Genomic DNA, 395810 nt, shown 5'->3' with positions numbered 1-395810 from the left:
GAGCTCTTTGAAGGGTCGTTCGAGACCAGGACGTTGATAGGTCAGGTGTGGAAGTGCAGTAATGCATTAAGCTAACTGATACTAATTGCCCGTACGGCTTGTCCCTATAACCTTAGCAGGTTATGGTGAATAAGAAGTACGTTGGAACGTTCGTTGATACAACTTCATTACCTAAAATATTTACTACATAAACGGTATAAATCGTTTATAATACTTCCTCCAGATTCTTGGCGGCGCTGAAGTTAAGCGACGCTAGTACAAGTCAATGCCTGATGACCATAGCAAGTTGGTACCACCCCTTCCCATCCCGAACAGGACCGTGAAACAACTCTGCGCCGATGATAGTGCTGCAACCAGTGTGAAAGTAGGTTATCGTCAGGCTAGTTATAAAGAGAAAAGCCCACCAGTGATCTGGTGGGCTTTTTTCGTTTGGAAGCCCACCCGTTCGGGAGAGCATTGCTCTCCCTCACCTTGGTGGGGTTTTTCGCATTTCCGGGTATTTTTTTTGTGACAAAAGAGGCATATAAGATACAAGCTAGATTTTGATCTGGGGAAACGAAAGGTGTACCATGTGTGCTTTCGTGCTTGCTTCATACCTCAATGAAAAATAAGACAGCTCCAACAATGCTGTACCGTGCTCTGGCGTCCGCCGGCATCGTGGTAAGCCTCTTCGCGCTTGCGCCTGCGCGCGCCGATGAGATGGCCGACGTTAGCAAGTTGGCCAAGGCCGGCAAGTTTGTCGAGGCATTGAACAAGACCAACGAATACCTGGGTAAGCACCCATCCGATCCGCAAATGCGTTTCATGAAGGGTGTGCTGCTGACTGAGCAAAACAAGTCGGATGAGGCGATCGCGGTGTTCACCAAACTCACCGAAGATTACAAAGACCTGCCGGAACCGTATAACAACCTGGCCGTGCTGTACGCGGCCAACGGCCAGTATGACAAGGCGCGCGTGTCGCTGGAAAAAGCGATCCGCACCAATCCGAGCTATATGACGGCGTATGAAAACCTGGGCGACGTCTACGGCAAGATGGCCAGCCAAGCCTACGACAAGGCGTTGGCGCTGGGGTCGAACAATGCGCCGCCGGCCAAGTCCAAGTTGACGCTGCTGCGGAACTTCTCCAGCAGCACCGGCGCCAAGTTCGGCGCGCCGGAGATCGCCGTGACAACGCCGGCATCCGCGCCTCAGCAAGTGGCTCCGGTGGCCGCTCCGCGCGCCACGGCCAATGCTGCGCCGCCGCTGATCTCGCAAATTCCTGCCGATACCGGCAAGCCGACGAGCTTGCAGCGCATACCTGCCTTGTCGGTCACGCCGCCGGCACCGACGCCGACGCCAGCGCCAGCAGTCAAAGTGGCTGCCGCGCCAGCGCCGGTTGCAGCCAAGCCGGTCGCGCCAGCACCTGTGCCGACGCCGGTTCCAGTCAAGCCTGCCACACCAGCGCCTGCACCGGTGTTAGCCAAGGTTGAACCGCCGAAGCCGGCGCCTGCCTCTGTGCCCGCGCCAGTCAAAGCAGCGCCGGTGGTGCTCGCCCAGGCTGAGCCGGCCAAGCCTGCCAAAGCGGAGCCGCCGAAACCGACCAAGGTGGAGCCGCCAAAACCTGCCAAGCCGGAACCGGAAAAGGCCGCCAAGCCGGATACTTCCGAGCGCGACGCGGTGCTGGCTCAGGTCCATGGCTGGGCCAAGGCCTGGACCACCCAGAATGTCGATTCCTACCTCGGCTACTACAGCCAGGAGTTTGAGCCGCCTAAAGGTTTGTCGCGCAAGGCCTGGGCCGAAGAGCGCCGTGCCCGCATCGAAGGCAAGGGCCGCATCCACGTCGAAGTGGGCGGACCGGAAGTGGTTGTGAACGGCAATACGGCTAAGGTGACCTTCCGCCAGACCTATGAATCGGACCGCCTCACCGCCAGAAGCCGGAAGACGCTCTTGCTGGTCAAAAATGGTGGAAAATGGCAGATTAAGCAGGAAGCCTCGGGTAGCTGATGTCACACTTTAGATTTTCGCAACGCTGGCGCGCCAGTGGGTTGCTTTGCGTCCTCCTCCTCAGCGTGTTGGGAGGGACGGCTAGTTACGCCGCAAAAAAGCCGGCGCGGGCGCCGGTCGTCCGTAAAGCCAATCCCGAAGAGCTACTGTCCGATATCTACAAAGAGCTGTCCCAGCACAACCTGCGTGTCGCCCAGCAAAAGGCCGACGCGCTGGTGGTCGCCTATCCGAATTTCCGCCTGGGCCACCTGGTCCGCGGCGACATCCTGCTGATGCATACCCGCGAAGTGGGCGTGCTGGGCGCGGCCGTGCCGGCGGGCGAAGCGTCCAAGCTGGCCGACCTGCGGCGCGAAGCGGCCGTGCGCATGCAGGCCGAGCCAGGGCGGCCGTCGTCGGCGCTGCTGCCGCGCGCGCTGATGCAGATGCGCAAGGACCAACGGCACGCGCTGATCGTCGACGCCAAGCATTCGCGCCTTTACCTGTACGAGAACCGCAACGACCAGATCCGCCTGTTGTCCGACTTCTACGTCAGCCAGGGCAAGCTGGGCATCAACAAGCTGAAGGAAGGCGATATGCGCACGCCGGTCGGCGTGTACTACATCATCGGCCACTTGCCGGGCGTGAAGCTGCCCGACATGTACGGCAAGGGCGCGTTGCCGCTCGACTATCCGAACGACTGGGACAAGGCGCAGGGCCGTAGCGGCTCGGGCATCTGGGTGCACGGCACGCCGCCGGAAACGTTCAGCCGTCCACCGCTGTCGACCGATGGCTGCGTGGTGGTCAGCAACGACGACCTGAACACGCTGACCCGCACGGTGGAAATCGGCAAGACGCCGATCCTGATCGGTGACCAGGTCGAGTTCGTCAGCAAGGAGCAGATGGAGCGTGACCTGCGGGTGGCCAGTTCGCTGGTGGAAGCCTGGCGGCGCGATGTCGAGAACCGCGACGACGCCGGCCTGCGCGCGCTGTATTCGCCGCGCTTCAAGTCGGCGGCGGACGAGGATGTGAATGCGTGGCTGGACAAGAACCGTTTCCTGCCTGGCGCCAAGAAGATCAGCGTGACCGTGAGCGAGCCGAGCTATTTCCGCCAGCCTAGCCAGGAAGAAGTCATCGTCAGCAATTTCACGCAGCAGATCGTGGTCGGCAAATACCGCCACGCGGTGCGCAAGAAACAGTACTGGGCCAAGGAAGGCAAGAGCTGGAAGATCGTCGCCGAATCGAACGTCTAAAAAACAATGGGGTCAAGTCTGACATTCGGACACGAGCTCTACCGTAGCAATCGCTACGGTAGAGCTCGTGTCCGAATGTCAGACTTGACCCCAGCTTGTTTTTCGATCAGAAGTGGTAAGCCGCTTTGATTTCGACGAAGTTCACGCCGGTGTTAGGCTTCTTGTAGCCGCCGTTCGAGAAGTGCTGGATCTTGCCGCCGATTTCCCAGTTGTTGTCGAACACGTAGCCGATGCCGATGTGGTCGCCGAACTGGAAGTGCGTCGATAAACGGTAGGTATCGTTATCGTACAGCTTGGACAGGCGGTGCACGCCGATGCCGCCTTCGTAGTAGATGCCCTTCTTGTTGTCATTCTCGAAGCGGAACACCGGCGTGAAGCCTACATCCCACAGGTGGGCGGTGTTGCCCGAAATATTCTGGTACTGGCTTTCCTTCCACAGGCCGGCGCTGGCTTCCCAGTAGCCGCTCAGGTGGGTGCCGTTCGATTGGAACCAGCGTGCGCTCCAGTCCTTGGCGGCGCTGAAGCGCACCATTTGTACCTTGGCGGCGTTGCCGTAGTCGATGGCCACGGAGTCGACCAGTTTGTCATCGGCGAACGCGCCCTGTGCGGCGATCAGTGCTACTGCTGCTGCAATCATTTGTTTCGCGAACATAGTATCCTTGCAATGTAAGTGCCATATCTCATATTTATACGGCTGGCTTGATTGTACCGGGGTTCGTGGAATAATTCCGGCGTGGCTATTTTTTTGATCATCTCAGGAGTTGGAATTGTCTACGCGAATTGCCTTTCTCGGTATCGGCTTGATGGGAGACCCGATGGTGCGGCGCCTGCTGGCGGCCGGCCATGCGGTGACGGTCTGGAACCGCACCTTCGCCAAGGCCGCGGCGCTGGCCGATGCCGGCGCGCACGCTGTCGCGGATCTGGCCGACGCGGTGCGCGACGCGGACCTCGTCATCTCCATGCTGGAGGCCGGCCCCATCGTCGGCGCCGTGATGCAGCAAGCCTTGCCGGCGCTGGCTCCACGCGTGCTGTGGGTGGACATGAGCTCGACCCGTCAATCGGAAGCGCAGGAGTTCCACGCGCTGCTGCTTGAGCAGGGCCGGCGCTTTGTCGATGCGCCGGTGTCCGGCGGTGTGGGCGGCGCGGCGGCCGGTACGCTGGCCATCATGGCCGGCGGCAGCGCGCAGGATTTCGCCGAACTGGAGACTGTGCTGGCGGCCATGGGCCGGCCGACGCTGGTGGGCCCGGCCGGCAGCGGCCAGGTGGCCAAGCTGTGCAATCAGCTGATCGTCGGCGCCACCATCAACATCGTGGCCGAGGCCTTGCTGCTGGCACAGGCGGCCGGCGCCGACCCGGCGGCGATGCGGGCGGCGATACGCGGCGGCTTCGCCGAGAGCAAGATCCTCGAGGTGCACGGCCAGCGCATGCTGGAGCGGAATTTTGTCGCCGGCGGCCAGGTGAAGACCCAGCTGAAAGACCAGCGCAACATCCTGGCGGCGGCACAGGCTGCGGGCATCACCTTGCCGGTGACGCAGCTGGTGACCGAGCGCTATCAGGCGCTGGTGGAGACGGTCCCGCAGGCCGACCATTCGGCCGCGCTGCTGGGACTGGAAGCCTTGAATCCCGGACAGCGCGTCGGCACCGCCCCGGACCGGCTGGCTTAAGCGAGCGGCAGGCTCTGCTCGGCCAGGCGCACCCAGAAGCTGGCGCCGATCGGCAGCAGGTGGTCGTTGAAGTCGTAGCTGCCGTTGTGCAGCACGCACGGGCCGAGGCCGTGGCCGCCGTCGCGGTGCTCGCCCTCGCCGTTGCCGATGAAGACGTAGCAGCCCGGCTTGGCCTGCAGGAAGAACGCGAAGTCTTCCGCGCCCATGGTCGGCTCGACCTGGTCATCGACCTGGTCCGCGCCCACCACCGACTTCATCACCTCCACCGCGAATTTGGTCTCGGCCGGATGGTTGACCAGCGGCGGATAATTGCGGCGAAACTTGAAGTCCACCTCGGCGCCGAAGGCGGCCGCCGTGTGCTGGGCGATCTCGCCCATGCGTTGCTCGATCATGTCCAGCACCGGCTGGGTGAAGGTGCGCACCGTGCCGACCAGCTCGGCTTCGTCGGGGATCACATTGGTGGCGCTGCCGGCGTGGATCTGTGTGATCGACAGCACGGCCGTATCCAGCGGACTCTTCTGGCGGCTGATGATGGTCTGCCAGCTCTGCGCGATCTGCACCGCCACCATCACCGGATCGATGCCCTTGTGCGGCTGGGCCGCGTGCGCGCCCTTGCCTTTGACGGTGACGTAGAACTCGTTACTGGAGGCCATCATCGGCCCCTCGACCACGCTCATCGTGCCGACCGGCGCGCCCGGCCAGTTGTGCATGCCGTAGATCGCGTCCATCGGGCATTGCTCGAACAGGCCGTCCTCGATCATGCGGCGCGCGCCGGCGCCGCCTTCCTCGGCCGGCTGGAAAATGAGGTAAACCGTTCCGTCGAAATTGCGGTGCTCGGCCAGGTGCTTGGCCGCGCCCAGCAGCATGGCGGTGTGGCCGTCGTGGCCGCAGGCGTGCATCTTGCCGGGGTGGCGCGAGGCGTGGGCGAAGGTGTTTACTTCCTGCATCGGCAGCGCGTCCATGTCGGCGCGCAGGCCGATGGCGCGCTTGGAGCTGCCGTGCTTGATGATGCCGACCACGCCGGTCAGGCCCAGGCCGCGGATCACGGGGATGCCCCATTCGCTCAGCTTGTCTGCGACGACTTCGGAGGTGCGTTTTTCTTCGTAGCACAGCTCGGGATGGGCGTGCAGGTCACGCCGGATTTGCTGTATTTCAGATTGAAATGCAATGATGGGATCAACTAGTTTCATCTGCTTCTCCAATATCGGGTTCGCTTGCCTTTTGGGCATCGAGAACAGCCATTGTAGCCCTTGTGGCGCAAACAAATCCAGAGTGGGGAGAATCGTTTACGATATGCCTTTGCCCCCACGTTTTTTGGATTTTCACATGACAACGACACAAGTCCGCGCGACCTGCCCGCACGACTGCCCCGACACCTGCGCGCTGCTGGTCACGGTGGAGGACGGCGTGGCCACCGCCGTCAAGGGCGACCCCGACCATCCGACCACGGCCGGCGTGCTGTGCACCAAGGTGGCCCGCTACACCGAGCGCACCTACCATGAGGACCGCCTGCTGCATCCGCTGCGCCGCGTCGGCAAAAAAGGCGAGGGCAAGTTCGAGCGCATCAGCTGGGACGAGGCGCTGGACACCATCGCCACCCGGCTCCAGGCGATCGCCGCGCGCGCACCGGAAGCGATCCTGCCGTACAGCTACTGCGGCACCATGGGGCTGGTGCAGGGCGAGTCGATGTCCTCCCGCTTCTTCAACCAAATCGGCGCGTCGCTGCTGGACCGCACCATTTGCGCGACGGCCGGCGCCACCGGCTACAAATACACCATCGGCGCCTCGATCGGGATTGACCTGGAGCAGTTCCAGAACGCCAAGCTGATCCTGATCTGGGGCGGCAATCCGATCGCCTCCAACCTGCACTTCTGGACCCGCGCGCAGGAAGCCAAGCGCAACGGCGCCAAGCTGATCGCCATCGATCCCTACCGCTCGCTGACGGCGGAGAAGTGCCACCAGCACATCGCGCTGCTGCCCGGCACCGACGCCGCGCTGGCGCTGGGCCTGATGCACGTGCTGATCGCCGAAGACCTGCTCGACCATGACTACATCGCGCAGCACACGCTCGGTTTCGAGCAACTGAAGCAGCGCGCGGCCGAATGGACGCCGGAGCGCACCGCCGAAACCTGCGGCATCAGCGTGGCCGAAGTGGTCGACCTGGCGCGGCTGTACGGCGGCATGGCGCGCGCCGGCGAGCCGGTGGCGATCCGCGCCAACTACGGCGTGCAGCGCGTGCGCGGCGGCGGCATGTCGGTGCGCAGCATCGCCTGCCTGCCGGCGCTGGTGGGCGCGTGGCGCCATGCGGCCGGCGGCATCCAGTTGTCGTCCAGCGGTTCCTTCCCGACCAACAAGGCGGCGCTGCAGCGGCCGGACCTGCTCAAGAGCCAGCCGCGCACCATCAACATGACCACCATCGGCGACGACCTGCTGCGCGCGACGTCGCCGCAGTTCGGGCCGGAAGTGGAGGCTGTGATCGTCTACAACGCCAACCCGCTGGCGATCGCGCCGGATTCGGGCAAGGTGATGGCCGGCTTCGCGCGCGAGGATTTGTTCACCGTGGTGCTGGAACACTTCCAGACCGACACCGTGGACTATGCCGACATCGTGCTACCGGCCACCACGCAGCTGGAACATGTCGACACCCACACCGCTTACGGCCACCTGTACATGATGGCCAACAACGCCGCCATCGCGCCGATGGGCGAGGCCAAGGCCAACACCGAAATCTTCCGCCTGCTGGCGGCGCGCATGGGCTTTGACGATCCCTGCTTCCAGGACAGCGACGACCAGCTGGCGGCCATGGCCTTCAATGCGCAGGACGTGCGCGCCGTCAACTTCGATTGGGAAGCGCTGAAGCAAAAGGGCTGGCAGAAACTCAACGTGCCCGACGCGCCGTTCGCGCACGGCGGCTTCCCCACGCCGTCCGGCAAGTGCGAGTTCTATTCCGCCGCGATGGCGGCCGACGGCCTCGATCCGCTGCCCGCCTACCTGCCGCCGTATGAATCGGTGGCCAGCAATCCCGAGCTGGCCAAGCGCTATCCGCTGGCGATGATTTCTCCGCCGGCGCGCAACTTCCTCAACTCCACCTTCGTCAACGTCAAGAGCCTGCGTTCGGCGGAGGGCGAGCCGCACCTGGACATCCACCCGGCCGACAGCGCGGCGCGCGGCATCGCCGACGGCGACATGGTGCGCATCTTCAATGACCGCGGCAGCTTCATCGCCAAGGCGCGCGTCACGGACAAGGCGCGCGCGGGCCTCGTTGTAGGCTTGTCAGTATGGTGGAAAAAACTAGGCCGGGATGGCAAGAACGCCAATGAGGTTACCAGCCAACAGTTGACTGATATGGGCCGCGCGCCAACTTTTTACGATACACTGGTACAAGTCGAAAGAGTCGCTGCTTGAAGGTAATGTATGCGCAACCTAGTCCGCCGAATTGTCCGCGCCAGATACTGGGTGGCGGCGGGCTGCGCAGCAATCTTGCTCGCTGGTTGCGCCCAATTCAAGTATTACATGCAAGCCGCCCAAGGCCAGTATGCGCTGTGGTCGGACGCCCGTCCGATTGAGGACTGGCTGGGCGATCCAGCCACCGACCCCCAACTCAAGGCCCGCCTGGAAAAAGCGTTGTTAATACGCCGCTTCGCCGTCAAGGAACTGGGCCTGCCCGACAACGCCAGCTACAAGAACTACGCCGCGCTGACGCGCCCCTTCGTGCTGTGGAACGTGGTGGCGACGCCGGAGCTGTCGCTGCGGCCGATCCAATGGTGCTTCCCGATCGCCGGCTGCGTCAGCTATCGCGGCTACTACAGCAAGGAAGACGCGATGGCCTACGCCGACGAGCTACGCAAGGAGAACGACGACGTCCAGGTCGGCGGCGTGCCGGCGTATTCCACGCTGGGCTGGTTCAGCGATCCGCTGCTGTCGACCTTCATCAACTATTCCGACGCCGAACTGGCGCGCATGGTATTCCACGAGCTGGCGCACCAGGTGGTCTACGTCCAGGGCGATTCGCAGTTCAACGAAGGCTTCGCGACGGCGGTGGAGGAGGCCGGCGTGGCGCGCTGGCTGGAGCTGTACGGCACCGATCCGATGCGCGAGGCCTACACCCGCTACAACGCGCGCCGCCAGGATTTCCTCGAACTGCTGGTGCGCCACCGCACGATGCTGGCCGACACCTACGCCGGCAAAACCAGCACCCGCCACAAGCGGGCCGAGAAGGCGCGCATCTTCGCCCACCTGAAAACCGAGTACCAAAAGCTGAAGGACAGCTGGGGCGGCTACGCCGGCTACGACCGCTGGTTTGCCGAGCCGCTGACCAACGCCCACCTCAGCGCTGTGGGAACTTACCACGATTATCTGCCCGCCTTCCGTTCCTTGTTAAAGCAAGAACGAACGTTCGTGCGATTTTATGGTGCAGTGCAAAAATTAGCTTCTCTTGATCTAGTTCAACGCCAGCAGCAGCTGCAGCAACTGGGCCGCCCGGTAATGCTCAACGCGGAGACCGCCAAGGAGCCGGCCATCGCGCTGGAAGGCACGCATTGATGTTGCGATGCAGCATAAAAAGCCGTTAGAAGCCGCGTTCAAATATGGTTAAATGCGCTTGCGTCTGAGCTTGCTGCCCGATAGCATCGTCATAAGTAGGCTCCGGAAGTTCGCATAGACGAATCCCCCGACCCTGAACCGGCACTGTGCGCCGGACCTTACAACGATAATCGAGACACGAGGCACAGGATGGAAAAAATCTGGTTGAAGTCGTACCCGCCCGGCATGCTGACGGAGATCGACACGAGCCAATACCGCTCGCTGGTGCAATTGATGGAAGAATCCTTCCACAAGTTCGCAGACCGCAACGCCTACGTCTGCATGGACAAATTCCTCACCTATGCCGAAGTGGACGCGTATTCCAAGCGCCTGGGCGCCTGGCTGCAAAGCCGCGGCATGAAGAAGGGCGCGCGGGTCGCCGTCATGATGCCCAACGTGCTGCAGTATCCGATCGCCATCGCCGCCATCCTGCGCGCCGGCTACACCGTGGTCAACATCAACCCGCTGTACACGCCGCGTGAACTGGAGCACCAGCTCAACGACTCGGGCACCGAAGCCATCCTGATCCTGGAAAATTTTGCGACCACGCTGGAGCAGGTGCTGGGCCGCACGCAGGTCAAGCACATCGTGGTGGCCAGCATGGGCGAGCTGCTCGGCGGCCTCAAGGGCGCGCTGGTCAACTTCGTGGTGCGCAGCATCAAGAAGATGGTGCCGGCGTTCTCGCTGCCGAACGCGGTGCGCTTCAAGGACGCGCTGTCGCAAGGCGGCCGCATGAAGCTGACGCCGGTGTCGCTGGAGCCCACCGATCCGGCCTTCCTGCAGTACACGGGCGGCACCACCGGCGTCTCCAAAGGCGCCACGCTGACGCACCGCAACCTGGTGGCCAACCTGCTGCAGAACGAGGCCTGGTCCAAGCCGGCGCTGGGCAATGTGACCGAGCAGATCACCATCGTTTGCGCGCTGCCGCTGTACCACATCTTCGCGCTGACCTGCTGCGCGATGTGGGGCACGCGCGTTGGCGCGCTCAATATCCTGATCCCGAATCCGCGCGATATCGGCGGCTTCATCAAGGAGCTGAGCAAGTACAAGTTCAACATGCTGCCGGCGGTGAACACGCTGTACAACGCGCTGTTGAACCATCCGGCGTTCGGCAGCCTGGACTTCTCGGCGCTGAAGATATGCAACGGCGGCGGCATGGCGGTACAGCAGGCCGTCAACGATAAATGGCTGAAGGTGACGGGCGTGTCCATCATCGAAGGCTATGGCTTGTCCGAGACGTCGCCGGTGGCTACCTGCAACCGCGCCGACAGCTCGGCCTTCACCGGCACCATCGGTTTGCCGGTGCCGTCGACCGACATCGCTATCCTCGATGACGACGGCAAGGAAGTGGCGCTGGGCCAGCCGGGCGAGATCGCGATCCGCGGTCCGCAAGTGATGGCCGGCTACTGGAACCGTCCGGACGAAACCGCCAAGGTCATGACGGCCGACGGTTATTTCAAATCCGGCGACGTCGGCGTGATGGACGCGAACGGCTTCGTGAAGATCGTCGACCGCAAGAAGGACATGATTTTGGTGTCCGGCTTCAACGTGTATCCGAACGAGCTAGAGGGCGTGATCGCGGCCCACCCGGGCGTACTGGAGTGCGCCTGCATCGGCGTGCCGGACGAACATTCGGGCGAGGCGGTCAAGATCTTCGTGGTGCGCCGCGATCCGAACCTGACGGTCGAGCAGTTGATGGCTTATTGCAAAGAACAATTTACCGGCTATAAAAAGCCAAAATATATCGAGTTCCGCGAGGAGCTGCCCAAAACCAACGTCGGGAAAATCCTGCGGCGCATGCTGCGCGATGAACCACCCGGCCAGAACAAGAAAGCTGCATAAGACATGGAAAAAATTTGGCTGAAGTCCTACCCCGAAGGCGTGCCCGCTGAAATCGACAGCACGCAGTACCGCTCGGTCACGCACCTGCTGGAAGAATCGTTCCGCAAGTTCGCCGACCGCAACGCCTACGTCTGCATGGACAAGTTCCTCACCTACGGCGAGCTCGACAAGCTGTCGCTGCAAATGGGCGCCTGGCTGCAAAGCAAGGGCCTGAAGCCGGGCGCGCGCGTGGCGATCATGCTGCCGAACGTGCTGCAATATCCGGTGGCGATGGCGGCCATCCTGCGCGCCGGCTACACGGTGGTCAACGTCAACCCGCTGTACACGCCGCGCGAGTTGCAGCACCAGCTGGTGGACTCCGGTTCGGAAGCGATCATCGTGCTGGAAAACTTCGCCACCACGGTGGAGCAGGTGCTGGCGCACACCCAGGTCAAGCACGTGATCGTCGCCACCATGGGCGACATGCTGGGCACGCTGAAGGGGACGCTGGTCAACTTCGTGGTCCGCAATGTCAAGAAGATGGTGCCGTCGTTCTCGCTGCCGAACGCGGTGTCGTTCAAGCAGGTGCTGGCCGAGGGTTCGCGCCTGACGCTCAATCCGGTCAAGCAGGGCCATGACGACATCGCCTTCCTGCAATACACCGGTGGCACCACCGGCGTGTCCAAGGGCGCCGTGCTGCTGCACCGTAACATCATCGCCAACGTGCTGCAGAACGAAGCCTGGCTGCAATTCAAGCCGCAGGCCGAGCAGCTGGTGTTTGTGTGCGCGCTGCCGCTGTACCACATCTACTCGCTGACCATCAGTTCCTTCATGGGCATGCGCATGGGGGGCATGAATCTGCTGGTGCCCAATCCGCGCGACATTCCCGGCTTCGTCAAGGAGCTGGCCAAGTACCGCGTGGCGGTGTTCCCCGCGGTGAACACGCTGTACAACGCGCTGCTCAACAATGCCGAGTTCGCCAAGCTGGACTTCTCGTCCTACTCGGTCTGCAACGGCGGCGGCATGGCCGTGCAGCAGGCCGTGGCCGACCGCTGGCTCAAGCTGACCGGCACGCCGATCATCGAAGGCTACGGCATGTCGGAAACCTCGCCGGTGGCCACCGCCAACCGGGTCGACATCAAGGAGTTCACCGGCACCATCGGCCTGCCGATTCCGTCGACCGAAGTGTGCATCCTGGACGACGACGGCAACGTGCTGCCGCTGGGCGCGACCGGCGAGATCGCCATCCGCGGCCCGCAGGTGATGGCCGGCTACTGGAACCGTCCGGACGAAACCGCCAAGTCGATGACGGCCGATGGCTTCTTCAAGACCGGCGACGTCGGCATCATGAACGAGCAGGGCTTCACCCGCATCGTCGACCGCAAGAAGGACATGATCATCGTGTCCGGCTTCAACGTGTATCCGAACGAAGTGGAAGGCGTGGTGGCCTCGCATCCGGGCGTGCTGGAAGTGGCGTGCATCGGCGTGCCGGACAAGAATTCCGGCGAAGCCGTCAAGCTGTTCGTGGTGCGCAAGGACCCGAACCTGACCGCCGAGCAGCTGCTGGACTTCTGCAAGCACGAGCTGACCGCGTACAAAAAGCCGAAGTACATCGAGTTCCGTGATGAGCTGCCGAAGACCAACGTCGGCAAGATCCTGCGCCGCCAGCTGCGCGACGAAAAAGTCGCAGCGTAACAAAAACAACCCGGGGGTCAAGTCTGACATTCGGACACGCGCTCTGCCGTAGCAGCGGGTACGGCAGAGCTCGTGTCCGAATGTCAGACTTGACCCCCGGCTGTTTGTTTATCCTAGTGGTGGTGTTCGAAACGCGGCCCTTTCTTGATGCAAGCGAGCCGTTTGTCCCTCATGGCGGCGGCCAGCCGCTGCCGCACCTCATGATCGTGATCGACATATCCTTCGACGTTGGCCTTGCGGGCGCAATCGGCCCAGTGCTGGTCGTCGACATCCTGCAGCCTTTCAAACTCGGCCAGTGACAGCACGACCACGGGATCGCGGTCGCCCTGCTCAACGACTATCGTCTGCGTCAGGGCCTGATGCAAATAGCTATCCAGCTCTTGCGCAATTTCACTCTCTGTTACTTTCAACATGTAGCGCCTCCATACGGTGATGGTCTAGCCAGTATAGGCGGTGCCGGCCCCGTTTCAAGCGCTAACCAGTCCGGGCCGGCCGTCGCGCACCAGGAAGCTGGCGATGGTCTTGATCGGGCTGGCTGGATTCTGGACATCGTCCAGGGCCAGGAACAGCGTCGTGGTGTCGGACGGCGTGATGTTGAGCAGCATGAAGCCGCGTTTGTCGCTGCGCCCGTACTTGATGCTGTGGTTGATGGCGACATACTGCTCGGTGCGCGCCTGCGGGCGCGACGGCGACGTCACCGAGGTGCCGACAAATTCCGTGGCGATGACGGGATTGGCGGCCGAACGCGGGCGCGCGGGATTGCGGTTGAGCTCGGCTGCGAAAAAGCTGTGGACGTCGCCGCCCAGTATCAGCGGGTTGCCGGCCTTGCTGGCGTGCAGCGCGTCGAACAGGCGCTGACGCGCGGCCGGGTAGCCGTCCCAACCGTCGGTCCAGAAGCGGCCGTCGGATTCATTGATGATAGGCACTTGGCTGTTCTGCGCCATCAGCGTTTGCTGGGCCAGGATGTTCCAGCGCGCCGTCGACGAGGCCAGGCCCAGCTCCAGCCAGCGCTGCTGTTCCGCGCCCAGCATGGTGCGGCCGGGATCGGCCAGCGCCGGGCAGTCGCGTTTGAGCACCGAGCTGGAGCCGCCGCGTCCGGCCGGCGTGCAGGCATGATGGGATCGGTACTGGCGGTCGTCCAGCACATGGAAGCGCGCCAGCCGGCCCCAGTCGTAGCGCTGGTACATGCGCAGCCTGGCGAAATCGGCTGGCGGCACGCGCAGCGGCATGTGTTCGTAGAAGGCTTGATAGGCCGCAGCGCGGCGGTCGAGGAAGTGCGGGTCGAGCCGCTCGTCGCGGTCGCCGCCGTAGTCGTTGGCCACTTCGTGATCGTCCCAGGTCACGATCCATGGCGCGGCAAGGTGGGCGGCCTGCAAATCGCGGTCGGTCTTGTACTGGGCGTAGCGGGCGCGGTAATCGGCCAGCGTGAAGCTCTCAGCGGTCCGTAGCGCCGTTTGCGGATGACGGAGCTGGTACGGCCCCCACTCGTAGATGTAATCGCCCAAGAAGGCCACCAGATCAGGCGCGGCGGCCGCGATGTGGCGGTGCGCGCCGTAGCTGCCGAACTCCCAGTGCTGGCATGAGGCGACCGCCAGCTTCAATTGGTCCGGCATGACGTTGGCGGCGGGCGCGGTGCGCGTGCGGCCGACGGGGCTGACGGCGTCGTCCAGCATGAAGCGGTACCAGTACCAGCGCGCCGGCGCCAGGCCGGCGACGTCGACATGCACGCTGTGCGCCAGCTCCGGCGCGGCGCTGGCCGCGCCCTTGGCGACGATGCGGCTGAAGCGCTCGTCCTCCGACACTTCCCAGCGCACGCTGAAGGCCAGCTGCGGCGTGGCGGCGGCATTGAGCGGATCGTGCAGGATGCGGGTCCAGATGATGACGGCGTCCGGCAGCGGCGAACCGGAGGCGACCCCGAGGCTGAACGGATAGGCGGTGCTGGCGCTGGCAGGCGCGGCGTGAATGGCGCCGGCGCCGCAGGAGGCGGCCAGCGCGGCCAGTGACGCAAGGCGGCTGGCGGTTTGGAGAAAGGCGCGGCGAGGCTGCTGCATGCCGCGCCGGATCAGGAACGGATCAGCGTTTCGATCGGCGGCACCTTGCGCGGCTTGCGCTCCGAATCGGTGGCGACGTAGGTCAGCGTGGCCTCGGTGACCTTGACGGTGCAGGCCTGCAGGCGATTGCGCTCGGCATACACCTCGACGTTGACGGTAATGGACGTATTGCCAACTTTGACAATATCAGCATAAAACGACAGCAGGTCGCCCACGAACACGGGGTTCTTGAACACGAAGGAGTTCACCGAGATGGTCGCCACGCGGCCGTTGGCGCGGCGGGTGGCCGGCAGCGAGCCGGCGATGTCGACCTGCGCCATGATCCAGCCGCCGAACACGTCGCCGTAGACGTTGGCGTCGGACGGCGCCGGCATCATGCGCAGTTCCGGCATCTTCCCGGCGGGCAGGCCGCGGTTGACGGTTTCGGCTTTGATGGTGGGGGGATTTTCGGGGGTGGTCATCGTGAATTCTCTTGAAGGGCTACAATTACCGGGATTGAACCATAAAAAGCCGACATCCGCCATGCGCCGCTACGCCAACACCCCGCCAGCCCCCGACACCAAAGCCACGCCAGCCGCCCCCCAGCGCAGCGACATGGCCACACTGAAAACACTCTTCCCTTACCTGTGGGTCTACAAATGGCGCGTACTGCTGGCGCTGGGTTGCCTGATCGGCGCCAAGCTGGCCAACGTCGGCGTGCCGGTCGTGATGAAGCGCCTGATCGACAGCCTGAGCATCTCGCCGTCGCATCCGCAGGCGCTGCTGGTGCTGCCGCTTGGCGCGCTGGTGGCCTACGGCGTGCTGCGCGTGTCGACCACCTTGTTCACCGAGCTGCGCGAGTTCCTGTTCGCGCGCGTGACGCAGCGCGCCGTGCGCACCATTGCGCTACAGGTGTTCCGGCATCTGCACGCGCTGTCGCTGCGCTTCCACCTGAACCGCCAGACCGGCGGCATGACGCGCGATATCGAACGCGGCACGCGCGCCGTCGGTTCGCTGATCTCCTACACGCTGTTCAATATCCTGCCGACGCTGGTGGAGATCACGCTGGTGCTGGGCTACCTCGTCACGCACTACGACATCTGGTTCTCGGTGATCACCTTCGTCGCGCTGGTGACGTACATCTCCTTCACCATCTTCGTCACCGACTGGCGCACGCACTTTCGCCGCACCATGAACGAACTGGATTCGAAGGCCAACACCAAGGCCATCGATTCGCTGATCAACTACGAGACCGTCAAATACTTCGGCAACGAGGACTATGAAGCGAAGCGCTACGACGAAGGCTTGCAACGCTACGAATCGGCCGCCGTCAAATCGCAGACCTCCCTGTCGCTGTTGAACACTGGGCAGTCGCTGATCATCGCCACCGCCGTCACGCTGATCCTGTGGCGCGCCACGCAAGGCGTCATCGACGGCAAGATGACGCTGGGCGACCTGGTGCTGGTGAACTCCTTCATGATCCAGCTGTACATACCGCTCAACTTCCTCGGCGTGATCTACCGCGAGATCAAGCAAAGCCTGGCCGACATGGAGAAGCTGTTCTCCCTGCTGGACCAGAATCGCGAAGTGGCCGATGCGCCGGATGCGCAGCCGCTGGTCACGCATGGCGCCCAGGTGCGCTTCAACCATGTGGACTTCAGCTACGAGTCCAAGCGCCAGATCCTGTTCGATGTGGACTTCACCATCGCGCCGGGCACCACGACGGCGGTGGTGGGCCACAGCGGCTCGGGCAAGTCGACCTTGTCGCGCCTGCTGTTCCGCTTCTACGAAGTCAACGCCGGCGGCATTACCATCGACGGCCAGGACCTGCGCGCGATCACGCAGGACACGCTGCGCCATGCGATCGGCATCGTGCCGCAGGATACGGTGCTGTTCAACGACACCATCGAATACAACATCGCCTATGGCCAGCCCGGCGCGACCAAGGAGCAGATCGTGGCGGCGGCGCGCGCGGCCTCGATTCATGACTTCATCGAGAGCCTGCCGGACGGCTACGCGACCATGGTCGGCGAGCGCGGTCTCAAACTCTCCGGCGGCGAGAAGCAGCGCGTGGCGATCGCCCGCACGCTGCTAAAGAATCCCGCCATCCTGATCTTCGACGAAGCCACGTCCGCTCTGGACTCCAAGGCCGAGCAGGCGATCCAGGCGCAGCTGAAGGAAATCGCCAAGAGCCGCACGACGATGGTGATCGCGCACCGCCTGTCCACGGTGGCGGACGCGCAGCAGATCCTGGTGCTGGACCACGGCCGCATCGTCGAACGCGGCACGCACCAGTCGCTGCTGGCGGCGGACGGCTTGTACGCGCAGATGTGGCAACGGCAGCAGGCCAGGGCCGATGAAGAATTGGCGTCGTCCCCCGACGACGTCGTGGATGCCGTCTAACTAAGGAAGCGACTATGAAGTCTCGTTTTGCGCTGGGTGCGGTAACTGTCTTGATGGCTTGTGTTCAAAATGCGTATGCCGACCCTACGGAACCGCAGTTCCGCGCCCTGTACAAGGAGCTGGTCGAAACCAATACCACGCTGTCGGCGGGCAGCTGCACGCTGGCTGCGGAGCGCATCGCCGCGCGACTGAAGACGGCGGGCTTTGCCGACTCGCAGCTGCACCTGTTCGCCGATCCTGCGCATCCGAAGGAGGGCGGGCTGGTGGCCGTCCTGCCGGGCAGCGATCCGAAGGCCAAAGCCATCCTGCTGCTGGCGCACATCGACGTGGTCGAAGCCAAGCGTGAAGACTGGGTGCGCGATCCGTTCACGCTGATCGAGGAAGACGGCAAGTTCTACGCGCGCGGCGCGCTGGACGACAAGGCGCAGGCGGCCATCTGGGCCGACACGCTGGTGCGCTTCAAGAACGAAGGCTACGTGCCGCGCCACACGCTGAAGATGGCGCTGACCTGCGGCGAGGAGACCGGCGGCGCTTTCAACGGCGCCGAGTGGCTGACCAAGAACCGCCGCGAATTGATCGACGCCGGCTTCGCCATCAACGAAGGCGCCGGCGGCGAGCTTGATGCGGCGGGCAAGCGCGTGTCGATGACGGTGCAGGCGGGCGAGAAGGTATCGCAGAACTATCGCCTGGAAGTGACCAATCGCGGCGGCCACAGTTCGCGTCCGCAAAAGGACAATGCGATCTACCACTTGGCCGGCGCGCTGAAGAAGATCGAAGGCTACACCTTCCCGATCCAGCTGGCCGATGGCAGCCGTGGCTACCTGACCGGCATGTCGAAGATTCAGGCGGCCGAAGGCCACAAGGACGTGGCGGCGGCAATGCTGGCGGTGGTGAAGAATCCGAAGGACACCAAGGCGGTGGCGCTGGTCTCCGGCCGCGACACCAGCTGGGGCGCGATGCTGCACACGACCTGCGTGGCGACCATGCTTGACGCGGGCCACGCCACCAACGCGCTGCCGCAGCGCGCACGCGCCAACATCAACTGCCGCATCTTCCCCGGCGTGACGCAGGAGACGGTGCGCGAGGCGCTGGTCAAGGCCATCAACGATCCGGCGGTGAAGGTGGATACGCTGGAAATCCGTGGCGAGAATTCGGCGCCGCCGGAACTGACGCGCGCCATCATGGAGCCGGTTGAAAAACTGACCGCGAAGATGTGGCCCGGCGTGCCGGTGCTGCCCATCCTGCAATCGGGCGCCACCGACGGCCAGTTCCTGAACGCGGCCGGCATTCCGACCTACGGCATCAGCGGCATCTTCCTGACGCCGGACCTGGGCAACATCCACGGCCTGAACGAATACATCGGCGTGCAGTCGCTGATGGAGGGCCGTAGCTTCCTGTACGACCTGGTGAAGGTCTACGCCGGCCAGAACTAAGCCAGCGCGCGGTACTGGAAGTCTCGCATGTGTACAGCGCCTTCGCCGGCGCTGTACACCGCCGGCTGCAGGCTGAGGAAGCCGCCGAAGACGTTGTGGTGCATGCCCGAGGTCTCCATCTGCCACGGGTGCTGTATCCATTTGCCGTCGTCCAGCGCGTAGAAGAACGTTACGATATGCCGGTCGTTCCTGACGCGGATGTGCACAGTGGAGGCCTTCACGGCTTCGCGCATCCAGCTCTGTTCGCGGGCGTACTGGTAGGTCAGCATGTGCGTCGCGCTGAAGCCGACGCCGACGAACATATGCTCGTTGTAGTGCAGTAGCAGGCCGCCATGGCCCGCGCCGCCGATTTCCAGCGTGACGGTGGCTTCGTAAACGTGGTCGCCGACGATGCAGGCCAGCGGCGAGCAGTCGGCCGGCGATGTGCCTTTGCCGGCGATGCTGACCGCCCCCTGTTCAAAACGCACGCGTTTCATTTCGTCCTGCCCCGGGTTGAAGAAGCACCATTGCACGCCGAATTTGTTCTTTGTGAAGTCGTCCGATTTGGCGAAGCCTGGCTGAACGGCGGTGCCTTTCTTCGGCATCGGCAGCGGCGACGACAGGTCGCCGCCCTTGGGCTTGAACCAGCCGTCCGCTGTCCATTCTATCGGTTCGAGCAGCGTCTGGCGGCCGAGGGTGCGGTAGCCGTTTTCGTAGCCGTGGTAGACCATCCACCAGTCGCCGGCCGGTCCTTCGACCAGCGTGGCGTGGCCGCGCGACCACCATCTCTCGTCGGCGCTCCTGGTGCGCACCAGCGGATTCTGGGGGCAGTTCTCCCACGGTCCGTGGATGGAGCGCGAACGGGCGGCGATCACCATGTGGCTGGTCGGCGGGCCGGAGGTGCCGCCGACCGCCAGCACCAGGTAGTACCAGCCATTGCGGCGCAACAGCTTCGGTCCTTCGGGGGCGAACATCTCCACCACCCAGTCGGACGGATAGCGCCACGGTTCATAGACCTTTTCGAGCGTGCCGACGGTGGCCAGGCCGTCGTCGGTCAGGCCGATGCGGCGCACGCCGTTGACGAACAGGTAGCGCTTGCCGTCCTCGCCGACCGCGTGGCCGGGATCGATGGCCTCGATGTGCAGGTCGATCGGGTCGCTCCACGGACCCCTGATGTTGTCGGCCCAGATGACGAAGATCGTGCCTTTGCCGTCCGGCGTAGCGGGGATGTAGATGAAGTAGCGGCCGTTGTGCTTGACGAGGTCCATGGCCCAGACGCTGCCGATCGGCTTGGTCAGCGCGGGGCCGATCGGCGCCCAGTTCACCAGGTCGCGCGAGTGCCAGAGGATGACGCCGGGGTAGGACAGGAAGGACGAAAACGTCATGTAGTAATCGTCGCCGTCCTTGAGGATGGTGGGATCGGGATGGTCGCCGGACAGGATGGGATTGAGGTAGGTGCCGTTGCCCAGGTCCGCCCTGCGCTGGCCTTCGATGCCGCGTCCCCATTTCGGCTCCGCCGCGTGGGTCAGTTGCGGAGCGATTGCTGCGCCGGCCAATATCGTTTTGAGCGCCGCGCGCCGGGATGAGGTCATGCCGTCTCCATCTGTGCAAAATGTGCGTAGATGGTGCATGAGCGCACCGGCCGGCGCAATTGCAAATCTCACCAAGTCAGGTAATGATTCCGCACAAGTGGGCAAGGCGGATTATGATGTGTCATCGTGAGATTCCGAGGAGAGACCTGTGAAAGATGGTTTGATGCTGTTGATAGTCGGCTTGTTTTGCGCAGGCGGCGCGGCGCTGTTCTACAGATTCTTCGGCAACGAAGCGTTCAGCGTCATCATGTTGGTGACGCTGGTGTCTGTCCTTGCGGACAACGCGCGTTTGCGGCGCAGATTGCGTGAGATGGGAGCAAAGCCCGAGGGTAAGCGCACCTGGTTGTGACGAAAAAAAGGCCACCGCGAGGTGGCCTTCTTGCTGGTGCGCGTGCTTGTTACGCGGCTTTGACTAACTCGACTTCGCCGGGAGCGGCCAGTTCGCCTTCCCACTTGGCGACCACCGCGGTGGCCACGCCGTTGCCGATGACGTTGGTCGCGGAGCGCGCCATGTCGAGGAAGTGGTCGATGCCCAGCAACAGCAGCATGCCCGCTTCCGGAATGTTGAACTGACCCAGCGTCGCGGCGATCACCACCAGCGAGGCGCGCGGCACGCCGGCCATGCCCTTGGAGGTCAGCATCAGCACCATCATCATGGACATCTGCTGGCCCAGCGACATCTCGATGCCGTAGGCCTGTGCGATGAACACGGTGGCGAAGGTGCAGTACATCATCGAGCCGTCCAGGTTGAACGAGTAGCCGATCGGCAGCACGAAGGCGGCCAGGCGGTTGCGTACACCAAAGCGCTCCAGGCCTTCCAGCGTTTTAGGATAGGCCGCCTCGCTCGACGCGGTCGAGAAAGCCAGCAGCGCAGGGCTGCGCAGCTCTTTCATCAGGCCGAAGATGCGGCCTTTCAGGAACAGGAAGCCGATGAAGATCAGCAGCGCCCACAGCAGCGCGATGCCGAAGTAGAACTCCGCCATGAACACGCCGTAGGTCGACAGCACGCCCAGGCCGCTCTTGGCGATCACGCCCGACACGGCCGCGAACACGGCGAACGGTGCGAACTGCATCACGTAGCCGGTGACCTTCAGCATCACGTGGGCCACGCCGTCCAGCGCGGCGACCATGACGTTGGCTTTCTCACCAACTGCCGCAGCGGCCGAACCGAAGAACAGCGAGAAGATCACGATTTGCAGGATCTCGTTCTTGCTCATGCCTTCGACGATGGAGGCCGGCACCAGGTGGACGACGAATTCCTTCAGCGTCAGGCCGCTCACGACCAGGTCGGACTTGGCGGTGGTGGCGGCCATTTGGCCCAGCAGCGCATCGCCAGGGCGGAACAGGTTGACCAGGATCAGGCCCAGGCTCAGCGACATCACCGAGGCGATGAAGAACCAGCCCAGCGTTTTAATGCCGATGCGGCCCACTTCGGAGGCGTCGCCCATCTTGGCGATGCCGCATACCAGCGTCGAGAACACCAGCGGAGCGATGATCATCTTGATCAGACGCAGGAACAGCGTAGTGATCAGCGACATGTAGTCGGCGAATTCGGTCGGCTTGGCCAGGTTGGTATTGGCCAGGTAACCGGCGAAGATACCCAGCGCCAGTCCGACGAGGATGTAGGTGGTCAATCGGCTTTGTTTATGCATGTTATGAGCTTCCTGTGGTAGTGTCTCTCTGGGCCTGCGCAGAGGGCGGGGTGTCCGCCGCTGCTGTGGTTCTGCATTGGCTGCAACCGGTATTTTATGGTCCGGCTGATGAAACTATGGGCAAGTTCCGCAGTATCCTTGTGGGCAGAGGCGCTGTCAAGCGCATGGTGGGCCGCACCCACGCGGGTTCGGACCGGGTTTTTATTTCAGCGTACATATGATCGAAATCAACAACGTCAGTAAATGGTATGGCCAATTCCAGGTGCTCGGTGAGTGCAGCACCCGGGTGGAAAAGGGCGATGTGATGGTCATTTGCGGGCCTTCCGGCTCCGGCAAGTCGACGCTGATCAAGACCGTCAACGGGCTGGAACCGTTCCAGCAGGGGCAAATTACCGTCGATGGCGTCGCCGTCGGCGACAAAAACACCGATTTGCCGGCCTTGCGGGCCCGTATCGGCATGGTTTTCCAGAATTTCGAGCTGTTTCCCCATTTATCGGTGCGCGACAACCTGAACCTGGCCCAGGTCAAGGTGCTGGGCCGCAGCGTGGAGGAAGCCACCGCGCGCGGCCTGAAGTACCTGGACCGGGTCGGCCTGCTGGCGCAGCAGGACAAGTTCCCCAGCCAGCTGTCCGGCGGCCAGCAGCAGCGGGTGGCCATCGCCCGCGCGCTGTCGATGGACCCGATCGCCATGCTGTTCGACGAGCCCACCTCCGCGCTGGACCCGGAAATGATCAACGAGGTGCTGGACGTGATGGTCGGCCTGGCGCAGGAAGGCATGACCATGATGGTGGTCACCCACGAAATGGGCTTCGCCCGCAAAGTGGCCAACCGCGTGGTGTTCATGGACAAAGGCCGCATCCTGGAAGATTGCAGCAAGGATGAATTCTTCGGCGCGCCCCGCTCGGAACGGGCGCGCGATTTTCTCGCCCGTATCATCCACTAAGATTCACTAATGAACATTCGCAAGCCCCTCGCAAGCGCCATGCTGGCGCTGGGATTGCTGGGCGCCGCCCACGCAGCCGATAAAATCGCCGTCGACCTGGTGCTGACCAAGGCCACGCTGATCGATGTGGCGGGCGGCAAGGCCGTCAAGGGCAAGTCGGTGCTGCTGAAGGGCGACACCATCGTCGCCGTGGTCGACGACCGGCAGTTGTCCGGCTATGCGGCCAAGCGGACCATCCGCCTGCCGGGCAAGTACCTGATGCCGGGCCTGTGGGACACGCACGTGCACTTCGGCGGCGGCCCTGCCCTGATCGAAGAGAACAAGCATCTGCTGGCGCTGTACCTTGCCAACGGCATCACCGCCGTGCGCGATTGCTCCGGCGACCTGCCGGACACCGTGCTGGCCTGGCGCGACCAGGTCAAGGCCGGCCAGCTGGAAGGGCCGACCATCTTCACCTCCGGCGCCAAGCTGGAAGGCTACAAGCCGCTGTGGAAGGGCACCATCGAAGTCGGCACGCCGGAAGAGGTGAGCAAGGCGCTGGACGGCCTGCAGGCGCAGAAGGTGGACTTCGTGAAGATCACCGAGAACACGCTGAAGCCGGAGATCTACCTGGAAGCGCTGCGCCAGGCGAAAGAGCGCGGCATGCGCACGTCCGGCCACGTTCCGGTTCAACTGACGCTGGCGCAGATGTTCGACGCCGGCCTGGGGACGGTGGAGCATCAATCCTACCTGCTGCGCTCCTCGACGCCGAAGGAGCAGGAGTTGACCGCGCAAGTGGCGGCCGGCACGCTGACCGGCAAGGAGGCCATGAAGCAGAGCCTTTCGACCTACGACGAGCCGACCGCGCGCGCCTCGACAGGATGCTGGCCGAGACCAAGGCCTGGGTGTCGGCTCAATAAGGCCCGGTAGGCACAAGCTCCGCGTCTACGAAGGCGCGGAGTACCCCCTCAAGCTGGCCTGCACAAAATCGATGAACAGCCTTACCCGCGACGGGATCAGGCGCGATTCGATGATCGCATACACGGGTATCGGCGCGAAATCCCATTGCGGCAGCACGCGCTGCAACTGGCCGCGTTCCAGCTCCTCCAGCGCTTCGGGACCGGCGGAAATCGCTATGCCCATGCCCAGTGCCGCCATCTTTTTGCACATGCTGACGTTGTTGGCGGTGTAGCGCCCGCTGACGTCGACGGTGACTGTTTTTTTGCGCGAGGACAGCGTCCATTGCGCCTTGCCTCCGCCAGGAAACTGGATCATGCACTGGTGGTTCACCAGGTCGTCGGGATGCTTCAGCGGCGGCGCGCCACGCAGATATGCCGGCGACGCATACAGATAGCGCGGCAGCAGGCCAACCTGCCTGGCGATCAGCGTCGACGGCGTTGGCGGCGGTGTGCCCATGCGGATCGCGCAATCGAAGCCGTCGGTCACGAGATCGACACGGCGCGGCGTCAGGTCCATTTCAAAATCGATCTGCGGATATTGTTCACCGAAAGCCTTCAGCGACGGCGCCAGGTAGGAGATCGCCAGGTCCACCGGCATCGATACCCGCAGCGTGCCGCTGGGGCGCTCGGCCAGTTCCTGCAGCGATTCGTGCGCGATGCGCGCCTCGGCGACGATGCTTTCGCAGCGGCGGAAGTAGGCCTGGCCGGCCTCGGTCAGCTCGACCTTGCGGGTGGAACGGTGGAACAGGCGCACGCCGATTTCTTTTTCCAGCGCCGAGATGCGGCGCGACAGGGTGGAGTTGGGCATGCCCAGCGTCTCGGCTGCGCGCCGGAATCCCCTGGCGTTGGCGACCGCCACGAACAGTTCCATGCTCGATAAGAGTGACATTTCGATTGCTCCATCAGTGGATCAGTGATTTAATTTTAAGCTATTTATCCCAAGAGGGAATCAATGGATGATGGCTGCACATTCACTCACTTAGCGAGGTTCTCCATGAACACCTTATCGACAGCAGTGCAAATCGGCCGTTACACCCTGCGCAACCGCATGATCATGGCGCCCATGACCCGCTCGCGCGCCAACGATGCGGACGGCGTGCAGTCCGAACTGGCCGTTACTTATTACCGCCAGCGCGCCTCGGCGGGCCTGATCGTCACCGAAGGCGTCTTCCCCAGTGCGATGGGCAAGGGTTATGTGCGCACGCCGGGCATCTACAGCGACGAGCAGGTGGCCGCGTGGAAGAAGGTGACCGAGGCGGTGCATGCCGAAGGTGGCCGCATCTTCATGCAGCTGATGCACACTGGCCGCATCTCGCATCCGAGCATGCTGCCTGGCGGCGCATTGCCGGTGGCGCCTTCCGCCATCAAGCCTGCGGGGCAGTCCTTTACCGTCAATGGCATGGTGGATTTCGTCACGCCGCGCGCGCTGGAGACTTCGGACGTGGCGGGTGTCGTGGACGAATACCGCCTGGCGACGCGGCGCGCGCTGGAGGCGGGCTTCGATGGCGTTGAACTGCATGCGGCGTCGGGCTACCTGCCGGAGCAGTTCCTGACGTCGGGCAGCAATCAGCGCAGCGACCAGTATGGCGGCTCGCTTCCCAATCGCGCGCGCTTCATCCTGGAGGTGCTCGGCGCGATGATCGCGGAAGCGGGCAGCGACCGTGTCGGCATCAAGATCTCGCCGGAGATGGGCTTCAACGACATCAAGGATGACGAACCGGTGGAAACCTACACCTACCTGGTGCGCCAGCTCGCGCCGTTGAACCTGGCCTATCTGCACGTGGCCAAGTTCAAGGCGGAATACGATTATCACGGCGCGTTGCGTCCCCTGTTCAAAGGCGCCTACATCCTGGGCGGCGGCCAGACCCGCGAATCCGGCGAACAGCGCATCGCGGCCGGCGAGGCGGATGCCGTGGCCTATGGCAGCGCCTTCCTCGCCAACCCTGACCTGCAGCGCCGCTTCGCGTTGAATGCGCCGCTTAACGCGCCCAATCCTGCGTTGTTTTATGCGCCGGGGGCGCAGGGCTATATCGACTATCCGGTGCTGGCCGACGCCGCGTCCAACCGCGCGCTGCGTATCCACGCCTATGGCGGCGCGGAGGTGATGCAATGGGATGAGGTACCGATGCCGCAGCCAGGCCCGGACGAGGTGCTGGTGCGGGTGACCGCCGCCGGCGTCAATGGGCTCGATTGGAAAATCCGCGATGGCCTGGTCAAGGATGTTTTCCAGCTGCCGCTGCCCGCCACGCTGGGCCTTGAATTGGCCGGCGAGGTGGCTGCGGTTGGGAATGAGGTGGAAGGTTTCGCTGTGGGAGACCGTGTTTTTGGCGCGTTGGGCGGCTTGGGCGCCTACGCCGGTTACGTCGCGGTCCCCGCATCCAAGCTGGCGCCGATACCGGCCGCGCTTGAAAGTGCGACTGCTGCGGCCATCCCGGTGGCATCGATGACGGCATGGCAGGCGCTGTTTGAAACGGGCCAGCTGCAACGTGGCGAGACGGTGCTGATCCACGGCGCCGCCGGTGGCGTCGGCAGCTACGCCGTGCAGTTTGCCAAGCAGGCCGGCGCCCGCGTGCTGGCCACCGCACAAGGCCGCAATGCCGATCTGCTGCGCAGCCTTGGTGCCGATGAAGTCATCGACTACAAAACCACGCGCTTTGAGGACGTGGCGAAGAATGTCGACCTGGTGTTCGATCTGGTGGGCGGCGAAACACTGGACCGCTCCTGGCAAGTGCTGTCGCCGCAAGGCCGCATCGTCAGCATCGCCGCGCCGGACATCGTCATGCGGGCGCCGGATGGTCGCCGCGGCAGCTGGCATACGATGCGCCCCGACGGCAAACTGCTGGCGCGGATCGCGGCGCAGGCGGCTAGCGGCGAGTTGACCGTGGTGGTGTCGGATATCGTCAACGCTGAACAAGCGCCAGCCGCGATCGAACGCAACAAAACCGGCCACGGCGCAGGGAAGACGGTGATACGCTTTTAAGGAACCCGGGCGCGCTATGCGTAGTGCGTCCACATGCGCAGGATGCGAACAATATGCTGATCCGGGAAAACTTCATAGACAAGGCGGTGATGTATGTTGATCCTGCGCGAGTAGGCCCCCGCCAAGTCGCCGACAAGTTTCTCAAAAGGAGGCGGACGCGCGAAAGGATCGTTGGCCAGCAAGTCAAGCAGTGGCTGCACTTGTTTCTTCATGCCGGCGGCAGCTACCTTTTTAGCATCTTTCTGCGCTTGGTGGGAGTACACCAGCTGCCAGTTCACCAAATCAATTCCTTGTCGCTGTCACCCAGCGGCTCCGCGCGAGCGGCACGGATGGACTCGCGCATTCCCGGCATCGATAGCAAATACAGCGTTTCCTGTATTGCGCGCCAGTCATCGGCGGAGACGAGTACTGCATCGTTGCGCTTGCCCGTGATCGTGATCGGCACATGGCTAGTGGCCGTTTCGTCGATCAGGTTATAGAGCCGCGCGCGCGCGTCGCTGGCTGAAATAGAATCCATGACTGCTCCTTGTGGGATCATCAAAACGTACGCCTTAACGTACGCACTGTCAAGCGAGCGGCGCAAGGAGGTAAAATGGCGGTATTCGCCATTGATAGCCTGAAAGCCCGCCGCCATGTCCGACTTCGAACACACCCCAGACAGCATCACCATCACCCGTCCCGACGACTGGCATTTGCACCTGCGCGACGGCGCCACCCTGGCCAGCGTGCTGCCGCATAGCGCGCGCCAGTTTGGCCGCGCCATCGTGATGCCCAACTTGAAACCGCCGGTGACCACCACCGCCGCCGCCGAGGCTTATCGCAACCGCATCATGGCGGCTCTGCCGGCAGGCATGAAGTTTGAGCCGCTAATGACGCTCTACCTGACCAACAACACGCCGCCGGACGAGATCCTGCGCGCACAGGAAAGCGGCATCGTCCACGCGGTCAAGCTGTACCCGGCCGGCGCCACCACCAACTCGGACGCCGGTGTGACCGATCTGTCCAACTGCTACAAGACGCTGGAGATGATGCAGGAAGTGGGCATGCCCTTCCTGGTCCACGGCGAAGTCACCGACCAGGACATCGACCTGTTCGACCGCGAAGCCGTCTTCATCGAGCGCGTGATGCGCCCGCTGCGCCGCGACTTCCCGGCGCTGAACATCGTCTTCGAACACATCACCACCAAGCACGCCGCGCAGTACGTGGCGGAAGCGGAAGGCCCGATCGCCGCGACCATCACCGCGCATCACCTGCTGTACAACCGCAACGACATCTTCAAGGGCGGCATCCGTCCGCACTACTACTGCCTGCCGGTGCTCAAGCGCGAAGAACACCGCCTGGCGCTGGTCACCGCCGCCACCAGCGGCGACGAGCGCTTCTTCCTCGGCACCGACTCCGCGCCGCACGCGCAGGGCGCCAAGGAAGCCGCCTGCGGTTGCGCCGGTTGCTACACCGCGCTGCACGCGATGGAGCTGTATGCCGAGGCCTTCGAACGCGCCGGAGCGCTGGACAAGCTGGAAGCCTTCGCCAGTTTCAATGGCCCGGCTTTCTACAACCTGCCGCGCAACACCGACACCATCACGCTCAAGCGCGAGCAGTGGACGTTGCCGGAAACCCTGCCGCTGGCGGATCAGCAAGTAGTGCCGCTCAACGCCGGTGAAACCATCAACTGGAAAATGGTATAAGCGGTGCTGCAAGCGATAGACTGGTCGCGTCCCTGGTACGACTCGGTCCGCACAGCGGCCGGCCAGCTGTCAGAGGACGTGCCCTTCATGGACACGTTCAACGCGCAAGCCGCAGCACTGGGCTTGCGCAATCATCTGGACCTGCCGATCTCCTTCGTTCCGCAGGAGTCGCTGCCTGACGGCACAGCCTACGAAGCCTTCATCGGCGCCACCGGCGGCGTGCCAACGCGCGACAACCTGCACGACTTCTTCAACGGCCTTGTATGGCTTAGCTTCCCGCGTATCAAAGTGCAGCTGAACGCCTTGCAGGCGGCGCAGATCGCGCTGGACGGCGTTGGCAAATCGCGCGGCCCCGCGCGTGACGGCGCCACCATCTTCGACGAAAACGCCGCCTTGCTGGTGGTGCGCGACGGCGCCGCCGGCCAAGCGCTGACTGCCGCGCTACGCGACCATCGATGGCGCGCGGCCTTCATCGAGCAGCGCGCCAGCTTCGGCCCGGACGCGCAGGTATGGCTGTTTGGCCACGCGCTGATGGAGAAGCTGGTCGCGCCACGCAAGGCGATCACCGCGCACACCCGCGTGGTGGTGGCGGGCGATGACTTCTTTGCCATGGACCACGACGCCCGCCGTCATTGGATCGACGCCACCGTGGCGCGCGACCTTGCCGGGCATGGCCTCAGCACCGCAGACTTCACGCCGATGCAGGCGCTGGGCGTGCCGGGCTGGTGGCCGGACCAGGACGACGCTTTCTACAACGACGCAACGGTGTTCCGCCCCAAACGCGCACCAGCGGTAAAATAGATTTTTTAACCGACTTCGCCGCCGACGCGGCAGAAAGAGCACGCCATGACGCAGGTAATTCGCTGGGGGATACTCGGCACCGGCAAGATCGCCAAGGCTTTCGCCATCGCCTTGCAGGACACGCCCGGCGCCAAGCTGGCCGCCGTTGCTTCGCGCAGTGTAGATAGCGCTACCACGTTCGGTGTCGAATATGGCGCGGAGCGCTTCCACGGCAGCTATCAGGCGCTGGCGGACGATCCCGAGGTCGACGTCATCTACATCGGCACGCCGCACCCCATGCACCACGAGAACGCGCTGATGTGCCTTAACGGCGGCAAGGGCGTGCTGGTGGAGAAGTCGTTCACCATGAATCGTCGCCAGGCCGAGGACATCATTAACCTGGCGCGCCAGAAAAAGCTGTTCGTCATGGAGGCGATGTGGACCCGCTTCATGCCGGCGGTGGTGGAGGCCAAGCGCATCGTCGACAGCGGCGAGATCGGCGTGCCGGCCAACGTCAGCGCGGACTTCGGTTTTACCGCGGACGTGGGGCCGGAGCACCGGCTATTCGCGCCGGAGTTGGGCGGAGGCGCGCTGCTGGACCTGGGCATCTATCCCTTGTCGATGGCGTCGTTCTTCCTTGGTCCGGTGACGGGCGTGAAGGCGCAGGCGGAGATGGGCGCCACCGGTGTCGACATGCAGACCGCGTTCACGCTGATGCACAAGGATGGTGGCGTTTCGTCATGTGCGTGCAGCCTGCGTTCGCGCACGCCGACCGAGCTGACGATCTCCGGCACCAAGGGCTTTGTGCGCCTGCACGACCGCTTCCACAACACCGAGACCATCAGCGTCACGCTGGTGGACGGCGCCTCGCGCAGCGAGCGCACCATCAACCTGCCGCGCAGCGGCAATGGTTACACGCACGAGGCGCAGGAAGTGGGGCGCTGCATCCGTGCGGGGCTGATCGAAAGTCCGGTGATGCCGCACGAGGAAACGCTGTCCATCATGGGCACGCTGGACGACATCCGCGCGCAGATCGGCCTGAAATACACCTTCGACATTTAGGGCCTTCAAGCGCGGGCGGCGGGAACTGGTTAGAATCGACAGATGTTGTTTCCACAATCAGGGTCCCTATCATGTCCGTCGCCACCCGCGCTCCATCTCTTAAAACCGTCCTGCTGGCCAGCGGTGTCGTCCTGACGCTGGCGATGGGCGTGCGTCACGGCTTCGGCTTCTGGATGCAGCCCATCTCGCAAGCCAACGGCTGGACGCGTGAAACCTATTCGCTGGCGCTGGCCTTGCAGAACCTGTTGTGGGGTGCGTTCGGCCCGTTCGCCGGCATGGCGGCGGATCGCTTCGGCACCATGCGCGTGGTGCTGGTGGGCGCGGTCAGCTACATGGCGGGGCTGGTGTGGATGGCTCTGGTGAAGGATCCCACCTTGTTCGTGATTGGCTCGGGCGTGTTCATCGGATTGGGGCTGGCGTGTACCGCGTTCGGCGCGGTCAGCGGCATCATTGGGCGCGTGGCGCCGGTGGAAAAGCGTTCCTGGGCGTTTGGCATTTCCGGCGCGGCCAGTTCCTTCGGCCAGTTCTTGATGATGCCGGTGGAGCAGCAGCTGATTTCCGCCGTGGGTTGGCAGAACGCCTTCTACCTGCTGGCTGGGTTGGTGGTGGCGCTGATGATACCGATGGCCTTCTATCTGCGCGAGCCTGCGGTGGCGCATGGCGGCGGTCCGCAGCAAAGCGTGCGCGAGGCGATGAGCGAGGCGGTGGGCAACCGCTCCTTCCTGTTGCTGGTGGCGGGCTATTTTGTGTGCGGCTTCCAGCTGGTGTTCATCGGCGTACATATGCCGGCGTATTTGAAGGACAAGGGCATCGTCAGCCCGGGCGTGGCGGTGATGGCGCTGGCGTTGATAGGCTTGTTCAATATCTTTGGCTCGTACTACGCGGGCAAGCTGGGTGGACGCTTCCCCAAGCGCTACCTGCTGTCGTCGATCTACTTCACGCGCGCCGTCGTCATCGGCCTGTTCCTGCTGGCGCCGTTGACGCCTTATTCGGTGTACGTGTTTGCGGCGGCGATAGGATTCATCTGGCTATCGACGGTGCCGCTGACGAACGGTATCATCGCCGGCATCTTCGGCGTCAAGCACATGTCGATGCTGGCGGGCGTGGTGTTCTTCTCGCACCAGGTGGGCAGCTTCATCGGCGTGTGGCTGGCCGGCTACCTGTTCGCCAAGCTGGGCAGCTACGACATCGTCTGGGGCATCGCGATTGGGCTGAGCATCATGGCCGGCCTGGTCAACTTGCCGATCAACGAGCGAGCGATTGAACGCGGCGTCCTGAAGGCGGCCTAGCGATGAAAACCTGGCTGCTGCGCGCGGCCGGCGTCGTAGTACTGGCGCTGGTGTTCATGGCCTACCTGACGCCAGACTTCCTGCGGGACCTCGCCAACCGCTTTTACCTGTGCTTTTAACATTGGGGTCAAGTCTGACATTCGGACACGGCCTCTGCCGTAACGATCGCTACGGTAGAGGCCGTGTCCGAATGTCAGACTTGACCCCAGCTAGACTTTGAGGAACTCTTCGCGGCCGCCTAGCCAGCGGGCCAGGTGGGCTTCGACGGTGGCGGCTTTTTCGGGGGTGTTGGCGTGTAGCAGGTCGTGGGCGACGTCGCGCGCTTGATCGACCAGCCAGCCGTCCGTCTCCAGGTCGGCGAAGCGCAGCATCGCCTGGCCGGACTGGCGGGCGCCGAGGAATTCGCCGGGGCCCCGGATCTCCAGGTCGCGGCGGGCGATCTCGAAACCGTCGGTTGTTTCACGCATTGTCATCAGGCGCTGCTTGGCGATGCCTCCCAATGGGCTTTGGTACAGCAGCAGGCACACCGACGCCGCCGAGCCCCGTCCCACTCGCCCACGCAACTGGTGCAGCTGCGACAGGCCGAAACGCTCCGCATGCTCGATCACCATTAAGGATGCATTCGGCACGTCCACGCCCACTTCGATCACCGTGGTGGCGACCAGCACCTGCATCTCGTTGGCCGTGAAGGCGTCCATGACGGACTGCTTCTCGGCCTGTTTGAGGCGGCCGTGTACCAGACCGACGTTCAGGTCCGGCAGCGCTTCGGCCAGCAGCGCGTGCGTGTCCGTCGCGGTTTGCAGTTGCAGCGCTTCCGATTCTTCGATCAGCGGACACACCCAGTAGATCTGCCGTCCTTCCAGCGCCGCCGCATGCACACGTTCGATCACTTCATCGCGCCGGTTCTGGTCGATGGCGCGCGTGACGATCGGGCTGCGGCCCGGCGGCAGTTCGTCGATCACCGATACTTCCAGGTCGGCGTAGTAGGTCATCGCCAGCGTGCGCGGGATCGGCGTGGCCGACATCATCAGTTGGTGCGGCACCGCGCCTTCCACACCCTTGTTGCGCAAGGTCAGGCGCTGACCCACGCCGAAGCGGTGCTGCTCGTCGACGATCACCAGTCCCAGGTTGGAGAAGTTCACCGCCTCCTGGATCAGCGCGTGCGTGCCGATCACCAGCTGCGCCTCGCCGGATTCGATTAGCGCATAGGCGGCCAGTTTCTCCTTTTTCTTCAAGCTTCCCGTCAGCCACGCGACCTTGACGCCCAATGGCTCCATCCAAGCGGCGATCTTGCGGAAGTGCTGGTCGGCGAGAATTTCGGTCGGCGCCATCAGCGCGGCCTGGTAGCCGCTGTCGATCGCCTGCGCGGCGGCCAGCGCCGACACCACCGTCTTGCCGCTGCCGACGTCACCCTGCAACAGCCGCTGCATCGGGTACGGATGGCGTAAATCGGCGCGGATTTCGTTCAGCACGCGCTGCTGCGCGCCGGTCAGCTTGAACGGCAGAGCGGCCTGGAAGCTGTCGGATAGCGCACCAATCACCGTCAGTGCCGCCGCGCCCTTGGAGCGGCGCGCACGCTGCGCGCGCTTCAGAGACAGCTGCTGCGCCAGCAGTTCGTCGAACTTCATGCGCGTCCACGCCGGATGCGAGCGGTCGAGCAGCGCGTGTTCGTCCACCTGCTGCGGAGGGTAGTGCAGCAGCTTCACCGCCGGCTCGAAGTCGGACAGCTGCATCTGCGCGCGCAGCTGCTCCGGCAGCGTATCGGTCCAGTCGACCCGCTTCATCGCGTCGCCGATGGCGCGCCGCAGGATCGGCTGCGACAGTCCTTCGCCCGACGGATACACCGGCGTCAGGGAAGTTGGCAGTGGCGCGCCTTCGTTGACCACCTTGTAGGCCGGGTGCACCATCTCGGCGCCGAAGAAGCCGTGCTTCAGCTCCCCGCGCGCGCGCACCCGCGTGCCCTCGGCCAGCTGCTTGACCTGGCTGCCGTAGAAGTTCATGAAGCGCAGCTGCAAATCGCCCGTCTCGTCGGCGATATGCACCAGCAGCTGCTTGCGCGGCTTGTAGGTGATTTCACTCTTGACCACCAGCCCCTCGACCTGCGAGGTCTCGCCGCCATGCAAACGGGCTTCTTCGATGGTGATGACCTGGGTCTCGTCCTCGTAGCGCATGGGCAGGTGCAGCACCAGGTCCATATCGGTGTGCAGGCCAAGTTTGGCCAGCTTGGCTTCCGGGCTGACTGTCTTCTTGACGGTTTTGGAGGTTGAAACAGGCATATTGGAGCGTTTTTCGGGCACTAGCGTAAAATAGAGGGTTGGCCGCAGCAAAGCAACGCCGGTATTGTACGACTTGCACCGCCTTCGGGCCTATCCGAATTTTCTTCAACAGTTTCCAGAAGTCCGCAAATGTACTCGCTTTCCGATTTCGATTTTAACTTGCCGCAAGAGCGTATTGCGCAATTCCCGCTGCCAGACCGCAGCGCTTCCCGCCTGTTGCACCTGGACGGTGGGCAGATCATCGACCGCCAGTTCGCCGATATCGTCGGCCAGCTGCAGGCGGGCGACCTGCTGGTGATGAACGATACCCGCGTGTTGAAGGCGCGCTTCTTCGGCGTCAAGGAGAGCGGCGGCAAGATCGAGGCGCTGGTCGAGCGCGTGCTGGACAGCCGCACCGTGCTGGCCCAGGTACGCGCCTCCAAGTCGCCCGGCCCCGGGGTCAAGATCCGCCTGGCCGACGCCTTCGACGTCACTGTCGGCGAGCGCGCCGGCGAGTTCTACACCCTGCATTTCGACGCCGACGTGTTCGACCTGATCGAAGCGCACGGCCGCCTGCCGCTGCCGCCGTACATCGAGCACGACGCCGACTCGTTCGACGAAACCCGCTACCAGACCGTGTTTAACAAGGTGCCGGGCGCGGTGGCCGCGCCGACCGCCGGCCTGCACTTCGACGAGAAGCTGCTGGCCGAGCTGAAGGCCAAGGGCATCAACTTCGCCTACGTCACGCTGCACGTGGGCGCCGGCACCTTCCAGCCGGTGCGCGCCGAGGTGCTGGCCGAGCACAAGATGCACACCGAGTGGTACACCATGCCGCAGGAAACCGTGGACGCCGTGCGCGCCACCCGCGCCGCCGGCCGGGATGTGGTGGCGGTCGGCACCACCAGCCTGCGCGCGCTGGAATCGGCCTCGCAGAGCGGCCAGCTGGAAGCGGGCAGCGCCGATACCGCGCTGTTCATCACGCCCGGCTACCAGTTCAAGACGGTCACCCGTCTGATCACCAACTTCCACCTGCCGAAGTCGACCCTGCTGATGCTGGTGTCGGCCTTCGCCGGTTTTGAACAGATCCGCCAGGCCTACGCCCACGCGATCGCCAACGAATACCGTTTCTTCAGCTATGGCGACGCCATGCTGTTGACGACGCAAGCACGAGCAAAATAAGGAACAATATGTTGGAATTTACGCTACACAAGACCGATAGCAGCGGCCTGACCAAGGCCCGCCGCGGCGAAGTCAAACTGAACCACGGTGTGGTCCAGACCCCGATCTTCATGCCGGTCGGCACTTACGGCTCGGTCAAGGCGATGTCGCCGCTGGAGTTGAAGGAAATCGACGCGCAGATCATCCTGGGCAACACCTTCCACCTGTGGCTGCGCCCAGGCAATGACGTCATGGCCAAGTTCGGCGGCCTGCACGACTTCATGGGCTGGGACAAGCCGATCCTGACCGATTCCGGCGGGTTCCAGGTGTTTTCGCTGGGCGCGATGCGCAAGATCACCGAAGAGGGCGTGCACTTCAACTCGCCGATCAACGGCGACAAGCTGTTCCTGTCGCCGGAAGTGTCGATGCAGATCCAGCGCGTGCTGAACTCCGACATCGTCATGCAGTTCGACGAATGCACGCCTTATGAAATCGACAACCGCCCGGCGACTCTGGAAGAGGCGGCAAAATCCATGCGCATGTCCTTGCGTTGGGCGCAGCGTTCGATGGATGAGTTCAACCGTGGCGAGAACCCGAACGCGCTGTTCGGCATCGTCCAGGGCGGCATGTTCGAGAACCTGCGCGACGAATCGCTGGCCCAGCTGGAAGAGATCGACTTCCCGGGCCTGGCCATCGGCGGCCTGTCGGTCGGCGAGCCGAAGGAAGACATGATGCGCATCCTGGCCCACGTCGGCCCGAAAATGCCGGCCAACAAGCCGCATTACCTGATGGGCGTCGGCACGCCGGAAGACCTGGTCAATGGCGTGTCCAACGGCGTCGATATGTTCGACTGCGTGATGCCGACCCGTAACGCCCGCAACGGCTGGATCTTCACCCGCTACGGCGACGTGAAAATCAAGAACGCCCGTTACAAGGAAGACAAGGAACCGCTGGACAGCACCTGCTCCTGCTATGCTTGCCGCAACTTCTCGCGCGCCTACCTGCATCACCTGAACCGCACCCAGGAAATCCTCGGCGCCCGCCTGAACACCATCCACAACCTGCACTACTACCTGGACATCATGCGCCAGATGCGCGAGGCCCTGGATGAGGACCGTTTCCATGCCTGGACCCTGCAATTCCACGCCGATCGCGGCCGCGGTATCTGAATTTAACTAAAAGTGTTGTAAGTCTTGTAAAAAGATTTATGCCACCCACATAGCCGGAAGACCTAGCGCCTTCCGGCCAGTGCTAGAATACAGCGCTATTTTTTCAAACTATTATCGGAGTCACCTGTGTTCATTTCCAACGCTTATGCCCAATCGGCTTCCCCACTCGACGCACTCGGCCTGGGCGGTAATCTCACCAGCTTCCTGCCGCTGATCCTGATGTTTGTCGCGATGTACTTCCTGATGATCCGTCCTCAGCAGAAGCGCGCGAAAGAGCAGAAGGCCATGATGGAAGCGCTGGCCAAGGGCGACGAAGTCGTGACCGCCGGCGGCGTGCTGGGCAAGGTCTCCAAGGTGACCGACCTGTACGTGACCATCGAAATCTCCAGCGGCGCCGAAATGACGCTGCAAAAGAATTCCATCACCATGCTGCTGCCCAAGGGCACGCTGAAGGCGCTGTAATCAGCCTCGGCCTTGGCCTCGGCCCGCGTAACGCGGGCCTTATTGCATCCGACGCCTAACACTGAACGTTGAACAATATGAATCGCTATCCTCTCTGGAAATACATACTGATCGTAGTCGCCATTCTGCTGGGCGCGCTGTACACCGCGCCCAACTACTATGGCGAATCGCCTGCGGTCCAGGTCACGAGCGGCAAATCGACCGTCAAGATGTCGTCCGACATGGGCGCCAAGGTGGAAGAGGTGCTCAAGGGCGCCGGCATCGCCTACAACGGCATCGCCTTCGACGGCACCGGCACCTACGCTTCCGTGCGCGCCCGCTTCGCCGATCCGGACACCCAGTTCCGTGCCAAGTCGGTGCTGGAAAAGGGCCTGAACGCCGATCCGGCCGATCCGACCTACCTGGTCGCGCTGAACCTGCAAAAAGACACGCCGAAATGGATGCAAGCCCTGCATGCGCTGCCGATGTACCTCGGCCTCGACTTGCGTGGTGGCGTGCACTTCCTGATGCAGGTCGATACCAAGGCCGTGCTGGCCAAGCGCGTGCAAGGCATCCAGGCCCTGGCCCGTACCTCGCTGCGCGACAAGAACGTGCGTCACGCCGGCATCGACCGCGTGGGCGACACCATCGAAATCAAATTCCGCGACGACGCCACCCGCCAGAAGGCCAAGGACGTGCTGCAAGGCCAGATGACCGACCTGCTGCTGGTCGATTCCGGCGAAGGCGATGCGCTGAAGACCACCGTCACCTTGAAGCCGGTCGCGCTCAAGCAAACCATCGACGACGGCGTCAAGCAGAACATCTCGACGCTGTCCAAGCGCGTGAATGAACTGGGCGTGGCCGAACCTATCATCCAGCAGCAAGGCCCTGACCGTATCGTGGTCCAGCTGCCTGGCGTGCAGGACGTGGCGCGCGCGCGCGCCGTGATCGGCCGCACCGCGACGCTGGAAGTGCGCATGACCGATAACTCGGTCACGCCGGGCACCGAGCTGACTTCGGCGATTCCGTTCAACTCCGAGCTGTTCACCGTCGGCCGCAACGTGCCGGTTGTGCTGAGCAAGGATGTCGTCATCACCGGCGACTCCATCTCCAGCGCCACCGCCACGTATGACCAGAACCAGCAGCCTGCCGTCAGCATCACGCTGAACGGTGACGGCGGCCGCAAGATGCGCGACCTGACCCGCGACAACGTCGGCAAGCGCATGGCCATCGTGCTGTTCGAGAAGGGCAAGCCGGAAGTGCTGTCGGTCGCCACCATCCAGAGTGAGTTTGGCAGCAGCTTCCAGATCACCGGCATGGGCAACGCGGAGAACTCCGCCGAGCTGGCGCTGTTGCTGCGCTCCGGCGCGCTGTCCGCACCAATGGACGTGATCGAAGAACGCACCATCGGCCCGCAACTGGGCGCCGAGAACATCAACAAGGGTCTGCATTCGACGATGTACGGCTTCGCCGCCATCGCCATCTTCATGATGGTCTACTACATGATGTTCGGTTTCTTCAGCGTGCTGGCCCTGGCCTGCAACCTGTTGCTGCTGCTGGCGTTGCTGTCGCTGATGCAGGCGACCCTGACCCTGCCTGGTATCGCCGCTATCGCGCTGGCGCTGGGTATGGCGATTGACGCCAACGTGCTGATTAACGAGCGTATCCGCGAAGAGCTGCGTTCCGGCGCCACGCCGCAGGCGGCGATCGCCGCCGGCTTCGACCGCGCGTGGGCCACCATCATCGACTCCAACGTGACCACGCTGATCGTCGGTATCGCACTGTGGGTGTTCGGTTCCGGTCCGATCCGCGGCTTCGCCGTGGTGCACTGCCTGGGTATCTTGACCTCGATGTTCTCCGCCGTGTTCATCTCGCGCGGTGTGGTCAACCTCTGGTACGGCCGCAAGAAGAAGCTGCAATCGCTCGCCATCGGTACCGTTTGGGTACCGGGTCTGAAATAACTCAGGGGTTCACATGGAATTTTTCCGCATCAAAAAAGACATACCGTTCATGCGCCACGCGCTGGTGTTCAACGCCATTTCGGCGTTGACCTTCGTCGCGGCCGTGTTCTTCCTGATCACCCGACCGCTGAACTTCTCGGTGGAGTTCACCGGCGGTACCGTGATGGAACTGAAGTACCAGCAGCCTGCAAAGCTGGAGCAGATCCGTCACTCGCTGGAGAAGATCGGCTACGAGCAGCCGGAAGTGACCGGCTTCGGCACCGCGCATGACGTCATGTTGCGCCTGCCGGTGGTGAAGAACGTCAGCTCGAAGGATGCGTCGCAGCTGGTGTTCACCACGTTGTGCGCGGCCGAGCAGGGTTCGCCCAAGCAGGTCGACGCCGTCAGCGCCAAGGGCGAGCACGTGGTCAAATCCGCTTGCATGGACGCGGCTGGCAACGAGGCGGTATCGCTGCAAAAAGTCGAATTCGTCGGCCCGCAGGTGGGCGACGAGCTGGCGCAGAACGGCTTGAACGCGCTGGTGATGGTGATCATCGGCGTGATGATCTACCTGGCCGTGCGCTTCGAATGGAAGTTCGCCGTCGCGGCGATCGTCGCCAACTTGCACGACGTGGTCATCATTCTCGGCTTCTTCGCCTTCTTCCACTGGGAGTTCTCGCTGACGGTGCTGGCGGCGGTGCTGGCGGTGCTGGGTTACTCGGTCAACGAGTCGGTGGTTATCTTCGACCGTATCCGCGAAAACTTCCGCAAGCAGCGCAAGTCGTCGGTGCATGAAGTGATCGACAACGCGATCACCTCGACCATCTCGCGTACCATCATCACCCACGGCTGCACGCAGATGATGGTGTTGTCGATGCTGTTCCTGGGCGGTCCTACGCTGCACTACTTCGCCGTCGCGCTGACCATCGGTATCTGCTTCGGTATTTACTCGTCGGTGTTCGTGGCCGCCGCTGTGGCCATGTGGCTGGGCGTGAAGCGTGAAGACCTGATCAAGCCGATCAAGGAAAAAGACGAAACCGATGGCGCTGTAGTGTAAGCGTCGCCAGCTTCTCAAAAATCCCTCTCCAGCCTGGACGCGCTCAAGATAGCGTTCAGTGCAAGGGAGGGATTTTTTTATTGTTCTTCACGGATTTGCGGGAAGCAAACTCGGATCTGGAGGTTTGGGTATTCCTTTCGGCAGTAAAGTCTAATTCGATCAAAATCGCGCCGATTCAGTCTAGTGGCGTCCAAAATCTCCGGGGGGGCGAGTTTTCTAGACTGAAATCGCCGGAATGCCAAATTCACTAGACCGGAATCGTCTTCGCAAAGCAACCCCAAGACCGAATTAGACTCTCCCTCATGACGGCTTAGACCGACCTGGATGTATCAACGTCGCGTACTGCACGTCTTTGTAGTTGCTCGGCAAAGCGCGCCCTGTAACTGTCGGCACGGATCCAGTAGTCGTCGCCGGGAAAGCGCAGCCAAACAAAGCGCCACGCGTTGCGCCCCTTTGCATGGCGATTGGCGAACAGCGAGGGAGTGATGGACTGGCCATCGTCGGACAGGATGCGATCTCCGACTACCTTGGCGAATTCGATGGTGTCGTGGTAGCTGGTTCGCAAACTGGTTCTGTCGGGCAGGAAGATATTCTTCCATTGAAAGCCGCGCATTGCTTGACCGTTCTTGCGCAGCGCGAGCCGCTCCGTTTCAATCGCCAACCATCGCTGGACCAGTTCCGTGACAAAGGCATCAGGTTTGACGCCAGGCCGGGTAGCCATCAAATGGTATTCCAGATTCTGAAAATCCAGCAGCGGCAGGTATATTTGGTGTTTCGCTTCGTATGCCATGATGGAGTCCTTTCGAACGGGGTCTATAAGTTGGACCACGGAACGGAACTATGGTTCGCTTTAGACTTTGGCTTGCTAAAACGCGACCAAATTAGATTTGGCTGCCGGACTTCCTCGACCGTTTTGGATATCGCTTGGGAATTTCAGTCTAGATTAGCTGTATTCGGCTCCAACCAGACTGAATTAGACTAAGTTGTGATTTGGAATACCGAAGCCTGAAGGGGGAGGCTCGGTAATCCGTGGAGAACCGTACTTATTTTGGCTTGATCATGTCGTACAGCGCTTGCGCGGCGGGTGACAGATGGCCGGCCTTGCGGGTGATGAGCACAAGCTGGCGCGAGATGGTCGGCTCCTTCAGCTTGATGGCGCGCAGGCGCGGATAGCTGCCCTTGATGATCGCCAGGTTGGGCACGATGGCGGCGGCGATGCCCGAAGCCACCAGGCCCACCGCCGTCGCGCTGCGTTGCACGTCGTACTGGAAGTGCAGGTTCAGCTCCGCGCTCTTGCTACCCAGGTAGCTGTCGAGCAGCGCGCGGTTGCCGTTGACGTCGCCCGAGAAGATCAGCGGGTAGGGCTGGATCTGCGACCATGTCAGCGAACGCCGTTTGGCCAGCGGGTGATCGTCGCGGCACACCAGCACGAAGTGATCCTCCATCAGCGGCACCGACACCAGGTCGGGATGCATGCCGCCACCCAGGCCGATGCCGAACTCCGCTTCCCTGCGCTGCACCGCCTCCGCCACGCGCGACGAAGCGTGGTCGAGGATCTTGATGCGGTTCTCGGGAAAGCGCGCGGAGTATTCCTGGATGATCTGCGGCAGATACTGTATGCCCACCGTCGGCACGCAGGCGATCGCCACATCGCCGCGCTGCGCCTTGCCGGTATCGCGGATCTCGTTCAGCGTGGACGACAGCTCTTGCAGCAAGCGCCGCGCCTGCGGCAGGAAGTCCTTGCCGATGCTGGTCAGCGCGATCGAACGCGTGGTGCGCTCGACCAGCTTCACGCCCAGGAAGTCCTCCAGGTTGCGCAGCCGTTGCGTGACGGCGGTCTGTGTGACGTGCAGCGTCTCCGCCGCTTTCTGGAATCCGCCAAAGTCCGCAATCGCGACAAAAGCCTGCACGCCGAGTATGTCTATTTTCATCAGAAAAATGAATGAATGGTCTAAATAAATTCATTGTACTAATATTTTAGGGAGGCGGAAAATCCGCCTCATTGAAACCGAAGGAGATGGTCATGCCGCTATCAACAATTTTCCTGGTGTTCTCCAAGCTGGCGCTGATGGGCTTTGGCGGCGTGATGCCGTTTGCCTATCGCGCCCTGGTCGAGCAGCACAAGTGGCTCACGGCCGAGGAGTTCGCGAAGTATCTCGCCACCAGCCAGATGCTGCCCGGCCCAACGATCTGCAACGTCGCGCTGATGGTGGGCAACCGCTACGCCGGCACGGGCGGCGCGCTGGCGGCGCTGGCCGGCATGGTCGCCGGCCCGTTCCTGGTGGTCATCGCCTTGGGCATGGTGTACCAACGCTTCGGCGAGATCGAGATGTTCCGCCACGCGATACGCGGCATGGCGGCGGTGGCGGCGGGGCTGATCCTCGCCACAGCCGTCAAGATGGCGAAGTCCATGTTCGCCAAGGCCGACTGGCGCGAACACCGCACGCAGTTGCAGGCGGCCTTGCTGGTGTTGGCCTTTATCGGACTGGGTCTGCTGCAATGGCAGCTGGCGCTGGTGTTCTGCTTGCTGGCGCCGTTGGGCACCGGTGCGACTTACCTGGTGGGAGAGAAAAAATGAACGAGCAATCTCCGGTAGTCGAACTATCGCTGCACATCGCGGTGATGTCTTTGATGGCGGTGGGCGGCGGCGTGGTGCTGCTGGGGCCGCAGGTCGGGCACTACGTGGTCGAAGGCAAGCAGTGGCTGAACAACGAGCAGTTCTCGGCCGCGTATGCGATAGCGCAGGCGGCGCCCGGTCCCAACCTGCTGTTTGTTTCGCTGGTGGGCTGGCTGATCGGCGGCTGGGCGGGCGCCATCTTCACCACGCTGGCGGTGCTGGGGCCGTCGACGCTGCTGACACTGGGCGCGATGCGCTTGCAGGCATGCCATGCCGGCGGTCGATTGACGCAGGCGCTGGGCGATGCCTTCGCGCCGATATCGATAGGCTTCCTGGCCGCCACCGCATGGCTGTTCACCCGCATCTCCAACGTCAGCTGGCATGCCGATGTGCTGACGGTGCTGGCCGCGTTGATACTGCTGCGGACCAAGATCAATCCGGTGCTGCTGATCGCGGCCGGCGCGCTGGCCGGCACGCTGGGGCTTATCTGAGGGATTGCTGCGTTGAGCGCGACCGCAGCGACGCCGACGGGCAGTGGCCGAACAGCTTGCGGTAGTCGCTGGAAAACTGGCTGAAGTTACTCAGGCCCCAGGAGCCGGCCACGTCGCCGATGGCGCCGCCGTCCTGCAGCTGCCGCCGCACGCCGTTCAGGCGCACCATGCGCAGGTACAGCATGGGGCTCATGCCCAGCACGTCCTCGAAGCAGTATTGCAGCGTGCGGCGGCTCACGTGCACCCGTTCGCACAGCTCCGGCACGGTAATCGATTCGCTGCGGTGCGCCATGATGTACTCGCGCGCCAGCGAGACCACGTGGCGGCGCCGTTGCAGGCTGGCCGCCAGCGCCGGTTCTACGCAGCTGTGGTCCAGCATGTCGAGCAGGGTGGACAACACCAGCTCCTGCCACTGCGCCGCGCCTTCGGCCGCGCTGTCGCCCTCGGCCGGCAGCAGCTGCGACAGGATGCGCAGGCATTTGGCCTGGGCCTGCGCATCGACCTGCAACAGTTCGGCCGACTGCACCCGCTGCCAGTCGATCTGGCAGCCGTAGCGCCGCGCCGTCTCGACCAGCAATTCGCGGCTGGCGACGATGCCGAAGATGCTGTAGGCGCTTGGCGTTACCAGTTCGAACTCAACGTTGCCGGGCTGCACCATAATCCGGTTTGCCTCGGTCTGGCGGCCGTTGATGCGGGTGCTGGCGCCGTGGTCGGGCAGGCCGAACCAGATGGCGTCCGGCCACACGCGGCAGGACTGGCGCACCGACTGGCTCAGGCTTTCGCGGAATACTTGCAGCTGCGGCAGGCGCAGTTCGGTCAGCGCGCCGTGGAACAGGCCGGCGCTGATCTGGTCGTAGCTTTGTTGCCAGTTGGTGAGCTTGCTGGCCAGTTCGTCGGCGTCGTGCGCCATCACAGTGCGCAAATCTGGCGCACTGTGTAACAACTCTGTCGCAGTCTGGTGCATATTATTTTTCTCCCACTGTTGTTATTTCTTCCCGTCGACGCCAGCCCCTCGCAAGTTTGCCGATTTTCGATAACGCTGGCATTTGGCTCGCTCCTATACTCGATTCTGCTGCAACTTCCATACCAGACGCGCTTTACCTTAGGGAGAATCACATGAATGCAAAACAGGCAGCCGGGCAACCGGCGCTGCAACAGTCGCTAGGCACCTTCCAGTTGTGGGGCATCGCGGTAGGCCTGGTGATCTCGGGCGAGTACTTCGGCTGGAGCTATGGCTGGGCCTCGGCGGGGACGCTGGGCTTCACCATCACGGCGCTGTTCATCGCGGCGATGTACACCACCTTCATCTTCAGCTTCACCGAGCTGACCACCTCGATCCCGCATGCGGGCGGCCCGTTCGCCTACAGCAAGCGCGCCTTCGGTCCGACCGGCGGCTACCTGGCCGGCGCGGCCACCCTGATCGAGTTCGTGTTCGCACCGCCGGCGATTGCGCTGGCGATCGGCGCGTATCTGAATGTGCAGTTCCCCACCGTCGATCCGAAGACGGCGGCGGTCGGCGCCTATGTCGTGTTCATGACTTTGAACATTGTCGGGGTGCAGGTGGCGGCGACTTTCGAGTTGCTGATGACGCTGCTGGCCATCTTTGAATTGCTGGTGTTTATGGGCGTGGTGTCGCCGGGCTTCTCGGTGGCGAACTTCGTCAAGGGCGGCTGGTCGGGGCAGGACAGCTTCAGTATCGCGTCGGTCCCCGGCATGTTCGCGGCGATTCCGTTTGCGATCTGGTTCTTCCTGGCGATTGAGGGCGTGGCCATGGCGGCCGAGGAAGCCAAGGACCCGAAACGCTCGATCCCCATCGCCTACATCGCCGGCATCATTACGCTGGTGCTGCTGGCGATCGGCGTGATGGTGTTCGCCGGCGGCGCGGGTGACTGGACCAAGCTGGCCAACATCAACGATCCGCTGCCGCAGGCGATGAAGATCATCGTTGGCGAGCACAGCAACTGGCTGCACATGCTGGTGTGGCTGGGCCTGTTCGGATTGATCGCTTCCTTCCACGGCATCATCCTCGGCTATTCGCGCCAGATCTTTGCCTTGGCCCGCGAGGCTTACGTGCCGCATTACTTCGCCAAGATCCACCCACGCTTCAAGACGCCGCACCGCGCCATCCTTGCGGGCGGCGTGATCGGCATCGCTGCCATCTATAGCGACGAGCTGATCAAGATCGGCGGCCAGACCCTGACCGCCAACATCGTCACCATGTCGGTCTTCGGCGCCATCACCATGTACATCCTCAGCATGCTCAGCCTGTTCAAGCTGCGCCGCATGGAGCCGAACATGGTCCGTCCTTTCCGTGCACCGTTCTATCCGCTGTTCCCGTCGATTGCGCTGATCGGTGCGCTGATCTGCCTGGTGACGATGATCTATTACAACCTGCTGATCTTTGGCGTGTTCGTCGGCTTCATGGCGGTCGGTTATGCCTTCTTCCTGGCCACCAAGGGCAATCGTCAACAGCACGCGGCGTTCGACGCTGTCTAACTCACATCAACGGAGCACTACTCATGTCCAAAACTCTTTTCTCCCTGCTGGCCGCGGCCGGATGTCTGGCCTGCGCGGCAGGCAGCGCGCTGGCTGCTGACGCCGCACCAGCTGCGCCCGCGCCCGACTGGACCAACACCGGCAACGTGACGCTGGTGTCCGACTATATTTTCCGCGGCATCTCGCAGACGCAGGCCAAGCCGACGGCGCAAGCCACGCTGGACTTCACCCATGTCAGCGGCTTCTACCTCGGCCTGTTCGGCTCCGGCGTTTCGCACGCGGCCTATAACAACGGCAGCGGTTCGGAGATCGATGTCTACGGCGGCTACCGTTATCCGCTCAGCGCGGACAGCAATATCGACGCCGGCCTGGTGACCTACTGGTATCCCGGTGCGCACTATGCGGCGGGCGGCAAGGACATCAAGTACCATACGCAGGAGGCCAAGCTGGGTGTGAACGTTGGCGCTTTCAATGCCTACGCCTGGGTGGCGTTGAGCGAGTACTGGTTCGGTTTCGCGGTGCAGCCGGACAGCGGCAAGCTGGCCAACACGCGCGGCACCGCCTACGCCGAGGTGAACTGGAATCCCGAACTGATGCCGGGCCTGGTGCTGAACCTGCACGCGGGCCGCCAGCAAGTGCGCAATATGAGCGATTTCAATTTCTTCGACGTCAAGGCGGGTGTGACCAAGACGATCGACGTTTGGGCGTTCACGGCGGCGGGCACCTACAACAGCGGCGACGCCAGCAAGAACGGCACGCCCTTGTGGACCTTCTTCAACGCCGACGGCAGCGGCAAGAACGTGGCACAAAAGCGCCTGGTCGTAACGGCTTCGCGTAACTTCTAGACCACCGGCAGTATCGGGAGACGGCAATGAGCAGCTTTGCACATACGGTAGGCAGCAGGACATATCAGTTCCGCGACCTGAAGGACTTGATGGCGAAGGCGACGCCGGCGCGATCCGGCGACTACCTGGCGGGGCTGGCGGCGGCCAGCGCCGAGGAGCGGGTGGCGGCGCAGATGGCGCTGGCCGAACTGCCGCTGTCGCTGTTCCTGAACCAGATGGTGGTGCCGTATGAGCAGGACGAGGTGACGCGGCTGATCATCGACGATCACGACCGCGTCGCTTTCGCCCGCATCGCCCACCTGACCGTGGGCGACTTCCGCAACTGGCTGCTGGGCGACGCCGCCGATGAAGCTGTGCTGGCCGCCGTCGCACCCGGCATCACGCCGGAGATGGCGGCGGCCGTCTCCAAGATCATGCGCATCCAGGACCTGATCCTGGTGGCGAAGAAATGCCGCGTCGTCACCCGCTTCCGCAACACCATCGGCCTGGCGGGTTGCATGTCGACACGCTTGCAACCGAACCATCCGACCGACGACGCCACCGGCATCGCCGCCAGCGTGCTGGACGGCCTGCTGTACGGCAGCGGCGACGCGGTGATCGGCATCAACCCGGCCACCGACAACGTGCCGCAGGTGATCAAGATCGTCACCATGCTCGACGAGATCATCGACCGCTATGGCATCCCCACGCAGTCGTGCGTGCTGACCCACGTGACCAACACCATCGCAGCCATCGAGCGCGGCGCGCCGATCGATCTGGTGTTCCAGTCGATCGCCGGCACCGAGGCGGCCAACGCCAGCTTCGGCATCAACCTGGCCCTGCTGGCGGAGGCGCAACAGGCGGCGCTGTCGCTGCAGCGCGGCACGGTGGGCAACAACGTGATGTATTTCGAGACGGGGCAGGGTAGCGCGCTGTCGGCCAACGCCCATCACGGCGTCGACCAGCAGACCTGCGAGACGCGCGCCTACGCGGTGGCGCGCAAGTTCCAGCCGCTGCTGGTCAATTCGGTGGTCGGCTTCATCGGTCCCGAGTACCTGTACGACGGCAAGCAGATCGTGCGCGCGGGGCTGGAGGACCACTTCTGCGCCAAGCTGCTGGGCCTGCCGATGGGCTGCGACGTCTGCTACACCAACCACGCCGAGGCCGACCAGAACGACATGGACATCCTGCTGACCCTGCTGGGCACGGCCGGCTGCACCTTCGTCATGGGCATCCCCGGCTCGGACGACATCATGCTCAACTACCAGACCACGTCCTTCCACGATGCGCTGTATGCGCGCCGTGTGCTGGGCCTGAAGCCGGCGCCGGAATTCGAGTCCTGGCTGAAGGAGATGGAAATCTTCACCCGCGACGATTACGTTACACTGGGCACAGCGCTGCCGGCTTCCTTCCAGCGAGCGCTGGCCAGCCTGAACTGATGGGAACCAGAATGAACGACGACGAGCACCTGCTGCCGGCCAGCCCCGTTGGCGACGATGGCGTGGTGACCAGCAATCCGTGGGGCTCGCTGCGGCGCTTCACGGCGGCCCGCATCGCGCTGGGACGCAGCGGCGTCAGCCAGCCGACCGCGCCGCAACTGGAGTTCCAGCTCGCGCATGCGCGCGCGCGGGACGCGGTGCATCTGGCTTTGGAGCACGCTGCGTTGGGCAATGCCTTGCAAGTTGCCAGCGGCTTGCCTTGCCTGTCGCTGCACAGCGCGGCCGCCAGCCGCGACATCTATCTGCAGCGCCCCGACCTGGGCCGGCGTCTGGACGAAGCCTCGCGCCAGGCGCTGCTCGAACGTCCACGTGATGCGGCCGGCTACGACCTGGCCTTCGTCATCGCCGACGGCTTGTCGGCGCTGGCCATCGAGCAGAACGCCTTGCCCTTCCTGAACGTGCTGATGGCGCGCCTGGCCGCCGAATCGTGGTCGCTGGCGCCGCTGTCCATCGTCCGGCAGGGGCGGGTGGCGGTGGGCGACGAGGTGGGCGAGTTGCTGGGCGCGCGCGCGGTGGTGGTGCTGGTCGGCGAACGCCCCGGCCTCAGCTCGCCCGACAGCATGGGCCTGTACCTGACCTGGGCGCCGCGCACCGGCCTGACCGACGCCGCCCGCAATTGCATCTCAAATGTGCGTCCGGCTGGTTTGACCTACAATGATGCAGCCTTCAAGCTTCACTACCTGCTGTCCGAATCGCGCCAACGACAGTTGTCCGGCGTCGCGCTGAAGGACGAGACAGCCACCGACAATACCCTGCTGGACGCGCCGCAGCGCAACTTCCTGCTCGACCTCGATTAGTCGGCAGGCGGACGTCCCGCCGACCGACTTGCGAGAGAGCGACAATGAGCCGTACCGGCCGACTTTTCCTGTTGATGGACGCGATGCGCGGCTACCGCCGTCCCGTCACCGCCGCCCGCTTGGCCGAGCAGCTGGGCGTATCCGAGCGCACCATCTACCGCGACATCCAGACGCTGTCGGGCCTGGGCGCGCCGCTGGAAGGCGAGGCCGGGGTCGGCTACATGCTCAAGGCCGGTTTCTTCCTGCCGCCGCTGATGTTCGGCGCCGACGAGTTGGAGGCGCTGGTGCTGGGCGCGCGCTGGGTGCGCAGGCAGGGTGACGAGGCGCTGGCCGCCGCCGCCAGCAATGCGCTGGCCAAGATCGCCGCCGCCTCGCCCAAGGACCTGCGCGACGACATGGCCGAGACCAGCCTGTGGGTGCCGCTGTACCAGGACCAGGACACCGCCAGCGACGTCCACGTGCGCCCGGTGCGCGAGGCGATCCGCTACCAGCACCGCTTGCGCATGGCCTACCAGGACGAGCACGGCAAGCCGTCGGAGCGGGTGGTGTGGCCGTTCGCGCTGGCTTTCATGGAGGGTAAGCGCTTGCTTGCCGCGTGGTGCGAGCTGCGCATGGCGTTCCGCCATTTCCGCATCGACCGCATCGAGCAGGTGGAGTCGCTGGGCGTGCGCTATCCGGCCCGCCGCAGCGACTTGCTCAAGACATGGCGCCAGCAACACAACCTGCGCGAAGACTCCTGACAAAAACTGTCGCGGACCGGTCGTACGATGAAGTCCTCAACTCATTCATCGGAGACTGCCATGCGCTTATACCACCACCCCGCTTCGTCGAACTCGCGCCGCGTCATGCTGGCGGCCCTGCACATGGGTACGCCGCTGGAGGTGACTGAAGTGAACTTGATGAGCCCGGAAGACCGGCGCCGCCTGGAGACACTCAATCCCAATTCGATGGTGCCGGTGCTGCAGGATAGCGACTTCATCCTGTGGGAATCCTGCGCCATCATGCAATACCTGGCCGACCGCACGCACGGCCAGACGCTCTACCCGGACAATGTCGTGGTGCGGGCCGACATCAACCGCTGGTTGTTGTGGGCGTGCCAGCATTTCTCGCCGGCGCTGGCCATCATCGTCTGGGAAAACATCTGGAAGGGCATCACCGGCAACGGCCTTCCCGACCAGGCGGAGCTGGACCGGGGCGCGCGGTTGGTGGCGAGATTTGGCGCCGTGCTGGAGCAGCATCTGGCGGGGCGCGACTGGGTGGTGGGCGAGAAGCTGAGCCTGGCGGATTTCGCGCTGGCCGCGCCGTTGATGTATGCCGAGCAAGCCAAGTTGCCGGTCACTCAATATCCGAAGATGATGGCGTGGTTGGGCCGCATTCAGCAGCTGGACGCGTGGAGGCAAACGGAACCGGTGTGGTGACAGAAACTTGTGTCCATATGTGAACTGGCGCACAGAGCGGGCGGGGCGGAGAGCGTATTCTGGACTTGTCTCCTCTGGAGGAGATCCCTAGTTTTGGACTTTGCCCGCTCCCCAGCGGGCTTTTTTTTATGCTGCGAACCCCGAACCGAGGCGGGGTCTGACCCCGGACGGGGTCAGACCCCTGCGGCCGCAGTGCGGGTTAAAGCATCAATACGGCGTACAGCGACTGCACTTCCAGCGCCGATTCGCTCATGATGGCGTGCAGCGTGCCTTCGCCGACCACGAAGTCGATGGTGCGCGCGCCTTGCAGCGTGGTCGCGCCCGGCCGCTGGTACAGCGGCGAATGCACCGGCGACAAATCATTGGCCAGCAGCAGCGTATCGCCCAGGGTTTCCGGCGGCAGCGCGCGCAGGCCCACCCACATCGATTCGATCGCCCGGTAGACGCCGTCCGGCACGTCCAGCTTGGTCATCACGCCGCGGCCTATTTCCACTTCGCCGTGCTCGACCCAGTCTTCCGGCTCGCCGTCCATCACCTCCGGGAAATCGCCGGCGCAGGACAGCATGTAGAAACCCGCCACCTCGTGCATGATGCCGGCAAACAGCGCCGTGTCCGGATCGACGTGCGTGACGCGGCGCGCGATCACCTGCGACAGGGCCGCCACGTGGGCCGTGTGCTCCCACAATTGATTGATCTTGGCCAGCAGGGCGGGATCGGTGACCTGGCTGCCGATCTGGCGCACGATCAGCGCCGCCACCAGCGATTGCAGGGTGCGCACGCCGAGCCGCTGCACGGCCGCGCGCACGCTGGAGATTTCAGTGCCGGAACGGTTGTAGGCCACCGAGTTGGCGATGGCGACGCTGCGCGCCGCCAGCAACGGGTCCGCCTGGATGAGCTTGGCTGCCGCCTCGACGTGGCAATCGGGATCGCTCAGCGCCTGCTGCAGGCGCAGCGAGGCGTTGACGTTGGCCGGGAACGACAGCTCCCCCCGGCTCGCCTGAGCGGCAATAGTCTTGAAGGCGTCGAGTCTGTCCATCAAAAAAATTATACTCTCGAAAATTGCCGCATAGCACTTTTCGTGAAAATACTTTTCGTCTGCCTGGACGGGGCTTAGTGGTATGACGGTTAGCAAGTTGAGCCGGGGATGCTCTTGCCGGTTGAGAGATTGAGACCGAAGCGGCATGTGTAGGGGGCAGATGGCGTGTCCTTGTCGTAAGTACACTCCACGTCGCCCTTTTCCCTGATCCGTAAGTGGGACGACGCGCCGCAAGTCTCTTTTAAGTCGGGGCCGATGGATTCGAACATTTCTTTCGCCATGAGTCCCTCGACCATGAATGCCATCTTGCGATCAGTTCGCGTGGGCGGTTGTTTTTCATCCAGGTCGTTCGAGTAGGTCAGGTAGGACATCTTGTACGATGTGTATGTGCCGTCCCACGGCTTCTGGGTGCCTGCATATGCCAGCAAAGATAAGATGGATGTCACTGCAAGAAGTGCAAGGTGCTTTTTCATGCGTCCTCCTCTGCAAATTAGCCAAATTGGACGTGGAAGTGATTGTCATGTTTCCTTAGCGGCGACACGGCAGATATCCTGCTGTCGTTGAAAAATATCTTCAACTTGCCACATGCATAGGCGTGAAAAATGTTTATCAGCGTTTCGGTCGCGTCGAGGTCATATGCATCGTCGTGATAGGTCACTGGAGCGTGGTGCCCGTCTTTTCTCATAGGACGAATATCCACTTCTAGTCCTTTTAAATGCGATGCATGATCGAATTTCACGCCATTGGCGATGCTGATGTTGCCCACCCCGAATTTGCGGTCGTCGATTGTTGCCCACTCCCGCTCGACGGCAAGGATCAGGGTCATCATTCGAGGATGTGCAAATTGAGCGGCACCCCCACCCGGTGTGCCGTAGACGTAATACCCGGCTTCCTCGGGGGCTTGAGGAAGAATGAAGTAGGCGCGTGCATCCTTGGGTTGGACTTCGAGCATGATAACCCCCTTACGCGATCCGGTTGGTCGAGAGGTCCCATCCGCCAGAGGTGTTGCCGCCGGCACCGCCGCCGATTTTCTGTTGGCTATATTTCCACTTTACCTTTGAGAATTTCAAACCGATGGCGTCGTGTAATACATCGCCTTCATGTACCACTTGGCTGATATTGCCGATCAGAACGTTTTCAAGCTCGACTTCGTAGTACTTCACGCGCTCGCCCTGCCCATCTGCCCGCATGAATTCGAGCCGTGCTTTCGGGATCGTCTTACCTGCGGAACAGGTTTGCATCAAAAGCGGTGAGGACAGGTCCACAAGCTTGGTGATAGCGATGCTTTGATGTTCGCATCTTTCTGCCGTGTGGCCGCCAGCGGTTGACGCCGTAGCGCTTTTGGGTTGTTTTACGCCCCATTGGGCAGATGTAAGTTCGATCCAGCCAGGGTGCGCAGAGTCGGCCGATTCGCCTTTGATGCCGTCGATTTGCAGATATACGTCGATTGCCATGATAGCTCCAGAATTGATTTATGGAATACCAGAGGGCATTGTTGCGCGTCCTGTTGGGGGCGGCCTTGGGGCCGGTCAAACGGCGCGTCTTTGTGTGCAGTTCGTAGATTTAAAGGTAAAGTCCAGTACCCATACGCTTGATATGGATACTGGGGCCTTATGGTAATGGCGCGATTTAACTTCGCGGAATTTCCGTCGGACAGGTTTCTATTGCTCGCTGAAAATAGCGTCGCAGCCGTCCTGGGTGGCGTCGGTGTCTTGCAGTTCGTCGGTCAGGCCCAGGTCGAACAGTTCTTCGATGGCGTTCATGAAGCTGTTGTGCTTGGTCGCGCCGATCAGGCGGTAGATTTCGCCGTCTTCGTTGCGCACGCCGATGATCAGCTTTTCCTGGCGCACTTCGTCAGGGGTGGACTGGTTCAGCAGCAGGTTGCCGATGATGTGTTTGTCGAACTTGGCAGGCTTTTTGCCTTCGAGCAGTGTCGTTTTCAAATGATTTCCTTGGTTGAGTCGCAGGTGGACGGGCATTCGGTATGGCCGGCCATGATGACAGTTTTAAGATCGCTCAGGGTTTTTTCAAGGGCGGCGAAATCGTCTTCGCTGTAGTGCGCGAACACTTTTCCGCTCTCCTTGATGACTTTCGGGAAGACCTTGCAGAACACCTGCTCGCCCTCCGCCGTCAGCCGGATAAAGAAGGAACGCTTGTCGCAGTCGTTGCGCTGACGCTCCACCAACCCTTTTTGTTCCAAGCGCTCGATCACGCCGGTCAGCGTACCCTTGGTGATCAGCGTCTTGTCGCCCAATTCTTTATAGGACATGCCGGGCGTATTGCCCAGCGTGGCGATGATATCGAACTGGGCGTGCGTCAAGCCGCTCTGGCGCACGTACTGGCCAGAGAGCCGTTCATAGCTCTGTAAGCAATCGGCCAGCAGCCGGATGCTTTTCAAAAATCGTTCACCCATAGACCATGATTATAGCCGGTTCACACCGGCAATCTTGGCCGGTACTATAATGGCGGACGCACATTCATAATAAAAAAACCATGCCTCAACACTTGCGCGGCATTGCCGCTTTGCTCATCGTGACCCTGGTGTGGGGCACGACTTTCCCCGCGATGAAGGACATGACCGGCTACCTGTCGGCCAGCTGGATCGTGCTGTGCCGCTTCGCGCTGGCCGGCCTGCTGTTGGCGCCGTTTATGTGGCGCGCCAAATGGAACGATATCCGCTGGGGCATCATCGCCGGTGGGGTGTTGTTCCTGTGCTATGTGTTCCAGATCGAGGGGCTGGCGCTGACCAGCTCCAACCGCAACGCCTTCGTCACCGGCCTGAACGTGCTGGTGCCGCCGCTGCTGGGCGTGCTGCTGGGCGCGCGCCTGGAGCGCCGCATCGTCGTCGCGCTGGTGCTGGCGCTGGCCGGCTTGTTCGCCTTGTGCTGGGAGGGCAGCTTTACCTGGGGCCGCGGCGATACGCTGGCGCTGCAGTGCGCGCTGTTCTTCGGCATCTACGTCAAGTTGATGGAAACCACCACCCGCAAGGTCGAGAAGCTGATGGTGCTGACCGCCTCGCAGATCCTGACGGTGGCCGTGTGCGCCGCCGCCTGGCTGCTGATCCGCGAAGTGCCGCTGGGCTTTGCCGAGCGCAGCCAGGATCTGCCGGACTACGTCAGCTACATCTGGAAGGGCTTGCAGATGTACGGCCTGAACCTGGTCTACCTGGGCGTGGTCGCCACGGCGGCCATTATTTCGCTGCAAACCTGGGGCCAGAGCCACAGCAGTGCCAACGAGGCGGCCGTGATCTACGCCTTCGAGCCGGGTTGCGCGGCGATCTTCGCGTATTTCTGGCTGGGAGAGACGCTGGCCTGGAATGGCTTGCTGGGCGCTGCGCTGCTGATATCCGGCATGATCGTCAGCCAGTGGAGCACCGAGCGGCCCGCCGCCGCGCTGGCTCCGGAGTAGGTGTCTTATGTCTTTCGATAATCTGTCCCGCGTTACGCAACAGCGGCCGCTGCGCATGTTGCTGGTGAACGCGGGCGAGGCCGACGCGCTCACCTGGGCCGGCCTGGTGCAGCCGCTGCGCCTGGCCGCCACCGCGCTCGGCCGCGACGTGCTGCATCTGGAAACCATGACGCCGGCACAGGTGGTGCTGGCGCAACCGGGCTGGCCGCCTCACAATCCACACCTTGCTTTGTTGGTGGCGGACGAGGGCCAGTCGCCGATGGCGCCCGAGTTGAGCCGCGCCGTCATCGAACGCTGCCGCTCGGCCGAGTACTGGGGCGGTGTCGGCGCCGGCGTGCTGTGGCTGGCCAGCGCCGGGCTGATGGCGGGCGTGCGCATCGCGCTGCCGTGGGCGCTGTATGCCGACACCGAGGGCATTTCCGAACGCGCCATCCTGACGCCTCACCTGTTCGAGCTGGACGGCCGCCACCTGAGCTGCTGCGGCGGCGCCGCCAGCATCGACTTCTCGCTGACCCTGATCGAGCATTTGTTCGGCGCCACGGTGCAGGCCGGCATCAAGGAAAGCCTGTGCATCGAGCGCGTGCGCGGCCACGAGGAGCGCCAGCGGGTCGCCCTGCAGGCGCGCTTCGGCGCCTTGCAGCCGCGCTTGTCCGAGGCGGTGACGCTGATGGAAACCAATATCGAGGAACCGCTGTCCACCGACGACATCGCCAACCTGGTCGGCCTGTCGCGCCGCCAGCTGGAGCGCTTGTTCAAGCAATACCTGGGCAGCCTGCCGTCGCGCTACTACCTGGAGCTGCGCCTGCAACGCGCCCGCCAGCTACTGTTGGAAACCAATCATTCCATCGTGCAGGTCGGGCTGATGTGCGGCTTCTCGTCCGGTTCGCACTTCTCGACCGCCTTCGGCGCCCTGTTCGGCAACACCCCGCGCGAGGAGCGCCAGCGCAAGCTCCTGCCATAGAGGCTGGTTCAAAATGGCCATGGCGTTGTTGCAGCGCCTCGCCGTGCAGGTGCACTGTCTTCGGCGCTGCGCCTAGCCATGCCCATTTTGAACCAGCCTCTTGACGACTGGTTGTTCTGACAAGCTTACTTTGCGGCCAAAAGTGAAAATCCTTGTCGCCATTAGAAAAGAGTTTTAGCATGCCGCTTTTTATAATGGGTCCACGCGGTGCTGTGCCGCGCCTTACCCAACAACGATAGGGAATGCCATGAACGCCAAGCTCGATACGACCGTAACTACCCGTCCTGTAACTCGTCAGACCTTTGATGAAGTTCTGGTGCCAACCTATGCACCAGCAGCGATGGTACCGGTCCGAGGCGCTGGTCTGGACCTGTGGGACCAGAATGGCAAGCACTATCTGGACTTCACCTCCGGCATCGCCGTCGCTTCGCTGGGCCATTGCAACCCGATCCTGGTCGAGGCGCTGACCCGCCAGGCCAACACCCTGTGGCACCTGGGCAATGGCTACACCAACGAGCCAGTGCTGCGCCTGGCCACCGCGCTGACCGAAGCGACCTTCGCCGACCGCGCCTTCTTCTGCAACTCCGGCGCCGAAGCCAACGAAGCGGCGCTGAAGCTGGCCCGCAAGTACGCCCACACCAAGTTCGGCCCGCACAAGTCGCGCATCGTGTCGTGCTACCAGTCGTTCCACGGCCGCACGCTGTTCACCGTGTCCGTCGGCGGCCAGTCCAAGTACACCGAAGGCTTCGAGCCGCTGCCGCCAGCGATCGACCACGTGACCTATAACGACATCGAGTCCGCACGCGCCGCCATCGGCGACGACGTCTGCGCAGTGATCGTCGAGCCGCTGCAAGGCGAAGGCGGCGTGGTTCCAGGCGACAAGGCCTTCCTGCAAGAGCTGCGCGACCTGTGCGACAAGACCGGCGCGCTGCTGATCTTCGACGAAGTCCAGTGCGGCATGGGCCGTACCGGCGACCTGTTCCACTACATGAGCTACGGCATCACCCCGGACATCCTGACCTCGGCCAAGGCGCTGGGCAACGGCTATCCGATCGGCGCCATGCTGACCACCGACGAACTGGCCAAGACGCTGGGCGTGGGCACCCACGGCACCACCTACGGCGGCAACCCGCTGGCCGCGACCGTGGCGCTGACCGTGCTGGACACGATCAACCAGCCGGCCTTCCTGGCCCGCGTCAAGGAAGCCAGCGCCAAGCTGCGCGCGACGATGGAAAAACTGGTGGCCGACTACTCGCAGGTGTTCACGCTGGTGCGTGGCGCCGGCCTGCTGCAAGGCCTGGTGGTGACCGACGCCTGGAAAGGCCGTTCGAAGGACATTCAGCGCGCGGCGGAAGCCAACGGCCTGATGGTGCTGATCGCCGGCATGGACGTGCTGCGCCTGGCGCCAGCGCTGATCGTCACCGACGCGCAGATCGCCGAAGCCGACCGCATCCTGCGCCTGTCGCTGGACGGCATGATCAAGGCCGCTTAATAGCACCTACGGCGGCGGACCTGGTTCCGCCGCCTTTCATTTCAGCCCGGTGCTTTGTGCTCCGGGCTTGTGCGTTAATCTGAGGAGTTCCCATGTATGTAGTCCGTCCGGTAGAACTTGCGGATATTGCTGCCCTCGAAGCGCTGGCCGCAGTGACCATGCCGGGTGTGCACACCTTGCCGAAAACGCGCGAGAAGATCGCCGACATGATCGAGCGTTCGATCGCCTCGTTTGCCGCGCACGTCGACATCCCCAGCGAAGAATCCTACCTGCTGGTGCTTGAATCGCCGCAGGACCAGACCATCGTCGGCACCGCCGCGATCTTCGCCGCCGCCGGTTCCAACGGCACCTATTTCTCCTTCCGCAACGACGTGATCCAGCAGGTCTCGCGCGACCTGAACATCAGCCACAGCGTGCACGCGCTGACGCTGTGCTCCGAGCTGACCGGCTATTCGCAGTTGTCGAGCTTTTACGTCGGCGAGCGCGAACACGGCACGCCGGAAGCGGCCCTGCTGTCGCGCGCGCGCCTGATGTTCGCCGTGCTGGCGCCGCACCGCTTCGCCGACCGCTTCTTCGTGCCGCTGGCCGGCGTGACCGACGCCGACGGCGGTTCGCCGTTCTGGGATGCGCTGGGCCGAAAATTCTTCAAGATGGACTTTCTCGACGCCGAGCGCGTGATCGGCGGCGCGCGTAACCGCACGCTGATCGTCGAGCTGATGCCGCACTATCCGGTCTACGTGCCGCTGCTGCCGGGCGACGCGCAGGCGGCCATGGGACAGATCCATCCGTCGGGCGAGCTGGCGTTCAACCTGTTGACGGCCGAAGGCTTCGAGGCCGACGACTACATCGACATCTTCGACGGCGGCCCGATCCTGCAGGCGCACAAGAATTCGCTGCGCACCTTCAACGGCGCGCTGCAACGCCGCGTAACCACCGCCGCCGATTCGCCGGACCGCGGCCGCGAACCGCAGCTGCGCTACGCCGTGTCGTCCGGCTCCGAACACAACTTCCGCGCCGTGATCACGCATTGCGCCGCGCTGGAATCGCAAGTCAATGTGGCGCTGCCGGCCGACGTGCTGGAAGCGCTCCAGATCGCCGAAGGCGATACCGTCATCTGCGTCAGAATTTAAGAGTGGATCAATTATGCTAGTAGTACGCGCAATCACAGCCAACGACCTCGACGCCCTGTACGTGATGGCCACGCAGGTCGGCAGCGGCATGACCACCCTCAAGCCGGACATGAAGATGATGGGCGACCGCCTGGCGATCGCCGTCGCCTCGTTCGCTGAAACCATCCCGCCCGAAAAGCGCGACTACATGTTCGTCATGGAGGACACCGACAACGGCCGTATCGCCGGCGTGTGCGCGATCAAGGGCGCGGTCGGCCTGACGGAGCCGTTCTACAACTACCGCATCGGCACGTTGGTGCACTCCAGCCGCGAGCTGGACGTGTTCACCCGCATGGACACGCTGTACCTGTCGAACGACCTGACCGGCAGCACCGAACTGTGCTCGCTGTTCCTGGCGCCGGACTACCGCACCGGCAACAACGGCAAGCTGCTGTCGAAGAGCCGCTTCCTGTTCATCGCCCAGTTCCCGCACCTGTTCACCGAAAAGCTGATCGCCGAAATGCGCGGCTACCAGGAGGAGAGCGGCCGTTCGCCGTTCTACGAAGGCCTGGGCCGCCACTTCTTCAAGATGGACTTCGACCACGTCGACGACCTGACCGCCGTCGGCAAGAAGTCCTTCATCGCCGAGCTGATGCCGCGCCAGCCGCTGTACGTGGCCTACCTGCCGGAAGACGCGCAGGAAGTGATCGGCAAGGTCCACATGTCGACCGCGCCGGCGCGCCGCCTGCTGGAGCAGGAAGGCCTGTATTTCGAGGGCTACGTCGACATCTTCGACGCCGGCCCGGTGCTGCAGGCACGCGTGTCGGAACTGCGCGCCATGCGCGAAAGCACGCTGGCCGAAATCGGCCCGACGACGGATTGGGATTCGGCCTGCGCGCCGGAATCCATCGCCGCCGAACCGATGCTGGTCTCGAACACCACGCTCAAGGATTTCCGCATGATCCTGTCGCAATCGGTGCCGGTCAACGGCGCCATCGCGCTGCCGGAAGCCGAACAACAACTCCTGCACTGCCATACCGGCGATACGGTGCGCACGCTGACCCTTAATTTGAGGAAGAATCCACATGTCTAACGCTTTGAGTAAAGTCTTGAGTAACTTCATCAACGGCGAGTGGCTCGCCGGTAGCGGCGCCGAACTGGTCACCATCGATCCATCGAACGGCAAGCAGACCTGGGCCAGCAACGAATCGACCGCGCAGGACGTGGGCCACGCCGCCGCCGCCGCGCGCGACGCGTTTGAAGCCTGGGCCTTGACGCCGCTGGCCGAGCGCATCGCCGTCTGCACCCGTTTCCGCGATCTGCTGAAACAGGACGCGGAAGAGCTGGCGCTGCTGATCGCCGAGGAAGTGGGCAAGCCGATGTGGGAAGCCCGCACCGAAGTGACCACCATGGCCAACAAGATCGACATCTCGGTGCAGGCCTACGGCGCCCGCACCGGCGAAACCCAGAACAAGGTCGCCGACGGCGAGGCCGTGCTGCGTCATCGTCCGCACGGCGTGTTTGGCGTGTTCGGTCCGTACAACTTCCCGGGCCACCTGCCGAACGGCCATATCGTGCCGGCGCTGATCGCCGGTAACACCGTGGTCTTCAAGCCTAGCGAATACGCGCCGCGCACCGCCGTCAAGACGGTGCAGCTGTGGGAGAAGGCCGGCGTGCCGAAAGGCGTGATCAACCTGGTCAACGGCGGCCGCGATGCGGGCGTCGCACTGGGCCAGAACGAGCTGCTGGACGGCGTGCTGTTCACCGGCAGCTGCCAGACCGGCACCGCGCTGCACAAGCAGTTCGGCGGCCAGCCAGGCAAGATGCTGGCGCTGGAAATGGGCGGTAACAATCCGCTGGTGGTGTGGGGCGAGGATAAGACCATGGACATCGACGCCGCCGTGTTCATGGCGATTTCGTCGGCCTTCATCTCGGCCGGCCAACGCTGCACCTGCGCGCGCCGCCTGATCGTCAAGCAGGGCGCCGAGGGCGATGCGATCATCGCGCGCCTGGTGGACGTGGCCAGCCGCCTGACCATCGGCGCCTCCGCCGCGGAACCGGCGCCGTTCATGGGCCCTGTTGTTTCGGCAGCCATCGCCAAGCGCCTGGTGCAGGCGCAGGCCGACATGGTCGCCAAGGGCGGCCGCAGCCTGCTGACGATGCGCCAGCTGGAAGAGAACACCGGCTTCGTCTCCGCCGGCATCGTCGATGTCACCGACGCCAAAGGCATTCCTGACGAAGAGTGGTTCGGCCCTCTGCTGCAGGTGATCCGCGTGGCGGACTTCGACAGTGCGATCAAAGCCGCCAACGCCACCGAATTCGGCCTGGCCTCGGCGCTGATCTCGAACGACGAGAACCTGTGGAAGATCTTCCAGGTGCGCGCACGCGCCGGCATCGTCAACTGGAACCGTCCGACCACCGGCGCCGCCAGCAGCGCGCCGTTCGGCGGCGTGGGCAAATCGGGCAACCATCGTCCGAGCGCCTACTCCGCGGCCGATTACTGCGCCTATCCGGTCGCTTCGATCGAAAACAATGTACTTGAAATGCCTGCGAAACTGTCGCCGGGCATGCACTTCTAAGGAACTGACATGCACGCACGCGAATTCAACTTCGACGGCCTGGTAGGCCCATCGCACAACTACGCCGGTCTGTCGTTCGGCAATGTGGCCTCGTTCAGCAACGTCAAGAGCGCTTCGAATCCGAAGCTGGCGGCGCTGCAAGGCCTGGCCAAGATGCGCGCATTGGCCGCGCGTGGTTTCGGCCAGGCGCTGCTGCCGCCGCAGGACCGTCCGAATTTCCGTCTGTTGCGCAGCATCGGTTTCACCGGCAGCGATGCCGAGGTGCTGGCCAAGGCCGCCAAGGAGTCGCCGGTGATCCTGGCGTGCGCCTGGTCGGCCTCGCCGATGTGGACCGCCAACGCGGCCACCGTCAGCCCGTCGGCCGACAGCGCCGATGGCCGCACGCACTTCACCGCCGCCAATCTGAATAACAAGCTGCACCGCGCTTTCGAGCACGCGCAGTCGGCGCGCTCGCTGCGCGCTATCTTCAAGGACGAGAAGCACTTCGCCGTGCATGACGCGCTGCCAGGCACGCCGGCATTCGGCGACGAGGGCGCGGCCAACCACACGCGTTTGTGCAAGGACCACGGCAGCGCCGCCGTCGAGATGTTCGTTTACGGCCGCACCGAGTTCGATGCGTCGGCGACCGCGCCGAAAAAATACCCGGCCCGCCAGACGCTGGAAGCATCGCAGGCGGTGGCCCGTCTGCACGGCCTGTCGGCCGAGCGCACCGTCTACATCCAGCAGAATCCGGACGTGATCGACCAGGGCGTGTTCCACAACGACGTGATCGCGGTCGGTAACGGCAATGTGCTGTTCTATCACGAGCAGGCCTTCGCCGACGAAGCGGGCGCGCTGGAACAGCTGCGCCGCGCGATGGGCGGCGTGGGCGCGGACCTGAACGCAATCCGCGTCGACACCGCCAAGGTGTCGGTGGCCGACGCGGTGCACAGCTATTTGTTCAACAGCCAGCTGCTGAGCAAGGACAACGGCAAGATGGCGCTGGTGATTCCGCAGGAGTGCGAGGAAAACGCCGCAGTTGCGGCCTATCTGCAAGGCCTGGTCGCCAGCGGCAACGCGGTCGACGAACTGATTCACTTCGACCTGCGCCAGTCGATGCGCAATGGCGGCGGTCCCGCGTGCCTGCGCCTGCGCGTGGCGCTGACCGATGCCGAAGCGGCGGCCATGCATCAAGGCGTGGTGATGACCGAGGCGCTGTACCACACGCTGGTGGCGTGGGTGGAGAAACACTACCGCGACCGGCTGGAGCCGTCCGACCTGGCCGATCCGGCGCTGGCGATCGAAGTGCACGCCGCGCTGGAAGACTTGAGCCGGATTTTGGGCTTGCCTGGACTGTATGATTTGTAAAACACCATCTCGCCCTCATATGGGGATTTGGTGTCTAATAGCGCTCAACCACTGCCGCGCAGCCACAAGCCGGCGCGGCGCCTGCAACATAAAATACACATAACGTATTGGAGAAGCAACGATGAAACAAATGCCACAAGACCTGCGCGCACAGACGCTGGATTTGGTCAATTCGAGCAAGCCGGCCAGCGACAGCAGCCAGGTCGCCTCCCTGATCAGCGCCTGGCTTGGATCCCTGGACGAAGAAGACCTGGCGGGCACCGCCCCGGGTAGCCTGGCCCCGGTATTGTGGGACGGTTTCACGCAAGCCTCCAAGCGCACCGGCTCCGGCGCGCAGATCGCCAAGCTGCGCTACGCGGATGGCCGCGGCGGCATGGCCACCGCGCTGCTGGTCCTGAACGATGACATGCCTTACCTGGTCGATTCGATCGTCATGGCGATGCGCAAATTGCGCGTGGGCGTCAGCGGCGTATTGAACTCGGTGCTGCCGGTTGCGCGCAATGCGGATGGTGTGGTGACCGCCGTCGGCCAGAGTGGCGACAAGCTCGAATCGTATGTACTGTGCCTGCTGTCCGAAGATCTGCCAGAGGCGGAAATCGGCATGCTGGTCGAGCGCCTGGAAATGGTGTCGCGCGACGCCGCCGTGGTGCGCCGCGACAAAGCCGCGATGCAGGAGCACTTCAGCGAAATCGGCGCCGAAGCCGCCTTGAATAGCAAAAACGGCGACGAAGGCAAGGAAGTCGCCGCCTTCCTGGAATGGGCCAAGACCGAGGGCTTCGAGCCGTTTGGCTACGCCTACTACCAGGTCAAGCCGGGTGTGCGCGAGCTGGAACGCGACATCCCTAGCCGCATCGGCGTGCTGCAGGATACTTCGCATCCGGTCTACGGCACCTGCCTGGCCAATATCCCCGGCGATTTCGACACGCTGTCGAAACGCGCGCACACGCTGTCTATCGTCAAAGCCGACGTTGAGGGCACACTGCACCGCGACCAGCAACTGGACTTCATCGGCATCCGCCACACCGACGCGCAAGGCGCGATCCTGGGCGAGTACTGCTTCGTGGGCCTGTTCACCCGCGCCGCCACCGCGACGCCGCTGAACCGCCTGCCGTTCGCGCGTGGCCGCGTGGCCAAGGTGCTGGGCATCGCCGGCGTGCGCCAGGAAGGTTTCCGCGCCGAGAAATTCATCGAGATCCTGGAGTCGCTGCCGCGCACCGAAGCGCTGGAAGCGGAGCCTGAATGGCTGGCCGAAGTATGCGGCGCCGTCGTTTCGCTGTACAAGCAGCCGCGCACCAAGGTGTTCGCCCGCCGCGACGTGTACGCGCGCCACCTGAACGTGCTGGTCTACCTGCCGCGCGAGCGTTACAGCGCCAGCGTCGCTTCGTCGCTGGCCAAGGCGCTGCAAGCCAGCTCCGGCGCGCAGCATGTCAGCTCGCAGACGCTGGTGGCCGACGGCCCGCTGGCCCGCGTGTACCTGATCGCCCACGCCGCGCGCTATCCGCTGGACCTGGAAACCGATATCCAGCAGCCGCTGTTGTCGGTGCTGGACGGCTGGCACAACCAGTTCTCCGCGCTGGCCGACGCCGTGCCTGACGTGCCGCTGCGCGCCAGCCTGCGCAAGATGTGCGCCACGCTGCCGATCGACTACGTCGCCACCACCGCGCCGGAAGCGGCTTTCCACGACCTGGGCACCATCCTGCGCAACACCGATCCATCGCGCGTGGACGTGCGTGTGGAAACCGTCGCCGATGCCACCACCATCCGTTTGTATTCCGTCGACCGCGTGCCGTCGCTGTCGACCATCCTGCCAGCGCTGCATAACGCCGGCGTGGCGATCGACCGTGAACAGGCGCACTCGCTGCGCGTGGACGGCCAGCGTCACTTCGTCACCAGCCTGTCGGTGGATGCCGCCAGCGCCGCCAGCCTGGCCAAGGCCGACATCGTGCCGGTCGCGCAGGACCTGTTCGCTGCACTGTTCAACAACGAAGCCGAAGACGGCCGCCTGAATGGCCTGGTCATCGAAGGCGGCTTGAGCGTGCGCCAGGTACAACTGGTGCGTGCCTACATGAGCTACTGGCGCCAGACCGGCAGCCGTTTCTCGGTGCGCTACATCGCCGAGACGCTGCGCAAGCAGCCGGTGGTGGTCAAGCAGCTGGTGGACGCCTTCCTGCAGCGCTTCAATCCTGCGCTGGACGCCGCCACCCGCGCCGCCGCACTCGATGCGTTGGCCGGCATCAAGAGCCGCCTGCCGGCGATCAACCACGCCGACAGCGAAGAAGTGCTGGGCGCGATGACCGACCTGATGGTCGCAACGCTGCGCACCAACTACTTCCAGAACAACCAGAAGGGCGACAAGATCATCTTCAAGTTCGACACCAGCAGCCTGTCGCTGGTGCCGGAACCGCGTCCGTTCCGCGAGATCTTCGTGTTCTCGCGCCGCTTCGAAGGCGTGCACCTGCGCGGCGGCCCGGTCGCCCGCGGCGGCCTGCGCTGGTCGGACCGCATGGAAGACTACCGCACCGAAGTGCTCGGCCTGGTGAAGGCACAGATGGTGAAGAACGCCGTCATCGTGCCGGCCGGCGCCAAGGGCGGCTTCGTCTGCAAGCAGATGCCGAAGGACGCCGTGCGTGAAACCATCGCGGCCGAAGGCGAAGCAGTGTATCGCCTGTTCATCGCCAGCCTGCTGGAAGTGACCGACAACCGCGTGCTGGGCAAGATCGTATCGCCAGCCGACACCATCTGCTACGACGAGAACGACCCGTACCTGGTGGTGGCAGCCGACAAGGGCACCGCGACCTTCTCCGACATCGCCAACGGCATCGCCGTGCAGCGCGGTTTCTGGCTGGGCGACGCGTTCGCGTCGGGCGGCTCGAACGGCTACGATCACAAGAAGATGGGCATCACCGCCAAGGGCGCGTTTGAAGCCGTCAAGCGCCACTTCTATGAAATGGACCACGACATCCACGCCACGCCAGTGACCATGGTCGGCGTGGGCGACATGTCGGGCGACGTGTTCGGCAACGGCGCGCTGCTGTCGCGCAAACTGAAAATCGTGGCGGCCTTCGATCACCGCCATATCTTCCTCGATCCGAATCCGGACATGGAAAAATCCTTCGTCGAACGCGAGCGCATGTTCGCGCTGCCGCGTTCCTCGTGGGACGACTACAACAAGGAACTGATTTCGGCCGGCGGCGGCGTGTACCCGCGCAGCGCCCGCAGCATCGAGCTGTCGCCGCAGATCCGCGCCGCGCTGGACATCGAAGAAACCTCGCTGCCGCCGGAAGAGCTGATGCACCGCATCCTGCTGGCCCCTGTTGACCTGTTCTACAACGGCGGTATCGGCACCTACATCAAGGCCTCGACCGAATCGCACGCACAGGTCAAGGACCGCGCCAACGACAATATCCGCGTCGACGGCAACCAGCTGCGCTGCAAGGTCGTCTCCGAAGGCGGCAACCTGGGCGCGACCCAGGCCGGCCGTATCGAGTTCGCGCTGGCGGGCGGCCGCATCTTCACCGATGCGATCGACAACTCGGCTGGCGTGGATTGCTCCGACCATGAAGTGAACGCGAAGATGTGGCTGGACGTGGAAATGAACGCCGGCCAGCTGAGCGAAGCGGACCGCAACCGCGTGCTGAACGAAATGACCGCCGATATCGAACGCCTGGTCCTGCGCGACAACACGCTGCAAACGCAGCTGCTGGTGCGCGAAGCACAGGCACAGACCGACGCCGCCGTGCAAGACGGTTACGCCGCGCTGATCGCGTCGTTGGAAGAAGAGGGCGCCCTGTCGCGTGAGCTGGAGCAGCTGCCATCGGTGGCTGAACTGGCGCGCCGCAAGGCCGACGGCCGTTGCCTGACCACGCCGGAACTGGCGGTGGTGGTCGCCAACGTCAAGAACCGCTACAAGCGCATCCTGTCGGCGCTGCCGCTGACGGACCTGAGCTGGGCCGAGTCGGTGCTGAAGCCGTACTTCCCGGATCTGCTGGTGGCAACCCGTCCTGCGCTGGCGCACCCGCTGGCCAACGCCATCCTGGCGACCGTGCTGGCCAACGAATCGGTCAACCGTTGCGGCCCGCTGATGCTGCGCCAACTGGCCGGCGAGCATGGCGTGGATGAATCGGATGTGATCCTGGCGTGGGGCCAGGCATGGTCCGCGCTGAACCTGGCGCCGATCTTCACGACGCTCGATGCCGATGCGCTGAAGGTGCCGCGCGCCGTGTCGATCAAGGTCGATGCGCGTACCCGCGTGCTGCAGAAGTCCGTCATCGAAGGCGTGCTGACGGTGCCTGCCGACCAGCTGCAGGCACAGGGAGGTGTCGCCGAGCTGGCCAAGCTGTTCGCCAAGCCGGAAACGCTGGCGCAACTGACGCCAGCCGATGGCCAGTCGGATGCGGACATCACCTCCGGCCTGCGCGCCGAATTCGTGCTGGCCTGGAAGGCGGTCGAGGCGATCGATGCGGTGGCGGCGTTTGTGTTCGCGGCGCTGTCGGTATCGCGTCCCGAAGGCATGGACCTGCCGGCGTTCCTGCAAGTTGGCCTGGCGTTGCGCGCGCAGGTCGGCATCGATACGCTGGAGCGCGGCCTGAAGCTGCCGGCCACCAGCCGTTCGCAAGAGCAGCTGCGCAGCTACGCCCAGAACGCGCTGCGCCGCACGCAGCAACGCTTGCTGTCGCAGGTGCTGCAGCATGCGACCGGCGACCATACGGCGGCGGAAGCGGTGGAAGTCGTGGCGAACACGCTGGGCTTGTCCGGCTACGCTGCGGCGGTCGATCTGGAACAAGCGATGCTGGACGTTTGGGCTTTGTCCGAAGCGACCAACACCGGTAACACGATGCTGGCGGTGTAAGTAGATGAGCGATTTGCCCAAGGTTTTGCCGGAAGCTGTACGCGCGCTCGCTGAAGCGGATTTCAGCGCCGTCGCGCAGCGGTTTTCGGCGGCCGGGTTTGCGGTGACGCAGCCGGCCGACGGTATCCTGACCATCAAGGCCAGGGGCGAACGTCCGAGTGTGCTGATTTCGGTCGGCGTGCATGGTGACGAGACGGGACCGATCGAAGTGGTGGCGTATCTGCTGGACGCCTTGTCGCAGCAGGCGTCCGCGTTGGCGGTCAACCTGATGCTTTGCGTTGGCAATATCGGCGCGATCAGGGCCGGCAAGCGCTTCATCGACGCCGACTTGAACCGCATGTTCCGCAAGGAGCGCGGGTCGCTGGAAGGCACGTCCGAAGCGGCGCGCGCCGATGTGATGATCGCCGCGACCACGGCTTTCTTCGACGGCGCGGGGCCGTTGCGCTGGCATCTGGATCTGCATACGGCGATACGGCCGTCGGTGTATCCAACCTTCGCCATCGTGCCGGAGCTGATCGCCGACCAGCCGCGCCGCGAGTTGATCGAGTGGCTAGGCCTGGCCGGCATCGGCGCCGTCATCATGAACCCGGCTTCGGTCGGGACGTACAGCTATTATTCGGCCGAGTATCACGCGGCGGCCGGCACCACGGTGGAGCTGGGGCGCATCGGCACGCTGGGGCAGAACGATTTGTCGCAGTTCGCCGATGCCTCGCTGGCGCTGGACGACCTGCTGCGCGGCGCGGCCAAGCGTGAGGCCAGGCAGCAGCCGCACGTGTTCAACACGGCGCGCCAGATCATCAAGTTGAGCGACCAGTTCCAGATGGCGTTCGGCAAGGAGACGCATAATTTCACGGCGCTCAAGCAGGGCGAGGAAATCGCCCGCGATGGCGACACCGTCTACACCGTCCAGCATCCCGAGGAGCTGGTGGTGTTCCCCAATCCCGACGTCCGCATCGGCCTGCGCGCCGGCTTGATGGTGGTGCGCGTCGCCTGATCTTTACGTCGCTTTACACTCGGCGGTATCATGGTTACATGGATTAGTTCGTTAATAGGTACACAGTGACCTAACAACGGAGTAATCATCATGACGACAGCCATCAGCGGCGTTTCAAGCGCCAGCACCCAAGCCACCTCCTTCGATCCTGCGAAGGGGGCGGCGCGCTTGGCGGCCAAGGTCTTCACCGACCTGGACGCCGACAAGGACGGCAAGGTCAATAAGGACGAGTTCGTATCGGGCCTGGAAAAGAAGGGCGTGTCGGCCGATGACGCCACCAAGCAGTTCGATGCGATCGACACGCAGAAGAACGGTTCGATCACGAAATCCGACCTGGAAACCGCGATCAAGAGCGGCAGCTTTGCGCCGCCGCGCCCCAGCGGCGCTCAGGGCGGCAAGCCTGCTGAAGGCGCGCACGGTGGGGGCGGCGTCGGCAGCGCCAGCAGCTCGACCAAGACCTACGAAGCGGCGGACACCAACCAGGACGGCACGGTCTCCGAGCAGGAGCAACTGGTGTACAGCGTTTCCCATCCCGACAAAACGACCGACGCCAGCAAGATCGGCAACAACGTCGACCAGTTGGCCTGAGCGTCCCAATAGCGTAGATTGCGCTACACTCGCAGTTCTCTATTTCATGTCGGGAGTTCGCGATGTCGCTATCGATGCATCAGGTTTCGGTGCCCGTGTTTGTGCGTGGCTTGAAGGTGTTGTCGGATTTGCTGGGGAAGGCCGAGGCTTATGTCGAGCAGCATGGCTCGGTGCCGGATGCGATGATTTCCGCGCGGCTGGCGGACGATATGCTGCCGCTGTCGGCACAGGTGCAGCGCGCCAGCGATACGTCGAAATTGTCGGTGGAGCGCTTGAGCGGTGTGGCCGCGCCCAAGATTGAAGACAACGAAACCTCGTTCGCTCAATTACAACAGCGAATTACCGATACCATCACTTACTTGAACAGCGTCGCCGAAAGCGATTTCGCCGGCAGCGAGGCGCGCGCGATCAAACTTAATTTTGGTGCGTTCCAGCCGGAGTTCAAAGGGGACGACTATCTGCTGACGTTCGCATTGCCGAACTTCTTCTTCCACATCGCCACCGCCCACGACATCCTGCGCAACCAGGGCGTCCCGGTCGGCAAGCGCGATTACCTCGGACCGTTCGCTTAGCCGCGCATCAGCCAGGCCGTCAGCGTGCCCGCCAGACCAAGTAAAACAACGGCGGCGCCCGCGACGGCAGGATGGAAACGCCGGGATACGGTGGGGATCTTTTGAATTGGCATGATGGGCTCCTTCTTGGCTGGATGTAACACTTGGGCCTAGAGTAGCTTGACAACAATTTCCAATCTATACATCCCGCTGTATCAAAAGTAAGCAACTGTAACGGAGCCCTTACCCCGCTTGGGGTCTGAGTTGTTTTTCTAACACAAAATTACTGTAATGCGACAGGCCGGAAGGCCCTATAATCGCTTAGTTTTTTTGCCCGTACATATCTCCCACAAGGATTGCCTGTGAACCAAACGCTGGTCCAGAAACTGACCCGTACCAAGCCGGTCGACAACACAGTAGAAACTGCTCATACCAATAGCAACGGCCTGCACCGCTCCATAGGCTTGTTTCCCCTGACAATGATAGGTGTCGGCGCCACGATCGGCACCGGTATCTTCTTCACCATGGTGGAGGCGGTGCCGAAAGCCGGGCCTTCCGTGATCCTGTCCTTCCTGTTCGCCGCCATCACCGCCGGCCTGACCGCGCTGTGCTACGCCGAACTGTCGTTCCGCATTCCGGCGTCGGGTTCGTCGTATTCGTTTGCCTATGCCACGGTCGGCGAGTTCCTGGCCTTCATCATGGCGGCCTGCCTGTTGCTCGAATATGGATTGGCGGCCAGCGCGACGGCGATCGGCTGGTCCGATTACCTGAACAACTTCCTCAACAATGCCTTCGGCTGGCATATCCCCGAGGTGCTGCGCTCGCCGATGATCGTCTCCGGGCCCAAGGGCATGGAGCTCCATCTCGGCCACATCAACCTGCCGCCGGTGATGCTGGTCTGCCTGTGCTGCCTGTTGCTGATACGCGGCACCAAGGAATCGGCCACCACCAACGCCATCATGGTGATGATCAAGCTGGCGATCCTGGTCTTCTTCGTGGTGATCGCGTTTGCCGGCTTTGATATAAACAATTTTCATCCATTCTTCAGCCCGGACAACGGCGTGCACATCACCGGCATGACCGGCGTGACGGCCGCGGCGGCGACCGTGTTCTTCTCCTTCATCGGACTGGACACCGTGGCCACCGCCGGCGAGGAAGTGCGCGACCCCAAGCGCAACGTGCCGATCGGCATCCTGTCGGCGCTGGGCATCGTGACCCTGTTCTACCTGCTGGTGGCCGTGGCCGCGATGGGCGCGCAGCCCGCCTACAAGTTCGCCGGGCAAGAAGCCGGCCTGGCCGTGATCCTGCAAAACGTGACGGGCAAAACCTGGCCGGCGCTGGTGCTGGCGGCCGGCGCCGTGATCTCGGTGTTCAGCGTGACGCTGGTGACGATCTACGGCCAGACCCGCATCCTGTATGCGATCTCGAAGGATGGACTGATCTCGCCATCGTTCCGCAAGGTCAATCCGCGCACGGCCTCGCCGGTGCATAACACGCTGATCGTCTGCATGGTGGTTGGCCTGGTGGCCGGTTTCGTCGACGCGACCTTCCTGTGGGATATGGTCAGCATGGGCACGCTGACGGCCTTCATCGTGGTGTCGCTGGCGGTGCCGGTGATGCGCAAGAAGGAAAACGGCAAGGGCACCAAGGGCTTCCGCGTACCGTTCGGTCCTTACGTGGTGCCGGGCCTGAGCATCGTGGCCTGCCTGTACCTGATGTTCGGCCTGTCGATGACGACCTACACCATCTTCATCATCTGGATGAGCGCGGCGGTGTTGACTTACTTCCTGTACGGCATGCGCAATTCGCGACTGAATCACGCCAAGTAAAACGGCGAACGTAAAAAAGCCCCGGCCGCTTGCGCGTTACCGGGGCTTTTTTACGTCCGCTACTTACGCTTCTTCTTTGCCTGGCTTGGCGCCCAGGTAGAGACGCAGTACGAGGCCGGACAGGGCGATGGCGGCGGGCAGGTTTTCGATGATGGTCAGCATGGTGATCTCCAGGAAGTTAAATTCGGTTCAATTAGCCGCGCGACGCCATGTAGCGCAGTTCGGCAGACAGATTAGGGGAATGACGTTCACAGTCGTTGGCCAGGCGGTTCATCCAGGACGCGGAGGCTTCCATCTGGCGTTGCGAAACAACTTCCTCTGCCGCGACGGCTGGACGTGGCTTGACGGCGAACAGTGCGGCAATCAGCTGGCGCGCTGCGGCGGCAACATTGCTGGCATAGCGAGTCGTGGTCAGGTCGATGTAAATCAGGTTGTTCGTTGCGCTCATCAGAAGCTCCTTAAATGTTCGTTTGTTGCAGTGCAGTATGCGCGTCTTTCAGTAATAAATAAAATTTTGATTTATGATACTAGCCATAAGCAAACCGTATAACTGTCGATTTCCCCTATGACGGAAGCGTTCTGGATAGTAACTTTTTTCGCTTTGGATTTTTTACGGGCCGACCGCCATCGGGTATGATTACTGTCCAACTGGCAATAATTTGACGGAGCTCCGATGTCCCTGCGCACGAAATTCATGCTCGCTTTGCTATTGACCGGGCTGGCGGCGGTAGCGATGGTGGGCGGCCTGGCCTATGTGGGCATGAGCAAGAAGGTGGACGTGATCCGCCGCCAGCACGCCGCCGACAGTTTTTACGAGGGCATGAGCGGCTACCTGCAGAAGTACGGCAGCTGGCAAGCCGCCAACAAGGCCGAGCCCTTCGATGATTTCATGCGTAGCTACCACGAGGCGCAGGGCACGCGGCCACCGCCGCCGCCGGAGCAGGAGCAGGAGGGAGGGGAGCGTCCGGGGCCGCCGCAGGGTGAAGGACCGCCGCAGGGCGAGGGACCGCCGGGACCCGGCGAGCGTCGGCCGCCGCGCCGTGGCGGTGGCGAGCCGCCGTTTCACTTCATCGTGGCGGATCAGGATTTCCATGTGTTGTTGGGGGCCGGGGTGTACCGGCCCAACGAATTGCTGCCCGAATCGGCCCGCAAGGACGCCCGCGCCGTCAAGGTGGGCGAACGGGTGGTGGCCTATATTTCGCCGGAGGGCATCTTCACACCCAGCAAACAGGAACAGCAATACATGGACGCGATGCGCGAAGCGCTGCTGGCCGGCGTGACCGGCGCGACGGCGTTGGCGCTGGTGCTGGGCGTTTTGCTGAGCCGGGGCCTGAGCCGCAAGCTCAGTCACCTGACCGGCGCGGTGCGCGCCATGCACAGCGGCTCGCTGCTGCAACGGGTGCCGGTGGAGGGCCGGGATGAAGTGGCCACGCTGGCCAGCGCCTTCAACGACATGAGCGAGCAATTGGCGCGCTCGCACGAGGAACTGAAGGAGACGCACCAGACCATCCTGGCGCAGGCCGAGCAGATGCGCGAACTGAGCGTGCGCGACGCGTTGACCAAGCTGCACAACCGCCGCCATTTCGACGAGCAGGCGACCACGCTGTTCAGCCACGCGGTGCGCCACAAGCGGCCATTGAGCGTGGTGATAGGGGATATTGATTTCTTCAAGCGGATCAACGACCAGTTTTCGCACGCCACCGGCGACGCGGTGCTGCGCCAGGTGGGCGAGATCCTGCGCAGCCATATGCGCTTGAGCGACCTGGTGGCGCGCTACGGCGGCGAGGAATTCGTGATCGCCTTCCCGGAGACCGAGCTGCCGCAGGCGGCGGCCTTGTGCGACAAGCTGCGCAACATGATCGAGGGCTTCCCGTGGCACGAGGTGCACCCGGATCTGAAGGTCACGATGAGCATGGGCGTGTACGCCGACCTGGCCGCCGGCACCGCCGAGGCGATGCTGCAAAAGGCCGATGCGCTGCTGTACCGCGCCAAGCAGACGGGCCGCAACCGCGTCTGCTTCGCTTAGAGGTTGTTTCAAAAAGACCGCAGCTTCGTTGCGGCTCCTCGCCGTGCAGGTGCACTGTCTTCGTCGCCGCGCCTCGCTGCGCTCATTTTGAAACAACCTCTTAGTCTTAGCCGCGCCGGCCCAGCCAGCGTCCGCCGAACATGGTGCAGATCAGCGAGGCGACGATCAGCGCGATGCCGGCCCACTGCCAGCCGGTGATGACGTCGCCCAGCGCGATCATGCCGGCGCTGATGCCGACCACCGGCACGCCAAGGCTGAACGGCGCCACGCGGTTGACCGGGTGGCGTTTCAACAGGCGCGTCCACATGGCGTAGCCGAGGATGGTCGCCATCCAGCCCAGGTAGGCGGTGGAGATCCAGGTGGACAGCGGCGCGCTGGTCCAGCTCCAGCGCGTGGCCGGATCGTCGAAGGCCAGCGACAGGCCGATGAACGGCAAGATCGGCACCAGGCTGCACCAGACCATGAAACCCACCACATCGAATTGCGGCGTGGCCTGCTGCGCGCGGCGCACGACGATGTTCGAGGCCGCCCACATCGCGGCGGCGGCCAGGCAAAGCACGAAGCCGCCGGCGGTGGTGGCGCCCGCGTGGCCGGGCTGCACGTAGTTCATGCCGAAGCAGACCAGGCCCACGGCGGCCAGCAGCAGGCCCGCCTGCAAGGCGCGGCTGGCGCGTTCGTGCAGCAGCGCAAAGCCGAAGAAGGCGGTGAAGAACACCTGCGTCTGCAGGATCACGGAAGCGAGCGAGGCGGACATGCCGACCTTCAGCGACAGGAACAGCAAGCCGAATTGGCCGACGCCCTGGCACAGGCCATAGGCCACGATCCATTTCACCGGCAGCTTGGGCGGGCGCACGAACAGGATCAGCGGCAGCACGGCGAAGATGTAGCGGGCGGCGCCCATCTGAAACGGCGTCAGGTCGCGCAGGCCGACCTTCATCGCGACGAAGTTGGTGCCCCAGATCAGGACGACGAACAGGGCGGAGATCAGGTCACGGGTGCTGAAGGATGCAGGGGCGGTGGCGGCGGTCATGTTGCCATCTTAGCAGGCCTGCGCCGGCGGCGCAGGCGCAGGCCCAAGCCCAGGCCCGGGCCCAAGTCAGGCGACGTCGCGGACGATGGCTTCGCTGTGGACGATGATCTTGACCGCGTCCGCCTGCAGCAGGCGGATGCGACGCTGCACCAGCGGCCAGCCGGACCACGACACGCTGGCGCCGTCCGTGGCGATGGCGGCGGTCGTCGGCGCGGTCGCCGGCTGCGCCGCGGTACCGGACTGCGGCGCCAGCGCCTGCGCCAGCGTGCGCACGACCTGCTCGTGGCTCTCGCGCAGCATGGCGTTGACCGGCGCCGTCGGCAGCTCCTTCACGTGGCGGCGCAGGATGGCGCGCAGTGCGGCCACGTGCGCCACCAGCAGGTAGTTCTGCACGATGAACAAGTTGATGTCCTCCACCGCGCGCTGCTTGCGGGCCGGCTCGTCGAGCATGCGCACCAGCGCGGAGCTGAGCGCGGCCAGGCTGTCCATCAGGCGCTTGCGCTCGATGCGGTAGGCGAAATCGTCCTTGCCCTTGCCTTGCAGCAGATCGAAGCTGGACTGCATGTAGCGCAGGTTCACGTCCAGCACTTCGCGGATCAGTCGCGGCAGGGATTGATATTCCCAGCTGGCCAGCACGAAGCTGAACGCCGTCGCCACCGCCGCGCCGATGAAGGTGTCGATCAGGCGCTCGACGATCAGGTCGTGGTTGCCCGGCGCGATCAGGTGCATCTGCAGCAGGATCATGATGCTGACCGCGATCGCCGCGTAGCGGTAGCGCACGTAGATGAAGGTCGGCGTGGCCACCGTCGATAAAATCAGGAAGCCCAGTATCGCCGCCGGATAGTTCAGGTACTTGATGATCAGCGCCGTGATCACGCAGCCGATGATGGTGCCGACGATGCGGTCGCTGCGGCGCTGCTTGGTCATGCTGAAGCTGGGCTTGAGGATGATGACGATGGTCAGCACGATCCAGTAGCTGTGCGCCGCATACGGCAGCCACGAGGCCACCGCCAGGCCGACCGAGATCGCCATCGCCACCCGCAGCGAGAAGCGGAAGATCGGCGAATCGAAGCGCAGGTGCGACAGGATCATGCGCAGCTCGTACTTTTGCTGCGACAGGAAGGGACCCATGTCGGCGTCGACCCAGAACGGCGTGGTGTCGTAAGCCTTCTGGCTGGCCTGGTGCAGCTCGACTATCATCTTGATGATGGCGCGCACCTTGTTGCGCTGCGCGCGCAGCACGGCCAGCGCTTCCTGCGCCGGCTTGCCGTCGTCCACGCGCCGCTGCAAGGCCGCCAGCTCCGCCTCGATGGCGGCCAGTTCCGGCTCGTAGCTGATCTCCGGGTAGGAGGCCATCTTGCGGGTGACGTCGTAGGCCACCGATTCGATATCGCGCGCCGCCTTGTAAGCCAGGTCGTGCAGCGATTTGAGCACCGGCGAATCGGCCAGGTGCGCGCGCAGCTGCGCGTAGTCGGTGTGGGTCGACAGCACCAGCTCATACAGGTCCAGCATGCAGACGTGGGTCTGCACGACGATGGCGTCCTTGCTGTTCTGGTGGCTGCGCAGTATCAGGTCGCGCGAGGCTTGCTGGCGGTCGGCCAGCAGGCTTTGATGGCGTACCAGCTTGTTGAATTGTTCGGTGAGGTTGTAGCGGGTGTCGTAGAAGTCGGCCTTGATGTCGATGTAGGCGGCCAGTTCGAACAATGCCTCGGCCAGCACCTGCTGCTTGATGCGGTGGCGCAGTATCCACGAGATACCCATCGCGTAGGCCAGGTAGGCCACCGCGCCCAGGGTGAACAGGCCGGTGTGGATGAAGGACTGGCGCACCGTCATCTCGTGTTCCATTGACATGGTCATGATGAACAGCGTGGCCAGTTGCAGCGGCATCGACTTCTTGCCGTAGACGACCATCATGCAGGCCAGGAAGCTGACCGCCACCAGCATGACCATCAGCAGCCAGTGCACCGGCGCGCATAGGCTGATCAGCAGCGTGACGGCGCTGCACAGCAGCACCGAGGCGCTCATCTCATTGAACTTGTGGCGCAGGGGACTGGGCATGTCCATCAGCGCGGTGCAGAGCGCGCCGATGCAGACCGTCATGGCGGTGGCCATGCCGGCGAATTGCAGCGTAATCACGGTGACGCCGACCAGGCCCGCGGCAAAGCGCAGGCCCAGGTAAAAGTAATGGCTGTAGAAAAAGGTGCGCAGGTTGAGTGCGTAATGCATGGCTATGGCCTTGTGGGCAGCTTGCATGCGCGCCGCGGGATCGCCGCTGCGCGCATGGGGTAACGCTCGTTGATACTTTGCGGGGACTTAGAGGACGGACAGCACCGGGTAACGGCGCCATTCCGGCTCCGCATGGCGTTTGCCGTGTTCGAAGATGAAGCCGAGGACCTTGTCCTGGCTGGTCAGCAGCGCCGGATAGTCGGCCTTCCACTGCTCGAATTTCGCTTTCAGTTCAGGTTCGGTCTCTAGCATTTCCAGCGCCAGGTCTTCGAACACGTAGTCGGAGTAGGCTTCCTTTTTCTCCAGCACGCTGTTGAAGAAACCCCAGCGGAAGAAGGAGTCGTGGCCTTGCGGTTCCAGCGTCTCGACGGCGTAGCGGGCGTTGGCCTGCTTGAGCGGAATGAAGTAGTCGCCCGGCTGCACGGTGAAGCTGCCGGTGCGCGCTTCGGTTTCCACCACGTCGTGGTACATATGGCCTTCGTAGGCGTTCGGGCGCGAGGTGACGGCGGCGATGTGGTAGTACTGCGCCTCGATGGTGGAGGACTCGTCGAAGCGCGCCATCTCCACGCCGTTCCATTGCAGGCGCTCGATCACTTCGCGCCAGGCTTGCGGGACCACATAGCCTTTCGGCGCGCGCACGGTGGCCGACGGCACGAAGCTGTTGTAGTAGGCGATGTCCTTTTCCCAAGGCTGGCTGCGGTCGTAGGACAGGCGGGTGTAGTCGCCCAGCAGGCTGGGGCTGCGCTTGGCCGCGTAGCCCTTGAAACGGAAGGTCGATGGATTCGCTTCATCCATCTTCCAGCTGACGGTCCATTGCTTGGCGCTGGCGGCTTGCTCGCGCGCGTCGGCGCGCAGCTTGCGGATCTGCTCACCATGCGAGACGGTGAAGGCCATCGTCACGTCCAGCAGCGCGCGCATCGCATCGTAGCGGTCCTTGAAGGGCTTGAGCATGTGCGTCTCCGGCATGAAGCCGATCACGTGGTGCAGCGCCGCGTAGCCGGTCGAGAAGCGCGGCACGTCCGGGAACTCGGCGATGCCGTCGTCCGGCGTGTCCTGCACCGGATTGACGTAGGGGCAGGTCGGCCAGCCTTTCGCTTCCATCTGCGCGTAGATGTGCGGCAGCATGGTCTCGCGCAGGAAGGGGCCGAGGCCGTAGCCCAGCTTGTCCGCCTGGGTGTGGATCAAGGTCATCGTGTACGGATAGTCGGCGCCGTTGGAGGTGTGGGTGTCGACCATCACGTCCGGGTCCCAGCCGGTGACGAGCTGGTTGAACAGCTGCGCGTTGAGGGTGTCGCACTTGATGAAGTCGCGGTTCAGGTCCAGGTGGCGGCTGTTGCCGCGGAAGCCGAACTGCTCCGGGCCGTCCTGGTTGACGCGCGAGGTGTCGGCGCGGTTGAGCGCGCCGTCGACGTTGTACAGCGGGACGAACAGCAGCACGGTCTTGCCCAGCGCGGCCAGGCGGGCCGGGTCGAAGCACAGGTCGCGCACGATGGCCATGCAGGCGTCCACGCCTTCGGGCTCGCCGGGGTGGATGCCGTTGTTGTTGAAGAAGACGGTGCGGCCTTCGGCCTTGATCTGGTTGCGGTCGAACACGCCGTCCGCGCTGACTACGCCCGCATGCACCGGGATGCCGCCGTCGGAGGTGCCGATCTGTTCAAAACGCAGTACTTGCGGGAAGCGTTGCGCCAGCTCCTGGTAGAAGGCGATGCATTCGCTCCACAGGGTGGTCTGGTTCTGATTGCCTTTTTCGTAAGGCGTAGGCATTTCTGGGTGCATGGCAGTCTGGATCTCAGAGGGAGTTGAGGGGAGGGCGCATCGCGCTGGATAAGCACTGCGACACGCTGCCGAGGGCGGAATTGTATCATTCGTGCCCGATTTTTGAGCGGCGCTGGATTAGCCGGGCGCAGGATTTGCGTTGCTTCAAGAAAACTTTATGGCGGAGGTGCTCTACTGGAGAACACGGACAAGGCCAGGAGGGTGCGATGGGCAACAGGTACGGATTGCGCGCGGTGATCGTGATGGCACTGCTGGCGCTGGGCTGCAGAGTGGGATTGGCGCAGATCGGGCCGCGCTATGTGATCGAGCTGGAAAGCGCCGCCGCGCCCTTGCCGCCCTTGGCGGCGGGCCGGGTGCGGCTGGCCGGCAAGGGCTTGGCGCTGATCCATTTCCAGGGGCTGAGCATCCTGACGGCCGGCGCCGACGCGGACGCCTACAGCGCCGAGGCGGTGCGGCAGTGGCCGGCGGCCGACCTGCTGCTGGTCACGCCCGCCGGCAGCGGCCGCTATGGCGGGGTGGCGCCGCTGGCGTCGCTGGGCAAATTGCCGGTGATCGTGGCGGCGCCGGTGGCCGCGGCGCCGGTGTCCGCCGCGACGCTATTGCCGGCCAGGCAGGCCGACGCGCCGCAGTTCTATCCGATGCAGACCTGGGATACGCTGCATCTGCGCAAGGGCAAGACACGGCTGCGGGTGACGGCGCTGCCCGGCCAGCCCGGCACGGCGAACGTGGCGGGGTTCATGCTGGAGGTGGGCAATAGCTGGGTCTCTTACCGGTTGTACGTCAGTTGCGAACATCTGGCGGCGGACGAGGCGGGCGTGCTGGCGCAGCGCCTGCCCGGCGCCGATCTGGCGCTGCTGCCGGATCATCTCGCGCCGCTGCTGCTGGCGCTGCAACGCGCGGCGCGGCCGGCCTCGGTCGCCGCGGCCAAGCCGGCCGTGCTGACTGAGGCCGGCCAGGCGTTCCGGGCGCTTAAACGTTGATCATGCGTTGATCACGCCTTGGCGTTGGTGTCGACCCAGGCGGCGAAGGTGGCCATGAACTTTTGCAGGAATTCCCTGGTGCTGTCGTTGTTCAACTTGCCGTTGTCGTCGAGCAGCTTGGCGGCGCCGCCGATGTAGGCTTCCGGCTGCTGCAGCAGCGGCATGTCGAGGAACACCGTCGATTGGCGCAGGTGGTGGTTGGCGCCGAAGCCGCCGGTCGCGCCGGGCGACACGCTGACGATGGCGGCCGGCTTGCCGCTCCAGATGCTGCTGCCGTAAGGGCGCGAACCGACGTCGATGGCGTTCTTCAGCGGCGCCGGCACCGAGCGGTTGTATTCCGGCGTGACGAACAGCACCGCCTGCGCCGCCTGCAGGCGCTGGCGGAACTGGGTCCAGGCCTGCGGCGCGGTGGCGCCGTTTTCCTCCAGGTCCTGGTTGTACAGCGCCAGTTCGCCGATCTCGACGATCTCCAATTGCAACGACGGCGGCGCCAGCGCGATCAGCTCGTGGGCGAACTTGCGGTTGAGCGAATCCTTGCGCAGACTGCCGATCACTACGGCGACTTTTTTCGCGGTCATGACATCTCCTGAAGACGGTTGGGGGGAGGGAACCGGAATGCAGTCTACTACTCTTTATGACCTCACGTCGCCAGATCCAGCCGAGACTTATTCAAGGGACGGATCGCCGCCAATTTGCTCGAATCCTGACGTACCAGCCACAGATCGACTGCTTCCTGCATGCGCAACCAGCTTTCCGGCGATGTGTTGAGTAGAGTCGCTATCCGCACCGCCATTTCGGGAGACATTGCGCGCCGCTCATGAACGAGCTCGGAAACGCTCAGGCGGCTGACGCCTATAAGTTCAGCCAATTCCGTTTGCGTCATTTTTAGCGCCGGCAGTATATCTTCGCGCAATACTGCGCCTGGATGCGTGGGGCGTCGATTGGGGTTGCGCAATGATTTCATCAATGATAATCCTCCAAATCCACTTCGACCACATTCTCCCCGTCGAATTTGAATGTGATGCGCCAGTTGCCTGAGACGGATACGGCATCGCAATCTTTGCGCCCACCCTTGAGTTGATGAAATTTTGACCCAGGAATATTCATATCTTCGGGCTTGATGCAGCTATCCAACCGGTCAAGAAAACGTTCGATTCTGGAGGCGAATTCCGCGGGTATGCCACGATGGTCACCATCGGCGAAAAATTTCCGCAATCCTTTATGACGTATTGAAATGATCAATTGGTGCCATCCTTGGGATTGCAGTGTAATCCTATGCATAGCAAAGTCAAGCGCCGCTATTGCCTGTCATGGACATGTCACTCAAGGTTAGCGATCCATGAAAAAACCACGCCGCGTTGCCGGGGCGTGGTTTGCGGGGGGAAGGCCGGAACGCTTATTCCGCCTTCATTTCCTTCAGCAGGTTGTCGGCGTGGTCGACGTGTTTCATGTTCCACAGGATGTAGCGCAGGTCGACCTGGATGTCACGGGTGTTGGCCTGGTTGAAGTCCCAGTCCGAGATGATGGAGTCGAGCGTGCCGTCGAAGGCCAGGCCGATCCATTCACCCTTGGCGTTCAGCGCGGCCGAGCCGGAGTTGCCGCCGGTGATGTCCAGCGTGGCCAGGTAGGCCACCGGCACCGACTTCAGTTTCGGATCGGCGTACTTGCCGAAGTCCTTGGCCTTGATCGCGGCCAGCTGGGCTTTCGGTGCGTTGAATTCGCCGACGCCGGTGGCCTTGGCGGCCACGCCTTCGACGGTGGTGAAGGCCTTCCAGGTGGTGCCGTCGGCGCCGTGGTCGCGGCCGGCGATTTGGCCGAAGGTCACGCGCAGGGTGCTGTTGGCGTCGGGGTAGACCGCCTGGCCTTTGCTGTGCATGAAGGCGATCTTGGCCTTCATGTAATTGGCGTAGGCTTGCTGCAGTTTGCCGCCCAGTTCTTCCTCTTGCGCTTCTTCCTTCATGTCCGGCTCGTACATGGCGACGGCTGCCTTGATGAAGGCGTCGTTGCTGGCCTTGAACTCTTCCGGCGTCTTGCCGACCCAGCTGGTGCGCTCGGCGGCGTCGCCCAGCTTGCTGCCGGCGTACAGCGTGTCCAGCGCGGCTTGCAGGTCGGCCTTGCTCATGCCGTCCTTGATGCCGATGACGGCGTCGAAGTCGGCGTTGCGCTGGGCTGCCGGCAGGGCGGCGTATTTCGACAGGCTGTTGATGACCAGCGCCTTGTCGACTTTCTCATCGTAGTTGCGCACCAGCGCGGCCACCGACGACTTGATGCGTGGCACGTCGCGCACCTGGTAGCCGGCCTTGCGTTCGGCGTCCGGCTTGGTGTTCTCGTTGGCCAGGCGGTACAGCATGCGCGCGGTGTTCAGCAGGCGCGGCTTGGACGAGGACAGGAAGTAGTCGCGCTTGGTTTCGGCGTCGCGCTGGGCGATCAGCTTTTCCACCAGCTCGATGTCGCCGGCGTACTCGGCCTTGCGGGCCGGGGTGGCGTTGATCCAGGTCTTTAGCGCTTCGTGCTCGGCGGTTTTACGCTGGAGCATGTCGCTGCCGGCGTAGGAGTCCAGCATGCCTTGGCGGTTCTTGTAGTAGTTGTTGATGCTGGCGACCTGCGACGCGTATTTCAGCGCGGTGTCCTTGTTGTCCTTGGTGGCGTCGGCGATGATGGCCAGGTTTTCCGCCGAGGTCTTGACGAAGGCCGGGTAGCTCCAGTCGAAGGTGTAGGCCACTTCCGACGGCAGGCGGTGGCGGTTGGTGCGGCCCGGGTAGCCCAGCACCATGATGAAGTCGCCTTCCTTGACGCCTTGCTTGGCCAGCTTCAGGTAGTGCTGCGGAAGGTAGGGGACGTTGTCCTTGCTGAAGTCGGCGGCCTTGCCGTCCTTGCTGACGTAGGCGCGGTAGAAGCCGTAGTCGCCGGTGTGGCGCGGCCACATCCAGTTGTCGGTGTCGCCGCCGAACTTGCCGACGCCGGCCGGCGGCGCGTGGACCAGGCGCACGTCGCGGATTTCCAGTTGCTTGATCAGGTAGTACTCCAGGCCGCCGTAATAGGACGACACGGTGCAGCGGTGGCCTTCGTCTTTTTCGCACTCGGCCTGGATGGCTTTCTGGTTCTTCTCGATGGCGTCGCTGCGTTTCTTGCCGCTCAGTTTGGCGACATCGGCGGTGACGACTTGCTTGCTGACGTCGGTGACGGCCTTGGTCACGAAGATGCGGCTGCCTGGGGAGGCCGGCAGTTCTTCGCCGAAGTCATGGGCCAGGAAGCCGTTGGCCAGCAGATCGCGTTCCGGGGTGGAGTTGTGCGCCACGCTGCCGTAGACGCAGTGATGGTTGGTGGCGACCAGGCCTTGCGGCGAGACGAATGAGGCCGAGCAACCGCCCAGGCTGACGATGGCGCCCATCGGGAACTCGGTCAGTTTGGTCAGGTTGGCGGGGGCCAGTTTCAGGCCGGCGGCTTTCAGTTGCTTGGCTACTTGTGGCAGCTGTTGCGGCATCCACATGCCTTCGTCGGCGTGGGCTGCGGTGCTCAGGATGGCGAGCGCGATCAGGGATTTGTGCATTTTTGTCGTTGTTGAAGTGGTGGTAAAAGGAACAACGACGCGAGTATAACGAAAAACCGGGGTCAGGTCTGACATTCGGACACGGGCTCTGCCGTAGCGGCTGCTACAGAAGAGTTCGTGTCCGAATGTCAGACTTGACCCCGGCGTTTTTGCAACTTAACTTGCTTAGTCGGCTTTGATGGCTTCGATCTGGATCGCCAGTTTGACTTCCGGCGCGAAGGCCGGGGTGCCGTAGTTCAGGCCGAAATCGGTGCGCTTGAACTCGGCCACGGCGTTGGCGCCGCAGACTTCTCGCTTGTAGCGCGGGTGCATGATGCAGTTGAACTTGTCCACCTTCAAGGCCACCGGCTTGGTCACGCCCAGCAAGGTCAGCTCGCCTTCGACGCCGACCAGCTTGTCACCCTCGAACTTGAACGATGTGCTCTTGTAGGTGATGATCGGGAATTTCTCGACGTTGAACATGTCGGCCGTCTTGGCGTGGCTGTTCATTTTCTCCATGCCGAAGTCGATCGAGTCGGACGCGATGGCAATGTCCAGCGCGCCGGTCTTGGCGGCGCGGTCCATCGTCACGGTGCCGCTGGTCTTGTCGAACTTGCCGCGCCAGACTGACAGGCCCATGTGGTCGGCCTCGAAGCTCGGGTAGGTGTGCGTCGGGTCGATGTTGTAGGTGGCGGCGATGGCGGACGTGGCCGAGGCGGCCAGCAGCGTGGCGATCAGGATTTGCAGTTTCATCTAACGGTCTCCGGTGTGAGGTTATTGGGCTACGACGTGGAATTTGATGGTCACTTCATCGGCCACCATGCCGGTGTCTTTCCATTCGCCTTCGCCGATGTTGTAGGCCAGGCGCTTGATCGGCAGCGCGCCTTCAAACACTTGCTTGCCGCCGTCGGCCTTGACCGTCAGCGGGAAGCTGATGTCGGCGGTCTTGCCCTTGATGGTCAGCTTGCCGGTGACGGTCAGCTTGCCGGCGCCGGCGCTCTTGATCGCCGTCGAGACGAAGGTGGCTTTCGGGAACTGGGCCGAATTGAACCATTCCTTCTTCGCTACTTCCTTGTTCATGTCGGCGTCGCCGACGTCCAGGCTGGCCGTCTCGACTTCGACGGTGGCCTTGGAGGCGTCCGGCTTGGCCGCGTCGTAGTCGATGGCGACGGTGTATTTCTTGAACTTCGATTCGACCGGCACGTTCATCTGCTTGAACACGGCCGACACGGTCGACTTGGCGGGATCGGTCTTCAGGGCGGCGGCGCTGGCGGCCAGGGCAACACCCATCAAGGTGACGAGGGCGAGTTTTTTCATGGTTTTCATTGTTGGGCTCCGGTAGAAGGGGATTACGGCAGCATGCGTTTCAGCGTGGCGTCGCGGTCGACAAAGTGATGCTTGAGTGCGGCGAGGGCGTGGGCCACTACGGCGGCGGCCATCGTCATGGTCAGAACATAATGAACGGTTTTTAAGATCGGCTTAAGTTCGGCGTTCGGCTCGATCAGGGCCGGCAGCTGGAACAGGCCCAGGTACACCACCGGCACGCCGGCCGCATAGGTGTACAGGTAGCCGGAAACCGGCACCGCGAAGATGAAGAAGTACAGCAGGTAGTGCATGCCGTCGGCCACCTTGTGCTGCCAGGCCGGAATGCTGGCCAGCGGCGGCGGCGGACGGTTGGCCTTGCGCCACAGCAGGCGGATGGCGGCCACGCCCAGCACCGTCACGCCCAGCCATTTGTGCCAGGAATAGTATTTGAGCTTGGTGGGCGTGATGCCGTGGATGTCCACCATGGTCAAGCCGAGGAAGAAGGCGGCGATGATCAGCAGGGCGGTCAGCCAGTGCAGCAACATGGCCGTTTTGGTGTAGCGTTGCATTCATTTCTCCCAGGTAATTGGTACGTGTTAGGACTAAATATACCAAAGAATTCGAAAGCCTGCATGAAACATGAAAGTTCCATGATCACTTGATCACTCTCCTTTTTGCAAGCGGATGTTGACTATAGCGACGGCCGCGTCGCTACAACGCTGACTCTCGGGCCAGACCAAGGCGTGAGTAACAATGTTGTGGAAGCCAACTTCTCAGGCAATCCTGGTTACGCTGCGGAGTGGGTTGGTGCCAGGGCCGGCTGCACAGCGTTTCGGTAACATGGAACCTTACTGATGTCCGTCATCAATAATGCAAAGAATTTAGTTGGTTCCATATACGCGCCGATGTCTGAGTGTAATCATGCGAAGAATGCTGCGATCAGCCAGCTTGGTTCCGATTGGAGAGCGATGGTTGGATGGCAAGCGCAGCACACGGACTTTGCGGGAGAAATGCATTATTGCTTCACTTGCCAAGCCGGAGCGACGGTAGAAGTTCCCAGTGGAGTAACTTACCGAGCGCAGCGGAGGATGCTATGAAGAAATTGATCTATCAAATATTAACTATCGTAACCTGGTGCTGGGGGAATGGCGCCTACGGCGAAGAGGTATGGTATCCCGGTGGCCAGAAAATAGTCCTGACGACAGCAGAAAAGCTTCACCGTAGCATGAGTAATGCTGTAGTTGTTGCTGAAGGGAGCTTTTTTGATACGCAACCGGATCGCCCTTTGAAAGTTTTGGATGAAACAACGGGTATGTGTGAGTTGGAATTTCATATTTCGCGTAGGCTCGACTCAAAGGGCGTTACGATCGCCCCCATAGTTCGGATGAAACTCGTTGTGTATCGCGCTCTGCCGGGATCGTCTTCAACTGTGGACGATGTAACGCTTGCCAAAAGCCGCAATGCAGAGCGCGCCATTAACGGCAATATTATCGTATTTGATGAGTATCTGAAGACGCTAGCTAGCATACGTAGCTCACTGCTTAAGAGCACTAATTATCGAAAAGAATTCCTCCTCGTGCCGATCACTGTCGGCGGGTTGGATAGTTCTTATCGTGTAGCAGACGTTGTCGTGCAACTTCGAAAAAAATACCTTATTTTCTTCATGCGCAATATTTTGAAAACTGACGAAACACTGCTGTTTTCGACCGACTTGGATATTTACGACGCTGATGAGCCTGAAGTCACCGCAGTGCTGAAATCCATTAAGAACTGATCACGTTACTAAGGCTACCTTGTCATGAGCGATCAAAGATCAGTTGCCGAGTCCGGCCGGCCACGCGTTCCTTCATCCCGATATAGTTGGCGGTAAAGACGTCAACTCAGTCGCGACAGAACTCAAAGAAAAAGTCAATGCGGTTGGTCTGCGCCGGCTGCATATTATGAAATTTTCCTCGCGATAGGAATAAACCGTGGTAATTCATGAATGGAAAAGTGCCGAAGAGAGTAGTACGGCGAGGGCTTTTTTATCAGTCACGGAAGCGTTAATGCAGGAAGTACGAGTTTCACGCGGCATTAATCCATCCGGCGTTTATTGGAAATGAGTTCCGAGTGCAATAATGGGAGCTGTGTGCCGATCTCGTTAGCCCCCGGAACTTGCGTCGCGGGGGCTCGGTGTCAGCTTAGATCGCCTTGGCCAGCTGGGTGGCGATGCCGATGTAGTTCGCCGGGGTCATGGCCAGCAGCAGGTCCTTGGCTTCCTGCGGAATCGCCAGGCCGGTGATGAAGTCGCGCAGCGCGTCTTTCGAGATGCCTTTGCCGCGGGTCAGCTCTTTCAGCTGCTCATACGGATTCTCGATGCCGTAGCGGCGCATCACGGTCTGCACCGGCTCGGCCAGCACTTCCCAGTTGGCGTCGAGGTCGGCGGCCAGGCGGGCGTGGTTCACTTCCAGCTTGTTCAGGCCGCGCAGGCAGCTGTCGTAGGCCAGCAGGGTGTAGCCCAGGCCGACGCCGATGTTGCGCAGCACGGTCGAGTCGGTCAGGTCGCGCTGCATGCGCGAGACTGGCAGTTTTTCGGACAGGTGCTTCAGCACGGCGTTGGCCAGGCCCAGGTTGCCTTCCGAGTTTTCGAAGTCGATCGGGTTGACCTTGTGCGGCATGGTCGAGGAACCGATTTCGCCGGCCTTGGTCTTCTGCTTGAAGTAGCCCAGCGAGACGTAGCTCCAGATGTCGCGGTTCAGGTCCAGCAGGATGGTGTTGACGCGGGCGAAGGCGTCGAACAGTTCGGCCATGTAGTCGTGCGGCTCGATCTGGATGGTGTATGGGTTGAACACCAGGCCCAGGCGCTGCTCGATGACGTCCTTGGAGAACGCCGCCCAGTCGAACGACGGGTAGGCCGACAGGTGGGCGTTGTAGTTGCCGACCGCGCCGTTCATCTTGCCCAGGATTTCGACCTGCTCGATGCGCTTGATGGCGCGCTGCAGGCGGGCGACGACGTTGGCCATCTCCTTGCCCAGCGTGGTCGGGCTGGCGGTCTGGCCGTGGGTGCGCGAGAGCATCGGCACGTCGGCGTTGACGATGGCGATTTCCTTCAGGCGGGCGATGAGCTTGGTCAGCGACGGCAGCATGACGCTGTCGCGGGCCGCTTTCAGCATCATGCCGTGCGAGGTGTTGTTGATGTCTTCCGAGGTGCAGGCGAAGTGGATGAACTCCGATGCGGCCACCAGTTCCGGCACATCCTTGACCTGCTCCTTGAGCCAGTACTCCACGGCCTTGACGTCGTGGTTGGTGACGGCTTCGATTTCCTTGATGCGGGCGGCGTCTTTTTCGCTGAAGTCGCTGGCGATCTTGTCCAGCAGGGCGGAGCCAGCGGCCGAGAACGGCTTGATTTCAGCGAAACCAGCCAGCGACAGCGCTTGCAGCCAGGAGATTTCTACTTTGACGCGGTGGTGCATGAAGCCCGATTCGGACAGGATGGGACGCAGCAGGTCGGTTTTACCGGCGTAGCGGCCGTCCAGCGGCGACAGCGCCGACAGCGTGGAGTAAGGAGTAGTGGTCATGATGGGAAGGAGGCAGGGTTAAAATTGCGCAAAGGGTGATTTTACCATTGGCCGGGCTTCCACCCTCCGATGTTATACTGGGGCCTGCTCTTTCACTCTAAGCCTCTATGAAACTCATCGGTTCCCTCGCCAGTCCTTATGTACGCAAAGTTCGTGTTGTCCTGGCGGAAAAGAAGCTTGATTACCAGTTTGAACTGGAAAATGTGTGGGCCCCGGATACCACCATCGACAAGCTGAACCCGCTGGGCAAGGTGCCGAGCCTGGTCATGGAAGACGGCAACGTCATGATCGACTCGCGCGTGATGGTCGAATATCTCGATACGCTGACTCCGGTTTGCAAGCTGCTGCCGCCCAACGGCCGCGATCGCGCCGACATCAAGTGCTGGGAAGCGCTGGCCGACGGCATGCTGGACGCCGCCATCATCGTGCGCCTGGAGCGCACCCAGCGCCCGGCCGCGCTGCAAAGCGAGGACTGGATGGCGCGCCAGATGCGCAAGGTGCAGCTGGGCCTGGCCTCGCTGTCGGACAAGCTGGGCGAATCGGCCTATTGCGCCGGCATCCATTACTCGCTGGCCGACGTGGCGGTGGGCTGCACGCTGGGCTGGCTGTCGTTCCGCTTCCCGGAAATCACCTGGCGCGACGACTACCCCAACCTGGCGCGCCTGTACGACAAGCTGTCCGAGCGCCAGTCGTTCAAAGACACCGTGCCGCAGTAAGCCATGGCCAAGACCACGCCGCCCGACGCGGACAGCTCCGCCCAGCAGCGGCGCCTGCAAATGGCCGACATCGCGCGCTTGGCCGGCGTATCGACCTCGACGGTGTCGCGGGCGCTGGCCGGCAGCAAGCTGGTCAGCGAGGAGACGCGGGTGCGCATCATGGAGCTGGCCCGCTCGCTCAAGTACACCATCAACATCGGCGCGCAGAATCTGCGCATGAAGCAGAACCGCACCGTCGGCGTGGTGATCCCCTACGACTCGGCCACGCGCCAGCATTTGTCCGATCCCTTCTTCCTGTCGATGCTGGGCAGCCTGGCCGACGCGCTGACCGAGCTGGGCTTCGACATGCTGGTCTCGCGGGTGGACGCCGAGGAGCTGGACGCGGCCGCCGCGCCGTTCGACACCGGCCGCGTGATCGGCATCATCCTGATCGGCCAGTGGCGCCACCATGAACAACTGAACCAGCTGGCCGCGCGCCATGTGCCGATCGTGGTGTGGGGCGCGCAATTGCCGCAGCAGCTGTACTGCACCGTCGGCGGCGACAATGTCAGCGGCGGCGAGCTGGCCGGCGCGCACCTGATCGCGCAGGGCCGCCGGCACATCGCCTTCTTCGGCGATATCAACCTGCCGGAAGTGGGCCAGCGCTATGAAGGCCTGTGCCGCGCTCTGCGGCGGGCCGGCATGCCAGTCGATCCGGCCTTGCAGGTGTCGGTGTCCTTCCTGCCGGAGGGCGGCCGGGACGCGGTGCAGGAACTGCTGCACCGCGGCGTGCCGTTCGACGCCGTGTTCGCCGGCAGCGACCTGATGGCCATGACCTCGATTAACACGCTGCGCCAGCAAGGCTACGATGTGCCGGGGCAGGTCGCCGTGGTCGGCTACGACGATATCGAGCTGGCCGGCTACTTCCATCCGCCGCTGACCACCGTGCAGCAACCTATCCGCGAGGCCGGCCGGGCACTGGTGTCCCAGCTGCTGGAGCTGGTCGACGGCCGTCCGGCGCCCTCGCTGCAAATTCCTACCCAATTGATCGTCCGCAACAGTTCTGTCTGATTTATGCAACCGATTGCATAAGCTTCATAGTAGGGCCATGAAATATATTTTTGCAGCGTTATGCAATCGATTGCATTAAATCGAAATCCGATGAATAATGGCGTATCTGCTCAATTAAAGGGCAGCTTAAAACGACAATATCTGGAGACGACAATGGAACAACGCACATTCAAACTGGGCGGCATCGCTGCCGCTGTTGCAACGGCTGTCCTGCATATGGGCAGCGCTTCGGCGCAGGAAGCCGCACCGGCCGCCCCCGCCGCCGATGGCCTGAACATGGAGCGCGTGGTCGTCACCGGCACCTCCGGCGGCTCCACCAAAATGAAATCGAGTGTGTCGATCAGTACCCTGGAAGGCGAGACCATCAAGAACGGCGCGCCGCTGAGCGCCGCCGAGGTGCTGCGCTCGGTGCCGGGCGTGCGTTCGGAATCGTCGGGCGGCGAGGGCAACGCCAACATCACCGTGCGCGGCGTGCCGATCTCGGCCGGTGGCGCGCGTTACGTGCAGATCCAGGAAGACGGCCTGCCGGTGCTGCAATCGGGCGACTTCAACTTCATCACGCCGGACAGCTTCGTCAAGATCGACGGCACGCTGGACCACCTGGAAGTGGTGCGCGGCGGTTCGGCCTCCACACTGGCGACCAACGCGCCGGGCGGCATCATCAACTTCATCACCAAGACCGGCGAGGAAAAGGGCGGCCATATCGGCATCAGCCACGGCCTGGGCTACGACGAGACCCGCCTGGACTTCGACTACGGCGCGCCGCTGTCGGACAAGACGCGTTTCTTCATCGGCGGTAACTACCGCAGCGGCGAAGGCGTGCGCAACACCGGCCTGAGCACCGAGGACGGCGGCCAGATTCGCGGCAATATCACGCACGACCTGGACAACGGCTTTATCCGCCTGTCGTTCAAGCATGTCGACGACAAGTCGCCGACCGTGCTGCCGGTGCCGGTGCAGGTGGTGAACCAGCAGATCCAGGAAATTCCCGGCATCGACCCGCGCAAGGTGACGTTCTACTCGCCGTACTGGGTGCGCGATGTCACGCTGGGCAAGAACAACACGCCGGTGTCGACCAACGTCAACGACGGCCTGAAAGTGAAGAGCGACACGGTCGGCCTGGAAGGTTCGTTCGACCTGGGCGACGGCTGGAACCTGAGCGACAAGTTCCGCACCGCCAGCAACAGCGGGCGCTTCACCGGCGTCTTCGCCGGCAACAACGGCAAGGTCGGCAGCTATGTGGTCGCGACGGGGCCGAACAAGGGCCAGGCCTACAACGGCCGCGCCTTCTCCGCCGTGGTGTTCAACACCTCGATCGACGACGCCGGCAATACGCTCAACGACACCAAGCTGGCCAAGACCTTCAAGCTGGCCGACGGCTCCAAGCTGACCACCACCGCCGGCCTGTACCTGTCGACGCAGAAGCTGGCGCTGACCTGGAACTTCAACGAATACCTGATGCAGGCCAGCGGCGACAAGCCTGCGCTGCTGCAAACGGCCAGCGCCACGCCTGGCCTGGTCGGTCCGGCCTTCGGCGGCTGCTGCTCGCGCGCGGTCGACATGGAATACAAACTGACGTCGCCTTACCTGAACGTTGGCTACGAAACCGGTCCGCTGAACATCGACGCCAGCGTGCGCCAGGACCGCCAGCGCGCCAGCGGCACGGCGAATATCGCCACCATGAGCGGCGGCGCCCTGCGCTACGATCCGGCCACGCAGCAGCTGGTGGACTACAAGATCAACCACAACTCGTACTCGGTCGGCGGTAACTACCGCATCACCAACAGCCTGGCGGCATTCGCCCGCGTCAGCGACGGCGTGGCCTTCAACGCGGACCGCATCCTGTTCGGCACTCCGCTGGACGGCAGCGCGCCGATCAACATCAACACCGTCAAGCAGATCGAGGGCGGCGTGAAGTGGCGCAGCGGCGGCATCAGCACCTTCGTGACGCTGTTCCAGGCCAAGACCGACGAGAGCAACTACGAGGCGACCACGCAGCGCAGCACCTCCAACAAGTACGACGCCAAGGGTGTGGAGTTGGAAGGCGCGTATGCGCTGAACGATTTCCGCGTCACCGGCGGCATGACCTATACCGACGCCAAGATCACCGGCACCGCGCCCGGCGACGTGGCGGTGATCGGCAACACGCCGCGCCGCCAGGCCAAGGTGGTGTACCAGATCGCCCCGACCTACACCTTCGGCCAGGCCACCGTCGGCGCCAGCGTGATCGGCACCGGCAAGTCCTGGGGCGACGATGCGCACACCATCGTGCTGCCGGCTTACCAAGTGGTGAACGCCTTCGTTAATTATCACGTGACGGAGAAGGCTACCTTGTCGCTGAGCGTGAACAACCTGCTCAACAAGATCGGCTACACCGAAGTCGAAGGCGACGGCCATGCCGCCCGTTCCATCTCCGGCCGTGCCGCGAAAGTCAGTCTGTCCTATGCCTTCTAAAGTAATGTCGGACCGCCTGCTGGCGGTCCTTTCCGATGACCTGCGTCCGCTGGCCGCGCAGCGGCTGGCGGCGGCGGAGCCGGTGCTGCGCCGGCTGCTGGCCGGCCTGTATGGCGAACGCGCCGATTTCGATGCGTGGCTGGGCGAGTTGATGGAATCGCTGGGCGTGCTGTATGCGGCGCGGCCGGCGGAACTGCGGGCGCTTGACGCGCAGCGCGCCGCGCAGCCGGAATGGTTCCTCAGCCAGCGCATGCTGGGCTACTGCGCCTATGTGCAGAAATTCGGCGGCGATTTGAACGGCGTGGCGGCGCGCATTCCGTATCTGCGGGAACTGGGTGTCAGCTATCTGCACCTGCTGCCGTTCCTGCGTCCGCGCGCGGGCGAGAACGACGGCGGCTTCGCCGTCTCCAGTTTCGACGAGGTCGATCCCGCGCTGGGCAGCAATGCCGACCTGGATGCGTTGACCGCGCAGTTGCGCGCCGCCGGCATCAGCCTGTGCTCGGACTTCATCCTGAATCACGTGGCCGACGATCACGCCTGGGCGCGCGCCGCCAAGGCCGGCGACGCCGATGCGCGGGCGATGTTCCATGTGTTCCCCGACCGCGCCATGCCGGACCGCCACGAGCGCACGCTGGGCCAGGTGTTCCCTCAGGTCGCACCGGGCAATTTCAGTTTCATCGAGGAGCTCGATGGCTGGGCATGGACCACGTTCTACCCGTATCAGTGGGACCTGAACTACGCCAACCCTGCGGTGTTCGCGGCGATGGCCGCCGCCCTGCTGCGGCTGGCCAATCGCGGCGTTGAAGTGTTCCGTCTCGATTCGACCGCTTTCCTGTGGAAGCGCGAGGGCACCAACAGCATGAACCAGCCGGAGGCGCACCAGTTGCTGCAAGCGTTGCGGGCGATCGTCGATATCGTCGCGCCGGGCGTGCTGCTGAAGGCCGAAGCCATCGTGCCGACGCGCGAGCTGCCGGCCTACCTGGGCAGCGCGGAAGCGCCCGAATGCCACATCGCCTATCACAGCAGCCTGATGGCGGCCGGCTGGGTGGCGCTGGCGGAGCAGGGCACCGGCGTGCTGCGCGAAGTGATACGCAACACGCCCGCGCTGCCGGCCGCCGCGACGTGGCTCAGCTACGTGCGCTGCCATGACGATATCGGCTGGAACGTGCTGCGCGCGGAGGCCTCGGCCGACGGTTCCGACAGCGCGGTGCGGCTCGCGCGCGCGGCACGCTTCTTCAGCGGCGCGGAGGGGAGCTACGCCATCGGCGCCGCCTTCCAGAGCACCGATCCGAACGCGGCGCATGGCAGCAACGGCATGGCCGCGTCGCTGACCGGCTTGCAGGCGGCCCGCACCGACGAGGAACGCGCGCTGGCGCTGCGCCGCATGCTGCTGCTGCACGGTCTTGCCCTGAGCTTCGGCGCGCTGCCGGTGCTGTACATGGGCGACGAGCTGGCGATGGAGAACGACTACAGCTATCAGGATCGTCCGCAGCACGCGATGGACAGCCGCTGGCTGCAACGGCCGGTGTTCGACCAGCAGCGGTGGAAGCATCGCTACGATGTTTCCACCGTGCCGGGAACGATGCACCAGGCGCTGGCCAAGCTGGTGCGCATACGCGGCCGGCATGATGCGCTGGCGGCCAATGCGTCCCGCACGTTGCTGGTCGATGCGCCGGACGGCATGCTGGCGCTGGCGCGCGGCGAGCGCTTCCTGACGCTGATGAATTTCTCCGGCCAGCCGCAAAGCTATGCGCTGCAAGGCGCGTGGCGCGATTGCGTGGCGGAGCAGGCGACAGGTGGCATGCTGGTGCTGGAGCCATATGCAATGTACTGGCTGGAACGCGAATAATATAGAATCGCCCAAGCAGGGCGTGGAGACAAGCATGACCCAAGAAACCATAGCCGTATTCGGCGAAGCGCTGGTCGACGATTTCATCACCGAGCAGGTTGTCGGCGGTGCGCCGTTCAACGTCGCGCGCAATCTGGCGGCGTTCGGCGTAGCGACGCTGATGGTCACCCGCATCGGCACCGACAAGAACGGCGCGCTGGTGCGCAACGAGTTCGAGCGCTTCAACATGAGCGAGGCGGGCTTGCAGATCGATCCGCAGGAGGCCACAGGCCGCGTGGTGGTCGAGCGCAATGCGGACGGCCACCGCTTCATCATCCTGCCGGACCAGGCTTACGATTATGTGCATGCCGAGCCGGCGTTGTCGGCGTTGGCGCAGGCCGCGCCGGGCACGATCTACTTTGGCACGCTGGCGCAGCGGCACAAGCGTTCGCGCGCCGCGCTGCGGGCGATGCTCGAGGTCTCAGGCGCGCAACGCTACCTGGACCTGAACGTGCGCGACGGCCAGGTGACGGAGCGTTGCGCCTTCGAGTCGCTGCACCTGGCGGACATCGTCAAGGTCAACGAGGATGAGCTGAAGGACTTATTCAGCTGGTACACCCACACCAAACCGGGCACCAAGGCGATCGACAGCGCCGAAATGGTGGATGCCTGCCAGGCGCTGATGCGCATCTTCTCGCTGAAGGGATTGATCGTCACGCTGGGCGAGCGCGGCGCGCTGTACTTCGGCGCCGACGGCGGCGTCATCGCCAACCAGGATTGCCATGCGCCGGTGCGCATCGTCGACACGGTGGGGGCGGGCGACGCCTTCTCCGCCGTGTTCCTGTTCGGGCAAGCGCAGGGATGGCCGATCAGCCTCACGCTGGCGCGCGCCAACGCCTTTGCCGGCGCCATTTGCGGCATCTCCGGCGCGGTGCCGGCCGATATCGCGTTCTACCAGCCGTGGATCGAAGCGTGGCGCGGCGACGCGGTCACGCCCGGAGCGGTCGCATGAAGCCGCGGCTGTCGTTCTGGCAGATCGTGAACATGAACATCGGCTTCTTCGGCATCCAGTTCAGTTTCGGCCTGCAGCAGAGCAGCATGAGCCCGATCTACAAATACCTGGGCGCGGACGAAGCGAGCCTGCCCTACCTTTGGCTGGCCGGGCCGATGACCGGCCTGCTGGTGCAGCCGCTGATCGGCGCCATGAGCGACCGCACGGTCACGCGCTGGGGACGACGCACGCCATACTTCCTGATCGGCGCCATCCTGTGCAGCCTTGGCCTGCTGGCGATGCCGTTCAGCCCCACGCTGTGGATGGCGGCCAGCCTGCTGTGGATACTGGACGCGGCCAACAACGTAACGATGGAGCCGTACCGCGCCTTCGTCAGCGACAAACTCGATCAGCAGCAGCATTCGGTCGGCTTCCTGACGCAGAGCGCCTTTACCGGACTGGGACAAACGCTGGCCTACCTGACGCCGTCGCTGCTGGTCTGGTTTGGCATGAACAAGGACGCCGTCAATGGCAGCCATATTCCGCACATCGTCATCGTCGCTTTTTTGATCGGCGCGGTGTTTTCGATTTCGTCGGTGCTGTGGACCCTGAAGACCACGCCCGAATATCCGTTGACCAGCGAGGAGCTGGCGCAGATCCGCGCGCGGCCGGCCGGCTGGCGGCACACGCTGGGCGACGTCGCCAGCGCGATCCGCGAGATGCCGCCGACGATGAAGCAGCTGGCCTGGGTCAAGCTGTTCCAGTGGTATGCGATGTTCTGCTATTGGCAGTACATCATGCTGTCGCTGTCGACCACCATCTACGGCACCACCGACCAGGCATCGCAGGGCTTCCGCGACGCCGGCCTGTTGTCCGGGCAGGTGGGGGCGTTCTATAACTTCATCGCGTTCGTGGGGGCGCTGGCGCTGGTGCCGTTCACGCGCCGCCATGGGCCCAAGGTCACGCACAGCATCTGCCTGGCGCTGGCCGGCGTCGGCATGCTGTCGATACCGTTGATTCATACGCCGGCGCTGCTGTTCGTGCCGATGGTGGGCATCGGGCTGGCGTGGGCCAGCATCATGGGCAATCCGTATGTGATGCTGGCGGGCTGCATACCGCCGGAGCGCACCGGCGTCTACATGGGCATCTTCAATATGTTCATCGTGATCCCGATGATCATCCAGATCTTCACGCTGCCGCTGTACTACCGCAGCCTGTTGGGCGGGAACCCCGAGAACGTGATCCGGCTGGCCGGTGGCCTGATGCTGTGCGGCGCGCTGGCCGTGCTGGCGGTGAAAATAAAAAAGCCGCAGGCGAACCCACGGCTAGCTGAGGAGGTGAGGACGGCTTAGCCTTCGCTCATCTGGCTTTGCAGGTAGTTCTGGATGCCGACCTTGGCGATCAGGTCCAGCTGCGTTTCCAGCCAGTCGATGTGTTCTTCGGTGTCTTCCAAAATCATCAGCAGCAGGTCGCGCGACACGTAGTCGGCGGCCTTCTCTGCGGCGGCGATGCCTTCCTTGACGGTGATCTGCGCGCCTTTTTCCAGCTTCAGGTCGCAGCCGATCATCTCTTCGGTGTTCTCGCCGATCATGACCTTGTGCATGGCTTGCAGGTTGGGCAGGCCGTCGAGCATCAGGATGCGGTCGATCAGTTTGTCGGCGTGCTTCATTTCGCCGATCGATTCCTCGTATTCCTTCTTCGCGATCTTCTCGAATCCCCAGTGACGGTACATGCGCGAGTGCAGGAAGTACTGGTTGATGGCGGTGAGTTCGTTGGTCAGCTGAGCGTTGAGCAGGCGAATAACTTCTGGGTCACCCTTCATGGGATGCTTTCTACAATGGTGGTGGAATACTGACATTTTGCCACGAACGCCGTGCTTGCGTGGCGCTATACGTGCAAAGTGTACCAATATGGGCGGAGTGAGATTGTTGGCGCAAATGAAAACAATTAACATTCCCGTATCGCCGCTATGAAAGGATGTCTCCATGATGCTGCATATCCCCGCCGTGCTGAGCAAGCCGCAGGTGCAGGAGTTCCGCCAGCGCCTGGCGCAGGCCGACTGGATCGACGGCCGCGGCACGGCCGGACCGCAGAGCGCGCAGGTCAAGCGCAACCGCCAGCTGCCGGAGCTGTCGCCGCTGGCGCAGGAACTGGGCGGCTTCATCACGCAGGCGCTGGCAGCCAATCCGCTGTTCTTCGCGGCGGTGCTGCCGCTGCGCATATTGCCGCCCTACTTCAACAGCTACGCCAGCGGCGAGCATTACGGCATGCATGTCGATGGCGCCATCCGCATGCGGCCCGGCACGGCCAATGCGATGCGGGCCGACGTCTCGTCGACCCTGTTCCTGAGCGAACCGGAGGAGTACGACGGCGGCGAGCTGATCGTCAGCGACGCCTACGGCACGCACGAGGTCAAGCTGGCGGCGGGGGACTTGATCGTTTATCCGTCGAGCAGCGTGCACCGGGTGGCGCCGGTCACGCGCGGCGAGCGGGTCAGCTCGTTCATGTGGTCCCAGAGCATGGTGCGCGACGATGCCCGGCGCGGCATGTTGTTCGAGCTGGACCAGAACATCCAGAAGCTGCGCGCCGCGCACGGCGACAACGAGATCACGGTGGACCTGACCGGCCATTATCACAACCTGCTGCGCATGTGGGCCGATGTGTGATGCAACCCACGGAGGGCTGACACCGGCAGGGGTAGTATCGATGCTTTACCCTACCGGAGCGCACCGCCATGGACACGAACAATGAAAACCATCACCAGGACTTGATCGGCGAGGACGCCGTCAAGAAAATCCATGACTTTGTCGATGGCACGCCGGGCTGCTTCTTCTGCACCAGCGACGTGGCCGGCGGCCCCGGCGACGCGCGGCCGATGACCGCCTTGCAGGTCGATGCACAGGGCAATCTGTGGTTCGTCAGCGCCAGCGACAGCCTGAAGAACCTGGAACTGGCGGCCGAGCCCTCGGCCACGCTGTACTTCCAGGCCTCGGGCCGGGCGGAGTTCATGCACCTTGAAGGCATCGCCACGGTGCTGCGCGACCCGGTCAAGCTGAAGGAGTTGTGGAGTTTTACGATGAAGACCTGGTTCGCCGGCGGCGAGGACGATCCGCGCGTGACGCTGATCAAGTTCGCGCCGACCTATGGCTACTATTGGGATACCAAACACGGCAGGGCGGTGGCCAGCGTCAGGATGCTGATCGGCGCCGTGATCGGCAAGGCCCTGGTCGACACGGTCGAGGGCAGGCTGGACGTTTGAAGGATCAGCCCAGCTGGAAGTTGATCGGCACCAGCGCGTACACGGGGACGGGCTTGCCGTCTTCCATGTTGGGCTTGTACAGGGCGCGCAGCACGGCCTGGCGGCCGGCTTCGTCGAGGTTGCTGGAGCCTGACGATTTGTGGATCACCACTTGCTCGGCCTGGCCTTTTTCGCTGATCAGCACGCGCAGGATGACGATGCCGCTCTCGCCCATGCGGCGCGAGATGTTGGGATAGACCGCCTGCGGCGCGCGGATGTATTCGACGCCGGACACGGTTTTCGGCGCGGCCGGCGTGGCCACATGGGCCGGCGCCGGTGGCGCGGGCGGCGCGGCGACGGCGACCGGCTCGCTGGTGCGTGGTTGCGGCGGCGCAACAGTAATGGTCGGCTCGGTCTGCACCACGTTCACCAGCGGCACCGGCGGGATGAAGGCCGGCGCCTGGCGCACCACCGGCACGGTCTTGGGCGGCGGCGCTGCCGGCTTGAGCGGCTCCGGCGCGGCGATGAAGGTGACGTTGACCACCTGCGGCAAGATGGCGTGCGGGACGTGGCTCAACATTCCCGACTGGAACATATAAAACCCGAAGACGTGCAGCATGACGATGGCGGCCAGCGGCGCGAACTTGCGGCCGCGGGTCTGCCATTGCGTTTTCAGCTGCGCGGCCAGGCCGCGCTGGTCCGCCGCCGGCGTGTTCGCCGTGCGGCCATAGGTCATGGTGTTCATCGGAGTGGTCTTTGTAGCTGAGCTTAGTTGCTGAAGACAGGGCGCTTCAGTACGGTTTCCTGGATCTCGGCGGTGGCGGCCAAGTGCTCGCTCAGGATTTCCTCGGCGCAGGAAAAGCACTGGCCGCAGCAAGTCGACACGCCCAGGTCGCGGCGCAGTTCTTCCATCGACGTCAATCCCAATTCCACGGCTTGACGGATTTCACGATCAGATATGTTGTTGCAGACACATACAATCATCGATACACCTTCTGGCTAGGCTTTACAAAAAGAATGAACTGACATGATTGCCTGTTGCTCACTTAATGCGAATCATTATCATTAATCGTATACTGCCTCAACTTTGGGCCAGATGCAAGCGCAAATAGAAGTAATTCGCATTACCGTTTATAATGCTAGTATCTTATTTCCGGCAAGAACGCGATCTTGCAGTTCGCCGGCAAGCCGCAGCGGCACTGGCCGGGCGGCGATTTGAACGGACTTCGCTATGACGCAAGCAGCTCCCTTGATCACCCTCGATGCCCTGACGGTCGGCGCCAGCGCCACCGTGGTGCACATCGCCCCCGGCGATCCCGCCGACGACGGCGCCACGCTGGCGCGCCGGCTGATGGAGCTGGGCTTTGTGCCGGGCGAAAAAATCCGTATGCTCAAGCGCGGCATGCCGGGTGGCGAGCCGCTGGCGATCAAGGTCGGCAACTCGACGTTCGCGTTGCGCCGCTTCGAAGCGGCGCTGATCTCGATCCAACCGGAATAAACCATGGGTGCAGCAGATATCGCGGCGCCGGTGGCGCCGGTCCTGACGACGACACCGATGGTGGCGTTGCTGGGCAATCCGAATTGCGGCAAGACCGCGCTGTTCAACCGCCTGACCGGCGCGCGCCAGAAGGTGGCGAACTACGCCGGCGTGACCATCGAGCGCAAGGAAGGCGCGTTCCAGTCCCCTGCCGGCAACGGCTTCCGCGTGCTGGACCTGCCGGGCGCCTATAGTTTGTCGGCCCATACGCCGGACGAGGCGATCACGCGCGACGTGGTGGCCGGCCTGCGCGCGGGCGAGCAGTCGCCGGACGTGGTGGTGTGCGTGGTCAACGCCACCAACCTGCGCCTGAACCTGCGGCTGGTGCTGGAGATCAAGCGACTCGGCCTGCCGATGATCCTGGCGCTGAACATGGTGGACGTGGCCAAGAAACGCGGCATCGAGATCGACGCCGACCGCCTGGCGCAGGAGCTGGGCATGCCGGTGGTGGAGACCGTGGCGGTGCAGGCCGGCGGCGAGAAGTCGCTGCTGCGCGCGCTGGACGCGATGCTGCCGCTGCGCGCGGTCAAGCCGCAGCCGCTGTCGGCGATCGACGCGGTCGGCGTGGAAGAGACGCAGCGCGAAGTGCGCCGCATCCTGGCGCTGGTCAGCAGCGACGCCCACGACACCGGCAACCTGACCGAGAAGATCGACAACGTGGTGCTGCATCCGGTGCTCGGCCCGGTGATCCTGGCGGTGCTGATGTTCCTGGTGTTCCAGGCGGTGTTCAGCTGGGCCAATGTGCCGATGGATATGATCAAGGCCGGCGTCGACGGCGTCGGGACCATGCTGAAGGGCGCGATGGCCGATGGCCTGCTGCGTAGCCTGCTGGTCGAGGGCATCCTGGGTGGGGCCGGCAGCGTGCTGGTGTTCCTGCCGCAGATTCTGATTTTGTTCTTCTTCATCCTGATCCTGGAGGACTGCGGCTACCTGCCGCGCGCGGCCTTCCTGCTGGACCGGCTGATGGGCGGCGTCGGCTTGTCGGGACGCGCCTTCATTCCGCTGCTGTCCAGTTTTGCCTGCGCGATTCCGGGCGTGATGGCGGCGCGCACCATCCAGAACCCGCGCGACCGGCTGGTGACGATCATGATCGCGCCGCTGATGACGTGTTCGGCGCGCTTGCCGGTGTATGCGCTGATCATCGCGGCCTTCATTCCGGATCGCGAGCTGTATGGCTTCATGAGTCTTCAGGGGCTGGTGCTGTTTGTGCTGTACTTCGCCGGCATCGCCTCGGCGATGGCGGTGGCCTATGTCATGAAGCGCGCGATGGGCTCTAACCACAAGCATCCGCTGATGCTGGAGCTGCCGGCCTATCACTGGCCGCATCTGCAGAACCTGGCGCTGGGCCTGTGGGAACGCTGCAAGATCTTCCTGTCGCGCGTGGGTACCATCATCCTGACCTTGATGGTGCTGCTGTGGTTCCTGAGCTCCTTCCCCGGCGCGCCTGAAGGGGCGGCGCATCCGGCCATCTACTACAGCATGGCCGGCATCCTGGGGCGCGGGCTGGAATATGTGTTCGCGCCGATCGGTTTCAACTGGCAGATCTGCATCGCGCTGGTGCCCGGCCTGGCCGCGCGCGAGGTGGCGGTGGGGGCGCTGGGCACGGTGTATGCGCTGTCGCAGAGCGGCGAGGAACTGGCGCAGTCGCTGACGCCCATCATCGCCAGTTCGTGGACTCTGCCGACCGCCTTGTCGCTGCTGGCGTGGTACGTGTTCGCGCCGCAGTGCATGTCGACCCTGAGCGTGGTGCGGCGCGAGACCAACAGCATCCGCTATCCGCTGATGATGGCCGGCTATATGTTCGCGCTGGCGTACACGGCGTCGTTCCTGACTTACCGTATTTCCCTGTTCTTCATCGGAGGCTGAGCATGTGGCAGCAAGTGATCGTGGCGTTGATCGTGGTGGCGGCGTTGGCGCATTTCTGCACCAAGTACCTGCCGGCGGCCTTGCGCAGGCAGATCGTCTACGTGCTGTCGCGGCGCGGCTACGACCAGAATAAACTGGCTAAACTGTTTAACACGAAATCGAGCTGCGGCGATGGCTGCTCCAGCTGCGGTTCCTGCGACACCACGCCGTCGGCGTCGTCCGACGCGCCCACCTCCGCGCCGCTCAAGCGCGTCATCATGCTGCGCGTGCAGCGCTGATCCGGCAACGCTTTTCCATCAAAGCGGATTGAACGACTCCGCCTGCGCCATCGGCCAGTACAGGCCGAACACCGGCGGCAGGCGTGACAGCTGGCTGGGGTCGAGCAGCTCGCCCGGCTCCAGGTAGGGCAGCAGCGCCGACACCAGCTTGACCTGGTTGGTCGAGATGCGCCGCACCAGGTGGTGCGCCTTCAGTTGCGACGGGTGCGTCAGGCCGGCGGCGGCGATCAGCTGGGCCAGCGCCTTCAGGGTGTTCTCGTGGAAGTTGGCGACGCGCCGGGTCTTGTCCGGCACCACCAGCGCGCGCTGGCGGGTCCGGTCCTGGGTGGCGACGCCGGTCGGGCAGCGGTCGGTGTGGCAGCTCTGCGACTGGATGCAGCCCAGCGCGAACATGAAGCCGCGCGCCGAGTTGCACCAGTCCGCGCCCAGCGCCAGGATGCGGGCGATGTCGAAGGCGGTGATGATCTTGCCCGAGGCGCCGATCTTGATCTTGTCGCGCAGGTTGGCGCCCACCAGCGTGTTGTGCACCAGCAGCAGCGCCTCCTGCAGCGGCGTGCCGACGTGGTCGGTGAACTCGACCGGCGCGGCGCCGGTGCCGCCCTCGCCGCCGTCGACCACGATGAAGTCGGGCGTGATGCCGGTGGCCAGCATGGCCTTGACGATGCCGAAGAATTCCCACGGGTGGCCGATGGCCAGCTTGAAGCCGGTCGGCTTGCCGCCGGACAGCGTGCGCAGGCGGTCGATGAAGGCCAGCATCTCCAGCGGCGTGTTGAAGGCCGAGTGTTTCGATGGCGAGATGCAGTCCTGGCCCATGGGCACGCCGCGGGTGGTGGCGATTTCGATGGTGACCTTGGCGCCGGGCAGCACGCCGCCGTGGCCCGGCTTGGCGCCCTGCGACATCTTCAGCTCGATCATCTTCACTTGCGGCGTGGTGGCGTTGGCGATGAAGTTCTCCTCGGAAAACGTGCCGTCGGCGTTGCGGCAGCCGAAGTAGCCGGAGCCGATTTCCCACACCAGGTCGCCGCCGTGCTGGCGGTGGTAGGGGCTGATGCTGCCTTCGCCGGTGTCGTGCATGAAACCGCCGGCCTTGGCGCCGCCGTTCAATGCCAGGATGGCGTTGGCCGACAGCGCGCCAAAGCTCATCGCCGAGATGTTGAACACGCTGGCCGAATACGGTTGCGCGCGCGGGCAGTCCGGGTGCTTGCCGATCTCGATGCGGAAGTCGTGGTGCTGCTCGGGCGCGGGGCTGATCGAGTGGTTGATCCATTCGTAGCCGGGGGCGTAGACGTCGAGCTGGGTGCCGAAGGGGCGCTTGTCGGTGTCCATCTTGGCGCGCTGGTAGACGATGCTGCGCTGGTTGCGCGAGAACGGCTCGGCCACGGTGTCGTCCTCCAGGAAGTACTGGCGGATCTCGGGCCGGATCGATTCGAAGAAGAAGCGGAAGTGCGCCAGGATCGGGTAGTTGCGGCGCAGCGCGCGCTTGGTTTGCAGCAGGTCGGTGACGCCGACCACGACCAGCGCGGCGGCGGCCAGCGGGATCCACCACGGCGCGGCCAGCGCCAGCGACGCGGCCAGGGTGACGATGGCGGCGTTGAAGACGAGGTAACGCGGGGAAAACAGGTTCATGGGTGCTCCGGTGGGCGGCTGATGGGGGCAGTGTACTGCTGTTTCTTGTGGGAATCCATCAGTCTCTGGCGGGGCCGGGGCGCAAGTCGGGCAACAATGCTAAGCTAGCGGGATCGCGGCGCACGGCCGTTTTTTTTTGGGGAAGTCCACCATGATCGTCGTCCACCATCTGAACAATTCGCGCTCGCAGCGCGTGCTCTGGCTGCTCGAGGAGCTGGGGCTGGAGTACCAGATCGTGCGCTACCAGCGCGACCAGAAGACCATGCTGGCGCCGCCGGAGCTGCTGGCGATCCACCCGCTGGGCAAGTCGCCGGTGATATCCGACGGCGACATCGTGGTGGCGGAGTCGGGCGCGATCGTCGAGTACCTGGTCGACACTTACGGCAACGGCCGGCTGGTGCCGCCGGCCGGCACGGCGGAGCGCCGCCGCTGGACCTATTTCCTGCACTATGCGGAAGGCTCGGCGATGACGCCGCTGCTGATGAAGCTGATCTTCGACCGGGTCGAGACCAGTCCGGCGCCGTTCTTCGTCAAGCCGATCGCGCGCGGCATCGCGCAGAAGGTCAAGGCCAGCTACATCCAGCCGCAGATCGAGAAGCACCTGGACTATCTGGAGGCGGAGCTGAACCAGACGCCGTGGTTCGCCGGCGCCGAGTTCAGCGCGGCCGATATCCAGATGAGTTTTCCGCTGGAGGCGGCCGCCGCGCGCGGCGGGCTGGACGAGCGCCGTCCGAACCTGATGGCCTTCCTCAAACGCATCCACAGCCGCCCGGCCTTCCAGCGCGCGCTGGAGCGCGGCGGCCCATACGAGTTGTTGAAATAAGCTGGTCGGGTAAAATGATGGATTGAACAAGCCCGGAAGATGTTGAACATGGCTAGACTCCTCGCCATCGACGGCCTCAATATTGTGCGCCGCGTCTACGAAGCCAGCCCCGAACCCGATGGTCCCGAGAAGGCCGAGATCGCGCTGCGCCACGCGCTGTCCTCGTTCCGCAAGCTGCTGCACGAGCACGAGCCGACCCACGTGCTGCCGGCCTTCGACTTCGGCGGCAACACCTGGCGCCACGACCTGTATGCCGGCTACCGCGAGGCGCGCGCGCCGATGCCGTCGGCGCTGCGCGAGGCGCTGCCGGGCTTTTACGACAAGCTGCGCGGCGTCGGCCTGCATGTGGTGTCGCTGCCGGAGGTGGAGGCGGACGACGTGATCGGCACCGTGGTGCTGCGCTGGCTGGCCGACGGCCGCGGCGAGGCCACCGTGGCCAGCACCGACAAGGATTTGCACGGCCTGATCGCGCAGGGCGCCCGCGTGTGGGACCACTTCAAGGGCGAATGGCACGACCACGCCTGGGTCGAGCGGAAATGGGGCGTGCCGCCGGCGCAGCTGCCGGACCTGCTGGCGCTGATGGGCGACGCCACCGATTCCATCCCCGGCGTGTCCAAGGTCGGCGTCAAGAAGGCGGCCAAACTGTTGCGTACTTACGGCACTCTGGACGGGATCATGGCCGGGGCCGGCATTCTGAAGGATACGCTGGGCGAAACTCTACGAAAAGAACGCGAAATGCTGTATCTTTCGAGACAATTGGTGCAATTAAAAACGGACGTGCGGGTCGGCGTGACCTGGAATATGCTGGCCTGGGATAAGACCTGAGCGCACGCCCACTAAGACAAGGTTTGCAAGATGTTAAAAGCGGTCATTATCGACACCAGCGCCGTCGCGCGCGGCCTGCTCAACACGGTCCTGCTCGATGGCGGCTATGACGTGGTGGGCCAGACCCACACCTGCGCCAGCGGCCTGGCGCTGCTGATCAAGCACAATCCCCACATCGTCTGCATCGCCCGCGAGCAGATCGAGAACGGCGAGGACGTTGTGCGCGAGATCAAGACCGGCTGGCCGAAGGCGCTGATCTTCATGGTCTCGAGCGAATTCGACGCCGCCACCATCCAGGCCGCGCACGCGATGGGCGTGAACGGTTTTATCGTCAAGCCGTTCAAGGCCGATACCGTGCTCAATACGATACGCAATACCGTGATCGCCATGGTCAAGCGCCAGCGCGCGGCGCTGGCCAGGGATGCCGGCGGGGCGGACGCGCCGCCGTCCGACAGCGAGGGCGGCGAGGCCGCCGCCGGCTAGTCTCCGGCGGCGAAGGTCGAGCTGGCGATGATGCCGCCGCCGAGGCAGACGTCGCCGTCGTACAGCACGGCCGACTGGCCCGGCGTGACCGCCCACTGGGCATCCATGAACTTCAACGCGAAATCGGAAGCGCCTTCCGGGGCGAGCTCGCACGCGACGTCGGCCTGGCGGTAGCGGGTCTTGGCCGACAGCGCGCCCGCCGTCGGCGCCTCGCCGGCGACCCAGCTGGCCTGGTCGGCGCGCAGGGTGGCCGACAGCAGCCATGGATGGTCGTGGCCCTGGACGATGTACAGCGTGTTCTCGGTCACGTCCTTGCGCGCCACGTACCAGGCGTCGCTGCTGCCGTCCGGGTTCTTGTAGGCCTTCATGCCGCCGACGCCGATGCCCTTGCGCTGGCCCAGCGTGTAGAAGCTCAGGCCCACGTGCTCGCCCACCACCTTGCCATCCGGCGTCTTCATCGGGCCCGGTTTATATGACAGGTAGCGGTTGAGGAATTCGCGGAACGGCCGCTCGCCGATGAAGCAGATGCCGGTCGAATCCTTTTTGGCGGCGTTGGGCAGGGCCAGCTTCTCGGCGATCTTGCGCACTTCGGTTTTCGGGATCTCGCCCAGCGGGAACAGGGTCTTGGACAACTGCGCCTGGTTCAGGCGGTGCAGGAAGTAGCTCTGGTCCTTGGTGTGGTCGACCGCCTTGAGCAGCTCGTGGCGCTCGCCGTTCTGGCGCACACGCGCGTAGTGGCCGGTGGCGATCAGGTCGGCGCCCAGGTGCATGGCGTGATCGAGGAAGGCCTTGAACTTGATCTCGGCGTTGCACAGCACGTCCGGGTTGGGGGTGCGGCCGGCCTGGTATTCGCGCAGGAAGTCGGCGAACACGCGGTCCTTGTATTCGCTGGCGAAGTTGACCGCCTCGATGTCGACGCCGATGACGTCGGCCACGCTGGCGGCGTCGATCCAGTCCTGGCGCGTGGAGCAGTACTCGGAATCGTCGTCGTCTTCCCAGTTCTTCATGAACAGGCCGACCACGTCGTAGCCTTGTTCCTTGAGCATCCACGCCGCGACCGAGGAATCGACCCCGCCGGACATCCCGATCACGACTTTTTTCTTGCTCATCTTACTTTCCTGCCTTATCCATTCGCGGTGCTCACCGCTTCCTTGTACACCGAGGTGTGGGTTTGTATCAGTTCCAGCGGGGCGCGGCGCCCGGCCAGGTATTCGTCCACGCATTGCAGCACGGTGGGGCTGCGGTGACGGTCGGCGCAGGCGGCCAGTTCGTCGCGCGTCAGCCACATGGTGCGCAAAATGCCTTCGTCCAGCGGACGGTCATGCCTGGCGCCCGGCACGCCGCAGAAGGTGAAGCGCAGATACGTCACTTCCTCGCCGGTGCGGTTGGAGGTGTAGCGCGACATGTACATGCCCACCAGCGCGGTCGGCGTGAAGTCGTGCGCGGTTTCCTCCAGCGTTTCGCGGATCACGGCCTGCTCCAGCGATTCGTGCGGGTCGAGGTGACCGGCCGGCTGGTTGATGCGGATGCCATCGCTGGTCTCTTCTTCGATCAGCAAGAATTTGCCATCTTTTTCGACGATGGCGGCAACAGTAACAGAGGGTTTCCAGATACGCGGCATGAGTCATCCTTGAAAGAGCCGACATTTTAGCCTGTTCCGGGCATTTGGTTTGAACCCGCCGTCGCCGAAAGATGGGTTCGTATTGAAAAATCGCAAGGTTTGTTGTGTTAATCCGTGTTTGACTGGGCGTTTTGCGCCAAATTCAGTGTTTTAGCGGCAATTCATGATAAATAGTAATAAATGATGTGATAAAACCGCTATTTATTGATCATTAGTTATTAAGTATGCTGGGGCCATCGAGGGGCGATGCTGTCCCGGCAATCCGTGTTAGATTCTAGTCAGTTTATCAATCCTTTGGAGGCACCATGAGAGTAGGCATACCGGCCGAGACGCGGCCGGGCGAAACCCGGGTAGCGGCAACGCCCGAGACAGTCAAGAAACTCGCAGCCAAGCATCAAGTGATCGTGCAAGCCGGCGCCGGGCTATCGGCATCGGTCACCGACGAGGCCTACGCGGCCGCAGGTGCGCAGATAGTCAGCGCGGCGGAAGCCTTTGCTGCGGACGTGGTTTTGAAAGTGCGTGCCCCGAATGCGGAGGAGCGTGGGTTGCTCGCCGCCGGCACGGTGGTGATCGGCATGTTGAATCCCTTCGACGCCGACAACAACGCGGCGATGGCGGCGGCCGGCTTGCAGGCCTTCGCGCTGGAGGCGGTGCCGCGCATCACGCGCGCGCAGTCGATGGACGTGCTGTCGTCGCAGGCCAACATCGCCGGCTACAAGGCGGTGATGGTGGCGGCCAACACCTACCAGCGCTTCATGCCGATGCTGATGACCGCGGCCGGCACCGTCAAGGCGGCGCGGGTGCTGATCATGGGCGTGGGCGTGGCCGGTCTGCAGGCGATCGCCACGGCCAAGCGCCTGGGCGCGGTGATCGAGGCGTCCGACGTGCGGCCGCCGGTCAAGGAGCAGGTCGAGTCGCTGGGCGCGAAGTTCATCGACGTGCCGTTCCTGACCGACGAGGAGAAGGAAATCGCCAAGGGTGTGGGCGGCTATGCGCGCTCGATGCCGGCCGACTGGATGCGCCGTCAGGCGGAGCTGGTGCATGAACGCGCCAAGCTGGCCGACATCATCATCACCACCGCGCTGATTCCGGGCCGCGCGGCGCCGGTGCTGATTTCCGAGGAAACCGTGAAGGCGATGAAACCGGGTTCGGTGATCGTCGACCTGGCGGTGTCGCAGGGCGGCAACTGCCCGCTGTCGGAGCTCAATAAAACCGTGGTCAAGCACGGCGTGCACATCGTCGGCGAGCCGGACCTGGCGACGCTGGTGGCGGCCGATGCGTCGGCGCTGTACGCGCGCAACGTGCTGGACTTCCTCAAGCTGATCATCGACAAGGAAGACAAGTTGGTGATCGACCGCGAAGATGAAATCATCAAGGCCACGCTGCTGTGCACCGGCGGCGAGCTGCTTAGAAAATAATAGGGGAATCAATCATGGAAGTGAGCCACACCATCATCAATCTGATCATCTTCGTGCTAGCGATCTATGTCGGCTACCACGTGGTCTGGACCGTGACGCCGGCGCTGCATACGCCGCTGATGGCGGTCACCAACGCCGTCTCGGCGATCATCATCGTCGGCGCCATGCTGGCGGCCTCGCTGACCGAGGGCCTGATCGGCCAGGTCGCCGGCACCGTCGCGGTGGCGCTGGCCGCCGTCAATGTGTTCGGCGGCTTTTTGGTCACGCAGCGCATGCTGGAGATGTTCAAGAAAAAAGAGCCCAAGGCGAAGCCTGTCGCGGCGGCCATCAAGGAGGAGCACGCATGAATTTCATCTCCATGAACCTGGTGACGATGATGTACCTGATCGCGTCGGTGTGCTTTATCCAGGCGTTGAAGGGCTTGTCGTCGCCATCGACGGCGCGTACCGGTAATGCGTTCGGCATGTCGGGCATGGCGATTGCCGCCGTGACCACCATCGCGCTGATCCTGAAGCTGAAGGCGGAAGCCACGGCGGCAGCGGTGGCGGGCGCCTCGGGCGGCATGGGCCTGGGCCTGGTGGCGCTGGGCGTGATCGTCGGCGGCGGCATCGGCGCGGTGCTGGCCAAGAAGGTCGAGATGACCAAGATGCCGGAACTGGTGGCGGCGATGCACTCGCTGATCGGTTTGGCCGCCGTGTGTATCGCGGTGGCCGCGGTGTCGGAGCCGCACGCCTTCGGCATCGCCGCCGTCGGCGAGGCGCTGCCGTTCGGTAACCGCATCGAGCTGTTCATCGGTACCTTTGTGGGCGCGATCACGTTCTCCGGTTCGGTGATCGCGTTCGGCAAGCTGTCGGGCAAATACAAGTTCCGCTTGTTCCAGGGCGCGCCGGTCAGCTTCGCCGGCCAGCACATGCTGAACCTGATCCTGGCCATCGTCATGGTGGGCCTGGGTCTGGCGTTCTGCTTCGCCGGCGGCACCGAGCCGGCCTGGCTGCCGTTCCTGGTCATGACCGCGATCGCGTTCGTGCTGGGCGTGTTGATCATCATCCCGATCGGCGGCGCCGACATGCCGGTGGTGGTGTCGATGCTGAACTCGTACTCGGGTTGGGCGGCGGCGGGCATCGGCTTCTCGCTGAATAACTCGATGCTGATCATCGCCGGTTCGCTGGTCGGATCAAGCGGCGCGATCCTGTCCTACATCATGTGCAAGGCGATGAACCGTTCGTTCTTCAACGTGATCCTGGGCGGCTTCGGCGGCGCGCCGGTGGAGGCGGGTGCGGCTGGTTCGAAGGAGCAGCGTCCGGTCAAATCCGGTTCGGCCGACGATGCGGCCTTCATCATGGCCAATGCGGAAAGCGTGATCATCGTGCCGGGCTACGGCCTGGCCGTGGCGCGCGCGCAGCACTCGCTGAAGGAACTGGTCGAGAAGCTGACCCACAAGGGCGTGACCGTGAAGTACGCGATCCACCCGGTGGCGGGCCGCATGCCGGGCCACATGAACGTGCTGCTGGCGGAGGCCGAGGTGCCATACGACCAGGTGTTCGAGATGGAAGACATCAACGGCGAATTCGGCCAGACCGACGTGGTGCTGATCCTGGGCGCCAACGACGTGGTCAACCCGGCCGCCAAGGATCCGAAATCGCCGATCGCCGGCATGCCGATCCTGGAGGCGTACAAGGCCAAGAGCATCATCGTCAACAAGCGTTCGATGGCTTCCGGCTATGCGGGCCTGGACAATGAACTGTTCTACCAGGCCAATACGATGATGGTGTTCGGCGATGCGAAGAAGGTCATCGAGGATATGGTCAAGGCTGTGGAGTAAGGTTGGTTCATAATTTGTGAATGGTCCGTTGGTATTTGGCCGATTGATGGTGGGGTTGATGAAGCATACGATGGCTACATCAACCCACCTCAAGGAGTCTCACCATGAACCGCTTACAAAACAAAGTCGCCATCGTCACTGGCGCATCGTCGGGCATCGGCCGCGCCACCGCCAAGCTGTTTGCCGCTGAAGGCGCGCGCGTTGTCGTTGCCGCGCGCCGTCAGGCCGAGCTGGAGTCGCTGGTGGCGGAGATCGTCGCCGGCGGCGGCCAGGCCATCGCGCTGGCCGGCGATGTCACTTCCGAAGCGTTCAATGCGCAACTGGTGACCGCCGCAGTTGAAGCGTTTGGCCGTCTGGACATCGCTTACAACAACGCCGGCACGCTGGGCGAAATGGGCGCCACCACCGGCGTCTCGGAGCAGGGCTGGAGCGAGACCATCGCCGCCAACCTGACCAGCGCCTTCCTCGGCGCCAAGCATCAAATTCCTGAAATGATCAAGCATGGCGGCGGTTCGGTGATCTTCACTTCAACCTTCGTCGGCTACAGCTTTGCCTTCCCGGGCGTGGCGGCTTATGCGGCCAGCAAGGCGGGGCTGATCGGCCTGACGCAGGCGCTGGCTTCGGAGTACGGCCCGCAAGGCGTGCGGGTGAATTCGGTGCTGCCGGGCGCGGTCGATACGGCGATGTATCGCGATATGAACAACACGCCGGAATCGGCTGCCTTCGTCACCAACCTGCATGCGCTGAAACGCGTGGCGCAGCCGGAGGAGCTGGCGCGCTCGGTGCTGTACCTGGCTTCGGACGACTCGTCCTTCGTCACCGGCACCGCTTCGCTGGTCGATGGCGGCGCTTCGATCACGCGCACTTAATAGGCTACGTCTTCCAGGCGGTAGCGGAATTTGCGCCGCTCTGGAAGATCCCAGCCCGGTTCGCGGTCGGTGTTTCGGGCCGGAGCCGAGGGCGGTGACGCCACCGCTGGTGCTGGTGCGGAGACCGGCGCCGGCGTCAGTTCGGTCACCGGCATCGGCAGCGGAGCGGCGGCGGTCGGCGGCGGCTTCTGCGCACTCTCTTTTTCCTGCTTCGCCAGTTCTTTGCGCAGCAGGTTCGCCATCTTGTAATGCTTGTCGCCAGGACGGCGCACCGACAAGTCAAACCACGCGTTGCGCGCGGTGCGTGCGAACGAGCGGGCAAACTCGTTGGGGGAGACGGACTGCCCTTTGTGCATGATCTTGTCTCCTTCAACGCAAGCGTAGTTGTGCTCACCGTAGCTCCATGAGCGCAGGACCGTGCCTTCCGGCAGAAACAGCGATTTCCATTGATAGCCGCGCATGTTGGCCGGGTCGCCACCGGGCGGTAGCGAGGTCTTCGCGTCAAGCCAGAATTCGAGCGCCTTGTTGATCGCCTCCGAAAGGTCTTGTACGCCGCCCTCCCGGCGTAGTTGCTCGACCAGCCGGAGCAGGGTATGGGGTGGGAGCTGCACGCTCATTGTGGTAAACATTCGCCTTCCTCCTCTCTTTTCTTCGCTTTTACTCACGTTAGATCGCAAACTTCGCGAGAAGTTCAAAAAACGATGAGTGGTGAAGAAAAGCGAAGAAAAGCGAAGCCGAAAGCGACGGTTTACCACAAGGAGATGGAAAGGGCACCCCCTGTGTGTATTCTCAGGTCAACTTCGCTCAAGTCAGCGGCGGCCGTACATCATCAGCTCGGCCAGCACGCCGCGCGCGGGGGCGACCATGTCGATGGCGGCCAGCGACAGGCCCAGCAGCGCCTGCGCCGGCGAGTCGTTGGCGAAGATGCGGGCCATGGTGTCGGTCAGGCGCACGGTGGTGTCGCGGTCCCGGCGGCGCAGTTCGGTGAATTGCGCCAGCATCGCCGGATTCGCGCCTTGCGCCAGCAGGCGCGCCAGTACGGCGACGTCGCGCAGGCCGAGGTTCAGGCCTTGTCCCGCCACCGGGTGCAGCGTCTGCGCGGCGTTGCCGATGGCGACCGTGCGCGCGCTGCTGCGCGGATCGGCGTTCAAGCCCAATGGGAAGGCCAGCCGCGGCGAGGCGTGCGTGAAGCTGCCGACCCGCTCTCCAAACGCGGCGCCCAGTTCGGCCAGGAAGGCCGCGTCGTCCAGGGCTTGCAGGCGCGCCGCAGTATCGGGGCGCACGCACCAGACCAGCGAATAGTCCTCGCCTTGCGGCAGCAGTGCCAGCGGGCCTTGTTCGGTAAAGCGTTCGTAGGCGCGGTGCGCGATCGGGCGGCTGCTGCGTACCTGCGCGATGATCGCGGTTTGCTGGTAGTCGCGGTGCCGGGCCTTGCTTTCCTGGTCGCTGAACAAGCCGCCTTCGGCCTGCACCACGATGGCGGCCGTGGCGGAGGCCGCGCCGGCGATCGTCAGCGCGACGGCGTCGGCGCCTTCGTCGATGGCTTCAACGCGGGCCGGGCGCAGCGTGGCGATGCCGGCGCGCGCGCAGACCGCGCCCAGCGCCGTCACCAGATCGCCGTAGCGCAGGACGTAGCCGAGCGCCGGAAGTTGGTGCTCGTCGCGGTCGATCAGGCTGCGGCCGAACTGGCCGCGGCGCGACACGTGGATCTGGTGGATCGCGGTGGCGGCCACCGGCCATGCGCCGATTTCTTCCAGTATCTGCCGGCTGCCCCACGACAGCGCGATCGAGCGCGGGTCCTTGCTAGCTTGCTCCAGCGTCTTGGTGTCGATCAGCGCGATGCGCTGCGCCGGCGTGCCGCGTTTGGCCAGCAGCGCGGCGAGCGCCATGCCGGCCGGTCCCGCGCCGCAGATGGCGACATCAAAAGTTGTATCTGTCATTGCTGTTGCATCAGTTGTTCGATCTCCGCGACCGTCTTCGGCGCGGCGGCGCTCAGCATAGTGTGGCCGTTTGGCGTGACCAGCACATCGTCCTCGATGCGGATGCCGATGTTCCAGTATTCCTCCGGCACGCCTTCGGCCGGGCGCACGTAGATGCCCGGCTCCACCGTCAGCACCATGTCCGCCCGCAGCGGGCGCGATGGCTTGCCTTCGGCCGCCGTGTCGCGGTACTGGCCGACGTCGTGCACGTCCATGCCCAGCCAGTGGCCGGTGCCGTGCATGTAGAACTGCAGATAGCTCTTGTTGGCGACGATGTCGGCGATGCCGCCGTGCGCATCCTGGTTCAGCAGACCCAGGTCCAGCATGCCCTGCGCCAGCACCTGCACCGCCGCCTCGTGCACGCCGGCATACGGCAGGCCGGGGATGATCGCTTGCAATGCCGCCGATTGCGCCGCCAGCACCAGTTCATACAGGCGCTTTTGCGGCGCGCTGAAACGGCCGTTGACCGGATAGGTGCGGGTGATGTCGGAGGCGTAGCCATCGAGCTCGCAGCCGGCGTCGATCAGTATCAGGTCGCCGTCGCGGCTCTGGGCGTTGTTGGCGCTGTAGTGCAGCACGCAGGCGTTGGCGCCCGCCGCGACGATGGAGTTGTAGGCCGGCGCCTGCGCGCCGTTGCGGCGGAACTCGTACAGCAGCTCCGCTTCGATTTCGTATTCGTACATGCCGGGCCGCGACGCGCGCATCGCCCGCGCGTGCGCCTGCGACGAGATGGTGGCGGCGCGCAGCATGGTGGCCTGTTCGTCGGCATCCTTGAACAGGCGCATTTCGTCGAGCAGCGGCAGCAGGTCGACCGCGCTGGCCGGCGGGGTGACGCCGGTGCGCGCCATGCGCCGCACGTTGGCCAGCCACAGCTTGACCTGCGCATCGACGGCGCTGCCGAGCGCGTAGTACAGCGCCGGCGCGTCGGCCAGCAGCTTGCTGATTTCGCCGTCGAGGTCTTCGATGGCGTGGGCGGCGTCGAAGCCGAAGGCCGCGCGCGCGCCTTCCGGGCCGTGGCGGAAGCCATCCCAGATTTCGCGTTCGAGGTTCTTCTGCCGGCAGAACAGGATGGAGCACGCCGGCTCGCTGCCGCGCGCGGCCACCAGCACCAGCACGCTCTCGGGCTCGGCGAAGCCGGTCAGGTAGTAGAAGTAGCTGTCGTGGCGGTACAGGTATTCGCTGTCGCTGTTGCGCGTGACTTCGGGCGCGGTCGGCAGCACCGCCACTGCGCCGGGAGGCATGTGCGCCAGCAGGCGCGCGCGGCGGGCGGCGTAGCTGTGCATCACTGCACGCCCTTGGCGGCCGGCACGCGCGTGGACAGCGGCGCGTTGAGCTGCTCGAGCTGCTGCACCGTGCCCAGGTTGTGCCACTCGCCTTCGTAGACTTCGGCGCCGACCTGTTTTTTGTCGGCGTAGGCGCGGATCAGCGGTCCCAGCTTGGCGTATTCGCCGGGCGCGATGCCGTCGAACATTTCAGGGCGGTAGACGCCGACGTTGCCGAAGGTCCATTTCGGCGAGCCTTCGTTGATCAGCGTGTACATCGTCAGGCCGAAGTCGCCCTCCGGATGGAAGTCCGGATTGGGCACCAGGTAGAGCCAGCAGATGTCGCGCTGGTCGGCCGGGTAGGGATGGCCCCACATGTCCTTGTCATGCAACACGTCCTTGACCTGGGCGAAGTCGAAGTAGGGCATGTAGATGTCGCCCGACACCGCCACGAAGGGCTCCTCGCCCAGCAGGTGGCGCGCGGTGGCGATGCCGCCGGCGGTCTCCAGCGCGGTGGCCTCGTGCGAGTACAGCAGCCGGGCGCCGAACTGGCTGCCGTCGCCCAGCGCCGCCTCGATCTGCGCGCCCAGGTGGGCGGTGTTGATGACGATCTCGGTGATGCCGGCCCGCACCAGGTTGAGGATGTGCCAGACGATCAGCGGCCGGCCGCGCACCTTGAGCAGCGGCTTGGGCGTGGTGTCGGTCAGCGGGCGCATCCGCTCGCCGCGTCCGGCGGCGAAGATCATGGCTTTCATGCGCGCCGCCTCAGAAGGTGTAGCCGACTTGCGGCTGCTTGTCTTCCAGCTGGTCGAGCAGACGCACCAGCGGCCGCAGCTCCTTGTAGCGGTTGGCGGTCTTGCGCACGTAGTCCATCACGGTCGGCAGGTCGTGCAGGTACTGGGCCTTGCCGTCGCGGTAGTTCAGGCGGCAGAACAGGCCGAGGATCTTCAGGTGGCGCTGCAGGCCGGCGTATTCGAAGTCCTGGTAGAAGGCGTCGATGTCCTGGCTGACCGGCAGGCCGAGCGACTTGGCGTGCTGCCAGTAGCGGATCGCCCAGTCCAGCACCAGTTCCTCGTCCCACTGCACGTAGGCGTCGCGCAGCAGCGAGGCCAGGTCGTAGGTCATCGGGCCGTACAGCGCGTCCTGGAAGTCCAGCACGCCCGGATTGCCGGCGTCCATCCACATCAGGTTGCGCGAGTGGAAGTCGCGGTGCACATACACCCGCTGCTGGGCGGTGACGTTGGCCAGGATGGCGTCGAACACCGCCTGCAGCTCGGCCGCCTGCTGGTCGCTCAGGGTGGCCTTCAGGTGCTGGCCGATGTACCACTCGGGGAACAGCATCATTTCGCGCAGCATGAAGGCGCGGTCGTACTCGGGCAGCACGCCGGGCTCGCTGGTGAGCTGGAACTTGACCAGCGCCTCGAGCGCCTCGGCGTACATGGTCGAGGCGTTGTCGTGGTCCAGCACCTGCAGGTAGGTGGTCACGCCCAGGTCGGACATCAACAGGAAGCCGCGCTCGTAGTCGGTGGCGACGATGCGCGGCACCGTGACGCCCGCGTGCGTGAGCATTTCGTCAAGCTTGACGAAGGCCAGCACATTCTCGCGCTCGGGCGGCGCGTCCATCACCACCAGGGTGGCGCCCAGCGCTCCTTGTTGATCGGGCAAGACATCGACGCGGAAATAGCGGCGGAAGCTGGCGTCGGCCGAGGCCGGACGCGCGCTGGCGACGTCGACCACGTTCAAGGTGGCCAGCCAGGCGGTCAGCTGCTGCAGGCGCAGGTCGGGCACGGCGCCGGAAGATGTATCGGAAGTTAAATTCTGTAATAAAGACATTAAGCGAGCCCTGGAAACCGGTGTTGGGTGAAGATTCCCATATAATAAGGGATTCAAATCAAAAAATCGCCTGCTATGGTGTTTCCTCCCTTCTTTTCATGAGTCGCATGCGCTGGCTACCGGCCCCCCCCACCTCCTCGCAACGCTGGGCTTACGCCCTGACTGCCCTCGTCACCGCCACGGCGGTGCCCAGCTACGCCCAGAGCGTGCCGCCGAAGGCGCGCGCGCCCCGCGTGGAGGACAAGAACGCGGTGACCACCATCCAGGCCGAGGACATCAGCGGCCGCCCGGAGCGGGAAATCACGCTTGAGCGGGACGCCGAGCTGGTCAAGGACAAGACCCGCGTCAAGGCCGATACCGCCTGCTACCGCCAGGTCGAGGACGAGGTCGAGGCCCAGGGCCATGTCAAGATCTGGCGCTTCGGCGACTATTTCACCGGCGACGAGCTCAAGCTGAACATGGACAGCGGCAAGGGCTATATGCTCAACCCCACCTACCAGCTGGAGGCCAACCACGCCCAGGGCAAGGCCGAGCGCATCAACTTCATCAATGAAGACGAGGCGGTGGTGGTCAACGGCACCTACAGCACCTGCCAGGGGCCGAACCCGGACTGGTATCTGCGTTCGAACACCCTGAACCTGGACTCGGGCCGCGACGTCGGCACCGCCGGCAAGACCATCGTCTACTTCAAGGACGTGCCGATCCTGGGCACGCCGGCGATGTCGTTCTCGCTGTCGGGCGCGCGCCGCTCGGGCTGGCTGTCGCCGATGCCGGGCTTCGGCTCCAAGGGCGCCGCCGAGCTGACCGTGCCGTATTATTTCAACATCGCGCCCAACCGCGACTTGACGGTGTACCCGAAGATCATCCCGCGCCGCGGCTTCCAGCTGGGCGCCAACGGCCGCTACCTGGGCGAAACCAGCGGCGGCCTGTACCAGGGCGAGACCTATGTCGAGTACCTGCCGCACGACAAGCAGTACCTGCCGGCCACGCCGGGCGGCTCGACCGACCGCTGGAGCATCCGCTCGAGCCACGCCCAGGACCTGTCGAAGGACTGGTCCTACGGCTGGAGCTTGCGCGCCGCCTCGGACAACAATTATCCGAATGATTTCTCCAAGACCGTGTCGAGCTCGACCGAGCGCCAGCTGCTGCGCGAGCTGCGCACCGACTACCATGGCGAGTTCTGGGCCCTGACCGCGCGGGTGCAGAAATACCAGGTGCTGCAAGACCCGGAATCGACGGTCGATCCGTCGCTGTTCGTGTCGCGCCCCTACGATCGGCTGCCGGCGATCAACCTGCACGCCGCCCAGTACGACGTGGCCGGCGGCTTCGACTGGGCCGTCGACAGCGAGCTGACCCGCTTCTACCACCCGACCCTGATCAACGGCACCCGCCTGGTGGCGATCCCGCAGGTCAGCTACCCGATCGTCGGCCCCAGCTACTTCGTCACGCCCAAGGTCATGCTCAACCTGGCCAGCTACCAGCTCGACTCCTTCGGCACGCAGGGCTCGGAAAACCTGTCGCGCGTGGTGCCGACGTTCTCGCTCGACTCCGGCCTGGTGTTCGAGCGCGACATCAAGCTCGGCGCGCGCGACATGACGCAGACGCTGGAGCCGCGGCTGTTCTACGTCAACACGCCGTACCGCGACCAGAGCAAGTTCCCGACCTTCGACACCGACGCCGCGACCTTCAACTTCAGCCAGATCTTCAGCGAAAACCGCTTCGTCGGCTCGGACCGCATCGGCGACGCCAACCAGCTGACGGCGGCGCTGGTGTCGCGCTTCCTCGACTCGGCCGGCGCCGAGACGCTGCGCCTGGCGTTCGGCCAGCGCTTCTACTTCCGCGACCAGCGCGTGCAGCTGGCCTCGACCACCCCGGTGGTCGATTCGCGCTCGGACATGCTGCTCGCCGCCACCGGCCGCATTTCCGACACCTGGGGCTTCGACAGCGCCGTGCAGTACAGCCCCAGCGAGAGCCGGGTGGTGTCGGGCAGCTACACGGTGCAGTGGACGCCGGGCCAGAAGAAGGTGCTCAACGCCGGCTACCGCTACCTGCGCGGCAACTTCAAGAACGTCGAGCTGTCGAGCCAGTGGCCGATCTTCCAGCGCTGGTACGGCGTGGGCCGGGTCAGCTACTCGATGCAGGACAAGAAGATCCTCGAGAGCCTGGTCGGGCTGGAATACAACGGCGACTGCTGGGTGTTCCGCATGGGCGCGCAGCGCTTCGTGACCACCTCGACCAAGGCGTCGACGCCGATCTTCTTCCAGCTGGAGTTGAACGGCCTGTCGCACCTGGGCGTGGGCAACCCGCTCGAGGCGATGAAGAACAGCATTCCCGGTTATCAGCGTTTGAACGAAGGCTACGGCCGCTAAGGCCAGCCACCCCGGCGTCCGCCGCTGTTTCCAGGCGGCGGGCGCTTTTTGATCCTTTTACACCTGACTCATGAGCGTTCTTAAGATGAAGTTCGAAATGAAAATCCTCGCAGTCCTGTTGTGCACGGCCGCCCTGGGCGGTTGCAGCCTGTTCTCGAAGAAGCCGGCCCCGGCCGTCGCCCCGGTGGCCAGCGCCGCCCCGGCCGCCGCGCCGGCGCTCAACACCACGCCGGCCGCCGCCGCCAGCGCCAAGGCCGACGGCAAGGGCTTCCTGCCGCCGGGCGAGTCGGGCAATGTGGCGATCGACTCGATCGTGGTGGTGGTCAACGACGACGTCATCACCCAGCACGAGCTGGCCAACCGCATCAAGAGCGTGACCGCCCGCATGAAGGCGCAGAACGCGCAGATGCCGGACCCGGCCGACCTGCGCCGCCAGCTGCTCGAGCGCATGATCGTCGAACGCGCCCAGCTGCAGATGGCCAAGGAAATGGGCGTGCGGGTCGACGACCAGCAGCTCGACCGCGCCATCGGCCGCATCGCCGAGGCGCAGAAGCTGAGCGTGCAGGACTTGCGCAACCAGATGGAAAAGGATGGCACGCCGTACGCCGCCTTCCGCGAGGATATCCGCGAGGAAATCATCATGCAGCGCCTGCGCGAGCACGAGGTGGACGCCAAGATCCAGATCTCGGACGCCGAGGTCGACAGCTTCCTGGCCGCCGAGAAGGCCGCCGCCGCCGAGCAGTTCGAGATCAACATCTCGCAGATCATGGTGCGCATCCCCGACAACGCCACCGCCGAGGTGATCGCCCAGCGCCGCGCGCGCGCCGAGGAAGTGATGCGCCAGTTGCGCACCGGCGCCGACTTCGCCAAGATGGCCGCCACCTATTCCGACGCCAGCGACGCCCTGCAGGGCGGCGTGGTCGGCTGGCGCCAGCCCGAGCGCCTGCCGCCGGTGTTCGCCGAGGCGCTGACCAAGCTCAAACCGGGCCAGGTCACGCCCATCATCAAGAGCGTGGGCGCGTTCCACATCCTCAAGGCGGTCGACCGCCGCAGCCTGGCCGAGGCGCAAGCCGTGGCCGCGGTGCAGCAGTCGCACGTGCGCCACATCCTGATCAAGGTGACGCCGACCATGAGCGCGGCCGACGCCAAGCGCAAGCTGGCCGAACTGAAGGAACGCCTGGACAACCACGCCGCCAAGTTCGAGGACCTGGCGCGGCTGGTGTCGAACGACGGCTCGGCCGCCAAGGGCGGCGACCTGGGCTGGCTGTACCCGGGCGACATCGTGCCCGAGTTCGAGACGGCGATGAACAACCTGAAGATCGGCGAAGTGAGCCAGCCGGTGGAGACCAGCTTCGGCATCCACCTGATCGAAGTGTTGGAGCGCAAGAGCGACGACGTCTCGAAGGAGCGCGAGCGCAACACCGCGCGCCAAGCCATCCGCGAGCGCAAGGTCGAGGAAGCGGCGGAGAGCTGGCAGCGCGAAGTGCGCGACCGCGCCTACGTCGAGTACCGCACCGAAGACGGCGCCGCCGCCAAGTAAGTTCAACCGCAAGCAACCAGGGGAGCACGCGTGAGCGCCACTTTGCAAACCGGGCGCAGCGCGCTGCGCCCCGCGATCGCCGTCACCGTCGGCGAGCCGGCCGGCATCGGCCCGGAGATTTCCATCCGCGCCGCCTGGGCGCGCCGCCACGACGTCAATTGCGTGCTGCTGGGCGACGCCGCCTTCCTGGCCATGACGGCCGGCCAGATCGATCCCGAGATTCATTTGTCGGCGCTGTCGCTGCAGGCGGTGCGCAACGGCGGCCTGCCGCAGTTCGGTCCGGGCCGCATCAGCGTGATCGACGTGCCGCTGGCCGCGCACGTCGTGCCGGGCAAGCTGGACAAGGAAAACGGCCGCAGCGTGCTGGCCACGCTGGACGCCGCCATCGAAGGCGTGCGGGCCGGCTGGTTCCAGGCGGTGGTCACCGCGCCGCTGCAAAAGAGCACCATCAATGACGCCGGCGTGCCGTTCTCCGGCCACACCGAATACTTCGCCGACCAGAGCGGCGCCGCGCAGGTGGTGATGATGCTCGCCGGCCAGCCGCCGGCGCCGGCCGGGCGGCCGCTGCCGCCGCCGCTGCGGGTCGCGCTGGCCACCACCCATTTGCCGTTGAAGGACGTGGCCGCCGCGCTGACGCGGGACGGCCTGGCGCGCGTGCTCGACATCCTCGACCATGACTTGAAAGCCAAGTTCGGCATCGCCGCCCCGCGCATCCTGGTGTGCGGCCTGAACCCGCACGCGGGCGAGGGCGGCTACCTGGGGCGCGAAGAGATCGACGTCGTCGCGCCGGCCATCGCGGCGGCGCAGGCGCGCGGCATCGCCGCTACCGGCCCGTATCCGGCCGACACGCTGTTCCAGCCCAAATACCTGCAGCACGCCGACTGCGTGCTGGCCATGTACCACGACCAGGGCTTGCCGGTGCTCAAATACGCCACCTTCGGCCAGGGCGTCAACATCACGCTGGGCCTGCCGCTGATCCGCACCTCGGTCGACCACGGCACCGCGCTCGACCTGGCGGCGCGCGGCCTGGGCCTGGCCGACTGCGGCAGCATGGACGCCGCGCTCGACACCGCGCTGGCCATGGTCAACAGCCAGGCCGCCTCCTCCTCACCTCTCAAACAAGAACAACCATGAAACACGTCGCCCGCAAACGCTTCGGCCAAAATTTTTTACATGATAAATACGTCCTGTCCAGCATCACCGAGGCGATCGCCCCGGCGCCGGACGACGCGATGGTCGAGATCGGGCCCGGGCTGGGCGCGATGACCGAGCAGCTGATGCGCACCCTGAAGCAGATGCACGTGGTCGAGCTCGACCGCGACCTGGTGGCGCGGCTGGAAAAGACCTACAACCCGGCCAAGCTGACCATCCACGCCGGCGACGCGCTCAAGTTCGACTATGGCAGCATTCCGGTGCCGGCCGGGCAGAAGTTGCGCATCGTCGGCAACCTGCCGTACAACATTTCCAGCCCGCTGCTGTTCCACCTGGCGACGTTCGCGCCGCAGGTGCAGGACCAGCATTTCATGCTGCAAAAGGAAGTGGTGGAGCGCATGGTGGCCGCGCCGGGCAGCAAGACCTACGGCCGGCTGTCGGTGATGCTGCAGTGGCGCTACGACATGACGCTGCTGTTCGTGGTGCCGCCGGAGGCCTTCGATCCGCCGCCGAAGGTGGAGTCGGCCATCGTGCGCATGATACCGGTGGCGCAGCCGCTGGCGTGCGACGGCCCGACCTTGGAGGCGGTGGTGTTGAAGGCGTTCTCGCAGCGCCGCAAGGTGATCCGCAACTGCCTGGCCGGCATGTTCACCGAAGCGCAGATCGTCGAAGCGGGCATCGACCCGACCCTGCGTCCGGAAACCGTGGGCCTGGCGCAGTACGTGGCGCTGGCCAACCTGCTCAAGTAAGCAAGGCGGGGGTCAAGTCTGACATTCGGACACGGCCTCTGCCGTAGGCGCCGCCTACGGCAGAGCTCGTGTCCGAATGTCAGACTTGACCCCCGTGGGTTAGCGCAACAGGCGCTGCTCGGCGCGGTTGACGGCGTCGGCGGCGCCGCGCAGCACCACCACATCGCCCGCTTCCAGCACCAGCTCGGGCGTCACCTCCAGCCGGCCCTTGCCGCGCCGGATGCTGCTCACGACGGCGCCCGCACCGGCCACGTCGATCTCGCCCAAGGACTTGCCCACGCTGACCGCGCTGCCGCTCAGCGTGACCGAATGCAGCCGCTCCAGGTCGGCCTCCTCGCCGGCGTCGCTGGCGCCGTGGAAGTAGCCGCGCAGCGAGGCGTAGCGTTCCTCGCGCGCCGTCTGCACCCGGTGCACCACCCGCCGCAAGGGCACGCCCAGCATCACCAGCGCGTGCGAGGCCAGCATCAGGCTGCCCTCCATCAGCTCCGGCACCACTTCCGCCGCGCCGGCCGCTTTCAACCGGTCGAGGTCGGTGTCGTCGTGGGCGCGCACGATCACCGGCAAGGCCGGCGCCAGCTCGTGCACCAGGTGCAGCACCTTCAGCGCCGACGCCGTGCTGGCGTAGGTGATCACCACCGCGCTGGCGCGGTAGATGCCGGCCGCCACCAGGCTCTCGCGCCGCGCCGCGTCGCCGTAGGACACGTGGCGGCCGGCGCTCTGCGCCTCCTGCACCCGCTCCGGGTCCAGGTCCAGCGCGTGGTAGTCGATATGCTCTTCGCCCAGCAGGGTCGCCAGGCTCTGGCCGCTGCGGCCGAAGCCGCACACGATCACGTGCTTGTTGGTCGACATGGTGCGGCTGGCGATCTTGGTCAGCGCCAGCGACTGCATCATCCACTCGTTGCTCGACACCTTCATGACGATCTGGTCCGACTTGGAGATGATGAACGGCGCCACCAGCATCGACAGCACCATCGACGCCAGCACCACCTGGATGATGAACGGGTCCATCAGGTGGCTGCCGCCCGCCAGGTTCAGCAGCACGAAGCCGAACTCGCCCGCCTGCGCCAGCGCCAGGCCGGTGCGCATCGACACGCCGTCGGTGGCGCCGAACAGCTTGGCCAGGCCGGCGATCAGCGCGAACTTCAGCAGCACCGGCCCGGCCAGCAACACCAGCACCAGCCACCAGTGGGCCAGCACCATCTGCACATTGAGCAGCATGCCGATGGTGATGAAGAACAGTCCCAGCAGCACGTCGCGGAAGGGCTTGATGTCCTCTTCCACCTGGTGCTTGTATTCGGTTTCGGATATCAGCATGCCGGCCACGAAGGCGCCCAGCGCGAGCGACAGGCCGGCGCGCTCGGTGATCCAGGCCGCGCCCAGGGTGATCAACAGCAGGTTGAGCATGAACAGCTCCTGCGAGCGCCGCTTGACCACGATGGTGAACCAGCCGCGCACCAGCTTCTGGCCGAAGAACAGCAGCAGCGCCAGCACGATCACGGCCTTGACGCCGGCCCAGGCCAGGGTCTCGACCAGCGCGTCCGGCCGCTGGCCCAGCGAGGGAATCAGGATCAGCAGCGGCACCACGGCCAGGTCCTGGAACAGCAGGATGCCGATGATCTTGCGGCCGTGCACACTCTCCAGCTCCAGCCGCTCGGTCAGCATTTTCGACACGATGGCGGTCGACGACATGGCCAGCGCGCCGCCCAGCGCGAACGAGGCTTGCCAGCCGATATGGATGCTCGAAGGCAGTTGCGTGGCGATGGCCCAGCCGAACAGCATGGTGGCGACGATGGTCAGCACCACCTGCGCCATGCCCAGTCCGAATACGATGCGGCGCATGGCCATCAATTTGGGCAGGGAGAACTCCAGCCCGATGGAGAACATCAGGAACACCACGCCGAATTCGGCCAGCGAGTGGAAAGCTTCGCTCGACTCGGCCAGGCCCAGCGCGTGGGGACCGATCAGGATGCCGACCGCCAGGTAGCCCAGCATGGGCGGCAAATGCATCATGCGGAAAGCGACGACGCCGAGCACCGCGCTCCCCAATAACAACAATGTTAATTCCAAGGGTGAAAACGTCATATCAACATAGCCAGTAAATATAATTTCGTTGTTTGTGGGCCGGCGGGGGCGTTATGTTGTGACTGGCAAGTTTTTTGCTTTCTCAATTCGGCTATACTTGGGCATGAGTGTAACCCATGAAAAAACAATGCTGAAAGCTTTTGACGCAAATATGGCCGCGCATGCGTTGCGGCTGGCCCGCGACACCCTGCGGAATGAAGCGGAGGCGATCGCCGCCCTGAACGCCCGCTTGGCCACCGACGACAGCGTGGTGCAGGCCATCGAATTGCTGCTGAACTGCAAGGGCCGCGTGGTCGTGTCCGGCATCGGCAAGTCCGGCCATATCGGCCGCAAGATCGCCGCCACCCTGGCCTCGACCGGCACCCCGGCGCTGTTCGTGCACCCGGCCGAAGCGGCCCACGGCGACCTCGGCATGGTGACCGCCGACGATGCCTTCATCGCCATTTCCTACTCCGGCGAAAGCGCCGAGCTGATGACCATCCTGCCGGTGGTCAAGCGCATGGGCAGCAAGGTCATCGCCATGACCGGCAAGCCCGGCTCCAGCCTGGCCGGGATCGCCGACGTCCACCTGAACGTGGCCGTGGACAAGGAGGCCTGCCCGATGAACCTGGCGCCGACCACCTCGACCACCGTCACGCTGGCGCTGGGCGACGCCATCGCGGTCGCGCTGCTGGACCTGCGCGGCTTCAAGGAAGAGGACTTTGCCCGCTCCCATCCGGGCGGCGCGCTGGGCCGCCGCTTGCTGACCCACGTGCGCGACGTCATGCGCAGCGGCGACGCCGTGCCGAAAGTCACCGCCGACGTCAAGCTGACCGACGCGCTGTTGGAAATCACGCAGAAGGGCATGGGCATGACCGCCGTGGTCGACGCCGACGACAAGCCGATCGGCGTGTTCACCGACGGCGACCTGCGCCGCATGATCGAGAAGGTCCAGGACTTCACCAAGGTCGTGATCCGCGACGTGATGCACGCCAACCCGCGCAGCATCTCGCCGGAAAAACTGGCGGTCGACGCCGTGGCCGTGATGGAACAGTTCCGCATCAACCAGATGCTGGTGACCGACGCCGACGGCAAGCTGGTCGGCGCGCTGCACATCCACGACCTGACCCGCGCCAAGGTGATCTGATGACGGATTTGACTTATGTGGAACGCGCCGCGCGCGTCAAGCTGATGATCTTCGACGTCGACGGCGTGCTGACCGACGGCAGCCTGCACTACGGCGCCGACGGCGAGGCGCTGAAGACCTTCAACGTGCATGACGGCCTGGGCATCAAGCTGCTGCAGGAATCCGGCGTGCAGACCGCCATCATCAGCGCGCGCACCTCGCCGCAGGTGATCAGGCGCGCGGCCGACCTCGGCATCGGCTTCCTGCACCAGGGGGGGCACGACAAGCTGACGCCGTTCAAGGCGCTGCTGGAAAAGACCGGCCTTACCGCCGAGCAGGTCGGCTTTATCGGCGACGACGTGGTCGACCTGCCGATCCTGACGCGCGTCGGTTTCGCCGTCGCCGTGCCGAACGGCCGCGCCGAAGTGCTGGAGCGCGCCCACCACACCACGGTGGCCGCCGGCGGCCGCGGCGCGGTGCGCGAAGTGTGCGAGCTGCTGCTGCACGCGCAGGGCAGCTACGAGCGCGTGATGGCGCAGTTCCTGGTTTGACGAGGATAGTCCATGCGTAAAAAAACAGCCCATCGCTGGCAGCTCACCGTCATCATGATGGTCGGCGCGTTTGTCGCCGTCGGCAGCTTCTGGCTGGTGCAGGTGGTCAACCAGGCCGGCCAGGATGCGCAGGTGGACCAGCACCGCAACGAGCCGGACTACATCATCGACCGCTTCAGCATGGTGCGCATGAACAAGGCCGGCCAGCCGGCCTACATCATCTCCGGCGAAAAACTGACCCACCGGCCGGTCGACGATGCCTCCGACATCGACAAGCCGACTGTGCACAGCCTGTCCGGCGACCAGCCGCCGATGAATATCAATGCCGACACCGCCCATGTCGACCAGGGCAATACGCGCGTCAAGCTCAATGGTAATGTGAGCGTGGTGCGCCCGGCCGGGCCGCAAGCGCAGGCGATGCGCATGACCACGCCGGCGCTGACCGTCTACCCGGACGAGGAACGGATGGAAACCGCCAGCCCGGTGGCGCTGGAAATGGGCAACGCCACCGCCAACGGCATCGGCATGAAGGCCAATAACGCCACCCGCGCAGTGCAGCTGGGCGGACGCGGACAACTGACGATGCCGCCGCGCGCCGGCCATTGAGGAAACAATGATGATGAATGGAATGACGATGAAGAAACTGATACTCTCGGCGGCGATGTTGTTGCTGGCGGCCGCTGGGGCCCACGCGGAAAAAGCCGATGCCAACAAGCCGACCAAGATCGACTACGACGACCTGCAAATCGACGACGTCAAGCAGATCAAGACGCTGATCGGCAATGTCGTGCTGACGCGCGGCACCTTGCTGATGAAGTCGCCCAAGGCGGTGGTGACCACCGATCCGGAAGGCTATAACTTCGTCGTGCTGACCAGCACGCCGGGTACGCTGTCGACCTTCCGCCAGAAGCGCGACGGCGCCGGCGACCAGTGGATCGAGGGCGAAGCCGAACGCATCGAATACAGCGACAAGACCGACCTGGTCAAGCTGTTCTCGAAAGCCAGGGTGCGCCAGCTGGAAGGCCCGCGCATGACCAGCGAAGTCAACAGCGAGTTCATCTCCTACGACAGCCGCACCGAACATTTCGACGTCAAGAACAACGTCTCCGGCGTCAGCAAGCCGGGCGCCGGCCGCGGCACCATGGTGATCCAGCCGACCATCCGTCCGGCCGCGCCGGCGGCCTCTGCACCGGCCGCGTCGACGCCGCCGGCCACGGAGAAGTAAGCATGGAACCATCCTGCGGTAGCACCCTGATCGTGCGCGGCCTGCAAAAGACCTACGGCAAGCGCCAGGTCGTGCATGACGTGTCCCTGCAAGTCGAATGCGGCGAAGTGGTGGGCCTGCTCGGCCCCAACGGCGCCGGCAAGACCACCTCGTTCTACATGATCGTCGGCCTGGTGCCGTCGGACGCCGGCAGCATCGATATCAGCGGCACCGATATCTCCTCGCTGCCTATCCACCGCCGCGCCTCGCTCGGCTTGTCCTACCTGCCGCAGGAAGCGTCGGTGTTCCGCAAGCTGACGGTGGAAGAAAATATCCGCGCCGTCCTCGAAATCCAGAAGGTGGACGGCAAGCCTTTATCCAAGGCTGCCATTGATGAACGGCTCAATACCCTGCTGGCCGATTTGCAAATCGAAAAGCTGCGCGAAAACCAGGCGCTGTCGCTCTCGGGCGGCGAGCGCCGCCGCGTGGAGATCGCGCGCGCACTGGCGACCAACCCGCGCTTCGTGCTGCTCGACGAACCATTCGCCGGGGTCGACCCGATCGCCGTGATTGAGATCCAGCGCATCGTGCGCTTTCTCAAGGAACGCGGCATCGGCGTCCTCATTACCGATCACAATGTGCGCGAAACGCTGGGCATCTGCGACCGCGCATATATCATCAACCAGGGCACGGTATTGGCTTCAGGCCGGCCAGACGACATCATCGCCAACGAATCGGTGCGTCGCGTGTATCTGGGTGAACACTTCCGTATGTAAAACCCATGAAACAGTCTTTGCAACTGCGCACGTCGCAGCACCTCGCGCTGACACCTCAGTTGCAGCAGTCGATCCGGCTGCTGCAACTGTCGACGCTGGAGCTGCACCAGGAACTGGAACAGCTGCTGACCGATAATCCGCTGCTGGAGCGCCTCGACGACCCGCTGGACCGCTCGCTGCGGCTGCTGTCGGACGGCGCCATCAGCCAGCAAGCCCCGGTCGGCGACGCGCCGCCCGAAGGCCCGCCCAACGCCCAGGAGGCGCCGGCCGCCGACGCCGACAACTACGACGGCCCGGCCGCCGACACCGAAAGCACCAGCAGCGACGCCGACGTCGACTGGAGCGACGCCGGCCGCAGCAAGGCGCCCGACGACGAGGACTCGCGTCCGCAACTGGAGGCCAGCCACTGCACCCTGCGCGAACATCTGATGGAGCAGATGCGGGTGACGGTGCTGGAGATGCGCGACCGCGCGCTGGTCGAGCTGATCATCGACGCGCTGGACGAAAACGGCTACCTCGAGGAATCGCTGGAAGAGATCCTGGCCCGCCTGCCGGAAGAGCTGGAACTGGAGCTCGACGAATTGCAGACCGCCCTGTCGATGCTGCAAAGCTTCGACCCGATGGGCGTGGGCGCGCGCAACGCGTCCGAATGCCTGGCGTTGCAGATCAAGCGCCTGCCGGCCATCCCGATGGTCACGCGGCGCATGGCGCTGACGATTGTTGAAAATCATTTGACCTGGTTTGCCCAGCGCGATTTCAACAAACTGAAGAAGGCGCTGCTGTGCGACGACGAAGATTTGCGCGAAGCACAAACCGTCATCCGCCAGTGCAATCCGCATCCGGGGTCGGCGTTCGCGTCGGACGTGTCGGACTACGTGGTGCCGGACGTGATCGTCAAAAAAGCGCGCAACGGCTGGCAAGTGAGCCTGAACAACGACGTCATGCCGCGCCTGCGCGTGAACGCCATGTACGCCAACCTGCTCAAGCAGGGAAAAGGCGAGGGCGCGATGGGCGCGCAGCTGCAGGAAGCGAAGTGGCTGATCAAGAATATGCGCCAGCGTTTCGACACGATTTTGCGCGTCGCACAAGCGATAGTAGAACGACAAAAGAACTTTTTCTCCCATGGCGCCGTTGCCATGCGCCCCCTTGTGCTTCGCGAAATTGCTGATACACTGGGTCTACACGAGAGCACTATTTCTCGTGTAACAACTCAAAAATATATGCTGACCCCGCATGGCATGTTTGAGTTGAAATATTTCTTTGGTAGCCATGTCGCCACCGAAGCGGGGGGGGAAGCAAGTTCGACGGCGATACGCGCACTCATCGTGCAATTGACAGGAGCAGAAGACCCTAAAAATCCTTTATCCGACAGTAAGATTGCGGACATGCTGGGAGAACAAGGCATGGTGATTGCGCGACGCACTGTTGCCAAATATCGCGAAGCGTTGAAGATCCCGCCAGTCAGTCTCCGTAAATCTTTGTAGTTATTTGGTTCCTGCGCGCCCGGCGGTAATGGGCTCCGCACTAACCGTAAGAAGCGACATTATCTTTAGGAGTGTGTATGAATCTCACCATCAGTGGACATCATCTCGAAGTGACCTCGGCCATCCGTGAATACGTGCAGAACAAGCTGGAACGCGTCACCCGCCACTTTGATCAAGTGATTGATATTGCTGTCATCCTGACTGTAGATAACCTCAAAGAGAAAGAGAAACGCCAGAAGGCTGAAATCAACCTGCGCATGTCGGGCAAGACCGTCTACGTGGAAAGCCTGTCGCAGGACCTGTACGCCGCCATCGATACCTTGATCGACAAGCTGGATCGGCAGGTCATGAAGTACAAAGCCAAGGTCCAAGAGCACGGCCACGATGCGATCAAGCATCTCCCGGATAGCTACGAACCCGCTGCCGCCGCCCTATAACAACGGCCCCGGCACCATCCAACTAAGGGCGCAGAGGCGCCCTTTTTTGCGCCCGCAGTAAAATAGGGTTTTCACCACGACCCTAGAGACTCCATGAGCGTATACGTCCACACCAGCGTCAGCAACGGAACCGGCTTCATCACCCTGGACCGCCCCAAGGCCTTGAACTCTTTATCGCTGGCGATGGTGCGCGATATCACGCAGGCGCTGCTGGCCTGGCGCGACGACAGCGGCGTGGCCGCCGTCGTCATCCGCAGCAGCAGCGAAAAGGCCTTCTGCGCCGGCGGCGACATCCGCTTCTTCTACGACGCCGGCCGCGCCACGCCGCAGGGCGGCAGCGCGCTGGTGGAGGATTTCTTCACCGAGGAATACGCGCTCAATCACCTGATCCATTTTTATCCCAAGCCCTACGTCGCGCTGATGGACGGCGTGGTCATGGGCGGCGGCATGGGCGTGGCGCAGGGCGGTCCGGACTGCCGCGTGCGCATCGTCACCGAGCGCACCAGGATGGCCATGCCGGAAGTGAACATCGGCCTGTTCCCGGACGTGGGCGGCAGCTATTTCCTGGCGCGCGCGCCGGGCCAGCTGGGCTGCTACCTGGGCGTCACCGGCGTCACCATCGGCGCGGCCGATGCGCTGCACGCGGGGCTGGCCGATCACTTTGTGCCGGGCAGCGAGATGGCGGCGCTGGCGGCGCTGCTTGAGTCGACTCCGGGGGCTGGCGTGGCCGCGGCCATCGCGGCCTTCGCGGCGCCATTCAAGGCCGCTGCCGGCGACAGCAAGCTGGCGGCCGAGCGCGCCGCCATCGACCGCCACTTCGGCGCCGGCTCGGTGTCCGCCATCGTCGCCTCGCTGAAAACCGACGACAGCGCCTTCGCGCAAAAGACGCTGCAAGTGATGGCCACCCGTTCGCCGCTGATGATGTGCGTGACGCACGAGCTGGTCCGGCGCGGCGCCGCGTTGGACGTGGCCGATTGCCTGCGCATGGAGCGCACGCTGGTGCGCCACAATTTCGAGGACGGCGAAGTGATCGAAGGCGTGCGCGCGCTGGTCATCGACAAGGACAACGCGCCGCGATGGAAACCGGCCACGCTGGACGAGGTTGACGAGGCCATGGTGCGGCGCTTCTTCCAGCCGGTGTGGCCGGACTACGCCCACCCGCTGCGCCAGCTGGATTAAGTGCCGGTGGCCGTGCGTCGCCGATTAGGATGTGTTGATAGTAACGGCAGTGATTGTCAGTTTTAGTCCGAATGTCTTCATCAGTTCCAAAGTGGACTTGAGAGACGGCTCACCTGCTGATTGCGTGAGCCCTTGTGCTTTGGCGACGACATCCAGTGCCGCAGCGATATGTGCGGCATCGCCGGTTTCGAAAGCGTCGGCCATGAAAACCTCGACGGCCTCGCGGCTGTTGAGCGCTTCCGCCGGATCGTAAGGGAAAAATTTCTCAGCCATGATCTAGCCTCCATTGACGAGCAAGTCGTTTCGCGGCCCGGATATCTCGTCCCTGCGAGCTTTTGTCTCCACCGCATAGCAAGACTATGATCGCATATCCGTGATGCAGGTAGTACACGCGATAGCCGGGCCCCAAATGAAGACGCAGCTCGTTCACTCCATCACCGATCGGCCGTGTGTCGCCCGTTATCCCGCGTGCCAGGCGCAGCAGCCTCGCGGCCAGCAATGCACCAGCCTGTCGATCGCGTAAATTCGACACCCATTGACGAAACGTTGCCGATTGGATGATCTCTATCATTCAGCGATCGTAGTGGAGACACTACGAACTGCATTGATCGAGATCGCTGTTGCCTACTGCTCGCGGTGGCGCAGGATGACGCGTTCGGTTTTCTGGAAGTAGGCCGCCAGCTGCTCGGCCATGTAGACCGAGCGGTGCTGGCCGCCGGTGCAGCCCACCGCGACCGTCAGGTAGCTGCGGTTGTCGGTCTTGAAGGACGGCAGCCATTTCTCGATGAAGACGCGGATGTCGTTCATCAGGTCCAGTGCGCTCGGCTGGGCGTTGAGGAAATCGATCACCGGCGCGTCGCGGCCGGTCAGCGGGCGCAGCGTCAGGTCGTAGTAGGGATTCGGCAGCGCGCGCACGTCGAACACGAAGTCCGCGTCCAGCGGCACGCCCAGCTTGAAGGCGAACGATTCAAAGAACAGGATCAGCGGCGCCCGCTCGATCGCCACCAAGTCCTTGACCCAGGCGCGCAGCTTGTTGGCGCTCAGTTCCGAGGTGTCGATCACATGGCCCAGCTGCTCGATGGCCGACAGCCGTTCGCGCTCTTCCGAAATGCATTCGATCAGCGTGCGGCGCGCCGCCGGGTTCTGGCCCGGCCGCAGTTCGTGCGACAGCGGATGGCTGCGCCGCGTTTCCGAGAAGCGCGCCACCAGCGAGTGCGTGTTGGCGGTCAGGAACATGACCTTGACGTCGTGGCCCAGCTCGCGCAGCCGTTCAACGGCGGCCGGCAGCGTGGCCAGCGATTCGGCGCTGCGGGCGTCGACCGCCACGGCCAGCGACTCCAGGCCGTCGGCGACCAGCGTGTCCACCAGGCTGGAGAGCAGGGCTGGCGGCAGATTGTCGACGCAATAGTGTCCCGTGTCTTCCAGGACGTTCAGGGCCACGGACTTGCCGGAGCCGGAAATACCGGTAATGAGTACGATGCGCATAGGCCCCGATGATACCGCAGGCCGGACTTACTTGCCCATAGTGACCATGTTTAGATGTCGCAATGATGTGGAAAAGCTATGAGGCGCCGGCTTAGTCGCCACTCATGGCCTGTCTCTGCCTTTCCATGAATTCCTGCAGCGTATCGATGCCGCGCAGTTGCAGGATGGTGTTGCGCACGGCGGCCTCCAGCAGCACCGCGATGTTGCGGCCGGCCGCCACCGGGATCACCACCTTGCGGATCGGCAGGCCCAGCACGTCCTCGGTCGGGAACTGGAACGGCAGGCGCTCCACTTCCTCGTCGGCCGCGCCGCGCCGCACCAGGTGCACGATCAGCTTCAGCCGCATCTTGCGGCGCACCGCGGTCTCGCCGAAGATGGCCTTGATGTCCAGCAGCCCCAGCCCGCGCACTTCCAGCAGATTCTGCAGCAGCGCCGGGCAGCGCCCTTCGATCATATTGGGCGCGATGCGCGAGAACTCCACCGCGTCGTCGGCCACCAGGCCGTGCGAACGCGAAATCAGTTCCAGGCCCAGCTCGCTCTTGCCCAGGCCGGAATCGCCGGTGATCAGCACGCCCACGCCCAGCACGTCCATGAACACGCCGTGCATGATGATGCGCTGCGCCAGCTTCTTCGACAGGTAGACGCGCAGGAAGTCGATCACCTGCGCGGCCGGCAGCGGCGTGGAGAACAGCGGGATGTTTTTCTCGTCGCAGATGGCGAGGATGTCGGGCGGCGTTTCCAGCCCCTGGGCGATGATCAGCGCCGGCGGCCCGCCGGCGATCAGCTCGCCGATGACGTGGGCGCGCGTCAGCGATTTCAAACGCTGGTAGTAGTTGATTTCCTGGTGCCCGAAGACCTGGATGCGGCCCGGGTGGATGGTGTTCAGGTGGCCGACCTGGTCGGCGGCCGAGGCGACGTCGCCGGAGATCAGGCGTTCGCCGCCGGGGAAGCCGGCGAACCAGCCTAGCTGCAAACTTTCGCGATTGTCGTCGTAGAGGCGTTGTATCGTCAGCGGAGTTTGCAGCATGGGTCGTCTTTACATGAGGATGAACTGAAGCCTAGTTTAACCTATTGTATGACAACCAAGACAATCTCACCCCGCGGCCTGCAGGCTCGGCATCCAGTTGATGATGCGCGAGTGCACCGATTTCGGGTCCGCATCCGTGCTCAGCGCGGTGCGGAAGGCGTCGTCGGAGAACATCTCGGCGATCTCGGACAGGATCTCCAGATGCTGCTGGGTGACGTGGTCCGGGATCAGCAGGAAGAACAGCAGATTGACCGGCTTGCCGTCGGGCGACTCGAACGGGATCGGCTCGGCCAGGCGCACGAAGGCCGCCAGCGGCGACTTCAGGCTTTTCATGCCCTTGATGCGGCCATGCGGGACGGCGACGCCATGCCCCAGTCCGGTCGAACCCAGGCGCTCGCGCGCGAACAGATTGTCCGACACGGTGGAGCGGGCGATGCCGCAGTTGTTCTCGAAGATCAGGCCGGCTTGCTCGAAAGCGCGCTTCTTGCTGGACACTTCCAGATCCAGCAGCACGTTTTCCAGTGAAAGTATTTTGCTCAGGTTATTCATAACGCGACATAGAATGTTGCAACGCACAAAAGGTGGCATGCGAGCAGAATTATAGGCTTGTTTCTGCGCCATGTAACAGGAAATCGCGCGCGCCCGTTGTAACGCTTGTGTCGGCCAGCCGGCGCGCGGGCTGGATAGTTATGCTTCAAAGAAAGGAATCGCTATTTCTGAATAGAAATCACGGAAAACGCCGGTTTTTCGCCAGGGGCTGGGACGAATTTCCGATTATTTGCGCGTTTTCAGGCCGGTGGGGCCGCATGGCGCGCGGCGGTCAATCACCGCGCGCCATGTGCACATCATACGCCTGATTTTTCCTGTTTGATTGGAAAAAGCGCCAGATTTATTGACGTGCGCCACGAAGATTGGATGGTTTCTGTGCTGTGCTGAAGTTGCTGCGCCAGGGGTTGATGTCCAGCCCGCCGCGCCGCGTGTAGCGGGCGTACACCGACAATTGCTGAGGCTGGCATTGGCGCAGGATGTCGGTGAAGATGCGCTCCACGCACTGTTCGTGGAACTCGTTGTGCTCGCGGAAGCCGATCAGGTAGCGCAGCAGGCTTTCCTGGTCGATTTGCGGACCGGAATAATGGATCTGCACGCTGGCCCAGTCCGGCTGCCCGGTGACCAGGCAGTTCGACTTGAGCAGGTGCGAGATCAGTTTTTCCTCCACCGGCTCCTCGTCCAGCGCCGCCTTGAGCAGCTCCGGCGCCGGGTGGTAGTGGTCGACCTCGATGTCGAGGCGGTCCAGCAGCAGGCCGTCGAGCTCGCCCATCTCCACCATGCCGAATTCCTCCGGCTGGGTCAGCGAGATGTGCACGTTGGCGCCGAAGCCGTTCGACAAGTCCTGTTGCAGCAGGTTCTTCAGCGCGACCACGCTGTCGAGGCGGGTCTGGTTGAACGAGTTCAGGTAGAGCTTGAAGGACTTCGACTCGATGATGTTGGGCGAGTCGGCCGGCACGGTGATGCGGGCGATCGCCACCTGCGGCTTGCCGCGCGCGTTGAGCCACGAGATTTCGTAGGCGTTCCAGATGTCGACGCCGAAGAAGGGCAGGGTGCCGGTCAGGCCGAGTTCGTCGCGCTTGCCCTGGCGCGCGATCGGGAACAGCAGCTCCGGCGCGTAGTCGGTGCGGTAGGCGGAGGTTTTTCCCAGTGGGGACAAGTCGACGGTGTTGGTCATGGTGTTCTGTGATTCGGGTAAAGGTGGATGGTAGCGCAGTTTCACCCCTCAAGCGTGGTGGGGTCAGACCCCGTGCGGGGTCTGACCCCTAAGCGGCGGCGCGTGCTCTGCCGCTTAAGGTTGCGGGGTTAGCCCAGGAACAGCTTGTACACCGGGTTGGCGCTCTCATCCCAGTAGCGGTAGCCCAGCGTGGTCAGGAATTGCGCGAACTGGTCCATTTCCCCGGCCGGCACCTGCAGGCCGATCAGGATGCGGCCGACGTCGCCGCCCTGGCTGCGGTAATGGCACAGCGAAATATTCCAGTTCGGCGCCATCGAGTTCAGGAAGCGCATCAGCGCGCCCGGACGCTCGGGGAACTCGAAACGGTACAGCAACTCGTCCTTGGCCAGCGCGCTCTTGCCGCCCACCAGATGGCGGATGTGGGCCTTGGCCAGCTCGTCGTGGGTCAGGTCCAGCGTCTTGAACTCGTTCTGCTCGAAGATGCGCGCCAGCGTGCCCGATTCGCTGCGGTCGGCGATCTGCACGCCGCAGAACACATGGGCCTCGTCCTTGTCGCTGATGCGGTAGTTGAACTCGGTCACATTGCGCGGGCCGACCAGCTCGCAGAAGCGCTTGAAGCTGCCGCGCTGTTCCGGCAAGGTGACGGCGAACACCGCCTCGCGCGCCTCGCCCAGCTCGGCGCGTTCGGCGACGAAGCGCAGGCGGTCGAAGTTCATGTTGGCGCCGCTGGCGATGGTGATCAGCGTTTCGTTCCTGATCGGGTCCTTGCTCAGCGCGGCGCGCTCGACATAGGCCTTGGCGCCGGCGATGGCCAGCGCGCCGGACGGTTCCAGGATCGAACGGGTATCGCTGAACACATCCTTGATGGCCGCGCTGATGGCGTCGGTGTCGACCAGGATGATGTCGTCCACGTACTGCTGCACCAGGCGGAAGGTTTCCTCGCCGGCCAGGCGCACCGCCGTGCCGTCGGCGAACAGGCCGACATCGGACAGCGTGACGCGCTCGCCGGCCTTGACGCTGCGCGCCATGGCGTCGGAATCGAGGCTTTGCACGCCGATGATCTTGATGTCCGGGCGGATCTGCTTGACGTAGGCGGCGATGCCGGAGATCAGGCCGCCGCCGCCGATCGGCACGAAGATCGCGTGGATGGGCCCGGAATGCTGGCGCAGGATTTCCATGCCGATGGTGCCCTGGCCGGCGATGACGTCGGGATCGTCGAACGGGTGGACGAAGGTCAGCTTCTGTTCCTGTTCCAGCAGCAGCGCGTGGTTGTAGGCGTCGGTATAGGATTCGCCGTGCAGCACCACCTCGACATCGGCGCCGCCACGCGCCTTGACCGCCTCCACCTTCACCTGCGGGGTGGTGGTCGGCATCACGATGACCGCGCGGCAGCCCATGCGCGCCGCCGACAGCGCCACGCCCTGGGCGTGGTTGCCGGCCGAAGCGCAGATCACGCCGCGCTTGCGCTGGGCGTCGCTGAGGTGGGCCATCTTGTTGTAGGCGCCACGAATCTTGAAGCTGAACACGCTCTGCATGTCCTCGCGCTTGAAATAAATTCGGTTCTCGAAGCGCTGCGACAGCGTCGGCGCGAGTTCCAGCGGGGTTTCAGTAGCGACGTCGTAGACGCGCGCGGTCAGGATTTTCTTCAGATAGTCGATAGTCATGGTTTGCAAACATAGTGATTCCGGGGCTCTGGGGGTCAAGTCTGACATTCGGACACGAGCTCTACCGTAGCGCACGCTACGGTAGAGCTCGTGTCCGAATGTCAGACTTGACCCCCAGGGTGCTTTGCTCATTCAGTGCTAACTATCCGGCGTGTGACCGGGTGGAGCAGGGGCGCGGGCCGCGCGCGGATGGGTGCGCTGCCCTACGGTTCAATCATGCGGTGTGCGACTCATTATAATGGACACCTTTCCTTCCGCTCAAAGAAACCGATGATCGACTCTGCAATCGCCTGGCTGCTGCACGTACTGGCGGCGCCGGAAGTGGGCCTGACTTCGGTCTTTATCATCAGCTTGATCTCCGCCACGCTCCTGCCGCTGGGCTCGGAACCGGCGGTGTTTGCCGTCATCAAGGCCAATCCGGCACTGTTCTGGAGCGTCATCGCCGTCGCCACCGTCGGCAATACGCTGGGCGGCGCCATCGATTACTGGATGGGCTACCAGGCCAAGCAGACTTTTTCCAAGGAACGCAAAAGCCGCTGGTTCCACTGGCTGGAACGCTACGGCGCCAAGACCATGCTGCTGGCCTGGCTGCCCGGCATCGGCGATCCGCTGTGCACCCTGGGCGGCTGGCTCAGGCTGCCTTTCTGGCCCAGCATCGCCTATATGGCGATCGGAAAATTGCTGCGTTACCTGACCATGACCGCTCTGCTGTTGTACGTGCCGGACGGGGTTTGGCATAGGATAGGCCAATTGCTCGGCTAATTTTGCGCCAGCTATCATATTGCCATATGCTCTTGAGCATGAATTTCATTCAGTTTTATAGCGGGTATTTATCTGTTATTGCCAACAAAAGCAGGAATTTGCAAATTTTTGGCGGGTTGTTGCAACCACGATAGCCCCTCGGCCGCCAAGGGGTGTTACGGCGTGGTGCGCCGCAATACGCTAGAATGACCCTCCCGGGTTCAGTCTACAAGTCCAATCTCACAATGAATGCCCCTGCACAAATCCAAGCTTTGCTGGCGGAAACGCCCCACGGTCCCGAGGCCACGCGCCTTCGTGAAATTCCTTATAACTACACGTCGTTTTCCGATCGCGAGATCGTCATCCGGCTGCTGGGCGAGGAGTCGTGGAGCTTGCTGGATGCCTTGCGCGGCGCCCGCCAGACCGGCCGCTCGGCGCGCATGCTGTATGAAGTCCTGGGCGATATCTGGGCCGTCCGCCGCAATCCCTACCTGCAGGACGACATGCTGGACAATCCGAAACGGCGCCAGGAACTGATAGCCGCGCTGCATCACCGCGTGGCCGAGGTGGACAAGCGCCGCCTGACGGTCGACGACGCCGGCGACGAAGGCGCGCGCGAACGCAGCGCCAACGTCGCCAAGCTGTTGCGCGCGGCCGGCAAGGCGGTGGCCGACTTCGGCGAGGAATTCAAGCAAGTCTACGATCTGCGCAAACGCACCAACAAGGTGCTGGGCCGCTACACCGACAAGCACAACATCTGCTTCGACGGCATGAAGCGCATCTCGCACGTGACCGACGCCACCGACTGGCGCGTCGAGTATCCGTTCGTTGTGCTGACCCCGGACACCGAGGAAGAGATGGCCGGCCTGGTCAAGGGCTGTATCGAGCTGGGGCTGACCATCATCCCGCGCGGCGGCGGCACCGGCTACACCGGCGGCGCGATCCCGCTGACGCCGATGTCGGCCGTCATCAACACCGAGAAGCTGCTCAACATGGGTGCGGTGGAAATGACGGTGCTGCCCGGCCTGGACCGCGAATACGCGACCATCTACACCGGCGCCGGCGTCATCACGCACAAGGTGTCCGAAGCGGCCGAGAAGGCCGGCTTCGTGTTCGCGGTCGATCCGACCTCGGCCCACGCCTCCTGCATCGGCGGCAATATCGCGATGAACGCGGGCGGCAAGAAGGCCGTGCTGTGGGGCACGGCGCTGGACAACCTGGCCTCGTGGCGCATGGTCGACCCGAACGGCGACTGGCTGGAAGTCACCCGCTTCGACCACAACCTGTCGAAGATCCACGATACGCCGCTGGCCCGCTTCAAGCTGGAGTGGACCCATCCGACCGCGCGCGGCGAGTCGAAAGGCGAGCCGTTCAAGACCGAGCTGCTGGAAATCGAAGGCCGCAAGTTCCGCAAGGAGGGCCTGGGCAAGGACGTCACCGACAAATTCCTGGCCGGCCTGCCGGGCATCCAGAAAGAGGGTTGCGACGGCCTGATTACGTCGAGCCGCTGGATTCTGCACAAGATGCCGAAGTTCGCCCGCACCGTCTGCCTGGAGTTCTTCGGCCAGGCCCGCGACGCGATCCCGTCCATCGTCGAAATCAAGGATTATCTGGACGGCCTGCCGGCCAAGGGCGAGCAGTTCAGCACCTTGCGCCTGGCCGGCTTGGAGCACCTGGACGAGCGCTACCTGCGCGCGGTCGGCTACGCCACCAAGTCCAAGCGCGGCGTGCTGCCGAAGATGGCGCTGTTCGGCGACATCGTCGGCGACGATGAAAACGCCGTCGCCCTGGCCGCCTCGGAAGTGGTGCGCATCGCCAACACCCGCGTGGGCGAGGGCTTTGTCGCCGTCAGCCCGGAAGCGCGCAAGAAATTCTGGCTGGACCGCGCCCGCACCGCCGCCATCGCCAAGCACACCAACGCCTTCAAGATCAACGAAGACGTGGTCATTCCGCTCAACCGCATGGGCGAGTACACCGACGGCATCGAGCGCATCAACATCGAACTGTCGATCAAGAACAAGCTGCAACTGGCCGATGAACTGCAGCAGTTCTTCGCCGCCGGCAATCTGCCGATCGGCAAGAGCGATGACGCCGACGACGCCGTTGGCGACGCGGAAATGCTGGGCGACCGCGAGCAGCAGGCGCAAGCGCTGCTGACCCAGGTGGCGGCACGCTGGACCTTCCTGCTGGCCGAGCTGGACAAGCCGCTGACCGCCGTCACCGCGCAGCTGGCCGAACTGGGTCTGGAACGCTTGCTGCCGGTGTTCGAGGAACGCCTGAAGACCCAGCCGGACGCGACCTTGTTCGACGTGGTGCAGGACCGCACCATCCGCGTTACGTGGAAGCAGGAAATCCGCGCCCAGCTGCGCCAGATCTTCAACGGCGCCGCCTACAAGCTGATCCTCGACGAAGCGACCGCGATCCACCAGCGCGTGCTGCGCGGCCGCGTGTTCGTGGCGCTGCACATGCATGCCGGCGACGGCAATGTGCACACCAACCTGCCGGTCAACTCGGATCATTACGAGATGCTGCAATTGGCGCACCAGGCCGTCGCGCGCATCATGAAGCTGGCCCGTTCGCTCAATGGCGTGATCTCGGGCGAGCACGGCATCGGCATCACCAAGCTGGAGTTCCTGACCGAAGAAGAAATCGGCCCGTTCCGCGACTACAAGCTGCGGGTCGACCCGGAAGGCCGCTTCAACAAGGGCAAGCTGCTGAACCTGGCCGGCATGGACGCCGATTTGTCCAACGCCTACACGCCGTCGTTCGGCCTGATGGGCCATGAATCGCTGATCATGCAGCAAAGCGATATCGGCGAGATCGCCAACAGCGTCAAGGACTGCCTGCGTTGCGGCAAGTGCAAGCCTGTCTGCTCTACGCATGTCCCGCGCGCCAACCTGCTGTACTCGCCGCGCGACAAGATCCTCGCGACCTCGTCGCTGATCGAAGCCTTCCTGTACGAAGAGCAGACCCGCCGCGGCATCTCGATCAAGCACTGGGAAGAATTCGAGGACGTGGCCGACCACTGCACGATCTGCCATAAATGCGTGACGCCATGTCCGGTCAACATCGATTTCGGCGACGTGTCGATGAACATGCGCAACCTGCTGCGCAAGATGGACAAGAAGAGCTTCAATCCCGGCAAGTCGGCGGCGATGTTCTTCCTCAACGCCACCGATCCGGCCACCATCAACGCCACCCGCGCGGCGATGGTCGGCATCGGCTACAAGGCCCAGCGCCTGGGCAACGACTTGCTGAAGAAATTCGCCAAGAAGCAGACCAAGGCGCCGCCGCCAAGCATGGGCAAGCCGAAGGTGCGCGAGCAGGTGATCCACTTCATCAACAAGAAGATGCCGGGCGGCCTGCCGAAGAAAACCGCGCGCGCCTTGCTGGACATCGAGGACGACAAGGTCATCCCTATCATCCGCAATCCCAAGGCCACCAATGCCGATACGGAAGCGGTGTTCTACTTCCCGGGCTGTGGCTCGGAGCGCCTGTTCTCGCAGGTGGGCCTGGCCACGCAGGCGATGCTGTGGGAGGTGGGCGTGCAGACCGTGCTGCCGCCGGGCTATCTGTGCTGCGGTTATCCGCAGCGCGGCTCGGGCGAGTATGACAAGGCCGAGAAGATGATGACCGACAACCGCGTGCTGTTCCACCGCATGGCGAACACGCTCAACTACCTGGACATCAAGACCGTGCTGGTCTCGTGCGGCACCTGCTACGACCAGCTGGCGACCTACGAGTTCGACAAGATCTTCCCAGGCTGCCGCATCATGGACATCCATGAATACCTGATGGAAAAGCAGGTCCGGCTGGAAGGCGTGACCGGCACGCGCTATATGTACCACGAGCCTTGCCACACGCCGATGAAGATGCAGGAAGCGACCAAGACCGTCAACACGCTGATCCAGACGCACGACAACGTCAAGATCGAAAAGAACGACCGCTGCTGCGGTGATTCGGGCACGTTGATGATCGCGCGTCCCGACATCTCGACGCAAGTGCGCTTCCGCAAGGAAGAGGAAGTCATCAAGGGCGCGGACAAGCTGCGCGCCGACGGCTTCGACGGCGAGGTGAAGATCCTGACCAGCTGCCCGGCCTGCCTGGGCGGCGTCTCGCGCTACGGCGAGGACGCGGGCACGACGGCCGACTACATCGTGGTCGAGATCGCCAAGCACCTGCTGGGCGAGAACTGGATGGCCGACTACGTCAAGCGCGCCAACGACGGCGGCATCGAACGGGTGCTGGTGTAATGGCCTGCGACCTGTGCGCCTTGCTGGCGGCGCCCGCCGCCGGCGTGGTGGTCTGGAGCGACCGCCAGCTGTCGGTGGTCGCCGTGGACGAGGCCGAGTATCCGGGCTTCACGCGCGTGGTGTGGAACGCCCACGTCAAGGAAATGACGGACCTGTCGCCGGCTGAACGCAGCCGCGTGATGGACGTGGTGTGGGCGGTCGAGTCCGCACAACGCGCGGTGATGGCGCCGGAAAAAATCAACCTGGCCAGCTTTGGCAATATGACGCCGCATGTGCACTGGCATGTGATACCGCGCTATGTGGACGATGCCCACTTCCCGAATCCGACCTGGGCGGTTGCGCAGCGCGCGTCGGCGCCGGAAGTGCTGGCCGCGCGCCGCGCGCTGCTGCCGGCCCTGCACGCCGCGATCATCGAACGTTTGAAAGACTCCATATGAGCAAGCAACCCACCGGCCTGACCGTCCACAACAAATCCAAGGTGCTGGACGTCGAATTTGACGACGGCGCGTCGTTCTCGATTCCGTTCGAGCTGCTGCGCGTGTATTCGCCGTCGGCCGAGGTCAAGGGGCATGGGGAAGGGCAGGAGGTGCTCCAGGTGGGCAAGCGCGAAGTGGGTATCGCGGCGATGGACCCGGTGGGCAACTACGCGGTGCAGCCGACCTTCAGCGACGGCCACAACACGGGCCTGTACACCTGGGATTACCTGTACAAGCTGGGCAACGAAAAAGACGCCTTGTGGGCCAACTACATGGACCGCCTGCACGCGTCGGGCTTCGAAGGCGACAGCGGCCGTGAAACTGGCGTCACGCTGACCGGCCCGGACTCGAAAAGCCACAGCGGCTGCGGCCACAAGCACTAAACACCTCGGCGCGTGACGTGCTCACGCTGCACATAGGCGAAGCTACCCGCACATTCCTTCATTTCATCAAGCTGTCACAGCGCCGTGGGATAGTTGGCGGTTTCGCTTGATGGGAGTTGGCATGAGGGATGTTTGCAGAGGATTGATGCTGGCGCTGGCCTTGGTCGCCGCGCCTTTAAGCGCCCAGGAATATTTCGGCGACGCCCGGCCCGATGCGCCTGAGTTGGCGGCGCGTGGTCCATTGCCGGTCGGCGTGCGCACGCTGTCGGCCGAGCACGCGGACCAGCTCGACATCCTGCGCTACAGCGACGCCACGCCCAACCCGCGCTACAGCCGCAAGCTGACGCTGGAAGTCTGGTATCCGGCTCGGCTCCAGCCCGGTCAAAAGGAACATACGGTTTATACAGATGTACTCGGCTCCGGCGCCAACGATCCGGCCCGTCCCAATACCCCGTTCACCTTCAACGGCCGCGCCGCGCGCGATGCTGCGCCGCAGGCCCCGGCCGCCACCGCGCCGGCCGGCGGCTATCCGCTGGTGATCGTCTCGCACGGCTATCCCGGCTCGCGCCTGCAGATGAGCTACCTGACCGAGAACCTGGCCTCCAAGGGCTATATCGTGGTGGCGATCGACCATCCCGAATCGACCCGCGCCGACAAGGCCGGCTTCGCCAGCACCTTGCTTAACCGCGCGCAGGACGATCTGTTCGTGCTGCAAACCGTGGCCGCGTGGGGCAAGCCGGGCAGCGGGCATTTCCTGTCCAGCCTGGTCGACGCCGACAACGCCGCGCTGGTGGGCTACTCGATGGGCGGCTACGGCGCGCTCAACACCGTCGGCGCCGGCGTCAGCCCGGTGGCGGCGGCCTACGTCCCCGGCGGCAAGCTGGCCGTCAACCAGCAGGGCAACGCGCTATACGAGGCGCGGCGCGATCCGCGCATCAAGGCGGTGGTGGCGTTCGCGCCGTGGGGCGGCGCGCACCGGGTGTGGGAGCCGGCCGGGCTGGCCGGCGTGCGCACGCCGACCTTGTTCGTCAGCGGCGACCAGGACGACGTGGCCGGCTACCAGGACGGCGTGCTGCGCCTGTTCCAGGGCGCCATCCACGCCGAGCGCTATCTGCTGACCTACGTCGGCGGCCGCCACAATTCCGCGCCGAATCCGCCGTCGCCGGCCATGTTGAGCAACTTCGACGACTTCATGTCCTACTCCGAGCCGGTCTGGGACAGCCGCCGCATCAACAACATCAACCAGCATTTCGTCACGGCCTTCCTCGGCATCCACCTCAAGCAGCAGCTCCTGCAGCCGTATCTGGAGCTGCCGCCGCTGGGCGCGGACGGCACCATCACGCCCGATCCGGCCCCGTGGAAGGGTTTTCGCCCGCGCACCGCGCTGGGACTGGAGTGGCGCCACCTGAATGCGCAGTAGGGTCTTGTATAATGCAGGCAAACTAACAGGCCCGCCCAACATGACCAATACCACTCACTTCGGTTACAAAACCGTCGCGGAAGACGACAAAGTCCGCGAAGTCGCCAAGGTTTTCCATTCTGTCGCCGCCAAGTACGACATCATGAACGACGTCATGTCGGCCGGCCTGCACCGCCTGTGGAAGACCTTCACCATCGCCAACGCGGCCGTGCGCCCCGGCTTCAAGTGCCTGGACATCGCCGGCGGCACCGGCGACCTGGCCAAGGTCTTCGCCAAGCAGGCCGGCCCGACCGGCGAGGTCTGGCTCACCGACATCAACGAGTCGATGCTGCGCGTCGGCCGCGACCGCCTCTTGAATCGCGGCCTGTTGACCCCCACATTGCTCTGTGACGCAGAAAAACTGCCGTTCCCGGACAATTACTTCGACCGCGTCAGCGTCGCCTTCGGCCTGCGCAACATGACTCACAAGGACCAGGCGCTGGCGGAAATGCGCCGCGTGCTCAAGCCGGGCGGCAAGCTGCTGGTGCTGGAATTCTCGAAAGTGGCCGAGCCGCTGCAGAAGCCTTACGATTTCTACTCGTTCAAGATCCTGCCGTGGATGGGCCAGAAGATCGCCAACGACGCCGAAAGCTACCGCTACCTGGCCGAGTCGATCCGCATGCATCCGGACCAGGAAACGCTGAAGACCATGATGGAAGAGGCGGGCCTGGAACGCGTAACGTATTACAACCTGACGGCAGGTGTGGCCGCTTTACACACCGGTATCAAACTGTAGTCATAGGAGTAGCATGAACATCAAGAAAATCCTGATCGGCGCCGTATTGGCCGCTTCCGCACTGTCGATGCTGGGCGAGGCGCTGGCCCGTCCGATGGGCGGCGGCCGTTCGATCGGACGTCAATCGCAAAGCGTCAACCGCATGCCGCCGGCCGCTGCGCCGGCGCCGACCGCGCCGCGCCAGGCCGCGCCTGCGCCGACCGCGCCGCCTGCCGCGATCCCGCCGAAGCCGGCCAGCCCATGGAAGGGCATCCTGGGCGGCGCGCTGCTGGGCCTGGGCATCGGCGCACTGTTCTCGCACTTCGGCCTGGGTGGCGCCATGGGCGGCATGTTCGGCTCGCTGATCATGCTGGCCCTGCTGGCCGGCGTGGTGTTCTTCGTCATACGCCTGATCCGCGGCCGTTCGCAGCCTGCGCCGGCCGCGTTCGGTGGCAACAACGGTGGCAACAATGTGTACGCGATGCCGCCGTCCAGCGGCACGCCGGAGATCGGCTCGCGCCTGCAGCCTGAGCCAATGCAGCAGGCCGCCGCGCCGGTCGCCCACACGCCGTGGGGTGTGCCGGCCGACTTCGACGCGCCATCCTTCCTGCGCGTGGCCAAGAGCAATTTCATCCGCCTGCAAGCGGCCTGGGACAAGGGCGATTCGGCCGATATCCGTGAATTCACCACCCCCGAGGTGTTTGCCGAGCTGAAGATGCAGATCAGCGAGCGCGGCGCGCAAAAGGACTACACCGACGTCGTCACCATCGACGCCGAACTGCTGGGCATCGAAACCAGCGACAGCGATTACCTCGCCAGCGTCAAGTTCACCGGCACCATCAAGCCCGCGCCGGATGCGCTGGCCGAGCCGTTCAACGAGGTGTGGAACCTGTCCAAGCCTGTTTCCGGCGCGTCTGGCTGGCTGCTGGCTGGTATTCAACAGCTCGCGTAATTGCCGACAATTCCCGGCAAGCTGGTAAGATCAAGACCGCCCGAATTTCCGGGCGGTTTTTGTTTTCACGGTAAACGAATGACACCACCGAATTTCTCCGCCGCGGCGCCGGCCAGCGCCGCCATCAATCACTTGCTGGCGCAGGAGCCGTGGGCGCGCAAGGAGTTGCAGCGCCACGCCGGCAAGATCGCCGCCATCGACACCGGCGCCGTCGTGCTGCGCCTGCGCGTGACGGCCGACGGCATGCTGGAAGCGGCGCCGCCGGAAGAGCCGGCCCGCGTCACCATCCGCGTCAAACTGTCCGACCTGCCGCTGATCGCGCAGAACCGCGAGCGCGCGTTCTCCTACGTGCAGATCGAGGGCGACGCCGAGTTCGCCAACGCCATTTCCAACCTCAGCAAGTCGCTGCGCTGGGAAGCCGAGCACGACCTGGAAAAAGTGGTGGGCCCGATCGCCGCCGTGCGCATGGTCTCCGGCGCCCGCTCGGTATTTGAAGCGATCAAGAACGGCCACCAGAAGCTGGCCGAGAACGTCGCCGAATTCCTGCTCGATGAAAAACCTGTGCTGATCCGCCCGCAAACGGTGGAAGCCTTCTCGGCCGACGTGGTGCGCCTGCGCGACGACGTTGAGCGCGCCGCCAAGCGCCTGGCCAAACTGGAACAGAAATTGGACCTCAAATGATGTTGAAATTTTTACGCCTGCTGAAGATCCTGCGGGTATCGGTGCAATACGGCCTCGACGAAATCGCCATCTCCGGCCTGAAAAAACCCCGCATCGCCAAGCTGATCGACACCGTGTTCTTCTGGCGCGACCTGTCGGCGCCGCGCGGCGTGCGGCTGCGCATGGCGCTGGAAGACCTGGGCCCGATCTTCGTCAAGTTCGGCCAGGTGCTGTCGACCCGGCGCGACCTGATCCCGGCCGACCTGGTCGAGGAATTGTCGCACCTGCAGGACCGCGTGCCGCCCTTCGACTCCGACCTGGCCATCGCGCAGATCCGCAAGTCGCTGGGCGCCCATCCCGACCAGCTGTTCGCCAGCTTCGAGCGCACGCCGGTGGCGTCGGCCTCGATCGCGCAGGTGCACTTCGCCACGCTCAAGGACGGCAAGCAGGTGGCGGTCAAGGTGCTGCGTCCGGGCATGAAGAAGTCCATCGACGAGGACGTCGCGCTGATGCACATCGCCGCCGAATGGATAGGCCGCATCTGGGCCGACAGCAAGCGCCTGAAGCCTAAGGAAGTGGTCGCCGAGTTCGACAAATACCTGCACGACGAGCTGGACCTGATGCGCGAGGCGGCCAACGCCAGCCAGCTGCGCCGCAACTTCGCCGATTCCAAGCTGCTGCTGGTGCCGGAGATGCACTGGGACTACTGCTCCAACAGCGTGATCGTGATGGAGCGCATGCACGGCATCCCGGTGTCGCAGATCGACCGCCTGGAGGCGGCCGGCGTCGACCTGAAAAAACTGTCCAGCGACGGCGTCGAGATCTTCTTCACGCAAGTGTTCCGCGACGGTTTCTTCCACGCCGACATGCATCCGGGGAATATCCTGGTGTCGATCGACCCGGCCACCTTCGGCCGCTACATCGCGCTCGACTTCGGCATCGTCGGCACCTTGAACGACTTCGACAAGGACTACCTGTCGCAGAACTTCCTGGCCTTCTTCCGGCGCGACTACAAGCGCGTGGCCGAGGCCCACATCGAGTCCGGCTGGGCGCCCAAGGAAACCCGGGTCGACGAGCTGGAGTCCGCCGTGCGCGCCTGCTGCGAGCCTATCTTCGACCGGCCGCTGAAGGACATCTCCTTCGGCCAGATCCTGCTGCGCCTGTTCCAGACCTCGCGCCGCTTCAACGTCGAAGTGCAGCCGCAGCTGGTGCTGCTGCAAAAGACGCTGCTCAATATCGAAGGCCTGGGCCGCCAGCTCGACCCCGACCTGGACTTGTGGAAGACCGCCAAGCCCTACCTGGAAAACTGGATGGCCGAGCAGGTCGGCTGGCAGGGCATGTGGCAGCGCCTGAAGGCGGAAGCGCCGCGCTACACCCACATCCTGCCGCAACTACCGCGCCTGCTGCACCGCGCGCTGGAGCAGGGCGGCGAGAAGCCGGCCGATAACACCGAGCTGATCAAAGTGCTGATCCACGAACAGCAGCGCACCAACCGTCTGCTGAGTCTGGTGATCTACTTCGCCGGCGCTTTCGGCATCGGCGTCGCCGGCTACCAGCTGTACCTGCGCTGGCATCACTTCCTCTGACCATGGTGGACTTCGCACAACGCGACCCGAGCTCGCCGGCGTTCTGGGACGAGCGCTTCGAGCGCCGGTTCACGCCCTGGGACCGGGGCGGCGTGCCGCAGGCGCTGCGCGACTTCGCCGCCGCCAGCGCGCCGCTGACGACCTTGATACCTGGCTGCGGCTCGGCCTACGAGCTGGCCTTCCTGGCCGACGCGGGCTGGGACGCGGTGGCCATCGATTTCTCGCCGGCCGCGGTGGCGGCTGGCAAGGCGGCGGTCGGGCCGCACGCGGCGCGCGTGGTCGAGGCGGATTTCTTCGCCTGGCAGCCACAGCGGCCCTTGCAACTGATCTACGAGCGCGCCTTCCTGTGCGCCCTGCCGCGCGCGATGCGGCCGCGGGTGGCGGCGCGCTGGGCGGCCCTGCTGGCGCCGGGCGCGCTGCTGGCCGGCTACTTCTTCCTCGACGACGCCCCCAAGGGCCCGCCGTTCGGCATCACGCGCGCCGAGCTGGAAGCCTTGCTGGAGGCCGATTTCGAGTGCGTCGCCGACGACGCCGTCAGCGATTCCATCCCCGTGTTCGAGGGCAAGGAACGCTGGATGGCTTGGCGCCGCCGCCCCTGACCAGAGGAAACAGGCAGGCGGCCGGCAAAAAGCTTTATAATTCAGGGTTTTGATGATTTTTGCGGAGTAATAGATGCCGATCTACGCTTACCGCTGCGAGGCTTGTGGTTTTGCCAAGGATGTCTTGCAGAAGATTTCCGACCCGCAGCTGACTGTTTGCCTGTCGTGTGGCAAAGAAACGTTTAAGAAGCAATTGACCGCTGCCGGCTTCCAATTGAAGGGTTCCGGCTGGTATGTGACCGATTTCCGTGGCGGCACGCCGCCGGCGACCGGCACCGCGACCGGACCGGCTGCGCCTGCTCCGAGCGAGACGCCGGCGGCCGCGCCTGCCGCGCCCGCCTCCGGCACGAAGTCGGACTGAGCACGGACCGCAGCACACCACAGCACACCATAGCACCACCCACTCTAAGAGTAATCGATGCGTAAATATTTCATTACCGGCTTGCTGATCCTGGTGCCCCTGGCGATTACCGCCTGGGTGCTCAACCTGGTCATCAGCACCATGGACCAGTCCCTGCTGTTTGTGCCGGAACGCTGGCAGCCGCGTACCCTGATCGGCTTCGACATTCCCGGCCTGGGCACGGTGCTGACGATCGTCATCGTGTTCCTGACCGGCCTGCTGACCAACAACCTGGTCGGCAACTACGTGGTCAAGCTGTGGGAAAAACTGCTGACCCGCATTCCGGTCGTCAGTTCGCTGTATTCGAGCGTCAAGCAGGTGTCCGACACGCTGTTCTCGTCGTCCGGCAATGCCTTCCGCAAGGCGGTGCTGATCCCGTATCCGCACCAGAACTCGTGGACCATCGCCTTCCTGACCGGCACGCCCGGCGGCGACGTCAAGAACCATCTGGTGGGCGACTACGTCGGCGTCTACATCCCGACCACGCCGAACCCGACGTCGGGCTTTTTCCTGATGATGGCGCGCAAGGACGTGGTCGAGCTCGACATGTCCGTCGACGCGGCGCTGAAGTACATCGTTTCGATGGGCGTGGTGTCGCCGGAAGACGCGCCCAAGGCCATCGAAATCGCCAAATAAATAACTGAGTAACTTAACCTGAACCGAGAAATAAACATGTCCTCAATGCGTACTCACTACTGCGGCCTCACCACTGAAGCGCTGCTTGGCCAAACTGTCAGCCTGTGCGGCTGGGTACATCGTCGCCGCGACCACGGTGGCGTGATCTTCATCGACCTGCGCGACCGCGAAGGCCTGGTGCAGATCGTGTGCAATCCGGAGCAGGCCGAAGTATTCAAGGCCGCCGAAGCCGTGCGTAACGAGTTCTGCCTGCGCGTGACCGGTGTGGTCAAGGACCGCCTGGCCGGCACCGTCAACGCCAACCTGGCGTCGGGCAAGATCGAAGTGGTCTGCTCGCAACTGGAAGTGCTGAACGCCTCCGTGGCCGTTCCATTCCAGCTGGACGACGACAACCTGTCCGAAACCACCCGCCTGACCCACCGCGTGCTGGACCTGCGTCGTCCACAGATGCAGAACAACCTGCGCCTGCGCTACAAGGTCACGATGGAAGTGCGCAAGTACCTCGACGAGCTGGGCTTCATCGACATCGAAACCCCGATGCTGACCAAGTCGACCCCGGAAGGCGCGCGCGACTACCTGGTGCCGTCGCGCGTCAACGCCGGCAACTTCTTCGCGCTGCCGCAATCGCCGCAGCTGTTCAAGCAGCTGCTGATGGTCGCCAACTTCGACCGTTACTACCAGATCACCAAGTGCTTCCGCGACGAAGACTTGCGCGCCGACCGCCAGCCTGAATTCACCCAGATCGACTGCGAGACCTCGTTCCTGACCGAACAGGAAATCCGCGATCTGTTCGAAGACATGATCCGCAAGGTGTTCCGCAACACCATGAACGTCGAACTGCCTAACCCGTTCCCGGTCATGGACTTCGCCGAAGCGATGGGCAAATACGGTTCGGACAAGCCGGACATGCGCGTCAAGCTGTCGTTCACCGACCTGACCGACGTCATGAAGGACGTCGACTTCAAGGTCTTCTCCGGCGCCGCCAACATGCCTAACGGCCGTGTGGTGGGCCTGCGCGTACCGAAGGGCGGCGACATGCCACGTTCGGAAATCGACGCCTACACCCAGTTCGTCGCCATCTACGGCGCGCGCGGCCTGGCTTACATCAAGGTCAACGAGAAGGCCAAGGGCCGCGACGGTCTGCAATCGCCTATCGTCAAGAACCTGCACGACGCCGCCCTGGCCCAGATCCTGGAACTGACCGGCGCCGAAGACGGCGACCTGATCTTCTTCGGCGCCGACAAAGCCAAGGTGGTCAACGATGCGATCGGCGCGCTGCGCGTCAAGATCGGCCATTCGGAATTCGGCAAGAAGGCCGGCCTGTTCGACGACGTCTGGGCGCCGCTGTGGGTGATCGACTTCCCGATGTTCGAATACGACGAAGAAGCCGACCGCTGGACCGCGACCCACCATCCATTCACGGCGCCGAAAGACGGCCATGAAGACTGGCTGGAAACCAATCCGGGCGCCTGCATCGCCAAGGCCTACGACATGGTCCTGAACGGCTGGGAACTGGGCGGCGGTTCGATCCGTATCCACCGCGAGGAAGTACAGTCGAAAGTGTTCCGCGCCCTGAAGATCGACGCCGACGAAGCCCGCCTGAAGTTCGGCTTCCTGCTCGACGCGCTGCAATACGGCGCGCCGCCGCATGGTGGCCTGGCATTCGGCCTGGACCGTATCGTGACCCTGATGACCAAGTCCGATTCGATCCGCGACGTGATCGCCTTCCCGAAAACCCAGCGCGCCCAGTGCCTGCTGACCCAGGCGCCGTCGGAAGTGGACGAGAAGCAGTTGAAAGAACTGCATATCCGTCTGCGCGCGGCTGAGCCAAAAGTAGCCAGCTAATTTGCAATGGAAAGGGCGCTTCGGCGCCTTTTCTTTTAACTGAACTATGAAGCCTTACAAGATTCCCGAGTCGGTGCTGGTGGTGATCCACACGGCCGACCTGCAAGTGCTGCTGATCGAACGCGCCGACCGCCCGGGTTACTGGCAATCGGTGACCGGTTCGCTGGACGCGCTCGACGAGCCCTTGCTGGACACCGCGCGCCGCGAACTGTTCGAGGAAACCGGCATCGTCGCCGACGGCGAGGCCATCGTGCTGCGCGACTGGCGGCTGTCCAACATCTACACGATCTATCCGGTGTGGCGCCACCGCTACGCGCCCGGCGTGACGGAAAATACCGAGCACGTCTTCAGCGTCGAAGTCCCGCGCGACATCGCCATCAAGCTGGCCCCGCGCGAGCACCTGAACCACGTCTGGCTGCCCTACCTGGAAGCGGCCGACAAATGCTTCTCCTCCTCCAACGCCGAAGCCGTGCTTCAACTCCCGCAACAGATCCGCTAGCTCGGCAGGCGCTTCACGCCGCTTGAGTTGCGCGAAATTGAGCGTATTATTTCTCGCTATCGTCTGGATTTTTTGAGGAGCTGGAATGACTACTTTGACGATCCCTGATGAACGTATCAAAGGTGTCTCATTCGACGCAGACTTGCTCACGGTTGAACTGATGGATGGCCGTCGCATCAGTACGCCACTCGCCTGGTATCCCCGATTCGCCGGTGCGACGATTCCTGAACTTCAGGGATGGGAAATTATCGGTGACGGCGACGGTCTGCATTGGGAGCAGTTTGATGAAGACTTAAGCGTTGAGGGAATGTTGCGAGGTTTTCCCGCTGCTGGCTTTCGAACCGGCGTTAAACGCTGAAGCACTAGCAGGCGGTATGTGCGGCGGCGTACGCCCAGATCCCGGACTCAGGGTTAGAATAGAAGGATGAAAATCCGAGTCGCGACCTACAACATCCACAAGGGCGTATCCGCCATCCGCAGCGAGCCGCGGGTGCTGGCGCTCAAGCAGGCGATCGGTCTGTTCGACGCCGACGTGGTATTTTTGCAAGAGGTGCAGGGCAAGCATGACTTGAACGCCGCCAAGTACGGCGCCGAACACTTCGGCCACAAGCACTGGCCCGCCGCGGCGCAGCACGAGTATTTCGCCGGCGAGTCGCGCCACGCCCACGCCGCCTACGGCATGAACGCGATCTACGACCACGGCCACCACGGCAACGCGCTGCTGAGCGCCTTCCCGATCGCCAACCAGGCCAACCACGACGTCTCCGACCACGCCTACGAACAGCGCGGCATCCTGCACTGCGTGCTGAACACGCCGCACGGCACGGTGCATTGCTATGTGGTGCACCTGGGCCTGTTCGAGGCGGGCCGCCGCCGCCAGACCCAGGCGCTGATCTCGGCCGTGCGCGCCTCCGCGCCGGACGGCGAGCCGGTCATCATCGCCGGCGATTTCAACGACTGGCGCAACACCCTCGGCGGCGAACTGCGCAACGCGCTCGGCGTGGTCGAGGCCTTCGACCAGATCGGCTCCAACTCCGCGCTCGACGAGATCGTGCGCACGCTGAGCCGCAAAGCCAGCATCAATCTGGGCGTCAACCCGGCCCGCACCTTTCCGGCCGCGCTGCCGTTCTTCCGGCTCGACCGCATCTACGTGCGCGGCTTCAAGGTGGAGGCGGCCGAGGTGATGCACGGCAGCCTGTGGGCCAAGCTGTCCGACCACGCGCCCATCGTCGCCAACCTGACGCTGGCCTGAGCTATTTGCGGCCCAGCGTCGCGCTGTCGAGCTTGACGGCTATGTCTTGCAGGCTGGCGTTCAGCATGGCGATGTTGGTCTTGTTGGCCACCAGCTCCTTGAGCCGCGCCTCGAACGCGTCGAGATGGCGGGTGCAGGGGCTGAACTTGGAGAAGGCGTAGTAGTTCTTGTCTTCCGCCAGGAAGGGGCGCATCGCCACGATCTGCGCGCTGCGGCCGTGACGGGCCAGCCAGGCCTCACCGGTGAACAGGCCGCTGACGAAATAGTCGATGCGGCCCAGGCCCAGCTTGCGGAAATTGCTGTCCGCCGTGCCCGATTCCTCCAGCCGCAGATGGGCGGCCGCATACTGCGAGAATTCCTGGCCGAAGGTATTGCCCAGCGCGATGCCGCCCTTGTGGCTGGCCAGGTCTTGCCAGGTGTTGAAGATGAAGCTGCGCTGGCGCGGCACAAACACCGCCACCGGATTGGGAAACGCCGGCGTGCGCACAAAGTCCAGCTAGCGCTCGCGCTCCGGCTGGATTTTCAGCGTCGCCACCAGGTCGATCTTGCCGACCGAGGCGTTGGCCAGCACCCGCTTCCACGGGCCGACATAGCGCACTTCATAGGGGATCTTCAGGTCGGCCAGGATGCGGGTGGCGAGCTCGATGCTGGGGCCGCGCAACTCCTTGCCGTCGTACCAGTGCAGCGGTGGATAGTCGGGATCGGCGGACACCACCACCTTGGGGCAGTCGCCCTCAAGCTCGGCCGCCATGGCCTGGGCCCAGCACATTGCCAGCAACGTCAGTAGACTACGGGTCAGCATGCATCGTGCTCCACGAGGGTTGCAATTAATTATAGACTTGTTTCCTGCGACGCGCCCTTTTTCGGAACTCAAGGGTAGAATCCAGCTATGCGCACTGTAAATTTTATCGCCGATAACGAAGTCACCTTGCTCCACACGGGCACCGATTTCTTTCCGGCGCTGATAGCCGCGATCGAGGCCGCCCGCTACGAGGTGTATTTCGAGACCTACATCTTTGCCGGCGACGACACCGGCAACGCGGTGCTGGCCGCGCTGAGCGGCGCCGCCCGGCGCGGCGTGCAGGTGCGCATGATCACCGACTGGTGGGGCACCGGCCGCCGCCAGGTCAACGCCATGCATGCGCGGCTGGTCGAGGCCGGCGTCGAGCACCGCATCTTCAATCCCTGGTTCAAGCGCGGCGTCACCCGCACCCACCGCAAGATCTGCGTGGTCGACCGCGAGCTCGCCTTCGTCGGCGGCATCAATATCAACGACGATATGTTCTGCGACTACAACCACGCGATCAGCCTGTCGGCGCCGCGCTGGGATTTCGCGGTGCAGGTGCGCGGACCGCTGGTGGCGGCCATCCAGCTGGAGGCGCTGACGCAGTGGCGCCGGCTGGGCAAGCTGGGCATCATCAAGCGGATCGGCCTGTTCCGCGACATGCGCAAGGTCAACAAGATCGCCCGCGAGAACATGGTGCAGGCCGGCTTCGTGGTGCGCGACAACTTCCGCAACCGCAGGACGATACAGCGCGCCTACATGCAGGCGCTGGGGCGCGCGCGCAAGAGCGTGCTGCTGGCCAATCCGTATTTCGCGCCGGGCGCCAGGTTTCGCCACGCGCTGGCGGCCGCCGCCCAGCGCGGCGTTGAGGTGACGCTGCTGATCGGCGTCGGCGAGATCTGGCTGCAGGACGCGGTCGCGCATTCCTTCTACCCGAAGCTGCTTGCGGCCGGCGTCAAAGTGGTGGAATATCACAAGACCCAGTTGCACGCCAAGGTGGCGGTGATCGACGACGACTGGGCCACCGTGGGATCGAGCAATGTGGACGGCTTGAGCCTGTTTTTAAACCAAGAAGCGAATGTGGTGATCAAGGATGCGGTCTTCGCGCAAAACCTGCGTCAGCACATCGAAGCGGCCATCGCCGACGGCGTGGTGGTCAACAACGCCGACTTCGAGCACGTCGGCCGCTTCCGCCGCGTCGGCTACGAGATCGCGTTTTTCGCGTACAAGCTGGCGATGCGGATTTTCGCAGTGGGGAAATACGCTTGAGCGATAGTGTCAGACTGGATAAATGGCTGTGGGCCGCGCGCTTCTTCAAAACCCGCTCGCTGGCCACCGAGGCGGTGGACAGCGGCAAGGTCAAGCTCGACGGCGACAAGGTCAAGCCGGCGCGCGCGGTGCGGGTCGGCGACACGCTGGACATCGACAACGGCTCCGACCGCTGGGAGGTCGACGTGATGAATTTGTCCGACGTGCGGGCTGCCGCGCCCATCGCCCGCAACCTGTACGAGGAAACCGACGCCAGCGTCGCGCGCCGCGCCACCGTGGCCGAGCAGCGCAAGATGTTCCGCGAACCAAGCGCGGATTTCAAAGGCCGGCCGACCAAGCGCGACCGCCGTCAACTGGGTAAGGCCGGCGGTTACGACTAGCCGTTGTCCGCTGGCGCCGGCCGCGCTTGCAGGCGCGCCAGACACAGCACGCACAGCAGCGCGAACACGGCGCCGCTGAGCAGGGTCAGCCGGTAGTCATGGCCGGACAGGTCGAGCACCGGTCCCTGCACGCCGCTGACCAGGATATTGCCCAGCACGACCATCAAGTCCTTGCTCGAGTTGTACTGCACGAACTGGGCCTTGGGAAACAGCGCCATCGGCATCGACGCCGCCGCCGTGAACCAGGCGCCGGACACCACCACATGCGCCAGGTAGAACCACGGGAAGGCGGCCGCGTTGCCCAGGCTCAGGTAGCCGAGCGCGGCGGCGCAGCAGTACAGCGCCATGACGCGGCTCGATACCCGCAGCGCGCCGTAGTGGTCGACCAGCCAGCCGATGCCGAAGGCGGACGCGATGGAGACCGCATAGCCATAGGCCGTCAGCGTGCCCAGCGTCGCCTTCGGAATGCCGGACAGGTGGGCGTAGTACTGGTAGAAGGTGTTGAACGGACTGAAGGTGACGCTGGCCAGCATGAAGGCCGCCACCGCCCACAGGAAGGGGCGATGCGCGAAGCAGGCCAGCACGTGGGCGCGCGGCACGGCCAGCGCGCGCCAGCCTGCGGGGCGCTCGCCGTCGGGGAGCGCCCCGCAGGCCGGCTCGTCGACCATCAGACACACCAGCAGCAACGCCAGGCCGAACACCAGGCCGATGGCGACCAGGATCTCGCCCAGGTACTGGTCGGTCAGCGCGAACACCCAGGTGTTGAAGGCGATGCCGACGCCCAGCCCGACGATGCGGAAGGCGGCGTAGAAGCGTCCGAGCAGCCCCTGCGGCACGACGTCGTTGACCAGGCCGGTGAACAGCGACACGGCGCTGATGCCGGCGCATTCGAAGATGGTCCAGAACAGGCTGAAGGCGGCCAGGTTGCACAGCCGACGCCCCGGCGACAGCGCGCCGAGCGCGGCGTCGGCCAGCGCGCCCAGCGCCGGCGAGCAGGCCAGGCCCAGCATGGCGGCGCAGCCCACCGGCGCCACCACCAGCAAGAACGGCCGGCGCCGGCCCCAGCGGCTGCGCAGGCGGTCCGAATGGTAGCCGAGCAGGGGCACCAGCAGCACGCTCAGCAGGGCGGGCACGGTCGACATCAGCAGCGAGGTGGTGGTGTCGGAGGCGCCGTTGCGGCGCAGTAGCTCCAGTCCGCTCGGTAGCGCGGCCCGTTCGCGGATCGAGATCGCCAAGTCGCCCACCAGCAGCCAGAACAGCACCGCCAGCAGGCCGGCCGAGGCGTAACCCCAGGCGGCGCGTTTGCCGCCGACGCGCGGACTGGCCACGGCGCCGTCGACGTCCATCAGTCCGGCCGGCGCAGCGGACCGGTGGAGCTGCGCAGCACCAGGTCCATCGGGAAACCGATGCGTTTGGCCTGCTTCTCGCCGCCATCGATCAGCGCCAGCAGTTCGCCGACGGCGCGCGTCGCCATGTCGGCGTTAGGCTGGCGCATGGTGGTCAATGGCGGATGGACGAAGCTGGAGGTCGAGATATCGTCGAAGCCAATCACCGAGATATCGTCCGGTACCTTCAGACCTCGGCTGTGGATGGCGTCGATCGCGCCGAATCCGGTCTCGTCGTTCGCGGCGAAGATCGCCGTCGGCGGCACCTCCAGCGACAACAGTTGTTCAGCGGCGGCATAACCGCCCGTCTGCGAGAAGTTGCCGTCCACCGCCAGCGCCGGATCGGGCGTCAGGCCGGCCGCCAGCAGCGCGTCGTTGTAGCCCTTGAGGCGCTCGGCGCCCTGGCCGGTGCCGGCCGTGCCGCCAATGAAGGCGATGCGGCGGTGGCCCAGCGACAGCAGGTGCTCGACCGCGGTGCGGGCGCCGATGCGGTTTTCCACCACCACCACCGGCAAGTTCATCGGGCGCGCCTCGAAGCCGACGAACACGCACGGCAGGCTCTGGCGTTCGACCACGTCGAGGTAGCCGTCGGCCGCGTTCGGCAACAGCAGCACCAGGCCGGCGCACAGCTGGCCCAGCATGGCGCAGGTTTCCGTGCGGCTGGGCAGGTCGAAGCGTTCGGCGTTGAACAGCAGGATGTCGTAGCCCTGGCGCCGCGCCTCGTCGCTGATGGCCTTGGTGATCTCGTGCAGCACCAGCGAGCCGTAGTGGTTGACGAACACGCCGATCAATTTGCTTTTGTCGCCGCGCATGCGGCGCGCCAGCATGTCGGGCGTGTAGTTCAGCTGCGCGGCCGCCGCCAGCACGCGCGTGCGCGCCGCCTCGGACACGTAGCCATTGCCCCGGATTGCGCGCGAGGCGGTGATCGGCGAGACCCCGGCGATTTTCGCGACTTCACTGAGTTTGCTTGCTTTTGTCATGTGGTCACGATACCACATTCGGTACGCGATCAGCGTATTTGAGAAATTTAAGTTGTACGATGAGTTCGATGAATGGTAACGTGACCACATGCGATATGCCAAAAAATCAGGCAGCAGCGCGGCGCGCTTTTCGGGAGACACCGGCGTGGCGTGAAAAAAACTACACAGTGAACTTTTAGATTGTTGCAAACAACAACGGGGGAAATAATGCGTAAAAAACTACTCGCTTCTCTGCTGCCGCTGGCGCTGGCCGCGGCCTACGGGGCGGACGCCGCCGCGCAGAATGTGGCCGCACCGGCCGCACCTGCCGCGCCGGAGGGCGCCGCCGAGCCGGTCACGGTGGTGGTCACCGGCTTCCGCTCCAGCCTGCAAAAAGCCTTGAACCTGAAACAGCAGGCCATCGGCGTGCGCGATTCCATCGTGGCCGAGGACATCGGCAAATTCCCCGAGGCGAACATCGCCGAATCGCTGCAGCGGGTGCCCGGCATCATCCTCAACCGCGACGAAAGCTCGGGCGAAGGCCAGCGCATCTCGATCCGCGGCCTGCCGACCGAATACTCAGTGACCACGCTGAACGGCGCGCCGGTCAACACCACCTCCACCAGCACCATCGGCAGCGCGGCGCGCGGCTTCAACTACGACGTGTTCGCGTCGGAACTGTTTGGCCGGGTCGATTTCTACAAGTCGCCGCTGGCCGAGCTCAGCGAAGGTGGCCTGGGCGGCGTGGTCGACCTGCAAACCCCGCGTCCGTTCGACAATCCCAAGCGCACCATCCGCTATGCGCTGACCGAGTCGTACAACACCATGTCCAAGCACGCCGACCCGATGGGCTTCGCGCTGTTTTCCAACACCTGGGGCCACTGGGGCTTCCTGGCCGGGGTGTCGCATTCGTCCAGCACCAACAACCGCTCCGGCTTCGAGGCGACCGGCGGCTACAACAGTTCGGCGCGCGGCAGCCAGAGTCCGGTCAAGGGCAACTTCGCGCTGCAGCTCGACTACGACGACCCGCGCGCCAACCTCGGCGGCTACAGCCGCGGCCAGATCGACAATGCGCTGCTGCCGCGCATCTACCGCTTCTACGGCTCGGCCAACGAGCGCACCCGCGACGGCCTGGTGTCGTCGCTGCAATACAAGACCGCCGACCTGAACCTGAGCCTGGACGTGCTGGGCTCCAGGCTGACCAACAGCCGCGACGAGATGTACATGGGCCTGCTGATCCGCAACAGCAAGACCACCAACCGCGCCGCGCCGGCCGGCCAGAACGGCCACAGCGGCCTGGTGCCGCTGAACGTGCACATCGATCCGGACTCCAATCTGTTGACCGGCACCTTCGGCAACACCTCGTACAGCAGCGGCGTCACCTACAGCGAGGACGAAACCAAGTTCGGCTATGCGGCGCTGAACGGGCGCTGGGCCGCCAGCGACAAGCTGGTGCTGACCGGCCAGCTGAGCGGCAACAACAGCAACGCCGTCAGCTACCAGGACACCTTGTCGGGCCAGATCTTCGGCGTCGACTCCACCATCGACTATGGCAGCGACCACGTCTATCCATCGCTGTCGTCCACCGCCAGTTATACCGACGTCAACAACTACCAGGGCTTCGGCGTCGGCACCACCTGGACCCGGGAAACCGACAAGGGCAAGCAGGGCCGGCTGGTGGCGGACTGGGACTACGACCTGCCCGGCGACTGGACCGGCCACCTGAAGACCGGCCTGGTGTATGTGGAAACCACCAAGGGCATCGCCAAGCGCAACGGCACGGCGGCCGCCACCGCCAAGCTCAACGGACTGGGCAACGCCGGCATGCGCGGCCTGATGACCACCACCCTGCCGGTCGACAACCTCGACATGGGCGCCGGCTGGCCGCACGCCTGGGGCACGTTCACCCGCGCGTCGACCTTCTCGGCCTTCGATCCGCTGGCCTACAACTCGGAGGCGACCTTCACGCCGGCGCAGAGCTTTGGCGCGACGGAAAAAGTGTCGACCGGTTTCCTCCAGTCCGATTTCAAGGGCATGGTCGGCAGCCATGAACTGCGCTTCAACGCCGGCGTGCGCTACTCGCGCACCGAAACCGGCATCGACAACTTCAAGCAGCAGGGCGCCAGCCTGGTCTATGCTCCCAACCATGAGCAGGGCACCTACAGCAATGTGCTGCCGGCCTTCAGCGCGGCGCTGGACCTGACGGACAGCCTGATGTGGCGCGCCTCGTGGGGCAAGACCGTGAGCCGGGCGTCGCTGTCGATCATCGCGGCGCAGACCGTCATCCCGAATCCGTTCGACAACTCGGCCACCGCCGGCAACGCCAGCCTGAAACCGCAGCAGTCGAAGAACCTGGACACCAGCCTGGAGTGGTACTTCCAGCCGGGCAGCCTGCTGTCGGCCGCCGTGTTCAGGAAGAAGCTGACCGATGCCACCGTGGCCAACACCAGCAACACCACCTTCGGCGCGCTGGGCTTGCCGGACACGGCGCTGGGCGCGATCTTCCAGGACGCCAACGGCCGCGTCGACCCGAGCCTGCCGATGACCTTGCGCAGCTACACCAACGCCGGCGAGCAGACGCTGAAGGGCTACGAGCTGTCCTACCAGCAGGCGTTCACCTTCCTGCCGGAACCGTTCAAGGGCCTGGGCGCGCTGGCCAGCTACACCCACATCGATCCGTTCAACAGCGCCAAGTGGGTCACCAACGCCGGCCAGGAGATCGCGGTCAACTCGGTGCCCAAGTACGCCTACAGCACCACCGCCTACTATGAACGGGGACCGTTGGCGCTGCGCATGTCCTACAACTACAAGGGCCGCTCGCTGCATCCGGACAATCCGCGCAACCTCGGTGACGACCTGATCCGTTGGCACGCGGGACGCGGCTACCTGGACGCCAACGTCAGCTACAAGCTCAGCGAGCAACTGGAACTGCGCCTGGACGCCATGAACCTGTCCAACACGCTGGCCTACGACTACTTCGAGGACGCCAGCGGCCAGTACGGCAGCGGCAAGAAGACGCGCATGGACTACGCCAAGTACGACGGCCGCACCGTCAAGGTTGGACTGCGTGGCAAGTTCTAAGCGCCTGTCGCTATTGCTGCTGGCCTGCGTGGCCGGCGCGGCGCGGGCCGCCGCCGGTCCCGCGCGCGTGGTCGACGTCGCGCCGGGCTGGGCCAACAATTCGGTCAACGCCGTGGTGTTCCGCAAGAACTCGCTGGTGTCGGATGGCGATACCCAGTACATCGCCTTCTACGACAAGGATGCGGCCGTGGTGCTGGGCAAGCGCAAGCTGGGGACCAGGCGCTGGACCCTGCGTCGCACGCCGTATCGCGGCAACGCGGCCGACGCGCACAACAGCATCAGCATCATGGTTGACGGCGCCCACTATCTGCACCTGGCGTGGGACGTGCACAACCAGCGCCTGCGTTACGCGCGCAGCACCCGGCCCGGCGGGCTGGAGCTGACTGCGGAAATGCCGATGCTGGGGCGCGACGAGGACTCGGCCAGTTATCCCGAATTCTTCCGCTGTCCGGACGGCGGCCTGCTGTTCCTGTACCGCGACGGCGGCTCCGGCCACGGCAACCTGGTGATGAACCGCTACGACGTGGCAAGCGCCGGCTGGACCCGGCTGCACAGCAAGCTGATCGGCGGGGAAGGGCAGCGCAGCGCCTACTGGCAAGCGTTCGTCGACAGCGCCGGCACCATCCACCTGTCGTGGGTGTGGCGCGAATCGCCGGACGTGGCCAGCAACCACGACATGGCCTACGCCCGCTCGCGCGACGGCGGCCTGACGTGGGAACGCAGCAACGGCGAACGCTACACGCTGCCGATCACGGCCGACAGCGCGGAGTACGCGGCGCGCATTCCGCAGAACAGCGAGTTGATCAACCAGACTTCGATGGCGGCCGGCGCCGACGGCCAGCCGGTGATCGCCAGCTACTGGCGCGCGGCCGGCTCGGCTGTGCCGCAGTATCACCTGCTGTACCGCGACGGCGGCGCATGGCGCCAGCTGGACCTGGATTTCCGCCGCACGCCGTTCTCGCTGAGCGGCCTGGGTACGAAGGCGATACCGGTGTCGCGGCCGCAGATCATGGTCGACGGCGATCGCAACAGTCGCCGCGCCTTGCTGGTGTTCCGCGACGCCGAGCGCGGCAGCAAGGTCTCGGTGGCCAGCATCGCCGATCTGCGCCGGCCGCGTTGGACCGTGCGCGACCTGGGCGCGGCGCCGGTCGGCGCGTGGGAGCCATCATTCGATACCGAACTGTGGCGGCGTCGCGGCGAGCTGCACCTGTTCGTGCAGGACGTGCCGCAGCTGGACGGCGAGGGCGCGTCCGCCGGCGCGTCGTCGCCGGTGCAAGTGTGGCAGTGGAAGCCTTGATGTGTTTGACAGTGCACTCCAGACCGGGTCCTCTTCATGGTTCCCGGGTGTTTATGCCGAAGGCGGCCCGCCTGCGCCTTCGGCCTTTTTTTCAACGGTCCCATGAACTTTAAAAAATACGCGCAAGGATGTTTGCTGCTGCTGGCCTTTGCGGTGGGCGGCTGCGCCACCCGGCCAGCCGACAACGCGGCCATCGGCGGCAACCGGGCGGAAGTGATCGCCATCATCGACCAGGTCAACGGCCACTGGCAGCGCACCACGCCGGCGCAGCAATGGGCGTTCTGGCATGTGGCGGCCTATCAGACCGGGAATATGGCGGCCTACCAGGTCACCCACAATGAGGACTACCGCCGCTATGCCGAGACCTGGGCCGCGCACAACCAGTGGATGGGCGCACGCTCGACCGACAAGAGCCGCTGGCAGCTGAGCTACGGCGAGACCGACGAGCACGTGCTGTTCGGCGACTGGCAGATCTGCTTCCAGACCTATGCCGACCTGTACCAGTTGGCGCCGGACCCGCGCAAGATCGCCCGCGCCCGCGAGGTGATGGAATACGAGATGAGCACGCCGCGCGACGATTACTGGTGGTGGTCCGACGGCCTGTATATGGTGATGCCGGTGATGACCAAGCTGTACAAGGCCACCGGCGACCGCCGCTACCTGGACAAGCTGCACCAGTATTTCGAGTACGCCAACCGCATCATGTACGACCCGATCGAAAAGCTGTACTACCGCGATGCCAAGTACGTCTATCCCGCGCACGCCAGCGTCAACGGCAAGAAGGACTTCTGGTCGCGCGGCGACGGCTGGGTGTTCGCCGCGCTGGCGCGCGTGCTGGACGAGCTGCCGGCCGACGATCCGCACCGCGCGCAATACGTGGCCCGCTTCCAGGACATGGCGCAGGCCCTCAAGCGGGTCCAGCAACCGGAAGGCTACTGGACCCGCAGCCTGCTCGATCCGCAGCACGCGCCGGGGCCGGAGACCAGCGGCACCGCCTTCTTCACCTACGGCTACCTGTGGGGCATCAACCACGGCGTGCTGGCGCGCGACGAATTCCTGCCGGTGGTGCGCAAGAGCTGGCACTACCTGAGCAAGGTGGCCCTGCAGGCGGACGGCCGGGTCGGCTATGTCCAGCCCATCGGCGACCGCGCGATACCGGGGCAGGTGGTGGACCAGGATTCCACCGCCGATTTCGGCGTCGGCGCTTTCCTGCTGGCGTCGGCGGAACTGGTACGCTTACTCGATCAACAATAAGGGGACAAGATGGAACGTCGTAACTTTATGCACGCGGTGCTGGCCGGCTCGGCCGCCACCGGTTTGATGGGCGGCAGCGCCGTCGCCGCCGCCAGCAACGCGCCTGCCGCCGGCGGCGAGCGCGCCTACATGGCCGGCCTGCTGCAAAAGATGGCCGAGCCGGTGCTGTCGAATATGGCGCAAGGCAAGCTGAAGAAGAATTTCCCGCTCGAGCTCAGCCCCACCTGGGACGGCCGCGACCAGGGCGTGACCTATCTGGAATGCTTCGGCCGCCTGATCTCCGGCGCCGCGCCGTGGCTGGCGCTGCCGGAAGACGGCAGCGCAGAAGGCAAGACCCGCAAGCGCTTGCAGCAGCTGGCGCTGCAAAGCTACGCCAACTCGGTCGATCCGAAGAACCCGGACTACCTGCTGTGGAAGGGCCCGGAGCAGGCGCTGGTCGATTCGGCCTATTTCACCAACGCGCTGATGCGGGCGCCGAAAGCCTTGTGGGAACCGCTCGACAGCGTGACCAGGCAGCGCATCGTCGCCGAGATCAAGAGCTTGCGCCGGGTCGATCCTCCGTACACCAACTGGCTGTTATTCGCCGCCATGAACGAAGCGTGGCTGATGTCGATCGGCGAGCAATACGACCAGATGCGCATCAGCCTGGCGGTGCGCAAGATCAACGAGTGGTACGCCGGCGACGGCTGGATCAAGGATGGCGACGCCTTCCACTTCGACTACTACAACTCCTACGTGATCTACCCGATGCTGGTGGAAATCCTGGAAGTGCTGGCGCGGTCCAAGACGCCTTTCTGGGGCGGCAATTCGGAAGAGCTGCTGGCGCAGGCCGTCAAGCGCATGCAGCGCTACAGCGAGCACCTGGAGCGTTTCATTTCGCCGACCGGCACTTATCCACCCATCGGCCGCTCGCTGACCTACCGCACCGCCGTATTCCAGCCGCTGGGCCTGCTGGCCTGGCGCAAGCAGCTGCCGGCCAGCCTGCAGGCCGGGCAGGTGAGGGCGGCGCTGCACGCGGCGCACCAGGCCGTGTGGTCCGAGCCCAGCAACTTCACCCACGACGGCTTCCTCACCATCGGCTTCGTCGGCCACCATCCGGAGCTGGGCGACTGGTATTCCAACAACGGCAGCATGTACATCGCGTCCGAAGGCTTCCTGTCGCTGGGCCTGCCGCAGGACGATCCCTACTGGACCGCGCCGGCCCAGGACTGGACCCAGAAGCTGGCCTATTCGGGCCGCCAGTTCCCCAAGGACTACCCAGTGAAATATTGAGCTGCGGCCACCGTCGTCCAGCCACCTCCCACCCCTGCCATACCGCCACGCTGTTGCCGAAAGTTGTTCCTTTCGGCAATAGCGCCGTTGCGTCGCGATAATAGAACGCCACCTCTAACGGTACTGTTTGACTTTTACCCCTCGCTGGATAATAGTACGAGCGTTCGCAATTCTTTTCACACGGAGTAAATTCAAGTGGAGCAGAATACTCTTTTCTCCACATGAATGTTACCTTGGGATGCAATCTTATTAATACCTCAACTAAATTTATGCGCAAAGGCGAACTGACACGCGCGGCAATCCTGGATGTGGCGCTGGATTTGGCCAGCCGGGATGGTCTCGAAGGCCTGACCATCGGCTTGCTCGCGGATAAGATGAACATGAGCAAGTCCGGCGTGTTCGCCCACTTCGGCTCGCGTGAAGATTTGCAGTTGGAAGTACTGAAGCTGTACCACCATCGTTTCGAGCAGGAAGTGTTTTTCCCCAGCGTCAAGGAGCCGCGCGGCATTCAGCGGCTCAAGTCGATGTTTGCGCGCTGGGTCAAGCGGGTCAGCGTGGAAGTGGCTTCGGGCTGCATCTACATCAGCGGCGCGGTGGAGTATGACGACCGCCCAGGTCCGATCCGCGAAGAGTTGATGGCCATGGTCGGCGCCTGGCAGGGCGCGCTGCTGCGCTGCGTGAAGCAGTGCGTCGAATGCGGCGACCTCAAGGCAGACACCGACCCGCAGCAGCTGGTGTACGAAATGTACGGCCTGATCCTGGCACTGCACCACGATGCGCGCTTCCTGCGCATTCCGGGCAGCCTGGGCCGGGCCGCCACCGGCTTCGAACGCTTGATCGAAACCTACCGTAATCCGCAAACGCCGTCCGCGGTGGTGGCACAGCAATAAAACACTCATTCACATCGTAGTCATTACAAAAGTCATCAGGAGAAAATCATGGGTCAATACGTCGCGCCAATCCGGGATATGCAATTCGTTCTGCACGAATTCCTGAAAGTGGAAGAAGAACTGAAGTCGCTGCCGGATTACGCCGAAGTCGACGCCGACATCATCAACCAGGTGTTGGAAGAAGGCGGCAAATTCACCGCCGAAGTGCTGTTCCCGCTGAACCACTCGGGCGACCGCGAAGGCTGCAAGCACGACGCAGCGACCCACACCGTGACCACGCCTAAAGGCTTCAAGGAAGCGTACAAGCAGTACGTTGAAGCGGGTTGGGGCGCGCTGGCCTGCGATCCACAATACGGCGGCCAGGGCCTGCCGGTGGTGCTGAACAACTCGTTCTACGAAATGCTGAACTCGGCCAACCAGGCCTGGACCATGTACCCGGGCCTGTCGCACGGCGCCTACGAGTGCCTGAAGGAACACGGCACCGACCACCAGAAGGAAGTCTACCTGCCTAAGCTGGTCTCCGGCGAATGGACCGGCACCATGTGCCTGACCGAACCGCACTGCGGCACCGACCTGGGCATGCTGCGCTCGAAAGCGCTGCCACAGGAAGACGGCTCGTGGCTGATCACCGGCAACAAGATCTTCATCTCGGCCGGCGAGCACGACATGGCGGAAAACATCCTGCACCTGGTGCTGGCCCGCGTGCCGGACGCACCGGAAGGCTCGAAAGGCATTTCGCTGTTCCTGGTGCCTAAGTTCCTGCCGAAAGCGGACGGCACGATCGGCGAACGCAACCCGATCACCTGCGGCGCCATCGAAGAGAAGATGGGCATCCACGGCAACTCGACCTGCCAGATGAACCTGGACGGCGCCCGTGGCTGGATCATCGGCCAGCCGAACAAGGGCCTGAACGCCATGTTCGTGTTCATGAACGCGGCCCGCCTGGGCGTGGGCATGCAGTCGCTGGGCCTGACCGAGATCGCCTACCAGAACGCGCTGATCTACGCCAAGGACCGCATCCAGATGCGTTCGCTGTCGGGCGTGAAGAATCCTGACCAGCCAGCCGACCCGATCATCGTCCACCCTGACGTGCGTCGCATGCTGTTGACCGGCAAGGCCTTCGCCGAAGGCGCGCGCGCCTTCACCTCCTACGTCGCGCTGCAGATCGACCGCGAACTGCACCACCCTGACGAAGAAGTGCGCAAGGAAGCCGCCGACGAAGTCGCGCTGCTGACCCCGATCATCAAGGCCTTCATCACCGACAACGCCTGGATCGCCACTTCGGAAGCGATGCAAGTGTTCGGCGGCCACGGCTACATCTCCGAATGGGGCATGGAGCAGTACGTGCGTGACGCCCGTATCAACCTGATCTACGAAGGCACCAACACCATCCAGTCGCTGGACCTGCTGGGCCGTAAGATCCTGGGCGACAACGGCGCCAAGCTGCGCAAGTTCGGCGAGAAGATCAAAGCTTTCGTGGAAGACAACGGCACCGACGAAGCGATGAGCGAATTCGTCACCCCGCTGGGCGACCTGGGCGACAAGGTCACCAAGCTGACCATGGAAATCGGCATGAAAGCCTTCCAGAACCCGGACGAAGTCGGCGCGGCATGCGTACCTTACCTGCGCGTGGTCGGCCACATGGTGTACAGCTACTTCTTCGCACAGATGGCGAAAATCGCCCTGGCCAAAGAAGACAGCGGCGACAATTTCTACAAAGCCAAGCTGGCCACGGCGCGCTTCTACTTCGCCCGCCTGCAGCCAGAAACTGCAACCTTGATTCGCCAGGCACGTTCGGGCTCCGCCAACCTGATGGCGCTCGACGCCGACCTGTTCTAAGAACTTAAAGGAAACGACATGACCAATTTCATCGTTAAAAAAGTAGCCGTGCTGGGCGCCGGCGTGATGGGCGCGCAAATCGCCGCCCATTGCGTCAACGCCAAAGTGCCAGTCGTACTGTTCGACTTGCCGGCAAAAGAAGGTCCGAAGAACGGCATCGTGCTGCGCGCCATCGAGAACCTGAAGAAACTGTCGCCTGCGCCACTGGGCAACAAGGACCACGCCGCGCTGATCGAAGTAGCGAACTACGAGGACGACCTGGCCAAGCTGGCCGAGTGCGACCTGATCATCGAAGCCATCGCCGAGCGCATGGACTGGAAGCACGACCTGTACAAGAAGGTCGCTCCGCACATCGCCGCTAACGCGATCTTCGCCTCGAACACCTCGGGCCTGTCGATCACCAAGCTGTCCGAAGGCTTCGACGCCGACCTGAAATCGCGCTACTGCGGCGTGCACTTCTTCAACCCGCCGCGCTATATGCACCTGGTCGAGATCATCCCGACCGAGTTCACCAAGCCGGAAATTTCCGACCAGCTGGAAGGCTTCCTGACCACCACCCTGGGCAAGGGCGTGGTTCGCGCCAAAGATACGCCTAACTTCATCGCCAACCGCGTCGGCGTGTTCGGCATCCTGGCGATCGTGCACGAAGCTGAAAAATTCGGCCTGTCGTGCGACGTGGTCGACGACCTGACCGGTTCCAAGCTGGGCCGCGCCAAGTCGGGCACCTTCCGCACCGCGGACGTGGTCGGCCTGGACACCATGGGCCATGTAATCAAGACCATGCAGGACTACCTGCCGAACGATCCGTTCGCCGCCGTCTACAAGACCCCGGCCGTGCTGGCTGGCCTGGTGGAAAAAGGCGCGCTGGGCCAGAAATCCGGCGCCGGCTTCTACAAAAAAGTTGGCAAGGAAATCCAGCGACTGGACTTCGCCACCGGTGAATACGTCGCCGGCGGCGGCAAGGCCGCCGACATCGTTGCCCGTATCCTGAAGGAAAAAGATCCGGTCAAGAAGATGAAGGCCCTGCGCGAATCGACCAACCCACAAGGCCAGTTCCTGTGGGCGATCTTCCGCGACGCTTTCCACTACATCGCGATCCACCTGGACACCGTGGCCGACAACGCGCGCGACATCGACTTCGCCATGCGCTGGGGCTTCGGCTGGAACGTCGGCCCGTTCGAAACGTGGCAGGCGGCAGGCTGGTCGCAAGTGGCCACCTGGGTCAAGGAAGACATCGACGCCGGCCACGCACTGTGCAACGCACCGCTGCCAGCCTGGGTGTTCGAAGGTCCGGTCGCTGAAAAAGGCGGCGTCCACACCGCTGAAGGTTCGTGGTCCGCCGTGTCGAAATCGTTCGTGCCGCGCTCGTCGCTGGCCGTCTACGACTGCCAGGCATTCCGCGCACCGGTACTGGGTTCGGGCGCCATCGACGGCCGCACCGCCGGCACCACCGTGCATGAAGACGACGACGTGCGCCTGTGGCACTCGGGCGACGACGTGCTGGTGATCTCGCTGAAGACCAAGATGCACGTGATCAGCCCGGGCGTGATCGCCGGCTTCCGCAAGGCACTGGCCGAAGCCGAGAAGAACTTCAAGGGTCTGGTGATCTGGAGCGCGGACGCGGCCGACGGCGGCGCGTTCTCGGCCGGCGCCGACCTGCAATCGGCACTGCCTGCGTTCATGCAGGGCGGCGCCAAGGCAGTCGACCCGATCATCCGCGAACTGCAAGACACTTTCATGGCGATGAAATATTCGAACGTGCCGGTGGTGGCTGCTGTTGCTGGCCTGGCGCTGGGCGGCGGTTGCGAAATGGCGCTGCACGCGTCGAAGCGCGTGGCCTCGATCGAATCCTACATCGGCCTGGTGGAAGTGGGCGTCGGCCTGATCCCTGCGGGCGGCGGCTTGAAAGAAGCGGCTGTGCGCGCGTTCAAGGAAGCCAAGGGCACCGACATTCTGCAATTCCTGAAGACCGGTTTCACCAATGCCGCTACCGCCAACGTGTCGAAGTCGGCACTGGAAGCGCAGGCCATGGGCTACCTGAAAGAAGACGACGTGATCGTGTTCAACCCTTACGAGCTGCTGCACGTGGCCAAGGTGGAAGCGCGCGCCATGTTCGACAAGGGCTATCGTCCGCCGTTGAAGACCCCTGTGCAGGTGACCGGCCGCTACGGCTGGGGCACCATCAAGGCCCAGCTGGTCAACATGCGCGACGGCGGCTTCATCTCCGCCCACGACTTCAAGCTGGGCGAGATGATCGCCGAGATCGTGTCGGGCGGCGATATCGACCAGGGTTCGTTCGTGAGCGAGCAGTGGTTCCTGGACATGGAGCGTAAAGCCTTCCTGGAACTGCTGAACCATCCGAAGACCCAGGAACGCATCATGGGCATGATGCAGACCGGTAAGCCAGTCCGCAATTAATCGGTATGTCGATCCTGAAACTGGTATTCAAAGTTCTACTGCGCGTGAGGCCTAGCATGGTGTACGACCGTATCAAGCAACAAATGATGGACACCTTGCCCTTCGTGCGTTTGCTGGGGATCAGGATCGACGAGATCGGCAGCGGCACTTCGAAAGTGTCGATGCCGGAGGACCCGAAGCTCAATAACCACCTGGGCACGCAGCACGCCGGGGCCTTGTTCACGCTGGCCGAAACGGCTTCCGGCGCGGCCATGGCTGGCGGCTTCGCGGAGCTGATCCTGGGCTTGCGCCCGGTCGCCAAGGAATCGCGCATCCAGTACCAGAAAGTAGCCAAGGGCGCCACGCGCGCCGAAGGCCGCGTCCCTGGCGACCTGGCCGCGCTGAAGGCCGAGCTGAAAGAGCAGGGCAAGGTGGCGTTCCCGGTGGAAGTCGACATCTTCGACGCCGCCGGCACGCTGGCCGCACAGGTTCAAGTGGATTGGTATTTATCCGAGAAGCGGGCGTAACGTATTTATTACGATCCCGCTAAGTCTTCGATCAAAAATTTTCGAAAGAACAAAATGAGCAAACAAATTCAAGACGCATACATCGTCTCTGCCACCCGCACCCCGATCGGCAAGGCGCCGCGCGGCATGTTCAACAAGACCCGCCCGGACGACCTGCTGGTGCGCGTGCTGCAATCGGCCCTGGCGCAAGTGCCTGGCCTGGACCCATCGCTGATCACCGACGCCATCATCGGCTGCTCGTTCCCGGAAGCGGAACAGGGCTTCAACATCGCCCGTCAAGCGGTGCTGCTGGCCGGCCTGCCTAAGACCATCGGCGGCGTCACCGTCAACCGCTACTGCGCATCGGGCATCACCGCGCTGGCCATGGCCGCCGACCGCATCCGCGTCGGCGAAGTCGATGCGATGATCGCCGGCGGCGTCGAGTCGATGTCGATGGTACCGATGATGGGCCACCACCCATCGATGAACCTGAACATGTTCACCGACGAGAACGTCGGCATGGCATACGGCATGGGCCTGACCGCTGAAAAAGTGGCGACCCAATGGAAAATCTCGCGCGAAGCGCAGGACGCGTTCGCCGTTGAATCGCACCGCCGCGCCATCGCCGCGCAGCAGGCCGGTTTCTTCAAGGACGAGACCACCCCGGTCGAGATCATCACCCGCACGCCTGACCTGGCCACCGGCGAGATCAAGATCAAGACCCGCACCGTCGACACCGACGAAGGCGCACGCGCCGATTCGACCGTTGAATCGCTGGGCAAGCTGAAGCCAGTGTTCGCCGCCAAGGGTTCGGTCACCGCCGCCAACTCGTCGCAGATGTCCGACGGCGCCGGCGCGCTGCTGGTCGTGTCGGAGAAATTCCTGCGCGAGCACAACCTGACCCCGCTGGCCAAGTTCTCGTCGTTCGCCGTCAAGGGCGTGCCACCGGAAATCATGGGCATCGGTCCCAAGTTCGCGATTCCAGATGCGTGCAAAGCTGCCGGCATCACCCAGGATCAGCTGGACTGGATCGAACTGAACGAAGCGTTTGCGGCACAGGCACTGGCCGTCATCGGCGACCTGGGCCTGGACCCAGCCAAGGTCAACCCAATGGGTGGCGCGATCGCCCTGGGCCACCCGCTGGGCGCAACCGGCGCGATCCGCGCTGCGACCGTGGTGCACGCACTGCGTCGCAACAACCTGAAATACGGCATGGTCACCATGTGCGTAGGCGCAGGCATGGGCGCGGCAGGTATCATTGAGCGTGTATAAAGCGCGCGTGTAAACTAAGCACGGAATCATAAAGAAGGGCGCTGCGGTTCAACCACGGCGCCCTTTAATCATTTGGAGATCACATGGATATTTTGAGCAGCAAGACCAACGGCGTGCTGACGCTGGAATTCAACCGCCCTGAGCGCAAGAACGCGATCACCTCGGCGATGTACCAGAGCATGGCCGACGCCATCAACGAAGCGGAGCAGGACGCCGCCGTGCGCGCCATCCTGATCGTCGGCAAGCCGGAGATCTTCACCGCCGGCAACGACCTGGAGGACTTCATGAAGTCCGCGCGTCCGGCCGATGGTTCCGGCATCGAAGAGCGTTCGGTCTACAAGTTCATGATGGCGCTGAGCGGCTCGACCAAGCCGGTGGTGGCGGCGGTGGCCGGCGCGGCGGTCGGCATCGGCACCACGTTGCTGATGCACTGCGACCTGGTCTACGCGGCCGACAACGCCAAGTTCTCGATGCCGTTCGTGCAGCTGGGCCTGTGCCCTGAGTTCGCCTCCAGCATCCTGCTGACGCAGATCGCCGGCTACCCGCGCGCGGCCGAAAAGCTGATGCTGGGCGAAGCCTTCCTGGCGCAGGAAGCGCTGGAGATGGGCCTGGTCTCGAAGATCGTCCCGGCCGCCGAACTGCGCGCCTTCGCCGAAGGCCAGGCCGCCAAGCTGGTGGCCCTGCCAGCGAGTTCGATCCGCGCCACCAAGCAGCTGATGAAGGCCGCCCGCAAAGGCCCGGTGACGGAAGCCATCGCCGCCGAAAACAAATTCTTCGGCGCCATGCTGGCCGCCCCGGAAGCCAAGGAAGCGTTCACCGCCTTCTTCGAGAAGCGCAAGCCGGACTTCACCAAGTTCTCGTAGAAGACTGCCCTTAGCTTCGGATCTCAGATAAACAGGGTCTTAGCAGTAATCGCCCATATTGTTACGATATTCACGCGGTCAGCTAGGCGTAGGCCGATGTGGGCGAACTTTGCAAAGTTACCACGAACAATTTTGCGAATTCAAGTGCCGTTGTCGTTTGATTGGTTTGAGCGCCATGCACAAAACTACCCATCGCATCTCCGCGAATTGCAATGTCGTTCCCGAAGTTCGCCTGGGCCTGATTGGCGCAGGCGATGACCGTCGCATGATTCAAATGGATTGTTTTGGCGTGGTCGCGATGCGCGGAAACGCTTTCACTCATGCTCGGAATCCAAAGGAATTGTTGAGGGAGATATTCGACACGTACCGAGCTGATGACTGCGGACTGCGCTAAATCCAGGCACGTTATGATCGACTGGAGCCCGATCGGTGTATTGACCAAGGTGATTAAGTTGCCCGCATGTAGGTCTTCCTGCAAGAGTGGTGCCCCGGGATGGGCGAGGCGCACTGGGTTGAACTTGTCGTGCGTCCAGTTGCGCGATGCGCTTGGCGCGCGCAGCTTGACCGGGTTGCCGAGTCCGTCGAGCAGGTGGGAAATGTTTCGTACTTGGACGGAGCCGGCGATCGCTTCATGGAAGGAGCCGGCCACGACGAGTGCGATGCCGGTGCGCGACGAGCTGAGCTCGTTGGCTATTGCATCCCTGACCAACGGCGGAATAGTCAATTCAGGGAAAATGAGGACGTCAGCACCGACACTGGCCGCGCGCCTGACATGTGCTACTGCGTCGGCGGCTATGAGTGCTTCATTATGAAGTCCCTGGGCTGCCCAGTACTGGTTTTCGCCGACGACGGAGAACGTCGAGGCAAACTCTGGCGGGACCGCGAACTCCGCGACGTAGATATTCATACGGCCACGCGCCTGGATCTCCTGGCAAGCGTAGCGAAAAGTGCTTTCCGCGGAGACGATTTCAATTTTCCTTGCGCGCTGGCTCGGGTCGGGCGTGTCGGGCATGACGAACCAACGAGGCGTGAAACGGTGTTGCGATAGCCCCTGTTGGGCAATTCGGCCTTGCTTATCCCGATCACCTCGTCTGCGGACCAGATACGCATTCACCCAAAACGCCGGGAAGTCCAAGAGCCTAGCTACGTCAGGCCGGATCTTGCATGGGATGACGTCGCCGAGGTAGACCGTATTGCTGTAGGTGTGTGGTGCGCCGATCACAGGGCTGGCAAGGCGCTGGTCGAGCCAACTTAGGAGTCCAAGCGGCGACTTACGGACAAGCTCTAGAAGACCGGGGCCTCCACCGTCGAATTCGGTGCCGATCAGCTTGGCATCGTACTGAACTGAGCTTTCGCTCACGCCACGTTCGCAAAGCAATTTTGCGTAGTAGCTAGTGTCGCGCCAGGCGATGGCAAGGCCGGCATAACACAGTGCTTCGGCATGCAGATCCGCCCTGACCAAGGGTTCCACAATGCTCCACAACGCTTCCAGTTGATTGTCCGGCGGCATCATTTTTGTCCCCGAGTGTTGTTCTGCGATAATGTTTAGAAGACTTTAGCACAGTTACGAATAGTTTGTTGTACTTTCTAAGTGCTATGCTATGATGTAAATGGAGTCCTCCCTTTTTTATCCTCTGTTAACTGCTCGAAGGAGCGCCCGTGAATGCAATGAACTCTACTTTTGGAAAGCTAGATGCGATGGACTATGACGAGCTTTTTCGTCATGTCACCGCAGACATAGATTGCAAAGGAAATTGCTTTTCCTCAGAACTCGTGGAAGTCCTCGATACGCTATTTTCAGTCAAACTCGTTAGGCTGCTACGCGCGCCAGCTACGCCAGTGGACGCGTTTTATGATTTGGATGACCTGATTGCACGGATCGCGCGTGATTCCTATGAGAGCCAACTGAATGCTTTTCCGGAGCACTACGCTTCCCGCTGGAAGGCGCTACGGTATGCTATTACTCTCTGCCTGCGCATTCATGAAGCCGATAGTGAACAGGTCAAGGATGATCCATACACGCCATTGATGGTATCGACCCAGGCCGATCCTTGGGAGCTGGTGGCCGAGCAAGTATTGCTAGAGAATCAGCAAGTGACCTGGGGTAGCGTGAGAGATCTGTTAAAAACTCATGAGGTTGGACCTCAAAGTGGAGGGGGAGTTTCTCAACTGCTGGCGTCAATGCGAGCCCACGGCTGGATTGATTCTGTACCTCTAAGAGGTAACAAATCCGTCTTGATACCGGGGAAGAACATCTCCAAATCGCGTGCATGGCTGTCGCGACAAGACGCTGCGTATGAAAGTAGTGCATCGATATCGGCCGTTCGCCGCGATCCGCAACCGACGGACAAATCCTGGCGATATTTGCATAAATTCGCAGAATTCGCGCGCAAAGGCACATCCTTCAATCAAGCAGCGCTATTGGATTTCATGCATGTGGCGCATGAGCATCATCGCGAAATGCGGCTGGCGCTTGATGAGCTGGAGGATGCAAAGAGTCAAGATTCCCGGAGGCTGCTGGCTACTGTGTTGCACTTGAATGAATTCCTTTGCGAACGCACCGAGCAAACTGCACAGCAGAATTTTGAACTGCTGAGACAATATTTTCATGATCGGAATTCAGTCGCTCCCCGTATGTCAATTATTGTGAATTGGCAGCGTGAGGACGACGACGATATACTTACCCGTGCGGTTGCCAGAGACTCGTCTGTTGACTATGGTAGCGAGGCGAGAGTTGTCGAGAATTCAGGGTTCAAGCATGTCATCCACACGGGAACCTACTACTTAAATAACGACATTCCTTCTGCCATCCTGGAGGGTAGTTATTCGAATCCGCGCTTTGATCTTGAATATGTTAATAATTTAAGGAATCAGTATTCTACGCATGCGATTGACCAGCACGGAGGTGTTCGCCTAAGCGATTGGGAGCGAATTTGGAAAGACGGCAATTCGTCCATGGATTCTCGCAGCTGTTACAAGTCAACTTTGATCATTCCTCTCGCGCTACGTCACGAGAATCTCAGTCAGGAATTTAGGACTAGTCTCAAGGAGCGGTTTGCCGACTATGTTGGCGAGAATTCGCAAACGCTCGCCCCGCAGCTAATCTTTGGCTTCCTTTGCTTTGATCACCCCCGTGTAGAGTATTTCAATTCCGAGGAAGACATCGAAGTCGCTCACATCTTTGGGAGCTTATTATCCATGTACCTATTCAAGCGAATCATGCTTACGAATTTGTCGACGACATATAAAAAGGCTTTGAGCAAATTCACACCTGCGCAACGCAGGCGTGTCGCGAAAGCGCTGCGTGGCACGTCATCTGGACCGCAATCCGCAACTGGAGTAACGCTTCCTAACTTTGAACTAAGTGCTCGAACACAAAGTGATATTTTCCGATTGCGCGAAGTGTCGGATGAAATTCCCCATTGAGCGCTATACCCCATCCTCCAGTTTGGCTGCGTAGGCGGGGTGGCCTACGCAGGTCAGCTGGAAGGAGGGGCGTGATAACTACGTGGACAAACACCGAAGACGAGTAATCTGAAAAATTTCAGCTTACGCGAGATTTTTTCTGGTAAGTCATTGTTTTTGGTGGACTTGAATTCAACTTTGGAAACACGATATTGCCGTGCTTGATGGCAAGGATACCGTCACGTGTCCACAGCGGCATGGCTGGAGTCTTGATATCACATGCTAGTGACAGTGGATTAGTGCCGATCACTGCTAGCTAGTGGTGAGGCCATAGTCCGGATTGGAGCCATCTGATGGTAATATGGCTGAGTTAATAATGTCCGTTGAGACCATATGGCAAATGAAGATGCTGTGGCTAGAGACTGTTTCGCCATTATGCCCATCGCGGACGTTGATGGCTATTCCCAAGGCCACTTTCGGCGTGTCTATGAAGACATCATTGTCCCTGGATGCGCTGCCGCAGGGTTCAAGGCTGTCCGGGCGGACGAAGTCAAGGCGTCAAACCTTATCCATCTTGACATTCTTCGCAAGCTAATTGAGGCGCCGATCGCAGTTTGCGATCTCAGTAGCAGGAATCCCAACGTATTGTTTGAGCTTGGTATTCGACAGGCTTTCGATAAACCTGTCGTGCTCATTCAAGAAAAAGGTACCCCGCGAATATTCGACATTGCCCCGCTACGGTACCTTGAATACTCACAAGATATGAAGTATCACGAGGTACTCCGGACTCAAAAAGAACTCGCGGATGCAATCCAGGCGACCGTGGCAGCGGACTCCGACGAAGGGAACGTCAACTCGATTGTGAAACTGCTCGCGTTGGACAATGCGGCTCGAATCCCTGAGCTTAAGAACGGAAAGGAATTCTTTGCCATCGAGTTGGTCCAAGCGGAAGTGCGCGAAATGCGGAAGTTTATGGAAGTGACGATGCATGACAACCGCCGTCTCTCGAAACGTCCCTCGCTTCTGGCAGTGGAATATGAAAGAATTTCTAGTGCGCTGGAAAAGCTCTGCGCAAATAAGCGCATCTCTATGTCCGAGCGCATTGAGCAGCTACACGGCCTCATGCGTGACACGGAAATGATTATGCCAGAGTGCCGTGAAGAACAAGAACATCGACTTCTTCTGAATTTGATGTCGCGCATCCACCGCACGCTAGACAGCTCCAGTTCTAATTAATGCGAACACTCCGGATGCGAACGTACATCAGGAGTCTGCTCATCACCCGATTGCTAAGGAGTCGCGATGCTTAAGCTGCAGGAGGCATTTTGATGAAATTCAAGACAGTTTTGGCGGCGTTGTTGTTGGCCGGGCAGACGTTGGCCGGCGTGACGGTCCAACCGGATGACGCACAGTTGCAGTACACCGGACGCATCGACTTTGCCGACCGCGCGCGGCCCATGCTATCGTGGCCCGGCACCAGCATTGAAGGGAACTTCAGCGGCGCCAGCCTGGCCGTCAAGCTGGACGACCAGCTGGGCAAGAACTTCTTCAACGTCTACATCGATGGCGACCTGGCCAGGCCGGTGGTCATCGAAGCCGCGCAGGGCGGCAAGACTTACGCGGTGGCCAGCGCCCTGGGACCAGGCGCGCACCGCTTCCTGATCACCAAGCGCACGGATGGCGAGGAGGGCGGCACGGTGTTCCAGGGCCTGGAGCTGGCCGACGGCGGCAAGCTGTTGCCGCCGCCGGCGCGCAAGCGGCGCCATATCGAATTCTTCGGCGACTCCATCACCACCGGCATGGGCAACGAGTCGCCGGACGACGGGCCGGACCATCTGCTGAAGGACAAGAACAACTTCATGTCCTATTCGTCGATCACGGCGCGGGCGCTGGATGCGGAGGCGCACATCATCTCGCAAAGCGGCATCGGCGTGATGATCAGCTGGTTCCCGTTCACCATGCCGGACTTTTATGACCAGCTGAGCGCGGTCGGCAACAACGACAGCCGGTGGGATTTCACCTCGTGGACGCCGGATGTGGTGGTCATCAACCTGTTCCAGAACGACCGCTGGCTGATCGACCGCGAGCATCGCCTGTCGCCGGCGCCGGACGATGGGCAGCGTGTGCAGGCCTACCGCACCTTCGTGCAGAAGCTGCGCGCGCTCTATCCCAAGGCTTACATCGTGTGCGCGCTGGGCAGCATGGACGCGGTGCAGGAAGGCTCCAAGTGGCCCGGCTATGTGCGCACGGCGGTGGACCAGCTCCGGCAGGGCGGCGACCGGCGCATCGACACCATCGTGTTCCCGTGGACCGGCTTTGGCGGCCATCCGCGCGTCAAACAGCACCAGGCCAACGCGGCCCAGCTGACGGCGTTCATCCGCCAGAAAATGGGATGGTGAACGATACGGTCCGGATTGTGCGGATTTCGTCATCCTTTTAGCGGCGCCATCACAAGACGGCCGCCGTCTATGCACGTACATTGGTGGGTAACCGTTTACCATGAGGTACGTATGCATCGTCGACAGATATTGCGGGGCGCCGCCGGCCTGGGGGTGATCTCCGGCTGGAACGCCAACGCCAGGACCGCTCCGCTGAGTGACGTTCCCCCAACCGCCCAGGCGCTGCCGCTGTCGTCTGTCCGGCTGCTGCCCTCGGTCTACGCCGACGCGCTGCAAGCCAACCAGGCCTACCTGCTGCGCCTGAGCGCGGACCGTTTCCTGCACAACTATCACCGTTTCGCGGGCCTGCCGACCAAAGGCGCCATCTACGGCGGCTGGGAGTCCGACACCATCGCCGGCGAGGGACTGGGCCACTATCTGTCCGCGCTGTCGCTGATGTACGCGCAAACCGGCAACCCGGTACTGAAGCCGCGCATCGACTACATCGTCGCCGAACTGGCGCGCGTGCAGCAGGCGCATGGCGATGGCTATGCGGCCGGCTTCATGCGCAAGCGCCCGGACGGCACGCTGGTCGACGGCAAGGAAATCTTCCCGGAGATCATGCGCGGCGAGATCCGGTCCGCAGGCTTCGACCTGAACGGCTGCTGGGTGCCCTTGTACAACTGGCACAAGGTCTTCGCCGGCCTGTTCGATGCGCAGACCCACGCCGGCAACGAGCAGGCGCTGCAAGTGGCGCTGCGCCTGGCGGTGTATATCGACCAGGTGTTCGCCGCGCTCAGCGACGAGCAGGTGCAGCAGGTGCTGGCTTGCGAGCATGGCGGCATCAATGAAAGCTTTGCCGAGCTCTATGCGCGCACCAGTGACAAACGCTGGCTGGCGCTGGCGCAGCGGCTGTACCACGCCAAGGTGCTGCTGCCGCTGACGCAAGGCCGCGACGAACTGGCCAACCTGCATTCCAACACGCAGATCCCCAAGCTGATCGGCCTGGCCCGCCTGCACGAGCTGACCGGCCGCCGCAGCGACGCCGACGCCGTCGGCTTCTTCTGGAAGCGCGTCACGCAGCACCACAGCTACGTCATCGGCGGCAACGGCGACCGCGAATACTTCTCCGCGCCGGACAGCATCGCCGCCCACATCACCGAGCAGACCTGCGAAGCCTGCGCCAGCTACAACATGCTGAAGATGACGCGCCACCTCTACAGCTGGGCGCCCGATGGCGCTTACTTCGACTACTACGAGCGCACGCATTTGAACCACATCCTCGCGCACCAGAATCCGCGCACCGGCATGTTCACGTACATGACGCCGCTGATGTCCGGCGTGGCGCGGGAATATTCCAGCGAGGAGAATGACTTCTGGTGCTGCGTCCTGTCCGGCATGGAAAGCCACGCCAAGCATGGCGATTCGATCTACTGGGAGAACGGCGACACGCTGTTCGTCAATCTGTACATTCCATCGACGGTGGAGTGGAAGGCCACCGGCGCGCGGCTGGAACTGAACACCCGCTATCCATACGCAGGCGAGATCGAACTCAAGGTGCGCCGCCTGGCGGGGCCGCGCCACTTCACGCTGGCGCTGCGCATTCCGTCGTGGGCCAGTGGCCACCAGGTGCTGGTCAATGGCAAGCCGCAGACCGCCAGCAAGCAAAAGGGCTACTTGCTGCTGCGCCGGCGCTGGCGCGCGGGCGACAGCGTGCGCCTGTCGCTGCCGCTGGACTTGCGGCTGGAAGCCACGGCCGGCAACGAGCATGTGGTGGCGCTGCTGCGCGGTCCGATGGTGCTGGCGGCGGACCTGGGCGCGGCCGACAAGCCGTTCGGCGGACTGGCGCCGGCGCTGGTGGGCGCCAACATCCTGGCCTCGTTTGCGCCTGCGGACCAGGCCCGGGCCGTGTACCGCAGCGTGGGCAGCGGGCGGCCGGGCGACATGAAGTTTGCGCCTTTCTTTTCGCAGTACGAGCGGCGCGCGGCGGTGTACTTCAATGTCTACACGGAGTCTGAATGGGCCGCGTCGGAAGTCATCTTTCGCAAGGAGGAGGCGCGCCTCAAGGACCTGGCCGCGCGCTCGGTGGATGTCATGCACCTGGGAGAGATGCAGCCGGAGCGCGATCACGACCTGCAATCGGACATCTCCTATCCGGTTGCCTACCGTGGCCGCAACGGTCGCGATGCCCGCACCGGCGGCTATTTCAGCTTCCGCATGAAGTGCGCCGACGGCCCGCTGCTGCTGCAGGCGAGCTACTGGGGCGAGGAACGCAACCGCGATTTCCACATCAGTATCGACGGCGTACGGATTGCACGCGTCCAGCTCGACGGCGGCAGTCCGGGCCGGTTCATCGACCGGGAATATCCGGTGCCCGAGCATCTCACCAAGGGCAAGGGCAGCGTGGTGGTGCGCTTCGATCCGGAGCCAGGCCACACGGCGGGGCCGGTGTTCGGCGTCAGGCTGGCCACGCTTCCCTGACAGTGTCGCGCCCGCGAGACGCTCCCGACTTGCATAATAGTGAGCTGATGCTATCCTGATTCCTCATCTTGTCAATTTTATATTGCTAAAGGGGAAGACATGAAAGCTCTTGCGATTGCGCTGGCCTGCATGGCCTGCGCCGGCAGTGCGCTGGCTGACAACGTGGCGCTGAATGGCGCCGTGACGCTCACCGGTGGCGGTTTCGGTAACAGCGACGGCTGGGGGGGCGGCGCGCTGGCGGCCACGTCCACGGTCACCGACGGCATCTACCTGCCGATTGGCACGCAATGGAATACCGGCACCGTGTTCTGGACCGGCGCCGTCGGCGCCGATACCGTCATGGTGACGCTGAACCAGACCGCCGTGGTCAGCCAGCTCAAGCTGCAAGCGGACAACGACAACAATTACCTGATCCAGTATCGCGACACCGCCAATGTCTGGCACGACGCCGCCGTGATCTCGCCCAACCGTTCCTGGGGCCAGGACAACGGCAGCGTGGTGCTGGGCGCGCCGGTGACGGCCACCGCCTTCATGATTTCCGGCACCACCGGCGCCGGCGACAACCATTTCTCCGTGTCGGAGTTCCAAGCCTTCGGCAGCGTCGTCCCGGTGCCGGAGCCGGCAAGCTATGCGATGCTGGGCGCCGGCCTGGCCATGCTCGGCCTGGTGGCGCGCCGCAGGCAGCGCCGTTCCTGAGCGTCTATCTTCCGGCACATGCGCGTCCATGAGGGCGTCTCCAGAATGCAGGCTGGTTCATTTGCGAACCGCCTCATTCAGGAGACACCATGGACAAGACAGCTTGCACTCTCATACTCGCGGCGCTGGCCGCGTTGCTCGGCGGCTGCGGTAGCGGTAGTAGCGCACCGGTAGCGGCCACGCCACCGCCGGTCTCGGCGCCGCTTACGCCCACCGTGCCCACCGCGCCCACCGGCGTGGCCGATACCTCCGGCGCGCGCGGCGCCTTGCTGTTCAATCCGCCGCCGCTGGAACAGTCGCTCGACCCCGCCGGCCTGGCGCAGGCGCTGGGACGGCTCGGCACGGCGGGCGCGCAAATCCTGACCGCCGCCGGCCAGCCCAAGTGCAGCGTCGATTTCCATCACTTTGAATACAGCACCGTCGGCGCGGCCGGCGAAACCACCACCGCCTCCGGCTCGCTGATGGTGCCGAGCGGCGCCGATCCCGCGTGCAGCGGCAAGCGTCCGCTGCTGATGTACGGCCACGGCAGCTCGGCGCTGCGCAACGTCCGCCTGGGCGACCTGACACCGGGCGCGCCGTACGCCGAAACCAGCGCCACCGCGGCCGCGCTGTACGCGGCCCAGGGCTACATCGTGATCGCGCCCAACTACGCCGGCTACGACACCTCGACCCTGGCTTACCACCCGCACCAGGTGGCCGAGCAGCAGGCCAAGGACATGATCGATGCGCTCACCGCCGCGCGCAAGGCCTTCGCCAAGCTGCCGCACCCGGTGACGGAAAGCGGCAAGCTGTTCCTGACCGGGCATTCCGAAGGCGGCTATGTGACGATGGCCACCCACCGCGCCATGCAGGCGGCCGGCGTCAGCGTCACGGCGGCGGCGCCGATGAGTGGGCGCTACGCCGAAGGCGCCAGCTACGAAGCCACGCTCGGCTCGGCCGAGGCGCAGCGCGCCCTGACCCAGCTCTACGGCATCGCCATGCTGGAGTTCCCGCTGCAGTTCACCGCCTGGCAGAAGGCCTACGGCAATTTGTACGCGGCGCCGACCGAGCTGTACCAGCCCGCCTACGCGGCATCGATCGAGACGCTGGCGCCGACCCTGACGCCGATCTCCACCCTGATCGCGACCGGCAAGCTGCCGCCGCATCTGCTGGCCAACGACATGCCGGGCTACGCCAGCCTGCCGGCGGCCGAGCAGGCCGCGTATGGCACGCCGGCGCAGAGCCTGCTCCAGTCGCGCTACGTGGCGGCGCTGCTCGACGATATCGCCGCCCATCCGTGCCCGGCGACGTCGGCCGTCGCGCCGCTGGACTGCGCCTCCCGCCATCCGATGCGCAACGCCTGGTTCAAGAACGATTTGCGCACCTGGGTGCCGACCGCGCCGGTGTTGATGTGCGGCGGCCACGGCGACCCCAAGGTGCCGTTCTTCAACGCCACGCTGACCCAGGCCTACTTCAACGCCCACGGCGTCGGCGCCGGCCTGGTGACGGTGCTCGATGTCGACACGCCGGTGCTGGCCAACGATCCCTACGCCGGCGCCAAGAACCTGTTCGCGGAAGCCCGCCGGCTGGTGGTCGCCGCCAATGGCAATCCCGCCGACCCGGCCAACTACCACGGCTACATGGCCTTCGCCGGCTGCAACGTGGCGGCGCGCGATTTCTTCAAGACCTACCAGTAGGCCACGAACCAATTCAACCAGGAGACTCCATGAACCAGACCGGCCCCATCCTCTTATTGGCCACGCTGCTCGCGGCGCTCGGCGGCTGCGGTAGCGGCGGCAGCGCACCGGTTGCCGCCACGCCGGCGCCCAGCCCGGCGCCCGTGACGCCGACCCCGCCCACCGGCGTGGCCGACACCTCCGGCGCGCGCGGCGCGCTGCTGTTCAACCCGCCGCCGCTGGCGCAGTCGCTCGACCCCGCCGGCCTGGTGCAGGCGCTCGGCCTGCTTGGCCGCACGGGCGCGCAAATCCTCAGCGCCGCCGGCCAGCCCAAGTGCAGCATCGACTTCCACCAGTTCGAATACAGCACCGTCGGCGTCGGCGGCGAGACCACCACCGCTTCCGGTTCGCTGATGGTGCCCAACGGCACAGATCCCGCCTGCAGCGGCAAGCGTCCGGTGCTGATGTACGGCCACGGCAGCTCGCTGCAGCGCAACGTCCGCATGGGCGACCTCAGTCCCAACGCGCCGTATTCCAGCACCAGCGCCACCGCCGCCGCCGCCGCGCTGTACGCGGCCCAGGGCTACATCGTGATCGCGCCCAACTACGCCGGCTACGACACCTCGACCCTGAGCTACCACGCGCACCACGTGGCCGAGCAGAACGCCAAGGACATGATCGACGCGCTGACCGCGGCCCGCAAGGCCTTCGCCAAGCTGCCGCATCCGGTGGCCGACAGCGGCAAGCTGTTCCTGACCGGCTATTCGGAAGGCGGGTACGTGACGATGGCCACGCAGCGCGCGATGCAGGCGGCCGGCATCAGCGTCACGGCGGCGGCGCCGCTGAGCGGCAACTATGCCGAGAGCGTCTCCTACGAAACCAGCCTCGGTTCGCCGGACCTGCTGCGTGGCCTGGCCCAGCTCGGCGCCGACGCGATGCTCGACCTGACGCTGCAGTTCACCGCCTGGCAAAAGGCCTACGGCAATCTGTACGCGGCGCCGAGCGAGTTGTACCAGCCCGCCTACGCGGCCAGCATGGAGACGCTGGCGCCGACGCTGTTGCCGATCAACCGGCTGATCGCCACCGGCAAGCTGCCGCCGCACCTGCTGGCCAACGACATGCCGGGCTATGCCGGCCTGCCGGCGGCCGAGCAGGCCGCGTATGGCACGCCGGATACCAGCCTGCTGAAGTCGGCCTACCTGACGGCGCTGCTGAACGATATCGTCAGCCATCCGTGCCCGGTGGGCTCGTCGACCGCGCCGCTCGATTGCGCCCACGCGCATCCGATGCGCGCCGCCTGGTTCAAGAACGATTTGCGCACCTGGGTGCCGACCGCGCCGCTGCTGATGTGCGGCGGCAATGGCGATGGCGTGGTGCCGTTCAACAACGCCACGCTGACGCAGGCCTACTTCAACGCCCATGGCGTCGGCGCCGGCCTGGTGACGGTGCTCGATGTCGACACGCCGGTGCTGGCCAACGATCCCTACGCCGGCGCCAAGAACCTGTTCGCGGAAACCCGGCGCCTGGTGATCGCCGCCAACGGCAATCCCGCCGACCCGGACACCTACCACGACTCCCTGGCCTTCGCCGGCTGCAACGTGGCGGCGCGCGATTTCTTCAAGGCTTACCAGTAGGGGGCGGGGCAGGCCCTCAGTCGTACAGCGTGCCGATAGCCAGCGGCGCGCTGAGCGTCTGGATCTTGCCGCGCTGCGGCCAGTCGGCGTAGCGGTACAGCGCCACCTTGTAGATGCCCATCGAATTGCCTTCGAACGGATGGGCGTCGACCAGCGGCAGGGCGCCGCCGGGACCGTCGGTCTGGATGCGCACCTCCGGCGCGGCGCCGGCCGGATAGACGAACTTGATGCCCAGGCACTGCTTGCCGGACAGGCGCATGCGGTAGCCCGATTCGCGCTGCGCGCCGATCAGCTGTTCGCAGGCGGCGCGCAGCTCGGCCAGGTCGTAGACGCCGTCGGCGTGCTCGCGGATCGAGTAGCGGCCGCTGAAGTAGTAACTGCCTTTCTGGCGGTTCAGGCGCAGCACGGCGTCGTCCTGGTAGGCTTGCTTGAGCATGGGCAGCTCGGCGCGGCCGATGGCGTCGACCGCGATGACGGCGTCGGTCTTCTCGCCCACCAGGTGCAGGCTCAGGCCGTCGAGCGGGGTGGCCGGGTCGAGCGGGCGGATCTGCATGTGGGCCTGGATCAGCGGCCGGCTGCGGGTGTAGTAGGCGAAGAAGGCGGCCGCCTTGTAGGCGTGGCGGTAGCTGTTCCACTCCGAATCGCGCTCGGCGCTGATGACCACTTTGGGATCGTCGCCGGCGCCTGCGGCGGTGGCGGCCAGCGGCAGCAGGACGGCGAGCCATAACGGCAGTGTTTTCATCGGCGGACGCGGACGCGAGTTCAGGGACTGCCGATTCTAGGTCAAAGCGCGGCCGCGCGCTCATCCGCGAGCGGCCGCGCGTGGGGGAAATGCCACATGACTTCCGGCACTGTTGTTGCCCGGTGGCCTCGCGTATCATGGCCCGACTCATGCTCCCGCCAGGAACCCCATGTTGCATCGCTTCAAGAACAATCTGATCGGCATTATCGGCCTGCTGGGCTGCGTGGTCGGCGGCGCGCTCGACATCATCCATTTCCACCTCGGCGGCATCAAGGCCGACACACCACTGGGTCAGCTCGCGCTGTGGATCGCCAGCGGGTTCACGCCGGCGCCGTCGGCGATCCGCGCCGGCACCGACCGCGACGAGCTGACCGTGCTGCTGTTCCTGATCGCCTACGTGGCGCTGATGGTGCTGTTCGGGCTGCTGTTCTGGCTGCGCACCGGCGGCGCCGCCGCGCGGCGCCCGGCCTGGCAGGGCCAGGCGATGCTGGCGGCGCAGATGGCGATCGCGCTCAGTTATCCACATTCCCTGCTGTACCTGGTGGCCGCCGAGCTGGGCCTGGTGCTGGGCCTGCGCAGCGGCCTGCGCTGGCTGGCGCTGCAGCTGCTGCTGCTGGTGCTGCTGGTGCTGGCGCCGCTGCCCGGCAACGACACCACCCGCAGCGACGGCTGGGTGCGCGAGGTGCTGCTGGACCTGGGCACGATGGCGCTGTGGCAGGGTATCGCCTTCGGCATCGGCCACATGGCGGCGGTCGAGCGGCGCGGCCGCATCGAGCTGGCGGCCGCCAACGGCGAGCTGCGCGCCACCCAGCTGCTGCTGGCCGACACGGTGCGTTCGGCCGAGCGGCTGCGCATCGCGCGCGACCTGCACGACATCGTCGGCCACCACCTGACCGCGCTCAATTTGCACCTGGACCTGGCGCTGCGCCAGTCGGGCGCGGCCGCGCCGCCGGCGCTGGCCACCGCGCGCGCGCTGGCGCAGGGCTTGCTGGCCGAGGTCAGGGTGGTGGTCGGCAGCGAGCGCGGCATGCAGCGCATCGACCTGCGCGTGGCGCTGGCGGCCCTGTGCGCCGGCATCCCGCAGCCGCGCATCGCGCTGCGCTTCGCGCCGGGGCTGGAGATCGCCTCGCCGGCCGTGGCCCACACGCTGTTCTGCTGCGTGCAGGAAGCGATCAGCAACGCCGTGCGGCACGCCGCCGCCGGCCAGCTGGACATCGAGCTGGCGCGCGCGGACGACGGCCTGTCGGTGCTGCTGCGCATCGAGGACGACGGCGCCGGCAGCCGCGCCACGGAAGAGGGCAACGGCCTGCGCGGCATGCGCGAACGGCTGGCGCTGCTGGGCGGCGAGCTCAAGGCCGGCAACCGGCCGCGGCGCGGCTTCGGCATGGAAATCGTGCTGCCGGCTGGCGCGGTGGCGGCATGACGGCGCTCATCCGCGTGATGCTGGTGGACGATCAGATGCTGGTGCGCAGCGGCATCTGCGGCCTGCTGGCGCTGACGCCCGACATTCGCGTGGTGGCCGAGGCGGCCGACGGCGCCGGCGCGCTGGCGCTGGCCACGGCCAGCCAGCCGGACGTGCTGCTGCTCGACATCCGCATGCCGCAACTGTCGGGCATCGCGCTGTTGCAGCAGTCGGCCGCGCTGCTGCCGCCGACCATCCTGCTGACCACTTTCGACGACGACCAGGCGCTGCTGGAGGGCATGCGCGCCGGCGCGCGCGGCTTCCTGCTCAAGGACATTTCGCTGGAGCGGCTGGCCGACGGCATCCGCGCGGTGGCGGCCGGGGCCACGGTGTTCCGGCCGGCGCTGACCGAGCGCACCCGCAGCGCCTACGAAAGCAGCGCCGGCGCGGCGCCGCCGCAGGACGCCGGCGAGCGCCTGACCGCGCGCGAAACCGAGGTGCTGGCGCTGATGGCGGCCGGCTTCAACAACGGCGAGATCGCCACCGCGCTGGGGCCCAGCGAGGGTACGATCAAGAATCATGTGTCGAGCATCCTGGCCAAGCTGGGCGTGCGCGACCGGGTGCGCGCGGTGCTGCGCGGACTGGAACTGGGACATATCTGATGGCGAGAACATTGTTGCTGGCGGCGCTGCTGGCGTGTCGCGCCGCGCAGGCCGGCCCGACCCGCATGATGATGCCGGAGGATACGCAGGACATCTACTTCGGCCTGGCGCTGAACGACCTGGTGCACGAGAAGAGCGGCGACCGCAGCACCACCGTCTTGCCGACCTTGTGGGTGCAGTGGAGCAGCGGCGCTTTCCTCGACCTGAACAGCCAGGACGGCCTGGGACTGGGCTGGCACCTGTCGGACAACCCGGCCCTGGAATACGGCCCGCAGCTGCGCTTCAGTTCCAGGGAGCAGCGCAGCGACACGCCGGGCCAGCGCGGCGGCCTGGCCGCCGAGGGCGGGCTGTTCGTCACCTATCGCGTCGAGCACAACATCAGCGCCGGCGCGCAGCTCATGGGCAGCAGCGGCAACAGCGGCCGGGGCCTGAGGGCGCAGCTGTGGACCGAGGCGTCCACGCCGGTGGCGGCGCACCATACGCTGTCGCTGGGCGCCGGCCTGCTGCTGGCCAACCAGCGCTATCTGCAGGAATACTTCGGCGTGAGCGCGCAGCAGGCCGGGGTCGAGGCCCATCCGCTGTATGCGCCGCGCCAGGGTGTGTTGAGCATGTATCTGCAACCATCCTGGGGCTGGCAGATCGGCAACAAGTACACGCTGGACACCTGGCTGCGCGTGAGCCGGCTGGGCGGGCAGGCCGCCGCCAGTCCGCTGGTGGGCCAGCGCAACCGGGCCATCGTCAGCACTGCACTGAGCTACCACTACTGATGCGCAAAAACATGTGGTATAAATAAAGCATTACTGCCAAATGATTAATAATTCACGATGCGTTATTTCGCAAAAACGAAACTCATGACTTCCTTGCTGGCGGCGGGTGCCGCGTATGGCTGTTACGCGGCGGACGCCGCCGGCATCAGCGGGCGCTGGTCCTTGCCCTACGCCTTGTTGGGCGCCAAATCGGTGGTGATAATTGACTTGGATAAGCAAGTCGCGGTTTTCCATCCGGATGATCAAGATCGCTTTTTGCCACTGAAGAATCTGCATGAAGGGCGGTTTGTCGCGGACGTCGGCTTTGGGGAGACTGCGTTCCAGATCAAACGCACCGGAAGGCGCACGGCCACGCTTTGCCAGGTCGAGGAGGCCGGTCGCTGCGCGAAATTGACTGCCTTGCCGTAGTCCCGCGCCGCGCTGAACGACCACGACCGACGCTAGTGTGCGGCAACGAACGGTGGCGGCCGCGCCGATCAGCTATGTTGGACCCACGATTATTCTTCGAGTCCCATGATGGCAATCCGATCCCGACTCTTGCTGGCGCTGTGTGGCGCCGCCTTGTTCAGCGGCGGCGCCGCGCTGGCCGACCCGCCGGCGCGCGTGGCGCGCCTGGCCTATGTGGCTGGCGGCGTGAGCTACGCCGCCGCCGGCGTCGACGACTGGCAGGCGGCCGGCATCAATCGTCCGCTGGTGGCGGGCGACCGCCTGTGGACCGCCTCCGGCGCGCGCGACGAAGTGCAGGCCGGCCCCGCCGTCGTGCGCATGGGCGGCGAGACACTGGTCACGCTGCTCAACGCCAACGACCGCAGCACCCAGCTGCAACTGTCGCAGGGACGCCTGAACCTGCGCGTGCGCCAGCTGCGTCCCGACGAAGTGCTGGAGGTCGACACGCCCAACCTGGCGTTCAGCATCCGCAAGCCGGGCCACTACCGCATCCAGGTGGACGCCTCCGGCAATGCCACCCAGGTCGCCGTGCTTGACGGCCAGGGCGAGGCTTACGGCGACAACACCTCCTATCTGGTCGATCCCGGACAAGCCTATCGCTTCACCGGCACCGGCTTGCAGGATTTCAGCGTCAGCCAGCTGCCGCCGGCCGACGATTTCGACCAGTGGTCGGCGCAGCGCGACCGTCGGCTGGAGCATCCGGTCTCGGCGCGCTATGTGTCGAGCGACGTGGTGGGCTACGAGGACCTGGACGACAACGGCAGCTGGCGCGAGGTGCCGGGCTACGGCAATGTGTGGACGCCGGCCCGCGTGGCGGCCGATTGGGCGCCGTATCGCGACGGCCACTGGGCCTGGGTCGATCCCTGGGGCTGGACCTGGGTCGACGATGCGCCGTGGGGCTTCGCGGTGACGCACTACGGCCGCTGGGCACAGACGCCCGTCGGCTGGGGCTGGGTGCCGGGGCCGGTGGTGCAGCGGCCGGTGTATGCGCCGGCGCTGGTGGTGTTCGTGGGCGCGGCCTTGCTGCTGGGCGACCGGCCGGACCACCATGGCGTGGCTTGGTTCCCGCTCGGGCCGCGCGAGGTGTACCGGCCGTCGTACCGGGCCAGCCCGACCTATGTCACCAACATCAATACCAGCAATACGGTCATCAACAAGACGCAGATCACCAACGTCTACAACAACGTCAACATCACCAATGTGCGTTATGTGAACCGGCAGGCCGCGACGGCGATGCCCGCCGCGGCGTTTGCCCAGGCGCAGCCGGTGCGCCAGAATGCGGTGCGGGTGTCGCCGCAGGCCCTGGCGGCGGCGCCGCTGGCGGCCGTGCCGGCGGTACGGCCGCAGCGGCCGGCGCCCGTGGCCGGACATGGGGGCGCGCGTCCGGCGCCGGCCATCCTGGCGCGGCCGGTGGTGGCCAAGACCGCGCCGGCCGTGATCGCGGCGCCGCCGGTGGCGCACGCTGGAGCACCGGTTCAGGGCGCCGCCCAGGCCGCCGCCAATATCCGCATGGCGCGGGCGCAACGACCGAAGATGACCGTGCCCGCCGCGCCGCCGCGGCAACTGGCGCAGAAGGGCGGGGCGCATGACGCGCCCGTTCCCGCGGCGGCCATGCCGCCGCCGGCGCACGCTGGCAAGCAGGCGGAAATACCGCCGCAGGCAGCCTTGCGCCCGCAGCCGGTGCCGCGTCCGCAGGCGGAAGCCCGTCCGCAACCCGAATCTCGTCCGGCGCCGCCACCGCACCAGCAGCCGGAAGCGCATCCTCAGCCTGCACCGCATCAGCAGGTAGCGGCGCATCCTCCGCCCGCGCCGCATCCGCCGGCGGAAGGGCATCCTCCACCGGCGCCACATCCGCCAGCGGAAGCGCGTGCTCCGGTGGCGCAGCATCCTGCACCTGCACCGGCGCCGCATCCGCCAGCGCCGCCGAAAGCGCCGCCGCAAGAACTGGCGCATGCGTCGCCGCATCCACCCCCGGCCGCCCATCCCGAAGCACGCGCCCACCCCGAGGCGCAGCCGCGTCACGAGGCCGAGCGCAAGGATGGCAAGCATGAAACGCAGCGCGAATAGTCTTCCGCCGCGCGGCCGGGACGGCTACGATTCGCCGTAGCGGCTGCGGATTTCCGCCAGCACGCCTTGCTTTTCCAGCCGCTGGATGGCGGCGTTGAGCAGGTCGAGGTTGGCCTGGGTGGTGCTGCTCTTGTTGAGCATCAGATGCACCGGCGCCCGCAGCACGGTGAACGGCAGCGGCGCGATGGCGATGCCCTGTTCCCTGGCCTCATGCCGCAGGGCGGCGCTGTCGCCGAGGATCAGGTCGGCGCGTCCGGCGTCCAGCATGCGCAGGCCTTGCTGGAAGTTGAGGAAGGTGCTCAGCTGGCCGGCCTGCTGCAACTGCGGCTGCACGCGCGCGTAGGCCGCGCCGTACCAGCCCACCTTGGGCGCCAGCAGCGCCATTTTTGTCCCGGCCAGCGCGTCGACGCTGCGCACGTTCTGGTAGCGCGGCAGGTTGGCGGCGCGGGTGAAGATGCTCACCGATTCATAACGGTAGGCCAGGCTGAAGCGCGCGTACTTGCGCCGCTCGGCGGTGTCGGAGGCGGCCAGCAGCAGGTCCAGTCCGCCCAGCTCGAACTGGCGCTGGCGGCGCGCGGTCGGCAACTCGGGCAGCAGCTGCAGCGCGCAGCCGGCCTCCTTGAAAATCGCCTGCGCCAGTTCCAGGTCCAGCCCGGATGGCGGGCCGTCCGGCTTGGAATACACATACGGCGGCCATTGCTCCAGCGCCATCTTCATCTGGCATGGCGCCGCCAACGCCGGCAACGCGGACGCGTAAACGAACGCCATGACGTAACCGACGCACCCCGCTTGCATGGCGATACCCTTTCTCGTCTGATGGCTACAATTTGCCAGATGTGGCGCGAATGTCAAGGACATCGCCGTGCCGACGGGCAATTCTGGCAACGTTGCGCTATTGTGCGCCCCGCTATGGCACAGTTGCTACACTCTGGTTTTCTACCTCTGGAAACCCTATGCCGGCGCCATCGTCCTCCGCCCTGTCCACCGTCATGTGCGAACCTGTCTGGCGCTTTATCGGCGCCGGCACGCCCATGCGCGACATGGTGCGGCGCCACGCATGGGAGCACACCCCGCTGGGGCCGGTCGCGCAATGGCCGGCCTCGCTGCGCACCGCCGCCGGCCTGGTCATGCACTCGGTGCATCCGATGTTCCTGTGGTGGGGCGAGCAGCTGGTGCAGCTCTACAACGACGCCTACCTGCCTTGCTTTGGCGAGGGCAAGCATCCGGCCGCGCTGGGGCAGGGCGGACGTGAGTGTTGGCCGGAAACCTGGGCCATCATCGGCCCGCAGATCGACAGCGTGCGCAACGGCGGCGAGCCGCAGTGGTATGCCGACAACCTGGTGCCGATCCGGCGCAACGGCCGCATCGAGGACGTCTACTGGAGCTATACCTACACCCCGGTGTTCGATGAGGGCGACCAGGTCGGCGGCGTGCTGGTGGTGTGCACCGAGACCACCAGCGAGGTGCTGGCCGAACGGCGCCGCCACGCGCTGGACTTGCTGGCGCGCAGCCTGCTCAACTGCCGCGACGAGGCGCAGGTGCAGGCCAGCCTGGCCGAATGCGTGGCCGGCAATCCGGGCGACCTGCTGGGCGCCGCGCTGCGGCGCGGCGCGGCGGAGGCGGCGGCCGACGCCGAGGCCGGCGTGCTGCGCATCCACGGCGCCGAGCTGCAGCTGTGCGACGACCTGACGCTGGTGTTCCGGGTCTCGCCGCGGCTGCCGCTGGACCAGTCCTACCGCCAGTTCCTGGAGCAGATCACGGCCGCCGTGTGCGCCACGCTGAGCCGCATCGAGAGCGACCGCGCGCTGGCGCTGGCGATGGCTGAAAGCGAACGCCTGAACGTCGACCTTAACCTGTCGGCGCGCATCAAGGATGAATTCCTGGCCATGCTGGGCCACGAGCTGCGCAATCCGCTGGCGCCCATCGTCACCGCGCTCAAGCTGATGAAGCTGCGCGGCGCCGACAGCGGCCACGAGCAGGCCGTGATCCAGCGCCAGGTCGACCATCTGGTGCGGCTGGTGGACGACTTGCTCGACGTCTCGCGCATCGCCAGCGGCAAGGTCGAGCTGCGCAAGGAAACCGTGCAGCTGTCGGACGTGCTGTACAAGGCGATCGACATGGCCAGCCCGCTGCTCGAGCAAAAGCGGCACCGCCTGCTGGTCGAGGTGCCGAGCGTGCGCTGGCACGGCGATCCGGCGCGGCTGGCGCAGGTGGTGTCCAACCTGCTCAACAACGCGGCCCGCTACACGCCGGCCGGCGGCCACATCACGCTGAGCACGCGGCTGCGGCAGCAGACCATCCAGATCCAGGTCAAGGACGACGGCTGCGGCATCGTGCCGGCCCTGCTGCCGCATATCTTCGACCTGTTCGTGCAGGGCAACCGCCAGCTGGACCGCGCCAAGGGCGGTCTCGGCATCGGGCTGGCGCTGGTGCGCAACCTGGTGCAGATGCATGGCGGCGAGGTCGGCGCCGCCAGCGCCGGCGAGGGCTGCGGCAGCACCTTCACCATCACGCTGCCGGACGGGCTGGCCGAGGACGCCCCGGCGCCGCTGCCGGTGGCGGCGGCCGCCGCCGCGCCGCCGCCGGCCGCCGCCACCGGCGCCAAGGTGCTGGTGGTGGACGACAACCGCGACGCCGCCGATTCGCTGGTCGAGCTGCTGGCGGTGCTGGGCTACGGCGCGGTCGCGGTCTACGATCCGGTCGAGGCGATCGCCGCCGCCGGCGCCGCCATGCCGCAGGTGGCCATCCTCGACATCGGCCTGCCCGGCATGGACGGCTACGAGCTGGCCGGCCATCTGCGCCGGCTGCCCGGCGGCGCGCAGCTGAAGCTGCTGGCGCTGTCCGGCTACGGCCAGGAGGGCGACAAGGCGCGCAGCAGGCAGGCCGGTTTCGCGCTGCACCTGGTGAAGCCGATCGACATCGCCGTGCTGGAAGCCGTGTTACAGTTGCAGCAGTAGCGGCCTGCCGCAATAGACACCGTATGCCCGATTGGAACCCCTGTTGACCGCTCCCCTGGAAATCGCCGCCAACGTCGTCATGACGGTCTCCATCGTCCTGGCCGGACGCAACAATGTGCATTCGTGGTGGCTGGGCGTGCTGGGTTGCGCGATGTTCGCCGTGTTGTTCTACAGCGTCAAGCTGTACGCCGACGTCGCGCTGCAACTGTTCTTCATCGTCACCTGTTTCATCGGCTGGCTGCGCTGGCTGCGCGGCGCCGCCGGCGGCGCGCTGCCGATCAGCCGCGCCCGGCCGGCCGCGCTGGGCTGGATGGTCGGCGTCGGCATCGCCGCCACCGCCGCCTATGGCCTGATGCTGCAAGCCTATACCAACGCCTATGCGCCCTTCATCGACTCGGCGGTGCTGATGTTCAGCATCGTGGCGCAGTTGCTGCTGATGGGGCGGCGGCTCGACACCTGGCCGTTCTGGCTGCTGGTCAACACCATCTCGGTGCCGCTGTACGCCAGCCGCGGCCTGCATCTGACCGCCCTGCTGTACGCGGCGTACTGGGTCAACGCGCTGGTGTCGTGGGTCTTCTGGCAGCGCCAGATGGCCGCGCCGTCCCCGGCGCGCCCGCAATGAAAGGGTGACTTTCAGGCTGGCCCGCTCTATGATGATATTTCCATAAGGAATTACCAGAGGAGATACCATGCAATGGTTTTACGACTTAAGAATCGGCAAAAAGCTGATCGTCGCGTTCGGTGTAGTGATTGCGTTGACCTGTTGCCTGGGCCTGTTCTCGTTGAGCCAGCTGGCCAGGGTGAACCAGTCGTCGACCGACATCGCCACCAACTGGATGCCGGCGGTGCGCTACCTGGGGCAGATGCAGGCCTCGCTGTCGCGCTACCGCATCTCCGAAGCCACCCACATCCTGCTGATCGAAGAGGCCGAGATGGGCGGCACCGACAAGTCGATGGCGACCCGGCTGGAAACCTTGCGCAAACAGCAAGCGCTGTATGCGGCGCTGGTGTCCGAGCCGGAGGAGAAGCGCATCTACGCCGAACTGCAGAAATCGCTGGACGACTACCTGGCCACCAGCGGCAAGCTGGCGGCCTTGTCGCGGGCCGGCAACAAGGATGAGGCCCGCGCCTTGTTCCGCGGCGGCTCCAACAAGCTGTTCCGCCAGGTCAACGAGCAGCTCGACGCCCTGGTCAAGATCAACGACGACGGCAGCGCCGCGGCCGACCAGTCGGCCACCGATACCTATTCGATGTCGCGCAAGATGATACTCGGCACGCTGCTGCTGCTGATCGTGGTCAGCATGGTGCTGGCGACGGCGGTGGCGCGCATCGTCGCCGGGCCGCTGCAGGAGGCGGTGGGCATCGCCCGGCGCGTGGCCGAGGGCGACCTGACCGGCCACATCGCCAGCCAGAGCAAGGATGAAACCGGCCAGCTGATGCTCTCGCTCAAGGCCATGAACGACAGCCTGCTGCGGGTGGTGGGCGAGGTGCGCGGCGGCACCGACACCATCGCCACCGCCTCGGCCGAGATCGCCAGCGGCAACCTCGACCTGTCGGCCCGCACCGAGGGCCAGGCCAGCTCGCTGGAACAGACCGCGTCGGCGATGGAGGAGCTGACCTCGACCGTCAAGCAGAACGCCGACAACGCGCGCCAGGCCAACCAGCTGGCGCAGTCGGCCTCCGGCACCGCGGCCGACGGCGGCAAGGTGGTGGGCGAGGTGATCGCCACCATGGAGTCGATCAGCGCCTCGTCGCGCAAGATCGTCGACATTATTTCCGTGATCGACGGCATCGCCTTCCAGACCAACATCCTGGCGCTGAACGCGGCCGTCGAGGCGGCGCGCGCCGGCGAGCAGGGCCGCGGTTTCGCGGTGGTGGCCTCGGAGGTGCGCAACCTGGCGCAGCGCTCGGCGGCGGCGGCCAGGGAAATCAAGGGTCTGATCGACGATTCGGTGCAGCAGGTGGACAAGGGCACGGCGCTGGTGCAGCAGGCCGGCAATACGATGGAGCAGGTGGTGGCCAGCGTGCGCCGCGTCAGCGACGTGGTGGCCGAGATTTCCGCCGCCAGCGGCGAGCAGAGCACCGGCATCGAGGAGGTCAACCAGGCCATCGTGCAGATGGACGAGGTGACCCAGCAGAACGCCGCGCTGGTCGAGCAGGCGGCGGCGGCGGCCGGTTCGCTGCAGGAGCAGGCCGCCAACTTGGCCGGCGTGGTGGCCGTGTTCCGCCTGCGCTGACGCGCCGCGCGCCCACGAACAACGCCGCCGGCTTCAGCCGTGCGGCGTTTTTTTATGCTGGATCGCCTGGCGGAAGGCGCTCGGGGTCACCCCCAGCCGTTCGCGGAAGGCGGTGGCGAAATTGCCGGCGTTGTTAAAGCCGATCATCAGGGCGATGTCCTGCACGTCGATATCGGTGTCCTTGAGCAGCTCCTCGCCGCGCCGGATGCGGGTCTCGCGGATGAAGGCGAACACCGTCATGCCGGTCTGTTCGCGGAACACGTGCGACAGCTTTTCGCGGTAGGTGCCGACGCTGCGGGCGATGTCGGCCAGGCCGGGCAGGGTCGAAAGGTTGTCGGCGATCAGGCGCTTGGCGGCGTTGACGATGACGGCGTCCGGATCGGCCTCGCGGCCCTCGCCGGGCGGCGCCGCCGCGCGCGGCCGGCTGGCGCGGCGGGCCAGCTTCAGGTGCACCTGGATGCGCGCGGCCAGCTCGCCCGGCGAAAACGGTTTGGCGACGAAATCCACGCCGCCGATCGACAGGCCCATGATGCGCTCCTCGTCGGCGTCGGCGCCGCTGAGGAAAATGATGGGGATGTCTTCGGTGACGGGATTGGCCTTGAGCAGGCGGCAGGCGGTGTAGCCGTCCATATTGGGCATGCGCACGTCGAGCAGGATCAGGTCGGGATGCTGGGCCAGCGCCAGCTGGTAGCCTTGCAGGCCGTTGACGGCCACCGAGACCTTATACGGCAGTTCGCTCAGCAGGTCGACCAGCATGCGCTGCTCGAACGCGGAGTCGTCCACGATCAGGATGCTGGGTTGTCTGTCGCTGGCAGTCATGGTCCACCTTCGATACCTGGTTGATAAGGTTTTATCACGCCAGTAGCTATTATGCCTATGTTTTAGATTTGTTTTCCAGATTTAGCCGGCGCCGGCGTTTTCCATCCCCGGCTTGCAAGACTGTTGCAAATTGCGCCTATCCGCAAAATATTTTTAATAGATTTCTACGCAATCAAAACCGTGGTCTCCTGTGGCAAAAGCACATGTTTCTTGGATAGATAATAATGAAATCGCTGTGCTGTGCTAACCCCCTGGAACCAAGGAGTCAAAAATGAAACATACCGATTTTGGCCGTATGCCTTGCCCCATTGCCCGTAGTCTGGGCAAGGTCGGGGAGTGGTGGAGTATCCTGATCCTGCGTGATGCGTTCTACGGTCTGTCGCGTTTCGATGAATTTGAAAAGAGTTTGAAAATCGCCCCGAACATGCTGACCCGCCGCCTGGCCGGGCTGGTCGAGGGCGGCCTGATGGAGCGGCGCCAGTACAGCGCCCGTCCACCGCGCTACGAATACGTGCTGACCAAGTCCGGCCGCGCCTTCAAGCCGGTGCTGCTGGCCTTCATCGCCTGGGGCAACGACCACCTGGCGCCGGAAGGAGCGAGCCTGCTGGTGGTCAGCCGCGAGACCGGCAAGCCGGCCGACCAGGTGCTGGTCGACGCCAACAGCGGCCTGGCCATCAACGACGAGGATTATATGTTTGCGCCGGGGCCGGCCGCCACTGATCTGATGCGTTCGCGTTTGATCGAAATCAACAAACACGCCTGACAAGTCATCACAAAGCCGGTTCCAGCTGGGCGTAGACGGCGTTGGCCACGGTGGCCAGCGCCGCCTTGTCCAGGTTGCCGGACAGGGCATAGCCGAAGCGCCCGTCTATCCAGTAAAACACGCTGACCTGGCCTTCCTGCGCGAAGCGGAAGCCGGTTTCCTTGTTGTGGCTTTGTTCGGTTGACACGTACAAGGTCAGGCGCGCGCCGCCGGCGTCGCGGTACATGAATTGCGCCACCGGCCCGCTCTGGCCGGGCAGCAGCCTGCCTCCCTCCAGCGCATAGCCGTGCGCCGCCAGTTGCGGCGGCTTCAGTTGCGCCCCCAGCCGTTTCGACAGCCAGGCCACCAGGTGGGCCTGCTGGTCGGCGCCCACTTCGACCGGGTGCCGCACTTCCGGCGCGTAGACCACGTGCGCCAGCGCGGCGCGGCGCGGCAGCGCGGCCAGGCTGGCGGCGTCGGCCAGGCGATCGGCCGCGTGGTCGGCGGCGCCGTGCAGCAGCCAGCCGGCGGCGCCGGCCGACAGCGTCAACGCCAGCATGGCGGCCGCGCGCCACGCCGGCGGCCAGGGATGGCCGGGGCCGCCGGCTGGCTGCCGCGCGGGCACCATCAGGCGCGCGCTCATGGCCGGCGGCACCGGCTGCTCGAGCAGCGGCTGGTACAGCGCGCGCAGCGCGGCGTCGTGGTCGCGGTAGGCTTGCAGCCGCGCCGCGTCGGCCGGATGCAGCGCCAGATGGGCCACGACCGCGCCGCGCCGTGCCGGCGGCAGGCGGCCGTCGACCCAGGCTTGCAGTTCGGCTTCGGTAACAGGGGTATTCATTTGACCACCTTCAGCGTGGAGGGCAGGGGCTGGCCCTGCAGGATCAGGCGCAGCCTTTCCCGGGCGCGGGACAGGCGCGACATCACCGTGCCCAGCGGAATATCGAGGGCGGCCGCCACTTCCTCGTAGCGCATGTCTTCCAGCGCCACCATCAGCAGCACCTCGCGCTGCTGCGGCGGCAGTTGTTGCAGGGCCAGGTCCATATCGCGCAGCGCCAGGGCGTCGCCGCTGGTGTCGGCCGCGGCCAGCGGCAGTTCGTCGTCGAGCGGCTCGGTGGCCAGCGCCGGACGGCGCAGCTGGTCCACGTGCAGATTGTGCATGATGCCGAACAGCCAGGCGCGCATGTCGCTGCCGCGCCGCCAGCTGGCCAGCTTGTCCCAGCCGCGTTCGATCGTGTCCTGCACCAGGTCGTCGGCGTCCGCGCGTCCGCCCAGCAGCGCCCGCGCATAGCGGCGCAGGCGCGGGATGCAGGCGATCAGGCGGTCGCGCTCGTCTTGCATGGGCGGCGCTTAGTCCTTGACCACGTGCCAGATGTCCTTGAAGTTGTCGCCGTTGCGGTCGCCCGGCTTGGTGTCCTTCTTGAACAGGTACAGCGGCTTGCCGTGGTAGGCCAGCTGCTTGGCGCCGTCCTCGCGGGTGATCACCGAATACGGCGCGGCGACGTTGGCCGACGGCGCCACGGCCGGCCAGTTCTCGCTGCATGGACCGTTGCAGGCGCTGGCGCCGGCGGTGTCCTTGTCGAAGGTGTAGACGGTCATGCCGGCCGCATTGACCAGGATGCCGTCTTTCTTGGCGACGGTATCGGCATGGGCGGCGCCGGCCAGCAGCAGGGCTGCGGCGAGCAGGGTGGACAGGCGGGCGATGGTTTTCATGGCAGGGGTCCTTGACGAGTGGGTGGAACGGCGGCGCGAACCGGCGTTGTAATTGCGTAAACGTAAGGTACGACCGGATTATTCCCTCGACCGTAAAATAAGTTTTCCGATTCCTTGAACACGGGGAGATACCACATGAAAAATCAACTCATCCTGGCCGCCGGCCTGGCGTTGGCGGCCATGTCGCCATCCTACGCCCAAAACCTGAGCAAGGGCGATCAGCACATATTGGAACAGCTGGCGCAGGCCAATATGGCGGAAGTGGCGGCCGGCAAGATCGCGCTGGAAAAGGCGAGCAAGCCGGAAGTGAAGAATTTCGCCCAGCAGATGGTGGACGACCACAGCAAGGGCTTGCAGGCGGTGCAGGACGTGGCGCGCAGCAAGAACGTCACCCTGCCGAGCGAGCCGGACGCCAAGCACCGCAAAATGGCCGAGCGCCTCAACAGCCTGAGCGGCGACGCCTTCGACCGCGCCTACCTGAGTAACGCCGGCGTGCACGATCACCGCGACGCCCACAAGCTGGTGGCCGACGCCCAGAAAAAGGCCAGCGACGCCGACGTCAAGGCGCTGGCCGCCAAACTGCAGCCGACCGTGGACCAGCACCTGCACACCGTGCAAGCCATGATGGGTGGTAAAAACGCCACGTCGGAACAGTGAACACGCCGTCAAATAATTTCCATACGGAACTAAAATCCCTTTGATTTCAGGGACTTAACAAGGGCTGGCGGAGGGCTCCCCAAACTGTGGAATAATGCTGTAACAGCGCATACATGCGTTACGGCAATAGCGCCTGCCGCTCCGACCGGGAGCGGGTGGCACACAGCAAAAGGAAGTTATTTGGTGAATATGTTTGCGCTCGATGATGAGCTGGTGCGCTGGCAGGCGGAGTTGTCTGAAGCGCATGGTTCCTCACGCCTGCCGCTGTTGACTGCGCTCGCCTGGCATCTGCGCCAGCGCGACCCGCTGCGCGCGCAAACCTTGTCCGCCGAGATCGCCCCGCTGCTGGCCCTGCTGCCGGTGGCCGAGGCGGCCCTGCAGCGCGCCCGCCTGATGTTGATCGGCGCCGAGGCCGAATGGCTGAGCGGCCGGCTCGACACCGCCCAATACCAGGCCGAACAAGCCTTGCGGCAGCTGGAGCAGGCGGCCGACCTGCCGGCCAGGGCCAACCGCGCGCGCGCCGACGCCTGCTGGGTGCTGGCCTGGGTCGCCAACGACCGCGGCGACAGCGGCGCCGGCGACCGCTGGCTGGAACAGGCCGCGCTGGCGGCCCGCGCCGCCGGCGACCCGGTGCGCATCGATGTCATCGACGCCGCCTCCGGCATCTGCGACACCTTCAGCGACTGGAAACTGGCGCAACAACGCTGGAGCGGCCGCTTCGGCACCGACCTGGCCGATATGGCCGACCTTGCGCCGGTGGCGGCCGGCTGGATCAGCGACTTCTTCGGCACCTGCGCCTTCCAGCGCAGCGACTACGGCCGCGCCATCGGCCATCTCATGCTCAGCTACGAGACCGCGCTGGCGACCGGGCAGATACGGCGTGCCATCATCGTCGCCACCAACATCGGCAACGGCTTCACCAGCCTCAACGCGCACGAGGCGGCGCTGGACTGGATGCAGCGCGGCCTGGACCTGGCGCGTCCGACCGGCTGGCCGCTGAGCATCGGCATGTGCCTGATGCAGACGGCCGAAACGCTGCGCCAGCTGGGCCAGCGCGAGGCGGCGCAAACGCTGCTGCGCGAAGCCCTGAGCGCGCTGGCGCCCCTGTCCGGCTCGCGCGCCTACGCGGTGGCGCTGGAATACCAGGGCGACCTGGCGCTGGACCTGGGCAACCACGCGGCGGCGCTGGACAGCTTCACCCGCCTGGCCTCGCGCGGCGACGCGCTGGGCCAGACCGACTTCCAGAGCAGCGCGCGGCGCGGCCAGGCGCACGCGCTGTCGCACCTGGGCCGCACCGAGGAGGCGCTGGCCGCCGCGCAGGGCGCGCTGGCGCTGGCGCGCGAACATGCCGACGCCTCCAGCCAGATCGCCGCGCTCAACGTGCTGGCCGACATCCACGCGCGCCACCGCTTGCCGGCGCCGGCCGACATGCAGGCCGCCAACCCGGTGCTGCACTACCTGCAGCTGGCGCTGGAAATCGCCGCCACCATCGAAGGCTACACGGTGCCCGGCGCGCTGCTCGACGCCAGCGCGCGCGAGTACGCGGCCATCGGCGACCACGCGCGCGCCTACGCGATCGCCTTGCAGGCCAGCGCCGCGCGCGACCAGACCCACAGCCAGCAAGCGACCAACCGCGCCATCGCGATGCAGGTGCAGTACCAGACCGAACGCGCGCAGACCGAGGGCGAGCATCACCGCCAGCTGGCCGCGGCCGAGGCGCAGCGCGCCGAAGTGCTGCAACAGACCAGCGCCACGCTGGAGCACCTGAGCGCCATCGGCCAGGAGATCACCGCCCACCTGGACGCGGCGGCGGTGTTCCGCGCGCTGGACCGCCACGTGCACGGCCTGCTCGACGCCACCCATTTTTCGGTGTTCCTGCTGGAGCCGGGCGAGGAATGGCTGTCCTGCGCCTTCGGCGTGGAAGCCGGCAAGCCGGTGCCGCCGGTGCGCATGCCGCTGTCGGACCCGAACGCCAACTCGGCGCGCTGCGTGCGCGAGCGCCGCGAGATCCTGGTCGAACTGGGCGAGGCCGATGTCACGCCCAACCTGATCCCCGGCACGCTGCCGACCATGAGCCTGATCTTCGTGCCGCTGCGGGTGGGCGAACGCGTGCTGGGCGCGATGACGGTGCAGTCGCTGCTGGCGCATGCCTACGGCGAGCGCGAACGGCTGATCTTCCGCACCCTGTGCGCCTACGGCGCCATCGCGCTCGACAACGCCAGCGCCTACCGCCAGGTGGCGGCGACCTTGAAGACGCTGAGCGCGACGCAGGAACAGCTGCTGGAAAAGAACCTGGAACTGGAGCAGGCCTACAAGGCGCTGGAGGAAGTCAGCCTGACCGACCAGCTGACCGGCCTGCGCAACCGCCGCTTCTTCCTGCAAAACGTCGACGCCGACGTGGCCCTGAGCCTGCGCGCCTACGACGCCGGCCAGCATCGCGAGCTGACCGAGTGCGACCTGATCGCCCCCAACGACCTGGTGTTCTTCATGGTCGACCTGGACCACTTCAAGGAAGTCAACGACCGTTACGGCCACGCGGCCGGCGACTCGATCCTGGTGCAGATGCAGGAGCGCCTGCGCGAAGTGTTCCGCGAATCGGACTATGTGATCCGCTGGGGCGGCGAGGAATTCCTGGTGCTGGCGCGCGCCACGCACCGCGACGAGGCGCACGCGGTGGCCGAGCGCATGCGCCGCGCCGTGGCCGACCGCGAATTCGTGCTGCCGGACGGCGTGCTGCTGTCGCGGACCTGCTCGATCGGCTTTGCCTGCTTCCCCTTCCTGCCGCAGCAACCGCGCTTGCTGTCATGGTCGCAGGTGGTGGAGCTGGCCGACCAGGGCCTGTATGTCGCCAAGCGCTCCGGCCGCAATGCCTGGGCGGCGCTGTACAGCACCGCGGCCACGCAACCGGAAGGCATCTTCCCGCGCCTGATGCAGCATCTGGACCAGGCGGTGGAGGACGGCGAGGTGCGGCTGGTCAGCAACCTGACCGGACCGCTGGAGCTGGGCGGCGAACGACGCCGCGTCGGCCTCTCCAGCGATCTCGAAACCTAGACCGCCTCGACCACCACCTCGCAATTGAGCGTATTGGCGATGTAGCACTTGTCGTGCGCCTCGTGGTGGATCGCTTGCAGTTCCTCGGCGCCCGGCGGCGCGGTGCCGGCGAAGACGATCGCCGGCCGCAGCGCGATGCGCGTCATCGCCATCTTTCCCGCGGCGTTCTTGCCCAGCTCCCCGATCGCATGGTCGCGATAGCTGTCGACCGTGTGACCGCGTTTGGCGGCGATCGACAGGAAGAACAGCATATGGCAGCTGGACGCCGCCGCCACCAGCGCCTCCTCCGGATCGACGGCGGCGGCGTCCGACATCGGCAGCGGCACCGACAGCGGCGACGACGAGGCGGGCACCGTGGCGCCGCCGTCGAACTGCCATGCGTGCGCGCGGCTGTAGCGCTGTCCCAGGAAATCCTGCCCGTTGCGCGTCCATTCAATCTTTGCTTCGAATTGCATGCGATGCTCCGTCGATGAGATGGGCCTATATGATACCCCGCTTGATCCAGCGCTGCTTGCTATACTGGCGCCTTCTCCCCAATCTTCCTCCGCCATGAACAAGACGCGCTGCAGCTGGGCCAATCCGGCCAACCCCCTCTACCTTGAGTACCACGACAAGGAATGGGGCGTGCCTTGCCACGACGAGCGCCGTCTGTTCGAGATGCTCAACCTGGAGGGCGCGCAGGCGGGCCTGAGCTGGGAGACGATACTCAACAAGCGCGAGAACTACCGCGCCGCCTTCGACCAGTGGGACGCCGAAAAGATCGCCGCCTACGACGCCGACAAGGTGGCCGCGCTGCTGGCCGACGCCGGCATCGTGCGCAACCGCCTGAAGGTGGCGGCGGCGATCACCAACGCCCAGGCCTACCTGCGCCTGCGCGCCAGCGGCGCCACGCTGGACCAGTGGCTGTGGGCCTACGTCGGCGGCAAGCCGCTGGCCGCCGACGAGGGACCGCGCCCGGCCAAGACGGAACTGTCGGACCGCATCTCCAAGGACCTGGCCAAGCTGGGGTTCAAGTTCGTCGGCTCGACCATCATCTACGCCTACATGCAGGGCATCGGCATGGTGAACGACCATGCGCCCGACTGCTTCTGCCGGGCGCGCAAGTGATGACGCGGCGGGTGGTGCTGGACACGGAGTTCGGCCCCGGCGAGCGCTTCCTGGCCGAATGGCGCGCCTTGCCGCCGCAGGGCGTGCTGCACTACCTGGCGGTGACGCCGCAAGTGCCGTCCGCCGATGCGCTGGCCGATGCGCTGGCCGACGCCCAGCTGCGCGCCCTGTGGCCGCTGAATGTGCCGGGCTTCCATCGCATCCTGCTCGACGACGGCCGCGTCACGCTCGACCTGCTGGTCGGCGCCCTGGACGCGGTGCTGCCGCAGATCGCCGCGCGGGTGGACGCCTTCCATGTCGCCGCATCGTTCCCCGCAGCGCTGGCGCGCAGCCTGGCGAAACTGGCGGTGCTGGGCGCCACCCTGAACGCGCAGTCGCCGGGCGAAGCGCTGGCCTGGGCGTTGACGTCGGCGGGCTTTGCCTGCCAGGCTGTCGCCGGCACGCAGGACCTCGGCGCGGTCTACCAGAGCCGCAAGCCGCAAGCGGAAGCACCGCCGCCGCCGGTGCGCCGCGCGATCGTGATCGGCGCCGGCCTGGCCGGTTCGTCCGCCAGCCATCGCCTGTGCGCCAACGGCTGGCAGGTCACGCTGATCGAACGCCACGCGGCGCCGGCGCAGGAAGCGTCGGGCAACCTGGCCGGCATCTTCATGCCGCTGCTGTCCAGGGACGACAACATCCCCACGCGCCTGAGCCGCGCCGCCTACACCTTCGCGCTGCGCGAGTGGCGCCGGCTCGGCGGCGTCGGCCGGGCATTCGAGGGCGCCAGCTGCGGCGTGCTGCAACTGGCGCGCGACGCCGAACACGCGACGGTGCAGCAGGACGTGGTGGCCGCATGGGACTACCCGCCGGAGTACGTGCGCTGGCTGGAGGCCGGCGCCGCCGGCGAACTGCTGGGCGGCCCCACGCCGCACGGCGGCTGGCTGTTTGAACTGGGCGGCTGGGTGCGTCCCGCGTCGCTGTGCGAGGCGATGCTCGATGCATGCGGAGACCGTTTGCAGCGCGTGTTCGCGGCCGAAGCGCTGGAGCTGCAACGCGTGGACGGCGAATGGCAGGTGCGCGACATCGACGGCACGCTGATCGCGCAGGCGCCGACCGTGGTGCTGGCCAACGGCGCCAGCGCCATCAACATCGCGCAGGCGGCCGAGCTGCCGCTGTCGCGCTTGCGCGGCCAGGTCACCCACCTGACCGTCCCCGATGCAGCTCGCGACCCGCACGCGCCGGCGCCGCCGCAGCTGCCGCTGGTGGTCTGCCGCGAGGCCTACGTCACGCCGCCGGCCAACGGCATCGTCTGCGCCGGCGCCACCTACGACGACGACGACGACCCCGAACTGCGCGCCTCCAGCCAGCTGGAAAACCTGACCCGCCTGGCCGGGATCGTGCCCGGCGAGGCCGTCGCCGCGTTGGCCTCCAGCGCGCCGCCGGCGGGCCGCGTCGGCTTCCGCTGCGCCGCGCCGGACCGCCTGCCGCTGGCCGGCGCATTGCCCGACTACCCGTCCGCCGGCCGGCTCGAACGCCTGCGCGACGTGCCGCGCCATCCCGGCCTGCATGGCCTGCTGGGCTACGCCTCGCGCGGCTTGATCTGGGCGCCGCTGATGGCGGAACTGTTGGTGTCGCAGCTGGAAAACGCGCCGCCGCCGCTGGAATCGGTGCTGGTCGACGCGCTCGATCCTGGCCGTTTCCTGCTCAAACAGCGCCGCCGCAGCCAGTAGCCGTGGCCCTGTCTTCGTTGCGTTCGCGCAAACGCCGCGCCGCGCGGCGCCATCCCTGCTTGGGCGCCGCCAACTCCACAGGCTATAATGCAGCACTAATAACAATCCCAATCGCGCCTGGCGCCGTCCATGGAGAACCGAACGATGGATGAAGAAGATGCGCAGCACCACCAAGGGTCGCCGGAGCTGTTCATGTTCCTGGCCTCGACTGTGCACGACATGAAGAACTCGATCGGCGTCCTCAATGGCACGCTGGAGAATCTGATGGCGACCGCGCCCGCATCGTCGGAGCTGCCGGGCTACGAGCAGCTCGGACAAATGCTGTACCAGACCAAACGCCTCAACGACAACCTGATCCAGCTGCTGGCCTTGTACAAGGACGTCGGCAAGCCAGGCTATCCCTTCGACCCTGCAGCCTGCCGCATCAGCGAATTGGTCGAGCAGGTGGCGGGGCAGGCGCGCACGCTGCTGCATTCGCGCGGCATCACGCTCGACCTGGACTTCCCGCAGGACGCCATCTGGACCATGGACGAAGACCTGATCATCGGGGTGCTGGTCCACGCCATCAACAACGCCATCCGCTACACGCGCGACCGTCTGCGCCTGGCGGTCCGCGTGGACGGCGACTATCTCGAACTGCGCGTCGAGGACAATGGCGCCGGCTTCCCGCCTTCGCTGCTGGAGGCCGGCGCCAGCGCCATGAACAGCCAGCGCAGCGCCGTCAACTTCCTCAACAACAGCAGCGGCCTCGGTCTCTACTTCTCCAGCGAAGTGGCGAAGATGCACAAGTACCGCCAACGCAGCGGCGCCATCGCGCTGGAAAACGGCGGCGCCCTGGGCGGCGGCTGTTTCGTCCTGCGGCTGCCATGAGCGTGGACGCGATTACCGCCGTCGCCGAAGGCGCCGTCGACTGGGCCGAAAAGCGCTACCTGCTGGTCGACGATTTCGTCGGCATCCGCCAGCTGCTGCGCGAATCGCTGCGCAACCTCGGCGCCAAGCATATCGACCAGGCGGCCAGCGGCGGCGAGGCGATGGTGCTGCTGTCGAAGACCCGCTACGACGTGGTGCTGTGCGATTACAACCTCGGCGACGGCAAGAACGGCCAGCAGGTGCTGGAGGAAGCGCGCATCCGCAACCTGATGCTGCCCAGCAGCGTGTGGCTGATGGTGTCCGCCGAAAAAAGCGTGGAGTCGGTGATGGGCGCGGCCGAGCACCAGCCGGACGCCTATATCATCAAGCCGATCACCGAGGGCGTGCTGCTGACGCGCCTGAACCGCGTGTGGAACAAGAAGCAGATCTTCCGCGAAATCGACCAGGCCTTTGCCGACAAGGACTACCTGCGCGCGGCGCGCCTGTGCGACGAGCAGGTGGCCCACAATCCGCTGCACGAGATCGACCTGCTGCGCATGAAGGCCACGCTGCTGCTCAAGAGCGGCGAGCCGGAACAGGCGCGCAAGGTCTTCGAGCAGGTGCTGGCGGAGCGCGACTACAACTGGGCGCGCTGCGGCCTGGCCAAGATCCTGATGAACAACGGCGAGCTCGATGCGGCGCTGGCGATGTTCCAGGCCGTGATCGCCGACAATCGCTTCTACATCGACGCCTTCGACCAGCTGGCCAAGGCCTTCCAGTTGCAGGGCAAGACCGAGGAAGCCTTCGACGTGCTGGAAAAGGCGGCCAAGCTGTCGCCCAACTCGGTGCCGCGCCAGCGCGCGCTGGGCCAGACCGCGCTCAAGCTGGAGAATATCCCGGTGGCGGAGAAGGCCTTCCGCAAATGCATAGAGATCGGCGAGTACTCGGTGATGAAGACGGTGGACGCCTTCTTCGGCCTGGCGCGCGTGTGCGCGCAGAAGAACGACACCAAGGAAGCCATCCGCCTGCTGGGCGCGGCGGTGCACCAGTTCGGCGGCGACCAGGTCGAGCTGCGCGCCAAGATCACCGAGGGCCTGGTGTACCACGAGACCGGCGACTACCGGCGCGCGCGCAAATCCGGCGACGAGCTCGAAGCGATGCTGGCCGACGAATCCAAGCAGCGGCCCGACACCGAGACCTGCCTGGACATGGCGAGCCTGCTGTTCGCCGTGGGTGTGAAGGAAGCGCCGGTCGGCCTGCTATGCTACGTCACCCGCAACAACCACGACAACGTGGCGCTGCTGGAAGACGTGCAGAAGATCTTCGACAAGGCGCGCATGACCGACGAGGGCATGGAGCTGATCAAGGCTTCGCGCAAGGAAGCGGCGGACATGATGAACAAGGGCGTGCTGCTGTGGAAGACCGGCAAGCTGATCGAGGCGGTCGAGTGGATGCGGGTGGCGCGCAAGGCGCTGCCGCACAATATGCGCATCCTGTTCAACTCCGCGCAGATCCTGATCTCGCAGCTGCATCAAACCGGCTATGTGCGCGAGCTGGCGGACGAGGCGATCGAGGTGCTGATGCATGTCGACGCCATCGCGCCGGGGCAGCAGCGCTTCGCCCAGCTGATGGAGCAGCTGGCGATGCTGGCGCCGATGTCGGGCGTGGTGGCGGCGGCCGCCGCCAGCGAATACGAGGCGGCCAACGGCGCCATACAGGACAAGCATGCGGACGCCCATGAGTGACGGCTGGGCGCAACAGCAAGGCCCGCGGCGGCCTTGTTTCCGGGACAGCAAATGATTACACTGAATTTCGGCGCGGCCTGTCCGTGCCTTGATTCGCTGTCAATATTGAGAGCAAATAAAGGGCACTAAAATATGCGCGATATCGCAAAAGAAGTTTATACGAAAATGAAAGTCGGCAGCGTGGCCTGGATTCGTCCGGTCGCCGCCAAGGGCGACACCGTGGACAGTTTTCAGACCGCCCACGACAGCGCCAAACAGCTCGAAGAGGAAGGCCTGATCGACATCGAGAAGGTGCAGCGGCAGGCCGACGGCCTGATCGACGCCATCCGCATCCAGCGGCTGGCGTAATCAGTGCGGCGCGTCGTCAGGCCTCAGGCCTTGACGGCGGCCGGCTTGGCTTTGGCCGGCGCGCGCTTGCGGGCCGGGGCTTTCTTCGCTGCGGCCGCCGGTGCGCCGGCGGTGCCGGCTGCCGCCGGTTTGGCCTTGGCGGCCGCCGGCGTGGCGGCGGCTGCGGCGAACTTGGCCGCCGTATCGGTGGCGCGCGCCGCGGCCGTGGCCATCATCGATTCGGACGCCATCGCCGTCGACACGGCTTGCTTGAATTGATCTTGCAGCATATTCCACCAGATCGCCGGGTTGGCCATCGGTGCGGGGGCCGGCTTGTCCGCGGCTGCCGCTTCCGGCTTGTCGGCCGCTGCCTGGGCCGGGGCGGGGGCCGGCGTGGGCGCTGCCGGCTTGTCCTTTTCCTTGTCCGCTTCGCGGGCGTGGTGGAAGAAGGCCGACGCGTAGGGGTTGGCGTCGAAGATGGATTTGTGTTCCTTGCTTTGCGGCTGGTTGACCGCCGCCGCCAGGCTGGCGCCGACCGACTTGAGCGTGGCGATGGTGCCGCGCTGGACTTCCAGCGCCTGGATGCTACCGCGCAGCATGCTCATGTTGAGGTTGAGCCAGGCCTCGACGGCTTTCAGGTCGCTGATCTTTTTGTCCAGCTCCTCCACCGACAGCGTCGGTGCGGTCAGGCCGGGCACGCTCATGCTGCCCCACAGGTTTTTGACGAAGTCCAGCGTATCCGTCATTACTGCTGCGCCTGGTATGTTTGGCATTTGCGTATGGGCCATGGAAGTCTCCTGTAGGAATAACGTCCAGCGTAGCAGATAACGGCGCGTGCTTCAAAAGATTTTGACAACATTTCTGCCTGGGCGCGGAGTCGGGCCGAACACGTTAAACTAGCGGCATGAGCTTAAGTACCCATCTATTCCAACGCCGCCGCCTGCTGGTGTTATGCGCAGCCACGCTGGCGCTGCATTATCTGGCGATCGATTGGGTGGGCGACCGTCTCGCGACGCAGTCGCACCGGCCGTCGCCGCTGCCGCAGTCGCTGATGACGGCGCAGCTGCGCCTGGCCTTGCCCAAGCATGTGGAGACGCCGCCGGCGGCCGAGGTCCAGCCCTTGCCGCCGGCCGCCAAGCCGGCCCGCAAACGCAAGCCGGCGCCGGCGCGCGCACCGGAAGCCGCGCCCGAACCGGCCGCGCCGCCGCCTCCAACCGTGGCCGTGGCCGACACCGTGCCCGCAGCCGAGACGCCGGCCGCCGACAGCGGCGCCAGTGCCGGCGCGCAGGCCGGCGCCGCGCAGGCGCAGACCGGCACGCCGTCGCCGCCCGACACCAGCGGCCCCACGCCGGTCGCCGCCGTGCCGGTGGACGCGCCGCCGCCGCAGGGCATGCGGCGCTACAAGGTCAACCTGCCGCCATCGGCCAGCATGGACATGGACGTGGCGCGGGTCGACGCCGACGGCACCAAATGGAGCGGATCGGCCGTCATGACCTGGCACACCGACGGCAGCAACTACCAGGCCTCGGCCGAGGCGGGCATCAGCCTGTTGATCACGCGCCTGAACGCGCTGGTGATGCGCAGCGTCGGCACCATCGACGACTACGGCATCGCCCCCAACACCAGCACGCAGAAGCGCGGCCGCCGCGCCGAGACGGCGACCCACTTCAACCGCGACGCCGGCACCATCACCTTTTCGGCCACGGAACGCAGCTACCCGCTGATGGTGGGCGCGCAGGACATGGCGACGGTGCCGTTCCAACTGGGCGGCATCGGCCGCGCCGACATCAACCAGTTCGGCAGCGACATCGAGATGCAGGTCGGCGACGACCGCGAAGCGACGCTGTTCCGCTTCCAGCTGGTGGGTGAGGAAGAGTTGAACACCAAGATGGGCAAGGTGGTGACCTGGCATCTGAGCCGGCCGCCGCGCCCCGGCAGCTACTCGTCGCGGCTGGACATCTGGCTGGCGCCGGGCCTGAACTGGTACCCGGTCCAGCTGCGCAACACCGAAGCAAGCGGCGCGCTGACGACGCAAACCGTCTCCAAAATAACAATGACAGAATCCGGAAAATAATATGCAAACTATTTACACCAGGCGCCTGCTGGCCCTGAGCGCCGCCATTTTGCTGGGCAGCGCGGCCCACGCCGCCGAAGCTCCGGCTGCGGCCGGCGAGCACCCGAGCGTCAAGCGTCCCCACAGCCTGCCGCCGTCGGCCGACCTGTCGTACACCATCAAAGCCAAGCAGCACGGCTTGAGCCTGGGCGGCACGGCCACCGTGCAATGGCGCGCCGGCGACGGCAAGTACTCGGTCGCCACCGAAAGCCGCGCCGCGCTGTTCGGCAAGATCCTGGAAAACCGCAGCGAGGGCGAGATCGACGAATTCGGCCTGGCGCCGACCACCTTCTACGAAAAGCGCTTCCGCAAGGACCCGAGCACCACCACCTTCCAGCGCGACGCCAGGACCATCAGCTTCAGCGAAGGCGACGAGACCTACCCGATCAAGGGCGGCGAGCAGGACCGCACCAGCATCCAGTGGCAGCTGGCGGCGCAGGCGCGGGCCACGCCGGACAAGTTCAAGCCGGGCAGCGAATGGAAGTACTTCGTCGCCGGCCGCCGCGACGCCGAGCTGTGGAGCTTCAAAGTGATGAAAAATGAGGCAGTGCAGATCGGCACGGGGGAAGTCAACGCCGTCCACCTGGTCAAGGCGCCGCCGCCGGACGCGCAGGGCCAGCAGGTCGACCTGTGGCTGGCGCCGGCGATGGACTGGTACCCGGTGCGCGTGCGCTTCAACGACAACGACGGCGACTTCGTCGACCAGACGCTGGAAAAGGCGGTCAAAAAATAAAATGGGGGTCAAGTCTGACATTCGGACACGAGCTCCGCTGTAGGCGCCGCCTACAGCGGAGCTCGTGTCCGAATGTCAGACTTGACCCCCGCTTTTGCCTGTTATACTGACGCCCCCGCAATCTAGTCGTTGCGATGCGTACAGAATGGCAAAGAATGATAGAAATTATAACAAGTGAGCTGGATCAGCAACAGCAGCAGGACAGCCTGCAAGCCCACTTCCAGCCGAATTTTTCGGCCGACGAGATCGAGCAGGTCTACCAGCTGAAACGCGCGCAGCCGCTGCTGCAGGTGTTCACGGCGCTGTTCCACGGCGGCTTCGACGGCGTGCTGGTGCGCCTGCTGGTGCTGCGCGAGCTGGCGTCCGACGCCGCGTCGTCCACCTTCTCGCGCGCCGACATCAACACCCGCCTGGCCTACCTGCTGCCCGAGTCGCTGGAAACGGTGCTGATGCGCCTGCGCACCAACCAGCTGCTGGCCTGGGACGCGCAACAAGCCGTCTACCGCGTCACGCCGATGGCGCGCAACGTGCTGTCGGCCATCGACGGCCTGCTGACCCTCGGTAAGAACGAAGACACGGCCGACATGGGCTTCCTGCTGTCGCAGGTGGCCGGCGCCCAGGTGATGGGCGGCGTCACCGTCGACCAGCTGAACCACCTGCTGGGCCGCCTGGTCGACCTGACCGAGGAGTTCTCCGACGCCATCGCCTCCGGCTCCGAGTTCCGCCTGCGCGCTTCGCAGGCCAAGTGGCACACCGCCTGCGACTGGGTGGAGAAGGGCTCCGAGATCCTGCGCGCCATCCTGTCCGATGAAAACGCCGACGGCGCCACCCACAAGGCGGCGCAGGCGATCGGCCGCGCGCAATCGGCGCTGCTGAACATGCAGGGCATGTTCTCGCGCGCGCTCAACCAGATCGAGCGCCAGCGCGTCCACCTGGGCCAGTCCGGCCTGTCCACCACCGACATCAAGCGCTGGCTGCTGCTGCACGAAGACCTGGCCTCGCTGGCCGAAGGCGCGATCGACCAGCCGGTGGTGCCGCTGTTTATCACCCCGGCCGAGATGATCGACGTCGCCGAGACCGAACTGCTGCAGGACCGCGCCATCAGCGCCGTTTCCAACGGCCTTCCCGCCGGCACCGACGCCCCGACCACCATCAGCGACGGCCCGCAGATGCAGCGCGAGCTGGACGACTGGCTGGCGCGCCTGTCCGACTTCGCCGCGCTGGGCAACTTCCCCAGTGTCGCCGACGAGGGCCCGAAAGCTATCCCGGTGCAGGATTCGCTGCTGCCGGCGTCGTTCGCCGTGGCCTCCTACCGCGCCTCGCTGCTGCCGCTCTTGGGCGACGCCGACGAGGCCCGCCTGCAAGGCGCCACCGCCGAACTGGCGCGCCTGCCGGTCACCTTCACTCCGACCGACGAAATGATACAGCTGCCCGATTTGCACGTGGCGGCGATGTCCCTGGCCTCCCTCTCACTGTCTTTGAATACGGAAGGCGACAAGTCAGATGAATGACGATTCCCAAATCCTGATCGCGCGCCTGCTGACGCATCAAACCCTGCGCCGCGACGATAAACTGGTCAAGCGCGTGCTGTCGGACGAGTTGTTCCGCGCCGAAGTCGACGCCCGTTTGCTGGCCACCGGCCTCAAACTGCTGGACAACGTCTACGCCGACCACGTGACGATCGCGCTGCACCGGGCCATCGAGCCGAAGATCTTCGGCGCCCGCGACGTCTGGCAGAACAACAACTTCGGCCTGTCGCGCGACGGCGTGGCCCTGCTGGTGGTGCTGTGGGCGCAGATCATCCTGCCCAAGCGCGAACGCCAGGAGACCCACCAGCACGCGGACGACGACCAGAACGACATGTTCGGCGTCGAGAAGCCGCTGCCGCGCGCGGAAGACACCTCGATCGGCATCGCCTACAAGGCGCTGCTGGCCGACTTCGGCGACAAGTTGGGCAAGAAGACCCGCCTGGACATGAACCTCGGTATCCTGGCCAAGCTGGGCTTCATCGAGCGTCGCGGCGACATCATCGTCGAAGGCCCGCTGCTGGACCTGATGATGGATACCGACCAGCTGAAAGAGCGCATCATCAACGGCGCGCTGGCCGACGTGTTCAAGCGCTCGCCGGCGCAGATCATCCCGGTGCCGCGCAGCGCGCCGCCGATCGCCGCCAACGACGACGAGGTGGCCGACGACGCCGCCCCCGACTCCGAACTTCCAGCCGAGGACTAAACGTGTTTCACATTAAATCATTAGAACTGGTCCACTGGGATTACTGGCAGCGCATCAAGAACATCCCGCTGGACGCCAAGATCATCACCATCGCGGGCCAGAACGGCTCCGGCAAGACCACTTTGCTCGACGCCCTGCGCACGCTGTTCGGCCTCGATTGCTCGATGGGCCGCACCTACAAGCACTACGCCCGCCACAGCGGCCAGCAGACTGCCTGGCTGCGCGCCGTGGTCGACAACAAGAACGTCGGCAAGCAGTTGTCCAACCGTCCGTTCCGCAGCTCCGGCTTCTTCAGCGACGACGAAGTGACGCTGTTCTGCCAGATCCAGAAAAACGGCGGCGACTGGAAGCGCCAGTACCTCATGCGTCCCGGTAACGTGCAGATCGAAGACATCGGCGAGGCCGGCAACGACTGGCTCGGCGTCGAGAACTACCGCAAGCGCCTCGCCAACGCCGGCCTGTCGCCGGCGATGGCGAAAGTGCTGGCGCTGGAGCAGGGCGAGACCGACAAGCTGTGCGAATACGCGCCGCGCCAGTTGCTGGACCTGGTGTTCCAGGTCTTCGGCGACAAGGAAGTGCTGGATGCCTACGACGAAGCCAAGCGCCACCAGCGCGACACCGAGATCGAGCTGAAACGCTTCGAGACCGAGCTGGAAGCCTCCAAGACCAATCTGGAGGGCCTGCGCCTGCGCGTGGCCAATTACCACCAGTGGGAAGACCTGAACAAGGAGCGCCGCAATCTGCAGGAAGAAGTGCTGCCAACGCTGGAGTACCACGAGGCGCGCGAAAAGCACGCCAACATCAGCCGCCAGCTGCGCGACGCCCGCAAGCCGCTGATGCAGGCCGACGCCCAGCTGACCGACAAGCGCAACGCGCTGGCCGCGCAGGCCAAGGCGCTGACCGACGCGCAGCAGCACGAGACGGTGCTGGAGCAGGAATCGACCGCGCTGCAAAACCGCCTGAACCAGATCAACGGCAAACTCAAGCCGCTCGACAGTCTGCTGGAACAGAAGGTCCGCCTGCAAAAGCTGGCCGACGACGCCGGCGGCGACTTGGCGGCGGTGGCGCAGCAGTTGCAGGAAAAAGAAATCGAACTGGCGCGCCAGCGCATGGCGCGCGACGCCGTCGCCGCCAAGATCGCCGGCGAACTGTCGACCATCGCCGCCCTGCAGGGCAAGACCGCGATGCCGGAACCGGAAGCGCAACGCGGCATGCGCCGCGCGCTGAACGACGCCGGCATCAGCCACGCCATGCTGTCGGACATCGTCGAGGTGACGGATGCGCGCTGGCAGGGCGCGATCGAAGGCGTGCTGGGTGGCTATGCCTCGGTGGTGCTGCTGGATAAATCGTCCGACGCTTCGGCCGCGTACCGCCTGGCGGAGAAGGAGCGCTATCGCCACTTCATCGTGCCGGACCTGGTGCACGCGCCGACCGTCAAGGACGATTCGCTGATGTCGGTGGTGAAGTTCTCGGCCAAGGTGCCGTCCTGGCTGGTGGAGCAGCTGTCGCGCATCACCCGTGTGGACACCGTGGACGCCGGTGCCAAGCTGGGTAGCCACGACGAGTGGATCACGCCGGACGCCTACCACCGCGAACGCCGCGGCGGCCGCTCGCTGTTCGTGGAAGCTTCGCGCTACCGCTTCGGCTCCGCCGGCCGCACCCAGCGTATGGAAGCGATCCAGAAATCGCTGCCGGCGCTGGAGGCGCAGGAAGATGCGTTGACCTTGATCGTGTCCAAGCTGGCGACCGAAATCAGCACGCTGAAATCGCGCCTGGCCGGTGTGGACGCCGCCAAGGAACTGGCCGCCCGCCAGGAGGAATTCGACGAAGCGGCGCGCAACGCCGTGCCGCTGAAGGAAGAACGCACCGAAGTCGGTACCCGCCTGGGCGAGCTGCAAGCGCTGATCAAGAACGCCGTCGTCACGCGCACCCGCGCCGACACGACGTGGCAGAACGCGCGCTTTGCCTTGTCGGAATCGGAAGCCGGTCTGCGCCTGAACAACAAGCGCCAGATCGAGCAGCGCTCCGACCACGCGCGCGCCTTGCTCACGCTACGCAAGAACTGGCGCCACTTGCCGAAGAGCTGGCGTCGTCCGGACCGCCGCACGCGCCTGGTCAACGAGCACCAGAATTCGCACCAGGTGGTGTTGCGGGTGCACTCGCTGGAGGCCAGCCTGGCCCGCAGCGACTGGGAACTGGACGCCACCGTGATCGACCAGTACCAGCGCCTGAACGATCAGCTGCACGGCCGCCAGTCGGAAACCGAGGAGCGCCGCTACCAGAACAACCGCGCCATCGAGGCCACCGGCAACGCGCGCGGCGCCTACATGGAGCGGCTGCGCTACACCATCAAGACCTACTCCAAGAACATCAAGGAGCTGGGCGAGCTGGCGGGCATCGAGGTGCACTCCGATCCGGTGCGCCTGGAGAACGACGATACGCTGCTGTCGCAGGCCGGCCTGCACGTGCGCTTCAAGTTCGATGGCAAGGGCATCATCGGCATGAACGACGGCGAAGCTTCCGGCGGCCAGCAGGTGATGAAATCGCTGGTGCTGCTGATTGGTTTGCTGAAGTCGGAAGATGGTTCCGGCGGCTTCGTGTTCATCGATGAACCGTTTGCCCACCTGGATATCCGTAACATCCAGCTGGTCGGCGAGTTCCTGAAGAACACCGACGCGCAGTACCTGATGACGACCCCGCTGACGCACAACACCGACGTCTACGATCCTTCGGAACTGACGCTCATCACGAGCAAAAAGAAGAAGGACACGGAGTGGGCGCAGCCCATCTTCGTGCTGCAACGCCGTCCGGTGGAAGCGGCGAAGGTGGCTTGATCGTTCAGGCCTGGGCCGGCCGCTCGTCGAGCAGCCGGTCCAGCTGTTCGGCGAGGCTGGCGGCGGCGAAGTTGCCCTTGGCTCTTTGCACCGCGTCCAGGTAGGGCATGCGCAGTTCGCGCAGTTCTTCGACCGAGCTGGCTTTTTCCACCTTCAGCTGCAAGGTGAAGCCGCGCAGACCTATCGTGCTCTTGATGGTCTTGTTATAAAACTCGTACAGCGCCTGGAATTGACTGGCCTGCGAGACCGCCACCGGGGCCGGGGCCAATGGCGCGGGTTCGGCCACCGGCGCCACCGCCATCGTTGCATAGCTGGTTGAAAGCACGATAAGCCCCCCCTCCAACAGTTCGTCCAGGGCGGCGATCGTCAGTCCCAATCCCGCCACATTGCGCAGCAATTCTTCTTCCGTACGACGACCGTCGATCAATACCAGCAGGCTTCTGAGACGTGGTGCGAGCTGGTACTTGCGCGTCGCGATCTCGTCCCGGCCCTTGGCGGTCTTGTCGTAAATCGAAGTATTCATGAAAGTGCAAATTAGTTGCCCTGTGGATACTCTCAGAATACCACCAAACCTTCTCCACACAGCAGGAAATAAGATAGCACTGTCGTTAAAAAGACGTCGCCTTATAGAAGTTCGCCGGCATCGCCGCCGGTGTCGCCTTCATCCTGCACCCAGGTCAGGATGTCGCCGGGCTGGCACGCCAGCCGTTCGCAGATCTTCTCCAGCGTGGAAAAGCGCATGCCCTTCACCTTGCCGGATTTGAGCAGCGACAGATTCTGCTCGGTGATGCCGACATAGGCCGCCAGTTCGCGCGACTTGACCTTGCGCTTGGCCAGCATCAGATCGAGGTTGATCAGGATCGCCATCAGACAAAGCCCTCGTTCTCTTCGCGCAGGCGGCGGCCTTCCTGCATCAGCCGCGTGATCAGGTAGAACATGCCGCACACCAGGATCAGCATCAGCTGCTCGGAATTGACGCCGATGGCGAAGTGCTGCTCACCGTTGCCGGTCATGCGCAGAGCCAGCGTGCGCACCGGCAGTTCGACGATGGACAGCAGCGTCGAAAGCAGGGTGGCGCCGGCGAAGGCGCGCAGGTGGCCGATCGACTGCGCCGTGAACAGGTCCTGGCGGCGGAAGTTGAGCAGCAGCCGGTCCAGCCGCCACAGTCCATAGAACAGCACCAGCGTGATGGGCAACGCCAGCGCCGCGCCGATCATGCGCTGGGCCGGCGTCAGGGCCAGCTTGGCGCCGAAGGGCATGCCGATGGCGGTCATGTCGATGGTCATGGAGCCGATGCTGGGCGCGTAGGTGGTCCAGGCCAGCACGAAGAAGGCCGCTTGCACGGCTACGCACAACCACAGCAGAACGCGGATCAAGGTGATTTTCATATTTATCGTAATACAGTAAAAAATTATCGTTTTACATTAAAACTTTGTTGTTATATATTGTACATTCACTGGAGATAATTATGAAACTCATATTGGTACTAATAGTGGCGATGTTGTCGGGATGCGCGGTGCAGATCGGCGAGGGCAGCGTGGTGCGTCCGGACCGCGCGGGCGAGGCCAGGCCAGCGGGCCACGTCGGCGACGCCGGCACGGCGGGCTACAAACTGGCGTCGGTGTCGCTGGCGGCGGATGATGGACAGCTCAATGGTGTGAGCGCCACCGCCGCCGGTGGTGACGGCAACGCGCTGACGGTGCTGTACTTCGGCGGCAACGGCTTCCACCTGGACGAACATGGCGACCATGTGCTGGCCGCCGTCGGCCCGTGCCGCGCCGACGTGGTGATGATCGATTATCGCGGCTACGGCCGCAGCACCGGCGTGCCGACCATCGCCACCATGAAGGCCGACGCGCTGCGCGAGTTCGACCTGGTCAACGCCCAGGCGCCGGGCCGGGTGATCGTGCATGGACAGTCGCTGGGTAGCTTCATCGCCGCCTACGTGGCGCAGCAGCGGCCCGCCGTGCGTGGGCTGATACTGGAATCGACCACCACCAATGCGCGCGACTGGGCCAACAACATGCTGCCCTGGTATGCGTGGCCATTCGTGCGGGTGGAGCTGAGCGAGTCGCTCAAGGGGATAGACAACGTGGCGGCGGCTTCGGGCTTCGCCGGGCCGGCGCTGGTGCTGGAGGGGAGTGACGACAAGGTGACGCCGCCGCGCCTGGCGCGCCAGGTCTACGACGCCCTGCCGACGCAATCGAAGCGCATGGTGATGGTGCCGGACGCCGGCCACAATGGCGTGCTGTCCAGCGCTGCGGTGCGGCCGGCCTACTGCGAGTTCGTGCAGCAGCTGGCGGCTAAATAGTTCATTTGATATCGAAGATATCGATCGGGCGCGGCACCGGCTTGACGGCGCGGCGCCAGCGCAGCAGCAGCAGGTGGTAGCAGCCCCAGAAGCCTGCGGTCAGGCCAAACACCACTGCCGTCAGCGGATGGCCGATGAAGTCCGGGTCCAGCGGCAGCTGGTCGTGCATGTGCAGGTAGGCCTCGAACAGGCGGTAGATCAGGCGGCCGAAGAACAGCATCGTCACCAGCAGGCCGAAACGGCGGTTCTGCGTGTAGAAGAAGCCCTCGGCCGTGTTTTGCAGGCGCGTCAGCTTCATGTTGCGGTGGCCCAGCGCGGCGCCGACGGCAGCACCGACCAGCAGCGCGGCCAGCGCCTGCCATTTTCCGATCAGGACCACGGCCAGCACGGCCAGCGTCACGCCCGCCACCGTCGCGTAGGCGGCGTGGCGCCACAATTCGGATTTGTTGCGGCCCATCAGGCGTTTCAGGCGCGAGTAAATGCGCCAGACGGCCAGCGGCACCAGCAGCAACAAGACGATAGTAGGCATATCCATAAGCGATTCCAACGGCGTGATTCGAAGAACCGCGATTGTACGCCAAGCCGCCGCCGCGCCACAGCGTTACAGATTGTCACGCATTATCCGGCAGTGATTGACAATCCCGGATAGCATAAGCAAACTGATCTGAGCAGCCCCGCTTCTGGACCGAAAGGATATCCATGAACAAACCGTTAACCTTGCTGCCCCTGAATCTGGGATTGATGGCCGCCTCGCCGCAGGCCGGCGCGCAGGAGGATGGTTACCGCCTGCCACCTTCCGCCTTGCTGGACATTGTCGACGCGCCGCGCGCGCCGGCGCTCAGCCTGAGCCCCCAACGCAACCTGGTCGCCGTGGTGCAAACGCCGCCGCTGCCGGGCATCGCCGAAGTGGCGCAGCCGGAGCTCAAGCTGGCCGGCCTGCGCATCAACCCGCGCACCTGTTCCTCCTCCCGCTTCTCGTTCGGCACCGACCTTGCGCTGCTCGACATCGCCACGCAAAAGGAAAGCCGCATCCGCGGCCTGCCGCGCGCGCTGCGCCTGGCGGACCTGGCCTGGTCGCCGGACCAGCGCTACCTGGCGTTCTCGCACGTGGCCTACAAGGGCGAGCGCGGCGCGGTGGAACTGTGGCTGGTCGATATCGCCGCGCGCAAGGCCAGGCGCTTGTCGGCGCAGCCGCTGTCGGCGGTGCTCACGCGCGGCTTCAACTGGCTGCCGGACAGCAGCGGCTTGCTGGCGCACTGGCGTCCGGCCGGCATCGGCAAGGCGCCGCAGTCGGATGGCATTCCCTCCGGCCCGATCCAGCAGGACAGCGAACCCGGTGGCGCCGTGCGCCAGCTGCGCACCTATCAGGACCTGCTGAAGAACGAGGCCGACGCGCGTCTGTTCGAGTACTACATCACGGTGCAGATGGTGCTGCTGGACCTGCACGGCAAATCGCGCATGATCGGCGCGCCGGGGCAGTTCTCGCGCACCTCGATCGCGCCGGGCGGCCAGTACCTGCTGACGCAAAGCGTGACGCGCCCTTACTCCTACATCGTGCCGGCGTCGAGCTTCGGCGAGCGGGTCGAGGTGCGCGACCTGAATGGCGACGTGCTGCACACGGTGACCACGCTGCCGCTGGAAGAAGGCCTGCCGCAGGGGAATGACGCGGTGTCCGAAGGCGTGCGCCATGTGTCGTGGCGGGCCGACGTGCCGGCCACGCTGGTGTGGACCGAGGCGCAGGACGGTGGCGATCCGGCGCGTCCGGTGATCGACAACATCCGCGACGTGGTCTACATGCACGCGGCGCCGTTCCGCGAACCGCCGCTGGTGCTGGCGCGGCTGGCGATGCGCTACGCCGGCATCGCCTGGGGGCGCGGCGACGTCGCGCTGATCAACGAACGCTGGCACAAGACGCGCGACTACAAGCAGTGGATGATCGAGCCCGAACACCTGTCCACGCCGCCGGAGCTGATCTACGCCGGTTCGTACGAAGACCGCTACAACAGCCCCGGTTCGCCGGTGATGCGGGCCGACGCCAGCGGCTTCCCGCGCCTGTTGATCGGCCCCGGCACCACGGTGCTGCTGGACGGCGCCGGCGCCACGCCGGAGGGCGACCGTCCCTTCATCGACCGTCTGAGCCTGACCACCAAACAGAAGGTGCGGCTGTTCCAGAGCAGCGCGCCGTATTTCGAGAACGTGGCGGCGGTGCTGAACGACGAAGGCACGCTGTTGCTGACGACGCGCGAATCGCCGACCGAGCGGCCCAACTACTATCTGCGCGACCTGACCAAGCCGGAACCCGCGCAGCTGACGGCGCTGACCAACTATCCGCATCCGACCCCGCAGCTGAAGGATGTGCACAAGGAGCAGATCCGCTATCCGCGCAACGACGGCGTCGAGCTGACGGCCACGCTGATGCTGCCGGCCGGCTACGACGCCGTCCGCGACGGCCCGCTGCCGCTGCTGATGTGGGCCTATCCGCAGGAGTTCAAATCGGCCGGCGCGGCCAGCCAGACCACCGGTTCGCCCTACCGCTTCAACGCGGTCAGCTACTGGGGCCCGGCGGCCTTCCTGGCGATGGGTTACGCGGTGCTGGACAATCCATCCTTCCCCATCATTGGCGCCGGCGAAGCGGAGCCGAACGACAGCTATCTGCCGCAGCTGGTGGCGGACGCGCAGGCGGCGGTGGACGAGGTGGTGCGGCGCGGCGTGGCCGACCGTCACCGCATCGCCATCGGCGGCCATTCGTATGGCGCTTTCATGACCGGCAACCTGCTGGCGCATACGCGCCTGTTCCGCGCCGGGATAGCGCGCAGCGGCGCCTACAACCGCACGCTGACGCCGTTCGGCTTCCAGTCCGAGGAGCGGCCGTTCTGGCAGGCGCAGGAGGTGTACCAGGCCATGTCGCCGTTCAATAACGCCGACAAGATCAAGGATGCGATGTTGCTGATCCACGGCGCCGAGGACAGCAACACCGGCACCTTCCCCTTGCAGAGCGAGCGCATGTTTCAGGCCATCAAAGGGCTGGGCGGCACGGCGCGGCTGGTGATGCTGCCGAACGAGTCGCACGCCTACCGCGCGCGCGAGTCGATCCTGCACATGCTGTACGAAACCAATGCCTGGCTGGATAAATACGTCAAGCACGCGAAACCGGGGTAGGGCGGCGTAGAATGGGGGATCGTGTCAGCTCAAGGAGTACCGACCATGCACAACGTACACCGCGCCCCCGATCCCGTACCGGTGGATGATCCGGCGCCGCCGGCCATCCCCCATCCCGTGCCGCAGGACGACCCGGTGCCGGACCACAACCCGAGCTAAGGCTTAATCAAAGGCCCAGGTGTAGAGCACGTCCAGCGCGTTGTTGGTGCCGGTCTGGAATTGCAGCGAGATGCGCGGGTTCAGCTTGTATTTGAGCTTGACCAGGCTGGTCGCCGTGCCCGTGCCCTGTTCAAAACTCAGGTAAGCGCGCGACGACAGGCGCTTGCCCACCGTGACCACCGTGGTCTGCAAGCCGGTCGCCGCGCCGGACGCCGTGCCGGCGGCCTGGCTCACGCCCAGTTCATCCACGCCCAATGCATTGGCCAGCTTGCCCTGGCCGCCGCCGAACAGCGCGCCCGCCGCAGCGCTGAGCAGCGCCATGTCGTTGCCGCCGGTGTTGTCGATGCCGTGGCCCAGCACCAGCCAGGCCAGCTTGTCGCTGTCCGACACGGCCGGCGTCGACACCAGCTTGGCCACCGGCGCCAGCGCCGTGCCGCGCACTTCCACGCCCGCTTCCACGTTGGTCTCGCTGAGCGCTTCGCCTTCCGGTCGACGCCGCACGGCCAGGATGTTCAGGCCGGGGTTGTCGTAGGCGCCGGTGAAGTTGATCACGCCGCGGTCGATCGCCAGCTTCTGTCCGTAGGCCGCATAGGTGCCGTTCTCCACCCGGATGCTGCCGGTGACGCGCGGCGGCCGGCGGTCCGCCACGCGGATGCGCACCGTGCCGGCCAGTTGCGCGTCCAGGCCCTTGCCTTTGAGCTTGAATTCGTCGCCCAGGTCGGCCTCGAGGTCGATATTGAGAGGCTGGCCTTGCGCTGTCTTGACCGGCGCCGCGCCCTTGCCGATGATGACCACGTCGTCGCTGAGCGTCGGCGTGTTCTCGCCGGCCAGTTCGATGTTGGCGCGGTCGGCGCGGAACTTGCCGTCCAGCTGGAAGCGTTTGGCGTCGCGCACCAGCGTGCTCTGGCCGCTGATAACCAGGACGCGGTCGGGCCGCGCCAGCACTTCCAGCTTGTCGGCGCTGAGCTTGAGGCTCATGGTGGCTTCGTTGCCGGCGTAGCGTATCCAGCCGTCGGCCTGGGCGTGGCCCTCGGCGCCGTCGAAGGCCAGCTTTTGCAGTTGCAGCTGGTCGCCGGCGAGGCGCGCCTGCAACTGGCCGTTGCGCAGTTTGATGCCCTGGTCCACCCAGTTCAGTACCAGCTTGTCGCCGCTGATGTCGCCGTTCAGCTGCGGCGCGCCCAGCGTGCCGCTGCCGGTGACGGCCAGTTTCAGCGCGCCGTCGATTTCCAGTCCCGGCTGGCCGGCCAGCGGCGCCAGCCAGGCCAGCGATCCCATGCTGGCGGTGCCGTTCAGCGTGATGGCGCTGCTCTCGGTCAGGCGGCCTTCGTGCAGCTGGGCGGTGGCGTCGATGCGGGCCTGGCCGGCGCGGGTGCCGTCCAGGTTCAGTTGCAGGTGCAGCGTGCCGTCGTTGACGTCGACGCGGCCGTCCAGCGTGCGCAGGCCGAGCGGCTGCGGCAGGTCGGCGCCGGTGATGGTCAGGTCGCCCTGCTCGCGGTACACGTGCAGCATGCCGCCGAGGACCGGCGGGTTGCCCTTGCTGGCCGCTTGCAGGTTCATGCTCCATTCCGCGCCGACCGTCATGTTGCTGCGGACGTTGTCGCGCCAGGCGTCGGAGAGCTGGGCCAGGTAGTTGACCGGCACGCCGGCCGCCAGCCCTTTGCTGCGCCAGGCGGGGCCGGTTTTTTCCAGGCTGTCGATGCGGATGCTGCCGTCGGGGAGCTTGATGGTGGCGCTGCCCAGGGCGATCTGCTCGGGATGCAGCAGGCCGGCCACGCCGCTGCCTGCCGGCGCGGTCAGCTTCAGCGGCGCCGGCGCGGCCAGCGTCAGGGCGAAGCGGCCGCGGTTTTGCAGCGTGTCGATGGCGCCGGTCCAGCTGTCGTTGGCCCAGCCGCCCTTGACGCGCACGGCGGCGTCGAAGTCGGCGTTGCTGGCGCTGACCTGCAGCGTGTGGCTGCTGCGGGTGCCGCTGGTTTGCAGGCGCGCCTTGTCCAGCGTCAGGGCAGGGGAGACGTAATGGGTGATCTCGATGTCGCTCACCAGCGGGACGTCGGCGTAGCTGTCGCTTTCGGCGCGGACGCGGGCGCGTGCGCCCGGCGTTGCGGCCGGCGCTGTGCCGGCCGCCGTCGCGACGGTGCTGCCCAGCGTGGCGCTGCCGCGTATCGTGTCAATCTGCTGCTGGCCCGGCGCGCGCAGGTTGGCGCCATCCAGCGTGAGCGCCAGCGCCGGCTTGGCGGTGGTGCCGGACAGGGTGCCGCTGGCGCGCAGCGTGCCGGCGAACTGCGGACCCAGCGCGGCCAGCTGCGGTGAGTTGAGCTTCCATTCCAGCTTGTCGAGCGCGCTGCCGAAGCTGCCCTTCGCTTGCAGGCTGTTGGCAGCCAGCCGCAGATCGATGTCTGCGTTGCTGATGCTGTCCTTGTCGGCGTTCAGTTTCGCGTAGCCGCTCAACGGCGCGTTGGCGAAGGTCGATGGTTGCAGCGTCAGGTTCAAGCCTGCGCGCCAGTCGCTCGCCAGCCGGGCGTCGGCAGTGAAGGTGGCGTTGACGGCGCCCGCCTGCGCCGCGCCGAATGCGGCGGGATTGAGGCGCTGTATGGCGCCGTTCATTTTCAGTTCGGGCGTTTTCTTCGGCCCGGCCAGCGCGATGTCGCCGGCGGCGTGGATCAGGCTATCCGGCGTGGGGCGTTTGGCGGAGGCCAGGCCCAAGCCCTTGGCGTCCGCTTCGAAGGTGGTGCGCGGCGCTTCCATGCTGCCGCTGGCGATGCCGCTGGCGTTGACGGCGCCGATCAAGTCGGAGGCCACCACCGACAATTGGCGGGCGTCGACTTTCCAGCGCAGCTGTTCGCCCGGTGCACCGAAGCTGCCGTTGATGTCGGCGCTGCTCTGCGCCAACGCCAGGTGGGCGTCGACGCCGCTGAGGTGCTTCGCGTCGGCATTGAGCTTGCCGTTGGCGGACAGGGTTAGTCCTGCGAGCTTGCTGGCCTTGAGGTCGAAGCTCGCCGCGACCTGCCATGCGGGGACGAGGTGGCCGCTGGCGCCGATGTCGGCATTGAGGTCGGCGATCGGATAGCCGGTGCCCAGCGCGGACGGGTCGAAGTGCTCGGCGCGCAGCTTGGCGCTGAATTCCTCCTTGTCTTTCAGGCTGGCCTGGCCGGTGGCGGTGATGCTGCCTTTCTTCGCCAGCAGGCGCGCCTGGTGCAGTTGCAGCACGGCGTCCGCCAGCGTGGCTTGCAGGTCGAGGCGCAGGCCATCCTGCGACAGCCGGGCCTCCAGCGACTGTTTGGTCGGCGTGCTGGCCAGCGTGATGTCGCCGGCGACGCTGGTTTTGTTGATGCTGCTGTGGATGTTCTTCAGGTCCAGGCGGTCGGTGTGCAGCGTGAACCGCGCGGCGTCGATGCCGGCTTCGGGGCCGCTGCGCTTGACCTGGCCGCCGCCGGTGAAGCGTCCCGCTGCGCCCAGGTCGAGCAGCACGTTTTCCAGCGTGGAGGCGGTCAGCGTACCGGCTAGCTTGCCGCTGAAGGCTTGCAGGGGCAGGCCTTGCTGGTCGAGCGGTGCGGCCTTGTCCTGGTTCAGCAGGGCGAATTGGCCGGACAGCTTCTGGTCCGCCGTGATGGCGACGCTGGCCTTGAGGCTGAACTTGGCCTGCGGCCAGCCGGGATTGAAGCCGGCCGGATCGAGATCGCGGGCGTTCAGGTCCAGCGTGCGCAGGATGATGGGATCGAACGGCGCCAGCGCCACATTGGCGTTGCCGCTGGCGCCATTGGCGCTGCCCTGCGCCTTCAAGGTTATCAGCGCCAGGTTGCCGCCGGCTTCCAGCGACAGCTGCGCGGTGCCGGCGCTGGCAGCAGCAACTGCGGCTTGCGCCAGCGCCGCCTTGCCTTGCAGCGCAAACGGCTTGTTGGCGCCGATGGTCAGGTCGGCCCTGGCGTCGCCGAACGCGGTGTGCGCGCTGGCGTCTTCCAGGTGCCAGCTGCCCTTGTCGCCGTACAGTTTTAAACGCAGGCGTTCGATCACGTTGCTGCCGGTGGCGCTGGTCAGCGTAAGCTTGTCGAGCCGCGCGTCGGACAGGTTGAGGCGGAACGGTGCGGCCAGCGATTCCGGCATCTTGGCCGGCTCGGACGGGCCCAGGCTTTGCACCGTCAGCGCGGCTACATGCAGCTCGCTGATCGACAGGCCTTCGGAAAAATACTGCAACGGCGACCAGTTGATGTCGATGTTGTCGGCCGTGATGACGCTGTCCTTGCTGCGGTAGACCAGCCGTCCGATGTGCATGCGGTGGTACAGCGATCCGCTCACGCCGCTGACGGCGACCTGGCCGCCGCTGGCGTTGGCGATGCGCTGCACCAGCTGCTGCAAGGTCGATTCGCGGCCCAGCAGCCAGACGGCGCCGGCCAGCAGCGCCACCAGCACGGCCAGCGAAATGAGCACCCGTTGCGGCCAGCGGCGGCGCGCTGGCGCGGCCGGTGTTTGCTTGTCTTGGTTGTCGGCCATCAGAAAGTGAATCCCAGCGAGAAGTGCAATCGATATTTGCGTACCGCGTGGCCGTAGGCGACGTCCACGTTGATCGGGCCGACGGGGCTCTTCCAGCGGCCGCCGGCGCCGTAGCCGGACTTCGGATGCAGCGCGTTGAAGGTGTCGCCGGCGTTGCCGGCGTCGTAGAACAGCGCCGCGCCGTAGGTCGGCTTGAACCAGTACTGGAACTCGGCGCTGGCGGTGGCCAGATAGCGGCCGCCGGTGATCGCGGCGCCTTCGCGCACGCCCAGCTCCTGGAAGGCGTAGCCGCGCACAGACTGGTCGCCGCCGGCGCGGAACAGGTACACGGCCGGCACGCCGTTCTTGTCGCGCGAGGCCAGCGCGCCGAGCTCACCGCGCAGTATCAGATTGGTGCTGGTGGTCAGCGGCCGGTACCACACGGTGCGCGCGTAGCCGCGCACGAAGGCCTGGTCGGTCAGGATGGGCAGCAGCGCGCCGCCCAGCTGCGCGTTGAGCGCGTAGCCCTTGGTCGGGAACAGCAGGTTGTCCAGCTTGCGCCAGGTGACGCCGTAGGTCAGCGGCAAACTCTTGCTGGTGCTGGACGGGACGCCGTCGAGCGTCTTGGTCTCGGTCAGCAGCTCCAGCGACAGGCTGCGCTCGAGCAGCGGCGTGCCCCAGGCGCGCTTGCCGGCCACGCTGGCCACGCTGGTGACTTCGCCCGAAATGTCGCTGCGCTCGAACGAGGCGCCGAAGCTGTCGTTGTAGCCGTCCGCCGTGGTGGGGAAGTAGAAGTCGCTGCGCGCGGTCTGCTTCTTGGTCTCCAGCGTCAGCGCGCTTTTCATGCGCAGGCCGAATACCGACAGGTCGTCATAGCTCAGCGAGGCGCGGTTGCCGGTGTTGGTGCTGAAACCCAGACCGGCGCTGACGTTGCGGCGCTTGTTCTCGGTCACGCGCACCAGCAGCGGCAGCGGCGCCATCGCGGCGTCGGCATTTTGCGCCGGGGTGGCGGCGCCTGCCTCCAACTGCTCGTTGAGGACCGCGCCCATGTCGGCGCTCACTTCCACGCTGGCGAAGTAGCCGGTGTCCTGCAGGCGCGATTGGTAGGATTGCAGCGCGGCCTCGCTGTAGTAGTCGCCGGGATGGATCTGGTTCAGGTTGCGGATGATGCCGGCCGGGTAGCGCTTCAGGCCTTCGATGCGCAATTCGCCGAAGCGCAGTTCCGGGCCGCTGTCGAGCACCACCCGCAGCGCGGCCAGATGGTTGTCCGGGTCCACCGTGGCCTGGCTGTCGGTCAGCTGCGCGCGCGGGTAGCGCGTCTGCACCACCTGGCGCAGCAGGCCGCGCTTGGCCTGCTCCCAGTCGGTCTGGCGGAACACCTGACCTCTTTTCAGCGTCCAGCCGGCCTTCAGCGCGGCGGTGTCGAACTGCTGGTCGGCGGCCAGGCCGGGCACGGGCGCGAAGCCCTGCAGCACCAGGTCGATCTCGCCGACCCGCACCGGCTCGCCCGGCTGCACGCTGACCTCGACCCTGGGCGTGTCGCCGTCGCGGTCGAGGCGGGCGCTCACCACCGGCGAGTAGTAGCCGTCGGTGGCCACCAGCGTCTTGACCTGGGCCGGCGCGGCGCGCACCAGCCGCAGCAGCTGTTCGCGGTCCATGCGCGCGTTGCCGCGGAAGCGCACCAGGTCCAGGTTTTGCTCCAGCAGTTCCGTCAGCGCGCCGGGGGCGTCGATGTGGACCTCGTATTGCAGGCCCTGGGCGGCGGCGGGCGGCGCCAGGGCGGCCAGTAATGCGGCCAGGACGCCGGCCGAGATGCCCGCTATGGCGAGGCGGCCGGATACTTTTGTCACAACTTGTGCCAAAATTCGTGATCCTGCCAATATTTTTGCTGGCGATGCCGGTAACATGAGACTCCATCTGGGTGTACGCTGCTTGCCATGTTACCGGATTGCCCTAAAAGATGGCGTACTTATAACGTTGCAACGCCTTGCAAGTCCTTGAAAGAACAAAGTAATGCTGCCTACCGATACCGCCCTGGTCCTGTTTAGCGGAGGCCAGGACTCCACCACCTGCCTGGCCTGGGCGCTGAAGCACTATGCGCGCGTGGAAACCATCGGCTTCGACTACGGCCAGCGCCACGCCGTCGAACTGACCGTGCGCCCGACCGTGATCGAACGCCTGCGCGCGCAATCGCCCGAGTGGAACGCCAGGCTGGGCGAGGACCACATGATCGACCTGTCGCTGATCTCCGAGATTTCGCAGACCGCGATGACGCACGATATCGCCATCGAAACCCAGGCCAACGGCCTGCCGAACACCTTCGTCCCCGGCCGCAACCTGCTGTTCATGACGGTGGCCGCCACCGTGGCCTACCGCCGCGGCCTGACGGTGCTGGTGGGCGGCATGTGCGAGACCGACTTCTCCGGCTACCCGGACTGCCGCGACGACACCATGAAGGCGCTGCAGGTGGCGCTCAACCTCGGCATGGCCACCCGCCTGAAGCTGGAAACCCCGCTGATGTGGCGCGACAAGCGCCAGACCTGGGAGCTGGCGCAGGAGCTGGGTGGCCAGGCGCTGGTCGACCTGATCCGCGACGGCACCCACACCTGCTACCTGGGCGAGCGCGGCGCGCTGCACGACTGGGGTTATGGTTGCGGCACCTGCCCGGCGTGCGCCCTGCGCGCGCGCGGCTACCGGCAGTTCGCGGGCACCGAGGGGTAGATGTCACCCGCCGCCCAGGCACGGCTGCGCCGGCTGGTGCAGGACACGCTCTCGCCGGGCGTCCTGCCGCTGCTGGTGCTGACCGGCTGCCTGGGCGCGACCGGCGTGCTGTGGCTGGGCGCGCGCCAGCACGCCGACCAGCAGGCGCAGGCGGACTTCGACAGCCGGGTGCGCGAACTGGTCAACAACCTCGACCGGCGCATGCAGACCTATGTGCAGGTGCTGTACGGCGTGCAGGGCCTGTTCGCCAGCTCCGCCGCGGTCGACCGCGACGAGTTCCGCAGCTACCTGGCCGGGCAAAACCTCAACCTGCATTTCCCCGGCATCCACGGCGTCGGCTACATCGCGCTGGTGACGCCGGCGCAGCGCGACGGCCATGAGCGCGCGATCCGGCTGGGCGGCCATCCCGACTACCGCCTGCGGCCGGACGGCGCGCGCGCCTGGTACGCGCCCATCGTCTACCTCGAACCGTTCGACCCCAACAACCGGCGCGCCTTCGGCTACGACGCCGCGTCCGAGCCGGTGCGGCGCGGCGCGCTGGAGCAGGCGCGCGACTCCGGCCTGCCCGCCGTCAGCGGCAAGATCCGGCTGGTGCAGGAAGAGGTCGAACCGGCCCAGTCGGGCTTTCTGCTGGTGCTGCCGGTGTTTCGCCGCTGGCAGTCGGCCACCACGGTGGCGCTGCGGCGCGCCGCCATCGAGGGCTGGGTGTACGCGCCGTTCCGCGTCGGCGAGCTGATGGCGGGGCTGGGCGGGCCGCGCGCCGGCGCGCTGGACGTGAAAATCTACGACGGCGACGCCATCGCGCCGGCCGCGCTGATGTACGACAGCCATCCGGGCGCCGGCGATGGCCGGCGCAACAGCCTGCAGCAGATCAGCGTCGGCGGCCACCGCTGGACGCTGGACATCGCCGCGCGCGCCAGCGCGGCGCCGGAGCGCGACAAGGCGCAGCAGGTCGCGCTCGGCGGCGTAATGCTGAGCGCGCTGCTGGCCGGGCTGACCTGGCTGCTGGCGCGCGGCCGCGTGCGCGCGCGCGACGCCCAGGCGCGCGCCGAACGCCTCAGCGGCGAGCTGCGCGAGGGCCAGGCCGCGCTGCTGGTGCTGGCCGAGGGCGCGCAGCGCAGCCAGGCCATGTTGCGCAGCATTCTGGATTCGACCGTCGACGGCATCCTGGTCGACAACCTCAAGGGCGGCGTGCTCAACGCCAACCGCCGCTTCCGCGAACTGTGGAACCTGCCCGAGCACCTGGACTGGCAGGCCGACGGCGCCGCGCTGATGGCGCACATGGCGCAGCAGATGCTCCATCCCGGCCAGGCGCTGCTGCTCGAGCCGGGGCCGCAGCAGCTGGCGTTGCCGGGCCTGCAGCGGCCCAGCCAGCTGGAGCTGCTGCAGCTGAAGGACGGCCGCGTGATCGAGCAGCACACGCGCGGCATGCAGCTGGGCAGCGAGCCGGCGCGGCTGTGGTCGTTCCGCGACATCACCGAGCGCACCCAGGGCGAGCAGCGCGAGCAGACCCGGCGTCACGTGCTGGAGCTGCTGGCCACCGGCGCGCCGCTGCAGACCATCCTCGAGAGCGTGGTGCAGGGCGTCGAGGCGGGCAACGAGGAAATGTTGTGCAGCATCCTGCTGCTCGACGAGAGCGGCGAGCACCTGCTGGTGGGCGCCGCGCCCAGCCTGCCGGCCTTCTTCAACGCCGCCGTGCACGGGCGCGCCATCCGCGGCGCGCAGGGCGCCTGCGCCCAGGCGGTGCTGACGCGCAGCCGCGTGATCGTCGAGGATATCGGCCGCGCGCCGGCCTGGGGCGAGTACCGCGACCTGGCCCTGCAGGCGCGGCTGGGCTCGTGCTGGTCCGATCCGATCTACGGCGCCGGCGGCAATGTGCTGGGCACTTTCGCCATCTACCACCGCGACGCCCGCCTGCCCAGCCTGGCCAACATCGCCCTGATCGAGCAGGCCGCGCGGCTGGCCGGCATCGCCATCGAGCAGGCCCAGGCGGCGGTGGCGCTGCGCGCCGGCGAGGCCCGCTTCCGCAGCCTGTACGACCACGCGCCGGTGGCGCTGTGGGAGCAGGACTGGTCGGGCGTGCACGCCGCGCTGGCCGAGCTGGAATTGTCCGGGGTCGACGACCTGGGCCGCTACCTGCAGGCCAACGCCAGCCAGCTGCGCCGCCTGGCCTCGCTGGTGCGCATCGTCGACGTCAACGCCGCCGCGCTGGCGCAGGTGGGGGCGGCGCCGGGGCGCAAGGATCTCTCGCAGCTGAGCCTGGCGCAGAACTTCGACCTGGCCGCCATGCCCAGCTTCGCGCTGGCGCTGACTGCGCTGGCCCAGGGCCAGCATTTCTTCGCCTGCGAGGGCAGCTACACCCGGCTCGACGGCACGGTCCGGCTCAACGAGCTGACCCTGCTGGTGATGCCCGGCCATACGCACAGCCTCGATTTCGTCATCGTCTCGACCCTGGACGTGACCGAGCGGCGTCGCATGGACGACGAGCTGCGTGTGCTGGCCACCACCGATTTCCTCACCGGCCTGCCGAACCGGCGCGAGTTCATGCGCCGCCTGGAGGACCAGCACGCCCGCCTGCGGCGCGACCTCGACGCCTGCGCCGCGGTGCTGCTGCTCGATGTCGACCATTTCAAGCACATCAACGACGAGCACGGCCACGCGGCCGGCGACGCCGTGCTGCGCCAGCTGGGCGCGCTGCTGCGCGACGGCCAGCGCAAGATCGACATGCTGGGCCGCATCGGCGGCGAGGAGTTCGCGCTGCTGCTGCCCGGCGCCGGGCCGGACGCGGCGTTGGTGTACGCCGAACGCCTGCGTCTGCGCGTGGCCGGGGCGGCCATGCCGATCGACGGTGGGGCGGGCTTGACGGTGATGGTGACGGTGAGTATCGGCATCGCCGCGCTCGGCGGGGGCGACAGCGGCGGCGACGTGGCCTTGCGGCGCGCCGACCAGGCCTTGTACTGCGCCAAGCGCGGCGGCCGTAACCGGGTGGCGCTGGCGGATGAGGAAATCAGGGCGGAGGCGGATCGGCCGGGAGTTCAGGTCCCGGCCGCTTCCGGTTGAAACGGTGCGTACTGCTTAGACTGCGTGTTCCAGCATGGCGCGCTGCTGCTGTTTGCGCGAGCGCGAGCGGAAGATCATGTAGATGCCGACCGGGATCAGCAGCGGCAGCAACAGGGGCGAGACCGCCGCCGCCACCACCACCGCCAGCAGCACCATGCCGCTGATCATCAGGATGCCGAGGCCGGCGAACAGCACGCCGACGAACACGGCCGCGCAGGTGATGGCCACGGTGGCGATCAGCAGGCCGCCGCCGGCGAACAGGGTGCCGAGCAGGAAGCCGATCGGGCCGTCGATCTCGTCGCCGTCGATGTTGACGTGCATGCCGTCACCGAACACCGACTGCCATGCGGAGGCGGCCAGCAGGACGATAAAGGCGGCGAATACCAGTTTTTTAGCGGTGATTTTCATGGCTGACCTCGGTGGTTGGGTTGTTCCGTGTTTCTTCTGCCGTTAGGCATGGTTGAACTGTACCCAGCGCGCCCGGCAAGGGCCAGCGGATTGCGACAGAGCGGCAAATTGACGGGATGGAATGCCGGTCCGGCGCGATGAGCGGGGAATGTTCCTTGATTTAAAGTTATGCCCGCCTATACTGATAATCTACCTATTGCAGGGAGGGCTAGAACATGGCTTGGCTAGAATTGAGCGAGGGTCAATCGATATCCTCGATGTGCAAGCGGACTCGGCGCCAACGTAGCGTCCAGCAGCTTTCCGGCGGGGGACCGAAAGGCCCGCCATCGGCGCCGCCGACGATACCGCCCATCATCATCACACCGTTCAGTTACCACATGCCGGATCCAGCCATCGATCCGCGCATCACGCCGCTGCGGCCGCCGATCATGCCGCCGCCGCGGCCGTGCATCTCGTGCTGAACGCCGTCGGTTGACCAGTCCCCAGCCAGACGTAAAAAAAGCCCGCTCAACGCGGGCTTTGGTGCTGGGCGGGGTGCTTAAGCGCGTGCCTTGCGACGGCGGGCGATGACGCCCACCAGGCCCAGGCCGGCCGCCAGCATGGCGTAGGTCGTCGGTTCCGGCACCGGCGCGATCTTGTACAAGCCGGCGTTGGAACTGGCCTGGAGCGAGGTGTAGAACTTGTCCACGCCGCTGCCGGCGTTGAACTCGTAGAACGCCGTGCCGTTGCCGGTCGTGCCGCCATTGCCGAAGTGCAGGCCGACGATGACGTCGCCGGTCAGCAGTTGGGGGAAGTCATAGGTCGTGACGTGGGTGATGGGATCGGCGCTGACATTGATGGAGATGATGGGCGCGCCGCTCTGGCCGGTGAAGCCGAAGTCGGTCGCCAGGATGGCGCTGACGGTGGCGGTGGCCGCCGGCGAGCTGTTGATGACGTTGCCGGGAACGAAGCCGGAACATGTCGAGACCGACACGCCGGGGACATCGAAGAAGATGTCGGTCAGGCTGCATGGGGCGAGCACGCTGGCCGACGCCAGACCGGAGACCGACAGCAGGGCGGCGGCAACGAGTTTTGGAAGTGTATTTTTCATGGTGGGCCTAGTTTTGTGAGGATTAGTAAAAACGCGGGTTGCTCTTGTCTTGACTCCGGCGGCTGGAAAACACCAGCAGACCGAGGCCGGTCAATAACATCGCGTAGGTGCGGGGTTCGGGAACCGCCGGGATGTATGAGTGGTTGTCCGATTCAAAGGCGTTCTGATTGGCCGAGAATGTGACTTGGGTGATCGTGGTGCCACCGTTGGTATGGAAGTTCATGTAGAAGCCGACTTGCTGATTGCCGTCGGCCAGCTGGCTGGCGGCGGCCGCCATGTCGCTGCCGTTGATCTGTAACACCATCGTGTTGCCGCTATACATGGTGACGATGTTGTAGCTGTCGGGCGAACCCATGTAGTAACCAAAATAGCTGACGCCCAGGCCGCCGAAGCTCACGCTGGACGACGACGGCTGGCCGTTGCTCACGCCGACCGAGAAAAAGGCGGTGAGATCGCCCGGCGGCTCGGCGGCGTAGCCGGAATTGCCCGGCGCCGGGATCAGTGCGCCCAGTTGGTCGTAGGTGGCGAAGCCGACCGGCAGCAGGCCGTCGTCGAAGGTGTTGGTGGTGACGCCGCCGACGCCGGAGGTGAGGCCGGCGGTGGCGCTGTAGGTGACGGCGGCGCTGGCGCTGAGCGCGGCGCCGGCCAGGCCGAGGGCCAGCAGGGTTTTGGAGAGTGACATGTTGGCGTTCCTTATTTGAACCCGGTGAACGATTGCACCCGGCTTGAGCTTTTATTAACTACTGGAAACGGATGATTCAAGATTGATAATAGTAATGCTCCCTTGATAATGCCCGTCCAACTTTAGAGTGTTTCATCGGTTTATGTTAATTATGGTGCCAGTTTGTGATATCGGCGCGCCGGCGCCGGCGGAAATGCCGCTTTCAGCCCCTCAGTGACTAGCAAATTGCTGACCAGAAAGTAAAATTCGAGGCGTTGCTCTGTAACAATTCCGTGCAAAAAACAAACAGCCGGCCGCGCCGGGCCGGCGCCGGATGGTTTGCGCTTGATCTGCGACTTTTCTATTGTTGTTACGGGGCTGGCCGCTTATCATTTCACCCCCATCCCACTTTCACCACGAGTCCACAGCATGAGCGCAGACTACCCCGACACCGAACAGCAGCAGGACGACGACGCCCCGATCCAGGAGGCGCGCGTATGGCAGGGGAATGGCTGGACCGCGCGCGTCATCAAGAACGATGACGACGAGGGGTGGGCGGTGGCGATGATCAAGGATGGCGAGCCGGAGCCGGCGCTGGTGGGGCCGTGGACCATGGGCCGCGACAAGAAGAACCCCAAGCCGCTGGACGTCAACGCCTTCAACACCCTGGTCAAGACCGCCAACGAGGTGATCCGCCGCCACGAGCAGCAGCTGCACGCCCAGCTGCACAAGAATGTCTTCGTCAACGGCGACGATGGCCAGGTCAAGGTCTGCCTCGACATCGTGCCCGACGAGGACGACCCCTACGCCACGCTGAGCGCCTTCGACCCGTATGGCGAAGAGCTGGCGCGGGTGCGGGTGGCGCCGACCTTCAAGCTGAGCGTGGCCAGCGCGTCGGCGTGGATGGACAACGGCTACCGCAAGCCCTAGTTTCCGGCGTCATCTGTTCTTTATTGGAATTAAGATTTCGTTAAATAAACGTGTAAGTAGATGTAACATTCTATCGTGCGCGGCCGTCTGGAAATGACGAGACTGCTACATTTTGAACTCCCATTTTTTAGGAGTTAGAAATGATTAAAGTCAAAGCCCTGACGGGCGCCATCGCCATGGCCGGCGCCGCCCTCATGTCGCAAGGCGTGCTGGCGGCCGATATCAGCAATCCCGACACCCCGCTCGACCTGAGCGCCGGTGCGGCCTACGTCGGCCACTTGGTCACCGGCAACAACGCAGGCAATACCTTCGCCGACAAATACACCTTCACCCTGGCCGGCTCGTCGCTCATTTCGGCCGACGTGTATTCGCACTCGGGTCTGGCGAAGAACGGCCTCGACATCACCGGCCTGGCGCTGTACAACGCCGGCGGCCTGCTGCTGGGTGGCACCCAGCTGTCGACCGGCGCCACCGACCAGTGGCAGCTCGATTCGTCCATCCTGGGCGCCGGCAGCTACTACCTGCTGGTGAGCGGCAGCGCCATGTCCAAGTCGGCCGGTTCGTACTCGTCCGGCGTGACCGTGACGGCCGTGCCGGAACCGGAAACGTATGCCATGCTGCTGGGCGGCCTGGGCCTGATCGGCGCGATGGTGAGCCGCCGCCAGCGCAAGCAGGCTTAAGCCTTTACCGCACGGAACAACAGCCAGGGCATCGTCGACGCCCTGGCTGTTTTGGTTTCTGTGGCCGGGGCGGGCCGGACCTGCTAGTATTTCCTATGCGCATTACCTCACACTAGGAAAATCGATGGAAAGTCGTCTCACCCGCCTGGAAGCCGTGCAAACCATGCTGCTGGAAATCGGGCAGAAGTCGAGCAGTTGTACCGACATCAGCGAGTTCCTGCAGGCCGTGCATGCGGCGCTGGGACGCATCATGTATGCCGCCAATTTCTTCGTGGCCTTGAGCGACCGCGACGGACCGGTCAACCAGGTGCGCTTCGTGTATTTCGTCGACGAGGTGGACGACCCGCCCAGCCGCGACGCGCTGTTCGAGCTGGTCGAGGGCGAGTCGCCGACGGCGACCGTGATCGCCAGCCGCGAGCGCATGGTGATGACGGCCGCCGAGCACCAGTCGCGGCGCGAGGCCAACGCCGGCTTCGGCATCGGCACCATCGCCGAGCACTGGATGGGCTGTCCGCTGCTGGACCAGAACCACCAGTCGCTGGGCGCCATCGTGATCCAGAGCTACGACAAGGAACACACCTTCAGCGACGAAGACCAGGCGCTGTTCGCGCTGATCGCCAACCACGTGTCGAGCGCGCTGCAAGGCTTGCAGAGCATGGACCGGCTGGAGCGCGCGGTGCAGGAGCGCACCGCCTTGCTGGCGCACGAGGTGGCCGAGCGGCGCCGCGCCGAGAACATCCAGCGCGCGCTGTACGAGCTGGCCAACCTGTCGGCCACGGCCACCGGCGGCAGCCGCCTGAACATGCGGCTGCACCAGATCATCAGCGAACTGGTGCCGGCGCAGAATTTCCTGATGGCGCTGTACCACCCGGACACCAAGGAAATCAGCATCCCGTATTTCGTCGACCAGAAGGACGAGCAGGCGCCGGTCAAGCGCTTCGACTACGGCGTCGGCATGTCCTCGTATGTGCTGCAGCGCAAGCAGGCCATGCTGCTCGACCGCGCCGGCTTCCAGGCGCTGGTGGCCAGCGGCGAGATGGAGCACCCGCTGGGCAACGTCGACATCGCCAGCTGGATGGGCGCGCCGATGCTGCTGGGCGACGTGGCCTATGGCGTGATCATCGTGCAGAGCTACGACGACGCGGTAACCTACACCCAGGCCGACCTCGACATCCTGGCCTTCATGGCCAGCCACGTGGCGGTGGCGATCGCGCGCATGCAGGCCGACCGCGAGATCCGCCGCGCCAAGGAGGCGCTGGAGGAACAGAACGCGGCGCTGGAGAGCGCGCTGACCTCGCTCAAGGATGCGCAGGGCGAACTGGTGCGGCAGGAGAAGCTGGCCTCGCTGGGCCGGCTGGTGGCCGGCGTGGCGCACGAGATCAACACGCCGCTGGGCATCTGCGTGACGGCCACCAGCCACCTGGTGGAAGAGCTCAAGCTGACGCGCGAGGACATGGCGGCCGGCACCCTGGACGAGGACGGCCTGAACCAGTTCTTCGACATCATCTCGCAATCGCTGCGCATCATGACCACCAACACCCAGCGGGCGGCGGCGCTGGTGCGCAGCTTCAAGCAGGTGGCGGTGGACCAGTCGTCCGACGATATCCGCAGCTTCAACCTGCGCAAATACCTGGACGAGGTGCTGCTGTCGCTGCAGCCCAAGCTGAAGGGCAAGCCGGTCGCCGTCGAGATCGACTGCGACGAGCGCATCGAGATGGCCAGCTTCCCCGGCGCGGTGTCGCAGATCGTCACCAATATGGTGGTCAACTCGCTGGTGCACGGCTTCGAGGAGGGGCAGTCCGGCAAGATCAGGATCAGCGGCAAGGTCGACGGCGACTTCGTCGACTTCGACTACAGCGACGACGGCGCCGGCATGGACAACAGCACCCTGGCGCAGCTGTTCGACCCCTTCTTCACCACCAAGCGCGGCTCGGGCGGCAGCGGCCTGGGCGCGCACATCCTGTACAACCTGGTGACCGGCGCGCTGGGTGGCACCATCAAGGTGGTCAGCGCGCCGGGCATGGGCCTGCACTACAAGCTGCGCTTCCCCAAGGTCAAGCGCAAGTAGGCTTTACCCCGCACGGCGATGAACCGTTGGGGTCAGACCCCGTACGGGGTCTGACCCCGCTGTACCGGGTTACTTCGGGGCCTTGCTGATCTCCACTTCCCAGTCGACGCCGGAATCGATGTGGTGCTGTTTGGCGTAGTTGCCCTGGCTGACGGCGAGCGCCACATCCAGCAGGCTGTTCAGGTAGACCAGCGGCTTGCCCTGGGCGACGCCGCCGAAGGTGTGCTCGAACGGCGCCACCACCTGGTCCACCTGCTTGCCCTTGTGCAGGATGCGCACCTGCACGCGATCATGCACGCCGATGTCCAGTTCGTCGAACAACGCTTTCGGGATATTGGTCCAGACGTTGCCGTACTTGATGTCCAGCACAGGGATGATGCCGCGCACCACCTTGCCCTGGCGGACCGCCTTCTGGTAAGGGATCTTCACCACCGATGCGCTCGGCAGCACCGGGCCGACCTGCTCGAAATTGATCGCGCCCGAGGCCAGCCGCGCGCCGACGTAGGCGTAGACGTCGCGGCCGTGGAAGGTGTAGGACTCGCCGGAGCCGGGCAGGCGGTTGAGCTGCTCGTCGATCTCGCGCAGCTCGGCCACACCGTCGCGCTCGGCGATCAGGGTAAACAGGCCGTTGTCGGGGCCGACGAAGTAGCGGCCTTCCTTGGTTTTCAACACCACCGACTTGCGGGTGGTGCCGACGCCCGGATCGACCACGGCGACGAACACGCTGCCTTGTGGCCAGTAGTTGGCGGTCTGGTACAGGCGGTAGGCGCCCAGCCAGATGTCGTAGTCGGGGATGTTGTGGGTCAGGTCGGAGACGTTCAGCTTCGGGTCGACGCCGTAGGCCACGCCGTGCATGGCGGAGACGGCGCCGTCCGAGGTGCCGAAGTCGGTCAGCAGCACCAAAGCGTTGCTGGCGTGGGCTTGCACGGCCATCAGGGTGCTGAGGCAGGCGGCGGCGAACAGGGTGGAGATGCGGGTGAGCTTCATGAGGTCCTCGGGTTAGAAAGTGTAGCGCAGGCGGCCGTAGAAATACGCGCCGTTGACGCCGATCGGGTTGATGAAGTTGTACGGCAGCGCGCCGCCGTAGGTGGCGTTGTTGGTCTGGCGCACGCGCTCGGGATAGCGGTCGAGCAGGTTGTCGCCGCCGACGGCCAAGGTCAGCTGTTTGTTGAGCTTGAACTGCGCCTCCAGGTCGACCGACCACACGGCGCCGAACGATTGCGCGTGCACGCCCTCGTCGATGGGCGCGTCCTGGTCGTACGAGAAATCCTTCAGCGCGCCAAAGCGGGTAGCGCGCGCCAGCAGGCTCCAGCGCGCGGCCTGCCAGTCGGCGCTCAGCACCAGCTTGCTGGCCGGCGAGGCGTGGCGGATGCGGTACAGGCTGGTGTCGGTCAGCAAGGTCAGCGATGGATCGACGTTGGCCAGCGCGGCCGAGCTTTGCCGCACGTGGTCGAGGCGGGTCTTGTTCAGGTTGAGCGCGGCGCTCAGGTCCAGCTTGCCGCCGGCGAAGGGCAGGTCGTGGCTCAGCACCGCGTCCAGGCCGGTGGTGCTGGTGTCGAGCAGATTGGCCAGGTAGGCCACCGACTGGATGTCGCCGCGGCCGATGCCGGCCAGATAGGCGGTGGCGGCGTCGCTTTGCAGGTCGCTGGTGCGGGTGATGCGGTCGCGGATCTTGATGCGGTAGGCGTCCAGCGTGAAGCTGGTGTTGCGCTGCGGACGCCACGCCAGGCCCAGCGACAGGTTGGTCGATTTCTCAGGCTTGAGCGCCTCGGCGCCGAAGCTGCGCGCCAGCGGATCGCTGGCCGGCAGCAAGGAGGCGGTCTGCAGGCCGCTGCCGTCGCTGTTGAAGTTGAGCGTGGAGAAGCGGAAGCCGGTCTGCACCAGGGCCGGCGCGCGGAAGCTGTTGGACCAGGAGCCGCGCAGCAGGAAGGTCTCGCTCAGCTTGTAGCGCGCCGACAGCTTGCCGGTGCTGGCGCTGCCGAAATCGCTGTAGTGCGAGTAGCGGGCGGCCGCGCCCAGCAGCAGGCCGCTGGTGACGTCGCTTTCGACGTCGGCGTACACCGAGCGTATCGAGCGGCCGCCGTCGAAGGCGTCCTGCGGCCGCAAGCCGGGGCCGGCCTGCGCCCCCGGCGGCGCGTCGACGATGGGGCCGGCCGCGTAGGAGGCGGCGTCGCCCGGCGAGCTGCGGTAGGTCTCGTGCATGGCCTCGACGCCCAGCGCCAGATTGACGGGCGCGCCCAAGTTCAAGCCGAGGTCGAGCTCGCGCGTGAGGTCGGCGTTGAGCGCGTTCTGGCGGAAGTCGAAGCCGGCCAGGTGGAAGCTGGTCGGGCTCTGCGCGCCCAGCGAGGCGTTGGCCGAATGGTCGAGGTCGTAGCGGAACAGGTTGCCGCCGTGGCGGGCGCTCAAGTCCCAGTTCCAGCCGGCGCCGGCGAAGCGCGCGCCGGCCACCACGCTGACGTCGCTCATGTCGCCCTTGGTCACCGGACGGTAGCCGGCCGGGTACAGCGCCGGCACGTTGGACGGGTCGCCCGGATAGCGGAAGTAGGCGCTGCCGTCGGACTTGCGCTGGTTGACGGTGGCGAACGAATACAGATCGACGCCGTTGGCCAGCGGCAGCAGCGCGTTGTAGAACAGGTAGTTGTTGTTCTGCTGCGAGTCGCCGGACTTGAACACCACCTTGCCGTCCAGCGCCAGGTCGGCCGGGGTGGCGTTCCACGAGGTCCAGCCGGCGTCGCTGAAGCCGGCGCGCTGGGTCGGGGCGCGGCGGCGGGTGTCGAAGCCGAAGCGCAGGAAGCCGGCGTCGCCCAGCGGCACGCCGTAGTCGGCGCTGGCGGTCTTGGTCTGGCCGTCGGTCTTGGTTTCGTTGGTGGGCTTGAAGTCGGTGTGGTTGGCGCCGTAGCCGAGCGCGGCCGAGCCGCCGCTGCGGGCGTTCTTGAGCACGATGTTGATGACGCCGGCCACGGCGTCGCTGCCGTACTGGGCGCCGGCGCCGTCGCGCAGGATTTCGATGTGGTCGATGGCGCCGGGCGGGATGGCGTTGACGTCGACCGGCACCGTGCCGGCGAAGCTGCTCTCGGTGTCGAGCACGGCGCTGGTGTGGCGGCGCTTGCCGTTGATCAGCACCAGCACCTGGTCCGGCGCCAGGCCGCGCAGCTGGATGCCGCGCACCGAGTCGGCGGCGCCGCTCGATTCGATGCGCGGGAAGTTGATCGACGGCGCCAGGTTCTGCAGCGCCGCGCCCAGCTCGCCGCTGGACAGGGCGTGCTCCACCTCGCGCTGGCCGAAGCGGTCGATCGGCACGGCGCTGTCGTACACAGTGCGGTTGCGCGCGCGCGAGCCGACCACGGTGACCTGGTCGATGGCGGCGTCGCCGGCTGGTGCTTGCTGCGCCTGCCCCTCGGGCAGCGCGGCCAGCAGCAGCGCGCAGGCGAGCACGCTGCGGCGCAAAGGCAAGTGGAGGAGGGCGTGCGGACGGGCTGGCTGGTGCATCGTGGATTCCTTGCGTGGTCTGGACCGGACCACGATCTTAATGGCAAGGAATTAAGTTTAACAACAACCTATTGCGTATATGCTTATGTTACGGTCCACTAGTCCGGGAAGCGCTCGTTGATGGCGACCGCCTTGTCGATGTTCTGGCACAGCAGGTCGACATACACCGGGTCGAGGTGATGGCCGGCCACTTCGCGCAGGTGCTCGACCACCTTGTCGATCGGCCAGGCGTCCTTGTAGCAGCGCTTGTGCATCAGCGCGTCGAACACGTCGGCCACGGCGACAATGCGCGCGTACAGGTGGATGTCGTGGCCCTTGAGGCCCTGCGGATAGCCGCTGCCGTCGAATTTTTCGTGGTGCTGGTGGGCGATCACGGCGGCCGCCTTCAGGATAGGCCGCTGCGAGCCGTCCAGGATGGACAGGCCGACGGTCGGGTGCTGCTTCATGATTTCCCACTCGGCCGCGTCGAGCTTGCCCGGCTTGAGCAGCACCGCGTCCGGCGTGGCGATCTTGCCGATGTCGTGCATCGGCGCGGCGTGGCGCAGCACGGCCGTTTCGTCGTCCGGCATGCCGGAGGCCTGGGCCAACAGGTGGCACACTTCGGACATGCGGCGCACGTGGTTGCCCGCCTCGTTGGAGCGCGATTCGACCACGTCGCCCAGGCGCAGGATCAGCTCGGCCTGGGTGTCGGTGATTTCCTGGGTCAAGAGGATGTTGTCGAAGGCGATGGCGACGCCGGAGCAGAACACTTCCAGCAGCTTGGTGTCGATCTCGGAGATTTCCTCGACGCCCTTGAGCACCAGCAGCGACGCCTTGCCGCTGCTGTTGGGGAAGTAGCCGATGTAGGTGTCGCCTTCGACGCGCGAGATCTTGTTGCTCTTGGCGGCGTCGAGCTGGGCCAGCACGTCGGGGCTGAGCAGGGTGCCGTCCTGGTCGCCGATCTGGGCCAGGATTTCGTAGTCGTTCTCGCCGCTGATGGCGGTGGCGCCGCGCAGGCGCAGCAGCATGCTGTGTTCCAGGCGCAGCAGCGCCACCACTTGCTGCAGCAGGCCGTTGGCGAAGTCTTTCAGGTTGCGTTGCTGGAAGATGTGGGCCGAGGCGGCGATCACGCGCTCCAGGCCTTCGCGGTAGTTCAGTTGCTGGCGGCGCGCTTCCTCGACCTTCATGATGTCGCGGTAGGCGCGCAGCGCGGCGAAGGTGGTGGTGAACAGCTTGGTGCGGTCGAGCTCGGTCTTTTCCTTGTAGTCGTTGATGTCGTAGTTGACGATCACGCGTTCCTCGGGGGCCTGGCCGGGCTGGCCGGTGCGCAGCACGATGCGGGTGAACTGGTTGTCGAGGTCTTCGCGCATCCAGCGCGCCACTTCCAGGCCGCTGTCTTCCTTTTCCATCACCACGTCGAGGAACACCAGCGCGATGTCGGCTTCGCGCGCCAGCACTTCCTTGGCCTCGGCGCCGCTGTAGGCGTGCACGAAGCTCAGGGCGCGGCCGTCGAGGCGGAAGCGGCTCAGCGTCAGTTTGGTGATGTCGTGGATGTCCGGTTCGTCGTCGACCAACAGGACTTTCCAGGGCGCTAGCTTAGGCGAGGCAGAGGACAAAAAAGACATAGGGACGAGTTCCGCAAAATGGCACTACCAAATAGTTTTTCGATTGTAGTCTTACCCACTGCTCTTAACAACAGGCAACAAAAATTCCTGTTGCTTTGCACAACACTCCCGAGGCGATCCGGGCGCTCTGATTGTACGGCGCGTTGGACCGCGGCGGCGCAGCGTTAGTCTTCTGTAACGCCTATGTGCAGCCGAAACAATACTTCGTTTTTGGCAATATTGCTATCTCTGTGAGAATTATTTTATCGGGATGTGCAACAAAGCGATGCGTGGCTGTTGGACGGAGGAATTCTCCAGACGGTGTCTGGAGAATTTTGAGCATGAGCTAATGAAGAGGAATCATCAGGCCAGAAAAAGGCTGGGTACGTACAATGGACGACAGTATCGCCATCTCACTTTGCGCTTTGTGCGGGTCAATGCGGTCGTCAACAATAATGAGTGTCGATACTTGATCGGCGAAAGGGCCGTTCACGACATCGCCCACCTTCCTCATGACACCTCCAGTTGCTTGAGGGCTCGGAGAAATGATGTCGATGAGTTCCGTACCCTGCTGGAAGTCGAATATATGATCTGTCATGGAGGCACCGCGCACATGCACGTGTCGACGCAGTAGTATTCCCGGGCTGCGAGCAACGATATAGGGTTCCGCTTCTGCCACCAGATCATGTACTTCGGGATGGTCTTTTAGTTGCTCACGTGCCCACTGAGCCACTGCCAACAATCCTGTGATGCTTTTTGCAAAACTCCATGCTGCCTTTTGTTGTTGGGCGAGCATAGTAAAGTCACCATTTTCACTGAGCGTGATTCCATGTCCACTGACCACATCGCGCAATGCCCGCATTCTGGAATGATGTGCAAGGTCGATTCCCAGCGATGACAGATGTGCCAAGGTGTCGCCGTTGTCGCTGATCAGGATGTGTTTTTCGCCGGCCTCCATGAGATAGATATTAATTGCTGCGCCATCGGGGAGGCTAAACGGCGTTCCGATTCTCAGGCCGCTACTTCCGGTAATTCCGCGGACGGTTTTGCAGTCATATCTAGTGAGCGTCTGTGCCCATTCGCAGGTCAACATGGTTGCTCCAAAACGAAAGATTCAATATTGGTTCTCGATAAAAACCAAGAAAAACTACCCTGCCAGTTATCGCAGTCTACGCTTGTCTCTGAGACCGCGTAAACTTCCTCGTTTGGCATGTGCTCATGCGGGCCATAGATGGCGGGAACTCCGTTGTGACTGAGCTTATCGCGCGGGCAGACTTCTAATTGATAAATCCGCTGTCGATGAGAACCCATTCGTTGAAAAATGGAGAATGTCATCAAACAATCGCCGACCACGGTAGCGACGCGTAGTTCAATCTGGAGTGTCATGCCGACGATGAAGATGCCTGCCGCGTCAGCCAACAATGCTGTACCCATGATCAAACCCCGATGATTTTCTTTCGGACGAAAGCCGGACCAATTGCGCATCAGTTTCCTCTGTTGGAAAAGCTGATTCACTTTGCCTTGTTCAAAGCGCATTGGGTGTCTAGTTCTCGGGGGATTGCCAGAGTTTAGCTCAGCTTAGGATCTTTGTAGTAGGGGTGCTGAAAAAAGCCCGCAAGGAGCGTGACGCTCGTTGCGGGCCGGGACAGCTGGGGTAACTGTTTGCCGTGGCTTAGCTCAGGGTCGGCAGGCCGGTCAGGTAGCCGACGGCGGCGCCGAAGCGGTCGCGGTAGTTGGCGCGGATCAGCGGGTCCAGCGTGGTCTGCACCTTGCTGTGCAGCGCCGCTTCCCAGTCGCCTGGATGCTGGAAGTTGCTCATGATGTAGGCGAAGCCGTTCATGTCGTCGACCGCGTGCAGGCCGGTCGATTCGGCGCCGGCCGGCGTCGACAGCAGGCGCGTCAGCGCCTTGGTGTCGACGTTGTAGGCCCACAGGAAGTTGTTGACGTGCAGGCCGCTGTCCTCGCCGATGAACAGGGTGCGCAGCTTTTCCGAGAACTTGATGTTGTCCGGATTGGCGATCTTGTCCGGGTTGGCCAGGTTGCCCAGCGCGTCCGGCTTGGCCAGGTCCTCGCCCACCAGCGCCGGCACGGCGGCCATGTCGACCGGCACCCATTCGCTGTTGATGGCGGCGCCGCTGTCGTCCACCTGGCCGGCCTTCAGGTTCAGCGCGTAGACGATGCCGGCGCTCGGACCCTGGATCTTGATGCCGCCGGAGCCGTCCTTCATGGCGCCGTTGATGTAGCTCATCGCGCTGTAGGCGATCTTGTCCTTGGCGTTGACGGTCGTGCCTTCCATCTTGGTGAAGCCCATGCTGCCGCCCTTGAACGCGGCGTAGCGGTGGGTTTCCAGGAAGGCGGCGGCCGTTTCCTTGCCCGGCACGAGCTTGATCCAGTTGGTCTTGCCGCTGAACGGGATCTTGGTGTACGTGGCGTCGGCCGGATCGGTGGTCTTGACGCTGAGGATGTCGGCCGCCTTCAGGGTGTCGGCCAGGGCCTTGATCTCGGCGCTGGTGGCGCTGCCCAGCTTGATCCACGACAGCGTGGCCGAACCGCCGTTTTCGGCGGTCTTCTGGGTCCACTTGGCGACGTACAGGGTGCCGGAGGACAGGTCCTGCGCCTTGTCGGCGACGAACATGAACAGGCCGCCGTTGGTGGCGTCGTCGCCCATCAGCGCGGTGCGCTCGTCCGGCATCACTTGCACCAGCTCGTGCGAGATGCGGCCCATGCAGTAGTGCTTCTTGATGCTGCCGGTGCCGTCCGGGTTGACGGTGATCTCCGGCATGTGGCCGTAGTGGTAAGGGTTGGCCTTGGTGGCGTCGCCGTACAGGTTGGTGCTGAAGGCGGCGAACTGGGTGTTCTTGTCGATGACGGTCGCGTCCGGCTCGTACTCTTCGCTCGACAGGTGGGTGTTCCACGGCGAGCGGCTGGCGCCGCAGGTGATCCACAGGCCGTTGACGCCGGCCGTGTTGACGTTGTGGTACTTCACCAGCGACAGCGCGCCGGTGCTCTTATCCTGGTCCAGGGTCAGCACGGCGATCGGCGATGGCAGCATGCCGTACATCGAGTCGCCCTTGACGTTGCGGGTGGCGTATTCGAACTGCACCACGGCGAACACGGTGTTGCCCTTGACGCCGGCCACGGTCGGCGCGGCCAGCTTGAGCAGCGAGGTGCCGTCCGGGCAGTCGGAGAAGAACTGGCGCTGGGCGGCGTCGGTCTTGTCGACGATGGGCTGGTTGTTGATGTCGTAGTAGCCGCCGGCCAGCACGGTGCCGCCGCTGCCGTTGGAGACGTTGGCGCCGGTGATGAAGAAGGTCTGGTAGGCCAGCGAGTAGGGCTGGGTCTTGCCGTCGGAGTAGGTCATGTTCAGCGTCGAGCCGACGGTGGTGGTGGCCATGGCGGCGGCGTCGCTCAGGGATGGCGCGGCCATGCCGGTGAAGGTCACGGACAGCAGCTGCGGCGCTGCGGCGGCGGTGTCGCCGCCGCCGCAGGCGGCCAGCAGGGCGGCGGTGGCGCTGCCGCCGGCCAGCGGCAGCAGCGGCGCGCTGGACAAGAATTTGAGGATGCTGCGGCGGGACAGATCGAGCGACTCGGTCATGGGAAAAATCCTGTTGTAATAGTGGCCATTCCATGTGCGGCGCCGGGCGCGGCATCATGCGAGGTGGTGGCTGCACCCCGACGGGCGCAATAGTAGTGATTTGATATGACAGGGGCGTGACATGGGGGTAAAGTAAGTTCGGTAACAAAGCGATTCAAAGCGGGCCCGCCGCGGCGAAACGGGCTATATTGAAAGCATCAACCGTGAAGGAGAAGCACATGCGAGGACTCACCCGTACCATGCTGGCGGCCGCTCTGGCGCTGCTGGCCAGCGCCGCCTGGGCCGACGTCAGCGTCAGCTACGTCAAGCCGGACGACTTTACCGACGTGCCGCGCAACGCCATCGACCGCGAACGCGTGCTGAAGGATTTCAGCGACTATTTCGCCACCCTGAACAAGAAGCTGCCGGCCGGCCAGAGCCTGAAGATCGAGGTGCTCGATATCGACATGGCGGGCCGCATGTGGCCGCGCCGTCACGGCGGCGAGGATATCCGCGTGCTCAACGGCGGCGCCGACTGGCCGCGCATGCACCTGCGCTACACGCTGGAGCAGGACGGCACAACGCTGCGCAGCGGCGACGAGCAGCTGTCGAACATGAACTACATGCAGGGCGTCAGCCGGTTCAACGACAGCGACACGCTGCGCTATGAAAAGCAGATGCTGGACGACTGGTTCAACAAGACCATCGTGCCGAAGGTGGCCAAACGCTGAGCTGAGGCTAGGCCTCAGTCGAGGCGGTTTACCTTGGGGAACTTGGCCAGGAATTCCGGCGCCATCGGCGTCACCTGGCCGGTCTTGTAGTTGAAGAAGACGAAGCCGGACTTGGCCATCGCCACCAGCTTGCCGTCCTTGGGGCGGGTGATGCGGAAGGTGATGTCGCCGCCGTAGGCGTTGAAGTCCATCACGCCGATCTCGAACAGCAGCTGGTCGCGCGCGTGGGCCTCGGCCTTGTAGGTGGTGGCCAGGTCGGTGACGATGATGCCGACGCCGTCGCTGCCGGTTTCCTGCACGCCGAAGTCGTACAGGAAGCGGGCGCGCGCCTCGGAGATCATCGAGATCATCGAGTCGTTGCCCAGGTGGTTGGCGCCATTGATGTCGGTCACCCGCACTGTCAGCTGGGTGGAAAAGTAGTATTGGTCTTCCGGGAAGACCAGCGTCAAACGGGCCATTACAGCTGCTCGCCGATGAACAGCAGCGTGTTGCCGTGCGCCTGGGCGGCGGCGCGCTGGTGGTAGGACGCGCGGTGGTTGCAGTTGAAGCCGTGCTCGGCCTCCGGATAAATGTGGATCTCGACCTGCTCCTTGTCCTCGAAGCGCTCGGCGATGCTTTGCACGGCGGCCGGCGGGATGTGGCTGTCGGCGCCGCCGAAGTGCATCAGCATCGGCACCGTGATCTGGCCGGCGCGCTCGAGCGCGTTGTGGATGCCGCCGCCGTAGTAGCACACCGCCGCGTCCACCAGGCCGTTGGCGGCCGTGTGGTAGGACAGGCGGCCGCCGTAGCAGAAGCCGATGGTGGCGATCTTGTCGCCCACGCCGTCGATCGCGCGCAGCGCCTTGACGGTGGCGGCGATGTCGGACTGCGCCAGCGCGAAGTCGGTGGCGTTCATCAGCTCGACCGCGCGCGTCCAGCTGGCGTCGTCGTAAGCGAGTTCGATGCGCGCGCCGTGGCGCCAGAACAGGTCCGGCGCGATCACCACGTAACCGTCGGCCGCGTACTGGTCGGCGACGTTGCGGATATGCTGGTTGACGCCGAAGATCTCCTGCAGCAGCACGATGCCCGGCCCCTTGCCGCCGCGCGGCAGCGAGACGTAGGCGCCGAAGCCGCCGTCGGCGGTGGCGATGTCGATCCAGTGGCTGTTGGTTTCCATGGTGTTCCTTGTGCGAAGGTTGGCGGCAGCGGCCATCCTACCCTGTTTTGGACGGCCCCGCAGCGCCGTCCCGCCACCTAGCGCTTGACCTTGCCGAAGGCGTCGCCAGCCTTCCAGCTTTGCATGGCCGGTGCGTTGCCGACCGCGTAGCCCAGGTTGAGCGTGAACTGCGCCTGCTGCACCATGCCCGACAAGTCCCAGTCGGCGTGGTATTCGTCGCTGACCTGGTGGTAGTCCTTCTTGAAGGCGACCAGGCGCGCGGCCGATGGCGCCGGGTCCCTGACGAACTCGAAGTGACCGTCGCCGGAGAACACCGCCGAGCCGACGTTAAACGCCGGCACGCCGGCCTTGGCGAAGTTGAAGTGGTCGGCGCGGAAGTAGGCGCCGGACAGGTCGGGGATGGCCGGCGCCAGCTTCAGGCCCATCTTGCGCGCCACAGCGCCGGCCGCCTCGTACAGGCTGCTGCGCTCGGCGCCGGCGACGCCGATGTCGCGCGTCAGGCCGACGAAGTTCATGCTGTCCAGATTGAGGTCGGCCGTGGTCTGCGCCAGCGGCCAGGCCGGGTTTTGCACGTAGGCGGCGCTGCCCAGCAGGCCTTGCTCCTCGGCGGCCGGCCACAGGAAGACCTGGGTGCGTTTGGCCGGATGCTTGACCGCTTCGGCCGCCATCGCCAGCAGCGCGGCGGCGCCGGAGGCGTTGTCGATGGCGCCGTTCCAGGTATGGTCGCTGCGGTCCTCGCGGCGCACGTCTTCGTCCATGCCCAGGTGATCCCAGTGGGCCGAGTAGACCACCGCCTGCGCCTTCAGTTTGGCGTCGCTGCCGGGCACGATGCCGGCCACGTTGAATTGTTCGATCTGGCGGATCGCGCTGTGGACTTCGGCGTGCACGCTGGTCTTCAGGTCGACCGGGCGGAACTCGCGGGTCTCGGCCTGGGCGCGCAGCGCGTCGAGGTCGAAGCCGGCGGCGGCGAACAGCGCGCGTGCGGTGTCTTCCTGCAACCAGCCTTCGAGCGGATTGCCGGCGCCGGCCAGGTGGAAGCGCTCATGACTGAAGCCGTTGGCCGGCACGCTCCACGGATACGAGGCGGAAGGCGTGGTGTGGATCAGCAGCACCCCGGCCGCGCCCTGGCGCACCGCTTCCTCGTATTTGTACAGCCAGCGGCCGTAGTAGGTGTAGGCCTTGCCGGCGAAGCGATTCGGCTCGGCTGCGGTGGGCTGCGGATCGTTGACCATCATGACCAGGATCTTGCCCTTCATGTCGACGCCTTTGTAGTCGTCCCATTTCTCTTCCGGCGCGATGGCGCCGTAGCCGACGAACACCAGCGGCGCGTCGATGGTGACGTCGGCCTTGCCGCCGGCGGTGCCGAACACGATTTCGCTGCCGGTTTGCGGCGTGATGCTCTTGCCGTTGGCGTCGAACCGCACGACGCTGTTGGCCAGCAGTCTGGTGCCCTCGATCTTGACCGGCATGCGATAGCCGCCGCCGGCCAGCGGCTTGAGGCCGATGATGGCGGCCTGGGTTTCCAGGTAGCGCACCGCGAGGTCGCCGCCGCGCTGGCCGGTGCCGCGGCCTTCGAACAGGTCGTCGGCCAGGAAGGACAGGTGGGCGCGCAGCGGCGCTTCCGTCACCACCGGCGCCTGCTGGGCGGCGGCGTGGAGGGAAGCCAGGCCAAGACCGGCGGCGATTGCGAGGGCTGGAAGACGCATATTTTCTCCGTGATGTGCGATTCGGTGCAGAAGCGGGCTATCTTACTGCACTTGCCAAAATTATTTGCCCAAATAAAGGAGAGCCATGAAAGTCATCATCATCACCGGCAGTTCGGACGGCATCGGCGCCGAGATGGCGCGCCAGCTGGCGCGCAGCCTTGGCGGCGGCGTGGCGCTGGTGCTGGCGGCGCGCAACGCGGCCGCGCTGGAGCTGGTGGCCGCCGACTGCGCGGCGGCCGGCGCGCAGACGCTGGTGGCGCCGACCGACGTGTCGGTGCAGGCGCAGTGCACGGCGCTGGTGGCGGCCTGCGTGGCGCGCTTCGGCCGCATCGATGCGCTGATCAACAACGCCGGCCGCTCGGCGCACGCGCTGTTCGAAGAGGTCAGTGACCTGGCCTGGTACGAGGAGCTTATGAAGATCAACCTGTGGGGCAGCGTGTGGTGCACCCATGCGGCGCTGCCCTATTTGAAGCAGTCGCGCGGCAGCATCGTCGCGGTGTCGTCGCTGGCGGGGCTGGTCGGGGTGCCGGGGCGCACCGCCTACGGCGCCAGCAAGTTCGCCATGAGTGGCTTCTTCGAGGCCTTGCGCGCCGAATTGAAGGCGGCCGGCGTGAGCGTGACGATCGCCTATCCGGGCGTGGTGGCGACGCAGATCCGCTATCGCGGCTACAACGCGGCCGGCGGGGCGCTGGGCAGCAGCAGCCTGAAAGAAGACAAGGCGATGCCGGTGGCGGAGTGCGCGCGGCTGATCGTCGACGGCATGCAGGCGCGCCGGCGCGAGGTGGTGATGTCGGCCAAGGGCAAGCTGGGACGCTGGATGAAGCTGATCGCGCCCGGCCTGGTGGAGCGCATGGCGCTGGCGGCGCTGAAGGACGACGTGAAACCGCATTGAGAGTGGGTACGGCGAGTTGTAAGCGAGTGTAAGAATCGGTAAGAGCTTGTAATGGGCGTCAACTGATCGGGTGGCTGCGCCGTTTTTTGCTCATGCGACACGGGATAGTCCCGATGCCGAAACCCAGAAAAAGGAATACATCATGACCAAAATTATCGCTTCCCTGATCGCCGGCCTGTTCGCTACCGCAGCATTCGCACAAGCGCCAGTCGCCGCCACCACCGCACCAGCCGCCAAGCCAGTCGTGGTGAAAACCGAAGCGAAGACTGAAGTGAAAACCGAGGCCAAAGCTGAAGCGAAGACCGCGAAAACCCAAGTCCACCACAAGGCCAAAGAATCCAAAGTCGCAGCGCCAGTCGCTGCTGCGAAAGTAGACGCCAAAGTGGCAGCCAAGTAATTATATAAACTATATAAATCAATTTAAAGGAAGCACATCATGAAAAAAGTAATCGCTACCCTGGTCGCCACCCTGTTCGCCGGCGTCGCATTCGCCCAAGCTCCAGCCGCTTCGGCCTCCGCAACCGTGGCCGCGTCGACCCCGGCTCCAGCCGCATCGGCACCAGCGGCCAGCGCGCCGGCCAAGAAAGTGCATCACAAGAAGGCCAAGGCCGTCAAAGCCGCCAGCGCACCGGCAGCTTCGGCACCGGCACCGGCAGCGTCGGCGCCAGCAGCCAGCAAGTAATCCGCTGCCATCGCAGGACGCAGCATGGCTTCGGCCAGAATGCCGCCCAGTTCACACTGGGCGGCATTTTTCATTTCAGCAGCGCCGGTCGGGCGGCCAGTTGTAAGCGAGTGTAAGTGTTGGTAAGAGCTTGTAATGCGCGTCAACTGATTGGGGGGCTGCGCCGTTTTTTGCTTATGCGACACGGGATAGTCCCGATGCCGAAACCCAGAAAAAGGAATACATCATGACCAAAATTATCGCTTCCCTGATCGCCGGCCTGTTCGCTACCGCAGCATTCGCACAAGCGCCAGTCGCCACCACCGCACCAGCCGCCAAGGCAGCCGTGGTGAAAACCGAAGCGAAGACTGAAGTGAAAACCGCGGAAGTCAAAACCGAAGCCAAAGCTGAAGCGAAGACCGCGAAAACCAAAGTCCACCACAAGGCCAAAGAATCCAAAGTCGCAGCGCCGGTCGCCGCTGCGAAAGTAGACACCAAGGTTGCAGCGCCAGCCGCCGCGGCAAAAGTAGAAGCCAAAGTAGCAACCAAGTAATTAGCTAAACTATATAAATCAAATTAAAGGAACCACATCATGAAAAAAGTAATCGCTACCCTGATCGCCACCCTGTTCGCCGGCGCCGCATTCGCTCAAGCTCCAGCCGCTTCGGCCTCGGCAACCGTCGCCGCATCGACCCCGGTTCCAGCCGCATCGGCGCCAGCCGCCAGCGCACCGGCCAAGAAAGTGCATCACAAGAAGGCCAAGGCAGTTAAAGCCGCCAGCGCACCGGCAGCTTCGACCCCGGCGCCAGCAGCATCGGCGCCCGCAGCCAGCAAGTAAGTCGCACCCGCTAGCGCAGGACGTGCCGCCCCGGACCTCTGGCCTGGGTGGCGCAAGAAAACAAACAGGCTTCGGCCTGTTTTTTTTGCGCCCTGCGCTGGCCGGCCGCATTTTTTTCAAATTTACAACAAGAAAAATATACTCCCAAGCAGGCGAAAGAATAGTGCAATAATCACACTTTCGTTGTGCGTTTAATACTAAAACAAGGGGGATTGCATGAATCTGAAAAAAGGCCTGTTGGCAGTGGCATTGGGTATGGTTGTGAGCGCTGGCGCATCGGCGCAGACATTCAGCTACACCGGCTCGGTTGTAACCTGGACCGCCCCGACGACAGGCAGCTATGTTATCGACGTGATCGGCGCTCAAGGGGGCGCGGGCCTTATTTTTGACAGCAACTACGCCGGCGGCCTGGGTGCGGAAGTCAAGGCCACCTTCTCCTTCCTGGCTGGCGATACCTTGCAGTTGGCGGTCGGCGGCAAGGGTTCTTCCGGTCAAGGGGACTATAACGGCGGCGGCGGCGGCGGCAGCTTTGTAGTCGGCGGCAGCAATATCCCCATGCTGATCGCCGGCGGCGGCGGCGGTATCCGTGCCCAAGCGGGACAAAATGGCTTCGACGCTTCGATCACGCAATACGGCGTGTTGGGGTCGGTTGGCAGTTCGATGGGCACCTACACGGTTAAAACAACCGACCTGGGTGCGGGCGGCCAAGTCGGCGCCTACAGCTGGGGTAGCGGCGGCGGCGGCTTCTACACCGATGGCGCCAGCGATATCCCCTTCGGCACTGGTGGCCAAAGCTGGTTCAATGGCCTGGGCGGCGGATACGCCACCTCCGGCGCCCCTTGCCTGGGCGTTGGCGGCTTTGGCGGCGGCGGTGCGGGTGCCGGTTGCGGCGGCGGCGGCGGCGGCGGTGGCTACTCCGGCGGCGACGGCGGCTTCATTGGCGGCGGCGGCGGCTCGTTCCTGAGCGGCGCCTACCAACATGCGACGGCCGGCGCGGGCTATGGTGATGGTGTCATTCGCATCACGGCGGTACCGGAACCGGCGACCTACGGTATGCTGCTTGGCGGCCTGGGCGTGCTGGGCCTGATGCTGCGCCGGCGCAAATCGACCTGAGTTTTACCGCTCGTCTTCACCGTTCCAGCGGGAGCGGCGAAGACGACGCCGCGGCGTGATAAAGGGGGTTTTTAGGCAAAATCCGGCCCGAAGCGTCGATAGGGAGTAAACTACGCACAAATTTCTTTCGCAATTAGGCGATTCGAACATACTTGTGAGTGACGCCATGTCTGAAACCCCCGCATCCCCGATTACCCTTTTTACCGACCTCAATCTCAGCGCGCCCCTGATCAAAGCGCTGAAAGATGTCGGCTACGAGTCGCCGTCGCCTATCCAGGCCGCGACCATCCCTTCGCTGCTCGACAACCTGGACGTGCTGGGCCAGGCGCAGACCGGTACGGGTAAAACCGCCGCCTTCGCGCTGCCTATCCTGTCGCGCATCGATATCAAACAGACCACGCCACAGGCGCTGGTGCTGGCGCCAACCCGCGAACTGGCGATCCAGGTCGCCGAAGCCTTCCAGACCTACGCAGCGCACATCCCCGGCTTCCACGTGCTGCCGATCTACGGCGGCCAAAGCTACGGCCCGCAGCTGTCGGCGTTGCGCCGCGGCGTGCACGTCGTCGTCGGCACGCCGGGCCGCGTCATCGATCACCTGGACAAGGGTTCGCTCGACCTGTCCAAGCTGAAAACGCTGGTGCTGGACGAAGCCGATGAAATGCTGCGCATGGGCTTCATCGACGACGTCGAACGCATCCTGCAAGAGACCCCGGATACGCGCCAGACCGCGCTGTTCTCGGCCACCATGCCGTCGGCCATCCGCCGCATCGCCAACACCTACCTGCGCAACCCGAAGGAAATCACGGTCGCCGCCAAGACCGGCACCGCCGAGAACATCCGCCAGCGTTACTGGCTGGTGTCGGGCATGCACAAGCTCGACGCGCTGACCCGCATCCTGGAAGCCGAGAACTTCGACGGCATGATCATCTTCTCGCGCACCAAGCTCGGTACCGAGGAACTGGCCAGCAAGCTGCAGGCACGCGGGTTCTCCGCCGCCGCCATCAACGGCGACGTCCAGCAGCAGCAGCGCGAGCGCACCATCCAGCAGCTCAAGGACGGCAAGATCGATATCCTGGTGGCGACCGACGTCGCCGCGCGCGGCCTGGACGTGGAGCGCATCAGCCACGTGGTCAACTACGACGTGCCGCACGATCCGGAAAGCTACACCCACCGCATCGGCCGCACCGGCCGCGCCGGCCGCAGCGGCGAGGCGATCCTGTTCATCACCCCGCGTGAAAAGAACCTGCTCAAATCGATCGAACGCGCCACCCGCCAGCCGATCAGCATGCTGGAGCTGCCGACCATCCAGGCCGTCAACGACGTCCGCATCGCCAAGTTCAAGTCGCAGATCAGCGAAACCCTGGCACAGGGCGAGCTGGAACAGTTCCAGTCGCTGATCGAGGACTTCGAGCGCGAACAGAACATCCCGGCGGTCGAAATCGCCGCCGCGCTGGCCAAGATGGCGCGCGGCGACGTGCCGCTGCTGCTGGACAAAAAACAGCAAGTGGCCGCCGCCACCTGGGACGAGCGTCCGGGCCGTCAAGTCGGCTTCGAGCGCAACGACCGCAATGATCGCGGCGATCGCGGCGACCGTTTCGAGCGCGGCGACCGCGCCGAACGTCCGGACCGCAGCGAGCGTTTCCCTAAAAAGGAACGCATCGTGCGCGCCGCCGATCCAGGCATGCAGACCTTCCGCATCGAAGTGGGGTACCAGCACGGCGTCAAGCCGGGCAATATCGTCGGCGCCATCGCCAACGAAGGCGGCATCGACTCCAAGAACATCGGTCGCATCGAGATCTACGACGACTACAGTGTGCTCGATATGCCGGACAACCTGACCGGCGACGTGCTCGATCACCTGGCCGGCATCAAGGTCGCAGGCCAGCAGCTGCGCATCAGCCGCGATGGCGGCGAGGGCGCACCGTCGTCGGCGCCAGCGTCTGCAGCAGCGCCGGTCGCGGCCCGTCCGGTACCGCCACGCGCGCCGTCCGTTCCTGCAGCTTCGCCGCTGGCCAAGGCCGCGCGTGTGGAATCGGCCGAGGTGGAAGAGGAAGCCGCTCCGAAGAAGAAAAAGGAAAAGCCAGGCAAGGTCACCGTGCCGATGAGCGCTTTCCGCATCGAAGTGGGCAGCAACCATGCGGCCACGCCGTCCAACATCGTCGGCGCCATCGCCAACGAGGCTGGCCTGGAAGCCAAGCATATCGGCCGCATCGAGATCTTCGACACCTACAGCATGCTGGAGCTGCCGGACGGGATGCCGCCGGAGCTGTTCAAGCACCTGGGCAAGGTATGGGTCGGTGGCGCGCAGCTGAAGATCAGCCAGGCCGACCGCATGCCGCCGGAATCGGGCAAGGCCACGCCGCCTAAAAAGCCGGCGCCTGGCGCCAAGGCCGGGTTCAAGAAGAAGTATTGATCGTTAAGGTATAAATCGTTACACACCACAGGGCCGCAAGGCCCTGTTTTCATATGGGCCGCCCGCACGCGCACGGTGCGCCCGGCCGCCGCCTTGCACCAGAAGCAAGCTTGCCGCCGGCGCCGGCCGGTGCGGCCGGCATGGTGTTCATAGGAGCGCAGCCTCTGGCCCGTTTATTGCATTGGGGATAGGACCAACCGACAAGTCGTTGAGCAAGGAGCACGGAATGACCGCATTGTTTCTACACTCCCGCACACGAGGCGCCGATGCTGCTGCGGAATGACCTGCTGCACTACACGCACCCGTCGCCGCGCACCGTCCGCGTGCTGTGGATCGCCCCCGAGCAAAGCCACGCCTACGTGTTCGACGTGGCGGCGCGCTCGGCCGACGTCGAGCTGGTGACGCTGCCGGCGCTGCACGCCGACATCCACGCCGGCCACGCCCGCGTGCTGGCGGCCGATCCCTACCTGATGGTGGTCAGCCAGGAGCTGCTGCCGCCCAAGCACCTGCAGCTGCGCGCCCGCGCGTGGCAGATCGTCGAAGCGCTGGTGGCGCTGGAGCCGGGCATCTACGAGGCGCGCCAGCGCGGCCAGCTGGTCGCGCAGGCCACCGCCACGCATGGCGTCTCCCATCCGACCATCTACCGCTACCTGCGGCGCTACTGGCAGCGCGGCCAGACGCCCAACGCGCTGCTGCCCGACTACTGCAACTCCGGTGGGCGCGGCAAGGTGCGCCAGGCCTCGGCCGGCGTCAAGCGCGGACGGCCGCGCAAGAGCGGCGCCGACGATGGTCCCGGCGTCAACGCCGACGAGGAAATCCGCCGCACCTTCCGGGTCGCCATCGCGCACTACGCGGCCGGCCACGCCAAGTTCTCGCGGCTGGGCGCCTACCAGCAGATGCTGGCCGACTTCTTCTGCGAACGCCGCATCGACGCCGACAGCGGTCGCGTGCTGGCGATGTCCGGCGCGCAGCCGGACGCGCTGCCGACCTTCGGCCAGTTCAACTACTGGCTCGATCACGACGACGACCGGCCACCGGAAGTGGCGCGCCGCAGCGCCGCCGCCTCGGCGCGCGGCTTGCAGGCCGCCGGCGCCTCCGGCTTCGGCGACGACGCGCAGCCGCAGGCCATCGTTCCCGCAGCGCTGCCAGGCCGGCCCGGCGCCGGCTTCTACCTGGACGTGGTGCGCGCCGAGGTGCAGCTGGTCTCTCGTGCCGACCGCCAGCAGGCCATAGGCAGGCCGCTGGTGTACGTGGCGGTCGACACCTTCAGCGGCATGGTGGCCGGCGTCTATATCGGCCTGGGCGCGCCCAGCTGGCAGCACGCCATGCTGGCGTTGGCCAACTGCGGCGCCGACAAGCAGCGCTACAGCCAGCGGCACGGCCGCGCCATCGAGGCCGGGCAGTGGCCCTGCCGCCACCTGCCGGAGACCCTGTACACCAACGCCGCCCTGAACGGCGGCGCGCAGTGCGACACACTGCTCAACAACTTCAACCTTCGCTGCGTCGACGCCGGCGACGGACCGGCCGCATGGAAGGCGGTGCTGGAAAAACGCTTCCTGCTGCTGGCGGCGGGGGAGGCCGGCGCGCCCTGCCGGCTGGACGGCGTGCTCGATCTGGACCAGTTCACCCGCATCGTCATCGACGCCATCCTCTATCACAACAACAGCCGCCATGCCGGCAACGCCGCGCCGCGCGAGCTGTGGGAGTGGGGCGTGGCCCAGCGTGGCGGCAGCCTGAAGACCTATCCCGAGCAGCTGCTGCGCTGCAGCCTGATGCCGGCCACCCAGGCCACCGTCACCGGCGACGGCATCGTGCTGTTCGACAGCGTCTACACCTGCGCGCGCGCCATCAACGAGCGCTGGTTCGAGCGCGCGCGCCTGCGCGGACAATGGCAGGTGCGCGTCGCCTACGACCCGGCCGACATGGACATGATTTATTTGCTGGATGCCGGCGCGCCCATGCAATTCCACGCCTGCCACATGGCCGACAGCAGCAGCGCGCAGCGCCACCTCGCGGCGGCGGAAATCGCCTGCCTGCCGCAAGCCATCCCCGCCATCTCCGCACTACCCCTACGTAGCACTACGCACGCTGTCGCCAGCTTCGCTAACTGATTTTTAAAACCGATAGCACACGGCGCTGTCCAGCGCCGTGCATACCACTTCCATCCATTTCGGTGCACGCCTCCCGCTGGTGCGGTGCGCCTTTTTCGCGCTGGCGCAACCTTCAATTCGACAAATAAAGTCTGTCGCTGGAAACGCTTCTAAAGACGTCATATCACCTTATTCCATCAGGCTCGCTTCAACGGCGAAGCATGTTTATTTTGCTTGGATTTGTGGCACGGCGATTGCTAGATGAGGACTATGGATTCGCAAGTCACGAGAGGAAATCGATGAATAGTAAAATAGTCAAATCGTTTAAATCGTTTAGTGCATTGACACGGAGGGATTTCCTGTATCGGGCGGCGGCGGTGGGCGGCACCGGCCTGCTGTTGAACACCATGAACGCCTGGGGCATGGGCATAGGCTCGACCGCCTCCGCGCCGCCGGCGCTGAGCGGCAGCGGCAAAGGCAAGAAGGTGCTGATACTGGGCGCCGGCCTGGCCGGCATGACCGCCGCCTACGAGCTGGGTAAGCTGGGCTACCACTGCCAGATCCTCGAAGCGCGTGCCTTCGCCGGCGGCCGCTGCCAGACCGCGCGCAAGGGCTTCAGCCTGACCGAGCTTGGCGGCGAAAAGCAGACCTGCGAATTCGACGACGGCCAGTACATCAACCACGGCCCGTGGCGCATCCCGCTGCACCACCAGTCGACGCTGCACTACACGCGGCTGTTCGAGGTGCCGCTGGAAGTGATGGTCAACGATAACGACCACTCCTTCGTCTACTCGGAAAACGCCGGCCCCTACGCCGGCAAGCGCATGCGGGTGGCCGAGATCAAGGCCGACATGCGCGGCCACGTCTCCGAGCTGCTGGCCAAGTCGGTCAAGAGCAAGCAGCTCGACGCCGAGCTGACCGCCGACGACCAGCGCCTGCTGCTCGACTACCTGGCGCACGAAGGCCAGCTGGCCGGCTCCGACCTGCAATACAAGGGCCGCAGCGGCCGTGGTTTCACGGTCAACCCCGGCGCCGGCATGTCGCCGGGAGCGGGCACGCCGTCCGACCCGCTGGGCTTCAAGGACCTGCTGGCCTCCAAGCTGGGCAACGTCTACAGCGCGGTGCAGGACTTCCCGATGCAGAACACTATGTTCCAGCCGGTCGGCGGCATGGACGCCATCGCCAAGGCGTTTGAGAAGCGCGTCGGCAAGAACATCCGCTACCGCTCGGAGGTGCAGACCATCCGTCAGAACGACAAGGGCGTCACCGTCACCTACAAGGACACCGGCACCGGCAAGAGCGGCAGCATCGCCGCCGACTACTGCCTGGTGGCGATGCCGCTGTCGGTGCTGCGCCAGATCGACACCGACTTCTCGGACAAGTTCAAGAAGGCCGTCGCCACGGTGGCCTACGCGCCGGTCGGCAAGATCGGCCTGCAGATGAAGCGCCGCTTCTGGGAGGAGGACGAGCACCTGTACGGCGGCCATGTGCTCACCGACCTCAAAGGCATCAACACCATCTCGATGCCGTCCTATGGCTGGCAAAAGAAGAAGGGCGTGCTGCTCGGTTATTACCAGTACCAGACGGCCGCGATCGAGACCAGCGCGCTGTCGCCGAAGGAGCGCGCCGCCTTCGCGCTGGAGGCGGGGCAGAAGATCTTCCCGCAATACACGGAGAACTTCGAGACCGCGTTCTCGGTCGCCTGGCACCGCGTGCAGTACAACCTGGGCGGCTGGGCCGAGTGGACCGACAAGACCCGCGCCGCCGCCTATCCCATCCTGGTGGAGGGCGAGGGCCGCGTGCTGCTGGCCGGCGAGCACCTGAGCTACCTGACCGGCTGGCAGGCCGGCGCCATCGAATCGGCGTGGCAGCAGATCGCCAAGATCCATGAAAGGGCCAGCGCATGAAGGAGGTGTTGATCAAGGCGGCGATGGCGGTCATCGCCTTGCTGGCGGCCGGCGCCAGCGCGCCGTCGCGCGCGCAGGACTCGGCGACGGCGGACGGCAAGGCGCTGTTCATGAAGAACTGCGCGGCCTGCCACCAGGCCAGCGGCAAGGGCATACCGGGCGCCTTTCCGGCGCTGGCGGGGAACAAGTTCGTGCAGGGGAAGGGCGCCGACGTCGCCACGGTGCTGCTCAAGGGGCGGGGCGGCATGCCCGACTTCAGCGACAGCCTGAGCGACCAGGAGATCGCCGCCATTCTCAGTTTCGTGCGCAGCAACTGGGGCAACCAGGCCGCGCCGCTGAGCGAGCCCGAAGTGCTGGCGCTGCGCGACGCACTGCAAGTCGACCATTTTAGTAACGGCCAGATGTCCAACAAACACTGAAAGAAGAACGCATGAACAAAGCAATCGTCTCCCTGTTGATTCCGGCCGCACTGGCGCTGATGCCGGTCGCCGCCGGCGCCGCTCCCAAGGCCGCTGCCGCAGACATCGTCCGTCACAAGATTCCCGGCTCGGATTTTCCGATCGCGTTGGCGGTCACGGTGCCGTCCACCGCCACCATCCACTTCGTCAGCGGCCAGGTGCCCGCCATCGCCGACGCCGGCGCCGCGCCGGATTCGCTGGCCGCCTTCGGCGACACCAAAACACAGTCCGAATCGGTGCTGAAGAAGATCAAGGAAGTCCTGGAGGGCATGAAGCTCGACATGACGGACGTGGTCAAGATGACCGTCTACCTGGTCGGCGATCCGGCCAAGGGCGGCAAGGCCGACACCAAGGGCTTCATGGAAGCCTACACCCAGCACTTCGGCGGCGCGCAGACCAAGCTGCCGGCGCGCGCCGTGGTGCAGGTGGCGGCCCTGAGCAATCCGGGCTGGCTGGTGGAAATCGAAGTCGTCGCCGCAAAAAAATAATTACGTAGCAGGGTCTTACTTTCTTTTTTATTCAATGGGGATTAACTATGCATAAGGCCATACTCAAGACCGGCGTCGCCGCCGTGTTGTCCACCCTGTCGATGGGCTCCGCCTACGCCGCCGATGCGGCGGAAGCGGCAGCCGGCGACGCCACCGTCAGCGCGGTGATCGTCACCGGCACCCGCTCCAGCGGCATCAAGGTGGAGAACAGCGCCTCGCCGATCCAGGTGCTGGACGCGGCCTCCCTGCAGCGCACCGGCCAACCGGACCTGATCCAGGCGCTGGCGCAGAACCTGCCGTCGTTCACCGCGCAAGCCTTCGGCGGCGACACCGCCAACCTGACCTTGTCGGCCCGCCTGCGCGGCCTGAGCCCGAACAACACGCTGGTGCTGATCAACGGCAAACGCCGCCACGGCACCGCCAACCTGGCCGTGCTGGGAGGGCCATACCAGGGCGGCGCCGCAGCCGACCTGAACTACATCCCGGTCTCGGCGATCGACCACATCGAAGTGCTGCAGGACGGCGCCGCCGCCCAATACGGCTCCGACGCCATCGCCGGCGTGATCAACATCATCCTCAAGTCGAACAACCATGGCGGCACCGCCAGCGCCACCGGCGGCGGCTATTCCGACGGCGGCGGCCGCACCGGCGACGCCTCGGCCAACATCGGCGTCGAACCGTTCAAGGACGCCTACCTGAGCCTGACCGCCGAATCCAAGTACCACGGCTACAGCGACCGTGGCGGCATCGACCCGCGCGTGATCACCGCCGCCAACATGGAGAAGTATCCGGGCATGTTCCAGCAGGCCGGCTACCCGCACGTCAACCACATCTCCGGCGACGCGCAGTACCACCTGAACGTCCTGGCGGCCAACTTCGGCTACGACTTCGCGCCGGACAGCCAGCTGTACGCCATCGCCACCTGGGGCCACAAGGAAGCGCGCGCCTACGAGAACTACCGCCTGCCGAGCCGCCTGCCGAAGGTCTATCCGACCGGCTTCTCGCCGAAGGAAACCATGAAGCAGGACGACTTCGCGCTGACCGGCGGCGTCAAGGGCGTGCTGGCCGGCTGGAACATGGACCTGAGCTCCACCTACGGCAAGGACACCAGTAAGATCGGCGTCGCCGATTCGGGCAACGTCTCGCTGTTCAACGACACCGGCAGCACGCCGACCGTGTTCCGCGCCGGCTCCTTCATCGCCAGCCAGTTGACCACGTCGCTGGAAGCGAGCCGCGAATTCGCGGTCGGCTGGGCCAAGCCGCTGAACGTGGCGGCCGGCCTTGAGCACCGCATCGACAAGTACGAGATCGAAGCGGGCGACGCCGCCTCGCGCTACAAGGAAGGCTCGCAGTCCTATCCGGGCTTCTCGCTGACCGACGCCGGCAGCCACCGCCGCACCAACGAAGCGGCCTACATCGACCTGGCCGGCAATCCGGTCACCGACCTGACGCTGGACCTGGCGGCCCGCTACGAACACTTCTCCGACTTCGGCAACGCCAAGGTCGGCAAGTTCACGGCGCGCTACGACATTTCGCCGGTGGTGGGTGTGCGCGGCACCTTCAGCAACGGCTTCCGCGCGCCGACCCTGGCCGAGGAATACTACTCGGCCACCAACGTCGGCCCGACCACCGCCTTCGTGCAGCTGGCGCCGAATTCGGCCGGCGCCAAGCTGGTGGGCGTGGACGGATTGAAGCCTGAACGCTCGACCAACTTCAGCCTGGGCCTGGTGCTGAATCCGGCGGCCAACCTGGCCATCACGCTGGACGCCTACCAGATCAAGATCCGCGACCGCATCGTCGGTTCCGGCGCCTTGTACGGTTCGGGCGGATCGGTCAACTCGCCGGCGGTGGTGGCGGCGATCAAGGCCAACGGCAATGTACTCGACAGCACCGTCAGCCAGACCGGCATCAACATCTTCTCCAACGCGGTCGACACCCGCAGCCGCGGGCTGGAATTCGTCGCCACGCTCAACGAGAGCTACGGCACGGCGGGCAAGGTGGACTGGTCGGTGGCGGCCAACTACAACAAGGTGGAAGTGACCAAGATCAACCAGGCGCCGACCCAGCTGCTGCCGCAGACGCTGCTGGACCAGACCGCGATCTCGGATCTGGAGACCGCCTCGCCCAAGGTGCGCATCAACCTGGGCGCGCTGTGGAAGATCGGTGCCTGGACCATCAACCTGCGTGAAGCGATCTACGGCAAATCGTCGGAGTACGGCAGCGAGGACGGTTCGGTGTATCACCTGACCGAAATCTCGGCCAAGGCGATCACCGACCTGGAGGTGGGCTACAAGATCAGCCCGGCGTGGTCGGTGGCGGTCGGCGCCAACAACCTGTTCAACAAGTACCCGAACGGCGTGAACCCGTTGTTGCTGGCGGACGAGCGCGCGGCCGGCGACAACGCGGCGGTGACCGTGCTGCCATCGTTCTCGCCGATCGGCATCAACGGCGGCTACTACTACGTCCGCGCCAACTACAAGTTCTAACCCCCGGGGGTCAAGTCTGACATTCGGACACGAGTTCTGCCGTAGCGACCAATACGGCAGAGTTTGTGTCCGATTGTCAGACTTGACCCCGGTGTTTTTGCGTGTAGCATTGCGCTATTCTTTTTTTTGGAGCGCATCTATGTTGCACGCTATGGACGGGACTTTGCAGGCGCCGATGACCTTGCCGGAATATATGGCGCTGAGCGGTCCGGCGCCGACGCTGCACGTGGCTTTTGGCGCGGCGCCGTCGCAGTTCGCGGAGCTGTTCCAGCCGGCCGGCGATGGTCCGTTCCCGGTCGCGGTGATCGTCCACGGCGGCTGCTGGTGCAAGCAATACGCCGGCATCGCGCAGATGCGCAATATGGCCGGCGACCTGCAGCAGCAGGGTATCGCGGTCTGGAATATCGAGTACCGCCGCTTCGACGAGGAGGGCGGCGGCTATCCCGGCATGTACCTCGACGTCGCCACGGCGCTCGACCACTTGCGCGCGCTGGCGCCGCAGCATCGGCTCGATCTGGCGCGCATCGTGCTGGTCGGCCATTCGGCCGGCGGCCATCTGGCGCAGTGGGCCGCCGCGCGCGCGCGCCTGCCGCGCAGCAGCCCGCTGTACGCGGCCGAGCCGCTGCCGGTCCCCGTCGTCATCAGCCTGGGAGGCCTGGCCGACCTGCGCAACGAGGAACAACTGATCAAGACCAGCTGCGAACGCGACGTGGCGCAGCTGGCCGGCACCGCCAGCGCGGCGCGGCCGGATATTTTCGCCGATACCTCGCCGGCCGAGCTGCTGCCTTCCGGCGTGCGCACGGTGCTGATCCACGGCGAACTGGACACCATCTCGCCGCTGCGCGCCGGCCAGGACTACGCGCGCCGCGCCCAGGCGGCCGGCGACCAGGCCGAGGTGATCGTGCTGCCGGGCGGCAGCCATTTCGACGAGGTGGCCGCCACCTCGCCGTCGTGGACCATCGTCTCGGCGCAGATCCGCAAGGCGCTGCAGCTGCCGCCGCGCTGAGCGCCGGGCCGGCGCCGCCGTGGCGCGGCGGTGTATGCTGTCGCCATGGATTCCCTGATCGCCGCCTCCGCGCGCGCCCTCGCAGCCGGTGACGCGCTCGGCGCCCTCAAACGCGTCGCCCTGCGCGACGATCCGCCGGCCCTGGCCCTGCGCGGCATCGCCATGGCCCAGCTGGGCGAGCACACGCGCGCCCGCGAACTGCTGCGCCGCGCCGCGCGCGGCTTCGGCTCCCATGAAGAATTGTCGCGCGCCCGCTGCGTGGTCGCCGAGGCCGAGGTGGCGCTGGCGGTGCGCGATTTCGCCGGTTCGCCGCGCGCGCTGACGGCGGCGCTGGCCACGCTGGAGACCCACGCCGACCGCGCCAACGCGCTGCATGCGCGCCTGATCGCGGTGCGCCGCCTGCTGTTGCTGGGCCGTCTGGAGCAAGCCGGTGCGGCGCTGGCGCTGCTCGACGCGCGCGGCCTGCCGCCGGCGCTGGAGGCGGTGGCCGAACTGGCGGCTGCCGAACTGGCGCTGCGCTCGCTGCGCATCGCGCCGGGCCGCGCGGCGCTGGAGCGGGCCCAGGCGGCCGCCGCGCGCGCCGGCATCCCGGCCTTGCTGGCCGAGGTGGACGAGGCGCGCCAGGCGTTCGGACGCCCCGCCGCCCGCCGCCTGGCCGCCGGCGCCGAACAGATGCTGCGCCTGGACGAAGTGGCCGCGCTGTTGGCATCCAACACGCTGGTGGTCGACGCCTGCCGCCGCAGAGTTGGCGCCGGCGCCGAGTGGCGCGCGCTGGCGCGGCGGCCGGTGCTGTTCGCGCTGGCGCGCGCGCTGGCCGAGGCCTGGCCCGGCGACATCGATCGTGCAACCCTGATCGCCGCCGCCTTCAACACCCGCGATCCCGACAACACCCACCGCGCCCGCCTGCGCGTCGAGATCGGCCGCCTGCGGGCGCTGCTCAAGGCCCAGGCGGGCATCGAGGCCACCGCCGACGGCTTCATCCTCAAGCCGCTGGGCGCGGCCGAGGTGGCGGTGCTGGCGCCGCCGATCGACGGCGAGCAGGGCGCGCTGCTGGCGCTGCTGGCCGACGGCGAAGCCTGGTCGACCTCGGCGCTGGCGCTGGCGCTGGACGCCAGCCAGCGCACCGTGCAGCGCGCGCTGGCCGAGCTGGAAGCGGCCGGCCGCGCGCGGCCGATCGGCCAGGCCCGCACGCGGCGCTGGCTGGCGCCGCCGCTGGCCGGCGTCATGGCACAATACACGACAATCTTGTTACTCCCTGCCGCGCTGCCGTTGGCATAAAGTTCTCTTGCGGCGCCGATCCGCGGCGCACCAACCACCAGGAGGCAGCAATGAACGCGAACACCAACACCGCCCGGCTTCAAGCCAAGTCGCGCCCGGCCGAGATCGTGCGCGAATATGGTCCCTTCGACGGCGTCGAACGCATCCACGGCGTCACCCACGACGGCCGGCGCGTCTGGGCCGCCACCGGCGCCAGGCTGATCGCCATCGACCCGGCCAGCGGCGCCACCACCGGCGCGCTCGATGTCGCCGCCGACGCCGGCACCGCCTTCGACGGCACCTATCTGTACCAGATCGCCGAGCGGCGCATCGACAAGATCGACCCGGCCAGCGGCAAGGTGCTGGCCTCGATCCCGGCGCCGGGCGACGGCTACGATTCCGGCCTGACCTGGGCCGAGGGCAGCCTGTGGGTCGGCCAGTACCGCGACCGCAAGATCCACCAGATCGACCCGGCCACCGGCAAGGTGCTGCGCAGCATCGCCTCCAACCGCTTCGTCACCGGCGTGACGTGGGTGGACGGCGAGCTGTGGCACGGTACCTGGGAGGGCGACGACAGCGACATCCGCCGCGTCGACCCGGCCAGCGGCGAGGTGCTGGAGCGGCTGGAGATGCCTGCCGGCGTCGGCGTCAGCGGGCTGGAATCGGACGGCGCCGGGCTGTTCTACGCCGGTGGCGGCGCCAGCGGCAAGGTGCGCGCGGTGCGCCGGCCGACCTGAGGACGGTCAGTACTGGTCGTATTTGCGGGCGTCGCCGCGCACCTGGTCGGCCGGGTACTTGGCGGCGTTGAGCGCCATCTTTTCCAGCGCGGCGGCGTGCAGGTCGACGCCGCTCTGGTCGGCCAGCTGCACCAGGTAGAGCAGCACGTCGGCCAGCTCGTGGCGGATGCCGGTGCGGCGCGCGTCATCGAGCTCGGCGTCGGCGCCGGTCTGCAGCCACTGGAAATGCTCGGCCAGTTCGGCCGCTTCCACCGTCAGCGCCATCGCCAGGTTCTTCGGCGTGTGGAACTGCTGCCAATCGCGCTCGGCGGAGAATTGGCGGGTCAGGTCGCGCAGGGCGATCAGGCTGTCGGGGGCGGTGGCAGAGGTCATGGTCGGTGGCGGCGGGGCGGGTGGATGGCGTCATGATAGCACCCGCCGGCGGCGGATTTGAATCCCGGCTTTGCGCCGTCTGTTCCCCGTTTTCCGCCGTTCGTCGCACGGCGCGGACGGCGCGCCGACGATGGACTACAGTGGCGACACTATAACTTCAGGGACGACCCCATCATGCGTACTGCCATCTCCATCGCCGTCATCACCGCTTTCGCCACCCTCGCCGGCTGCGCCGTCATCGTTGTCCCGGACGACGGCAGCGGCAACGGCGGCGTGCGTTACAGCTCCGCTTTTGGCAGCTCGGCGGTGCAGGGCAACGGCCAGCAGGCCACCGAACGGCGCGACGCCGCCAGTAGCGACGGCATCGACATCAACGGCCCGATGCAGGTCGAAGTGCGGGTCGGCGACGCCACCTCGCTGCAGGTGGAGGGCGACAGCAACCTGCTGCCGATGCTGCGCACCGACGCCAGTGGCGGCATGCTGCGCGTCTGGATCGACGGTAACATCCAGAGCGCCAGTCCGCTGCGCGTGATCTACACCACGCCGCAGCTGCGCCAGATCGACGCCAACGGTTCCGGGCGCCTGACGGTGACCGGCTTGAACGGCGGCCCGCTGAGCCTGAGCCAGAAGGGTTCGCGCCAGATCCAGCTGTCGGGCAGCGTCAGCCGCCTCGACGTGCGCGTCAACGGTTCGGGCAGCGTCAGCGCGGCCGGCCTGCAGAGCGGCTCCACCGTGGCCAGCCTGACCGGCTCCGGCCGCCTGGACCTGGGCCGCCTGAACGGCGACACGCTGAACCTGGACATCAAGGGTTCGGGCGGCGTCAACGCCAGCGGCGCCGTGCGCAGCATGAACGTGCGCCTGTACGGCTCGGGCAGCGCCGACCTGGCCGGACTGACCAGCCAGAGCGCGGAACTGGTGTCCTACGGTTCCGGCAGCATCTCGGCCGGCGTCAGCCAGTCGCTGGTGGCCGACGCCACCGGTTCCGGCCACGTCACCGTGTATGGCAACCCGGCGCAGCGCAGCATCAGCGGCAAGCACGTCAGCGTGATGCAGTAAGCACGTCAGCGGCGGTCGCCGGTGCGCGGCCGTCGTCGTCATCTTGCGCCGCCTGCGCCAGCTGGCGGCGGAACCCGAGGTAGTCCGCCGCGTTGCGGCGCGGCGCCTCCAGCATCGGCAGGTGGCCGACGCCCGGCATCAGGATCACGCGGTGCTGGCCGAACAGCCTGGCCAAGGTGGCCGCGCCGGACGGATGCAGGATGCGGTCCTGCTCGCCCCAGACGATCAGCGCCGGCGTGCGCAGCCCCTGGTATTGTTGCTCCAGCAGCGGCGAGGCCACCACCTGGCGCATGATCTCGGTGTGCAGCGCGAAGTCGGCCGCCGCGCGCCGCGCCAGCGCGGTGCGCACCGAATACGGCAGGAAGAACTTGCGGTGCGCGGAATACGCCAGCAGCCGCGCGAAGTCGCGCTGCGTCGGCACCAGCAGCGGCATGGCGCCGCTGGCGCGGTACGCATTGAGCACGGCCGAACTCTGCGCCGCCGCCGTGCCCGCCGCATCGAGCAGCCACACGCTGGCCACCCGCTCGGGATGGCAGGCGGCGAACTGCGCGGCGATGTAGCCGCCCATCGAATTGCCCCCCAGATGAATCCGCCCCGGCGCATGGTGGTCGAGGAAGACGCGCAGCCGCTCGACCTGGTCGGCGATGGCGTAGCCGGCCAGCGGCGCGCGCCCGGCCTCGCCAAAGCCGGGCAGGTCGGGGATGAGGACGCGGTAGCGCGGCGTCAGGAAGCGGGCGATGCGGGTGAAGTTGTCCTTGTCGCCGGCGAAGCCGTGTATCAGCACCAGCACCTCGCCGCCGCCGCCCTCCAGGTAAGGCATGCTGAAGCCGGGCAGGGCGCCGTCGCGCCGCCGCAGGCCCGCGCGCCTGCGCTCGAGCGCCATGCCGAGGCGGGCCGCCGTCAGCGGCGCCGCCCGTTCAAACAGCAACAGCGCGGCGGCCAGCGCCGCCAATATGATGGTAACGGTATAAATGATATGCATCGTTGCGTGGTTCTCCCTTTAGCGCACCTTGAAGAAGGACATGGAACTCTGGAGCTGCTCGGCCTGGCCGCTCATCTCCTCGGCGGTGGCGGCCAGCTGTTCGGAGCTGGAGGCGTTCATCTGGGTGGTCTGGCTCAACTGGCTCATGGCCGCGTTGATCTGGCCGGCACCCGTGGTCTGCTCCTCCGACGCCGCCGTGATCTCCTGCACCAGGTCGGAGGTGCGCTTGATGTTGGGCAGCATGGTGTCGAGCAGGGCGCCGGCCTTCTCGGCCAGGCTGACGCTGCCGCTGGCGACCTGTTCGATTTCCTGCGCCGCCACCTGGCTGCGCTCGGCCAGCTTGCGCACCTCGGCCGCCACCACGGCGAAGCCCTTGCCATGTTCGCCGGCGCGCGCCGCCTCGATCGCCGCGTTCAGCGCCAGCAGGTTGGTCTGGTAGGCGATGTCGTCGATGATGCCGATTTTCTTGGCGATCTCGCGCATCGCCACCACCGTCGAGCGCACCGCCTCGCCGCCTTCGCCCGCCTCCTGTGCGGCCTTGCCGGCCATGCCGTCGGTGACCTTGGCGTTCTCGGTGTTCTGCGCGATCGAGGCCGACATCTGCTCGATGGCGGCGCTCGATTCCTCGGCCGCCGCGGCCTGCTCGCTGGCGCCCTGCGACAGCGATTGCGCGGTGGCGCTGACTTCCTCCGAGGCGCTGGCCAGCGCCTCGGCGCCGTCGTTGACCTCGGTCACCACCCGCGACAGGTTGCCCACCATGGTGTTCATCGCCGCCAGCAGGCTGGTGGTGTCGCCCGGCTTGATGCGCACCGTCAAGGTCAGGTCGCCGGCGGCCACGCGGTTGACCACTTCGGCGGCGTAGTCCGGTTCGCCGCCCAGCTGGCGCAGCAGCACGCGCGTGATGAAGGCGCTGATCAGCGCCACCACCACCAGCGTGCAGGCCGAGATGATGATGGAGGTGCGCATCGCCTTCTGCTTGAGCACCGTGGCCGCCTCCGCGCCTTGCTGGCCCAGTTCGACGTTGTAGTCGAAGTGGTTCTCGATCGCCGCCTGCATCACCTGGATCTCGGGGCGGGCCTTCTCCAGCAGCGCGCGCGCCTTGTCGTCGTGGTTCTGGCGCGACTCGATCAGCACCGCGTCGATTAGCGGCTGCACCTTGGCCCACGAGTCGCGCTCGCGCGCCAGGATGGCCTTGTCCTTGTCGTCGCTCAGCAGCTTCTCGTATTTTTTCAGGTTGTCGTCGACGCCCTTGCGCATGTCCGTGATCTGGGCGTCGATCTCGTCGAGTTTTTTGGGGTCGTCGTTGAGCACGTGCTGGCTGACGCGGATGCGCAGGCGCAGGAAGCTGTCGCGCAGCCGGTCCAGCGTGACCAGGCTGGGCACCGTGTTGACGGTCGAGTAGTTGGCGGCCTCGTAGACATCGCCCATCTGGTACTGGCTGACGCCGGCCAGCAGGGTGATGCCGGCCAGCGCCGATCCGGCCAGCACGATCATTTTCTGCACTACGCTTAGTTTCATCGCTTGTTCCCCCAGTTGTGCGTGGCTTATGCGGCGGCCACTGCCGTTGTTCCCTGTAATCGTTCGATCAGCGCCGCCAGCGGCATCGGCCGCGCGTACAGATAGCCCTGCATGCAGTTGCAGGCGTGGGCCACCAGGAAGTCGGCCTGGGCCTGCGTCTCCACGCCCTCGGCCACCACCCGCAGCCCCAGGTGGCCGGCCATGGCCAGGATGGACTGCACCAGGGCGCGGCTGTTGGCGTCGTCCGGCGTGTCCATGATGAAGCTGCGGTCTATCTTCAGTTCATACAGCGGCATTTTCTTCAGGTAGGCCAGGCTGGAATAGCCGGTGCCGAAATCGTCGATCGAAAAGCGCAGCCCCAGCGCCGCCAGCTGGTGCATGCGCTCGATGGTCTGGTCCAGCTTGTCGATCAACAGGCCCTCGGTCACCTCCAGCACCAGCATGGCGGCCGGGGCGCCGCTGTCGGCCAGGGCGCGCTGCACCAGCTCGACGAAATCGGCCTGGCGGAACTGGGTCGGGCTGACGTTGACCGACAGCGGCATGGCCAGTCCGGCGCGCTCGAGCTGCCGCACCGCCGCGCAGGCCTGGCGCAGCGCCCACGCGCCCAGGTCGACGATCAGCCCCGATTCCTCGGCCACCGGGATGAACACCGCCGGCGGCACCATCTGGCCGTCGGCCAGCGGCCAGCGCATCAGCAGCTCGCCGCCGACCGCGCGGCCGGCGCGGTCGACCTGGGCCTGCACGTGCATCTGCAACTGGCCGGCCGCCAGCGCGGCGGCCAGGTCGCGCTCCATGCTCAGGCGCCGCTCGAGTTCGGCCTGCATCGCCGTCTCGTAGAAGGCGATGCCGTTGCGGCCCTCGGCCTTGGCGCGGTACATCGCGGTGTCGGCTTCGCGCAGCAGGTCCTGCGCGCTCTGGCCGCCCTGCGGCAGCAAAGTCACGCCGATGCTGGCGGTGGAGTTGTAGGTCTGGCCTTCGATCTCGAAGTCCTGGCCGATGGCGGCGCGGATCTTTTCCGCCACGGTGGAGGCGGCGTGGGTGGCGCTGTGCAGTTCGTGCGCCAGGTGGCCCAGCAGCACCACGAATTCGTCGCCGCCGATGCGCGCCACCGTGTCGGCCTTGCGCATCAGCTGCGACAGGCGCCCGGCGGCATTGCGCAGCAGGGCGTCGCCGATGGCGTGGCCGCGCGCGTCGTTGATGGTCTTGAAGCGGTCGAGGTCGATGAACATCACGGCGCTGTAGGTGGCGCCGCGTTCGGAGCTGGCCAGCAGCTTGTCGATGCGGTCCATCAGCAGGCGGCGGTTGGGCAGGCCGGTGAGCACGTCGAAGAAGGCCAGGCGGTGGATATCGTCCTGCGATTTCTTGCGCTCGGTGATGTCGCGTTCGACCGCCACCCAGTGCGTGTTGACGCCGCCCTCGTCGGCGAACGGCACCAGCTCGGTCTCGACCCAGTACGGCTCGCCGGCCTTGGTGTAGTTGAGCAGCTCGGCGCGCACCGCCTCGCTGCGCGCCATGGCCCGCTCGATGTGTTGCAGCACCGCCGCCTCGGTGTCCGGCCCCTGCAGCAGGCGCAGGCTGCGGCCCAGCACCTCGCCGCGGCGGTAGCCGGTGCGGCGCTCGAAGGCCTGGTTGACGAAGATGATGTGCTGGCCCGCCTCGCCACCGGCGCCGTCCGCGTCGACCTGGGCGATCAGCACCATGTCGTTCAGGCGCGACACCGCGGCCGAGGTCAGGCGCAGCTCGGCGTTCAGCGCCGACAGTTCCAGCTGCTGGCCTTGCAGTTCGTCGAAGGAGCGCGCCAGGTGTTGCAGCAGCACCGCGCAGGACAAGGTCAGCACCGCCGTCATGAACATGAAGTTGAGCGTGATGATGGCGGCCTTGAGCAAGCCGTAGTCCGGCAGGCCCTCGATGCGCAGCTGGGAGTTTTGCTCGAAGCCGACCACCATCACCGCCAGCCCGGCCAGGCCCAGCGTCCACAGCGCCGGCCGCAGGCCCAGCAGCAACGCCGCCAGCACCGGGATGGCCATCAGGTAGATCTGGCTGACCGGCCCGACCTTGAGCAGCAGGCCGATGCCGACCAGGAAGGCGACCATCAGGAAGTTGACCACGCGCAGGGTGTAGGGCAGGCGGCGCCAACGCCAGATGCCGGCCAGCCACAGCAGCGCGACGATGTCGATCACGACGATGGACCACATGCCCTCGCTGGCCGCCAGCCCGATGCTGGGGATGGCCGTGGCCGTGCCCAGCAGGAAGACCACCAGCAGCAGCTTCGCAAAGATTTGCGCGCGCCAGTGCGCGATGTCGTTCGGCACAGCCACGTGTGAGCCTCCGAGGTGCGTTGCGGGTCTTGGTGCTTTGATATTACCCGCAATCGCCCCCTGTGTCAGCTAGGCAGGTCAGTCCCTGGCGTTGACGCTGCCGATGCCGGCCACCGACTTGTTGACGGTCTTCGGATGGCCGTAGTAGTCCAGTTCGCCCATGCCCTTGGCGACCGCGTTGAGCAGCTCGGTGGCGTGCACGCTGACGTGGCCCACGCCCTCGAAATTGACGTCGACCCGCTCGGCCACCAGCGATTTGGTATCGAGTTCGCCGACGCCCTTGGCGTTGACCCGCAGGTACTTGACCTTGCCGTTGGCCACCAGGTGGCCGGCGCCCAAGTAGCCGATGTCGAGGCGGTCGGTGTTGACCTTGTTGAGGATGGTTTCGCCCGCGCCTTCGACCTTGACCCGGCTCAGCGCCGGCACGCTGATGGTGATGCGCGGCTCGTTCTTGCTGGACTTGAAGCTCTTGTCGGGCATGGTGATCAGCAGTTCATTGCCGACCACCTCGGTCTTGAGCGCGCCGACGAACTGCTCGTCGCCGCTGACCACCACCGACTGGGTCTTGCCCACTTCCACCGTCATGGCGAAGGCGCCCTTGGCGTTGATGGCGACGAAGGATGGCAATGGACGGGTCGATTCGGCGGCCAAGGCGGCGGCGCTCAGGGCGAACAGGGCGGGGATCAGGACGGCGGCAGCGGTACGGCGCATGGTATTCCTCGATGGGTTGTTAATTTAAACAACATGAATTTTACTTAAGCTGGCGGCCGCCGCCGACAAGTTTGCGACAAACGGTCAAAATCCGGGCATGTGTTGCATTATGGCTACGTTTAATGGTGAAAAGGGCGGCGCCGTTGAAGGCGGAATGAAAGCAAAGCGGCGTATGATCGCCAAAAAACCGGCGGACCCGATCCGACCCGTATCCATAAAGTCAACACAGCGAGACACTCATGACTTCCTTTACTTCCTCCCATCGCCAGCAGTCGCATTTCAGCACGGTGTTCCGCGTCGTCAGCGGCAACTTCATGGAGATGTTCGACTTCTTCCTGTTCGGCTTTTACGCCAACGCCATCGCCAAGGCCTTCTTCCCCAGCGACGACGAAGTGGCCTCGCTGATGATGACCTTCATGACCTTCGGCGCCGGTTTCCTGATGCGCCCGCTCGGCGCCATCATCCTGGGCGCCTATGTCGACCGGGTCGGCCGCCGCCAGGGCCTGATCGTCACGCTGGCGCTGATGGCGCTGGGCACCCTGCTGATCGCCTGCGTGCCGGGCTATGCAGCGATCGGCTACCTGGCGCCGGTGCTGGTGCTGACCGGCCGCCTGCTGCAAGGCTTCTCGGCCGGCGTCGAGCTGGGCGGGGTGTCGGTCTACCTGTCGGAGATGGCCACGCCGGGCCGCAAGGGCTTTTATGTGAGCTGGCAGTCGGCCAGCCAGCAGGTGGCGGTGGTGGCCGCCGCCGCGCTGGGCTACGGCCTGAACCAGTGGCTGACGCCGGCCGAGGTGGGCGCCTGGGGCTGGCGCATTCCCTTCTTTGTCGGCTGCCTGATCGTGCCGGTGCTGTTCGTGATCCGCCGCTCGCTGCAGGAGACCGAGGAGTTCAAGGCGCGCAAGCACCGCCCGGAACTGAAGGAAATCTTCCGCTCCATGCTCAACAACTGGGCGTTGGTGATCGCCGGCATGATGCTGGTGGCGATGACCACCGTGTCGTTCTACCTGATCACGGTCTACACGCCGACCTTCGGCAAGACCGTGCTGCACCTGTCGACCACCGACGCGCTGATGGTGACCCTGTTCGTCGGCATATCCAACTTCTGCTGGCTGCCGGTGATGGGTTCGCTGTCGGACCGCGTCGGCCGCCGTCCGCTGCTGATCTGCTTTACCGTGCTGGCGATCTGCACCGCCTACCCGGCGCTGCACTGGCTGGTGCAGGCGCCCAGCTTCGGCCGCATGCTGGGCGTGGAGCTGTGGCTGTCCTTCCTGTACGCCAGCTACAACGGCGCGATGGTGGTGGCGCTGACCGAGGTGATGCCGGTGGAGGTGCGCACGGTGGGGTTCTCGCTGGCCTACAGCCTGGCGACGGCGGTGTTCGGCGGCTTCACGCCGGCCATCGCGACCGGGCTGATCGAGTACACCGGCGACAAGAGCGCGCCGGGCTGGTGGCTGACGTTCGCCGCCGTCTGCGGTCTGTGCGCCACGCTGGTGCTGTATCGCCGCCAGGCGCGGCAGCAGCGGCACGCGGCCGGCGCGACGGCGTAGATACGGACGCGACCAGCGCCGCCGTCATTCCCGCGAAGGCGGGAATCCATACTGAAGGTGCTCCGCTGGCGGTCTATCGATTCCCGCCTGCGCGGGAATGGCGAGGCGGCCTGGGGCGGCCGCCTTCAGCATTACTTGTTGCTCAGGCATTCCTTCATGAAGCCTTTGCGCTCGTCGCCTTTTTTGCCGGTGGCGTCGGCATTACATTTCTTCATTTTTTCCTGCTGCGTCACCTTCGGCGCCGGGGCGTCCGCGCTCAGGCATTGCTTCATGAAGGCTTTGCGCTCATCGCCTTTCTTGCCGCTCGCATCGGCGTTGCAGGTTTTCATCTTGCTTTGCTGGGCGGTCGGCTCGGCGGCGCAGACGGCGCCGCACAGGGACAGGATCAGGCTGGCAACGAACAGTTTTTTCATTTTCATTTCCTCGAAGGTTGAACGGAAGGATGGACAGGGTTTGCTTGCCGCATCCAGACTATACGACAATTGCCACTAGCCGGCCGCCGGGATGTATTCGAAACCGTTGCCGATCTTGCCGATCAGCGCGATCTGGTTTTCCTGGCTCTCGCTGAAAAAACCCAGCGCGTCGCCGCGGCTGACGCCGTCGTTGTGCATCACCTGCAGCCAGTACGCCTTGCCGCCTTCGTCCGGCGCCCGGTGCAGCACATTGCTGTAGAGCTGGGTGATGAAGGCATCGTCGCTGAGCTTGTCGCCGTACAGTTGCTGGAACTCGGCGCTGCCGGCAAAGAAGCCGGCCGCCGAGCGCACGCTGAGGCCCTGGTCCATGACATCGATCCAGTAGCCCAGGCCGCCCAAGTCCGGCGCGCGGTTGAAGGCGGCCTGGTACAGGCGGTAGGCCTGGCCGCCGACACCGTCGATGTCGAGCGCGATGCTCTTGTCCTGGAAATGCAGCCGTTCGACGCCGTCGAGGATGTCCTTGCCACCGTCGAGCCAGTGGTTGATCTCGGCGTGGCCGTCGTGCTGGACGATGTGGTACATCGAGCTGCGGTCGCCATACGCCACCGCGTCGACGCCGGCGCCGCCGTGGATCGCGGCGCCGTTGGACTGGCCGACCAGGAGGTCGTTGCCGCCGGTGCCGGCGCTTGCCGCCGCGACGGTGGTGAAGGTGGTGTGCAGGCCCGCGTAACCATTGCCGGCCAGGTCGACGATGGCGCCGGCCGCGATGTCCAGCGTGTAGGTGGCGCCGGGGGTGAGGTGCCACTGCGTGGTCAGGTCCAGGTGGGTGCCGGCGGGCGACGCGTTCGCGGAGGGGTTGAAGACGACCTCCTTGCCGGCGCTGTCCCGGAGCACGATGCCGCTGGCGTCGGATATCTTGATCTGCTCGGTAAAGTCCAGCGCCAGGAAGTGGAAGATGCCTGCGGCCGCACCGGTGTCGGGCTGCGCCGCCAGTTGCGGCGCGGCGTCCATCTTGCTGGCCGCCAGCGTGTAGCCGCCCGTGGCGTTGAGGTCGGTGACGTTGGCGTGCACGGACAGGTAATAGTTGCCGCTGCGGAGGGCCTTGTAGCCGAACGACCCGCCATACTGGGCGCTGGAATGGGCGACTTCCGTATCTTGGGCGTCGTACAGTTCCACGCCGTAGCCGTATTTCGCATTCAAGCCCTGGCTGGCGCTGCTCTGCAAGTTGAACTGGTAGGACTCGCCCTGATGCAGCGTCACCGTGATCAAATCACGGTCACCAGCATAGTTGAGCACGCCGCTCACCTGGGCACCGACCACCAGGTTGGTATTTTCGCCGTTGCGGTACGACGCGTTGTCGTCGCTGCCCAGCGACGTGGCGGTCAGCTTGTAACTGTTGGCGCCATCTTCCGGGCGCTCGCTGACGGTCAGGTAAATGTCGCCGGTGGTGTTGGCGAGATAGAGCTGGTAGGTGTTGTCGCTGTCGCTGAGGTGGGGGGTGTTGACACCGAGCTCATAGTGTTGTGCATCCGTGCCCTGCAAATCGGGCATCTTGCCGCCGGGGGCATGCTCCAGCAGGAATCCGTAGTATTGGCCCGCGACCACCGCGACCTTGAAGACGTCCTTGTCGATGGGGACTTCCAGCTTGCCGCTGAAGGCGATGCCCGACTCGAGCCGGGTCGCGCCGGCCGGCTGGTCGCTGACATCGTCGGGCGCGCTCAGCGCGGCGCTGACGACATAGCCGCCGGTTTGCTGGCCAGCCGCCACTTCGATGTAGTAGGTGCCGCTGGCGGCGGCGCGGTAGGACAGTGGCGAACCGCCGGCGCTGCGATTGACCTCCAGCCCCGCCTGCACCTGGCCTTGCGCGTCGACCACGTTCAATGTGGTGGCGTCGGCGCTGTCAAACAATGCCGACCCCGCGGCCGGTTTCAGCGACATCGCGTAGGTCGCGCCGGCCGCCATGGTGATCGCGAACCAGTCGCGGTCGCCGCCGTGTTCCAGCACGCCGCCGACGCTGCCGCCGACGGCGAGCTCGCCGGCGGCGGCGGTGGTGGCGCCGACATCGTCGGTTGGGGCGGTGGCGCTCAACGTGTAGGTGCTGCCTTGATCGCCGGAGACGCTGATGTAGTAGTCGCCCGTGGCGTTCGCCGTGAAGCTGGTGTTGGCCTTCGCATCGTGCTGGGTCTTGACGACCTGGTCGTACTTGTCGCTGACCTTCAGCGAGTTGGCGTAGCCGGCCTGCACGTTGTTCAAGGTCAGCAGGTAGGTGGTACCGGCTTGCAACGCGACCTTGAAGACGTCGACATCGTGCTCGAAGTTGATCTTGCCCGCGATGGCGGTGCCCAGCGTCATTGGCGTGGCGCTGCTCGTGGTGTCGCCAAAGTCGTCCGCGATCGGCTTGGATGCCTTGAGGGTGTACGAGTCATATCCGGCGTGACTTGCGCCGTAGTACGCGACCGAGACCTGATAGGTGCCGCTGGTGTCCGCTTTGAACGTCACGCTGCGGGCGTCGGCGTCGTTGGACAGTGGCGAAGTGGCCATCATCGTGCTTTGCGCGTCGAGGACGGAAAAGCTCAGGATGTCGCTGTCGCGCGCATCGCCCGACAATTCCAGCGTGTAGGCCTGCCCGGCGCTCACGCGGATGTTGAAACGGTCGGTGTCGGAAATGTAGTCCAGCTTGCCCGTAATCTGGCCGCCAGCCAACAGGATGCCGGCGCTGCTGTTGTCTTGGGAGTAGTCGTCGACCTGGTTGACCACCTGCAGCGCATAGTCGCCTGCGACGTTGCTGCCGACGGCGATAAAATAATCGCCGCTGATGACGGGTTCCAATGGGCGGTTATTATCAGTCAACTGCTTGCCGTTGACGTCGTAGATCCCGAAGATGCTTGGCGGGACGGAGCTGTTGGGGTAGGAGAAGGTGTAGTGCTGGCCTGCCTCCGCATGGAATTTGTACCAGTCCACATCGCCGGCGACGTCGAAGCGCCCGGTCATGGTGACGCCGGCGGCCAGTACGCCGGTGGTGTGGATGTCCGCCGATAAAGCGTCCGCTTGCTGGAGTGCTGCGGAGACTGCATAGCGGATGCCCGCGAAGTTGGCGCCGGACGGGTAGTACTCCGCCGACAAGAAATAATCGCCGCCGACGCCCGGCTTGTATTGGAAGGCAGGGCCGCCGTCGTCGCTGCCGTAGTGCCAGCCTGACAGGCTTAGGCCATTGGGATCTTTCAGCGCCAATATTGCATAGTTCAGCTTGGCGTTGCTGCCGGGCGCCGGCGTCATCGCGAACACATAGGTGGTTCCGGCATCCAGGTGGATCTTGAACCAATCCAGGTCCAACTCGTTTTCAAACATGCCGAGTGCGCTGCCGCCGACGGTAAGCGCACCTGTGGTGGATGGGGTGCTGCTGTAATCATCGGTATTGGACATGGGGTGAAGCGCGGCGCGTGGGAAAAGTCAAGGTTTCCATTTTAACATTTTTGTTGCTGCGGAAACTCACCAAAACCCACGCGCCGTCCGGCTTAGTTGTTGCCGGCCTCCTCCACGAACACCACGGCCGTGCGCGCGGCGACGCTGAACTTGCCGCTGGCGCTGACGTAGTTGCCCACGTGCGCGTTGCGCCCGCCGTCGGCGTTCAGCTGGATGCGGTGCACGCTCAGCTTGTGGCCCGCCAGCTCCGGCACGGTGACGGTCTGGCCCACCTTGTCGACGTTGAACAGCGCCACCACCAGCTTGTAGCGGGCGCCGTCGTAGCGGCTTGGATGCTGGCCGTCGATGCTCATGACGATCAGCCCCGGCACCTGCTGCGGCCCGGTGTTATGAAAGCGCAGCCGCTCCGACACGTCTTGCGCCGTGCGCAAGCGGAACAGGCTGCTGTCCTGGCGGATCGCCAGCAAGTCGTTGACGGCGTCGCGCGCGCTGACGATGGCGACGTTGCCGGCCTTGAGCAGCGGATTGGCCAGCAGCGGCGCCATCAGCGGCCAGTTGCCCTGGTTGACGCCGGCCATCGGCAGGCCGACGCCGAAGTTGTTCGACTGGTAGCTGTAGTCGAGCTTGTTGAACCAGTCGCCGGCGTCGTAGCTGTCGCGGTCCATCGACTTCGAGCGCAGCATTTCCTGGCCGGCGTGCAGCAAGGGCACGCCCTGCGCCAGCACGTTGATGGCCGCGCCCAGCGTCTGCACCTTGACGCGGTCGGCCATGCTGGTGCCGAGCGGCAGCTTGTAGGCGTTCAGGTCGTACAAAGTCTGGTTGTCGTGCGCCTCGACGTAGTTGATGGTCTCGGCCGGGTTGGCGGCGAAGCCCGCCTGCTGGCCGAAGTAGTCGATCTGCGAGTTCTTGCGCAAGGTGCCGGTGCGGTCGACGAAGCTGTAGTCGCGCAGCGTGCCCGACAGGCCCACCTTGACCAGGTCACCCAGGCGCAGCAAGTCGTCCCTGGTCTGCGTCGATTGCGCGTTCGGATCGGTGTAGGCGCCGTTGATGAAACCTTGCTGGCTGATCAGGCTGGAGCCGCTGTCGCAGCAGCCGCCGCCGCGCACGGTGTCGCGGATGCGGTCGTTGAACGAGCCGATGCCGCTGCCGAACATATTGGCCTGGCGCGCCTGCACGAAGCGGGCGTCGTTGCCGACGGTGCCGAAGTTCCAGGCTTCGCCGTACAGGTAGATGTCGCGCCCGGCCGCGTGGTTGACGGCCGTCTGCAGCCGCTGCATCACCGCCAGCGGCGTGAAGCCCATGATGTCGAAGCGGAAGCTGTCGACCCGGTAGTCGCGCGCCCAGGTGCTGACCGAGTCGATCATCAGCTTGGCCATCATGGCGTTCTCGGACGCGGTGTCGGCGCAGCAGCTGTCGTTGGTGATGCCGCCGCCGGCGTTGAGGCGGTAGTAGTAGGCCGGCACGATCTTGTCGAGCACCGACAGCGGACCCTGCTGCGAAGCGCTGGTGTGGTTGTACACCACGTCCATCGTCACCCGCAGGCCTTGCTTGTGCAGGCCCTGCACCATGGCGCGGAACTCGCGCACGCGCACCGCGCCGTCGTTGGCGTTGGTGGAGTAGCTGCCTTCCGGCGCCGTGTAGTGCACCGGATCGTAGCCCCAGTTGAAGCAGTCGCCGCCGCGCGTGGCTTCCACCGCCGCCTGCTGCGCGGTCGAATCGGCGGCCGCGTTGGGGATGGTCGGCGTGCTGCAGCCGGCTTCGTTGACGCTGGCGTAGTCGAACGACGGCAGCAGGTGGATGTGGGTCAGGCCGGATTTCTGCATCAGGCGCAGGTGGCGCATGCCGTCCGAGTCCTGGTCGGTGAAGGCCAGGTATTTGCCGCGGTGCGCGGCCGGCACGCTGGCGTCGCTGGCGCTGAAGTCGCGGATGTGCAGCTCGTACAGGGCGATGTCGGTCGGGCCGTCCAGGCGCGGCACCGGATGATGGTCCCAGCCGTCCGGCTTGAGCGCGGCGCTGTCCAGGTTGGCGACGAAGCTGCGCTGGCTGTTGGCGTTCAGGCTGAAGGAATACGGATCGGTGACGCTGTTGTCGACCAGCGTGTTGCCGGCCCAGCGCGACAGCACCTGCACCTGGTAGGTGTAGTAGTAGCGGTTGACCCAGCTGGCGTCCGGCGCGCTGTAGCTCCACACGCCGCTGGCGGCGTCGCGGCGCATGGCGCGCGTCTGCGTGCTGGCGCTGGTGGCGTCCGGGTACAGCTTGAGGCTGACCGACTTGGCGGTCGGCGCCCACACGCGGAAGGTCGGCGCGCCGTTGCGGTCGTAGCTCAGGCCCAGGGTGGCGCTGGCGGCGGCCGGGGCGAACACGCTGTCGAGCATGCCGCTCATCTGCAGCGAGGTCACTTGCACCAGCTTGCCGTTGGCATCCAGCTGGGCGACGGCGAACTGGCCGCTGGCCTTGGCCGCGATGCCGGCCGCGTCGGCGTCCGCCATGGTCAGCGCGGTGGCGCCGGCCAGGTGCGGATACTTTTGCTGCAAGGCCGCCGGCAAGGCGCCGGTGCTGAGCGCGATGCTGCCGTCGGCGCCGGTGACGCCGGCGCTGCTGGAGCCCAGGCCGCCATTGGCGGCGTAGTACAGCCGGTAGGTGCCGCCGGCGGCAGCGCCCGGCCACGCCAGGGTCGAGGCCGACAGCCAGTGCGCGCTGGCGTTGTTGAGGTTGCCGTAGCTGATGGCCGGCGGCGCGCTGTAGACGCTGCAGTCGCCTTCCAGCATCCACACTTCCTGGCCGTTGCTGGCGATGTCGGGGCTGAAGTTGGCCGACTGGTCGTTGCCGCAATTCTTGTTGCCGCTGCCGTCGGTCACCAGGAACCAGATCGCCGACTTGGCGGTGTTGACGGGGATGTCGACGTAGCCGCCGAAGTCGTCGCTCTGGGTCATCATGAAGCGGCCGCTGATCCAGCCGGGACTGGGGTTGACCGGGCCGTCCCACGAGTACACGCCCCACTGGCCGGCGTCGCCGGCGGCGCGGTGGAAGTGCATGCGGATGTTGGCCGGGGCCGGCGGCGGCGCCGCGCTCGCCAGCATCATGCCGCCCAGTAGTTTGGCGCTCGGGGCGGCGCTGCTGGCGCTGTCGCTGCCTCCGCAGGCGGCCAGCAGGGCGAGTACGCCCGTGGCCGTGATTAATTTCAGATGTGAAACTAAACTACAATGCAGTTTCATGCTGGTCTCCGTGTTTTATAGGTTTCTGCCTCCAATCGTCTGCGGACTGGATGGGTTTGTAATATTACTACCTAAAAAATGTGGAAAAGATAAATATTCAGCGGAGTGTTGTTGGGCGTGGACAGGCGAAAAAAAGCCACCCGAAGGTGGCGTCGCTGGCGCTGGTCTGACGTTCAGGCGGCCTTGGCCGATTCCGCCCGGCCGCAGTAGCGTTCCACATAGGCCTGATGGGTCGGCAACTGCACCACGATGCGGTCCACCCGCGACTTGATGCTGCCGAGAAAATGCTTGAGCTCGGCATCGCCCATCAGGTCGGCGGTCTGGTGGTGCGAGCGCGGCATGATGCCCTGGCCCAGCATCACCTGGATCCACGAGTTCTCCGCGAACAGCTCGTTCGGCACGCGGAACACGCGGCCGGTTTCGCGGAACAGGTCGATGCGGTGTTGCAGCGAGGCGGGGATGCCCATCTCGCGCGCCTCGGTCCAGAACGGCGAGTCGGTGCGGTTGTTGACATGGTAGTGCAAGATGATGAAATCGCGGATGTGCTCGATCTCGCTGTTGCACTGGTGGTTGTACTCGTCGATGTCGGCCTGGCTGATGCCGTCGGTGGGGAAGGTCTGCATCAGCCGCACCACGGCGCGCTGGATCAGGTGGATGCTGGTCGATTCGATCGGCTCCAGGAAGCCGCTGGCCAGGCCGATCGCCACCACATTGCCCTTCCACGTGTGCTTGCGCTGGCAGGGCTTGAACTGGATCACGCGCGGCGTGACCAGCGGCTTGCCTTCGATATTGGCCATCAGCTGCCGCATCGCCGCGTCGTCGTCCAGGTGGCGGCTCGAATACACGATGCCGTTGCCGACCCGGTGCTGCAGCGGGATGCGCCACTGCCAGCCGGCCTGGTGCGCCATCGAGCGCGTCAGCGGCACGGCGTCGCCCACCGACTCGGTCTGCACCGCGATGGCGCGGTCGCAGAACAGCCATTGCGACCAGTCCTCCATCGGCTCCTGCATGGCGTCGCCGATCAGCAGGCCGCGGAAGCCGGTGCAGTCGATGAACAGGTCGCCTTCGATCTCCTGGCCCGACGCCAGCACCACCGAGCGCACGTCGCCGTTGTCCTCGTGCCTGGTGTAGCGCACGATCTTGCCTTCGATGCGCTGCACGCCACGCGGCTCGCTCAGGCGCCGCAGGTATTTGGCGTAGCGGCTGGCGTCCAGGTGGTAGGCGTAGTTCATGCCGTTGTCCGGCAGGTGGGCGAAGCGGTTCTCCAGCGACGCCTTCAGCTCCAGGCAGTAGTCGCCGTAGTCGCCGGCCAGGCCGCGCTCGACGCCCTTGTGCCAGAAGTGCTGGAAGCCGGCGGTCCAGTGGTCGGTGCCGGTCATGCCGAAGGAGTGGATGTAGTCCTGTTTGACGTTGCGCCAGCCCTCGAAGCTGATGCCCAGCTTGAAGGTGGCCTGGGTCTCGGCCATGAATTCCTGTTCGTTGATCTCCAGCAGATTATGGAAGTTCATCAGCGTCGGTATCGTGGCCTCGCCGACGCCCACCGTGCCTATCTCGTCGGACTCGATCAGCTTGATGTCGAGCCGCTTGCCCAGCACCTTGGCGATGCCGGCCGCCGCCATCCAGCCGGCCGTGCCGCCGCCGGCGATGACGACGCGCTGCACCGGACGGCGTTGATTGGGATCTCGTGGGGTCATCGGTGTCTCCTTAGCGGTTCATTTTTTTAAGTGTCTGGGCGCGCAGCACGCGCGCGGCCTCGTCGTTGAGCGGCGCCAGCACATGGCGGGCGTACTCGGGAATATGGGCGGCCGTGCTGTCGTCGGCTTCGAAGATGTAGTGGCGGAAGATTTCCTGCCAGGCCTTGCGCTGCGCGGCCGGCAGGTCGCGCATGGTGAGGAAGGCCAGCATCAGCGCGCTGGTCGGCGTGTCCATGTAGTCGGGCGACTGGCGCCACCAGTAGTTGACCAGCACGTTGAATGGGTCCAGCGCCTCGATGTGGTGCCACCACATGCTGGGGATGAAGATGGCGTCGCCCGGTCCCAGCTCGGCGGTCTGCGCGTGCGCCAGCGCCTCGGCGAATTTCGGATACTTGTCGAAGTCCGGGTTCAGCAGGTCCACCAGGCTGACGGCCTGGCCGGCCGGCGTGAAGTCCAGCGGGCCGATGTATAAATTCTTCAGCTGCGCCGGCGGAAACAGGGTGAAGCGGCGATGGCCGGCCGCCACCACGGCCAGGTTGTCCGGCACGTCGTAGTGGGCGGCGATGCGGGTGCGGTTGCCGATCCAGATGCTGGCCAGCGCGTCGCGCCCGCCCAGGTGGATGTCGTTCTGTTCGCGGAAGCCGGGCAGGCAGGTCTCCACAGTGGTCGAGCCGACATAGACCGTGGCCGGCGTGGCATGGTGGCGCTTGGCTTCGATCTCGTCCAGCACGGCGGTCAGCTTGGCGTGCACCGGATAGAAGTTGAAGCCGCTCATGTCGGCGTTGTAGAAGAAGCGGCCGCCCGCTTCCGGCGGCCCCAGCATGGCGCCTACCGTGGCGTCGCGGTAGTGGCTGCGCAGGTAGGCATCGCCGCCGCGCTCGCCGGCCAGCGCGGCGCGCACCATCGGCCAGCTGGCGGCCAGGCCGCGCAGCACCAGCGGTTCGGTGGCGTTGAGGATGTCGTCGCCCAGGTCGTTGACGCCCAGGCCGCTGATCTCGCGCAGGGCTTCAGCCATGGGCGGCGTTCTTGCGGTCGATCAGCATGCGGAAGTTCGACAGCGAGGCCAGCACCATGTAGATGCTGTGCAGGTGCCCGGCCTGGTGCAGCGCGGCCACCGCGTCCGCGCCCAGCGCCGACAGCCGGTCCTCGTTGATGGTGTAGAAGCCGACCAGGCGGTTCTGCGAGCCGTCGTCCAGTTCGACGTCGAGCACGAAGCTTTCCAGCAGCTCGTGTTGCAGCAGCGCGGCCAGCAGGGCCGGCGTCGCCTGCAGGCCCTGGTGGATGGCCAGCAGCATCGAGCTGGCCCGTTCCAGGAACTCGCTGTTGCCGCCGTGCGGCAGGAACACTGGTTCGCCCTCGCTGCGGCTGACGCGCGGGTTGTCGACATCGACGTGCACCATCAGCTCGCTGCCGTTGACGCCGATCATGAAGGGCTGGCGTTCGATCATCATCGGCACGTAGGGCGCGTCCCAGCGTTCATCCTTGAGGAACAGGTTTTCCTCGTCCTGGAAACCGAACAGCGCGACCGGTTCGAAGCCCAGGCCGTCCGTGGTCTTGCGGAAGACGATCGGGTAGCAGGCCTGCACGTCGCGGAACTCGGACGGGAAGGTGACGGCCGACATCTGGCGCTCGCCGAACTGCGCGCCGTGGCGGGTGATGACGCGCAGATCCTTGTGGTCTACGTTGTTGAGCAATACGGTAGTCGACATATGGTCTCTCTAGATTTTCTGCAAGCCGTGGCGCTTGATGTGGTTGATCAGTTCGCGGTTGTCCGGCAGCGCGCCCAGCATCTTGCGGGTCAGCGCGGCCGCTTCGCGGAAATAGCCGTCGGCCAGCGCGGCCTGGCGTGGCTGTGGGTAGCTGAATTCGCTGCGGAAGCCCATGCCGTACAACACGTACTGGTAGCTGGCCGACGGGAACACTTCCTCGATGCGGTTGAAGTCGTTGCGCGATGGCGCGCGGTGGCGCCACAAGGTCAGCAAGTCGTTCAGCCGGTCGGGGATGGCGGCGGTGTTGTCGCGCCAGTAGTCGCTGTCGCGGCGCTGGCTCAGCACGTAGTGCAGTTTGAGGAAATCGATCACGCGTTCCCAGCGGTAGGTGAAGGCTTCGTTGAAGCGTTGGGCGACGATGTCCATCGCCGCGCGCGTGGCCGGCAGTTCGTCGCTGACCATCGCGGCCGACATTTCCACCAGCGCCAGGGCCGACGCCTCCAGCGGCTCGATGAAGCCGGCCGACAGGCCGATGGCCACGCAGTTTCGGTGCCAGAAGCGTGCGCGGTAGCCGGGGTTGAAGGTCAGCTTGCGCGGCTGCGGGATGTCTTGCGGGCCGCCGGTGTCGGCGATGTAGCGGCGCAGTTCGGCCTCGGCCTGGTCGTCGCCGATGTGGGCGCTGGAATACACGTGGCCGACGCCGCGCCGGGTCGGCAGGCCGATGTCCCAGATCCAGCCGGCGCTTTGCGCGGTGGACGAGGTTTGCGAGGCGATCGGATAGTTGTCGTCGGGGTAGGGGATCTGCACCGCCAGCGCCGAGTCGTTGTACAGCACATGCTGTTGCGAGATGAAGGGCACCTCGTAGTGTTGGCCCAGCAGCAGCGATTGCATGCCGGTGCAGTCGATGAACAGTTCGCCTTCAAGCGCGCCGTGTTCCTGTGTTTGCAGCGCGGCGATGTCGCCGTTGTCGTGGCTGCTGACGCCGACGACGTTGTCAGGCACGTAGTGCACGCCCAGCTTTTCCAGGCAGTGTTTGCGCAGGAAGGCGCCGAACTTGCCGGCGTCGAGGTGGTAGCCGTAGTTGGCCACCGAGGAAAATTCCGGCGTCACCACCTGCTTGGGCGCACGGCCGTTGACGCACAGGTGCGGCTGATAGCTGACCAGGTCGGCGAACGGAATGTCGGGATGCTGCGCCTGCCATTGCTCCGGCAGGTTCACTTCGCCATAGCCTTGCGGCAGCACGAAGGGATGGAAGTAGTAATCGTTGTCCGCGCCATTCACCCAGCGGTTGAAGCGCGAACCCTGCTTGAACGAGGCGTCGCACTCGCGCAGGAAATCGGCCTCGGACACGCCGATGCGGCGCAGCGTGTCGCGCATGCTGGGCCAGGTGCCTTCGCCGACGCCGATGGGCGCGATGTCGGGTGATTCGATCAGGGTGACCTGCAGGGACGAGCCCTGGTGGTCGGCGGCGATCAGCCCGGCCGTGAGCCAGCCGGCGGAACCGCCTCCCACAATCACGATGCGTCGGACCATATTGCTCGCCTTGTGTTGAGGATGAGATGGCTTAAAGTCTAACCGAAAAGGGCCGCTGCCAGGCAGCGGCCCCGGAACGATCAACGACCGCTTAGAACTTGTAGCGCGCGCCGATCATGTAACGCGGACCCTGCTGCGTCACCGATTCCAGCTGCTGCTGGGTACGGCTGTGCGTGCGCTGGATCGAGTTGCCGACGTTGATGCCCTCGAACTGCAGGCTCAGCTTCTCGTTGACGTTGTAGCCGATGCTGATGTCGACCTGGCCGTAAGCCTCGACGTACTGAGGGTTCGGGCCGGAGCCGTCAAACGTCGACGACAGGAACTCGCCGCGCCAGTTGTAGGCCAGGCGGGCGGTGAAGTTCTTGTCCTCGTAGATGCCGACCACGTTCGACGAGTTCGACAGGCCTACCAGCGCGAACTGCTCGCCGAGCTTGGCGTTGTCGTACTTCAGGCCCGAGTGCACGTAGGTGTAGTTGGTCGACACGCCGAAGCCGCTGTTGCCGAACATATGCTGCAAGTTCACCTCCAAGCCGTTCAGGCTGGCCGCCTTCTGGTTGGAGAAGGAGTTGATCTTGAAGTTGGCGATCGGATCGCTCGGCTGGCCGACGATGGTGCCGGTGGTGTGTGTGTCGGCGCCTGTCCCGGTGTCGGCGCCGCGCGTCACGCCCGGCGCGCCGTTGTGATTGCGGAAGATGTAGTCGCGGATGCAGGTGGTGTCGGCGCCGGCGCAACCGCTGGCCAGCGCTTCGTTCCAGTACTTGCCGCCGACCGGGGTGTGCAGGTTGAACGGCGTAGCGTCGAACTGCGACTGGCCGGCGTAGTTTTCCAGGTTCTTGCGGAAGTAGCCCAGCGAGAAGAAGTTCTGCTTGCCGTAGTACCACTCGTAGGACAGGTCCAGGTTCTTGGACTTGACCGGCTTCAACGACGGGTTACCCTGGTTGCCGGTGCCGCCGTCGGCGCGGGTCAGCGAGTTGAGCGTGGTGCCGCCCTGGATCTGGTCGTAGCGCGGACGGCCGATGGTTTCACCCAGGCTCAGGCGCAGCTTCTGGTCCTTGGTGAGCTCGATGTCGGAGTCAAAGCTCGGCAGCAGGTTGTGGTACTTGCCGGTCAGCGTGGTGAAGGTCGGATCGCCGAAGGTGATCGGCAACTCGTTCTGCGAGACCCAGCTGATGCCCACGGCGGCCGGCACCAGCGCGGTCGAGGTGACGTCGGTGGTTTCGTAGCGCAGGCCGATCGAGGTGCGGATCGGCAGTCTGGTGTCCCAGTCGGTGTTGAACTGCAGGTAGGCCGACTTCGATTTCTCGGCGGTGCGGGCGTCGTTGTCGAAGGTGGTCTTCGGCAGGTACAGCGCCGGCTTGCCGGAGGCATCGGACGCCAGCTGGCGCACCTGGGCGAAGTTGAAGGTGTAGAACTGATTGAACAGGTTGGGGCTGCCGCTGCCGTCGATATGGTCGAAGTACTGCGCCACCGACGCCGGATGGAACACGCTGGCCGGATAGTCGGACGCCTTGGTGGCGCCGCTCCAGGTGTCGCGCTGCTGGTTGGAGAAGGCCGAACGGTTCTTGACCTCGGAGGAGGCGGCGCCGAATTTCAGCTCGGACGCTTCCAGCACCTTCCATGCACCCTTGACCTGGGTTTGGTCGACCTCGCCCTTCATGTAGCCGTTGGTGAACACCGAGCCGGTGACCTGCTGTGGCGCCTTGGTGAAGTCTGCGCCGACGATGCTCAGCACCGGAAAATCGTGGCTGAAGTCGGCCGTGGTGTCGCCGCGGCTGAAGCTGGCCGTGCCGAGCGTGTTGCTCGAACCGAAGGGGCTGTCGGCCTTGGACTCGGCGCTCGAGTGGTGGGTGTCGAGCTCGAAGCGCAGGTCGGTGGTCGGCTTCCAGACGGCGTTGAAGCCCAACGATTTGTTCTGCGTCTTGGTGGCGAAGTCGGCCGCGCCCATGGCGATGTCCGAGGTCGAGATTCCGGAGTCCTTGCCGGGTGGGAGGAGTTCCTTGTAGATCAGCGGGCTGGAGACGGGGCCGCTGGTCCACGAGCTGGTCGACTTCCCGAAGTTGAACCAGGCCGAGATATCGTTGCGCTTGGTCTGGATCTTGTTTTCGGAGTAGGTGTAGTCCAGCGTGGTGACCAGTTTGTCGGTCGGCTTGTATTGCAGGGTCAGCTGGGCGTTGGTGCGCTGGCGCTTGACGCCGTTGAAGTTGTAGTTCAGGTTTTGCGGCACCGAGTACAGATTGGCGCCGGTCGGGCGGTTGATCGCGCCATCCTGCGGGATCGTGCCCCAGGTGTTTTCATCGCCGCGGAACGGGCCCTTCCAGCCATTGGAGACGGCCGCAGTGTTGTAACCCAGGTTGCGCTCCTGGTAGCTGCCGGTCAGCGCCACGCCGAACTTGTTGTTGTCGAAGGTGTTCGAATACAGGCCGGACAGTTCCGGCGTGGTCGAACGGCTGGCCTTGACGTCGCCCGGCAGGTTGCCGTTGGTGCTGTCGTACACGCCCTTGACGCCCACGCTCGAATGCATGCCGGGACGGTCGAACGGCCGCGCCGTCATCACGTTGACGGTGGCGCCGATGCCGCCGGTCGGGGTTTCGGCGCGGCTGGTCTTGTACACCTGCAGCTGCGAGATCGCTTCCGAGGCCAGGTTGGCGAAGTCGAAGGCGCGGCCGTTGAGGTCGCCCAGGTTGGAGGTCGGCATCTGGCGGCCGTTCAGCAGCACCAGGTTGAAGTCGGGGCCGACGCCGCGCACGGTGATCTTGGAGCCCTCGCCGATCGAGCGGTCGATCGACACGCCGGAAATGCGCTGCAGCGATTCGGCCAGGTTGGTGTCGGGGAACTTGCCGATGTCCTCGGCCACGATGCCGTCGACGATGCCGTCGGAATTGCGCTTCAGGTTCATCGAGGACAGCAAGCTCTGGCGTATGCCGGTGACGACCACGCTCTGGACTTCCGGTTCGGCTGCCTTGACGGATGCTTCCTGCGCCAGTGTCTGCCCGGCCGCCGCCGCGCAGGCACTGGCCACCGCCAGGCTGATTAATTTCTGTCGTGTCTTTGGATAATGCATGTTATCTCCTGTGTTTTTATGAACAGCTCGCTGTGCCACTTCCCGCCACCCAGATTTGGAAAGGTTTCCATTTCGTGTGGCAAATATAGCACCGAACGAATTTCAAAGTCAATTTGCAATGCCGCATAAGCCGGCCCCGGTTTTCGTTGACAGAGGAAATCAAGCCGTGCACCATGTCTGGGAACGTTTCCAAAAAGAGACACTTTTCAACCATCAGGGAAATGCACAAGCCGTGGCCACCATCAAAGACGTAGCCCGCCTCGCGGGCGTAGGACTGGGAACCGCTTCGCGCGTGGTCAGCGGCAAGGGGTCGGTGTCGCCGGCCACGCTGGCCAAGGTCAGGGCGGCCATCGCGCAGCTGGACTTCCGGCCTTCGCACGCGGCGCGCACCTTGCTGTCGGGCTCGAGCCAGATGATAGGCGTGTACATCCCGGTGCTCAGCGGCACCTTCTACACGCCCATCCTGCAAATCATCGACAACGAATTGCGCGCCGCCGGCCTGCACATGGTGGTGGCCTTCGGCGCCGGCCTGGGCGGCGCGCGCCAGCAGGCGATCGAGGGCATCGCCTTCCTGATCGAACGCGGCTGCGACGGCCTGATCCTGATGACCAATGTGCTGCAGGAGGAAGACATCGGCGCGCTGCGCTTCAAGCACGAGCGCATGGTGGTGCTCAACCACAGCTTCGACACCATCGCCGGCCAGTGCTTCACGGTCGACCACACGCTGGGCGGGCGGATGGCGGCGCGCGCCTTGCTCGACCACGGCCACCGTCAGATCGCCGTGGTGGCCGGCCCGGCCAGCCTGCCGGACAATGTGGTGCGGGTCGACGCCTTCCTGGCCGAGCTGCGCGCCAACGGCGTCGACACCGGCCAGCTGTGGCTGACCGAACGCGACTTTTCGCCGGCCGGCGGCTGGTCGGCGGCCAAGGAATTGATGGACTCCAGGCACCCGTGCAGCGCGCTGTTCTGCGCCAACGACGAGATGGCGGTGGGCGCGCTGTCGTATTTCCAGGAAGCCGGCATTCGCGTGCCGCACCAGCTGTCGGTGATCGGCTACGACGATACGCCCAGCGCGGAATTCTCGGCGCCGCGCCTGACCACGGTGCACATGCCGTGGCGCGAGATGACGCAGAACGGCATCAACGCGCTGCTCAACAGCTGCTACGACCTGCGGCGCCCGGTCACGCGCGGCTATCCGGTGACGATGACCTTGCGCGCCTCGCTGGCCGCGCTGGCGGCCCCGGCCAAGCCGACGCGCCGCCGCAAACCGGCCTGAGCGCCGCGCCTGGAAACAATGTTCAAATGCCAATGGGAAAACGTTTTCATAGTTGTTAATTTGCCGCATGAATCTTGATTCATGGTGAAGTTTAGTGGAAACAATAGACGGTTAGTAATGATGTCTATACATTCAGCCGTAGCAACAATCATCAGCCAGCTTTCACGTTGCTATCAACAGCTACTCAACATTACGAAAATAAAAGAGATCGCACATGAAGAAGAATTTCCCATTTGCAGCGTTGTTGTTGTCCGCCAGCCCCTACGTCCTGGCGCAAGCCCAGGCCCAGGCCACCGCCGTCGCTCCAGCCGCCGCCGCCCAGACTGCCGCCGCGGCCGACGCGACGCCGGACGATATCCAGAAAGTGGTGATTGTTTCCACCGGCAGCCGCGGCGCCCAGCGCACGCTGGTCGACACCCCGGTCCCGATCGACATCATCGGTGCGCGCGACCTCGGCAAGACCGGCCAGGCCACGCTCGATAAATCCCTGCAATTCCGCGTGCCGTCCTTCAACACCGTGCAGACCCCGGTCAACGACGCCACCTCGCTGCTCGATCCTTACGAGATCCGCAACATGGGCCCGAGCCGCGTGCTGATCCTGGTGAACGGCAAGCGCAAGAATTCCAGCGCGCTGATCTACACCCAGACTTCCCCCGGCCGCGGCGAAAGCGGCGCCGACATTTCGGCGATCCCGGTCGACGCCATCAAGCGCATCGAAGTGCTGCGCGACGGCGCTTCGGCCCAGTACGGTTCCGACGCGATCGCCGGCGTGGTCAACATCATCCTCAAGGACAATGCCGAAGGCGGCTCGGTCACCGCGCGCGGTGGCGTCACCCACGAGAGCGACGGCAAGATGGGCGGCCTGTCGCTGAACCAGGGCCTGCCGCTGGGCGGCGACCGCGGCTTCTTCAACTACACGCTCGACGTCTCCAAGGTCGGCCTGTCCAACCGCCCCGGCATGGTTGACCCGCGCGGCGAGGCCAGCGACTTCAGCGATCCGAAGCACGGGGTCCCGGTCTCGCAGGTGCTGGCGGCGGCGCAGGCCTTTGTCAAAACCCATCCTGACGCCGGCAACATCAACGGCTCGCCGGAGACCCGCTCCGCCAAGGCCGAGTTCAACACCCGCTACGACCTCAGCGACACCACCAGCCTCTACGGCAACGCCGCCTACGTGAACAAGAAGGTCAACTCCTACGCCAACTACCGCACGCCGTACTGGCGTCCGACCGACTACGGCCTGCTGCACGGGCCGCAGTACGCCTATGTCGGCTATGTGCCAACCTTTGTCGGCACCTTGGACGACTACAACGCCACCGGCGGCACCAAGTTCCTGGTGGGCGACTGGAACGCCGACGTCAGCCTGACCTACGGCGGCAACAAGCAGGGCTATGCGGTCGGCAACTCGGTCAACCGCGGCATGCAGGAAGACTACCTGGCGCACATCATCACCACGCCGTCGCCGACCAGTTTTGACGCCGGCGGCGTCAAGTTCAGCCACTGGGTGCTGAACGGCGACATCTCCAAGCAGCTGAGCAAGGACGTCAACTTCTACGCCGGCACCGAGCTGCGCCACGAGAACTACGAAACCATCGCCGGCGACGCCGCCTCCTACTACGGCAGCGGCGCCGATTCCTACGCCGGCAATGCGCCGGCCAATTCCTTCGGCTCGTCGCGCTCGAACTACGGCGCCTACGCCGGCGCCACCTGGGACATCTCGCCGGCCTTCCTGGTCGACGCCACCGGCCGCTACGAGAAGTACACCGACTTCGGCAGCGCCTTCGTCTGGAAGACCTCGACCCGCTACAAGATCAACGAACAGTTCACGCTGCGCGCATCGGCCTCGACCGGTTTCCGCGCGCCGTCGCTGGCGCAGATCTACACCCAGAAGGCGCAGTATTCCTTCGTGCCTGGCAAGGGCATCCTGGTGTCGGGCCTGGTCAACAACGTCTCGACCGCCGCCGCCGCCCTGCAGGTGCCCAAGCTGAAGGCCGAGAAGTCCAACAACATCACGCTGGGCCTGGGCTTCAAGCCGGACAACAACACCAGCATCACGATCGACTACTACAACATCAAGGTCAAGGACCGCATCGTCCTGAGCACCGAGATCAAGCCGATCTGCGACCCTGCGGACTTCACGTCGGATGACCTGTACAAGGCCTGCGTGGCGGCCAGCCCGCTGGACCAGCAACTGGGCAAAGCCAACATCGTCTCGGCCAGCTTCTTCGTCAACGCGCTGACCAGCCGCACCGAAGGCATCGACTACGTCGCCTCGCGCAAGAACATTGCTTTCGCGGACGGCAAGGTGACGCTCAACCTGTCGGGCAACGTGTCGCTGAAGAACGAACGCGATGGCGCCGTCAACAATCCGGGCCTGATCGCCTCGGCCAACCAGTCGGTGCTCAACGCCACCACCGAAGCGCTGATGTTCACCTCGCGTCCGAAGTTCAAGACCATCATCGGCGCCGATTGGGATTACAAGCAGCTGAACCTGTCGCTGAACAACACGGTGTTCGGTCCTACCCACTTCCGCAACGCCGGCATGGATGAGAACCTGGAAGTGGCGTTCAAGACCAAGATGGTGACCGACTTCGCGGTCACCTACGCGCTGACCCCGAGCACCACCCTGTCGTTCAACATCAACAATATGTTCAACACCACGCCGAGCTGGCACTTCAACGCCCGCAACGCCAAGGGCCAGGCCATCCTGGACAGCAAGGTGGTCGACGCCGCGACCGGCATGACGCCGTATGAGGCGCAGACCAACCTGGTGACCTTCAACGGCCGCTACTCGATGGTGACCTACGATGGCTCGCAGTTCAGCCAGCTGGGCCGCACCTTCGCCGCCTCGCTGAACTATCGTTTCTAAGCGGCACGCCGCAGCTATAATGAGGTCCGCGGCTTCGCAAGGGGCGGCGGACCTTTTTTTATGGAGTGGTACACATGGTTTCGTTACAAGATCAATTGCTGAAGGCCGGCCTGGTGGCCAAGAACAAGGTCAAGGTCGCCAATCAGGAAAAGAGCAAGCAGAAGAAGGAAGAGCGCCGCTCCGGCACCCAGAGCGTCGACGAAGCCAAGCTGGCCGCGCAGGAGGCGCAGCGCAAGCTGGCCGAGCGCAACCGCGAGCTGAACGCGCAGCGCGACGCCGCCGCGCAGCAGAAAGCCATCCTGGCGCAGATCGCGCAGATGGTGCAGCAGAACCGCCAGGACAAGGGCCGCAACGGCGACATCGCCTATAACTACACGCACGGCAGCAAGATTGAGCGCATGTTCGTGACGGCGGCGGTGCGCGAGCACCTGGTGGCCGGCCGGCTGGTGATCGTGGTGCTGAACGGCGTGGCCGAACTGGTGCCGCGCGTGATCGCCGACAAGATCGCCGAGCGCGACGCCACCTTGGTGGTGCGCGTCAACAAGGGCGCCACCGTGGTGGAGGAAGACGACCCTTACGCCGCCTTCCAGATTCCAGACGACCTGATGTGGTAATCAGGCGCTGATCCGCGCCTTCAGCAGGTTCAGGCCCTGCGCCAGCAGGCCGTCGGCCGGCACTTCGCCGTGCGGCGTCAGCTGGTCGATAATCTGCGGCAGCAGGCCGGCCAGGCCGGACGCAGCCTGCTGCGGATCGATGCCGGCCTGGCCGGCGATCTGCCGCAGCTGGTCCGCGCCCAGCGCATCCTCCAGCTGGCCGCCGGAAATGGCCTGGTTGGCGCCGGTGCCCACCCACGACATGACCTGGTCGGCCAGGCCGCTCTGCTTGAGTTTTTCCAGCACCGCCGGCACGCCGCCGGCGTTGTCTATCATCGCCATCACACCCGACAGCAAGTTCCCTTGCTGCGCTTCGCCTTGCTGGCCGCCCAGCGATCCCAATACTTGTCCTGCCAGTTGATCCAGTAAGCTCATCATGTTCTCCGGTGGGGTAAGGCAATGGAGATATCATTTTTGCACTGAATCAACGGCAGAGCAAGCGCCTTTTGCGGCGGCGCAGCATGGGCGGCCGCGTCAGGCCAGCAGCTGGAGCAAGGCCGCCGCCGCCGCTTCCGACGAGGCCGGATTCTGGCCGGTCACCAGCAGGCCGTCGGTGACGGCGTAGGCTTGCCAGTCGGCCAGCTTGGTGTAGAGGCCGCCGTGTTCCTTCAGCATGTCCTCGACCAGGAAGGGCACGACCTGGGTCAGGCCGACCGCTTCCTCCTCGCTGTTGGTGAAGCCGGTCACCTGCTTGCCGCGCACCAGCGGGCTGCCGTCGGCCGCCTTCACGTGGCGCAGCACGCCGGGCGCGTGGCACACCGCCGCCACCGGCTTGCCGGCCGCCAGCATGGCTTCGATCAGCGCGATCGAGGCGCGGTCCTCGGCCAGGTCCCACAGCGGGCCGTGGCCGCCCGGATAGAACACGGCGTCGAAGTCGGCCGCCGAGACCTCGGCCAGCTTGCCGGTGTGGGCCAGCACGGCTTGCGCTGCGGCGTCGGCCTTGAAGCGGATGGTGGCCGGGGTTTGCGATTCCGGCGCGTCGCTTTTCGGGTCCAGCGGCGGCTGGCCGCCCAGCGGCGACACCACCGTCAGTTGCGCGCCGGCTTCCTTCAGCGCGTAGTAGGGCGCGGCGAATTCCTCCAGCCAGAAGCCGGTCTTGTGGCCGGTGTTGCCCAGCTGGTCGTGCGAGGTGAGTACCATCAGGATGTTCATGGGGAGTCCTTGTGTGTGGGGTGGAGGGGCTTACAGTGCAGCTTCAAGAATGCGGCGGCTGCGCGCCAGGTCGATGTCGCGGTGTTCGCCCAGGCTGGTCATGCCGTGCGCGGCCAATTGCGCCAGCACGGCTTCGACCGCTTCCTGTCCAAGCTGGTAGGCCGACAAACGGGTCGGGATGCCGAGGCCTTCGAAGAACGCGCGGGTGTGGGCGATGGCGGCGTCGATGCGCTGCTCCTCGCTGCCGTCGCGGATGCCCCACACGCGCTCGCCGTATTGCAGCAGCTTTGCGTGCTTGGTGGCGCGCTGCACGTCCAGCAGCGACGGCAGCACCAGCGCCAGGGTGCGCGCGTGGTCGATGTCGTACAGCGCGGTCAGTTCGTGGCCGATCATGTGGGTGGCCCAGTCCTGCGGCACGCCCGCGCCGATCAGGCCGTTCAGCGCCAGGGTGGCGGTCCACATCAGGTTGGCGCGGGTGGCGTAGTCGTCCGGGGCGGCCAGGGCCTGCGGCGCGATCTCGACCAGCGTCTGCAGCAAGCCTTCGGCAAAGCGGTCCTGCGCCAGCGCCTGCACCGGGTAGGTCAGGTATTGCTCGACCGTGTGGACGAAGGCGTCGACCAGGCCGTTGGCCACTTGTTTGGTCGGCAGCGTGAAGGTCTTGGACGGATCGAGCACCGAGAACTGCGGGAACAGCAGCGGGCTGCGGAACGGCAGCTTGGTGTGGGTGGCCTTGTGGGTGACCACCGCGCCGTTGTTCATTTCCGAGCCGGTGGCCGGCAGGGTCAGCACGGCGCCGAAGGGCAGGGCGCGGCGCACCTTGGCGCCGCCGCTCTGGGCGATCTCCCACGGCTCGCCGTCGTACAGCGCGGCGGCGGCGACGAACTTGGTGCCGTCGATGACCGAGCCGCCGCCGACGGCCAGCAGGAAGTCGATCTCATCGCGGCGCACCTGTTCGACCGCGCGCATCAGGGTTTCGTAGCTGGGGTTGGGTTCGATGCCGCCGAATTCGCGGCTGACGCGCGCGCCGAGCGCGCGCCGCACCTCGGCCAGGGTGCCGGTCTTTTCGGCGCTGGCGCCGCCGTACAGGATCAGCACGCGGGCGCTGTCCGGCACCAGCTTGGACAGCCGGGCGATGGTGTCGGCGCCGAAGACGATCTTGGTCGGGTTGTGGAATTCAAAATTGTTCATGCGAGCTCCTGTTATTAGACTGGTCGTCTAGTGATGCGCTAAAAAAACGGGGTCAAGTCTGACATTCGGACACGGGCCCAGCCGTAACGGCTGTTACGGCTGGGCCCGTGTCCGAATGTCAGACTTGACCCCCTTGGGTTTCGGTTGGCAGGCCCAGCATGGTTAGCGTGGTCTGCCAGGCGGCGCGCAGGGCGCTGGGCTCGCGCCGCAGTTTGGTCAGCAGCGCCGCGCCCAGCCACAGCTGGTACAGGGCCAGCGCGGTGAGCTTGGCGTCGGCGACCTGGCGCAGCGAACCGTCGGCCTGCGCCTGCTCGACGCACACCGCCAGGCGCGCGACGATGCGGTTGGTGCCCTCCAGCAGCGTGACGCGCATGGCTTCCGACATGTCCGCCACCTCGCCGCTGAGCTTGACCACCAGGCAGCGGCAGTCGCAACTGTCCGCGTCCAGGTCGTCCCAGCTGGCCCAGTAATCCATCAGCGAGCGCGCGGCGCTTTGGCCGGGCTGGCTCAGCACGGTTTCCATCTGCGCCAGGTATTGCCCGATATAGTCGTCCAGCAGCGCCTCGCCGAACAGCTCCTTGGACTTGAAGTAGTGGTAGAAGGAGCCCTTGGGCACGCCCGCCGCCGTCAGGATCTCGTTCAAGCCCACGCCGGCAAAGCCTTTGCCGGTGATGATGGTCTTGCCCGTGTCCAGGATGTGCTGGCGGACGTTGTGGTGTTCTGTGGTCATGGTGGACGCATCATAACACAATTAGACCAGTCGTCTAGTCCTGCGGGCCAGCGCGCCGACCACGCCCAGGCCGGCGAGCAGCATGGCGTAGGCGTCCGCTTCCGGCACCGCGCGCACCACCAGTTGCTCGCCATACGCAGAGGCGCCCGGCGCGCCGGCCCAGGGGCCGAACGGCTGGCCCTTGCCGTCCTGCCAGTCGCAGTTGCTGTAGCTGCTGAAGTAGGGCGCGGCGCAGGCGGCGGCGCCGGCCAGCTGGCCGTTGATCGCGGAGAAGTAGGCGCCGCTCATGGGGTCCGTGCCGCCCAGCGGCACGTTGGCGCCGGCGAACAGGAAATCGCTGGCCTGCGGGGCGTCGGCCAGTTCGGCGGCGGTCGGCAGGCGCCAGCCGAATTGCGACTGGTAAGACAGGTCCAGTCCGCTCGAAGCGGGCAGCGGCGAGGCCCATGCCCAATCGAGCTGGTTGCGCGTGATGTAGGCGTTGCTGGCGAGCGGCGCGTCGATCTGGGCCGCCACGGCGGCGCCGACGGTGGCGCACAAGGCGGTGGCGATGGTCAGGCGTTTGACGAATAACATGGCTTCCTCGATTCGATGGGCGGCGTAGGGAGAAAAATGTTACATCGACAACTGCCAAAAAACAATTAGAATAATTGAATTAAAATTAAGTTTATGCCACCGCAGCAGGAATCTACACAGGAATCGCCATGCCGCTGTCCGCCGCCATGCCCAGTCAAGACCAGCTGCACGCCTGGCTGCCGCCCTTTGCCGCGGCGGCGCTGGCGTGGAACCTGCTCGCGCTGTCCGGCGCGCTGGCCAGCCATGGCGACGCCCAGCAGCATGGCACGGTGCATGCCTCGTTCGCGCTGACGCTGCTGCGCTTTGTGGCGCAGCACTTGCCGCTCGTTGCGCTCAGCCTGGTGCTGGCGGTCGGCTTTTATCGCGCGCAACGGCGCGCGCCGCAGTTGGCGCAGCTGTTGCCGGCCTATCTCGGCGTGCTGGCGCTGGGCGTGCCCTTGCTGTGCATCTGGCAGAGCGCGATCAACGGCGTTTTCAGCGGCAGGGGCCTGGCCTCGCCGCTGGCCTTGCTCCAGCAGCAGGGCGCGCTCAGCTGGTGGTTCCAGGCCCTGCTGCTGACGCTGGCGTTCTGCGCCCACCTGGCCTACAGCGCCTGGCGCCACGCGCATGCGCAGGCGCTGGCCTGGCAGCTGGCGCAACAAGCCAACCTGGCGCTGCGGCTGCGCTTGTTGCAGGGCCAGCTGGAACCGTATTTGCTGTCGGGCGCGCTGGCCGGCATCGCCCGCCTGAACCGCCAGGGCTTGCGCGAGCCGGCCACGCGGGCGCTGGCGCGCTTGAGCGACCTGCTGCGTTATGCGCTGCGCGCCAGCCGCTCGGACTGGCAAAGCGTGGCCGACGAGGTGCGCTTCCTGCGCGACTATGTCGACCTGCAGCGCATCTGCCGCGACGCCGGCCTGGACGTCGCATGGCAGCTCGAAGCGATCGACTGGAGCGGCTATCGCTGCCCGCCACTGCTGCTGTTGCCGCTGCTGGAGCAGGCGCTGGAAGCGGCGCCGCCGCGGCTGGCGGTGCGCATCGTCCGCCAGCCAACGGAGGCGGGCAGCCTGGTGCTGGTCGAGCTCAGCTATCCGCACGGGGCCCGCGCGGGCAGGGGCGCGGCGCTGGTCGCGCTGGAGGCGCGCCTGGCCTTGCAGTACGGCGGCGCCGCCACGCTGGCGCTGCAGACCGATGGCGAGCTCACCCATCTCCGCCTGGCCTATCCGGTGGCGCGCCATGATGATTGACGCCATCGCCGTGCCGCAAGCCGCGCCGGCGTCCGCGTGGCCGGCGCCGCGTGCGCTGCGCGCATGGCGCCCGTGCCTGCTGATCCTGCTGGGCTGGCAGTTGCTGGCGCTGCTCGAAGCGCTGGCCAGGGCCATCGACGCCAGCCACGCCGGCCGCGCGCTGCCGCTGCCGGCCTTGCTGTCGACGTTGATGCTGCAATACCTGCCGCTGGTGTGCAACAGCTGGCTGCTGGCGCTGGTGTTCCACCGCTGGCCGCAGCGGCTGGCGCGGCGCTCGGCCTTGCTGCTGGCGCTAGTGCTGTCGATGGCGGTTTTCCTGCCACTGCTGACCGGCGTCGATATCCTGGTCGTGCTGCTGCGCGACGGCCGCCCGCTGGCCGACTTCCCCGCCATGCTGGATCAGGTCGGCCGCATGACCTGGTGGTACAACGTCTTCGTGGTGGGCCTGGCCTTCCTGGCGCAGGCCGGCTACAGCGCCTGGCGGCGCGGCCGGCAGCAGGAACTGTCGGCGCAGCGGGCGCAGACGGAGCACCTGCAACTGCGCCTGGGCCTGCTGCAAGGCCAGCTCAAGCCGCACTTCCTGTTCAACGCGCTCAACAGCATCAGCGCGCTGGTGCGCACCGCCGATCCGGCGCTGGCCGACCAGGCGCTGGGCCATCTGGAGCAACTGCTGAACTATGCGCTGGCGGTGGGCCAGGGCAAGCCGGCCAGCGTCGCCGACGAGCTGCATTTCCTGCGCGGCTACCTGGCGCTGCAAAGCCTGCGCTACGGCGACCGCATGCAGCTGGACTGGGCGATCGAGCAGCGCGACTGGAGCCGCCATGCCTGCCCGCCGCTGCTGTTCCAGCCGCTGGCCGAGAACGCCGTGCATCACGGCGTCGAGGCGCACCAGCAGCCTTGCCGCATCCACATCGGGCTCGAGTATGCCGCTGGCATGCTGCGCCTGCGTATCGCCAATCCGGTGCTGGCCGCCTCGCGCGCCGGCACCGGCCTGGGTTTGAGCATGACGCGTGAACGCCTGGACATCCTGTACGGGCCGCGCGCTGAACTGAACATAGACGCCGATGAACACCACTATGCGATCGAACTACGCTTCCCCGTCGACGGCCCGGCCTAAGACGGTCCTGATCGTCGACGATGAACTGCCGGCCATCGCCAACCTGGAATGGCTGCTGGCCCGGCATCCGCAATGGCGGGTGCTGGAATCGTGCCGCTCCAGCGAGCAGGCCAGGGCGCGCTTGCAGGGCGCGTCGGTCGACCTGATCCTGCTCGACATCCAGATGCCGGGCCAGTCCGGCCTGGAGTTCGCGCGCGAGCTGTGCCAGCGGCCGGGCGCGCCGCTGATCGTGTTCGTCACCGCCTACGACGAGCACGCGCTGAGCGCCTTCGACATCTTCGCGCTGGACTATATGCTCAAGCCCTTTGACGACGAACGCTTCGACCTGATGCTGCGGCGCGCGGCGCTGATGCTGGAGCTGAACCAGCAGGCGGCGATGAACGGCGCGGTGCACGCCTACCTGCGCGACCGCGCGGCCGACGAGGCCGGATACAGCGCGCCGCCCTTGCTGCAGGTGGTGGTGCGCACCGCCGCCGGCCTGGAGCGCATCGCCCTCGACGATGTGCTGTGGCTGGGCGCGGCCGGCAATTATGTCGAACTGCATCTGGCCGGGCGGGTGGTCCTGCACCGCAGCACCATCACCGCCATCGTCGAACGCCTGCCGGAAGATGAGTGGGTGCGGGTGCACCGGACCGCCGTGGTGCGGCGCAGCGCCATCGCCGGCCTGCGCAGCGACAGCGACGGCTATTACGCGGTGCGCCTGGCGCAGGGCGATACGGTGCGGGTCAGCGCGCGTTACCTCAAGCAGGTGCAGGCCATGTTCGCCTGAATGCCCGGTTCGTCCCGGAACTGGCGCGATTGATCACATTGTCATAGCCGACAGGTTTACCTCCGTGGCAAGCTAGCTTCACCTTATGGCTTACCTCAGGAGGAACACCAGAATGAACAAGATCGGTATCAAACTGCTGGCGCGCATGGCGGCGATGATTTTCGCCTGCGCCGCGCTGGGCGCTCACGCGCAGTCGCTGGATTCGGACAAGTCGCTGGAGCGGAGTGTCAAGATCGTGCGCGTCCATAATCTCGATTTCCCCGTACTCGACGTCGGCAAAGGGCCTGTCGTCTTGCTATTGCATGGCTTCCCTGATTCGCACCGCGTGTGGCGTCATCAGGTGGCGCCATTGGTGCGCGCCGGCTACCGCGTGGTGGCGCCGGACCTGCGCGGCTTCGGCGACGCGCCGATCCTGCCGGCCGTGTCCGACTACACCATCGGCAAGGTGCTGGGCGACGTGACCGGCCTGCTCGATGCGCTCGACATCAAGCAGGCGCGCGTGGTCGGCCACGACTGGGGCGCGGTGGTGGCCTGGTACCTGGCGGCGTTCTTCCCGGACCGGGTGGAGCGGCTGATGGTGATGTCGGTGGGCGCGCCATGGAACCCGGCGTTCAACAGCATCGAACAGCGCGAAAAGTCCTGGTACTCGCTGTACTTCCAGTTTGAAGGCGTGGCGGAAGCGCGCTTCCGGCAGAACGACTATGCCTTCTTGCACGCCCTGAGCCGCGACGAAGGCGACATCGACGCGGCCATCGCCCACTTCAAGCTGCCGGGGACCTTGACCGCGGGGCTCAACTGGTACCGCGCCAATTCGAAGCCGTCGATGCCGCCGCCGGACGGCACGCCGGCGCCGCCGACCCCCAAGGTGCATTGCGATGTGGTGGGCGTCTGGAGTGATCGCGACCACTACCTGACCGAGGAACAGATGCAAGCCTCGGTCGACGACGTCACCGGCAAGTGGCGCTACCACAGGGTGGACGGGGCGGGCCACTGGATGATGCTGGAACATCCCCGTCGTGTCAGCGAACTGATACTCGATTTCCTCGAGCGTTAGGTCAGCCGCGGCGCACCAGTTTCATGCCATTGGCGCGGCCCATGTAGGCCACCATGCCGGTGATCTTGCCGGCCTTGTTGCGTTCCAGCCTGACCACGATGCCGCTGGCGCTGAAGGCGTCGGCGAACGCATTGCTCATTGGCTGCTCGCCGAAGCGCGGCACCGCCATCCACAGCTTGCCGTCCTTGAGCCTCATGTCGAAGGTGGCGTTCAGTTCGGCGCTGAAGTAGGTTCCGGCGACGGCGGCCAGCTGTTCCGGCGTCATGCTGCCGGCGGCCACCTTGTCAAAGCGGGCCGCCGGCTCGCCCGGACGCTCCACCACCAGCGTGCGGTCGGTGATGACGGCGGGCTTGGCGGTGCGCTTGGGGTCGCGCATGAAGCGGCCCTCGCCGACCGGCAGCAGTTCCTGCTTCATGCCCGGGCCGGTGTACCACAGCTTGCCGTCCAGCGCCTCGACCCGGCGCAGCATGCCTTCGCGCGCGTTCCAGTAGACGCCGGCGTAGCGGGCCGGATCGGCCAGCGGCACGGCCTGCGCTTCGGCGGCGGCCGCCACCGGGAATTCGCCGGCCGCGTAGATGTCGGCCACCCGGCGCGCCAGGCCGCTCGGGTCGAGGTCGGGACGGTTGCACAGCACGGCCACGCCCAGCTTCAGCTTGGGCAGGCGCAGCAGCTCCGCCTTGTAGCCGGCGAAGGCGCCGGCGTGCGACACCACGTCCAGCCCGCGATAGCTGTCCAGCATCAGGCCGCGCCCATAGTTCAGCGGGGTGCCGTCGTTGAGCTTGCCTGCGGCCTGCATCTGCTCGACCAGCTGGGCGCCGCCCACGATAGGCTGGTAGAAGTTGGCGTCCCACTTGGCCAGGTCGGCCACGGTGGACTGGACCGCGCCGTCGCCGGTCTGCTCCCAGTTCGACATCAGCCGCGCGAAGCTGGCGGGGCCGTTTGGACGGTAGGCGCTGGCGCGGCGGGCCACCACCGTGTCGTGGTCGTCGAGGATGCGGGTATCGCTCATGCCCAGCGGCTCGAAGATGCGTGCCTTGGCGAAGGCGGCCATGCTGCCGCCGCTGACCTTTTCGACGATCTGGGCCAGCAGCAGATAACCGGTGTTGCTGTAGGCGTAGGCGCTGCCGGGCTGGAAGTTCAGGCCCTGCTGGCGCGCGACGGCGGCCAGGGCGTCGGCGCTGGTGCTGACGTCGCCCAGGGCCACGCCGCCCAGGTTCAGCAGCACCATATAGTCGCGCAGGCCGCTGGTGTGGTGCAGCAGGTGGTCGATGGTGATCGGCGTGCCGTAGTCCGGCAGTTGCGGCAGGTAGTGGCGGATGTCGTCGTCCAGTTTGAGCTTGCCGTCCTGCACCAGCAGCAGGATGGCGGCGGCGGTGAATTGCTTCGAGGTCGAGCCGAGGTCGAAGACGGTGTGTTGCGCGTCGATGGCGACGCCGTACTCAAGGCTGGCGGCGCCGTAGCCTTGTTCCAGCAGCGGCTTGCCGTCGCGCCAGGCGGAGACGGCGCAACCGGGCGCGTCGGCCTTGGCGTAGGGGGCGAACAGGGTCGCGACCTGCTCGACGGGCGTGGCGGCGCCGGCGGCATGGGCCAGGACCAGGGCGGACAGCAGCAGGGACAGGCGGCTAGGGTTTTTCATGGCGATCTCCGTTGTGGTTAGGTGTTGTAGTGAAGTATAACACCGGCACTGATGAGGATGTCAACATTGAAATTAATTAATTTGTGGAATGGGGTATGCTGGCGACATGCCCCATTCGAACGCCAAGCCCGGTCCCTGTTTCTGGCGGGACGCCAACCTGCCCCACATCGAGGCGCGGGCGGTGGGCGATGGGCGCAAGCTGGGCTACGCCAGGCACTCGCACGAGACGTTTTCGATCGGCGTGATCCGGGACGGCCACACCAACTACCTCAACCAGTCATCGCGGCAGCTGGTGGGGCCGGGCGCCGTCGTGCTGATGAATCCGGGCGATGTGCACGCCTGCAACCCGGTGGGCGATGAGACCTGGTCGTATCGCATGCTGTATGTCGACCGCGGCTGGCTGGCCGGTTTGCAGCGGGAATGGGGCTTCAGCGCCAACACCGATTTCCGCCCCTACGCGGCGACCATGAGCACGGCGCCGGCGCTGTACGCGGGCTTCAACCATTTTTACGAGTTGTTGACCGCCGGCGGCTCCGACCATCTGCTGCGGCAGTGCGCGGCGGTGAGCTTCTTCGAGCAGGTCCAGTCCGGCCTCGATCCGGCCGCCATCGTCGAGCGCGAAGCCAACCGCAAGCTCGAACGCGCGGCCGACTACATCAACGACAATTGCGCTGCGGCGCTGAGGCTGGAGGATATCTGCGCCGCCGCCGGGCTCTCGCCCTCGTACCTGATCCGCGCCTTCAGGAAGCGCTACGGCATGACGCCGCACGCCTACCTGCTGAACCGCCGCATCCAGCTGGCGCGCGGCTTGCTCAAGGAGGGCAGGGCGATTGCCGAGGTCGCGCTGGAGACGGGCTTTGTCGACCAGGCGCATTTCCAGCGCATCTTCAAGCAGCTATTGGCGGCGACGCCGGGACAGTACCTGCGCTGAGCAGCAGGTAGGCGGCGCTGGCCGCCAGCAGCAGCGCCATCGCGCGGTTAAACCAGCGCATGACGGCGGGATCGCCCAGGCGACGGCGCAGGAAGGTGCCGGCATAGGCCCAGCAGGCGATCGACAGGTAGCAGATCACGAAGTACAGCGCGGCGAACTGCCACACCAGCACGGCGTCGCCGTCGGCGGCGAACGCGCCCATGCCCGCCACCGACGCCACCCAGGCCTTGGGATTGAGCCATTGCATGGCCGCGCCAGCCGCCAGCGACGGCCCCCTGGCGCCGTCGGCCAGCGACAGCGCGCCGTCGTCGCGCGCCAGCTTCCACGCCATGAACAGCAGGAAGGCCACGCCGGCCAGCTGTATCGCCCGCGTCAGGGCCGGCAGTTGGATCAGCAATTCATGCAAGCCCAGGCCGGTCAGCAGCAGCAAGGCGGTGAAGCCGACGGTGGCGCCGGTGACGTGACGCATGCTGGCGCGCAAGCCATGCTGCGCCCCGCTGCTGAGGGCGACGATGTTGACCGGGCCGGGGGTGATCGACGAGGCCAGGGCGAAGGCCGCCATGGAAATCAGGATGCTCATAGTTGCGTCTCTCCGGTAAGAATGAATCATGCCGGAGCGACGATACGCGGCGCGCGCTGTGCCGTATTGTAGAAAACAACCCTTCAGCAGGCGCGGATCACGCAGCCGTGCGCGGCCAGCTTGCCGTGCGCCTGGTCCCAGCCGTCGGCGTACAGCACCGGGCCGATCGCGGCCGCCAGCGTCACCGGCCGCTCCGACAGATTGGCCAGCACCGCGATGGCGCCGGCGCCGCTGCCGCGCCGCATGCCGATCACGCCTGGGGGCAGCTCCTCGATGAACGCGGTGGCGTCCTGGCGCAAGGCCGGATGCGCGCGCCGCAAGGCCAGCAAGGCGCGGTAGTGGCTGTGCATGCCGGGGTTGAAGGCGCTCCAGTCGAGCCGGTAGCGGTTGAACAGCACCGTCCAGTCACGCCAGCTCGGTTCGTCGAACTCCTGGCCCATCAGGATGTGCGGCACGCCGTCCATGGTCAGCAGCAGCGCCGCCGCCGCGCGGTGGGTGCCGGTGCCGAGCACCTTGCTGGCGCGCGGCTGTTCCTTGTCTTCCAGCCAGCGCATGCGCAGCGCGCCGCGCGGGAAGCTGTAGGTCGACTCTTTCCAGTACTGGGCAAAGGCGGACGCGTCGGCCTGGCCGCAGGCGACACGGCGCAGCATCTCGCGCGTGCCGCCTTCGTAGGTCAGGTCGCAGCTGTGCAGGTGGTGGAATTCGTCGTAGGACTGCGAGATCAGCGCGATGTCGGGCCGCAGCGCCGCCAGCGCGCTGCGGATCTCGACCAGGAAATCGGTGGGCGTGATGTCGGAATCGTCCAGGCGCAAGCCGTCGAAGCCGTAGCGGCCGACCCAGCGCCGCATGGCCGCGAGCAGCTCGGTGCGCAGCGCGCGCTTGCTGAAATCGAAGCCGGCGAAATACTCGCGCTGCGGCACCGCGTAGTAGACCTGGCCGTCGGCGTCGCGGGTGTACCAGTCGGGATGGGCGGCGGTCCAGGGATGGTCGGCGCTGCTGCGGTTGAGTGTCCAGTCGAACACCACGCGCATGCCGCGCGCGTGGATGGCGTCGACCAGCGCCTGCAGGGCGGTCGCGTCGCCCAGCGCCGGATCGATCGCGTCGAAATCGGCCACGGCGTAGGGATCGCCCAGCGTGCCGCGCCGTCCCTGATGGCCGATCGGATGGATGGGCATCATCCAGATCACGCTGACGCCCAGTTGTTCCAGATAGTCGAGGCGGGCGCGCACGCCGTCGAAATCGCCGCCGAAAGCGGGCACCGACAGCTGATAGATCACCGCCTCGCGCAGCCACGCCGGACTGGCAAGCGCCTGATGGCGACGGTACAGCGGGCCGGCCGCGCCGGCGTCCAGCCCGCGCTGGCGCATCAGCACTTCGCCATGCTCGTCCACCGTCAGGCAGGAATTGTTCTGGCCATCTTCGGAGATCCAGGGATTGGCGGGGTCCGGTATCCAGTGCCTGTCATCGACGACGAATTTGTACAGGTGGCGGCCGGCGGCGATCGGCAGCAGGCATTCCCAGCGGCCGGGCGCTACTTGCTCGAACCGGCAGACATCGCCTGCCCAGCAGTTGAACGTGCCTGCCAGCGCGACGCTGCGCAGCCCTGGCGCGCCCTGGTAACGAAAGCGGATGCCTTGTGCGCAGCGCTGGGGCAGCTGCTCGGGGGAGGTCTCGAATTGGATGTTCATTGTGTTATTCAACTACAAAAATGTATTTAAGTAAATATTTATCCGCTTGTTTGCCATATTTCCATTTGTTGTCAGTGTAGTTTAGGTACTTTTTGCTGCATATTTGATAGGGCGCAAGTGTGATTATTCGAGAGTTTTTACTGAGCAGAAAGCGCACATACTTAACGTCTTGCCCGGTGGATGATTCTTCGAGGTGATACCTATGATGTTCAGCAACATGTGGGAACGCCGCCTGGGTTCGCCGTTCGCCCGCCTCCCTCCACGCCTGCCTGTCATGTACCTGGCCATCTTCTTTGTGGTCCTGGTGTGCAGCTCGCTGATCGGCATCCATGTATGGCTGACCGCGCACGCCCGCAGCGTGCAACTGGGCGAATCGGAAGTCGCCGCCGCCAACCTCGCGGAAGCCCTGGGGCAGCATGCCTATGACACCATCAAGGAAGCCGATACGGTCCTGGTCGGACTGGTGGAGCGGCTTGAAAATGACGGCAAGCTGGAGCTTGAGCTCGACCGCTTCCATACCCTGCTGGAGCACCGGGTTGCGGAGTTGCCGCAGCTGCACGGCTTGTTTGTTTACGGCGCCGATGGCCGCTGGCTGGTCAATTCCCAAGCCGTGCTGCTGAAGGGTAAAAACAACTCGGATCGCGAGTATTTCATCTACCACCGGGAGCATGCGGACCGGGGCGCGCATATCGGCCCGCCCGTGCGCAGCAAATCAACCGGGGATTGGATAGTCACGGTGTCGCGCCGTTTCAATCAGGCGGACGGCGCCTTTGGCGGGGTGGTGTTGGCGACCATCAATATGGACTATTTCCAGAAATTCTTCCAGCGTTTCAAAATCGGCCAGGATGGCGCCATTCAGCTGGTGCTGGATGACGGCATCATGCTGGTGCGCCGCCCGTTTAACGAGAAATCGCTGGGCCGGGACATTTCCAAGCTGCCGCTGTTCCATGATTACTTGCCCAGGGCCTCGGTCGGCACCGTCACGTTCACCTCGGCGCAGGACGGCGTGACGCGGATAAACAGCTACCGGCGCCTGGAAGCCTATCCGCTGGTGATCTCGGCCGCCTTGTCCAGGGATGAAGTGCTGGCGCAATGGCGGGCCGATGCCTATTTCTACAGCGGCGCCGTGGTCATCCTGGTGCTGGCGATCTGCCTGCTGGGAATCCGGCTGGTGCGGCAGATTAATCTGCGGACACGGGCGGAGGCGGAACTGGTGCGTGCGCGCAATTCGCTGGTGACGCTGAATCAAACGCTGGAGCGCCTGGCGATGCAGGATGGCTTGACCGGCCTGTCCAACCGCCGCCATTTTGATGCCTCGTTGAAGAACGAATTCAGCCGGGCGATGCGCGGCGCCAACTCGCTGGCGCTGATCATGATCGATGTCGATTCCTTCAAACAGTACAACGATATCTTCGGCCATGCCGCCGGCGACGAGTGCCTGAGGGCGATCAGCAAAGTGATCGCCGACTGCAAGCACCGGCCCGGCGACATCGCCGCGCGCTACGGCGGCGAGGAGCTGGCGGTGCTGTTGCCGGGGACGGATGTGGCCGGGGCGCTGGCGGTCGGCGAAACCATCCGCGCGGCGATCGCGGAACTGAACATCAAGCATCCCGGCAGCGCCACCGGGCACGTGACGGTCAGCGCCGGGGTCGAAGCCTTCGCGCCGGTGCGCTTCGAGACCGAGCCGCTCGATCTCGTCAAGGCTGCCGACCAGGCGCTGTACCGGGCCAAATCGCTGGGACGCAACCGCGTCCATTCAAACATCATCGATCGGGAAGTGCGCTTGGCTTCCGGCGTGGGTGTGGCCGGGTAGGCGTCGCAGTAACTTGGCCGCCGCGGGGCCTGCGTTTGAATGCAAGGTGAAATTGCATTACACTTTGATGCATCAGACGACGAGGACGACATCATGGCGGTATTGATTGTTACTGCGCGCGGGCAAGTTACGCTGAAGAAGGAAGTGCTGCAGCATTTGGGCATCAGGCCCGGCGATAAAATCGAGCTCGACTTGTTGCCGAATGCAAGAGGCATACTTAAGGCCGCCCAGCCAGATGGAACGATAGCCGGGTTTGTTGGCCTGCTCGCCGAGCGGACAAAGAAAGTCGCGACCCTGGAAGAAATCAGCGAGGCGTCCGAACAAGGCTGGGCCGACAACACATGAAGGTAACGGTCGATACGAACGTCCTCGTTCGGGCTGTTGTCCAGGATGAACCCTTGCAAGCACAGGCCGCAGCCAGGATATTGACAGATGCGACACTGATCGCGGTCGGCGCGCCAGTTGTAAGTTGGCTGGCCGGTCACCGTTCCCGACAACGAGGACGCTATTCCTTGGACGTCGGCGAGATCGTCTTGCTGACTTTGCCTGCCTCGTCCAGCATCTGGATCTCGGCATTGCCCTCGGCGCTGACCACCAGCTTCATGCGAACCCGGCCTTGAGCGTCGTTCAGTTGCAAGGCCGCGCCTTTGTCGCCGGTGCTGCCCAACCAGATGCGGTTGTTGCCCAGGCGGCCCTGTTGGTTCAGTTGCTGCCAATAGGCTTGCCGCTCGGAGGGCGGCAACTTGTCGGCCGCCTCGTGAAAGCGCTTGTTGTCCGCCAGCGAGGTGACCGTATAAAGGGGAACGTCGTTGATCTTGATGACGGTCTGCTGATGGCTCGCGCCGTCGTGGTTCAACAATTGCAGGGCCTGGTCCTGGCGGAAGCGGTCGAAGGTCAGCGACAAGCCGGAAGAAATCTTGCCGTCGGCGCCGATGCCGCCTTTCTGGATCAAGCCGCCGTTCTCGGTGCCTTCCTCGTTGATGAACAGCATGCCCGCAAAGCTGTTGCGATCGGGCCGGGCGCCTTCCTTGCCCTGCATGAAGTCGCCGGGGAACTGCGCCTTGTTGGAAATGACGATGCGCTTGGTGCCGTCCGGTTCAACGATGTTGATACGGCCGACCGTGATCTCGTCGAATTTCTCGTGCCGGATCGGTTCCCTGGCCCCGGCCAGGAAAAATACCGCCGCCAGCGCGCTGGCCATCGTGGTGGCACCCGCCAGGAATGTTCTGATTTGCGACACTGTGCCTCTCCTTGGGTTATTTCAAATCGTTTTTGATCGCCGCGCTGGCTTTGCGCATGCGCCATTCCAGCACCACAGTCAGCGCGCCGCAGAATGCCAGCAGCCCGTCCAGGTATTGCAAAACCCGGTTGAGCGGCGAATGCTCGTAGTGCACCTCGGCCAGTTCGAACGTGCGCCGGCCGTTGCCGGCGCTCTCGAAGAACACGCTGCCCCGGTTGTCCCGGGTTTCCAGCGTCGTCAGCTTGACCCGCTCGGATTCGAACTCCGCCAGCAAGCGGGCGCGTTCCTCGCGGCTGATGGTGTTCGCGGCCAGCCTCAGGTCCTGGATTTTTTCGAACTGCTCAAAAATGGTGTCCGATTCATTTTTGAGCAGCACGCCTTTCGAGACGTATTTGTAGCGATGATTGGACGAGAAAATGCCGTCGTTGGCGGCCAGCATCAGCGCAAACCCGAGGGCGCCGGCGGCGGCGGCGCCGAACAGCCATGTGCGCGCGTCATGGACGCGCTGGGTGACGGCGCCATTCAGGAATTGGCTGACCTCGGGGATGTGGCGCAGCGAGGTGTGCAGGACATGCTTGTTGATACCGCTCAGGAATTCCCTGGCGTCGAGGTCCAAGGCGGTGACGATGGCGCTGAACATGTCGGCCGAAGGCTGCGATTTATCGTTTTCCAGCTTGGACAGCTAGGACTGCTCGATGCCGATGGCGGCCGACATCGGCGGCTGCGTGAGATTTCTTTCCGTTCTGATTTGCTTGAGTCGCTCGCCAAAATTCATCGCGGGGGGGCCTTTTTCAAATGGTGTGGGCATATTCTTGGGGATGCACCCATGAATGAGAAGGTGAATATGCTGGAATATCGAGGAATGTTGCGGTTTTGGCAGTAATTTTTCGACGGACGCAAAAAAGGGCTGGCCAGTTTGCACTGGGCAGCCCTGTTTGGGACAGCGTCGCCTGGACGCCGCCGCCGGTGGGATTAGCGTTGCGGGACGACGATCACGGTGTCGCCGGTCTGGCCGGTGGCGCCGGTGGCGCCAGGTGACTGCGCCGCGGCATGCGGTGGTCTGAATGCAGCATGCGCCGACCTGCCGTGCTGGTCCGTGCGGTTCAGTACATAGCGGACTTACCCGGTAAAACGCTGCGAGAGGGGCAGATCGGTGGCGTCGAGCACAAATTCGCGCGCGTCCGCGAATGCGGCGCCAAACGCCGGCCGCTTCGCGATGAGCGCGAGGTAGCGCTGGAAGATCTCGTCGCCGCACAAGCCATAGCCGCGCGCCCAGAAAACAGCGTGCCCGACGATGTAATCGGCCGCTGTAAATGCCTGCCCGCAGATATACGGCGCCCGCTCCAGCCGCGCAAGCAGCTGCGGTTCTATCTCCTCGCGAAACTTCTTGCGGTAGCGCGCCACCGTGCGCGGGTCGCGCTCCGTGACCGGCAAGACATGCTCGTGGGCGCGAATTTGCCACAGCATCATGTCCACCCAGGTCGATCCGAAATGCAGCATCTGCAGATAGTCGGCCCGCTCCGGCGATGCCGCCGGGGCGGGCGCCAGCGCGGCGTCCGGGTACGCGTCCGCCAGAAAGGCGACCATGGCGGCGCTCTCGAGCATGCGCTGCGTTGCGCCGTTGTCCCAGCTAATCTCCAGCACCGGCACATTGTGGTTGGGATTCAGGCGCAGGAACTCGGCGGAATACTGCACGGCGCCGCTCAGGTCTATTTTCTCGACCTCAAAGGCATTGCCTACGACTTCGTGCAACATCCACTTGATGCGGGTGCTGCGGCTGGCCGGGGAATGGTAGAGCTTGATGTGTTTAATTAACAAGATGGTCTCCTTGGGTAGAAGGCCACAGTCTGGCGTTTCGAAGCTTGGCGGTGAAGTATCATATTTGACATTTTTTATGTCAAAATAGACAAATGAAGATCATCACGGTTCTGGTGTTGGACGGCGTGTTCGACAGCAGCTTGTCGATTACGCTCGATACCTTGCATGCGGCGCAGTCGATACTTGCGGCGCGCAGCGGTGCGCCCGCAGTGCAGGTCCGGACCATCGCCGCCAAGGCCCACGTCACGACCGGCGCCGGCATGCGGATGAAGGCCGACCTCCAGTTCAAGACCGCAGGCCAGGGCGTGTCGGACTGGATCATTGTTCCAGGCCTGGGCCACCGCTCGGACCAGGCGCTGAGCGACGGTTTTGCGCGCAGCGATACCAGACAGGCGATGGCCTGGCTGGCTGCGGCGGGAACCGGCAAGACCAGGATTGCGGCCTCATGCAGTGCGGTGTTTCTGCTGGCGCAGGCCGGCCTGCTCGACGGCCGCAAGGCGACCACGGCATGGTGGCTGGCCCCGGCGTTCCGCGCCCGTTATCCGGCGGTGACGCTCGACGAAGCGCGCATGCTGGTGCGCGACGGACCGTGCCTGACGGCGGGCGCGGCCTTGTCGCAGCTGGATTTGATGCTGGCCATCGTGTCGGAGGTGTTTGGCGAGTCGGTGGCGCATTGGTGTTCGCGCTATTTGCTGATCGACCAGCGTGCGTCGCAGGCGCGCTACATGATGCGCGACCACCTGGAGCATGAAGACCCGGCGGTGATCGCGGCGGAGCGCTGGATCGACGCGCGTCTGGCGCAGCCGATGACGGTGACGGCGCTGTCGTCGGCACTGGCGCTGTCGCCCAAGACGCTGGCGCGGCGCATCGAGGCGGCGACCGGCGTCTCGCCGATCAAGTTCATTCAACGGCGCCGCTTGTCGCGCGCCGCCCATCTGCTGGAAACGACGTCGCTCTCGATCGAAGCGGTCGCGGCGCAGGTCGGGTATCAGGACAGCACCGCCCTGCGCAAATTGATCAAGCGCGAGTTTGGCGTGACGCCGAGTACCCTGCGCTGATAGCATGCGCGCCCGCCAGGCGCTGCCCATGCTGTTGCAGCCATGCGCGCGGCGAGTGGCCGGTGCGCGCCGCGAACGTGCGCGACAGCGCCGACGCGTTGGCGTAGCCCAGCTCGCCGGCCAGCACGGCGATCGAACGCCCGCCGCTCAAGCCGGCCTGCGCCAGCGCGATGCGCCAGTCGGTCAGATAGTCGGCCGGCGTTTGTCCCAGCACCTGGCGGAACAGGTTGGAAAACGCGGTGCGCGACATGCCGGCGCAGAGCGCCATGCGTTCCACCGGCCACGCCTCGGACGGACCACGGTGCATCGCCACCAGCGCGCGCGCCAGGCGCGGATCGGACAAGCCCATGATCATCCCCGCCTGGATGCCGGCTTCCTGCGGGTGATCGAGCAGCCAGCGCAGCAGCTGGATCAAGACCACTTCAAACAGGCGATCGGCCAACAAAGGCTGGCCGCAGCGCGCCCGCTCCGTTTCGGCGAACAGCAGCGCCAACGCCGCCTCCAGGCCATCGATGCGCGCCAGCGGCAAGGCGATCAGCGCCGGCAGGGCGCGCGCCAGCGGGTTGGCCGGCCCGCCCTCGAAATTCACCGTCGCGCAGGTGAAGTCGGCGCCGTCGAGCGGCGGATTGTGAAACCAATGATGGGCCGGGCGCGGGTAGAACAGCAGCGTTGGCTCGCTCAGCACCATGCGGACCGGCAGGCTGGCCTCGCCCGGATGGCTCACTTCCAGGCTGCCGCGCCGCAGCACATGCAGGTAGCCGTGGCCGCCGGCGGCGTCGAAGCGCTGCAAGCCGCACAGCGTGCCGGAATAGGACAAGCGGGCCCGCACCCGGAAATGTTCGAGCAGGCCGGAAAGGCGGTCGATGGTTGGCGGCGTCATATTGTATGAATTGGTATGTATCGTGAACAATTGGTATCCAATTGTACGCCCGGCGTCAGCATACTGCAGGTTCCCAACCATTCAATTCCTGGAGAACCATATGAAAAAGAACGTATTGATGCTCACCTCGCTGGCACTGTGCTGGTCCGTTTCGGTCGGCGCCGCCGCGCACGACAGCCACCGACTAGGCATCCAGGCGGCAGGCAACCAGGCCGTCACCGCGCCGTTCGACATCGTGCATGCCAAGATCAGCACCGAAGGCAATGTCGCCACCTTCCACCTCGCCGTCACGGGCAACGCCGGGGCCAGCAAGCCTGCCGCGACGGGCGCGCTGGCCGGCAGCCGGGTCTTCAGCTATGTCTGGCCGACCACGCTCGATCCCTCGGTGGTGGGCTTTGAAGCCAAGAGCGGCATCCTGGCCCTGGCGGTGACCTCGCATCCGGACTTCGACGACACGCCCTTGTTCCCGGCGCCGCTGGGCGCCTGGCACTCGCACTGGGTGGTGCTGCAAAACGACGATAGCTGCGGCAAGGGGGCGCTGAAGGTGGTCGACATCCCGGCCGGCAGCAAGCCCAAGCTGCCCAAGACCTGGCCCGGCTTGCCGATCCTGATCGACAGCCCTGGCTGGGCGCCGGTGTTCAAGGACGACAGCCTGGAGGTGCGGGTGCCGTTTGACGACATCGGCGTGCTCAGCACAGCCCGTTTCGATGGCGTGACGGCGGGCTTGCGCGTCAACGCCAGCGTCCACGCGCCGCTGCTGTGTGTCGCCGACGTGTTCAAGATTGCCTCGGGCGACTTGTCGCTGCCGGGGAAGGTTAATCAATAGGGCGGAAACTGCGCTATCCTCGCAGTATTACTCTTGCCTATGTGAGCCGGCGATGCTGACTGTATCCTGCGTTTCAACCCATGATTTGCACGGCGAGCGACGTGTCGCACTGGTTCGTGACACGGCCGCGCACTACTTCAACCTGGACGTCAACCTGGGTGATGCCGTGCCGGCGGCGGTGTCGGCCGACATCCACATCGCGCGCGGCGCGCTGGCCGGCGTGATGGAGGTGAACACGTCATGGAGCATGGTCGAGCGCAACCGGGCGCGCGCCAGGGCGGCGCCCTCCAATAATCTGCTGGTGTATTTGATCAAGCAGGGCGGCAGCGGCTTCGAGAATGCCAAGGGCGAGCAATTCGTCACGGCGCCCGGATCGGTGGTGGTCGGCAGCCAGGACGCGGTCTACAAGGGCGTTGCCGCCCCAGGCCAGGACTGGCGCTTCCACGCGCTGAGCATACCGGAACACCTGCTGGCGTTTTCCGCCCCGGCCATCCAGCACGGCGGCTTCCAGCAGGTGCGGCCGGATACGCCCTTGAGTGGCCTGCTGACATCCTACCTGACCGGCCTGAGCCAGGAGTTGCCGCGGATGGACGCACCGGCCGCCGCCGCCGCGCTGCGCGCGCTGGACCAATTGCTGGCGGGGGCGCTGGCGTGTGCGCCACGGGCGCCGGAGGAACTGGCCCGCGTGGTGGAGCAGGAGCGCCTGGCGCTCGCCCTGAAATATATCGACAGCCATCTGGAATCGCCCATGTTGACGCCCACCGCTATCGCGCTGAACCTGGGCGTCTCGCTGCGCCAATTGCACCGCGCCTTCGAAGGCGCGGGCCACAGCGTTGCCGACGCGATCCGGCAGCGGCGGATTGAACGCGCCCGGGTCCTGGTCCTGACGCGCCCGGAGCTGTCGATTACCGAGATCGCCTTGTGCTGCGGCTTCGATTCGCTGGCCACCTTCTACCGCCAGTTCAAGGCCCGGCTGGGCGTGACGGCGTCGGAGCTGCGGCACTAGCCTTGTCGCGCATTGCAAGTCCGGGTGGCGCGCGATGCGACGCCGGCGGTAGGGATCTGTGGCATCTTTGCAATGTCTTTTTCCCACCCTTTAACGCGACGATTGAGGAGTACCTCCCATGGCACACTGGCGTTTGCTTTTAGCCTCCCTGTGTATCGGCCTGCTGGCGCAACCCGCGCTGGCCCAGCAAGCAAGTTATGGGGCGCCGATTGCGCTCGAGCTGGCCAAGCGCGCAGCCGCCGGCGCGGTCGCCGAAGCCAGGCGGCTGAAACTGTCGGTGGCGGTCGCCGTGGTCGATACCCACGGCACGCCGGTGTATCTCGAAGTGCTGGACGATACCATGACGGCCAGCCCGAATTTCGCATTGCAGAAGGCGCGCACCGCAGCCACGATGCGCCGCCCCAGCAAGGCCCTGGAAGACGGCGTCGCCGCTGGCCGCAATGCGCTGCTCAGTTTGCCGGATCTGCTGATGATCGAGGGGGGCGAGCCGATCCTGGTCAATGGCAAGGTGGTCGGCGCGATCGGCGTCTCGGGCGGGGCCAGCAGCCAGGACGGCCAGATTGCCCGCGCCGGCGTGGAAGCGAGCAAGTAAGACTTGAATGGCAGGCGAACTTTCCCGGAGAAGCCGCATGCAAGGCAAACACTGGAAGCTGTTGATATCCCTGTTGGCCGCTTTTGCCGCACTGACGATATGCGTGGAGATGGCGCACGGCATCCCCGCGCTGGCCAGGGGCACGCAGGGCAGCCTGGGTTATTCAGGCCACGATGGCTATGCCAACGGCGGGCACCGGCGTGTCATCGACAGCCTGGTGCCGGGTTCGCAGCTGGCGCTGGCCGGCGCCGTCGCCGGCGACGTCCTGGCCTTTGACGACAACACCGCCCGCAAGACGGTGCGCACGCCCGGCGATATCGTGGGCGTGACCTTGTTTCACGGCGCCGCCCCCAGCCACCTGATGATCACCGCCACCGAAACGCCGTTCACCAGCAGCGATATCACGGGCTATGTGCTGGTTTGGGCCGCCATGTGGCTGGGGCTGGCACTGGGCCTGCTCACCGGCCTGCGCAAGCCTGACGGCAAGTGCTACCGGCTGCTGTCGATCTACCTGGTATTGGGCACGCTGGCCAATTACGTCAATTTCACGCCCCCGGGGGCATTGCGCATGATGCTGTGGCTGCCATGGATGTTGCTGTTTTGGGCGCTGGGACCGCTGCTGCCATTGTTCGCCTTGCGCTACCCGGACGACCAGCCGCGCGGCGTGCGTGGATTGCTGTTTCGCCAGCGCTGGCTGCTGTATGCGCTGGCAGCCGTGGCAACGGCCTTGATGGTGGCCAAGCACACGGATCTGTACGAGTCGGCATGGACGGGGCGCGTGTTCACGACCAACAGGCTGGTCGAAGGGCTGGTGCTGTTGGCGGCCCTGGCGGCTGGATGGTGGGAAAACAAGGGGCCGTTGCGGGTGCGGTTTGGCTGGTTGCTGCTGGTGCTCTCCGTCGGCTACCTGGCCGACATCTTCGTGCAGTGGCCGCCGTTCGAGTTGCAGATTGGCAGTTTCACGTCGAGCTGGAATATCGTCAACGGCCTGGTATGGTCGGTCGTGTTCAGCATGCTGACCTATGCGGTGCTGCGCCACCGCATCTTCGACTTCGGCGTCGCCATCAACCGCACGCTGGTCTATTCGGTCACCAGCCTCCTGTTGCTGATCACCTTCGGCCTGGTCGAATGGCTGGTCGGGCATGTGGTCCACGTCGACGGCCGGGAGAAAAATGTCTTGCTCGACGGCGCCATCGCGCTCGGCGTGTACCTGGCGTTTCACCGGTTGCGGCATGGCGTCGAGCATTGGATCGAACGCCTCTTTTTCCAGGCCTGGCATCAGGCGGAAAACGCCTTGCGTCAGTTCGTGCGGGAAGCGGCTCATGTCCGTTCGCGCCGCGCGCTGATCGAGCAGACGACGCTCGCGTTGGAACGTTTTTCCGGCACCCAAGCCCGCTTGTACCGGCTCAAGGCGGAGTCGTTTGTCAGCGCTGGCGGTCTGGCCATCGATGTCAACGATCCGCTGGCGACGGCGTTGGCTGAAAGTCGCAAACCCTTGCTCGTGGCGGAAACCTTGAGCACACAGCCTGGCGAACTGGCCGTGGGCTTGCTGCATCGGGGCGAGTTGCGAGGTTTCGTCCTGCTCGACGCCAAGCCCGGCGGCGTGGCATATCGCGCCGATGAATTGGACGTGCTGGACTACGCGGTGCACCAGATCGGACTGGACCTGGCGGCGCTCGATAACGAGGCGCTCAAATCCAACCTGGCCCGTGCCGAGGCCGAGGCCGACGCCATGCGCGTCCGCTGCAATACCCTGATGGAGGTGATGCGCATGCTCGGCGCCCGCGTTGCACCGGATGGCGTGCCGGCGGTATCGGCGGATGCACACAACTAAAAAAGAGGGATATGACATGACACAACTTAAGCGCAGGGTAGCTGGATCGATGTTTTTTTTTGCTGGCCTGGCCGGCGCGGCGCCGTCGACGGCCGCCGATGCGCAAGCCATAGTCCAGCAGCAATTGAACGCGTATAACGCCCACGACATCCAGGCCTTCATGGCGACCTATGACCCGAATGCGGAGGTGTATGAATTTCCGGCCAAACCGCTGATGAAAGGCGCGGCGCAAATCCAGGAGTTCTATGCAACGAAGCGCTTCAACGATGCCCGCCTGCATGCCACGGTGGACAAGCGTATCGTCATGGGCAACGTGGTCATCGACTACGAACAAATCACCAACACCCAAGCCGGCGGTCCGGGCCGGGTGGAAGCGATCGCCATCTACGAGGTCAATGACGGCAGGATTGGCAAGGTGACCCTGATACGAGGCGCTGCGACGTTGGACCGGCAATGAGCCGCGCGCGCTACGCCATGCTTGAGCGCCTTCTCATTGCCGCGCTGGTGGCGTGCTGTCGCCTCGCCCATGCGCAGCTGCCGGCCGAGCACCAGCAGATGCGCGACATTTTTCAGCAGCTGGTGGAAATCGACACCACCGATTCAGCCGGCAGTTGCACCGACGCGGCGCAGGCCATGGCGCTTCGGCTCAAGGCGGGCGGCTACGGCGCATCGGAGTTGCAGTTGATCGTGCCGCCAGGCGGCCCGCGAAAAGGCAACCTGGTGGCCACGCTCAAAGGCGACGGCACGCGCCGCCCGCTGCTGCTGCTGGCGCATCTCGACGTGGTCGAGGCCAAACGCGCCGACTGGACACGCGATCCCTTCAAGCTGATCGAAGAAAACGGCACTTTCTACGGGCGCGGCGTCATCGACGACAAGGCCATGGCTGCCGCCCTGGTCGTGACGATGCTGCGCTTGAAACGCGAGCAAGTTCCGCTCAGGCGCAATGTCATCCTGGCGCTGACCTGCGATGAGGAATTGGCCAGGCTGGACTTTCGCGGCGTCGACTATCTGTTGAAGCACCATCGCCCGCTGATCGACGCGGAACTGGCGATCAACGAGGGCGCCTACGGCATGCTGGACGCGCATGGCAAGCGGGTCGCCCTCGGCGTGCAAATCGGCGAGAAGGCGACCCAGTCCTACGATCTGGACGTGGTCAATGCCGGCGGCCACAGTTCGCTGCCGGTCGATGACAACGCCATCTATCATCTGGCCGACGGCCTGTCGCGGCTGGCGCGCTGGCAATTCCCGCTGCACCTGCTGCCGTCGACGCGCGCCTATTTCGAGCAGCTCAGCCAATTGGAAAGCGGTCCGCTGGCAGCCGACATGCAAGCCACCCTGCGCCAGCCACCGGACGCCGACGCGGCGATGCGGCTGGCGCAGGCCGATCCCAACTACCACGCCATGCTGCGCACGACCTGCGTCGCCACCCAGGTCGACGCCGGCCACGCCGCCAACGCCCTGCCGCAGCGCGCCCACGCCGTCGTCAACTGCCGCATCTTGCCGGGTGAATCGCAGGAAGAAGTGCAGCAGACCCTGGCGCGCGTGCTGGACAATCCGAAAATCAAGCTGACGCCCATCGGGATGGCGCTGGTGGCGCCCACGCCGCCGATCAATCCGCAACTGATGCAAGCCATCGCCGCCGTGGCGGCCGAGCTGTGGCCCGGCACGCCGCTGCTGCCGACGCTGTTCGTGGCGGGCAGCGACGGGCGATTCCTTAACAGCGCCGGCATCTGGACGTACGGCGTCACCGGCATCTTCGTCGGCGCCGACCGGGGCAATATGCATGGACTGAACGAAAGCGTGCCGGTAAAATCGGTCTATGAAGGTCAGCAGTTCCTTTACCGGCTGGCCCGCAAGCTGGCCGCCGAGTAGGCCGGCTGCGACCCGTCTTCCCATTTACCCTCCAGGATTCCCTCGTGCGCCTCCGTCCTTACACCGCGCTGTTCAAACGCGGCGTGCTATTGCTATGTCTGTGCAGCGCCACGTCGCTCTCGCAAGCCGCCGAACAGCGGGTGGCCGTTGCCCCCGAAGTCAGCGGCGCCTGGCTCACCCCGGATGGCGCATGGGACGGCCGCGCGGTGCTGATGCTGCACGGCTTTGCCGACGATATGGACGGCGCCGGCGACCTCAGCAAGCGCATGGCCGGGCAGCTCGCGACAATGGGCATCGCCTCCTTGCGCATCAACTTTCGCGGCGAAGGCGATCGCATGCGCAGCAACATCGAATCGACGCTGCAGACGCGCGTGGCCGACACCGAAGCGGCCCATGCCTTTTTGCTGGCACAGCATGGGGTCGACGCTGGCCGCAGCGCGGTGCTGGGCTGGAGCCTGGGCGCGAGCACCGCGCTGGTAGTGGGCGGGCAGCATCCGGGCTGGTTCCGCAGCATGGTGCTGTGGTCGGCGCCGAGCGGCGAACAATACACGCAGATGAGCGCCAATCCGGTGGCCCAGAAAGCGCTGCGCGAAGGCACCGCCACCGACGTCGTCCCCGGCTGGAAGAGCATCACGACCAAGCGCGAGTACTATGAAAGTTTTCGCGGCGTCGACCTGGACCAGTCGCTGGCCAGCTATCCAGGCGCCTTCCTGACTATCCGCGGCAGCAGGGATTTCCTGCCGCAGCGCGACGCCCAGTTGCTGAAGATCGCACCGGGCAAGCGCAAGGAGGCCGCGCTGATCGGCGACGCCGATCATGTGTTCAATGTCTTCGAGCCCGGCAGCGAAGCGCCGCAACGGGTGCTGGACCTGACCGCGGCCTGGCTGGCGCGCTCGCTTTAAGCGGCTGACGGTATATCATGGCGGTCGTTTCAACGATAGGACCAGGCATGATCATAGCGACACATAGCGGTAAGTTTCACGCGGACGACGCGTGGGCGGTCGCCGTACTGAAGATATTATTCCCCGACGCGGACATTATCCGGACGCGCGAACCGGCCGCCATCGAGGCGGCCGACTTTGCCGTCGACGTCGGCGGCATCTGGGACCCGGCCACCGGCCGCTTCGACCACCATCAAAAGGGCTTCAGCGGTGCACGGCAAAGCGGCGTGCCGTACGCCAGCGCCGGCCTGGTCTGGCGCGAGTATGGCGCGCGCTGCGTCGCGGCGCTGGCCCTGGCGCACGACGGGCACCAGTTGTCGGACGATAAGGCGCGGGAAATGGCCTACGGCATCGATGCGGACGTGGTGCAGTACCTCGATCTGTCGGACGTGGGGGCGGCCAAGAGCGCGCCGGGCGGCTATGGCCTGTCGGCGGTGATCTCGGGCTACAACACCAACTGGCTCGACGAGCAAAGGCTGGGCTACGGCGAGGCGGCCGACGCCTACCGCCTGGACCAGTTCCGCCGCGCGATGGCGGTGCTGACCGACGTCATGGTCAATGCCGTCAAATACCGGCTGGGCGCCTTGCTCGCGCTGGAGCAAGTGCGGCAAGGGGAGGCGCTCGAAGGCGGCAGAGTCCTGTTCCTGAAAAACGGCGCGCTGCCGTGGAGCCAGGTGGTGCGCAAGGAAATGCCGAAGGTGCTGTTCGTCATCAGCCATAACGTCGCCGAGCAACGCCACATGTTGCACACGGTCTCGGTCAGCCCGGAGAGTTTCGACGCGCGGGCCGACTTGCCGGAAGCGTGGGCGGGGCTGCGCGATGCCGAGCTGGCGGCGGTCACCGGCGTGGCGGATGCGGGCTTCTGCCACAACGGCAGGTTTATCGCGTCCGCCAAGTCGTACCAGGGGATACGGACGATGGCGGTGCTGGCGCTGGCTGCCGTCGACGAAGGCGCGGGCTAGACGGCGCCGCAGATGGTCCTATGCGGACAGACGCTCCGATACGCCGAATGCCGCCATGATTTCGTTGGCCAGGCATGCGGCGGCCGGTGAGCTGTTCTGCCGGCCTTTGATCAGGACAATCTCGAGCGGCGTGATGGGGGAGAATCCTTCCGCTTTCCCCAAGCGCTGCAAATGCGCTGGTACGCTACACTCCGCCAGCGCGGCGACAGCCAGTCCAGCGTCGACCATGGCCAGTATGCCCAGCAAGCTGGGACTGCTGTAGGTGGCGTGGAACGGCCGCGCCATTCCTTCCAACGCCGCCAACGTGTGTTCGCGCGCGACACAGCCCTTTTCGTAGAGTGCGATCGGGAGCGGCGTTTTCTTCCAGGCCGCGTGGCGCTGCGACCCCACCCATACCATCGGTTCGCGCCGGACGAACTGGCCATCCAGGCCGGCGCCGCGGGTGACGAAGGCCAGATCGATCGTCCCCTTGCGCAGCATGGGTTCGAGCAAAATGCTTTGCAGGCAAACCAGTTCGATCTCGACTTTTGCGAACATTCTTGAAAATCGCTCCAGCAAGGGCGGCAACAGCGACGCGACGTAATCGTCCGGCGCCCCCAGCACGACGCGGCCGACGACTTCCTGTTTGCGCAACGCCGCCATCGTCTCTTGTTCCAGCTGCAGCAACTGGCGCGCATAGTGCAGCAAGGTGTCGCCGGCGCGGGTCAGGACAATGCGCCGGGTATGCCGCTCGAACAAGGGCTGGCCGACCGCGGCTTCCAGTTTCATGATTTGCATGCTCACCGCCGCTTGCGAGCGATGCATGGTTTCGGCCGCGCCGATGAAGCTCAAGCCTTCGGCCGCCGCGACAAAGGTACGTAGCTGGTTGAGATTCAGTTCAGGAAACGTCATGATTCATATAATCGAATGAAATAGTTAATTTTAAGTAGTTTGTATAAATAAAACTAAACAACGATCATAGCGTAAATCATTGATCGGAGTACCCCATGGCGGAGATGAATCGGCGTGCGAACCAGGCGGGGCATGCAGCGTGGTGCTATGTCGGCGCAATGCTGATGTTGGCCACGCTGGGCATTTTTGTGCGTGAGCTTGCACTCGATTCCGTCACCACCGCATTTTTCCGCTGCGTCTTCGGCGCGCTGGCGCTGACGCTGTTTTGCTGGCGGGAGGGACTGTTCAGGCGTCCCCATTTCGCAGCGGGGAATGTCAGGCGGGCGCTGTTCAGCGGCGTGCTGATGGTGCTCAACTGGGTAGTGTTCTTTGAATCGATCGGGCGCGTCGGCATCGCCGTCGCCACCATCGTGTTTCATGTCCAGCCTTTCTTCGTGCTGGCCCTCGCCGCGCTGCTGTTCCGGGAAAGGATCGCGGCCCACCAGTTGGCATGGATAGCCGTGGGTTTCATCGGCCTGATACTGGCGTGTGGCTGGACCGGCGGCGCGTCGCCGGCGTCGAGTGGCGCTGTGCCTGGCATCGCCTGCGCATTGCTGGGAGCGTTGGCATATGCCGGCGTGACACTGACCACCAAGTCGATGCGCGGCATGCCGCCGCCGCTGATCGCGCTGATACATTGCTCGGTTGGCATCGTCGCGCTGGCGGCGTTCGTCTCGATCCCGGCCTCCGGCATCCGTCCGGCGCAGTGGGGCTGGATGGCGGGACTGGGCGTGATACCCACGGCGCTCGCCTACGTGCTGATTTATGGCGCCTTGCCGAAAATGGCCACCGCATCGGTGGCGGTCTTGACGTTCATCTACCCGGCGGCGGCGGTAGGCGTTGACTTTCTATTCTACGGTCACCGGCCAGGGGTGTTCCAGGCCGCCGGCATGGGGATGATCGTGATGGCGGGCCTGGGTGTCGGCGCCGGCTGGCGCTGGCGGCGCTGGCCGCTCGCGCGCACCTGAAGCCCACTTTATTTTGAAAGGAGTTCGAATGCATCAGTTCGCAAACAGACGTGCCCGCCTCGTCGAGCACATGCGCAGCAATGGCGGTGGTGTCGCCGTGATCCCGACCGCGCGGGAAGGGCTGCGCAACGGCGACGTCGAGTATCCATTTCGCCACGACAGCTATTTTTACTATCTGTCCGGCTTTGAAGAGCTCGATGCGCTGATCGTGCTGGCAGTCGATCCCAGTCCCGGCGCGCGCGCGCAATGCATCTTGTTTTGCCGGGAAAAAGACCCTGAAACAGAGCTGTGGCATGGATTTCGGCATGGCCCGGAAGGCGCCCGCGCCGTCTTCGGCTTTGATGCCGCCTTTCCGATCACGACGCTGGAACAGCGGATGCCGGCATTGCTGGCCGGCGCGCCGGCGCTGTACTTTTGCCTGGGGCAGGACGCCGGATGGGATGCGCGGGTCGCCTCCTGGCTGCATGCGCTGCGTGGACAAGCCCGCTCGGGCGTCAGGCCTCCTGCCGCGATCTACGACGTCCAGCTGCTGTTGAACGAGATGCGTGTGGTGAAGGATGGCAGCGAACTGGCCAGCATGCGCCGGGCCGCTGACATTTCCGCCGAGGCGCACGTGCGGGCGATGCGCCGCACTCGACCCGGCATGACCGAATATCAGATCGAGGCGGAGTTGCTGCACGCGTTCCGCCACCACGGCGCCGCCGGTCCGGCCTATCCGTCCATTGTGGCGGCCGGCGCGAATACCTGCGTGCTGCATCACAATCCCGGCGCCACCGTGCTGCAGCCTGGCGACCTGGTGTTGATCGATGCAGGTTGCGAATATGAAAGCTATGCGGCGGACATCACCCGCACCTATCCGGCTGCGGGGAAGTTTTCCGGTACCCAGAAAATGCTGTATGAGATAGTGCTGGCGGCGCAGATGGCGGCGATCGCCGAAGTCAAGCCGGGCAGTCGATTCATCGATCCGCATGAGGCGGCGGTGCGCTTGCTGGCGCAAGGGATGCTCGATACCGGACTGCTCGACAAGAACAAGTACGGTTCGGTCAACGATGTGATCGAGAATGGCGACTACCGGCGCTTCTTCATGTGCAAGACCAGTCACTGGCTCGGGCTGGATGTGCACGATGTCGGCGACTATGGCGAGGCGGTTGAAGGGGGAAGCGTCGCGGCCGGGCGGCCGTCGCGCATCCTGCAAGCGGGCATGACCATGACGGTGGAACCTGGCATCTATATACGGCCGGCGCCCGATGTGCCGGAGCAGTACTGGCATATCGGGATACGGATCGAGGATGACGTGCTGGTCACGGCCAACGGTCACGACGTTCTCAGTCATGGCGCGCCGAAGACCATCGCCGAGATTGAGCGTTGCCTCGAACGTTGACGGCGGTGATTTTTTGTCTGGTGACGCCAGCCGCACAAGCATGCCAGCCCCAATAACAGCATCGCGCCCGCGGACGGTTCGGGCACCGGGCTGGCCAGCGTCAGGCCGACGTCGGCCAGCACCGCCTCGTCGAGCGCGCCGATGCCATAGCGCTGTCCGTTGTAGAACACCCAACCGTTGAACAGGTCGTTGACCAGGTCGGCGCCAGGGCGCCCGCTGGCCGGCGCATTACCGAAGTGAAAATTGTTCCCCGACGTGACAGGCACCGGCGCGCCATACACGCGCATCGCGTTCGGCCCGTTGAAGAACATATTGGCGCCGTCGTAGCTGACATACTGGTCCCAGGTCGACATGCCAAAGCCGGTCGGCGTGCGCCCGGTGAGGCGGTCGCCCCAGCCGTTGAACGCCAGCGCGTGGCCGATTTCGTGGATGAACACCGATTCCGCATCGGTGCGGTTGCCCGGCACGGCCGCCGTGCGCGCATACGGATTCGGATCAAACCACAGGGTGTTGGCCATGTAGTTCGGATTGAGATCCAGGATCACGTCCGGCGCGCTCCCGTTCGGGTCGATCCCGCTGCTGATCTTGTAGGCCATGCCCTGCGCCCACAACGCGCCTCCGGCCGCCTCGCCCACGTAGGCCGAGGTGGCGGAATGCCCCGACGCGTACGCTAGATTGGTCGACATGCGCACCTCGATGTCGATGTCGGCGTTGCCGGCCAGGTGAGTGCCCCAGGCCGCCACGGCGGCGCCCAATTGGGCGTCGATCTGTGAGCGATAGCCTGCCGCCAGATTCAAGGGGTCGTTGAAGCTCACCGTGTAAGCCAGCGTGGCATGCGCCGCCATCGGCGCCGCGCTCATCAGAGCCAGCAGGGCCGCGCGTGAAATGTTCCGTTTCATATTGGGTTTTCCTCGGAAAGTACGGCCGTCGCTCAACCGTTGATGTTCATGCGCTGGGTATGCGTCCACTTGTGGTCCGATGCCGATACCGCCGAGTCGTAGGTGGTCCAGGTCCAGCCCTCGCCCGGCCACGGATTCATGATGTAGACCCAATACGGGCCGTTGCTCGCGTCGTAGCCGCTGCCGACGATGATGTGGCCGCCGCCGTTGGTCCAGCCGTAGCGCATCACGAACGGCCGGTTGGCGTTGATGTCCCACATCACCGAAGCCCACGACGACGCCCAGTTGTAGGCCGTGTTGGAGACGCCCCAGGCGGACAGGATGCTCTGCACGCTGCCGCTGGTGCCGTACATGCTGTTGGGCTGGTTGGCGTTGCTGTTCCACCAGAAGTCGGTATTGCCACAGGCGTAGTTGATACCGTAGGCCCAGTTGACGATCTGGCACTGGCTAGGCACCTTGTTGTAGTAGTTCAACACGGCCTTGCTCGATCCTGCCCAGCACCACTGGCTGTGTTCCTGGGTGACCAAGGGCACGTACAAGGTGCGCCACTGGGCCAAGGCCAGCGGCATGGCCAGCAGCAAGCTTGCGCCCAACAGGGCGCGTTTCATGAATGATTGCATGAGAGATTCCTTCACGGTCGGGATAGGGGAGGGCGCCGCTTAGCGGAACGCATCCAGGTTGGCCTTGACGGCGCCGCGCAGCGGATCGAGGAAGGCGGCGGCGTCCATCAGGCCATCGTCCGGCTTGCCTGCCTTGGCGGCGCGCTGCTGCATCTGCAGGGACTGGCGCGCCGAATGCAGCGGCGCAAAGCGGGCCGTGCCGTTTGCCGCCACCTCGAGAAAGTCGGACTGCGCCTGGTAAATGCGGATAAACCGCAGATTGCTGCGATCGGCATTGCCGTGGAAGGCCATCAGCGCCTCGACATCCTGAGCCAGCGTGCTGGCGCCGAACGCCACGGCTTGCCAGTGGCCGTTGACCTGCTCGACCGTGACCAGGCCGATCGGGCGATCATGCAGGTTGAGGACGAAGCGCCAGACCGGGCTCGGCTTGGCCATCGCGCTCAGGTCGGAGCGGCCGGCGACCAGGTCTTGGGGATCGACGGTGTAGATCTGGAAGCCATGGCCGACGCGCGCATCCTTCAGGTCCTGGACGTCGCTGACGTCGAGTGGAAAGCCGGCTGGCAGCGTGCCAGCATGGCGGGAGGTGCTGGATGCGACGAATTGGGCGAAGTCGCGCCGCGCCGCCGTGAGCGCCTCGCTGCGCTGCGCTGCCGTGGTCGGCGCGCCTGGCGCTGCCTGGATCGACTGCGCCAGCAGGGGCGCATGGGCGAGCGCCATCGTCATCCCAAGCAAGAGTGCCAGCAAGGTTGCTCGCGACGATAAAGTTCGAAATGGAACATCGGTACGCATGACAGTTTTCTCCTCTTGCTGGTTGGGGTCTGACCTCGTGATAAATTTGACCTGTGCTTCATCGTGATCGAGTCGCGTTGAATTTTCTATATTGTTTTATGAGTCAAACTTATCTAAAGCAGCATAGGCATGCAAAATTTTCAGCATCGCGATGTCGCGATGCTGACGGCACCGAAGAAAAAAATCATCTGGAAGAGTGAAGGCCAGGAAATGGCTTGGCGTTCTGGCCGAACGCAGCATTTCCGGTAGCGGACTTAGCCCGCGTCGTCGACAGGAAAACCGTAGTCCGGCAACCAAGGCCAGTCCGAGCGCTTTGCGATTGCCTGCCGAGCGGCGGTGGCTTCCTGTTCGGTCAGCAATATTCCGAAAAGATCGTCGCGCGCTACCAGCGCATGGTCGGAATAAAATCCGCAAACGCGCGCAGCGGCGCCGGCAGATAGCGCCGGCCCGGATAGTACAGCGAGGGGCCGCTAAACGATGGCCACCAGCGCTCCAGCACCGGCTCCAGTTCACCGCGCTCCATGTAGGGCTTGAGCCAGTCTTCAAACAGGTACACCAGGCCGCTGCCGGCCAGCGCCGCGTCCACCTTCAAGTCGGCGCCCGCGCCCAGGTTGACGATCAACGGACCGGCCGGTTTGATGGCGACCTTCTTGCCTTTATGCTCGAATTCCCAGTCCGGCATGGCGCCGCTGGAAAAGCGCCCGCGCAGGCAGATATGTTTCAGCAGGTCTTCCGGCCGCTTGGGCATGCCGTGCTGCCGCAGATAGTCGGGCGACGCCGCCAGCGCAAAACGTTGCCTGCGCGGTCCGATCGGAATCGCCACCATATCCAGCTCCATGTGTTCTTCGTAGCGGACGCCGGCATCGCAGCCGGAGCGCTGCAGATCGACAAAGCTGTCATCGACGATGATCTCCAGGCAGATGTCAGGATACGCGGCGATAAACGGCGGAATGATGCGCGGCAGGATCAGCTTCGATACGCTGAGCGGCACGTTGAGCCGCAGTCTGCCGGCCGGACGGTCGCGAAAACCGTTCACCACATCCAGCGCCGATTCGACCGCGTCAAGCGCCGGCATCAGTTGCTCCAGCAAGCGCTGGCCGGCGTCGGTGGTGGCCACGCTGCGGGTGGTGCGGTTCAGCAGGCGCACACCGAGGCCGGCCTCCAGCCGTCGCACCGCTTCGCTCAGTTGTGACGCGCTAGTGCCCGTCATGCGCGCGGCGCCGCGAAAGCCGCCGTGTTTGGCGACCGCGACGAAGGCGCCGATGTCCTGTAGATCAGCCATTCATCATTGTCCTGTATTCGGCACAAGTTGTGCCATTGCGAAGTATTGTCGCACAAAGTTTTAGCACCTAGACTGTGTTCATCAACCCATCTTTCAGGAGAACATTTTGAGCACCTTCCAACTTGGCGATCTGGCTGTCAACCGCATGGGCTATGGCGCCATGCAACTCTGCGGCCCGCACGTCTTTGGTCCGCCGAAGAATCGCGAGGAAGCGCTGGCAGTGTTGCGGGAGCTTGCTGCGCTGGGCATCAATCACATCGACACCAGCGATTTCTATGGCCCGCATGTGACCAACCAGCTGATCCGCGAAGCGCTGCATCCGTACGCGGACGATCTGGTGATCGTCACCAAGATCGGCGCCGCGCGCGGCGCCGACGCTTCGTGGCTGCCGGCCCAGTCGCCGAAGGAGCTGGAAGCTGCGGTGCATGACAACCTGCGCAACCTCGGTCTGGAACGGCTGGATGTGGTGAACATGCGCCTCATGTTTGACGTCATGGGTCCGGCGGAGGGCGACATTGAAGCCCACATCACGGCGCTGGCGGAACTGCAGCAACGCGGCCTGATACGCCACATCGGTTTGAGCAATGCGACCCTGCGGCAAGTGAGGCAGGCGCGCGGCGTCGCCCGCATTGTCTGCGTACAGAATCAATACAACCTGGTCCACCGCCACGACGACGCACTGATCGACGAGCTGGCACAAGACGGCATCGCCTACGTGCCGTTCTTCCCGCTGGGTGGATTCTCGCCGCTGCAATCGGCTGTCCTGTCCGACGTCGCCGCGCAACTGGGGGCTACGCCCATGCAGACAGCGTTGGCCTGGTTGCTGCAACGTTCGCAGAATATTCTGCTGATTCCGGGCACCTCATCGGTTGCCCACCTGCGCCAAAATGCCGCCGCTGCCGATCTGCTGCTGCCGGCGGAAGCTGTCCAGAAGCTGAATGGCATCATCACGGCGGCATAGCGGTGTCTCCATAAAGCGAAAACGCCAACCGGTGACGGTTGGCGTTTTGTTTGACACTGATCTTGGTGGCCCGGGCGGAATTGCGGTGGTCCACTACAGGCCTAGGGGCGAAATCTAACCAACATCACCAAGGTTTTCAAGACGAGTGTCGAGCCGGTTTCATTGTAAATGGTCGCTTTAAAAATTCCTGAACAAATGGCATGAACTGAACGGCCAGTTGTAGCATTCACGGGCCTTGTTTAGCAGGACGTGATTTGATTTTTCGTAATTCTTGAGGTGAACATCGGAGGCATAATTTACTGACGGCAACGTCGCCGTTCCAAGTAGCGTTCGAAACCATTGGAGGGAATGTGATGGAATATAACGAGCAGGACGGGCAACGCCTGGCTGCCGAGTTTATGGCGAAGTTGGCCTCCCGGCGCATCAAGGCGACCTATGACCTCGCTACGCTAGGTGCAAAGACTCGGCAAGGCGGGGAAATCGTTACGGCCGGCACGGATATGGAGATGGACGGCCACCGAATCGCTTGCGTAGGCGATGTGGTACGTTACCCTGATGGGACCGAAAGCAGGATCGTGTCGGGTGCCGGCTCCGCTCTGGCCTGCAACGACCAGCCAGTGGCGATTGTGGGCAGCGCCACCGACAATGGCGACATTATTACCAGCAGCTTGCAAAACGCCGCTCAGATCCGGGAGTATGCTGACGACGGTGGAATACCTGGCCTGTTGCAACCCGGCTATGTAGCGCTGTCCGGGAGAGAGGCGTGAACATTATCGGCTGGATTCGCGAAGGCGATATGGCTGCTTGTGGCGGCAAAGTAGCGGAAGGCCTCGACACTTGCACTAGTCGCGGCGTGCCGTATACTTTCCAAGGTGCTCGAATGGCCTGCCGCAACAATTGCTTGATTGCAGAAGGGTTCTCCCGCGCTACGCTTGCCAACGGCCGCAGCCGGGTTATTCATGGAATGAAGAGCAGCGGCGGGTGCCCTATTTATTCCACTCTTAACGACATTGATGGAGTGGGTAATGAGAGCGGTAAGGCAATTCCTCTCGGCTTCATACAGTGTCATGGCGGTCAATGGGCGGGCAATACAGCGGGCGTCAGTTCGTCATTCCGACAGAAGTACGACGAGCAATTTTTATTGCTCGATGGAGACGGCTGTCCGTTGGCTAGTACCTATTACACCGCAAAGCTAGCATCTGGCGAGTTCTTACACGGCGAAACAGACGAGGAAGGCAAGACACAGCGTTTCTACACGCCTAGCGTGCATCACATCGAAATTTACCTGGGACATTTAGACGATTAGGGACTCTTTATGCCTGATGCACTGGAACGCAACTCCACACCTGTCGTTGCGGGAACGACTAACACGGCCATCGATTCCGTCAAGACGGGATCTACTGCCCGGCTTGGAAAGCCTTGGATAGTTTCAGAGAATTTGCTGCAATTTCTTGGAACTTGGGAGAATGGCGTAATGAATGGCAAAAACTTTGCGCATCAGGTCGTCACGAATGGATTTATTCTGAAGGTTTATAAAGACAGCCGAAGTTTGCCAACGGTCGGGTGTGGTCACCTCGTTGTGGCAGCGGACAAGCTCAAGGTTGGCGGAAAAATCTCAGAAGAGCGTGCCAAGGAACTGCTGAAAAGTGATCTTGCCACGGCAGAGGGAGCAGTCAATAAGAACATTAAAGTTCCAATGCATCAGTATGAATATGACGCGCTTGTTTCCTTGACTTTCAATTGTGGCGTGAATGGAGCGTCGAAACTGTTCGATGCTGTCAACAAGGGAAAATATGAGCTGATTCCGGCGACTATAGAGAAATTTAGAACCGGCGGAGGCAATGAGGCGCGACGGGAGTCAGAGGCGGAGTTATTTAAAACAGGAGTCTATGATGCTAGCCATTAAAATTTCAGCCTGCATCGTCATGAGTATCTCCAGTTACTGTTATGCATCGACGGACCCAGAATGCCTGAAGCATTTAGGCGGCGCATTCGGTGATGTTGAGTGTTTCAATGGCTTATCCAATGACCTCAAACAAGAAAACAGGAAACTTGCGGCGGATGTCGCGTCCACCATTCCGAAGGGAAACGGAAACAGAGTCCTCCTGAAGAGATATTTACAAGATCAAGTTAATGCCAAAAATTTCTGCGAACTTGGTCGGGCGTCAATGACGAACTGGACCCGCGAAGCAATGACCGTCAATCCTCGCTATCACGACTATGACGTAGCCTACTATGAATGCGCGTACATTCTTTTGGAGCAAGAAAACAAGTTCTTGAAGAGTTTGTTCAGAAACGCCAACCAAAAATGACTATGCCCGGTGAATCGGGTGTACTCTGAGTAGCCGGTGTGCCGGGGGTGTACTGGATTCTGTGTAAACGGGTTTTCGTTTAAGTCTGCGGCACCCGGTCTTCGAACTGGATGGCGAAGCGGTTCAGCGCTGCTTTCCAGTCCCGTATCGGCATCGTCCACTTCTTGCTGATGTTGTTCAGCGCGAGGTAAAACAACTTGCTGACGGCATCATCGGTCGGGAAGGAACTACGGGCTTTCGTGACTTTTCGCAGGCTCATATTAATCGATTCAATCGCGTTCGTGGTGTAAATCACCTTGCGGATTTCCGGCGGGTAGTCGAAGAACGGTATGACGCGAGCCCAGTTTCGGCGCCAGGACTGGCTTATCGGTTTATACTGTTTATCCCATTTAACCTCAAATTCCGTAAGCCTGAGTTCAGCCTCGTCGACGGTTGCCGCGCTGTAGATAAGCTTCAAATCGGCGGCCACTTCCTTCTGCTCTTTCCAGGGTACGAAGTTCAAGCTGTTACGCACCATATGGATAATGCATAGTTGAACAGCGGCCTGCGGATAGACCGCCTCGATGGCGTCCGGGAAGCCTTTCAGGCCATCGACACAGGCAATGAAGATGTCCTGCACACCGCGATTTTTGAGTTCGGTCACCACCTGCAGCCAGAACTTGGCACCCTCGGTTTGAGAGATCCACAGGCCCAGCACCTCCTTGTGACCTTCCATGTTGACGCCGATGGCCAAGTAGACCGCCTTGGTGCGCACCGCGCCGTTGTCGCGCACCTTGACGTGGATGCAGTCGAGATACAGGATCGGGTACACGGCGTCGAGCGGGCGGGCCTGCCAGAGCTTCACATCCTCGCTAACGGCGTCCGTGACGTTGGAGATGAGGGTGGGTGACACCTCGGCGCCGTACATCTCCTCAATGTGGCTTTGGATCTCCCGCACGCTCAGGCCGCGCGCGTAGAGCGAGATGATTTTGTCATCGAACCCGGCCCAGCGGGTTTGGTTCTTGACGACGATCTGCGGCTCGAACGTCCCCTGGCGGTCGCGAGGAACGTCCAGCGGCAGCGAGCCAAAATCGCCCTTGAGGGTCTTGGTACTATGGCCATTGCGGGTGTTGGCGGTGCCGTTGGTCACCTCGCCGCTCTTGTCGTGGCCCAGGTGCCCGGTCATCTCGACCTCCAGAGCGCGTTCTACCAGCATCTTGGTGAGCTGCTTGAGCAGGCCGTTTTCGCCGATCAGGTCCTCGGGTTTCTGGTAGTTGGCCAGCAGGCTGTCGGCCAATTTGAGCAGTTCTGGATCGGGCTTGGCCCGCTTGTTACGCTTTACTACGGTCATTGTGGCTCCTTGATGGCGGCAGTGTCCTGCCAAATGACCGTTTACACAAAATTATTTACACCCTCGGTGTGCCGCAAGGATTTTCAAGACTTGTGTCGGCTCTCCAGCGTTCACGCTGCCAATGCTTGGCCGTTGTCGCTTCCGACGTTACGCGGCTCGATCTCATCGATAATTTTCTTCATTGCCGGCCTGGCGGCCATTTTCAAATCATATGCCTGTTGCAGGTTGAGCCATGATTGCGGATCGCCACCGAAGTAGCGCGCGAGCCGCAGCGCGGTATCCGCGGTGACGCCACGTTTTTCGTTGACGATGTTATTGATGTGCGATGGCGTCACATGAAGCGCCTTCGACAGCGCATATGGCGTCATCCCTAGCGGGGCAAGAAACTCCTCCCGCAAGATTTCGCCGGGATGGATGGGGCGCAGCTCATTCTTTGTCATTTCACAGCCTGGATCGGTTAGTGATAATCAATGATTTCCACGTCTGTTGGCCCGTCTGATGTCCAGACGAAGCAGATTCTGAACTGCGCATTGACTCGAATGCTGTACTCGCCTTGGCGCTCGCCGCCGAGCGCCTCCAGATGATTTCCTGGCGGAGAGCGCAGGAAATCCAAGGTGACTGCACTGTCCAGTAGCTGGAGCTTCCGTTCCGCACTGGTTCGGACGTTTGCGAACCGGGGCACTACCTTTCCTTCAAACAGCTTTTTGGTCTGCTTACACTTGAAGGACAGGATCGCCATATTGTATGCCGTTTATCGGAGCACGATAAGCAAACATAGCGACCTTTAAGTATGCTGCGGATGAGCTGCGTCAGTGCCGTAAACCGCAGGCGGCTGGGGCCGTCGTGACGTCCCCAGAAACGACAACGCCCACTTGCATGAGTGGGCGTTACGTGAGGTATGTTCTTGGTGGCCCGGGGCGGAATCGAACCACCGACACAAGGATTTTCAATCCTCTGCTCTACCAACTGAGCTACCAGGCCAAGGGCCGCAATTATAGCAGACGCTCCCAGGGGTTTGGCAAGGCCCCGACAGCACTTTTATTGACAGTAACATTTCATGGGTATAAATTTAGTCGCTTTGGCATGACCTCGATAGGGACACTATGAAGCGGGCGACTTGGCTGGTGGCGGGATTGACGGTGGCGGGCGCGGCGCATGGCGCCGATTTGACGCCGGTACAAAAACAGATGCGCGAGATTTACCAGGAACTGGTGGAAACCAATACCACCAATTCGACCGGCTCCTGCACGGTGGCGGCCAACAAGATGGCCAAGCGCCTGAAAGCGGCCGGCTATCAGGACGCCGACCTGCACCTGATCGTGCCGCCGGGCGGCCCGGCCAAAGGCAACCTGGTGGCGCGCATCAAGGGCGACGGCAGCAAGAAGCCGCTGCTGCTGCTGGCCCACATCGACGTGGTCGAGGCCAACCGCGCCGACTGGGTGCGCGATCCGTTTAAGCTGGTCGAGGAAGACGGCATGTTCTACGCGCGCGGCGCCTCCGACGACAAGGCCATGGCCGCGTCCTTCGTCGCCAACATGATCCGCTACAAAAAGGAAAAGCTGGCGCCCAAGCGCGACGTCATCATGGCCCTGACCTGTGACGAGGAAATGGTGCCCAGCAAATTCGACGGCGCCGAATACCTGTTCAACCACCACCGCGCGCTGATCGACGCCGAGATCGCGCTGAACGAAGGCGGCAGCGGCCTGCTGGACAAGCAGGGCAAGCCGGTGCGCCACGGCATCCAGGCCGGCGAAAAAATCTACCAGACCTTCCAGCTGGAAGTGACCAATCCCGGCGGCCACAGCTCGGCCCCGTATCGCGACAACGCCATCTACCACCTGGCCGACGGCCTGTCGCGCCTGGGGCAGTTCGCCTTCCCGTTCAAGCTGTCGGCCGTCACGCGCGCCTATTACGAACGGATGTCCAGCGTGGAGCAGGGCCAGGTCGCTGCCGACATGAAGGCCATCCTCAGCGATCCGCCCGACGCGGCCGCGCTGGAGCGCCTGTACGCGGTCAGCCCGGTGCACAACTCGACTGTGCGCACCACCTGCGTGGCGACCAAGGTCGATGCCGGCCATGCCGACAACGCGCTGCCGCAGCGCGCCCGCGCCACCGTCAACTGCCGCATCCTGCCGGACGAGAAGGTCGATGATGTGCAGGCCACGCTGCAACGCGTGCTGGCCGACGACCAGATCAAGATCACCCGCATCGGCGAGGGCCTGAGCGCGCCGATGCCGCCGTTGACGCCGGCCCTGATGAACGCAGTGGAAGAGATCAGCAACGATATGTGGCCGGGCGTGCCGGTGATCCCGACCATGTCGACCGGCGGCACCGACGGCCGCTTCCTCAACAGCGGCGGCATCTGGACCTACGGTATCAGCGGCATGTTCGGCGGCCCGGAAGGCAGCGGCGCGCACGGCTTGAATGAACATATCCGCGTGAAGTCGCTGTACGATGGCCAGGAGTACCTGTACCGCCTGGGCAAGCGCCTGGCCACCGAGTAGCGCTTATTCGGGCACGACGATGCGCCAGCGCCACGGCTTGAGCACGGCCGGGCCTTCGTCGCCGGCCAGCTTGTACTTCTGCAGGGTGGCGGTCGGGTTGACGATCACCCGCACGCTGTTCTTGCCCTGCGTGCGCTTGAACGCAAACAGCTGCTCGTTGCCGACGTCGAGCAGCTGCACCACGCCGCCGCTGGCGCCGTTCCACAGCGCCTGGTTTTCCTTCTTCAGCTGATTCAGGCCGGCGTAGAAGCCTTCCAGCTCGTAGCTCTTCCAGTCGACCGGATCTTTCTCGAAGAATTCCAGCTTCTTGTCCAGCCGTGCCTCCTGTCCGTTGTAGACCAGCGGGATGCCGGGCAGGGTGTAGCTCAGCACCGCCATCGCGCCGTAGGCCGGGCCGTACAGCTCCTTGTCCGTGCCCTGCCACGAATTGATGTCGTGGTTGTTGGTGAACTGCAGGCGGTAGGCGTCGCGCGGATACGCCTTGGGCGGATTGGCCACAAAGGCTTTCAGTTCAGCCGCTCCGGCCTGGCCCTTGCCGATCTTTTTCATGATCTCGTTGAGCGGCCAGTCGTAGCTGGCGTCGAAGGCCTTCTCGTGCAGCGCCGGCTCGTTCCACTCCGCCAGCATGAACACCGGCTTGATCTTGTCGAGTTGCGCGCGCGCCTGGTTCCAGAATTCGGTCGGCACCAGGCCGGCGGCGTCGCAGCGGAAGCCGTCGATGCCGGCCTCGCGCACCCAGAACGCCATCGCGTCGGTCATGCCCTTCCACAGCTCCTTGTTGCCGTAATCGAGGCCGATCACGTCGGTCCATTCCTCCGTGCCGCCCGTTTCGTTCTTGAAGGTGACGGAGTGGATTTCGCCCTTGTTGTTCTTCTTGTACCAGTCGGGATGCTGGGTGGCCCAAGGATGGTCCCAGGCCGTGTGGTTGCCCACCCAGTCCAGGATCACGTGCATGCCCAGCGCATGCGCCTGCTTCACCAGCTTGCGCAGGTCGTCCATGCTGCCGTAGTCCGGGCTGACGGCGGCGTAGTCCTTCACCGCGTAGTAGCTGCCCAGCGTGCCCTTGCGGTTTTGCTGGCCGATCGGGTGGATCGGCATCAGCCACACGATGTCCACGCCCATCTGCTTGAGGCGCGGCAGCGTGGCGGAGAAGGCGTTCAGCGTGCCTTCCTTGCTGTACTGGCGCAGGTTCACTTCGTAGATGTTGGAACTGCGGGACCAGGCCGGGTGTTTCACGCCGGTGGTGTCGGCATGGGCCGCGAGCGGTCCATGCATCAGTGCTACCAGCGGCAGCAGGGCGGCAAGCTTTTTCATGAAGTTCCTTATGGTTTCAGCGTGCGTTCAAACAGCTGATAGATGCGGCGGTATTCGTCGTACCAGCTTTCCGGATGCACGAAGCCGTGACGCTCCAGCGGATACGGCGCCAGTTCCCAGTTATCCTTTTTCAGTTCGATGAAGCGTTGCGCCATGCGCACCGAGTCCTGGAAGAACACGTTATCGTCGATCATGCCGTGGGCGATCAGCAGATTGCCTTGCAGCTTGTCGGCGTATTCGATCGGCGACGAAATCTTGTAGGCGTCCGGGTCCAGCTCCGGCGTGTTGAGGATGTTGGCGGTGTACTCGTGGTTGTAGGTGGTCCAGTCGGACACGGGACGCAGCGCGGCGCCGGACTTGAACTGCTCCGGTGCGCGCAGCAGCGCCATGAAGGTCATGAAGCCGCCGTAGCTGCCGCCGTAGATGCCGACGTTCTTAGGATCGCCCTGCTGGTTGGCCACCATCCAGTTCAAGCCGTCGATGTAGTCTTCCAGTTCCGGGTGGCCCATCTGGCGGTAGATCGCGGTGCGCCATTTGCTGCCGTAGCCGAGCGAGGCGCGGTAGTCCATGTCCAGCACGATGTAGCCTTTTTCCACCAGCAGGTTGTGGAACATCTGCTCGCGGAAGTAGACCGGGTAACGCTTGCTGACGTTTTGCAGATAGCCCGCGCCGTGCACGAACATCACCACCGGATATTTTTTACCAGCTTCCAGCGTGGCCGGGCGATACAGCTTGGCCCACACCGGATCGGCGCCATGGGTGGACGGCACGGCGACGATTTGCGGCGTGATCCACTCGCGCGCCTTGAAGTCGGCGCTGCGGGTGTCGGTCAGCTGGGTGGCGGCGCCGCCGCTGCTGGCGACGGTGGCGATCTGCGTCGGCATGTAGGCGCTGGAGTAGCGCACCAGCAGCTTGCGACCGTCCGGCGACAGCGCGAAGCTCTCGACGCCGCCCAGCGAGGTCAGTTCGTGCAAGGCGCCGTCCTTGGTGGAGGCGGAGCATACCTCGTAGGTGCCCGGCAGTTTGGGATTGCACAGGAAGTAGACGATGCTGCCGTCGGCGTTCCATTCGATCTCGCTGGCTTCCCACCGCCCGGAGGTCAGTGCGCGTGCTTTGCCGTCAGCCGTTTGCGTGTACAAGTGGGCGTAACCGCTTTCCTCCGACTGGTACCACAGCGTGCTGTTGTCCGGCTGCCAGCCGAAATCGTTGCCGCGGTTGCTGACCCAGGCGGCGTCGCTCAGGTGGTGCACCGGTTTCAGTTTGGCGCCGGCCAGGTCGACGGTGGCGATCCAGCGGTCCTTGTTGTCGATCGCCTGCGCCATCACGGCGACCTGCGCGCCGTTGGTGCTCCAGCGGATCGAGTCTTCGCGGTTTTCGAAGCGCAGGCCGCGATTGCCCTTGAGCGGGTCGAGCTTGTGCGCCGCGCGCAGTTCGGCCAGCGGGTCGACGGCGATGCCGGGCAGGGTGTCGAACGACAGCTCGGTCACCTTGCGGGTCGACAGTTCAACCAGTTTCAGTTGCTGCGGCAGCGGGCCGGTGTCGCTGACGCGCTTGCGCTGGTCGTCGCTTTCTTCGTAGCCCGATTCGGTCACGTACTTGGCCAGCTTGCCGACGCGGCGCTTGTCGCCGTCCTTGGCGCTGGTGACCACCAGTAGGTAGTGGCCGTCCGGCGACAGCGCGCTGGTGTCGATGACGACCTTCTCGCCGAGGTAGACCGGCAGCGGTGCGCGCGTCGGGTCGGCGCTGCGTTCGGCGTTGCGGCGGTCGCGCGTGGCGTCCTTTTCTTCCTTCAGGCGCGCCAGCGTGGACAGCAGGCGCAGTTGCAGGTCGCGGCGGCTGTCGGCGTCCGGCGCGGCGTCCGGGTCCTTGGCGGTGCGCAGCAGCGCCACCGGCGACACCAGGCGCTCGGCGCGGTTCCAGCTGAACCAGTCGGCGCCGACGCGGAACTGCACGTGGGCGCCGTCGGCGGCATACTGCGGATCGACGGCCGGCGTGGTGCCGCGCAGGATCTGCGTCAGCGCGCCGGTCTTCAGGTCGCGTTCGAACAGGTCGCCGTTGCGCAGCAGGATGGCGCGCGTGTGGTCACGGTTGTAGACCGGCGCGGCGGCGTCCAGGTTGGCCAGCTGCTTGTCGTCGACCAGTTTGGCCGCGCCGGCGGCGATCTGGAAGGTGTCGCGCAGCGGCGAGCCGGCGCGTTTCTGCTTGTAGTAGACCTGGCGGCTATCCCAGCCCCACCATGCGGCTTCCACCGGATTGCCGATCCAGTCGGGGTTGGCCATCGCCTGGTCCAGCGTGATCGGGGTGGCGCCGGTGATGGATGCTGCGCCGGCGCTGGCGGCGAACGAGCCGGCCATGGCGGCGGCTAAGAAAGGCAAGACAAAACGCATCGGTAGTTTCGCTTTGAGGTTGGGTGAACGGGAGCGTCGGATCGCGACGCGACCACGATTCTAGCCCAAGCCTCAGTGACCTGTAATGCTTAAATCTTCAGTTGCGGGCCATCTTGTCGCTGCTGCCATGGCGCGCGTCCGGGCCGCCGTGGCGTGGCGCCAGCCGCAAGGCCAGCAACAGGATGGCGCCGGCCGCCAGGGTCATGGCGATCAGCACGGCCAGCATGGCGGCGCTGCCGCCCCACGCCAGCAGGCGCGCGCTCAGTACCGGCGCGAACGCCCCGCCCAGCAGGCCGAAACTGAGCACCAGCGCGATGCCGGCCGGCGCCCGCCGGCGCGACAACAAATCTGTGACGATGGCGATCAGCAGCGGCGCCGCCGAGGCGATGCCCAGCGACGCCAGCACCAGTCCGGCCAGCGACCAGGCCATGCCGTCGTTGGCGGCCAGGGCCAGCGCCAGGCCGCCGGCGGCCAGCACCATGCAGGCGACGAAGTGGCCGCGCCGCTCGCGCCGGCGGTCCGAGTCGTAACCGATGGCGATCATGCCGACCACTCCCGCCAGACTGGGGGCGGCGGCCAGCAGGCCAGGCTGCATATGGCTTGCTTCGGCCCAGCGCTGCATCAGCGCCGGCGCCCAGGACAGCAGCGCGTAGCTGGCGCCGATCAGCAGCAGGTTGGCGGCGGCCAGCAGGCACAGGGCACGCTCGCGCAGCAGCGAGGCGATGATGTCGGCGGTGGAGGTGGCGGGCGGCGCGGCGTCGTCCGGCGCCGGCTGGCCGGGAGCCAGGGCCGCCTGCAGCTGAGCTTCGTCGCGTTCCAGGTCCTGCTCGACCATCAGCTGTTCGAACGGCGACAGCCAACCGGCATCGTCGGGACGTTCATCCAGATAGCTGTAGACGACGGCGCCCAGCAGCACGGCCGGCAGGCCTTGCGACAGCAGCAGCCATTGCCAGCCTTGCAGGCCGGCCACGCCCTGCAGGACGGCCAGCGTGGCGTCGCACAGCGGACCGGCGGCGACGCCGGCCAGCAGCGCGGCCGAGGCGAACACCGCGAACGCGCGCGCGCGGCGCGGCGCCGGATACCACCAGCAGAGGTAGAGGATCACGCCGGGAAAGAAGCCGGCTTGGAACGCGCCCAGCGCGAAGCGCAGCGCGTACAGCTGGAACGGTGTGCGGACGAAGGCGGCGGCGGCCGACACCACGCCCCAGCCCAGCATCAGGCGCAGCAAGGTGCGGCGGGCGCCGGTTTTTTCCAGCAGTAGGTTGGCGGGCAGGGCGAACAGGCAGCAGCCGGCGAAGAACAGGCCGGCGCCCCAGGCATAGACCTGGTCGTCGAACGCCAGGCTGGCCTGCATCCGCCCTTGTGCGTAGCCGAGGTTGATGCGGTCCAGGCAGGCGACCGCGTAGCACAGCATCAGCAGTGGCAGCAGGCGCCAGCTGATCTTGCGATAAATGGCGTCCATGCCGGCGGCGCCGCGAAGGTGCAGTACGGTGGCGGTATGGGTCTGCATGCAGACGATATTATCTGCACGATATTGCTTAGGCAAGCTTTAGCGGCGCGCGTCGGAACTCAAAACAACAGTGCTTCGTCGCCGCGCTCAGGCCGCCGCCGCGCCGGAGCCCAGGTCGTAGATGCGGGCGCGGCGCGGACGCAGCTCCGGCTGGGTGGCGGCGCCGTTGTCTTCCTGCGCCAGGAACTGGCTGCCGATCTCGAACCATTCTTCGCTGGAGATCACTTTCTGCGCCAGCGGCAGCAACTCCTGTTCTTCCTTGTCGAGGCGCTTGAGCAGGTTCTGGCAATACAGGTCCACCGTGCGGCACAGGAACTTGCCTTGCGTAGCGCTGCGGCGCATGGCGCGGCGCAGGCATTTGTGCACGGCGTTGAGCATGGCGCCGCCGAGCCGGCTCAGCGATTCGAGGTCGTTCATCAGCGCGCCGCAACTGGCGTCGGCCGCGCGCACGGCCGGCATCAGGCACACCTCGACCTTGCGCTGGTGGCGCGTCTCGGCAAAGGTGGTCAGTTCCTTGAGCTGGGATTCGATGAACACAGGATCGATTTCCTGCGGGCGGCGCGCGATCGACTGCACGTATTGCAGCAGACGGGCGATAAAGTGGCGTTCTTTTTTTTGTTCGATGGATAGTGTCAATAAGACATAGGTGGCAGTGAGCATAACGTTTCCCGTATTTCGTCTGACTTCGGCTGCGCGGCAAGCGTTGAATGACGGACGCGCCCGAGGTGAAGGCTGCTACCTTAGCGCGGTGACGGACTCATTCAACGTCGATTTACAATTGTTCACAACTGGTCGTGTGGCAATAACAGTATCGAAATAAAATCGCGAAGATTACCGGCGGGGAAAACGAGTTGACTACACGCCATGCCGGTCGTGAACGTGCGGTCTCTTCCTGACTGAGTAGGAAATTATGCACCCATTTTGACGTTGAAAATACGTGATTTATTGCGTCGATCAAAAATATTTTGTATCTGGCCACGCCGATGTTTCACCGCGGCCAGATTGCTGCGCTGCGGTGGCTATCAGGCCGCGCGCGGCTGGCCCAGGTAGGCGCTGCGCGGTGCGGTGAAGCCCTGTTTGACCTGGCGCGCGGTGTCGTCGGCCAGCACTTCGTCCTGGCCCGCCTCCAGCGCGGTGACGATGGCCAGCGCGACGTCGGCCGGGGCCGCTTTCGGCGCGTCGACGCCGTCGGTCATGTCGGTGTCCATATAGCCCATGTGGGCGCCCAGCACCTGCGTGTTCTGCGCCTGCAGCTCGCCGCGCAGGCCGTTGGTCAGGGCCCAGGCGGCGGCCTTGGAGACGCTGTAGGTGCCGCTGGTCGGCAGGCTGATCCAGCTCAGCGCCGACAGCACGTTGACGATGGCGCCGCCGCCGTTGCGCTTGAGCGTGGCGGCGAAGGCCTGGCTCAGCGCCATCGGCCCGAACAGGTTGGTCTCCAGTTCGGCGCGCGCCGAGGCGACCGCGTCCGGCGTGGAGACGCCGCTGCCGGTGAAGATGCCGGCGTTGTTGATCAGGATGGTCACGTCGGGCAGGGCCTGCGCGGCGGCGGCGATGTCGGCGCCGTTGGTGACGTCGATCTTGACCGGCGTCACGCCGGCCAGCGTGACGGTGGCGGGATCGCGGGCGCCCGCGTACACCTTGCGCGCGCCGGCGGCGAGGGCCGCTTGCGCCAGCGCCTTGCCCAGGCCGCGGTTGGCGCCGGTGATGAAGACGACAGCATCTTTGAAGTTCATGGTGATTCCTTTCAGTGGGTAAGATCAAAAAACAATATGACCGGTCATCTTAAAAATGGCCGAAAAAAAAGCATCACAGCAAAATACGGTTCAGCACCATGTCGGCGTAACGGTCCAGCGGCGCGCGGCTGTGGGACGCCTTCGCGTGCAGCACCGCGCCCTGCCAGGCGTCGATGACGAAATGGGCCAGCTCCAGCGCCGGCTGCGGGGCGGCGATGCTGCCGTCGCGCTGGCCTTCGGCGATGACCCCCGTCAGGGCGGCCGCCCATTCGTCGTAGGCCAGGTGCAGTGCGTCGCGCATGGCCGGGATCTGGGTCGACAGCTCGCTGCTGAAATTGCCCAGCAGGCAGCCGCAGTTGTAGTCGGTCGCGGTGTTGGCGCCGATCAGCAAGTCGAAATACGCCCGCAGCCTGGCCTTGGGCGCCTGGCTGGCGTCGTCCAGCACGTCGAGATAGCCGGCCGCCGCCGCGCGGTAGCGCTGCAATACTTCCAGCCCCAGCGCTTCCTTGCTGGCGAAGTGGTTGTAGAACGAACCCTTCGGCACTGCGGCAGCTTCCGTGATGTCCTGGACGCTGGTGGCGTTGAAGCCCCTGCTGTGCAGCAGGTTCAAGCCGGCGGTGACGATTTGCTCTTTGACGTGTGGTTTAGCCATGCGCTAAATATGACCGGTCGTCTTAAAAAAGTCAAGCATTGTTTCTGCGGCCGTTGCAAGGCGTCCGGGCGATGTATCCGCAAGTAACAGCCGGGTAACAGTTTTGCTTGCTGCACTGCGATCTTGGTATCATGCCGGCAGCCGGCCACCAGCCGGTATTTTTCTTATAACGTCGGAGATCACCGAATGAGACTATCACTGCTGCTGTTGGGGACCGCGATCGCGGCGTCCAATGCCTGGGCCGCGCCGCGCGGCTTTACCGTTGAAGACATGGTCAAGATGGAGCGCGTCGGCAGCCCTGTGCTGTCGCCGGACGCCACCCGTGTCGTCTACACCGTGCGCTCCACCAACCTGGACAAGAACCGCGGCAACACCCAGCTGTGGATGCTGGACCTGCGCGCGCCCAAGGCCGCGCCGGTGCGCCTGACCCAGGCCGACGCCAGCAGCAGCGATCCCGAATGGTCACCCGCCGGCGACGCGGTCTACTTCCTGTCGGCCCGTTCCGGCGCGCAGCAGGTGTGGCGCTTGCCGCTGGCCGGCGGCGAGGCGGCGCGCGTGACCGACCTGGCGCTGGACGTGGAAAACTTCCGCCTGTCGCCGCAGGGCGACCGTCTGGCGCTGAGCCTGGCCGTGTTCCGCGATTGCGCCGACCTGGCCTGCAGCAAGGCGCGCCTCGATACGCAGGGCAAGGCCAAGGCCAGCGGCAAGGTCTACGACAAGCTGTTCGTGCGTCACTGGGACACCTGGGCCGATGGCCGCACCAACGTGCTGTACGCGGCGCCTATCGACGCCAGCGGCAAGGTCAGCGCGCAGCCGGTCAGCCTGTCCGGCATGCTCGACGGCGACGTGCCGTCCAAGCCCTTCGGCGACCACGACGAATACCATTTCAGCCCGGACGGCAAGACCGTGGTGTTCTCGGCCCGCATCGCCGGCAAGACCGAGGCCTGGTCGACCAACTTCGACGTCTACACCGTGGCGGCCGAAGGCGGCGCGCCCAAGAACCTGACCGCCGACAACCCGGCCTGGGACACCAGGGCGATCTACTCGCCGGACGGCAAGACCCTGGCCTACCTGGCGATGGACAAGCCGACCTTCGAGGCCGACCGCTACCACCTGGTGCTGCTCGACGTCGCCAGCGGCAAGAAGCGCACCGTCGCCGACAGCTGGGACCGCTCGATCGCCGACTACCGCTGGACCCCGGACAGCAAGACGCTGCTGGCGACCGCCGACGACATCGGCCAGCACCGGCTGTTCGCCATCGACGCCGCCAGCGGCAAGGTGACGGCGCTGACCGGCAACGGCTACGTCAGCGGCTTCGACGTCGCGCGCGACACGGTCGTCATGGCGCAGGCCAACCTGGCGTCCGGCGCGCAGCTGTTCAAGTTCAAGCTCGGTGGCACGGCCGACAAGGCGCAGCAGCTGACCACGCAGAACGCGCAGGCGCTGGCCGACGTCAAGTTCGGCGAGTACGAGCAGTTCTCCTTCACCGGCGCCAACGGCGAGACCGTCTACGGTCACGTGATGAAGCCTTGGAACGCCCAGCCCGGCGTGAAGTACCCGATCGCCTTCCTGGTGCACGGCGGCCCGCAGGGCAGCTTCGGCAACTCGTGGAGCTATCGCTGGAATCCGCAGGTGTACGCCGGCGCCGGCTACGCCACCGTGTTCATCGACTTCCACGGCTCGACCGGCTACGGCCAGAAGTTCACCGATTCGATCAGCGGCGACTGGGGCGGCAAGCCGCTGGAAGACCTGCAAAAAGGCCTGGCCGCGGCGGTGCAGAAGTTCCCGTGGCTGGACCGCGAGCGCAGCTGCGCGCTGGGCGCGTCCTACGGCGGCTTCATGATGAACTGGATCGAAGGCAACTGGGCCGACGGCTTCAAGTGCATCGTTAACCATGACGGCGTGTTCGACACGCGCGGCATGGCCTACGCCACCGAAGAGATCTGGTTCACCGAATGGGAAAACGGCGGCGCCTACTACGACGTGCCGGAACTGCACGAGAAGTTCAACCCGGCGCTGAAGGTGAAGAACTGGAAGACGCCGATGCTGGTGGTGCAGGGCGACCTGGACTTCCGCATCCCGACCACGCAGGGCCTGGGCACCTTCACCGCGCTGCAACGGCGCGGCATCCCGAGCCAGCTGCTGATGTTCCCGGATGAAAACCACTGGGTGCTGAAGCCGGCCAACTCGCTGCTGTGGCACCACACGGTGATCGACTGGCTCGATACCTACCTCAAAAAATAAATCCAGTTTAACGATGCAACGCCCGCAACCACTGCGGGCGTTGCCTCATTCAAGGAACACCGATGAAAAAATACATGATCGTGGCCGCCATCGCGCTGGCCTACGGCGCCGCGCAGGCCGCTGCCGCACCAGCGGCTCCGCGCGCCGAGAACGCCTTCCTGTCGCAAGCCGACGCCGCCGCCCGCTCGGCGCGCGTGGCCAATGTCGACTACACGCTGGACTTCACGCTGACCGGCAAGGAAACCTTCTCCGGCACCACCACGCTGGGCTTCGACCTGAGCGACGCCGGCGCGCCGCTGACGATCGACCTCGACAAGGCCACCATCCTCAGCCTGAACGTCAACGGCAAGGAAGTGGCGCCGCAATACAACCAGTGGTTCATCACCATTGCCGCGAGCGAGCTGAAGGCCGGGCGCAACAGCGTCACCATCAGCTACACGCGCCTGCACAGCACCAACGGCGAGGGCTTGCACCGCATGGTCGACCCGGTCGACAACCGCGTCTACACCTACTCGCACTTCGAGCCGGCCGCCGCGCACCAGATGTTCCCGGTGTTCGACCAGCCCGACCTGAAGGGCACGTATGAGATCACCGTCACCGCGCCGGCCGACTGGGTGGTGTCGTCGACCAAGCGCGAGACCGGCATCCAGGACATCGGCAACACCAAACGCTGGACCTTCCCGCGCACCAAGAAGCTGAGCTCGTACAACTTCGCCATGCACGCCGGCCCGTACAAGGTGTGGGAAGACCACGGCGGCCCGTACCCGATGCGTTTGTTCGCGCGCCAGTCGGTGGCGTCGCAGGTGTCGCCGCAGGACTGGTTCAACTACACCCGGCGCGGCCTGAAGTTTTTTGACCAGTACTTCGGCGTGCCCTACCAGTTCGAGAAATACGACCAGCTGCTGGTGCCGGACTTCCTGTACGGCGCGATGGAAAACGCGGCCGCGATCACCTTCGCCGAACGCGGCTTCCTGTACCAGGACGAGATGACGGCGGCGCAGAAGCAAAGCCTGGCCGGCGTCATCATGCACGAGATGGCGCACCAGTGGTTCGGCGACCTGGTGACCATGAAGTGGTGGAACGGCCTGTGGCTCAACGAAAGCTTCGCCTCCTTCATGGGCACGCTGGCCACGGCCGAATCGACCGAGTTCAGCAACGCATGGCAGGGCTTCTACTCGGGCGCCAAGCAGGGCGCCTACGTGCAGGACCAGCGCGTGACCACGCACGCGATCGAAACGCCGGTGCCGTCCACCGCCAACGCCTTCGACAACATCGACGCCATCACCTACTCCAAGGGCGCGTCGACCCTGAAGCAGCTGCGCCACCTGCTGGGCGAGGAAGTGTTCCGCCAGGGCGTGCACAACTACCTGGTCAAGTACTCGTACCAGAACGCCAGACTGGACGACTTCATCGGCAGCCTGGGCGAGGCCGCGCACCGCGATTTGAGCGGCTGGACCAGGCAGTGGCTGTACGAGCCGGGCGTGAACACCATCGCGGCCGAATTCAGCTGCGCCGGCGGCAAGATCAGCAAATTCAATCTGCGCCAGAGCGCGCCAAGCAAGGCGATGCCGACGCTGCGCGAACAGCGCGTGCAGCTCGCCCTGTTCAACCTGGGCGCGGACGGACTGAAGCTGGGCAAGAACGTCGCCGTCACCTACCAGGGCGCCAACACCGCCGTGCCGGAACTGGCGGGCGCGGCCTGCCCGGACCTGGTCTATCCGAACTACCAGGACTGGGGCTACGCGCAAGTGCAGCTGGACAAGAAATCCTTCGCCACCGCGCAGTCCAGCCTGGCCAAGGTGGACGATCCGCTGCTGCGCTCGATGCTGTGGCAAAGCCTGTGGGACGGCGTGCGCGCCGCCAAGCTGCCGCTCAACGAGTTCCTGAACACCGCGCTGGCCAACGCGCCGGGCGAGAAGGACTACACGCTGCTGGGCGACGTCACCAGCAAGATCCGCAGCGCCAGGGCCTACCTCGATGAGATGGGACCGTCGGCGTCCGGCTACCAAGGGCAGATGGCGACGCAGCTGGAGCAGATGGCGTTCGCCGCCACCCAGGCCGCCAGCGGCGACCACAACTTCCAGCGCCGCTGGTTCGCGACCTATCTGGACATCGCCAGCACCCCGGCCGCGCTGGCCCAGCTGGCCGACATCCTCAACGGCAAGTTGGTGGTGCCGGGCCTGAACGTCAGCCAGGACGTGCGCTGGGACATCGTCAACCGCCTGAACCGCTACGCCCATCCGGGCGCGGCGGCCTTGCTGGCGGCGGAACAGGAGCGCGACCAGTCCGACAGCGGCCAGGCCGCCGCGCTGGGTGCGACCGTGGTCCAGCCGGACGCCAAGGTCAAGGCCGAATGGCTGGCCCAGATCACCGACCCGCAAACCAAGCTGCCGTTCTCGAAGATCCGCCGGGCGATGGAGAATATGTATCCGCCTGAGCAGGGCGCGTTGAGCGAGCTGAGCGCCAATTCGCGCCTGGCGCAGCTGGCGCAGGTCGACCAGGCCGCCGGCCCGGTCTTCATGCGCTCCTATGCCAACATGATGATACCGGCCAGCTGCACGCCGGCCAGCGTGCAGCGCCTGCAGGCGGCGGTGGGCAAGTTGAAGGACTTGTCGGCCGGCACCCGGCGCGCGCTGCTGGTGACCCATCAGGAAGACGAACGTTGCGTGGCCATCAAGAAGGCGATGACCGTCAACTAACATCGACAGCTGAAAAACGACCCGCGCGCCGCAATGCCCGCGGGTTTTTTTATGGCTGGGCGTTTTCCAGGTTCAGCACGCAGCGGCCGGCGCGGCAGACGGCGCCGGGGTCCACCGCCAGCATGCAGTTCGACAGCACGTGGCTGCGCTTGTCTTCCTCGACGCGGGCGGCCGCGTGTTGCGCGACCAGCTGCTTGAGCTGTGCGCCATCCTGCGCGCGCTCGGACCAGGCGATGTAGCGCTCCGGTCCGCCGCAAGCCTTGGCGCCGACGGCGATGCTGTGGCATTGGCTGTCGCGGTCGCAGCCGGTGTCGGCGTTCTGGGCCTGGATTTTTTGCCACAGCGATGCGGTGCTTGGCGGGGCGGGCGGCGCGCTGCCGCAGGCGGTGGCGATCATCATCAGCGCGCCGGCGGCGGCCAGCCGCAGGGGGAGGAGGTAGGTTTTCATGTCCACATCATGATCCTGTCCGGCAGGCTTTACAAGCGCTCGCTCCAGCGCGCCTTGCGCGCCATCCGGTCCGGGCCGAACAGGATGACGAAATCGGCATAATGCGCCTCGCCATCCTTGGCCGGCCTGAGCGACGGATAGCGGTAGCGCCACACCTGGTAGCCGCTGTCGAAGCGGATCACGCTGGCCGGCCCCAGCGCGGCCTGCATCTGCTGCGTGCTGCGGTGGTCGTCGGCCACGGCGATGTCGGCGGCGCCGGGCGGATCGTCCTGGTAGCTCAACTCCAGCAGCGTGTCGTCGGACCAGCCGTGATCCCACAGCGGCGCGTAGAAGCTGCGGTCCAGCAGTACCTGGCAATCGCAGAAGGGCAGGGTGGCCGGCGTCTGCGTGCCGCCGGCGTACAGCAGGTCGAACGGCAGCGCTTCGCTGCGGGCGACCAGGGCCGCGTCTTCCTTCAGCGCCTGGGCGTTGAGTTCCAAGGTGAAGGTGTGGTCGGGCGCCACCGGCACCGGCAGCGACACGGTGTCGCCGGCCACGCGCAGGGTGATGCCGGCTAGCCGGGTGGTGGGCAGGCGCGGCAGCAGTTCGAAGCGCAGCGTGGCCTGCGGCGCCAGCGCATGCTCGCGCGCGAAGCGCTGCGTGCCGGCGATCATCTTGCGGTAGGATTTATCGACCGGGTCGCGCGTGGCCGTGACCGTCACGCGCGGCGGCGCGGCGTCCTGGCCGTGGGCGGCGCCGGCCAGCGCCGCGGCCAGCAGCCATGCTTGGACTAGCTTGCGCATCGCCGCTTCCTCCGCCTAAAACTCCATGGTAGAGCCCCAGGCGGAACAGCGGCGCACCGCTGGCCTGCTTACAGGTGGCTCAGCTGCCAGGTGCCGGTGCCGCCGCCCGGCTTGCTCCACGTGCCATGGATGCTCAGCGGCGAGTCGAACCTGCCGCTGAACGAGGGGCCCGTACTGCCGCCCGCGCTCAGCGAGAACGTCACGTTGCCATAGGCGTCGATCAGGCCATGGATGGTGAACTGGCCGCCGGCGCAGCTGGCGTCCAGTACACCGTCGAGGGAGACCTGGCCGGTGCAGCTGCCGTTGTCGGGGCCCGCGAAGGAGCCGGTCCAGTCGCCGGCGAAGCGCTGCACATTGAGCAGGCTGCGTCCGGTCCCGGCCTGCGCATAGCCTTGCAGTTCTGTGACGAAGCTGGACGTGTCGACTCGGCCAGACTGCGTGGTGTGGATTCTGCTGGTACTGGTTTTGATGCGGCGGCCGCTGATCGTGTCGAGCCAGCTGGTGCTTTCATCGGCGATGGCTCCACCGGAGGCATACTTGTAGCTGGCGCGGATGGACACTTTCGCCGTCTTGAAAGTACCCGCCGCCACCGTCACCGATTCCAGCGCGAGCACGGTGGTGTTCACGCTGCCGGACGTCATCGGGCTCTTGCCGCAATCGCCCTCAACGGTGCCGACTATGTTGCGGGTCCAGCTGGCGCCGACCACCAGTTCGCGCTGCTTGGCGCTGTAAGTCGACTGGAAGTTGTGTGTACAGCCGTTCTGGACGGAGCGGTCGCCGTCGCCACCGCTGTCGGCCAGGAAGTGCTCCTGTGTGTACGGCGTTGACGGGCCGTCATCCACGCTGATCTCGGTCCAGGCCCCGCTCGTTTCCACCGCGGTTACGACGTTGGTGTACGAGTAGGGCGTGCCGATCGGCGTGCCGGTGACGTCGCTCGTGCTGGTCCCTTTGTAGGAATAGAAGTCGCCCAGCGACAGCGTCGGCTGCGCCGCTGGACGGGTGTCGATTATCGGCGCGGTGGAGGCGTTGGAGGCGCCGCCACCGCCGCCACAGGCGGTCAACAAGGCGGCAATACTCAGGAGGGAAACGTGACGTAACATGATGGCCTTTTTCGGAAAGGGCATCATCTTAAGCGCTGGCTCGGATATTGTCTAGTTTGCAACCTGCTGTTCGATCCAGCGCAGCAGCTCCCGGCCGAACACGCGGGTGCGGGCGGTGTCGAGCTGGCGTTTCTTGTAGGCGTCGTGGCTGGCCGGGCCGGTCAGGCTGCGCTGGTAGCTGGCCTCGTCCATCAGCTGGATCTCGTACTCGAAGAAGAAACCGACGTCGTAGTCCTGCTCCGGCCCGGCGTCGAGCTGCTGTACGTGGATCATCTTGCGCACCGTGACCTGGATGCTGTTGAAGCCGCTGCCGCTGTGCGGATTGTCGCAGCGGGTCTGCGGCTGCGCCAGCTCGGCCAGTTCGGCGTCCATGGTTTGCAGCAGTTCTGCCGGATACTCGTCGCTGTGCTCGAGCCGGGCGCGGTATTTGTTGAAGATCAGCTTGGCCGCCTCCAGGTCCAGCAGGGTGTTGCGGGTGCGCTCGGCGTCGACGTTGGTGACCGACAGCAGGTGCGCCCGCTGCAGCGTGCGCAGCGCCAGCAGGCATTCGAAGCGGGTGGCGAACACCAGCCGCACGCCCAGGTGGTCGAAGATGTCGGCCGCCAGGTAGGCGGCTTTTTGCAGCAGCTTGAGCAGGATGCTGCCGCGGCCCTTGTTGTCCTTGCGGTCGTAGTGCAGCATCGGCAGGCAGACTTCGCCGTCGGTCAGGTAGTGGCGGTCGCCGTCGTGGCGTATCACCTCGTCCAGCGAGCCGAACACCTGGGCACGGATGGCGTGGAAGTGGCGCAGCTTGAGATTGTTGTCGATGTAGAAGATGCCGTGCATGACCTTCAGCACCGCGCACGACCACATGCGCCGCACGTCCACATGCTGGCCGCGCAGCGAGGCGTACACCAGCAGTTGCAGCGGGTCGTCGGGGTGGCTGACGTCGGCCGGAATCAGCGCCGCCTGCTCGGGCGTGAGGAAGCTGCCGGTGATGAAATCGATGGCCTCGCGGTGGGCGCGCTGGATCAAGGCGGTCGCGGCGGGCTGGTCCAGGTCGAAGCCGTACTCGCGCACGAACTGGTGGGCGTCGTGCAGATTGCGCAACGCCAGCGCCCCCAGGTCGATTGCCGACACCCCGTTGGCAATCGCGTTGAGATAACTCCAGTTGAGCGAGAACTTGCCCCCGCTCTTGAGCGAGGCTTTGAGTGCGGTCATGGCGTCAGGCAAGGGCTGCGATGATTCAGTATCGCAGTGTGTTTGACCAGCGTCAATGCTGCACCGCCGCACCCGGCGCCTCCGCTGGCATAGTGCGCGCTCTGCTTTCAGGCCAGCTACGCCGCCGCCGGTTTATCTCTACAATGAGCCGATTCCAATTGAACGAAAGGAGTCCGCATGTCCTTCCTGATCGTGCTTGCCGCACTGGTGTTCCTGATGTTGGCCGCGTATCGCGGCTACAGCGTCATCCTGTTCGCGCCGGTGGCGGCGCTGGGGGCGGTGCTGCTGACCGATCCGGGCGCGGTGGCGCCGGTGTTCAGCGGCATCTTCATGGAGAAGATGGTCGGCTTCGTCAAGCTGTACTTCCCGGTGTTCCTGCTGGGCGCGGTGTTCGGCAAGCTGATCGAGCTGTCCGGCTTTTCCGAAGCCATCGTGGTGGCGGCGATCAGGTACATCGGCCGCTCGCGCGCCAACGCCGTCATCGTCGCCGTGTGCGCCTTGTTGACGTATGGCGGCGTGTCGTTGTTCGTGGTGGTGTTCGCGGTCTATCCCTTCGCCGCCGAGCTCTACCGCCAGAGCAACATCCCCAAGCGGCTGATGCCGGGCGCGATCGCGCTGGGGGCGTTCTCGTTCACCATGGACTCGCTGCCGGGCACGCCGCAAATCCAGAACATCATCCCCACCACCTTCTTCAAGACCACCGGCTGGGCGGCGCCGTGGCTGGGCGTGATCGGCTCGCTGTTCATCCTGGTGGTCGGCCTGAGCTTCCTGGAATGGCGCCGCCGCGCGGCCATGGCCAAGGGCGAGGGCTATGGCGCCAGCGCCGCCAAGGACACCGTGCGCGCCGCCAGCACCGGCTTGCCGCATCCGCTGCTGTCGGTGGCGCCGCTGCTGCTGGTGGGCGTGGCCAACTTCATGCTGACCAAGCTGATCCCCGGCTGGTACGGCGACAGCTACGCGCTGACCATCGAAGCGCTGCCCGGCCTGCACGCGCCGGTGGCGGTGCCGGTCAAGACCGTCATCGGCATCTGGGCGGTGGAGGGCGCGCTGTTGCTGGGCATCCTGCTGGTGGTGGCGACCGCCTTCGGCCGCATCCGCGGCACCTTCGCCGAGGGCACCAAGGCCGCGGTCGGCGGCGCGCTGCTGGCGGCGATGAACACCGCCTCCGAGTACGGCTTCGGCGGCGTCATCGCTTCGCTGCCGGGCTTCCTGGTGGTCAGCGACGCCTTGCGCAGCGTGCCCAATCCGCTGGTGAACGCGGCGGTGTCGGTCAGCTCGCTGGCCGGCATCACCGGCTCGGCCTCGGGCGGCATGAGCATCGCGCTGGCGGCGATGGCGGACGCCTTCGTCAAGGGTGCGCAGGCGGCCAATATTCCGCTGGAGGTGCTGCACCGGGTGGTGGCGATGGCCAGCGGCGGCATGGACACCTTGCCGCACAACGGCGCCGTCATCACGCTGCTGGCGGTCACCGGCCTGACCCACCGCGAATCCTACCGGGAGATCTTCGCCATCACGCTGATCAAGACCACGGCGGTGTTCTTCGTCATCGCGGTGTACTACCTGACCGGACTGGTCTGACCGCCGGCGACCCGGCCCGGCGGCCGAGCAGGTAGTACAGCCAGGCGCCGCCGGCCGCCAGCGCGACCAGGATGACTTTCTTGAACGCCAGCATCAGCGCGACCAGCTTGCCGAACAGGCCCGGCTTGGCCGCGACGGCGCCGGCCACCAGCGCCGCCAGGCCGTAGTCGGCCAGCTTGTCGGTCTTGCCGTCGAAGTCGGCGTAGCGCTTGCCCGGCGTGAAATCGGTGAAGGCGGTGACGTTCCGCATCTCGCTGCTGACCTGCGCGATCTGGTCCATGCCGGCCACGGCGTTGAGCACCAGCACGCCTTCGCGGCCCAGCACCCGGATGTGGTAGTTCAGGCCGTTCTCGTTGCTGCCCTCGGTGTGCAATTCCTTGGCCCAGAACAGCTGGTGCCGCGCCGCGTCGTAGCGGGGCTGCTCGGCCCAGCCGATCAAGGTTATCGCCGCGTAGCCCTGCTCGCGGCGCGCGGTGTTGTTGTCGGCCACCGCGTCCTTCAACTGCGCCAGCAGCTCGGCGTAGTCGATGCCGCCGGCGTCGTCGTCGCGCACGTGGCCGCCCCGTTCATAGCTGACGATCACGCCCCAGCCGGTCGCGCCCAGGGGATCCACATTGGTCGGCAAGAGCATGCCCAGGGTCGGCGCGCCCGGCGGATTGCCCCAGCCGTCGACCAGCAGCTTGTGGCTGTCTTGCGGATTCAGATAGCGGAAGTGCGGCGGCAGGTCCAAGGTGGCGATGCCGCCCGGCAGCGTGACCTTGCCGGTCTGGAAATGCAAGCCCGCCAACAACTGCTCCGGTGGCGTGTCGGCGGCGCCGGCCGGCAGCGCTGCGCACAGGATCAGGCACCACAGGGCGGTCAGGACACGGCGCATCGTCACTCCTTGTTAGAAAGGCCATATCCTACAGGAAATAATTGCGTATTTGGTAATTATTTCAAACCGTGTGCGGTGTGGCTGAAACGGTACGCCCGGCATGCGCCTGCATGATTGCCGGTGAGTTGATTTCATGTCAGTATTGCCTCGCAGTTTTAATTAAAATAAATCGGAGACAGATTTGAAAAACACCATGCTCATTTGTTCGCTGGTCGCCGCCGCTACCGCACAGGCAGCCAGCGTTCCGGAGTTCGATGCCAGGCATTTGTCGCAAGACGTCAAAGTGCTGGCGTCGGATGAATACGAGGGCCGCGGCCCGAACACGGCCGGCGAAACCAAGACCGTCAACTACCTGATCGAGCAGTTCAAGGCCGCCGGGCTGCAGCCGGCCGGCGACCTGCTCAAAGGCCAGAAGACCCAGCGCAGCTGGACCCAGGATGTGCCGCTGGGCCGCTTTGAAATCAAGGGCCCGGTCAAGCTGGTGCTCAGCGACGGCGCCACCCGGCAGGAACTCAAACAGGGCGACGACATGGCCGTGCGCGCCGCCATGAACGGTAGCAAGCAGGTCGACTTCCGCAACGCGCCGCTGGTGTTCGTCGGCTACGGCGTCAACGCGCCCGAGCGCAAGTGGGACGACTTCAAGGGCTTCGACCTGCGCGGCAAGCTGGCCGTGGTGCTGATCAACGATCCCGATTTCGAGACCGGCATCGGCGACTTCGGCGGCAAGGCCATGACCTACTACGGCCGCTGGACCTACAAGTATGAGGAGATGGCGCGCCGCGGCGCGCTGGGCACCATCATCGTGCACGAGACCGCGCCGGCCTCCTACGGCTGGGCCACGGTGAAGAACTCCAACACCAACGTCATGTACGACATCGTGCGCAAGCAGCCGGCCATGGCGCACGCGCCGATGGAGGCGTGGATACAGCGCGACCTCGCGGTCGACCTGTTCAAGCGCGGCGGCCAGGACTTCGAGGCGCTGAAGAAGCTGGCGCAGACCCGCAACTTCAAGCCGGTGCAACTGAAGGGCGTGAACCTGAGCGCCAGCTACGCGGTCGACGCCCAGACCATCGTGTCGAAGAATGTGGCCGGCCGCGTGATCGGCAGCAGCGCGCCGGAACAGACGGTGCTCTACAGCGCCCACTGGGACCACCTGGGCGTCGGCCTGCCGGACGCCAGGGGCGACAAGATCTACAACGGCGCGGTCGACAACGCCACCGGCATCGCCGCCCTGCTGGAACTGGCGCGCGCCTACGGCAAGGCGCCGGCGCCGCAACGCAGCGTGGTGTTCCTGGCGGTGACGGCCGAAGAGAAGGGCTTGCTCGGCTCCGAGTACTACGCCGCCTATCCGCTGTATCCGCTGGCCGAGACGGCCGGCGTGATCAACATGGATGCGCTCAGCCCCTACGGCCCGGCGCGCAACTTCACCATCTCCGGCAGCGCCAAGCTGGACCTGCTGGACCAGCTGATCGCCAAGGCCAAGCAGATGGACATGGCCTACGCGCCCGATCCGAAACCGGAGGCGGGCCACTTCTTCCGCTCCGACCACTTCCCGTTCGCCAAGCGCGGCGTGCCGGCGATTTCCTTCGGCTCCGGCGACGACTGGATCGACGGCGGCCAGGCGGCCGGCCACAAGGCGGAAGAGGACTACAACAGCAACAACTACCACCAGCCATCGGACGAGTGGAGCGCGGCCTGGCCGTTCACCGGCATGGCGCACGACCTCGGCCTGTTGTACGGCCTGGGCCGCGATCTGGCCGATTCCGGCGCGTGGCCGAACTGGGCCCAGGACGCCGAATTCCGCGCCATCCGCGACGCCAGCTCGGCCAAGCGCAAATAGTCGCCAATTTAACTAAAAAGCAATAGAATGCTTGCGCACCCGCTTCAATGCCGGTGCGCTTTTTTTTGCAGCCTGCCTTTCCCTACCGAGGAGATTCCGCATGACCCTGTCACTACGCCGCACCATCCTGGCGGCTTCGATCGCGCTGTTGTCCGCCGGCGGCGCGCTGCACGCGGCCGAGCCGGCCAAGTCCGTCAAATCCGATATCGCCATCCCCGATATCGCGTACACCAAGTTCGTGCTGAACAACGGCCTCACCGTGCTGGTCCATGAAGACCACAAGACGCCGGTGGTGGCGGTCAACACCTGGTACCACGTCGGTTCCAAGAACGAGAAGGCCGGCAAGACCGGCTTCGCCCACCTGTTCGAACACCTGATGTTCAGCGGCAGCGACCACTTCAACCAGGGCACCTTCATCAACGCCATGGAGCGCATCGGCGCGACCAACCTGAACGGCACCACCAACACCGACCGCACCAACTATTTCGAGAACGTGCCGACCTCGATGCTGGACTACACCCTGTTCGCCGAGAGCGACCGCATGGGCCACCTGCTCGGCGTGCTGGACCAGAAGAAGCTGGACCTGCAGCGCGGCGTGGTGCAGAACGAAAAGCGCCAGGGCGAGAACCAGCCCTACGGCGTGGCCTACCAGCTGCTGACCGAAAACACCTGGCCGGCCGGCCACCCGTATTCGTGGACCGTGATCGGCTCGATGAAGGACCTGGACGCGGCCTCGATGACGGACGTGCAGGAATGGTTCAAGACCAACTACGGCCCCAACAATGTGACCCTGGTGCTGGCCGGCGACATCACGCCGGAACAGGCGCGCGAGAAGGTCGAGAAATACTACGGCGAGATCCCGGCCGGCCCGCCGCTGGCCAGGCATGAGGCGTGGATCGCCAAGCGCAGCGGCACCCACCGCGGCACCGTGCAGGACCGCGTGCCGCAGGCGCGCATCTACCGCGTGTGGAACGTGCCGGGCGCGAACACCGCCACCGAGCCGCTGCTGGACCTGGCCGCGCACGTGCTGGGCGGCGGCAAGACCTCGCGCTTCTACAAGCGCCTGGTGTACAAGGACCAGCTGGCCACCAGTGCCAGCGCCAGCAACGACTCGTCGGAAATCGCCGGCCAGTTCGACCTGACCCTGACCGCCCGTCCCGGCCTCGACACCCGCAAGCTGGAGCAGGCCGCCGACGAAGAGCTGCGGGCGCTGATGAAGTCCGGCCCCAGCGCGGCCGAACTGGAGATCGCCAAGACCGCGCTGCTGGCGCGCTACACCCGCATCGTCGAGCGCGTCGGCGGCTTCGGCGGCAAGAGCGACCTGCTCGCTTCCTGCGCTACCTACACCGGCTACCCGGACTGCTACAAGGACTACCTGAAGGCCATCAAGGCGGCCACGCCGGCCGCCGTCAAGCAGGCCATGAACGAATGGCTGGCCGATGGCGACTACGTGCTGGACGTGCAGCCCTTCCCGACCAAGCTGTCCGCCGGCGCCAAGCTGGACCGCAGCGCGGCGCCGGCCCTGGGCCAGCCTGAATCGCTGAAGCTGCCGGCCATGCAGAGCGCCACCTTGTCGAACGGCCTGAAGGTGGTGCTGGCCGAGCGCCACAGCGCGCCGGTGGTCAACCTGTCGATGATGGTCGACGCCGGCTACGCGTCCGATGCGCAGGACCTGCCCGGCCTGGCCAGCCTGTCGCTGCGCATGCTGGAAGAGGGCACGCCGGCGCGCGGCTCGCTGAAGATCAGCGAAGAGTTCGAGGCGCTGGGCGCCGAGTACTCGGCCTACAGCAACCTGGACGGCGCCTTCGTCCAGCTCAACGCGCTCAAGGCCACGCTGCCGAAGGCGCTGGACATCTACGCCGACGTGCTGCTGCATCCGGCCTACGCCCAGAATGAGCTGGACCGCTTGAAGAAGGACCGGCTGGCGGCGATCGCGCGCGAGAAGAGCAATCCGCAACTGATGGCGCTGCGCGTGGTGCCGGGCCTGATCTACGGCCAGGGCCACGCCTACGGCCTGCCGCTGACCGGCTCCGGCACCGAGGCCGCCGTGGCGCGCATGACCCGCGACGACCTGGTCAAGTACCACCAGACCTGGTTCAAGCCCAACAACGCCACCCTGCTGGTGGTGGGCGACACCACGCTGGCGGAGATCACGCCGCTGCTGGAAAAAACCTTCGGCGGCTGGAAGGCCGGCGCGGTGCCCAAGAAGAACGTGGCCCAGGTCGCGCCGGCCGACCAGCCGGTGGTCTACCTGATGGACAAGCCGGGCGCGCTGCAAAGCGTGATCTACGCCGCGCAGCTGGCGCCGCCGCGCAACGCGCCGGAAGCGGTGCCGCTGCAAGTGGTCAACAACATCTTCGGCGGCAGCTTCAGCTCGCGCATCAATATGAACCTGCGCGAAGACAAGCACTGGTCGTATGGCGTGAACGCCGGCCTGCAGCCGGCCGTGGGTCAGCGCCTGTACCTGAGCACCTCGCCGGTGCAGACCGACAAGACCGGCGCGGCCTTGCAGGAACTGGTGCAGGAGTACGCCAACATCGCCGGCGCCAAGCCGATCACCGCGGCTGAGCTGAGCAGCGCGCAGGAAAACGAAACCCTGCGCCTGCCGGGCTCGTTCGAGACCGCCGGCCAGCTGGCCGGCGCCTACGGCACCATCCTGCAATACCAGCTGCCGGCCGACTACTTCAACACCTTCACCGGCACCGTGCTGGCGATGACGCCGGCGCAGGCCAACGCGCTGGCGGCGCGCACCATCACGCCGGGCAAGCTGACCTGGCTGGTGGTGGGCGATATGAGCAAGGTGGAAGCCGGTGTGCGCGCCCTGAACCTGGGCGAAGTGCGCAAGATCGATACCGACGGCCATCCGGTGCCCTAAGCGCCCGGCGCGCTAGCGTCACAGCCGGCCCCGGCCGCGTCGCCCGACGTGTCCGGGGCCGGCTTTTTGTGTGGCGCGAATGCAGCGGAACATTTACTGCATTGTAATTTTAATTGTATTTTGATAATTTTAATGTACGAAATGCATCAAATATGATCTACTTGAATCTCTTGGCCTCATCCGGTTTTTGTCCCACTTCGCAAGGAGCACCAGCTATGAACAAGAAGATTCTCGCCGCGTTGATAGCGGCTTCGGCCGCATTGAGCATGGGCGGCGCCGCGCAGGCCGCCAACCTGGTGGTCAACGGCAGTTTTGAAGACCCCGGCTTTGCCCTGCCGATGGGCTCCTACTGCTACCTGGGCGGTCCTTACGATTGCGGCAGCGTCAACGGCTGGACCGGCGGCTTCCCGCTGATGCTGACCAACAGCGGCCCCTGGGGCAATCCGAACACGCCGGACGGCAATGTGCTGATCGGCATCCAGGGCACCAGCTTTATCCAGCAGACGTTGAACCTGGCCCCCGGCACTTACAAGCTATCCTGGATGGACGCCGGCCGCGGCAATTATGGCGGCCCGACCGAGACCTATCAGGTCGTCGTCGGCGGCAACGTGATGAGCGTGGAATCGGTCAACTACGGCGCCGGCTGGACGACCAAGTCGCTGACCTTCAGCGCGACCGGCGCCACCATCTTGAGTTTCGCCGGCCAGACCAACTACGACGCCACCGCCTTCATCGATAAGGTGGAAGTCAACGCCGTGCCGGAACCGCAAACCTACGCCATGCTGCTCGGCGGTCTGGGCCTGGTAGGCTGGGTGGCACGCCGCAGGGCCCGCGCCGCGGCCTGAGCACGACGCTGTCGCCGGCCCACGCCGTCCAAGCCCGTAAGCCGAGTGCCGGCTTGCGGGCTTTTGTTTGGGCGCGGACGCCAGGCCGATACCGAAGCGCGTATCGGCGGCGGTAAAAATGTGATTGGAGGGATTTTCATTCGCCCCGTAGCATGCGATGAAAACATAACGAGAATTGCCCCTCAATCGCAACGGAGACAACCATGAAGCGTCTACTGTCTTGCCTGGCCATGCTGCTCAGCCTGGCCTGTTCCCCCTTGTCCGCGCACGCCGCCATCACCATGAACACCAGCGTGCAATACCAGATCAAGAACGTCAACAGCGGCCTGGTCCTGGGTATCGACGGCGCCAGCCAGGCCGCCGGTTCCAAGGTGGTCCAGTGGGCCGACAACGGCACCGCCGACCATCTGTGGCACTTCATGCCGATGGGGAATGGCCAGTACAACATCGAGAACATGCTGACCCACCAGGTGCTGGGCGTGGCCAACGCCGGCACCGCCGACGGCGCGCAAATCGTCCAGTGGGCCGACAACGGCACCAGCGATCACCTGTGGATCGTCACCCAGGCGGCCAGCGGCAACTTCCTGATCCAGAACGTCAACAGCGGCAAGTACCTGGAGGTGTACCAGGCCAGCAACCTGAACACCGCCACCATCGACCAATGGGCGTTGACCGGCTGCACCTGCCAGGAATGGCAGCTGGTCAATACCAAAGTCAGCCCCTACCCGGCGCCGCGCACCGTCAGCGGCGACGGCAGCTTCGTCCACGACCCCTACATGTTGCGTGACGCCGGCGGCAAGTACTGGCTGTACGGCAGCCACCAGACGCTGGCCACCTCGACCGACCTCAACACCTTCACGCCGTACACCAACTGCACCACCACCCAGATGGGCGGCTATGCGCCGAACTGCCCGCCGATCGGGCCGGACTTCAGTTCCTGGAGCGGCCTGCAAACGCCGAAGGGATGGAACAGCGGCGCCAACACCGACATCTGGGCGCCCAGCCTGCTGCTGGTGAACGGCACCTATTACCAGTACTACTCGATTCCCTACCTGCCCAGTTCGGGCGCCGAGGCGGTGATCGGCGTCGCCACCAGCAGCGCGCCGCAGGGACCGTGGACCGACCGCGGCTTCGTCACCAAATCCTGGACCAGCAGCAGCACGCCGCCGTCCGGCTTCACCACGACCACCGACAACGCGATCGATCCGGCGCCGTTCACCGACGCCAGCGGCAACTGGTGGATGGCCTGGGGCTCGTGGACCGACGGCACCCACCTGATGCAGCTCAATCCCGCCACCGGCCTGAAGTCGACCACCAACACCACGGTCTACACGATCGCGCGGCGCGGCTCGCCGACGTCGGCCGAGGAAGGGCCGTTCATCTACTACTACAACGGCTACTACTATTATTTCGCGCCGATCAACGCCTGCTGCAGCAGCACTTCGCCTTACCGCACCATCGTCGGCCGCTCGACCAGCGTGACCGGGCCGTATGTGGACCGCGGCGGTGTCGCGCTGACCGCCGGCGGCGGCACGATACTGCTCAGCACCCACGGCAACATCATCGGACCCGGCGGCGGCAGCGTGTTCACCGACGCCGGCCACAGCAACCGGCCAACCTTCGTCTACCACTACTACGACGGCAACAACAACGGCCGGCCGACGCTGGGCATCAACCCGCTTGGCTTCACCAGCGACGGCTGGCCGTACGTGATGGCGAACTAGCCGAGGGCCGGGCGCGGCTACAGGTAGCGCGCCAGCAGCGCGCGGTCCAGCGCCGGGTCGAGTTCGATATGCACGAAGTGGCCGCTGCCCGGCGCCACCGCAATGTCGGCGCCATCGTCGGCGCGCAGGCGCGTCAGCGTGAGGTCGCGGTTGCCGCCGGGATGGATCACCTCGATCCGGTCGCCGACCGCGAAGCGGTTCTTGACCTCGACCCGCGCCCAGCCGTCCTGCACGCCCAGCACGTCGCCGACGTACTGGCTGCGCTCGGCCTCCGAGGCGCCGCGCATATAGTTCTGGTGCGCCTGGGTGTGGTGGCGCTGGTAGAAGCCGTCGGTGTAGCCGCGGTTGGCCAGCCCTTGCAGCTGGCCCAGCAGGCCGATGTCGAACGGCCGTCCGGCCACCGCGTCGTCGATCGCCTGGCGGTAGACCTGGGCCGTGCGCGCCGCGTAGTACAGCGACTTGGTGCGGCCCTCGACCTTGAGCGAGGTGACGCCGATCTTGACCAGCCGCTCGATGTGCTCGACCGCGCGCAAGTCCTTGGAATTCATGATGTAGGTGCCGTGCTCGTCCTCCAGGATGGGCATCAGCTGGCCCGGCCGTTCGGCTTCCTCGATCAGGTAGGGCTGGTCGGCCAGCGGGTGGCGCGGCTGCTGGTGCAGCGACGACCACGGCCGGTTGGCGTCCTCCAGCGCCTGCTGGAACCGCAGCGGGATGATCTGCGTCGGCCCGAGGTCGCCGCTGGCGTCCTCAAAGGCCGGCTGCACCTTGTAGTCCCAGCGGCAGGAATTGGTGCAAGTGCCCTGGTTGGGATCGCGGTGGTTGAAGTAGCCCGACAGCAGGCAGCGGCCCGAGTAGGCGATGCACAGCGCGCCGTGCACGAACACTTCCAGCTCCATCTCCGGGCAGCGCTGGCGGATTTCCTCGATCTCGTCGAGCGACAGTTCGCGCGACAGGATCACCCGCGTCAGGCCCATGCGGTGCCAGAACTTGACGTCGGCCCAGTTGACCGCGTTGGCCTGCACCGACAGGTGCACCGGCACCTCCGGCCACTTGTCGCGCACCATCATGATCAGGCCGGGATCGGCCATGATCAGCGCGTCGGGCTGCATCGCGATCACCGGCTCCATGTCGTGCAGATAGGTCTTGAGCTTGGCGTTGTGGGCGAAGATGTTGGACGCCACGAAGAACTGCTTGCCGCGCGCGTGGGCGCCGTCTATGCCTTCCTGCAAGGCTTGCAAGGTCGAGAAATCGTTGTTGCGCACGCGCAGGCTGTAGCGCGGCTGGCCGGCGTAGACGGCGTCGGCGCCGAAGTCGAAGGCGGCGTGCATCTTGGCCAGCGAGCCGGCGGGAAGGAGGAGTTCGGGAGCTTGGAGCATGGCGGTTGGGCAAAAGCTGCACAGTCTAGGCCGGCCGCCGCCGGATTTCCTTGTCCTAGATCAAAATTTCCCGGATGGGCTCACAGCGTCTTGCTGCACAGCCGGAAGTCCGGATCGTCCTCGTAGGGACGGATCTGGAAACCCAGGCTGGCCATCAGCTTGAGCATGCCGCTGTTCTTGCACAGCACCAGGCCGTCGATCTCGCTCAGGCCCTTGTCGCGCGCCACGTCCATGATGCCCAGCATCAGCCGCGTGCCCAGGCCCTGGCCGCTGTAGCGGTCGTCCACCAGCAGCGAGAATTCGCAGCTGCTGAGGTCGGGGTTGGCGATGTAGCGCGACACGCCGATGATGCTGTCGGTCTCGACAAAGTCGCCGTCCGGGCCCGGCGCGCGCTGGGTCAGCACCGCCACCAGCGCCATCTCGCGGTCGTAGTCGATCAGCGTGTAGCGCGCCAGCATCGGCACCGACAGCTCGCGCAGCGAGGAGGCGAAGCGGTAGTAGCGCGACTTCTCCGACAGCCCGCGCACCAGCTCCTGCAGCATCGAGGCGTCGTCCGGCTGCACCGGGCGCAGCGTGTACTGGCCGCCGCCGCGCATCGGCCATTCCTGTGTGTAGCTGGACGGGTAGGGCAGGATCGCCAGATGGCCGTAGTCGTGCGCCGACGCCGGCGCGGCGTCGATCACGATGCGGGCGTCGACCGCCAGCGCGCCGTGCTCGTCGACGATCAGCGGGTTGATGTCCATCTCGCGCAGCTGCGGCAGCGCGCACACCATCTCCGACACCCGCAGCAGCATCTGCTCGACCGCCTCGCGCTGCGCCGGCGGCGCGCCGCGCCATTCGCCCAGCATGTCGGCCGAGCGCACCCGGCCGATCAGGCGCTGCGCCAGGAACAGGTTGAGCGGCGGCAGCTCGACCGCGCGGTCGTTGATCAGCTCGATCATCGTGCCGCCCGCGCCGAAGGTGATCGCCGGCCCGAACAGCTGGTCGGTGACCACGCCGATGTACAGCTCGCGGCCGTTGCGCTTGCCGGCCATCTTCTGCACCGTGACGCCGTTGATGCGCGCCTCCGGCAGCAGGCGCCGCACGGTGGCCATCATGTCGCCGTAGGCGTCGCGCACGGCGGCGGCGTTGAGCAGGTTGAGCACCACGCCCTGCACGTCGGACTTGTGGGCGATGTCGGGCGAATCGATCTTCAGCGCCACCGGGTAGCCCAGCTGGCTGGCGATCAGCATCGCCTCGCCGGCGCTGCGCGCCAATATCGTTTGCGTGATCGGGATGTGGAAGGCCGCCAACAGCGCCTTCGACTCCATCTCGGTGAGCACCTTGCGGCGCTCGGCCAGCACGCCCTCGATCAGCAGGCGGGCGCCGTCCAGGTCCGGCTGGGCCAGTTGCGACAGCGGCGGCGGGGTCTGGTGCAGCAGCTGCTGGTTCTGGTAGAACGAGGCGATGTTGGAAAAGCCGTCGACCGCCGCCTCCGGCGTGCGGAAGGTGGCCACGCCGGCGGCGTTGAGCAGCTGGCGCGCCTCGGCCACCTGGCGGTCGCCCATCCAGCAGGTCAGGAGCGGCTTGCCGAGGCCGGCGTTGAGGGCGCCGACCGCCTGCGCCACCGCGGCCGGATCGCCGCCCAGCTTGGGCGAATAGATCACCAGGATGCCGTCCACCTGGCTGTCGTGGCCGCAGGCCTGGACCGCCGCGCCGAAGGCGGCGGCGTCGGCTTCCTCGGTCAGGTCGAGCAGGTTGGCCAAGGTGGCGTGCGGCGGCAGCGACGGCGCCAGCGCCTGCGCGCCGGCCTCGGACAAGGTCGCCAGTTGCAGGCCCAGCTCGGCGATCCAGTCGGCCGCCAGCACGCCGGGGCCGCCGCCGTTGGTGACCACGGCCAGCCGCGGCCCGACCGGGCGGTAGCGCGAGGCCAGGCATTTGGCGGCCGAGAACAGCTGCACGAAGGTTTTCACCCGCACCGCGCCGGTGCGGCGCAGCGCGGCGTCGAACACCTCGTCGCTGGCGACGATGGCGCCGGAGTGGGTCAGCGCCGCCTGCGAGGCGGCCGCCACCTTGCCGGCCTTGAGCACCACCACCGGCTTGGTGTTGGCGGCGCCGCGCAGCGCCGACAGGAAACGGCGGGCGTCGGTCACGCCCTCCATGTAGATGACGATGCTTTGCGTGGCCGGATCGGTGGCCAGGAAGTCCAGCGTCTGCGCCAGGTCGACCGCGGTGTTGGCGCCCAGCGAGACCACGGTGGAAAAGCCCACCGCGTTCTGGCTGCCCCAGTCGAGGATGGCGGCGGTCAGCGCGCCCGACTGCGAGATCAGCGCCAGGCTGCCCGGCTCGGCCAGCTGGCCGGCGACGCTGGCGTTGAGGTGCAGGCGCGGCCGCTGGTAGCCCAGGCAGTTCGGCCCCAGCAGGTGGATGCCGTGCTTGCGGGCGATGCCGTGCAGCTCGTGGGCCTGCGCGCCGTCGACGCCGGTCGACAGGATCAGCGCGGCGCGGCACTGGATGCGGCCGGCCACTTCCAGCGCGAAGCTCAGTTCATCGTTGGGCAGGGCGATCACGGCCAGGTCGGCGCGCGAGTGGGCCAGGTCGGCCAGGGTGCCGCTCATGCCGACGTCGAGATAGGTCACCGGCCCGGTGTAGCCGCCTTGCTCCAGCTGGGCGCGGATGCCGCGGCCGTAGCAGGTCTGGCTGTCGGGCTGGTCGGGCTTGCCGGCGAACACCACGATGGACTTGGGGGAGAACAGCGGCGTCAGGTAGTGGGTTTCCATGGATGCTTTCGTGAGGGCTTAGTCGTCCATGCCCAGCAGGACCTTGACATGGGCGGCGGCGCTGCGCGCCAGCGACGACAGCTCATAGCCGCCTTCCAGGCAGGAGACGATGCGGCCCTGGCTGTGGCGCGCGGCGACCGCGACGATCTGTTTGGCGATCCACGCATAATCCGCCTCGACCAGGCCGAGGTTGCCCATGTCGTCGTCGCGGTGGCCGTCGAAGCCGGCCGAAATGAAGATCAGCTGCGGCCGGAAGCGCTCCAGCGCCGGCAGCCATTGCTCGCTCACGGCCTGGCGCATCGGTTCGCCGCCGGAGCGGGCCGGCAGCGCCACGTTGACCATGTTGGCGCCGCGCGGCGTGTTGCCGCAGAACGGGTACAGCTTGTCCTCGAAGATGGAGCACATCAGCACGCGCTCGTCGTCGCGCAGGATGTCCTCGCTGCCGTTGCCGTGGTGGACGTCGAAATCGACCAGCGCCACCCGCTCCAGCCCGTGCACAGTGAGCGCGTGGCGGATGCCGACCGCGACATTGTTGAAGAAGCAGAAGCCGCCGGCCGCCGCGTACTCGGCGTGGTGGCCGGGTGGGCGCACGTTGCAGAAGGCGGTGCCGGCGCCCTCGGTCAGCACCAGGTCGGTGGCCAGCACGGCCGCGCCGGCGGCGCGCAGCGCGGCCCGGTAGGTGTGCGGGTTCATGCTGGTGTCCGGGTCCACCTGCACCGTGCCTTGCTTCGGCGACTGCGCGGCGATGCTGCGGATGTACAGGCTGGAGTGCGCCTGCGCCAGCTGCTTTTCGGTGGCCAGCGGCGCCTCGCAGGGTTGCATGAAGTCGAGCAGGCCCTTGATCAGCAGCATGTCGCTGACCGCGCCGATGCGCTCCGGACATTCGGGATGATGCTCGCCCATGGCGTGTTTCAGGCAGTCCGGGTGCGAGATGTAGGCGGGCAGCATCGTGGCCTTGGTGTGCGTTGACGAGGATGTAAGGAATATAACTTGAATCGAGTGTAATGAGCGCCATCAAATTTTTCGTTGATCCAAGTCAAAGCCTACCTACGGAAACGTGCTTTCGCGCTGCAACTGGCAAATCTTGACGCTGTACTCGGAAAAAAAGCTGCCGCGCCCCAACTTCTTGGCGGCCACGTGCTCGGGGTGCGTCGCCCAGGTGCGCATCGCCTGCTCGGTTTCAAATTCGACGATGGTGACGCGCTCGCCATCCTGGGCGGTAAAGCCCTTGTGCGAAACATGGCCGGGGATGTCCTTGGCCAGCATGCTCATCCGGGCAGCCCATTGCTGGTACTCGGCCTGGTGCTCCGGGTTCAAACGCGATCTGAAGACGACGACGATCATTTTCCTGCTCCTTGTTTGAGGTGTTGCAAGAATGATAGGCAGCGGCAAAGAATAAGGAAAGCGAATGATTTTGATAGAATCAATCAATTATCTTGATGGGATGGCGACATGGAAAACGATATCGACATCGCGCTGCTGCGCGCCTTCCTCGCCATAGCCGAAGGGGGAAGTTTCACGGCCGCTGCGCGCCGGCTGAACCTGACGCAGTCGGCGGTCAGCATGCAGATCAAGCGCCTGGAGGACATCGCCGGCGGCGCGCTGTTCGAGCGCAACTCCCGCAACGTGACGCTGAACCGGCGCGGCGAGCTGCTGCACAGCCACGCCCGGCGCCTGGTCTCGCTCAACGATGAAACACTGGCCCGCATGCGCGACGAAAGCTTTACCGGACTGGTCAGGGTAGGGGCCATCGAGGACTACGCCGTGCATGCCTTGCCGGCCATTCTGGCGCAGTTCATGGCGGCCCATCCGACGGTGGCGGTGGAAGTCGAGACCGGTTTTAGCCGCGCCTTGCTCGATCGCCTGGGCGATGAATTCGACCTGGTGCTGGCGATGCACCCGGCCGGCGCGGCGCGCGGCGAGCTGGTGCGCAGCGAGCGCGCGGTATGGCTGGGGTCGCGCCAGCATGGCTGCCATGCGCAGGCCGTGCTGCCGCTGGCCTTGCATCCGGCCGGTTGCCAGTTCCGCGCGGCGTCGCTGGCGGCGCTGGACCAGGCCGGGCGGCGCTGGCGCCTCGCCTACATGTCGCAGAGCCTGGGCGCCATCGACGGCGCGGTCGGGGCGGGGCTGGCCGTCACCGTGGGCAAGGCGGGATTCCAGGGCCAGGGCCTGGACCTCCTGACCGAGGCCGACGGCCTGCCGCCCTTGCCGTCGTTCGAGATCGCCCTGCACCGCGCGCCGCGCCGCGAAAACGCCGGCGCCAGCGCGCTGGCCGAGCTGCTGCTGACACGCCTGCGATCGGTATAAACGATATGGCTCAAATGGGCTGCGGCGCCTCGCTCGGCGAGGTCATGGAATTATTTTGAATTGTGAAAGCGCAAGAATATAGTCTGGGCGGCACGGTTCAGAATCGGATCGCGGATCGGTGGCAAGTGCGGCGTCAACCGATTGGAATGGCGTAGCGCATCTGCGAGCGCTCGGACAGGGGATCGAAGCTGGCGTCGTAGATTTCCAGGTCGGGGCCGCCGCTATGGCGGTAGTCGGATTGGCAGAGCCAGTTCGAATAAATGAAATCGACAGTACGGTCGACCAGCTTGCCCAGGCCGCAGTGCAGGAAGGTCGCATACTGCGCAGCCGGGATCGCTATCCGCTGCATGCCGGCAGGCAGCGAGTCCGCCTCCCGCACTTCGATGGCGGCGTAGTACTCCAGTTCGTCGGAGTCGCCCGACACTGGCAACACCACGCCATAGCAGCAGTCCCGCACGGTATGCTCCACCTCGCCTAGCCGCGCGATGAAGCTTTCCCACAGACGGGGCAGCTGCTGACCCAAATTGTTCTTGTCCGAATCGCTGCCGTAAAAGCGCGTATGCATGCCCACCAGCAGCATCGCCGGCCGCCTGACCAGCTCCGGCGCCGGCGCCATGTTTTGATGCAGGTGGCGCAGATAGTCCTCGTCCATCTTCAGCTTGCGCACGATGAGATTGCGTCGTCCGCGCCGGCGGAATTCACTGGGCGTCTGCGCGTAGCGTTCCTTGAATGCCCGTGTGAACGCTTCATGGCTCTGGTAGCCGGCCAGGACGGCGATATCGAGTATGCCCAAGCGCGTTTCCAGCAATTTTTCGACGGCGTTGGCGAGGCGGCGCGCGCGGATATAGTCCTTGAGCGTTTCCCTGGTCAGGGCCTTGAAAATGCGCTGGTAGTGCCACTGGCTTAAACCTGCCTCGCGCGCCACGCTCGCCAATGGAACGTCTTCCTCCAGATAGGTTTCGATGAAGTCGATGCCTAGCTGGATCTGCTTCAGGTAGTTCACTGGCGCTCCGTTGCGGTTTCAGGTATCGAAGAAGCCCGTCACATTCACGAGCCGGCCGGCGTCATTGTAGTGGCCCACGCTGACGCCGTCGCCGATGACCTTGCCTTGCGCGTCCAGCATATCCCACTGCGCGACACTGTGCCCGTTGTGGTAGCGGAAACGGCGTGTGACAAAATGGCCGCCGGGCACTTGCTGGTGGAAATCCGCCATGTAGGCCAGCAGTTCGTCCCAGCCGCTGACGTTGGCCAGCGGGTCCTGATAAGCGCAATCACGCGCCAGGCTGGCGCCGATCAGGGCGCGCTTGTCGTCGATGCTCTCCGCCTTCCAGGCCAAGGTGTAGGTTTCCCAAGTTGGTTGATGATCGATTTTCATGTTGGTTTCCCGGTTGATTGGCAACGCAGGAATGATGCGGCAAGGCGGCGTCTCGGTTTTGATATTTTGTGCTGCGCGTCTTGCGATTAAAACTGGAGCGTCAGCAGCGTGAGGTCGAACGCAAGGAACATGAGCGCGCCCAGGCGCGACAGCAGGCGGGCGGTGCCGGGCTGGCTCAACCACGTTCTTGCCTTGGCGGCCAGCAAGGCGTACAGTCCGTGGATCAGAATGAGCACGGTGCAATAGCTTGTGACCGCCGCTATCAGCCGCATCGGCTGTTGCGCCGCATGGGCAGTGTTCTGGGCGAGCTACGGCAGCACGGACAGGAAGAAGAACAGCGATTTTGGATTGCTGGTCTGTAGTAGCGCGCCGGCCGAGCAAAGCCCCGCCATCAGCGCCGCGCCGATTGCCAGTCCCAGTACGCCATCGATCGCTGTTGGCGGCCCGGCGACATTGACCCCGGCAGGGCGAAAACTGGAGGAAAGCATCGGCGGGAAAATGGCGGCGATTCAGCAGGTGCTCAATGCCGGCGGCCGCGCGCCGCGCCAGGCCGCCATCCTGGTCGACACCAGTGTGACCCTCGCCGTGCACTGGCTTATCCCGCAGTTATCGGCGTTCAGGGAGCGCCACCCGCAAATCCAGGTTCATGTTCGGACGGACGGCGCCATCGATCCCTCGTCGCCAGCCGACGTGTTCTTGCGGCGCGAGGTGGCGGAATTGCGCGGCTTGCCGGCCCGATAATACGGTACTGGCAATCCAGGCGGCGATTCAAGGCCTCGGCGCATTTGTCGTGCCGGAGGTGTTCGTCGCGCCCATGCTCAAGACCCATGCGCTGCAACGTCATTTCAGCGGCGTTGACACCGGTTCCTATTCGTTGGCGATTGGTCGCAAGCAAACAACGTCCCGAGTGACGGTTTTTTAGGCTGTTTGATATCGACATTGGAATTGATGCCCAGGTTGAAATTGTTGATGAGGACGATGAAACGAGCACAGGTAGATTCGTTGCTTTTCAAGTGAAGGCGACGAGTGTAGAAGAGCAGAATTGTCGATATGTCAGCACGCGGCAACTCGCCTATTTGGCAGGCGCTTGATCTGCCTGTTTTCGTTGTACTTGTAGATCTGTCGGCGGAGGAATTGTATTTGCATCAAGTACTTTTGAATGGAAATTATTCGCCCGCAACCGAAACTGGGCTGGTCCGCATCGAGTTCGATCTCGCTAATGATGTTTTCACGAAAGATAGTGGAGCAGTCATTGCTGCTGCGTCTGAAAAAATGGCACTCTCCCACGTTCGTAGGCATCTTGACGTAGTAGAGGAAGGCATTCAGGAGATTCGTCAGGCCATCGCAGACGCCGAAGAAAACCTTGATGCGCCAGGGCTTATTGAGTTGATGGAAGGACGAACAGCGTTGCGCAAGGAATTAGCGCAGGCGGGGGCGTTGGTACGTGCGCTGCGGGCGGGCAAGAAAGAGTGGAAGACTGTGGCAGATGATCTTGATGAGGCATTGCAAGAGTTAGGCGGTTATATGCAGGATTGGAACATGCATAGGGACTGGGATGATCATGGCAACATCGTGAGATTCATCGAAGAACTAAGGTGATCCGCAGTTGCCCCGGCTTGATCAGTCCAAATAAAGCTGAGCGGGAAAGATCCGGTCTGTATTCCCAGGTCCCTCACTCTGCGCAATGGGGCGGACGGACGATTGGAAAATTTGGTCGGTCGCAGGCTGGGGAAAGGTGGACCGGAAATAGACCGGACATGAGGACTTCTTGCTCCGGAAACAAAAACGCCGATCTGCATGGAGCGGCGTTTCTTGAGGTATGTTCTTGGTGGCCCGGGGCGGAATCGAACCACCGACACAAGGATTTTCAAAAATCGCGCCTATTTGGGCGTCACGGTGCCCTGCGGGTTTGGGGCGACGAGTTCAACGATGCCATCATGACTGACGACGATGGCAGTTCCGGTGGTTTGTGCCAGAACATGCGCGCGTTGCGCCGCCCGTTGCATGGCAACCTGCGACAAGCGCAAATCACGGTCCTTAGCGTATTCAATGGATTGTTTGTTCATGGTCGTTCGCTCCAATCGATGAGAGCCGGCACGGAACCGGCATTGTCATATAGCGCCCAGGCATCTACGATGGACGCATAAAATTTTTCAAAATTTGCTTTGCCCGCTGCAAAGCGGCGGCGAATCACATCTTCGGGAATGTGGTGGCCGCCTTGTTTGACTCTTTGTGCTACCCGGGCAATGGCTTCTTCGGCACTAGCTAACTGCAGGAAAATGAGTTTGACGCGATAGCCGGCTTTTTGCCATTCGCGGATTTGGCGCAGATACCCGCGACCTGACAGAGTCGTTTCAAAAGCGAAGTTGCTGCGCGCGGCGAAGTGTCGGTTTAACTCCTGCAACATCAGGCGTCCAGCTTGAAGTGACGCTGTTTCCGGTGAAAACGGGGCAATCCCGGCTGCGATCAGGTCGGCATTGACGAACACTGGGCACGCCGCTTCTCCCGGCAAGAATTCGCGTGCGAACGTGGTTTTTCCCGCGCCGTTCGGGCCGGCGATGATGATGACGCGTGGCGCTTCTTCCATCTTCAAGACTCCGTCTTTTGCCGCATCGGCACTTAGAACGATACCGGAAATTGACCGGACATGACGATTTTACGCACACGAACGAAAACGCCACCCGGAGGTGGCGTTTTCTTATTCTTGGTGGCCCGGGGCGGAATCGAACCACCGACACAAGGATTTTCAATCCTCTGCTCTACCAACTGAGCTACCAGGCCAAGGAGCAGAATTATAGCAGGCTTGAGCGGAATTGCAAGGGCGTATTTTTCAGGCCGGATTTTTGCTGGCGAACGTCACGCTCACCGTCAGGCCGTTGCCTGCGCCGCCGTCCTCCAGCGCGATGCGCGCGCCGTTGCGGGCCGCCGCGCGCTCGGCGATCGCCAGTCCCAGGCCGCTGCCGGGCTGCTCCTGGCCGGGAATCCGGTAGAAGCGTTCGAACACCTTGCCGCGCAGTTCGGGCGCGATGCCTGGCCCCTGGTCGGCGATCGCCAGCCGCGCCACGCCGTCCACGGACGCCAGCGTGACCGCGATCCGGCCGCCGTCGGGCGAATACTTGACGGCGTTGTCGATCACGTTGTCCAGCATGGCGACCAGGCTTTCCCGGTGCAGCGGCAGGACGCAGGGCGCCTCGGCATCCAGTTCGATCTCCACGCCGCGCTGCATCGCCAGCGGCGCCGCGTGCGCCAGGCGCTCGCGCAGCAGGTGGAGCAGGTCGATTGGGCGATCATCGCCGTCGGCGGCGTCGCTGCGGGCGCGTTCCAGCGCAAGCAACTGGTGCACCGTGTGCGTGGCGCGGTCCACACCCAGGCGCAAGCCGCGGTCCGCATCCAGCAAGCGGTCGGCGTCGTGGCGATGATTGAGCAGCAGATGGGCGTTGGCGCGGATGACGGACAGCGGCGTTTTCAAGGCGTGCGCCGCGTCGGACAGGAACTCGCGGTCGCGCTCCACGCGTTCCGTCAGGCGGTGCATCAAGCCGTTGACGGAGGCGGCCAGCGGCGCCAGTTCGCGATAGCCGGACGGCGGCAGCGGTTGCAGGTCGCTGCCGGACCGCCGTTCGATCTCCGCCACCATCACCTGCACCGGCCGCAGGCCGCGCCGCACGATGAGCCACGCGGGCAGCGCCAGCAAGGGTAGGCTGTAGAGTAGCGGCGTCAGATAGTAGGCCGCTCCGGAACTGGTCAGCAGCCAGTTCGTGTCGTGCATGGCGTCGCGCCGGACCACGACGCCGCTCGCCGCATCGGTGGCGGTGGCGCTCGACCAGTCCGCGCCCAGCGAGGGATCGTGCGGCGCCGGCAGTGCATGCGCGCCCGGCAGCTCGCCGCCGGAACGGTAGACGCGCTGCCCGTGCAGCCACACTTGCAGCATCACGGGCTTGGGCCAGTAGTTCACTTCGCGCAGCATGTCGGCGCGCAGCGCTTCCACCTGCGCGGCGACACGCGCCACTTCGGCCGGGTCGTGCGCCACCGAGCGCAGGTTCAGCAGGATCTGGCGCGTCCAGCCCCGGTTCTCGGCCGCCGTGTGGCGCGCCTGCAGCACTGTGTTCTCGTAGATCGCCATGGCCACGACGGCCAGCCAGACCAGGATCACCACAGCGAGGAAGCCGCCCAGCAGGCGGCGGAACAACGAGCGTTGCGCCGTCATGGCGCGATCATGTAGCCGACGCCGCGCACCGTGCGCACGCGGTGCTCGCCGATCTTCTTGCGCAGGTTGGACATGTGCACGTCCAGCGTCACGCTTTCGCTGCCGGCCAGCGCGCGGTCTTCCAGTTCGCCTCGGGTCAGAACGCGGTCGGCGTCCTGCATCAGCGCCAGCAGCAGGTTGAATTCGGTGCGCGACAACGCCAGCGGACGCCCGTCGCAGTTGACGGCCTGGCGCCGCTCGTCGAGCGACAAGCCGGCGCGCGTCCACAGGCCCTGGCCGGCCGCCTCGGGACGTGAGCGGCGCAGCACCGCGCGCAAGCGCGCCAGCAGTTCCGCCATGTCGAAAGGTTTGACGAGGTAGTCGTCGGCGCCGTCGGCAAAGCCGGACAGGCGGTCGCCCAGGCTGTCGCGCGCCGTGATCAGCACCACCGGGATCTGCCGGCCGGCGGCGCGCAGCCGGCGCATCAGCGCCATGCCGTCGCCGTCCGGCAGGTTCAGGTCCAGCACCACGGCGGCGTATGCGCCGGTGTCCAGCTGGCGCTGGGCGTCGGCCGCCAGCCGCACCCACGTGGCGGCGTAGCCGTCGTCATGCAATACCGCCCGCAATGCGCGGCCCAGTTCCAGGTCATCTTCCACGAGCAGGATATTCATGCCGAAAGTATAACAGCGGCAGCCTTGCCGCGGCCTATAGAAAGCCTGAAGCCTGGGCCGGCGCCGCGCCGCTACAATCGCCGCTGGCCTACCTGGAGGTACGATTGATGCGATTCCTGATGTCGATGTTTGCCCTGATGGCCGCGCTGCATGCGTCGGCAGCCGACCTGTCGTCGCTGCGCCTGCTGGCGACGATAGCCCTGCACGCGCAAACGGTGTCGAGCCCCGTTGTCGCGCAGGGACTCCTGTACATCGGCGCCGAGGATGGCAACCTGTATGCGTTCGACGTGGCGAGCCGCAAGCTGGCGTGGCTGCACCATGCCGGCGCGGGCATCGCGTCGACGCCGGCGGTGGATGACGGCATGGTCTACTTCCTGGCCCGCGATGGCCGGCTGCATGCGCTCGATGCGCGGACCGGCGTGCAGCGCTGGAGCTTCTCCACCCAGGGCGAGGCGCGCTTTGCCGCCTACGGCCTGTATGGCATGACGAAGGGCGCCGCGCCGTCGCCCGATCCGTGGGACTTCTGGCTGTCGTCGCCGCTGGTGCACGAGGGCAGGGTGTACATCGGCAGCAGCGACGAGCGGCTGTACGCGCTCGACGCCAGGACGGGCGCCGTCGTATGGGCCTTCAAAAGCGGCGGCATGATCCACGCGCGTCCCGCCATCGCCGGCAAGGCGATCGTGTTCGGCAGCTGGGACGGCGCGGTCTACGCGCTGGACGTCGCCACCGGCGGCCAGTTGTGGCGCTACCAGACCGAGACCGAGCAAAAGACCAGCACCCTGTTCGGCGTCCAGGCGCCGCCGCTGGTCGATGGCGACACGGTCTTCATCGGCTCGCGCGACGCCTGGTTCTACGCGCTGGAGCTTGCAAGCGGCAAGTTGAAATGGCGTTATCCCGGCCGCGGCTCATGGATCATCTCCGGCGCCGTGGTGGACGCCGAGCGGGTGTACTTCGGTACCTCCGACACCAATCTGCTTGTCGCGCTGGACAAGCGCACCGGCAAGCTGGCCTACGAACACGATACCAAGGTGTGGACCTACGCGACGCCGGTGCTGGCCGAGGGAGCCGTCATCGGCGCCACCATGCGCGGTGAACTGTTCGCGCTGGAGGCGGCCGGCGGCAAGCCGCAATGGTCGTGGCGCACGCCGGAAAGCAGGGCGGACGAATTCCGCCTGCTGGACGCCGCCACCGGCAAGTTCGACACCCGGCGCCTGTACGAAGGCGACCAGACGGTGATGACGTCGATCGAGCACGTGAAGCGGCTGGGGGCATTCATCGCCACGCCGCTGTGGCACGACGGTCAACTGATCGCCGCCACCGCCGACGGCCGGCTGCTGTTCTTCTCGAAGTAATTCCCGGCGAGCCGTGTCTTAGCCGTACAAACGCTATAATGTTTGGATGACTAATCCATCCTCCCCCGCCACGCCGCGCGTTATCGAGAGTGATATTTGTATCGTTGGCAATGGCGCTATTGCCAAGACCGCCGCGCTGGGCCTGGCCCAGGCCGGTTTTAGTGTAACCCTGCTCAGTCCACCGTCGCATCCGGCCGCCCCGACCGCCGATATCGGCTGGGATGCGCGGGTCTACGCGCTGAACCATACCGCCCACAATCTGCTGTCCTCCCTGAAGGTATGGCATGCGCTGGACCAGGCGCGCGTGGCGCCGGTGGACGCGATGATCGTCCACGGCGACGGCGCCAACGCCGGCGGCCTGGCCTTCGACGCCTACGGCGCCCACACCGGCGCGCTGGCCTGGATCATGGAAGACCGCAACCTGGGGCAGGCGCTGGATGCCGCCCTCAAGTTCGCGCAGAACGTGCGCTTTGTCGAAGGCCGCGCCACCGGCTTGCTGCGCGCCGACGACAGCGCCACCGTGCACCTGGACGACGGCACCTGCATCAAGGCCGAACTGGTGGTCGGCGCCGACGGCGCCCAGTCCTGGGTGCGCGGCCAGTGCGACATCGGCCTCGATTACCGCAGCTACAACCAGCGCGCCGTGGTCTCCAACTTCGCCTGCGAGAAGCCGCACCACGGCGCCGCCTGCCAATGGTTCACCGGCGTCGAAGGCATCGTCGCGCTGCTGCCGCTGCCGGGCAACCAGGTGTCGCTGGTGTGGTCGGCGCCGGAAGCGCTGGCCGACACGCTGCGCGCCGAATCGGCGCAGCAGATCGCCGACCGCCTGGCCGTCTACGCCGCCGACCGTCTGGGCGCGCTGACGCCTTTGCAACCGGAGCTGGTGCGCGACTTCCCACTGCGTTTGCTGCGCCCACACGCCATGAGCGCGCCGCGCGTGGCGCTGGTGGGCGACGCCGCCCACGTGGTGCATCCGCTGGCCGGCCATGGCATGAACCTTGGCTTCGCCGACGTCGCGCAACTGATCAAAACCCTGAGCGAGCGCGAAGCACAGCGCAGCATTGGCGACACCCGCGTGCTGGCCCGCTATGAGCGCGCCCGCAAGGAAGACGTGCTGCTGATGCAGCTCACCACCGACGGCCTGGCGCGCCTGTTCGGGGCGGATATGGAGCCGCTGCGCGTGGTTCGCAATTTGGGATTAAACTTGCTGGATAAATTACCGGTGCTGAAGCGCCGCCTGATCTCCCACGCAATGGGAAAGTAGACCGGCGCCTGTCGGTTCGTCTGTAGTCATTGGAGATGTTATGAGAATGAGTAAGACCGTTTTGCTGTTGTTGTCGGCGCTGATGGCGTCCTGCGTGGGCGCGGAAACCCCGTCCACGGATGCGATCAAGAAGCTGGTCGAGCCGCGCCTGGGATCGAACGTCAAAGTCGATTCGATCAAGGAAACGCCCTACGGCGGCCTGTATGAAATCCGCGTCGGCAACGACATTCTCTACACCGACAAGACCGGCACCTATCTGTTCTCCGGCCACGTGTTCAACCTGACCACCAGCACCGACCTGACCAAGGAACGCCTGGAAGAGATCAACAAGATCAAGTTCTCCGATCTGCCGCTGGACAAAGCCATCAAGACCGTCAAGGGCGACGGCAAGCGCGTGATCGCGGTGTTCGAAGATCCGAACTGCGGCTACTGCAAGCGCTTCCGCCAGACCACGCTCAAGGAAACCGACAACATCACGGTCTACACCTTCATGTACAACATCCTGGCCGATGATTCGTTCACCAAATCGAAGAACATCTGGTGCTCGCCGGACCGCAGCAAGGCCTGGGAAGACTGGATGGTCAACAACAAGGCGGCCCCTGTCGCTGCCGAGAAGTGCGAATCGCCGAACGAGCAGGTGCTGGAGCTGGGCCACAAGCTGAACATCTCGGGGACCCCGGCCATCTTCTTCGCCGACGGCACCCGCGTGCCAGGTGCGATCGACACCAAGGCGCTTGAAGAGAAGCTCGCCAAGATCAAGCAGTAAGTCTTACCAAACCAGCGCATCGTCCACAGGAGAACTGAATGATTACATTGAATATCAACGGTAAAGACATGCAGGTAGACGCCGATCCGTCGACGCCGATACTGTGGGCCTTGCGCGACAACCTGAATATGACCGGCACCAAATTCGGCTGCGGCGCGGCGCTGTGCGGCGCCTGCACCGTGCACCTGGGCGGCCAGCCTGTCCGCTCGTGCGTGACGCCGATTTCGGCCGCCGCCGGCCAGAAGATCACCACCATCGAGGCGATGGAATCCGATAAAGTCGGCAAGGCCGTGCAGGAGGCGTGGGTCAAGCTGGACGTGCCCCAATGCGGCTACTGCCAGAGTGGCCAGATCATGAGCGCGACCGCTCTGCTGCGCACCAACAAAGCCCCATCCGACGCCGATATCGACAACGCCATGAGTGGCAACATCTGTCGATGCGGGACCTACCAGCGCATCCGCGCAGCCATCAAAGACGCAGCCAAAACCATCGCCTAAAGGAGAATGTCATGCGGATCGAATGGCTCAATCAGGAATCGATGGCGGGTGTGGAAACTTCCGGCGGCGTGTCGCGCCGCAGCTTCATGAAGGCCGGCGCGGTCGCGGGCGGCGGTTTGGTGCTGGGCTTCTTCATGCCCGGCGCGGGACGCTTCGCCAATGCGCAGCAGCCGCCGGCCAAGGTGTATGAACCGAACGCTTTCCTGCATATCGCGCCGGACAACAGCGTGACGGTGCAGGTCAACCGGCTGGAGTTCGGCCAGGGCGTGCAGACTTCGCTGCCGATGCTGATCGCGGAAGAGCTGGACGCGGACTGGTCGAAGGTGAACGGCGCGCTGGCGCCGGCCGGCGACCAATACAAGGACCCGGCGTTCGGCATCCAGATCACCGGCGGCTCGGGCAGTATCGCCCACTCCTACACCCAGTACCGCGAGATCGGCGCCAAAGCGCGCGCGATGCTGATTGGTGCCGCGGCCCAGGAGTGGAAGGTGGCGCCGGACCAGATCAAGACGTCGAAGGGCACGCTGATCGGTCCTGCCGGCCAGAAGGCCACCTACGGCGCCATGGCCGATGCGGCGATGAAGCAGCCGGTGCCTGCCACCGTGAAGCTGAAGGACCCCAAGGACTTCAACTTCATCGGCAAGCCGACCAAACGCCTGGACGCGAAACTCAAGTCGACCGGCAAGCAGGTCTTCGGCATAGACTACAAGGCGCCGCACAGCAAGGTCGCCGTGGTGGCGCGGCCGCCGGTGTTCGGCGCCAAGGTCGCCAAGTTCGACGCCTCGAAAGCCAAGGCGATCAAGGGCGTGATCGAAGTGCTGGAAGTGAAGACGGATCGCGGCGGCAGCGGCGTGGTGGTGGTGGCCGACGGCTACTGGCCCGCCAAGATGGGCCGCGATGCGCTGGTCATCGATTGGGACACCAGCGGCGTCGAAAAGGTCAGCAGCGACAAGCAGCTGGCCGAGTACAAGGCGTTGGCGCAGAAGCCCGGCCTGCCGGTGCACAAAGCCGATACCTCCAAGCTGGCCGGCGCTGCGAAGAAAATCTCCGCCGTGTATGAATTCCCTTACCTGGCGCACGCGCCGATGGAGCCGCTGAACTGCGTGGTCGATCTGCGCCCGGACGGCTGCACCGTGTGGGCCGGCTCCCAGTTCCAGACGATGGACCAGGGCGCCATCGCCGCCACCGCCGGCCTGAAGCCGGAGCAGGTGGTGCTGAACACGATGATGGCCGGCGGCGGTTTCGGCCGCCGCGCCGTGCCGACTTCCGACTACCTGGTCGAAGCGGTCAACATCGCCAAGGTGTGGCAGGCCACCGGCAAGAAGGACCCGGTCAAGGTGATCTGGAGCCGCGAGGATGACATCAAGGGCGGCTACTATCGTCCTTCACATGTGCATCGCGCCGATATCGGCATCGACGACAAGGGCGATATCGTGGCTTGGGACCACGTCATTGTCGGCCAGTCCATCATTGCCGGCACGGCGTTCGAGCCGATGATGATCAAGGATGGCATCGACGTGACCATGGTCGAAGGCATGGGCGAACCGTATGAAGTGCCGCTGAACCTGAGCGCCCACTCCGTCAAGGCCAATGTGCCGGTGTTGTGGTGGCGCTCGGTCGGCTCCACCCACACGGCCTTCGTGATGGAGACGCTGATCGACGAAGCCGCCCACGCGGCCAAGATGGATCCAGTCGCCTATCGCAAGAAGCTGCTGGGCGAGAAGGGCAAGCGCCACATGGCCGCGCTGGACCTGGCGGTCGCCAAGTCCGGCTACGGCAAGAAGGCTTTACCTAAAGGCCAGGCTTGGGGCGTGGCGGTGCACCAGTCGTTCAACACCGTGATTGCGTATGTGGTGGTGGCGTCCGTGAAGAACGGCACGCCCAAGCTGCACAAGGTCACGGCGGGTGTGCATTGCAACCAGGCGGTCAATCCGTTGACGATCGAAGCGCAGATCCAGGGCGCGGCCTTGATGGGCCTCGGCATGACCTTGCCGGGCGCCGCGATCACGCTCAAGGACGGCGTGGTGGATCAGCAGAACTTCAGCGACTACACGGTGGCGCGGATGACGGACATGCCGGTCATCGACGTCCACATCGTGCCGTCGAACGATCCGCCGACCGGCATGGGCGAACCGGGCCTGCCGCCGCTGGCGCCGGCGTTCGCCAACGCGCTGTTCAAATTGACCGGCAAACGTCTGCGCAAGCTGCCGTTCGACCTGGCCAGCGCCTGAGCTGAATGGCACTGGTAGGGATATTGCTGGCAGCCGGGCGGGGGAAGCGGTTCGACCCGTCCGGCGTACAAAACAAATTGCTACAACCGTTGAAGGACGGCGACGCCGTGGTCGTCGCCAGTGCTAAAAACATGCTGGCCGTGCTGCCGCGCGTGGTGGCCGTGGTCCGCTCCGGCGACGACCAGGTGGCGGCGCTGCTGGGCAAGCTGGGATGTGAAGTGCGCGTCTGCGCGGATGCCGATCTGGGCATCGCCGCCTCGCTGACCATGGCGGTCGACTACACCAAGGGCGCGGAAGGCTGGTTGATAGGCTTGGGCGACATGCCCCATGTGCAGCCGGAGACCATGCGCGCGCTGGCCGCGACGATCGAACGGGGCGCGCGCATCGCGGCGCCCGTCTTTGAGGGGCGACGCGGCAATCCGGTCGCCTTCAGCAGTTATCATTTGCCGCTGCTGCTGGCGCTGGAAGGCGACCAGGGCGCGCGCGACATATTAAAAAGCCATGCGGTGAGCGAGCTGACAGTCGACGATGTCGGCGTGGTGCGCGATATCGATACGCCGGCCGATTTGTAAAACAAGGATAGAGATGAAGAAAACGAACAAGAACAATCCGGCGATCGCCTACAGCATCGTCGGCCATGACCTGGCCGCCCACCTGTTCCACGTCACGCTGACGGTGGACGCGCCGGCCGAAGGCGGCCAGGTGTTCGCGCTGCCGGCCTGGATACCGGGCAGCTATATGATCCGCGAGTTCTCGCGCAACATCGTGCGCATCCGCGCCGAGTCGGACGGCCAGCCGGTGGCGCTGGCCAAGCTGGATAAGCACTCGTGGCAGGCCGCCCCGCTGAAGGACCATGCGGCCTCGCTGACGGTGCATTACGAAGTCTATGCCTGGGACATGTCGGTGCGTGCCGCGCATCTGGACCAGAACCACGCCTTCTACAACGGCACCAGCGTGTTCCTGCGCGTGCTGGGGCAGGAAGACCAGCCGCACGTGGTGGACATCCAGCGGCCGGACGATGACGCGGCCAAGACCTGGCGCGTGGCGACGTCGCTGCCGGAGCTGAAGGCGAAACGTTATGGTTTTGGCACGTACATCGCATCCAACTACGACGAGTTGATCGACCACCCGGTGGAGCAGGGCGACTTCGCGCTGGCCACGTTCAAGGCGCACGGCATCCCGCACGACATCGTCATCAGCGGCCGGGTGCCCAACCTGGACCTGCCACGCCTGAGCGCCGACCTGAAAAAGATCTGCGAAACCCAGATCGCCTTCTTTGAACCAAAGGCCAAAAAGGCGCCGATGGACCGCTATGTGTTCATGACGCTGGCCGTCGGCGACGGTTACGGCGGCCTCGAACACCGCGCCTCGACGGCGCTGATCTGCGCCCGCGCCGACTTGCCGAGCACGGCTGCGGCCAGCAAAGATATCAGCGACGGTTATCTGCAATACCTCGGCCTGTGCAGCCATGAATATTTCCACACGTGGAATGTGAAGCGCATCAAGCCCGCCGCATTCGCGCCATATAACCTGCAAGTCGAGAATTATTCGCCTTTGCTTTGGCTGTTTGAAGGCTTCACCAGTTATTACGATGATTTGATGCTGGTGCGTGCCGGCGTTATCGCCGAACCGGCTTATTTCAAATTGCTGGGTAAAACCATTGCCAGCGTATTGCGCGGCAGCGGCCGCACCAAGCAAAGCGTGGCCGATTCCAGTTTCGACGCCTGGGGTAAATATTACCGCCAGGATGAAAATGCGCCGAATTCGATTATCAGCTATTACACCAAGGGTTCCTTGATCGCGCTGGCTTTGGATTTGAGCATACGCGCTAAAACCGGCGGCAAGAAATCGCTGGATGATGTGATGCGCGCATTATGGCAACGTTATGGTCGCGACTTTTATCAGGGCGGCGGACGCGGAGTTACTCCGGCCGAAGTGGAGGCATTATTCGATGAAATCAGCGGCGGCCGGTTCAAGCCATTCTTCGATAAATATATCCACGGAACCGAAGATTTGCCGCTGGCTAAAATGCTGGCGCCATTCGGCGTCAAATATAGCGACGAGCGTAAATCGGCCAAGCCTAGCCTGGACGTGAATCTCGGAAAAGATGGAAACGACTGCAAACTATCCAGCGTGCATGAGAGTGGCGCTGCGCACCAGGCTGGATTATCGGCCGGCGATATATTGATGGCGGTTGATGGATTGCGTGTCACCGGCGCCAATCTGGAAACGCTGCTTTCCCGCTACGGCGTCGGCTCGGAAATAGAGATACACGCATTCCGTCGCGACGAACTGATGACATTCACCGCGACATTACAGGGCGACCGGGTTCCCGGTATTAGCCTGTCGCTGGACCCGGCCGGCAAGAAGTCCGCAGGCCCCTTGCGGCCCAGCGCGGCACGTTAATTCCTGAGTCCGGGGCGAGTCCCCGGATTTTTTTGCCCTATTCATGCCAGATTTTGGCACGTACTAACCAGATTCCAGCGTGTACTGGAGCTCTGCGGTGTTGTCGGCGGTTTAATTTTACGCGGTGGTCTTGTTCTGGTTTAGAATTTGCCTGAGTTTTTGCCAGAGGATAGACCCGCAAGTGATACTGCTTGATCCCACCACGATTATCCTGATGTCGACGCTGATGGCCGGCGCGATGAGTGTCGTCCTCTATTCCGCCCATTTGAGCTTCCCCACGGAGATTAAAGGGCTGAATTATTGGGCGGCGGGATTGATAACGTTGGCGTGCGGCGCAGGATTATTCAGCCTCAGATATAGCCCGCTAGGCGAAACCTTTGCCCTGCTCAGCGCCAATTCCGCTCTGATCTGGGGCGTGGGCTTTGGGATGATCGGTACGCAGATATTTTATGGCCGGGCGCCGTCATGGTGGTTATTCCATTCGGTTTGGGCGCTGGCGATGGCGGGTGTTGGATATTGGTTGATTATCCAGCCGCATTTCGCCGCCCGTGTTGCCGTATTCTCTTTCCTGATCTCCGCTTTTTATATAAACCAGATGGTAATGGTGTGGCGTTATGGCGACCGCCATTTCTCCACCAGGTTCTTTGGTATATTGCTGCTGTTGCAGGCGCTGGTAGTATTAACGCGCGGCTTGCTGGCGGTATTATATGGTGGCGCCCAGGTTAATTTGTTGAGCATGGGACCATTCCAGAGTCTTTATCTGGCGGCCGGTCATTTCATGGTCCTGTTGTTGGCGGTCAGCTTTAAAGCGGTTGCAACCCGCCGCTTGCAAGGAATACTGGAACGCCGATCCACGCTCGATCCATTGACCCAGGTATTAAATCGTCGCGGTTTCGCCGATATTTATGCCAAAGAGCATGCGTTAATGCGGCGTGAATCCACCGCCATGACCATGCTCAGCATCGATCTGGATTATTTTAAGAGAATTAACGACTGCCACGGCCACGCCACCGGCGACCGGGTTTTAATCGACGTGGCGGCAGTAATCGGTAAAGCGCTGCGGGTTTCCGATCACGTGGCGCGATTCGGCGGGGAAGAATTTATTGTTTTGCTTCCAGTTACCGGACTGGACCGTGCGCACCATATCGCGGAGCGCATCCTGAGCGCGGTGCGCGAACCCGGCCGGCCGGGATTGCCGGCTTACACCGTCAGCATAGGCATTGCCTGCCAGACAAGTATCAACGAGGATCTGGACGCCATCCTGATGCGGGCGGACGAGGCGCTGTATCGCGCCAAGGAACGTGGACGCGACCGTATCGAGATCGCGTCCGGGCCGGTGCCGCCTTTGCAGGTGATACAGGCTTAGTTGAACAGGCGCGCCAGTTCGGCGCCGGGATCGGTCGCGCGCATGAAGGCTTCGCCGACCAGGAAGGCATGCACATTGGCCTCGCGCATGCGTTTGACATCGTCCGGCACCATGATGCCGGATTCGGTGATGACCAGTTTTTCTTCCGGAATGCGATCCAGCAGGGCCAGCGTGTTCTCCAACGAGACCTCGAAAGTGCGCAAATTGCGGTTATTGATGCCCAATAGCGCGGTTTTCAGACGCAACGCAGCCGTCAGTTCGTCGCCGTCGTGGGTTTCCACCAGCACGCCCATGCCCAGTTCGTGGGCGCAGGCTTCCATTTCCACCATCAGGCCGTGATCCAGCGCCGAGACGATCAGCAGGATCGCATCGGCGCCCATCGCGCGCGCTTCGTAGATCTGGTACATGTCGATCATGAAATCTTTACGCAGCACCGGCAGCGTGCAGGCGGCGCGCGCCTGCTGCAAATACGCCACCGAACCCTGGAAGAACTGCTCGTCCGTCAGCACCGACAGGCACGCGGAGCCGTTGGCTTCATAGCTGGCGGCGATGTCGGCCGGGCGAAAGTCGGCGCGCAGCACGCCTTTCGACGGCGAGGCCTTTTTCACTTCGGTGATCACACCGGCGTGGCCGGCGGCGATCTTTTCTCGCAGGCTGGCTTCGAAGCCGCGCAGGCCGGCGCGCAGTTCGGTGTTGCTTTCCACGTCGGCGCGCAGGCTGGCCAGGTTGCGGTGTTTTTTTGCGGCGGCGACTTCGTCGGCTTTGACTGCGAGGATTTTGTTCAGGATGTCGGACATGATAAGCCTAAGATGAATGTTGTTCGGCCAGCGCCAGGCGCAGGCCGAGTGCCAGGAACAAGCCGCCCGTCACGCGGTTCAGCCACAGCGCCACCAGCGGCTTGACCTTCAGCCGCGCGCTGGCAAAGGCAGTGAAGACGGCCAGGCCGTTACACCACAACATACCGTTGAAATTGAAAATGCAGCCCAGGACGATGAAGGCCAGCGGCTTGCTGGTGGAATCGGCCGAGATAAACTGCGGCACGAACGCCAGGAAGAACAAGGCAACCTTCGGGTTCAGCACATTGGTCAGGAAGCCCTGGAAGAAGATTTTGCGATACGCCAGCGGCTGGGCCGCGGCGCGCGTGGCCGTTTCGGCGGCCGCCGCGTCATCGGCTTCGGCCCGCAGTTTCGCGCGCAGCATGCCGATGCCGACGTAGACGATGTAGGCCGCGCCGATCCACTTGACCGCCGTGAACGCGGTGGCGGACGTCGCCAACAACGCCGACAAGCCCAGCGCCGCGGCGAAGATGTGGATCATGGTGCCGGCGCCTATGCCCAGTGCGGCGGCCGAACCGGCGCGCCAGCCCTGGGTGGCGCTGCGCGTCATGATCAGCAGCGAATCGGGACCGGGCATGATATTGAGCAGCAGCCCGGAGATTACAAACAGCGTCAGATCGTGGATGCCGAACATGCTGGCCTCCTTTAGTTGGCTTTGCCGAGGTTTTGCGTGACCTCTACAAACTGCTGGACCTTGCGCATCGCATCGCCGGAGGTGATGGCCGCGCGCGCGCGCGTCAGGCCGTCTTCGATCGAGCTGGCCACGCCGGCCGCGTACAGCGCGGTGCCGGCGTTGAGCGCGACGATATCGTAGGCCGCGCCAGGCTCGCCGCGCAGCGCTTCCATCATCTTGGCTTTCGATTCGGTCGCATCGGCCACCTTCAGGTTGCGGCTGGCGATCATTTGCAGGCCGAAGTCTTCGGGATGGATTTCGTATTCGTGGATCTCGCCGTTCACCAGTTCGCCGACCAGGGTTGCCGCGCCCAGCGAGACTTCATCCATATTGTCGCGCCCGTAGACCACGATGGCGTGCTGCGCGCCCAGGCGTTGCAGCACGCGCACCTGGATACCCACCAGGTCGGCGTGGAACACGCCCATCAAAATATTCGGCGCGCCGGCCGGATTGGTCAGCGGTCCCAGGATGTTGAAGATGGTGCGCACGCCAAGCTCGCGGCGCACCGGCGCCGCATGCTTCATCGCCGCGTGATGGTTGGGCGCGAACATGAAGCCGATGCCGGTCTGCGCGATCGATTGCGCGATCTGCTCGGGCTTGAGGTTGATGTTGGCGCCCAGCGATTCGATCACGTCGGCGCTGCCGGACGACGACGACACGCTGCGGCCGCCATGCTTGGCCACGCGCGCGCCGGCGGCGGCGGCGACGAACATCGAAGCGGTGGAGATGTTGAAGGTATGCGCGCCGTCGCCGCCGGTGCCGACGATGTCGAGCAGGCCGGTGGTGTCGGCCATCGGCACCTTGGTGGAGAACTCGCGCATCACCTGCGCGGCGGCGGCGATTTCGCCGATGGTTTCTTTTTTCACGCGCAGGCCCATGGTCAGGGCGGCGATCATGGTCGGCGACATTTCGCCGGACATGATCTGGCGGAACAGGTGCAGCATCTCGTCGTGGAAGATTTCGCGGTGTTCGATGCAGCGCAGCAGTGCTTCTTGATGGGTGATAGGCATGGCAATTCCTTCTTCAATTTGGACGCGGATCGCAGCTAAAGCAGGCGCGCGCAGGGCGCACCGGTGTCCTTAGCGGACCAGGAAGTTCTTCAACAGTGCGTGACCGTGCTCCGACAGGATGGACTCGGGGTGGAACTGCACGCCCTCGATGTCGTATTCCTTGTGGCGCACGCCCATGATTTCACCGTCGTCCGTCCATGCCGTCACTTCGAGGCAGGACGGCAGCGAGCTGCGCTCGATGGCCAACGAGTGATAACGGATCACTGTGAAGGGGGAGGGCAGACCCTTGAAGACGCCCACTCCCGTATGCGCGATGAGAGAAGTTTTGCCATGCATGACCTGCTTGGCGCGTATGACCTTGCCGCCGAACGCTTCGCCGATGGCCTGGTGGCCAAGGCACACGCCCAGTATCGGCTTCTTGCCGGCGAAGTGCTTGAGCACCGCGATCGAGATACCGGCTTGCGACGGATCTTTCGGACCCGGCGATATGCAGATGTGGTCCGGGTTCAGTGCTTCGATTTCCGCAATCGTGATTTCGTCGTTGCGGAACACGCGTACATCCTCACCCAGTTCGCCGAAGTACTGCACGATGTTGTAGGTGAAGGAGTCGTAGTTGTCGATCATTAGCAGCATCTCAGAACTCCCCATCCAGGCCATCTTGCACTTGTTCGGCGGCGCGCAGCACGGCGCGCGCCTTGTTTTCAGTCTCCTGCCATTCCATCTCGGGTATCGAGTCGGCGACGATGCCGGCGGCGGCCTGCACGTACAGCATGCCGTCCTTGATCACGCCGGTGCGGATCGCGATCGCCACGTCCATTTCGCCGCCGAAGGACAGGTAGCCGCAGGCGCCGCCGTAGATGCCGCGCTTGGAAATTTCCAGTTCGTCGATCACTTCCATCGCGCGCACTTTCGGCGCGCCGGTCAGCGTGCCGGCCGGGAAGGTGGCGCGCAGCACGTCCAGGTTGGACAGGCCGGATTTCAGCTTGCCCTCGACGTTGGAGACGATGTGCTGCACATGCGAGTATTTTTCGATGACCAGGCGGTCGGTGACCTTGACGCTGCCGATCTCGGAGATGCGGCCCAGGTCATTGCGCGCCAGGTCGATCAGCATCACGTGTTCGGCGATCTCTTTCGGATCGGCCAGCAGTTCCTTGGCCAGTTCGGCGTCGCGCTCCGGCGTCGCGCCGCGCGGACGGGTGCCGGCGATAGGGCGCAGCGTGACTTTCTTCTCGCCGTCCGGCAGCGTCTCGTTGCGGACCAAAATCTCCGGCGATGCGCCGACGATCTGCATGTCGCCGAAATTGTAGAAGTACATATACGGCGACGGGTTCAGCGAACGCAGCGCGCGGTACAGCGTCAGCGGCGAATCGACGTAGGGCTTGCGCAGGCGCTGGCCGATCTGCACCTGCATCAAGTCGCCGGCCATCACGTATTCGTGGGCCTTGGCGACGGCCTTCAGGTATTCCTCTTTCGGGAAGTCGCGCGTGATGTCGGTGCGGACCGAGGCGCTGGTCACTGGCGCGTCGACGCCGCGGCGCAGCATCATGCGCAGGTCTTTCAGGCGCTGGCGCGCTTTGGAATACGATTCCGGCTGCGTGGTGTCGGCGTAGACGATCAGATACAGCTTGCCAGACAGGTTGTCGATCACGGCCAGTTCTTCGGTCACCATCAGCTGGATGTCGGGCAGGCCCAGGTCATCCTTCGGCTGGGTGTTGGCCAGCGTTTTTTCGATGTGGCGCACGGTGTCGTAGCCGAAGTAGCCGGCCAGGCCGCCGCAGAAGCGCGGCATGCCGGGACGCAGCGCGACCTTGAAGCGCTTCTGGTAAGCCTCGATGAATTCGAGCGGGTTGCCTTCGTGGGTCTCGATCACGGCGCCGTTCTTGACGATCTCGGTGCGCGTGCCGAAGTTGCGCAGCACGGTCGTCGCCGGCAGGCCGATGAAGGAGAAGCGGCCGAAACGTTCGCCGCCGACCACCGATTCAAGCAGGAAGGTGTTCTTGCCGGCGTTCTGGGTCTGCGCCAGTTTCAGGTACAGCGTGAGCGGGGTTTCGAGATCGGCAAAGGCTTCAGCGATCAGTGGAACGCGGTTGTAGCCGTCGGTGGCCAACGATTTGAATTCGAATTCGGTCATGTCTTCTCTCCATGCCGCCAAGGCTGTAGGTGTGGGTTTGGCGGTGGTTTGTCAAAAAACCTGTCGGGTGCGCGTGCACAAACGACAGCAATCAGTTTGGCTGAGTTTGCCAGGATTGCCAGCGTCGCCAAAGCCAGGCCTCAATCGAGCCGGTTTGGGTGACATTGTGTTTTTTGGTGAAAGACATTTCGGTCAGAGTGGTTCAGCTAATGGTTAATTATGCGAACGGATCAAATTTGCGGCGTCGAGCAGCGTGGCTACTATACCATCGGAATCGGTTTTGTGTATAGCCTCTCCGTGATTGTAACCGTAAGGCACAGTCAGCACCGGGCAGCCCGCAGCCCGCGCGGCTTGCGCGTCGTTCGAGGAGTCGCCGATGGCCACCACCTGGGCCGGCGCCAGGCCGAAATCGGCGCACACCGTTTGCAGCGGCAGCGGATCGGGCTTCTTGCGCGGCAGCGAATCGCCGCCGTAGACCACCTCGAAGAAACCGTCCAGGCCTTTGAGCTTGAGCAGCGGCGTGGTGAAGGATTGTGGCTTGTTGGTTACACAGGCCAGGCGCAGGCCCTGCGCCTTCATCGCTGTCAGGCCTTCGATCACGCCCGGATACAGGGTGCTGTGGTTGCCGTTGATGCTCAGGTAGTGGCGCTGGTAGGCGTCCATCGCGGTCTCGAAATGCGCTTCCACGCGGGCCGCGTCCCAGTCCAGCCCCAGCACGGAGCGGATCAGGTTTTCGGAGCCCTTGCCGACCATCAGCGCGATCTGGTCTTGCGAGATCGGCTGCAGGTCCAGCTCCGCGCGCATGCCGTTGAGGGCCACGTGGAAGTCGGGTATCGTGTCCAGCATGGTGCCGTCGAGATCGATGATTGCGGCGCGCGCGCCTGCCAGCACGCTCATCTTTACACCGTCGCCAGCTGGGCGCGCATGGCGTCGATGACGGCCTTGTAGTCCGGCTTGCCGAAGATGGCGGAGCCGGCCACGAAGGTGTCCGCGCCTGCCGCAGCGGCGGCGGCGATGTTGTCGATCTTGATGCCGCCGTCCACTTCCAGCAGGATGTCGCGGCCCGATTCGTTGATCAAACGGCGCGCTTCGGCGATCTTCTTCAGCGCCTGCGGGATGAAGGACTGGCCGCCGAAGCCCGGGTTGACGGACATGATCAGGATCATGTCGATCTTGTCCATCACGTGTTCCAGGTAGCTCAGCGGGGTGCCCGGGTTGAACACCAGGCCGGCCTTGCAGCCATGGTCGCGGATCAGTTGCAGCGAGCGGTCGATGTGGTCCGACGCTTCCGGGTGGAAGGTGATGATGTTGGCGCCAGCCTTGGCGAAGTCCGGGATGATGCGGTCGACCGGCTTGACCATCAGGTGCACGTCGATCGGCACTTGCACGTGCGGGCGGATCGCTTCGCATACCAGCGGGCCGATGGTCAGGTTGGGAACGTAATGGTTGTCCATCACGTCAAAGTGAATGATGTCCGCGCCGGCGGTGACGACGTTGCGGACCTCTTCACCCAGGCGGGCGAAATCGGCGGACAGGATGCTGGGAGCGATGCGGAAAGTGGTCATGGCGTTGGGCAGGCAAGAAAAAGATGCGCTATTTTACGCTGCCCGGCGCGACTGTACCGGTTTTGCGGTGGTTTTCAGCCGCGCCGTCCTTGCATGTGGGGCGGATTTGCGGTGCAATGAGGGTCTGACGATATACAATCGCCAATTTTGCATAGAGCGATTACGCTTTTACCAAGCTTTAAGGAATCTCGATGGCCACTTACGAATTTACTGTGTCGGTCAGAACTCAGTACCTGCCGGATCAGTCGGACCCGGAACGCACCAACTTTGTGTTTACCTATTCAATCACGATCAAGAACACCGGCACGGTGGCGGCGCAGCTGATCTCGCGCCACTGGGTCATCACCGACGCCAACAATCATGTGGAAGAAGTGCGCGGACTGGGCGTGGTCGGCCACCAGCCGCTGCTGCAGCCCGGCGAGCATTTCGAGTACACCAGCGGCACGGCGCTGCAAACCCAGCAGGGCTCGATGTTCGGCGAGTACTTCTGCGTGGCCGAGGACGGCCACCAGTTCGAAACCAAGATCCCGGAGTTCGTGCTGTCGCTGCCGCGCACGCTGCACTGATTACTCTTGTTCGTTTTCCTTGGCCGGCGGGGGCAGCTTTTTAGCCTTGCCCTTGCCTTGGTACATGGTCCACCAGACGATGAACACCAACAGGAAAAACGCCACGCATGCTTCTATCATCAAAACCCACATAGCCATCCTTATGTTATTAACACGCCGTAGTCTACTCGTTCCGCTGACCGTCGTCGCGGTTTCGCTGGCCGCCTGTACCACCACGCCGTTGCCACCCGATAAGACGCCGGCGCCGACCGTGACGCCGCCGGCGCCGGTCGTGCCGGCGGTGCCGACACCGGTTCCGCCCAAGCCGGCCGCGCTGCAAATGGTGCCGACCACCTTCGCCTCGCTGCCGGGCTGGGACAAGGACGATGTGCGCGCGGCCTGGCCGGCGTTCATGTCCTCGTGCTCGGTGCTGGTCAAGCAGCCGAACTGGAAGGAGTCGTGCAGCATCGCGCGCACCGTCAACGGTAGCGACGAGCAGGCGATCCGCACCTTCTTCGAAGCGTTCATGGAGCCGAACCAGGTGATCGCGCCGGACGGCGCCACCGACGGCCTGATTACCGGCTACTACGAACCGCTGCTGCGCGGCGCGCGCAAAAAGGGCGGTCCATATCAGACGCCACTGTATAAGGTGCCGGACGACATGCTGACCATCGACCTGGCCAGCGTCTACCCGGAGCTGAAGGGCATGCGCCTGCGCGGCAAGCTGGTTGGCAAGAAGGTGGTGCCGTATGCGACCCGCGCCGATATCGAGAAGGCCGATTTCGGCGGCAAGGAGCTGCTGTGGGTGGACGATCCGGTGGAGTCCTTCTTCCTGCAGGTGCAGGGCTCGGGCCGCGTGCAGCTGACCGACAGCCAGGAAACCGTGCGCGTGGCGTATGCGGACCAGAACGGCCATCCGTATAAATCAATCGGCAAATACCTGGTGGAGAAGGGCGAGCTGACGCTGGAGCAGGCCTCGGCGCAGGGCATCAAGGCGTGGATCGCGGGCCACCCTACGCGCATGCAGGAGCTGTTCAATGTGAACCCGAGCTATGTGTTCTTCAAGGAAGAGCGGCTGCCGGACCCTAAAGTCGGGCCCAAGGGCGCGCTGGGCGTGCCGTTGACGCCGTCGCGTTCGGTGGCGGTCGATGCGTCGCAGCTGCCGCTGGGCGCGCCGGTGTTCCTTTCGACCACGATGCCGAACAGCGATATCCCCTTGCAGCGCCTAGTCATGGCGCAGGACACCGGGGGCGCGATCCGTGGCGCGATCCGTGTCGACTACTTTTTCGGCTTTGGCACGGAGGCGTCGGAGAACGCCGGTCGCATGAAGCAGCGCGGCAACGTCTGGGTGCTGCTGCCGAAGCAGCCGCTTTGATGTAGCACCTAGCGCAACACCATCACGGGCAGCGTGGTATGGGCGAGCACCTTCTGTGTCTCGCTGCCCAAGAACAGCCGGTTCAGGCCGCGCCGTCCATGCGACGCCATCATGATGATGTCGCATTCAAACTTCTTCGCCGCCTCCACGATCTCCTCGTAGGGGCTGGGCGACATCGTGATCACCCCCTCGAATGGAATCCCGGCGGCATGCGCGGCGGCGGCGGCCTTGTCGATATGGTGGCGCGCCGCGTTCTGCATCTGCGTGGCGAACTGGCCGGAATCGATCACCGCGCCGCTGTCGCCCATGGAGGAAAATGGCAGCGGTGTGATGATGGTGATGGCGACGATGCGGGCGTGATTGAGTTGGGCAAACTGGACCGCCATGGCGGTCGCTTTGTCCGACAACTCCGAACCGTCGGTGGGCAGCAGGATGGACTTGAACATGGCGCACTCCAAAGATGGGACACTGAATCCAGCCTAATGGCTTAGCCGGATCGGCGGCGCACGTTAGGACGCGGCCGGCGCCGTTTGATGCTGGGCGTTGCGCATCGCCGAGGACAGCGCCATCGCCACCGACAGCGCGACGCCGCCCACGGCGACGCAGGCCATGCCGGTGCGGATGCTGAAGTGTTCGCCAATATAACCGGCCGTCAGCGCGCCGAGCGGCGCCGTCGCCACGGTCAGGAAGCGCATGGTCGACACCATGCGTCCCAGGTAGGCATCGGGCGTGACCTTTTGGCGCATCGTCATATAAGGCATAAAGAACAGCATCACGCCGCAATCGAGGAATAGCGACAGGCCGCCGCACGCCACCGCGCTGGCCGTCGGGCTGCCGAACAGGTTGGCCGGGATCATGGGCATGGCGGCGAAGGCGAACGCGGTCAGGCCCAGGCCGATCTGCATGGTGACGCCGGCGCCGAAGCGGGCGTTCAGCGGTTTCAGTAGCAAGGAACTCATCAGCACACCGATACCGCCAACCATTTGCGCCATGCCCAGCATGCCGGCGGTCATGCCCAGCTCCCTGGTGCTGAACAGCACGCAGAGCGCGGCGTAGCCATAGAACAGCATATGCCACACGCCCGCGCCCCAGACCAGTGTGCGCAGCAGTGGCTGGCCCCAGATGAACAGCAGACCGTCGTGGATGTCGCGCAGCGGATGCTTGTTGGATGGCGCCGGCTTGGGATCGGTGGCATTCAGCTTGCGCAGCAGCAGGATCGAGATCACGAAGCCGATGGCGTTGACTAGCACTGCGAAGGGGGCGGTCAGCCACTGGATCAGGATGCCCGCGATACCGGGCGCGATCAGCCGCGCCGCCGAATCGGTGGCGGCGAATTTGGATTGCGCATCGGTCAGGCGGTCGCGCCCGATCAGATTGGTGAGGAAGATCTGCTCCGCGCCGCCTCCCACCACCGAGCAGGCGCCGGTAATAAAGGAGACCACATACATCCACTCGATGGACAGCAGTCCCAGCCAGTAGGCCAGGGGAATGCTGCCCAGCGTGGCGGCCATGACCGTCTTGCTGCCCAGGAGTACCGGCAGTTTGCGGTTACGGTCGAGGAAGACGCCGGCCGGCAGGGCCAGCAGCGCAAACGGAATCGCCGCGGACGCGCCAAGCATGCCCATCTGCGCCGGCGTCGCGTGCAGCAGCAGGACGGAACACAGCGGCAGGGCCAGCGCACTGATATAGCTGCCGAAGCCGTTGAGGATCGAGCTGGACCAGTAGCGCATGAATTCGCCGTTGCGCAGCAAGGCGTCGTGGTCCAGATTATTGCTCAGGCGGCGGCGTAAGGCGGTAAAAATAGGAGGCTCTTTAAAGCAGGTTGCTGTCTATCAATGATACCAGCGCGGGAGTTAGGCGCTACAATCCTCCAGGAATATTTCACTGTGAAGGAGACACCTTATGCAATATGAAGATCTGATCGTTGAAGTGCACGACAAAGTTGCCCTGATCCGCCTGAACCGTCCGAAGGCGCTGAATGCGCTGAACGACCGCATGATGAACGAGCTGGGCGATGCCTTATATAAGTTCGACGCCGACCCGGCCATCGGCTGCATCGTGCTGACCGGCAGTGAGAAAGCCTTCGCCGCCGGCGCCGACATCGCCGCCATGGCGGACTACACCTATGTGGATACTTATCGCGACAACTACATTACCCGCAACTGGGAGCACATTCTGCGTATCCGCAAGCCGGTGGTGGGCGCGGTGGCCGGCTATGTGCTGGGCGGCGGTTGCGAGCTGGCGATGATGTGCGATTTCCTGATCGCGGCCGATACCGCCAAGTTCGGCCAGCCGGAAATCAAGGTCGGCGTCACGCCGGGCGCGGGCGGCACGCAGCGTCTGCCGCGCACCATCGGCAAGGCCAAGGCGATGGACATGCTGCTGACCGCCCGCACCATCGACGCGGCGGAAGCGGAGCGCATCGGCCTGGTGTCGCGCGTCGTCCCTGCCGACAAGCTGATCGAAGAAGTGCTGACCGCTGCCAAGCAGATCGCATCGATGCCGACCTCGGTCGCGATGATGATCAAGGACTCCGTCAACCGCGCCTTCGAGACCACGCTGACGGAAGGTGTCAATTACGAACGCCGCCTGTTCCAGTCTGCCTTCGGCACGCCTGCACAGAAAGAAGGCATGCAAGCTTTCCTCGAAAAGCGCTTGCCAAACTTCGACGGCCTTTGATATAGTTCGCCTCCCCGCAAAACGGTGCATGCAAATGCAGAGCAGAGCGGGGAGCTGGAAAAAGTAGGGGGTTGACGAAACGATCTAAACGCTTCATACTCTTTTTTCTTCGCTGACGGACACAACGCTCCGCAGCAAGCAAGCAGTACCGAATAAGTTCTTTAAAAATTTACAGTCGATAAGTGTGGACGTTTGATGAAAGTGCGCACGTTGCTTAGGCAACGTGAAACTTAAAATATCAAATGTTCACAAGAAGTAATGAAATAGGCGCTACGCAAGTAGTGGCCTGTCAGTATTTTGAGTGAGCGACCCGTCAGCAATGACGGTGCTAGAAATAGCAAATAAACAGAGATTA

Annotated in this window: 350 protein-coding genes, 2 tRNA genes, 2 rRNA genes and 1 pseudogene; 207 read left to right on the top strand and 148 right to left on the bottom strand. The window is 64.7% G+C overall.

All coding sequences use genetic code 11. The annotated features are described in order from the left end of the window. The 4 genes from KVP70_RS12610 to KVP70_RS12595 form a co-directional block, all read left to right on the top strand. Positions 1-106 (top strand): 23S ribosomal RNA (locus KVP70_RS12610); the annotation flags it as partial. A 162-nt stretch (positions 107-268) separates the two neighbouring features. Continuing rightward, positions 269-381: ribosomal RNA gene (gene rrf / locus KVP70_RS12605) — 5S ribosomal RNA — on the top strand. A gap of 243 nt (positions 382-624) precedes the next feature. Beyond that, complete coding sequence (locus tag KVP70_RS12600) at positions 625-1983, top strand: L,D-transpeptidase Cds6 family protein (protein ID WP_217942557.1); 1359 nt, start codon at positions 625-627, stop codon at positions 1981-1983. Between the two features lie 65 nt (positions 1984-2048). Beyond that, positions 2049-3212 carry a L,D-transpeptidase family protein gene (locus KVP70_RS12595; protein WP_262311779.1) on the top strand — a complete coding sequence of 388 codons (1164 nt, stop codon included), beginning with the start codon at positions 2049-2051 and terminating at the stop codon, positions 3210-3212. Between the two features lie 106 nt (positions 3213-3318). Here the strand turns inward: KVP70_RS12595 and KVP70_RS12590 are convergent, their stop codons facing one another. Beyond that, positions 3319-3864, bottom strand: coding sequence for an acyloxyacyl hydrolase (locus KVP70_RS12590; protein ID WP_217942555.1), 546 nt, complete (start codon positions 3862-3864; stop codon positions 3319-3321). A gap of 115 nt (positions 3865-3979) precedes the next feature. Between KVP70_RS12590 and KVP70_RS12585 the strand changes: the two genes are divergently transcribed. After that, entirely contained in the window at positions 3980-4876 is an 897-nt protein-coding gene (locus tag KVP70_RS12585) for an NAD(P)-dependent oxidoreductase (protein WP_255575814.1), read from the top strand. Here the strand turns inward: KVP70_RS12585 and KVP70_RS12580 are convergent. After that, positions 4873-6066 carry a M20 aminoacylase family protein gene (locus tag KVP70_RS12580; RefSeq protein WP_217942553.1) on the bottom strand — a complete coding sequence of 398 codons (1194 nt, stop codon included), beginning with the start codon at positions 6064-6066 and terminating at the stop codon, positions 4873-4875. The two genes, KVP70_RS12585 and KVP70_RS12580, sit on opposite strands and share 4 nt — an antisense overlap. Before the next feature lie 136 nt (positions 6067-6202). Between KVP70_RS12580 and KVP70_RS12575 the strand changes: the two genes are divergently transcribed. From KVP70_RS12575 to KVP70_RS12560, 4 genes are all read left to right on the top strand, one after another. Continuing rightward, positions 6203-8281 (top strand): molybdopterin-containing oxidoreductase family protein, encoded by a 2079-nt coding sequence (locus KVP70_RS12575; protein WP_217942552.1) that lies wholly within the window; start codon positions 6203-6205, stop codon positions 8279-8281. A gap of 9 nt (positions 8282-8290) precedes the next feature. Beyond that, the gene (locus tag KVP70_RS12570) at positions 8291-9418 is read left to right on the top strand and encodes an aminopeptidase (RefSeq protein WP_217942551.1); all 1128 of its coding nucleotides are present in this window, start codon (positions 8291-8293) and stop codon (positions 9416-9418) included. Between the two features lie 189 nt (positions 9419-9607). After that, the gene (locus KVP70_RS12565) at positions 9608-11299 is read left to right on the top strand and encodes a long-chain-fatty-acid--CoA ligase (RefSeq protein WP_217942550.1); all 1692 of its coding nucleotides are present in this window, start codon (positions 9608-9610) and stop codon (positions 11297-11299) included. 3 nt (positions 11300-11302) lie between these two features. Beyond that, complete coding sequence (locus KVP70_RS12560) at positions 11303-12973, top strand: long-chain fatty acid--CoA ligase (RefSeq protein ID WP_217942549.1); 1671 nt, start codon at positions 11303-11305, stop codon at positions 12971-12973. Positions 12974-13086: 113 nt separating this feature from the next. Here KVP70_RS12560 and KVP70_RS12555 read toward each other — a convergent pair whose 3' ends face one another. From KVP70_RS12555 to KVP70_RS12545, 3 genes are read right to left on the bottom strand one after another with little or no spacing between them, the layout of a single operon-like run. Further along, positions 13087-13386 carry a hypothetical protein gene (locus tag KVP70_RS12555; RefSeq protein WP_217942548.1) on the bottom strand — a complete coding sequence of 100 codons (300 nt, stop codon included), beginning with the start codon at positions 13384-13386 and terminating at the stop codon, positions 13087-13089. 54 nt (positions 13387-13440) lie between these two features. After that, positions 13441-15024, bottom strand: a complete 1584-nt coding sequence (locus tag KVP70_RS12550; protein WP_217942547.1) for an alkaline phosphatase D family protein — start codon at positions 15022-15024, stop codon at positions 13441-13443. 11 nt (positions 15025-15035) lie between these two features. Continuing rightward, on the bottom strand, positions 15036-15485 hold the full coding sequence (locus KVP70_RS12545) for an acyl-CoA thioesterase (protein ID WP_217942546.1): 450 nt from the start codon (positions 15483-15485) through the stop codon (positions 15036-15038). A 61-nt stretch (positions 15486-15546) separates the two neighbouring features. On the opposite strand from KVP70_RS12545, the gene KVP70_RS12540 reads away from it, so the two are divergent. After that, entirely contained in the window at positions 15547-17406 is a 1860-nt protein-coding gene (locus tag KVP70_RS12540) for an ABCB family ABC transporter ATP-binding protein/permease (protein WP_217942545.1), read from the top strand. A 14-nt stretch (positions 17407-17420) separates the two neighbouring features. Next, positions 17421-18839: a M20/M25/M40 family metallo-hydrolase gene (locus KVP70_RS12535; protein ID WP_217942544.1), complete on the top strand. Its 1419-nt coding sequence runs from the start codon at positions 17421-17423 to the stop codon at positions 18837-18839. On the opposite strand, the gene KVP70_RS12530 is transcribed toward KVP70_RS12535, so the two are convergent. Continuing rightward, on the bottom strand, positions 18836-20410 hold the full coding sequence (locus KVP70_RS12530) for a family 43 glycosylhydrolase (RefSeq protein WP_217942543.1): 1575 nt from the start codon (positions 20408-20410) through the stop codon (positions 18836-18838). The genes KVP70_RS12535 and KVP70_RS12530 overlap by 4 nt on opposite strands. Positions 20411-20558: 148 nt before the next feature. Here KVP70_RS12530 and KVP70_RS12525 point away from each other — a divergent pair, with 148 nt between their 5' ends. Continuing rightward, the gene (locus KVP70_RS12525; protein ID WP_217942542.1) at positions 20559-20759 is read left to right on the top strand and encodes a hypothetical protein; all 201 of its coding nucleotides are present in this window, start codon (positions 20559-20561) and stop codon (positions 20757-20759) included. Between the two features lie 49 nt (positions 20760-20808). Here KVP70_RS12525 and KVP70_RS12520 read toward each other — a convergent pair whose 3' ends face one another. Further along, positions 20809-22062 carry a dicarboxylate/amino acid:cation symporter gene (locus KVP70_RS12520; protein WP_217942541.1) on the bottom strand — a complete coding sequence of 418 codons (1254 nt, stop codon included), beginning with the start codon at positions 22060-22062 and terminating at the stop codon, positions 20809-20811. Positions 22063-22279: 217 nt separating this feature from the next. Between KVP70_RS12520 and KVP70_RS12515 the strand changes: the two genes are divergently transcribed. Both KVP70_RS12515 and KVP70_RS12510 read left to right on the top strand, forming a co-directional pair. Further along, the gene (locus tag KVP70_RS12515) at positions 22280-23005 is read left to right on the top strand and encodes an amino acid ABC transporter ATP-binding protein (protein ID WP_217942540.1); all 726 of its coding nucleotides are present in this window, start codon (positions 22280-22282) and stop codon (positions 23003-23005) included. A 9-nt stretch (positions 23006-23014) separates the two neighbouring features. Continuing rightward, entirely contained in the window at positions 23015-23914 is a 900-nt protein-coding gene (locus KVP70_RS12510; protein WP_229224766.1) for an amidohydrolase family protein, read from the top strand. Positions 23915-23929: 15 nt separating this feature from the next. Here the strand turns inward: KVP70_RS12510 and KVP70_RS12505 are convergent, their stop codons facing one another. Further along, positions 23930-24832, bottom strand: coding sequence for a LysR family transcriptional regulator (locus tag KVP70_RS12505; protein ID WP_217942539.1), 903 nt, complete (start codon positions 24830-24832; stop codon positions 23930-23932). A 105-nt stretch (positions 24833-24937) separates the two neighbouring features. On the opposite strand from KVP70_RS12505, the gene KVP70_RS35030 reads away from it, so the two are divergent. Next, positions 24938-26923 (top strand): oxidoreductase, encoded by a 1986-nt coding sequence (locus tag KVP70_RS35030; protein WP_217942538.1) that lies wholly within the window; start codon positions 24938-24940, stop codon positions 26921-26923. 14 nt (positions 26924-26937) lie between these two features. Here KVP70_RS35030 and KVP70_RS12495 read toward each other — a convergent pair whose 3' ends face one another. Then, positions 26938-27201 carry a Txe/YoeB family addiction module toxin gene (locus tag KVP70_RS12495; protein ID WP_217942537.1) on the bottom strand — a complete coding sequence of 88 codons (264 nt, stop codon included), beginning with the start codon at positions 27199-27201 and terminating at the stop codon, positions 26938-26940. Continuing rightward, complete coding sequence (locus KVP70_RS12490; RefSeq protein WP_229224765.1) at positions 27198-27557, bottom strand: type II toxin-antitoxin system Phd/YefM family antitoxin; 360 nt, start codon at positions 27555-27557, stop codon at positions 27198-27200. Before KVP70_RS12490 ends, KVP70_RS12495 begins: the two co-directional genes overlap by 4 nt. Here KVP70_RS12490 and pyrC point away from each other — a divergent pair. The 4 genes from pyrC to KVP70_RS12470 all read left to right on the top strand — a co-directional run bounded on the left by pyrC (position 27556) and on the right by KVP70_RS12470 (position 31739). Continuing rightward, complete coding sequence (gene pyrC, locus KVP70_RS12485; RefSeq protein WP_217942536.1) at positions 27556-28608, top strand: dihydroorotase; 1053 nt, start codon at positions 27556-27558, stop codon at positions 28606-28608. The two genes, KVP70_RS12490 and pyrC, sit on opposite strands and share 2 nt — an antisense overlap. Before the next feature lie 3 nt (positions 28609-28611). Next, positions 28612-29409 carry a DUF3025 domain-containing protein gene (locus KVP70_RS12480; RefSeq protein ID WP_217942535.1) on the top strand — a complete coding sequence of 266 codons (798 nt, stop codon included), beginning with the start codon at positions 28612-28614 and terminating at the stop codon, positions 29407-29409. A gap of 45 nt (positions 29410-29454) precedes the next feature. Continuing rightward, positions 29455-30450 (top strand): Gfo/Idh/MocA family protein, encoded by a 996-nt coding sequence (locus KVP70_RS12475; RefSeq protein ID WP_217942534.1) that lies wholly within the window; start codon positions 29455-29457, stop codon positions 30448-30450. 71 nt (positions 30451-30521) lie between these two features. After that, entirely contained in the window at positions 30522-31739 is a 1218-nt protein-coding gene (locus KVP70_RS12470) for an MFS transporter (RefSeq protein WP_217942533.1), read from the top strand. Between the two features lie 209 nt (positions 31740-31948). Here KVP70_RS12470 and recG read toward each other — a convergent pair whose 3' ends face one another. Then, a complete protein-coding gene (gene recG, locus KVP70_RS12465; protein ID WP_217942532.1) occupies positions 31949-34015 on the bottom strand; it encodes an ATP-dependent DNA helicase RecG in 2067 nt (688 codons plus the stop codon). 129 nt (positions 34016-34144) lie between these two features. Between recG and queA the strand changes: the two genes are divergently transcribed. The 5 genes from queA (at position 34145) to secF (ending at position 39759) form a co-directional block, all read left to right on the top strand. Beyond that, positions 34145-35173 carry a tRNA preQ1(34) S-adenosylmethionine ribosyltransferase-isomerase QueA gene (queA, locus tag KVP70_RS12460; protein WP_217942531.1) on the top strand — a complete coding sequence of 343 codons (1029 nt, stop codon included), beginning with the start codon at positions 34145-34147 and terminating at the stop codon, positions 35171-35173. Between the two features lie 8 nt (positions 35174-35181). After that, entirely contained in the window at positions 35182-36321 is a 1140-nt protein-coding gene (gene tgt / locus KVP70_RS12455; protein ID WP_217942530.1) for a tRNA guanosine(34) transglycosylase Tgt, read from the top strand. 126 nt (positions 36322-36447) lie between these two features. Further along, complete coding sequence (gene yajC, locus KVP70_RS12450) at positions 36448-36783, top strand: preprotein translocase subunit YajC (protein WP_020700692.1); 336 nt, start codon at positions 36448-36450, stop codon at positions 36781-36783. Positions 36784-36860: 77 nt separating this feature from the next. After that, a complete protein-coding gene (secD, locus tag KVP70_RS12445; protein ID WP_217942529.1) occupies positions 36861-38723 on the top strand; it encodes a protein translocase subunit SecD in 1863 nt (620 codons plus the stop codon). A gap of 13 nt (positions 38724-38736) precedes the next feature. Continuing rightward, positions 38737-39759 (top strand): protein translocase subunit SecF, encoded by a 1023-nt coding sequence (secF, locus tag KVP70_RS12440; RefSeq protein ID WP_217942528.1) that lies wholly within the window; start codon positions 38737-38739, stop codon positions 39757-39759. A gap of 310 nt (positions 39760-40069) precedes the next feature. Here the strand turns inward: secF and KVP70_RS12435 are convergent, their stop codons facing one another. Together KVP70_RS12435 and KVP70_RS12430 are read right to left on the bottom strand one after the other, a co-directional pair. After that, a complete protein-coding gene (locus KVP70_RS12435; RefSeq protein ID WP_217942527.1) occupies positions 40070-40549 on the bottom strand; it encodes a hypothetical protein in 480 nt (159 codons plus the stop codon). 253 nt (positions 40550-40802) lie between these two features. Next, a complete protein-coding gene (locus KVP70_RS12430) occupies positions 40803-41690 on the bottom strand; it encodes a LysR family transcriptional regulator (RefSeq protein WP_217942526.1) in 888 nt (295 codons plus the stop codon). A gap of 92 nt (positions 41691-41782) precedes the next feature. Between KVP70_RS12430 and KVP70_RS12425 the strand changes: the two genes are divergently transcribed. Beyond that, positions 41783-42337: a chromate transporter gene (locus tag KVP70_RS12425; RefSeq protein ID WP_217942525.1), complete on the top strand. Its 555-nt coding sequence runs from the start codon at positions 41783-41785 to the stop codon at positions 42335-42337. Continuing rightward, positions 42334-42867 carry a chromate transporter gene (locus KVP70_RS12420; protein ID WP_217942524.1) on the top strand — a complete coding sequence of 178 codons (534 nt, stop codon included), beginning with the start codon at positions 42334-42336 and terminating at the stop codon, positions 42865-42867. The genes KVP70_RS12425 and KVP70_RS12420 overlap by 4 nt, the downstream gene beginning before the upstream one ends. On the opposite strand, the gene KVP70_RS12415 is transcribed toward KVP70_RS12420, so the two are convergent. Further along, positions 42860-43777 (bottom strand): helix-turn-helix domain-containing protein, encoded by a 918-nt coding sequence (locus tag KVP70_RS12415; protein WP_229224764.1) that lies wholly within the window; start codon positions 43775-43777, stop codon positions 42860-42862. The two genes, KVP70_RS12420 and KVP70_RS12415, sit on opposite strands and share 8 nt — an antisense overlap. Before the next feature lie 206 nt (positions 43778-43983). Here KVP70_RS12415 and eat point away from each other — a divergent pair, with 206 nt between their 5' ends. From eat to KVP70_RS12385, 6 genes are read left to right on the top strand one after another with little or no spacing between them, the layout of a single operon-like run. Further along, the gene (gene eat / locus KVP70_RS12410) at positions 43984-45363 is read left to right on the top strand and encodes an ethanolamine permease (RefSeq protein WP_217942522.1); all 1380 of its coding nucleotides are present in this window, start codon (positions 43984-43986) and stop codon (positions 45361-45363) included. Positions 45364-45386: 23 nt separating this feature from the next. Continuing rightward, complete coding sequence (locus KVP70_RS12405) at positions 45387-46208, top strand: TorF family putative porin (protein ID WP_217942521.1); 822 nt, start codon at positions 45387-45389, stop codon at positions 46206-46208. A 26-nt stretch (positions 46209-46234) separates the two neighbouring features. Then, a complete protein-coding gene (locus KVP70_RS12400) occupies positions 46235-47626 on the top strand; it encodes an ethanolamine ammonia-lyase subunit EutB (RefSeq protein ID WP_217942520.1) in 1392 nt (463 codons plus the stop codon). Between the two features lie 11 nt (positions 47627-47637). Beyond that, positions 47638-48483 carry an ethanolamine ammonia-lyase subunit EutC gene (gene eutC, locus KVP70_RS12395; protein ID WP_217942519.1) on the top strand — a complete coding sequence of 282 codons (846 nt, stop codon included), beginning with the start codon at positions 47638-47640 and terminating at the stop codon, positions 48481-48483. A 44-nt stretch (positions 48484-48527) separates the two neighbouring features. Then, entirely contained in the window at positions 48528-49223 is a 696-nt protein-coding gene (locus tag KVP70_RS12390; protein WP_217942518.1) for a helix-turn-helix transcriptional regulator, read from the top strand. 60 nt (positions 49224-49283) lie between these two features. Continuing rightward, positions 49284-49901: a glutathione S-transferase family protein gene (locus tag KVP70_RS12385; RefSeq protein WP_217942517.1), complete on the top strand. Its 618-nt coding sequence runs from the start codon at positions 49284-49286 to the stop codon at positions 49899-49901. Positions 49902-50100: 199 nt separating this feature from the next. Here the strand turns inward: KVP70_RS12385 and KVP70_RS12380 are convergent, their stop codons facing one another. From KVP70_RS12380 to KVP70_RS12355, 6 genes are all read right to left on the bottom strand, one after another. Beyond that, a complete protein-coding gene (locus KVP70_RS12380; protein WP_217942516.1) occupies positions 50101-50937 on the bottom strand; it encodes an HDOD domain-containing protein in 837 nt (278 codons plus the stop codon). 89 nt (positions 50938-51026) lie between these two features. Then, positions 51027-51410 carry a hypothetical protein gene (locus tag KVP70_RS12375; protein ID WP_229224763.1) on the bottom strand — a complete coding sequence of 128 codons (384 nt, stop codon included), beginning with the start codon at positions 51408-51410 and terminating at the stop codon, positions 51027-51029. A 17-nt stretch (positions 51411-51427) separates the two neighbouring features. Continuing rightward, complete coding sequence (locus tag KVP70_RS12370; RefSeq protein WP_217942515.1) at positions 51428-51889, bottom strand: penicillin-insensitive murein endopeptidase; 462 nt, start codon at positions 51887-51889, stop codon at positions 51428-51430. Positions 51890-51899: 10 nt separating this feature from the next. Continuing rightward, positions 51900-52391, bottom strand: a complete 492-nt coding sequence (locus KVP70_RS12365; protein ID WP_020700710.1) for an Hcp family type VI secretion system effector — start codon at positions 52389-52391, stop codon at positions 51900-51902. 207 nt (positions 52392-52598) lie between these two features. After that, positions 52599-52880 (bottom strand): hypothetical protein, encoded by a 282-nt coding sequence (locus KVP70_RS12360; RefSeq protein ID WP_020700711.1) that lies wholly within the window; start codon positions 52878-52880, stop codon positions 52599-52601. Continuing rightward, the gene (locus KVP70_RS12355; RefSeq protein ID WP_217942514.1) at positions 52877-53350 is read right to left on the bottom strand and encodes a MarR family winged helix-turn-helix transcriptional regulator; all 474 of its coding nucleotides are present in this window, start codon (positions 53348-53350) and stop codon (positions 52877-52879) included. Before KVP70_RS12355 ends, KVP70_RS12360 begins: the two co-directional genes overlap by 4 nt. 80 nt (positions 53351-53430) lie before the next feature. Between KVP70_RS12355 and KVP70_RS12350 the strand changes: the two genes are divergently transcribed. The 12 genes from KVP70_RS12350 to KVP70_RS12295 all read left to right on the top strand — a co-directional run bounded on the left by KVP70_RS12350 (position 53431) and on the right by KVP70_RS12295 (position 70644). Then, complete coding sequence (locus KVP70_RS12350; protein WP_217942513.1) at positions 53431-54345, top strand: DMT family transporter; 915 nt, start codon at positions 53431-53433, stop codon at positions 54343-54345. A gap of 7 nt (positions 54346-54352) precedes the next feature. Beyond that, positions 54353-55306: a GlxA family transcriptional regulator gene (locus tag KVP70_RS12345; RefSeq protein WP_217942512.1), complete on the top strand. Its 954-nt coding sequence runs from the start codon at positions 54353-54355 to the stop codon at positions 55304-55306. 247 nt (positions 55307-55553) lie between these two features. Further along, positions 55554-56798 carry an acetylornithine/succinylornithine family transaminase gene (gene astC / locus KVP70_RS12340; RefSeq protein ID WP_217942511.1) on the top strand — a complete coding sequence of 415 codons (1245 nt, stop codon included), beginning with the start codon at positions 55554-55556 and terminating at the stop codon, positions 56796-56798. Between the two features lie 92 nt (positions 56799-56890). After that, a complete protein-coding gene (locus KVP70_RS12335; protein ID WP_217942510.1) occupies positions 56891-57928 on the top strand; it encodes an arginine N-succinyltransferase in 1038 nt (345 codons plus the stop codon). Positions 57929-57941: 13 nt separating this feature from the next. Further along, the gene (gene astA / locus KVP70_RS12330; protein WP_217942509.1) at positions 57942-59000 is read left to right on the top strand and encodes an arginine N-succinyltransferase; all 1059 of its coding nucleotides are present in this window, start codon (positions 57942-57944) and stop codon (positions 58998-59000) included. After that, entirely contained in the window at positions 58993-60486 is a 1494-nt protein-coding gene (gene astD, locus KVP70_RS12325) for a succinylglutamate-semialdehyde dehydrogenase (RefSeq protein WP_217942508.1), read from the top strand. The genes astA and astD overlap by 8 nt, the downstream gene beginning before the upstream one ends. Before the next feature lie 9 nt (positions 60487-60495). After that, positions 60496-61833: an N-succinylarginine dihydrolase gene (gene astB / locus KVP70_RS12320; RefSeq protein WP_217942507.1), complete on the top strand. Its 1338-nt coding sequence runs from the start codon at positions 60496-60498 to the stop codon at positions 61831-61833. A gap of 121 nt (positions 61834-61954) precedes the next feature. Next, a complete protein-coding gene (locus KVP70_RS12315; RefSeq protein ID WP_217942506.1) occupies positions 61955-66682 on the top strand; it encodes an NAD-glutamate dehydrogenase domain-containing protein in 4728 nt (1575 codons plus the stop codon). 4 nt (positions 66683-66686) lie between these two features. Beyond that, positions 66687-67676, top strand: coding sequence for a succinylglutamate desuccinylase (locus KVP70_RS12310; RefSeq protein ID WP_217942505.1), 990 nt, complete (start codon positions 66687-66689; stop codon positions 67674-67676). 90 nt (positions 67677-67766) lie between these two features. Then, positions 67767-68264: an EF-hand domain-containing protein gene (locus tag KVP70_RS12305; protein ID WP_217942504.1), complete on the top strand. Its 498-nt coding sequence runs from the start codon at positions 67767-67769 to the stop codon at positions 68262-68264. A 62-nt stretch (positions 68265-68326) separates the two neighbouring features. After that, the gene (locus KVP70_RS12300; protein ID WP_217942503.1) at positions 68327-68836 is read left to right on the top strand and encodes a DUF1993 domain-containing protein; all 510 of its coding nucleotides are present in this window, start codon (positions 68327-68329) and stop codon (positions 68834-68836) included. 341 nt (positions 68837-69177) lie between these two features. After that, positions 69178-70644 (top strand): APC family permease, encoded by a 1467-nt coding sequence (locus KVP70_RS12295; protein ID WP_217942502.1) that lies wholly within the window; start codon positions 69178-69180, stop codon positions 70642-70644. Positions 70645-70837: 193 nt separating this feature from the next. Here KVP70_RS12295 and KVP70_RS12290 read toward each other — a convergent pair whose 3' ends face one another. Beyond that, complete coding sequence (locus KVP70_RS12290; protein WP_217942501.1) at positions 70838-71092, bottom strand: hypothetical protein; 255 nt, start codon at positions 71090-71092, stop codon at positions 70838-70840. A 225-nt stretch (positions 71093-71317) separates the two neighbouring features. Between KVP70_RS12290 and KVP70_RS12285 the strand changes: the two genes are divergently transcribed. Next, entirely contained in the window at positions 71318-72670 is a 1353-nt protein-coding gene (locus KVP70_RS12285; RefSeq protein WP_217942500.1) for a GGDEF domain-containing protein, read from the top strand. Positions 72671-72776: 106 nt separating this feature from the next. Here KVP70_RS12285 and KVP70_RS12280 read toward each other — a convergent pair whose 3' ends face one another. The 3 genes from KVP70_RS12280 to KVP70_RS12270 form a co-directional block, all read right to left on the bottom strand. Further along, positions 72777-73700: an EamA family transporter gene (locus tag KVP70_RS12280; RefSeq protein ID WP_217942499.1), complete on the bottom strand. Its 924-nt coding sequence runs from the start codon at positions 73698-73700 to the stop codon at positions 72777-72779. 66 nt (positions 73701-73766) lie between these two features. Next, complete coding sequence (locus KVP70_RS12275) at positions 73767-75926, bottom strand: FUSC family protein (protein ID WP_217942498.1); 2160 nt, start codon at positions 75924-75926, stop codon at positions 73767-73769. 87 nt (positions 75927-76013) lie between these two features. Further along, positions 76014-77690 carry a M14 family zinc carboxypeptidase gene (locus KVP70_RS12270; protein WP_416053875.1) on the bottom strand — a complete coding sequence of 559 codons (1677 nt, stop codon included), beginning with the start codon at positions 77688-77690 and terminating at the stop codon, positions 76014-76016. Positions 77691-77908: 218 nt separating this feature from the next. Between KVP70_RS12270 and KVP70_RS12265 the strand changes: the two genes are divergently transcribed. Beyond that, a complete protein-coding gene (locus KVP70_RS12265; RefSeq protein WP_217942496.1) occupies positions 77909-78682 on the top strand; it encodes a hypothetical protein in 774 nt (257 codons plus the stop codon). 11 nt (positions 78683-78693) lie between these two features. Here the strand turns inward: KVP70_RS12265 and KVP70_RS12260 are convergent, their stop codons facing one another. The 7 genes from KVP70_RS12260 to KVP70_RS12230 all read right to left on the bottom strand — a co-directional run bounded on the left by KVP70_RS12260 (position 78694) and on the right by KVP70_RS12230 (position 84085). Then, positions 78694-79260, bottom strand: coding sequence for an NADPH-dependent FMN reductase (locus KVP70_RS12260; protein ID WP_217942495.1), 567 nt, complete (start codon positions 79258-79260; stop codon positions 78694-78696). 62 nt (positions 79261-79322) lie between these two features. Beyond that, positions 79323-79646: a HigA family addiction module antitoxin gene (locus KVP70_RS12255; RefSeq protein WP_217942494.1), complete on the bottom strand. Its 324-nt coding sequence runs from the start codon at positions 79644-79646 to the stop codon at positions 79323-79325. Continuing rightward, entirely contained in the window at positions 79646-79924 is a 279-nt protein-coding gene (locus KVP70_RS12250) for a type II toxin-antitoxin system RelE/ParE family toxin (protein ID WP_217942493.1), read from the bottom strand. Before KVP70_RS12250 ends, KVP70_RS12255 begins: the two co-directional genes overlap by 1 nt. Before the next feature lie 154 nt (positions 79925-80078). Continuing rightward, positions 80079-82232, bottom strand: coding sequence for a S46 family peptidase (locus tag KVP70_RS12245; protein ID WP_217942492.1), 2154 nt, complete (start codon positions 82230-82232; stop codon positions 80079-80081). A gap of 165 nt (positions 82233-82397) precedes the next feature. Next, on the bottom strand, positions 82398-82964 hold the full coding sequence (locus KVP70_RS12240; RefSeq protein WP_217942491.1) for a YceI family protein: 567 nt from the start codon (positions 82962-82964) through the stop codon (positions 82398-82400). Positions 82965-82985: 21 nt separating this feature from the next. Then, complete coding sequence (locus KVP70_RS12235) at positions 82986-83537, bottom strand: YceI family protein (protein WP_217942490.1); 552 nt, start codon at positions 83535-83537, stop codon at positions 82986-82988. A 23-nt stretch (positions 83538-83560) separates the two neighbouring features. Beyond that, complete coding sequence (locus KVP70_RS12230; RefSeq protein ID WP_217942489.1) at positions 83561-84085, bottom strand: cytochrome b; 525 nt, start codon at positions 84083-84085, stop codon at positions 83561-83563. Positions 84086-84609: 524 nt separating this feature from the next. Between KVP70_RS12230 and KVP70_RS12225 the strand changes: the two genes are divergently transcribed. Then, the gene (locus KVP70_RS12225; RefSeq protein ID WP_217942488.1) at positions 84610-85290 is read left to right on the top strand and encodes a hypothetical protein; all 681 of its coding nucleotides are present in this window, start codon (positions 84610-84612) and stop codon (positions 85288-85290) included. Between the two features lie 406 nt (positions 85291-85696). Here KVP70_RS12225 and purB read toward each other — a convergent pair whose 3' ends face one another. Further along, entirely contained in the window at positions 85697-87073 is a 1377-nt protein-coding gene (purB, locus tag KVP70_RS12220; protein ID WP_217942487.1) for an adenylosuccinate lyase, read from the bottom strand. Positions 87074-87180: 107 nt separating this feature from the next. Here purB and KVP70_RS12215 point away from each other — a divergent pair, with 107 nt between their 5' ends. The 6 genes from KVP70_RS12215 to KVP70_RS12190 all read left to right on the top strand — a co-directional run bounded on the left by KVP70_RS12215 (position 87181) and on the right by KVP70_RS12190 (position 95464). Beyond that, complete coding sequence (locus tag KVP70_RS12215; protein ID WP_217942486.1) at positions 87181-87789, top strand: glutathione S-transferase N-terminal domain-containing protein; 609 nt, start codon at positions 87181-87183, stop codon at positions 87787-87789. Between the two features lie 3 nt (positions 87790-87792). Next, on the top strand, positions 87793-88839 hold the full coding sequence (locus tag KVP70_RS12210; protein ID WP_217942485.1) for a LacI family DNA-binding transcriptional regulator: 1047 nt from the start codon (positions 87793-87795) through the stop codon (positions 88837-88839). A 153-nt stretch (positions 88840-88992) separates the two neighbouring features. Continuing rightward, on the top strand, positions 88993-91293 hold the full coding sequence (locus KVP70_RS12205; RefSeq protein ID WP_217942484.1) for a TonB-dependent receptor: 2301 nt from the start codon (positions 88993-88995) through the stop codon (positions 91291-91293). Further along, positions 91283-93142 (top strand): alpha-amylase family glycosyl hydrolase, encoded by a 1860-nt coding sequence (locus tag KVP70_RS12200; RefSeq protein WP_217942483.1) that lies wholly within the window; start codon positions 91283-91285, stop codon positions 93140-93142. Before KVP70_RS12205 ends, KVP70_RS12200 begins: the two co-directional genes overlap by 11 nt. A 34-nt stretch (positions 93143-93176) precedes the next feature. Continuing rightward, positions 93177-94133: a PfkB family carbohydrate kinase gene (locus KVP70_RS12195; protein ID WP_217942482.1), complete on the top strand. Its 957-nt coding sequence runs from the start codon at positions 93177-93179 to the stop codon at positions 94131-94133. Next, positions 94130-95464 (top strand): MFS transporter, encoded by a 1335-nt coding sequence (locus KVP70_RS12190; protein ID WP_217942481.1) that lies wholly within the window; start codon positions 94130-94132, stop codon positions 95462-95464. The genes KVP70_RS12195 and KVP70_RS12190 overlap by 4 nt, the downstream gene beginning before the upstream one ends. Here the strand turns inward: KVP70_RS12190 and bfr are convergent. Continuing rightward, complete coding sequence (bfr, locus tag KVP70_RS12185; protein ID WP_217942480.1) at positions 95461-95934, bottom strand: bacterioferritin; 474 nt, start codon at positions 95932-95934, stop codon at positions 95461-95463. The genes KVP70_RS12190 and bfr overlap by 4 nt on opposite strands. A 163-nt stretch (positions 95935-96097) precedes the next feature. Here bfr and KVP70_RS12180 point away from each other — a divergent pair, with 163 nt between their 5' ends. Both KVP70_RS12180 and KVP70_RS12175 read left to right on the top strand, forming a co-directional pair. Continuing rightward, entirely contained in the window at positions 96098-96778 is a 681-nt protein-coding gene (locus KVP70_RS12180) for a Fe2+-dependent dioxygenase (RefSeq protein ID WP_217942479.1), read from the top strand. Between the two features lie 68 nt (positions 96779-96846). Then, complete coding sequence (locus KVP70_RS12175) at positions 96847-97371, top strand: pyridoxamine 5'-phosphate oxidase family protein (RefSeq protein WP_217942478.1); 525 nt, start codon at positions 96847-96849, stop codon at positions 97369-97371. 4 nt (positions 97372-97375) lie between these two features. Here KVP70_RS12175 and KVP70_RS12170 read toward each other — a convergent pair whose 3' ends face one another. Further along, entirely contained in the window at positions 97376-98095 is a 720-nt protein-coding gene (locus tag KVP70_RS12170; protein WP_217942477.1) for an energy transducer TonB, read from the bottom strand. Positions 98096-98118: 23 nt separating this feature from the next. Then, positions 98119-98334, bottom strand: coding sequence for a (2Fe-2S)-binding protein (locus tag KVP70_RS12165; protein WP_026333955.1), 216 nt, complete (start codon positions 98332-98334; stop codon positions 98119-98121). Positions 98335-98581: 247 nt separating this feature from the next. On the opposite strand from KVP70_RS12165, the gene KVP70_RS12160 reads away from it, so the two are divergent. Genes KVP70_RS12160 through KVP70_RS12150 form a run of 3 tightly spaced genes read left to right on the top strand, consistent with a single transcriptional unit; the run spans position 98582 to position 101031 of the window. Beyond that, positions 98582-98848 carry a FeoA family protein gene (locus tag KVP70_RS12160; protein ID WP_217942476.1) on the top strand — a complete coding sequence of 89 codons (267 nt, stop codon included), beginning with the start codon at positions 98582-98584 and terminating at the stop codon, positions 98846-98848. Between the two features lie 3 nt (positions 98849-98851). Next, positions 98852-100753 (top strand): ferrous iron transporter B, encoded by a 1902-nt coding sequence (gene feoB / locus KVP70_RS12155; protein WP_217942475.1) that lies wholly within the window; start codon positions 98852-98854, stop codon positions 100751-100753. Positions 100754-100755: 2 nt separating this feature from the next. Further along, on the top strand, positions 100756-101031 hold the full coding sequence (locus KVP70_RS12150) for a DUF6587 family protein (protein WP_217942474.1): 276 nt from the start codon (positions 100756-100758) through the stop codon (positions 101029-101031). 18 nt (positions 101032-101049) lie between these two features. On the opposite strand, the gene KVP70_RS12145 is transcribed toward KVP70_RS12150, so the two are convergent. Next, entirely contained in the window at positions 101050-102657 is a 1608-nt protein-coding gene (locus KVP70_RS12145; RefSeq protein ID WP_217942473.1) for an FMN-binding glutamate synthase family protein, read from the bottom strand. A gap of 151 nt (positions 102658-102808) precedes the next feature. On the opposite strand from KVP70_RS12145, the gene KVP70_RS12140 reads away from it, so the two are divergent. From KVP70_RS12140 to KVP70_RS12130, 3 genes are read left to right on the top strand one after another with little or no spacing between them, the layout of a single operon-like run. Then, positions 102809-103480: a glutathione S-transferase gene (locus tag KVP70_RS12140; RefSeq protein ID WP_217942472.1), complete on the top strand. Its 672-nt coding sequence runs from the start codon at positions 102809-102811 to the stop codon at positions 103478-103480. A 48-nt stretch (positions 103481-103528) separates the two neighbouring features. Beyond that, entirely contained in the window at positions 103529-104305 is a 777-nt protein-coding gene (locus KVP70_RS12135; protein WP_217942471.1) for a 5'-3' exonuclease, read from the top strand. 30 nt (positions 104306-104335) lie between these two features. Then, positions 104336-104788, top strand: a complete 453-nt coding sequence (locus tag KVP70_RS12130; RefSeq protein WP_217942470.1) for a response regulator — start codon at positions 104336-104338, stop codon at positions 104786-104788. Here the strand turns inward: KVP70_RS12130 and mnmA are convergent. Together mnmA and KVP70_RS34230 are read right to left on the bottom strand one after the other, a co-directional pair. Next, entirely contained in the window at positions 104785-105897 is a 1113-nt protein-coding gene (mnmA, locus tag KVP70_RS12125; RefSeq protein WP_229224762.1) for a tRNA 2-thiouridine(34) synthase MnmA, read from the bottom strand. The genes KVP70_RS12130 and mnmA overlap by 4 nt on opposite strands. 14 nt (positions 105898-105911) lie before the next feature. Further along, on the bottom strand, positions 105912-106409 hold the full coding sequence (locus tag KVP70_RS34230) for an NUDIX hydrolase (RefSeq protein WP_229224761.1): 498 nt from the start codon (positions 106407-106409) through the stop codon (positions 105912-105914). A 305-nt stretch (positions 106410-106714) separates the two neighbouring features. On the opposite strand from KVP70_RS34230, the gene KVP70_RS12120 reads away from it, so the two are divergent. From KVP70_RS12120 to KVP70_RS12105, 4 genes are all read left to right on the top strand, one after another. Beyond that, a complete protein-coding gene (locus KVP70_RS12120) occupies positions 106715-107827 on the top strand; it encodes a Re/Si-specific NAD(P)(+) transhydrogenase subunit alpha (RefSeq protein ID WP_217942468.1) in 1113 nt (370 codons plus the stop codon). A 14-nt stretch (positions 107828-107841) separates the two neighbouring features. Further along, the gene (locus KVP70_RS12115; protein ID WP_217942466.1) at positions 107842-108174 is read left to right on the top strand and encodes an NAD(P) transhydrogenase subunit alpha part 2; all 333 of its coding nucleotides are present in this window, start codon (positions 107842-107844) and stop codon (positions 108172-108174) included. After that, entirely contained in the window at positions 108171-109649 is a 1479-nt protein-coding gene (locus tag KVP70_RS12110; RefSeq protein ID WP_217942464.1) for an NAD(P)(+) transhydrogenase (Re/Si-specific) subunit beta, read from the top strand. Before KVP70_RS12115 ends, KVP70_RS12110 begins: the two co-directional genes overlap by 4 nt. Positions 109650-109753: 104 nt before the next feature. Further along, positions 109754-110518, top strand: coding sequence for an SDR family oxidoreductase (locus KVP70_RS12105; RefSeq protein ID WP_217942462.1), 765 nt, complete (start codon positions 109754-109756; stop codon positions 110516-110518). On the opposite strand, the gene KVP70_RS12100 is transcribed toward KVP70_RS12105, so the two are convergent. The 5 genes from KVP70_RS12100 to KVP70_RS12080 all read right to left on the bottom strand — a co-directional run bounded on the left by KVP70_RS12100 (position 110515) and on the right by KVP70_RS12080 (position 115592). Continuing rightward, positions 110515-111147 carry a hypothetical protein gene (locus KVP70_RS12100; protein WP_229224760.1) on the bottom strand — a complete coding sequence of 211 codons (633 nt, stop codon included), beginning with the start codon at positions 111145-111147 and terminating at the stop codon, positions 110515-110517. The two genes, KVP70_RS12105 and KVP70_RS12100, sit on opposite strands and share 4 nt — an antisense overlap. 180 nt (positions 111148-111327) lie before the next feature. Beyond that, a complete protein-coding gene (locus KVP70_RS12095) occupies positions 111328-112458 on the bottom strand; it encodes a UbiH/UbiF/VisC/COQ6 family ubiquinone biosynthesis hydroxylase (protein ID WP_217942460.1) in 1131 nt (376 codons plus the stop codon). After that, on the bottom strand, positions 112455-113780 hold the full coding sequence (locus tag KVP70_RS12090) for an aminopeptidase P N-terminal domain-containing protein (RefSeq protein ID WP_217942458.1): 1326 nt from the start codon (positions 113778-113780) through the stop codon (positions 112455-112457). The genes KVP70_RS12095 and KVP70_RS12090 overlap by 4 nt, the downstream gene beginning before the upstream one ends. Continuing rightward, complete coding sequence (gene murU / locus KVP70_RS12085) at positions 113780-114514, bottom strand: N-acetylmuramate alpha-1-phosphate uridylyltransferase MurU (protein WP_217942456.1); 735 nt, start codon at positions 114512-114514, stop codon at positions 113780-113782. Before murU ends, KVP70_RS12090 begins: the two co-directional genes overlap by 1 nt. Before the next feature lie 10 nt (positions 114515-114524). Continuing rightward, a complete protein-coding gene (locus KVP70_RS12080) occupies positions 114525-115592 on the bottom strand; it encodes an aminoglycoside phosphotransferase family protein (RefSeq protein WP_217942454.1) in 1068 nt (355 codons plus the stop codon). 107 nt (positions 115593-115699) lie between these two features. Between KVP70_RS12080 and KVP70_RS12075 the strand changes: the two genes are divergently transcribed. The 4 genes from KVP70_RS12075 (at position 115700) to rsmA (ending at position 121402) form a co-directional block, all read left to right on the top strand. Continuing rightward, a complete protein-coding gene (locus KVP70_RS12075; protein ID WP_217942452.1) occupies positions 115700-117961 on the top strand; it encodes an LPS-assembly protein LptD in 2262 nt (753 codons plus the stop codon). A gap of 97 nt (positions 117962-118058) precedes the next feature. Then, positions 118059-119501, top strand: a complete 1443-nt coding sequence (locus KVP70_RS12070) for a peptidylprolyl isomerase (RefSeq protein WP_229224759.1) — start codon at positions 118059-118061, stop codon at positions 119499-119501. 30 nt (positions 119502-119531) lie between these two features. Beyond that, positions 119532-120635, top strand: coding sequence for a 4-hydroxythreonine-4-phosphate dehydrogenase PdxA (gene pdxA, locus KVP70_RS12065; RefSeq protein ID WP_262311778.1), 1104 nt, complete (start codon positions 119532-119534; stop codon positions 120633-120635). Then, positions 120632-121402 (top strand): 16S rRNA (adenine(1518)-N(6)/adenine(1519)-N(6))-dimethyltransferase RsmA, encoded by a 771-nt coding sequence (gene rsmA / locus KVP70_RS12060; RefSeq protein ID WP_217942449.1) that lies wholly within the window; start codon positions 120632-120634, stop codon positions 121400-121402. Before pdxA ends, rsmA begins: the two co-directional genes overlap by 4 nt. A 99-nt stretch (positions 121403-121501) precedes the next feature. On the opposite strand, the gene KVP70_RS12055 is transcribed toward rsmA, so the two are convergent. Beyond that, positions 121502-123484: a monovalent cation:proton antiporter family protein gene (locus KVP70_RS12055; RefSeq protein WP_217942448.1), complete on the bottom strand. Its 1983-nt coding sequence runs from the start codon at positions 123482-123484 to the stop codon at positions 121502-121504. 127 nt (positions 123485-123611) lie between these two features. On the opposite strand from KVP70_RS12055, the gene KVP70_RS12050 reads away from it, so the two are divergent. The 8 genes from KVP70_RS12050 to KVP70_RS12015 all read left to right on the top strand — a co-directional run bounded on the left by KVP70_RS12050 (position 123612) and on the right by KVP70_RS12015 (position 130220). Then, on the top strand, positions 123612-124610 hold the full coding sequence (locus KVP70_RS12050; RefSeq protein WP_217942447.1) for a KpsF/GutQ family sugar-phosphate isomerase: 999 nt from the start codon (positions 123612-123614) through the stop codon (positions 124608-124610). After that, positions 124610-125140 carry a KdsC family phosphatase gene (locus tag KVP70_RS12045; protein WP_217942446.1) on the top strand — a complete coding sequence of 177 codons (531 nt, stop codon included), beginning with the start codon at positions 124610-124612 and terminating at the stop codon, positions 125138-125140. Before KVP70_RS12050 ends, KVP70_RS12045 begins: the two co-directional genes overlap by 1 nt. 12 nt (positions 125141-125152) lie before the next feature. Then, positions 125153-125746, top strand: a complete 594-nt coding sequence (gene lptC, locus KVP70_RS12040) for an LPS export ABC transporter periplasmic protein LptC (RefSeq protein WP_217942445.1) — start codon at positions 125153-125155, stop codon at positions 125744-125746. Positions 125747-125774: 28 nt separating this feature from the next. Then, positions 125775-126365, top strand: coding sequence for a lipopolysaccharide transport periplasmic protein LptA (lptA, locus tag KVP70_RS12035; RefSeq protein WP_217942444.1), 591 nt, complete (start codon positions 125775-125777; stop codon positions 126363-126365). A gap of 2 nt (positions 126366-126367) precedes the next feature. Continuing rightward, the gene (lptB, locus tag KVP70_RS12030) at positions 126368-127120 is read left to right on the top strand and encodes an LPS export ABC transporter ATP-binding protein (protein ID WP_020704452.1); all 753 of its coding nucleotides are present in this window, start codon (positions 126368-126370) and stop codon (positions 127118-127120) included. A 5-nt stretch (positions 127121-127125) separates the two neighbouring features. Then, on the top strand, positions 127126-128604 hold the full coding sequence (locus tag KVP70_RS12025; RefSeq protein WP_217942442.1) for an RNA polymerase factor sigma-54: 1479 nt from the start codon (positions 127126-127128) through the stop codon (positions 128602-128604). A 77-nt stretch (positions 128605-128681) separates the two neighbouring features. After that, entirely contained in the window at positions 128682-129041 is a 360-nt protein-coding gene (hpf, locus tag KVP70_RS12020) for a ribosome hibernation-promoting factor, HPF/YfiA family (protein ID WP_026334892.1), read from the top strand. 93 nt (positions 129042-129134) lie between these two features. Then, positions 129135-130220: an enoyl-CoA hydratase/isomerase family protein gene (locus KVP70_RS12015; RefSeq protein WP_217942441.1), complete on the top strand. Its 1086-nt coding sequence runs from the start codon at positions 129135-129137 to the stop codon at positions 130218-130220. A gap of 24 nt (positions 130221-130244) precedes the next feature. Here the strand turns inward: KVP70_RS12015 and KVP70_RS12010 are convergent, their stop codons facing one another. The 7 genes from KVP70_RS12010 to ilvA all read right to left on the bottom strand — a co-directional run bounded on the left by KVP70_RS12010 (position 130245) and on the right by ilvA (position 136119). Continuing rightward, the gene (locus tag KVP70_RS12010) at positions 130245-130493 is read right to left on the bottom strand and encodes a helix-turn-helix domain-containing transcriptional regulator (RefSeq protein ID WP_217942440.1); all 249 of its coding nucleotides are present in this window, start codon (positions 130491-130493) and stop codon (positions 130245-130247) included. Then, complete coding sequence (locus KVP70_RS12005; RefSeq protein ID WP_217942439.1) at positions 130486-130791, bottom strand: type II toxin-antitoxin system RelE/ParE family toxin; 306 nt, start codon at positions 130789-130791, stop codon at positions 130486-130488. Before KVP70_RS12005 ends, KVP70_RS12010 begins: the two co-directional genes overlap by 8 nt. A gap of 53 nt (positions 130792-130844) precedes the next feature. Next, positions 130845-131705, bottom strand: coding sequence for an RNase adapter RapZ (gene rapZ, locus KVP70_RS12000; RefSeq protein ID WP_217942438.1), 861 nt, complete (start codon positions 131703-131705; stop codon positions 130845-130847). Between the two features lie 91 nt (positions 131706-131796). Continuing rightward, complete coding sequence (gene hprK / locus KVP70_RS11995) at positions 131797-132732, bottom strand: HPr(Ser) kinase/phosphatase (RefSeq protein WP_008444515.1); 936 nt, start codon at positions 132730-132732, stop codon at positions 131797-131799. A gap of 66 nt (positions 132733-132798) precedes the next feature. Beyond that, complete coding sequence (locus KVP70_RS11990) at positions 132799-133281, bottom strand: PTS sugar transporter subunit IIA (protein WP_020704458.1); 483 nt, start codon at positions 133279-133281, stop codon at positions 132799-132801. A gap of 340 nt (positions 133282-133621) precedes the next feature. Further along, positions 133622-134455 (bottom strand): NADPH-dependent 7-cyano-7-deazaguanine reductase QueF, encoded by an 834-nt coding sequence (gene queF, locus KVP70_RS11985; protein WP_217942437.1) that lies wholly within the window; start codon positions 134453-134455, stop codon positions 133622-133624. Between the two features lie 128 nt (positions 134456-134583). Then, positions 134584-136119, bottom strand: a complete 1536-nt coding sequence (gene ilvA / locus KVP70_RS11980) for a threonine ammonia-lyase, biosynthetic (RefSeq protein ID WP_217942436.1) — start codon at positions 136117-136119, stop codon at positions 134584-134586. A 270-nt stretch (positions 136120-136389) separates the two neighbouring features. Here ilvA and KVP70_RS11975 point away from each other — a divergent pair, with 270 nt between their 5' ends. The 16 genes from KVP70_RS11975 (at position 136390) to KVP70_RS11900 (ending at position 152575) form a co-directional block, all read left to right on the top strand. Beyond that, positions 136390-136881 (top strand): YqaA family protein, encoded by a 492-nt coding sequence (locus KVP70_RS11975; RefSeq protein ID WP_217942435.1) that lies wholly within the window; start codon positions 136390-136392, stop codon positions 136879-136881. Between the two features lie 224 nt (positions 136882-137105). After that, a complete protein-coding gene (locus KVP70_RS11970) occupies positions 137106-141113 on the top strand; it encodes a DUF3683 domain-containing protein (RefSeq protein ID WP_217942434.1) in 4008 nt (1335 codons plus the stop codon). Continuing rightward, positions 141113-141550 carry an HIT family protein gene (locus KVP70_RS11965; RefSeq protein WP_217942432.1) on the top strand — a complete coding sequence of 146 codons (438 nt, stop codon included), beginning with the start codon at positions 141113-141115 and terminating at the stop codon, positions 141548-141550. Before KVP70_RS11970 ends, KVP70_RS11965 begins: the two co-directional genes overlap by 1 nt. Then, positions 141547-141972 carry a gamma-butyrobetaine hydroxylase family protein gene (locus tag KVP70_RS11960; protein WP_217942431.1) on the top strand — a complete coding sequence of 142 codons (426 nt, stop codon included), beginning with the start codon at positions 141547-141549 and terminating at the stop codon, positions 141970-141972. Before KVP70_RS11965 ends, KVP70_RS11960 begins: the two co-directional genes overlap by 4 nt. Positions 141973-142093: 121 nt before the next feature. Beyond that, entirely contained in the window at positions 142094-143392 is a 1299-nt protein-coding gene (locus tag KVP70_RS11955) for an alpha/beta hydrolase family protein (RefSeq protein WP_217942429.1), read from the top strand. 40 nt (positions 143393-143432) lie between these two features. Continuing rightward, complete coding sequence (gene ubiE, locus KVP70_RS11950; RefSeq protein WP_116992725.1) at positions 143433-144167, top strand: bifunctional demethylmenaquinone methyltransferase/2-methoxy-6-polyprenyl-1,4-benzoquinol methylase UbiE; 735 nt, start codon at positions 143433-143435, stop codon at positions 144165-144167. A gap of 13 nt (positions 144168-144180) precedes the next feature. After that, positions 144181-145098, top strand: a complete 918-nt coding sequence (locus KVP70_RS11945) for a Tim44 domain-containing protein (RefSeq protein WP_217942428.1) — start codon at positions 144181-144183, stop codon at positions 145096-145098. Positions 145099-145176: 78 nt separating this feature from the next. Continuing rightward, positions 145177-145779, top strand: coding sequence for a ubiquinone biosynthesis accessory factor UbiJ (locus tag KVP70_RS11940; RefSeq protein ID WP_217942427.1), 603 nt, complete (start codon positions 145177-145179; stop codon positions 145777-145779). Then, positions 145776-147344, top strand: a complete 1569-nt coding sequence (gene ubiB / locus KVP70_RS11935) for a ubiquinone biosynthesis regulatory protein kinase UbiB (protein ID WP_217942426.1) — start codon at positions 145776-145778, stop codon at positions 147342-147344. The genes KVP70_RS11940 and ubiB overlap by 4 nt, the downstream gene beginning before the upstream one ends. Positions 147345-147346: 2 nt before the next feature. Further along, on the top strand, positions 147347-147943 hold the full coding sequence (locus KVP70_RS11930) for a methyltransferase domain-containing protein (protein ID WP_217942425.1): 597 nt from the start codon (positions 147347-147349) through the stop codon (positions 147941-147943). A 73-nt stretch (positions 147944-148016) separates the two neighbouring features. Continuing rightward, positions 148017-148304 carry an FmdB family zinc ribbon protein gene (locus KVP70_RS11925; RefSeq protein ID WP_217942423.1) on the top strand — a complete coding sequence of 96 codons (288 nt, stop codon included), beginning with the start codon at positions 148017-148019 and terminating at the stop codon, positions 148302-148304. Between the two features lie 57 nt (positions 148305-148361). Further along, on the top strand, positions 148362-148979 hold the full coding sequence (locus KVP70_RS11920; RefSeq protein WP_217942421.1) for a DUF502 domain-containing protein: 618 nt from the start codon (positions 148362-148364) through the stop codon (positions 148977-148979). Positions 148980-149024: 45 nt separating this feature from the next. Beyond that, the gene (aspS, locus tag KVP70_RS11915; RefSeq protein WP_020704473.1) at positions 149025-150824 is read left to right on the top strand and encodes an aspartate--tRNA ligase; all 1800 of its coding nucleotides are present in this window, start codon (positions 149025-149027) and stop codon (positions 150822-150824) included. Between the two features lie 46 nt (positions 150825-150870). Then, positions 150871-151323 (top strand): dihydroneopterin triphosphate diphosphatase, encoded by a 453-nt coding sequence (nudB, locus tag KVP70_RS11910; RefSeq protein ID WP_217942420.1) that lies wholly within the window; start codon positions 150871-150873, stop codon positions 151321-151323. An 85-nt stretch (positions 151324-151408) separates the two neighbouring features. Continuing rightward, positions 151409-151681: a DUF2442 domain-containing protein gene (locus KVP70_RS11905; RefSeq protein ID WP_229224758.1), complete on the top strand. Its 273-nt coding sequence runs from the start codon at positions 151409-151411 to the stop codon at positions 151679-151681. Positions 151682-151747: 66 nt separating this feature from the next. Then, complete coding sequence (locus KVP70_RS11900) at positions 151748-152575, top strand: endonuclease/exonuclease/phosphatase family protein (RefSeq protein WP_217942419.1); 828 nt, start codon at positions 151748-151750, stop codon at positions 152573-152575. A 1-nt stretch (position 152576) separates the two neighbouring features. On the opposite strand, the gene KVP70_RS35205 is transcribed toward KVP70_RS11900, so the two are convergent. Next, positions 152577-153062 (bottom strand): substrate-binding periplasmic protein, encoded by a 486-nt coding sequence (locus KVP70_RS35205; protein WP_217942418.1) that lies wholly within the window; start codon positions 153060-153062, stop codon positions 152577-152579. Between the two features lie 9 nt (positions 153063-153071). Next, positions 153072-153377, bottom strand: coding sequence for a transporter substrate-binding domain-containing protein (locus KVP70_RS35200; RefSeq protein WP_217942417.1), 306 nt, complete (start codon positions 153375-153377; stop codon positions 153072-153074). Between the two features lie 87 nt (positions 153378-153464). On the opposite strand from KVP70_RS35200, the gene clsB reads away from it, so the two are divergent. Next, a complete protein-coding gene (gene clsB, locus KVP70_RS11885) occupies positions 153465-154628 on the top strand; it encodes a cardiolipin synthase ClsB (RefSeq protein ID WP_217942416.1) in 1164 nt (387 codons plus the stop codon). After that, positions 154625-155008 carry an RNA-binding S4 domain-containing protein gene (locus tag KVP70_RS11880; protein ID WP_217942414.1) on the top strand — a complete coding sequence of 128 codons (384 nt, stop codon included), beginning with the start codon at positions 154625-154627 and terminating at the stop codon, positions 155006-155008. The genes clsB and KVP70_RS11880 overlap by 4 nt, the downstream gene beginning before the upstream one ends. Here KVP70_RS11880 and KVP70_RS11875 read toward each other — a convergent pair. Further along, a complete protein-coding gene (locus KVP70_RS11875) occupies positions 155005-156354 on the bottom strand; it encodes an MFS transporter (protein WP_217942413.1) in 1350 nt (449 codons plus the stop codon). The genes KVP70_RS11880 and KVP70_RS11875 overlap by 4 nt on opposite strands. Beyond that, positions 156354-157373 (bottom strand): LacI family DNA-binding transcriptional regulator, encoded by a 1020-nt coding sequence (locus KVP70_RS11870; protein WP_217942412.1) that lies wholly within the window; start codon positions 157371-157373, stop codon positions 156354-156356. The genes KVP70_RS11875 and KVP70_RS11870 overlap by 1 nt, the downstream gene beginning before the upstream one ends. 207 nt (positions 157374-157580) lie before the next feature. Here KVP70_RS11870 and KVP70_RS11865 point away from each other — a divergent pair, with 207 nt between their 5' ends. The 10 genes from KVP70_RS11865 (at position 157581) to KVP70_RS11820 (ending at position 172023) form a co-directional block, all read left to right on the top strand. Further along, positions 157581-160433: a TonB-dependent receptor gene (locus KVP70_RS11865; RefSeq protein ID WP_217942411.1), complete on the top strand. Its 2853-nt coding sequence runs from the start codon at positions 157581-157583 to the stop codon at positions 160431-160433. Next, positions 160420-161730 (top strand): BNR repeat-containing protein, encoded by a 1311-nt coding sequence (locus KVP70_RS11860; RefSeq protein ID WP_217942409.1) that lies wholly within the window; start codon positions 160420-160422, stop codon positions 161728-161730. The genes KVP70_RS11865 and KVP70_RS11860 overlap by 14 nt, the downstream gene beginning before the upstream one ends. Positions 161731-161832: 102 nt before the next feature. Next, the gene (locus KVP70_RS11855; protein WP_217942408.1) at positions 161833-162984 is read left to right on the top strand and encodes a glycoside hydrolase family 88/105 protein; all 1152 of its coding nucleotides are present in this window, start codon (positions 161833-161835) and stop codon (positions 162982-162984) included. Positions 162985-162993: 9 nt separating this feature from the next. Beyond that, complete coding sequence (locus tag KVP70_RS11850; RefSeq protein ID WP_217942407.1) at positions 162994-164256, top strand: DUF2264 domain-containing protein; 1263 nt, start codon at positions 162994-162996, stop codon at positions 164254-164256. Positions 164257-164525: 269 nt separating this feature from the next. After that, entirely contained in the window at positions 164526-165146 is a 621-nt protein-coding gene (locus KVP70_RS11845; RefSeq protein ID WP_217942405.1) for a TetR/AcrR family transcriptional regulator, read from the top strand. Positions 165147-165194: 48 nt separating this feature from the next. Then, on the top strand, positions 165195-166985 hold the full coding sequence (locus KVP70_RS11840) for an acyl-CoA dehydrogenase C-terminal domain-containing protein (protein ID WP_217942404.1): 1791 nt from the start codon (positions 165195-165197) through the stop codon (positions 166983-166985). A gap of 18 nt (positions 166986-167003) precedes the next feature. Continuing rightward, positions 167004-169403 carry a 3-hydroxyacyl-CoA dehydrogenase/enoyl-CoA hydratase family protein gene (locus tag KVP70_RS11835; RefSeq protein ID WP_217942403.1) on the top strand — a complete coding sequence of 800 codons (2400 nt, stop codon included), beginning with the start codon at positions 167004-167006 and terminating at the stop codon, positions 169401-169403. A 56-nt stretch (positions 169404-169459) separates the two neighbouring features. After that, positions 169460-169909, top strand: coding sequence for a PaaI family thioesterase (locus tag KVP70_RS11830; RefSeq protein WP_026334897.1), 450 nt, complete (start codon positions 169460-169462; stop codon positions 169907-169909). A gap of 54 nt (positions 169910-169963) precedes the next feature. Then, a complete protein-coding gene (locus KVP70_RS11825) occupies positions 169964-171160 on the top strand; it encodes an acetyl-CoA C-acyltransferase (protein ID WP_217942402.1) in 1197 nt (398 codons plus the stop codon). An 83-nt stretch (positions 171161-171243) separates the two neighbouring features. After that, positions 171244-172023 carry an enoyl-CoA hydratase gene (locus KVP70_RS11820; RefSeq protein WP_217942401.1) on the top strand — a complete coding sequence of 260 codons (780 nt, stop codon included), beginning with the start codon at positions 171244-171246 and terminating at the stop codon, positions 172021-172023. Between the two features lie 82 nt (positions 172024-172105). Here the strand turns inward: KVP70_RS11820 and KVP70_RS11815 are convergent, their stop codons facing one another. After that, positions 172106-173536 carry a carbon-nitrogen hydrolase family protein gene (locus KVP70_RS11815; RefSeq protein WP_217942399.1) on the bottom strand — a complete coding sequence of 477 codons (1431 nt, stop codon included), beginning with the start codon at positions 173534-173536 and terminating at the stop codon, positions 172106-172108. A 146-nt stretch (positions 173537-173682) separates the two neighbouring features. On the opposite strand from KVP70_RS11815, the gene KVP70_RS11810 reads away from it, so the two are divergent. The 7 genes from KVP70_RS11810 (at position 173683) to KVP70_RS11780 (ending at position 184272) form a co-directional block, all read left to right on the top strand. Continuing rightward, positions 173683-175449 carry a hypothetical protein gene (locus KVP70_RS11810; protein ID WP_217942396.1) on the top strand — a complete coding sequence of 589 codons (1767 nt, stop codon included), beginning with the start codon at positions 173683-173685 and terminating at the stop codon, positions 175447-175449. 372 nt (positions 175450-175821) lie between these two features. Next, the gene (locus KVP70_RS11805) at positions 175822-176664 is read left to right on the top strand and encodes a hypothetical protein (RefSeq protein ID WP_217942395.1); all 843 of its coding nucleotides are present in this window, start codon (positions 175822-175824) and stop codon (positions 176662-176664) included. 92 nt (positions 176665-176756) lie between these two features. After that, positions 176757-177827 carry an SGNH/GDSL hydrolase family protein gene (locus tag KVP70_RS11800; protein WP_217942394.1) on the top strand — a complete coding sequence of 357 codons (1071 nt, stop codon included), beginning with the start codon at positions 176757-176759 and terminating at the stop codon, positions 177825-177827. A 111-nt stretch (positions 177828-177938) separates the two neighbouring features. Beyond that, positions 177939-180287, top strand: coding sequence for a glycoside hydrolase family 127 protein (locus KVP70_RS11795; RefSeq protein ID WP_229224757.1), 2349 nt, complete (start codon positions 177939-177941; stop codon positions 180285-180287). A 99-nt stretch (positions 180288-180386) separates the two neighbouring features. Continuing rightward, complete coding sequence (locus KVP70_RS11790; RefSeq protein WP_217942392.1) at positions 180387-180983, top strand: PEP-CTERM sorting domain-containing protein; 597 nt, start codon at positions 180387-180389, stop codon at positions 180981-180983. Between the two features lie 89 nt (positions 180984-181072). Next, entirely contained in the window at positions 181073-182659 is a 1587-nt protein-coding gene (locus KVP70_RS11785; protein WP_217942390.1) for an alpha/beta hydrolase family protein, read from the top strand. A gap of 29 nt (positions 182660-182688) precedes the next feature. Continuing rightward, positions 182689-184272 carry an alpha/beta hydrolase family protein gene (locus KVP70_RS11780; RefSeq protein WP_217942389.1) on the top strand — a complete coding sequence of 528 codons (1584 nt, stop codon included), beginning with the start codon at positions 182689-182691 and terminating at the stop codon, positions 184270-184272. Positions 184273-184288: 16 nt separating this feature from the next. Here the strand turns inward: KVP70_RS11780 and KVP70_RS11775 are convergent, their stop codons facing one another. Beyond that, positions 184289-185014: a hypothetical protein gene (locus tag KVP70_RS11775; protein WP_217942388.1), complete on the bottom strand. Its 726-nt coding sequence runs from the start codon at positions 185012-185014 to the stop codon at positions 184289-184291. Between the two features lie 169 nt (positions 185015-185183). On the opposite strand from KVP70_RS11775, the gene KVP70_RS11770 reads away from it, so the two are divergent. From KVP70_RS11770 to KVP70_RS34865, 5 genes are all read left to right on the top strand, one after another. Beyond that, on the top strand, positions 185184-186437 hold the full coding sequence (locus tag KVP70_RS11770; protein ID WP_217942387.1) for a sensor histidine kinase: 1254 nt from the start codon (positions 185184-185186) through the stop codon (positions 186435-186437). Further along, a complete protein-coding gene (locus KVP70_RS11765; protein WP_217942386.1) occupies positions 186434-187078 on the top strand; it encodes a response regulator in 645 nt (214 codons plus the stop codon). The genes KVP70_RS11770 and KVP70_RS11765 overlap by 4 nt, the downstream gene beginning before the upstream one ends. Further along, a complete protein-coding gene (locus tag KVP70_RS11760) occupies positions 187078-187845 on the top strand; it encodes a MipA/OmpV family protein (RefSeq protein WP_217942384.1) in 768 nt (255 codons plus the stop codon). The genes KVP70_RS11765 and KVP70_RS11760 overlap by 1 nt, the downstream gene beginning before the upstream one ends. 84 nt (positions 187846-187929) lie before the next feature. Beyond that, the gene (locus KVP70_RS11755; protein WP_217942383.1) at positions 187930-188253 is read left to right on the top strand and encodes a hypothetical protein; all 324 of its coding nucleotides are present in this window, start codon (positions 187930-187932) and stop codon (positions 188251-188253) included. Between the two features lie 105 nt (positions 188254-188358). After that, positions 188359-190359, top strand: coding sequence for a DUF6600 domain-containing protein (locus KVP70_RS34865; RefSeq protein WP_217942382.1), 2001 nt, complete (start codon positions 188359-188361; stop codon positions 190357-190359). Between the two features lie 24 nt (positions 190360-190383). Here KVP70_RS34865 and KVP70_RS11745 read toward each other — a convergent pair whose 3' ends face one another. Then, the gene (locus KVP70_RS11745; RefSeq protein ID WP_217942380.1) at positions 190384-191127 is read right to left on the bottom strand and encodes a substrate-binding periplasmic protein; all 744 of its coding nucleotides are present in this window, start codon (positions 191125-191127) and stop codon (positions 190384-190386) included. Positions 191128-191312: 185 nt separating this feature from the next. Here KVP70_RS11745 and KVP70_RS11740 point away from each other — a divergent pair, with 185 nt between their 5' ends. From KVP70_RS11740 to KVP70_RS11730, 3 genes are all read left to right on the top strand, one after another. Next, entirely contained in the window at positions 191313-193316 is a 2004-nt protein-coding gene (locus KVP70_RS11740; protein WP_217942379.1) for a hybrid sensor histidine kinase/response regulator, read from the top strand. A gap of 43 nt (positions 193317-193359) precedes the next feature. Beyond that, the gene (pnuC, locus tag KVP70_RS11735; RefSeq protein ID WP_217942378.1) at positions 193360-193938 is read left to right on the top strand and encodes a nicotinamide riboside transporter PnuC; all 579 of its coding nucleotides are present in this window, start codon (positions 193360-193362) and stop codon (positions 193936-193938) included. A gap of 67 nt (positions 193939-194005) precedes the next feature. After that, positions 194006-195553, top strand: a complete 1548-nt coding sequence (locus KVP70_RS11730) for a methyl-accepting chemotaxis protein (RefSeq protein WP_217942376.1) — start codon at positions 194006-194008, stop codon at positions 195551-195553. Between the two features lie 33 nt (positions 195554-195586). Here the strand turns inward: KVP70_RS11730 and KVP70_RS11725 are convergent, their stop codons facing one another. After that, a complete protein-coding gene (locus KVP70_RS11725) occupies positions 195587-196372 on the bottom strand; it encodes a response regulator transcription factor (protein WP_217942375.1) in 786 nt (261 codons plus the stop codon). A 271-nt stretch (positions 196373-196643) separates the two neighbouring features. Here KVP70_RS11725 and KVP70_RS11720 point away from each other — a divergent pair, with 271 nt between their 5' ends. Beyond that, on the top strand, positions 196644-197135 hold the full coding sequence (locus tag KVP70_RS11720; RefSeq protein WP_026334906.1) for a winged helix-turn-helix transcriptional regulator: 492 nt from the start codon (positions 196644-196646) through the stop codon (positions 197133-197135). A gap of 7 nt (positions 197136-197142) precedes the next feature. Here KVP70_RS11720 and KVP70_RS11715 read toward each other — a convergent pair whose 3' ends face one another. From KVP70_RS11715 to KVP70_RS11705, 3 genes are read right to left on the bottom strand one after another with little or no spacing between them, the layout of a single operon-like run. Next, complete coding sequence (locus KVP70_RS11715; RefSeq protein WP_217942374.1) at positions 197143-197952, bottom strand: anti-sigma factor family protein; 810 nt, start codon at positions 197950-197952, stop codon at positions 197143-197145. Then, positions 197949-198452 (bottom strand): RNA polymerase sigma factor, encoded by a 504-nt coding sequence (locus KVP70_RS11710; RefSeq protein ID WP_217942373.1) that lies wholly within the window; start codon positions 198450-198452, stop codon positions 197949-197951. The genes KVP70_RS11715 and KVP70_RS11710 overlap by 4 nt, the downstream gene beginning before the upstream one ends. Positions 198453-198461: 9 nt before the next feature. Beyond that, complete coding sequence (locus tag KVP70_RS11705) at positions 198462-198824, bottom strand: COG4315 family predicted lipoprotein (protein ID WP_217942371.1); 363 nt, start codon at positions 198822-198824, stop codon at positions 198462-198464. Between the two features lie 135 nt (positions 198825-198959). Here KVP70_RS11705 and KVP70_RS11700 point away from each other — a divergent pair, with 135 nt between their 5' ends. Together KVP70_RS11700 and KVP70_RS11695 are read left to right on the top strand one after the other, a co-directional pair. Further along, positions 198960-199481 carry a DUF4142 domain-containing protein gene (locus KVP70_RS11700; protein ID WP_217942370.1) on the top strand — a complete coding sequence of 174 codons (522 nt, stop codon included), beginning with the start codon at positions 198960-198962 and terminating at the stop codon, positions 199479-199481. Between the two features lie 189 nt (positions 199482-199670). Beyond that, positions 199671-202532: a sensor domain-containing diguanylate cyclase gene (locus KVP70_RS11695; RefSeq protein ID WP_217942573.1), complete on the top strand. Its 2862-nt coding sequence runs from the start codon at positions 199671-199673 to the stop codon at positions 202530-202532. Here KVP70_RS11695 and KVP70_RS11690 read toward each other — a convergent pair. Then, complete coding sequence (locus tag KVP70_RS11690) at positions 202529-202987, bottom strand: OsmC family protein (RefSeq protein WP_217942369.1); 459 nt, start codon at positions 202985-202987, stop codon at positions 202529-202531. The two genes, KVP70_RS11695 and KVP70_RS11690, sit on opposite strands and share 4 nt — an antisense overlap. 94 nt (positions 202988-203081) lie before the next feature. On the opposite strand from KVP70_RS11690, the gene KVP70_RS11685 reads away from it, so the two are divergent. From KVP70_RS11685 to KVP70_RS11665, 5 genes are all read left to right on the top strand, one after another. Further along, positions 203082-203639 carry a DNA-3-methyladenine glycosylase I gene (locus KVP70_RS11685; RefSeq protein WP_217942368.1) on the top strand — a complete coding sequence of 186 codons (558 nt, stop codon included), beginning with the start codon at positions 203082-203084 and terminating at the stop codon, positions 203637-203639. Next, positions 203639-205348, top strand: a complete 1710-nt coding sequence (gene mnmC1 / locus KVP70_RS11680; RefSeq protein WP_217942572.1) for an FAD-dependent 5-carboxymethylaminomethyl-2-thiouridine(34) oxidoreductase MnmC1 — start codon at positions 203639-203641, stop codon at positions 205346-205348. The genes KVP70_RS11685 and mnmC1 overlap by 1 nt, the downstream gene beginning before the upstream one ends. Positions 205349-205492: 144 nt before the next feature. Beyond that, positions 205493-206218 (top strand): sensor histidine kinase, encoded by a 726-nt coding sequence (locus tag KVP70_RS11675; protein WP_217942366.1) that lies wholly within the window; start codon positions 205493-205495, stop codon positions 206216-206218. Beyond that, the gene (locus tag KVP70_RS11670; RefSeq protein WP_217942365.1) at positions 206215-207942 is read left to right on the top strand and encodes a tetratricopeptide repeat-containing response regulator; all 1728 of its coding nucleotides are present in this window, start codon (positions 206215-206217) and stop codon (positions 207940-207942) included. The genes KVP70_RS11675 and KVP70_RS11670 overlap by 4 nt, the downstream gene beginning before the upstream one ends. Positions 207943-208107: 165 nt before the next feature. Next, positions 208108-208290: a hypothetical protein gene (locus tag KVP70_RS11665; RefSeq protein ID WP_229224756.1), complete on the top strand. Its 183-nt coding sequence runs from the start codon at positions 208108-208110 to the stop codon at positions 208288-208290. 23 nt (positions 208291-208313) lie between these two features. Here the strand turns inward: KVP70_RS11665 and KVP70_RS11660 are convergent, their stop codons facing one another. Beyond that, positions 208314-209015 (bottom strand): PhaM family polyhydroxyalkanoate granule multifunctional regulatory protein, encoded by a 702-nt coding sequence (locus tag KVP70_RS11660; RefSeq protein ID WP_229224755.1) that lies wholly within the window; start codon positions 209013-209015, stop codon positions 208314-208316. A gap of 158 nt (positions 209016-209173) precedes the next feature. Between KVP70_RS11660 and KVP70_RS11655 the strand changes: the two genes are divergently transcribed. The 5 genes from KVP70_RS11655 to KVP70_RS11635 all read left to right on the top strand — a co-directional run bounded on the left by KVP70_RS11655 (position 209174) and on the right by KVP70_RS11635 (position 216181). Next, complete coding sequence (locus tag KVP70_RS11655; protein WP_217942361.1) at positions 209174-210343, top strand: DUF3108 domain-containing protein; 1170 nt, start codon at positions 209174-209176, stop codon at positions 210341-210343. Position 210344: 1 nt separating this feature from the next. Further along, entirely contained in the window at positions 210345-211115 is a 771-nt protein-coding gene (locus KVP70_RS11650; RefSeq protein WP_217942360.1) for a DUF3108 domain-containing protein, read from the top strand. Positions 211116-211270: 155 nt separating this feature from the next. Continuing rightward, complete coding sequence (locus tag KVP70_RS11645; protein WP_217942359.1) at positions 211271-212626, top strand: hypothetical protein; 1356 nt, start codon at positions 211271-211273, stop codon at positions 212624-212626. Continuing rightward, the gene (locus tag KVP70_RS11640) at positions 212619-213347 is read left to right on the top strand and encodes a hypothetical protein (protein ID WP_217942358.1); all 729 of its coding nucleotides are present in this window, start codon (positions 212619-212621) and stop codon (positions 213345-213347) included. Before KVP70_RS11645 ends, KVP70_RS11640 begins: the two co-directional genes overlap by 8 nt. A 2-nt stretch (positions 213348-213349) precedes the next feature. Then, positions 213350-216181 (top strand): ATP-binding protein, encoded by a 2832-nt coding sequence (locus KVP70_RS11635; protein WP_217942355.1) that lies wholly within the window; start codon positions 213350-213352, stop codon positions 216179-216181. Positions 216182-216185: 4 nt separating this feature from the next. On the opposite strand, the gene KVP70_RS11630 is transcribed toward KVP70_RS11635, so the two are convergent. From KVP70_RS11630 to KVP70_RS11620, 3 genes are all read right to left on the bottom strand, one after another. Further along, entirely contained in the window at positions 216186-216704 is a 519-nt protein-coding gene (locus KVP70_RS11630) for a hypothetical protein (RefSeq protein ID WP_217942353.1), read from the bottom strand. Positions 216705-216805: 101 nt separating this feature from the next. Further along, positions 216806-217048 (bottom strand): helix-turn-helix domain-containing protein, encoded by a 243-nt coding sequence (locus KVP70_RS11625; protein ID WP_217942352.1) that lies wholly within the window; start codon positions 217046-217048, stop codon positions 216806-216808. Next, positions 217048-217569 (bottom strand): DUF2975 domain-containing protein, encoded by a 522-nt coding sequence (locus KVP70_RS11620; RefSeq protein WP_217942351.1) that lies wholly within the window; start codon positions 217567-217569, stop codon positions 217048-217050. The genes KVP70_RS11625 and KVP70_RS11620 overlap by 1 nt, the downstream gene beginning before the upstream one ends. An 80-nt stretch (positions 217570-217649) precedes the next feature. Here KVP70_RS11620 and KVP70_RS11615 point away from each other — a divergent pair, with 80 nt between their 5' ends. Then, positions 217650-218492 (top strand): alpha/beta hydrolase, encoded by an 843-nt coding sequence (locus KVP70_RS11615; RefSeq protein ID WP_217942349.1) that lies wholly within the window; start codon positions 217650-217652, stop codon positions 218490-218492. 1 nt (position 218493) lies between these two features. Here KVP70_RS11615 and KVP70_RS11610 read toward each other — a convergent pair whose 3' ends face one another. After that, complete coding sequence (locus KVP70_RS11610) at positions 218494-219027, bottom strand: CcdC protein domain-containing protein (RefSeq protein WP_217942348.1); 534 nt, start codon at positions 219025-219027, stop codon at positions 218494-218496. A gap of 164 nt (positions 219028-219191) precedes the next feature. Here KVP70_RS11610 and KVP70_RS11605 point away from each other — a divergent pair, with 164 nt between their 5' ends. Next, positions 219192-221651 (top strand): alpha/beta hydrolase family protein, encoded by a 2460-nt coding sequence (locus KVP70_RS11605; RefSeq protein WP_217942347.1) that lies wholly within the window; start codon positions 219192-219194, stop codon positions 221649-221651. Between the two features lie 162 nt (positions 221652-221813). Here KVP70_RS11605 and KVP70_RS11600 read toward each other — a convergent pair whose 3' ends face one another. Further along, a complete protein-coding gene (locus KVP70_RS11600) occupies positions 221814-226295 on the bottom strand; it encodes a translocation/assembly module TamB domain-containing protein (protein ID WP_217942346.1) in 4482 nt (1493 codons plus the stop codon). Continuing rightward, positions 226295-228124 (bottom strand): autotransporter assembly complex protein TamA, encoded by a 1830-nt coding sequence (locus KVP70_RS11595; protein ID WP_217942345.1) that lies wholly within the window; start codon positions 228122-228124, stop codon positions 226295-226297. Before KVP70_RS11595 ends, KVP70_RS11600 begins: the two co-directional genes overlap by 1 nt. Positions 228125-228287: 163 nt before the next feature. Here KVP70_RS11595 and queC point away from each other — a divergent pair, with 163 nt between their 5' ends. After that, entirely contained in the window at positions 228288-228995 is a 708-nt protein-coding gene (queC, locus tag KVP70_RS11590) for a 7-cyano-7-deazaguanine synthase QueC (RefSeq protein WP_217942344.1), read from the top strand. Further along, complete coding sequence (locus KVP70_RS11585; RefSeq protein ID WP_217942343.1) at positions 228996-232055, top strand: sensor domain-containing diguanylate cyclase; 3060 nt, start codon at positions 228996-228998, stop codon at positions 232053-232055. A 15-nt stretch (positions 232056-232070) separates the two neighbouring features. Here the strand turns inward: KVP70_RS11585 and KVP70_RS11580 are convergent, their stop codons facing one another. The 3 genes and pseudogenes from KVP70_RS11580 to KVP70_RS11570 all read right to left on the bottom strand — a co-directional run bounded on the left by KVP70_RS11580 (position 232071) and on the right by KVP70_RS11570 (position 234235). Then, on the bottom strand, positions 232071-232463 hold the full coding sequence (locus KVP70_RS11580) for a hypothetical protein (protein ID WP_217942341.1): 393 nt from the start codon (positions 232461-232463) through the stop codon (positions 232071-232073). Between the two features lie 538 nt (positions 232464-233001). Beyond that, positions 233002-233091: pseudogene (locus KVP70_RS35650) on the bottom strand (PEP-CTERM sorting domain-containing protein); the annotation flags it as partial. A 484-nt stretch (positions 233092-233575) separates the two neighbouring features. Then, positions 233576-234235, bottom strand: a complete 660-nt coding sequence (locus KVP70_RS11570) for an Npun_F0296 family exosortase-dependent surface protein (RefSeq protein WP_217942339.1) — start codon at positions 234233-234235, stop codon at positions 233576-233578. A 408-nt stretch (positions 234236-234643) separates the two neighbouring features. On the opposite strand from KVP70_RS11570, the gene KVP70_RS11565 reads away from it, so the two are divergent. From KVP70_RS11565 to KVP70_RS11555, 3 genes are all read left to right on the top strand, one after another. Then, positions 234644-235144, top strand: coding sequence for a hypothetical protein (locus KVP70_RS11565; RefSeq protein ID WP_217942338.1), 501 nt, complete (start codon positions 234644-234646; stop codon positions 235142-235144). 140 nt (positions 235145-235284) lie between these two features. Continuing rightward, positions 235285-235824 carry an FxDxF family PEP-CTERM protein gene (locus tag KVP70_RS11560; protein ID WP_217942336.1) on the top strand — a complete coding sequence of 180 codons (540 nt, stop codon included), beginning with the start codon at positions 235285-235287 and terminating at the stop codon, positions 235822-235824. 124 nt (positions 235825-235948) lie between these two features. Continuing rightward, on the top strand, positions 235949-237892 hold the full coding sequence (locus KVP70_RS11555; RefSeq protein WP_217942334.1) for a GAF domain-containing sensor histidine kinase: 1944 nt from the start codon (positions 235949-235951) through the stop codon (positions 237890-237892). Positions 237893-237961: 69 nt separating this feature from the next. Here KVP70_RS11555 and KVP70_RS11550 read toward each other — a convergent pair whose 3' ends face one another. The 6 genes from KVP70_RS11550 to KVP70_RS11525 all read right to left on the bottom strand — a co-directional run bounded on the left by KVP70_RS11550 (position 237962) and on the right by KVP70_RS11525 (position 246559). Further along, positions 237962-238879, bottom strand: coding sequence for an SAM hydrolase/SAM-dependent halogenase family protein (locus KVP70_RS11550; protein ID WP_217942333.1), 918 nt, complete (start codon positions 238877-238879; stop codon positions 237962-237964). A gap of 12 nt (positions 238880-238891) precedes the next feature. Next, complete coding sequence (locus KVP70_RS11545; RefSeq protein WP_217942332.1) at positions 238892-241381, bottom strand: TonB-dependent receptor plug domain-containing protein; 2490 nt, start codon at positions 241379-241381, stop codon at positions 238892-238894. Positions 241382-241479: 98 nt separating this feature from the next. Then, the gene (locus tag KVP70_RS11540; RefSeq protein ID WP_217942331.1) at positions 241480-242985 is read right to left on the bottom strand and encodes a response regulator; all 1506 of its coding nucleotides are present in this window, start codon (positions 242983-242985) and stop codon (positions 241480-241482) included. Between the two features lie 325 nt (positions 242986-243310). Next, positions 243311-244057 (bottom strand): DUF1828 domain-containing protein, encoded by a 747-nt coding sequence (locus KVP70_RS11535; RefSeq protein ID WP_217942330.1) that lies wholly within the window; start codon positions 244055-244057, stop codon positions 243311-243313. Beyond that, positions 244051-244500: a hypothetical protein gene (locus KVP70_RS11530; protein ID WP_217942329.1), complete on the bottom strand. Its 450-nt coding sequence runs from the start codon at positions 244498-244500 to the stop codon at positions 244051-244053. Before KVP70_RS11530 ends, KVP70_RS11535 begins: the two co-directional genes overlap by 7 nt. A gap of 136 nt (positions 244501-244636) precedes the next feature. Further along, on the bottom strand, positions 244637-246559 hold the full coding sequence (locus KVP70_RS11525) for a PhoX family protein (RefSeq protein ID WP_217942327.1): 1923 nt from the start codon (positions 246557-246559) through the stop codon (positions 244637-244639). 218 nt (positions 246560-246777) lie between these two features. On the opposite strand from KVP70_RS11525, the gene KVP70_RS11520 reads away from it, so the two are divergent. Next, positions 246778-247269 carry a DUF3016 domain-containing protein gene (locus KVP70_RS11520; RefSeq protein ID WP_217942326.1) on the top strand — a complete coding sequence of 164 codons (492 nt, stop codon included), beginning with the start codon at positions 246778-246780 and terminating at the stop codon, positions 247267-247269. 14 nt (positions 247270-247283) lie between these two features. On the opposite strand, the gene KVP70_RS11515 is transcribed toward KVP70_RS11520, so the two are convergent. From KVP70_RS11515 to KVP70_RS11505, 3 genes are all read right to left on the bottom strand, one after another. Further along, positions 247284-247727: a thioesterase family protein gene (locus tag KVP70_RS11515; RefSeq protein ID WP_217942325.1), complete on the bottom strand. Its 444-nt coding sequence runs from the start codon at positions 247725-247727 to the stop codon at positions 247284-247286. Then, positions 247727-248425 carry a dienelactone hydrolase family protein gene (locus KVP70_RS11510; RefSeq protein ID WP_217942323.1) on the bottom strand — a complete coding sequence of 233 codons (699 nt, stop codon included), beginning with the start codon at positions 248423-248425 and terminating at the stop codon, positions 247727-247729. The genes KVP70_RS11515 and KVP70_RS11510 overlap by 1 nt, the downstream gene beginning before the upstream one ends. 77 nt (positions 248426-248502) lie before the next feature. Further along, complete coding sequence (locus KVP70_RS11505; RefSeq protein ID WP_217942322.1) at positions 248503-250131, bottom strand: M28 family peptidase; 1629 nt, start codon at positions 250129-250131, stop codon at positions 248503-248505. Positions 250132-250216: 85 nt separating this feature from the next. Between KVP70_RS11505 and KVP70_RS11500 the strand changes: the two genes are divergently transcribed. The 15 genes from KVP70_RS11500 (at position 250217) to KVP70_RS11430 (ending at position 266477) form a co-directional block, all read left to right on the top strand. Beyond that, positions 250217-251023, top strand: coding sequence for an SDR family oxidoreductase (locus KVP70_RS11500; protein WP_217942321.1), 807 nt, complete (start codon positions 250217-250219; stop codon positions 251021-251023). Between the two features lie 142 nt (positions 251024-251165). Beyond that, a complete protein-coding gene (locus KVP70_RS11495; RefSeq protein ID WP_217942320.1) occupies positions 251166-251420 on the top strand; it encodes a hypothetical protein in 255 nt (84 codons plus the stop codon). 39 nt (positions 251421-251459) lie between these two features. After that, positions 251460-251705 (top strand): hypothetical protein, encoded by a 246-nt coding sequence (locus KVP70_RS11490; protein WP_217942319.1) that lies wholly within the window; start codon positions 251460-251462, stop codon positions 251703-251705. A gap of 226 nt (positions 251706-251931) precedes the next feature. Next, positions 251932-252237, top strand: coding sequence for a hypothetical protein (locus KVP70_RS11485; RefSeq protein WP_217942317.1), 306 nt, complete (start codon positions 251932-251934; stop codon positions 252235-252237). A gap of 39 nt (positions 252238-252276) precedes the next feature. After that, positions 252277-252522: a hypothetical protein gene (locus KVP70_RS11480; RefSeq protein WP_217942316.1), complete on the top strand. Its 246-nt coding sequence runs from the start codon at positions 252277-252279 to the stop codon at positions 252520-252522. A 216-nt stretch (positions 252523-252738) separates the two neighbouring features. Further along, on the top strand, positions 252739-253635 hold the full coding sequence (locus KVP70_RS34860) for an FxDxF family PEP-CTERM protein (RefSeq protein ID WP_217942315.1): 897 nt from the start codon (positions 252739-252741) through the stop codon (positions 253633-253635). Positions 253636-253801: 166 nt separating this feature from the next. Next, on the top strand, positions 253802-256048 hold the full coding sequence (locus KVP70_RS11470) for a DEAD/DEAH box helicase (RefSeq protein WP_217942314.1): 2247 nt from the start codon (positions 253802-253804) through the stop codon (positions 256046-256048). A gap of 266 nt (positions 256049-256314) precedes the next feature. Then, positions 256315-258159, top strand: a complete 1845-nt coding sequence (locus tag KVP70_RS11465) for a TnsB C-terminal domain-containing protein (protein WP_217942313.1) — start codon at positions 256315-256317, stop codon at positions 258157-258159. A 278-nt stretch (positions 258160-258437) separates the two neighbouring features. After that, positions 258438-260045 (top strand): flavin monoamine oxidase family protein, encoded by a 1608-nt coding sequence (locus KVP70_RS11460; RefSeq protein WP_229224753.1) that lies wholly within the window; start codon positions 258438-258440, stop codon positions 260043-260045. Then, positions 260042-260464: a c-type cytochrome gene (locus KVP70_RS11455; protein WP_217942312.1), complete on the top strand. Its 423-nt coding sequence runs from the start codon at positions 260042-260044 to the stop codon at positions 260462-260464. The genes KVP70_RS11460 and KVP70_RS11455 overlap by 4 nt, the downstream gene beginning before the upstream one ends. An 11-nt stretch (positions 260465-260475) precedes the next feature. Further along, positions 260476-260991, top strand: a complete 516-nt coding sequence (locus KVP70_RS11450) for a RidA family protein (RefSeq protein ID WP_217942310.1) — start codon at positions 260476-260478, stop codon at positions 260989-260991. Positions 260992-261038: 47 nt separating this feature from the next. Beyond that, on the top strand, positions 261039-263477 hold the full coding sequence (locus tag KVP70_RS11445) for a TonB-dependent receptor plug domain-containing protein (protein WP_217942309.1): 2439 nt from the start codon (positions 261039-261041) through the stop codon (positions 263475-263477). 139 nt (positions 263478-263616) lie between these two features. Continuing rightward, positions 263617-264483 (top strand): alpha/beta hydrolase, encoded by an 867-nt coding sequence (locus tag KVP70_RS11440; RefSeq protein WP_229224752.1) that lies wholly within the window; start codon positions 263617-263619, stop codon positions 264481-264483. 45 nt (positions 264484-264528) lie between these two features. Continuing rightward, the gene (locus tag KVP70_RS11435) at positions 264529-265761 is read left to right on the top strand and encodes a helix-turn-helix domain-containing protein (RefSeq protein WP_217942308.1); all 1233 of its coding nucleotides are present in this window, start codon (positions 264529-264531) and stop codon (positions 265759-265761) included. A gap of 50 nt (positions 265762-265811) precedes the next feature. Then, on the top strand, positions 265812-266477 hold the full coding sequence (locus KVP70_RS11430; RefSeq protein WP_217942307.1) for a Vgb family protein: 666 nt from the start codon (positions 265812-265814) through the stop codon (positions 266475-266477). 6 nt (positions 266478-266483) lie between these two features. Here the strand turns inward: KVP70_RS11430 and KVP70_RS11425 are convergent, their stop codons facing one another. Beyond that, entirely contained in the window at positions 266484-266849 is a 366-nt protein-coding gene (locus KVP70_RS11425; RefSeq protein WP_217942306.1) for a nucleotide pyrophosphohydrolase, read from the bottom strand. Positions 266850-267023: 174 nt separating this feature from the next. On the opposite strand from KVP70_RS11425, the gene KVP70_RS11420 reads away from it, so the two are divergent. Continuing rightward, positions 267024-267905 carry a head GIN domain-containing protein gene (locus KVP70_RS11420; protein WP_217942305.1) on the top strand — a complete coding sequence of 294 codons (882 nt, stop codon included), beginning with the start codon at positions 267024-267026 and terminating at the stop codon, positions 267903-267905. Here KVP70_RS11420 and KVP70_RS11415 read toward each other — a convergent pair. The 4 genes from KVP70_RS11415 to KVP70_RS11400 form a co-directional block, all read right to left on the bottom strand. Beyond that, positions 267889-268887 carry an alpha/beta fold hydrolase gene (locus KVP70_RS11415; protein ID WP_217942304.1) on the bottom strand — a complete coding sequence of 333 codons (999 nt, stop codon included), beginning with the start codon at positions 268885-268887 and terminating at the stop codon, positions 267889-267891. The genes KVP70_RS11420 and KVP70_RS11415 overlap by 17 nt on opposite strands. A gap of 18 nt (positions 268888-268905) precedes the next feature. Then, positions 268906-270405: a methyl-accepting chemotaxis protein gene (locus KVP70_RS11410; protein WP_217942302.1), complete on the bottom strand. Its 1500-nt coding sequence runs from the start codon at positions 270403-270405 to the stop codon at positions 268906-268908. Positions 270406-270431: 26 nt separating this feature from the next. Further along, positions 270432-272723: a putative bifunctional diguanylate cyclase/phosphodiesterase gene (locus KVP70_RS11405; RefSeq protein ID WP_217942300.1), complete on the bottom strand. Its 2292-nt coding sequence runs from the start codon at positions 272721-272723 to the stop codon at positions 270432-270434. 78 nt (positions 272724-272801) lie between these two features. After that, complete coding sequence (locus KVP70_RS11400) at positions 272802-273434, bottom strand: GIN domain-containing protein (protein ID WP_217942298.1); 633 nt, start codon at positions 273432-273434, stop codon at positions 272802-272804. Between the two features lie 239 nt (positions 273435-273673). Between KVP70_RS11400 and KVP70_RS11395 the strand changes: the two genes are divergently transcribed. Continuing rightward, entirely contained in the window at positions 273674-274981 is a 1308-nt protein-coding gene (locus KVP70_RS11395) for an MFS transporter (protein WP_217942297.1), read from the top strand. Positions 274982-275112: 131 nt separating this feature from the next. Here the strand turns inward: KVP70_RS11395 and KVP70_RS11390 are convergent, their stop codons facing one another. The 8 genes from KVP70_RS11390 to KVP70_RS11355 form a co-directional block, all read right to left on the bottom strand. Next, a complete protein-coding gene (locus tag KVP70_RS11390) occupies positions 275113-275394 on the bottom strand; it encodes a PsiF family protein (RefSeq protein ID WP_217942296.1) in 282 nt (93 codons plus the stop codon). Positions 275395-275469: 75 nt separating this feature from the next. Then, entirely contained in the window at positions 275470-278817 is a 3348-nt protein-coding gene (locus KVP70_RS11385) for a DUF4214 domain-containing protein (protein WP_217942295.1), read from the bottom strand. Between the two features lie 92 nt (positions 278818-278909). Continuing rightward, a complete protein-coding gene (locus KVP70_RS11380; RefSeq protein WP_217942294.1) occupies positions 278910-282032 on the bottom strand; it encodes an alpha-1,6-glucosidase domain-containing protein in 3123 nt (1040 codons plus the stop codon). A 173-nt stretch (positions 282033-282205) separates the two neighbouring features. Further along, positions 282206-283726, bottom strand: a complete 1521-nt coding sequence (locus KVP70_RS11375) for a tryptophan halogenase family protein (RefSeq protein ID WP_217942293.1) — start codon at positions 283724-283726, stop codon at positions 282206-282208. A 10-nt stretch (positions 283727-283736) separates the two neighbouring features. Then, positions 283737-284741 (bottom strand): cupin-like domain-containing protein, encoded by a 1005-nt coding sequence (locus KVP70_RS11370; RefSeq protein ID WP_217942291.1) that lies wholly within the window; start codon positions 284739-284741, stop codon positions 283737-283739. Further along, on the bottom strand, positions 284734-285435 hold the full coding sequence (locus KVP70_RS11365) for a SapC family protein (RefSeq protein ID WP_217942289.1): 702 nt from the start codon (positions 285433-285435) through the stop codon (positions 284734-284736). The genes KVP70_RS11370 and KVP70_RS11365 overlap by 8 nt, the downstream gene beginning before the upstream one ends. A gap of 9 nt (positions 285436-285444) precedes the next feature. Further along, entirely contained in the window at positions 285445-286968 is a 1524-nt protein-coding gene (locus tag KVP70_RS11360; protein ID WP_217942288.1) for a tryptophan halogenase family protein, read from the bottom strand. Between the two features lie 91 nt (positions 286969-287059). Continuing rightward, on the bottom strand, positions 287060-290029 hold the full coding sequence (locus tag KVP70_RS11355) for a TonB-dependent receptor (protein ID WP_217942286.1): 2970 nt from the start codon (positions 290027-290029) through the stop codon (positions 287060-287062). A 232-nt stretch (positions 290030-290261) separates the two neighbouring features. Between KVP70_RS11355 and KVP70_RS11350 the strand changes: the two genes are divergently transcribed. From KVP70_RS11350 to KVP70_RS11340, 3 genes are all read left to right on the top strand, one after another. Then, complete coding sequence (locus KVP70_RS11350; RefSeq protein ID WP_217942284.1) at positions 290262-291305, top strand: LacI family DNA-binding transcriptional regulator; 1044 nt, start codon at positions 290262-290264, stop codon at positions 291303-291305. Between the two features lie 214 nt (positions 291306-291519). Further along, the gene (locus KVP70_RS11345; RefSeq protein ID WP_217942282.1) at positions 291520-294171 is read left to right on the top strand and encodes a TonB-dependent receptor plug domain-containing protein; all 2652 of its coding nucleotides are present in this window, start codon (positions 291520-291522) and stop codon (positions 294169-294171) included. Positions 294172-294245: 74 nt separating this feature from the next. After that, positions 294246-294785, top strand: coding sequence for a DUF2058 domain-containing protein (locus tag KVP70_RS11340; RefSeq protein ID WP_217942280.1), 540 nt, complete (start codon positions 294246-294248; stop codon positions 294783-294785). Here the strand turns inward: KVP70_RS11340 and KVP70_RS11335 are convergent, their stop codons facing one another. From KVP70_RS11335 to KVP70_RS11315, 5 genes are all read right to left on the bottom strand, one after another. Next, complete coding sequence (locus tag KVP70_RS11335; RefSeq protein WP_229224751.1) at positions 294786-295199, bottom strand: YidB family protein; 414 nt, start codon at positions 295197-295199, stop codon at positions 294786-294788. Between the two features lie 99 nt (positions 295200-295298). After that, entirely contained in the window at positions 295299-295976 is a 678-nt protein-coding gene (locus tag KVP70_RS11330; RefSeq protein ID WP_217942279.1) for a type 1 glutamine amidotransferase domain-containing protein, read from the bottom strand. Positions 295977-296006: 30 nt separating this feature from the next. Beyond that, positions 296007-297164, bottom strand: coding sequence for an iron-containing alcohol dehydrogenase (locus KVP70_RS11325; protein ID WP_217942277.1), 1158 nt, complete (start codon positions 297162-297164; stop codon positions 296007-296009). 118 nt (positions 297165-297282) lie between these two features. Beyond that, positions 297283-297894 (bottom strand): TetR/AcrR family transcriptional regulator, encoded by a 612-nt coding sequence (locus tag KVP70_RS11320; RefSeq protein WP_217942275.1) that lies wholly within the window; start codon positions 297892-297894, stop codon positions 297283-297285. Between the two features lie 21 nt (positions 297895-297915). Next, complete coding sequence (locus KVP70_RS11315; RefSeq protein WP_217942274.1) at positions 297916-298467, bottom strand: PEP-CTERM sorting domain-containing protein; 552 nt, start codon at positions 298465-298467, stop codon at positions 297916-297918. 128 nt (positions 298468-298595) lie between these two features. On the opposite strand from KVP70_RS11315, the gene KVP70_RS11310 reads away from it, so the two are divergent. The 4 genes from KVP70_RS11310 (at position 298596) to KVP70_RS11295 (ending at position 302630) form a co-directional block, all read left to right on the top strand. After that, positions 298596-299690: a histidine kinase gene (locus KVP70_RS11310; protein WP_217942273.1), complete on the top strand. Its 1095-nt coding sequence runs from the start codon at positions 298596-298598 to the stop codon at positions 299688-299690. Then, the gene (locus KVP70_RS11305; protein WP_229224750.1) at positions 299680-300807 is read left to right on the top strand and encodes a sensor histidine kinase; all 1128 of its coding nucleotides are present in this window, start codon (positions 299680-299682) and stop codon (positions 300805-300807) included. Before KVP70_RS11310 ends, KVP70_RS11305 begins: the two co-directional genes overlap by 11 nt. Further along, positions 300767-301576: a LytR/AlgR family response regulator transcription factor gene (locus KVP70_RS11300; RefSeq protein ID WP_217942272.1), complete on the top strand. Its 810-nt coding sequence runs from the start codon at positions 300767-300769 to the stop codon at positions 301574-301576. The genes KVP70_RS11305 and KVP70_RS11300 overlap by 41 nt, the downstream gene beginning before the upstream one ends. A 112-nt stretch (positions 301577-301688) precedes the next feature. Further along, positions 301689-302630, top strand: a complete 942-nt coding sequence (locus KVP70_RS11295) for an alpha/beta fold hydrolase (RefSeq protein WP_217942271.1) — start codon at positions 301689-301691, stop codon at positions 302628-302630. Between the two features lies 1 nt (position 302631). On the opposite strand, the gene KVP70_RS11290 is transcribed toward KVP70_RS11295, so the two are convergent. Beyond that, the gene (locus tag KVP70_RS11290; protein WP_217942270.1) at positions 302632-304266 is read right to left on the bottom strand and encodes a serine hydrolase domain-containing protein; all 1635 of its coding nucleotides are present in this window, start codon (positions 304264-304266) and stop codon (positions 302632-302634) included. 106 nt (positions 304267-304372) lie between these two features. On the opposite strand from KVP70_RS11290, the gene KVP70_RS11285 reads away from it, so the two are divergent. Then, entirely contained in the window at positions 304373-305197 is an 825-nt protein-coding gene (locus KVP70_RS11285) for an AraC family transcriptional regulator (RefSeq protein ID WP_217942269.1), read from the top strand. Here KVP70_RS11285 and KVP70_RS11280 read toward each other — a convergent pair. Together KVP70_RS11280 and KVP70_RS11275 are read right to left on the bottom strand one after the other, a co-directional pair. Beyond that, entirely contained in the window at positions 305154-305777 is a 624-nt protein-coding gene (locus tag KVP70_RS11280; RefSeq protein ID WP_217942268.1) for a LysE family translocator, read from the bottom strand. The genes KVP70_RS11285 and KVP70_RS11280 overlap by 44 nt on opposite strands. Before the next feature lie 83 nt (positions 305778-305860). Next, positions 305861-307465, bottom strand: coding sequence for an alpha-amylase family glycosyl hydrolase (locus KVP70_RS11275; RefSeq protein ID WP_217942266.1), 1605 nt, complete (start codon positions 307463-307465; stop codon positions 305861-305863). A 274-nt stretch (positions 307466-307739) separates the two neighbouring features. Between KVP70_RS11275 and KVP70_RS11270 the strand changes: the two genes are divergently transcribed. After that, positions 307740-309278, top strand: coding sequence for a sensor domain-containing diguanylate cyclase (locus KVP70_RS11270; protein WP_217942567.1), 1539 nt, complete (start codon positions 307740-307742; stop codon positions 309276-309278). A gap of 93 nt (positions 309279-309371) precedes the next feature. Next, positions 309372-309623: an AbrB/MazE/SpoVT family DNA-binding domain-containing protein gene (locus KVP70_RS11265; RefSeq protein ID WP_217942566.1), complete on the top strand. Its 252-nt coding sequence runs from the start codon at positions 309372-309374 to the stop codon at positions 309621-309623. Between the two features lie 160 nt (positions 309624-309783). On the opposite strand, the gene KVP70_RS11260 is transcribed toward KVP70_RS11265, so the two are convergent. From KVP70_RS11260 to KVP70_RS11250, 3 genes are all read right to left on the bottom strand, one after another. Next, complete coding sequence (locus KVP70_RS11260) at positions 309784-310518, bottom strand: hypothetical protein (protein ID WP_217942264.1); 735 nt, start codon at positions 310516-310518, stop codon at positions 309784-309786. A 16-nt stretch (positions 310519-310534) separates the two neighbouring features. Beyond that, positions 310535-311158, bottom strand: coding sequence for an XRE family transcriptional regulator (locus KVP70_RS11255; protein WP_229224749.1), 624 nt, complete (start codon positions 311156-311158; stop codon positions 310535-310537). Positions 311159-311637: 479 nt separating this feature from the next. Beyond that, positions 311638-312336: a glutathione S-transferase family protein gene (locus tag KVP70_RS11250; RefSeq protein WP_217942262.1), complete on the bottom strand. Its 699-nt coding sequence runs from the start codon at positions 312334-312336 to the stop codon at positions 311638-311640. 92 nt (positions 312337-312428) lie between these two features. On the opposite strand from KVP70_RS11250, the gene KVP70_RS11245 reads away from it, so the two are divergent. Further along, positions 312429-313394, top strand: a complete 966-nt coding sequence (locus tag KVP70_RS11245) for a GlxA family transcriptional regulator (RefSeq protein ID WP_217942260.1) — start codon at positions 312429-312431, stop codon at positions 313392-313394. On the opposite strand, the gene KVP70_RS11240 is transcribed toward KVP70_RS11245, so the two are convergent. Continuing rightward, positions 313354-314274 carry an AraC family transcriptional regulator gene (locus tag KVP70_RS11240; RefSeq protein WP_217942258.1) on the bottom strand — a complete coding sequence of 307 codons (921 nt, stop codon included), beginning with the start codon at positions 314272-314274 and terminating at the stop codon, positions 313354-313356. The two genes, KVP70_RS11245 and KVP70_RS11240, sit on opposite strands and share 41 nt — an antisense overlap. A 100-nt stretch (positions 314275-314374) precedes the next feature. Between KVP70_RS11240 and KVP70_RS11235 the strand changes: the two genes are divergently transcribed. The 8 genes from KVP70_RS11235 (at position 314375) to KVP70_RS11200 (ending at position 322307) form a co-directional block, all read left to right on the top strand. Beyond that, entirely contained in the window at positions 314375-315100 is a 726-nt protein-coding gene (locus tag KVP70_RS11235) for a hypothetical protein (RefSeq protein WP_217942256.1), read from the top strand. A 52-nt stretch (positions 315101-315152) separates the two neighbouring features. Then, a complete protein-coding gene (locus KVP70_RS34855) occupies positions 315153-316106 on the top strand; it encodes a helix-turn-helix transcriptional regulator (RefSeq protein ID WP_217942254.1) in 954 nt (317 codons plus the stop codon). A 118-nt stretch (positions 316107-316224) separates the two neighbouring features. After that, positions 316225-316698 carry a GlcG/HbpS family heme-binding protein gene (locus tag KVP70_RS11225; RefSeq protein WP_217942252.1) on the top strand — a complete coding sequence of 158 codons (474 nt, stop codon included), beginning with the start codon at positions 316225-316227 and terminating at the stop codon, positions 316696-316698. Positions 316699-316735: 37 nt separating this feature from the next. Next, positions 316736-318532 carry a hypothetical protein gene (locus tag KVP70_RS11220; protein ID WP_217942250.1) on the top strand — a complete coding sequence of 599 codons (1797 nt, stop codon included), beginning with the start codon at positions 316736-316738 and terminating at the stop codon, positions 318530-318532. A gap of 49 nt (positions 318533-318581) precedes the next feature. Further along, on the top strand, positions 318582-318989 hold the full coding sequence (locus tag KVP70_RS11215) for a nuclear transport factor 2 family protein (protein ID WP_217942248.1): 408 nt from the start codon (positions 318582-318584) through the stop codon (positions 318987-318989). Then, a complete protein-coding gene (locus tag KVP70_RS11210) occupies positions 318986-320404 on the top strand; it encodes a M20/M25/M40 family metallo-hydrolase (RefSeq protein WP_229224748.1) in 1419 nt (472 codons plus the stop codon). The genes KVP70_RS11215 and KVP70_RS11210 overlap by 4 nt, the downstream gene beginning before the upstream one ends. Positions 320405-320448: 44 nt before the next feature. Beyond that, positions 320449-321306: an alpha/beta hydrolase family protein gene (locus tag KVP70_RS11205; protein ID WP_217942246.1), complete on the top strand. Its 858-nt coding sequence runs from the start codon at positions 320449-320451 to the stop codon at positions 321304-321306. A gap of 47 nt (positions 321307-321353) precedes the next feature. Continuing rightward, entirely contained in the window at positions 321354-322307 is a 954-nt protein-coding gene (locus tag KVP70_RS11200; RefSeq protein WP_217942244.1) for an MYG1 family protein, read from the top strand. 18 nt (positions 322308-322325) lie between these two features. On the opposite strand, the gene KVP70_RS11195 is transcribed toward KVP70_RS11200, so the two are convergent. After that, positions 322326-323198 (bottom strand): LysR family transcriptional regulator, encoded by an 873-nt coding sequence (locus KVP70_RS11195; protein WP_217942243.1) that lies wholly within the window; start codon positions 323196-323198, stop codon positions 322326-322328. 95 nt (positions 323199-323293) lie between these two features. Between KVP70_RS11195 and KVP70_RS11190 the strand changes: the two genes are divergently transcribed. Together KVP70_RS11190 and KVP70_RS11185 are read left to right on the top strand one after the other, a co-directional pair. Beyond that, complete coding sequence (locus KVP70_RS11190; protein ID WP_229224747.1) at positions 323294-324205, top strand: DMT family transporter; 912 nt, start codon at positions 323294-323296, stop codon at positions 324203-324205. A gap of 28 nt (positions 324206-324233) precedes the next feature. Next, a complete protein-coding gene (locus tag KVP70_RS11185; protein WP_217942242.1) occupies positions 324234-325586 on the top strand; it encodes an aminopeptidase P N-terminal domain-containing protein in 1353 nt (450 codons plus the stop codon). Here the strand turns inward: KVP70_RS11185 and KVP70_RS11180 are convergent. The 4 genes from KVP70_RS11180 to KVP70_RS11165 form a co-directional block, all read right to left on the bottom strand. Then, positions 325535-326485, bottom strand: a complete 951-nt coding sequence (locus KVP70_RS11180) for a PEP-CTERM sorting domain-containing protein (protein WP_217942241.1) — start codon at positions 326483-326485, stop codon at positions 325535-325537. The genes KVP70_RS11185 and KVP70_RS11180 overlap by 52 nt on opposite strands. A gap of 32 nt (positions 326486-326517) precedes the next feature. After that, positions 326518-327105 carry a C39 family peptidase gene (locus KVP70_RS11175; protein WP_229224746.1) on the bottom strand — a complete coding sequence of 196 codons (588 nt, stop codon included), beginning with the start codon at positions 327103-327105 and terminating at the stop codon, positions 326518-326520. Between the two features lie 39 nt (positions 327106-327144). Continuing rightward, entirely contained in the window at positions 327145-327849 is a 705-nt protein-coding gene (locus KVP70_RS11170) for a hypothetical protein (protein ID WP_229224745.1), read from the bottom strand. A 427-nt stretch (positions 327850-328276) separates the two neighbouring features. Next, positions 328277-329176 carry a LysR substrate-binding domain-containing protein gene (locus KVP70_RS11165; RefSeq protein ID WP_217942239.1) on the bottom strand — a complete coding sequence of 300 codons (900 nt, stop codon included), beginning with the start codon at positions 329174-329176 and terminating at the stop codon, positions 328277-328279. Positions 329177-329282: 106 nt separating this feature from the next. Between KVP70_RS11165 and KVP70_RS11160 the strand changes: the two genes are divergently transcribed. The 5 genes from KVP70_RS11160 to KVP70_RS11140 all read left to right on the top strand — a co-directional run bounded on the left by KVP70_RS11160 (position 329283) and on the right by KVP70_RS11140 (position 332449). Continuing rightward, positions 329283-330137, top strand: coding sequence for an aldo/keto reductase family oxidoreductase (locus tag KVP70_RS11160; RefSeq protein WP_217942238.1), 855 nt, complete (start codon positions 329283-329285; stop codon positions 330135-330137). A 353-nt stretch (positions 330138-330490) separates the two neighbouring features. Beyond that, positions 330491-330904 carry a PAAR domain-containing protein gene (locus tag KVP70_RS11155; RefSeq protein ID WP_217942237.1) on the top strand — a complete coding sequence of 138 codons (414 nt, stop codon included), beginning with the start codon at positions 330491-330493 and terminating at the stop codon, positions 330902-330904. Beyond that, the gene (locus KVP70_RS11150; RefSeq protein ID WP_217942236.1) at positions 330901-331443 is read left to right on the top strand and encodes a PAAR domain-containing protein; all 543 of its coding nucleotides are present in this window, start codon (positions 330901-330903) and stop codon (positions 331441-331443) included. Before KVP70_RS11155 ends, KVP70_RS11150 begins: the two co-directional genes overlap by 4 nt. 9 nt (positions 331444-331452) lie before the next feature. Beyond that, positions 331453-332043 carry a lysozyme gene (locus KVP70_RS11145; protein ID WP_217942235.1) on the top strand — a complete coding sequence of 197 codons (591 nt, stop codon included), beginning with the start codon at positions 331453-331455 and terminating at the stop codon, positions 332041-332043. Beyond that, entirely contained in the window at positions 332030-332449 is a 420-nt protein-coding gene (locus tag KVP70_RS11140; RefSeq protein ID WP_217942234.1) for a hypothetical protein, read from the top strand. Before KVP70_RS11145 ends, KVP70_RS11140 begins: the two co-directional genes overlap by 14 nt. A gap of 79 nt (positions 332450-332528) precedes the next feature. Here the strand turns inward: KVP70_RS11140 and KVP70_RS11135 are convergent, their stop codons facing one another. The 4 genes from KVP70_RS11135 to KVP70_RS11120 all read right to left on the bottom strand — a co-directional run bounded on the left by KVP70_RS11135 (position 332529) and on the right by KVP70_RS11120 (position 334760). After that, complete coding sequence (locus tag KVP70_RS11135; RefSeq protein ID WP_217942233.1) at positions 332529-333779, bottom strand: IS256 family transposase; 1251 nt, start codon at positions 333777-333779, stop codon at positions 332529-332531. A gap of 110 nt (positions 333780-333889) precedes the next feature. Continuing rightward, positions 333890-334219: a HigA family addiction module antitoxin gene (locus tag KVP70_RS11130; protein ID WP_217942232.1), complete on the bottom strand. Its 330-nt coding sequence runs from the start codon at positions 334217-334219 to the stop codon at positions 333890-333892. 17 nt (positions 334220-334236) lie between these two features. After that, positions 334237-334518: a type II toxin-antitoxin system RelE/ParE family toxin gene (locus tag KVP70_RS11125; RefSeq protein ID WP_217942231.1), complete on the bottom strand. Its 282-nt coding sequence runs from the start codon at positions 334516-334518 to the stop codon at positions 334237-334239. A 166-nt stretch (positions 334519-334684) separates the two neighbouring features. Further along, a tRNA-Phe gene (locus tag KVP70_RS11120) sits at positions 334685-334760 on the bottom strand. A 122-nt stretch (positions 334761-334882) separates the two neighbouring features. On the opposite strand from KVP70_RS11120, the gene KVP70_RS11115 reads away from it, so the two are divergent. Then, positions 334883-336283 carry a M20/M25/M40 family metallo-hydrolase gene (locus tag KVP70_RS11115; protein ID WP_217942230.1) on the top strand — a complete coding sequence of 467 codons (1401 nt, stop codon included), beginning with the start codon at positions 334883-334885 and terminating at the stop codon, positions 336281-336283. A 3-nt stretch (positions 336284-336286) separates the two neighbouring features. On the opposite strand, the gene KVP70_RS11110 is transcribed toward KVP70_RS11115, so the two are convergent. The 6 genes from KVP70_RS11110 to KVP70_RS11085 form a co-directional block, all read right to left on the bottom strand. Further along, on the bottom strand, positions 336287-337597 hold the full coding sequence (locus tag KVP70_RS11110) for an alpha-amylase family glycosyl hydrolase (protein WP_217942229.1): 1311 nt from the start codon (positions 337595-337597) through the stop codon (positions 336287-336289). A gap of 8 nt (positions 337598-337605) precedes the next feature. Beyond that, positions 337606-339951, bottom strand: a complete 2346-nt coding sequence (locus KVP70_RS11105) for a S9 family peptidase (protein WP_217942562.1) — start codon at positions 339949-339951, stop codon at positions 337606-337608. Positions 339952-340081: 130 nt separating this feature from the next. Then, positions 340082-341494 carry an MFS transporter gene (locus KVP70_RS11100; RefSeq protein ID WP_217942228.1) on the bottom strand — a complete coding sequence of 471 codons (1413 nt, stop codon included), beginning with the start codon at positions 341492-341494 and terminating at the stop codon, positions 340082-340084. Positions 341495-341581: 87 nt separating this feature from the next. Beyond that, positions 341582-342154 (bottom strand): hemerythrin domain-containing protein, encoded by a 573-nt coding sequence (locus KVP70_RS11095; protein WP_020704644.1) that lies wholly within the window; start codon positions 342152-342154, stop codon positions 341582-341584. A gap of 362 nt (positions 342155-342516) precedes the next feature. Further along, positions 342517-343227 (bottom strand): SDR family oxidoreductase, encoded by a 711-nt coding sequence (locus KVP70_RS11090; protein WP_217942227.1) that lies wholly within the window; start codon positions 343225-343227, stop codon positions 342517-342519. Between the two features lie 73 nt (positions 343228-343300). Then, complete coding sequence (locus tag KVP70_RS11085; RefSeq protein WP_217942226.1) at positions 343301-343879, bottom strand: TetR/AcrR family transcriptional regulator; 579 nt, start codon at positions 343877-343879, stop codon at positions 343301-343303. 186 nt (positions 343880-344065) lie between these two features. Here KVP70_RS11085 and KVP70_RS11080 point away from each other — a divergent pair, with 186 nt between their 5' ends. Then, positions 344066-346123 carry a S9 family peptidase gene (locus KVP70_RS11080; RefSeq protein ID WP_217942225.1) on the top strand — a complete coding sequence of 686 codons (2058 nt, stop codon included), beginning with the start codon at positions 344066-344068 and terminating at the stop codon, positions 346121-346123. 62 nt (positions 346124-346185) lie between these two features. Continuing rightward, positions 346186-348822: an aminopeptidase N gene (pepN, locus tag KVP70_RS11075; protein WP_217942224.1), complete on the top strand. Its 2637-nt coding sequence runs from the start codon at positions 346186-346188 to the stop codon at positions 348820-348822. 49 nt (positions 348823-348871) lie between these two features. Here pepN and KVP70_RS11070 read toward each other — a convergent pair whose 3' ends face one another. The 4 genes from KVP70_RS11070 to KVP70_RS11055 all read right to left on the bottom strand — a co-directional run bounded on the left by KVP70_RS11070 (position 348872) and on the right by KVP70_RS11055 (position 352352). Further along, positions 348872-349270, bottom strand: a complete 399-nt coding sequence (locus KVP70_RS11070) for a hypothetical protein (protein WP_217942223.1) — start codon at positions 349268-349270, stop codon at positions 348872-348874. A gap of 29 nt (positions 349271-349299) precedes the next feature. After that, positions 349300-350052: a hypothetical protein gene (locus tag KVP70_RS11065; protein WP_217942222.1), complete on the bottom strand. Its 753-nt coding sequence runs from the start codon at positions 350050-350052 to the stop codon at positions 349300-349302. 68 nt (positions 350053-350120) lie between these two features. Next, positions 350121-351152, bottom strand: coding sequence for a hypothetical protein (locus KVP70_RS11060; RefSeq protein ID WP_217942221.1), 1032 nt, complete (start codon positions 351150-351152; stop codon positions 350121-350123). Positions 351153-351203: 51 nt separating this feature from the next. Next, positions 351204-352352, bottom strand: coding sequence for a TIGR04552 family protein (locus tag KVP70_RS11055; protein WP_217942220.1), 1149 nt, complete (start codon positions 352350-352352; stop codon positions 351204-351206). A gap of 177 nt (positions 352353-352529) precedes the next feature. Here KVP70_RS11055 and KVP70_RS11050 point away from each other — a divergent pair, with 177 nt between their 5' ends. Beyond that, complete coding sequence (locus KVP70_RS11050; protein WP_217942219.1) at positions 352530-353930, top strand: GntP family permease; 1401 nt, start codon at positions 352530-352532, stop codon at positions 353928-353930. Here the strand turns inward: KVP70_RS11050 and KVP70_RS11045 are convergent. After that, positions 353896-354804 carry a DUF2167 domain-containing protein gene (locus tag KVP70_RS11045; RefSeq protein ID WP_217942218.1) on the bottom strand — a complete coding sequence of 303 codons (909 nt, stop codon included), beginning with the start codon at positions 354802-354804 and terminating at the stop codon, positions 353896-353898. The two genes, KVP70_RS11050 and KVP70_RS11045, sit on opposite strands and share 35 nt — an antisense overlap. Before the next feature lie 193 nt (positions 354805-354997). Here KVP70_RS11045 and KVP70_RS11040 point away from each other — a divergent pair, with 193 nt between their 5' ends. The 4 genes from KVP70_RS11040 to KVP70_RS11025 all read left to right on the top strand — a co-directional run bounded on the left by KVP70_RS11040 (position 354998) and on the right by KVP70_RS11025 (position 362088). Next, positions 354998-356644: a M28 family metallopeptidase gene (locus KVP70_RS11040; protein ID WP_217942561.1), complete on the top strand. Its 1647-nt coding sequence runs from the start codon at positions 354998-355000 to the stop codon at positions 356642-356644. 100 nt (positions 356645-356744) lie between these two features. Next, entirely contained in the window at positions 356745-359519 is a 2775-nt protein-coding gene (locus KVP70_RS11035; RefSeq protein WP_217942217.1) for a M16 family metallopeptidase, read from the top strand. A 215-nt stretch (positions 359520-359734) separates the two neighbouring features. After that, positions 359735-360364 carry an FxDxF family PEP-CTERM protein gene (locus tag KVP70_RS11030; protein WP_229224744.1) on the top strand — a complete coding sequence of 210 codons (630 nt, stop codon included), beginning with the start codon at positions 359735-359737 and terminating at the stop codon, positions 360362-360364. A gap of 203 nt (positions 360365-360567) precedes the next feature. Continuing rightward, positions 360568-362088: a family 43 glycosylhydrolase gene (locus tag KVP70_RS11025; RefSeq protein ID WP_217942215.1), complete on the top strand. Its 1521-nt coding sequence runs from the start codon at positions 360568-360570 to the stop codon at positions 362086-362088. Positions 362089-362105: 17 nt separating this feature from the next. On the opposite strand, the gene trhP is transcribed toward KVP70_RS11025, so the two are convergent. The 4 genes from trhP to KVP70_RS11005 all read right to left on the bottom strand — a co-directional run bounded on the left by trhP (position 362106) and on the right by KVP70_RS11005 (position 367567). After that, positions 362106-363464 carry a prephenate-dependent tRNA uridine(34) hydroxylase TrhP gene (trhP, locus tag KVP70_RS11020; protein ID WP_217942214.1) on the bottom strand — a complete coding sequence of 453 codons (1359 nt, stop codon included), beginning with the start codon at positions 363462-363464 and terminating at the stop codon, positions 362106-362108. 80 nt (positions 363465-363544) lie between these two features. Next, positions 363545-366223 carry a bifunctional acetate--CoA ligase family protein/GNAT family N-acetyltransferase gene (locus KVP70_RS11015; protein WP_217942213.1) on the bottom strand — a complete coding sequence of 893 codons (2679 nt, stop codon included), beginning with the start codon at positions 366221-366223 and terminating at the stop codon, positions 363545-363547. A gap of 18 nt (positions 366224-366241) precedes the next feature. Beyond that, a complete protein-coding gene (locus KVP70_RS11010) occupies positions 366242-367171 on the bottom strand; it encodes a histone deacetylase family protein (RefSeq protein WP_217942212.1) in 930 nt (309 codons plus the stop codon). A 99-nt stretch (positions 367172-367270) separates the two neighbouring features. After that, positions 367271-367567, bottom strand: coding sequence for an antibiotic biosynthesis monooxygenase family protein (locus tag KVP70_RS11005; RefSeq protein ID WP_217942211.1), 297 nt, complete (start codon positions 367565-367567; stop codon positions 367271-367273). A gap of 108 nt (positions 367568-367675) precedes the next feature. On the opposite strand from KVP70_RS11005, the gene KVP70_RS11000 reads away from it, so the two are divergent. After that, positions 367676-368530 carry a LysR family transcriptional regulator gene (locus tag KVP70_RS11000; RefSeq protein ID WP_217942210.1) on the top strand — a complete coding sequence of 285 codons (855 nt, stop codon included), beginning with the start codon at positions 367676-367678 and terminating at the stop codon, positions 368528-368530. 133 nt (positions 368531-368663) lie between these two features. Here KVP70_RS11000 and KVP70_RS10995 read toward each other — a convergent pair whose 3' ends face one another. From KVP70_RS10995 to KVP70_RS10985, 3 genes are all read right to left on the bottom strand, one after another. Next, positions 368664-369533, bottom strand: coding sequence for a helix-turn-helix domain-containing protein (locus KVP70_RS10995; RefSeq protein ID WP_217942209.1), 870 nt, complete (start codon positions 369531-369533; stop codon positions 368664-368666). Positions 369534-369551: 18 nt separating this feature from the next. Further along, positions 369552-369905, bottom strand: coding sequence for a nuclear transport factor 2 family protein (locus KVP70_RS10990; RefSeq protein WP_229224743.1), 354 nt, complete (start codon positions 369903-369905; stop codon positions 369552-369554). 86 nt (positions 369906-369991) lie between these two features. Then, positions 369992-370141, bottom strand: a complete 150-nt coding sequence (locus tag KVP70_RS10985) for a hypothetical protein (protein ID WP_217942580.1) — start codon at positions 370139-370141, stop codon at positions 369992-369994. Positions 370142-370154: 13 nt separating this feature from the next. Here KVP70_RS10985 and KVP70_RS10980 point away from each other — a divergent pair, with 13 nt between their 5' ends. The 3 genes from KVP70_RS10980 (at position 370155) to KVP70_RS10970 (ending at position 371504) form a co-directional block, all read left to right on the top strand. After that, positions 370155-370646 carry a LysR family transcriptional regulator gene (locus KVP70_RS10980; RefSeq protein ID WP_217942208.1) on the top strand — a complete coding sequence of 164 codons (492 nt, stop codon included), beginning with the start codon at positions 370155-370157 and terminating at the stop codon, positions 370644-370646. A 182-nt stretch (positions 370647-370828) separates the two neighbouring features. Continuing rightward, positions 370829-370996, top strand: a complete 168-nt coding sequence (locus tag KVP70_RS35370; protein ID WP_217942559.1) for a DUF4365 domain-containing protein — start codon at positions 370829-370831, stop codon at positions 370994-370996. Further along, positions 370956-371504 carry a hypothetical protein gene (locus KVP70_RS10970; RefSeq protein WP_217942207.1) on the top strand — a complete coding sequence of 183 codons (549 nt, stop codon included), beginning with the start codon at positions 370956-370958 and terminating at the stop codon, positions 371502-371504. Before KVP70_RS35370 ends, KVP70_RS10970 begins: the two co-directional genes overlap by 41 nt. Before the next feature lie 281 nt (positions 371505-371785). Here KVP70_RS10970 and KVP70_RS10965 read toward each other — a convergent pair whose 3' ends face one another. The 5 genes from KVP70_RS10965 to KVP70_RS10945 all read right to left on the bottom strand — a co-directional run bounded on the left by KVP70_RS10965 (position 371786) and on the right by KVP70_RS10945 (position 374759). Next, positions 371786-371971: a hypothetical protein gene (locus KVP70_RS10965; RefSeq protein ID WP_217942206.1), complete on the bottom strand. Its 186-nt coding sequence runs from the start codon at positions 371969-371971 to the stop codon at positions 371786-371788. Further along, complete coding sequence (locus KVP70_RS10960; protein ID WP_217942205.1) at positions 371968-372492, bottom strand: ATPase; 525 nt, start codon at positions 372490-372492, stop codon at positions 371968-371970. The genes KVP70_RS10965 and KVP70_RS10960 overlap by 4 nt, the downstream gene beginning before the upstream one ends. 118 nt (positions 372493-372610) lie before the next feature. After that, positions 372611-372686 (bottom strand) — tRNA-Phe (locus tag KVP70_RS10955). A 49-nt stretch (positions 372687-372735) separates the two neighbouring features. After that, a complete protein-coding gene (locus tag KVP70_RS10950) occupies positions 372736-374109 on the bottom strand; it encodes a sensor histidine kinase (RefSeq protein ID WP_217942204.1) in 1374 nt (457 codons plus the stop codon). Next, positions 374106-374759 (bottom strand): response regulator transcription factor, encoded by a 654-nt coding sequence (locus tag KVP70_RS10945; RefSeq protein WP_217942203.1) that lies wholly within the window; start codon positions 374757-374759, stop codon positions 374106-374108. The genes KVP70_RS10950 and KVP70_RS10945 overlap by 4 nt, the downstream gene beginning before the upstream one ends. A gap of 107 nt (positions 374760-374866) precedes the next feature. On the opposite strand from KVP70_RS10945, the gene KVP70_RS10940 reads away from it, so the two are divergent. The 8 genes from KVP70_RS10940 (at position 374867) to KVP70_RS10905 (ending at position 384641) form a co-directional block, all read left to right on the top strand. Further along, entirely contained in the window at positions 374867-376111 is a 1245-nt protein-coding gene (locus KVP70_RS10940) for an outer membrane protein assembly factor BamB family protein (RefSeq protein ID WP_229224742.1), read from the top strand. Positions 376112-376157: 46 nt separating this feature from the next. Continuing rightward, a complete protein-coding gene (locus KVP70_RS10935) occupies positions 376158-377375 on the top strand; it encodes a UbiH/UbiF family hydroxylase (protein WP_217942201.1) in 1218 nt (405 codons plus the stop codon). Positions 377376-377415: 40 nt separating this feature from the next. Continuing rightward, positions 377416-378141 carry a DsbC family protein gene (locus KVP70_RS10930; protein WP_217942200.1) on the top strand — a complete coding sequence of 242 codons (726 nt, stop codon included), beginning with the start codon at positions 377416-377418 and terminating at the stop codon, positions 378139-378141. 38 nt (positions 378142-378179) lie between these two features. Then, positions 378180-378638, top strand: coding sequence for a (2Fe-2S)-binding protein (locus KVP70_RS10925; RefSeq protein WP_217942199.1), 459 nt, complete (start codon positions 378180-378182; stop codon positions 378636-378638). Between the two features lie 11 nt (positions 378639-378649). Beyond that, positions 378650-380869, top strand: coding sequence for a xanthine dehydrogenase family protein molybdopterin-binding subunit (locus KVP70_RS10920; RefSeq protein WP_217942198.1), 2220 nt, complete (start codon positions 378650-378652; stop codon positions 380867-380869). Between the two features lie 5 nt (positions 380870-380874). Beyond that, on the top strand, positions 380875-381441 hold the full coding sequence (locus KVP70_RS10915) for a nucleotidyltransferase family protein (RefSeq protein ID WP_217942197.1): 567 nt from the start codon (positions 380875-380877) through the stop codon (positions 381439-381441). Between the two features lie 13 nt (positions 381442-381454). Next, positions 381455-383275: a M61 family metallopeptidase gene (locus KVP70_RS10910; RefSeq protein WP_217942196.1), complete on the top strand. Its 1821-nt coding sequence runs from the start codon at positions 381455-381457 to the stop codon at positions 383273-383275. A gap of 214 nt (positions 383276-383489) precedes the next feature. Continuing rightward, positions 383490-384641, top strand: coding sequence for a GGDEF domain-containing protein (locus KVP70_RS10905; protein ID WP_217942195.1), 1152 nt, complete (start codon positions 383490-383492; stop codon positions 384639-384641). Here the strand turns inward: KVP70_RS10905 and trpC are convergent. The 7 genes from trpC to rpe all read right to left on the bottom strand — a co-directional run bounded on the left by trpC (position 384638) and on the right by rpe (position 390856). Next, the gene (gene trpC, locus KVP70_RS10900) at positions 384638-385438 is read right to left on the bottom strand and encodes an indole-3-glycerol phosphate synthase TrpC (RefSeq protein WP_217942194.1); all 801 of its coding nucleotides are present in this window, start codon (positions 385436-385438) and stop codon (positions 384638-384640) included. The genes KVP70_RS10905 and trpC overlap by 4 nt on opposite strands. Positions 385439-385445: 7 nt before the next feature. Then, positions 385446-386111 (bottom strand): LysE family translocator, encoded by a 666-nt coding sequence (locus tag KVP70_RS10895; RefSeq protein WP_217942193.1) that lies wholly within the window; start codon positions 386109-386111, stop codon positions 385446-385448. An 11-nt stretch (positions 386112-386122) separates the two neighbouring features. Further along, entirely contained in the window at positions 386123-387160 is a 1038-nt protein-coding gene (gene trpD / locus KVP70_RS10890; RefSeq protein ID WP_217942192.1) for an anthranilate phosphoribosyltransferase, read from the bottom strand. Between the two features lie 69 nt (positions 387161-387229). Beyond that, on the bottom strand, positions 387230-387793 hold the full coding sequence (locus KVP70_RS10885; protein ID WP_217942191.1) for an anthranilate synthase component II: 564 nt from the start codon (positions 387791-387793) through the stop codon (positions 387230-387232). Between the two features lies 1 nt (position 387794). Further along, positions 387795-389291, bottom strand: coding sequence for an anthranilate synthase component I (gene trpE / locus KVP70_RS10880; RefSeq protein ID WP_217942190.1), 1497 nt, complete (start codon positions 389289-389291; stop codon positions 387795-387797). Positions 389292-389504: 213 nt separating this feature from the next. Then, positions 389505-390188, bottom strand: a complete 684-nt coding sequence (locus KVP70_RS10875) for a phosphoglycolate phosphatase (protein WP_217942189.1) — start codon at positions 390186-390188, stop codon at positions 389505-389507. Between the two features lie 2 nt (positions 390189-390190). Next, positions 390191-390856 carry a ribulose-phosphate 3-epimerase gene (gene rpe / locus KVP70_RS10870; RefSeq protein ID WP_020704684.1) on the bottom strand — a complete coding sequence of 222 codons (666 nt, stop codon included), beginning with the start codon at positions 390854-390856 and terminating at the stop codon, positions 390191-390193. 191 nt (positions 390857-391047) lie between these two features. On the opposite strand from rpe, the gene apaG reads away from it, so the two are divergent. Next, a complete protein-coding gene (gene apaG / locus KVP70_RS10865) occupies positions 391048-391422 on the top strand; it encodes a Co2+/Mg2+ efflux facilitator ApaG/CorD (RefSeq protein WP_217942188.1) in 375 nt (124 codons plus the stop codon). 142 nt (positions 391423-391564) lie between these two features. Then, a complete protein-coding gene (gene mltA / locus KVP70_RS10860; RefSeq protein WP_217942187.1) occupies positions 391565-392776 on the top strand; it encodes a murein transglycosylase A in 1212 nt (403 codons plus the stop codon). Between the two features lie 8 nt (positions 392777-392784). Here mltA and KVP70_RS10855 read toward each other — a convergent pair whose 3' ends face one another. Both KVP70_RS10855 and KVP70_RS10850 read right to left on the bottom strand, forming a co-directional pair. Further along, a complete protein-coding gene (locus KVP70_RS10855; protein ID WP_217942186.1) occupies positions 392785-393222 on the bottom strand; it encodes a universal stress protein in 438 nt (145 codons plus the stop codon). 63 nt (positions 393223-393285) lie between these two features. After that, positions 393286-394527, bottom strand: coding sequence for an MFS transporter (locus tag KVP70_RS10850; protein WP_255575811.1), 1242 nt, complete (start codon positions 394525-394527; stop codon positions 393286-393288). Positions 394528-394678: 151 nt separating this feature from the next. On the opposite strand from KVP70_RS10850, the gene KVP70_RS10845 reads away from it, so the two are divergent. After that, the gene (locus KVP70_RS10845) at positions 394679-395455 is read left to right on the top strand and encodes an enoyl-CoA hydratase (protein ID WP_217942185.1); all 777 of its coding nucleotides are present in this window, start codon (positions 394679-394681) and stop codon (positions 395453-395455) included. The last annotated feature ends 355 nt before the right edge of the window (positions 395456-395810 follow it).

This window comes from Duganella violaceipulchra (assembly GCF_019166075.1).
Lineage (GTDB): Bacteria > Pseudomonadota > Gammaproteobacteria > Burkholderiales > Burkholderiaceae_D > Rugamonas > Rugamonas violaceipulchra.
Note: the sequence above shows the minus strand (reverse complement) of the source record. Positions and strands in the feature narration are given on the sequence as shown.

What these genes read in the sequence shown, in the direction of transcription:
- KVP70_RS11355 (WP_217942286.1), bottom strand. Translation starts at nt 290,029, where the DNA reads ATGCATTATCCAAAGACACGACAGAAATTAATCAGCCTGGCGGTGGCC.
- KVP70_RS12210 (WP_217942485.1), top strand. Translation starts at nt 87,793, where the DNA reads ATGGCCAAGACCACGCCGCCCGACGCGGACAGCTCCGCCCAGCAGCGG.
- KVP70_RS11300 (WP_217942272.1), top strand. Translation starts at nt 300,767, where the DNA reads ATGCGATCGAACTACGCTTCCCCGTCGACGGCCCGGCCTAAGACGGTC.
- queF (WP_217942437.1), bottom strand. Translation starts at nt 134,455, where the DNA reads ATGACCAACACCGTCGACTTGTCCCCACTGGGAAAAACCTCCGCCTAC.
- KVP70_RS12095 (WP_217942460.1), bottom strand. Translation starts at nt 112,458, where the DNA reads ATGACAGATACAACTTTTGATGTCGCCATCTGCGGCGCGGGACCGGCC.
- KVP70_RS10920 (WP_217942198.1), top strand. Translation starts at nt 378,650, where the DNA reads ATGCGGATCGAATGGCTCAATCAGGAATCGATGGCGGGTGTGGAAACT.
- KVP70_RS11830 (WP_026334897.1), top strand. Translation starts at nt 169,460, where the DNA reads ATGGTGTACGACCGTATCAAGCAACAAATGATGGACACCTTGCCCTTC.
- KVP70_RS11085 (WP_217942226.1), bottom strand. Translation starts at nt 343,879, where the DNA reads ATGGCTAAACCACACGTCAAAGAGCAAATCGTCACCGCCGGCTTGAAC.
- KVP70_RS11620 (WP_217942351.1), bottom strand. Translation starts at nt 217,569, where the DNA reads ATGAAAATCACCTTGATCCGCGTTCTGCTGTGGTTGTGCGTAGCCGTG.
- tgt (WP_217942530.1), top strand. Translation starts at nt 35,182, where the DNA reads ATGTTGGAATTTACGCTACACAAGACCGATAGCAGCGGCCTGACCAAG.
- KVP70_RS11455 (WP_217942312.1), top strand. Translation starts at nt 260,042, where the DNA reads ATGAAGGAGGTGTTGATCAAGGCGGCGATGGCGGTCATCGCCTTGCTG.
- KVP70_RS11015 (WP_217942213.1), bottom strand. Translation starts at nt 366,223, where the DNA reads ATGGAAACCCACTACCTGACGCCGCTGTTCTCCCCCAAGTCCATCGTG.
- KVP70_RS11850 (WP_217942407.1), top strand. Translation starts at nt 162,994, where the DNA reads ATGGAACGTCGTAACTTTATGCACGCGGTGCTGGCCGGCTCGGCCGCC.
- mltA (WP_217942187.1), top strand. Translation starts at nt 391,565, where the DNA reads ATGTTATTAACACGCCGTAGTCTACTCGTTCCGCTGACCGTCGTCGCG.
- KVP70_RS11600 (WP_217942346.1), bottom strand. Translation starts at nt 226,295, where the DNA reads ATGGCCGACAACCAAGACAAGCAAACACCGGCCGCGCCAGCGCGCCGC.
- KVP70_RS12350 (WP_217942513.1), top strand. Translation starts at nt 53,431, where the DNA reads ATGCCTCAACACTTGCGCGGCATTGCCGCTTTGCTCATCGTGACCCTG.
- KVP70_RS11050 (WP_217942219.1), top strand. Translation starts at nt 352,530, where the DNA reads ATGTCCTTCCTGATCGTGCTTGCCGCACTGGTGTTCCTGATGTTGGCC.
- trhP (WP_217942214.1), bottom strand. Translation starts at nt 363,464, where the DNA reads ATGCTCCAAGCTCCCGAACTCCTCCTTCCCGCCGGCTCGCTGGCCAAG.
- KVP70_RS10970 (WP_217942207.1), top strand. Translation starts at nt 370,956, where the DNA reads ATGTCAGCACGCGGCAACTCGCCTATTTGGCAGGCGCTTGATCTGCCT.
- KVP70_RS11155 (WP_217942237.1), top strand. Translation starts at nt 330,491, where the DNA reads ATGGAATATAACGAGCAGGACGGGCAACGCCTGGCTGCCGAGTTTATG.
- KVP70_RS12225 (WP_217942488.1), top strand. Translation starts at nt 84,610, where the DNA reads ATGAAGAAATTGATCTATCAAATATTAACTATCGTAACCTGGTGCTGG.
- KVP70_RS11105 (WP_217942562.1), bottom strand. Translation starts at nt 339,951, where the DNA reads ATGGCCGGCTCGTTCGCCGCCAGCGCCGGCGCAGCATCCATCACCGGC.
- KVP70_RS12010 (WP_217942440.1), bottom strand. Translation starts at nt 130,493, where the DNA reads ATGGCTGAGAAATTTTTCCCTTACGATCCGGCGGAAGCGCTCAACAGC.
- KVP70_RS11720 (WP_026334906.1), top strand. Translation starts at nt 196,644, where the DNA reads ATGAAACATACCGATTTTGGCCGTATGCCTTGCCCCATTGCCCGTAGT.
- KVP70_RS11710 (WP_217942373.1), bottom strand. Translation starts at nt 198,452, where the DNA reads ATGCAAGACGAGCGCGACCGCCTGATCGCCTGCATCCCGCGCCTGCGC.
- KVP70_RS10950 (WP_217942204.1), bottom strand. Translation starts at nt 374,109, where the DNA reads ATGACGGCGCAACGCTCGTTGTTCCGCCGCCTGCTGGGCGGCTTCCTC.
- KVP70_RS11445 (WP_217942309.1), top strand. Translation starts at nt 261,039, where the DNA reads ATGCATAAGGCCATACTCAAGACCGGCGTCGCCGCCGTGTTGTCCACC.
- KVP70_RS34860 (WP_217942315.1), top strand. Translation starts at nt 252,739, where the DNA reads ATGAATCTGAAAAAAGGCCTGTTGGCAGTGGCATTGGGTATGGTTGTG.
- trpD (WP_217942192.1), bottom strand. Translation starts at nt 387,160, where the DNA reads ATGCCTATCACCCATCAAGAAGCACTGCTGCGCTGCATCGAACACCGC.
- KVP70_RS11135 (WP_217942233.1), bottom strand. Translation starts at nt 333,779, where the DNA reads ATGACCGTAGTAAAGCGTAACAAGCGGGCCAAGCCCGATCCAGAACTG.
- KVP70_RS11865 (WP_217942411.1), top strand. Translation starts at nt 157,581, where the DNA reads ATGCGTAAAAAACTACTCGCTTCTCTGCTGCCGCTGGCGCTGGCCGCG.
- KVP70_RS11745 (WP_217942380.1), bottom strand. Translation starts at nt 191,127, where the DNA reads ATGGCGTTCGTTTACGCGTCCGCGTTGCCGGCGTTGGCGGCGCCATGC.
- mnmA (WP_229224762.1), bottom strand. Translation starts at nt 105,897, where the DNA reads ATGAGCAAGAAAAAAGTCGTGATCGGGATGTCCGGCGGGGTCGATTCC.
- KVP70_RS11325 (WP_217942277.1), bottom strand. Translation starts at nt 297,164, where the DNA reads ATGAACAATTTTGAATTCCACAACCCGACCAAGATCGTCTTCGGCGCC.
- KVP70_RS11255 (WP_229224749.1), bottom strand. Translation starts at nt 311,158, where the DNA reads ATGTTCAGCGCCATCGTCACCGCCTTGGACCTCGACGCCAGGGAATTC.
- KVP70_RS12150 (WP_217942474.1), top strand. Translation starts at nt 100,756, where the DNA reads ATGTGGCAGCAAGTGATCGTGGCGTTGATCGTGGTGGCGGCGTTGGCG.
- KVP70_RS11725 (WP_217942375.1), bottom strand. Translation starts at nt 196,372, where the DNA reads ATGACTGCCAGCGACAGACAACCCAGCATCCTGATCGTGGACGACTCC.
- KVP70_RS11615 (WP_217942349.1), top strand. Translation starts at nt 217,650, where the DNA reads ATGAAACTCATATTGGTACTAATAGTGGCGATGTTGTCGGGATGCGCG.
- KVP70_RS11030 (WP_229224744.1), top strand. Translation starts at nt 359,735, where the DNA reads ATGAACAAGAAGATTCTCGCCGCGTTGATAGCGGCTTCGGCCGCATTG.
- KVP70_RS12055 (WP_217942448.1), bottom strand. Translation starts at nt 123,484, where the DNA reads ATGACGTTTTCACCCTTGGAATTAACATTGTTGTTATTGGGGAGCGCG.
- KVP70_RS10895 (WP_217942193.1), bottom strand. Translation starts at nt 386,111, where the DNA reads ATGTTCGGCATCCACGATCTGACGCTGTTTGTAATCTCCGGGCTGCTG.
- KVP70_RS12145 (WP_217942473.1), bottom strand. Translation starts at nt 102,657, where the DNA reads ATGAACCTGTTTTCCCCGCGTTACCTCGTCTTCAACGCCGCCATCGTC.
- KVP70_RS11130 (WP_217942232.1), bottom strand. Translation starts at nt 334,219, where the DNA reads ATGACAAAGAATGAGCTGCGCCCCATCCATCCCGGCGAAATCTTGCGG.
- KVP70_RS11285 (WP_217942269.1), top strand. Translation starts at nt 304,373, where the DNA reads ATGCCCCATTCGAACGCCAAGCCCGGTCCCTGTTTCTGGCGGGACGCC.
- KVP70_RS11035 (WP_217942217.1), top strand. Translation starts at nt 356,745, where the DNA reads ATGACCCTGTCACTACGCCGCACCATCCTGGCGGCTTCGATCGCGCTG.
- KVP70_RS11670 (WP_217942365.1), top strand. Translation starts at nt 206,215, where the DNA reads ATGAGCGTGGACGCGATTACCGCCGTCGCCGAAGGCGCCGTCGACTGG.
- KVP70_RS11695 (WP_217942573.1), top strand. Translation starts at nt 199,671, where the DNA reads ATGTTTGCGCTCGATGATGAGCTGGTGCGCTGGCAGGCGGAGTTGTCT.
- KVP70_RS11065 (WP_217942222.1), bottom strand. Translation starts at nt 350,052, where the DNA reads ATGCGCAAGCTAGTCCAAGCATGGCTGCTGGCCGCGGCGCTGGCCGGC.
- KVP70_RS10960 (WP_217942205.1), bottom strand. Translation starts at nt 372,492, where the DNA reads ATGGAAGAAGCGCCACGCGTCATCATCATCGCCGGCCCGAACGGCGCG.
- KVP70_RS12510 (WP_229224766.1), top strand. Translation starts at nt 23,015, where the DNA reads ATGAACATTCGCAAGCCCCTCGCAAGCGCCATGCTGGCGCTGGGATTG.
- ubiE (WP_116992725.1), top strand. Translation starts at nt 143,433, where the DNA reads ATGACCAATACCACTCACTTCGGTTACAAAACCGTCGCGGAAGACGAC.
- KVP70_RS11835 (WP_217942403.1), top strand. Translation starts at nt 167,004, where the DNA reads ATGACCAATTTCATCGTTAAAAAAGTAGCCGTGCTGGGCGCCGGCGTG.
- KVP70_RS12405 (WP_217942521.1), top strand. Translation starts at nt 45,387, where the DNA reads ATGTCCAAAACTCTTTTCTCCCTGCTGGCCGCGGCCGGATGTCTGGCC.
- KVP70_RS11110 (WP_217942229.1), bottom strand. Translation starts at nt 337,597, where the DNA reads ATGAAAAAGCTTGCCGCCCTGCTGCCGCTGGTAGCACTGATGCATGGA.
- KVP70_RS11295 (WP_217942271.1), top strand. Translation starts at nt 301,689, where the DNA reads ATGAACAAGATCGGTATCAAACTGCTGGCGCGCATGGCGGCGATGATT.
- KVP70_RS12540 (WP_217942545.1), top strand. Translation starts at nt 15,547, where the DNA reads ATGCGCCGCTACGCCAACACCCCGCCAGCCCCCGACACCAAAGCCACG.
- KVP70_RS11795 (WP_229224757.1), top strand. Translation starts at nt 177,939, where the DNA reads ATGCATCGTCGACAGATATTGCGGGGCGCCGCCGGCCTGGGGGTGATC.
- KVP70_RS11370 (WP_217942291.1), bottom strand. Translation starts at nt 284,741, where the DNA reads ATGGCTGAAGCCCTGCGCGAGATCAGCGGCCTGGGCGTCAACGACCTG.
- KVP70_RS12205 (WP_217942484.1), top strand. Translation starts at nt 88,993, where the DNA reads ATGGAACAACGCACATTCAAACTGGGCGGCATCGCTGCCGCTGTTGCA.
- KVP70_RS11420 (WP_217942305.1), top strand. Translation starts at nt 267,024, where the DNA reads ATGCGTACTGCCATCTCCATCGCCGTCATCACCGCTTTCGCCACCCTC.
- KVP70_RS11570 (WP_217942339.1), bottom strand. Translation starts at nt 234,235, where the DNA reads ATGTCACTCTCCAAAACCCTGCTGGCCCTCGGCCTGGCCGGCGCCGCG.
- KVP70_RS11225 (WP_217942252.1), top strand. Translation starts at nt 316,225, where the DNA reads ATGGCACACTGGCGTTTGCTTTTAGCCTCCCTGTGTATCGGCCTGCTG.
- KVP70_RS12490 (WP_229224765.1), bottom strand. Translation starts at nt 27,557, where the DNA reads ATGGCGGCGGGCTTTCAGGCTATCAATGGCGAATACCGCCATTTTACC.
- KVP70_RS35030 (WP_217942538.1), top strand. Translation starts at nt 24,938, where the DNA reads ATGAACACCTTATCGACAGCAGTGCAAATCGGCCGTTACACCCTGCGC.
- KVP70_RS11900 (WP_217942419.1), top strand. Translation starts at nt 151,748, where the DNA reads ATGAAAATCCGAGTCGCGACCTACAACATCCACAAGGGCGTATCCGCC.
- KVP70_RS11040 (WP_217942561.1), top strand. Translation starts at nt 354,998, where the DNA reads ATGCTCATTTGTTCGCTGGTCGCCGCCGCTACCGCACAGGCAGCCAGC.
- KVP70_RS12315 (WP_217942506.1), top strand. Translation starts at nt 61,955, where the DNA reads ATGAAACAAATGCCACAAGACCTGCGCGCACAGACGCTGGATTTGGTC.
- KVP70_RS11465 (WP_217942313.1), top strand. Translation starts at nt 256,315, where the DNA reads ATGCTGCTGCGGAATGACCTGCTGCACTACACGCACCCGTCGCCGCGC.
- KVP70_RS11580 (WP_217942341.1), bottom strand. Translation starts at nt 232,463, where the DNA reads ATGAAAATCACCGCTAAAAAACTGGTATTCGCCGCCTTTATCGTCCTG.
- KVP70_RS11605 (WP_217942347.1), top strand. Translation starts at nt 219,192, where the DNA reads ATGAACAAACCGTTAACCTTGCTGCCCCTGAATCTGGGATTGATGGCC.
- KVP70_RS12050 (WP_217942447.1), top strand. Translation starts at nt 123,612, where the DNA reads ATGCTGAAAGCTTTTGACGCAAATATGGCCGCGCATGCGTTGCGGCTG.
- KVP70_RS11025 (WP_217942215.1), top strand. Translation starts at nt 360,568, where the DNA reads ATGAAGCGTCTACTGTCTTGCCTGGCCATGCTGCTCAGCCTGGCCTGT.
- KVP70_RS11840 (WP_217942404.1), top strand. Translation starts at nt 165,195, where the DNA reads ATGGGTCAATACGTCGCGCCAATCCGGGATATGCAATTCGTTCTGCAC.
- KVP70_RS11440 (WP_229224752.1), top strand. Translation starts at nt 263,617, where the DNA reads ATGTTGCACGCTATGGACGGGACTTTGCAGGCGCCGATGACCTTGCCG.
- KVP70_RS12255 (WP_217942494.1), bottom strand. Translation starts at nt 79,646, where the DNA reads ATGAAATCATTGCGCAACCCCAATCGACGCCCCACGCATCCAGGCGCA.
- KVP70_RS11070 (WP_217942223.1), bottom strand. Translation starts at nt 349,270, where the DNA reads ATGAAAACCTACCTCCTCCCCCTGCGGCTGGCCGCCGCCGGCGCGCTG.
- KVP70_RS12570 (WP_217942551.1), top strand. Translation starts at nt 8,291, where the DNA reads ATGCGCAACCTAGTCCGCCGAATTGTCCGCGCCAGATACTGGGTGGCG.
- KVP70_RS34865 (WP_217942382.1), top strand. Translation starts at nt 188,359, where the DNA reads ATGATGGCAATCCGATCCCGACTCTTGCTGGCGCTGTGTGGCGCCGCC.
- KVP70_RS11585 (WP_217942343.1), top strand. Translation starts at nt 228,996, where the DNA reads ATGTCACCCGCCGCCCAGGCACGGCTGCGCCGGCTGGTGCAGGACACG.
- KVP70_RS11190 (WP_229224747.1), top strand. Translation starts at nt 323,294, where the DNA reads ATGGCGGAGATGAATCGGCGTGCGAACCAGGCGGGGCATGCAGCGTGG.
- KVP70_RS12365 (WP_020700710.1), bottom strand. Translation starts at nt 52,391, where the DNA reads ATGGCAATCGACGTATATCTGCAAATCGACGGCATCAAAGGCGAATCG.
- KVP70_RS12265 (WP_217942496.1), top strand. Translation starts at nt 77,909, where the DNA reads ATGGGCAACAGGTACGGATTGCGCGCGGTGATCGTGATGGCACTGCTG.
- KVP70_RS11290 (WP_217942270.1), bottom strand. Translation starts at nt 304,266, where the DNA reads ATGAAAAACCCTAGCCGCCTGTCCCTGCTGCTGTCCGCCCTGGTCCTG.
- KVP70_RS11540 (WP_217942331.1), bottom strand. Translation starts at nt 242,985, where the DNA reads ATGTCTTTTTTGTCCTCTGCCTCGCCTAAGCTAGCGCCCTGGAAAGTC.
- KVP70_RS12135 (WP_217942471.1), top strand. Translation starts at nt 103,529, where the DNA reads ATGGCTAGACTCCTCGCCATCGACGGCCTCAATATTGTGCGCCGCGTC.
- KVP70_RS10875 (WP_217942189.1), bottom strand. Translation starts at nt 390,188, where the DNA reads ATGAGCGTGCTGGCAGGCGCGCGCGCCGCAATCATCGATCTCGACGGC.
- KVP70_RS12110 (WP_217942464.1), top strand. Translation starts at nt 108,171, where the DNA reads ATGAATTTCATCTCCATGAACCTGGTGACGATGATGTACCTGATCGCG.
- KVP70_RS11925 (WP_217942423.1), top strand. Translation starts at nt 148,017, where the DNA reads ATGCCGATCTACGCTTACCGCTGCGAGGCTTGTGGTTTTGCCAAGGAT.
- KVP70_RS11470 (WP_217942314.1), top strand. Translation starts at nt 253,802, where the DNA reads ATGTCTGAAACCCCCGCATCCCCGATTACCCTTTTTACCGACCTCAAT.
- KVP70_RS11990 (WP_020704458.1), bottom strand. Translation starts at nt 133,281, where the DNA reads ATGAATAACCTGAGCAAAATACTTTCACTGGAAAACGTGCTGCTGGAT.
- KVP70_RS11955 (WP_217942429.1), top strand. Translation starts at nt 142,094, where the DNA reads ATGAGGGATGTTTGCAGAGGATTGATGCTGGCGCTGGCCTTGGTCGCC.
- KVP70_RS10885 (WP_217942191.1), bottom strand. Translation starts at nt 387,793, where the DNA reads ATGCTGCTAATGATCGACAACTACGACTCCTTCACCTACAACATCGTG.
- KVP70_RS11775 (WP_217942388.1), bottom strand. Translation starts at nt 185,014, where the DNA reads ATGAAAACACTGCCGTTATGGCTCGCCGTCCTGCTGCCGCTGGCCGCC.
- KVP70_RS11240 (WP_217942258.1), bottom strand. Translation starts at nt 314,274, where the DNA reads ATGACGCCGCCAACCATCGACCGCCTTTCCGGCCTGCTCGAACATTTC.
- KVP70_RS12105 (WP_217942462.1), top strand. Translation starts at nt 109,754, where the DNA reads ATGAACCGCTTACAAAACAAAGTCGCCATCGTCACTGGCGCATCGTCG.
- KVP70_RS11690 (WP_217942369.1), bottom strand. Translation starts at nt 202,987, where the DNA reads ATGCAATTCGAAGCAAAGATTGAATGGACGCGCAACGGGCAGGATTTC.
- KVP70_RS10855 (WP_217942186.1), bottom strand. Translation starts at nt 393,222, where the DNA reads ATGTTCAAGTCCATCCTGCTGCCCACCGACGGTTCGGAGTTGTCGGAC.
- KVP70_RS12430 (WP_217942526.1), bottom strand. Translation starts at nt 41,690, where the DNA reads ATGAAAATAGACATACTCGGCGTGCAGGCTTTTGTCGCGATTGCGGAC.
- KVP70_RS12285 (WP_217942500.1), top strand. Translation starts at nt 71,318, where the DNA reads ATGTCCCTGCGCACGAAATTCATGCTCGCTTTGCTATTGACCGGGCTG.
- KVP70_RS11360 (WP_217942288.1), bottom strand. Translation starts at nt 286,968, where the DNA reads ATGGTCCGACGCATCGTGATTGTGGGAGGCGGTTCCGCCGGCTGGCTC.
- KVP70_RS12555 (WP_217942548.1), bottom strand. Translation starts at nt 13,386, where the DNA reads ATGTTGAAAGTAACAGAGAGTGAAATTGCGCAAGAGCTGGATAGCTAT.
- KVP70_RS11175 (WP_229224746.1), bottom strand. Translation starts at nt 327,105, where the DNA reads ATGCAATCATTCATGAAACGCGCCCTGTTGGGCGCAAGCTTGCTGCTG.
- KVP70_RS11010 (WP_217942212.1), bottom strand. Translation starts at nt 367,171, where the DNA reads ATGCTGCCCGCCTACATCTCGCACCCGGACTGCCTGAAACACGCCATG.
- KVP70_RS34230 (WP_229224761.1), bottom strand. Translation starts at nt 106,409, where the DNA reads ATGCCGCGTATCTGGAAACCCTCTGTTACTGTTGCCGCCATCGTCGAA.
- KVP70_RS11945 (WP_217942428.1), top strand. Translation starts at nt 144,181, where the DNA reads ATGAACATCAAGAAAATCCTGATCGGCGCCGTATTGGCCGCTTCCGCA.
- KVP70_RS11630 (WP_217942353.1), bottom strand. Translation starts at nt 216,704, where the DNA reads ATGAATACTTCGATTTACGACAAGACCGCCAAGGGCCGGGACGAGATC.
- KVP70_RS11310 (WP_217942273.1), top strand. Translation starts at nt 298,596, where the DNA reads ATGCCGCTGTCCGCCGCCATGCCCAGTCAAGACCAGCTGCACGCCTGG.
- KVP70_RS12165 (WP_026333955.1), bottom strand. Translation starts at nt 98,334, where the DNA reads ATGATTGTATGTGTCTGCAACAACATATCTGATCGTGAAATCCGTCAA.
- KVP70_RS11660 (WP_229224755.1), bottom strand. Translation starts at nt 209,015, where the DNA reads ATGACGGATACGCTGGACTTCGTCAAAAACCTGTGGGGCAGCATGAGC.
- KVP70_RS12425 (WP_217942525.1), top strand. Translation starts at nt 41,783, where the DNA reads ATGCCGCTATCAACAATTTTCCTGGTGTTCTCCAAGCTGGCGCTGATG.
- KVP70_RS11115 (WP_217942230.1), top strand. Translation starts at nt 334,883, where the DNA reads ATGAAGCGGGCGACTTGGCTGGTGGCGGGATTGACGGTGGCGGGCGCG.
- KVP70_RS10965 (WP_217942206.1), bottom strand. Translation starts at nt 371,971, where the DNA reads ATGAACAAACAATCCATTGAATACGCTAAGGACCGTGATTTGCGCTTG.
- astA (WP_217942509.1), top strand. Translation starts at nt 57,942, where the DNA reads ATGCTAGTAGTACGCGCAATCACAGCCAACGACCTCGACGCCCTGTAC.
- KVP70_RS11770 (WP_217942387.1), top strand. Translation starts at nt 185,184, where the DNA reads ATGTTGCATCGCTTCAAGAACAATCTGATCGGCATTATCGGCCTGCTG.
- KVP70_RS11430 (WP_217942307.1), top strand. Translation starts at nt 265,812, where the DNA reads ATGAACGCGAACACCAACACCGCCCGGCTTCAAGCCAAGTCGCGCCCG.
- KVP70_RS11675 (WP_217942366.1), top strand. Translation starts at nt 205,493, where the DNA reads ATGGATGAAGAAGATGCGCAGCACCACCAAGGGTCGCCGGAGCTGTTC.
- KVP70_RS11245 (WP_217942260.1), top strand. Translation starts at nt 312,429, where the DNA reads ATGAAGATCATCACGGTTCTGGTGTTGGACGGCGTGTTCGACAGCAGC.
- KVP70_RS11645 (WP_217942359.1), top strand. Translation starts at nt 211,271, where the DNA reads ATGATAGAAATTATAACAAGTGAGCTGGATCAGCAACAGCAGCAGGAC.
- KVP70_RS11435 (WP_217942308.1), top strand. Translation starts at nt 264,529, where the DNA reads ATGGATTCCCTGATCGCCGCCTCCGCGCGCGCCCTCGCAGCCGGTGAC.
- KVP70_RS11375 (WP_217942293.1), bottom strand. Translation starts at nt 283,726, where the DNA reads ATGACCCCACGAGATCCCAATCAACGCCGTCCGGTGCAGCGCGTCGTC.
- KVP70_RS12200 (WP_217942483.1), top strand. Translation starts at nt 91,283, where the DNA reads ATGCCTTCTAAAGTAATGTCGGACCGCCTGCTGGCGGTCCTTTCCGAT.
- KVP70_RS12195 (WP_217942482.1), top strand. Translation starts at nt 93,177, where the DNA reads ATGACCCAAGAAACCATAGCCGTATTCGGCGAAGCGCTGGTCGACGAT.
- KVP70_RS11800 (WP_217942394.1), top strand. Translation starts at nt 176,757, where the DNA reads ATGAAATTCAAGACAGTTTTGGCGGCGTTGTTGTTGGCCGGGCAGACG.
- KVP70_RS11965 (WP_217942432.1), top strand. Translation starts at nt 141,113, where the DNA reads ATGGCCTGCGACCTGTGCGCCTTGCTGGCGGCGCCCGCCGCCGGCGTG.
- feoB (WP_217942475.1), top strand. Translation starts at nt 98,852, where the DNA reads ATGGGTGCAGCAGATATCGCGGCGCCGGTGGCGCCGGTCCTGACGACG.
- KVP70_RS11195 (WP_217942243.1), bottom strand. Translation starts at nt 323,198, where the DNA reads ATGACGTTTCCTGAACTGAATCTCAACCAGCTACGTACCTTTGTCGCG.
- KVP70_RS11510 (WP_217942323.1), bottom strand. Translation starts at nt 248,425, where the DNA reads ATGGAAACCAACAGCCACTGGATCGACATCGCCACCGCCGACGGCGGC.
- KVP70_RS11515 (WP_217942325.1), bottom strand. Translation starts at nt 247,727, where the DNA reads ATGGCCCGTTTGACGCTGGTCTTCCCGGAAGACCAATACTACTTTTCC.
- KVP70_RS12380 (WP_217942516.1), bottom strand. Translation starts at nt 50,937, where the DNA reads ATGGACAGACTCGACGCCTTCAAGACTATTGCCGCTCAGGCGAGCCGG.
- KVP70_RS11365 (WP_217942289.1), bottom strand. Translation starts at nt 285,435, where the DNA reads ATGTCGACTACCGTATTGCTCAACAACGTAGACCACAAGGATCTGCGC.
- KVP70_RS11760 (WP_217942384.1), top strand. Translation starts at nt 187,078, where the DNA reads ATGGCGAGAACATTGTTGCTGGCGGCGCTGCTGGCGTGTCGCGCCGCG.
- KVP70_RS12565 (WP_217942550.1), top strand. Translation starts at nt 9,608, where the DNA reads ATGGAAAAAATCTGGTTGAAGTCGTACCCGCCCGGCATGCTGACGGAG.
- KVP70_RS12005 (WP_217942439.1), bottom strand. Translation starts at nt 130,791, where the DNA reads ATGATAGAGATCATCCAATCGGCAACGTTTCGTCAATGGGTGTCGAAT.
- pepN (WP_217942224.1), top strand. Translation starts at nt 346,186, where the DNA reads ATGAAAAAATACATGATCGTGGCCGCCATCGCGCTGGCCTACGGCGCC.
- KVP70_RS12575 (WP_217942552.1), top strand. Translation starts at nt 6,203, where the DNA reads ATGACAACGACACAAGTCCGCGCGACCTGCCCGCACGACTGCCCCGAC.
- KVP70_RS12245 (WP_217942492.1), bottom strand. Translation starts at nt 82,232, where the DNA reads ATGCACAAATCCCTGATCGCGCTCGCCATCCTGAGCACCGCAGCCCAC.
- KVP70_RS11415 (WP_217942304.1), bottom strand. Translation starts at nt 268,887, where the DNA reads ATGCATATCATTTATACCGTTACCATCATATTGGCGGCGCTGGCCGCC.
- KVP70_RS12015 (WP_217942441.1), top strand. Translation starts at nt 129,135, where the DNA reads ATGAGCGTATACGTCCACACCAGCGTCAGCAACGGAACCGGCTTCATC.
- nudB (WP_217942420.1), top strand. Translation starts at nt 150,871, where the DNA reads ATGAAGCCTTACAAGATTCCCGAGTCGGTGCTGGTGGTGATCCACACG.
- KVP70_RS12370 (WP_217942515.1), bottom strand. Translation starts at nt 51,889, where the DNA reads ATGCTCGAAGTCCAACCCAAGGATGCACGCGCCTACTTCATTCTTCCT.
- KVP70_RS11820 (WP_217942401.1), top strand. Translation starts at nt 171,244, where the DNA reads ATGGATATTTTGAGCAGCAAGACCAACGGCGTGCTGACGCTGGAATTC.
- KVP70_RS11870 (WP_217942412.1), bottom strand. Translation starts at nt 157,373, where the DNA reads ATGACAAAAGCAAGCAAACTCAGTGAAGTCGCGAAAATCGCCGGGGTC.
- KVP70_RS12590 (WP_217942555.1), bottom strand. Translation starts at nt 3,864, where the DNA reads ATGTTCGCGAAACAAATGATTGCAGCAGCAGTAGCACTGATCGCCGCA.
- KVP70_RS11145 (WP_217942235.1), top strand. Translation starts at nt 331,453, where the DNA reads ATGCCTGATGCACTGGAACGCAACTCCACACCTGTCGTTGCGGGAACG.
- KVP70_RS11490 (WP_217942319.1), top strand. Translation starts at nt 251,460, where the DNA reads ATGAAAAAAGTAATCGCTACCCTGGTCGCCACCCTGTTCGCCGGCGTC.
- KVP70_RS11215 (WP_217942248.1), top strand. Translation starts at nt 318,582, where the DNA reads ATGTTTTTTTTTGCTGGCCTGGCCGGCGCGGCGCCGTCGACGGCCGCC.
- rapZ (WP_217942438.1), bottom strand. Translation starts at nt 131,705, where the DNA reads ATGCGCATCGTACTCATTACCGGTATTTCCGGCTCCGGCAAGTCCGTG.
- KVP70_RS12215 (WP_217942486.1), top strand. Translation starts at nt 87,181, where the DNA reads ATGAAACTCATCGGTTCCCTCGCCAGTCCTTATGTACGCAAAGTTCGT.
- KVP70_RS11535 (WP_217942330.1), bottom strand. Translation starts at nt 244,057, where the DNA reads ATGTTGACCTGCGAATGGGCACAGACGCTCACTAGATATGACTGCAAA.
- eat (WP_217942522.1), top strand. Translation starts at nt 43,984, where the DNA reads ATGAATGCAAAACAGGCAGCCGGGCAACCGGCGCTGCAACAGTCGCTA.
- KVP70_RS12345 (WP_217942512.1), top strand. Translation starts at nt 54,353, where the DNA reads ATGTCTTTCGATAATCTGTCCCGCGTTACGCAACAGCGGCCGCTGCGC.
- KVP70_RS12550 (WP_217942547.1), bottom strand. Translation starts at nt 15,024, where the DNA reads ATGCAGCAGCCTCGCCGCGCCTTTCTCCAAACCGCCAGCCGCCTTGCG.
- KVP70_RS12230 (WP_217942489.1), bottom strand. Translation starts at nt 84,085, where the DNA reads ATGCAACGCTACACCAAAACGGCCATGTTGCTGCACTGGCTGACCGCC.
- KVP70_RS11855 (WP_217942408.1), top strand. Translation starts at nt 161,833, where the DNA reads ATGAACTTTAAAAAATACGCGCAAGGATGTTTGCTGCTGCTGGCCTTT.
- rsmA (WP_217942449.1), top strand. Translation starts at nt 120,632, where the DNA reads ATGAAACACGTCGCCCGCAAACGCTTCGGCCAAAATTTTTTACATGAT.
- KVP70_RS34855 (WP_217942254.1), top strand. Translation starts at nt 315,153, where the DNA reads ATGCTGACTGTATCCTGCGTTTCAACCCATGATTTGCACGGCGAGCGA.
- KVP70_RS11055 (WP_217942220.1), bottom strand. Translation starts at nt 352,352, where the DNA reads ATGACCGCACTCAAAGCCTCGCTCAAGAGCGGGGGCAAGTTCTCGCTC.
- KVP70_RS10915 (WP_217942197.1), top strand. Translation starts at nt 380,875, where the DNA reads ATGGCACTGGTAGGGATATTGCTGGCAGCCGGGCGGGGGAAGCGGTTC.
- KVP70_RS10945 (WP_217942203.1), bottom strand. Translation starts at nt 374,759, where the DNA reads ATGAATATCCTGCTCGTGGAAGATGACCTGGAACTGGGCCGCGCATTG.
- KVP70_RS11780 (WP_217942389.1), top strand. Translation starts at nt 182,689, where the DNA reads ATGAACCAGACCGGCCCCATCCTCTTATTGGCCACGCTGCTCGCGGCG.
- KVP70_RS11185 (WP_217942242.1), top strand. Translation starts at nt 324,234, where the DNA reads ATGCATCAGTTCGCAAACAGACGTGCCCGCCTCGTCGAGCACATGCGC.
- KVP70_RS11970 (WP_217942434.1), top strand. Translation starts at nt 137,106, where the DNA reads ATGAATGCCCCTGCACAAATCCAAGCTTTGCTGGCGGAAACGCCCCAC.
- KVP70_RS12270 (WP_416053875.1), bottom strand. Translation starts at nt 77,690, where the DNA reads ATGCCTACGCCTTACGAAAAAGGCAATCAGAACCAGACCACCCTGTGG.
- KVP70_RS11975 (WP_217942435.1), top strand. Translation starts at nt 136,390, where the DNA reads ATGATCGACTCTGCAATCGCCTGGCTGCTGCACGTACTGGCGGCGCCG.
- lptC (WP_217942445.1), top strand. Translation starts at nt 125,153, where the DNA reads ATGCGTAAAAAAACAGCCCATCGCTGGCAGCTCACCGTCATCATGATG.
- KVP70_RS11165 (WP_217942239.1), bottom strand. Translation starts at nt 329,176, where the DNA reads ATGGCTGATCTACAGGACATCGGCGCCTTCGTCGCGGTCGCCAAACAC.
- KVP70_RS11265 (WP_217942566.1), top strand. Translation starts at nt 309,372, where the DNA reads ATGGCGGTATTGATTGTTACTGCGCGCGGGCAAGTTACGCTGAAGAAG.
- KVP70_RS11565 (WP_217942338.1), top strand. Translation starts at nt 234,644, where the DNA reads ATGAGCGCAGACTACCCCGACACCGAACAGCAGCAGGACGACGACGCC.
- rpe (WP_020704684.1), bottom strand. Translation starts at nt 390,856, where the DNA reads ATGACCACTTTCCGCATCGCTCCCAGCATCCTGTCCGCCGATTTCGCC.
- KVP70_RS11450 (WP_217942310.1), top strand. Translation starts at nt 260,476, where the DNA reads ATGAACAAAGCAATCGTCTCCCTGTTGATTCCGGCCGCACTGGCGCTG.
- KVP70_RS11625 (WP_217942352.1), bottom strand. Translation starts at nt 217,048, where the DNA reads ATGGCGATCCTGATCAACCTCGATCTGATGCTGGCCAAGCGCAAGGTC.
- aspS (WP_020704473.1), top strand. Translation starts at nt 149,025, where the DNA reads ATGCGTACTCACTACTGCGGCCTCACCACTGAAGCGCTGCTTGGCCAA.
- KVP70_RS11685 (WP_217942368.1), top strand. Translation starts at nt 203,082, where the DNA reads ATGAACAAGACGCGCTGCAGCTGGGCCAATCCGGCCAACCCCCTCTAC.
- KVP70_RS11425 (WP_217942306.1), bottom strand. Translation starts at nt 266,849, where the DNA reads ATGACCTCTGCCACCGCCCCCGACAGCCTGATCGCCCTGCGCGACCTG.
- KVP70_RS12275 (WP_217942498.1), bottom strand. Translation starts at nt 75,926, where the DNA reads ATGCATTACGCACTCAACCTGCGCACCTTTTTCTACAGCCATTACTTT.
- KVP70_RS11715 (WP_217942374.1), bottom strand. Translation starts at nt 197,952, where the DNA reads ATGAATACCCCTGTTACCGAAGCCGAACTGCAAGCCTGGGTCGACGGC.
- KVP70_RS12160 (WP_217942476.1), top strand. Translation starts at nt 98,582, where the DNA reads ATGACGCAAGCAGCTCCCTTGATCACCCTCGATGCCCTGACGGTCGGC.
- KVP70_RS12415 (WP_229224764.1), bottom strand. Translation starts at nt 43,777, where the DNA reads ATGGCGCACGACGCCGACGAACTGGCCAGCAAGCTCACCAACTGGCAA.
- KVP70_RS11390 (WP_217942296.1), bottom strand. Translation starts at nt 275,394, where the DNA reads ATGAAAAAACTGTTCGTTGCCAGCCTGATCCTGTCCCTGTGCGGCGCC.
- KVP70_RS11180 (WP_217942241.1), bottom strand. Translation starts at nt 326,485, where the DNA reads ATGAAACGGAACATTTCACGCGCGGCCCTGCTGGCTCTGATGAGCGCG.
- mnmC1 (WP_217942572.1), top strand. Translation starts at nt 203,639, where the DNA reads ATGACGCGGCGGGTGGTGCTGGACACGGAGTTCGGCCCCGGCGAGCGC.
- KVP70_RS11235 (WP_217942256.1), top strand. Translation starts at nt 314,375, where the DNA reads ATGAAAAAGAACGTATTGATGCTCACCTCGCTGGCACTGTGCTGGTCC.
- KVP70_RS12240 (WP_217942491.1), bottom strand. Translation starts at nt 82,964, where the DNA reads ATGAAACTGCAAATCCTGATCGCCACGCTGCTGGCCGCCTCGGCCACG.
- hpf (WP_026334892.1), top strand. Translation starts at nt 128,682, where the DNA reads ATGAATCTCACCATCAGTGGACATCATCTCGAAGTGACCTCGGCCATC.
- ubiB (WP_217942426.1), top strand. Translation starts at nt 145,776, where the DNA reads ATGATGTTGAAATTTTTACGCCTGCTGAAGATCCTGCGGGTATCGGTG.
- KVP70_RS12400 (WP_217942520.1), top strand. Translation starts at nt 46,235, where the DNA reads ATGAGCAGCTTTGCACATACGGTAGGCAGCAGGACATATCAGTTCCGC.
- KVP70_RS11275 (WP_217942266.1), bottom strand. Translation starts at nt 307,465, where the DNA reads ATGAACATCCAATTCGAGACCTCCCCCGAGCAGCTGCCCCAGCGCTGC.
- KVP70_RS12175 (WP_217942478.1), top strand. Translation starts at nt 96,847, where the DNA reads ATGGACACGAACAATGAAAACCATCACCAGGACTTGATCGGCGAGGAC.
- KVP70_RS11905 (WP_229224758.1), top strand. Translation starts at nt 151,409, where the DNA reads ATGACTACTTTGACGATCCCTGATGAACGTATCAAAGGTGTCTCATTC.
- KVP70_RS12545 (WP_217942546.1), bottom strand. Translation starts at nt 15,485, where the DNA reads ATGACCACCCCCGAAAATCCCCCCACCATCAAAGCCGAAACCGTCAAC.
- KVP70_RS11500 (WP_217942321.1), top strand. Translation starts at nt 250,217, where the DNA reads ATGAAAGTCATCATCATCACCGGCAGTTCGGACGGCATCGGCGCCGAG.
- eutC (WP_217942519.1), top strand. Translation starts at nt 47,638, where the DNA reads ATGAACGACGACGAGCACCTGCTGCCGGCCAGCCCCGTTGGCGACGAT.
- KVP70_RS11400 (WP_217942298.1), bottom strand. Translation starts at nt 273,434, where the DNA reads ATGCGCCGTACCGCTGCCGCCGTCCTGATCCCCGCCCTGTTCGCCCTG.
- secF (WP_217942528.1), top strand. Translation starts at nt 38,737, where the DNA reads ATGGAATTTTTCCGCATCAAAAAAGACATACCGTTCATGCGCCACGCG.
- KVP70_RS10910 (WP_217942196.1), top strand. Translation starts at nt 381,455, where the DNA reads ATGAAGAAAACGAACAAGAACAATCCGGCGATCGCCTACAGCATCGTC.
- bfr (WP_217942480.1), bottom strand. Translation starts at nt 95,934, where the DNA reads ATGAAGGGTGACCCAGAAGTTATTCGCCTGCTCAACGCTCAGCTGACC.
- murU (WP_217942456.1), bottom strand. Translation starts at nt 114,514, where the DNA reads ATGAAAGCCATGATCTTCGCCGCCGGACGCGGCGAGCGGATGCGCCCG.
- KVP70_RS11520 (WP_217942326.1), top strand. Translation starts at nt 246,778, where the DNA reads ATGCGAGGACTCACCCGTACCATGCTGGCGGCCGCTCTGGCGCTGCTG.
- KVP70_RS11410 (WP_217942302.1), bottom strand. Translation starts at nt 270,405, where the DNA reads ATGAAACTAAGCGTAGTGCAGAAAATGATCGTGCTGGCCGGATCGGCG.
- trpC (WP_217942194.1), bottom strand. Translation starts at nt 385,438, where the DNA reads ATGTCCGACATCCTGAACAAAATCCTCGCAGTCAAAGCCGACGAAGTC.
- KVP70_RS12070 (WP_229224759.1), top strand. Translation starts at nt 118,059, where the DNA reads ATGAAAATCCTCGCAGTCCTGTTGTGCACGGCCGCCCTGGGCGGTTGC.
- KVP70_RS11755 (WP_217942383.1), top strand. Translation starts at nt 187,930, where the DNA reads ATGACTTCCTTGCTGGCGGCGGGTGCCGCGTATGGCTGTTACGCGGCG.
- KVP70_RS12290 (WP_217942501.1), bottom strand. Translation starts at nt 71,092, where the DNA reads ATGAGCGCAACGAACAACCTGATTTACATCGACCTGACCACGACTCGC.
- KVP70_RS12130 (WP_217942470.1), top strand. Translation starts at nt 104,336, where the DNA reads ATGTTAAAAGCGGTCATTATCGACACCAGCGCCGTCGCGCGCGGCCTG.
- KVP70_RS12180 (WP_217942479.1), top strand. Translation starts at nt 96,098, where the DNA reads ATGATGCTGCATATCCCCGCCGTGCTGAGCAAGCCGCAGGTGCAGGAG.
- lptA (WP_217942444.1), top strand. Translation starts at nt 125,775, where the DNA reads ATGAAGAAACTGATACTCTCGGCGGCGATGTTGTTGCTGGCGGCCGCT.
- KVP70_RS11665 (WP_229224756.1), top strand. Translation starts at nt 208,108, where the DNA reads ATGAAAGTCGGCAGCGTGGCCTGGATTCGTCCGGTCGCCGCCAAGGGC.
- KVP70_RS11960 (WP_217942431.1), top strand. Translation starts at nt 141,547, where the DNA reads ATGAGCAAGCAACCCACCGGCCTGACCGTCCACAACAAATCCAAGGTG.
- KVP70_RS11140 (WP_217942234.1), top strand. Translation starts at nt 332,030, where the DNA reads ATGCTAGCCATTAAAATTTCAGCCTGCATCGTCATGAGTATCTCCAGT.
- KVP70_RS12260 (WP_217942495.1), bottom strand. Translation starts at nt 79,260, where the DNA reads ATGACCGCGAAAAAAGTCGCCGTAGTGATCGGCAGTCTGCGCAAGGAT.
- KVP70_RS12530 (WP_217942543.1), bottom strand. Translation starts at nt 20,410, where the DNA reads ATGACCTCATCCCGGCGCGCGGCGCTCAAAACGATATTGGCCGGCGCA.
- KVP70_RS11530 (WP_217942329.1), bottom strand. Translation starts at nt 244,500, where the DNA reads ATGCGCTTTGAACAAGGCAAAGTGAATCAGCTTTTCCAACAGAGGAAA.
- KVP70_RS12420 (WP_217942524.1), top strand. Translation starts at nt 42,334, where the DNA reads ATGAACGAGCAATCTCCGGTAGTCGAACTATCGCTGCACATCGCGGTG.
- KVP70_RS11460 (WP_229224753.1), top strand. Translation starts at nt 258,438, where the DNA reads ATGAATAGTAAAATAGTCAAATCGTTTAAATCGTTTAGTGCATTGACA.
- purB (WP_217942487.1), bottom strand. Translation starts at nt 87,073, where the DNA reads ATGACCACTACTCCTTACTCCACGCTGTCGGCGCTGTCGCCGCTGGAC.
- KVP70_RS11825 (WP_217942402.1), top strand. Translation starts at nt 169,964, where the DNA reads ATGAGCAAACAAATTCAAGACGCATACATCGTCTCTGCCACCCGCACC.
- astD (WP_217942508.1), top strand. Translation starts at nt 58,993, where the DNA reads ATGTCTAACGCTTTGAGTAAAGTCTTGAGTAACTTCATCAACGGCGAG.
- KVP70_RS10925 (WP_217942199.1), top strand. Translation starts at nt 378,180, where the DNA reads ATGATTACATTGAATATCAACGGTAAAGACATGCAGGTAGACGCCGAT.
- KVP70_RS11930 (WP_217942425.1), top strand. Translation starts at nt 147,347, where the DNA reads ATGGTGGACTTCGCACAACGCGACCCGAGCTCGCCGGCGTTCTGGGAC.
- KVP70_RS12170 (WP_217942477.1), bottom strand. Translation starts at nt 98,095, where the DNA reads ATGAACACCATGACCTATGGCCGCACGGCGAACACGCCGGCGGCGGAC.
- KVP70_RS11705 (WP_217942371.1), bottom strand. Translation starts at nt 198,824, where the DNA reads ATGAAAACCATCGCCCGCCTGTCCACCCTGCTCGCCGCAGCCCTGCTG.
- KVP70_RS11345 (WP_217942282.1), top strand. Translation starts at nt 291,520, where the DNA reads ATGAAGAAGAATTTCCCATTTGCAGCGTTGTTGTTGTCCGCCAGCCCC.
- KVP70_RS11385 (WP_217942295.1), bottom strand. Translation starts at nt 278,817, where the DNA reads ATGTCCAATACCGATGATTACAGCAGCACCCCATCCACCACAGGTGCG.
- KVP70_RS12335 (WP_217942510.1), top strand. Translation starts at nt 56,891, where the DNA reads ATGTATGTAGTCCGTCCGGTAGAACTTGCGGATATTGCTGCCCTCGAA.
- KVP70_RS12560 (WP_217942549.1), top strand. Translation starts at nt 11,303, where the DNA reads ATGGAAAAAATTTGGCTGAAGTCCTACCCCGAAGGCGTGCCCGCTGAA.
- queA (WP_217942531.1), top strand. Translation starts at nt 34,145, where the DNA reads ATGTACTCGCTTTCCGATTTCGATTTTAACTTGCCGCAAGAGCGTATT.
- KVP70_RS35200 (WP_217942417.1), bottom strand. Translation starts at nt 153,377, where the DNA reads ATGCTGACCCGTAGTCTACTGACGTTGCTGGCAATGTGCTGGGCCCAG.
- KVP70_RS10990 (WP_229224743.1), bottom strand. Translation starts at nt 369,905, where the DNA reads ATGAAAATCGATCATCAACCAACTTGGGAAACCTACACCTTGGCCTGG.
- KVP70_RS12280 (WP_217942499.1), bottom strand. Translation starts at nt 73,700, where the DNA reads ATGACCGCCGCCACCGCCCCTGCATCCTTCAGCACCCGTGACCTGATC.
- KVP70_RS12190 (WP_217942481.1), top strand. Translation starts at nt 94,130, where the DNA reads ATGAAGCCGCGGCTGTCGTTCTGGCAGATCGTGAACATGAACATCGGC.
- KVP70_RS11005 (WP_217942211.1), bottom strand. Translation starts at nt 367,567, where the DNA reads ATGATCGTCGTCGTCTTCAGATCGCGTTTGAACCCGGAGCACCAGGCC.
- KVP70_RS12115 (WP_217942466.1), top strand. Translation starts at nt 107,842, where the DNA reads ATGGAAGTGAGCCACACCATCATCAATCTGATCATCTTCGTGCTAGCG.
- KVP70_RS11000 (WP_217942210.1), top strand. Translation starts at nt 367,676, where the DNA reads ATGGAAAACGATATCGACATCGCGCTGCTGCGCGCCTTCCTCGCCATA.
- KVP70_RS11220 (WP_217942250.1), top strand. Translation starts at nt 316,736, where the DNA reads ATGCAAGGCAAACACTGGAAGCTGTTGATATCCCTGTTGGCCGCTTTT.
- KVP70_RS11655 (WP_217942361.1), top strand. Translation starts at nt 209,174, where the DNA reads ATGAGCTTAAGTACCCATCTATTCCAACGCCGCCGCCTGCTGGTGTTA.
- KVP70_RS12435 (WP_217942527.1), bottom strand. Translation starts at nt 40,549, where the DNA reads ATGGCATACGAAGCGAAACACCAAATATACCTGCCGCTGCTGGATTTT.
- lptB (WP_020704452.1), top strand. Translation starts at nt 126,368, where the DNA reads ATGGAACCATCCTGCGGTAGCACCCTGATCGTGCGCGGCCTGCAAAAG.
- KVP70_RS12600 (WP_217942557.1), top strand. Translation starts at nt 625, where the DNA reads ATGCTGTACCGTGCTCTGGCGTCCGCCGGCATCGTGGTAAGCCTCTTC.
- KVP70_RS11495 (WP_217942320.1), top strand. Translation starts at nt 251,166, where the DNA reads ATGACCAAAATTATCGCTTCCCTGATCGCCGGCCTGTTCGCTACCGCA.
- trpE (WP_217942190.1), bottom strand. Translation starts at nt 389,291, where the DNA reads ATGACCGAATTCGAATTCAAATCGTTGGCCACCGACGGCTACAACCGC.
- KVP70_RS11210 (WP_229224748.1), top strand. Translation starts at nt 318,986, where the DNA reads ATGAGCCGCGCGCGCTACGCCATGCTTGAGCGCCTTCTCATTGCCGCG.
- KVP70_RS11610 (WP_217942348.1), bottom strand. Translation starts at nt 219,027, where the DNA reads ATGGATATGCCTACTATCGTCTTGTTGCTGCTGGTGCCGCTGGCCGTC.
- KVP70_RS11305 (WP_229224750.1), top strand. Translation starts at nt 299,680, where the DNA reads ATGATGATTGACGCCATCGCCGTGCCGCAAGCCGCGCCGGCGTCCGCG.
- KVP70_RS11505 (WP_217942322.1), bottom strand. Translation starts at nt 250,131, where the DNA reads ATGCGTCTTCCAGCCCTCGCAATCGCCGCCGGTCTTGGCCTGGCTTCC.
- pyrC (WP_217942536.1), top strand. Translation starts at nt 27,556, where the DNA reads ATGTCCGACTTCGAACACACCCCAGACAGCATCACCATCACCCGTCCC.
- KVP70_RS11270 (WP_217942567.1), top strand. Translation starts at nt 307,740, where the DNA reads ATGTACCTGGCCATCTTCTTTGTGGTCCTGGTGTGCAGCTCGCTGATC.
- KVP70_RS11125 (WP_217942231.1), bottom strand. Translation starts at nt 334,518, where the DNA reads ATGGCGATCCTGTCCTTCAAGTGTAAGCAGACCAAAAAGCTGTTTGAA.
- KVP70_RS12520 (WP_217942541.1), bottom strand. Translation starts at nt 22,062, where the DNA reads ATGCATAAACAAAGCCGATTGACCACCTACATCCTCGTCGGACTGGCG.
- KVP70_RS12090 (WP_217942458.1), bottom strand. Translation starts at nt 113,780, where the DNA reads ATGCACAGCTACGCCGCCCGCCGCGCGCGCCTGCTGGCGCACATGCCT.
- KVP70_RS11320 (WP_217942275.1), bottom strand. Translation starts at nt 297,894, where the DNA reads ATGACCACAGAACACCACAACGTCCGCCAGCACATCCTGGACACGGGC.
- KVP70_RS10940 (WP_229224742.1), top strand. Translation starts at nt 374,867, where the DNA reads ATGCGATTCCTGATGTCGATGTTTGCCCTGATGGCCGCGCTGCATGCG.
- clsB (WP_217942416.1), top strand. Translation starts at nt 153,465, where the DNA reads ATGCGCACTGTAAATTTTATCGCCGATAACGAAGTCACCTTGCTCCAC.
- KVP70_RS12535 (WP_217942544.1), top strand. Translation starts at nt 17,421, where the DNA reads ATGAAGTCTCGTTTTGCGCTGGGTGCGGTAACTGTCTTGATGGCTTGT.
- KVP70_RS11395 (WP_217942297.1), top strand. Translation starts at nt 273,674, where the DNA reads ATGACTTCCTTTACTTCCTCCCATCGCCAGCAGTCGCATTTCAGCACG.
- KVP70_RS11550 (WP_217942333.1), bottom strand. Translation starts at nt 238,879, where the DNA reads ATGAAGCTCACCCGCATCTCCACCCTGTTCGCCGCCGCCTGCCTCAGC.
- secD (WP_217942529.1), top strand. Translation starts at nt 36,861, where the DNA reads ATGAATCGCTATCCTCTCTGGAAATACATACTGATCGTAGTCGCCATT.
- KVP70_RS12505 (WP_217942539.1), bottom strand. Translation starts at nt 24,832, where the DNA reads ATGTCACTCTTATCGAGCATGGAACTGTTCGTGGCGGTCGCCAACGCC.
- KVP70_RS10845 (WP_217942185.1), top strand. Translation starts at nt 394,679, where the DNA reads ATGCAATATGAAGATCTGATCGTTGAAGTGCACGACAAAGTTGCCCTG.
- KVP70_RS10930 (WP_217942200.1), top strand. Translation starts at nt 377,416, where the DNA reads ATGAGAATGAGTAAGACCGTTTTGCTGTTGTTGTCGGCGCTGATGGCG.
- KVP70_RS11380 (WP_217942294.1), bottom strand. Translation starts at nt 282,032, where the DNA reads ATGAAACTGCATTGTAGTTTAGTTTCACATCTGAAATTAATCACGGCC.
- KVP70_RS11785 (WP_217942390.1), top strand. Translation starts at nt 181,073, where the DNA reads ATGGACAAGACAGCTTGCACTCTCATACTCGCGGCGCTGGCCGCGTTG.
- apaG (WP_217942188.1), top strand. Translation starts at nt 391,048, where the DNA reads ATGGCCACTTACGAATTTACTGTGTCGGTCAGAACTCAGTACCTGCCG.
- KVP70_RS12515 (WP_217942540.1), top strand. Translation starts at nt 22,280, where the DNA reads ATGATCGAAATCAACAACGTCAGTAAATGGTATGGCCAATTCCAGGTG.
- KVP70_RS12140 (WP_217942472.1), top strand. Translation starts at nt 102,809, where the DNA reads ATGATCGTCGTCCACCATCTGAACAATTCGCGCTCGCAGCGCGTGCTC.
- KVP70_RS10935 (WP_217942201.1), top strand. Translation starts at nt 376,158, where the DNA reads ATGACTAATCCATCCTCCCCCGCCACGCCGCGCGTTATCGAGAGTGAT.
- KVP70_RS12075 (WP_217942452.1), top strand. Translation starts at nt 115,700, where the DNA reads ATGCGCTGGCTACCGGCCCCCCCCACCTCCTCGCAACGCTGGGCTTAC.
- KVP70_RS11280 (WP_217942268.1), bottom strand. Translation starts at nt 305,777, where the DNA reads ATGAGCATCCTGATTTCCATGGCGGCCTTCGCCCTGGCCTCGTCGATC.
- recG (WP_217942532.1), bottom strand. Translation starts at nt 34,015, where the DNA reads ATGCCTGTTTCAACCTCCAAAACCGTCAAGAAGACAGTCAGCCCGGAA.
- KVP70_RS11805 (WP_217942395.1), top strand. Translation starts at nt 175,822, where the DNA reads ATGGCAAATGAAGATGCTGTGGCTAGAGACTGTTTCGCCATTATGCCC.
- KVP70_RS12045 (WP_217942446.1), top strand. Translation starts at nt 124,610, where the DNA reads ATGACGGATTTGACTTATGTGGAACGCGCCGCGCGCGTCAAGCTGATG.
- KVP70_RS11480 (WP_217942316.1), top strand. Translation starts at nt 252,277, where the DNA reads ATGAAAAAAGTAATCGCTACCCTGATCGCCACCCTGTTCGCCGGCGCC.
- KVP70_RS11555 (WP_217942334.1), top strand. Translation starts at nt 235,949, where the DNA reads ATGGAAAGTCGTCTCACCCGCCTGGAAGCCGTGCAAACCATGCTGCTG.
- KVP70_RS12100 (WP_229224760.1), bottom strand. Translation starts at nt 111,147, where the DNA reads ATGTTTACCACAATGAGCGTGCAGCTCCCACCCCATACCCTGCTCCGG.
- KVP70_RS10905 (WP_217942195.1), top strand. Translation starts at nt 383,490, where the DNA reads ATGTCGACGCTGATGGCCGGCGCGATGAGTGTCGTCCTCTATTCCGCC.
- KVP70_RS12025 (WP_217942442.1), top strand. Translation starts at nt 127,126, where the DNA reads ATGAAACAGTCTTTGCAACTGCGCACGTCGCAGCACCTCGCGCTGACA.
- KVP70_RS12310 (WP_217942505.1), top strand. Translation starts at nt 66,687, where the DNA reads ATGAGCGATTTGCCCAAGGTTTTGCCGGAAGCTGTACGCGCGCTCGCT.
- KVP70_RS11545 (WP_217942332.1), bottom strand. Translation starts at nt 241,381, where the DNA reads ATGCACCAGCCAGCCCGTCCGCACGCCCTCCTCCACTTGCCTTTGCGC.
- queC (WP_217942344.1), top strand. Translation starts at nt 228,288, where the DNA reads ATGCTGCCTACCGATACCGCCCTGGTCCTGTTTAGCGGAGGCCAGGAC.
- KVP70_RS11560 (WP_217942336.1), top strand. Translation starts at nt 235,285, where the DNA reads ATGATTAAAGTCAAAGCCCTGACGGGCGCCATCGCCATGGCCGGCGCC.
- KVP70_RS11485 (WP_217942317.1), top strand. Translation starts at nt 251,932, where the DNA reads ATGACCAAAATTATCGCTTCCCTGATCGCCGGCCTGTTCGCTACCGCA.
- KVP70_RS12305 (WP_217942504.1), top strand. Translation starts at nt 67,767, where the DNA reads ATGACGACAGCCATCAGCGGCGTTTCAAGCGCCAGCACCCAAGCCACC.
- KVP70_RS11060 (WP_217942221.1), bottom strand. Translation starts at nt 351,152, where the DNA reads ATGTTACGTCACGTTTCCCTCCTGAGTATTGCCGCCTTGTTGACCGCC.
- KVP70_RS11740 (WP_217942379.1), top strand. Translation starts at nt 191,313, where the DNA reads ATGCCGGCGCCATCGTCCTCCGCCCTGTCCACCGTCATGTGCGAACCT.
- KVP70_RS11090 (WP_217942227.1), bottom strand. Translation starts at nt 343,227, where the DNA reads ATGAACTTCAAAGATGCTGTCGTCTTCATCACCGGCGCCAACCGCGGC.
- KVP70_RS11940 (WP_217942427.1), top strand. Translation starts at nt 145,177, where the DNA reads ATGACACCACCGAATTTCTCCGCCGCGGCGCCGGCCAGCGCCGCCATC.
- KVP70_RS11765 (WP_217942386.1), top strand. Translation starts at nt 186,434, where the DNA reads ATGACGGCGCTCATCCGCGTGATGCTGGTGGACGATCAGATGCTGGTG.
- KVP70_RS11650 (WP_217942360.1), top strand. Translation starts at nt 210,345, where the DNA reads ATGCAAACTATTTACACCAGGCGCCTGCTGGCCCTGAGCGCCGCCATT.
- KVP70_RS11095 (WP_020704644.1), bottom strand. Translation starts at nt 342,154, where the DNA reads ATGCTCACTGCCACCTATGTCTTATTGACACTATCCATCGAACAAAAA.
- KVP70_RS11330 (WP_217942279.1), bottom strand. Translation starts at nt 295,976, where the DNA reads ATGAACATCCTGATGGTACTCACCTCGCACGACCAGCTGGGCAACACC.
- KVP70_RS11200 (WP_217942244.1), top strand. Translation starts at nt 321,354, where the DNA reads ATGATCATAGCGACACATAGCGGTAAGTTTCACGCGGACGACGCGTGG.
- KVP70_RS11525 (WP_217942327.1), bottom strand. Translation starts at nt 246,559, where the DNA reads ATGACCGAGTCGCTCGATCTGTCCCGCCGCAGCATCCTCAAATTCTTG.
- KVP70_RS12120 (WP_217942468.1), top strand. Translation starts at nt 106,715, where the DNA reads ATGAGAGTAGGCATACCGGCCGAGACGCGGCCGGGCGAAACCCGGGTA.
- KVP70_RS11790 (WP_217942392.1), top strand. Translation starts at nt 180,387, where the DNA reads ATGAAAGCTCTTGCGATTGCGCTGGCCTGCATGGCCTGCGCCGGCAGT.
- KVP70_RS12080 (WP_217942454.1), bottom strand. Translation starts at nt 115,592, where the DNA reads ATGTCTTTATTACAGAATTTAACTTCCGATACATCTTCCGGCGCCGTG.
- KVP70_RS12375 (WP_229224763.1), bottom strand. Translation starts at nt 51,410, where the DNA reads ATGAAAAAGCACCTTGCACTTCTTGCAGTGACATCCATCTTATCTTTG.
- KVP70_RS11875 (WP_217942413.1), bottom strand. Translation starts at nt 156,354, where the DNA reads ATGGACGTCGACGGCGCCGTGGCCAGTCCGCGCGTCGGCGGCAAACGC.
- KVP70_RS11045 (WP_217942218.1), bottom strand. Translation starts at nt 354,804, where the DNA reads ATGCGCCGTGTCCTGACCGCCCTGTGGTGCCTGATCCTGTGCGCAGCG.
- KVP70_RS12300 (WP_217942503.1), top strand. Translation starts at nt 68,327, where the DNA reads ATGTCGCTATCGATGCATCAGGTTTCGGTGCCCGTGTTTGTGCGTGGC.
- KVP70_RS11815 (WP_217942399.1), bottom strand. Translation starts at nt 173,536, where the DNA reads ATGATGCCGCCGGACAATCAACTGGAAGCGTTGTGGAGCATTGTGGAA.
- KVP70_RS12390 (WP_217942518.1), top strand. Translation starts at nt 48,528, where the DNA reads ATGAGCCGTACCGGCCGACTTTTCCTGTTGATGGACGCGATGCGCGGC.
- astC (WP_217942511.1), top strand. Translation starts at nt 55,554, where the DNA reads ATGAACGCCAAGCTCGATACGACCGTAACTACCCGTCCTGTAACTCGT.
- KVP70_RS12470 (WP_217942533.1), top strand. Translation starts at nt 30,522, where the DNA reads ATGTCCGTCGCCACCCGCGCTCCATCTCTTAAAACCGTCCTGCTGGCC.
- astB (WP_217942507.1), top strand. Translation starts at nt 60,496, where the DNA reads ATGCACGCACGCGAATTCAACTTCGACGGCCTGGTAGGCCCATCGCAC.
- KVP70_RS11100 (WP_217942228.1), bottom strand. Translation starts at nt 341,494, where the DNA reads ATGCAGACCCATACCGCCACCGTACTGCACCTTCGCGGCGCCGCCGGC.
- KVP70_RS11845 (WP_217942405.1), top strand. Translation starts at nt 164,526, where the DNA reads ATGCGCAAAGGCGAACTGACACGCGCGGCAATCCTGGATGTGGCGCTG.
- hprK (WP_008444515.1), bottom strand. Translation starts at nt 132,732, where the DNA reads ATGCTGCAAACTCCGCTGACGATACAACGCCTCTACGACGACAATCGC.
- KVP70_RS11700 (WP_217942370.1), top strand. Translation starts at nt 198,960, where the DNA reads ATGAAAAATCAACTCATCCTGGCCGCCGGCCTGGCGTTGGCGGCCATG.
- KVP70_RS11340 (WP_217942280.1), top strand. Translation starts at nt 294,246, where the DNA reads ATGGTTTCGTTACAAGATCAATTGCTGAAGGCCGGCCTGGTGGCCAAG.
- KVP70_RS11080 (WP_217942225.1), top strand. Translation starts at nt 344,066, where the DNA reads ATGAGACTATCACTGCTGCTGTTGGGGACCGCGATCGCGGCGTCCAAT.
- KVP70_RS12235 (WP_217942490.1), bottom strand. Translation starts at nt 83,537, where the DNA reads ATGAAAACCATGAAAAAACTCGCCCTCGTCACCTTGATGGGTGTTGCC.
- KVP70_RS11315 (WP_217942274.1), bottom strand. Translation starts at nt 298,467, where the DNA reads ATGTTATTCGTCAAACGCCTGACCATCGCCACCGCCTTGTGCGCCACC.
- KVP70_RS11335 (WP_229224751.1), bottom strand. Translation starts at nt 295,199, where the DNA reads ATGAGCTTACTGGATCAACTGGCAGGACAAGTATTGGGATCGCTGGGC.
- ilvA (WP_217942436.1), bottom strand. Translation starts at nt 136,119, where the DNA reads ATGACTATCGACTATCTGAAGAAAATCCTGACCGCGCGCGTCTACGAC.
- KVP70_RS12385 (WP_217942517.1), top strand. Translation starts at nt 49,284, where the DNA reads ATGCGCTTATACCACCACCCCGCTTCGTCGAACTCGCGCCGCGTCATG.
- KVP70_RS12580 (WP_217942553.1), bottom strand. Translation starts at nt 6,066, where the DNA reads ATGAAACTAGTTGATCCCATCATTGCATTTCAATCTGAAATACAGCAA.
- KVP70_RS12475 (WP_217942534.1), top strand. Translation starts at nt 29,455, where the DNA reads ATGACGCAGGTAATTCGCTGGGGGATACTCGGCACCGGCAAGATCGCC.
- KVP70_RS12355 (WP_217942514.1), bottom strand. Translation starts at nt 53,350, where the DNA reads ATGGGTGAACGATTTTTGAAAAGCATCCGGCTGCTGGCCGATTGCTTA.
- KVP70_RS11730 (WP_217942376.1), top strand. Translation starts at nt 194,006, where the DNA reads ATGCAATGGTTTTACGACTTAAGAATCGGCAAAAAGCTGATCGTCGCG.
- KVP70_RS11640 (WP_217942358.1), top strand. Translation starts at nt 212,619, where the DNA reads ATGAATGACGATTCCCAAATCCTGATCGCGCGCCTGCTGACGCATCAA.
- KVP70_RS11920 (WP_217942421.1), top strand. Translation starts at nt 148,362, where the DNA reads ATGCGTAAATATTTCATTACCGGCTTGCTGATCCTGGTGCCCCTGGCG.